This is a genomic window from Hyphomicrobium sp. CS1BSMeth3, from assembly GCF_900117415.1.
Lineage (GTDB): Bacteria > Pseudomonadota > Alphaproteobacteria > Rhizobiales > Hyphomicrobiaceae.
Map to the genome: position 1 here is coordinate 1 of NZ_FPEI01000005.1, position 455,782 is coordinate 455,782.

General features: G+C 62.9%; 403 protein-coding genes, 5 tRNA genes and 7 pseudogenes (1 of these 415 cut by a window edge). 207 read left to right on the forward strand and 208 right to left on the reverse strand.

The annotated features are described in order from the left end of the window. Positions 1-932, reverse strand: a 932-nt coding sequence (locus tag CS1BSM3_RS09235; protein ID WP_244540469.1) for an AIR synthase related protein, incomplete at its 3' end; no start/stop codon positions are given. A gap of 194 nt (positions 933-1,126) precedes the next feature. Here CS1BSM3_RS09235 and CS1BSM3_RS09240 point away from each other — a divergent pair. After that, complete coding sequence (locus CS1BSM3_RS09240) at positions 1,127-2,950, forward strand: nuclease-related domain-containing DEAD/DEAH box helicase (protein ID WP_083528476.1); 1,824 nt, start codon at positions 1,127-1,129, stop codon at positions 2,948-2,950. Between the two features lie 82 nt (positions 2,951-3,032). Here the strand turns inward: CS1BSM3_RS09240 and CS1BSM3_RS09245 are convergent, their stop codons facing one another. Next, a complete protein-coding gene (locus CS1BSM3_RS09245) occupies positions 3,033-3,290 on the reverse strand; it encodes a hypothetical protein (protein WP_072386780.1) in 258 nt (85 codons plus the stop codon). Beyond that, entirely contained in the window at positions 3,275-3,529 is a 255-nt protein-coding gene (locus CS1BSM3_RS09250; protein WP_072386781.1) for a hypothetical protein, read from the reverse strand. The genes CS1BSM3_RS09245 and CS1BSM3_RS09250 overlap by 16 nt, the downstream gene beginning before the upstream one ends. 227 nt (positions 3,530-3,756) lie before the next feature. Between CS1BSM3_RS09250 and CS1BSM3_RS09255 the strand changes: the two genes are divergently transcribed. Further along, positions 3,757-5,994, forward strand: a complete 2,238-nt coding sequence (locus CS1BSM3_RS09255; RefSeq protein ID WP_072386782.1) for a BTAD domain-containing putative transcriptional regulator — start codon at positions 3,757-3,759, stop codon at positions 5,992-5,994. Positions 5,995-6,386: 392 nt separating this feature from the next. Here CS1BSM3_RS09255 and CS1BSM3_RS09260 read toward each other — a convergent pair whose 3' ends face one another. From CS1BSM3_RS09260 to CS1BSM3_RS27915, 4 genes are all read right to left on the reverse strand, one after another. Next, entirely contained in the window at positions 6,387-7,934 is a 1,548-nt protein-coding gene (locus CS1BSM3_RS09260; RefSeq protein ID WP_174263661.1) for a monocarboxylate uptake permease MctP, read from the reverse strand. A gap of 65 nt (positions 7,935-7,999) precedes the next feature. Beyond that, positions 8,000-8,206: a DUF3311 domain-containing protein gene (locus CS1BSM3_RS09265; RefSeq protein WP_072388013.1), complete on the reverse strand. Its 207-nt coding sequence runs from the start codon at positions 8,204-8,206 to the stop codon at positions 8,000-8,002. Positions 8,207-8,404: 198 nt separating this feature from the next. Further along, positions 8,405-9,193 carry a class I SAM-dependent methyltransferase gene (locus CS1BSM3_RS09270; protein ID WP_072386783.1) on the reverse strand — a complete coding sequence of 263 codons (789 nt, stop codon included), beginning with the start codon at positions 9,191-9,193 and terminating at the stop codon, positions 8,405-8,407. Between the two features lie 823 nt (positions 9,194-10,016). Next, on the reverse strand, positions 10,017-10,469 hold the full coding sequence (locus tag CS1BSM3_RS27915) for a hypothetical protein (protein ID WP_143149130.1): 453 nt from the start codon (positions 10,467-10,469) through the stop codon (positions 10,017-10,019). A 42-nt stretch (positions 10,470-10,511) separates the two neighbouring features. On the opposite strand from CS1BSM3_RS27915, the gene CS1BSM3_RS09280 reads away from it, so the two are divergent. The 6 genes from CS1BSM3_RS09280 (at position 10,512) to CS1BSM3_RS09305 (ending at position 15,803) form a co-directional block, all read left to right on the forward strand. Then, positions 10,512-11,246 carry a PRC-barrel domain-containing protein gene (locus tag CS1BSM3_RS09280; protein ID WP_072386785.1) on the forward strand — a complete coding sequence of 245 codons (735 nt, stop codon included), beginning with the start codon at positions 10,512-10,514 and terminating at the stop codon, positions 11,244-11,246. Positions 11,247-11,463: 217 nt separating this feature from the next. Next, the gene (locus CS1BSM3_RS09285; protein ID WP_280174750.1) at positions 11,464-12,546 is read left to right on the forward strand and encodes a ketopantoate reductase family protein; all 1,083 of its coding nucleotides are present in this window, start codon (positions 11,464-11,466) and stop codon (positions 12,544-12,546) included. A gap of 44 nt (positions 12,547-12,590) precedes the next feature. Continuing rightward, positions 12,591-13,466, forward strand: coding sequence for an isocitrate lyase/PEP mutase family protein (locus tag CS1BSM3_RS09290; protein WP_072386787.1), 876 nt, complete (start codon positions 12,591-12,593; stop codon positions 13,464-13,466). Between the two features lie 42 nt (positions 13,467-13,508). Continuing rightward, positions 13,509-14,039, forward strand: a complete 531-nt coding sequence (locus CS1BSM3_RS09295; RefSeq protein ID WP_072386788.1) for a SixA phosphatase family protein — start codon at positions 13,509-13,511, stop codon at positions 14,037-14,039. Positions 14,040-14,188: 149 nt separating this feature from the next. Beyond that, complete coding sequence (locus CS1BSM3_RS09300; protein ID WP_072386789.1) at positions 14,189-15,016, forward strand: glycosyltransferase family 25 protein; 828 nt, start codon at positions 14,189-14,191, stop codon at positions 15,014-15,016. Between the two features lie 97 nt (positions 15,017-15,113). Then, complete coding sequence (locus tag CS1BSM3_RS09305; RefSeq protein WP_210188764.1) at positions 15,114-15,803, forward strand: glycosyltransferase; 690 nt, start codon at positions 15,114-15,116, stop codon at positions 15,801-15,803. Between the two features lie 57 nt (positions 15,804-15,860). On the opposite strand, the gene CS1BSM3_RS09310 is transcribed toward CS1BSM3_RS09305, so the two are convergent. Beyond that, on the reverse strand, positions 15,861-16,823 hold the full coding sequence (locus tag CS1BSM3_RS09310; RefSeq protein WP_072386791.1) for a homocysteine S-methyltransferase family protein: 963 nt from the start codon (positions 16,821-16,823) through the stop codon (positions 15,861-15,863). 231 nt (positions 16,824-17,054) lie between these two features. Here CS1BSM3_RS09310 and CS1BSM3_RS09315 point away from each other — a divergent pair, with 231 nt between their 5' ends. From CS1BSM3_RS09315 to trpD, 3 genes are read left to right on the forward strand one after another with little or no spacing between them, the layout of a single operon-like run. Then, positions 17,055-17,681: a TetR/AcrR family transcriptional regulator gene (locus tag CS1BSM3_RS09315; protein ID WP_072386792.1), complete on the forward strand. Its 627-nt coding sequence runs from the start codon at positions 17,055-17,057 to the stop codon at positions 17,679-17,681. A 52-nt stretch (positions 17,682-17,733) separates the two neighbouring features. Continuing rightward, on the forward strand, positions 17,734-18,348 hold the full coding sequence (locus CS1BSM3_RS09320; protein WP_072386793.1) for an anthranilate synthase component II: 615 nt from the start codon (positions 17,734-17,736) through the stop codon (positions 18,346-18,348). Between the two features lie 40 nt (positions 18,349-18,388). Further along, positions 18,389-19,411, forward strand: coding sequence for an anthranilate phosphoribosyltransferase (trpD, locus tag CS1BSM3_RS09325; RefSeq protein ID WP_072386794.1), 1,023 nt, complete (start codon positions 18,389-18,391; stop codon positions 19,409-19,411). Between the two features lie 5 nt (positions 19,412-19,416). Here trpD and putA read toward each other — a convergent pair whose 3' ends face one another. The 7 genes from putA to ruvB form a co-directional block, all read right to left on the reverse strand. Next, the gene (putA, locus tag CS1BSM3_RS09330; protein ID WP_072386795.1) at positions 19,417-22,623 is read right to left on the reverse strand and encodes a bifunctional proline dehydrogenase/L-glutamate gamma-semialdehyde dehydrogenase PutA; all 3,207 of its coding nucleotides are present in this window, start codon (positions 22,621-22,623) and stop codon (positions 19,417-19,419) included. 251 nt (positions 22,624-22,874) lie between these two features. Further along, positions 22,875-24,038, reverse strand: a complete 1,164-nt coding sequence (gene tolA, locus CS1BSM3_RS09335; protein ID WP_072386796.1) for a cell envelope integrity protein TolA — start codon at positions 24,036-24,038, stop codon at positions 22,875-22,877. Positions 24,039-24,042: 4 nt separating this feature from the next. Beyond that, positions 24,043-24,510, reverse strand: a complete 468-nt coding sequence (gene tolR, locus CS1BSM3_RS09340) for a protein TolR (protein ID WP_072386797.1) — start codon at positions 24,508-24,510, stop codon at positions 24,043-24,045. A gap of 27 nt (positions 24,511-24,537) precedes the next feature. Further along, positions 24,538-25,257 (reverse strand): protein TolQ, encoded by a 720-nt coding sequence (gene tolQ, locus CS1BSM3_RS09345; RefSeq protein ID WP_072386798.1) that lies wholly within the window; start codon positions 25,255-25,257, stop codon positions 24,538-24,540. A gap of 283 nt (positions 25,258-25,540) precedes the next feature. Further along, positions 25,541-26,011, reverse strand: a complete 471-nt coding sequence (locus CS1BSM3_RS09350; protein ID WP_072386799.1) for a YbgC/FadM family acyl-CoA thioesterase — start codon at positions 26,009-26,011, stop codon at positions 25,541-25,543. After that, the gene (locus CS1BSM3_RS09355; protein ID WP_072386800.1) at positions 26,004-26,915 is read right to left on the reverse strand and encodes a metallophosphoesterase; all 912 of its coding nucleotides are present in this window, start codon (positions 26,913-26,915) and stop codon (positions 26,004-26,006) included. The genes CS1BSM3_RS09350 and CS1BSM3_RS09355 overlap by 8 nt, the downstream gene beginning before the upstream one ends. 55 nt (positions 26,916-26,970) lie before the next feature. Continuing rightward, positions 26,971-28,047 (reverse strand): Holliday junction branch migration DNA helicase RuvB, encoded by a 1,077-nt coding sequence (gene ruvB / locus CS1BSM3_RS09360; RefSeq protein WP_072386801.1) that lies wholly within the window; start codon positions 28,045-28,047, stop codon positions 26,971-26,973. Positions 28,048-28,367: 320 nt separating this feature from the next. Between ruvB and plsX the strand changes: the two genes are divergently transcribed. The 6 genes from plsX (at position 28,368) to CS1BSM3_RS09390 (ending at position 33,106) form a co-directional block, all read left to right on the forward strand. Then, the gene (gene plsX / locus CS1BSM3_RS09365) at positions 28,368-29,414 is read left to right on the forward strand and encodes a phosphate acyltransferase PlsX (RefSeq protein WP_072386802.1); all 1,047 of its coding nucleotides are present in this window, start codon (positions 28,368-28,370) and stop codon (positions 29,412-29,414) included. Positions 29,415-29,450: 36 nt separating this feature from the next. Continuing rightward, complete coding sequence (locus CS1BSM3_RS09370; RefSeq protein ID WP_072386803.1) at positions 29,451-30,428, forward strand: beta-ketoacyl-ACP synthase III; 978 nt, start codon at positions 29,451-29,453, stop codon at positions 30,426-30,428. Positions 30,429-30,590: 162 nt separating this feature from the next. Beyond that, positions 30,591-30,908 carry an integration host factor subunit alpha gene (locus tag CS1BSM3_RS09375; protein ID WP_072386804.1) on the forward strand — a complete coding sequence of 106 codons (318 nt, stop codon included), beginning with the start codon at positions 30,591-30,593 and terminating at the stop codon, positions 30,906-30,908. A 79-nt stretch (positions 30,909-30,987) separates the two neighbouring features. Further along, positions 30,988-31,515 (forward strand): MerR family transcriptional regulator, encoded by a 528-nt coding sequence (locus tag CS1BSM3_RS09380; protein WP_072386805.1) that lies wholly within the window; start codon positions 30,988-30,990, stop codon positions 31,513-31,515. 3 nt (positions 31,516-31,518) lie between these two features. Then, positions 31,519-32,265, forward strand: a complete 747-nt coding sequence (locus CS1BSM3_RS09385; RefSeq protein ID WP_072386806.1) for a 4'-phosphopantetheinyl transferase family protein — start codon at positions 31,519-31,521, stop codon at positions 32,263-32,265. A gap of 118 nt (positions 32,266-32,383) precedes the next feature. Continuing rightward, positions 32,384-33,106: a nitroreductase gene (locus tag CS1BSM3_RS09390; RefSeq protein ID WP_072386807.1), complete on the forward strand. Its 723-nt coding sequence runs from the start codon at positions 32,384-32,386 to the stop codon at positions 33,104-33,106. 5 nt (positions 33,107-33,111) lie between these two features. Here CS1BSM3_RS09390 and CS1BSM3_RS09395 read toward each other — a convergent pair whose 3' ends face one another. Together CS1BSM3_RS09395 and CS1BSM3_RS09400 are read right to left on the reverse strand one after the other, a co-directional pair. Further along, positions 33,112-33,414: a DUF6166 domain-containing protein gene (locus CS1BSM3_RS09395; RefSeq protein ID WP_072386808.1), complete on the reverse strand. Its 303-nt coding sequence runs from the start codon at positions 33,412-33,414 to the stop codon at positions 33,112-33,114. Beyond that, positions 33,401-33,937, reverse strand: a complete 537-nt coding sequence (locus CS1BSM3_RS09400; RefSeq protein WP_072386809.1) for a GNAT family N-acetyltransferase — start codon at positions 33,935-33,937, stop codon at positions 33,401-33,403. Before CS1BSM3_RS09400 ends, CS1BSM3_RS09395 begins: the two co-directional genes overlap by 14 nt. Positions 33,938-34,083: 146 nt before the next feature. Here CS1BSM3_RS09400 and CS1BSM3_RS09405 point away from each other — a divergent pair, with 146 nt between their 5' ends. Both CS1BSM3_RS09405 and CS1BSM3_RS09410 read left to right on the forward strand, forming a co-directional pair. After that, positions 34,084-34,863 carry a hypothetical protein gene (locus CS1BSM3_RS09405; RefSeq protein ID WP_072386810.1) on the forward strand — a complete coding sequence of 260 codons (780 nt, stop codon included), beginning with the start codon at positions 34,084-34,086 and terminating at the stop codon, positions 34,861-34,863. Between the two features lie 205 nt (positions 34,864-35,068). Next, on the forward strand, positions 35,069-35,779 hold the full coding sequence (locus CS1BSM3_RS09410) for a LysE family translocator (RefSeq protein WP_244540470.1): 711 nt from the start codon (positions 35,069-35,071) through the stop codon (positions 35,777-35,779). Between the two features lie 3 nt (positions 35,780-35,782). On the opposite strand, the gene CS1BSM3_RS09415 is transcribed toward CS1BSM3_RS09410, so the two are convergent. Beyond that, complete coding sequence (locus tag CS1BSM3_RS09415) at positions 35,783-36,190, reverse strand: TIGR02301 family protein (RefSeq protein ID WP_174263663.1); 408 nt, start codon at positions 36,188-36,190, stop codon at positions 35,783-35,785. Between the two features lie 215 nt (positions 36,191-36,405). Here CS1BSM3_RS09415 and CS1BSM3_RS09420 point away from each other — a divergent pair, with 215 nt between their 5' ends. Then, positions 36,406-37,293: an intradiol ring-cleavage dioxygenase gene (locus tag CS1BSM3_RS09420; RefSeq protein ID WP_072386811.1), complete on the forward strand. Its 888-nt coding sequence runs from the start codon at positions 36,406-36,408 to the stop codon at positions 37,291-37,293. 39 nt (positions 37,294-37,332) lie between these two features. Here the strand turns inward: CS1BSM3_RS09420 and moeB are convergent, their stop codons facing one another. Further along, positions 37,333-38,166, reverse strand: coding sequence for a HesA/MoeB/ThiF family protein (gene moeB / locus CS1BSM3_RS09425; protein WP_072386812.1), 834 nt, complete (start codon positions 38,164-38,166; stop codon positions 37,333-37,335). Positions 38,167-38,286: 120 nt separating this feature from the next. On the opposite strand from moeB, the gene CS1BSM3_RS09430 reads away from it, so the two are divergent. The 6 genes from CS1BSM3_RS09430 to CS1BSM3_RS09455 all read left to right on the forward strand — a co-directional run bounded on the left by CS1BSM3_RS09430 (position 38,287) and on the right by CS1BSM3_RS09455 (position 44,858). Continuing rightward, positions 38,287-39,291 (forward strand): thiamine pyrophosphate-dependent dehydrogenase E1 component subunit alpha, encoded by a 1,005-nt coding sequence (locus CS1BSM3_RS09430; protein WP_210188765.1) that lies wholly within the window; start codon positions 38,287-38,289, stop codon positions 39,289-39,291. Continuing rightward, entirely contained in the window at positions 39,284-40,258 is a 975-nt protein-coding gene (locus CS1BSM3_RS09435; RefSeq protein ID WP_072386813.1) for an alpha-ketoacid dehydrogenase subunit beta, read from the forward strand. Before CS1BSM3_RS09430 ends, CS1BSM3_RS09435 begins: the two co-directional genes overlap by 8 nt. Then, positions 40,255-40,887, forward strand: a complete 633-nt coding sequence (locus tag CS1BSM3_RS09440) for a hypothetical protein (protein WP_072386814.1) — start codon at positions 40,255-40,257, stop codon at positions 40,885-40,887. Before CS1BSM3_RS09435 ends, CS1BSM3_RS09440 begins: the two co-directional genes overlap by 4 nt. Positions 40,888-40,929: 42 nt before the next feature. Then, entirely contained in the window at positions 40,930-41,673 is a 744-nt protein-coding gene (locus CS1BSM3_RS09445) for an SDR family NAD(P)-dependent oxidoreductase (RefSeq protein WP_072386815.1), read from the forward strand. Between the two features lie 304 nt (positions 41,674-41,977). Next, positions 41,978-43,411, forward strand: a complete 1,434-nt coding sequence (gene gltX / locus CS1BSM3_RS09450) for a glutamate--tRNA ligase (RefSeq protein WP_072386816.1) — start codon at positions 41,978-41,980, stop codon at positions 43,409-43,411. A gap of 130 nt (positions 43,412-43,541) precedes the next feature. Further along, positions 43,542-44,858, forward strand: a complete 1,317-nt coding sequence (locus tag CS1BSM3_RS09455) for a citrate synthase (protein WP_072386817.1) — start codon at positions 43,542-43,544, stop codon at positions 44,856-44,858. A gap of 81 nt (positions 44,859-44,939) precedes the next feature. On the opposite strand, the gene lpxB is transcribed toward CS1BSM3_RS09455, so the two are convergent. From lpxB to CS1BSM3_RS09530, 15 genes are all read right to left on the reverse strand, one after another. Beyond that, entirely contained in the window at positions 44,940-46,112 is a 1,173-nt protein-coding gene (lpxB, locus tag CS1BSM3_RS09460) for a lipid-A-disaccharide synthase (RefSeq protein WP_072386818.1), read from the reverse strand. Continuing rightward, on the reverse strand, positions 46,109-47,440 hold the full coding sequence (lpxI, locus tag CS1BSM3_RS09465) for an LpxI family protein (protein ID WP_072386819.1): 1,332 nt from the start codon (positions 47,438-47,440) through the stop codon (positions 46,109-46,111). Before lpxI ends, lpxB begins: the two co-directional genes overlap by 4 nt. 19 nt (positions 47,441-47,459) lie before the next feature. Beyond that, positions 47,460-48,320: an acyl-ACP--UDP-N-acetylglucosamine O-acyltransferase gene (lpxA, locus tag CS1BSM3_RS09470; protein WP_072386820.1), complete on the reverse strand. Its 861-nt coding sequence runs from the start codon at positions 48,318-48,320 to the stop codon at positions 47,460-47,462. After that, on the reverse strand, positions 48,313-48,822 hold the full coding sequence (gene fabZ / locus CS1BSM3_RS09475) for a 3-hydroxyacyl-ACP dehydratase FabZ (RefSeq protein WP_072386821.1): 510 nt from the start codon (positions 48,820-48,822) through the stop codon (positions 48,313-48,315). The genes lpxA and fabZ overlap by 8 nt, the downstream gene beginning before the upstream one ends. A gap of 48 nt (positions 48,823-48,870) precedes the next feature. Continuing rightward, positions 48,871-49,941, reverse strand: a complete 1,071-nt coding sequence (gene lpxD, locus CS1BSM3_RS09480) for a UDP-3-O-(3-hydroxymyristoyl)glucosamine N-acyltransferase (protein ID WP_072386822.1) — start codon at positions 49,939-49,941, stop codon at positions 48,871-48,873. Between the two features lie 137 nt (positions 49,942-50,078). Then, positions 50,079-52,418 (reverse strand): outer membrane protein assembly factor BamA, encoded by a 2,340-nt coding sequence (gene bamA, locus CS1BSM3_RS09485; RefSeq protein ID WP_143149131.1) that lies wholly within the window; start codon positions 52,416-52,418, stop codon positions 50,079-50,081. A 281-nt stretch (positions 52,419-52,699) separates the two neighbouring features. After that, on the reverse strand, positions 52,700-53,830 hold the full coding sequence (gene rseP, locus CS1BSM3_RS09490; RefSeq protein WP_072386823.1) for an RIP metalloprotease RseP: 1,131 nt from the start codon (positions 53,828-53,830) through the stop codon (positions 52,700-52,702). Positions 53,831-53,934: 104 nt separating this feature from the next. Continuing rightward, entirely contained in the window at positions 53,935-55,164 is a 1,230-nt protein-coding gene (dxr, locus tag CS1BSM3_RS09495; RefSeq protein WP_083528477.1) for a 1-deoxy-D-xylulose-5-phosphate reductoisomerase, read from the reverse strand. Positions 55,165-55,169: 5 nt separating this feature from the next. Continuing rightward, complete coding sequence (locus tag CS1BSM3_RS09500) at positions 55,170-56,015, reverse strand: phosphatidate cytidylyltransferase (RefSeq protein ID WP_174263664.1); 846 nt, start codon at positions 56,013-56,015, stop codon at positions 55,170-55,172. A gap of 43 nt (positions 56,016-56,058) precedes the next feature. Further along, positions 56,059-56,820, reverse strand: a complete 762-nt coding sequence (locus tag CS1BSM3_RS09505; RefSeq protein ID WP_072386825.1) for an isoprenyl transferase — start codon at positions 56,818-56,820, stop codon at positions 56,059-56,061. A 204-nt stretch (positions 56,821-57,024) separates the two neighbouring features. Beyond that, positions 57,025-57,588 carry a ribosome recycling factor gene (frr, locus tag CS1BSM3_RS09510; protein WP_072386826.1) on the reverse strand — a complete coding sequence of 188 codons (564 nt, stop codon included), beginning with the start codon at positions 57,586-57,588 and terminating at the stop codon, positions 57,025-57,027. Between the two features lie 170 nt (positions 57,589-57,758). Beyond that, positions 57,759-58,499: a UMP kinase gene (pyrH, locus tag CS1BSM3_RS09515; RefSeq protein ID WP_143149132.1), complete on the reverse strand. Its 741-nt coding sequence runs from the start codon at positions 58,497-58,499 to the stop codon at positions 57,759-57,761. An 80-nt stretch (positions 58,500-58,579) separates the two neighbouring features. Further along, complete coding sequence (locus tag CS1BSM3_RS09520) at positions 58,580-59,236, reverse strand: glutathione S-transferase family protein (RefSeq protein WP_072386827.1); 657 nt, start codon at positions 59,234-59,236, stop codon at positions 58,580-58,582. Positions 59,237-59,330: 94 nt separating this feature from the next. Further along, positions 59,331-62,804 (reverse strand): indolepyruvate ferredoxin oxidoreductase family protein, encoded by a 3,474-nt coding sequence (locus CS1BSM3_RS09525; protein ID WP_072386828.1) that lies wholly within the window; start codon positions 62,802-62,804, stop codon positions 59,331-59,333. Positions 62,805-63,085: 281 nt separating this feature from the next. Beyond that, on the reverse strand, positions 63,086-63,343 hold the full coding sequence (locus CS1BSM3_RS09530) for a hypothetical protein (protein WP_072386829.1): 258 nt from the start codon (positions 63,341-63,343) through the stop codon (positions 63,086-63,088). A gap of 438 nt (positions 63,344-63,781) precedes the next feature. Here CS1BSM3_RS09530 and CS1BSM3_RS28215 point away from each other — a divergent pair, with 438 nt between their 5' ends. Together CS1BSM3_RS28215 and dapD are read left to right on the forward strand one after the other, a co-directional pair. Further along, positions 63,782-63,949, forward strand: a complete 168-nt coding sequence (locus CS1BSM3_RS28215) for a hypothetical protein (protein WP_174263665.1) — start codon at positions 63,782-63,784, stop codon at positions 63,947-63,949. Between the two features lie 112 nt (positions 63,950-64,061). After that, positions 64,062-64,904, forward strand: a complete 843-nt coding sequence (gene dapD, locus CS1BSM3_RS09535) for a 2,3,4,5-tetrahydropyridine-2,6-dicarboxylate N-succinyltransferase (RefSeq protein WP_072386830.1) — start codon at positions 64,062-64,064, stop codon at positions 64,902-64,904. A gap of 85 nt (positions 64,905-64,989) precedes the next feature. Here the strand turns inward: dapD and CS1BSM3_RS09540 are convergent, their stop codons facing one another. After that, on the reverse strand, positions 64,990-65,601 hold the full coding sequence (locus CS1BSM3_RS09540; protein ID WP_072386831.1) for a hypothetical protein: 612 nt from the start codon (positions 65,599-65,601) through the stop codon (positions 64,990-64,992). A gap of 149 nt (positions 65,602-65,750) precedes the next feature. After that, a complete protein-coding gene (locus CS1BSM3_RS09545; RefSeq protein ID WP_072386832.1) occupies positions 65,751-67,004 on the reverse strand; it encodes an RNA methyltransferase in 1,254 nt (417 codons plus the stop codon). Between the two features lie 175 nt (positions 67,005-67,179). Between CS1BSM3_RS09545 and CS1BSM3_RS09550 the strand changes: the two genes are divergently transcribed. Continuing rightward, positions 67,180-67,254: transfer RNA gene (locus CS1BSM3_RS09550), tRNA-Glu, on the forward strand. A gap of 558 nt (positions 67,255-67,812) precedes the next feature. Here CS1BSM3_RS09550 and CS1BSM3_RS28865 read toward each other — a convergent pair. After that, positions 67,813-68,280 (reverse strand): annotated as a pseudogene (locus CS1BSM3_RS28865) (recombinase family protein); the annotation flags it as partial. Here CS1BSM3_RS28865 and CS1BSM3_RS28870 point away from each other — a divergent pair. After that, positions 68,191-68,445 (forward strand): hypothetical protein, encoded by a 255-nt coding sequence (locus CS1BSM3_RS28870; RefSeq protein WP_348532895.1) that lies wholly within the window; start codon positions 68,191-68,193, stop codon positions 68,443-68,445. The pseudogene CS1BSM3_RS28865 and the gene CS1BSM3_RS28870 sit on opposite strands and share 90 nt — an antisense overlap. Here CS1BSM3_RS28870 and CS1BSM3_RS28875 read toward each other — a convergent pair. The 17 genes and pseudogenes from CS1BSM3_RS28875 to CS1BSM3_RS09635 form a co-directional block, all read right to left on the reverse strand. After that, a pseudogene (locus CS1BSM3_RS28875) lies at positions 68,446-68,919 on the reverse strand (recombinase family protein); the annotation flags it as partial. 101 nt (positions 68,920-69,020) lie between these two features. Continuing rightward, positions 69,021-69,251 carry a hypothetical protein gene (locus tag CS1BSM3_RS09560; protein WP_072386833.1) on the reverse strand — a complete coding sequence of 77 codons (231 nt, stop codon included), beginning with the start codon at positions 69,249-69,251 and terminating at the stop codon, positions 69,021-69,023. Next, positions 69,248-70,954, reverse strand: coding sequence for an MFS transporter (locus tag CS1BSM3_RS09565; RefSeq protein WP_143149133.1), 1,707 nt, complete (start codon positions 70,952-70,954; stop codon positions 69,248-69,250). The genes CS1BSM3_RS09560 and CS1BSM3_RS09565 overlap by 4 nt, the downstream gene beginning before the upstream one ends. A 5-nt stretch (positions 70,955-70,959) precedes the next feature. Beyond that, positions 70,960-71,472: an acyl-CoA thioesterase gene (locus CS1BSM3_RS09570; RefSeq protein WP_083528479.1), complete on the reverse strand. Its 513-nt coding sequence runs from the start codon at positions 71,470-71,472 to the stop codon at positions 70,960-70,962. 4 nt (positions 71,473-71,476) lie between these two features. Then, positions 71,477-71,797, reverse strand: a complete 321-nt coding sequence (locus CS1BSM3_RS09575; protein WP_072386835.1) for a DUF736 domain-containing protein — start codon at positions 71,795-71,797, stop codon at positions 71,477-71,479. Positions 71,798-71,815: 18 nt separating this feature from the next. Beyond that, a complete protein-coding gene (locus CS1BSM3_RS09580) occupies positions 71,816-73,102 on the reverse strand; it encodes a TraB/TrbI/VirB10 family type IV secretion system protein (RefSeq protein ID WP_072386836.1) in 1,287 nt (428 codons plus the stop codon). Beyond that, positions 73,099-74,103: a P-type conjugative transfer protein TrbG gene (gene trbG, locus CS1BSM3_RS09585; protein ID WP_072386837.1), complete on the reverse strand. Its 1,005-nt coding sequence runs from the start codon at positions 74,101-74,103 to the stop codon at positions 73,099-73,101. The genes CS1BSM3_RS09580 and trbG overlap by 4 nt, the downstream gene beginning before the upstream one ends. Continuing rightward, the gene (trbF, locus tag CS1BSM3_RS09590) at positions 74,100-74,798 is read right to left on the reverse strand and encodes a conjugal transfer protein TrbF (RefSeq protein ID WP_072386838.1); all 699 of its coding nucleotides are present in this window, start codon (positions 74,796-74,798) and stop codon (positions 74,100-74,102) included. The genes trbG and trbF overlap by 4 nt, the downstream gene beginning before the upstream one ends. Before the next feature lie 15 nt (positions 74,799-74,813). Then, a complete protein-coding gene (gene trbL, locus CS1BSM3_RS09595) occupies positions 74,814-76,103 on the reverse strand; it encodes a P-type conjugative transfer protein TrbL (RefSeq protein WP_072386839.1) in 1,290 nt (429 codons plus the stop codon). A 294-nt stretch (positions 76,104-76,397) separates the two neighbouring features. Next, the gene (gene trbJ, locus CS1BSM3_RS28570) at positions 76,398-77,234 is read right to left on the reverse strand and encodes a P-type conjugative transfer protein TrbJ (protein ID WP_244540512.1); all 837 of its coding nucleotides are present in this window, start codon (positions 77,232-77,234) and stop codon (positions 76,398-76,400) included. A 75-nt stretch (positions 77,235-77,309) separates the two neighbouring features. Continuing rightward, a pseudogene (trbE, locus tag CS1BSM3_RS09605) lies at positions 77,310-79,718 on the reverse strand (conjugal transfer protein TrbE); the annotation flags it as partial. Beyond that, positions 79,712-79,984 (reverse strand): VirB3 family type IV secretion system protein, encoded by a 273-nt coding sequence (locus CS1BSM3_RS09610; protein ID WP_072386840.1) that lies wholly within the window; start codon positions 79,982-79,984, stop codon positions 79,712-79,714. The gene CS1BSM3_RS09610 and the pseudogene trbE, both read right to left, overlap by 7 nt. A 22-nt stretch (positions 79,985-80,006) precedes the next feature. Next, on the reverse strand, positions 80,007-80,330 hold the full coding sequence (locus CS1BSM3_RS09615) for a TrbC/VirB2 family type IV secretion system protein (protein ID WP_072386841.1): 324 nt from the start codon (positions 80,328-80,330) through the stop codon (positions 80,007-80,009). Between the two features lie 161 nt (positions 80,331-80,491). Further along, the gene (gene trbB / locus CS1BSM3_RS09620; protein ID WP_143149134.1) at positions 80,492-81,496 is read right to left on the reverse strand and encodes a P-type conjugative transfer ATPase TrbB; all 1,005 of its coding nucleotides are present in this window, start codon (positions 81,494-81,496) and stop codon (positions 80,492-80,494) included. After that, positions 81,489-82,028 (reverse strand): hypothetical protein, encoded by a 540-nt coding sequence (locus CS1BSM3_RS09625; RefSeq protein ID WP_072386842.1) that lies wholly within the window; start codon positions 82,026-82,028, stop codon positions 81,489-81,491. Before CS1BSM3_RS09625 ends, trbB begins: the two co-directional genes overlap by 8 nt. Beyond that, entirely contained in the window at positions 82,028-84,013 is a 1,986-nt protein-coding gene (gene traG / locus CS1BSM3_RS09630; RefSeq protein ID WP_072386843.1) for an IncP-type conjugal transfer protein TraG, read from the reverse strand. The genes CS1BSM3_RS09625 and traG overlap by 1 nt, the downstream gene beginning before the upstream one ends. Positions 84,014-84,256: 243 nt before the next feature. Beyond that, positions 84,257-85,183 (reverse strand): DUF2493 domain-containing protein, encoded by a 927-nt coding sequence (locus tag CS1BSM3_RS09635; RefSeq protein WP_072386844.1) that lies wholly within the window; start codon positions 85,181-85,183, stop codon positions 84,257-84,259. Positions 85,184-85,408: 225 nt separating this feature from the next. On the opposite strand from CS1BSM3_RS09635, the gene CS1BSM3_RS28220 reads away from it, so the two are divergent. The 4 genes from CS1BSM3_RS28220 (at position 85,409) to CS1BSM3_RS09650 (ending at position 89,245) form a co-directional block, all read left to right on the forward strand. Beyond that, a complete protein-coding gene (locus tag CS1BSM3_RS28220) occupies positions 85,409-85,582 on the forward strand; it encodes a hypothetical protein (RefSeq protein WP_174263666.1) in 174 nt (57 codons plus the stop codon). 255 nt (positions 85,583-85,837) lie between these two features. Then, positions 85,838-86,905: an ABC-three component system protein gene (locus CS1BSM3_RS09640; protein WP_072386845.1), complete on the forward strand. Its 1,068-nt coding sequence runs from the start codon at positions 85,838-85,840 to the stop codon at positions 86,903-86,905. Beyond that, positions 86,898-87,392 carry an ABC-three component system middle component 2 gene (locus CS1BSM3_RS09645; protein ID WP_072386846.1) on the forward strand — a complete coding sequence of 165 codons (495 nt, stop codon included), beginning with the start codon at positions 86,898-86,900 and terminating at the stop codon, positions 87,390-87,392. The genes CS1BSM3_RS09640 and CS1BSM3_RS09645 overlap by 8 nt, the downstream gene beginning before the upstream one ends. 143 nt (positions 87,393-87,535) lie before the next feature. Beyond that, positions 87,536-89,245: a coiled-coil domain-containing protein gene (locus tag CS1BSM3_RS09650; RefSeq protein ID WP_143149135.1), complete on the forward strand. Its 1,710-nt coding sequence runs from the start codon at positions 87,536-87,538 to the stop codon at positions 89,243-89,245. Positions 89,246-89,451: 206 nt separating this feature from the next. On the opposite strand, the gene CS1BSM3_RS09655 is transcribed toward CS1BSM3_RS09650, so the two are convergent. The 6 genes from CS1BSM3_RS09655 to CS1BSM3_RS09680 all read right to left on the reverse strand — a co-directional run bounded on the left by CS1BSM3_RS09655 (position 89,452) and on the right by CS1BSM3_RS09680 (position 98,723). Next, positions 89,452-89,949: a hypothetical protein gene (locus CS1BSM3_RS09655; RefSeq protein WP_072386848.1), complete on the reverse strand. Its 498-nt coding sequence runs from the start codon at positions 89,947-89,949 to the stop codon at positions 89,452-89,454. A gap of 87 nt (positions 89,950-90,036) precedes the next feature. Then, a complete protein-coding gene (locus tag CS1BSM3_RS09660) occupies positions 90,037-91,080 on the reverse strand; it encodes a DUF7146 domain-containing protein (protein ID WP_072386849.1) in 1,044 nt (347 codons plus the stop codon). Continuing rightward, on the reverse strand, positions 91,080-95,405 hold the full coding sequence (locus tag CS1BSM3_RS09665; RefSeq protein WP_072386850.1) for a strawberry notch family protein: 4,326 nt from the start codon (positions 95,403-95,405) through the stop codon (positions 91,080-91,082). The genes CS1BSM3_RS09660 and CS1BSM3_RS09665 overlap by 1 nt, the downstream gene beginning before the upstream one ends. 120 nt (positions 95,406-95,525) lie before the next feature. Next, positions 95,526-96,170: an antitoxin of toxin-antitoxin stability system gene (locus CS1BSM3_RS09670; RefSeq protein WP_072386851.1), complete on the reverse strand. Its 645-nt coding sequence runs from the start codon at positions 96,168-96,170 to the stop codon at positions 95,526-95,528. Beyond that, entirely contained in the window at positions 96,163-96,501 is a 339-nt protein-coding gene (locus CS1BSM3_RS09675; protein WP_072386852.1) for a hypothetical protein, read from the reverse strand. Before CS1BSM3_RS09675 ends, CS1BSM3_RS09670 begins: the two co-directional genes overlap by 8 nt. 104 nt (positions 96,502-96,605) lie before the next feature. Next, the gene (locus CS1BSM3_RS09680) at positions 96,606-98,723 is read right to left on the reverse strand and encodes a ParB/RepB/Spo0J family partition protein (RefSeq protein ID WP_072386853.1); all 2,118 of its coding nucleotides are present in this window, start codon (positions 98,721-98,723) and stop codon (positions 96,606-96,608) included. 565 nt (positions 98,724-99,288) lie between these two features. Between CS1BSM3_RS09680 and CS1BSM3_RS09685 the strand changes: the two genes are divergently transcribed. The 3 genes from CS1BSM3_RS09685 to CS1BSM3_RS09695 are packed head-to-tail and all read left to right on the forward strand — an operon-like array spanning position 99,289 to position 101,703. Further along, the gene (locus tag CS1BSM3_RS09685) at positions 99,289-100,050 is read left to right on the forward strand and encodes a hypothetical protein (RefSeq protein WP_072386854.1); all 762 of its coding nucleotides are present in this window, start codon (positions 99,289-99,291) and stop codon (positions 100,048-100,050) included. Positions 100,051-100,064: 14 nt separating this feature from the next. Then, positions 100,065-101,063 (forward strand): ImmA/IrrE family metallo-endopeptidase, encoded by a 999-nt coding sequence (locus CS1BSM3_RS09690; protein ID WP_072386855.1) that lies wholly within the window; start codon positions 100,065-100,067, stop codon positions 101,061-101,063. Then, complete coding sequence (locus CS1BSM3_RS09695) at positions 101,056-101,703, forward strand: hypothetical protein (RefSeq protein WP_072386856.1); 648 nt, start codon at positions 101,056-101,058, stop codon at positions 101,701-101,703. Before CS1BSM3_RS09690 ends, CS1BSM3_RS09695 begins: the two co-directional genes overlap by 8 nt. Position 101,704: 1 nt before the next feature. Here the strand turns inward: CS1BSM3_RS09695 and CS1BSM3_RS09700 are convergent, their stop codons facing one another. From CS1BSM3_RS09700 to CS1BSM3_RS09715, 4 genes are all read right to left on the reverse strand, one after another. Continuing rightward, the gene (locus tag CS1BSM3_RS09700) at positions 101,705-102,286 is read right to left on the reverse strand and encodes a hypothetical protein (protein ID WP_072386857.1); all 582 of its coding nucleotides are present in this window, start codon (positions 102,284-102,286) and stop codon (positions 101,705-101,707) included. Further along, a complete protein-coding gene (locus tag CS1BSM3_RS09705) occupies positions 102,283-103,113 on the reverse strand; it encodes a bis-aminopropyl spermidine synthase family protein (RefSeq protein ID WP_072386858.1) in 831 nt (276 codons plus the stop codon). The genes CS1BSM3_RS09700 and CS1BSM3_RS09705 overlap by 4 nt, the downstream gene beginning before the upstream one ends. 578 nt (positions 103,114-103,691) lie before the next feature. Next, on the reverse strand, positions 103,692-104,279 hold the full coding sequence (locus CS1BSM3_RS09710) for a mobile mystery protein B (RefSeq protein WP_072386859.1): 588 nt from the start codon (positions 104,277-104,279) through the stop codon (positions 103,692-103,694). Beyond that, entirely contained in the window at positions 104,272-104,730 is a 459-nt protein-coding gene (locus tag CS1BSM3_RS09715; protein WP_072386860.1) for a mobile mystery protein A, read from the reverse strand. Before CS1BSM3_RS09715 ends, CS1BSM3_RS09710 begins: the two co-directional genes overlap by 8 nt. A gap of 213 nt (positions 104,731-104,943) precedes the next feature. Here CS1BSM3_RS09715 and CS1BSM3_RS09720 point away from each other — a divergent pair, with 213 nt between their 5' ends. Then, entirely contained in the window at positions 104,944-108,186 is a 3,243-nt protein-coding gene (locus tag CS1BSM3_RS09720) for an error-prone DNA polymerase (protein WP_072386861.1), read from the forward strand. A 208-nt stretch (positions 108,187-108,394) separates the two neighbouring features. Here the strand turns inward: CS1BSM3_RS09720 and CS1BSM3_RS09725 are convergent, their stop codons facing one another. Genes CS1BSM3_RS09725 through CS1BSM3_RS09735 form a run of 3 tightly spaced genes read right to left on the reverse strand, consistent with a single transcriptional unit; the run spans position 108,395 to position 112,580 of the window. Continuing rightward, the gene (locus CS1BSM3_RS09725; RefSeq protein WP_072386862.1) at positions 108,395-109,288 is read right to left on the reverse strand and encodes a 3'-5' exonuclease; all 894 of its coding nucleotides are present in this window, start codon (positions 109,286-109,288) and stop codon (positions 108,395-108,397) included. Further along, on the reverse strand, positions 109,285-111,306 hold the full coding sequence (locus tag CS1BSM3_RS09730) for an ATP-binding protein (RefSeq protein WP_072386863.1): 2,022 nt from the start codon (positions 111,304-111,306) through the stop codon (positions 109,285-109,287). Before CS1BSM3_RS09730 ends, CS1BSM3_RS09725 begins: the two co-directional genes overlap by 4 nt. Beyond that, positions 111,303-112,580 (reverse strand): SIR2 family protein, encoded by a 1,278-nt coding sequence (locus tag CS1BSM3_RS09735; RefSeq protein ID WP_072386864.1) that lies wholly within the window; start codon positions 112,578-112,580, stop codon positions 111,303-111,305. Before CS1BSM3_RS09735 ends, CS1BSM3_RS09730 begins: the two co-directional genes overlap by 4 nt. Positions 112,581-112,853: 273 nt before the next feature. On the opposite strand from CS1BSM3_RS09735, the gene CS1BSM3_RS09740 reads away from it, so the two are divergent. From CS1BSM3_RS09740 to CS1BSM3_RS27925, 4 genes and pseudogenes are all read left to right on the forward strand, one after another. Beyond that, the gene (locus CS1BSM3_RS09740) at positions 112,854-114,935 is read left to right on the forward strand and encodes an ATP-dependent helicase (protein WP_072386865.1); all 2,082 of its coding nucleotides are present in this window, start codon (positions 112,854-112,856) and stop codon (positions 114,933-114,935) included. Next, entirely contained in the window at positions 114,935-115,420 is a 486-nt protein-coding gene (locus CS1BSM3_RS27920) for a hypothetical protein (protein WP_143149136.1), read from the forward strand. Before CS1BSM3_RS09740 ends, CS1BSM3_RS27920 begins: the two co-directional genes overlap by 1 nt. Positions 115,421-115,576: 156 nt before the next feature. Further along, a pseudogene (locus CS1BSM3_RS09750) lies at positions 115,577-116,058 on the forward strand (SOS response-associated peptidase). A 598-nt stretch (positions 116,059-116,656) separates the two neighbouring features. Further along, positions 116,657-117,961 carry a hypothetical protein gene (locus tag CS1BSM3_RS27925; protein ID WP_143149137.1) on the forward strand — a complete coding sequence of 435 codons (1,305 nt, stop codon included), beginning with the start codon at positions 116,657-116,659 and terminating at the stop codon, positions 117,959-117,961. Between the two features lie 349 nt (positions 117,962-118,310). Here CS1BSM3_RS27925 and CS1BSM3_RS09765 read toward each other — a convergent pair whose 3' ends face one another. From CS1BSM3_RS09765 to CS1BSM3_RS09775, 3 genes are all read right to left on the reverse strand, one after another. Continuing rightward, entirely contained in the window at positions 118,311-120,053 is a 1,743-nt protein-coding gene (locus CS1BSM3_RS09765; protein ID WP_072386869.1) for a DUF3363 domain-containing protein, read from the reverse strand. 495 nt (positions 120,054-120,548) lie between these two features. Further along, a complete protein-coding gene (locus tag CS1BSM3_RS09770; protein ID WP_072386870.1) occupies positions 120,549-120,866 on the reverse strand; it encodes a DUF736 domain-containing protein in 318 nt (105 codons plus the stop codon). Between the two features lie 932 nt (positions 120,867-121,798). After that, positions 121,799-122,053 (reverse strand): helix-turn-helix domain-containing protein, encoded by a 255-nt coding sequence (locus CS1BSM3_RS09775; RefSeq protein ID WP_072386871.1) that lies wholly within the window; start codon positions 122,051-122,053, stop codon positions 121,799-121,801. A gap of 131 nt (positions 122,054-122,184) precedes the next feature. Between CS1BSM3_RS09775 and CS1BSM3_RS09780 the strand changes: the two genes are divergently transcribed. Next, a complete protein-coding gene (locus CS1BSM3_RS09780; RefSeq protein ID WP_072386872.1) occupies positions 122,185-122,595 on the forward strand; it encodes a hypothetical protein in 411 nt (136 codons plus the stop codon). 312 nt (positions 122,596-122,907) lie between these two features. Here the strand turns inward: CS1BSM3_RS09780 and CS1BSM3_RS28575 are convergent, their stop codons facing one another. The 4 genes from CS1BSM3_RS28575 to CS1BSM3_RS09805 form a co-directional block, all read right to left on the reverse strand. Next, positions 122,908-123,282 carry a helix-turn-helix transcriptional regulator gene (locus tag CS1BSM3_RS28575; RefSeq protein ID WP_072386874.1) on the reverse strand — a complete coding sequence of 125 codons (375 nt, stop codon included), beginning with the start codon at positions 123,280-123,282 and terminating at the stop codon, positions 122,908-122,910. Between the two features lie 92 nt (positions 123,283-123,374). Continuing rightward, complete coding sequence (locus CS1BSM3_RS09795; RefSeq protein WP_072386875.1) at positions 123,375-123,974, reverse strand: DUF2285 domain-containing protein; 600 nt, start codon at positions 123,972-123,974, stop codon at positions 123,375-123,377. A gap of 798 nt (positions 123,975-124,772) precedes the next feature. Then, complete coding sequence (locus CS1BSM3_RS09800; RefSeq protein ID WP_072386876.1) at positions 124,773-126,029, reverse strand: SAM-dependent methyltransferase; 1,257 nt, start codon at positions 126,027-126,029, stop codon at positions 124,773-124,775. A 1-nt stretch (position 126,030) separates the two neighbouring features. Further along, the gene (locus CS1BSM3_RS09805) at positions 126,031-127,830 is read right to left on the reverse strand and encodes a DUF3141 domain-containing protein (RefSeq protein ID WP_083528484.1); all 1,800 of its coding nucleotides are present in this window, start codon (positions 127,828-127,830) and stop codon (positions 126,031-126,033) included. 224 nt (positions 127,831-128,054) lie between these two features. Between CS1BSM3_RS09805 and CS1BSM3_RS09810 the strand changes: the two genes are divergently transcribed. From CS1BSM3_RS09810 to CS1BSM3_RS09845, 8 genes are all read left to right on the forward strand, one after another. Then, a complete protein-coding gene (locus CS1BSM3_RS09810; protein ID WP_072386877.1) occupies positions 128,055-128,711 on the forward strand; it encodes an RNA polymerase sigma factor in 657 nt (218 codons plus the stop codon). Between the two features lie 69 nt (positions 128,712-128,780). After that, entirely contained in the window at positions 128,781-129,968 is a 1,188-nt protein-coding gene (locus tag CS1BSM3_RS09815; protein ID WP_072386878.1) for a thiolase family protein, read from the forward strand. Positions 129,969-130,055: 87 nt separating this feature from the next. After that, entirely contained in the window at positions 130,056-131,129 is a 1,074-nt protein-coding gene (locus tag CS1BSM3_RS09820; RefSeq protein WP_072386879.1) for an NAD(P)-dependent alcohol dehydrogenase, read from the forward strand. A 154-nt stretch (positions 131,130-131,283) separates the two neighbouring features. Further along, positions 131,284-132,798 (forward strand): DASS family sodium-coupled anion symporter, encoded by a 1,515-nt coding sequence (locus CS1BSM3_RS09825; protein ID WP_072386880.1) that lies wholly within the window; start codon positions 131,284-131,286, stop codon positions 132,796-132,798. Between the two features lie 24 nt (positions 132,799-132,822). Next, complete coding sequence (locus tag CS1BSM3_RS09830; RefSeq protein ID WP_072386881.1) at positions 132,823-134,628, forward strand: FAD-dependent oxidoreductase; 1,806 nt, start codon at positions 132,823-132,825, stop codon at positions 134,626-134,628. After that, positions 134,621-136,333: a 2-oxoacid:acceptor oxidoreductase subunit alpha gene (locus CS1BSM3_RS09835; RefSeq protein ID WP_072386882.1), complete on the forward strand. Its 1,713-nt coding sequence runs from the start codon at positions 134,621-134,623 to the stop codon at positions 136,331-136,333. The genes CS1BSM3_RS09830 and CS1BSM3_RS09835 overlap by 8 nt, the downstream gene beginning before the upstream one ends. Before the next feature lie 14 nt (positions 136,334-136,347). After that, positions 136,348-137,202: a thiamine pyrophosphate-dependent enzyme gene (locus tag CS1BSM3_RS09840; RefSeq protein ID WP_072386883.1), complete on the forward strand. Its 855-nt coding sequence runs from the start codon at positions 136,348-136,350 to the stop codon at positions 137,200-137,202. 115 nt (positions 137,203-137,317) lie between these two features. Then, positions 137,318-137,659 carry a MerR family DNA-binding protein gene (locus CS1BSM3_RS09845; protein ID WP_083528485.1) on the forward strand — a complete coding sequence of 114 codons (342 nt, stop codon included), beginning with the start codon at positions 137,318-137,320 and terminating at the stop codon, positions 137,657-137,659. Between the two features lie 55 nt (positions 137,660-137,714). Here CS1BSM3_RS09845 and CS1BSM3_RS09850 read toward each other — a convergent pair whose 3' ends face one another. From CS1BSM3_RS09850 to CS1BSM3_RS27930, 9 genes are all read right to left on the reverse strand, one after another. After that, positions 137,715-138,206 carry a DUF411 domain-containing protein gene (locus tag CS1BSM3_RS09850; RefSeq protein ID WP_072386885.1) on the reverse strand — a complete coding sequence of 164 codons (492 nt, stop codon included), beginning with the start codon at positions 138,204-138,206 and terminating at the stop codon, positions 137,715-137,717. A 185-nt stretch (positions 138,207-138,391) separates the two neighbouring features. Continuing rightward, on the reverse strand, positions 138,392-138,982 hold the full coding sequence (locus CS1BSM3_RS09855; protein ID WP_143149138.1) for a hypothetical protein: 591 nt from the start codon (positions 138,980-138,982) through the stop codon (positions 138,392-138,394). Between the two features lie 518 nt (positions 138,983-139,500). Further along, on the reverse strand, positions 139,501-140,985 hold the full coding sequence (locus tag CS1BSM3_RS09865) for a multicopper oxidase family protein (protein WP_072386888.1): 1,485 nt from the start codon (positions 140,983-140,985) through the stop codon (positions 139,501-139,503). Positions 140,986-141,733: 748 nt separating this feature from the next. Further along, positions 141,734-142,024, reverse strand: a complete 291-nt coding sequence (locus tag CS1BSM3_RS09870; RefSeq protein ID WP_072386889.1) for a copper-binding protein — start codon at positions 142,022-142,024, stop codon at positions 141,734-141,736. A gap of 57 nt (positions 142,025-142,081) precedes the next feature. Beyond that, on the reverse strand, positions 142,082-142,603 hold the full coding sequence (locus CS1BSM3_RS09875; RefSeq protein ID WP_174263667.1) for a cupredoxin domain-containing protein: 522 nt from the start codon (positions 142,601-142,603) through the stop codon (positions 142,082-142,084). A gap of 20 nt (positions 142,604-142,623) precedes the next feature. Further along, positions 142,624-144,018 carry a multicopper oxidase family protein gene (locus CS1BSM3_RS09880; RefSeq protein ID WP_072388031.1) on the reverse strand — a complete coding sequence of 465 codons (1,395 nt, stop codon included), beginning with the start codon at positions 144,016-144,018 and terminating at the stop codon, positions 142,624-142,626. A gap of 19 nt (positions 144,019-144,037) precedes the next feature. After that, a complete protein-coding gene (locus CS1BSM3_RS09885; RefSeq protein WP_244540471.1) occupies positions 144,038-145,399 on the reverse strand; it encodes a TolC family protein in 1,362 nt (453 codons plus the stop codon). A 1,095-nt stretch (positions 145,400-146,494) separates the two neighbouring features. Beyond that, complete coding sequence (locus CS1BSM3_RS09890; protein WP_072386891.1) at positions 146,495-147,259, reverse strand: sensor histidine kinase; 765 nt, start codon at positions 147,257-147,259, stop codon at positions 146,495-146,497. A gap of 155 nt (positions 147,260-147,414) precedes the next feature. Further along, a complete protein-coding gene (locus CS1BSM3_RS27930; RefSeq protein WP_143149139.1) occupies positions 147,415-147,696 on the reverse strand; it encodes a hypothetical protein in 282 nt (93 codons plus the stop codon). A 167-nt stretch (positions 147,697-147,863) separates the two neighbouring features. On the opposite strand from CS1BSM3_RS27930, the gene CS1BSM3_RS09900 reads away from it, so the two are divergent. From CS1BSM3_RS09900 to CS1BSM3_RS09915, 4 genes are all read left to right on the forward strand, one after another. Next, entirely contained in the window at positions 147,864-148,259 is a 396-nt protein-coding gene (locus CS1BSM3_RS09900; protein WP_174263668.1) for a FixH family protein, read from the forward strand. Between the two features lie 7 nt (positions 148,260-148,266). Next, complete coding sequence (locus CS1BSM3_RS09905; RefSeq protein WP_083528487.1) at positions 148,267-149,700, forward strand: efflux RND transporter periplasmic adaptor subunit; 1,434 nt, start codon at positions 148,267-148,269, stop codon at positions 149,698-149,700. Further along, positions 149,697-152,858, forward strand: a complete 3,162-nt coding sequence (locus CS1BSM3_RS09910) for an efflux RND transporter permease subunit (protein WP_072386894.1) — start codon at positions 149,697-149,699, stop codon at positions 152,856-152,858. Before CS1BSM3_RS09905 ends, CS1BSM3_RS09910 begins: the two co-directional genes overlap by 4 nt. Positions 152,859-152,950: 92 nt before the next feature. Beyond that, positions 152,951-153,622, forward strand: a complete 672-nt coding sequence (locus CS1BSM3_RS09915; protein ID WP_072386895.1) for a DUF6629 family protein — start codon at positions 152,951-152,953, stop codon at positions 153,620-153,622. 628 nt (positions 153,623-154,250) lie between these two features. Here the strand turns inward: CS1BSM3_RS09915 and CS1BSM3_RS09920 are convergent. After that, positions 154,251-155,165, reverse strand: a complete 915-nt coding sequence (locus CS1BSM3_RS09920) for a Crp/Fnr family transcriptional regulator (protein ID WP_244540472.1) — start codon at positions 155,163-155,165, stop codon at positions 154,251-154,253. Positions 155,166-156,659: 1,494 nt separating this feature from the next. On the opposite strand from CS1BSM3_RS09920, the gene CS1BSM3_RS09925 reads away from it, so the two are divergent. The 5 genes from CS1BSM3_RS09925 to CS1BSM3_RS09945 all read left to right on the forward strand — a co-directional run bounded on the left by CS1BSM3_RS09925 (position 156,660) and on the right by CS1BSM3_RS09945 (position 161,583). Next, positions 156,660-156,905 (forward strand): DUF2933 domain-containing protein, encoded by a 246-nt coding sequence (locus tag CS1BSM3_RS09925; RefSeq protein WP_072386896.1) that lies wholly within the window; start codon positions 156,660-156,662, stop codon positions 156,903-156,905. A 20-nt stretch (positions 156,906-156,925) separates the two neighbouring features. After that, positions 156,926-157,585, forward strand: coding sequence for a methyltransferase family protein (locus CS1BSM3_RS09930; RefSeq protein ID WP_072388039.1), 660 nt, complete (start codon positions 156,926-156,928; stop codon positions 157,583-157,585). Positions 157,586-157,756: 171 nt separating this feature from the next. Then, the gene (gene arcC / locus CS1BSM3_RS09935; protein ID WP_072386897.1) at positions 157,757-158,668 is read left to right on the forward strand and encodes a carbamate kinase; all 912 of its coding nucleotides are present in this window, start codon (positions 157,757-157,759) and stop codon (positions 158,666-158,668) included. A 368-nt stretch (positions 158,669-159,036) separates the two neighbouring features. Continuing rightward, on the forward strand, positions 159,037-160,989 hold the full coding sequence (locus CS1BSM3_RS09940; RefSeq protein WP_244540473.1) for a heavy metal translocating P-type ATPase: 1,953 nt from the start codon (positions 159,037-159,039) through the stop codon (positions 160,987-160,989). A 99-nt stretch (positions 160,990-161,088) separates the two neighbouring features. Next, on the forward strand, positions 161,089-161,583 hold the full coding sequence (locus CS1BSM3_RS09945; protein WP_072386899.1) for an RpiB/LacA/LacB family sugar-phosphate isomerase: 495 nt from the start codon (positions 161,089-161,091) through the stop codon (positions 161,581-161,583). A 129-nt stretch (positions 161,584-161,712) separates the two neighbouring features. On the opposite strand, the gene CS1BSM3_RS09950 is transcribed toward CS1BSM3_RS09945, so the two are convergent. The 4 genes from CS1BSM3_RS09950 to ftsH all read right to left on the reverse strand — a co-directional run bounded on the left by CS1BSM3_RS09950 (position 161,713) and on the right by ftsH (position 168,522). After that, positions 161,713-162,840 carry an ABC transporter permease gene (locus CS1BSM3_RS09950; protein ID WP_072386900.1) on the reverse strand — a complete coding sequence of 376 codons (1,128 nt, stop codon included), beginning with the start codon at positions 162,838-162,840 and terminating at the stop codon, positions 161,713-161,715. Positions 162,841-162,842: 2 nt separating this feature from the next. Then, on the reverse strand, positions 162,843-165,608 hold the full coding sequence (rbbA, locus tag CS1BSM3_RS09955; RefSeq protein WP_072386901.1) for a ribosome-associated ATPase/putative transporter RbbA: 2,766 nt from the start codon (positions 165,606-165,608) through the stop codon (positions 162,843-162,845). Continuing rightward, positions 165,598-166,584 (reverse strand): HlyD family secretion protein, encoded by a 987-nt coding sequence (locus CS1BSM3_RS09960; RefSeq protein WP_072386902.1) that lies wholly within the window; start codon positions 166,582-166,584, stop codon positions 165,598-165,600. Before CS1BSM3_RS09960 ends, rbbA begins: the two co-directional genes overlap by 11 nt. Before the next feature lie 63 nt (positions 166,585-166,647). Further along, on the reverse strand, positions 166,648-168,522 hold the full coding sequence (ftsH, locus tag CS1BSM3_RS09965) for an ATP-dependent zinc metalloprotease FtsH (protein ID WP_072386903.1): 1,875 nt from the start codon (positions 168,520-168,522) through the stop codon (positions 166,648-166,650). Between the two features lie 343 nt (positions 168,523-168,865). On the opposite strand from ftsH, the gene CS1BSM3_RS09970 reads away from it, so the two are divergent. The 5 genes from CS1BSM3_RS09970 (at position 168,866) to CS1BSM3_RS09990 (ending at position 176,572) form a co-directional block, all read left to right on the forward strand. Continuing rightward, positions 168,866-169,897, forward strand: coding sequence for a ribose-phosphate pyrophosphokinase (locus CS1BSM3_RS09970; RefSeq protein ID WP_072386904.1), 1,032 nt, complete (start codon positions 168,866-168,868; stop codon positions 169,895-169,897). Between the two features lie 47 nt (positions 169,898-169,944). Next, entirely contained in the window at positions 169,945-172,314 is a 2,370-nt protein-coding gene (locus CS1BSM3_RS09975) for a phosphoketolase family protein (protein ID WP_072386905.1), read from the forward strand. Positions 172,315-172,322: 8 nt separating this feature from the next. After that, positions 172,323-173,681 carry an MBL fold metallo-hydrolase RNA specificity domain-containing protein gene (locus CS1BSM3_RS09980; protein WP_072386906.1) on the forward strand — a complete coding sequence of 453 codons (1,359 nt, stop codon included), beginning with the start codon at positions 172,323-172,325 and terminating at the stop codon, positions 173,679-173,681. Beyond that, positions 173,678-175,204, forward strand: coding sequence for a thymidine phosphorylase family protein (locus tag CS1BSM3_RS09985; RefSeq protein ID WP_072386907.1), 1,527 nt, complete (start codon positions 173,678-173,680; stop codon positions 175,202-175,204). Before CS1BSM3_RS09980 ends, CS1BSM3_RS09985 begins: the two co-directional genes overlap by 4 nt. Before the next feature lie 87 nt (positions 175,205-175,291). Continuing rightward, on the forward strand, positions 175,292-176,572 hold the full coding sequence (locus CS1BSM3_RS09990; RefSeq protein WP_072386908.1) for an MgtC/SapB family protein: 1,281 nt from the start codon (positions 175,292-175,294) through the stop codon (positions 176,570-176,572). A 31-nt stretch (positions 176,573-176,603) separates the two neighbouring features. On the opposite strand, the gene CS1BSM3_RS28790 is transcribed toward CS1BSM3_RS09990, so the two are convergent. The 3 genes from CS1BSM3_RS28790 to CS1BSM3_RS10000 are packed head-to-tail and all read right to left on the reverse strand — an operon-like array spanning position 176,604 to position 179,711. After that, positions 176,604-176,738: a hypothetical protein gene (locus tag CS1BSM3_RS28790; protein WP_280174735.1), complete on the reverse strand. Its 135-nt coding sequence runs from the start codon at positions 176,736-176,738 to the stop codon at positions 176,604-176,606. Continuing rightward, positions 176,722-177,162, reverse strand: coding sequence for a Cu(I)-responsive transcriptional regulator (cueR, locus tag CS1BSM3_RS09995; RefSeq protein WP_072386909.1), 441 nt, complete (start codon positions 177,160-177,162; stop codon positions 176,722-176,724). Before cueR ends, CS1BSM3_RS28790 begins: the two co-directional genes overlap by 17 nt. After that, positions 177,159-179,711 carry a heavy metal translocating P-type ATPase gene (locus CS1BSM3_RS10000; protein WP_072388041.1) on the reverse strand — a complete coding sequence of 851 codons (2,553 nt, stop codon included), beginning with the start codon at positions 179,709-179,711 and terminating at the stop codon, positions 177,159-177,161. The genes cueR and CS1BSM3_RS10000 overlap by 4 nt, the downstream gene beginning before the upstream one ends. A 166-nt stretch (positions 179,712-179,877) precedes the next feature. Here CS1BSM3_RS10000 and CS1BSM3_RS10005 point away from each other — a divergent pair, with 166 nt between their 5' ends. Next, complete coding sequence (locus CS1BSM3_RS10005) at positions 179,878-180,075, forward strand: heavy-metal-associated domain-containing protein (protein ID WP_072386910.1); 198 nt, start codon at positions 179,878-179,880, stop codon at positions 180,073-180,075. Positions 180,076-180,372: 297 nt separating this feature from the next. Next, positions 180,373-180,801, forward strand: a complete 429-nt coding sequence (locus CS1BSM3_RS10010) for a DUF305 domain-containing protein (protein WP_244540513.1) — start codon at positions 180,373-180,375, stop codon at positions 180,799-180,801. Positions 180,802-181,561: 760 nt separating this feature from the next. On the opposite strand, the gene CS1BSM3_RS10015 is transcribed toward CS1BSM3_RS10010, so the two are convergent. Next, a complete protein-coding gene (locus CS1BSM3_RS10015; RefSeq protein ID WP_072386912.1) occupies positions 181,562-182,617 on the reverse strand; it encodes a DMT family transporter in 1,056 nt (351 codons plus the stop codon). Positions 182,618-182,685: 68 nt separating this feature from the next. On the opposite strand from CS1BSM3_RS10015, the gene CS1BSM3_RS10020 reads away from it, so the two are divergent. The 8 genes from CS1BSM3_RS10020 to CS1BSM3_RS28225 all read left to right on the forward strand — a co-directional run bounded on the left by CS1BSM3_RS10020 (position 182,686) and on the right by CS1BSM3_RS28225 (position 193,083). Continuing rightward, positions 182,686-183,399, forward strand: coding sequence for a HoxN/HupN/NixA family nickel/cobalt transporter (locus CS1BSM3_RS10020; protein ID WP_072386913.1), 714 nt, complete (start codon positions 182,686-182,688; stop codon positions 183,397-183,399). 595 nt (positions 183,400-183,994) lie between these two features. After that, a complete protein-coding gene (locus CS1BSM3_RS10025; RefSeq protein WP_072386914.1) occupies positions 183,995-184,435 on the forward strand; it encodes a tetratricopeptide repeat protein in 441 nt (146 codons plus the stop codon). Positions 184,436-184,538: 103 nt separating this feature from the next. Further along, a complete protein-coding gene (locus CS1BSM3_RS10030) occupies positions 184,539-185,288 on the forward strand; it encodes a class I SAM-dependent methyltransferase (protein WP_072386915.1) in 750 nt (249 codons plus the stop codon). A gap of 546 nt (positions 185,289-185,834) precedes the next feature. Then, positions 185,835-187,307 carry a DUF3375 domain-containing protein gene (locus tag CS1BSM3_RS10035; protein ID WP_072386916.1) on the forward strand — a complete coding sequence of 491 codons (1,473 nt, stop codon included), beginning with the start codon at positions 185,835-185,837 and terminating at the stop codon, positions 187,305-187,307. Further along, positions 187,304-187,918 (forward strand): DUF4194 domain-containing protein, encoded by a 615-nt coding sequence (locus tag CS1BSM3_RS10040; protein ID WP_072386917.1) that lies wholly within the window; start codon positions 187,304-187,306, stop codon positions 187,916-187,918. Before CS1BSM3_RS10035 ends, CS1BSM3_RS10040 begins: the two co-directional genes overlap by 4 nt. 104 nt (positions 187,919-188,022) lie before the next feature. Further along, positions 188,023-191,358 (forward strand): ATP-binding protein, encoded by a 3,336-nt coding sequence (locus CS1BSM3_RS10045; protein WP_210188766.1) that lies wholly within the window; start codon positions 188,023-188,025, stop codon positions 191,356-191,358. A gap of 7 nt (positions 191,359-191,365) precedes the next feature. Continuing rightward, positions 191,366-192,619 carry a Wadjet anti-phage system protein JetD domain-containing protein gene (locus CS1BSM3_RS10050; RefSeq protein WP_072386918.1) on the forward strand — a complete coding sequence of 418 codons (1,254 nt, stop codon included), beginning with the start codon at positions 191,366-191,368 and terminating at the stop codon, positions 192,617-192,619. Between the two features lie 293 nt (positions 192,620-192,912). Next, a complete protein-coding gene (locus tag CS1BSM3_RS28225; RefSeq protein WP_174263669.1) occupies positions 192,913-193,083 on the forward strand; it encodes a hypothetical protein in 171 nt (56 codons plus the stop codon). A 314-nt stretch (positions 193,084-193,397) separates the two neighbouring features. Here the strand turns inward: CS1BSM3_RS28225 and CS1BSM3_RS10055 are convergent, their stop codons facing one another. The 4 genes from CS1BSM3_RS10055 to CS1BSM3_RS10070 all read right to left on the reverse strand — a co-directional run bounded on the left by CS1BSM3_RS10055 (position 193,398) and on the right by CS1BSM3_RS10070 (position 202,780). Next, positions 193,398-196,829 carry a TM0106 family RecB-like putative nuclease gene (locus CS1BSM3_RS10055; RefSeq protein ID WP_072386919.1) on the reverse strand — a complete coding sequence of 1,144 codons (3,432 nt, stop codon included), beginning with the start codon at positions 196,827-196,829 and terminating at the stop codon, positions 193,398-193,400. A gap of 95 nt (positions 196,830-196,924) precedes the next feature. After that, complete coding sequence (locus CS1BSM3_RS10060) at positions 196,925-199,135, reverse strand: DEAD/DEAH box helicase (protein WP_072386920.1); 2,211 nt, start codon at positions 199,133-199,135, stop codon at positions 196,925-196,927. Continuing rightward, the gene (locus CS1BSM3_RS10065; protein ID WP_072386921.1) at positions 199,110-200,396 is read right to left on the reverse strand and encodes an ATP-binding protein; all 1,287 of its coding nucleotides are present in this window, start codon (positions 200,394-200,396) and stop codon (positions 199,110-199,112) included. The genes CS1BSM3_RS10060 and CS1BSM3_RS10065 overlap by 26 nt, the downstream gene beginning before the upstream one ends. Further along, positions 200,393-202,780 carry a tellurite resistance TerB family protein gene (locus tag CS1BSM3_RS10070; protein ID WP_083528489.1) on the reverse strand — a complete coding sequence of 796 codons (2,388 nt, stop codon included), beginning with the start codon at positions 202,778-202,780 and terminating at the stop codon, positions 200,393-200,395. Before CS1BSM3_RS10070 ends, CS1BSM3_RS10065 begins: the two co-directional genes overlap by 4 nt. 500 nt (positions 202,781-203,280) lie before the next feature. Here CS1BSM3_RS10070 and CS1BSM3_RS10075 point away from each other — a divergent pair. Both CS1BSM3_RS10075 and CS1BSM3_RS10080 read left to right on the forward strand, forming a co-directional pair. Beyond that, positions 203,281-203,454: pseudogene (locus CS1BSM3_RS10075) on the forward strand (TrbG/VirB9 family P-type conjugative transfer protein); the annotation flags it as partial. Further along, positions 203,451-204,065 (forward strand): annotated as a pseudogene (locus CS1BSM3_RS10080) (conjugal transfer protein TraI); the annotation flags it as partial. The pseudogenes CS1BSM3_RS10075 and CS1BSM3_RS10080, both read left to right, overlap by 4 nt. Before the next feature lie 55 nt (positions 204,066-204,120). On the opposite strand, the gene CS1BSM3_RS10085 reads toward CS1BSM3_RS10080, so the two are convergent. Next, a complete protein-coding gene (locus CS1BSM3_RS10085) occupies positions 204,121-205,014 on the reverse strand; it encodes a cation efflux transmembrane domain-containing protein (RefSeq protein ID WP_072386923.1) in 894 nt (297 codons plus the stop codon). Positions 205,015-205,125: 111 nt separating this feature from the next. Continuing rightward, positions 205,126-206,499, reverse strand: a complete 1,374-nt coding sequence (locus CS1BSM3_RS10090; RefSeq protein WP_072386924.1) for a CoF synthetase — start codon at positions 206,497-206,499, stop codon at positions 205,126-205,128. A 75-nt stretch (positions 206,500-206,574) separates the two neighbouring features. Here CS1BSM3_RS10090 and CS1BSM3_RS10095 point away from each other — a divergent pair, with 75 nt between their 5' ends. After that, on the forward strand, positions 206,575-206,988 hold the full coding sequence (locus CS1BSM3_RS10095) for a MerR family transcriptional regulator (RefSeq protein ID WP_072386925.1): 414 nt from the start codon (positions 206,575-206,577) through the stop codon (positions 206,986-206,988). On the opposite strand, the gene lspA is transcribed toward CS1BSM3_RS10095, so the two are convergent. From lspA to CS1BSM3_RS10110, 3 genes are all read right to left on the reverse strand, one after another. Continuing rightward, positions 206,942-207,439, reverse strand: coding sequence for a signal peptidase II (gene lspA / locus CS1BSM3_RS10100; protein ID WP_072386926.1), 498 nt, complete (start codon positions 207,437-207,439; stop codon positions 206,942-206,944). The two genes, CS1BSM3_RS10095 and lspA, sit on opposite strands and share 47 nt — an antisense overlap. After that, positions 207,439-208,104: a class I SAM-dependent methyltransferase gene (locus CS1BSM3_RS10105; RefSeq protein WP_072386927.1), complete on the reverse strand. Its 666-nt coding sequence runs from the start codon at positions 208,102-208,104 to the stop codon at positions 207,439-207,441. Before CS1BSM3_RS10105 ends, lspA begins: the two co-directional genes overlap by 1 nt. A gap of 212 nt (positions 208,105-208,316) precedes the next feature. After that, positions 208,317-210,206 (reverse strand): FTR1 family protein, encoded by a 1,890-nt coding sequence (locus CS1BSM3_RS10110; protein WP_072386928.1) that lies wholly within the window; start codon positions 210,204-210,206, stop codon positions 208,317-208,319. A gap of 290 nt (positions 210,207-210,496) precedes the next feature. Here CS1BSM3_RS10110 and CS1BSM3_RS28580 point away from each other — a divergent pair. Continuing rightward, a pseudogene (locus tag CS1BSM3_RS28580) lies at positions 210,497-210,646 on the forward strand (DUF2274 domain-containing protein); the annotation flags it as partial. Between the two features lie 151 nt (positions 210,647-210,797). Here the strand turns inward: CS1BSM3_RS28580 and CS1BSM3_RS10120 are convergent. Next, positions 210,798-211,220 carry a MerR family transcriptional regulator gene (locus CS1BSM3_RS10120; protein WP_072386929.1) on the reverse strand — a complete coding sequence of 141 codons (423 nt, stop codon included), beginning with the start codon at positions 211,218-211,220 and terminating at the stop codon, positions 210,798-210,800. A gap of 83 nt (positions 211,221-211,303) precedes the next feature. Between CS1BSM3_RS10120 and CS1BSM3_RS10125 the strand changes: the two genes are divergently transcribed. From CS1BSM3_RS10125 to merBA, 3 genes are all read left to right on the forward strand, one after another. Continuing rightward, entirely contained in the window at positions 211,304-211,729 is a 426-nt protein-coding gene (locus CS1BSM3_RS10125; protein ID WP_072386930.1) for a mercuric transporter MerT family protein, read from the forward strand. Positions 211,730-211,750: 21 nt separating this feature from the next. Continuing rightward, the gene (locus CS1BSM3_RS10130) at positions 211,751-212,044 is read left to right on the forward strand and encodes a cation transporter (protein ID WP_072386931.1); all 294 of its coding nucleotides are present in this window, start codon (positions 211,751-211,753) and stop codon (positions 212,042-212,044) included. 248 nt (positions 212,045-212,292) lie between these two features. Further along, positions 212,293-214,557 carry a bifunctional organomercurial lyase/mercury(II) reductase MerBA gene (gene merBA / locus CS1BSM3_RS10140; protein ID WP_072386932.1) on the forward strand — a complete coding sequence of 755 codons (2,265 nt, stop codon included), beginning with the start codon at positions 212,293-212,295 and terminating at the stop codon, positions 214,555-214,557. A 445-nt stretch (positions 214,558-215,002) separates the two neighbouring features. On the opposite strand, the gene CS1BSM3_RS10145 is transcribed toward merBA, so the two are convergent. From CS1BSM3_RS10145 to CS1BSM3_RS10190, 10 genes are all read right to left on the reverse strand, one after another. Continuing rightward, positions 215,003-217,468: an arsenate reductase (azurin) large subunit gene (locus CS1BSM3_RS10145; protein ID WP_072386933.1), complete on the reverse strand. Its 2,466-nt coding sequence runs from the start codon at positions 217,466-217,468 to the stop codon at positions 215,003-215,005. Between the two features lie 16 nt (positions 217,469-217,484). Next, positions 217,485-218,009: an arsenate reductase (azurin) small subunit gene (locus CS1BSM3_RS10150; protein ID WP_072388045.1), complete on the reverse strand. Its 525-nt coding sequence runs from the start codon at positions 218,007-218,009 to the stop codon at positions 217,485-217,487. 161 nt (positions 218,010-218,170) lie between these two features. Next, complete coding sequence (locus CS1BSM3_RS10155) at positions 218,171-219,496, reverse strand: sigma-54-dependent transcriptional regulator (RefSeq protein WP_072386934.1); 1,326 nt, start codon at positions 219,494-219,496, stop codon at positions 218,171-218,173. Further along, positions 219,486-220,931 (reverse strand): sensor histidine kinase, encoded by a 1,446-nt coding sequence (locus CS1BSM3_RS10160; protein WP_072386935.1) that lies wholly within the window; start codon positions 220,929-220,931, stop codon positions 219,486-219,488. Before CS1BSM3_RS10160 ends, CS1BSM3_RS10155 begins: the two co-directional genes overlap by 11 nt. Continuing rightward, complete coding sequence (locus tag CS1BSM3_RS10165; protein ID WP_348532901.1) at positions 220,928-221,737, reverse strand: substrate-binding domain-containing protein; 810 nt, start codon at positions 221,735-221,737, stop codon at positions 220,928-220,930. The genes CS1BSM3_RS10160 and CS1BSM3_RS10165 overlap by 4 nt, the downstream gene beginning before the upstream one ends. 181 nt (positions 221,738-221,918) lie before the next feature. Next, positions 221,919-222,665 (reverse strand): sulfite exporter TauE/SafE family protein, encoded by a 747-nt coding sequence (locus CS1BSM3_RS10170; protein ID WP_072386937.1) that lies wholly within the window; start codon positions 222,663-222,665, stop codon positions 221,919-221,921. Positions 222,666-222,739: 74 nt separating this feature from the next. After that, positions 222,740-223,903: an MFS transporter gene (locus tag CS1BSM3_RS10175; protein WP_072388047.1), complete on the reverse strand. Its 1,164-nt coding sequence runs from the start codon at positions 223,901-223,903 to the stop codon at positions 222,740-222,742. Positions 223,904-224,159: 256 nt separating this feature from the next. Further along, complete coding sequence (locus CS1BSM3_RS10180; protein WP_072386938.1) at positions 224,160-224,900, reverse strand: MBL fold metallo-hydrolase; 741 nt, start codon at positions 224,898-224,900, stop codon at positions 224,160-224,162. Between the two features lie 12 nt (positions 224,901-224,912). Beyond that, positions 224,913-226,133, reverse strand: coding sequence for a CaiB/BaiF CoA transferase family protein (locus CS1BSM3_RS10185; protein WP_072388049.1), 1,221 nt, complete (start codon positions 226,131-226,133; stop codon positions 224,913-224,915). Positions 226,134-226,217: 84 nt separating this feature from the next. Then, positions 226,218-227,195: a sugar-binding transcriptional regulator gene (locus CS1BSM3_RS10190; protein WP_072386939.1), complete on the reverse strand. Its 978-nt coding sequence runs from the start codon at positions 227,193-227,195 to the stop codon at positions 226,218-226,220. Between the two features lie 136 nt (positions 227,196-227,331). On the opposite strand from CS1BSM3_RS10190, the gene CS1BSM3_RS10195 reads away from it, so the two are divergent. Genes CS1BSM3_RS10195 through arsJ form a run of 3 tightly spaced genes read left to right on the forward strand, consistent with a single transcriptional unit; the run spans position 227,332 to position 230,471 of the window. Then, positions 227,332-228,177 carry a metalloregulator ArsR/SmtB family transcription factor gene (locus CS1BSM3_RS10195; protein WP_244540474.1) on the forward strand — a complete coding sequence of 282 codons (846 nt, stop codon included), beginning with the start codon at positions 227,332-227,334 and terminating at the stop codon, positions 228,175-228,177. A 10-nt stretch (positions 228,178-228,187) separates the two neighbouring features. Next, on the forward strand, positions 228,188-229,231 hold the full coding sequence (locus tag CS1BSM3_RS10200) for an ArsJ-associated glyceraldehyde-3-phosphate dehydrogenase (protein WP_072386941.1): 1,044 nt from the start codon (positions 228,188-228,190) through the stop codon (positions 229,229-229,231). A 1-nt stretch (position 229,232) separates the two neighbouring features. Then, positions 229,233-230,471, forward strand: a complete 1,239-nt coding sequence (gene arsJ, locus CS1BSM3_RS10205) for an organoarsenical effux MFS transporter ArsJ (protein ID WP_072386942.1) — start codon at positions 229,233-229,235, stop codon at positions 230,469-230,471. Between the two features lie 5 nt (positions 230,472-230,476). Here the strand turns inward: arsJ and arsB are convergent, their stop codons facing one another. After that, entirely contained in the window at positions 230,477-231,538 is a 1,062-nt protein-coding gene (gene arsB, locus CS1BSM3_RS10210) for an ACR3 family arsenite efflux transporter (protein WP_072386943.1), read from the reverse strand. Between the two features lie 103 nt (positions 231,539-231,641). On the opposite strand from arsB, the gene CS1BSM3_RS10215 reads away from it, so the two are divergent. The 6 genes from CS1BSM3_RS10215 (at position 231,642) to CS1BSM3_RS10240 (ending at position 236,646) form a co-directional block, all read left to right on the forward strand. After that, a complete protein-coding gene (locus CS1BSM3_RS10215; RefSeq protein ID WP_072386944.1) occupies positions 231,642-231,959 on the forward strand; it encodes an ArsR/SmtB family transcription factor in 318 nt (105 codons plus the stop codon). Positions 231,960-231,998: 39 nt separating this feature from the next. Beyond that, positions 231,999-233,309: an NAD(P)-binding domain-containing protein gene (locus CS1BSM3_RS10220; protein WP_072386945.1), complete on the forward strand. Its 1,311-nt coding sequence runs from the start codon at positions 231,999-232,001 to the stop codon at positions 233,307-233,309. 179 nt (positions 233,310-233,488) lie between these two features. Then, the gene (locus CS1BSM3_RS10225; protein ID WP_143149141.1) at positions 233,489-233,770 is read left to right on the forward strand and encodes a hypothetical protein; all 282 of its coding nucleotides are present in this window, start codon (positions 233,489-233,491) and stop codon (positions 233,768-233,770) included. 9 nt (positions 233,771-233,779) lie between these two features. Then, entirely contained in the window at positions 233,780-234,013 is a 234-nt protein-coding gene (locus CS1BSM3_RS10230) for a hypothetical protein (protein ID WP_072386947.1), read from the forward strand. Between the two features lie 595 nt (positions 234,014-234,608). Beyond that, positions 234,609-235,631 carry a methyltransferase gene (locus CS1BSM3_RS10235; protein WP_083528492.1) on the forward strand — a complete coding sequence of 341 codons (1,023 nt, stop codon included), beginning with the start codon at positions 234,609-234,611 and terminating at the stop codon, positions 235,629-235,631. A gap of 25 nt (positions 235,632-235,656) precedes the next feature. Continuing rightward, the gene (locus tag CS1BSM3_RS10240) at positions 235,657-236,646 is read left to right on the forward strand and encodes a substrate-binding domain-containing protein (protein ID WP_072386948.1); all 990 of its coding nucleotides are present in this window, start codon (positions 235,657-235,659) and stop codon (positions 236,644-236,646) included. A gap of 4 nt (positions 236,647-236,650) precedes the next feature. Here the strand turns inward: CS1BSM3_RS10240 and CS1BSM3_RS10245 are convergent, their stop codons facing one another. From CS1BSM3_RS10245 to CS1BSM3_RS10255, 3 genes are all read right to left on the reverse strand, one after another. Then, entirely contained in the window at positions 236,651-238,141 is a 1,491-nt protein-coding gene (locus CS1BSM3_RS10245) for a tripartite tricarboxylate transporter permease (RefSeq protein ID WP_072386949.1), read from the reverse strand. Further along, a complete protein-coding gene (locus CS1BSM3_RS10250) occupies positions 238,138-238,659 on the reverse strand; it encodes a tripartite tricarboxylate transporter TctB family protein (RefSeq protein ID WP_072386950.1) in 522 nt (173 codons plus the stop codon). The genes CS1BSM3_RS10245 and CS1BSM3_RS10250 overlap by 4 nt, the downstream gene beginning before the upstream one ends. A gap of 76 nt (positions 238,660-238,735) precedes the next feature. Continuing rightward, complete coding sequence (locus tag CS1BSM3_RS10255; protein ID WP_072386951.1) at positions 238,736-239,728, reverse strand: tripartite tricarboxylate transporter substrate binding protein; 993 nt, start codon at positions 239,726-239,728, stop codon at positions 238,736-238,738. Between the two features lie 204 nt (positions 239,729-239,932). Here CS1BSM3_RS10255 and CS1BSM3_RS10260 point away from each other — a divergent pair, with 204 nt between their 5' ends. Continuing rightward, positions 239,933-240,346 carry a RidA family protein gene (locus tag CS1BSM3_RS10260; protein ID WP_072386952.1) on the forward strand — a complete coding sequence of 138 codons (414 nt, stop codon included), beginning with the start codon at positions 239,933-239,935 and terminating at the stop codon, positions 240,344-240,346. Positions 240,347-240,421: 75 nt separating this feature from the next. On the opposite strand, the gene CS1BSM3_RS10265 is transcribed toward CS1BSM3_RS10260, so the two are convergent. From CS1BSM3_RS10265 to CS1BSM3_RS10290, 6 genes are all read right to left on the reverse strand, one after another. Further along, complete coding sequence (locus CS1BSM3_RS10265; protein WP_072386953.1) at positions 240,422-240,673, reverse strand: hypothetical protein; 252 nt, start codon at positions 240,671-240,673, stop codon at positions 240,422-240,424. Positions 240,674-240,797: 124 nt separating this feature from the next. Further along, positions 240,798-241,865 (reverse strand): branched-chain amino acid ABC transporter permease, encoded by a 1,068-nt coding sequence (locus tag CS1BSM3_RS10270; RefSeq protein ID WP_072386954.1) that lies wholly within the window; start codon positions 241,863-241,865, stop codon positions 240,798-240,800. A 4-nt stretch (positions 241,866-241,869) separates the two neighbouring features. Further along, positions 241,870-242,889: a branched-chain amino acid ABC transporter permease gene (locus tag CS1BSM3_RS10275; RefSeq protein ID WP_072386955.1), complete on the reverse strand. Its 1,020-nt coding sequence runs from the start codon at positions 242,887-242,889 to the stop codon at positions 241,870-241,872. Positions 242,890-242,898: 9 nt separating this feature from the next. After that, complete coding sequence (locus CS1BSM3_RS10280) at positions 242,899-243,624, reverse strand: ABC transporter ATP-binding protein (RefSeq protein WP_072386956.1); 726 nt, start codon at positions 243,622-243,624, stop codon at positions 242,899-242,901. Then, positions 243,621-244,406: an ABC transporter ATP-binding protein gene (locus tag CS1BSM3_RS10285; RefSeq protein WP_072386957.1), complete on the reverse strand. Its 786-nt coding sequence runs from the start codon at positions 244,404-244,406 to the stop codon at positions 243,621-243,623. Before CS1BSM3_RS10285 ends, CS1BSM3_RS10280 begins: the two co-directional genes overlap by 4 nt. A gap of 83 nt (positions 244,407-244,489) precedes the next feature. Continuing rightward, entirely contained in the window at positions 244,490-245,632 is a 1,143-nt protein-coding gene (locus CS1BSM3_RS10290; protein WP_072388053.1) for a substrate-binding domain-containing protein, read from the reverse strand. A 200-nt stretch (positions 245,633-245,832) separates the two neighbouring features. Here CS1BSM3_RS10290 and CS1BSM3_RS10295 point away from each other — a divergent pair, with 200 nt between their 5' ends. Together CS1BSM3_RS10295 and CS1BSM3_RS10300 are read left to right on the forward strand one after the other, a co-directional pair. Continuing rightward, positions 245,833-246,453, forward strand: a complete 621-nt coding sequence (locus tag CS1BSM3_RS10295; RefSeq protein ID WP_072386958.1) for a TetR/AcrR family transcriptional regulator — start codon at positions 245,833-245,835, stop codon at positions 246,451-246,453. A gap of 43 nt (positions 246,454-246,496) precedes the next feature. Next, a complete protein-coding gene (locus CS1BSM3_RS10300) occupies positions 246,497-247,996 on the forward strand; it encodes an acyl-CoA synthetase (RefSeq protein ID WP_072386959.1) in 1,500 nt (499 codons plus the stop codon). 3 nt (positions 247,997-247,999) lie between these two features. On the opposite strand, the gene CS1BSM3_RS10305 is transcribed toward CS1BSM3_RS10300, so the two are convergent. Then, a complete protein-coding gene (locus CS1BSM3_RS10305) occupies positions 248,000-250,357 on the reverse strand; it encodes a penicillin acylase family protein (protein ID WP_210188767.1) in 2,358 nt (785 codons plus the stop codon). A gap of 295 nt (positions 250,358-250,652) precedes the next feature. Here CS1BSM3_RS10305 and CS1BSM3_RS10310 point away from each other — a divergent pair, with 295 nt between their 5' ends. From CS1BSM3_RS10310 to CS1BSM3_RS10330, 5 genes are read left to right on the forward strand one after another with little or no spacing between them, the layout of a single operon-like run. Beyond that, positions 250,653-251,360 carry a CerR family C-terminal domain-containing protein gene (locus CS1BSM3_RS10310; protein WP_072386960.1) on the forward strand — a complete coding sequence of 236 codons (708 nt, stop codon included), beginning with the start codon at positions 250,653-250,655 and terminating at the stop codon, positions 251,358-251,360. Then, a complete protein-coding gene (hlyD, locus tag CS1BSM3_RS10315) occupies positions 251,357-252,373 on the forward strand; it encodes a secretion protein HlyD (RefSeq protein WP_072386961.1) in 1,017 nt (338 codons plus the stop codon). Before CS1BSM3_RS10310 ends, hlyD begins: the two co-directional genes overlap by 4 nt. Beyond that, positions 252,370-254,127, forward strand: a complete 1,758-nt coding sequence (locus tag CS1BSM3_RS10320; RefSeq protein WP_072386962.1) for an ATP-binding cassette domain-containing protein — start codon at positions 252,370-252,372, stop codon at positions 254,125-254,127. Before hlyD ends, CS1BSM3_RS10320 begins: the two co-directional genes overlap by 4 nt. Continuing rightward, positions 254,124-255,278 carry an ABC transporter permease gene (locus CS1BSM3_RS10325; protein WP_072386963.1) on the forward strand — a complete coding sequence of 385 codons (1,155 nt, stop codon included), beginning with the start codon at positions 254,124-254,126 and terminating at the stop codon, positions 255,276-255,278. The genes CS1BSM3_RS10320 and CS1BSM3_RS10325 overlap by 4 nt, the downstream gene beginning before the upstream one ends. 1 nt (position 255,279) lies before the next feature. Continuing rightward, complete coding sequence (locus CS1BSM3_RS10330; protein ID WP_072386964.1) at positions 255,280-256,392, forward strand: ABC transporter permease; 1,113 nt, start codon at positions 255,280-255,282, stop codon at positions 256,390-256,392. A 20-nt stretch (positions 256,393-256,412) separates the two neighbouring features. Here the strand turns inward: CS1BSM3_RS10330 and CS1BSM3_RS10335 are convergent, their stop codons facing one another. After that, positions 256,413-256,712, reverse strand: a complete 300-nt coding sequence (locus CS1BSM3_RS10335; protein WP_072386965.1) for a helix-turn-helix domain-containing protein — start codon at positions 256,710-256,712, stop codon at positions 256,413-256,415. A 77-nt stretch (positions 256,713-256,789) separates the two neighbouring features. Then, positions 256,790-256,954 (reverse strand): hypothetical protein, encoded by a 165-nt coding sequence (locus CS1BSM3_RS28230; RefSeq protein ID WP_174263670.1) that lies wholly within the window; start codon positions 256,952-256,954, stop codon positions 256,790-256,792. Positions 256,955-257,179: 225 nt separating this feature from the next. Here CS1BSM3_RS28230 and CS1BSM3_RS10340 point away from each other — a divergent pair, with 225 nt between their 5' ends. The 3 genes from CS1BSM3_RS10340 to CS1BSM3_RS10350 all read left to right on the forward strand — a co-directional run bounded on the left by CS1BSM3_RS10340 (position 257,180) and on the right by CS1BSM3_RS10350 (position 259,333). Further along, complete coding sequence (locus CS1BSM3_RS10340; protein WP_072386966.1) at positions 257,180-258,112, forward strand: alpha/beta fold hydrolase; 933 nt, start codon at positions 257,180-257,182, stop codon at positions 258,110-258,112. Positions 258,113-258,151: 39 nt separating this feature from the next. Then, positions 258,152-259,063 (forward strand): alpha/beta fold hydrolase, encoded by a 912-nt coding sequence (locus CS1BSM3_RS10345; RefSeq protein WP_083528495.1) that lies wholly within the window; start codon positions 258,152-258,154, stop codon positions 259,061-259,063. A gap of 184 nt (positions 259,064-259,247) precedes the next feature. Beyond that, positions 259,248-259,333: transfer RNA gene (locus CS1BSM3_RS10350), tRNA-Leu, on the forward strand. 69 nt (positions 259,334-259,402) lie between these two features. Here CS1BSM3_RS10350 and CS1BSM3_RS10355 read toward each other — a convergent pair. Continuing rightward, the gene (locus tag CS1BSM3_RS10355) at positions 259,403-259,594 is read right to left on the reverse strand and encodes a hypothetical protein (RefSeq protein WP_072386967.1); all 192 of its coding nucleotides are present in this window, start codon (positions 259,592-259,594) and stop codon (positions 259,403-259,405) included. A gap of 260 nt (positions 259,595-259,854) precedes the next feature. Between CS1BSM3_RS10355 and CS1BSM3_RS10360 the strand changes: the two genes are divergently transcribed. From CS1BSM3_RS10360 to CS1BSM3_RS10375, 4 genes are all read left to right on the forward strand, one after another. Beyond that, positions 259,855-262,101 (forward strand): glycosyltransferase, encoded by a 2,247-nt coding sequence (locus tag CS1BSM3_RS10360; protein ID WP_072386968.1) that lies wholly within the window; start codon positions 259,855-259,857, stop codon positions 262,099-262,101. A gap of 511 nt (positions 262,102-262,612) precedes the next feature. Beyond that, complete coding sequence (locus CS1BSM3_RS10365; protein ID WP_072386969.1) at positions 262,613-263,404, forward strand: maleate cis-trans isomerase family protein; 792 nt, start codon at positions 262,613-262,615, stop codon at positions 263,402-263,404. Positions 263,405-263,655: 251 nt separating this feature from the next. Then, the gene (locus CS1BSM3_RS10370) at positions 263,656-264,606 is read left to right on the forward strand and encodes a TAXI family TRAP transporter solute-binding subunit (RefSeq protein WP_072386970.1); all 951 of its coding nucleotides are present in this window, start codon (positions 263,656-263,658) and stop codon (positions 264,604-264,606) included. A 90-nt stretch (positions 264,607-264,696) separates the two neighbouring features. Further along, positions 264,697-266,841, forward strand: coding sequence for a TRAP transporter permease (locus CS1BSM3_RS10375; protein ID WP_072386971.1), 2,145 nt, complete (start codon positions 264,697-264,699; stop codon positions 266,839-266,841). Between the two features lie 24 nt (positions 266,842-266,865). On the opposite strand, the gene CS1BSM3_RS10380 is transcribed toward CS1BSM3_RS10375, so the two are convergent. Then, positions 266,866-267,480, reverse strand: a complete 615-nt coding sequence (locus CS1BSM3_RS10380; protein WP_072386972.1) for a hypothetical protein — start codon at positions 267,478-267,480, stop codon at positions 266,866-266,868. A 222-nt stretch (positions 267,481-267,702) separates the two neighbouring features. Between CS1BSM3_RS10380 and CS1BSM3_RS10385 the strand changes: the two genes are divergently transcribed. The 5 genes from CS1BSM3_RS10385 (at position 267,703) to CS1BSM3_RS10405 (ending at position 271,205) form a co-directional block, all read left to right on the forward strand. Beyond that, the gene (locus CS1BSM3_RS10385) at positions 267,703-267,966 is read left to right on the forward strand and encodes a DUF4212 domain-containing protein (RefSeq protein ID WP_072386973.1); all 264 of its coding nucleotides are present in this window, start codon (positions 267,703-267,705) and stop codon (positions 267,964-267,966) included. A 10-nt stretch (positions 267,967-267,976) separates the two neighbouring features. Next, positions 267,977-269,962 (forward strand): sodium:solute symporter family protein, encoded by a 1,986-nt coding sequence (locus CS1BSM3_RS10390; protein WP_072386974.1) that lies wholly within the window; start codon positions 267,977-267,979, stop codon positions 269,960-269,962. A 130-nt stretch (positions 269,963-270,092) separates the two neighbouring features. Beyond that, positions 270,093-270,398 (forward strand): YggT family protein, encoded by a 306-nt coding sequence (locus CS1BSM3_RS10395; protein WP_072386975.1) that lies wholly within the window; start codon positions 270,093-270,095, stop codon positions 270,396-270,398. Positions 270,399-270,407: 9 nt separating this feature from the next. Then, positions 270,408-270,734 carry a hypothetical protein gene (locus CS1BSM3_RS10400; RefSeq protein ID WP_072386976.1) on the forward strand — a complete coding sequence of 109 codons (327 nt, stop codon included), beginning with the start codon at positions 270,408-270,410 and terminating at the stop codon, positions 270,732-270,734. Positions 270,735-270,836: 102 nt separating this feature from the next. After that, entirely contained in the window at positions 270,837-271,205 is a 369-nt protein-coding gene (locus CS1BSM3_RS10405) for a hypothetical protein (protein WP_072386977.1), read from the forward strand. A gap of 8 nt (positions 271,206-271,213) precedes the next feature. Here the strand turns inward: CS1BSM3_RS10405 and CS1BSM3_RS10410 are convergent, their stop codons facing one another. The 7 genes from CS1BSM3_RS10410 to CS1BSM3_RS10440 all read right to left on the reverse strand — a co-directional run bounded on the left by CS1BSM3_RS10410 (position 271,214) and on the right by CS1BSM3_RS10440 (position 277,862). Further along, complete coding sequence (locus CS1BSM3_RS10410; protein WP_072386978.1) at positions 271,214-271,588, reverse strand: PilZ domain-containing protein; 375 nt, start codon at positions 271,586-271,588, stop codon at positions 271,214-271,216. Between the two features lie 122 nt (positions 271,589-271,710). Then, positions 271,711-272,166, reverse strand: a complete 456-nt coding sequence (locus tag CS1BSM3_RS10415; RefSeq protein ID WP_244540475.1) for a GDSL-type esterase/lipase family protein — start codon at positions 272,164-272,166, stop codon at positions 271,711-271,713. 137 nt (positions 272,167-272,303) lie between these two features. Then, positions 272,304-272,969, reverse strand: a complete 666-nt coding sequence (locus CS1BSM3_RS10420) for a nicotinate-nucleotide adenylyltransferase (RefSeq protein WP_083528497.1) — start codon at positions 272,967-272,969, stop codon at positions 272,304-272,306. 55 nt (positions 272,970-273,024) lie between these two features. Continuing rightward, positions 273,025-274,059, reverse strand: coding sequence for a DUF4340 domain-containing protein (locus CS1BSM3_RS10425; RefSeq protein WP_072386987.1), 1,035 nt, complete (start codon positions 274,057-274,059; stop codon positions 273,025-273,027). Positions 274,060-274,063: 4 nt separating this feature from the next. After that, the gene (locus tag CS1BSM3_RS10430) at positions 274,064-276,160 is read right to left on the reverse strand and encodes a GldG family protein (RefSeq protein ID WP_083528498.1); all 2,097 of its coding nucleotides are present in this window, start codon (positions 276,158-276,160) and stop codon (positions 274,064-274,066) included. 12 nt (positions 276,161-276,172) lie between these two features. Beyond that, positions 276,173-276,907: an ABC transporter permease subunit gene (locus tag CS1BSM3_RS10435; protein ID WP_072386989.1), complete on the reverse strand. Its 735-nt coding sequence runs from the start codon at positions 276,905-276,907 to the stop codon at positions 276,173-276,175. Further along, positions 276,900-277,862 (reverse strand): ABC transporter ATP-binding protein, encoded by a 963-nt coding sequence (locus CS1BSM3_RS10440; RefSeq protein WP_072386991.1) that lies wholly within the window; start codon positions 277,860-277,862, stop codon positions 276,900-276,902. Before CS1BSM3_RS10440 ends, CS1BSM3_RS10435 begins: the two co-directional genes overlap by 8 nt. Before the next feature lie 642 nt (positions 277,863-278,504). On the opposite strand from CS1BSM3_RS10440, the gene CS1BSM3_RS10445 reads away from it, so the two are divergent. The 8 genes from CS1BSM3_RS10445 to CS1BSM3_RS10480 all read left to right on the forward strand — a co-directional run bounded on the left by CS1BSM3_RS10445 (position 278,505) and on the right by CS1BSM3_RS10480 (position 286,709). Beyond that, positions 278,505-279,053, forward strand: coding sequence for a GcrA family cell cycle regulator (locus CS1BSM3_RS10445; protein WP_072386992.1), 549 nt, complete (start codon positions 278,505-278,507; stop codon positions 279,051-279,053). A 126-nt stretch (positions 279,054-279,179) separates the two neighbouring features. Further along, a complete protein-coding gene (gene glpK, locus CS1BSM3_RS10450) occupies positions 279,180-280,697 on the forward strand; it encodes a glycerol kinase GlpK (protein WP_072386993.1) in 1,518 nt (505 codons plus the stop codon). A gap of 209 nt (positions 280,698-280,906) precedes the next feature. Then, entirely contained in the window at positions 280,907-281,746 is an 840-nt protein-coding gene (locus CS1BSM3_RS10455; protein ID WP_072386994.1) for a TVP38/TMEM64 family protein, read from the forward strand. Beyond that, a complete protein-coding gene (locus CS1BSM3_RS10460; RefSeq protein ID WP_083528499.1) occupies positions 281,721-283,196 on the forward strand; it encodes a dihydrolipoyl dehydrogenase family protein in 1,476 nt (491 codons plus the stop codon). The genes CS1BSM3_RS10455 and CS1BSM3_RS10460 overlap by 26 nt, the downstream gene beginning before the upstream one ends. 229 nt (positions 283,197-283,425) lie before the next feature. Then, a complete protein-coding gene (locus CS1BSM3_RS10465; RefSeq protein WP_348532896.1) occupies positions 283,426-284,943 on the forward strand; it encodes a sensor histidine kinase in 1,518 nt (505 codons plus the stop codon). Between the two features lie 322 nt (positions 284,944-285,265). After that, positions 285,266-285,919, forward strand: a complete 654-nt coding sequence (locus CS1BSM3_RS10470) for a polymer-forming cytoskeletal protein (protein ID WP_072388067.1) — start codon at positions 285,266-285,268, stop codon at positions 285,917-285,919. Between the two features lie 79 nt (positions 285,920-285,998). Next, positions 285,999-286,074, forward strand: a tRNA-Phe gene (locus tag CS1BSM3_RS10475). A 152-nt stretch (positions 286,075-286,226) separates the two neighbouring features. Next, positions 286,227-286,709: a helix-turn-helix transcriptional regulator gene (locus CS1BSM3_RS10480; RefSeq protein WP_072386995.1), complete on the forward strand. Its 483-nt coding sequence runs from the start codon at positions 286,227-286,229 to the stop codon at positions 286,707-286,709. 29 nt (positions 286,710-286,738) lie between these two features. On the opposite strand, the gene CS1BSM3_RS10485 is transcribed toward CS1BSM3_RS10480, so the two are convergent. Then, positions 286,739-287,008, reverse strand: a complete 270-nt coding sequence (locus tag CS1BSM3_RS10485; RefSeq protein WP_072386997.1) for a DUF1488 family protein — start codon at positions 287,006-287,008, stop codon at positions 286,739-286,741. Positions 287,009-287,249: 241 nt separating this feature from the next. Between CS1BSM3_RS10485 and CS1BSM3_RS10490 the strand changes: the two genes are divergently transcribed. The 9 genes from CS1BSM3_RS10490 (at position 287,250) to CS1BSM3_RS10525 (ending at position 297,391) form a co-directional block, all read left to right on the forward strand. Continuing rightward, entirely contained in the window at positions 287,250-287,729 is a 480-nt protein-coding gene (locus CS1BSM3_RS10490) for a hypothetical protein (RefSeq protein ID WP_072386999.1), read from the forward strand. A gap of 514 nt (positions 287,730-288,243) precedes the next feature. Continuing rightward, a complete protein-coding gene (locus CS1BSM3_RS10495; protein WP_210188768.1) occupies positions 288,244-288,468 on the forward strand; it encodes a helix-turn-helix transcriptional regulator in 225 nt (74 codons plus the stop codon). A gap of 103 nt (positions 288,469-288,571) precedes the next feature. Next, positions 288,572-290,359 carry a virulence-associated E family protein gene (locus CS1BSM3_RS10500; RefSeq protein WP_083528501.1) on the forward strand — a complete coding sequence of 596 codons (1,788 nt, stop codon included), beginning with the start codon at positions 288,572-288,574 and terminating at the stop codon, positions 290,357-290,359. A gap of 578 nt (positions 290,360-290,937) precedes the next feature. Beyond that, positions 290,938-294,249 carry a hypothetical protein gene (locus CS1BSM3_RS10505; protein WP_143149142.1) on the forward strand — a complete coding sequence of 1,104 codons (3,312 nt, stop codon included), beginning with the start codon at positions 290,938-290,940 and terminating at the stop codon, positions 294,247-294,249. A gap of 45 nt (positions 294,250-294,294) precedes the next feature. Beyond that, positions 294,295-294,498: a hypothetical protein gene (locus tag CS1BSM3_RS27945; RefSeq protein ID WP_143149143.1), complete on the forward strand. Its 204-nt coding sequence runs from the start codon at positions 294,295-294,297 to the stop codon at positions 294,496-294,498. Continuing rightward, positions 294,485-294,922 (forward strand): hypothetical protein, encoded by a 438-nt coding sequence (locus CS1BSM3_RS10510; RefSeq protein ID WP_143149144.1) that lies wholly within the window; start codon positions 294,485-294,487, stop codon positions 294,920-294,922. Before CS1BSM3_RS27945 ends, CS1BSM3_RS10510 begins: the two co-directional genes overlap by 14 nt. Before the next feature lie 604 nt (positions 294,923-295,526). Further along, positions 295,527-295,688, forward strand: coding sequence for a hypothetical protein (locus CS1BSM3_RS28235; RefSeq protein WP_174263671.1), 162 nt, complete (start codon positions 295,527-295,529; stop codon positions 295,686-295,688). Positions 295,689-295,794: 106 nt separating this feature from the next. Further along, on the forward strand, positions 295,795-297,042 hold the full coding sequence (locus CS1BSM3_RS10520; RefSeq protein ID WP_072387007.1) for a helix-turn-helix domain-containing protein: 1,248 nt from the start codon (positions 295,795-295,797) through the stop codon (positions 297,040-297,042). Between the two features lie 67 nt (positions 297,043-297,109). Further along, positions 297,110-297,391 (forward strand): hypothetical protein, encoded by a 282-nt coding sequence (locus CS1BSM3_RS10525; RefSeq protein WP_072387009.1) that lies wholly within the window; start codon positions 297,110-297,112, stop codon positions 297,389-297,391. 23 nt (positions 297,392-297,414) lie between these two features. Here the strand turns inward: CS1BSM3_RS10525 and CS1BSM3_RS10530 are convergent, their stop codons facing one another. From CS1BSM3_RS10530 to CS1BSM3_RS10540, 3 genes are read right to left on the reverse strand one after another with little or no spacing between them, the layout of a single operon-like run. Continuing rightward, positions 297,415-298,080, reverse strand: coding sequence for a hypothetical protein (locus CS1BSM3_RS10530; protein WP_143149145.1), 666 nt, complete (start codon positions 298,078-298,080; stop codon positions 297,415-297,417). Between the two features lie 7 nt (positions 298,081-298,087). Next, positions 298,088-298,897, reverse strand: coding sequence for a hypothetical protein (locus CS1BSM3_RS10535; RefSeq protein WP_072387013.1), 810 nt, complete (start codon positions 298,895-298,897; stop codon positions 298,088-298,090). Then, on the reverse strand, positions 298,894-299,466 hold the full coding sequence (locus CS1BSM3_RS10540; protein WP_143149146.1) for a hypothetical protein: 573 nt from the start codon (positions 299,464-299,466) through the stop codon (positions 298,894-298,896). The genes CS1BSM3_RS10535 and CS1BSM3_RS10540 overlap by 4 nt, the downstream gene beginning before the upstream one ends. A 128-nt stretch (positions 299,467-299,594) precedes the next feature. On the opposite strand from CS1BSM3_RS10540, the gene CS1BSM3_RS10545 reads away from it, so the two are divergent. Both CS1BSM3_RS10545 and CS1BSM3_RS10550 read left to right on the forward strand, forming a co-directional pair. Beyond that, positions 299,595-299,888: a hypothetical protein gene (locus CS1BSM3_RS10545; protein ID WP_244540476.1), complete on the forward strand. Its 294-nt coding sequence runs from the start codon at positions 299,595-299,597 to the stop codon at positions 299,886-299,888. A gap of 22 nt (positions 299,889-299,910) precedes the next feature. Beyond that, positions 299,911-300,915, forward strand: a complete 1,005-nt coding sequence (locus CS1BSM3_RS10550) for a DUF4062 domain-containing protein (RefSeq protein ID WP_072387017.1) — start codon at positions 299,911-299,913, stop codon at positions 300,913-300,915. Between the two features lie 91 nt (positions 300,916-301,006). On the opposite strand, the gene CS1BSM3_RS10555 is transcribed toward CS1BSM3_RS10550, so the two are convergent. Further along, positions 301,007-301,669 (reverse strand): DUF4339 domain-containing protein, encoded by a 663-nt coding sequence (locus CS1BSM3_RS10555; RefSeq protein ID WP_072387019.1) that lies wholly within the window; start codon positions 301,667-301,669, stop codon positions 301,007-301,009. A gap of 418 nt (positions 301,670-302,087) precedes the next feature. Here CS1BSM3_RS10555 and CS1BSM3_RS10565 point away from each other — a divergent pair, with 418 nt between their 5' ends. Continuing rightward, the gene (locus tag CS1BSM3_RS10565) at positions 302,088-302,864 is read left to right on the forward strand and encodes an eCIS core domain-containing protein (protein ID WP_083528502.1); all 777 of its coding nucleotides are present in this window, start codon (positions 302,088-302,090) and stop codon (positions 302,862-302,864) included. 79 nt (positions 302,865-302,943) lie between these two features. Here the strand turns inward: CS1BSM3_RS10565 and CS1BSM3_RS10570 are convergent, their stop codons facing one another. After that, positions 302,944-304,419 (reverse strand): tyrosine-type recombinase/integrase, encoded by a 1,476-nt coding sequence (locus CS1BSM3_RS10570; RefSeq protein ID WP_072387025.1) that lies wholly within the window; start codon positions 304,417-304,419, stop codon positions 302,944-302,946. 768 nt (positions 304,420-305,187) lie between these two features. Between CS1BSM3_RS10570 and CS1BSM3_RS10575 the strand changes: the two genes are divergently transcribed. The 6 genes from CS1BSM3_RS10575 to CS1BSM3_RS10600 all read left to right on the forward strand — a co-directional run bounded on the left by CS1BSM3_RS10575 (position 305,188) and on the right by CS1BSM3_RS10600 (position 313,517). Beyond that, positions 305,188-306,204 (forward strand): glycosyltransferase family 2 protein, encoded by a 1,017-nt coding sequence (locus tag CS1BSM3_RS10575; RefSeq protein WP_244540515.1) that lies wholly within the window; start codon positions 305,188-305,190, stop codon positions 306,202-306,204. Between the two features lie 34 nt (positions 306,205-306,238). Continuing rightward, positions 306,239-307,177 carry a glycosyltransferase family 2 protein gene (locus CS1BSM3_RS10580; protein ID WP_174263672.1) on the forward strand — a complete coding sequence of 313 codons (939 nt, stop codon included), beginning with the start codon at positions 306,239-306,241 and terminating at the stop codon, positions 307,175-307,177. A 255-nt stretch (positions 307,178-307,432) separates the two neighbouring features. Further along, on the forward strand, positions 307,433-309,076 hold the full coding sequence (locus CS1BSM3_RS10585) for a phosphoethanolamine transferase (protein ID WP_072387031.1): 1,644 nt from the start codon (positions 307,433-307,435) through the stop codon (positions 309,074-309,076). Continuing rightward, entirely contained in the window at positions 309,073-310,053 is a 981-nt protein-coding gene (locus tag CS1BSM3_RS10590; protein ID WP_072387033.1) for a diacylglycerol/lipid kinase family protein, read from the forward strand. The genes CS1BSM3_RS10585 and CS1BSM3_RS10590 overlap by 4 nt, the downstream gene beginning before the upstream one ends. A 191-nt stretch (positions 310,054-310,244) precedes the next feature. After that, positions 310,245-311,966, forward strand: coding sequence for a hypothetical protein (locus CS1BSM3_RS10595; protein ID WP_072387034.1), 1,722 nt, complete (start codon positions 310,245-310,247; stop codon positions 311,964-311,966). A 243-nt stretch (positions 311,967-312,209) separates the two neighbouring features. Continuing rightward, positions 312,210-313,517: a tyrosine-type recombinase/integrase gene (locus tag CS1BSM3_RS10600; RefSeq protein ID WP_072387035.1), complete on the forward strand. Its 1,308-nt coding sequence runs from the start codon at positions 312,210-312,212 to the stop codon at positions 313,515-313,517. Positions 313,518-313,568: 51 nt separating this feature from the next. On the opposite strand, the gene CS1BSM3_RS10605 is transcribed toward CS1BSM3_RS10600, so the two are convergent. The 5 genes from CS1BSM3_RS10605 to CS1BSM3_RS10625 all read right to left on the reverse strand — a co-directional run bounded on the left by CS1BSM3_RS10605 (position 313,569) and on the right by CS1BSM3_RS10625 (position 317,272). Then, positions 313,569-314,045 (reverse strand): hypothetical protein, encoded by a 477-nt coding sequence (locus tag CS1BSM3_RS10605; RefSeq protein ID WP_072387036.1) that lies wholly within the window; start codon positions 314,043-314,045, stop codon positions 313,569-313,571. Between the two features lie 144 nt (positions 314,046-314,189). Then, positions 314,190-314,777 (reverse strand): hypothetical protein, encoded by a 588-nt coding sequence (locus tag CS1BSM3_RS10610; RefSeq protein ID WP_143149147.1) that lies wholly within the window; start codon positions 314,775-314,777, stop codon positions 314,190-314,192. Between the two features lie 242 nt (positions 314,778-315,019). Continuing rightward, positions 315,020-315,406 (reverse strand): hypothetical protein, encoded by a 387-nt coding sequence (locus CS1BSM3_RS10615; RefSeq protein ID WP_072387040.1) that lies wholly within the window; start codon positions 315,404-315,406, stop codon positions 315,020-315,022. Beyond that, entirely contained in the window at positions 315,403-316,101 is a 699-nt protein-coding gene (locus tag CS1BSM3_RS10620; RefSeq protein WP_072387042.1) for a ParA family protein, read from the reverse strand. Before CS1BSM3_RS10620 ends, CS1BSM3_RS10615 begins: the two co-directional genes overlap by 4 nt. Before the next feature lie 949 nt (positions 316,102-317,050). After that, the gene (locus tag CS1BSM3_RS10625) at positions 317,051-317,272 is read right to left on the reverse strand and encodes a hypothetical protein (RefSeq protein WP_143149148.1); all 222 of its coding nucleotides are present in this window, start codon (positions 317,270-317,272) and stop codon (positions 317,051-317,053) included. Between the two features lie 666 nt (positions 317,273-317,938). Here CS1BSM3_RS10625 and CS1BSM3_RS10630 point away from each other — a divergent pair. The 8 genes from CS1BSM3_RS10630 to CS1BSM3_RS10660 all read left to right on the forward strand — a co-directional run bounded on the left by CS1BSM3_RS10630 (position 317,939) and on the right by CS1BSM3_RS10660 (position 326,610). Next, on the forward strand, positions 317,939-318,940 hold the full coding sequence (locus tag CS1BSM3_RS10630; protein ID WP_072387046.1) for a hypothetical protein: 1,002 nt from the start codon (positions 317,939-317,941) through the stop codon (positions 318,938-318,940). Positions 318,941-319,745: 805 nt separating this feature from the next. Beyond that, positions 319,746-320,168 carry a plasmid mobilization relaxosome protein MobC gene (gene mobC / locus CS1BSM3_RS10635; protein ID WP_072387048.1) on the forward strand — a complete coding sequence of 141 codons (423 nt, stop codon included), beginning with the start codon at positions 319,746-319,748 and terminating at the stop codon, positions 320,166-320,168. A 58-nt stretch (positions 320,169-320,226) separates the two neighbouring features. Next, positions 320,227-320,955 carry a relaxase/mobilization nuclease domain-containing protein gene (locus CS1BSM3_RS10640; RefSeq protein ID WP_072387049.1) on the forward strand — a complete coding sequence of 243 codons (729 nt, stop codon included), beginning with the start codon at positions 320,227-320,229 and terminating at the stop codon, positions 320,953-320,955. Further along, on the forward strand, positions 320,903-321,508 hold the full coding sequence (locus CS1BSM3_RS27955) for a hypothetical protein (RefSeq protein WP_143149149.1): 606 nt from the start codon (positions 320,903-320,905) through the stop codon (positions 321,506-321,508). The genes CS1BSM3_RS10640 and CS1BSM3_RS27955 overlap by 53 nt, the downstream gene beginning before the upstream one ends. A gap of 22 nt (positions 321,509-321,530) precedes the next feature. Then, entirely contained in the window at positions 321,531-322,538 is a 1,008-nt protein-coding gene (locus tag CS1BSM3_RS10645; RefSeq protein WP_072387051.1) for a hypothetical protein, read from the forward strand. Between the two features lie 423 nt (positions 322,539-322,961). Further along, positions 322,962-323,771, forward strand: a complete 810-nt coding sequence (locus tag CS1BSM3_RS10650; RefSeq protein WP_072387053.1) for a VWA domain-containing protein — start codon at positions 322,962-322,964, stop codon at positions 323,769-323,771. Next, complete coding sequence (locus CS1BSM3_RS10655) at positions 323,768-324,544, forward strand: protein phosphatase 2C domain-containing protein (RefSeq protein ID WP_072387054.1); 777 nt, start codon at positions 323,768-323,770, stop codon at positions 324,542-324,544. Before CS1BSM3_RS10650 ends, CS1BSM3_RS10655 begins: the two co-directional genes overlap by 4 nt. Continuing rightward, positions 324,541-326,610 (forward strand): type IV secretory system conjugative DNA transfer family protein, encoded by a 2,070-nt coding sequence (locus CS1BSM3_RS10660; protein WP_072387055.1) that lies wholly within the window; start codon positions 324,541-324,543, stop codon positions 326,608-326,610. The genes CS1BSM3_RS10655 and CS1BSM3_RS10660 overlap by 4 nt, the downstream gene beginning before the upstream one ends. A 149-nt stretch (positions 326,611-326,759) precedes the next feature. Here the strand turns inward: CS1BSM3_RS10660 and CS1BSM3_RS10665 are convergent, their stop codons facing one another. After that, positions 326,760-327,191 (reverse strand): hypothetical protein, encoded by a 432-nt coding sequence (locus CS1BSM3_RS10665; protein ID WP_143149150.1) that lies wholly within the window; start codon positions 327,189-327,191, stop codon positions 326,760-326,762. A gap of 251 nt (positions 327,192-327,442) precedes the next feature. Here CS1BSM3_RS10665 and CS1BSM3_RS10670 point away from each other — a divergent pair, with 251 nt between their 5' ends. After that, positions 327,443-327,880, forward strand: a complete 438-nt coding sequence (locus CS1BSM3_RS10670) for a hypothetical protein (RefSeq protein WP_143149151.1) — start codon at positions 327,443-327,445, stop codon at positions 327,878-327,880. A gap of 72 nt (positions 327,881-327,952) precedes the next feature. Then, complete coding sequence (locus CS1BSM3_RS10675; RefSeq protein ID WP_143149152.1) at positions 327,953-328,759, forward strand: hypothetical protein; 807 nt, start codon at positions 327,953-327,955, stop codon at positions 328,757-328,759. A gap of 453 nt (positions 328,760-329,212) precedes the next feature. Here CS1BSM3_RS10675 and CS1BSM3_RS10680 read toward each other — a convergent pair whose 3' ends face one another. Continuing rightward, positions 329,213-331,111 (reverse strand): DUF262 domain-containing protein, encoded by a 1,899-nt coding sequence (locus CS1BSM3_RS10680; RefSeq protein ID WP_072387061.1) that lies wholly within the window; start codon positions 331,109-331,111, stop codon positions 329,213-329,215. A gap of 564 nt (positions 331,112-331,675) precedes the next feature. Between CS1BSM3_RS10680 and CS1BSM3_RS10685 the strand changes: the two genes are divergently transcribed. The 4 genes from CS1BSM3_RS10685 to CS1BSM3_RS10700 all read left to right on the forward strand — a co-directional run bounded on the left by CS1BSM3_RS10685 (position 331,676) and on the right by CS1BSM3_RS10700 (position 334,166). Next, positions 331,676-332,320, forward strand: a complete 645-nt coding sequence (locus CS1BSM3_RS10685) for a hypothetical protein (RefSeq protein ID WP_143149153.1) — start codon at positions 331,676-331,678, stop codon at positions 332,318-332,320. Between the two features lie 191 nt (positions 332,321-332,511). Further along, complete coding sequence (locus CS1BSM3_RS10690; protein ID WP_072387065.1) at positions 332,512-333,096, forward strand: hypothetical protein; 585 nt, start codon at positions 332,512-332,514, stop codon at positions 333,094-333,096. After that, positions 333,096-333,698 carry a hypothetical protein gene (locus CS1BSM3_RS10695; RefSeq protein ID WP_072387067.1) on the forward strand — a complete coding sequence of 201 codons (603 nt, stop codon included), beginning with the start codon at positions 333,096-333,098 and terminating at the stop codon, positions 333,696-333,698. Before CS1BSM3_RS10690 ends, CS1BSM3_RS10695 begins: the two co-directional genes overlap by 1 nt. Before the next feature lie 150 nt (positions 333,699-333,848). Next, entirely contained in the window at positions 333,849-334,166 is a 318-nt protein-coding gene (locus CS1BSM3_RS10700; RefSeq protein WP_072387069.1) for a hypothetical protein, read from the forward strand. A gap of 6 nt (positions 334,167-334,172) precedes the next feature. Here the strand turns inward: CS1BSM3_RS10700 and CS1BSM3_RS10705 are convergent, their stop codons facing one another. Next, the gene (locus tag CS1BSM3_RS10705) at positions 334,173-334,847 is read right to left on the reverse strand and encodes a hypothetical protein (protein ID WP_072387070.1); all 675 of its coding nucleotides are present in this window, start codon (positions 334,845-334,847) and stop codon (positions 334,173-334,175) included. Between the two features lie 96 nt (positions 334,848-334,943). Then, entirely contained in the window at positions 334,944-335,417 is a 474-nt protein-coding gene (locus tag CS1BSM3_RS27960; protein ID WP_072387072.1) for a hypothetical protein, read from the reverse strand. A gap of 345 nt (positions 335,418-335,762) precedes the next feature. Between CS1BSM3_RS27960 and CS1BSM3_RS28240 the strand changes: the two genes are divergently transcribed. After that, positions 335,763-336,113 (forward strand): DUF3085 domain-containing protein, encoded by a 351-nt coding sequence (locus tag CS1BSM3_RS28240; protein WP_072387074.1) that lies wholly within the window; start codon positions 335,763-335,765, stop codon positions 336,111-336,113. 184 nt (positions 336,114-336,297) lie between these two features. Here CS1BSM3_RS28240 and CS1BSM3_RS10720 read toward each other — a convergent pair whose 3' ends face one another. After that, positions 336,298-336,705: an H-NS histone family protein gene (locus CS1BSM3_RS10720; protein ID WP_072387076.1), complete on the reverse strand. Its 408-nt coding sequence runs from the start codon at positions 336,703-336,705 to the stop codon at positions 336,298-336,300. 405 nt (positions 336,706-337,110) lie between these two features. Between CS1BSM3_RS10720 and CS1BSM3_RS10725 the strand changes: the two genes are divergently transcribed. Further along, a complete protein-coding gene (locus CS1BSM3_RS10725; protein ID WP_072387077.1) occupies positions 337,111-337,350 on the forward strand; it encodes a hypothetical protein in 240 nt (79 codons plus the stop codon). On the opposite strand, the gene CS1BSM3_RS10730 is transcribed toward CS1BSM3_RS10725, so the two are convergent. The 3 genes from CS1BSM3_RS10730 to CS1BSM3_RS10740 all read right to left on the reverse strand — a co-directional run bounded on the left by CS1BSM3_RS10730 (position 337,347) and on the right by CS1BSM3_RS10740 (position 338,887). After that, the gene (locus CS1BSM3_RS10730) at positions 337,347-338,006 is read right to left on the reverse strand and encodes an SOS response-associated peptidase (protein WP_072387079.1); all 660 of its coding nucleotides are present in this window, start codon (positions 338,004-338,006) and stop codon (positions 337,347-337,349) included. The genes CS1BSM3_RS10725 and CS1BSM3_RS10730 overlap by 4 nt on opposite strands. A 27-nt stretch (positions 338,007-338,033) precedes the next feature. After that, the gene (locus CS1BSM3_RS10735) at positions 338,034-338,237 is read right to left on the reverse strand and encodes a hypothetical protein (protein WP_072387080.1); all 204 of its coding nucleotides are present in this window, start codon (positions 338,235-338,237) and stop codon (positions 338,034-338,036) included. Between the two features lie 122 nt (positions 338,238-338,359). After that, positions 338,360-338,887, reverse strand: a complete 528-nt coding sequence (locus CS1BSM3_RS10740) for a hypothetical protein (RefSeq protein ID WP_072387082.1) — start codon at positions 338,885-338,887, stop codon at positions 338,360-338,362. Positions 338,888-339,034: 147 nt separating this feature from the next. Between CS1BSM3_RS10740 and CS1BSM3_RS10745 the strand changes: the two genes are divergently transcribed. Beyond that, positions 339,035-339,313: a hypothetical protein gene (locus CS1BSM3_RS10745; RefSeq protein WP_072387083.1), complete on the forward strand. Its 279-nt coding sequence runs from the start codon at positions 339,035-339,037 to the stop codon at positions 339,311-339,313. Further along, complete coding sequence (locus CS1BSM3_RS10750; protein WP_072387085.1) at positions 339,303-339,932, forward strand: Fic/DOC family protein; 630 nt, start codon at positions 339,303-339,305, stop codon at positions 339,930-339,932. The genes CS1BSM3_RS10745 and CS1BSM3_RS10750 overlap by 11 nt, the downstream gene beginning before the upstream one ends. 27 nt (positions 339,933-339,959) lie before the next feature. Here CS1BSM3_RS10750 and CS1BSM3_RS10755 read toward each other — a convergent pair whose 3' ends face one another. Beyond that, complete coding sequence (locus CS1BSM3_RS10755) at positions 339,960-340,547, reverse strand: hypothetical protein (protein ID WP_072387087.1); 588 nt, start codon at positions 340,545-340,547, stop codon at positions 339,960-339,962. A 27-nt stretch (positions 340,548-340,574) separates the two neighbouring features. Beyond that, positions 340,575-340,874, reverse strand: a complete 300-nt coding sequence (locus CS1BSM3_RS10760; RefSeq protein ID WP_083528505.1) for a hypothetical protein — start codon at positions 340,872-340,874, stop codon at positions 340,575-340,577. Positions 340,875-340,966: 92 nt separating this feature from the next. On the opposite strand from CS1BSM3_RS10760, the gene CS1BSM3_RS10765 reads away from it, so the two are divergent. Together CS1BSM3_RS10765 and CS1BSM3_RS10770 are read left to right on the forward strand one after the other, a co-directional pair. Then, positions 340,967-341,227, forward strand: a complete 261-nt coding sequence (locus tag CS1BSM3_RS10765; RefSeq protein WP_083528506.1) for a hypothetical protein — start codon at positions 340,967-340,969, stop codon at positions 341,225-341,227. A 112-nt stretch (positions 341,228-341,339) separates the two neighbouring features. Further along, positions 341,340-342,086, forward strand: a complete 747-nt coding sequence (locus CS1BSM3_RS10770) for a hypothetical protein (protein WP_143149157.1) — start codon at positions 341,340-341,342, stop codon at positions 342,084-342,086. A gap of 319 nt (positions 342,087-342,405) precedes the next feature. Here CS1BSM3_RS10770 and CS1BSM3_RS10775 read toward each other — a convergent pair whose 3' ends face one another. Next, positions 342,406-343,137 (reverse strand): hypothetical protein, encoded by a 732-nt coding sequence (locus tag CS1BSM3_RS10775; protein ID WP_143149158.1) that lies wholly within the window; start codon positions 343,135-343,137, stop codon positions 342,406-342,408. A gap of 71 nt (positions 343,138-343,208) precedes the next feature. Between CS1BSM3_RS10775 and CS1BSM3_RS27965 the strand changes: the two genes are divergently transcribed. Continuing rightward, positions 343,209-343,970, forward strand: coding sequence for a hypothetical protein (locus CS1BSM3_RS27965; RefSeq protein WP_143149159.1), 762 nt, complete (start codon positions 343,209-343,211; stop codon positions 343,968-343,970). Positions 343,971-344,336: 366 nt separating this feature from the next. Here CS1BSM3_RS27965 and CS1BSM3_RS10785 read toward each other — a convergent pair whose 3' ends face one another. Further along, positions 344,337-344,948 (reverse strand): hypothetical protein, encoded by a 612-nt coding sequence (locus CS1BSM3_RS10785; protein ID WP_072387095.1) that lies wholly within the window; start codon positions 344,946-344,948, stop codon positions 344,337-344,339. Between the two features lie 377 nt (positions 344,949-345,325). Between CS1BSM3_RS10785 and CS1BSM3_RS10790 the strand changes: the two genes are divergently transcribed. The 3 genes from CS1BSM3_RS10790 to CS1BSM3_RS10800 all read left to right on the forward strand — a co-directional run bounded on the left by CS1BSM3_RS10790 (position 345,326) and on the right by CS1BSM3_RS10800 (position 348,110). Further along, the gene (locus CS1BSM3_RS10790; protein WP_072387097.1) at positions 345,326-347,083 is read left to right on the forward strand and encodes a ParB/RepB/Spo0J family partition protein; all 1,758 of its coding nucleotides are present in this window, start codon (positions 345,326-345,328) and stop codon (positions 347,081-347,083) included. Between the two features lie 242 nt (positions 347,084-347,325). After that, positions 347,326-347,742, forward strand: coding sequence for a DUF6878 family protein (locus tag CS1BSM3_RS10795; RefSeq protein WP_072387099.1), 417 nt, complete (start codon positions 347,326-347,328; stop codon positions 347,740-347,742). A gap of 2 nt (positions 347,743-347,744) precedes the next feature. After that, the gene (locus CS1BSM3_RS10800) at positions 347,745-348,110 is read left to right on the forward strand and encodes a DUF6915 family protein (RefSeq protein ID WP_072387100.1); all 366 of its coding nucleotides are present in this window, start codon (positions 347,745-347,747) and stop codon (positions 348,108-348,110) included. 380 nt (positions 348,111-348,490) lie between these two features. On the opposite strand, the gene ligD is transcribed toward CS1BSM3_RS10800, so the two are convergent. From ligD to CS1BSM3_RS10815, 3 genes are read right to left on the reverse strand one after another with little or no spacing between them, the layout of a single operon-like run. Further along, on the reverse strand, positions 348,491-349,456 hold the full coding sequence (gene ligD, locus CS1BSM3_RS10805; protein WP_072387102.1) for a non-homologous end-joining DNA ligase: 966 nt from the start codon (positions 349,454-349,456) through the stop codon (positions 348,491-348,493). 28 nt (positions 349,457-349,484) lie between these two features. Then, positions 349,485-350,042 (reverse strand): hypothetical protein, encoded by a 558-nt coding sequence (locus CS1BSM3_RS10810; protein WP_072387104.1) that lies wholly within the window; start codon positions 350,040-350,042, stop codon positions 349,485-349,487. Continuing rightward, positions 350,039-350,614: a ComF family protein gene (locus CS1BSM3_RS10815; RefSeq protein ID WP_072387106.1), complete on the reverse strand. Its 576-nt coding sequence runs from the start codon at positions 350,612-350,614 to the stop codon at positions 350,039-350,041. The genes CS1BSM3_RS10810 and CS1BSM3_RS10815 overlap by 4 nt, the downstream gene beginning before the upstream one ends. 363 nt (positions 350,615-350,977) lie before the next feature. Here CS1BSM3_RS10815 and CS1BSM3_RS10820 point away from each other — a divergent pair, with 363 nt between their 5' ends. Both CS1BSM3_RS10820 and CS1BSM3_RS10825 read left to right on the forward strand, forming a co-directional pair. Then, positions 350,978-351,523 carry a hypothetical protein gene (locus CS1BSM3_RS10820; RefSeq protein ID WP_143149162.1) on the forward strand — a complete coding sequence of 182 codons (546 nt, stop codon included), beginning with the start codon at positions 350,978-350,980 and terminating at the stop codon, positions 351,521-351,523. 87 nt (positions 351,524-351,610) lie between these two features. Next, a complete protein-coding gene (locus tag CS1BSM3_RS10825) occupies positions 351,611-351,829 on the forward strand; it encodes a hypothetical protein (RefSeq protein WP_072387109.1) in 219 nt (72 codons plus the stop codon). A gap of 65 nt (positions 351,830-351,894) precedes the next feature. Here CS1BSM3_RS10825 and CS1BSM3_RS10830 read toward each other — a convergent pair whose 3' ends face one another. Continuing rightward, a complete protein-coding gene (locus CS1BSM3_RS10830) occupies positions 351,895-353,475 on the reverse strand; it encodes a lipase family protein (RefSeq protein WP_072387111.1) in 1,581 nt (526 codons plus the stop codon). Positions 353,476-354,402: 927 nt separating this feature from the next. Between CS1BSM3_RS10830 and CS1BSM3_RS10835 the strand changes: the two genes are divergently transcribed. Continuing rightward, positions 354,403-354,771: a DUF7736 domain-containing protein gene (locus CS1BSM3_RS10835; RefSeq protein WP_072387113.1), complete on the forward strand. Its 369-nt coding sequence runs from the start codon at positions 354,403-354,405 to the stop codon at positions 354,769-354,771. Between the two features lie 66 nt (positions 354,772-354,837). On the opposite strand, the gene CS1BSM3_RS10840 is transcribed toward CS1BSM3_RS10835, so the two are convergent. Both CS1BSM3_RS10840 and CS1BSM3_RS10845 read right to left on the reverse strand, forming a co-directional pair. Then, positions 354,838-355,680, reverse strand: coding sequence for a hypothetical protein (locus CS1BSM3_RS10840; protein WP_143149163.1), 843 nt, complete (start codon positions 355,678-355,680; stop codon positions 354,838-354,840). Positions 355,681-355,817: 137 nt separating this feature from the next. Further along, positions 355,818-365,015 (reverse strand): tail fiber domain-containing protein, encoded by a 9,198-nt coding sequence (locus CS1BSM3_RS10845; protein ID WP_072387119.1) that lies wholly within the window; start codon positions 365,013-365,015, stop codon positions 355,818-355,820. Between the two features lie 730 nt (positions 365,016-365,745). On the opposite strand from CS1BSM3_RS10845, the gene CS1BSM3_RS27970 reads away from it, so the two are divergent. The 11 genes from CS1BSM3_RS27970 to rhuM all read left to right on the forward strand — a co-directional run bounded on the left by CS1BSM3_RS27970 (position 365,746) and on the right by rhuM (position 376,996). Beyond that, positions 365,746-366,291, forward strand: coding sequence for a hypothetical protein (locus CS1BSM3_RS27970; RefSeq protein WP_143149164.1), 546 nt, complete (start codon positions 365,746-365,748; stop codon positions 366,289-366,291). A 420-nt stretch (positions 366,292-366,711) separates the two neighbouring features. Next, positions 366,712-368,022 (forward strand): hypothetical protein, encoded by a 1,311-nt coding sequence (locus CS1BSM3_RS10860; protein WP_072387122.1) that lies wholly within the window; start codon positions 366,712-366,714, stop codon positions 368,020-368,022. A 26-nt stretch (positions 368,023-368,048) separates the two neighbouring features. Next, positions 368,049-369,443 (forward strand): hypothetical protein, encoded by a 1,395-nt coding sequence (locus CS1BSM3_RS10865; protein WP_072387123.1) that lies wholly within the window; start codon positions 368,049-368,051, stop codon positions 369,441-369,443. 222 nt (positions 369,444-369,665) lie between these two features. Continuing rightward, positions 369,666-370,130: a helix-turn-helix transcriptional regulator gene (locus CS1BSM3_RS10870; RefSeq protein ID WP_072387124.1), complete on the forward strand. Its 465-nt coding sequence runs from the start codon at positions 369,666-369,668 to the stop codon at positions 370,128-370,130. A gap of 110 nt (positions 370,131-370,240) precedes the next feature. Then, positions 370,241-370,438: a hypothetical protein gene (locus CS1BSM3_RS10875; RefSeq protein ID WP_072387125.1), complete on the forward strand. Its 198-nt coding sequence runs from the start codon at positions 370,241-370,243 to the stop codon at positions 370,436-370,438. 10 nt (positions 370,439-370,448) lie between these two features. Continuing rightward, the gene (locus CS1BSM3_RS10880) at positions 370,449-370,838 is read left to right on the forward strand and encodes a hypothetical protein (protein ID WP_072387126.1); all 390 of its coding nucleotides are present in this window, start codon (positions 370,449-370,451) and stop codon (positions 370,836-370,838) included. Positions 370,839-370,853: 15 nt separating this feature from the next. Continuing rightward, positions 370,854-371,180, forward strand: coding sequence for a hypothetical protein (locus CS1BSM3_RS10885; RefSeq protein ID WP_072387127.1), 327 nt, complete (start codon positions 370,854-370,856; stop codon positions 371,178-371,180). Positions 371,181-371,355: 175 nt separating this feature from the next. Then, on the forward strand, positions 371,356-373,041 hold the full coding sequence (locus CS1BSM3_RS10890) for an SH3 domain-containing protein (RefSeq protein ID WP_143149165.1): 1,686 nt from the start codon (positions 371,356-371,358) through the stop codon (positions 373,039-373,041). A gap of 65 nt (positions 373,042-373,106) precedes the next feature. Continuing rightward, complete coding sequence (locus CS1BSM3_RS10895) at positions 373,107-375,176, forward strand: hypothetical protein (RefSeq protein WP_072387129.1); 2,070 nt, start codon at positions 373,107-373,109, stop codon at positions 375,174-375,176. A gap of 335 nt (positions 375,177-375,511) precedes the next feature. Continuing rightward, positions 375,512-375,925, forward strand: coding sequence for a hypothetical protein (locus CS1BSM3_RS10900; protein WP_072387130.1), 414 nt, complete (start codon positions 375,512-375,514; stop codon positions 375,923-375,925). A gap of 87 nt (positions 375,926-376,012) precedes the next feature. Next, entirely contained in the window at positions 376,013-376,996 is a 984-nt protein-coding gene (gene rhuM, locus CS1BSM3_RS10905; RefSeq protein WP_072387131.1) for a RhuM family protein, read from the forward strand. A 201-nt stretch (positions 376,997-377,197) separates the two neighbouring features. Here rhuM and CS1BSM3_RS10910 read toward each other — a convergent pair whose 3' ends face one another. Next, a complete protein-coding gene (locus tag CS1BSM3_RS10910) occupies positions 377,198-377,827 on the reverse strand; it encodes a hypothetical protein (protein WP_143149166.1) in 630 nt (209 codons plus the stop codon). On the opposite strand from CS1BSM3_RS10910, the gene CS1BSM3_RS10915 reads away from it, so the two are divergent. Then, complete coding sequence (locus tag CS1BSM3_RS10915) at positions 377,813-379,156, forward strand: hypothetical protein (RefSeq protein ID WP_072387133.1); 1,344 nt, start codon at positions 377,813-377,815, stop codon at positions 379,154-379,156. The genes CS1BSM3_RS10910 and CS1BSM3_RS10915 overlap by 15 nt on opposite strands. 346 nt (positions 379,157-379,502) lie before the next feature. Here the strand turns inward: CS1BSM3_RS10915 and CS1BSM3_RS10920 are convergent, their stop codons facing one another. Then, on the reverse strand, positions 379,503-380,402 hold the full coding sequence (locus CS1BSM3_RS10920; RefSeq protein ID WP_072387134.1) for a Hint domain-containing protein: 900 nt from the start codon (positions 380,400-380,402) through the stop codon (positions 379,503-379,505). 459 nt (positions 380,403-380,861) lie between these two features. Between CS1BSM3_RS10920 and CS1BSM3_RS10925 the strand changes: the two genes are divergently transcribed. From CS1BSM3_RS10925 to CS1BSM3_RS10940, 4 genes are all read left to right on the forward strand, one after another. Next, a complete protein-coding gene (locus CS1BSM3_RS10925) occupies positions 380,862-381,770 on the forward strand; it encodes an ArdC family protein (protein WP_072387135.1) in 909 nt (302 codons plus the stop codon). Between the two features lie 140 nt (positions 381,771-381,910). Further along, positions 381,911-382,129 (forward strand): hypothetical protein, encoded by a 219-nt coding sequence (locus CS1BSM3_RS10930; protein ID WP_072387136.1) that lies wholly within the window; start codon positions 381,911-381,913, stop codon positions 382,127-382,129. Between the two features lie 631 nt (positions 382,130-382,760). After that, positions 382,761-383,126 carry a plasmid mobilization relaxosome protein MobC gene (gene mobC, locus CS1BSM3_RS10935; protein WP_072387137.1) on the forward strand — a complete coding sequence of 122 codons (366 nt, stop codon included), beginning with the start codon at positions 382,761-382,763 and terminating at the stop codon, positions 383,124-383,126. Beyond that, positions 383,116-384,324, forward strand: coding sequence for a relaxase/mobilization nuclease domain-containing protein (locus tag CS1BSM3_RS10940; RefSeq protein WP_072387138.1), 1,209 nt, complete (start codon positions 383,116-383,118; stop codon positions 384,322-384,324). Before mobC (CS1BSM3_RS10935) ends, CS1BSM3_RS10940 begins: the two co-directional genes overlap by 11 nt. Before the next feature lie 262 nt (positions 384,325-384,586). Here CS1BSM3_RS10940 and phnF read toward each other — a convergent pair whose 3' ends face one another. From phnF to CS1BSM3_RS10965, 5 genes are all read right to left on the reverse strand, one after another. Next, the gene (gene phnF, locus CS1BSM3_RS10945; protein ID WP_083528509.1) at positions 384,587-385,360 is read right to left on the reverse strand and encodes a phosphonate metabolism transcriptional regulator PhnF; all 774 of its coding nucleotides are present in this window, start codon (positions 385,358-385,360) and stop codon (positions 384,587-384,589) included. Continuing rightward, the gene (locus CS1BSM3_RS10950) at positions 385,357-387,474 is read right to left on the reverse strand and encodes a TRAP transporter permease (protein ID WP_072387139.1); all 2,118 of its coding nucleotides are present in this window, start codon (positions 387,472-387,474) and stop codon (positions 385,357-385,359) included. Before CS1BSM3_RS10950 ends, phnF begins: the two co-directional genes overlap by 4 nt. 39 nt (positions 387,475-387,513) lie before the next feature. Further along, the gene (locus CS1BSM3_RS10955) at positions 387,514-388,500 is read right to left on the reverse strand and encodes a TAXI family TRAP transporter solute-binding subunit (protein WP_072387140.1); all 987 of its coding nucleotides are present in this window, start codon (positions 388,498-388,500) and stop codon (positions 387,514-387,516) included. 72 nt (positions 388,501-388,572) lie between these two features. Continuing rightward, positions 388,573-389,442: a TauD/TfdA dioxygenase family protein gene (locus CS1BSM3_RS10960; RefSeq protein ID WP_083528510.1), complete on the reverse strand. Its 870-nt coding sequence runs from the start codon at positions 389,440-389,442 to the stop codon at positions 388,573-388,575. 595 nt (positions 389,443-390,037) lie between these two features. Further along, complete coding sequence (locus tag CS1BSM3_RS10965) at positions 390,038-390,529, reverse strand: hypothetical protein (RefSeq protein WP_072387141.1); 492 nt, start codon at positions 390,527-390,529, stop codon at positions 390,038-390,040. Between the two features lie 571 nt (positions 390,530-391,100). On the opposite strand from CS1BSM3_RS10965, the gene CS1BSM3_RS10970 reads away from it, so the two are divergent. The 6 genes from CS1BSM3_RS10970 to CS1BSM3_RS27975 all read left to right on the forward strand — a co-directional run bounded on the left by CS1BSM3_RS10970 (position 391,101) and on the right by CS1BSM3_RS27975 (position 393,144). After that, positions 391,101-391,328, forward strand: coding sequence for a hypothetical protein (locus CS1BSM3_RS10970; protein ID WP_072387142.1), 228 nt, complete (start codon positions 391,101-391,103; stop codon positions 391,326-391,328). Between the two features lie 68 nt (positions 391,329-391,396). Further along, on the forward strand, positions 391,397-391,711 hold the full coding sequence (locus CS1BSM3_RS10975; RefSeq protein ID WP_072387143.1) for a hypothetical protein: 315 nt from the start codon (positions 391,397-391,399) through the stop codon (positions 391,709-391,711). Then, the gene (locus CS1BSM3_RS10980; RefSeq protein WP_072387144.1) at positions 391,708-391,968 is read left to right on the forward strand and encodes a hypothetical protein; all 261 of its coding nucleotides are present in this window, start codon (positions 391,708-391,710) and stop codon (positions 391,966-391,968) included. Before CS1BSM3_RS10975 ends, CS1BSM3_RS10980 begins: the two co-directional genes overlap by 4 nt. Continuing rightward, positions 391,965-392,180, forward strand: a complete 216-nt coding sequence (locus tag CS1BSM3_RS10985) for a hypothetical protein (protein WP_072387145.1) — start codon at positions 391,965-391,967, stop codon at positions 392,178-392,180. Before CS1BSM3_RS10980 ends, CS1BSM3_RS10985 begins: the two co-directional genes overlap by 4 nt. Further along, positions 392,177-392,422, forward strand: coding sequence for a DpnD/PcfM family protein (locus CS1BSM3_RS10990; RefSeq protein WP_072387146.1), 246 nt, complete (start codon positions 392,177-392,179; stop codon positions 392,420-392,422). Before CS1BSM3_RS10985 ends, CS1BSM3_RS10990 begins: the two co-directional genes overlap by 4 nt. An 11-nt stretch (positions 392,423-392,433) precedes the next feature. Next, positions 392,434-393,144, forward strand: a complete 711-nt coding sequence (locus tag CS1BSM3_RS27975; protein ID WP_143149167.1) for a hypothetical protein — start codon at positions 392,434-392,436, stop codon at positions 393,142-393,144. Here the strand turns inward: CS1BSM3_RS27975 and CS1BSM3_RS11000 are convergent. Both CS1BSM3_RS11000 and CS1BSM3_RS11005 read right to left on the reverse strand, forming a co-directional pair. After that, positions 393,124-394,293: a hypothetical protein gene (locus CS1BSM3_RS11000; RefSeq protein WP_072387148.1), complete on the reverse strand. Its 1,170-nt coding sequence runs from the start codon at positions 394,291-394,293 to the stop codon at positions 393,124-393,126. The genes CS1BSM3_RS27975 and CS1BSM3_RS11000 overlap by 21 nt on opposite strands. Continuing rightward, complete coding sequence (locus CS1BSM3_RS11005) at positions 394,256-394,603, reverse strand: hypothetical protein (protein ID WP_143149168.1); 348 nt, start codon at positions 394,601-394,603, stop codon at positions 394,256-394,258. The genes CS1BSM3_RS11000 and CS1BSM3_RS11005 overlap by 38 nt, the downstream gene beginning before the upstream one ends. A 323-nt stretch (positions 394,604-394,926) precedes the next feature. Here CS1BSM3_RS11005 and CS1BSM3_RS28245 point away from each other — a divergent pair, with 323 nt between their 5' ends. Further along, a complete protein-coding gene (locus CS1BSM3_RS28245; protein ID WP_174263673.1) occupies positions 394,927-395,094 on the forward strand; it encodes a hypothetical protein in 168 nt (55 codons plus the stop codon). Between the two features lie 141 nt (positions 395,095-395,235). On the opposite strand, the gene CS1BSM3_RS11010 is transcribed toward CS1BSM3_RS28245, so the two are convergent. Beyond that, a complete protein-coding gene (locus tag CS1BSM3_RS11010; RefSeq protein WP_072387150.1) occupies positions 395,236-395,715 on the reverse strand; it encodes a hypothetical protein in 480 nt (159 codons plus the stop codon). Positions 395,716-395,809: 94 nt separating this feature from the next. Between CS1BSM3_RS11010 and CS1BSM3_RS11015 the strand changes: the two genes are divergently transcribed. Further along, positions 395,810-396,043 (forward strand): helix-turn-helix transcriptional regulator, encoded by a 234-nt coding sequence (locus tag CS1BSM3_RS11015; RefSeq protein ID WP_072387151.1) that lies wholly within the window; start codon positions 395,810-395,812, stop codon positions 396,041-396,043. A 146-nt stretch (positions 396,044-396,189) separates the two neighbouring features. Here the strand turns inward: CS1BSM3_RS11015 and CS1BSM3_RS11020 are convergent. Beyond that, positions 396,190-396,264, reverse strand: a tRNA-Gly gene (locus CS1BSM3_RS11020). 194 nt (positions 396,265-396,458) lie between these two features. Here CS1BSM3_RS11020 and CS1BSM3_RS11025 point away from each other — a divergent pair. Further along, positions 396,459-396,929, forward strand: a complete 471-nt coding sequence (locus CS1BSM3_RS11025) for a hypothetical protein (protein ID WP_072387152.1) — start codon at positions 396,459-396,461, stop codon at positions 396,927-396,929. Between the two features lie 646 nt (positions 396,930-397,575). Further along, complete coding sequence (locus CS1BSM3_RS11030; protein ID WP_072387153.1) at positions 397,576-399,324, forward strand: metallophosphoesterase family protein; 1,749 nt, start codon at positions 397,576-397,578, stop codon at positions 399,322-399,324. A gap of 7 nt (positions 399,325-399,331) precedes the next feature. On the opposite strand, the gene CS1BSM3_RS11035 is transcribed toward CS1BSM3_RS11030, so the two are convergent. The 15 genes from CS1BSM3_RS11035 to CS1BSM3_RS11115 all read right to left on the reverse strand — a co-directional run bounded on the left by CS1BSM3_RS11035 (position 399,332) and on the right by CS1BSM3_RS11115 (position 418,074). Further along, positions 399,332-400,399, reverse strand: a complete 1,068-nt coding sequence (locus CS1BSM3_RS11035) for an AI-2E family transporter (RefSeq protein ID WP_244540478.1) — start codon at positions 400,397-400,399, stop codon at positions 399,332-399,334. 88 nt (positions 400,400-400,487) lie between these two features. After that, a complete protein-coding gene (locus CS1BSM3_RS11040) occupies positions 400,488-401,009 on the reverse strand; it encodes a DUF1269 domain-containing protein (RefSeq protein WP_072387155.1) in 522 nt (173 codons plus the stop codon). A gap of 201 nt (positions 401,010-401,210) precedes the next feature. Beyond that, the gene (locus tag CS1BSM3_RS11045) at positions 401,211-402,839 is read right to left on the reverse strand and encodes a complex I subunit 5 family protein (protein ID WP_072387156.1); all 1,629 of its coding nucleotides are present in this window, start codon (positions 402,837-402,839) and stop codon (positions 401,211-401,213) included. Positions 402,840-402,853: 14 nt separating this feature from the next. Further along, a complete protein-coding gene (locus tag CS1BSM3_RS11050) occupies positions 402,854-404,350 on the reverse strand; it encodes a complex I subunit 5 family protein (protein ID WP_072387157.1) in 1,497 nt (498 codons plus the stop codon). Next, complete coding sequence (locus tag CS1BSM3_RS11055) at positions 404,350-404,691, reverse strand: cation:proton antiporter subunit C (RefSeq protein WP_072387158.1); 342 nt, start codon at positions 404,689-404,691, stop codon at positions 404,350-404,352. Before CS1BSM3_RS11055 ends, CS1BSM3_RS11050 begins: the two co-directional genes overlap by 1 nt. Next, the gene (locus tag CS1BSM3_RS11060) at positions 404,688-405,623 is read right to left on the reverse strand and encodes a hydrogenase subunit MbhD domain-containing protein (RefSeq protein WP_072387159.1); all 936 of its coding nucleotides are present in this window, start codon (positions 405,621-405,623) and stop codon (positions 404,688-404,690) included. Before CS1BSM3_RS11060 ends, CS1BSM3_RS11055 begins: the two co-directional genes overlap by 4 nt. A 20-nt stretch (positions 405,624-405,643) precedes the next feature. Beyond that, positions 405,644-405,919, reverse strand: a complete 276-nt coding sequence (locus tag CS1BSM3_RS11065) for a cation:proton antiporter (RefSeq protein ID WP_072387160.1) — start codon at positions 405,917-405,919, stop codon at positions 405,644-405,646. Beyond that, positions 405,916-406,200, reverse strand: coding sequence for an MrpF/PhaF family protein (locus tag CS1BSM3_RS11070; protein ID WP_072387161.1), 285 nt, complete (start codon positions 406,198-406,200; stop codon positions 405,916-405,918). Before CS1BSM3_RS11070 ends, CS1BSM3_RS11065 begins: the two co-directional genes overlap by 4 nt. A 515-nt stretch (positions 406,201-406,715) precedes the next feature. Next, positions 406,716-409,790, reverse strand: coding sequence for an efflux RND transporter permease subunit (locus tag CS1BSM3_RS11080; protein ID WP_072387162.1), 3,075 nt, complete (start codon positions 409,788-409,790; stop codon positions 406,716-406,718). Next, positions 409,787-410,755: an efflux RND transporter periplasmic adaptor subunit gene (locus CS1BSM3_RS11085; protein ID WP_348532897.1), complete on the reverse strand. Its 969-nt coding sequence runs from the start codon at positions 410,753-410,755 to the stop codon at positions 409,787-409,789. The genes CS1BSM3_RS11080 and CS1BSM3_RS11085 overlap by 4 nt, the downstream gene beginning before the upstream one ends. A gap of 778 nt (positions 410,756-411,533) precedes the next feature. Next, positions 411,534-412,988: a GntP family permease gene (locus CS1BSM3_RS11095; protein WP_072387163.1), complete on the reverse strand. Its 1,455-nt coding sequence runs from the start codon at positions 412,986-412,988 to the stop codon at positions 411,534-411,536. A 3-nt stretch (positions 412,989-412,991) separates the two neighbouring features. Then, positions 412,992-413,993 (reverse strand): patatin-like phospholipase family protein, encoded by a 1,002-nt coding sequence (locus CS1BSM3_RS11100; protein ID WP_072388085.1) that lies wholly within the window; start codon positions 413,991-413,993, stop codon positions 412,992-412,994. A 329-nt stretch (positions 413,994-414,322) separates the two neighbouring features. After that, positions 414,323-414,952: a hypothetical protein gene (locus tag CS1BSM3_RS11105; RefSeq protein WP_072387164.1), complete on the reverse strand. Its 630-nt coding sequence runs from the start codon at positions 414,950-414,952 to the stop codon at positions 414,323-414,325. 277 nt (positions 414,953-415,229) lie between these two features. Beyond that, positions 415,230-417,392 (reverse strand): methylmalonyl-CoA mutase, encoded by a 2,163-nt coding sequence (gene scpA, locus CS1BSM3_RS11110; RefSeq protein ID WP_072387165.1) that lies wholly within the window; start codon positions 417,390-417,392, stop codon positions 415,230-415,232. Between the two features lie 193 nt (positions 417,393-417,585). Next, positions 417,586-418,074, reverse strand: coding sequence for an L-2-amino-thiazoline-4-carboxylic acid hydrolase (locus CS1BSM3_RS11115; RefSeq protein WP_072387166.1), 489 nt, complete (start codon positions 418,072-418,074; stop codon positions 417,586-417,588). A 152-nt stretch (positions 418,075-418,226) separates the two neighbouring features. Here CS1BSM3_RS11115 and CS1BSM3_RS11120 point away from each other — a divergent pair, with 152 nt between their 5' ends. From CS1BSM3_RS11120 to accC, 5 genes are all read left to right on the forward strand, one after another. Further along, positions 418,227-419,522, forward strand: a complete 1,296-nt coding sequence (locus CS1BSM3_RS11120; RefSeq protein WP_083528514.1) for a M48 family metalloprotease — start codon at positions 418,227-418,229, stop codon at positions 419,520-419,522. A gap of 45 nt (positions 419,523-419,567) precedes the next feature. Next, positions 419,568-420,428, forward strand: coding sequence for a DsbA family protein (locus CS1BSM3_RS11125; protein WP_072387168.1), 861 nt, complete (start codon positions 419,568-419,570; stop codon positions 420,426-420,428). 263 nt (positions 420,429-420,691) lie between these two features. Then, complete coding sequence (gene aroQ, locus CS1BSM3_RS11130) at positions 420,692-421,144, forward strand: type II 3-dehydroquinate dehydratase (protein WP_072387169.1); 453 nt, start codon at positions 420,692-420,694, stop codon at positions 421,142-421,144. Positions 421,145-421,179: 35 nt separating this feature from the next. Further along, positions 421,180-421,668: an acetyl-CoA carboxylase biotin carboxyl carrier protein gene (gene accB, locus CS1BSM3_RS11135; protein WP_072387170.1), complete on the forward strand. Its 489-nt coding sequence runs from the start codon at positions 421,180-421,182 to the stop codon at positions 421,666-421,668. Positions 421,669-421,744: 76 nt separating this feature from the next. Then, positions 421,745-423,091, forward strand: coding sequence for an acetyl-CoA carboxylase biotin carboxylase subunit (accC, locus tag CS1BSM3_RS11140; RefSeq protein WP_072387171.1), 1,347 nt, complete (start codon positions 421,745-421,747; stop codon positions 423,089-423,091). Between the two features lie 110 nt (positions 423,092-423,201). On the opposite strand, the gene CS1BSM3_RS11145 is transcribed toward accC, so the two are convergent. The 6 genes from CS1BSM3_RS11145 to CS1BSM3_RS11170 form a co-directional block, all read right to left on the reverse strand. Continuing rightward, the gene (locus CS1BSM3_RS11145) at positions 423,202-424,062 is read right to left on the reverse strand and encodes a Hint domain-containing protein (protein WP_174263674.1); all 861 of its coding nucleotides are present in this window, start codon (positions 424,060-424,062) and stop codon (positions 423,202-423,204) included. A 171-nt stretch (positions 424,063-424,233) separates the two neighbouring features. Continuing rightward, positions 424,234-424,962: a Hint domain-containing protein gene (locus CS1BSM3_RS11150; RefSeq protein ID WP_174263675.1), complete on the reverse strand. Its 729-nt coding sequence runs from the start codon at positions 424,960-424,962 to the stop codon at positions 424,234-424,236. Between the two features lie 313 nt (positions 424,963-425,275). Next, positions 425,276-427,294, reverse strand: a complete 2,019-nt coding sequence (locus CS1BSM3_RS11155; RefSeq protein ID WP_072387172.1) for an acetyl-CoA carboxylase biotin carboxylase subunit — start codon at positions 427,292-427,294, stop codon at positions 425,276-425,278. Between the two features lie 125 nt (positions 427,295-427,419). Further along, the gene (locus tag CS1BSM3_RS11160; protein WP_072387173.1) at positions 427,420-428,187 is read right to left on the reverse strand and encodes a glucose 1-dehydrogenase; all 768 of its coding nucleotides are present in this window, start codon (positions 428,185-428,187) and stop codon (positions 427,420-427,422) included. Between the two features lie 29 nt (positions 428,188-428,216). Continuing rightward, on the reverse strand, positions 428,217-429,434 hold the full coding sequence (gene boxA / locus CS1BSM3_RS11165; protein ID WP_072387174.1) for a benzoyl-CoA 2,3-epoxidase subunit BoxA: 1,218 nt from the start codon (positions 429,432-429,434) through the stop codon (positions 428,217-428,219). Next, positions 429,431-429,754, reverse strand: coding sequence for a cupin domain-containing protein (locus tag CS1BSM3_RS11170; RefSeq protein WP_072387175.1), 324 nt, complete (start codon positions 429,752-429,754; stop codon positions 429,431-429,433). Before CS1BSM3_RS11170 ends, boxA begins: the two co-directional genes overlap by 4 nt. 275 nt (positions 429,755-430,029) lie before the next feature. Here CS1BSM3_RS11170 and CS1BSM3_RS11175 point away from each other — a divergent pair, with 275 nt between their 5' ends. From CS1BSM3_RS11175 to CS1BSM3_RS11190, 4 genes are read left to right on the forward strand one after another with little or no spacing between them, the layout of a single operon-like run. Next, positions 430,030-430,350, forward strand: coding sequence for a hypothetical protein (locus CS1BSM3_RS11175; protein ID WP_072387176.1), 321 nt, complete (start codon positions 430,030-430,032; stop codon positions 430,348-430,350). A gap of 50 nt (positions 430,351-430,400) precedes the next feature. After that, positions 430,401-432,236 carry an OmpA family protein gene (locus tag CS1BSM3_RS11180; protein WP_072387177.1) on the forward strand — a complete coding sequence of 612 codons (1,836 nt, stop codon included), beginning with the start codon at positions 430,401-430,403 and terminating at the stop codon, positions 432,234-432,236. After that, complete coding sequence (locus tag CS1BSM3_RS11185) at positions 432,233-432,745, forward strand: Rab family GTPase (protein WP_072387178.1); 513 nt, start codon at positions 432,233-432,235, stop codon at positions 432,743-432,745. Before CS1BSM3_RS11180 ends, CS1BSM3_RS11185 begins: the two co-directional genes overlap by 4 nt. Beyond that, a complete protein-coding gene (locus CS1BSM3_RS11190; protein WP_072387179.1) occupies positions 432,690-433,886 on the forward strand; it encodes a sensor histidine kinase in 1,197 nt (398 codons plus the stop codon). The genes CS1BSM3_RS11185 and CS1BSM3_RS11190 overlap by 56 nt, the downstream gene beginning before the upstream one ends. Before the next feature lie 10 nt (positions 433,887-433,896). Here the strand turns inward: CS1BSM3_RS11190 and CS1BSM3_RS11195 are convergent, their stop codons facing one another. From CS1BSM3_RS11195 to CS1BSM3_RS11205, 3 genes are all read right to left on the reverse strand, one after another. After that, positions 433,897-434,184: a hypothetical protein gene (locus CS1BSM3_RS11195; RefSeq protein ID WP_072387180.1), complete on the reverse strand. Its 288-nt coding sequence runs from the start codon at positions 434,182-434,184 to the stop codon at positions 433,897-433,899. A gap of 102 nt (positions 434,185-434,286) precedes the next feature. Then, complete coding sequence (locus CS1BSM3_RS11200; RefSeq protein ID WP_072387181.1) at positions 434,287-434,526, reverse strand: hypothetical protein; 240 nt, start codon at positions 434,524-434,526, stop codon at positions 434,287-434,289. A gap of 220 nt (positions 434,527-434,746) precedes the next feature. Then, positions 434,747-435,565, reverse strand: a complete 819-nt coding sequence (locus CS1BSM3_RS11205; RefSeq protein WP_244540479.1) for a sulfite exporter TauE/SafE family protein — start codon at positions 435,563-435,565, stop codon at positions 434,747-434,749. Between the two features lie 309 nt (positions 435,566-435,874). On the opposite strand from CS1BSM3_RS11205, the gene CS1BSM3_RS11210 reads away from it, so the two are divergent. From CS1BSM3_RS11210 to CS1BSM3_RS11220, 3 genes are all read left to right on the forward strand, one after another. After that, positions 435,875-436,468 carry a hypothetical protein gene (locus CS1BSM3_RS11210; protein WP_072387183.1) on the forward strand — a complete coding sequence of 198 codons (594 nt, stop codon included), beginning with the start codon at positions 435,875-435,877 and terminating at the stop codon, positions 436,466-436,468. Positions 436,469-436,571: 103 nt separating this feature from the next. Further along, a tRNA-Arg gene (locus CS1BSM3_RS11215) sits at positions 436,572-436,648 on the forward strand. A gap of 452 nt (positions 436,649-437,100) precedes the next feature. Further along, positions 437,101-438,771, forward strand: coding sequence for an MFS transporter (locus tag CS1BSM3_RS11220; RefSeq protein ID WP_072387184.1), 1,671 nt, complete (start codon positions 437,101-437,103; stop codon positions 438,769-438,771). 121 nt (positions 438,772-438,892) lie between these two features. On the opposite strand, the gene CS1BSM3_RS11225 is transcribed toward CS1BSM3_RS11220, so the two are convergent. The 4 genes from CS1BSM3_RS11225 to CS1BSM3_RS11240 all read right to left on the reverse strand — a co-directional run bounded on the left by CS1BSM3_RS11225 (position 438,893) and on the right by CS1BSM3_RS11240 (position 442,381). Then, positions 438,893-439,168, reverse strand: coding sequence for a hypothetical protein (locus CS1BSM3_RS11225; RefSeq protein ID WP_143149170.1), 276 nt, complete (start codon positions 439,166-439,168; stop codon positions 438,893-438,895). Positions 439,169-439,570: 402 nt separating this feature from the next. Next, the gene (locus CS1BSM3_RS11230) at positions 439,571-440,197 is read right to left on the reverse strand and encodes a response regulator transcription factor (RefSeq protein ID WP_072387186.1); all 627 of its coding nucleotides are present in this window, start codon (positions 440,195-440,197) and stop codon (positions 439,571-439,573) included. Next, entirely contained in the window at positions 440,194-441,804 is a 1,611-nt protein-coding gene (locus tag CS1BSM3_RS11235; protein ID WP_072387187.1) for an ATP-binding protein, read from the reverse strand. Before CS1BSM3_RS11235 ends, CS1BSM3_RS11230 begins: the two co-directional genes overlap by 4 nt. A gap of 310 nt (positions 441,805-442,114) precedes the next feature. Beyond that, complete coding sequence (locus CS1BSM3_RS11240) at positions 442,115-442,381, reverse strand: hypothetical protein (protein ID WP_143149171.1); 267 nt, start codon at positions 442,379-442,381, stop codon at positions 442,115-442,117. Between the two features lie 482 nt (positions 442,382-442,863). Between CS1BSM3_RS11240 and CS1BSM3_RS11245 the strand changes: the two genes are divergently transcribed. Next, a complete protein-coding gene (locus CS1BSM3_RS11245) occupies positions 442,864-444,759 on the forward strand; it encodes an ABC transporter ATP-binding protein/permease (RefSeq protein ID WP_083528517.1) in 1,896 nt (631 codons plus the stop codon). A gap of 37 nt (positions 444,760-444,796) precedes the next feature. Here CS1BSM3_RS11245 and petA read toward each other — a convergent pair whose 3' ends face one another. Together petA and CS1BSM3_RS11255 are read right to left on the reverse strand one after the other, a co-directional pair. Next, positions 444,797-445,354, reverse strand: coding sequence for a ubiquinol-cytochrome c reductase iron-sulfur subunit (gene petA, locus CS1BSM3_RS11250; protein WP_072387189.1), 558 nt, complete (start codon positions 445,352-445,354; stop codon positions 444,797-444,799). 26 nt (positions 445,355-445,380) lie between these two features. After that, on the reverse strand, positions 445,381-445,962 hold the full coding sequence (locus tag CS1BSM3_RS11255; RefSeq protein WP_244540480.1) for a rhomboid family intramembrane serine protease: 582 nt from the start codon (positions 445,960-445,962) through the stop codon (positions 445,381-445,383). A gap of 354 nt (positions 445,963-446,316) precedes the next feature. On the opposite strand from CS1BSM3_RS11255, the gene CS1BSM3_RS11260 reads away from it, so the two are divergent. The 4 genes from CS1BSM3_RS11260 to CS1BSM3_RS11275 all read left to right on the forward strand — a co-directional run bounded on the left by CS1BSM3_RS11260 (position 446,317) and on the right by CS1BSM3_RS11275 (position 450,602). Continuing rightward, entirely contained in the window at positions 446,317-446,694 is a 378-nt protein-coding gene (locus tag CS1BSM3_RS11260; protein WP_143149172.1) for a hypothetical protein, read from the forward strand. Between the two features lie 183 nt (positions 446,695-446,877). Then, positions 446,878-447,555 carry a winged helix-turn-helix domain-containing protein gene (locus CS1BSM3_RS11265; protein ID WP_072387192.1) on the forward strand — a complete coding sequence of 226 codons (678 nt, stop codon included), beginning with the start codon at positions 446,878-446,880 and terminating at the stop codon, positions 447,553-447,555. Next, on the forward strand, positions 447,542-448,900 hold the full coding sequence (locus CS1BSM3_RS11270; RefSeq protein ID WP_072387193.1) for a HAMP domain-containing sensor histidine kinase: 1,359 nt from the start codon (positions 447,542-447,544) through the stop codon (positions 448,898-448,900). The genes CS1BSM3_RS11265 and CS1BSM3_RS11270 overlap by 14 nt, the downstream gene beginning before the upstream one ends. 130 nt (positions 448,901-449,030) lie before the next feature. After that, a complete protein-coding gene (locus CS1BSM3_RS11275; RefSeq protein ID WP_083528518.1) occupies positions 449,031-450,602 on the forward strand; it encodes a Do family serine endopeptidase in 1,572 nt (523 codons plus the stop codon). 117 nt (positions 450,603-450,719) lie between these two features. On the opposite strand, the gene CS1BSM3_RS11280 is transcribed toward CS1BSM3_RS11275, so the two are convergent. From CS1BSM3_RS11280 to CS1BSM3_RS11295, 4 genes are all read right to left on the reverse strand, one after another. Then, positions 450,720-452,054: a tetratricopeptide repeat protein gene (locus tag CS1BSM3_RS11280; RefSeq protein ID WP_143149173.1), complete on the reverse strand. Its 1,335-nt coding sequence runs from the start codon at positions 452,052-452,054 to the stop codon at positions 450,720-450,722. A gap of 82 nt (positions 452,055-452,136) precedes the next feature. Continuing rightward, positions 452,137-452,772 carry a J domain-containing protein gene (locus CS1BSM3_RS11285; RefSeq protein WP_072387195.1) on the reverse strand — a complete coding sequence of 212 codons (636 nt, stop codon included), beginning with the start codon at positions 452,770-452,772 and terminating at the stop codon, positions 452,137-452,139. Between the two features lie 10 nt (positions 452,773-452,782). Beyond that, positions 452,783-455,080, reverse strand: a complete 2,298-nt coding sequence (locus CS1BSM3_RS11290; protein WP_072387196.1) for a GumC family protein — start codon at positions 455,078-455,080, stop codon at positions 452,783-452,785. A gap of 29 nt (positions 455,081-455,109) precedes the next feature. Next, a protein-coding gene (locus CS1BSM3_RS11295; RefSeq protein WP_072387197.1) for a polysaccharide biosynthesis/export family protein crosses the window boundary here: on the reverse strand, positions 455,110-455,782 show its 3' portion. The gene runs 137 nt beyond the window's last position; the window shows 673 of its 810 coding nt (coding positions 138-810); the start codon falls outside the window, past its right edge; the stop codon is at positions 455,110-455,112.

Here is a 455,782-nt window from a genome sequence, read left to right on the forward strand (position 1 = left end):
TCGTAGGCCGTCATGCCAAGCTCGCGCTGCGGCACATGATCGAGATCGAGCTCGATGCCGACGCCGCCCTTGTCCGCCATCTCCGAGGTCGATGACGTGAGCCCCGCCGCGCCCATATCCTGGATGGCGATGATCGCGTCCGACGCCATCAGCTCGAGGCACGCCTCGATCAGCAGCTTCTCGGTGAAGGGATCGCCGACCTGCACGGTCGGGCGCTTTTCCGCGCTCTTGTCGTCGAATTCGGCGGAAGCCATGGTCGCGCCGTGGATACCGTCGCGCCCCGTCTTCGAGCCGACGTAGACGACCGAGAGACCGACGCCCTTCGCGGCCGAATAGAAAATCTTGTCCGAGCGCGCGAGGCCGACGCACATCGCGTTGACGAGGATGTTGCCGTTGTAGCCGGGATCGAAGTTCGTCTCGCCGCCGACCGTCGGCACACCGACGCAGTTGCCGTAGCCGCCGATGCCCGCGACGACGCCCGACACGAGGTGGCGCGTCTTGGGATGCGCCGGATCGCCGAAGCGCAGCGCGTTCAGGTTCGCGATCGGCCGCGCGCCCATGGTGAACACGTCGCGCATGATGCCGCCGACGCCCGTCGCCGCGCCCTGATAGGGCTCGATGAAGCTCGGGTGGTTGTGGCTCTCCATTTTGAACACGGCGCAGTCGCCATCGCCGAGATCGACGACACCGGCGTTCTCGCCCGGCCCCTGGATGACCTTCGGCCCGGAGGTCGGGAGCTGGCGCAGCCAGTAGCGGCTCGATTTGTACGAGCAGTGCTCGGACCACATAACCGAGAAGATGCCGAGCTCGAGAAAGGTCGGCTCGCGGCCGAGAATGCCGAGCAGGCGGTCGTACTCGTCGCCCTTGAAGCCGTGGGAGGCGATCACCTCGGGCGTGATCTTGGGGTAGGACGTGGCGTCGGTGCGGCTCATGGCAGGTCCGGTTTGGGTGGGCCTTTCCGGGCCTTATAGCCGCCCGCGCCGAGGCTGTCTCGCGGGGGATGCGGGGTGTGGCAAGAGGGGTGGGGAGAAGGACTGGGACGGAGTTTCTGGTTTGACCCGATCTTGGCGTCTAAGCTGGTCCCTCTTTTCCACATTGTCCCTAGTAATTGGCACTTCGAAGCACCATGGCAGAAATGATCCCCGAGACGTTGCCAATCTCAAGTACGGCTGGCGAGAAGCGCGTTTTTGCCGCCCTGGAGCGGCTCCCGGAGGATTGCCTCGTCTACTATGAGCCAGTGGTCCGACGGCGCCATCCCGATTTTATCGCGATCCTGCCCGAAGTCGGCGTGCTTGTGATCGAGGTGAAGGACTGGCGGCTAGCTGAGCTGAGCAGCGTCACATCAGACACCCTGACGATGACCCGTGGCGGAAGCACGGCCGTTGTTCCGCATCCGCTTCAGCAGGCGCGCGGTTACATGCACCGCCTGAGGGATGAGTGCCGCAAGCATCCACAGGCGAGTGCGCTGATGCAGAAGGAGGGCCGCTACTCCGGTGGATATGCTTTCCCGTTCTGCCACATCGCCGTGCTGAGCAACATTAACCGCAGCCAGATCGAGCGCGAGGCTCCGGATCTGATGCGTCTGTTCCCACCGGACGTGACGATCACCCGCGACGAACTCGCAGCCTGGGATGTGCTCGAACCTCAAGCCTTGCTGGCGAGACTGAAAGCCTGCTTCAATCCCTGGTGGCCTTTCCCAAAGATGACGCCAGCACAAGTCGATATCTTGCGCAGCGTCATCCACCCCGAAATCGTCATTCGCGCCAACGAGACCGATCTTGTGGTGCTCGACCTGCGCCAGGAGCGCAATGCGCGGGCCATAGGGAATGGCCATCGTATCGTCTATGGGGTGGCCGGATCGGGGAAGACCGTGCTGCTGATTGCGCGGGCGAAGCTACTGGCTGAAGATGCGGGAAAGCGCATCCTGGTCTTGTGCTACAATCGGCTGCTCGCTAAGCATCTGGCATCGTCGCTGTCTGGCCATCGCGGCGTAACTGCCATCACGTTCCATCGCTGGGGAGTTCGCTCCGGCGTCGATTTTCGCAAGAACGAGGATGACGGCGCCTTCGGCATACGCCTGCTTACCCGCTTGCAGAGCAATGAACATCTGCGCGGACAATTCGATGCCGTGATGATCGATGAGGCGCAGGACTGGCCGTGCTCGTGGTTTCAATGCGCCAAGCTCGCTCTAAAGGAGCCTGATACGGGCGATCTGTTGATCGTTGGCGATGGCAGCCAATCACTATATCACAAGCGGAACTTCACCTGGGCGGACGCCGGCATTCACGCCAGAGGCCGTGCGATCAACCGGAGGTTCGATCTCGAGCGCAACTACCGCAACACGGCTGAAATTCTTCGCGCCGCGCGCGCGTTTGCAATGCCACCCGACCAAGAGGCGCAGGGCGTGCTTGCCCTGCCAGTCGAGCCAGAGACGGCCATCCGCTCCGGGTCGGAACCCTGGTTGATCCAGCTCGACGATCCAGCGAGTGAGGTGCACTACGCCGCAGCGCTGATCGAAACTTGGCTGCGTGGCGGGATCGAGATTGGAGGGCGCCGTCAACGCATCCGGCCTAGCGACATCGCAGTTCTCTATCCCAGATGGCGTCATCCTAGCCGGCACCCCGATGCGACCGTGATGACGCTCCGTGACCGTTTGAACGGCTTCACGCGGGCAGTGCTGCTGGCTGGCGAAAACGCCACGGGCACGCTGCACGACCAGGCAGTGAAGATCCTGCCGATGCATAGCGCACGCGGTTTGCAGTTCCGGATCGTGCTGCTGCTGTGGGTCGCCTTGCTACCCTCGCCTTTCAAAAGTGGTGATAGTGACATCGATCGCGGCCTGCTCTATGTCGCGACCACACGGGCGGAGGACATGCTGGTGATCTTGCATTCCGGCAAATCCCGCTATGTCGATGATCTCTATCGCGCCCTGGGAACTGTGCCTCCGTAGCTGATCTCGCCATCGCGATCGTGGGGCGCCCGCAAGCGCCCGCTACACCTGCCGATTGAGCGCCTGCCAGGTGCTCCCGGCTTCAGTCCGCATAGCCTCGATGATGGAGGGCGAGCCAGAGGCGGGCGGTGGCCTCCAGCGGCGTTGCGCCGTCGGCCTCCAGGCAGATGTCATACCACCAGCGCGCATTCCAGGCGTTCGCGCCCTTGCAGCGAAGCAGAAAGCCCCTGGCCGTCCTCGGTATGGCCTGGAGCAGATCGTCGAGAGACGGGCCGCCGCGACGCGTGTCCGGCCAACGCAATCCCGCGTCTCTGAGCGCCATTGTCAGCGACTGGTCCATGGCACCTGCTCAAGGTTCAGCCGCGTTGGCAGCGGCATGGCGAGCAGCCGCCGGACCATGCCCGGCATAACGATCACGAGCAGCGCTGAACGGGCCTGACGGAGCCGTCCGCCGTGGCCGCCGGCCTGCCGCCATCTGTCCGCGATCGCGAACACTAGTGTCACCAGACGCCCGCCGTGATAGCGTTCATGCAAACGATCAGCGTGCCCGTCGATCCGCTCGAAGCGTGGATAGTCCATGCCGATGTCCTCAAGCGGCGGAAGCGGGGCGCTCCTCTTTGATCGGCCGCATGAGGATTGAAGCTGAAGGCCGTCGCACTTGCGTTAGCCGCGCGTCATTCTGACGTGAATAGTGAAGGATGCCGAACCGCGCTGCCTCGTGAGCTCATTGTTCGTCGTTCATTTTATTGCCGATACACGTTCCTGGAATTCCGATGTGAGATAGTGATTGTGACGGGAGGGTCGGAATGCCTCCTCCATTTCAGCTTACTTTATTTGGCCAGGCGCGCCTCGAGGGGCCACAGGGCATCATTGATCTCAACAGCCGCAAGCTGTGCGGCTTGCTCGCCTATCTGGCGTGCAGCGGACCGCGTGGCCATACGCGCGAGCGCCTTATGACCCTCCTGTGGGGGTCGCACGGCGAAGCCCAGGCACGCCAGAACCTCCGCCAGGCCCTGCATCGCCTCAGGTCCTTTCTGGGCAAGTCCGCGATCCTGAGCAACGGTGAGCAGATCTCGCTCGAACCAGCCTCTCTTGCTTGCGACGTCGTCGAGTTCGAGGGGCTTCTCGAAGCCGGCGATCTGGATGCGCGGCGAAGAGCTATTGCCCTCTACAGCGGTCCACTCCTGGCCGACATCGCGATCACCGAGCCCGCTTGGGAAGAGTGGCTGACGACAGAAAGGCAAAGACTGGAGCAGCAGGCTCTCAAGGCAATGATCGATGTTGCCGCTGCGGAGCTCGAAACGCACAACGCCGAGACGGCAATCGAGACCGCTGGAAGAGCTCTCGCGATCAATCCGCTGCGCGAGGATGCGCACCGCTTGGTCCTGCAGGCGCTGGTGGCTGCGGGCCGCAGCGCAGAAGCCCTGTCGCACTATGGTCAGCTCGAACGCACGCTGTGGAGCGAGCTCGGCGTGGCGCCGGATGCAGCGACGTTCGCGCTTGTTGCGGAGCTGCGCGCCGGGAAGCGGCAGGCTCCCACGCTTCAGGCTCCTCCGCAGAACGTTCCAGCTCCAGCGCACGACAGTGGCTCAACGGCGCAGACTGCCGCGGCCGCAATCGACCAGCCCACGCGCACAGACGTGGGAGTGCATTCGCTCGCCGCAGAATTGCCGGCGGTCCGCCTTCAGCGCCGGTCCTTCGCCCGACCGGGCCTCCTCATTGGTGCTTGTATGCTGCTTGCAGCCGCGGGCCTCACGACAGTGAGGCCGTGGTCCAACGAGCTGACGCCGAATTGGGCGCCCGGGCTGACGAGCGGCCCCAATCAGCACAAAGTTCCGATTGCCGTCCTGCCAATTCGCCCGCTCACGCCGGGCATCCCGGCCGCCGCGTCCTATGCCGCGCATATGGAAGAGGAGATAGCGAACTATCTCTCGCAATTCCCCATGCTTCAGGTGCCCTCGCCTCAGATGATGCGGGAGGCTTTGAAGTCGGACAAGCTGCTCTTCGAGGGATCGAAGGCGGGGATCCGCTATGCCATCGGCGGCAGCATCTGGGTTGACCAGGGTAACCTCCGCCTCAGCGTGCATATGGTCGATCTGTCCAGGCAGCTACAGGTCTGGTCGAAACAGTTCGAGCATCCGATTGCCGAATGGCCGGAGCAGCGGGAGTTCGTGCTGCGCAAGATTGCGATTGCCGCCAACTTCGAAACCGTTCGCCGCGAAGGCGCCAGGCCCTACGCCGATGCCGAACATCCAACCGTGCCCGAGCTTCTGGCACGCGGCTGGAGAGGCTTGCTCGCAGCGGCCAACACTCAGGAGTTCGCCGAGGCCGGCACCTATTTCAGCGAGGCATTGAATCGCGATGCCTCGTCGACCAACGCAATGATCGGCCTCGCGGGATACAAGCTCACTGCCACCGCCAACATGCTCGGCGATTGGCAGTCTCAAACGCGCGACGCGGAGGCTCTGCTGCGGAATGCCATGCACGGAGGGGCCGAAAGCTTCACGGTGCACTACTACCTGGGCATTCTGTACAATCTCAGGAACGACCTCCCGACTGCGCTCGAGCACTTCGAGCGTACCGTGGCGCTCAATCCGAGCTTCGGTCCCGGTCACGCGCACAAAGGGCGCGTTCTCATCAAGATGAGCCGATACGCAGAGGCCCTGGAAAGTGTCAGCTACGCGTATCGCCTCACCGATGGAAAGCTGGCCGCCGGCTGGGCTCTCTGGCGGGCGATCGCCCTGCTGGAGCTCGGCCAGGAGCAAAAGGCGGGAGAGGCCTTCCTGTATGCGGTAGAAGCACAGCCGCAGAATCCCTACTTCATCGCAGGCATCGCGGCCTTCCACGCTCTCAACGGTCATTGGGAAGCAGTGCGCCGTCACGTCATCGACTTGCGGGCGCGCATGCCGGGCCGGTCCGACGCGTGGCGCCTGTGGCACCTGAATCCGGGACCGGACAAACTGCCGCTGCCCAACCGGTTCGGCCGCGGCCTGCAGCTCGCGTTTGAAGCCGTGCCGGAGCAGAAAGCCGAAGCCCCGCCTTGAGGCACATGACCGGCCGTCCCCACACTTTGAAACCAACGATCAAGCAGGAAAACCACAACGGCATCAGCACCAACAGCCCGCCAAGGTGTAGGCCATGAAAGCCTGTGGAACAGGAGCTAGGCTTTTTCTTCTGCTGGCCTTCGCGGGCTGGCATGGCCCGGTAGATGCGGCCAGTCCAACAGGCCCTCAAAGCCATCAGCCGAAGGCTGATCGGCCTTCAATCTCGTCATGGTGCCTTGCCAAGTGCGACGAGGAGGAGGTGGCCTGCAAGGCGTTCGAGAACCGCTATCCAAGCTGTTCGCCGAGCGACATCTGCCTCGAGGAAAAACTCCAGTGCGAGACCCAATGCCGCCCCAGGGTGAAGCTGACCGTCAGCGCCTGTCTTTGAGGCTTCACGCGTAGTAATCCGATGGAGCTGTTTCGTCGATCGGCGCGCGGAGCGGAGCCAGAGCATTCAGCACCGGCGTCAGGACGACGGCCACGACCAAGTTGAGGATGACGGTGTAGAGCGCCGCGTAGCCTGGGAAGGTATGCCCGCCGATCATGAGCGGATACGTCGGCGTCAGGTTCACCGCGATCGTCATTGCCGTGCCGGCAACTATTCCCGCAGCCCAGCCGAGAAGCAGCGCCCAGGAATTGAACCAACGCGTATAGGCACCGAGCAGCACGGCGGGCAGCGTCTGAATGATCCAGATGCCGCCGAGGAGCTGGAGCTGGATAGCATATTGCGTGGGCACGAAGAGGATGAAGACGAGGGCGCCGAACTTCACGACCAGTGACGCCCACTTCGCGAGCTGCGCCTCCTGCCTGTCGCTTGGATTGCTGTTGATGAACTCGCGATGGATATTGCGGGTGTAGAGGTTCGCCGCCGCGATCGACATGATGGCCGCCGGCACCAGCGCACCAATGCCGATCGCGGCAAAGGCTATACCGACGAACCAGGACGGAAACGAGTGCAGGAACAGCGCGGGGACCGCGAAGTTGTTGCCGAACTGCTTGAAGCCGTCGGCGTATTCAGGAAGGCTGCCGACGCCCGCGGCAATGGCGAAGAAGCCGAAAAGAGCGAGCAGTCCGAGCATGAAGGAATAGCCCGGCAGCATCGCCGCATTGCGCCGGATGGCACGGCTGCTGCTTGCGCTCAGAATGGCCGTCATCGAGTGGGGATACAGAAAGAGCGCCAGCGCCGAGCCCAAGGCGAGTGTCGCGTAGGCGCTATAGGCGCCGGTCGAACCTGCACCGGGCTCGGCAAGCAGCAGCTTTTGCTCGGGCACGGCTGAGAAGATCTTGGCGAAGCCGCCGAGCTGGATCGGAATGACGATGATGGCAGTGAAGGCCGTCACATAGATCAGAATGTCCTTGACGATCGCAATCGACGCCGGAGCCCTGAGGCCGCTCGAGTACGTGAAAGCGGCCAGCACTACGAACGCGATGACGAGCGGCAGGTCCGCCATCAGGCCTGTGCCTGAAATGCCGAGCGCGCCGACCACGACCTGGATGCCGACGAGTTGCAGGGCGATGTACGGCATAGTCGCGACAAGGCCGGTTATGGTTATTGCGAGCGCGAGCCAGCGATTGCCGAAGCGGCCGCGCACGAAATCGCCCGCGGTGATGTATCCGTGCTTGTGACAGACATTCCAGAGGCGCGGGAAAACCAGGAACAGGATCGGGTAGACGATGATCGTGTAGGGTACGGCGAAAAAGGCGATGGCGCCGGCGCCGAACGCGAGCGCGGGCACGGCGATGAACGTGTAGGCGGTGTAGAGGTCACCGCCGACCAGAAACCACGTGATGATCGTCCCAAATCGTCGTCCGCCGAGACCCCATTCATGCAGTTGGTCGAGATCTCCCGGCCGCCAATTGGCGGCTGCGAACCCGAGCCACGTGATGAAGGCGAACAAAAATACGAAGACGCTCAGCGCGACCCAGTTCACATCCTGCATGGCACTTCACGCTCGCCCGCTTCATCCGATCCACGAAGGCGGGCGCCAGAGAGAGACAGAGAGAGTCAGTCGCTCGTCGCGAAGTAGACGATAGCGGTGAGGATTGCGCCGAGGATCACCCACAGCAGCTGGTACCAGTAGAAGAATGGGAGGCCCATCAGTGAGGGCTCAGCCGAATTGTAGAGCGGTGTCCAGAGGACGGCGACGAACTGGATCACAAAGAGCAAGTACCACCAGCTCCATCCACTCCGCTCTCGCTGCTCATGTTCCATTTGCAGCATCGCTCTCTTGGAGACTCGGGGTAACCAACGCCATCGAACTTCAGTGCAGGGAAATTTAGTCCTCGCCGCACGCGCTGTCACTTAGGACGAGCCGTTTTGCCGCGCCACAGTCTCGCAACGCACACCCGACGTCATCGCACGGCTCGTGAGCTGAATATCACGGTTGCGCAGAATTCGGCGAGCGCCGCATCAGCTCGGCACGCGCCCCTTGATGGCATGAGCACGTGCTTCGTATGTGATACGGCCTTCCGCATCGGCAGGCAGGCCAGCGCGAACCCTATCCTTGAGCGCTTCGACGCGCTCGCCTGGCATCTGAGCGATGGTCGGGCCAAGCGACGGAGCCGTCATTTTGATCGCCCAGAACTCTTCGAAGTCGGCGAAGGTTCGGCGCACGGTAATCTCGCGCGTCTCGACGGACTTGAGTCCGGCACCGGTCCACAAATCCCGCATCGCCTCGATGCGGGAGGCGTCCAAGCGCGGCGGACGCGGCGGCGCGAAACCCATCTCCCTCATCTCGACGAGGATCGGATCGAGCGGGAAACCGCCACCCAGCATATCCCATATGTATGACGCGACCACGCCGCCCGGGCTTGTCACCCGTGCCATTTCCCGGATGGCCGCCGCAGGATCGGGCACGAAGACAAGCACCAATGCCATGACCGCCGCATCGAAGCGATTGTCTGCGAACGGGAGTGCTTGCGCATCTCCCTGCTGGAAGCTTGCCAGACGCAATGCAGGTCGCGTGCGCGCAAACGCGAGCTGCCCTTCTGACGGATCAACTCCTTGAATTTCAGTCGGAGCGCATCGCTCGGCCAATAGCTCGGTGAACGCACCGTTGCCGCAGCCGATATCGATCCATCGCAAACCAGGAGGCGGTGCCAGCCAATCGAGGAAAACCTCGCCGGCCAAGCGGCTCCAAACTCCCATCATCTGCTCATAGGCAGCCCCATCATCAAATCGAATTACCTGCTCGGTCATCGTTGACCTCCAAAGCAACCCCTTAGGCTCGCGGCCTCAAAATACTCCGGCGGCAGAATTTGCAGTAGGGGAAAGCAATACATTCAAGGCGGCGCGCGAGAGCTGATCCACGATTGGCCCATACTGCTGCACCTCGCCGAGCCATGGGCGTGAAGTCGAGCTGCTCGGCATTCTCCGCGCGCGAAAGATCCTATTCCTTTCTCGCTTAAACCCTCGTCCGTCGCTCTTTCGGGATTCTCCCCGAGTGCCCTCCTGGCGGGAAGTGGTCATGTTTTCCGGGCCCGCGCGCCTACAAGCGGCGCAGCCTCGAATACCGAGGCTGGCGCAGGGTGCGGCGCTCACACGCTCATGGCTTGCTGCATCTGAAGCATCGAGCGTCGACCCCGTAGGGGACAAGCACACCCAATGCTGACAGAGAAACGCTGGCCTCGCCGGCGTCCTTGAAATCATCGAGGAGTTCGTCTCAATGCAACACCGTACCGCGATTGCAAAAGCTGCATTCATCCTTGCCGCCTCCGCTTCCCTGTTCACAATGGCGGCTCCCGCATCGGCTCAAGGATTGCGGGACATTCTCGGCGACAGAGCAGAGAGACGAGGCGACTTGCGGGACCTGCTTCAGGACCGCGCATCGGGCCGCGAGGATCTGCGCGATCTTCTGAGAGATCGCGTCCAGTCGCGGAGAGACTTGCGCGACCTGATCCTCGATCGATTGGCGGCACGCGAGGATTTGCGCGATTTGCTGAGAGACCGCATGGACAGGCGCGATGATCTGCGCGACCTCCTCCGCGATCGCGTGGCCGGCCGCGGCGATCTCCGCGATCTGCTACGCGACCGCATGGACAGGCGTGACGATGTGCGCGACCGCCTTGCCGGACGTGGCGACCTCCGCGATCTTCTGCGCGACCGCATGGACAGACGCGATGATCTGCGGGACCTCCTCCGCGACCGATTGGCAACACGCGAGGATCTTCGCGATCTCCTGAGAGATCGCATGGACAGGCGCGGCGACTTGCGAGACCTCATCAGGGATCGCGCGGCGAGCCGCGATGACTTGCTCGACCTTCTGCGCGACCGCGGGCAATCGCGTGGTGATCTCCGCGACCTCCTCATGGACCGCGGATCGAGCCGTGACGACATGCGCGATCGGCGCGGTGATCTGCGCGAGCTCATCCTCGACCGGCTTCAGAACTCCGACGGCGATAGCCCAGTCCTCAGCCGTATCCGCGATCGCCTCGGGGAAAATGACTAGCTCTCCCGCGCGGCCGTCCCGGCGCACGTGAAATTGGTTCCCCCATAGGGTTGGAAACGGAGATATGCGATGAACAAGGCCGTTCTCATTGCGGCGGCGCTTGTGCTCGTCCCACTGACTGTGTCGAGCCAAGAGGCAGCCCCGAAAGATCCTGGAGCTTCCGTCCCCGGTAGAAGTGCCGCCCCGAGCAATCCAGCGGGCGAGCAGTCCCAATCCCCGTTGCGGGACAGCGTGGCTCGGGCGGTCGACACGGTCATGGACGCCTGTGACGACGATATAGCGGAATTTTGCGAAGGCGCGTCCTCAGGACGAGGCCGCCTCGCATTGTGCATGATGGCCAACGAAGACCAGTTGAGCCGAGGATGTCGGTCGGCGCTGATCCGCGTGACGCGCGAGCTCAGGCGCAATGTCGATCGTGTCGCCGAAGGGTGCCTGAACGAGATCAGGACGCTCTGCGGAGACGCGGGCAAGGTCGGCCAATGCCTGCAGCAGAAGAGAGGCGCGCTCTCGAGCTCGTGCCAGACCATTGTCGGGAGCCTGGCCCAAAGGATGCCCCGGTTGATCGCTCTGAGGGGCCTGCCGGTCATCAGCTCCGACAACAAGAATCTTGGACAGGTCGTCGAGGTCAACCGAGACCCTGACGGCAAGATTCAATCCATCCAGGTCGATGTCGGCCGGGCACTGGGGATCGGCACGAAGCTGGTCACCATCACGGCCGACAAGCTGGACAGGGCGCCCGGCCTCAAGATCTTCATGTCGGAGTCGGAGGTGAGGGCCTTGCCGGAAACCAAGGGGCAGCAGTAGCGCTCACCCTGGAGCCGCTCCCCTGGATGTGAGATCTCATGACGCCGCCCATTGGGCGGCGTCATACTCTTTGCCCGAACGAAATCCGAGGGGATCCAAGCCTTGCCCTTACTCCAGCTCGTGTGCGACCTGCCCCATTGAAGCCCCTAAGTCCGGACAGGCTTGACCTCGGGGAACCGGACCACCATCCTGCGGCCAGCAACCCCGCCAAAGAATAATAGAGGCGGCGGGGAGACTGAGGAGCACGGGGATGAAACGCAGAATTGCGATTGTGGGCGCAGGCGCCCTCGGCGGCCATGTGGGTGGCTATCTGGCCAAGGCCGGGCAGGACGTCACGCTTATCGACGCGTGGCCTGAGCACGTCGAGGCCATGCGGCGCGACGGCCTTACGCTCCGCGGCCAGACCGGGCCGGAGAACTTCACGGTGCCCGTCAACGCCATCCACATCACCGATCTGCAGAAGGCCGGCAGCCGCCCGTTCGACATCGCGTTCGTCGCGGTCAAGTCCTACGACACGGTGTGGGCGACACAGATGATTGCCCAATACCTCGCCGCGGACGGCTACGTCGTCTCCCTGCAGAACTCGATCAACGAGGAGCGCATTGCCTCGGTCGTCGGCTGGGGCAAGACCGTCGGCTGCATTGCCTCGGCAATTTCCGTGGAACTTGTTGGTCCCGCCAAGGTCCAGCGCAATGTTGCACTCGGCGGATCGCGTCACACCGTGTTCCGCATCGGCGAGCCGCATGGGCGTGTCACGCCGCGCGCCAAGGAAATCGCGGAGATGGTGAGCGTCGCCGACAGCTCGAAGGCAACCACCAACCTCTGGGGCGAGCGCTGGTCGAAGCTGATCGTGAATGCCATGCGCAATCCGGTGTCGGCCGCCACCGGCCGCGGCGGCAACGGCAATGACCGGGATCCCATGACGCGCTGGCTCGCAATTCGTCTCGCAGCCGAAGCCGTGAAGGTCGGTCTCGCGCACGGCTACGCCCTCGAGTCGGTCTATCATATTCCCCCGGAGAAGCTGCTCGCCGCCGGCGAGGGCGACAAAGCCGCGCGCGAGGAATGCGAGGGCATCCTGCTCGAGCAGGTCAAGCACCGCAATGACGAGCAGCGCCCCTCCATGGGTCAGGACATCATGAAGGGCCGGCGGACGGAGATCGACTTCATCAACGGCCTCGTCGCCGCGAAAGGTGCGGAGCTGAAGATCGCGACGCCGGCCAACAGCGGCATTGTCGAGACGGTCCGGCGCATCGAACGCGGCGAGATCGCGCCGAGTCCCGAAGCCGTCGCCCACATCTGAAACCTGCGCGCTGCGCTCACCATTCTCAGGAGATCACTTTCACCATGCCTTCGCGCTGGACTGAACGCCGCAAGAAATTCCGCAGCTACCTTGCCGGGAACCGCTGCTATCACCCGGGCTCCGTGCACGATCCCATCTCGGCCCGCATTGCCTCGGAGATCGGCTTCGAGATCGGCATGTTCGCCGGCTCGACCGGATCGCTCGGCGTGCTCTCGGCACCGGACCTCATCATTCTCACGCTTACCGAGTTCGCCGATCAGGCCCTGCGCATCAACCGCGCCATGGAGCTGCCGCTGATGGTCGATGCCGATCACGGCTATGGCAATGCGCTCTCGGTCATGCGCACCGTCGAGGAGCTGGAGATTGCCGGCGTCAGCGGCATGTCGATCGAGGACACGGCGCTGCCCCAGCCGTTCGGCACCACGGAGAAGCCGCAGATCCTCAGCATCGAGGAAGGCATCGGCAAGATGAAGGCCGCCCTCGCGGCGCGCCGCGATCCCGATCTCTGCATTGCCGGGCGCACCAGCGCACCGATCATCACCGGCATCGAGGACACGATCAAACGCGCCCAGGCCTACGAGAAAGTCGGCGTCGACGCGATCTTCCTCGTCGGCGTCAAGACGCGGGCAGAGCTCGACGCCATCGCGCCTGCCGTCAAAATCCCGCTCATTCTGGGGACTGCCACCCCCGAGCTCATGGACCGCGAATACCTCGCCGCGCGCGGCGTTCGGATCTGCCTGCAAGGGCATCTTCCCATCCAAGCTGCGATTCAGGCCATTCACGATACTATGAAGGCGCTGCGTGACGGCACGGCCCCGAAGGACGTCAAAGGCCTTGCCTCGGCCGACCTCGTCAAACGCGTGACGCGTGCCGATGATTATGATCGCTGGACGAAGGATTATCTCGCGACGAAGCCGTGACGAGAAGTCCGGTCGCCCGCGAGTGAAAGGAAGTGGACGTCGATGCTGACCCTCACGCTGTTCCGACACGCCAAGTCGAGCTGGGAACTCACCGGCGTCGAGGATAGCGAACGCCCGCTCAACGCGCGGGGGATGGCAGCGGCACCAGTGATGGGCTCTTTCCTCAAGAAGCAAGGCCTCAAGCCCGACCTGGTGCTCTGCTCCACATCCGTTCGCACGCGCCAGACGTTGGAGCTCGCCAGCGGCGACTGGGACCCCGAGCCACGCACGAAGTTCGAGGGCGCGCTCTATCTCGCCGAGCCGTTCAATATGCTGGAGCGGGTGCGCAAGACACCGGGAACGGTCAAGCACCTCATGATCGTCGGCCATAATCCCGGGCTGCAGATTTTTGCCATCGAGCTGATCGGCGAAGGCGACCCCGAGCTGATAACGGCGCTCTCGCAGAAACTGCCGACGGCAGGCGTCGTCGTTCTCACCTTCGAGAGCAAGAGCTGGAAGGACATCGGCCCACGAAAAGGCCGCCTCGTTCACTTTGCGACACCGAAGATGCTCTCGGCCGCCGCGGCTGAGTGAGCGAGCACAAACAAAAATCGACATTTTGAGCAAAAGCATCGGTTTCCCTGCGTCGGTTCAAGATCTTACGAGAACTCGATGCAGGGAACCTCCGAATTGCGCTATCAGCCTGCGGCGTCAGCCGTCTGAACATTGCCGAAGTGCCGTACATGTTGCCCACCTATTTCATCAATCTGGATCGTGACGCCGACCGCCGCGCCGCTATCGAGACGCAGCTCCGTCAAGTCGGCATCGAGGCCACGCGCTATGCCGCGGTAGACGGGACGGCACTGCCGCCTGAGCTCGCGCCATATTTCGCACATGGCGATGGAAGGCCACCTCTCATGAAGGCCGGAGAGATCGGCTGCTACGCCAGCCATCTCGGCGTCTGGCGCGAGATCGTCGCGAGCAACTTCAGCGCGGCGCTCGTGCTCGAGGATGATGCGGTCCTGCCGCAGGATTTGGTTCCCCTCATCGACGACATCCTGGCGCGCGCACCCCATGGATGGGATCTGGTCCTTCTTTGCGGCAGCAAGGACCGGGCAGTAAGGCCGCTGGTGGAATTGGAGGGCGGGCGAAGGCTCGTTCGCTACTCGAGAATCCCGAACACGACCGCCGGCTATCTCATCACCGGCAGCGGGGCCCGGAAGATGCTGAACCCCGCCATTCGCAGGATCTGGCCCGTGGATTGGGATACGCGGATGCCTTGGGTCTTCCAGTTGGATACGTACGGCGTCACCCCGGCACCGATCCACCAGAACACAACGACTTTGAACTCGTCGATCATCAGAGGCAGCGGGCGGTCCCGCCTTCGTGCCGGATTACCGCGACCGACCGCCTACACCTGGACGAGCAATCCCATACGTACGCCAGCTGCGTTTCTGTACAATCTCAGAGTCCTCGGGCCGCTCTGGTGGCTCAGATGCTTCCTCGTCAATTGCGGGATCAAGATCGGCCATCTGCTTCGGCCATTGCGCCGATCGCGGCAGGCCCACTGAAATTTCAGGCCAGGATATGCCCCCAACAGTCAACGCGGTGTGGGTTGGCGACGAATTGGGACCGATAGCCGCTGCTTGCCTTCGATCATTCGTTCGTATGGGGCACAGAACCTGCCTCCATGCCTACGATCGCGTAAAGGACCTTCCTCCCGGCGTCGAGCTCGTCGATGCGGCGAAGATCATCGAAAGGAGCAAAATCGTTCGCCATAAAAGGACTGGCAGCTTCGCCCTGTTCTCCGATCTGTACCGGTATGAGCTGCTGGCGCGAGGCGCAGGGATCTACATCGACTGCGATGTGTACTGTGTGAGGCCCATCAGAAGCAGAGAGTACGTCATGGGCTATGAGCGCGACGGCGCAATGAATGGTGCCGTCTTGGCCATGCCCAGTGATTGCCTCCTCCTCGCGAAGCTCCGTCGCGCCGCGACGGACCCTGGCTTTATCCCTCCATGGCTGAAGCCTGAGAAGAGGATCATTCACAAACTTGGGTATCTTCTCGGCCTGGGTCGCTCGGCGCATTCAATGCCGTGGGGCACGTTCGGCCCGCACGCCCTGACGTACTACGTCAAGAAACTTGGTCTCCAGAACGAGGTATGTCCCCAAGACGTCTTCTATCCGCTCGATCATGGACGCATCTCGCTGCTGTTCGATCCCGAACTGACCATCGAAGATATTTCGACGCATCGAACCGAATGCGTTCATCTCTACAACGAGCTGCTTCGCCGACGCGGCACGGAGAACATCCCGCCTACTTCACCATTGGGCCGGATGCTGCAGGCGTCGGCCTGACGCCAGTGAGGTACGCCGCTGCCGTGCCATCCACGACAACGGCGCATTTGAGCCTCGTCACGCAGCCTTGCTGCCCGTACCGCCGGTGCACGCTGCGCACATGTGCGCCACATGACGATGGTCGGTGCCGCAGCAGCCGCCGATCACACGGATCTGCGGGAAGGCCCGCAGCAGATCACCGTACTGGTCGCCAAGCTCCACCGGATCGCCGGCATCGAGATCGGGCGCGGAATCCAGCTCCGCATGGCAGCGCTTCGAAGCATTGGCGCGGATGCCACGAATACGCTCGATCCATCTTCCGCCGCCCGCAAGCGTCGTCTCGAAGTGCGTCGGGTGCGCGCAGTTGATCATGTAGTACGCGGGGCCCTCGCCTGTCGCCGCATCGACCGTCTCGATGGCTTCGCGCAACGTGGCCCCGCTCGGCAGGCGTCCATCCGTCTCGACCGTGAACGCGATCACTACCGGCATCCTGTGCCGCTGTGCCGCGACCACGATCCCGAGCGCCTCGCTGACGTTGGTCATCGTGAATGCGGAGACCATATCGGCCGCGCTATCAGCAAATAGGGCGACCTGCCCGTCGTGGTATTCGGCCGCGGCCTCGACCGTCATCTCGGTGCCGGCAACGTAGCCATCGCCGCGCGGGCCGATATTGCCGCTGATCACCATCGGCACGTCGCGCATCTCGTGGGCAAAGCGCAGCTCCTCCATCAGCGCGATCCCTGCGCGATTGACGTCGGCAAGCGTCTCGCCCGAGTAGCCGAGCTTCGCACCCCAGTCCGGGTTGGCGCGCCACGTCGGCGCTTCGAGCACGAAGCCGAGCTTCTCCCGACGCGCCGTCTCGATGTACGGCAGGAAGTACTCCGCAAGAACGCTCCGACCAATCTTGCTGCGCAGCAGCTCGCAGGAGGCGAAATGGGGGAGATCGATACCGAGATGGAAAATCAGCGTCGTCTCGAGGCCGCCGTCCGTGAGGAACAGCTTTGAACCGAGCTGCGGCAATGCGTTGCGATATTTGCTCATGGTCATCTCCAACTCTGATTTTTTGGGTTTATCCGGCCGCGCGGAGCGTTCCGATCGCGACCGCCGGATATCTACGGGTCGTCCCCCCGCGCCGCCAGAAAGCGCGTGGTACAGTTGCGCACACATGTGATTTTGGCTTAGAACTCAGCTTGTTATGCGCATTTGAATTGATAAACGGCGGCCGCGGCGGCCGCAGTCCCATGGGTAACTTGACCAAAGGTGCAGTGTGCCATGGCGTCCCCGGCACCCAAGCGCAGAGGTGACGCGCGCGAGCGCATACTGGATGTCGCCGAGGTCTCGGTGCTCGAGAAGGGCTTCGACGCAACCTCAATTGACGAGCTGATCGCCGCGGTTGGCATCACCAAGAGCGGTTTCTTCTATCATTTCCGGGACAAGACCGAGCTCGCCCGCGTGCTTCTCGAGCGCTACATCGAGCGGGAGGGCGCGATGTTCGACGAGTTGTTCGCGCGCGCCGACGAGCTGAACGAAGACCCCCTGCACGGCTTTCTGGTCGGCCTCAAGATGCTGGCCGAGCTGTTTGCCGACCTGCCGAACGGCCATCCCGGCTGCCTGATTGCAGCCTATTGCTACCAGGATCGGCTCTTCGATCAGAAGGTGCGCGACCTCAATGCCGCATCCGTCATTCTCTGGCGCAAGCGGTTCCGCACGCGCCTCGACATGATCGCGGCCCGCTATCCGCCGCGCATCCCTGTTGATCTCGACGACCTCGCCGATATGCTTTCGGCAGTAGCCGATGGTGGCATCATTCTGTCGAAGTCGCTGAAGGATCCCCGCGCGCTCTCGCGCCAGATGCTGCTCTACCGCGAGTTCGTGAAAACGGTCTTCCTGGGGACCTGACGGCAAGAGACCCCGCCTTGACGCCTAAGCGCGTACCGCGTAAGCAAAATCCATGCTCCTGCTCATCGATAACTACGACAGCTTCACGTACAATCTCGTCCACTTCCTGGGCGAGCTTGGCGCTGAGTGCGAAGTCATCCGCAACGACAAGATCACCACGGCCGAGGCCATCAAGATGGCCCCGCAGGCGATCGTGCTCTCCCCCGGCCCCTGCACGCCCAACGAGGCGGGCATCTGCCTCGAGCTGATCGAGAAGGCGGGGCCGAAGATCCCCCTCCTTGGCGTCTGCCTCGGGCATCAGGCCATCGGGCAGGCGTACGGCGGCAAAGTCATCCGGGCGCCGTCGGCGATGCACGGCAAGCTCTCGACCATCGAGACCACGGGCAAGGGTCTTTTCGGCGGAGTGCCGAAGCGCTTCGAGGTCACCCGTTATCATTCGCTGATCATCGAGCGCGCGAGCCTGCCGGCCGATCTCGAGATCACGGCGGAGACGGCGGACGGCATCATCATGGGCGTGCAGCACCGCTCGCATCCCGTGCATGGCGTGCAGTTCCATCCCGAGAGCATCGCCTCCGAGCACGGCCACGAAATCCTCGCCAACTTCCTCCGTTTTGCCGGCCTCACGCCGCGCACGCGCAACACCAAGGCGCCGCGCGTCGCCGCATAAACCTTCTCGTCTCTGCCCGAACTTCCGGAACAACACCGCCATGCCCGCTGCCGAGCTCACGCGCCTCATCCAGAAGGTCTCGACAGGGGCGGTCCTCACGACCGAGGAGATCCGCACCGCGCTCGAGATCATGACGGACGGTCATGCCTCGCCGGCGCAGATGGGTGCGTTTCTGATGGCGCTGCGCGTGCGCGGCGAAACGGTCGACGAGATCACGGGCGCCGCGCAGATGCTGCGGGCCAAGATGAAACGCGTGTCGGCCCCTCCGGGCGCCGTCGACATCGTCGGCACGGGCGGCGACAGCCATGGGACGTTCAACGTTTCGACGGCCTCGTCGATCGTGGCGGCGGGCGCGGGCCTCAAGATTGCCAAGCACGGCAATCGCCGCGTGTCCTCCCTTTCAGGTGCGTCGGACGTTCTGACGGAGCTCGGCGTGAAGGTCGACGCGAGCCCGGAACTGGTGTCGAAGGCCATCGCAGATGCGGGCGTCGGCTTCCTTTGGGCGCCGATGCATCATCCCTCGATGAAGCACTGGGCGCCGATCCGCGCCGAGCTCGGCATCCGCACGATCTTCAATCTGCTCGGACCGATCTCGAATCCGGCCGGCGTCACGCGGCAGGTGCTCGGCGTGTTCTCGCTGGAGTGGGTCGAGCCGATCGCTCATGTGCTGAAGAACCTCGGCGCCGAGCACGTGTGGGTCGTGCATGGCCACGATGGTCTCGACGAGCTGACCACGACCGGCGCGACGACCGTCGCCGAGCTGAAGGACGGCAAGGTCACCGTCTTCGAGGTGACGCCCGCCGATGCCGGCCTGGCGCCTGCGAAGCTCGCCGATCTGAAGGGCGGCGATGCGGCAACGAATGCCGCGGCGATCCGCGAGCTTCTCGCCGGCGTCAAAAGCCCCTTCCGCGATATCGTGCTGCTGAACACGGCAGCGGCACTGATCGTCGGCGGCAAGGCGACGAGCCTGACCGACGGCGTCGCGCTGGCCGTACATTCGATCGAGTCCGGTGCCGCGCGCGCCGCGCTCGACAAGCTCGTCCAGATCACGAACGCCGGCTGAGCGCCTCAGATCTTGTCGAGCCCCAGCAGCTCGATGTTGCCGCCCGTCGCGGTGATATCCGTCGAGCGCACGCGCTCGGTCGCAAAGCGCGCGAGATAGTGCGGCCCGCCAGCCTTCGGCCCTGTGCCTGAGAGCCCTTCGCCGCCGAAGGGCTGCACGCCGACCACGGCGCCGATCTGATTGCGATTGACGTAGAGATTGCCGACGCGCGCGTGCTCGGCGACGTAGTCCGCGACCGCGCTGATGCGGCTGTGCAGGCCGAGCGTGAGGCCGTAGCCCGTCGCATTGATCGACTTGATGACGCGGTCGAGATGGCCGCCCTCGTAGCGGACAACGTGCAGGATCGGGCCGAACACCTCGCGCTCGACGACCTCCATGCGGTCGATGGCGTACGCCGCCGGCGTGACGAACGTACCGGCGCGACAATCCGCCGGGATCGGCGGATCGATCAGCTCGCGCGCGCTGCGCCGCATGGCGAGCTTGTGCGCCTCGAGCATGGTCTGCGCGTCATCGTCGATGACCGGACCGACGTCCGTCGCATAGTCCAGCGGATCGCCGACTTTGAGCTCCGCAATGGCGCCGGTCAGCATCTCCGTGACGTGATCGGCAATCTCCTCCTGCAGGAAGAGTACGCGCGCCGCCGAGCAGCGCTGGCCTGCCGAGTCGAACGCCGAGCGCACGACATCGCGCACGACCTGCTCGGCGAGCGCGCTGCTATCGGCGATCATGGCGTTGATGCCGCCGGTCTCGGCGATGAAGGGCGGAATCGCGCCCCGACGATCGGTAAGCGTCCGCTGGATGGCCCAGGCCGTGTCGTTCGAGCCGGTGAAGGCAATGCCGGCAATGCGCGGATCCTTGGAAAGCGCCGCACCGACCGAGCCATCGCCCGGCAAGAGTTGCAGCACCTCGCCGGGAATGCCGGCCGCGTGCATCAGCTCGACCGCGAGAAAGGCGGTGACGGGCGTCTGCTCGGCGGGCTTCGCGATCACGGCATTGCCGGCGGCCAGCGCGGCCGCCACTTGCCCCGTGAAGATCGCGAGCGGGAAGTTCCACGGCGAAATGCACGCGAACACGCCACGTCCGCAAAGCTCGATGGTATTGCGCTCGCCGGTCGGCCCCGGCAGCACCGTCGGCCCCGCAAACTGGCGCCGCGCTTCGCCCGCGTAATAGCGCAGGAAGTCGACGGCTTCGCGCACCTCGGCGAGCGCGGCGTCGAGCGTCTTGCCGGCTTCGCGCACGACCACACCCATGAGCCGCGCGCGATCGCGCTCCATGAGGTCAGCAGCCTTCTCGAGCAGAGCCGCACGCGCCGGCCCGCCGCGGCGGTCCCAGGCGTGCATGGCCTTGCCCGCGCTCGCGATGGCGCGCTCGACCTGATCAGGCGTCGCTTCGAGCACGGTGCCGATGCGTCGGCGGCGGTCGTGCGGGCAGAGCACGAGCCGCGCGGCATCGCCGCCGCGGATGGCTTTGCCGTCGATGATCGGGCCCGCGGCGAAATCCACGGCGATGGCGGCATCGATGTCGCTGAGCAGAGCCGCCCGCGTTGCCGGCTCCGTGATCGCCACGCCGGCACTGTTGCGCCGTCCCGGTCCGAGGATCGCGGCCGGCAGCGGAATGCGCAGGCTCTGCTCGATCTGGCCCGCCTGCCAGAGCTTCTCCGTCACCTCGACAGGATCGCGCACGATCTCGGCGGCCGGCATGTCGTCATCGGCAAGGCGATTGACGAACGACGTGTTGGCGCCGTTCTCGAGCAGGCGGCGCACGAGATAAGCGAGCAGATCCTCGTGTGCGCCGACGGGCGCATACACGCGGCAACGGCGCCCAAGGCCGGACTTGCTCACGACATCCTCGTAGAGCGCCTCGCCCATGCCGTGCAGGCGCTGCATCTCGAAGGAAAGCGTGCCTCCGGCGACATGCGCTGCCGCGATCGTGTGCGCATTATGCGTCGCGAGCTGCGGATAGAAGGCGCGCGTATCGCCCAGCAGGAAGCGCATGCAGGCAAGGTAGGAGACGTCGGTATGCGTCTTCGCAGTGAAGACCGGATAGCCCGGCAGGCCGCGCTCCTGGGCGAGCTTGATCTCGCTGTCCCAGTAGGCGCCTTTCACGAGGCGCACAGGGATCGTTCGCCGCGTCGTCTCGGCGAGGCGCTTCAGCCAGCGCAACACGGGAACAGCGCGCTTGCCATAGGCCTGCACGGCGATGCCGATGCCCGGCCAGTTCGCAAGCTCCGGCGCGTGCAGCAGACGCTCGAAAATCATGAGCGTCGGATCGAGACGGTCCTGCTCCTCGGCATCGATGGTGATAGCGAGACCACGTGCGCGCGCGAGGCGGGCGAGCTCCAGAAGGTCAGGCAAGAGCTCCGTTTCGAGACGGGCTTCCTTGCCAGGCTCGAAGCGCGGGTGGAGGGCGGAGAGCTTGATCGAGATGCCGGGGCGGCGTGTGAGCGTCTCGATGTTCTCGACGCCCGGCGCGCCAGCCGACTTGCCCACGGCTTCGATCGCAGTCGCATAGCGCGCGTGATAGCGGGCCGCATCTTTCTCCGTGCGCGCGGCCTCGCCGAGCATGTCGTAGGAGATGACATAGCCCTGCTTCTCGTACTCCCAGGCATTCGAGATCGCGCTCTCGATGTTGCGGCCGAGCACGAACTGGTCGCCGAGAATACGCACGGCCTGCCGCATGGCCTGCCGGATGACCGGCTCGCCCGAGCGCGCAACGAGGCGCTTGAGGACCGCGCCAGGACCCGATCCGGCTGAGCGTCCCAGACGCACGATGCGGCCCGTCAGCATGAGGCCGAAGGTCGAGGCATTGACCAGCAGCGATTCCGAATGGCCGAGGTGGCGTTCCCAGTCGCCGCTGCCGACGCGCTCGTCGATCAGCGCATCCGCGGTGTCGGCATCGGGAATGCGCAGCAGGGCCTCGGCGAGGCAGAGCAGCGTGACGCCTTCCTCGGAGGTCAGGCCGTACTCGTGCATGAAGGCATCGAGGCCGCCGTGCTTCGTGCGCCCAACGCGCGCGGCGCCGACGAGGCGCTCGGCGAGTGTCGCAATGCGCTGGCGCTCGTCGGCCGTGTAGACGGCGCGCTCGATGAGGCCGCCGACGAGACGCGCTTCATCGCGCAGATGGAATTCGGAGATCTCGTCGCGCGGCAGAGGCGCAGAGGTCGGTGCGGCGCCGGCCGCCGACCAGGTTTCGCGCGCGCCATTGGCCACCATCGCACTCTCCTCCATGCCTGAAGCCGAGGATGCCCTTCGGCAGGGCGTGACGCGAATCACGTCATCGCCAGCCTGATCTTCAGGTCATTGAGCATAAAGCGTCGAGAGCGGCAAACGCGTCATTCCCCCTCTCCCCATTGTCTTCAATGGGGGGAGGGTCGGGGTGAGGGGCGGCCGCTTGCGCTGACGTCGGCGTCTGCCGCTGCCCCTCACCCTAACCCTCTCCCCGCAAGCGGGGAGAGGGGATGGCCTCAGAACATATCCTTGGGATCGAACGAGAGAATCATGTGCTCCCAGCCGCCCTCGTATTTGTCAGGTGGCAGGGCATAGGGGGCACACGCGATGAGCGCGCGCATGGCGCTGTCGGCGGCATCGCGGAAGAGCGGCGAGTTGTTCGAATTGCGCACTTTCGGCTGATCCGCGAGCGAGCCGTCCGGGCGCAGCCGCACCTCGATCTGGACGACCATCCGCTCGATGCCCTCGAGACCGGCATTGATATTCCAGCAGCGGCTGACCGCCTGTCGCATCAGACCGGCAAGGAAAGCCGCCTCGCTCGCCGATATCTGCGTGTCGCGCCCCTCTGGCGCTCCGCGCACCGGTCCCTTGGCGCGCGTATCCGTGCTCGGATGCGGCGCGGCGGGCGCCGGCGCGCGCGGATCCGGTGATTTATCGAGAAGCGCGGAGAGCCGGTCGGCACTGAACTGCGCCTTGGCCTTCTCCTCGGCGAGCTTCTTCTTGCGCGCTTCTTCCTGCTTGCGCTTGAGGTCGGCTTTCCGCTTCTCCTCAGCCTTGCGCTTGGCTTCGGCTTCAGCCTTGGCTTTGGCCTCCGCCCTGGCCTTCGCCTCTGCTTCTGCCTTGGCTCTAGCCTCTGCTTCTGCGTGCGCCTTGGCCTCGGCTTCAGCCTTGGCCTTCGCATCTGCCTCCGCTTTGGCCTTTGCTTCGGCTTCTGCCTTCGCCTGGGCCTCGCGCTTGGCTTCCTCGGCCTGTTGAAGCGCCAGATCGGCGAGTTTCTGCTCGAGCGCACTGCGATCCGGCACCGGTGCCGGGGGCGTCGGCGCGGGTGGCGGAGGAGGCGGTGCCTCGGCCGCCTTCGGCGGTGGGGGAGGTGGCGGCGGGGTTGGTGCAGGCGGCTCGGCAGCGGGAGGCGGTGGAGGCGGCGGTGCCGACTGAATGCGGGGACGCGGGGCCTCTTTGGGCGTCGGATCGTTCTGCGGGCTGTCCTTGGCCATCGCTTCCTTGAGCGTGGCGGAGCGGCTGCCCTTCGTAATGCGCGTCAATTCGGAGGGCGAGATCATGTCGACCGCGATCGGCTCGATCGTCGGCGTCTTCAGCTCCGGCACCGACTGAATGGACACGACCGTCCAGCCGAGCAGCGTCGCGTGCAGCAGAACCGAGACGAGAAGCCCGAAATACACGGCCTCAGCCTCCGCCCTCCACTTCCGTCACGAGGGAAATCTTTCGAAATCCAGCGTCACGAATGCGGCCCATGACGCGGGCGATGTCGCCATAGCTCACGGCCTTGTCGCCGCGCACGAAGACCGGCTCCTCGAAGCCGCCGCGGTTGCCCGCGATGGCCGTCAAGCGTGCCCCGATCTCGTCGAGCCGCATGGCCGTGCGCTCTTCCTGGCCGAGATAGACCTCGCCGCGGGCGTTCACCGAGACCACGATCGGCTCCTTGTTGGCTTCGAGCTGCTTACCCTTCGCCTGCGGGAGCTCCAGCGGCACGCCGACCGTCAGCAGCGGCGCTGCGACCATGAAGATGATGAGAAGCACGAGCATGACGTCGACGAACGGCGTGACGTTGATCTCGCTCATCGGCGCGTGGCGACGGGCCCGGCTGCGCCGACCAGCTTTGCCTGATCCGCCCGTGTTGAGGCTCGCGCCCATGCTGCTCTCTCCCCGCTCGCGGCCCCCTCAGGTCCGCGTATCGATCTGGCGCGAGACGATCGCCGCGAATTCATCGGCGAAGGCCTCGAAGCGCTGCGCGAGCCGCGCCGAATCGGCCGAGAACTTGTTATAGGCCATGACCGCCGGAATTGCGGCCAAGAGGCCAAGTGCCGTCGCAAACAAGGCTTCGGCAATGCCGGGGGCGACGACGGCGAGGCTCGTGTTCTTGGACGCCGCGATCGCCTGGAAGCTCGACATGATGCCCCAGACCGTGCCGAAGAGGCCGATGAACGGCGCCGTCGAGCCGACCGTCGCGAGGAATAGCAAGCGGCGGTCGAGGCGCTCCATCTCGCGGCTGATGGTGACGTCCATCACCTTCTCGACGCGCAGTTGTATGCCGCCGAGCGCGCGGATGTTGCCTTCGACCGAGCGCTTCCACTCGCGCATGGCAGCAACGAACAGCGCCGCCATGGATTGCGTGCGGTCGCGGGCGAGGTTCGCGTAGAGCTCCTCGAGGCTCTGGCCGGACCAGAAAAGCTGCTCGAAGCGGTCTGCCTCGCGGCGCGCGCGGCGGAAGGCGAAGACCTTCTCGATGATGATCGCCCAGGACCAGACGGAGGCCAGCAGCAGGCCGACCATGACGATCTGAACGACGACATGCGCCTGCAAGAACAGCTCGATGAACGACGTGCCACTGCCGTGTCCAACCGTGACGATCTTGTCCTTGAGGATATCCGTCGGGTTCATACTTTGCTCGCTGGCGCGTGAGGTTCGGATCGAGGCGAGAGCGATCAAACAGCACTAGCCCTCGGGCCCGCAATCCGCGCCTCGATAGCGCACTGCCGACCGGTCGGGCTCATCTGGAATCTACGGACTTGCCTGTCCCCAGCGCCGCTTCTTACGCTCCATTGTGACTAAACTAGGGTCCAAATGCCCGGATTCGGCCACATGTGTCCATGTGCCGCCGGGTCCCATGAACGACAAAGAGACGAGCGAAAATCGCGGGGCTCCGATTGCTCCACAGGTACCCTCAGCGGCCTGTGAGGCCCGCCCGCAGGCGCTGGCTCAGGCGCTGCGGCTTGCCCGATACCGAGACCAGCACCACCAGCACCTCGGCCTCGAAGAGAACCACGCCGTCCCGCAGCACGCGCTGCGCGAGGCTCAACGCCGCACCCTTTACCTCGGCAACGCGCGTCTCGACTTCCAGCACCTCGTCGATCCGCGCCGGCTTCAGGTATTCGAGCCGCATCCGGCGCACGACGAACGCCGATGGCTCGGCGCCGTCTCCGCCTTCGATGAGCGCGCGATGCTCGTTGCCGACGAGGCGCAGATAGTCCGAACGGCCGCGCTCACACCAGCGCAGATAGCTCGCGTGATACACGAGGCCGGAAAAATCCGTGTCCTCGAAGTAGACGCGCACGGGCAGGAGATGATGCCGCGCGCCGTCCGCGTCCGTCACGAGCCGGCCAGCAAGATCAGGCCATGCCTGCCGATCAGGCATCCCGCCCTCCAAGCTCCACGAGCACGATCTCCGGCGGAACACCGAACCGAAGCGGCATCCCGCTGCATCCGAGGCCGCCCGACACGATCAGGTGGCGCCCTTCCTCGACAATGTGACCATAGGCGAAGCGCCGTCCATATCGGGATGGGACGATCGGTGCAAATCCGGCGAGCGCGACCTGCCCGCCGTGCGTGTGCCCCGAGAACGTCACGGCCACGCGCCGCGACACTTTGGGGAAGATATCCGGCTCATGCGCCATGAGCAGCACGGGTGCATTGTCACTGATCTTGGCCATCGTCCCCGGCAGATCATCGACGCCTGTGGCCGCTCGGGCGCGGCTGCGGGCCAGTCGCCTGAAGGCCAGCTGATCACCGAGGCCGGCCAGCCAGAAGGCGCGGCCGCCTTTCGCGAGCCGCTTCGCATCGTTCTCATAGACCGGGATGCCGGCGGCTTCGAGCGCGCGGCGGGCGCGGACCGGCCCATGGCGCCGCCGCACGGCCTCGACGTCATCCCACCAGTCGTGGTTTCCGAGAATGGCGTGCACGCCGAGCGGCGCCCTGAAGCCCGCGAACGCGCGCGCCCATTCCGACGCCGGGATCGTGCGGCGCACGAAGCGGTGGTGAGCCATATAGTCGCCGAGCAGCAAGATCAGGTCGGGCGACAGTGCGTTCGTGTCGGCGACGATCCGCTCGACGCGCTCGAGGTCCATCCACGGCTCGCAGGCGTGGACATCGGCGACGAGCGCGATCCGAAGGTGCAGATCCTGCGGCCACCCGGACAGGCGCGGGCGGTAACGCGTGATGTGATGGGCCCAGGGCTCGACGCCGAGGGCGTAGCCGGTAAAGCCGAAGCTGGTAAGACCCAAACCTGCTGCGGCCTTCAGCAATGCGCGACGCGTGAGCATTCAGCGAGCAATCCCGTGAAAGCAATCAAAGGCCCCGGCAATCCTGCTGCGGGCTTCAGCCCCGGCCCGAAGCCGCGGCATCGTCGTCGTCCTCTGCGGCTTCAAAGAGGCCGGCCTGAGCGGCGGATGCGCGCGCCGGCCCCGTGAGCCCGAGGTGACGGTAGGCGCGTAGCGTGAGAACGCGGCCACGCGGTGTCCGGCCGATGAACCCCTGCTGAAGGAGGAACGGCTCGACCACCTCCTCCAGGGCATCGCGGGCCTCGGAGAGCGCCGCGGCAATGGTCTCGATGCCGACCGGCCCGCCGTCGTAGTTCCTGGCAATACAGTTCAGATAGCGATGATCGAGGGCGTCGAGCCCCTCGTTGTCGACCTCCAGCATGTTGAGTGCGCGGTCGGCGGCAGTGGCATCGATAATGGCGACGCCATCGACGGCCGCGAAGTCCCGCACGCGCCGCAGCAGCCGGCCGGCAATGCGCGGCGTCCCCCGCGAGCGGCGTGCGATCTCGCGCGCCCCATCGGTCGACATGCGCGTGCCGAGCACGCGCGCGCCACGGCTCACAACCTTCTCCAGCTCGTCGATCGTGTAGAAATTGAGCCGGACGGGAATGCCGAAACGGTCGCGCAGGGGGTTGGTCAGCAGGCCCGCGCGCGTCGTGGCGCCGACGAGCGTGAACTTGGCGAGATCGATCTTCACGGACCGCGCCGCCGGCCCCTCGCCGATGATCAGGTCGAGCTGATAGTCCTCCATGGCCGGGTAGAGGATTTCCTCGACGGCCGGACTGAGGCGATGGATCTCGTCGATGAAGAGGACATCCCGCTCCTCGAGGTTAGTGAGCAGGGCTGCAAGGTCCCCTGCCTTGGCGATCACCGGCCCCGATGTCGCACGGAAGCCGACGCCCATCTCCTTGGCCATGATCTGGGCGAGCGTAGTCTTGCCGAGGCCCGGCGGCCCGGCAAACAGCACGTGATCGAGCGCGTCGCCGCGCCCCCTGGCCGCCTGGATGAAGACGCGGAGGTTGCTGCGGGCGGCCTCCTGGCCGACGAACTCGTCGAGGGACTGCGGGCGGATCGATGCCTCGAAGGCATCGGCCTCCCTCTTGACGCTCGAGACCAGCCGGTCGGCGTCGCTCATCGAACCACCCCGTTCGAAGCCTGGGCGCAAGCCACAGCACAAGCCTCTGCACAAGCTTGGGCGCCCGTCGTTTCACATTCGTTCCTCGGGCTCATATCATGATTTGCCGCGCCAACGCGAGCGCCGATAGCCCTGCGCCCCGAGGTTCCTCAACTCCGTCCGCACAATTACTGATGATAATGCCGCGATGGTAAAATCAGTTGTGCGGGCCGGGCAAAGCGCTATGTTCGGGCGGTTTTGACGGCAAGGCGGCCTGGGGGAATTCAGGGACAGTCGCCGCGTAGAAGCTTGGCCGTCCTCCTTGGACAAGTAAGAACCATATGGCAGAGCCTCGCATAATCGCCATCGATGCGATGGGGGGCGACCATGGAGTCCCGGTCGTCGTACCGGGAGCGGCCATGGCCCTCGAATCTCACCCGGCGATCGGCTTCATCCTGTGCGGCAATCGCGATGTGATCGAAGCGGAGCTGAAGGCCTTTCCGCGCCTCGCAGCGGCGTCGCGCATCGTGCATACCGACACAGCCATCTCCATGCAGGACAAGCCGAGCCAGGCCGTGCGCCGCGGCAAGGGCACCAGCATGTGGCACGCCCTCGATCAGGTGAGGGAGGGCGCGGCGCACGCCGCGATCTCCGCCGGCAATACCGGCGCGCTGATGGCCATGTCGAAGCTCGTGCTGAGGCCCATGGCCGACATCGAGCGGCCCGCGATCGCCGCCTTCTGGCCGACGGTGAAGGGCGTCTGCATCGTCCTCGATGTCGGCGCGAATATCGGCGCTTCGGCGCGCCAGCTCGCCGAGTATGCCCTCATGGGCGCGGCCATGGCGCGGGCCTATCTCAAGATCGACCGGCCGAGTGTCGGCTTGCTGAATGTCGGCGTCGAGGAGATCAAGGGCGCGGACGAGGTCAAGCAGGCGCATGCCTGGCTGAAACTCCCCGAGCTGGGCCTCCCGATCAACTACCGGGGCTTCGTAGAGGGCGACCAGATCGGCCAGGGCGACGTGGACGTGGTGGTCGTCGAGGGCTTTGCGGGCAACATCGCGCTCAAGACGGCCGAGGGGACCGCCCGCCAGATCGGGGTCTATCTGCGCGAGGCCATGACCCAGTCGCTGATAACCAAGATCGGCGCATTGCTGGCCAAACCCGGCTTTCGGACACTCAAGCACAAGATGGATCCGCGCCGCGTCAACGGCGGCGTTTTCCTCGGCCTCGACGGCATAGCGGTCAAAAGCCACGGCGGCACGGACGCTTTCGGCTTTGCGAGCGCGATCAATGTCGGCTACGAGATGGCCGCTGGCGACCTCAAGGGGCGGATCGCGTCCGATCTCGGCGCCTTCCACGGCAAGCTTGCGGCGATCCCCGAAAACTGAGGCGGAACAGGAAGAACTCACGCGAGGTAAAGCAAAGTGGCCGTCATCAGATCGGTAATTCGTGGTGTGGGCGCCTATCTTCCCAAGCGCATCATGACCAATGATGACTTCTCGCGCATCGTCGATACGACGGATGCCTGGATCACCGAGCGCACGGGCATCAAGCAGCGCCATATCGCGGCCGAGGACGAGCTGACGTCGGACCTCGGCATCGCCGCTGCCAAGCAGGCCCTCGTGCGCTCCGGCATCGATCCCGGCGACATCGATCTCATCATCTGCGCGACGGCGACGCCCGACCGGACATTTCCGGCAACGGCCGTGCGCATTCAGGCGGGCCTCGGCATCACGAACGGCGCCGCCTTCGACGTGCAGGCCGTGTGCTCGGGCTTCGTCTATGCGATGACGACGGCCGATAACTTCCTAAAAACGGGCCTTTTCAAGCGCGCGATCGTCGTCGGCGCGGAGACTTTCTCGCGCATCCTCGACTGGTCGGACCGTGGCACATGCGTGCTCTTCGGCGACGGCGCCGGTGCCGTGGTGCTCGAGGCTCAGCCGCAAAAAGGCACGCGCGACGACCGTGGCGTCCTCTCTGCGCGCATCCGCTCCGATGGCCGCTACGAGGATCTGCTGTACGTTGACGGTGGCCCGGGCTCGACCAAGACCACCGGCCATCTCCGCATGAACGGCCGCGAGGTCTTCCGCCACGCCATCCAGAAGATCTCGGGCGTGATCGAGGAGACGCTCGTCGAGACCGGCTATGCGGCCGAGGAAATCGACCTCTACGTGCCGCACCAGGCCAACCAGCGCATTCTCGATGGCATTGCCAAGCGGCTCGGCGTCAACCCGAACAAGATCATGAGCACGCTCGCCAAGCACGGGAATACCTCCGCCGCCTCGATCCCGCTGGCACTGAACCAGGCCTTCGAGGAGCATCGCCTGAAGGAGGGCAACCTCGTCCTGATGGAGGCCATGGGGGGCGGATTTACCTGGGGTGCGGTGCTCGCGCGCTGGTGAGTTTCGGCTCAACGGTGCGTGCGCTGTCACACTGAAATTGATCGTTTGTTGCTGCTGAACAATTTTTATTGCGATTTCAGCCGGTTGTTCTTCTCGGGCATTGACCCGAATGTCCGCTGCCGGTAGCTTCTATACAATCAAGCATCGGGGAGGCGTTTACCAATGGGCAGCAAGACATTGACCCGTGCGGATCTGGCGGACGCGTTGGTGCGGAAAGTTGGTCTGCCACGGAACGAGTCCCAGGAGCTCGTCGAGCGCGTGCTCAGCGAAATTTCCGAGACGCTTTCGCAAGGCGAAGGCGTGAAGCTCTCCTCGTTCGGTTCGTTCGGCGTGCGCGCCAAGGCGCAGCGCATGGGCCGCAACCCCAAGACTGGCGAGGAAGTGCCGATCACACCGCGCCGGGTTCTGGTCTTCCGGCCGAGCAATATCATGAAGGAGCGTATCAATACGCGTCTGAACCGGCGCAAGGCGGCGGAATGATCCTATGATGTTTTGATCTAGGAATGGCTCAAGCGCCGTTGGGCGACGGCACGGGGCCATTAAACGGCGGGGCACTAACATGGCTAAATCGGCGGATGCATTCCGCACGATCAGCGAGGTATCCACCGAGCTGGACGTGCCGAAACATGTATTGCGCTTTTGGGAACAGCGCTTCAAGCAGCTCAAGCCGCTGAAGCGGGGTGGCGGGCGGCGGTTCTACCGGCCCGAGGACGTCGAGCTGATCAAGGGCATCAAGTCGCTGCTCAATCGCGATGCGTACACGATCAGAGGCGTCCAGCGCATTCTCAAGGAGCAGGGCGTCGAGATGGTCAAGCGGCTCGCATCGGACGATGCGACGGCGCTGATTGCAGCCGTGCCGCAAGCCGCGGAGGCAGCGGCGATCTCGGCCGCGCCGAACGCGCGCCGCGCCTCGGGGACGCGCAAGGCGCGCGCCGGCAGCGAAGCCGCGGCTCAGGAAGCATCTGTCGGGCGCGATGTCGTCGTGGCTGCGATTTCGGAGCTCAGCGCCTGCCGGGCGCTTCTCGCCGGAGAGACCTTGCGTGCAAAGGCACCGGCTGGAGCCTCTGCCGCCAGCGGCCGTCGCTAGGCCGTGGCCGGGCGCACCCGCGCAGCAGCGCCGCCCGGCGACACCGACGTGTGGGTTGTCGATCTCAGTGCTCTAGGCACGCGCCTTGTCGCGCTCGAGCGCGATCGACATCTGCTCACTGAAGCCGAGATCGCGCGCGCCAGCCGGATCACGGGCGAAGCACATCGCAATGACTGGATTGCCGCTCACGTCGCTCTTCACCTGGTGCTGATGGAGCATCTCGGGCGCCCCGTGCACTTCGGCGGTGCCGGCGCGGGCAAGCCGCGCGTCTCAGGCTGGAATGGCGAGTTCAGCCTCAGCCACAGCGCCGGACTTGCCGTCATCGCTGTCCGCGATCAAGGCCGCGTCGGGATCGATGCCGAGGTGCGCCGCCCGGTGCGCCTCAGTACCGAGCGCCGACACCTGATCGAGATCGCCGGCGTCGCCGCGCACCCTGAGGCGTCGCTGCCGGCCGATGATGCCGAGGTGCGCTTCCTCACCGCCTGGACGCGGCTCGAGGCCATCGGGAAGATGCGCGGCACGGGCATCGGCGCACTACTGGAGACGCTCGGCATCGTCGCTCGGGGCCCCGGCACCGATGCGGTCGCGGAACGAACGCGCCAGCTCGTAACCGACGAAGCGCAACCGATCGGTATTCTCGGCATTGATGTCGGCCGCTTCGATGCCGTCGCCGCTCTCGCGACCTCGCCGCCGGCTGCCACACATGAACTGCACGATCTCGCCACGGAGATTGCCCGCCTTGGCGGTTGATTTGAGTCCCGCCGGTCGCGCATGAGGGGCATCTGTCCGGACATTGTGGCTGGAGCCTGCCCTGCGTGCCTGCTATCTCCTGGATCGAACAGATGTCGAGATCAGGGACGAGAGCAGGATGAACGACGCGAGCCAGGGCACCGGGGAACGAGCCATCACCGTCGAGGAGGCCATCCGCGGCCGCAAGTCGACGCGCGCCTTCCTGAAGACGCCGGTGCCGCGCGAGCTGATCGCGCGCATTCTTACAACTGCGGGACGCGCACCCTCCGGCTCCAATATTCAGCCGTGGAAGGTCTACGTATTCGACGGCAAGGTGCGCGACGAGATCGTCACCGATCTTTGCCAGCGTTACGACACCGTCGGCGAAGGCACGCGCGAATACGAGTACTATCCCACCAAGTGGTACGAGCCTTATCTGGCGCGTCGCCGCACCTGCGGCTGGGGCCTCTACAGCACCATGGGCATCACCCGTGAGGACAAGGCGGGCATGCACGCCCAGCGCCGCCAGAACTACGAGTTCTTCGGCGCGCCCACGGCCTTCATCTTCTCGATCGATCGCCAGCTCGAAAAGGGCTCATGGCTCGACACGGGCATGTTCGTCCAGTCGGTCATGATCGCGGCGCGCCAGTTCGGCCTCGAGACGATCCCGCAAGCCGCACTCGCGAACTTTCACGAGGTACTGCGAGCCCGCCTCAGCGTGCCGGACGATGAGATCATCATCTGCGGCATGGGCATCGGCTATCCCGACACCAGCGCGAAGGTGAACTCATTCACGACCGAACGCGAGCCGCTCGAGAACTTCGTCACCTGGGTCGACGCGTTGAAGCCTGCGAAGGACTGAGCGTCCTACCTCCGCGCCTCGATGCCGTCGATCGCGCGCTGGACCTCGTCGCTGGTCAGCACCCAGTCGTTGTCGAGGTTCGCGATCACCTCGCGCATGAACGGCTCCGAGAGCGCGATGGCGCGCGGACCATCCTGGAGGTGATCGTAAAGGATCGCGAGGGCGAGCTGCTGCGGGCTCTCGCCCTCATAGGTCCACTCGAAGCCCCAGGTCGTGAACTGCTTGATGTCGTAACGCTCGGAGAGCGGCGCCCCGTCGACCTGCACCACCAGTCCGTCGAACCCGCGCACGCCGCTATACGTCTTCATCTTCCTGCTCCCCTTCGAACCCCGCCTCTGCGTGTGATATGTCACAAATAGGGCAGAGCGCAACCTCGAGCCGCGGCAACACCCGCCCCGGGATCGAGCCCGAGGGTGCAACACCCGCCGATCGCGCGCCCATACGGAGGTAGAACGGCACCGCGCCTGGATCGGCATCGATGGTCATGCGGCGGGCGCCGGCATCGCGTGCCGTCGCCACGGCCCAAAGGAAAAGCACACGCCCACAACCGCGCCCAAGCTCGGAGGGCTCGACGAACAGCTTCGCGAGATCGGCATTCGGCCCCTCGACCGCGATCTGGCAAAGCCCGATCGGCCGGCCTTCGCGTTCGGCGACGCGCACTACGGTGCTGCCAAGCTCCTCGCCCGTGAGGGTCAACTCGCGACGGCAGGCTTCCATGAAGGTCGCGTCATATCCCCATACGGCCTTCGAGCGCAGGCAGAGCTCGCTGAGCGCTGCAAGCTCATCGGCACGGGCTTCCCTGAGGCGGATCTCAGCGGGCGGGAGAGACATCACGCGGTGCTCCCCGGATACACGTCGGCAGCGACACGATTTCGCGGTGCTTGTCGCCGTGGCCTGCTCTGCCGTAGCTTCTGCGGGCGCACGGCATTGCGGGGCGCGGCCGGGCGCCACATCATTCCAGGGGAAAGGTCACGGACATGGCCGAAGGACGGGATGTAGGCGGCGACGCCGCCGCCATCAGAGCTGCGAGAATGCACGCCCAGGCCCAGAAGGCCGCGCCGCCACGCGAGGTCCGCCTCGTCGCGCATTCCAACATCCTCTACTGGTGGGTTGTTTGGTTCTACGGCTATGTCTGTGCCTTCGCGACCTACCTCAATAATGTCACGGTCCCCTTCGCCGGCAAGCAGATCAAGTTCTTTCCCGAGGCGTGGCTCGGCATCTCCTACGTCGCCGTCATCCTGTTCGTGATCGTCTTCACGAACGTCAGGGCGCGCGTTCTGCACACCTTCATTATTGCGGCAGTGGTCGCCTTGGCCCTCGTCGGCCTGGAATGGAGATGGGGTCTCGGCTCGGTCTTCAGCTTCGTGCCCGAGATCAGAGTGCACATGAACCTCGCGTTCTACATCATGATGTCGACGGGCCTCCTGCTCATCTGGATCGTCGTCGTATTCGGCATCGACCAGCTCACGTACTGGCGCTTTCACGGCGGCCAGGTCGTCGAGCGCCATCGGCTCGGCAACGCGCCCGGCAACGTCTACGACACGCGCGGGATGCTCATGCGGCGCAACCCCGACGATCTCTTCCGCCACAAGCTCCTCGGCCTCGGCTTCCTGGGCCTCGGCACCGGCGACGTCGTGTTCAAGCCGGCGGCCGCAGGCTCGGAGCCCTTCATCATCGAGAACGTTTGGCGCAGCACCGAGAAGCAGCGGCGCGTCGAGCGTCTGCTCACGCTGTCGGGCGGCTCTGGCGAGGCCTGAGCCTCGCCGCGCTCGCTCATCCGCGCGGCGAGATCGTCAGTACAGGCAGCGTTCCGCCAACAAGTTTGCGGCGGAATTGCCCGCGCCCGTGGACAATGCCGGCAGGCACCACTAAGGAATACCCCCAGCGAACGGCGTGCAGCACAGGGCAGCACGCGAATGGAGATGAGCTCGGCGTGCACAGTCCGCCGCGAGGAGTGACTATTTGCTCGCGCGCCCGTCCACTGGCTGGACGGGCCGCTTGATGGCGTTCCTACCCAATCCGCTGATCATTCCTGCCGGCATCATGATCGGCATTCTGGTGGCCATGCCCGTCGGGCCGGTCAACTTGCTTTGCGTCCAGCGCGCGATCGAGCGCGGCTTCTGGGGAGGCGTCGCGGCGGGCCTCGGCGTCGTCATCGGCGACGGCATCATCGCACTTTTCGCAGCACTTGGCGTCGGTGCTGTGACAGGCGTGATCCGACACTACCGCATGAGCGTGCAGATGATCGGCGGCCTCGCACTCGTGCTGTTCGGCATCCGCCTCTACTTCACGCGGCCGCATCTGATCGGCGAGGATGCGGGCGGAGGCCAACGTCCCTCGCTTGCAGCATTCGCCTGGGACATCCCGCAGACGTTCTTCCTCACCATTACGAATCCCGGCGCCGTGCTCGGCCTCTTTGCGATCTTCGGCGGCGTCAGCTCGTTCGTGGAGGTCGAGAGCTACATCGACGCCTTCACCATGGTGGCAGCCGTCATGGGTGGCAGCGTCATTTGGTGGGTCGTGCTCTCCCATACGATCAGCCGCTTTCGCCATCGCATCGACGTCGACATGCTGCGGCTATTGAACCGTCTGGCCAGCATCATCCTGCTCGGCTTCGGCGGCCTCCTGCTCGGCGAGGTCGTGATGAAGTTCATCGCCGGCAGGGTCGTTTAGGATCTACTGCTGGATTTTTGCGAGCTCGTTCGCGATCTCGGCGCCTTCGGCGAGGAAGCGCGTAACCGCGGTCTGCGCCGATGGCGTGCACGTCTGGTACGTGCGGCTGTAGCTGCGATAGCCGTTGTTGAAGCGGCTCGTGAGCTGAGCCCGGCGCAGCGAGGCATTGCCCTCGCCCTCGATGAGCTCCTGCATGCGATTGCGCCACGTCTGCCCCTCGTTGGCGCCACACAGCTCGCGCAGGTAGTGCACGGCGCCCAGGATCTCGGCGAGGCGCATGAGCTTCTGGTCATAGGGGCGGACGTCACCGCCGGCCCCTTGTGCCGCGAGCGGCGGCGAGCAGAGCGCCACCAGCAGCGCCACCACCGGCGGCAAGACCGCAAGTGTCATGATGGCAGCGCGATGGCGCATGGCGTGTCTCATTCTCCTGGGGCGCCGATCCTGGCCTGCCGGCATCCCGTGACTTTCACCATGGCAATTCTACGGCTCTATGGCGATTCGTGCACCCCAAGGCCGCCGGCAACACCGTCGCACCGGCACACGAGCGATCCGGTCTTTACGAGCCCTGTCCGCGGGCTCATTCTGGGCTCAACAAGGGCGGAACAGCCAGATCAGGAGGATCCCCAATGACCGCCGACGGAACCACGCAATTCGCTTTCGACGAAGCGCGCTCCGCCGATCTTGTGGTAGCCGCAATGACCGGCGCCAAGAACGAGCGCCTGCGCCAGGTTATGGAGAGCGTCATCCGCCACCTTCATGCGGTGGTCAAAGAGGTCGAGCCGACCGAAGAAGAATGGATGACGGCCATCAAGTTCCTCACCGAGACGGGCCACATGTGCACGGAGTGGCGCCAGGAATTCATCCTCTTCTCGGACACGTTCGGCGTCTCCATGCTCGTCGACGCGATCAACAATCGCAAACCTTCAGGCGCCACCGAGACGACCGTGCTCGGGCCGTTTCACGTCGCGTCCTCGCCGCTCAAGAAGATGGGCGACACGATCAATCTCGAGGACAAGGGCGAGCCGCTGATCGTCTCCGGCACCGTCGTCGACGAGAACGGCAAGGCGATCGAGGGCGCCATGCTCGACGTCTGGCAGGCGAACAGTGAGGGCTTCTACGACGTCCAGCAGAAGGACATCCAGCCCGACATGAACCTGCGCGGGCGCTTCGTGACGGGCGCCGACGGCCGCTACTGGTTCCGCTCGTCGAAGCCGCTTTTCTATCCCATCCCGCACGACGGGCCGGTCGGCGCGCTGCTGCGCAATCTCGGCCGTCATCCGTACCGGCCAGCCCACATCCACTTCATTGTCTCCGCGCCGGGCTACCAGCCGATCGTGACGCACCTCTTCGACAAGAACGACCCCTATCTCGCCTCGGATGTCGTGTTCGGCGTGAAGGACAGCCTCGTCTCCGAGATCAACCAGCACGACGATCCGGGAAGGGCCGCAGAGATCGGATTGCAGAACCCCTTCTGGTCGCTGCAGCACGAATTCAAGCTGGTGCGGGAGAAGTGATCGCTCCTCCCCTCTCCCCGCTTGCGGGGAGAGGGGATACTAAGCCGCGCACACCGCGCCATTCCCGGCGCCGGCATGGATCGAGAGATCCTTGATCGTCGCGTGCTTGCCGCTCAGCGCGTTCTCGGGATCCCACGCGACTTTCACCTGCTCGAAGCGGCTGCCGAGCGCGTCGTAGATCATGAGCCGGCCGGCGAGCGTCTCGCCGATGCCGAGAACTTCCTTCAGCGCTTCCGTCGCGAGCAGCGTGCCGACGACGCCCGCCACCGCTCCGAGAATGCCGATCTCGGCGCAGTTGGCGACCGTTCCCGGCGGCGGTGCCTCGGGGAAAATGCAGCGGTACGTCGGCCAGGGCGTGCCGTCGGGCTTCTTCTCGTGCGGCTTGAAGGTCGTGATGTAGCCGTCGAAGGCGCCGAGCGCGCCGAACACGAGCGTCCGCTTCGCGAAGTAGCAGGCATCGGAAACGAGATAGCGCGTCGCGAAGTTATCCGAGCCATCGATGACGAGATCGTACTTGCCGATCAGCTCGAGCGCGTTCTCGGCGGTGATGCGCGTCTCGTGCGTCTCAACGCTCACGTGCGGATTGATGCGCCCGAGCGTTTCCTTCGCACTCTCGACCTTGAGCGCGCCGACACGAGCCGTTTCATGCACGATCTGGCGCTGCAGATTGTCGAGCGAGACCGTGTCGTCATCGATGATGCCGAGCGCACCGACGCCGGCTGCGGCGAGATACATGGAAACAGGTGAGCCGAGGCCGCCCGCGCCGATGATCAGCACGCGCGCCGCCTTGAGCTTCTGCTGGCCTTGCCCGCCGACGTCCCTCAGTACGAGGTGGCGCTTGTAGCGGGCGATCTCCTCGGGTGTCAGGGTCATGGCCCGATATATAGTCGCTGCGGTCCCGCGTGGCCAGCATGGCCCATCAGCTTGCTTTTTGGCGCCCCCTGCCGGATGCTTCTCTCTCAAGGGAAACGCCCGCAAGAATGGAGCCCGAACGTGGCCACAGCAGGAGGGACGCCGGCCGCGGCCGGTGACAATCTCAAGCGCCTCACCGACCTCTACCGCATGATGGTGCGCATCCGCACCTTCGAGGAGACCGCGCTCGAAGCCTACAAGGCCGGCGAGATCCCAGGGCCGTTGCATGTCTCGTTCGGCCAGGAGGCCATCCCGGCGGGCGTCTGCGCGAGCCTGCGCCATGATGATCGCCTGACTTCCAACCACCGCGGGCATGGCCATGCCCTCGCCAAGGGCGCCGATGCGGCCACGATGTACCTCGAGTTGTACGGGCGCGAGGGCGGCTACTGCCGGGGCAAGGGCGGCTCCATGCATATTGCCGATTTCTCTGTCGGAATGCTCGGCGCCAATGGCGTGGTCGGCGGCGGATTGCCTATCGCGGTTGGCGCTGCGCAGGGCCTCAAGCTGCTCAAGTCCGCCGCGATCGCGGTCTGCATGTTCGGCGATGGCGCAACCAATCGCGGGCCATTCCTCGAAGCGCTGAACTGGGCGGCGATCTATACGCTGCCCGTCCTCTTCGTGTGCGAGGACAACGGCGTCGCGGCACATACGGAAACGCGGACCGTGACGGCCGGCGAAGGACCGGCAGCGCGCGCGAATGCGATCGGCGTCCCCGCCGTCACGATCGACGGCAATGATGCGCTCGTCGTCGAGGAGACGGTCGCACGCCTCGTCGCGGACATTCGCGCCGGTCGCGGCCCGCGCATGATGCACGCCAAGACCTACCGCTGGACGGGCCACACCGCGACCGATGCCGCAGCATGGCGCGATCCCAAAGAAGTGGAAGCCGCAAAACAGCGCTGCCCCATTGCGCGCCTGAAGGCCGTGCTCATCGAGCGGGGGCTCGCGCCTTCCGCACTCGACGAGATCAGCGCTGCTGCGCGCACGGAAATGCAGTCAGGGCGCACGGCTGCTCATACCGCGCCGTGGCCGGGTATCCCATCGGCCTTCGAGGATGTGCAGGACGTGGGGGCGGTGCATGGCTGAAGTGACGCTGGTCGAAGCCGGCCGCCTCGCGGTTCTGCAGGAAATGCGCCGCGATCCCACGGTGTGGGTGCTCGGCGAGGATGTCGGGCGCGGCGGCCTCTGGGGCCAGTATCGCGGGCTCATCGACGAGTTCGGCCCGGAGCGCATTGTCTCCACGCCGATCTCGGAGTCGACGATCATGGGCGCCGGCCTCGGTGCCGCGCTCGTCGGCACGCGGCCGATCATCGAGATGCGCATCTTCGATTTCGTGATGTGCGCGATGGACGAGCTGGTGAACCAGATTGCCAAGGTCCGCTACATGTTCGGCGGTCAGGCCAAGCCCGCCGTCGTCGTGCGCACGCCGCACGGCATGTGGCGCAACTCAGCCGCCCAGCACAGCCAGATGCTCGAAGCCTGGTTCGCGCATCTGCCGGGTGTCGTGGTCGTTGCGCCCTCGAATGCCGAGGATGAAGCCGGATTGCTGGTCTCCGCCATTCGCTCCGACGATCCCGTGCTCTTCTTCGATCCGAAGGATCATTGGCTGGTGCCGGGCAAGATCGCCGATGGCGAGATCGCGGCCATTCCCTTCGGCAAGGCACGCCACGCGCGCCAGGGCGACGCGCTGACCATCGTCACGTGGTCCGCGATTGTGCCGAATGTGCTCGCGGCAGCAGATCAGCTCGCCAGCGAGGGCATCAAGGTGGACGTGCTTGACCTGCGCACGATCTGGCCCTGGGATCAGGATGCGGTTGCGGCATCGCTCTCGCGCACGAAGCGGCTGCTCGTCGTGCACGAGGCTGTCGAGGTGGGCGGCTTCGGCGCCGAAGTGATTGCGACGATGATCGATCGGCTCGGACCGTCGGGCCTCAAGGTCGCCAAGCGCCTTGGCGCGCCCCGCATTCCCGTTCCATTCGCCCCGCCGCTCGAGAACGAAGTGCGCATTTCGCCCGCGAGAATCGTCGCTGCAGCCAAGGCCGCCATGGCATGAGCATCTACCAGCATCATGTGCTCGCGATCCCGCCGAAGCAGCACGCGGCCATCGCGGAGGGCATCAAAAGCGCGGGCGCCACGGTCATTGCCGACAAGGGCGGCCGCCTCTTCGGCATCTGGAAGCCACTGCTGGGCTTGAGCCTCAATCATCTCATCGTGCTCACCGAATGGCCCGACGCTGACGCCGCGATCGCCCACGGCGCCGATATTCTCCACGGCATCGAGGGCGCGACCGTCGAGCTCTGCGATCTCTGGCAGCCGACGTTGCGGCCTGCTCCGGGCGCGCGCCTTCCCGAGCTGCCCGGCGGCTACTACTCGCATCGCCACTACGACATTGCGGCCGATACGCTGGAGACGTTCCTCGAGCATTCCGGCGCGGCATGGGGCAGCTTCGAGGGCACGCACGCGTCGCAGGTCATCGGCCTCTGGCGCTCCACGCACGTGCCGGCGCCGGGCATCATCCGGATGCGCCTCATGGCCTGGTATCAGGACATGGCCACCTGGGAACGCTCGCGCTACTGGAAAGGCACATCGGGCGCCGAGACGGCAAACTCACAGCTCGGTGCGCGCTATGCCATGACGCTCGACAGTGCCGTGTCGATCGTCGAGCTGGTCCACCGCGGCTGATCACGTAACGCCACACAACATCGCAACAAGAGGAGCTACCCCATGCCCCGCGCCGCGCGCACTGCGCTCATCACCGGATCGAACAAGAATATCGGCCGCGCCTGCGCACTGGCGCTCGCCAAGGGCGGCTTCAACATCGTCGTCAACGGCGCGCAAGATCGTGCGGCCGCTGAAGCGGTCGCGCGCGAGGTCGAGGCGCTCGGCGTCGAGGCGCTGGTCGCTATGGGCGATGTCGGCAAGCGCGAGGACTGCGCGCGTATGGCCAAGGAGGCGCTCGCGCGCTTCGGCACGGTCGATGCGCTGCTGAACAACGCCGCCATGCGCCCGGACGGCAAATTCCTCGAGATGAGCGAAGCGGATTTCGACCGCGTCGTCGATACGGACTACAAGGCCGCCTATTGGCTCGCCCGCGCGACGCTGCCGGGCATGCTCGAAAAGGGCTGGGGCCGCATCATCAACTTCGCCGGCATGAACGCCATCCACGGCTACAACGGCCGCGCTGCCGTCTCGGTCGCCAAGCACGCGGCCTGGGGCCTCACCAAGGCGCTCGCCAAGGAATTCGGTCCCAAGGGCGTTACCGTGAACATCATCTCGCCCGGGCCGATCATGGGCGAGGCGCAGGACCCGCACATGGCCGCCCACATCAAGCCGATGGTGGCCCGCGTGCCCGTCGGCCGCGTCGGCACGCCGGAGGAGGTCGCAGCCATGGCGGCGCTGCTGGCCTCGGATGCGGGCGCCTTCATCAACGGCCAGCTCTTGCAGGTGAACGGCGGCGCCGAGACCTGAGGGCGCGGGGGTGGGCTACGCGCTTACCCCTCGGCCGAACCTGTGCTAGAGGGGCGCGCAGTGATGCGGTCACACGCCGCGCCAATCGCCTCCCTCATTCCTCCCCCCTTGTGGGGGAGGTTAGGAGGGGGGGATCGCAGAACATCGGCGGTAGGGGTTCCCCCCACCCCTAACCCCTCCCCACGTCGCGCCGGAAGGCGCGCCTCCAGCGCGGGGGGAGGGGGACAAGTTGCGTTCCCTTCCAGCAAACGGCGCACCGATGTGACGCGAATGTCCAACGCTCACTCGTGAGAGCGCACACCCCATGACCACTTCGGACCGCAAGGTCGTCACGCGCTTTGCCCCCTCGCCGACGGGTATGCTGCACATCGGCGGCGCTCGCACGGCCCTGTTCAACTGGCTCTATGCCAAGCATACCGGCGGCACCTTCCTGCTGCGCATCGAGGACACCGACCGCGAGCGCTCCAAGCCCGAGCACGTCGATGCCATCACCAACGGCCTCAAGTGGCTGGAGCTGAACTGGGACGGCGATCCGCTCTTCCAGTTCGCGCGCGTCGAGCGCCACCGCGAGGTCGCGCTCGGCCTGCTCGCCTCGGGCGGCGCCTATAACTGCTACCTGACGGCCGAAGAGCTGACCGCCATGCGCGAGAAGGCCAAGGCCGAAGGGCGGCCGCAGGTCATCGAGAGCCCATGGCGCGACCGCGATCCCAAGGAGGCGCCGGCCGGCGTCAAGCCCTCGGTGCGCTTGAGAACCCGCCGCGATGGCGAGACCGTCGTCGATGACAAGGTGCAGGGCCGCGTCGTGATCCCGAACAAGGATCTCGACGACATGATCATCCTGCGCTCGGACGGCACGCCGACGTACAATTTCGCCGTCGTCGTCGATGATCACGACATGGGCATCACGCACGTCATCCGCGGCGTCGATCACCTCACGAACGCCGCCCGCCAGACGCAGGTCTATGTGGCCCTCGGCTGGGACGTGCCCGAGTTCGCGCACGTGCCGCTGATCCACGGGCCCGATGGTGCCAAGCTTTCGAAGCGCCACGGTGCCGAGGCGACGGATGCCTACCGCGCCATGGGCTACCTGCCCGAGGCCATGCGCAACTACCTCGTGCGCCTCGGCTGGAGCCACGGCGACGACGAGATCATCTCGACCGAGCAGCTCATCGAGTGGTTCGACCTCGACGCGGTCGGCCGCTCCCCGGCCCGCTTCGATTTCGCCAAGCTTGCCGACCTCAACGGCCACTACATCCGCAAGGCCACCGACGACGAGCTGGTCCGCCGCCTCAAGGAGCTGCTGGAGGTCGTCGAGGGTGGGGCCGAGAAGCTCGCCCGGCTCGACCGTGACGGGGGCTGGGACAAGCTCAGGATCGCCCTTCCCGGCCTCAAGGAGCGCGCCAAGACACTCCTCGAGCTCGTCGACGGCGCCGCCTTCCTGTTCGCCGACCGGCCGCTCACGCTCGATGACAAGGCCGCCAAGCTCATGGACGCCGACGCCAAGGCCGTTCTCGGCGCCCTGCTGCCCCGCTTGGAAGCCGCCCCGGAATGGACGGCAGCCACCCTCGAGGCTGAAGTTCGTTCATTTTCCGAGGCTACCGGGACCAAGCTTGGCAAGGTTGCCCAGCCGCTGCGGGCGGCGCTCACTGGACGGAGCATTTCGCCACCGGTTTTCGACGTTATGCACGCCCTGGGCCGGGACGAATCGCTCTCACGTCTGAAGGACTTGGCGGGTTAAGGTGGTCTCATCCTTTTGATGCATCGCACCGTTGCCGCTTCCAGATATATCGTATAGTAGCGGCGTGATATGGTGCATCGCGGTAATGGCGCCGCAATGCAGTGAAGCTGGTCGATCAAAGGGGCATCGCATGAACGCACACGATGGGTCTAAAGCGCCCGATGGCGACCGGACGGCATCGCTACTGATCGCTAATAAGCAGGTCAAAATGCCGGTCCGTTCGGGCTCCATAGGTCCGGACGTGATCGATGTCGGACGCCTCTATCGTGAATCGGGTTGCTTCACCTACGATCCCGGTTTCACCTCGACCGCCAACTGCTCCTCGAAGATCACCTACATCGACGGCGAGGAGGGCATCCTCCTCTATCGCGGATATCCGATCGAGCAGCTCGCCAAGACATCGAACTTCGTCGAGGTCTGCTACCTGCTGCTGCACGGTGAGCTGCCATCCGCCGCCCAGCTCAAGGAATTCGACAACCACATCACGCGCCACACGATGGTGCACGAGCAGATGACCCGCTTCTACACGGGCTTCCGCCGCGATGCGCATCCGATGGCAATAATGTGCGGTGTCGTCGGCGCACTCTCGGCCTTCTATCACGACAGCACGGACATCCACGATCCGCAGCACCGCATCATTGCGAGCCACCGCATGATTGCGAAGATGCCGACGATCGCGGCGATGGCCTACAAGTACTCGATCGGCCAGCCCTTCATCTATCCGCGCAACGATCTCGATTTCGCGGCGAACTTCCTGCAGATGTGCTTCGCCGTTCCGTGCGAGCCCTATCAGGTCGATCCGGTCGTCGCGCGGGCGCTCGACCGCATCATGATCCTGCACGCCGACCACGAGCAGAATGCCTCGACCTCGACGGTGCGCCTCGCGGGCTCCTCGGGTGCCAATCCGTTCGCGTGCATTGCCGCCGGCATCGCCTGTCTCTGGGGCCCCGCGCACGGCGGCGCCAACGAAGCCGCGCTCAAGATGCTCGAGGAGATCGGGCACGTTAAGAACATCCCCGAGTTCATCAAGCGCGTGAAGGACAAGAGCGAGGGCGTGCGCCTGATGGGCTTCGGCCATCGCGTGTACAAGAACTACGACCCGCGCGCGAAGGTCATGCAGGAGACCTGCCACGAAGTGCTCGCCAAGCTCGGCATCCGCGACGATCTTCTCGACGTGGCGATGGAACTCGAGCGCATCGCGCTGCACGATGACTACTTCATCGAGAAGAAGCTCTACCCGAACGTCGACTTCTACTCAGGGATAGTGCTGCGCGCGATCGGCTTCCCGGTCTCGATGTTCACGCCGCTCTTCGCCGTCTCGCGCACGGTCGGCTGGATCGCGCAGTGGAAGGAAATGATCGAGGATCCGGAGCAGAAGATCGGCCGTCCGCGCCAGCTCTATGTCGGCCCGACGCAGCGCGACTACGTATCCGTCGACAAGCGCTGAGGCACATTCGCGATCAGGAATTCAAAAGGCCATCGACCGCAAGGGCGATGGCCTTTTGCTTTGTGATGATGATTTCGGATCTCAGCGCTCGGCGTGCGCGAGCACGCGCATGGCAGCAGCAATGGCCGGCGGCGTTCCCATCGATATGGCTTCCGGCACCCGCGCGAGCGCTTCGAGCTGTCGGGCGCGCTCGGGTGTATCCGTAAGAAGCGCCGCGAGCGCTGGCGCCAGCTCCTCGGGCACACAGGACTCCTGCATGAGCTCGGGGAATGCGCGCTCACCGAGCACGAGGTTGGCAAGCGCGAAGTGCGGCGGCCTCACGAGCCGGCGGAAGAGAAGCGCGAGGCGGTCGACGCGATAGGCGACGATCATCGGACAGCCGGCAAGCGCCAGCTCGAGCGTCACCGTACCCGAGGCCGCCAGCGCGGCGCTTGCAAGCTTGAAAGCGCGGAACTTGTCCGCCTCGTCCTCGATGACATGCGTCGGAAAGGGCCAGTGCTTCACGCGCTCCTCGACGATCTCGCGCACGTTCTCGACCGTCGGCACGATCACATCGAGGCGATGGCCCGTCGCGCGAAGCGCCTCCAGCGTGGCCGTGAACGGCCCCCAGAGTCGCGCGAGCTCGCTGCGGCGGCTTCCCGGCAGCACCAGCAGCAATGGCCGCTCAACCGAGAGGCCGAGGCGTTCCCTGAGCCCTTGCGGGTCGAGCGCGTTGATCCAGTGGCGGCGCTCGATGAGCGGATGGCCGACATACGTGCACGGTGGCCCGCCGAGCCGCGCATGGACATCCGGCTCGAAAGGCAGCAGCGCCAGAACCTCATCGACGTAGGCGCGCATCCGCGCAGCACGCCACGAACGCCACGCCCACACGCTCGGCGAGACGTAGTTGACGATCCGCAGATCGGGACGCGCCCTGCGGATGCGGCGCGCGACGCGGTGCGTGAACTCGGGTGCGTCGATGATCACGACGACGTCGGGCGAAGCCTCGATGGCCGCCTGCGCCGTCTCGCGAATGCGACGGAGAAGGTGCGGCAGATGCTCGATGATGGCCGCCGGGCCGATCACGGCGATGTCGCTCATGGGAAAGAGCGAGTTGAGCCCTGCACCCGTCATGCGCGGCCCGCCGACGCCGCTGAAGGAGATGCCCGGCCGCTGTGCCGTGAGCGCCATCATGAGGCGGGCGCCGAGTGCGTCACCCGAGTGCTCGCCGGCGACGAGGAATATGCGCAGCGGTCGGGCCGGCGGCGCACTCATGCCCTGCCTCCGCCATTCGGTGCGTCAGGCACCATGACGAACAGCCGGTAACGGTCGGCGGCACTCGTCAGAAGCTTGGCCAGTGGAGCCTCGGCATCAGTCTGGTCCGCGATGACGATGCCAGCAAGACCAGCGCGCGCAACCAGCGCAAGAACCGCGTCGATGCTCTCGGTATCGCGACCGACATCCTCGATCCCGGCAACGACGAGGACGCCGATCCGCCGCTTGAAGGCGCGAAGCCCCCAGTGGCTCGTCCGCCGCCCGCTCAGCATCCGTCGGATGCCGAGCGCACCATCCACACCCTGCACGTGCTCGCCGACCACGACCACGGCCCGCCCGGCACCGTGCGCGGCGAGCACGGCGAGGGCGCGGGCACCGATGGCTGCATCCTCGCGCTCGGAGGCGGCGGCACGCACGCGCCCCAACAGCCGGAAGACATCCGGCGGCTTTGACGCCGAGATGGGTGCGGCGCCGCCCGGTTCGGCCTCGGCGTCCATGCCGGCGACGAACAGGCCCAATTCGTCCGCCATGGCGATCATGCGCTCGCGCTCGATCACCAGCGCGCGCCCGGCGGCCACCACGATGCCAGCAAGGCCGCAGGCATGGGCCCGCTCGATCGTACGCGGGCCGATCGCGGGAAGATCGACGCGCATTTCCTGGCCCGGCTTCGGCATCTTGACCAGCACGGCGCCCGAAGTTGGTTGCGGGTCCCCGCAACCAAAATACCGCCCCGCCGCCTGAATCTGCGCGAGCATCTCGTCCGTCCCGCGCACGCCTTCGATGGCGATGATGCGCTCCTCCGTCGCGACCGCGCCCTGCCCGACGTCGAATGCGCCAAGCGATCGGAGCAGCGCGGCAGCACGCGATATGGCGCGCGCGCTCGCCGGGCTTGGCTCGATACGACCGAGCGCCCCTGCCGCGGCGAGGAGATGCGGTGCGACCTGATCGACGCCGACAACCTCGAAGCCTTCTCTCTCGAAGAAGCGCACGACCCGGCGCAATACGCTGTCGTCGCCGCCGCGCGTCAGGCTGAGCGCGGTTCTGATCGCGCGAAAGAAGCCGTGATCAACGCGGACTTTGAGCAGATTGGGCCGGCGCAGCGCACCGGCAATAATGAGCTGACGGCAGCCGGCCTGCCTGAGGCTCGACAGCATCCCGCCGACCTGGCCGATATTGACGACCTTGTGCGAATAGGCAGCGATCTCGGGCTCGGCGAAGCCCTCGATGCCGACGATATGGACCTTGCGGCCCGCGCTCAGCGCGGCTTCCGCGATCTCGGTGGGGAGGCTGCCGGCACACGCCAGGATGCCCAGGGGACCTTGCTCCATGCCGGTCCCTCCGCTCCGCTCACTGCTCGGCGGCGTCACGGGGCGTGCAGAGCGACTTCTTTCGGTCGGCCCGGATATAGGCGACGATCTCCTGTACGATCGGATTGTCCTCGAAGCTGGCCGCCACGTCGTCGACGCGCTCCTTGAGCGTTCCCTCGTCGGCGAACAGGAGCCGATAGGCACGCCTCAGTGCGTGGATCTGCTCGCGCGCGAAACCGCGACGCTGCAGGCCGACGATATTGAGGCCGCTGAGACGCGCCCGGTTGCCGACCGCCATGCCGTAGGGAATGAGATCGTTCTCGAGCCCGGACATGCCGCCGACAAAAGCGTGCGCGCCGACGTGAGTGTACTGGATGACTGCGGCACCACCGCCAAGGATCACGTAATCGTCGACGCGGCAGTGTCCCGCCAGCATGACGTTGTTGGAGAAGATGACGTGACTGCCGACGTGGCTGTCGTGGCCGACGTGCGAATTGGCGAGAAAGGCGCACTTGTTGCCGACGGTCGTCGCCATGCCGCCGCCGCTGGTGCCGGGATTCATCGTCACCCCTTCACGGATCAGGCAGTCGGTGCCGATCGTCAACGTCGAGGGCTCGCCAGCGTACTTGAGATCCTGCGGCTGATGACCGAGCGAGGCGAACGGAAAGACGCGCGTGCGGGCCCCGATGGTGGTGCGCCCTGCCACCACGACGTGGCTCAGCAGCTCGCAATTCTCGCCGAGGCTGACATGGCCGCCGATCGTGCAATGCGGACCGATGCGGACACCTTGCGCGAGCTGAGCCCCCGCCTCGACGACCGTGAACGGTCCGATCTCGACGCCAGGCGCCACGTCGGCTTCGCTGGAGACGATTGCAGTCGGGTGAATTCCCGCTTCAGGCATTCTTCTGAGCCGCGAAGGCGCGCGCTTCGGCCGAGTCTGCGATCATCGCGCTGACTTCCGCCTCCGCCACGACTTGACCATTGACACGCGCCTCGCCGTAGAACCGCCAAACGCGGCCACGGCTGCGGAGCTTGCGGACATGATAGTGGAGTTGATCACCGGGCACCACCGGCCGACGGAACTTGGCCTTGTCGATCCCCATGAAATAGACGACCTGCGGATTGTAGTCCTCGCCGAGGCTCGCGACGCAAAGTGCGCCCGCGGTCTGCGCGAGCCCCTCGATGATCAGCACCCCGGGCATGACGGGGAACTGGGGAAAGTGCCCCTGGAAGAACGGCTCGTTGATCGTGACGTTCTTGATGCCGACGCAGCTATCGTCGCCGTCCATGTCCTGCAGGCGATCGATCAGCAGGAACGGATAGCGGTGCGGCAAAAGCTTCATCACCCGCCCGATATCGGCGGAGCCCAGAACCTTCTTCCCGGTGTCGATCGTCTCTTGCATGGCCACTCACCACGTTCTCAAATTATAGCCTGCGCGGCGCCTTGCTCGTCAGGCATCTTCGCCGCCCTCCGGCGCTGCATCGGCCGCCCGCCCCCTGGCGAGGCGACGCAGCACCACCCGCTCACGCGTCCATTCGCGGATCGGGAGGGCCGGCGTGCCGATCATCCGCGCCCGCGGCGGCACATTCTCCGTGATGTGCGAGGCACCCGCGATCTGCGCGCCTGCACCCACCTTCAGATGGCCGGCGACGCCCGACTGTCCGCCCATGACTACGAAGTCCTCGAGCACGGAGGACCCCGCCAAGCCGGTCTGGGCAACGATCACGCATCGACGTCCGATGACGACGTTGTGCCCGATCTGAACCAGATTATCAATTTTTGTGCCTTCACCGATGACGGTATCCTTAAGAGCGCCGCGGTCGACACAGGAATTGGCCCCGATTTCAACGTCATCCTGGATGATGACGCGGCCGATCTGGGGGACCTTCAGGTGCCCGCCGGCCCCCATGGCAAAGCCGAAGCCGTCCTGGCCGATGCGGACGCCGGCATGAAGGATCACCCGGTCTCCAACGAGGGCATGGGTCAGCGCCACCCCCGGTCCGATGAAGCAATCGCGGCCGACGGTAACCCGATACCCGATCAGAGCCCCAGCAGCCACCGTCGTCCCCGTGCCGATCCAGGCTTCGCGGCCGACCACCGCGCCCGGCTCGATGATGGCGCCGGGCTCGATGCGCGCCGTGGGATGGATCGCCGAGCCGCCCTCCTCGCGGGCATCGCACCCAGCCGTCTTGGGCTTCAGCGAGGTCGGATAGAAGGCCTGCAGAGCGAGCGCGAATCCGCGGTAGGGCGCCGCCATGAGCAGCGCGACAACGCCTGCCGGCAGGCGATCGGCAAAGGCCGGGGCCATGATGCAGGCCGCAGCGCGGGTCGTGGTCAACTGTTCGAGATACTTGCGATTGTCCACGAACGTGAGGTGCGCCGGGCCGGCCTCGCCGAGCGGACGCAGGTCGGAGAGCGCGCAGGCGCCGTCATCGCCGGGGCGAAGCGTCGCGCCGATGCGTTCCGCGAGCTCGGCCGCTGTGAACGGTCCGGCACGCTCGAAAAAACCTGGATGCTCCATCTCCGGGGCACCTTCCGAAGCGGTTGTGACTTGAGGCACCGGCCCGAGAGCCGGAGGATCGCCGGCCCCCATATAGCAAACGCGTGCCGGGAAGGCACGCGTTGCTGTAGGTGCGTTATATGCGCAAGGCGCCTGGATCAGAAGCGGGTGCTGGCACCGAAGCGGAAGAGCTGCTCCTTGTCGTAGCTCTCCTTCATGAGCGCCCAGCCGAAGTCGCCACGGAGCGGACCGAGCGGCGAGTTCCAGATGAGGCCGAAGCCAGCCGACACGCGCAGGCCACCACCGTCCTTGATATTCACGACGCCCTTGCTCGGATCGCCGGGAACCTCAAGCTGACCATTCAGAGCCTTGACGCTGTTCGAGATACCGAAGAGCGAACCGGCGTCCACGAAGGCCGCGCCCGAGATACCAAGTTCATCCGGGACGAACGGGATCGGGAAGCGGACCTCGGCGGTGCCCACATAGTAAGTGTGGCCACCAAGGCTGTCGTCGGTCGTCAGGTCGCGGGCGCCGATACCGAGACGGTTGAAGCCGCGGATCGTCTCACCACCCTTGTAGAACTGATCGAGCAGACGAACCTCTTCGCCACCCCAGCCCATGACGTGACCACCAGCCAGTCGGCCGACGAACGTGATGCGCTCCGTGATCGGGTAGTAGTACCGCGCCTCGCCTTGGAAGCGTGCGTACTGCACGTCGCCGCCGAGACCCGCGAAGTCAACGCCGCCCATCAGATAGTAGCCGGCCGTCGGAGTCTTGGGGTGATTGCGGCGATCATACGTGAATGACGTGCCCACGGCCGACGTCCAGTAGTCGAAGGACGTCTGATCGTTGGCCGCCATACGGATGGCCCGCGACGCGTCTTCGCTGATGTCCGACATCTTGTCGTAGCTCAGCGTGTAGGACGTGTTCACCCAGAGATACTCGCTGAGCGGCGCGCCCAGACGCACGGTGCCACCCGCCCGCGTATGCTCGTAGGGCTGGTAATCGTACTTCTGCACGATGCGATAGAAGAGGTCGAAGCCCGCCGAGAGATTGCGGTCCAAGAACCGCGGCTCGGTGAAGCTCAAATCTATCTGCATACGCTCGAGCGAGCCGCCGAGCTTCAGGCGCAGGAACTGGCCCTTGCCCATGAAATTGCGCTCGGTGAAGCCGATGTCGCCGATGATGCCTTCCTGCGATGAATAGCCTGCACCGAAGGAGATTTCGCCCGTCGGCTGCTCCGTGACGTTCACGTCCAGAACGACGCGGTCCTCGGCAGAGCCCGGCCGCCGCTTGATGTCGACAGCCTTGAAGAGACCCATGTTCTGCAGGCGCTTCTTCGCCGACTCGACGAGAAGCGGATTGTAGGCGTCGCCCTCGGCCAGGCGGAACTCGCGACGGATCACGTAGTCGCGCGTGCGCAGGTTGCCGATGACGTTGATGCGCTCGACGTAAACCCGCGGGCCTTCGTCGATGACGTAGGTGAGCGCGATAACGCGGCCAACGGCGTCGCGATCCGCACGCGGGCGGACCCGGGCAAACGTCGAGCCGCGCTCGGTCAGGACGAGCGTCAATGCCTCGACCGACTTGTCGATCTCGCCAGCATTGAAGAGGCCACCGCGCTTCGTGATGATGTAGCCCGACAGGTCCGACGTATCGACGCCCGGGAGCTTGCTCTCGATGCGGATGTCGCCGAACACGTAGGGCTCGCCCTCTTCGATCACGTACGTGATGAAGAAGCCGGATCCATCGCGATCGAGGTGCACGTCGGCGGCGACGATGCGCACGTCGGCATGACCGTTCTTCAGGTAGTACTGGCGCAGCAGCTCGCGATCGAGGTTGAGGCGGTCAGGATCGTAGAACGCCGTCCCCTTGAGGAAGTCGAACCAGCTCTCCTGGGTCGTCGTGACGATGTCGCGGAGCTGCGTGTCCGAGAACGCGCGGTTGCCGACGAACTGGATGCTCTTGACCTTGGTCGCGCCGCCCTCGTTGATTTCGAAGACGAGGTTCACGCGGCCATGATCGAGCTCGATGATCTTCGGCTCGACGGTCGCGGCGAAGCGACCCTGGCGGCGATAGACGTCGAGGATGCGCTGGACGTCGGCCTGCACCTTGGCACGCGTGAAGACCGAGCGCGGCTTGAGCTGCACCTCGGTTTCGAGCGTCGCCTTCTCGACCTGCCTGTTGCCCTCGAAGGCGATCTGATTGATCACCGGGTTCTCGACGACGGTGACGACAACCGTGCCGCCATTGCGCTCGATGCGCACATCCGAGAACAGCCCGGTCGCAAACAGGGCAGTAATGGATTGGTTGACGCGCCCTTCGTTGTAGGCGTCGCCGACCGAGAACCGCAGATATGATCTGACCGTCTCGGGTTCCACCCGCCGGTTACCGGCGACCTGGATTTCACGCACGCGAAGATCTTGCGCCTGAGCCTCGATGGCAAAGAGCCCGAGCCCCCCCGCACTTGTCATCGCGAGGGGAGCAAGAAGCGCCATTAGCAGCGCTATCGAAGATCCCCCAATCCCCAACTTCCGGAACATCGGCATTCTTAACGTCTGCCTTTTCTTGCCGTTCCCCCATGATCGGCGCAGGCCGGCTTCAGTCCTGCGCCTGTTCGCGTGCGTGGCCTCCTCTCAGGTGTCCACGTCGGCCGGTCCCCACCGGCGCGCTCGGCGCTCCGTGGTTGCATGACCATGAAACGCCGACACTCGACTGAACTTAATTAACGATTCACCCTCGGTCAGGGAAGTGGCAAGAATACAGCACCGCCCCGAATTCACCCCAGGCCGATCCATTTCCGCACGATCGGAAGATCGTTGAACGTCGCGTAAATCATCAGCATAAGCACCAAGCTCAGTCCGATCCTGAATCCGATCTCCTGCGTACGCTCGCTCAGCGGCTTACGGCGAATCGCTTCCATCAGGTAGAACAACAGGTGACCACCGTCCAAAAGCGGGATCGGGAAGAGGTTGAGCAGGCCGATACTGACCGACAGGATGGCAGTCAGATTCAGCAATGGGATGAAACCGTTGCTGGCAACCTGGCCGGAAACTTCGGCGATCCGGATGGGCCCACCGAGCTGATCGGCCGCCTCACGACCGAGGACAACGTCCTTGAGGTAGCCGAGCGTCCTGCTGATGACGAACTGAGTCTCCCGGACACCCAGAACGATCGACTCGAGCACGCCGTGACGCTGGAACTCCATGTCCTGCGCCTGAGTCGTCCGGCGGATCCCGATCACGCCGATCCGAATCTTGTTACCGAAGCGGTCCTCGTGCTCACGCCGATCGGGGGTCGCCGTCAGCGTCAGACGCAGCCCACCGCGCTCGACGTCGAACTTGAGCGCCTGGTCCGCGCTCGTCGAGACGATGCGCTGCATTTCCTGGAAGCTCTGGATGCGGCGCCCGTCGATGGCGACGATGATGTCGCCGGGCTGGAATCCAGCCCGTGCCGCGGGGCCGTCGGCAATGACCTCGTCGATCTTCGCGAGCGTGATCTGCACACCGACGATTGCAAAGATGCCGGCGAAAATCGTTATCGCAAGCAAGAAGTTGGCAATCGGTCCTGCAGCCACGATCGCGGCACGCTGGCCGAGCGATTTGGATTGGAAGGCGCCCTGACGCTCGTCCGCGCTCATGCGCTGGAGGGCGTCACGGGATGGTACGCTGGCCCCATTCTCGTCATCGACGAACTTCACGTAGCCGCCGAGGGGAATCCAGGCGAGGCGCCAGCGGGTTCCATACCGGTCGTTGAAGCCCCAGATCTCGCGACCGAAGCCAATTGAAAACGCCTGCACTTTCACGCCGCACCAACGGGCCACCAGGAAGTGCCCCAGCTCGTGGACGAAAACGACAACCGTCAGAACAAAGAGGAACGGCAGCAGGACGGACAGGAAACTCCAAATCATGTCCAAGGGTGATGCTCCCAATATTCTTTCTGGATCAAGCCCATGCCGGGCTCATAGGGACGGCCGGCAGAGGGTTTCACCGCCTCGGCCGGGTTAACTTTGAGCTAACTATACCGTCGTAGCAAGCCGCGTGCCAGCGCGCGGCCTTCTTCGTCCGCTGCGATGACATCATCAAGGCAGGCGGGCTCACACACCCGCCCCGTCCGCACGCCCTCATCGAGAGCGGCGCCTGCGAGGGCGGCAATGGCCGGGAACGGGATCTGGCGCTCTAGAAATGCGTCGACGGCGACCTCGTTGGCGGCATTGAGGATGGCGCCGGCAGTCCCACCGAGCTCCAGTGTGCGCCGGGCGAGACCGAGGGCCGGAAAGCGCTGCTCATCCGGCGCCTCGAAGGTCAGGGACCCGAGCCTGACGAGGTCGAGCCGGGTCGCGGGCGCCGACATGCGCGCCGGCCACGCGAGGCTCGAGGCGATCGGCGTGCGCATATCGGGCGTACCCATCTGGGCAATCACCGAGCCGTCGGTAAACTCCACGAAGCCATGCACGATCTGTTGCGGATGCACGACGACAGAAAGCTGGTCGACGGCAACCGGGAAGAGGTGAAAGGCCTCGATCAGCTCGAGGCACTTGTTCATGAGCGTCGCCGAGTCGACGGTGATCTTGCGGCCCATCGAGAAGTTCGGGTGGCGCGCCGCCTGCTCGGGCGTGGCGGCAGCCATCTGCTCGGCGTTCCACGTTCGGAACGGCCCTCCCGAGCCCGTCAGGACAATCCGCTCGATAAATCGGGGATCCGTGTCTGCGATGGACTGGTGGACGGCGGAATGCTCCGAATCGACCGGCAGCAGCTCGGCACCGGCCTCCTTGATTGCGGACATGAAAACAGTGCCTGCCGAGACCAGGCATTCCTTGTTGGCAAGCGCCACGCGCCGGGCGGCACGGGCTGCCGCGAAAGTCGGCCTGAGGCCAGCCGCGCCGACGATCGCAGCCATGACGCAATCGACCGGGCGCGACGCTGCCTCGATGAGTGCTGCCGGCCCGGCCGCAACCTCGGTCCCGCTGCCGGCAAGCCGCGCTTTCAGCTCCGCATAGCCGAGCTCGCTTCCGATGACCGCCATTCGCGCGCGGTGCCTCAGCGCGAGCTCCGCAAGAGCCGCCACATTCGTCTGGGCCGTGAGGACGTCGATCTCAAAGGCATCGCCATGGCGGGCGATCAGGTCGAGCGTGCTGGTGCCGACCGACCCGGTCGCGCCGAGAATGCTGATGCGGCGGGGCCGCCCCTCGCGCCCGAACGCCAGGGGTGCCGCTCCCGGGGCAATGACCGATACCTCTTGCATAGCGCTCAATTCAATCCGAGTAGCGCGCGCGCCGGCGCCTGGATATCGACCGCAATGGCGAAGATGGCGGCGGCGATCACGGCTGCCGCGAGACCATCAATGCGGTCCATGAAGCCGCCATGGCCGGGGATCAGTGCGCTTGCGTCCTTCACCCCATACTCGCGTTTCAGCGCGGATTCCAGCAAATCACCCGCCTGCGACACGACGGCAAGCAGCGCCCCCGCAATGATCATGTGCCGGGCGGATAGCTCCGGCCGTGCGAGGGCGAAAACAAGCCCGACCAGACCGCCCGCGACGATGCCGCCCGCGAGACCGCTCCAGGTCTTGTTCGGCGATACGCTCGGCATCAGCCTGTGTCCGCCGATCAGGCGCCCTGCGAAGTAAGCGCCTGTATCCGTGGCCCAAACCGTCAGCAGCAGAAAGAGCACTGCCAGGAAGCCCGCTGCGTCTCCGCGGTTCAGCCAGACCAGAGCGACCGCCGGAAGCCCTGCGTAGAGCGCACCGAGAGCCGCCATATGCCCGCGCTCTCCGAACGCCAGCAGGGCCGAGATGATCGCTGCGACCACCACCGCGATGAAGCCGAGCCCAGCGAGGCCTTTAGCCGCGAGCAGGACACCGGCCGCGACCGCGATGGCCTGGATGATCATGATCGCATCGACGCCCGCCTGGCGAACGATCCGGCCCCACTCCCAAGCGACGACGACGCCGATCGCGCCGACCATGGTCGCGAACGTCAGCCCGCCCACCCACAAGGCCGCAAGCACGACGAAAGCCAACGCCGCCGCAGAGGCAATGCGCTGACCGAGATCCCGCATGGGGGCTGGAGCCCTGGGCGTCCCGCCGTCTGTCACGCCGGCATCCTCTGGGAATCCGGCGGCGTCTTGGTGTTCTCGATCATGAGCCGAGCACCTCCTTCGCCAGCCCCCCGTAGCGCCGGTCACGCGCCTGGAAGATCGAGACGGCCTCGAGGAGCTGCTCACGCCCGAAATCAGGCCACTTCACGTCCATGAACACAAGCTCCGCATAGGCCGCCTGCCAAAGCAGGAAATTCGAGAGTCGCTGCTCGCCGCTCGTGCGGATCAGCAGATCGGGGTCGGGAACGCCGGACGTATGGAGCTCCTGCGCCAGCGTGGTCTCCGTGATCGCCGCGGGATCGATCTCGCCGCAACGGGCGCGCTCTGCAAGGCGCCGTGCAGCAGCCGCGATCTCGGCTCTGGCACCATAGTTGAAGGCGATCACCAGTGTCAGCGCCTGATTATTGCGGGTCAGCGCCTGGGCCTCGTCAATGAGCGACAGTAGCTCAGAATCGACGCGGCCGCGCTCCCCGATCACGCGGATGGCGACGCCCGCCTGATGCAGCTCCTGGAGGTCGCTCCTGATGAAGCGCTTCAGGAGCCCCATCAGGTCATCGATCTCGCTCGCCGGCCGCGCCCAGTTTTCCGACGAGAAGCTGAACAGGGTGAGATAGGGGATCTTCAGCTCGATGGCAGCCCTGACCGTGCGCTTGACGGCCTCGACGCCCATCCGGTGTCCGAGCCTGCGCGGCAGGCCACGCCTATTGGCCCAGCGCCCGTTGCCATCCATGATGATGGCGACGTGACGCGGCAGCGCCGGGCCGCTGCCGACTAGGCCAAGCTGTTGGCTGCGCTGGCTCACTGGCCTTTATTGCGCCCCCATATTGTATTGGTGCCCCGTCGGCGTGACACGCTTGCCGATCGGGTAAAAGCGGTTTGTGCGCGAACCTGTAGTCCGCGGTCAAGGATGTTGATCTCGCGCCTTGGCATGATCATGGCGGCCCCGCGGCCAGGGTCTTGGGAATTCGGTCATAGGGCAGCCGGCTTTTGGCGGCCGCAAGGTCCGTCAAACCTGCTTAATCTCGACTTCCTTAGCCGCCAGCATTTGATCGATGTCCTTGATCAGACGATCGGTCAGCTCCTGTACTTTCGTCGAACTCTTGCGCTGCTCGTCCTCGCTGATCTTGTGATCCTTCTCGAGCTTCTTGAGGACGTCCATGCCGTCACGGCGCACGTTGCGCACGCCGACGCGGGCGTGCTCGGCATACTTGTGGCCGAGCTTCACCAGCTCCTGGCGCCGCTCGGCATTGAGGGCCGGTACGGGGAGGCGGAGGAGCGTGCCGTCGACGATCGGATTGAGGCCGAGGTTCGCCTCGCGGATGGCCTTGTCGACGGCGCCGACCTGGCTCTTGTCCCAGACCTGGACGGAGATCGTGCGCGCATCGGAAACGGATACGGTCGCGACCTGGTTGAGGGGCATCTTCGCGCCGTAGACCGTGACCACCACGGGATCGAGAAGGTTCGCCGAGGCGCGGCCGGTCCGAAGACCGCCGAACTCGCGCTTCAGGCTCTCGATCACGCCGCGCATGCGGCGCTCGAGATCGTTCATATCGAAGCTCGCCGCTGTCATTGTTTCAGCCTCCAAGACTGCTGCGCTGCCCGTACACATGCGGCCGACGGGCTCGGAAACGCGTTAATCGAGCGCCGGCCATGGCGCGGGCCACCGTTGCGTTCGTGCGGGGGACGCAGCGCCTGCTGCCAGTCCAACGCGCCAGCTAATGCCGACGCGACGCCTCCGCCTCACGGCGATGTCGTGACGAGGGTCGAGCGGGCCTCGCCTCTCAACATTTTTAGGAGATTACCGCTTTCCTCGATCGAGAACACAATTACCGGAAGATCGTTGTCGCGGGCAAGGGCAATGGCGGCGCCGTCCATGACCTTGAGATTGCGCGTCAGGACCTCGTCGTAGCTCAGCCGGTCGTAGCGTTTCGCATTCGGATCCTTCTTCGGATCCGCCGAATAGACCCCGTCCACCTGGGTGGCCTTGGCCAGGACCTCGCATTCCGTCTCGATGGCGCGCAGCGCGGCCGTCGTATCGGTCGTGAAGAACGGATTGCCGGTGCCGGCCGCGAAGATCACCACCCGCCCCTCCTGGAGATGATGCAGTGCCTTGCTGCGCACGTAGGATTCGCACACGGTCGGCATCGGGATTGCCGACATCACGCGCGCATCCACCTCAGCCTGCTCGAGCGCATTCTGGAAGGCGAGCGCGTTCATGACCGTCGCCAGCATGCCCATGTAGTCGGCGGCGGCCCGGTCCATGCCTTTCGCCGCACCTGCGAGACCGCGGAAGATGTTGCCCCCGCCGATCACGACAGCGACCTCGACGCCCGTATCAACCGCCTGCTTGATGTCGGCGGCAAGCGCCTGGCAGACGCCGATGTCGATGCCGTAGCCGCCTTTGCCCATGAGGGCCTCGCCGGACAGCTTGAGGAGAATGCGCTTGTAGCGTGGTCCGCTCGTGGTTCCGCTCACCGCCATCCTCCTCTGTCCGCCGACGTCCGGCATCGAATGCCGCTGCCCGGCACGATCGTCAAGCGCCGAGAAGAGCCTGGGCCCGATTACGCCGGCTCGAGCTCGCGCTTGGCCATCATCGCCTTGAAGGCCGGACGTGCCTGCACCTTGGCGAGCCAGGCCTTGACGTTGGGATTGGCCTCGAACAGCTCGGGCGCGGCCATGGCATAGCGCACGCACTCGGCGAGATTGATGTCGGTGACGGTGAAGCGTCCGCCGACGACATATCCGGTCGCCGCCAGCGCCTTGTCGAGCACCGCGAAGGGCGCCTTGAGCGCCTCGACGGCGGCGTCGGCGATCTTGGGGTCACGCTCCGCCACGGGCTTGGCGACGCGGTGATAGAGGACCTGGATGCTCTGAGGCTCGATCTCGGTGAGCGCCCAGGCCGTCCACGTTGTCATCTGGCCGTCCTCGGCCAGGTTGGCCGGCGCGAGGGGCCCGCCGTGCTTCTTGGCGAGGTACAGGTTGATGCCGAGCGATTCGTGCAGGACCAGCCCGCCATCGTCGATGGACGGGATATGGCCGTTCGGGTTGAGCTTGAGAAACTCGGGCGACTTCGTATTGAGCGAGATGCCTGCCGCACCCGGGGTCCCAAGACGATTGGCCTGGATGACCGGCACGAGCTCGTACGGCACGCCAAGCTCGTCGCAGAGCCAGATATTGCGCGTCGCGCGCGAGCGGTAGAGCCCGTAGATCTTGAGCATGGAGGTCCCTCTATGTGGAGAAAGTCTCCATGCTTTTGGCACGCCGCGCGACAATGGTGAAGCGGCCACGCCTGAAATATTGGAATGCCTTTCCCTACTCGGCCGCAACACGCGCCGGCTTGGGGTCGCGCAGCATGGCGAGCAGAGACGCCTCCTTGCGCTTGGCCTTCTCATAGTTGGCGAGCTTGACGTGGCCGAAGCCGCGGATCTCCTCAGGGAGCCGCGCGAGGGCAATGGCGGTCGCGTGCGTCTCCTTGGAGAGGCGCCGCTCGATCTCGCCGAGCACGGCCTCGTAGTCGAGGATCATCTGCCGCTCGAGCTTACGCTCAGCCGTCATGCCGAAGAGATCCCAGCGCGTGCCACGCAGCTTCTTGCCCTTCGCGAGCAGGCGGAAGACCGGCATCATCCATGCGCCGAGGCTGATCTTCCTCGGGTGTCCGGTGACCTTGTCCCGGAAGAACCACGCGAAGGCCGGCGGCGCGAGGTGGAACTCGAGCTTGTGGTTGCCGTCGAAGGCGTCCTTGATCGCCTGCTCGAGCCGGCCGTCGGACTGCAGCCGCCCGACCTCGTACTCGTCCTTGTAGGAGAGCAGCTTGTAGTAGCCCCAGGCCACCGCCTCGGCGAGGGCGGTCGATCCCGGCTGCTTTTCCGCTTCGAGCTTGGCGATCCGATCGACCATGTCGCTGAAGCGCTTCGCGTACGCTGCGTCCTGGTAGTCGGTGAGGTACATGACGCGCGTCGCCGTGATATCGGCGAGCGTCGGCGCCGTCTTGGCCGTCCGCGGCTTCACAATGCGCTCGATGGCCTTCATGTCGTGCGCGGCAAGCCGGCCGAAACGGAAGGCCGAGCGGTTCATCTCGATGGCCGCACCATTGAGCTCGATGGCCTTCTCGATGGCCTCGGCGCTGACCGGCACTTTACCGAGCTGGTAGGCATAGCCGAGCATGAACATGTTGGAGGCAATCGAATCCGCAAAGAGCCTCACCGCCAGCTCGTGCGCATCGAGCTTATGGAGGTCACCCTTGCGAACGCGCTCCTCGATCGCGCGCAGCAGCGCGGCACCGGGGACCTTGAGATCGGGGTTGCGCGTGAAGTCCGCGACCGGCATTTCGTACGTCGAAGCAACGACGGCCGTGTGATCCGGCCGGATGGTCTCGAGCACCTTGTTCGAAGCCGTCACGACCAGATCGCAGCCAATGACGAGGTCGCTCGCTGCCGTGCCGATGCGGATCGCGTGGATGTCATCGGCCGACTTCGCCACGCGGATGTGGCAGGCAACGGCGCCGCCCTTCTGCGCGAGGCCCGTCATGTCGATCGAGCCGAAGCCCTTGCCGTCGAGGTGCGCCGCCTGGCCGAGCACCGCCGAGATCGTAACGACACCCGTGCCGCCAACGCCGGTGACGATGATCGTATAGGGCTTGTCGAGGCCCGGCTGCTTGGGCTCGGGCAGGCTCGCAAGCATGGTCGCGAGGCCACCATCGCCGGCCGCACCCTTGGGCTTCCGCGGCACCGCGCCATGCACGGTCACGAAGCTCGGGCAGAAGCCGTTGATGCAGGAGAAATCCTTGTTGCAGGTCGACTGATCGATGGCACGCTTGGTGCCAAGCTCGGTCTCGTGCGGCACGATCGCGACGCAGTTCGACTTCACGCCGCAATCGCCGCAACCTTCACAGACGGCCGGATTGATGAAGGCCCGCTTGACCGGATCAGGGAACGCGCCGCGCTTACGGCGGCGCCGCTTCTCGGCCGCGCAGGTCTGGTCGTAGATGAGCGCCGTGACGCCCTCGATCTCAGCGAGGTCCTTCTGGACCTTCATGAGATCGCGACGATGGAAAACGGGCGTGCCGGCAGGCAGGAAGCCGGACGGATATTTGTGCGGCTCGTCCGTCACGACAACGAGCTTCTTCACGCCTTCAGCAAGAACCTGCGCCGCGATGCGCCCGACCGTCGTGCCGCTCTCGAGCGATTGGCCGCCGGTCATGGCGACTGCATCGTTGTAGAGGATCTTGTAGGTGATGTTGGTGTTCGTCGCGACGGCCGCGCGGATCGCGAGGCTGCCCGAGTGCATGTACGTGCCGTCGCCGAGGTTCTGGAAGACGTGCTTGCGCTTTGAGAACGGCGCCTCGCCGACCCAGTTCGCGCCCTCCCCGCCCATATGGGTCCAGCCTTCGGTCTTCCGGTCCATCCACTGCGCCATGTAATGGCAGCCGATGCCGGCATAGGCGCGCGAGCCTTCCGGTACGACGGTCGACGAGTTGTGCGGGCAGCCTGGGCAGAAATAGGGAATGCGGGTCGCGGCCTCGGCGCTCAGCGCCTTGTTGCCGCGGATCTTCTTCCCCTCGTCGACGCGCGCGCGAATGCCCTCGTCGCACCGGCCGCCGCGGATCATGCGCTCGCCGAGCGCGAGCGCGATCTCGGTCGGCTCCAGCGCGCCCTTAGCCGGGAAGAGCCACTGCTCGTTCTCGTCCTTCTTGCCGAGCACGCGCGGGCGGTTCGGCAGGTCGTAGAGCTGCTCCTTGACCTGCGTCTCGATCAGCGAGCGCTTCTCCTCGACGACGAGAATGAGGTCGAGGCCTTCGGCGAACTTCTTGACGCCCTCGGCCTCGAGCGGCCAGGGCATACCCACCTTGTAGAGGCGCAGGCCGAGCTGATTGGCCTTGATCTCGTCGATGCCGAGCTCCTCCATGGCCGCGCGGACATCGAGGTAGCTCTTGCCGGTCGTGATGATGCCGATCTTGGGATCGGGGCCGCCGCTGGTGACGATGCGGTCCAGCTTGTTGGCGCGGGCGAAGGCGAGGATCGCGGTGCGCTTGTAGTCGTGGAGGCGGGCTTCCTTGTCGAGCGCCTGATCGCCGACGCGGATATTGAGGCCGCCCGGCGGCATCACGAAGTCGTCGGGGATCTTCACCTGCACGCGATCGAGGCGGCCATCCACGGTCGCGGTCGACTCGATGTTGTCCTTGACGCACTTGATGCCGACCCAGACGCCGGCGAAGCGCGAGAGCGCGATGCCGAGGAGGCCGTAGTCGAGGATCTCCTGCACGCCCGCCGGGTTGAGCACCGGGATCATCGCATCGAGCATCGCGAACTCGGACTGGTGCGCCGAGGTCGAGCTTTCGCAGGTGTGGTCGTCGCCGAGGAGCGCCAGCACGCCGCCGTTCTTGGACGTGCCCGCATGATTGGCATGGCGGAAGACGTCGCCCGTGCGATCGACGCCGGGCCCCTTGCCGTACCAGATGCCGAATACGCCGTCGTACTTGCCGTCGCCGCGCATCTCGGCCTGCTGGGTACCCCAGATGGCGGTCGCGGCAATGTCCTCGTTCAGGCCCGCATTGAAGACCACGTTGTGCTTGGCGAGCAGCTTGCGCGTGCGCAGCATGGCGCCTTCGAGGCCGGCAATGGGCGAGCCGCGGTAGCCGCTCACATAGCCACCCGTGTTGAGCCCCGCCTGCTTGTCGCGGACCTGCTGCATCATGACGAGGCGGACGATTGCCTGCGCGCCCGTCAGAAGCTGATGGGTATCATTCAGATCGAATTTGTCATCGAGCGTGGGGCTGCTCTTGACCATCGGAGATCACCTCTCGGGCAGCGGCCTCGTCCTGCCAGCGCGACGCGGCGCCAGCGGGTGAATTCGTACGCATCGCCCACGAACAGGCGACGCATTGGTCAACAATGCTGACATAGTATCTGGTCTTGATCAAACATCGCAATCCACTGGCGTGCATTCAAGGTCGAACGGCCTGCTGCGGGTGCAATACTGTCGATCGTTTCCCCGTGACGCGGTGCAAAACGAAAAGCCGCCGAGCATCCCGGCGGCCTCTCTCTCGTCATCGCCCAGGAGGGCGCGTGTCATTTCTTCTTGCCGGGGCGTTGCGTCAGTGCCGACGCTGCCGCCGTCTTGGCCTCTTTGCTCGCCTTCGGGTCCTTCAGAACCTTCGCTGCTGCGCTCGCGGCTTTGGCGCTCGTGACTTCGCTGCTCTTGCTCTGAGTCAGCGTCGAGGCTGCCGCTGTCTTGGCGTCCTTGCTCGCTTTGGGATCTTTCAGAACCTTGGCCGCCGCGGCGGCCGCCTTGCTGCTGGTGCTCTCGCCCTTCGCTTTCACTGCCATTTCAGTTCCCTCCAGGGATCAGCAAACGGGACCATTCACGACTCCATCAGTAAACGAATTTGCTGAGTCACGTAATGGCCTACGATCGTTTCCACTATCTGTTTTTTGGGCGCGCGAGGACGCGAGACGGAGGATTGGAAGTGCTCATGCGGATAGCAGCAGCGGGGATCGTACTAAGCACCTTCGTCATCGCGGCGAAGGCCTCCGACGAGCCGAGGTGGTTCGGCAGCAACGATGAGCAGGGCGCCTCCCTCATCTACGGCATTCCCCAGAGCGGCTACGGACCACTGAGCTTCTCGTGTACGCGAAAAAGGCGAGCCCCTCCGCTTCAGCCTCGAGCACGAGCCGGTCAAGGCCAAGACCGGCGTCAGGGTCACGGTCGTACTCGCGGCAAGCGGCATCGAGATCGGCATTCCAACGGTCGGCCAGCGCCTGGAGATGGACGACCTTTTCGTCCTCAATGGCCGGGTCCGTCTCGACGACAAGCTCAAGCGACTGCTGACCACCGGCAAGACCCTGGAAGTGCGGGTCGAGGATGGCGCCGCGGCGTATCCCTTGGCTGGCGCCCCGGAAGCGGCCCGGGCCCTATTCCAGCATTGCGGCTGAGCCTTCGGCCCACGCAGGGTCAGCCCCGGATGCTCGAAGCAATTGACATGCGCGCCAGCACCACGCCAAAAGCGGCCGACCCTATTCAACAGCTTTCCGAGGAGCGCCCACCATGTCGACCGCCGACCTGCAAGCCACGATCGATGCAGCCTGGGAGGCACGCGACGGCGTCAATGCCCAGACCAAGGGGGCCGTGCGCGATGCCGTCGAGACCGCACTCGACATGCTGGACAAGGGCACGGCGCGCACTGCCGAGAAGAAGGGCGAGGACTGGGTCGTCAACCAGTGGCTCAAGAAGGCCGTCCTGCTGTCGTTCCGACTGAACGACATGGGGATGATCTCCGGCGCCCCCGGCGGCGCAAGCTGGTGGGACAAGGTGCCGTCCAAGTTCGCCGGCATGGGCCCAGATGATTTCAAGAAGGCTGCATTCCGGGCCGTGCCTGGTGCCGTCGTGCGCCGCGGCGCCTATGTCGCCCCGAACGTCGTGCTCATGCCGTCGTTCGTCAATCTTGGCGCCTACGTCGGCGAGCGCACCATGGTCGATACCTGGGCCACGGTCGGCTCGTGTGCCCAGATCGGCAAGGACGTCCATCTCTCGGGCGGCGTCGGCATCGGCGGCGTGCTCGAACCGCTCCAGGCGAATCCAGTCATCATCGAGGACAACTGTTTCGTCGGCGCGCGCTCGGAAGTCGTCGAGGGCGTGATCGTCGGCGAGGGCTCGGTGCTCTCGATGGGCGTGTTCATCTCGGCGACGACCAAGATCGTCGACCGCAGCACCGGCCAGATCCATATCGGCAAGGTGCCGCCCTACTCGGTCGTCGTGCCGGGGACGCTGCCGGGCCTACCGCTGCCGAACGGAATGGCGGGCCCGGGCCTCTACTGCGCGGTGATCGTCAAGACCGTGGACGCGCAGACGCGCTCCAAGACGAGCATCAACGATCTGCTGCGGGACTAAGCGTCCAGATGTCGAAGTTCGCCGCACCTCGCTGCCGTGGCGCGCGGTGCGGCGAATTTCTCGATCCTCACATGAGGCTGGGAAACTACTTCTTCTTCGGCGCGGCAGCGGGTGCAGCGGGCGGCGCCTTCTGCCCTGCCGCTGCTTCCTTCGGGGCATCCAGGTCCACATAGGCGATGATCGCCTCGCGGATCTTCGTCCGCTGCTCGTCGGTGCACTTGCCCTCGCCCGGCTTGATGGGCTCGAGGAAGACCTTGAGCTCGCCTTCCTTCTCCTCGACCCTCATCTTGCCCGCGACGGCATGAATGGTCATGCGGTGCAGGGTCGTGATGTACAGGATCTGCTGATCGGTCCACTTCTTCTTGATCAGCTCGCGGCGCATCAGCGTGTCGTAGTTCGCCTGCTGCTCTTCCCACATCTCGCAGATTTGAGCCTGAGCCGAGGTATAGGCGACGCGGATAATCTCGCGCCCGCTCTCCACGGGCACGATGTTTCCGTCCCGTTTCGACTTGTCGACCTCGATGACCTTGCCGTCCGGGGTCGTGAACTTGTGCGGCAGAATCTGCCACGCATACTCCATCAGCGTGTTCACGGACTTGTCGCTGAGCTTCCCCTGCGTCTGGGCTTCGGCGCCCGATGCCAGCCCCGCGAGCGCGACCATGCCGGCAAGCGCACTTTTCAACGTCGTCGAAGCCATTCTCATCACCTCAGCCCCTCGATAGCCGTAGCACGCGCGCGAACGTCCGCTTCGCAGTTGCAGCAGCGCTGCCGATCATCCCGTGCGGCGCAGCCGCCGGGATCCGCCCCCATAGCGAAGCGCATCGCTCGGCTGCAAGTTGGGCAAACTTATGGCGTCTTTCGCGCTCGCCCTTTGCCCTGTGCCAAAGCGGCTACAATGCCTCTCAGCGTGCGCACTTCTTGCTCGGTCGCCTCCATCCGGGCAAGCATGGATCTGATGTTACGCACCATTGTCTGGCGTTTTTCCGGCGGATTAAAAAATCCAAGCCGTTCAAGCTCTCTCTCGAGGTGCTCATAGAGCCCGAGCAGCTCGTCCTTGGTCGCCGGACGCGTCGCCCCGACGTAGAGTCCGGGCGTCAGCGGCGTCTCGTAGTCGGTAACGCGACCAAGGCTCGCACGCTCGTGCTGACGCATCCACTCGTAGCCGATGAGCAGCACCGCCTGCGCCAGATTGAGCGAGGCGAATCGCGCGTTCACGGGAATCATCACAACCGCATCGCAGACCGCCACTTCGTCCGTCTCGAGACCATTGCGCTCGCGACCGAACAGAATGCCGCACCGCTGTCCCTCGGCGATTCGTCGCCGCATCTCGAGCACGAGCTGCTCGGGCGTCAGAACGGGCTTCCTCAGGTCGCGCTGACGCGCGGTCGTGGCCGCCACCCAGTTGAGGTCGCTGATTGCTTCCGAAAGCGTGCCATGCGCCACGCCGTCATCGACGACATAGTTCGCGCCCGAGGCCGCGATCCGCGCCTTCTCGTTCGGCCAGCCATCGCGCGGCGCGATCAGACGCAGCTCGTCGAGACCGGTATTGGCCATCGCGCGCGCCACCATGCCGATGTTGTCGGCAAGCTGGGGTTCCATGAGCAGCACGGCGGGCGCCGCGCCCCCCGCGAAGGCCGATCCTTTGATGTGGGCGCGGCGTATGCCGTGTCTCAGCTTGCGGATGACGCGGCGCGCCCAGAACCAGTAGCTCTCGCCTGCCCAGTTGCGCGCCAGAGCCTCGAGCGACGGCACCTCGGCGATCCCCTCTCCCGGCCCCTCGATCCTCAGCCCGCCATCACCGATAACGATCTCGCGGTGACGCCGCGCCAGGGCATCGAGCGACGAGATGCCGTCCACGTCCGTCCGGCGCTTGCAGCCGGGACAGGTTGCATCGTCCCCCTCACATTTGAGCTCCGCGCAATAGACGAGGACCGGCTCCAGCGTCGTGCGGTCCAGACCCTCGATGGCCAGCGCCGCGAGGCCCTGGTCGATGGTCTGCTCATGGACGGCCGCGACAATTTCGGCAACCGGCCTCCCTGCCGGAGCCAGCACCGGCACGGGCCTTCCGCCGCGCACTTCAATGACAACACCGACAGGCAAAGGGCTTTTTCTCCACTCGATCCGCTGCGGGGCACGGCGCCGGCTGTGCCGCCTCGGCAGCTTTGGGCCGAGCTTATAGCTCCTCGCGGCGGGATCGTCCCGTGCCCGCGCGGGCCAGGCGCCAGAACGGCCTTGATTGCGGGCCGAGGGTCCCCTATACGGTGCGGCGAGCGCTGCCCCGTTCGTCTAGCGGTTAGGACGTCAGCCTCTCACGTTGAAAACAGGGGTTCGATTCCCCTACGGGGCGCCATTTGCGAACAAAACTGCGAACCCCAGGAATGGGACCGCCTTTCGCCAGAACTGCCTGTTTCAGCACGTCTTTTCGGCCGATGATGCGGACAGCGTGATCGTCCACCTCGATCCGGTCGACGAGTGAGCCGAGATAGGCTTTCCGGAAGGGGACCTCGCCGGTGGTCAGGTTCTCCCGCATGGTCGCGCCGAACTGTTCGACGACGATCTGGCTGACCTCGACGGAGGGGCGGGCGCCGACTCTGGCGCGCGCCAAAGCTTCCTGAACGCGGTCTCGATCCAGCTTCAATGCCGTGATGCGGTCCTTGAGGATATCGTCCATTTCGGCGACGCCGTCCTCGATAGCCTGGTAGAGACGGCGCAGCCGCTCGCCGGCCTCATGGGCCTCACGCTCCAGAGCGACGATCCGTGTGTTGACGGCTTTCTCCTTTGTCGCCAGCTCGCTGCCGAGCGAGGCCAGCATGGCCGTGAGGCGGGGCGGATCGAGCAGCCGATCGACCAACTGGTCGACCACGATGGTGTCTAGCTTGTCCATGCGGATCGAGCGCCCCTTGCACACCGACTTGCCGTGCCGGGCGCAGGTCGAGCAGGAGTAATAACGGTACACATTGCCGGTCTTGGACGTGCCGGTGCGTAGGGTCATGGCGCCGTGGCAACTGGCGCAGACTGCAAGACCCGTGAGCAGGACGGGGCCGCTCACCATCCGCGGAGGGGTGACGCGGGGATTGCGTTCCTTGAGGAAGCTCTGAACCTGCTCGAACACCTGCGGCTCGACGATCGCCGGCACCTCGGCAAATACCTGCTCGGCTTCGCTCTTGCGCCGGCCGCTGCGCGCCTCGTGCCGATTGAACCGCATCCGCCCGCTGTAGACGGGGTTGCTTAGGAGGGCATGCACCGGGCCAATCGCCCAGGTGGAGCCGCCTCGCGTGCGATAGCCATGCTCATTGAGCCAGACGACGATGGATTTGACGCCCATCGGGCCGGAATCCTCGTCGCCCACCAAGAAGAGGCGGAAGATCAATCGCACCGTCTCGGCTTCGACGGGATCGATGGCGAGCTTCTTCTTGACCCGGTTTCCGCGCCGTTCGACCTCGACGGCCGTGTAGCCGAATGGCGGACGGTTGCCATTCCAATAGCCCTGGCGCGCGTTCTCCTTCATGGAGCGCAGCACGTGCTTGGCATTTTCCTTTGACTGATACTCGTCAAACAGGGCGATGACCTGCCGCATCATCACCTGAGCTGGGTCGTCACCGAGCTCCTGGGTGATCGAGACCAGCCTGACGCCGTGCTTGGCAAGCTTGCGCACGTAGAACTCGAGCCCGAAGGCGTCGCGGAAGAAGCGCGAGAACGAGTGTACGACAATGACGTCGAAGGCGTTCTCGCCATCGCATGCCCGCTCGACCATGCGCTGGAACTCGGGTCGCTTGTCGTCGGTGGCCGAGGCACCCGGCTCGACGTACTCGGCAACGACGGTCCAACTGCGCGCCTTGCACCACGCCTCGGTCTGGGCTTTCTGATCGGGGATAGAGAGATCGTTCTCGGCTTGCCGGCCAGTCGAGACGCGCAGATAGATGGCGGCGCGCGGCGTCGATGCCAGGGTTGCGGACCAGTCAAATTGACCGGCGCCGAGCCGCCGCACATCGCGCTTTCCTGTAGGATCGAACATGCTTCTTCACTCCCTTGCGCTCGTCGGACCGCGGGAGCGAATGCTAACCGTGAATGCTGGCGGAACAAGGGTGCAATGACACAACCAGTCGGCGGTTGTGGCTAAACATCCTCAGAGCGTTCATCCGGCTTTTTCGGCGAGAATAGCTTGCGCAGCACCGATCCGAGATAGGTTTGGATTGCATCCAGCTCGCCCTGGGTGATCGGGATCTCAGGGCCAAAATCATCGCTGACGACGGGATCATTCGGACCTCGAGGGTCGCTCGTGTCCGCGTCGTTCGACGGTTTGTGACCACCCTCTGGTTCAGCGTCCTCTGGCGTGTCCGGACTCATGGAGGCCCCTGGCGGCTCCAAGAGTGGCGGCTGGACTGTGAATCGATGGGCAGCAGATGAGCGATTAGATTTACTGGCAGGATATGCGCCGCGACCACTGTGCGACTTTCGTAAGATGTGAGCTGTGCGTCCGAGGTCGTTGTTGCGGTCGATGCCGGGAACAGAAGTGTCGATCCGATCGCAGCCATGATCACGACCGACAGCAGTGCCGTCGAACGCCACGCCGATACCTGGCGTTGTGCGACCACTTGTCGGGACCGCCAATCCTGACGTGCCCGAAGATAGGGCACAGCTTCCGCGCACGGTACGCCGAGCGTCGCGGCGAGCGCATGTATCGGATGGGCTGGCAGGTTTTTGGCAAAGACCGCACGCCGCCGCGGTCGCAGGAACCACAGGAACGCGGCGACTTGCAGCGCGAGGCTAGTGCCGAGTGCGATCTGATACGCCATGGGCGGATGGCGGCCGGCTTCGACGGGCCAGAGTTCGACTATAAAGCCGACGGTCACCTGCACTGCGAATGCACTGCCGATGTGCAGAAGGTTGAGCGCGCCGTTGGCACGACCGGATGCCGATTTCGGGAAGAACTCCGTCACGATGGCGTAGCTCAGGACAGTGCCGGCCCCCATGCCAGCGATCGCGACCCACGGAAGCCAGGCCGGAATTGGCCAGCGCAGGATCAGGGCGAGCTGCGCCAGCATGGCGAGGCCGGTCGCAAACCCGAAGGTTGCAGTAAGAGAAACGCCGCGCCGGCGAAGCCGATCGCCGGCAGTCCCGAGAATGAGCGCGGACGCACTCAGCGCGATCGCCATTAGCAGGAGGTGCATGACGACGTCGTGGCGCGGTAACCCTTCGACCTCAGCGAGCCACGGCCCGGCCCACAGGCTCTGTAGTGCCCAGGCCGAGCCAATCGTGGTCGCCGAGAGTGGTGCGATGCGCCAGAACCGAGCATCCCGATAGATCGCTCGGATGCTCATTCCGGAAGAGATCGCTTCACCTCGTCCTCGTGCGGGACGTTCCGGCACGAACCGCAGGATCAGAAGTGCCGCGATTGCGGATAGGATCGCCAGGAGCAGGAACAGGCCGCGCCATCCGATCGACGCGATCAGCATCTCGGCCGGCGCTGTCGCCGTGACGGCGCCGAGCGCGCCCAGCGTAATGAGCCAGCCGTTCGCGAGTGCGATCCGTTCGGCAGGGAACCACAGCACGAGAGCCTTTAGGCCAGCCATGAGTGCGCCGGCGACGCCGAGACCGATCAACGCTCTCCCGACGATCAGTCCGGCAAGGGTGTGCGCATGGGCAAAGACGGCAGCGCCGATTGCCGCGATGGTAAGCAGAACGGCTTGCACGCGGCGCGGTCCGAAGCGATCGAGCCATGCGCCGAGCGGAAGTTGAATGGCGCCGAAGGTCAGGAACAGGGTGGCTGTGAGAACGCCAAGATCGGCGGCGGATAGCCCGAACTCGCTGACGAGCGCGCCGGAGATCAGCGCATTGATGGTGCGAAAGAGATAACCGAGATAGTAGCCGGTCGCGAACGGCAGCAGTACCGTGGCGATGAGATACCACGTGCGCGAGCCATGGTTTGCTTCATCGTCCTGATCCTTTGGCCTGCTCAGGATGCGCGGCAGCTCGTCGTCCGGATCGATGGTGAAGCCATAGGAGACATGGAAATACGGATCGCGGGACAGTCCCATTGCTGTTGTCATGCGGACTACTCCTGTCGCCCTTGCCAGCAGGTTTGCAGGATTCCGTTCTGTGCAGCACGAAAGCTCTCGAGCGCGGAGGTTGTTTCGGGAGGCAGTGGAGTCGCTCGCCGCGTCGCGCGATCCATGAGCGCGACTGTCGATCTGGCGCTGGCGGCGCAGCTCCCGTCGGCAAACAACACCTGCGCCACCGTGAGCGAGGTGCGACCGATATGCTCGCAGCGCGTTCCGATTACGACCGTGCCCGGCCAGTGCATCTCGCCGAGGAAATCGATCTCGAACCGCACGATGACGAACTGGGCGTCGATCGGCAGCGGCACGCGGCGCGGGTCGTGAAGCAGCTCCATGCGCGCGTTCTGGCAGCAGACGGCGAAGACCGCATTGGAGATGTGCCCATTGCAGTCGGTGTCGGCGAAACGGAGCTTCTCCGCCGAGCGGATCGGATAGTCCATGAGGTGCGGCGGATGCCTGACGGGCGCTGACCATGCCATGTCGGTCTTCAGCGGATTGGACGTGCTCATGGCCTCAAGCCCCCTCCGGCTTGTCGCGACGCCAGACCATCCGGACGACGCCGTCGTCCGTCGCTTCCAGAAGGATCGCCCATATGGGTTGCGGCCAGGCGGGATCGTCGATCCGCACGCGAAGGTAGCTCTGCTCGGTGCCCTGCTTGGTTCTGCGCCAGGCGGCGCCGATCTCTGTGGCGCCGAGCGAGACCCGGAAGTCTGGTGCGCTTTCCGTTTCCTTGCGGTCGTTGACGATAAACTTCACGCGCGCGTTGATGCTGAGCGTGCGGATTGTTCCAGTGTAGCCGTCGTTGACGGCTGAGAAGGTTCCGATGACGGCCATGTCTTGTGGTCTCCTTGGTCAGTTGGCGGTGATGGGGGCGGCGCCGCGGTACGGGCGCAGGATGATGTCCTTGTGGACGATGACGCGTAGCGGCCAGCCGGGGCGCACGGTGATGGTCGGCTGGACGTTGAGGTGGCGCTCGATGAGGCGCTGGCCGGCGCGATTGGTCGTTGATTGCGTCGAGAGCTGCAGCGCGCGGATGAGATCGCTGTCGCCAGAACCGCCGAACACGAGTTCGCTGCCGACGCCGAGCACGGTCGCCAGCGCGACGCCCTTCAGCAGTTGCCAGGTATGAAGGTCGACCTGATCGGCGAGGCCGGCATATCCGCCCGTGTCCGTGGCCGGCAGATTGTCGATGACCACGGAGGAGCCGTCAGGCAGGATGATGCGCTGCCAGACGACGAGAGCGCGTTCCTGGCCGAATGCTACGACATTGTCGTATTTGCCTATGAGTCTCGAGCCCTGCGGCAGTAAGAGAAATCGACCTGAGACGGTATCGAAAATGTTCTCCGTCACCTGGGCGATGACGAAGCCCGGCAGATCGGAGTTGAGGCCGGTGACGAGGCTCGCGGCGATGACCGTGCCGGCCATCAACTGATACGGCGAGGCCGGCGTTTGCAGGCCATGCGGATTGTAGATTTCCTTCTCGGGGCCGGACCGGAGGAACGTCAGCTTGCGCAGGCTCTCTGTCGCGTCCGTGCCGGTGGCCTCAAGGCCACCCGCGGCGAGCGCACGGGCCTGGTCCGTCGTTCGCAACGCGGTCAGCGCAGCAGAGTCACCGGCGGTTACCAGTGATCGTGATTGAGAGCTTGGCTCGGTTCGGGCCGCACCGTCTTGCGGCGGTGCCTTCAATTGAAGACGGAAGAAGACCTGGGATTCCCGCGCCTGTCCCGCCATGCGTGCGAGCCGAGCGCGCTCTACCTGTTCCGTCTGGTCGATCGGTTCTCCGCCGACCTCGGTGAGTTGCGGGATTCCCGATGGCGGACGTACCGGCTCGGGCGGGCGCTCCGTGCGCATGCCGTCGTACGTCGCCGGCAACCGGGCGAGGCTTTCGGTGATCGGCTTGTGCTCGACGTTGATGAGCTCGCGCGGCGTGCCGACCTGGAGTTTGGGTGGCTGCAGGGCGACCAGCACCAGAAACGAGACCAACAGCAGAACCGCGGCCGCACCGCCGAACACGACCTTGCGGTTGATGCGCGTGACCGGCTGCGGCCGCGCACGCAATTCCAGCGTTTCCGGCGCGACCTTCTCCGTCTCGGCCTTCTTGGCGGGATCGGGCTTCTTGTCCGGTTCGGTCTCGCTCATGAGCGCGTCTCCCGCCAGACGGCATCCGTGCGGACGATGCGCACGACACGCTGCGGCGCGGTGCCGAGGCGCAACTCCGCGGCGGCAAACAAACGATCGACGATGTAGGTCGTGCCGCGCACGCGATAGTTGACCAGCGCGGACTTGCCGTCCGGGCCGATGACGAACAACGGCGGTGCCTCGCTCTGCGCGAGACCCGAGGGGAACTGGATGTAGACCTTGGCGCCGTCGTCGAAGACCTGGCGCGGCTTCCATGGCGCGTCGCCGTCGATGCGATAGCGGAAGCGCAACTGGTCGATGTCGACGCCGGCATCCGCGATCGAGGCCAGCGAGGCCGCCGCTTCGTCACGCTGCTTGCGCAATGAGATGAGCTCGGCAGCGGGATAGGTCCACGAGACCGACGCCATATAGGTCTTGTCGCTGGAGCGCATCTCAAGGTGGTAGGTGCGGCGATCGGTGGTGATGACGAGGTTCGTCTCCAGGTCGGCGCCGACCGGCTTCACCAGGATGTGGACTTGCGCATCCTTGCCTTCGCCACTCGTCGTGTCGCCGACCACCCATCGCACGGTGTCACCGGCCGAGACGGAGACGAGCTTCTCGCCCGCCTCGAGCGCGACATCCGTCACCTGATTGACGGCAGCATAAAGCTGGTAGAGCGCACCCTTGGTGTAGGGATAGACCTGGATGGCATTGATGTAGCCGTCCTTGACCGGCTCGAAGCGCGCCGCGGCATTAGCGTCCGTAACGCGCTCCGACGGCGGACGCGTGTCCTTCTTCCTGGCCGCCTCTTTCTCTTTGCCGACGGGCTTGAGCTGGCCGGGAAGAGGAAGTGGCGTTGGCACCTCGACATATCGGACGGGCAGCGGCGGGTCGGGCTCGCGTCGTGCGGCCAGGGCCGGGCTGTCGAAGATCGGGATCTCCGGCACCTTGATGCTGGTGGCGCAGGCGCCGAGGCTGCCCGACGTCACCAGAACAAACAACACACTATGCAGCTTGCTCATTTGGATTCTCCGGTGGTGACGTCCTGCGACCAGTTGAAGGCATGCACGTAGATGCCGAGCGGGTTCTTGCGCACGGCGTCGACGGTTCGCGGTGGAGTGATGACGATCGAGAAGAGACCCGTGAGGCGCTTGCTGTCCCTCAGCGCGCCGCCCTCGAAGGTGCGCTCCAGCCAGCGCACCTGGAATGAGGTATCCGAGGCGCGCACGACGCTCGTAACCTCCACGGCAACGGTCTGCCGGCCGACGCGCGTGAACGGATCGTTGTCGCGGGCGTATTCGTTGAGCGTGACCGCAGCTCGGTCTGTGACGAAGTCGTAGGCCTTCAGCCAGTTTTGGCGCACAACGACGGGATCGATCGACAACGCACGCACGTTGTCGACGAAGCGCGATAGATGATAGGCGACCTGCGCGTCGCTCGGTGTGTAGGTCTCTGCAGCCGGGCCGACGGCGCGCGTCCCGCCGCGCGAGTCCACCTCGACGATGTAGGGGACGACCGCGCCGGTTCGCCCGACCCAGAGCAGGACGGCAGCAAGCAGAAGCGACAAGCCGAGGCTGCCGACCGCCACGAGGCGCCAGTTGTGCGCCTGCACGCGCGCACTGCCGATCCGTTCGTCCCAGGCCTGCGCGGCCTTCTGGTACGGCGTCACTGGCTCGGGTGTCTCGCCGTAACGTAAGGTCGATCGCTTGAACGACATGATGTCTCGCTCCCCCTACGACTTGTTCTTGAGATCCGGACCGCCTCCGCTACCGGCGCGGTCGCCATCGCGCAGCGCGTGCGCGGCCATCAATCCGGCTTGGGTCATGCGCTGCCGGCGTGCCATGGTCTGAGCCCATGCCGGCGGTCCGGATGCCGGCGCGCTGCCGCCTGGAAGATCGCCATCGGGGCCTTTGCCGCCGGACTCTCCCGACGGGGTTGCATCGCGGTATCCCTGCGCGGCGCCGTGGCGATAGGCATTGCGCACGGGCGCCGTTGCCGTTGACGCCATGCGCGAGGCCGGCCCGGAGACGGTCGCGCGCGCGACGCCGGCTGCTCCACCAGCTTCATAGGCCGCACCGACACGGCCCGACAGCGACGCGGCCGACTTGATCGCACCACCGGCCGTGCGTCCGGCCATCCGTGCCGCTCCGGCGGTGGCGATGCTGCCTGCAACCGCCGTGCCGCCGAGTGCGGCCGTCGTCGCAATGGCTGCACCGGCTCCGAGCTGCGGTGCGCCGCTGATCAGTCCGGCGGCGAGGGCTGGTACGAAGATGGCGAGGCCGAACACGGCAATGGCGCCGAGAATGCAGGAGGCCGCCTGCGTCAGCGACACCTCGCCGGTCGGTCGCATGACCGTGCCGAAGATCGATGAGCCGATCCCGACCACGATCGCCAGCACCATGAGCTTGATGCCCGACGAGATCACATTGCCGAGCACGCGCTCGGCCAGGAACGCCGTCTGGCCGAACAGGGCGAACGGCACCAGCACGAAGCCGGCCAGCACCGTCAGCTTGAACTCGATGATGGTGATGAAGAGCTGCACCGAGAGTACGAAGAAGGCGAGCAGCACGATCACCCACGCAAGCATCAGCACCGCGATCGTCACGAAGTTGGAGAAGAACGTCGTGATGCCGATCAGCTCGCCGGCTTTCTCCAGCAGCGGCTTCGACGCCGTGAATCCAGTCGACGCCACAAACCCCGGCCGCATCAGATCGGCGGAGGTCAGCGACGTTCCCGTCGCCTTCAGCCCGAGTCCTGCGAACGACTGGAAGATGATGTCGGCGAGGCTCTGGAAGTTCGATAGTAGAAGGGCAAAGAAACCGACGTACAGCACCTTGCGGATGAGCTGCGCGATGACATTGTCCTCGCCCATCAGCGCCCAGAACAATCCGGCCAGCGTGATGTCGATCGCAATCAGAATGCTCGTCAGGAACGCCACGTCACCGGCAAGCAACCCGAAGCCGCTGTCGATGTACCGACTGAACGTGGCCGTGAACTGGTCAATGATCGCGAGGTCTTCCATGCGCTTCTCGAGCTCCGGGCAAGGCTCCGCCGTCAGCGGAAATCGTGTTCGCCGTTACTGGTGGTCAGGGTGGAGTGTCGGGCCGCGACTATTGTCGTCGGAGGCGGCCGCGGTGGCGTCGCTGCGCGAGCGAGCTGCCGCCCGCGCCCGCTTGAGGGACGTGTCCCTCAAACTCCCTCCTTTTTGGAAACTTCAAAAGACGGGTGGTCCGGCGGGTGTCCCGCCGGCTGGGGTGCGGGGCAGGCCCCGCTCGCGAAGCGAATATTCGCGCGAACATAGATGGTCTCTCCGTTCTCATCGACTTGCCGAATATCCAGATCCCGTGCCGACAAAGGATTTGAAGCGCTGACGGGCTTCGTCCTCGGTGGCGAGATCGCGGGCACGGCTGACGGTTTCGGCACGATGTTGCGCGGCGAGCAGACCTTGCAGGGAGAGGGACTGCTTGACGGCGAGGCTGGTGAGCTCGTTGCCGGCCTGGGTGGCTTCGAGCGCACCGACGGCGTTGCGGGATCGCGTCATGGCGTCGCCGAGCAGGCGCGTGTCCGTTTCGATGCCGTCGACGATCTGGCCTTGCAGGAGGGCGGCGCGCTTGAGGCCGGCGTATTCCTCCTCCCATCGTGTCTTGGCATTGCGCACCACGTCGTCGGAGGTGAGCGCGGCCGAGACCTGTGCTGGAAAGAGGCGTTCGTAGGTACTTTGCGTTTCCTGGAGTTTCAGTGCGATGCCCTGGCCGGCGCGGAGTTGGGATTGGATGTCGGTCAGGGTGCGCTGGAGATCAGGAGACAGGGTGCTTCCGAGACGCATGAGATTCTGATCCATCCGCACGATCATCTGCGCCTGGTTCTGCAAGGTACGTACCTGATTGTTGATCTGCTCGAGGGCACGGACGGCAGACAACAAGTTCTCCTGGTAGTTCATGGGATCGAACACGGTGAGCGCGTGCGCACCGGGCGGAACGGCAGTGCTGGTCAGGAGCGCCAGGGCGAGTGCGGTGAGGACGCCACGGGCTGCACGCCGGCGGGCGGCGCGGTTGGGCTTGGCCGTTAAGGGGAAGAGAGCCAGGCGTTGCCGGAGATCGTCGTCGCTTGATACGTCGGAGGGCGGTTGGGGCGGCTGTACCGTTGCCGGCACGTCGGATTGCGGTGGCGGCGCCGTCGCCAGGATGCGTGGCAGCGGTGGTGGTGTGGTCAGCGGGCGTTGTGCGCCGGGGAACGATAGAAGCAGATTGGCTGCCCAATCGAGATCTTTGGCGCGCAGGAAGGCATCGGCAAAGTTCGCGTCCGGCGATTCTGCAATGACGCGATCGATGAGCTTCTGGTCATCGGGCGACGAGGCGGCGGTGAGTGCGAGCGCGACAGGACCGAGGCCAAGCTCGAACAGCCGGTTGCCCTGAGCTGACTGCACATAGTAATCGCGTTTGGGTGTGGCGAGACCGAGGATCTCGATCTGGCGGCCGTTGAGTCCGAAGCGTTCATAGACGGTACGCATTTGCGGCTCAAGCGCGCGGTCGTTGGGCAGGAAGATGCGCGTCGGGCAGCTTTCGATAAGGGCCGGCGCAATGGCCGAGCGCTCGATGTCGGCGAGCGACTGCGTGGCAAACAGCACCGCGACATTCTTCTTGCGCAAAGTTTTCAGCCATTCGCGGATCCGCGCCGCGAACATCGGCTCGTCGAGGAAGGTCCAGGCTTCGTCGAGCACGAGCAAGGTGGGTCTGCCGTCGAAGCGCGCCTCGAGCCGATGGAAGAGATAGGTGAGCACCGGCGGGATGAGTCGCTTGTGCTGCATCAGCGGTTCCATCTCGACATGCAGGACGTCGGTGAGTGCCAGGTTCTCTGTCGCACCGTCGAGGAGACGGCCGTAAGGGCCTTCGAGCGTGTACGGCGCCAGCGCTTGGCTCAAGGCACTCGATTGCACGAGCACGGCGAGGCCGGTCAGCGTGCGCTCGGCTTTGGGTGCGGAGGCGAGGCTCTTCAAGGCCGTCCACAGCGCGTCTTTGATTTCGGGCGTGATCGACACGCCCTCGTTGGTGATGAGGCCGCTCACCCATTCGAGGGCGAACGCGAGTTCGCCGGGCTCGTCGATGCGCGCGAGTGGCTGCAAAGACAGCGTTCCCTCGAGACCCAGCTCGATGCTATCGCCGCCCATGGCGAGCGATGCGGCACGGGCCGATCGGCCACGATCGAAGATCGCCACCTGGGCGCCGATGAAGCGGCGGAACTGAAGAGCCAGAAGCGACAAGAGCACGGATTTGCCGGAGCCGGTCGGGCCGACGACGAAGGCATGGCCGACGTCGCCACTGTGCAGATCGAGCCGGAAGGGCGTGGCGCCACGCGTCTCCGTCATCATCAGCGGCGGCGCGTCGAGATGCCGGTTCCGCTCCGGACCTGCCCATACGGCCGAGACCGGCATCATGTGCGCGAGATTGAGAGTATGGACGATCGGCTGGCGAACATTGGCGTAAGGGTTGCCGGGCAGCGAGCCGAGCCACGCTTCGACGGCATTGAGCGTCTCGCGGATGGTCGTGAAGCCGCGGCCATTGATGATGCGCTCCAACGCCAATACCTTCTCGTCGGCGCGCTTGGGATCGGCATCGCTGACGACGAGCGTCGTCGTCAGATAGCCGAAGGCGACGTCATCGGCACCGAGCTCCTGCAGCGCCTCGTCCGCGTCGGCAGCTTTGTTGTCGGCATCGGAGTCGACCAGGGTCGATTCTCGATTGAACATCACTTCGCGCAGGACGGCGGCGACCGATTTCCTCTTGGCGAACCATTGGCGTCTGAGCTTCGTGAGCTGCCGGTTAGCCTGGATCTTGTCGAGGGCGATCCAGCGTGTCGTCCAGCGGTAGGCAAAACCGAGATCATTGAGCGCGTCGAGCAGGCCCGGTGTTGTTGTATTCGGGAAGCCGGTCACGGTGAGCAGTCGAAGATGCTGGCGACCGAGCTTCGGCTCGACGCCGCCGAGGAAAGGCGTATCGCACAGCATGGCATCGAGGTGCGTCGGGACGGTCGGCACCGCCACCGGATGGCGCTTGTCCGAGATCGTGCCGTGCAGATAGGCGAGCGTCTCGGCATCATCGAGTGCTTCCGCCTCGGGCAGGATCGACGCGAGCAATTCCAGCGCCCGCGTCGTCTCCGTCTCGAACCAGGCAAGCTGGCCCCAGACATCGGCCTCGTCGCTGTAGCCCTCCTGACGCTCGTAGAGCAGCCGCTCGGCGCGGCCCTGGTGCTCGGGCGGCGGCAGATAAAGAAGCGTCAGATAATAGCGGCTCTCATGATGCGCGCCGTCGACCGAGAAGGAGGCGTATCGCTCCTGATCGACAAGCCACGAGGCGGCATCGCCGAAGCGATGTCCCGGATACTGATTGGCCGGCACACGCTCGGCCTCGAAGAACAACGCCCAGCCTTCCCCGAACCGGCGCAGCACGTTGTTGAGTCGTGCCGACACCGCGACGAGCTCGGCATCGGTTGCACTGTCGAGATCAGGACCGCGATAGCGGATTGTGCGCTGGAAGGATCCGTCCTTGTTCAGCACGATGCCGGGGGCGACGAGGCAGGCCCAGGGCAGATAATCGGCAAGTCCAGTGGCGGTCTTCCGGTATTCGGCGAGGTTCAGCACGAGAGCACTCCTTTGTGGCGGGCGTGGCGGGATAGGACAGTGAGAAATTCCGGATCCTTGCGCGTGACCCAGACGGCGAAGGCGTGACCGACGAGCCAGATGATGATCCCGGCGATCCACAGGCGCAGGCCGAGGCCGATGGCGGCAGCGAGCGTGCCGTTGAGAATCGCGAAACTGCGCGGGGCGCCGGCGAGCAGGATCGGTTCCGTCAGGGAGCGATGCAGGGCGATTTCAAAGCCGGGAAGAGAGGTCGGTTGTCCGAGCATGGTGCATGTAGCTCCGTGAATGTCAGTCGATGAGGGCGCCGCCGGCGAACGAGAAGAACGTCAGGAAGAACGACGTGGCGGCGAAGGCAATGGAAAGCCCGAACACGATCTGCAAGAGCCGGCGCAGACCGCCGCCCATGTCGCCGAACGCGAGGCTTAAGCCCGTCACGATGATGATGACGACCGCAATCACCTTGGCGACCGGCCCTTCGATTGACTCGAGAATGCGCGTGAGCGGTGCCTCCCACGGCATGCCGGAGCCGGCGGCCATGGCGGGCGTGCATATCAATGTCGTGATAACGGAGCAGATCAGTCGCTTCGCGAACGGGACCCATGCTGGAAGCATGGCTGCGATATGCCCCCGTACCCGCTTGGGGGACGTGTCCCCCAAACCCCCTCCTGTTTTTGACTCATAGAAAGCGGGTGGTTCGGCGGGTGTCCCGCCGAGCGGGTTGCAGGGCGGCAGCCCTGTTGCGTAGCAATCCTCATATGCAGGCACGCGCATCGTCATGCTCCGGTTGGTCCGACGGGTCGAAGGGTGGGGGTGCCGAGTGGCTTGAGCTGATAGTCGCCGCTGTCATCGAGGCCGGTGAGTTCCATCAGCGCATCGAGACGGCGGTTGCTGCTGCGGCCCGCCAGGAAGGCGATGACGTCGATGGCCTCGAGGATGAGATCACGCGGGACCGTGACGACGGCCTCCTGCACGAGCTGCTCGAGGCGATAGAGGCCGGCTTCGGCGGAGTTGGCATGCACGGTGGTGATGCCGCCGGGGTGTCCGGTGTTCCAGGCTTTGAGCATGTCGAGGGCTTCCGGCCCACGTACCTCGCCGACGATGATTCGGTCAGGGCGCAGGCGCAGTGTCGAGCGAACCAGATCGGCGAGCGAGGCGACGCCGGGCTTGGTGCGGAGCGCCACGCAGTCGGCGGCGGCGCATTTGAGCTCGCGCGTGTCTTCGAGAATGAGAACGCGCTCGTCGCAATCGGCGACCTCGGCGAGCAGTGCGTTGACGAGCGTGGTTTTGCCGGAAGATGTCCCACCGACAACGAGGATGTTGCGGCGCTCGCGGACGGCGATCGCCAAGGCACCTGCCTGCAAGGGAGACATGATGCGGGCCGCCACGTAGTCGGCGAGCCGGTAGACAACGTCGGCCGGCTTGCGGACAGAAAAGCACGGCGCCATGGCGACGGGCGGCATGATGCCTTCGAATCGCTCACCGGTCTCGGGCAGTTCCGCCGAGACGATCGGCGCGCCGGCATGCACTTCGCGGTGCACGTGGGCGGCGACGAGGCGGATGATGCGCTCGACCTCGGCACTGCCGATGCGTTCGCCGCTGTCCTGGCGGCCGACGCTGGCGCGATCGATCCACAACCGTCCGTCTGGGTTGACCATCACCTCGATCACGGTCGGGTCGGTCAAGGCGGCGGCGATTGCCGGACCAAAGGCCGTGCGCAGCATCTGGCGGCGGCGGCCTTGCGCCTCCTGGCTTGCGTGTATCGACAAGAGGTCAGCCATGGTCGGTGTCCTTCTTGGGTTCCTCGGTTCCAGAAGCCACCTCGCGATGCGCACCATTCCCGCTTCCGGCTGCTCGCCCACGCAATGGCGCGTCGTCCGCGGTGGTGGCGAAGAGATCGGGATTGTTGCTGGCGATTGTTTCGAGCACCTCGGAGACGAGGCGATGATCGGTGGCAAGACGGCGGCCGACCTGGGCGACGAACACCTGGAAGCGTTCCCGCCCTAGAAGGCGGGCCGGCTCCTGCTCGCTTTGCGGCAATGGCGGCGTGATCGTCAGGAAGTAACGGACGAATAGCGCCAGGGTCTCGGTGACGATCGCGACATCGCGATTGACGATGCCGACGACCTTGTGCAGCTCGTCAAGGCGCCGGACGAGGACCTCTTCTGCGCCGGGCACCCTCTGCGGCTCGAGGCTCAGCCTCAGTGCTTCTTCCAGCATGGCCGACTTCGAGCCGTGCCGCTGCTGCGCAACAAGATCGAACTTGCTGGCGAGCGGGCGCGAGATGTAGAGCGCGTAGCGTTTCTTGGCCATCAGACCCGCACGCCTCCCGGAAATTGAACGATGGTGTCGTCATCGTCGCCGAGTGACGGGCCAACATCGGTTTGCGGCGCAGCTTTCACCTCGGTGGCGAGATCGGCGAACAAGGGCAGGTCGCTTATCTGAGTGGACTTGGTCTTGGTGCGCGCGATCTGCCGGGTGCGCGGCGGATCTTCCTCGCCCGTCACCATATCCGACCACGGCTTGTCGAGTTTCGGATGCGTGGCCCGCGCTTCACTCGGCCAGTCGCGGGCACGGATTGGGGGCGTGTCCGCATAGCCGCCTGATGCGAGCGTCGGCGGCGGCAGGCGGCGCGCGAGGAAATTGCGGTCGGCATAGTATTGGAGCTTCTGCCCACGGATCGGCGCGACGCCGGATACGAGGACCAGTCCCTCATCCGCGGGCAGTTGCAGGATCTCGCCCGGCGTCAGCAGCGGCCGTGCCGTCTCCTGCTCCGACACGGTGACGTGCGACAGCCAGGCGGCGAGACGCCGGCCGGAGAGGTTCTTCTGTGCGCGCAGCTCCGTCGCGGTGCCAAGCGCATCTGAGAGTCGCCGGGCTGTGCGCTCGTCGTTGGGCGCGAAGGCAACGCGGACGTGGCAGTTGTCGAGAATGGCATGATTGGGACCATACGCCTTGTCGATCTGGTGTAGCGACTGCGCGACGAGGAAGGCGCGCACGCCATAGCCGGCAAGGAAAGCGAGCGAGGACTCGAAGAAATCGAGCCGGCCGAGCGCGGGAAACTCGTCGAGCATCAGAAGGAGACGGCGCTCGTTCGCGGCACCTTCTGGTAGAGCCTCGGTCAGGCGGCGACCGATCTGGTTCAGGATCAGGCGCACAAGCGGCCGCGTGCGGGAGATGTCGGACGGCGGCACGACGAGGTAGAGCGAGACCGGTCGCTCGGCCCGCATGAGATCGGCAATCGACCAGTCAGAGGCGCAAGTCGTCGCGGCGATGATGGGATCGCGGTAGAGCCCGAGCAGGCTCATAGCGGTCGAGACCACGCCGGAGCGCTCGTTGTCGGTCTTATTCATGAGCTCACGGGCGACAGATGCGACGACGGGATGCACGACTGGAGTCGTATCCGTGCCCAGGTGGTTGGTCGTCAGCATGATCGAAAGCGTGCGCCCGATCGAACGCGCGGGATCAGCCAGGAACGTCGCGACGCGGGCGAGCGTCTTCTCTTGCTCGGCGTAGAGAACGTGCAGGATGGTGCCGACCAGCAGCGCGTGCGCGGTCTTTTCCCAGTGGTCGCGTTGCTCGCGCGCACCTTCCGGATCAACGAGGATGTCGGCGATGTTCTGCACATCGCGCACCTCCATCGCTCCCTTGCGCACCTCGAGCAGCGGGTTGAAGCGCGCCGACAAGGGATTGGTCGGATCGAACAGCAGGCAATGAGAGAAGCGCGAGCGCCAGCCGGCAGTGAGCGTCCAGTTCTCGCCCTTGATGTCGTGGATGACGGCGGAGTGGGGCCAGGTCAGAAGTGTCGGCACGACGAGGCCGACGCCTTTGCCGGAGCGTGTCGGCGCCACGGCGATAACGTGCTCGGGGCCGTCGTGGCGCAGGTACTGGCCATCCCAGAGGCCAAGCACGATGCCCTTTTCACTGAGCAGCCCCGCGTTGCGCACATCATTCCCGTCCGCCCAGCGGGCCGAGCCATAGGTTGTTATCGTGTTCTTACGGCTGGCCCGCCGGGCGGCTCCCCCAACAGCGACGGCGCCGCCGGCAATCCCCCCGAGGGCGGCAACGGCACCGGCGCGTGCGAAGACGTCGGGCGCCTGGCTGTCGAAGGCCAGCCACCAGACGAAGAGCTTCCATGGCGCGTAGAGTTTGATACCGAAGAGCTCGCACCATGCTGCGCCGAGCGCCGGCTGAGATCCAAGCATCGCAGCTGCCCACTGCGTGGCAACAACGAGCGATGTCGTGATGAGCGCGGTAGCGATGAGACCTTGAATGATCGCAGAGCGTAGCGAGAGCATGATCGGCGAGCCTTTCGGACGGAATGATCGTCGCAACGAAAGGGTCGCAAGAGAGCGTGCGGTTATTCAATCTACTAAATCGCGCACGATTGTTGGGAAGCATGAAAGGTCATGAAGGTATTGCGGCCGAATGTCGGCACAGCTGCTTGCGCTTTGGTCTCGGCGACGCGCAACAGCGCGCGTCCAGCGGAGCTGGAATTGCTCCGATGACATTCATCGATGATGTCGAGAGTGAAGCGGCGCCTATGCGCCGCCGCGGTCGCGGTAGTCGCACAGCGGAATGCCGCGCACCCTCGCCTTATCGGCGAGGTTGTCCGTCACGCCAGAGCCTGGGAACACGACGACTCCAATCGGCATGGCATCGAGAAGCTGATCATTGCGCTTGAAGGGCGCTGCCTTCGCATGTCTCGTCCAATCGGGCTTGAAGACGATCTGTGTCACCTTGCGACTATCCGCCCAGCAGGCGGCGATCTTTTCGGCGCCGCGCGGCGCACCGCCGTGGAGCAGCACCATGTCCGGGTGCTTGGCGTGGACCTTGTCGAGGACTGCCCAGATGCCATGATGATCGTTGCAATCGACGCCACCGGCGAAGGCTATCCTGGTGCCCTTCGGGAGCAGCATCTCGGCATCGGCACGGCGTCGTGCATTGATGAACTCGCGGCTGTCGATCATCGCGGCGGTCATCGTCGTCCGGTTGACCATCGATCCCGAACGGGGCCGCCATCCCGATCCGGTATGGATGCTGAACAGATCGGCCGCGCCATCGCGCATGAATTCCATGCTGTTGCGACGCTCGATCAGCGTCAGACCTTCGCCGATGAGGCGCTCAAGCTCGATGGACCGGACTTCAGATCCGTCCTGCTCGCGCTGGCTTTTACGCTGCGCGGTCTCGTTCCTGTCCAGCTCCTGCTCAATGCGATCGATCCGTCGGTGGAAGACATTGACGATTGACCACAGCATCGCCACTAGGTCGGGTTCCAGGCGAGTATCCGACAAGGTCGCGACCAATGCATCGAAGACGTCGGCGAGAGCACCCTGGAGTTTCCCCGGCTCGGGCAACGGACGCGGATCGGCCTCATCGTCGAAGGGGCGATGAGCGTAGAGTGCGAGCTCTTCGAGCAGATGGGCCGTCGGTGATGGCGTAGCGTCAGTGGTGTGATCGTAGGTCATGGAACACGTCTCCTCAGCGAGGCCGCGCCCATCGCGGCCTTCCGGCGACGGATCAGCCGGGACCGGTCGGGGCCAGCACCCAAGGGCGAAGCCCGCCGGGCCGCAGCGCAGCGGAGGAGGGCAAGCGCGGCCTCCGGCCGCGCACCGCCCTTGCGGCCCCGGCCGGTTCTGGCCCGATCGCCTCTTAGGAAGGCCGGGTGCGGCCCGTCAGCGTGGAGTCGGTCCGTGCCGCTCGACCACGGACGGCGCAAATCACAACCGGCCGGATGGCTCTGCGAGAAGGAAGCGCTGAACGTCGGTCGGATAGAATTGCGGACCTGCAATTGCGCGCAGCTCATGGAGCCCGAAGATGACGTGATCTTCGTTGACGTCGCCGATGGCCGTAACGGGTCGACATAGACCATCGGCCCAATGTCCGCCAAAGGCGTTAATTTCGTCGCGCCTTCGGACGTCCGTTTCGGGCCCGCCGTGGCTCTACGTCATTGCCGCTGTAAGCGTACCTTCTGTCCGAAAACTGGTAACACGCAGACGTGCGGCAGTTTATGAAGTCGTGCAGGCGCCCAATTCGTAACTCACATGGACCCCGATAAGCGCTGACGAACTTTCGCAGCCTCAGATAGATTGCATTGAAGAGATTCGCCCATTGGGACCGGCATGAATACTCCAATCCCGCCTCTGTCGATTGAGCAGGCTGCCAATGGTCTGCCGGTGCTGCCCATCAAGCGCGTGCGGCTCATGACCGACAAGGAATTCGAAAAGCTCGTTGAAGCATGGGCCGAGAGCTTAAAAGGGCGCTACGTCTCAGTGGCGCATTTCGGAGGTGCCGGCGACAAAGGCGTTGATGTTGCAGGGTTTTGCGATGCCAAAGGCTTCAAGGGCGCCTGGGAAGGCTTCCAGTGTAAGCATCGCGACCACCCGCTCTATCCGACCGACATCTATGCCGATATCGGCAAGCTGATCTGGTTCATCGCAAAAGGCGACTATGTAGCGCCACGCCTCTACGGCATCGTCGGAAGCCAGGATATCGGCACCTCGCTCTCGCAGCTTCTCCATGATCCGGCAGCCCTCAAGCAGCAGATCGAAAAGAACTGGGATTCACATATTGCCAATGAGATCACCGAGACCGGCCGTGTCGAGCTCGCCGGCGGGGTGCGCGCCGTCTTCGAAGGGCTCGACTGGTCCATCTTCAAGCATCAGAAGCTCCAGCATGTTCTCGACGCGCTGAAAGGCACTGCCTTCTACATCGCGACATTCGGCGGTGGTCTGCCACCGCGACCGGACCCATCATCAACTCCCGCCGACGTCCAGCCACATGAAATCGTGTACGTAGAAAAGCTGCGTCAGGCTTACGCTTTACACACGGGCATCCCTATGCCCGACGTTGCCGCCATCGGCATGCACAGGCGCATGGGTAGGCACTTCGAGCGCCAACGCCGCGCGTTCTATTGTGCGGAGGGCCTGAGGGAGTTCTCCAAAGACACCGTTCCGGCGGGCACGTTCGAGGCGCTCCAGGAGGATATCCTCTGCGGCGTTCAGCCTGTCGCTGATGGAGAACATGAGACGGCCTTCATTCGCGTCAATCAGGTGGTGAGCCAGGCCGTGCAGCTGCCGCTGAACTCCAACCCTCTGGCCAGCGTTGCCAGCACGCTCGACCGGCACGGCGTATGCCATCAGCTCTCCAACGACGACAAGCTTCGCTGGGAGCCCGAACCCGATGCTTGAGCGGACGCATCTCTTCAATACCTCCATGGAGGCCGGACTGCGGTCCCTGTGCCTACTCGTGGCCGTATTCCCAAACAGCCTACGCACCGGGCAACTGGTCGCGCTCGATCACATCCTCGTCCACAGCCGCGACTTCGATCCTGAAGCACCTGACAGCCTTCACCCGGCCTCGCCGTACCGACGCGCCGAGCCTATTGTCCGGCGCGCACTGGTAAACCGGGGCGTCGATCTCATGGTCTCGCGGGGACTGATGAACCGATTGCCCGGAAAGGATGGGTTTGCCTACGCAGCATCGGAGGAGGCGTCATCGTTTTTAGCGGCGCTACAATCCTCATACTGGATCGACCTGCTTGACCGTACCCGATGGGCTGCCGGCCGTTTTGGCCAGCTCCCCGAGGAGGATCTCGTCGGTCTGATCCGCACCCGCGTGGATGACTGGGTCGCAGAATTCTCAAATGTCGAGCTGCCCCCTCCGGAGGCTTCGTGAATTTTGGCCGCCTCACAATCCGGCACGTCGCCTGCCTTGGTCCGGGCAAGAAGGATGCTGCCGTCGACTTCGAGGCGGGGGCTAACGCTGTCATCGGGCTGAGCGACACCGGCAAGTCATTCGTATTCGAGCTCATCGACTTCATGCTCGGCGCCGAAGAGCTCAAACGGGAACTGCCAGAGGCCGCCGGCTACGATACCGTAGTCATGGGAGTCGAGACGGCGGATGAAAAGCTGCTCACACTCAGACGATCCATGAGCGGCGGCGACATGCACCTTCTCGACGGCCTCGTCATGTCACGCACCGGGGAGACAGTGGTTGAAACCCTTGTTGCGACGGAGCGAAAGAAAGGTCCACGAACGATCAATCAATTCTACCTCGACATGCTCGGCCTCTCCGGCATGGTCCTGCTGGCCAGGAAAGAGAAGGGGACGACACAGCGGCTGTCGATTCGCACGCTCTCCAAGCTGGCACTCGTCAGTGAAACGCGCATCATCGAGCAGCAGTCGCCAATTCTCTCCGGGCAGTTCACTCTCGCAACGCCGGAAATGAGCCTCTTTAAGCTGCTCGTCTCCGGTGTCGACGACTCTGCACTGATCTCCTATGCGAGCGAGACCAAGACCGTGGAAGAGAAGCAGGATCGCCTCGCTGCCGGGCGCGCGCTTGTGGCCGATCGACTGAAACAGCTTCTGGACGAAGGACACGACGAGAATGCATTAAGATCCGAGCTTGCCGGATTCGAAGACACGCTTGCCAAACTCCGGCGGGGTACCGGCAGTGCCGAACAGGATCTGGTCTCCATCCGCCGGCGCGTTAGGCGTCTCGCCGAAACCCAGGACATCGCCGAGCAGCGCAAAGGGGAGCTGACCGGGCTGCTTTCCCGCTTTTCCCTCCTCGCCGCTCACTATCTCAGCGACATGGAAAGATTGACCGCCATAGCCGAAGCAGCAGAAGCACTCGATTCACTTGCCCCCGGACCGTGCCCGCTCTGCGGCGCAACCGCGGACGCCCAGAACCACGCGAAGGTGTGCGAAGCCGACCTGCCGGCTCTCGCGCTAGCCGCGCGCGCCGAAGCCCATCGTATCAAGCGGCTTCACGATGATCTTTCGGTGACCATAGCGCGCGCCGAATCTGAAACCGTGGAACTCGAGGCGAAGCTTTCTGACATTGCCCGCCAATCACAGGCAGCGCGAACGGCACGATCCGATGCCGAGCAGGATGCCCGCGCTCAGAGGGCCGGGTACACGGAGGTGGTTGAGCAGTCCAATTCAGTGAAGGATCGCTTGCGTGCATTCGACGCCATCCGCGACCTCGAACGCTCGATCGCGACACTGGAGCAGGAGACGGAAGAGACCGCCCCGCAGATGCCTGATGTCGCCGCACCCCGCGCCAATCTTGATGATCTTGCGCAGGAGGTAGGCGCCATTCTCCAGGCCTGGAATGTTCCGGGCACCAAGCGCGTGTTCTTCGACGCGAAGGCCAACGATCTTCAGCTCGATGGCAAATTGCGCGGCTCACAAGGCAAAGGAATGCGCGCGCTGACCCATGCGGCCTTCATCATTGGTCTCATGACCTATTGCCTCAAGAACGGGCGTCCGCATCCGGGCTTTGTGGTCATTGACTCTCCATTGCTGTCATACCGGGGTGATGAAGTTGAGGAAGATCCGACGCAGGACTTGAAGAACACGACCGTAGATGCCGCTTTCTATAGATGGCTGGCAAAGGATCTGACTGAAGGTCAGGTCATCGTCATCGAGAACCGCGATGCCCCGAGTGACGTTTCCGACAAAATCGGTATCCATCAGTTCATGGGTGCGACAGGCACTCGATATGGCTTCTTTCCGAAGAATTGAGCCGAGAGCAGATAAGGCGAAACCGCGCGGGGCCCATGTCAGCGAGCTGATAAATATCGGCTTGATGGGACGTTGCGCCTTCGTGCGCCGCACAACCAGCCGAAGCTTTTTCCGCAGCTTCTGGCCCTTCACGACACGAACCCCTCATCCGCTTTGTGCGCGATTGCACCCATTTCCAGCGGGGGGGAAGGAGGTGGCGGGTGTCGCTATCCCGGCGGATGGCCAGTCGCGACCGGGCATGACGAAGACGCGGGCATTCTCCGAATGATACAACGTGCAAGCGCCCAGCAGAGAACCGTTGGGACCAAGCACGTTGCGATCAGAAGGATTGCCGGCACGTTGTCGGAGGCGGTTTCAGCGCTTGGCGGCGCGATGGAGCTTCCTCCTGCATAAACCAGCCAGAGGCCGACCAAGAAGCCGGTGGCTATCGAGAACAAGAATCCCGGAGTACGATGCAGGGCGGCCGCAGCGCCGAGGATGAAGCCGGCAGCGGCGGCGGGCGCGATGCCCATGAGATAGCTCAGCGGCACGCCGTAGATGAGGCCGAAGAGGGAGAGCCACCACACACTGGCAATATCGCCTGTCTGGCTCACCCCATAGACGCCCATTCCGGCAAAGAACGTCAACGCGCCGACAGGCGGCCCCATGAGCAAGAATACGCCCAAGACCTTGAGTAGGATCGTCAGGCGTTGGCCAAGGGGCATGGGCTGTTTCCTTTGCAGCGATCCCGCACTCTGACCATGGTGTTTGATTGCGCAATCGCGATGAGGCACGTCGAGCGATGTTCCTGTTCAGCGCGGTGCCGCAAGAAGGAAGCGTTCAACATCGTCCGGCGTGACTTGGGGGCGTACGAGCGCGCGCAGATCGTCCAGGCCGAAGGCGACGAGATCCTCGTTGAAATCGCCGAGGCGTGGCGACAGCGGGATCGCTTCGATCCCGGCAGCCGCGGCGCGCGCGGTCAGGGTCGCCATGGCGCCATCGCCGGCAGGATCGATGTCGCGGAGGATGTAGAGCCGGCGCAGCGTGTCCGGAAACAGGATGGCTGCGAGATGCGCGGCCGACAGTGCCGCCATCAGCGACATGCCCGGCAACACCATGCGCAAGGACAGCATGGTCTCGATCCCCTCGCCGGCCGCCATCACCTCACACGAGGGGCCGAACCGCACGGCATGGCCGAGCAGCGAGCCCATCGCCTTGCGCGGCGTCTCGATCGGCGCCTTGCCCATGCCGGAGGGATCGAGCCACGTGCGGTGCGCGCCAGTGATGATACCGCCGAGATCCGTGACACTGGCGATCATCGCGGGCCAGATCTGTGTCGGCCCATCATTCGGGCGATGATAGCAACGCGGATGATAGCGGAGCGCTCCGACGTCATGCAGATCATCGATGCTTCGATGACGCAGGTAGGTTTCCACCAATGTGCCGTGGATCGGTTGCGACGCGGCGACCAGACGCCGGGACGCCTCGGGTGAGCCGGTCGGCGCTGGTGTCGTGTAGCGCTTTTGTTGCGGATCGGGCTCCGGGCGCGGCAGGCTGAGAAAGAGCCGGGCCTCGTCTGCAACATCGCGGAAGTCGACCAGTCCCAAGCTCTCGCGGATCACGTCGAGCAGGTCGCCATGTTCGGCCGTCGCCGAGTCGGTCCACTTACCAGCAGCCCCCTTGCCGCTTTCCGGGCCGAACAGCCGGACATACATGGAGCGTCCTGGCGTATTGCGCACGTCACCGACAATCCAATAGCGGCCGACGCGGCGGCCGTTGGAGAGGTACTTGCGGCACACCGCCTCGGCCTCGCGCGCGAGGCGATGTGCAAGCTCTGACGCATCACGCCGGGCCATCAGGCGGCCTCCCGCTCGCCAATGCGTTCGACAGGATAACGCTCCATCAGCTTTGCGATGATCGAAGGACCGCTGGCGTCGGTCGGGACGAACATCCTGAGCTTCCACGAGATGATCTCATGAAAGAGGCCGTACGCAGACAGACGGTTCCGCATGGTCTCGGAGAAGCCCAGCAATTCGATGCGATGAGCGCCCATGGCGCGAACGCGGCGAAGCTGGAGGCCTTCGGCCAGGTCAAGGACGGTCCTGCCGTCCATCAGGGCGGAGAAGGCTTCTTCGGGTGTCAGCGTGGCGCGATCGGCCGAGAGCGTACTCGAAACCCAGGCCGGCGATACGCGGCGACCGATGACGCGCTCACCGTCATTGGTCTGAAGCCGATAGACCCGCGTCGACTCGCCCGGCAGCCGCTTCCAGATGGGAAGTAGCAGCCCGGCAACGATGTGCAGCGTGCTCTCGGAGAACTCGGGAACCTGTGCGAGTTCCGTGGTCCAGCTTTGCCGGAATGGACTGTGGTCGGCGTCGATCCAATGGCTTTCCACCATGGTGCTGAGGGGGACCGAAACCGTCTCCATCGGCCGGATGAGACGCACGCGGCGTTCCATCTCGCCGTCATCGAGCATGATGCTCGGCGCGGAGACCTGCACCGCTGCGCGGCCCGATCGTTCGTTGACGAGCAGCCTGCCGCCACGGTCGGAGAGATGCGCAAGCGCCTCGTCGAGCGTCACCGGCCGGTTGCGCAGGCGTTGCAGGATCGTCAGGAGCCGCGTCTCGGCGCCGGTGCCGGGATGCACATGGATCGTGCGCCGGTCGGTGATCTCAAAACTCTCCGCCCGCAACGTCTCGAGGCCGACATCATAGGTGCCCGACGCGATGGCGCCCTCGACACGCGCGTTCAACAACTGCTCGAAAGCGGTGAAGAGCACGTCCTGCAGCTCGATCGTCAACGCCAGGAGCCGATTGAGGAACGTGGTGATGGGAGGCAGGCCGTCCTTCATGCCATTGGAATCGGAGAGCGAGAGGCCCGTCGCCTGCTCGAAGGCCTGAAGCGAGCAGCCCTCGACCTTGCCGCGCACGATCAGCGTGTAGAGCTGGCGCAGCGCATCGCGTGCGTACGGGCTCTCGAGATTGTCCTCCGGACGGAACAGCCCCTGGCCGCCCGTCTGACGCTGACCACGGGTGATCGCCCCGAGCGTATCGAGGCGCCGCGCGATGGTGCTGAGAAAGCGCTTTTCTGCCTTCACGTCCGTCGAGATCGGGCGGAACAGGGGAGGCTGCGCCTGGTTGGTCCGGTTCGTGCGGCCCAGGCCCTGAATGGCTGCATCGGCCTTCCAGCCCGGCTCGAGCAGATAGTGAATGCGCAGGCGCTGGTTCTGCGCCGAGAGCTCGGCGTGATAGCTCCGGCCCGTACCCCCCGCGTCACTGAAGACGAGAATGCGCTTCTCGTCATCCATGAACGCGGCTGTCTCGGCGAGATTGGCCGACCCCACGCGGCTTTCGACGACAAGCCGCTGGCCTTTGCGGATGATGCGTCGCGACCGCCCCGTCACCTCCGCCACGATGTCCGTGCCGAAGCGCTGCACGATCTGGTCGAGTGCACCGGGCACCGGCGGCAGGGACGCAAGCCGCTCGATCAATTCGCCGCGGCGGGCAACGGCCTCGCGGCTTTCGACGGGCTGGCCATCCCGGAGCACGGGGCGCGTCGATAGATTGCCCTCGCTATCCGTGTAGGGCTCGTAGAGCTGCACAGGGAAGGAGTGGAGCAGATAATCGAGCACGTACTCCCGCGGTGTGATGTCGACCTGGATGTCGTTCCATTCCTCGGTCGGGATCTCGGCCAGCCGGCGCTCCATCAGGGCCTCGCCGGTCGAGACGATCTGCACGACGGCGGCATGACCCTTTTCGAGATCGCGCTCGATCGATCTGACGAGTGTCGGCGTCTTCATCGACGTCAGAAGATGACCGAAGAAGCGCTGCTTGGCGCTCTCGAACGCCGAACGCGCGGCGGACTTCGCCTGGGCATTGAGCGTGCCCATCTCTCCGGTGATATTCGTTGCCCGCAAAGCCGCGTCGAGGTTGTTGTGGATGATGGCGAACGCTCCGGCATAGGCATCGTAGATGCGCGTCTGCTCGGGCGTAAGCTGGTGCTCGACGAGCTCGTATTCAACGCCGTCGTAGCTGAGCGAGCGCGATGTATAGAGGCCGAGCGCCTTGAGATCGCGTGCGAGCACCTCCATCGCCGCGACGCCGCCGGCCTCGATGGCCTGGACGAACTCGGCCCGATTGGCGAACGGGAAATCCTCCCCACCCCAGAGACCAAGCCGCTGCGCATAGGCGAGATTGTGGACGGTGGTCGCGCCGGTCGCCGAGACATAGACGACGCGGGCATTGGGCAGAGCGTGCTGCAATCTGAGACCGGCGCGTCCTTGCTGCGAGGCCTCCTGCTCGCCGCGGTCGCCCTTAGCCGAAGCGGCATTCTGCATGGCGTGCGATTCATCGAAGATAATGGCGCCATCGAAGTCGGCCCCAAGCCAGTCGACGATCTGGCGGACGCGCGATCGCTTCTCGCCACGATCATCCGTGCGCAGGGTCGCGTAGGTCAGGAACAGAATGCCCTCGTGGAGGCGGATGGCCTTGCCCTGGGGAAAGCGCGATAGCGGCGTAACGAGCAAACGCTCCATGCCAAGTGCGGACCAGTCGCGCTGCGCGTCCTCGAGCAGCTTGTCGGACTTGCTCACCCAGATGGCACGGCGCCGTCCCTGCAGCCAGTTGTCGAGGAGAATGCCGGCGACCTGGCGTCCTTTGCCGGCACCCGTGCCATCGCCGAGCATGAAGCCGCGGCGGAACCGAACGGCATTCGGCGCATCGTCCGCCGCCGCGGCGACAACGTCGAAGGTCTCATCCACGGTCCAGGCACCGGCGAGATGCTCGCTGTGTGCCTCGCCGGCATAGACGACGGTCTCGAGCTGGGCGTCCGAGAGGTGCCCGTCCGCAATCACCTTCGTCGGCAAGCGCGGCCGATAGCTCGCCTTCGGCGGTGCGACCGACGCCATGGCCGCCGACTGGACGAGCTTGGTCGGATGGCGCTGCGCGCCGGGGATCCGGATCGACTGCAGCGCATAGTCTTCATAGATCGCGTCCGAGAGGCGTGCACCCTCGGGCGGTGTCCAATCGACTGTCTCGTAGGCGACCTCGACGCCGCCGAGGGCATGACCGGCAATAGGCGTGGCGCGCGTCGCAACGCGCGTTGTGCCCGTGCGTCGCGCCCGCGAGGCTGTCGCAGACATCGTGCGCGCGGGAACCTGCGCAGCCGAGCATGGAGGCCGCGGTGGGACGTGCGTGCTGATCCAGCCGAGGAGCGTCGCAACGTCGGGGGCCATGCCGGGCGATGTCGGGAATACCGTCGGATCGTCGGCGGGCACCTTGTCGATGACGGTGATGCGCGTCTCGATGTTCGTGCCATGCTTGGTATAGACCGACCCGTCGATGGCGGCGGTGAAGACCACGCGACCACGGGCCTGCAGCCGCTCGAAGGCCTCGCGCCACGCAGGGGCATCAGGCGCAAAGCCGGCGCCGGTAATGGCAACAAGCCGGCCACTATCGCCGAGGCGAGCCAGTGCGGAGGAGAGATGACGGCAGGCGGCATCGGCCACGCGACCGCTGACGTTGGCAAGCGCCGAGAACGGCGGATTCATTAGAACGATCGTCGGCACGATCGCGCGATCGAGATGATCGTCGATCTGCGCCGCGTCGAAGCGCGTGACGGAAACCTCCGGAAAGAGGTGGGTGAGCAGGCCGGCGCGGGTGTCCGCGAGCTCGTTCAAGATGAGCGTGCTGCCGGAGGTCTCGGCCAGGACGGCGAGCAATCCGGTGCCGGCGGACGGCTCGAGCACGCGGTCGCCCGGTACGATTGCAGCTGCGGTGAGCGCGGCAAGGCCGAGCGGCAGCGGCGTCGAGAACTGCTGGAAGGCCTGGGCTTCTTCCGATCGCCGGGTATGGGTGGGAAAGAGATTGGCGATCTTCACCAGCGTCGGCAGTGCGGCGCCGGATGTCCGTGCCTTGCGCAGGACCGCCTTGCCGTACTTGCGCAGGAACATCACGGCCGCGGCTTCGCAGGCGTCGTAGCCCGTCTTCCAGGTCCAGGCGCCCGATGTGTCGGATGCGCCGAAGGTTTGTTCCATGGCCGCACGCAGGATCGCGGCATCGACGCGACGGCCATGTTCGAGATGGACAAGGAGAAGACGGGCTGCCTCGGTGAGACGCGGGGCAGTGTCGTCGTTGGACGGACGTGCGAGCGGCGCGCTCGCGCGGTTGGTATGGGATGTCATGTGGCTGAGCCTGAAGGAGAGCGAAGGACGGGCGAGCCGGCCGGCGCTCTCTCTCAACCGCACCGGCTCAACCCAACCGCAGCCAACCTCTCCCTCGACGCCCGCCCGCGCCGCCCGCCATCAGCCGAACCGATGGCCGTCCTCCGTGAAGGTGTATTCGTTGGCGACGATTGCTTCGTCGACGACGGCGGCGGAGGTCAGACATTCGTATTCACGTTCGAGCTGGTGATAGAGCCAGCAGGCGAGATCGCGCAGCGCCTCGATGACGGCATCTTCGGCGTCGGCGGTCATCTCCTGTGAGACAGGGCTGTCGCGTTCGACCGAGATCGCCATGCTGAGCTCGTGGTGGGCGCGGCCGCGGTGGGTCACGACGGCGTGGAGCTGATAGAAATTCCGGCGCTGAGTCGCCTGGAGCGCATCGGCGATGCGGTGGAGCTTCTCATCATTAGGCGCATGTGCGCGGATCTTGCGTGATGCCGCCTTGGCATGGCTGTAGCGCCCCTCGAAGCAGGCGCCGTCACCCTGATTCCAGAAACCGGAGAACCAGATGCAGGGTTTGCCTCGCGTGCCGCCGCCGTAGAGGCGAACGGCGCGCGTGTCGAGGCGGACGCCGAGGATTTTGCATACGCTCTCGAAGTCCTCATAGACGCACTCGAACCAGTCATGGTCGAAGGCGCCTGCGCGATACCAGGCGCGGGCTTTTTCCTCCGCAGCGTCCGAGAGCTCGTCGAGGTGATAGACGGCGGTCTCGATGATCTCAGGCATCTCGATCACCGCCTCCCAGCACGATGGCGAGCCAGGTGATGGCCGCGCTAGTGGCCAAGGCGAAAAGAGCGTCAAAGCAATCCGCCTTGCGCTGCACGAGTTCGTCAAACTCCGATGGGATCGCCAGCGTCGGCACATCGTAGGGTTCAATGTGCTGCGGCCAGACGCCCGTCACATAGGTATCTCCCGAGCCATCGATGTCCTCCTTCTGCTGGGACCAGTTGTCGTCCGCGATCGCGAGGCGGCAGGCTTCAGCGAGCGTGTCGGCCGCGTAACGGTGGCGGCGATAGACGGGGAGACGGAAGGTTGTTTCGATGATGAAGATCGGCATGGCGAACACTCCAAAGATCGGCGCCCGCCGAGGTCGGCGGGCCGCGAACGCAGGCTGATGGGGATGGGAGCGGAGCGGCGCGATGGCCGCTCCGCTGTGGTGGCTCACTTGGCCGCAAGCACGGTCGATTGGGAGTCGGGCTCGCCCGGATCTTCCGCGTTGAGGAAGGCGGGCAGCGCACCGGCGTCGTCCGTTGCCTCCCCATCACCACCGGCATCGAGATCGAGACCGCGCAGGGGCTCGGGAAGCCAATCGCTATCGGCGAGAAGCCGCTCGGCCTCCTTGGCCATGTCCGGCTTCTTCAGGTGATCAATCAATTGGACCGCCTGCTCGCCCTTGGCCTCGCGCACGGATTCGAGAATGCGCGCCTTGGTGATGCGTCCGAAGTAGTTGGAGACCGTCGGCCGCCAGCCCACTTCGGCCATGTCGAGGCCGAGCGCGTGGGCAAGGCGATCGGCCTCGGCGATGCGCTGCCGGACGCCATGCGGCGAGAGTGCACTGCCGCCATAGCGATCGCCGCGCTCGTAGAGGGCATTGACGCCATAGCTGACGCAATGGGCCAGCAGCGCCATGCGGCTCGCCTCATCGAGAGCGTTGAGCCAGTCCCAGAGCGCGTCGTCATCATCGGGAAGATCGCGCTTCCAGCCCGCATGGCGTTCCTCGACGGCCTTCGCCGAAGGGCTGTCGTTGAGCCCATCGGGCTGCGCGGGGAAGAGGACCTCGCGGACAGATGCGTCGAGGCACGAGATCACGGTGCGATGACGGAATGTGTCGCGCACCAGCTTGTGAAGGAGCACCGTCGTGGCGACATGCGGATTGCCGGCAACGGCATCGCGCAATGCCAGTGTGCGATAGACGGTCAGCTCCGTCATCAGCCGTTCCGGCAGCGGCTTGATGCCATCCTCCTCGTCTTCCTCGTCGGCTTCAGCGGGCTGGCCGCCAAGCGTGATGACCGTGCGCTGGATTGAAGGCGTCGCGGGATCGGCCTCGTCACCACGATGTTCGCGTTCCTCGCCGCTCTCGACCGGCTCCGGCGCCTCGTCCTCCGGTCGGACGAAGCCGCGCTCGACGCGCAACCTACCGTCGGAGCTGACGCTGATGAACGCGCCGGCACGCTTGACCTCGTCCGGATCAAACGTCAGTGGCCGTTCCTCGATCGCCTCGATGGCCTCTTGGATCTCCCCGAGCCGCCGGTCGACCTCGTCCGGCACCTCCTCGGCATCCTGGTACTCGGCTTCGATCTTGGCCTGCTCCGTGTTCAAGGCCTTGAGCGTCTTCTTCTCCTTGGCCGTCATCGCCTTCTCGACACCATCGAGCTCGCGCGAACCGCGCGTGTGGCCGTAGGGGAAATCGCCGGCGACCTCGATCCACTTCCAGCCTTCGGCGGCGATGGTCTCGGCTTCCGTCTTCAGCTTGTCGGCAACCAGGCGGTCGAGAAGCGCCGCGTCCTGCAGCCAGCCGCCATCGTCGGCCTCGAAGAGATCGCGCAGGACGATGCCGCCGGCCGTCTCGTAGGCCTCGAGGCCGACAAAGCGTGCCCGCTTGTCCGAAGCGCGCACGGTCTGCTCGGTAAGCATCCGGCGGATGTGATGGGGCGTGTCGTTGTAGGAGTCGCCGACTGTCGCCCACACCTCCTCCTGGCGCGCATGATCGGTGCTCACGGTGAATGCCATGAGTTGCTCCAATGACATGCCATCGTCGGCATAGACCTCGAGTAGCCGCTCCGACACGGCCGCCAGACGCAGGCGTTGGCGCACGACGTTGACACCGATGAAGAAGGTGGCGGCGATCTCCTCTTCGCCAAGCCCCTTTCCGCGCAGCGTCTGGAAAGCTCGGAACTGATCGAGGGGGTGGAGCGGGGCGCGCTGGACATTTTCGGCGAGCGAGTCCTCCTCCGCCAGAGTCGTGGCGTCGACGTCTCGGATCACGCAGGGAACCGGCGCGGTCTTCGCCATGCGCTTCTGTTTGACGAGAAGCTGCAAGGCGCGATAGCGGCGCCCCCCGGCCGGCACCTCGTACATGCCGGTCTCGTTGCCGTCGTCGTCGAGCTGAGGACGGACGGTCAGCCCCTGGAGCAGCGAGCGTCGCGCGATGTCCTCGGCGAGTTCCTCGATCGAGATGCCCGCTTTCACGCGGCGGACATTCGCTTGGCTCAGAACGAGCTTGTTGAAGGGGATGTCGCGCGATGACGACAGAATGATCTTTGGTTCGGCTTTGGCCACGGCAGTTTCTCCGCGACGGGCCGGCGAGAGACCTTCTCTCATCCCTTCAGCCCGTCACGATAACTGCCGCCTCCCTCTGACTCTCTCCCCGGCAGCCGGCCGCTGGCCGTCCAACGGGCGCGTTGCGGTCGCGGTCTGCCGCGTTGCTCAACGACATGGCTTTTTGCGCATCGTGGCGTCGCGCCATCATGGTCCGCGCCCGGTGACCGTAACCCGACTGGGCCGAGACCCGCCGTGCGGGGCTCGGGCGAGCGGCCGCAGGCCGCGAGGTAGGGCCCGATAGCGGCCGCAGGCCGCGAAGGCGCCCAAACCCTTGTCCGAAATCACAAACCGCTGAAGCCGGGCGGCCGACCGAGAAGCTTTCAGACTCTGATCTTTCGCCGGCAGTCTTCCCACTCGGCATCCCGCTGGCGGCGTTTGCCAAACTTTATAGAGCTGAGTCGCAGAGATTTCGGCTCAGCAGGCCATCTCCTACACGACTAGCGGCTGCCTCGCAGACTCTATCGGGAGCGCCACGAGTCAGGTACGATTCGCCCGAAGGGCGATATTGAAGAAAGGCCGAGCCGTGAGGACGATCAGGCAAAAGAAGATCGAAACGGACGCGGAGCTCTCGCCGGTCGTGTGCTGGACGCGCATGCAGGCGGAGGCGGGTCAGCCGATCGAGGCTATCATCGCCCGCAAGGAATTGGAGCGGAAAGCTGGAGACGGCTTGTTTTGCTGGGGCATTGGCAGCGCACCGCCGCGGAGCCTCGGCGAGGTGTCGCGGGGAGGCAGGGAAGTCGACGTCGTGTTCTCGCTGATGAAGTCGCGGCCGAAGCCGGCAGACGTGACGCCTGCGGGTCTCGTCGTGTGGCGAAGCTACATCGACGCGGAGGGCCGGGAGCGTGACTTGCCCGTGAACAGTCTCATTACGAGCGGTGCGAAGTCCGGCGGTCGGTCGCACTACGCGCTGATGTGCCGTACGGACCAGGCGTTGGCTCTCGATGACCTCGGACCTTTCGATCCTTCGATTTGGCGCAACGTGTCGGAGGCCGGGCGTCCGGTTGGCGCTTCGCAAGTGACGGCCCTGGTGAGGCGCGTGGGGGACACGATTGGCAGCGCCGCCTACCGCGTCAACCTGCGAGCCGTGCTCACGAAAGGCTATTGGGTGAAGCTCGGTAGTCCCTTGCAGATCCCGAAGAGAAAGCAGGGCGAGTTGCTGGAGGCTCTGCAGGACCTTGCTCATATCTCGCCGTCGGACTGGCTGCGGCTGGTGATGGGTCTCAAATGGGAAGGTCGGCGCCGGCGGAAGAGCGGAGAGCAGCAGCTGGCCCTGTTCGCAGCCTGAGGAGGTGAGCGGACGTGGATGTCGACGCGAAGAAGCTGCGGAAGACGCTGCGAGAGTCGGGCCTGAGCAACCGCGTCATCGAAGCGGCTTGGCCGGATTGGTGGAGCGATGGCGCCAACAGCTCGCCGTCGGCGCGGGCCGAGCTTTGCTTCGCGGTGGCAAGAAAACTGGGGCTGTCGCCCAAATCGCTGTTCGATGAACGGGTGGAGTTCGTCTGGCGCGATCATGCGCGCTTCAAGCATGTCACGGCCGAGAGCGAGGCTGAACGTGGCGCGCTCGGCTCGTTCGGCGTATCGATCGGCCGGCAGCTGATCGCGATGACGGGCGCCGGTGTCGCATGGGGAGGGATCACAGCCGGTGAGCTCAGGCGCATGATTCTTGCCCATAACGCCTATGTGGATCTGCAGAGCCTGCTCTCGACCTGCTGGGGGCTAGGCACCCCCGTCATCCATCTGAAGGTGTTCCCGCTGCCTGCCAAGTCGATGCATGCGATGGTGGTCAAGGCGGACGGACGGTATGCCATCCTTCTGGGCAAGGACGGCAATTATCCTGCACCGATCGCCTTCACGCTGGCGCATGAGCTGGGACACATGATCCTGGGCCACCTGGCAGACGGTGGCTCGATCGTTGACCTTGAGGAGCCGGGCAGCACGGGCCCCGATGCCGATCCCGAGGAAAGGGCGGCCGACGAGTTCGCGCTCGAGATCCTGACCGGGACGAAGGAGCCTGTGATCCAGCCCGATACCATTCGCTTCGGAGCAAGGGCGCTGGCGGAGGCGGTCAAGGAAGCGGGACCGAGGGAGCGGATCGAGCCCGGGACCCTGGCAATGTGTTACGCCTATCAGAGCGGCGAATGGGCGAAGGGGATGGCGAGCCTGCGGTCGATCTATACCGAGGCGAAACCGGTCCGTGAGGAAGTGAACCGAATTGCGTCGGGTCAGCTCGACTGGTCGGCGGTCAGCGATGACATGGGCGACTATATCAGGGTCGTGGCGGGGACGGGGGATGCCTGAGGCCGATCTGGTCGACAGCGATGTGGTCTTTAAGCTGAGCTGCTACGACTTGGGGGCGGCCTTCCAGGGGACGTTCGAGGGGCGGGAGAAACCGCGCCGCCTGGGCCTCGCGCAATTCGTGCTGCCGAAGAAGATCCGGAAGTCGTCGCGGGTGCGCGACAAGGACGCCGCGCTGCGCAATCTCGAGGTGCTGCTGGCCTGGGCCGAAGGCGTCGAGCCTACCGATACCGAGCTCGCGCTCGCTGCAGAGATCGAAGATATCGCGCGGACTACGAACCTTGCGTTCGACGGCGGCGAGAGCCAATTGCTGGCCGTGCTGCTCGTTCGAGGACCGGAAAAGCTCTATACGGGCGACAAGAGGGCGATCGTGGCGCTGCGCGCGATCACAGTGGTGCTGGCGCGCGAGGTGGAGGTCGCCGGCCGCGTGGTCTGCTTCGAGCAGGTGCTGATGATGCTGCTTGAGCTGCTGGGCGACAAGGAGCTAGCGGCGCGCGTGTGCCGCGAGGCGGATATCGACAAGACGGCGGCGATCTGCTGCGGGTGCGCGAGCGGGGGCAGCGACAAGGGTAATATGATCGATGGGCTCCAGAGCTACATCGCGCACCTACGGGAGCACAGCGGGACGGGACTGTCCGCCTAGCTCAGCGGTGGTCGCGCAGGAAGACGGCATAGGGATCGGCCAGCTCGGCCACCAGGTCGATCTTGATCAGGTCCTTCTCCGGCTGATTGGTGCGCTCGGGCTCGGGCAGGATTTCGAGGCAGGCCTTGTCGACACGGCCCTGCACGTAGCGGCTGCCGAGGCGGCCGCGCTGATTACCGACGGCGACCCTGGTCTGGTTGAGCGGGAGAAGGTGTTCCTCGCGCCGGAGATCCTTGATCACCAGTGCGAAGCGGGAGCCGCGCACGTTGACCGTCTCGGGTACGGCCAGCCACTCGATGCCATCGGGGGAGTACTCGGTGGCGCGCAGCGGCTCCGCGAAATGGTTCGACTGCATGGCCTGCATGCAGAGGAGGATCGGTTCCTTGCGGGCGGCCATCTCATCGGCAAAGGGTTGCACCATGGTTCGCGGGTGGCAGGTGTTGCCGCCATAGCCCCACATGGCGAAGCCGGTGTCGGTGATCTCCTTGGATTTGCGCGCAATGATGTCTTCAAGAGTTTCCTGTGCGTGGGTACCGACCTTCATGAAGAGGACAGCGGCCCCCGGGCGTACAATCGTGGTCATGTCTTATCCATCAGCTCGAGGTGGTATTCGTCGTCGTGCGCCATCCCGTAGTTGAGGGTCTTGCGTTCGCGGATATAGCGGGCCCGCGGCGCTTTTGATCGGCCGTAGAAATTTGCCAAACGCTGCGGGTCGGTGATGGGATCGCTGGCGATGGCGCGGCCGTTGCCGGGCAGGGCGCTGATCGCGAGATTGCAGGAGCGCAGCTCCGGCGCGTCATCGAGGTGATAGAGATGCAGCCGTGGCGCCATGCGGGATACGTAGAAGCCCCGATCGAGGGCGAACGATTGGGCGCTCGCCAGGACCTGTTTCGGCCAGTCGAGCTCCTCGTCGTCGGCAATGACGACGAGACCGTGACCGTCATAGCCGATTGCTTCCATGCCTCGCTGCGTGAAGACGTTGACGCTCTCGCCGTTGTTGGAGGCACCCCACGGCGGGTTGGTGTAGAAGCAGTCGAACTTCGGCACGGACGGAAAGGCGTCGAGGCAATTGTAGAGGGTCGCGTCCAGATGCTCGAGCCGCTCCTTGTCGGCGAAGCGCTTGACCGCCTGAACGATGCGCTCATCGAAGTCGAAGACGGTGATGCGCGACGGACCGTAGTCGATGATGCCGCGGTTCTGGAGGTAGGCGACACAGATGCTGATGGCGTCGCCGTCACCGATGAAGGCGAGGCGTTTGGCGTCGGCCCAGCTGGCGACGAACTCGCTCTGCATCACCATGTCGCCGGTCTTCATATAGATCTGGTCGAACTCGCGGAGCGGGCGTGGACGATTCTGCACAACGTCCGAGATGGCGTTGATGGCCTGCTTGAGATCGATCGGTTTCGTCATCGGTCACCTGCGGCACGACGCGCCCATACCCGTGTGAATATTGTCTCACCTCGACGGCGAAACGCGCCCACCCACCGCGTTGCGACACAACGCCTGAATTGGGCATCGAACTACGGGCTGCTTGAAGTCTTACACCAGATTCGATCGTGCCGCCGCAGGGGGCAATGTCGTTAAGCCGACGGTGCCCAGATCGCCCAGGTTCGGGTCAAGCAGGTTGCCGACGGCGACTGCCAGCTCCATGTCTCTGGCGGCCACGGCGAGCTATGTCAGACGCGGCTACACGCCAATGTGCACATTTGGAAGAGGTCCCCCGTGTGGGGCGTGTAGAGAAACGTCCCATCGCCGCCCGTCGTGGACCGTGGGCCATCTGCCGAATAAGTTCCAACTAACTAACTAAACAAACAAACTAACAAACCGCCGACCTCTTGGAGAGGCACGGCAGGCTGCCGAATAAGTTGGAACTAATTAAACTAACTAACTAATCCCTGATCTGTTGAAGACACAGGATCTGATGCGCCCGGCGAACGGGTCCGGTCGGTGCCGTATGCGCGTCGTCGAGCCCTGGGACACCAGTAGTCTCAGGACGTCGCAAACGCGATGAGCGCCTCGAAATCGTGATCGTCCGCCCGCTTCAGCGCGGCGATGTAGGCGGCGCGTGCCGCGCCGGTGTCGATGAGTGAGGTCGAGCCCCAAGTGAGCGGTGCGGCCTTCATGCGGTGGACGACGATGTCGGCCATGGCGCGGGTGCAGCGCCCGTTGCCGTTGACGAACGGATGCACGAGTACGAGCCTGTGATGCAGGCGGATCGCCAGCTCGTGTGCGCCGTAGGTCTCATGCTCGGCCCAGTAACGGGCGTCGTCGAGGGCCGCTCGGACCCGTACCGGGACTTCGTGCGGCGGTACGTTGCCGATATTGACCTCATGGGCGCGGTAGGCGCCGGCCCACGTCCACACCGTGCCGAACATGCGCCTGTGCAGCTCGGTGAGATAGCTGTCGGTGAGATGATCCCTGCGCGAGCGCAGCGCCCAGGCGCGGCCCTCCGTAACATTGAGTGCCTCGATCTCGTTGAGCTGCCGGCGATCGACGACCGGCACGCGCAGCGCATGGACTTCCTCGGGCCTGAGCGGCGTCGCGTTGTTCGGCTGCTCGAACAGGTTGTCAGCCATCGCGCCAGAGATCCTTCTCGGTGATGTGACGCGCGATGTACTCGTCGATGCGCTCGGCGTCGATGCCCGTCGCCTGGTCCTCGAGCTGCATGGTACGCTCGACGGCAGCGAGCTCGTGCGCGGCCCGCTCGCGGGCGCGGCGTTGGACCATGGCATCGAGCGGCTCGCGTGGCAGCAGCGCATAGACGAGGTCGCAGCCGAGCGCGTCGGCGGCGTCGCGGAGCTGGCTCAACTTGATGTCGCCGGAGCGTTCCCGCTGTTCGAGCAGGGAGACGCGCTGCTTGTGCAGGCCGAGGCGGCTGGCCAGAGTCTCCTGCGGCATGCCGATGGCCTTGCGGATGGCAGCGATCCAGCCTTGGTGCAGGGACGGCAGTTGGCGGATGGCCGCAGTGGCCGGCAACTGGCGGTCGAGCGCCCGCCGCGCGGCTCTGAGGGTCGGGTTGAGGGACATCTGGTCACCGATTCGATTGACGTAGCCCAGACTTAGGTCAATAGAATAATTGACCATATATGCCTGTAAGTCAACGATATTGATGTCTATATGATGAGTACAGTCAACGACTATGATGTCTGATGCTACCACGTGTTGACAATGTTCCTTATTTGTTCATAGAAAAGTTCCCCTGTGCCGCCCCCGTCGCGGGCTTTCAGGGTGGAAGTTGTCATGTCGCGTCCCGGTTACGCCGAGCTGCAAGTCACGAGCAATTTCAGCTTCTTGCGGGGCGCGTCGCATGCCCAAGAGCTGGTCGCCGTTGCCGCCAGGCTGGGTCACCGGGCCATCGCCGTCACTGACCACAACACCCTGGCTGGCATCGTTCGGGCGCACGTGGCCGCGAAGGCGGTCAAGCTCCAGTTCATCGTCGGCGCACGCATTGACCTGCAGGACGCGCCGAGCCTGCTCATATACCCGACCGACCGGGAGGCCTACGGACGGCTCTCGCGGCTGATCACGATCGGCCGCCGCCGGGCACCAAAGGGCGAATGCCATCTGACGCTCGAGGACGTGTTGGCGCACGCCAGAGGCCAGATCACGATCGCGTTGCCGCCGGAGCGCGGCCTTTATCCGACAGCGGACGGCAGCGACAGCTTCGCGACCTTTCTGTCGAAGCTCGCGGAGACCTTCCCCGGTGCGGCCTATCTCGCCGGCACACATCGTCTCAGCGGAATTGACCGGCATCGGATCGCGCTGCTCGCCGAGCTGGCCGAACGCTGCGGCACGCCGCTCGTCGCCACCAATGACGTGCAGTACCACGATCCAACACGCAAACCGCTTCATGACATCCTGACCTGCATTCGCGAGCACTGCACCATCGACAACGCCGGCCTGCGGCTCGCGCCCAACCCCGAGCAGCATCTGAAGTCACCCGAGCGGATGGCGCTGCTGTTCGAGGGGTTTCCCGATGCGCTGGCCCGCACCGTCGAGATCGCCGAGCGCTGCCGCTTTTCGCTCGACGAGCTGCGCTACGAATATCCGATCGAGCTGACAACCGAGGGCCGCACGCCGCAGCAGGAGCTCGAGCGCCTGACGTGGATCGGCGCCCGCGAGCGCTATCCCGACGGCATCCCCGAGAAGGTGCGCGCCAACCTCGTGCATGAGCTGGCGCTGATTGCCGAGCTCGAGTACGCGCCGTATTTCCTGACGGTGCACGACATCGTCCGCTTCGCACGCAGCAAGGAGATTCTCTGCCAAGGGCGCGGCTCGGCGGCCAACAGCTCGGTGTGCTATTGCCTGGCCATCACCGCCGTCGATCCGGCACAGCACGATCTCTTGTTCGAGCGCTTCATCTCGGCAGCGCGCAACGAGCCGCCGGACATCGACGTCGATTTCGAGCACGAGCGGCGCGAGGAGGTGATCCAGTACATCTATGGCAAGTACACGCGCGAGCGGGCGGGCCTCGCCGCGACCGTCATCCGCTATCGCGCCCGCTCGGCCATCCGCGAGGTCGGCAAGGCCATGGGCCTGTCCGAGGATGTGGTGGGCGGTCTTGCCAAGGGCACCTGGGGCTGGAGCAGCAAGGTCGTCTCCAACAAGCAGGTCGGCGAGATCGGCCTCGATCCGACTGACGGGCGGCTCGCCATGACCCTGGCGCTGGCACAGGAGCTCATCGGCTTCCCGCGGCACCTGTCGCAGCACGTCGGCGGATTCGTCATGACCCGGCGACCGTTGGCGGATCTCGTCCCGATCGAGAATGCGGCCATGGTCGACCGCACGGTCATCGAGTGGGACAAGGACGACTTGCAGGCCGTCGGCCTGATGAAGGTCGATGTGCTGGCACTCGGCATGCTGACGTGCGTTCGCAAGGCCTTCGACCTCATCAAACAGCACTACGGCAAGGACTTCGATCTGGCTTCGGTGCCGCGCGACGATGCGGCCGTCTACGACATGCTGTGCCATGCCGACTCCGTCGGCGTGTTCCAGGTCGAGAGCCGGGCGCAGATGACGATGCTGCCGCGCCTGAAGCCGCGCTGCTTCTACGACCTCGTCATCGAGGTGGCGATCGTCCGGCCCGGCCCGATCCAGGGCGACATGGTCCACCCCTATCTACGCCGACGCAACGGCGAGGAAGCCGTGACCTATGCCTCGCCGGCCCTGAAGGACGTGCTCGGTAAGACGCTCGGCGTACCGCTGTTCCAGGAGCAGGCGATGAAGATCGCCATCGTGGCCGCGGGCTTCTCCGCCGACGAGGCCGACGGCTTGCGCCGTGCCATGGCCACTTTCCGCCATACCGGCACCATCCATACCTTTCGGCAGAAGTTCATCGAGGGCATGGCGCGGAATGGCTACGATCCCGGCTTCGCCGAGCGCTGCTTCAATCAGATCGAAGGGTTCGGCGAGTACGGCTTTCCGGAAAGCCACGCGGCAAGCTTCGCCCAGCTCGCCTACGTCTCGGCGTGGATCAAGAGGCACTATCCGGCGGTGTTCGCCTGCGCGCTGCTCAACTCGCAGCCCATGGGCTTCTACGCGCCGGCGCAGATCGTGCGCGACGCGCGTGATCACACCGTGAAGGTTCTGCCCGTCGACATCAATCACTCCGCGCAGGATTGCACGCTCGAGCCCGCGCCCGAGACACCGGACCGCTTCGCCCTCCGTCTCGGCCTGCGTCAGGTCTCCGGCCTCAATGCCGCCGATGCCGAGAAGCTCGTCGCGGCCCGCGGCAATGGCTATGCCGACATCCCGCAGCTCTGGCGACGTGCCGGCCTGCGCGCGGCTTCGCTCGAGCACCTCGCCAATGCCGATGCGTTCCGCTCGGTGGGTGTTGATCGTCGCGTGGCGCTGTGGGACATCAAGGCGCTGCCGGCGGCGGCGCCGTTGCCGCTGTTCGCCGCCATCGGCGAGGACGAAGTGTTCGACGAGCCCGATGCCAACCTCACGCCCATGTCGCTCGGCGAGCACGTGGTCGAGGACTACCAGAGCCTGCATCTTTCCTTGAAGGCCCACCCCATGGCGCTTCTACGTCACGACATGACCGAGCTGGGCTGCGTGCGCTGCGAGGAGCTTGCCGCACGTCCGAACAACCGTCGTCTGAAGGTGGCGGGCTTGGTGCTGGTGCGGCAGCGACCGGGCACGGCAAGCGGCGTGATCTTCGCGACGCTTGAGGATGAGACCGGCATCGCCAACATCATCGTCTGGCCGAAGGTGTTCGAGAAGTATCGCCGCACGGTGCTGACGGCGAGCCTGCTTGGTGTCGAAGGACCGCTGCAGCGCGAGGGTCTTGTCATCCACGTCATCGCGCAGCGCCTCGTCGATCTCAGCCATCTGCTCGGCACGCTTGGCGACCGCGACACCCTCAATGCCCCATTGGCGCGGGCCGATCACGTCAAGACCAACAGCCACGATCCGCGCGATGCCGGCGGCCGATCACGCGGCAGGCGGGCCGGCGGCTATCGATCGCGGGATTTTCATTGAGGAATGAGGAATGGTGTATCATTTTGCCCACCCTCCGGTATCGCGGAGCTTTCGCCCTCTCGCGAATACACTCAGAACGGCATCCGCAAACGGGGGCGTCCGGGCCTGACCGATTGCAAAAAAGGGCGTCGACCCTCCGGTCTTGGATTTGTTGAGGTCGCCACCAAACGGCGGCTGGTGGAAATTCCGAAATAGATCGATGGAGGCCTCACACCCTATCTGAGTAGCGATCATATGCCGTGATGTTGACGATATTTAGCTCGACTCGACTCTTGTATATTTCGCGCCAAAGGAAATTGATCTCGGCGTCCTTTTCTTCATCGGAAACGTCGACATACCATGCTCTCGGTCGTCCATTCTCTTCGCCGTTCCAGCGGTAGTTTCGAGACTTCAAGATGTCCTTGAACTCAAACGGCGCGTTCGTTGCCCATATACGCCACATGGATCGGCGCGCGTGCACGAGAAGCTGCGCGAGGCCGGTCACGCCCGACTTTGGCAGTATCCGAGAAAGGATCTCGATGGCAGCCAGGCAGTCGTTCGTTGCTCTATGTCGATCATAGAACAATCCGTAGCCGGCCACGAGATAGGCGAGCTTCGTTCCTTCGAAGCCCTCTGCCACCCAATCGATCTCGGACAGCGAACAGGCCCACGGCTTTTTTGCGAAGACCGGCGCCAAGCGCTCTAGAAAACGGCGATCGAACGCCGCGTTGTGGGCGATGATCAGATCGGCCTGCGCTGCAATCGCAGCCACTTCATCTAAGTCGATCGTCTTGCCGGCAACCATTTCGTTCGTGATACCTGTCAGGGTGGCTACGACTTCCGGAATTGGATGCAGCGGCTGCCGCAGACGATCAAACGGCTCCAACACATCGACCACTTCTCCAGCGAGCGTGTAGCGGAAGGGCAGCATGGCCAACTCGATTATCTCGTCCTTCTCCACATTGAGACCAGTGGTCTCGACATCGACGAGGAGGCCGCACCGGCTATCGCGGTTGCTCGTTGCACTTCGCGGCCGCCATGGCTTGAGGCGGCGAAGAATACGATAGTTTCCACTCGCGTCCAGAACGCCTGCAAGTGCCTCGAGGTCTACCGTGTCGGTCATCGTGGTTCGGCGCCTCCGGATCCAGCGTCACCCGCCGCGGCGGCGATCGTGACTTGTGCGGCACGTCCCTGCTCGTGGAACCAGAGATCGAGGATCTTTGCGTCATCGCTCTTTGGCAATGGAACGGCATCGCGAACACGGAAGGTTGTTGGCAGGTTCACTGAGGTTCCAAATACGAGCGCGTGCTGCTTCGGTAGTGACGGCAATCGTTTGAGTACGGCCTCCGAAATAAACGGCGTCATCTGGCGTATTTGGGAGAGGTCGTCCGGGTTCTGAATGCGGTGGATAACAAAATTCGAGCATTGCGAGAGGACAGTCTTGGAGAGTTCGCTTGGTCGCTGGGATGCAACCAGCAGAAACAGCCCATACTTCCGGCCCTCCTTAGCGATGCGCTCATATATCCGGCTGGCATCGATGGCGTAGCGCGACGGACTTTCCGCGATGTACCTGTGTGCTTCCTCCAGAAGCAGATGAACCGGAAACCGATTTCTGGGCTCCGCCTGCCTGAGCAGACGGAACGCCATGCGGGCGAGGACGGAAGCAACCAGCTCGACCACCTCATCCTCGACCGAATTCATGTCGACGATGATGATCTGGTTCTGTTTGACAAGTTGACTGTTGGCCGAAGCAAGTCCGAGAAGTGTCTCGAGGAAGCCAACCAAGGACGGCTCCTGTTCTGCCGGCCGCAACTCGTACCGGAGAAATTGGTATTCCGGCCGTTCCTTGAGTGATTTGAATCGCGTCATCATCTGCGAACAGTAGTCTCGGATCTGCCTGTTCCCGTGAGCCTCTTCGTAGAGGATCGCGAAGTCGAGGCACTCCTCGAGATCGCCGAACGTGAAAGGTGAGCGGTCGTAGGCTGGGAGCTCAACGTCTTCACGCAGTTTGACCCGGACCTCATCCAGGAACTTCTCCAGATTGGTGCTAGGTTGAAAGTTCCCGTATTGGTAGTTGGCGCCGTACTTCTGCAGCAAGCTGGTGCTCAGATCTTTTGTGGGATATTTCTGAAGAAGCGACACTACACGCTGAAATTTCGATACGGGCGAATCCCCATCGGCGCCTCGAAAACACTCGATGATACAGGTCGCGATGAAGTGCTCCCTGATCTCAAGCCCTCTGACCGAGTTTTGGCGGAACAGGCCCGTAAGGCCCAGGGCCGTCCGCAGCACGGGAAGCTGCGTCCGCTCGCTCGCCTGCAAAAGGAGCTCCCACTCTGACTGCTCCAAGAACCAGTGAGGCAGCCGGAATCGTCCTTCATTCGCCGTTCCATCCAAGACTACTCGGGCTACTCCGATGCCCGCATCGTTAGCCAGAGGCGAGAGCGCTTGCGTGTACTCTCCGTTGACGTCGAAGACGACAAACGTGGCGCCACGCGCGTGATGCTCATCCGGCTTCGCGAACAAGGATTGCAGGACCGATGACACGGTGCAGGACTTGCCGCTTCCGGTATTTCCGAGGACAGCAGTATGGCCACCAAAGAAATCATCGATCCGGACCTTGACGTCATATCCCTTGAACACCACGGATTTTCCAATCGTGAGCGCGCGGTAGCGCGTGGCATCGGGCGGCGTCGCAGCCACTTCGCCGACGACTGGAACCCCCTCCACAGGCGCATCCGTCTCGAACACTCGATCGAGCTCCACGTCCAGCGCGTAGAGCGCATCGGCATAGAGCGAAGGAAAGACAGAGACACCAAAGCGGAATTTGGCTAACCGATCCTGCGGCAGCATGCCAACTGGGACCACGTCGAGGTATTTGGCCGAAGATGCCTTGTCCAGGATACCATCGCCCTGGGAAGGCCCTCCGATGTCGCGCTCGCGCAGACCCACGACTTCGACCACCACGTATTCCGATTGCACGGGCACCATTAGGAAAGAGCCGAGCCGGGCCACATAGTGGACATCGTCAAAGCCGACGACTGTGAAGTTGTCCGTCCCTGCGTGCATTTCGACGACAAAGCGATCGGCTGCGACCGAGACAATCTTTCCAATGGCACGCTTCCTGTCGTCTCGGCTCATTCGTCTGCTCCCTTCCTCTTGGGAGACATGGATTCGAGAACCTTTTGCACGGCTTCGTCGATCCGCTCGCTCGGACGTTGCGGCATGAACTCTTCGATGACTGTATCGAAATAGTGCGCTTTGCGACCGTCCTCGGCGCCCTCTCCTCCGATCATCCAGATGCGTGGGTCATTGAGAGAGCGCAGCTTGGCAATTTCCCCTTTCAAGGTCGGATCGACAAATATGACCAACCTGAAGGTCGGTATCGTGAGGGCTTGATAAATGATGTTGTTGATGTGTTCATCTCCAAAGGCGTAGCCGACAGTAAAGAGCACACTCTGCTCGCGCACGATGCGTGATTGAAACTCGCGGAACAGATCGGCATAGGGCGATCCCAGGGCGGAGTTCTGCTTCGCTGGCGTGGGATAGATCATCACCTTGCCCGGGTCTTTCGTGACGGTCGTTTCCCGAATTGGATAGAGGCCGTGATCATCTTCAATCCAACTGATGGATCCATGAAGCTTGCAGAGATACACAAACCCATCCACGGCGGACCATTTGCGGCTTGTTAGATCGAGCTGTTCGGCGAGGGCATACCGAAACGTCGCCGGATTGAATCGGCGCTCGACAACGCCAGAGAAGCCATTCGCGTACGGGAGACCCAGGCGATCCATGGCGGTCTCGTTGAATAAGTCATAGTTGGTGGTGAAGACCCAGGGTCTCGGCAGCGATCGATCGCGGAGTACAAGCTTGCGATAGAATGCCTCATAGAGCCCTATGACCGTGTTATCGCCTTTGGCGAACTGGCCTGACGTACACTTGACCCAGAGGAACGACTGGGCTTTCTTGATTAGCGCGTTGATCGCTTCCAGTTGAGCTGCAGACTCCTTAGCCGAGCTTCGGCCGAGGAAAAAACGAAGGCTGTAGAGGACTTCCATCAACCTCTCGAGATTGCGCGCATAGTCCTCGGCGCCGAAGTCGATGCCGAACTCCTTGGAGAGCAGGTCACGCTCTTTCGCTGTTGGGTATGATGGATCATCGTCTTCACGTTTCTTCGTGAATTCCTTCGCCAAGGGGGCCATGGTCGGGATGCCGACTTCTTGCCCGCCGGAGTAAGATGATGAGCACCCCGCGCCGAGCAGGAAGGCCACATTTCTGGCATTCAGAGATTCTCCGAGAGCTTGCCGGACTCTCTCGGCATCGTCCGGCCATTGACAGTTCCCGTCCTCTTCCTCGTCACCTTTGACAAAACTGAATGTGCGCTTCGCTGCTTGGTCTGCTGCCTCCTCAGGCATGGTTTCCCCCAATCATGTCCCAATACATTTGGTGCCGCCCAAAGTGCGGCAGCGATATCTACGGAGCAAAATGCGGCTCCCACTCTCGGACTGTCGATGCCTTCCAGTGGCGGTCGCCCTTTTCCATTGGGAGCACACCCCTTTCGCAGAGAGCGAGTTGACTGATTCGGTCCGGGCACTGGAGTTGGACCGAACTAGTGTCCACCTGCAATCATTTGGCAGTTGCGAACGAATCATGATCAAGCTGTCATGAAACACTGTGTGCGGATAGGCATGATTGGCACTTCTTACCTCGTAGACCTCAATCCCTCGCAGCGCCGCGCCGTCGGCCATGGTGTTGCGGCGACGGGTGCCAACGTCGCCGGGCCGCTGCTGGTGGTCGCCGGCGCCGGCTCGGGGAAGACCAACACGCTAGCCCACCGTGTTGCGCATCTGCTCCTTCACGGTGCTGATCCGGGCCGCATCCTGCTTCTGACCTTCTCTCGTCGTGCGGCCGCCGAGATGGAGCTGCGGGCCGAGCGCATCGTCGCCGCCACAAGAGGACAAGTCTCCATCCCCGGCCGAAGCCCGATCAGCTGGTCAGGCACATTCCACGCCGTCGGCGCACGGCTCCTACGCTCATACGCCAAGTCGATCGGCCTCGATCCCGGCTTCACCGTGCACGATCGCGAGGACTCTGCAGACCTGATCAATCTGGTCCGTCATGAGCTCGGCCTGTCCGAGAAGGAGAAGCGCTTCCCGCTCAAGGGCACCTGTCTTGGCATCTATTCTCGGGCCGTCAATGCCGCCGAGCCGCTCGAAGCGGTGCTCAGGAAGCAATATCCATGGTGCGCGGAGTGGGAGAACGATCTGCGTGAGCTGTTCGATGCCTATGTCGACGCCAAGCAGAAGCAGCACGTTCTCGACTACGACGACCTCCTGCTCTACTGGGGCGAGCTCATGCAGGTGCCGGAGCTCGCCGGTGAGATTGGCGCACTATTCGATCACGTCCTGGTCGACGAATACCAGGACACCAACGCCCTGCAGGCGTCGATTCTGCGCGGCCTGAAGCCGGACGGCGCCGGCCTGACGGTCGTTGGCGATGATGCGCAGGCGATCTACGGGTTTCGCGCGGCCTCGGTGCGCAACATCCTGGATTTTCCAAACCAGTTCCGGCCGCCGGCGACGATCGTCACCCTGGAACAGAACTATCGCTCGACGGAGCCGATCCTTGCTGCGTCGAATGCCGTCATCGGCCTTGCCCGCGAGCGGTTCACCAAGGATCTGTTCTCGGACCGTACTTCGAGCGAGAAGCCTGCCCTCGTGACCGTCCCGGACGACCTCGGCCAGGTCAACTACATCGTGACGACGATCCTGGAGAACCGGGAAGCAGGCATGCCGCTGAAGCAGCAGGCGGTGCTGTTTCGCACGGCGAGCCACAGCGCCATGCTCGAGATCGAGCTCACGCGACGCAACATCCCCTTCGTCAAGTTCGGTGGACTGAAGTTCATCGAGGCAGCGCACGTGAAGGATCTGCTTGCCGTGCTTCGGTGGGCAGAAAATCCGTCCGATCGCGTGACCGGCTTTCGCGTCATCCAGCTTCTCGAAGGAGTCGGACCGGGCACGGCCGCCAAGGTGCTCGACAGCATGGCCGGTCGATCACCGACCGACGCTCTCGCCCTGTTCCGGCCGCCCGCCAAGGCGATCGATCCGTGGCGCGAGCTCGTCGCGCTCATGCAGGGCCTGATTGACCATGCAGCATCATGGCCGGCTGGCTTCGATCTCGCCCGGCAATGGTATCAGCCGCACCTTGAGCAGAACTATCCGGACGCTGTCGTCCGTGTTGGCGATCTCGATCAGTTGCAACGCATTGCGGCCGGCTATCCGACGCGGGCGCGCTTTCTCACGGATCTTACGCTCGATCCGCCGAGCGCGACGAGCGACGAGTCCGGCGTGCCGTCACGGGACGAGGACTACCTGATCCTCTCCACCATTCACTCAGCCAAGGGGCAGGAGTGGAAGTCGGTGTTCGTGTTGAATGTTGTCGATGGGTGCATCCCATCGGATCTGGGCACCGGCTCGTCGGAGGACATCGAGGAGGAGCGGCGCCTTCTCTATGTCGCCATGACACGAGCCAAAGATCATTTGAGCCTCATCGTCCCGCATCGCTTTTACGCGACGCAGCAGGCGAAGTCCGGCGACAAACATCTCTATGCCATGCGCTCGCGCTTCATTCCCCCATCCATCACGCAGCATTTTGAGCAGCAGACTTGGCCCCGTACCGTCCGCGCCGCGCACACGGGCGTGACATCGAGCGGCGTTACGGTCGACCTCGGTGCGCGCATGCGCGGGCGATGGCGCCAGACGGGATCGTGATGACCAGCGCAGGCAACGGCAGCGAGCTCCACCACCAAGTGCCGGTGCCGCTGTTCAACGGCTCCTGTTCCTCGCTGTCGGCGGCTTTGCGGTTCTCATGTCAACCTGGGAGCTGTGGCGCGGCGTCTGGCCGTTCTCAACATGGCCAGTCCCTGGTTCCTGCTGATCATCGCCGGCGGATGGGCGGTGGGCTTCTTGTTCATTGCCGGCGGCTTGCTCGGCGACGCGGTGGTCTGGCACGTCACGCCGGCGGTATCGAGATCAAGACGCGCAATCCGTTCTGGAGACGCGGCTACCGCTACGCACTTTCGGACATCGCTGGCTTCTCGGTGGAGGAGGTCGACTGGGACAGTGGGGGGCCGACCTGGCGGGTGGTCATGACCAGCCGAGACGGCTACACGCACAAGACCCGCGACTACGACAGTCAGGGTGAGGCTGCTCGCCTGAAAAGCGAGATCGAAGCCGTCCTTCAATCCCATCCCTGACGGCGGTTCTGCTGAACGGCGGAGAGTTCACCCTCCTTACCGGCGGTTCCCCGTGGCGTCTTGCAGCGTGCTCGCCACGGGAATAAATGAGATTTCAGGTGCGGTCGCATCACACAGAAGAGCCCGCTTAGCCAGCTCGGCCTGAACATCGTCGATCTGGTCGAGGAGGAGCTTGACGCACCGCCGCGCTACAACGGTGCGCCGGGGCAGGAGCATTGGGTCATCCGCCATCACCCGGAGACCGGCAAGTGCGTGCTCAGTCGGCTGACGTGGGGGCTCATTCCTCATTGGATCAAGGAAAGCTCACCGAAGCTCAAGCCGTCAACGCGACCGCGGAGCGTGTCGCCAGCGCGCCGATGTTCCGCAGCGCCTACGCCAAGCGCCGCTGTATCGTTCCGATCGACAACTTCTTCGAATGGAAAGCCATCAGGGGGAGCAAGACGAAGCAACCCCATGCCATCGGCCTCAAGACCGACGAGCCGTTTGGCATTGCCAGCATTTGGGAGTCCTGGAAGCATCCCGCTACGGGCATCGTGCACCGCACGTTCTGTGTCATCATCACGACCGCCAACGAGCTCGTGAGCAAAATCCATGACCGAATGCCGGTCATTCTGCCGCCGGAGACTTACGATCGCTGACTCGCGGCAAACGAGCCTGATCCGCGCGATCTCATGGTGCCGTTTTCGTCCGAGCTGATGAAGATCTGGCCCATTTCCACGTGGGTGAACAAACCCGCCAATGACGATCCCAACATTCTAGCCCCAACCGATGACACGCCTAGCCTCATCTAGCGTCGTTCTGCAGCGAGCTTCACGAGCTTGGCGATGGTGCATATGTTGTGTGCCGTCCCATCTTGCGCTGCTGGAGTCTTGAGTTTCGAGCGCCTGAAACCGAACGCGCTATATCCCATAGATTTCGTGGTGCCCGAGCGGTACTTCCGCGTCGGTTGCGCCACGGATGCCGTCGGGCGTGTTCGCGGGCGGTGGCGGTCGTCGGACCGGCCCTTTCTCCTCCGAAGATTGGCGTTGAGAGATTGGTGCCTGTGCGAACTGCGCTCCCCCGTTGCACAAGCAGCCACAGTTTTGATTTGGTTGCGCTGGCAGCGAGCTACCTGTGCATAACGTATGGTCGGGTATCTCAAGGTCAGAAGAATTAATGCATCACTCGTGATCAGGAAGTTTACATGCTTCAGACGCGCACCGTTCCGCTCGATGTTTCAGAACCGATTGAGCCACTATGAGCCTAGGCGATCTGGATGAACTGATTCAAACTTGCCGCGACGAGGAAGCACGCAGCTTCATTTCAGAAGCAGTAGCTTGCTACCGAGCAGGTGCGTTTCGATCATGTATTGTGTCAACATGGATTGCTGTTGTTTATGATCTTCTCGCCAAAATTCGCGAGCTGTCGCTGGGAGGCGACGCGCAAGCACAAGCCATTACGGCAGAGCTCGCCAATCTGCAGCCGCGGATCGAACTGAACGACATGGCCGCGATAAGAAGAATACTCGAAATAGAGCGCGATATCGTTGATACTGCAAATGCAGGCTTTGCCTTCTTCCACGGGCAGCAAATGGTTGACTTGATGCGGCTGCGAGACGACCGAAACAGGTGCGCGCATCCCACTTACCAAGGAACGGACCAACCCTATTCACCAACGGCGGAACTCGCGCGGTCGCATCTCGTACATGCTGTACGACATGTTCTTTCAGTCCCTCCTGTGCAAGGACGCGCAGCCACCGCTCATATTGTTCGTCTTGTCGAATCGAATTTGTTTCCCATCGATCCTGAGCAAGCAAAAGTACAGCTACGCGCTGGTGGGCTAGAGCGCCCAAAGGAAAGTTTGGTCCGGGCGGTCATGGACAACCTCGTATTCGGAATGTTTGAAGGGACACCGCAAATTAAGGCGCGGCCCCAGACTGCTGTCGCCATTCGGGCGGTTCACGAGCTATTCCCAGGCCTAGCAGAGCCACGTCTGCGCAGAGCCTTAAACGTGATTGGACGTAGGTCTCCCGACCCAGAATTGGAAATATACTTTCTTCTACAGACATTCCTCGTCGGAACGTGGAACTCCCTAGAGCAAGATAATCAAAATCGGCTCACTGAGTTCTTGCGGCAAGCGGGGCCGGTTGTGGCCCTTCGCGTTCTTCCGGCTTGCTTGGAGATACCTGCGCTTGCAGTGGAAACGGCGGCGAAGGTCCAGGCATTGGACCATGCTGCACTTGGCGAGCTGCTCAAGTACAGTAAGCACGTCGTGCCTATCGCTCGCGCTGTGGATGTCTACTGTTCTGCGCGAAGCTGGGACCAAGCCAACACGTTCTACCAGCACGTGATTGAACCCATTCTTCATGTGCTCCAGCCAGCCCAGCTTCGACGTATCCTTGTCGCAGCGAGGGACGAGGGCGCTGACCTGCTTGGTGCACACAGTTTCAGCAGTTTTGCACGCTATGTTTATCAAGCTGAAAGGTTGCCGCGTGCAGAAGTAGTTGCAACACTTCGCGGCATCGGAGGCGAACACCTGGCGGCGTGGATAGCGCAAGGTTGACCGGGATCGCATTGCCTGCAGGATTGAAACCGATGGAGATTGCCAAGTTCGAGGCTGCGCAAGGTGCCGGATAACCACGACGGCAGCCTGATGGCACCGGCAAGTTATCTACCGGCGGCGATGCAAAAGCCTTTCCCACCTTTCGATGACTTTTCGCTTGGCTTCCTACGGAGCACAACGAAGAGCGGATTTGTTCGGCAGGCTGTATTGGGTTTGGGGTAAGCACGTCGGTTCTCTGTTTCATGGGATGAAGCAACTTTGTGCGGCGCGCCGCCCGAAGAAGTGCGTTCGGTTGCCAACGCGTCGTGGACTGACATCTCCTTCGTCACCGTCCTTACTAGCAAATGCCCTAGGCCCTCCCTGGCAGGCCCCTTCCACGAGCGTGCGTCCAAGTCATGCGGGTGGGGCCGACGATCCCCACGACGGCTTGGCCGCGGAAGGGCTCGAGCGCCGGCTGCCAAGGTGCCAAAGTGAAGGTGTCCTCGCGGCGGATGACCGCGATCTTGCCGGTCGGTGTCGTGATGGCGTGATCGTAGGTGCCGGTGATCCGGGCGCCGGACTGGGCCGGCACGAAAGCGGCATTGATACGCTTTGAGACATCGGCAGCGAGCTGCTGCGTCTCGGCCTGACGCAGCGCCTTGATCATGTCGGCGCGCGGCACCTGCTTGCCGTCCTGCGATTGCTCGATGAGCTGCCGGCTGACGAGCCAGTCGGTGCGCGCCTTGAGGGCTTTGTCCGCCTCGGCCGTGAATCCCGCCGTCCGGGTCTCGGGCTGCCACCTGGTCACGATCGCCTGGTCCAGCCAGGTCGGTCCCTCGTAGGTTGTCTGCCGTTCGAGGTCGGTCGCCGACAGCAAGTGCAAGCGTGGCACCGATGACGGCTTCTCGTTGAGGCCGCCACCGGCAAGGGCGACGATGTTGCCCCGCGCCGGCACGGCGTCCGCCTTGAGGCGGCCGAGATCGGCGTAGTGGACGCGCCCGTCGACGGCATCGATGATCACCCAGGTGCGATCGGTGATCTCGTCGACCATGCCGACGCCGACGACCTTGCCGACGAGCGGCGCCCTGCGCGGTCCGCGCTCGAACAGCGCCATGGCGGCCGCGCCGCGCTCGATGCCGGCCTCTTTCAAGGTGCGCTGCATCATCTTGAACTTGTCGGCGCGATCGCCGAGCTGGCGAAGCTTGGCTTCCGCGTTGGCATCGAGAGACCACACGCCCGCTTGCCGTTCTGATGCGAGGCCTAACCGCTGCAATGTTCTGAGCCGGCCGATCCGCAACGTCCGCTGCGTCGGATCGTTTTCCTCGGTGGCGGTGATGACGAGGATGTTGTCTTTCGCGCGCGTCATGAGCTGACGGTCGAGACGTGTCAGCCGCTCCTGGCCGACTTCGTCGAAGAGCTTCTGGATGCGCTCGAGCTGTGTCTCGGGACCGAGCTCCAATGTCACCAAGGCTCGGGCACGGGCACGCACGCCATGGCCGATGTAGTCCCGTGCCATGACGAGGTCGCGGCCCTGGTCGTCGCTGCCGCGGATGACGACGTGGGTGTGAGGATGGCCGGTGTTGAAATGATCGACGGCCACCCAGTCGAGCTTGGTATCCAGATCCCGTTCCATCTGCGCGAGGAGATCGCGGATGAACGGCTTTAGGTCCGACAGCCGCGCGCTGTCCTCTGCCGAGACGATGAAGCGGAACTGATGCGGATCGTTCTCCGAGCGCTCAAGGAAGGCGCGGCCATCGACATCATCGTGCTGCGCATCGTACAGCCGCCCCGCCTCTCCCTCGCGGGTGACGCCGTCGCGCTGGATGTATTTGAGGTGCGCGCGCGCCGCGCCGAGATCGCCGGCAGCGATGCGCGTGTAGCGCGCTTTGACGATGACGCGGCGACTGCCTGGGGCGATGAGACCGGCAGCGGCGCGCACACCGGCACCCATCCCCCGTTTCGGCATGTCCGATGTGATGTGGCCGCGCTGCCGCACGGCGCGTGCGCCGGCACGACCGGTCTCCCTGAGCATCCGCGTTTTGGTGCGCAGTTGCGCGTTGCTCGCGGTGTCGCGAATGCGTCCGAGCTTTGGTTTGAAGTCGTCTTGAACCATGGCAATCCCCCAACGGTGCGTTGTGCCGGGGGAGATGTTGCGAGGCCCGATTTCGTCAAGACGGAGTCGTCGGAAGTGCCCGGTCTACAAGGCGTATTTCGTGCGCTGACTCTACGGCCGTGAAACCGGAGTCGCGTGAAGCCCAGTAACGACGGCGCATCCGAACGCTCACGACTCCATCTTTTTATCTAGATGTCCTCCCCAGCCATCTCACACCGCACAAACTCTCCGAAATCACGCCTGCAGAACGCACGCGAGATCACGATCCGCTAGGTCATCGCGGCGAGTCGAGGCCGCACCGGAAAGGGAAAAAGAGCAGCCGCAAATGCAGCGAGCACGACGGCAATGAGGGCGAGAAAGACAGGCTTCAGTCTGTTGCTCGCGCTCATCAGTGGCTGTCGCACATGCGCATGTCCGGGTGGGCGGGTGGGCCTCTTCGCGGAACGCGAAGGAGCCCTCGCGCCGGTGTCGGCGCGAGGGCTTTGAGCCGCAGGCTCAATCCTGCGGGTTCCAGATGAGAGCGAAGACGTTGGGATCGGACCGGCCGGCGGCACGGCCGAGGTTGGCGTAGAGCTTGCCGAGCTCAGGCGCCGAGATCGAGAGCGAGATGTACTCGACGCCGGAGGTCTTACCGATCCGCAGCCAACCGGCGCCGATCTCGGTTCCGTTAGCGAGGACGCGGAAGTCCGGATGGTGCTCGGAGGGCTTGTCAGCGACCGGGACGATGCTGATTTGCGCCCGCCGCGAGAGGGTCCGGAGCTCGCCGTCGTAGCGGCCGTCCTCGCGCTTGGTGACGTATCCGATCGTAGCCATGGTGTCGTTCCTCACGTTGTCCCGGCGGAGACCTATTCCCTGCCGGCGACGTGCAGATCGTGGCAGGCTGGAGCTGGTGGCACCCGACGGAGAGGAGCTCTGCTCCGCGGAGGAGGGCCGGAACGAAGTGGAGGACCCGCGCGGCACGCGCGGGTTGCCGCCGAGGCGACGCCTGCCACATCGTCGCACAAAGCTATGCGGGGATAGGACTCTCCCCGCGGCCAGAGGAGCGGAGGCGTGGCGTCTGGGACGGCACAGGGCAGGACACGAGCGAAGTGGGTGACGGGGCAACGAGCTCCCGCCGGGCCAATCGCGCGGACGCCGGAGGTGACACGCGATCGCCGACGCTCCGGCGCGCAACGAGCGAAGGCGCTGAGACGTCGCCGGCGCGGTGAGGACGGAGCCGCAGGTGCGACGCTCGTCGTGGAGGGCGAGAGCGTGCCACGTCGACCGCGGGAGGATCGTGACGCGAATGCGCCGAGACGCCGTCTTTACGGCGGCTCGGTCGAACGAGCTCGCAGAGCCGTGAGATAGAGCCGTACTGAACGAGATCGTAAGATCGAGAGAAGGGCCGCCCAGACTCACCTGCTGCCGAGGCAACGAGACTTGGGCATGGTTATGCTGCACTACGGTGGTTCGCAGCAGCGTCGACGACGTCGTCTGCCGATGTCCTGAAGCGTGCGCATGGGACTGACTCCAATCGCCGATCACGAACAGCAACCCAAAGCGTCGGATGTTGCAGTCCCACTTCCAGGCGCGCCACAGCGACGGGCATTTATCTTGAGCTAGAGAAGAAATTTAGTGCGAATGCGACACCAATACGACACTACGGGGAAAGATTGGGATATGGTAAAAGATGCACCTAAGCGTTCGGGCGAAAAGCTGTGCGGGTACGCTCGATGGTTTGGATCGAAGAGTGCAAGGATGGCCAGCTAAGAGGCTTCGCCGTCAATGGTCTTGATGAGCTGGCGCATGGCAGCGACAGGCTCGAGACCGAGCGCGCGCACGACATCGACGAACTCGATCGCGCTCAGACGACGCTCCCCTCCTTCGTATTTGGCGACGAAGGATTGGGGCTTATCGAGACGCATAGCGACATCAGCCTGGGTCAGGCCGCGCTGTTCCCGAAGGTCACGCAGCAGCTTGCGGAGCTTGATTTGGCGCGGCGAGCGCAGCGTGTCGCGCATTGCGGGAAGCCGGGATCAACTTTGACGGCTTCACCGCTTAATCCTGTTTCCGGATTATCCCATTCTGGGATATTTTTGTAGTTGGCTGGGTTGGCTGTGCGGAGTAGAGCGCGATGACCGGAGTAGAAGGAATGCCTTTCTTCGAGCGTGACGAAGGCGATATGAACTCCTTGCCGGCGGAATGCTACGTCGCCGGTTTCCGGCTGCCGGGAGATGATGTTCCCGCGGCCAGAATGACGTTGCCGGCCGAACTCGTCGACCGGGCCGTGCTCACGGGGGCACAGCTGTCCGTGTGGCTGACCCCGCGCACCGGCCGGCTGATCCTCGACGGCGAGGGCGTTGACGACGACACGCTGGAAGCCGCGCTTGCTGCTGGTCCCATGCGTGACCAGACACTTCTGAAGTTGATCGACCGATGTCTCGATCCGGATCATCCTTCGATGGAAGATGATCCGGTCGGCGACCTGATATCACTACGGGCGCAGCTCGCCCAGGCGCTAGCCAAAGTCGACGATGCCTTGGCGCGTCTGCAGCGCGGCTAGCGAGTCCATATGGGGATGGCCGTCCCTATGACGTTCCCACGTTCGACCGGCCCGAAATAGCGGCTGTCGAAGCTGCCCGGCACGGTCGAAAGCACGAAAACCTCGGCTGCTGTCAAATGGTGGCATCCGTGCCAACGTGGCAGAAGACGTTGTCGCGTATCCCTCCTGTGGGCCAGTGCGCGTAGCCGGCCGCTGATCCTGATGATCTGGCCATGCCGGCAGACGGTGTTGCCGGAACCGGCGACGACCGGCTTGATCAGCCAACCACTTGCTGGCAAATAGCCGCGCGCGCGCGCTAACAACTTCGTCGCATTAGGCAGCCGGACGACTGCCAGTTGGCCCCTTGCCGCTATCCCGTTTGTCAGCGCGTAGAGGCCAATTGGAATGCTGGAGCTGCCATTCCAAAGCAGGCTGGGTACGTATGCCTTCGGCCATGTCAGCATCAGGAGTCCGAAGACCATTGTCGCCAGTAGAGTCCGGCGGCGTCTTCGCGCTTTTCCTTCGTGCCGCCCGCTGCTCGGACCACCGTAGCAAGTCACCGAGGCGATAGACAACGCGGCCTCCATGATATCGGCACTCAGGTCCGGTCTTCTTTGATCGGTGATTGTCCAGCGTGCCTTTGGCCATGCGCAGAAATCTGGCAGCTTCCTCAACGGTCAGGAATATCTCGTCGGGATTGTCGGACATCGGTTTGCTCCTCAGCTTCTTGGGATTGCAGTGTCCTGCATTTTGATCTGTGTGGGGAGCGACTGTTTCGCTCCCCTTCAAACAGTCGGGAGTCATTTGAGGAACGTTCGCCATCCGCCTGAAATGAACTGCTGGGCGCGTAGCCAGTTGCGACGCATTCGTGCGGGCAGGATTCCGGTCGACCAATCTCTCTCGACGATTTCAATGCCGTGCAGGAAGATTGCAGCGTCGTAGTACCGTCGGCCGGCCGTTCTGAAGTCGTGCACGGCAATGGCGTCGCGCAAATTGACTTTGCGTGTGGTCCAGGCGGCCAGCGAGGCGATTGAGACATCGTTGGACAGAATGCGTTCCAGAACGCAGAGATGGGAGCCTATCAGTCCGATCGTGTCGATGCTGTGCGCCTTGAAGGCCAATCGCACTGGCCCCTTCTCAACGTCAGCACCTTCAATCTCGAGTTGAAGCACGGCGCCATTGCCTCGTAGCAGGAGATGTTGGTGTCCCGCCGGGTCAACGAGAATGTGCTCGAGCGCCGGCAGGGCGGGGACAAATATCCCCCCATCGTCTGCCCGATTTGAGGCTGTGGCGATTGCAGAGAGGACGCCCTGAGTCGCCAGAGGCGAGTAGATCGGATGCGCGTTCTGCGCCGTCAGTGACGGATCAACGAAAGGATCGGAGCGCCCACACTTCAGCATGAGGCGATGCCTCGTGCATCCGTGTGAAAAGCGCTCCGCTCTCCAATCGAGTGGTATCTTGAATGACTTTCAAGTGTGCGCGGGCCTCGTCCTGATAGACAGGGTCGCGGCGAAGGCCTTCCCAGGCCCAATCACGCCGTGTCAGCGTGCGCATATAGTCATAGGCTGCCAGAGTCGGCGGCCAGGGCGGGCCGACGTAATGCCGTACGCGATACATTGGCATTTTCTCCTGTGAGCGCTCTTCGATGATCTAAGAGTGGCTTCCTTTCTTCTCATGTCGTAAGGGCCATCGGCGTCCTCACTTCCAAGCTCGGTTGTCGGCGATCGTCGCACGCACATCTGGAGAGACACACGGAAATAGTGAACGCGACAGCGCCGCCGGCGACATTGGCGGGCGGCGAGGAAATTGGTCTGGCGCGGCGCACGAGCGCAATCGACTATTGATCGAGTACGGCATTGTCTGATGAGCGGATGATATGGGCGCACAGGTCAATGGTAAAGCTAACCGACGAGGTTCCTCCTGCTGGCCGGATGGCATTTCTGGCGGTTGGAATGCGCCATAACCTAGTCGCGTCAAGTGGCGATCGATATCGAGACGCTGGCGTTCGGCGTGGCATTGACTGCAAGCTTTTGCAGGCGGTGTCGCAAGTCCGATCGTCTCCATATCGACCACCAAGCAACATCCAAAGCTATGTACGAGCCAGGTATTGAAGTCACGCAGTTTGCCGCGACCGCCGCCACGTCTGCTTGAGGCGAGAAATACAGACGCCTTGACGGCCGACATGCGGGTGGAAACGCTCACTCGGCAGCAACGTTCGATAGCGCTGTTGGTCCCGAGTCGCACGCTGCGAGGTTTGCTGAACGCATACCGATGTAGTCCCGGGTGAGTGGTACGGCATTCTGGTGCTTGGCCAGTTGGATTTGAAACACCACAAGCCCGCAATGACGAAAGCCCGCCTCACAGGCGGAGAGATAGAACTCCCACAACCGACAAAAGCGCTCATCATAGATTTGCGCCGCATCAGCCCATCGCGCGAGAAAGCGATCCCGCCACGCCCTGAGTGTCTCCGCATAGTGCAGACGCAGAATTTCAATGTCCGTAACGATCAGACCTGAGCGCTCGATAGCCGGGCTCATTTCGGACAGGGCGGGAACGTAACCGCCGGGAAATATATACTTGGCAATCCAAGCATTGCTGCTGCCGGGTCCATCCGAGCGACCGATAGTGTGCAGCAGCATGACACCGTCGTCCGTCAGAAGGTCTCGAGCTCTTTCAAAAAAGCTGTTGTAGTAGGCGGCACCGACGTGCTCGAACATGCCAACGGAAACGATCCGGTCATAGTGTTCGCTCACTGAGCGATAGTCTTGCAGCCGGAATTCCACGCGCGATGCCAGTTGCTCGCTTTGGCTCCGCTGACAGGCGAGTTCTAGCTGCTCTTCCGACAAGGTAATGCCCGTTACGTTGGCACCACACTGCTGGGCGAGATACAGTGCGAGCCCGCCCCAGCCGCTGCCGATATCGAGAACACGGTGGCTCGGTTCGATCAGGAGTTTCGCCGCAATATGCCGTTTCTTGGCAAGCTGTGCTTCTTCGAGGTCTTGACCTGCCCGCTCAAAGTAGGCGCACGAATACTGCCAGTCCGCATCGAGAAACAAGGCATAGAGGCGACTGTCGAGATCGTAGTGGTGCGCGACATTCCGTTTTGCCCTACGCGCATTGTTGCGGCGATATAGGCGGTCCCGAATGCTCCTCAATCTCTCGCGGATCTGTGCCAAGCGAGACGGGAAGGCTGTCCTGATATTGCGTGCGACGAGTTCCAGAAGGTCGTAGATGCTGCCGCTCACCATGACGATCCGGCCATCGGTGTAGAGATCTCCGAGCGCGAGCGTTGGATCGAGTACAAGCTGCCACTCGGCGGCTCGGTCGGTCAACCGCACGGCAACCGCTTGGCCCGTGCCATCGCCTACCGAGAACTTTGCTCCGGAGGATCGTTCCACCTCGAGGCGACCCTGCCGGACAACGCGCGTAAGAAACAACCGGAGAAGAGAGGCCACGTCATTCTCCGAAAATTGTGCGGAACGTCCGTTCTGTCCCCGCGTCTCGAAGCCTGCGAGCCGCCTCCCAGAAACTCGAGACTTGCGCGATGAGCTGACGCTCCAACGCAATCAATGGCACATCCTCTGCGAGGGCATGGCGGTTCTTGGAGACGGTATCAGCCAAAACCGCGAAGACGCCCATCCATGGAAAGAAGCGCTCTGACCACAAATAGCGGCTGGTGCGCATCGGATGCAGCCATTGCATTGACGCGGATAGCCACGGATTGGCCACCGCGCGCACCCAAGGGCTCACGGCGGCTCTATAGAGTTGCTCGTTCGTCTCCGACATAAGTCGGACGCGCTCGAACGCCTTGGTTGGATAAGTGAAGCGCACATCCTCGATTTGACGCGGATCGAAGCGCACCGAGTACTGGTTGCGCTCGCAATTGGGATCGCCCGTCGGATTGTCCACGATCATCTCGTAGAGACCAGGATCGAGCGCTTCGATCGCTTCGAGGTTCTCCAGGATGGCGCGGTGCTCAAACCGTGCAACGCTGGCAGATACGAATATACCAAGGTGCCCGACGTGCGGATTTGTCAGGTAGACGATCCTCTGTCCTGCCTGCTTGAGAGCGTCTGTGGTTTCGTAGACTGCTGGAAGCCATCCCAACGCCTGATGGGGTGGCGTGATGTTGTCACCATAGGACGCGAAGATGATGAGCGGGTTGCGAATGCGCTTCAGATCGGCAACGCAGTGGTCGTCAATCCGAACCTGCCCTTGCTCGAGCTTATTGCCGATGAAGAGATCCTCGACAATGGAGACGATCTCTTCACCACTCAGCCGATAGAAACCGTTCCACCATCTCTCGAACTCGAGAAAACGATCGTGCTCGGTATCAATTTTGGTGAAGAGGTTTGCATATTTGTCCCAGATGGCATTGCCAGGTTTGAGATTTTCAAAGTTCTGCACCAACCAGGCCCCATCGAACCGGTCAAGATTGAGATCCGACAGAAAGTGATTGAGCCACACGCCGCCAACAAAACCGCCCATCAGTCGCAGCGGATTGATGCCGGGCTCGCCCTCCCAGTATGACAAAGGGGAGCCGTTGAGCACCACAGGCCCCATCGGAGTATCGCAGTGGGCCGAGACGAGCGTTGCAGCCCAGCCAGCTTGGCAGTTTCCATACAGGATGGGCTTGGCGCCGTTGTGCCGCGCCGCGACATGGGCGACGAATTGCTCAAGTGCAGCGAGAACATCGCTCAGTGTCTGGTGTGGACATGGTTCGGGAAAGAAAATGACGAAGTAGACGGGATGTCCAACGTGGAGTGCGATGCCAACCTCTGAATCTCGCTTGAAGCCGCCGATGCCAGGGCCGTGGCCGGCGCGCGGATCCAGTACAATAACCGGTGGTTTCTCAGGATCTACGCAATCGTCCCAGCACGCATCGCCAACCTCGGTAATTCTCAGCAGTGCATAGTTTGCGGGCCGTTGAAACTCTCGAGCATCAAGGAGTGTCTCGTATTTGAAATTGAGCAGCGGCGGGAGCCCGGCCTGCTCATGCTCGAGCATGGCGTTAGCGCGCTTGCGCAGGGTGTCGAAGAACAGGATTGACCGCTCCAGAACGTCGCGCTGATAGGCCAGCCCCCCCAATGGTGTGGGCCAGGGGATCGGCCTTTGTTCGGTCTCTGAACTCTTTGGCGGGTTGACACCCTGATTGGTCAATTTGGGCGATGACGGCGCAGATACTGTTTTGGATCTGGCGTCGACTAACGGTTTTGATCGCGCTGCATCCCGTGCGCTCGCTGTCCTCTCTCTCATCCGTGTCTCCTGTCGGCACAAGCGGCTTCGCAGCGGGCTGGCCGCTCGGGTGACAATTGTGACAGCGCCATCCCAGCCAATCAGAGTTTCAGCAGCTGCACGAGCACATTAGGCGGTGCGAGCGAGAGAAAGTTTGATCTGGATTAAAGAAAGCAGAGCGTCGAACGCCCATAGAAGTAAATGATGAAGCCGCCTCGTTTTGCGAGGGGAGAGTTCACGGCACGATGACAAATTCCGGCAAACAGAATCCCGGCCCTGAGCCATCAAAGGACGAATCGAAGACTGACGCTGCGAAGCCCGACGACGCTGCCGTACAGCGTGCGCTGGTCGAGGCCCGCGAGGAGATTCTGGCGTTTCTTCTTCAGCGTCTTCGGAGCCCCGACGAGGCCGAAGAGGTTCTTCAGCGCTTTTGTCTCCGTGCACTCGAGCGTGCGTCTCAGTTGCGGGACGTTCGGACGGTGCGCGGTTGGCTAGGCCGTGTCCTCGCCACCACGCTTGTCGATCACCAGCGCAGCGCCATCCGCAAACGTCGTCGTGAGATCCAGATCGACGATGGGGATCTTGTGAATGTGCCGGCCGATGTCGACCCTGAGCTTGACGCTGCAGTCTGCAATTGTCTCTACCGGTTGCTGCCGACGCTCAAGCCTGAATACGCCGACGTTGTCTGGCGGGCCGACATCCTGGGCGAGCCGCGCGATCGGCTCGCCGCGAGCTTGGGAACTTCGCTCAACAACGTCACGGTCCGCCTTCATCGAGGTCGACAGGCTTTGCGGAAGCGGTTGGAGGAGATGTGCCGTACATGCCCTACCCACGGGTTCCTTGATTGCCGTTGCGAGGATGCAGAACAACTTAACCCGGTGCGCAAAAGGGCCTCAGGTTAGAGACCGTGGCCCGCGATCGAGACATACGCCTTCCCAGCCGACGCCCTGGCCAGGCGATGAGGATCTCCCATGAGCACACCAAACGTAGTCCTGTGCAGCCCTGTCAGAACCGCCATCGGCACATATGGAGGTTCGCTGAAGGACATTCCGACTCCGACCCTCGGTAGCGTTGTCATCAAGGAAACTGTAGCGCGCGCGAAAATTGATGGAAGCGCCATAGACTCGGTTGTCCTCGGGCAGGTCGTTCAGGCCGGCACCAAGATGAATCCAGCTAGGCAGGCGGCGGTAGAAGCCGGCGTCCCAGTGACGGTGCCTGCGCTTACCATCAACCGAGTGTGCGGTTCCGGTGCCCAAGCAATCGCGAGTGCAGCGCAGGAGATACTGTCGGGCCAAGCGGACAGTGTCATCGCCGGCGGCATGGAGAATATGGATCAGTCACCCTATCTGGCGACGAGAGGCCGGTGGGGCTACCGGATGGGTGACGCAGCTCTCTATGACAGTATGCTGCGGGACGGTCTCAACGATGCATTCACCGATCAGCATTCCGGCTGGGTCACTGAGGATCTTGTCAGTAAGTTCCAGATCACGCGGGAAGACCAGGATCGTTGGGCGCAGCGAACGCAGCATCGCTTTGGTGTTGCTCAAACTGCAGGCAGGTTCGATGCAGAGATCGCTCCGATAGAGATCAGTGCGAGAAAAGGTTCCGTAACGTTCAGTCGGGATGAACACAACCGTCCTGACGTTACTCTCGAGAGCCTCTCTGCGCTCAAGCCTGCTTTTCGAAAAGACGGCACGATCACCGCGGGAAACGCTCCCGGGCTCAACAGCGGAGCCTCGGCAATGATCGTTGCCAGCGAGCGCTGGGCTGACAGAAGCGGTGTGCAGCCAGCGGCGCGGCTTGTCTCCATCGGCGTCGGTGCCGTTGAACCCGGATTGTTCGGGCTCGGTCCGATTCCCGCCGTGCGCCAGGCTCTAGCGCGGGCAGGTTGGAAGGTTTCTGATGTCGAACGCGCAGAGATCAATGAGGCATTTGCTGCCATCGCGATCGTTCTCTCTCAGCAGCTTGGCCTGCCGGAGGACATCGTCAACGTCGAAGGCGGTGCGATCGCGCACGGCCATCCGATTGGGGCGACAGGGGCGGTGCTGGCGACCCGTTTGATACATTCGATGCGACGCGACGGGCTTCGCCGAGGGGTGGTGACTCTGTGCATCGGTGGTGGCCAAGGGATCGCCCTTACGATCGAAATTCCTCACTAGTTTCCGGCGCCCTGGCCGTCGGGGCTTCCTCGACGGCTTGTGAGAACCAGCGCCTCGCGGAAGTAGGCCGAACCACAGGAGCTAGGCATGCCAAAAATGAAGGCAGCCATTTTCGTCGAGCCCGGACGTATCGTTCTGGACGAGAAGCCGATCCCAGATCCCGGCCCTCTCGACGCCGTGATACGTATCACGACGACCACGATCTGTGGCACGGACGTTCATATCTTGAAGGGTGAGTATCCGGTAGCGAAGGGCCTGACCATCGGTCATGAGCCCGTCGGCATCATCGAGAAACTGGGCTCGCAGGTACGAGGCTTTGAGGAGGGCCAGCGAGTCATTGCGGGCGCTATCACGCCGTCGGGTACGTCAAATGCCTGCTTGTGCGGCGTCCACTCGCAGGACGGAGCCGAGACAAGACACGGCTGGAAGGCAATGGGGGGCTGGAAGTTCGGCAACACCATCGATGGCGCGCAAGCAGAGTATCTGCTGGTTCCGGACGCGACAGCCAATCTAGCGCCGGTTCCGGACGACCTTTCCGACGAGCAGGTGCTGATGTGCCCGGACATCCTGTCGACGGGGTTCTCGGGCGCAGAACGCGGCAATATCCGCATCGGCGATACCGTAGCCGTCTTCGCGCAAGGGCCGATCGGACTTTGTGCGACGGCAGGCGCGAAGCTCATGGGCGCTACGACAATCATCGCCGTGGAGAGCATACCCGCGCGCATCGATATGGCCCGGCGTATGGGCGCTGATCACGTCGTCGACTTCAAGAAGACGAACGTGGTTTCGGAAGTCATGCGGCTGACGGACGGGCGCGGTGTGGACGTCGCCGTCGAGGCTCTTGGCCGGCAAGAGACATTCGAGTGGGGGCTGCGGGTGTTGCGACCGGGCGGGACCCTCTCCTCTCTCGGTGTTTACTCGGCAGATCTGAGGATCCCACTCGACGCGTTCGCGGCAGGGCTTGGCGACCATACAATCGTCACCACCCTCTGCCCTGGCGGCAAGGAGCGTATGCGCCGCCTGATGCGCGTCGTCGCATCGAACAAAGTCGACACGCGCCCACTCGTCACGCATCGCTTCAAGCTCGAGCACATTGTGGAAGCTTACGACCTCTTTGCGCATCAGCGTGATGGCGTCCTCAAGGTCGCGATCACACCTTGACCACGGCCGTGACTAAGACCGTCGTCGCCGACGAGCGTCACGCGGCACCCTACAACGCATCAGGTCGTAAACGATCGAGCCCATTGATCTCACTCAAGGACCAAGTCTGCGGAACGCTTCAGACTTTGGGCGTCCATGACCGGAGGAGTACCTCATGACCGCTGCACGACAAGTTGAACCGAGCAGCGCCTCGGGGGCCTCATTCAAAGACAATTGGGCCATCAAGTATTGGGGCCTTCTCCTTGGTGTGGCTGCGCTGATTGCAATCATGCTGTTGCCGACGCCGGAGGGACTGCCCGTCGCGGGACACCGCATGCTGGCGATCCTGGCATTTGCCGTCATCGTCTGGATGACCGAGTCTCTCGACTATGCCGTCTCAGCCGTCGTGATCGCCGCCTTGATGGCATTTCTGCTGGGACTGGCACCTGACGTCGCAAACCCCAAGGTCCTGCTTGGCACCAGCCGAGGGCTCGGGATCGCCTTCAGCGGCTTCGCCAATACAGCGCTCGCCCTTGTCGCCGCCGCCCTTTTCCTTGCCGCCGCCATGACCGCTACCGGTCTCGACAAGCGCATTGCCCTGGTCATCCTCTCACGGGTCGGTACGCAGACCCGCCAAGTGGTGCTCGGCGCGATCCTAGTCGGCTTCGTCATGGCATTCCTGGTGCCGTCCACCACCGCGCGCGTCGCCTGCCTTGTCCCGATCATGCTGGGCATCATCGCGGCATTTGGAGTCGACAAGAAAGGCGCCTTCGCCGGGATGCTGATGATTACGACGGTGCAGACCGCGAGCATCTGGAACGTGGGCATCAAGACCGCGGCGGCGCAGAACATGGTGGCAGTCGGCTTCATAGAGCGAACGCTGAATTATACGATCACATGGCTCGAATGGTTCATTGCCGCCGCACCGTTCGCCATTCTCATGACCATCGCCCTCTATTTCGTCATGACCTGGATGATGCCACCGGAGGTCGATGAGGTGCCCGGTGGCCGCGAGTCGATTCGCAGCTCGCTCGCCGATCTCGGTCCGATGAAGACGTCCGAAAAGAAGCTGCTCGCCATATCATTGACCCTTCTGGCGTTCTGGTCGACCGAAGGCGTGCTGCACCGCTTTGATACCTCCACGACGACGATTGCGGCTGTGGCGCTGATGTTCCTCCCCGGCATCGGCATCATGACCTGGAAGGAGGCGCAGCCGAGGATCCCGTGGGGAACGATCGTGCTGTTCGGCATCGGCATCAGTCTCGGGACCGCGCTTCTGCAGACGAAGGCCGCGACGTGGCTGGCGGATATCGCCGTGATCCAATTCGGCCTCGCTAACGCAACCGCGCTTTTCATCCTCGGCGCGATGAGTCTGTTTCTCGTCGTCATTCATCTTGGTTTTGCCAGCGCGACCGCGCTTGCGTCGGCCATGATCCCGATCATCATTGCCGTTCTGCAAGGCGTGGCGACGCCCGGCATCAACATTGTCGGCATGACCATGCTGCTGCAGTTCGTCGTCAGCTTCGGCTTCATCCTGGTGGTGAACGCGCCGCAGAACATGGTCGCGTATGGGACTGAAACCTTCGAGGCGAAGGATTTCGTGCGCACCGGTCTGGTGCTTACGGTCATCGCCTTGGCTCTGGTGATGCTCCTCGGCGCCACCTACTGGCACTGGCTCGGGTATGCGTGAGCACCATTTCGCGAGGAGACTGCGATGAAGCGCACCGATCTCTCCACGCCGGACCACTTTCACAAGGTGGTGGACTGCCAATGGGCCTGCCCCGCGCACACGCCCGTCCCGCAGTACATTCGGCTGATCGCAGAGGGCCGATACGCCGACGCCTACATGGTCAACTGGAGAGCCAACGTCTTTCCAGGCATCCTCGGGCGCACCTGTGATCGGCCCTGCGAGCCGGCGTGCCGCCGGGGGCGCGTCGAGAAGGAGCCGGTGGCGATCTGCCGCCTCAAGCGCGCGGCTGCGGACTACAAGGGCAATATCCGGGCGCTCCTGCCTGAGCCTGCCAGCCGCACGAATGGCAAACGGATAGCACTTGTCGGGGCCGGTCCGGCTTCGCTGACGGTTGCGCGGGACCTCGCCCCGCTCGGCTATCGCTGCGTTATCCTCGATCAGGATCCCAAAGCCGGCGGGATGATGCGCACGCGCATTCCGCGGTTCCGCGTGCCGGAGGGCGTGATCGACGAGGAGACCGGCTATGTCCTCGATCTCGGTGTGGAACTGCGCAGCGGCACGCGGGTGAACAGCCTCAAGGCGCTGCTCGACGAAGGCTGGGACTCAGTTTTCATCGGTGCTGGGGCGCCACGCGGGCTGGATCTCGAGCTTCCCGGACGCGCTGAAGCAAGCGCCCATGTCCATGTCGGCGTGGAATGGCTGGCAAACATCTGGTTCCAGCACATCCGCCAGGTCGGCAAGCGCGTCGTCGTGATTGGCGGCGGGAACACGGCAATGGATTGTGGTCGCTCGGCGCGCCGCCTCGGTGGCGAGCACGTGAGCGTGATCGTGCGCGAAGACGATGAAGACATGACGGCCGCAAGCTGGGAGAAGGAAGCGCTGCTCCGTGAAGGCGTCACCATCTCCAACAATCTGGCGCCTAAAGCTTTCACCCATGAGAACGGGCGCCTGACCGGCGTGCTCTTCGAGCCGGTGAAAGCCATCAACGAGGACGGGCGCTGGATCGTATCGCCGACAGGCGGTCCCACGCAGCACGTCCCTTGCGACGACGTCGTGGTCGCGATCGGCCAGGAGCCGGCGTTCTCTTGGATCGAGCGCGACCTCGGCATCGCGTTCGATGCGCGGGACATGCCCAAGGTCGACCCCAACACCCTCCAGTCGACGCGCCCCGGCGTCTTCTTCGGCGGCGACGCGGCATTTGGGCCGAAGAACATCATCACGGCGGTCGCGCAGGGTCACGAAGCCGCCATTTCCATGGATCACTTCCTGAGCGGCGGGAATATCGAGGAACGACTGGCACCAACCACCACGTTGGTCACCCAGTACGTGCCGACGGTGCTTCGTCCCTTGCCGGAGGTCTCGGTTGATGCACGGCATCCCGTGCCGCTGCGTCCCGAGGCGGCAGCGCTTGCCGACATTCATGCCGAGGTCGAGCTCGGCTTCGATATCGACGAGGCGCTCGCGGAAGCCGGACGCTGTCTCCACTGCGATATCGAGACGGTCTTCATCCCGCCGCTGTGCGTGGAATGCAAGGCCTGCGAGACCATCTGCCCGACGGACTGCATTACTTTCACCAAGGACGGCGAAGAGGCCGAGCTGCGCGGTCGGCTCAAGAGGCCGGCGACAAATCTCGGCCAGGACCTCTACGTCGCGAACGGTCTCGTCAGCGGCCGCATCATGGTGAAGGACGAGGATGTCTGCCTGCACTGCGGCCTGTGTGCCGAGCACTGTCCCACCGGGGCATGGCAGATGCGGGCCTTTGGCCTGCAGATGACACATGCCGGCGAAGCTTATCCGGCAACGACTTCGGGAGGCGCGGCACATGGCTAGATCCTCGCTCTCGGTGGTGTTCTCGGGTAGAGGCGGCGCCGGCGCCATGAGCGCTGGCGAGCTGCTTCTCCGTGCGGCCGCCGACCTCGGCTACTACGGGCTGATGAGCCGGTTGTTCGGAGCGCAGGTGCGCGGCGGCGAAGCGGCGGCGCTGGTGCAGATCTCCACCGAGCCCGTCACCTGCCAGCCCGACCGCTTCGATCTGTTCGTGGCGCTCGACTGGGAGAAGGTGGATCAGTTCGCATCCGAGATTCCTTTGGATGAGAACACGGTCATCATTGCAGATCCGCAGTCCGGACCGACGCCGCAGAGCATCGCCAGATCCAAGGCGAAGACCATTCCTTTCAGCATGAGCAATGCTGATGCCACGCCGCTGGAGCGTGCGCTGCAAAGCAAGTACACGAATGTCTTCGCCGCCGGTGCTGTGGCGGCGCTTACCGGCCTGCCCGCGGACGCGCTGCAATCGGCGCTTTCGGCGGTGCTCGGCGGAAAAAGCGCCACGGTGACGCGTGCGAACGCCGACACACTTGCCGCAGGTATCGCGGCTGCCGACACGCTCGACCTCGACCTGAGGCTAGCTCCACCGCATACAGCGCCGCGCTGGCTGCTGACCGGCAACCAGGCCATCGCCATCGGTGCGTTGCGTGGCGGTGTGCGCTTTGTCGGCTGTTACCCGATCACGCCGGCGACGGACCTCGTCGAATGGCTGTCGCCGGAACTCCAGAATCTCGGTGGTCGGCTGGTGCTCGCGGAGGACGAGCTTGCCTCCATAAATATGGTGCTCGGCGCCTCCTATGGCGGCGCGCCGGCGATGACGGTGACGTCCGGCCCCGGCCTTTCTCTGATGGTCGAGAGCATCGGCCTCGGCATCGCCGCCGAGATCCCAGCGGTCATTGTCAACGTGATGCGCGGTGGCCCGTCGACGGGCATTCCCTCAAAGACCGAGCAGAGCGATATCAACATCGCGATCTATGGCGGCCACGGAGACGCGCCGCGTCTCGTGCTGGCACCGACCTCGGTGCGCGACTGCATGTTCACCGGCGAATGGGCGGTCTATCTGGCCGAGTCATTGCAGACACCCGTCATCGTTCTGTCGGACCAGACGCTCGGACAGGCTTTTACGGTCATCGATCCCAAGCCTGATCGTCCCACGCCGCTAGCGCGACGGACGACGGTGCCGGACGGCCCGTTCAAGCGCTACGCGATCGCATCCGATCCCGTGACGCCGATGCCTCGACCGGGAACGCCGCGCGGCCAGTGGGTGGGAGAGGGTCTCACGCATAACGAGATCGGTATTCCCGTGGGCGGCGCGGCCGCGCACGTTGCACAGCTCGACAAGCGTGCGAGGAAATTTGCGCAGTTCGATCCCGGCCCACTGTGGGGCGACGTGTGGGGCGAAGGTGACACGGTGATCTTGACCTTCGGCTCGGGCATCGGTCCCGCGCAGGAGGCTTCACGCAGGCTCGCCGCGGTCGGACAGCAGGTCCGCATCATCAGCCTGCGCGTGCTTTCGCCGCTGCCCGTCGAGGCGCTTGCGCGTGCTCTTGAAGGCGCCCGCCGGATCGTGGTGATGGAGCAGAATCACGGTGCGCAGCTCTACCGTCACCTCCTCGCGCACAAGGCCATTCCGCCGAGTGCTGAATCGTTCGCCCGGCCCGGTCCACTCCCCTTCCGGCCGGCCGAGATCGTGGCACATCTTGGGTGATGGAGAGTAGAGACATGAGCAACGCAGCCATCATCGACGCCGCAAGTGCAGAAGCGCTCGATCCCTCCGACTTTCACTCGGGTGCAACGCCGATTTGGTGCCCCGGCTGCGGCGACTATGGCGTGCTCTCGGCGCTGGAGCATGCCCTGGCGATCAACGGCCGCCCGCCACACGAAGTCGTCCTTGTCTCGGGGATCGGCTGCTCCTCGCGCCTGCCTGCCTACACGTCCTGCTACGGATTTCATGGCGTGCACGGTCGGGCACTGCCGTTCGCGGCCGGCGTCAAGCTTGCGCGGCCCGATCTCGAGGTCATTGCGGTCGGAGGCGACGGCGACGGCTATTCGATCGGCGGCAATCACTTCATCCATGCCTGCCGACGCAATCTGGACATGCTGTATCTCGTCATGGACAACCGCGTCTACGGCATGACCAAGGGCCAGCCCTCGCCGACGACGGAAGCCGACTGGGACAGCGACATCGCGCCAGGTGGGCTGGGCCTGCGCCCGTTCGACCCACTGGCACTGGCGATCGCGGGCGGCGCCAACTTCGTTGCGCGCGGCTTCTCTGGACGACCGCAAGAGCTGAAGGATCTGATCGTCGAGGGGCTCCGCTGGCCCGGCTTCGCCTTCATCGATGTCCTCAGCCCATGCATGGCCTTCCGATCGGAGGAGTTCGGCTGGAAGGAGAGCGTGCACCCGGTTGCCCGCACGATCGAGGATGATCGCGCCGCGGCGCATGCGGCCGTGCTCGCAGAGGACGGCTACAGTCTCGGTGTGCTCTTCAAGGATCACCGGCCGTCGCTTCCTGCTCGATACGTAGCCCAGTCATCGCTTTCGGAAATCGAGCAGCAGTTCGCAGTGTGCCGATGAACCCGCACTGTGTGGTCGTCGAAGGCAGGGGGAATTCCGCCCCGCCACCGACGCTCGCATATGTCTGCACCTTGCGTAGATCACCTGGAGAGCCAGCAGACTGATCGAAGTGGCGATGCGCCAAGCTTCCGGATATCGCGACTATTCTGACAAAGATGTCCATACGCTGCGCTTCATCCGGAAGGCCTGCGATCTCGGTTTCTGCGTCGAACAGATGAACGTGCTTCTAGCGCTATGGCGCGATCGCCGCAGCAGTGCTGAGGTTAAGGCGATTGCTCTCCAGCACGGCCGCGATCTTCAGGGCAAGGTGCGGATGATCGAAGAGATGATCGCGACCCTCAGCGATCTCGCTCAACATTGTTACGGTGACGACCGGCCGGATTGCCCCATCATCGCCGAGCCGGCAGACGCGTATGCGAAGCCTGCGCCATCCAACGCTCCGGTTCGTCGAGCGTAACTGCCATCGACGCACAAGCGCGCATTAGGCTCGCTTGTGCAACGTCAGACCAGAATCAGATCTTCTGGGATCCGCGGTAGCGTGCGAATACGTGGTGGCTATCGGGTGCGAAGAGAACGACGTCATAGGTCTCAGGTGGTGTTCCAGGCATCTCCATACCGGGCGAGCCGGTCGGCATGCCTGCAACAGCCAAGCCGATCGCTTTCGGACGCTCGATCAGCAACCGCTTGATCGCGTCCGCTGGCACATGCCCTTCGATGACGTATCCGCCGATCTGGGCCGTATGGCAGCTGGCGAGGATCTTTGGCACGCCCAAGCTGGTCTTGAGAGGCGCAAGCTTGGCGGTTCTGACCACCTCGACCGGGAAGCCGGCTGCCTTCACATGGGCGATCCAGACGCCGCAGCAGCCGCAACTGGGGTCGTGAGTCACAACCATTTTTGGCAGGGTCTCTGCCGACTGCGACGGCCACGACAGCGTGATCGCAACGCCTGCTTGTGCCGCGCCAATCATCAACGCGCGACGTGTCGTGAACAGTTTGGTTGTCATCATGACTTTCCTTCAGCGCAGTTCGACGTGATTCCAGCGCCGACTCCTTCGACGAATGGCACATACAAATGCGCCTTGTCGGTCGGGATCCCACGAATGAGGCGATTGGCAGCGCTGGAACAAGGTTGCCGGACAAGTCCAAGACAAGACCCGTCCGGCTTTCTCCCACTCATCGTGTTGCCGTTCTATTCGGTGATCTGCCTCACTAGGCCTGGATAACGGTTGAAGGCCAGCTTCTGAACCAGCGAACCATCGACAGTTACAATCTCTGCCGTGATGCTTCCGTCGGCCGCAGTGGCGATTTCACCGATCTTGAGACGCCGATTGCCATGCTGGGTCAGCCTCTGATCCAGGAATGTGCGAACACGCTCCGGTGTCATCTCTTTCTGGGCGCCGCGCGGCACGCCATAGAGCACGGCTGCTCCATCCGTCATGCCCTGCATGCCCGCGGCTGCCCGATCGCCCATCATCGGGCATGTCATCATGCCGCTCTCCATCGGCATCCCACCTTGCCCCATCATGCCGGGCATCCCGCCCCGGCCCGGCATCATGCGCTGCATCATCTCGGGGGGCATGGTTCCCATCATCCCTGGCATCTTTTCCTTCGCGCCCGCGGGTGGCGCTTTGTCGGATGTCGCCGATTGCGGTGCGGATTGCGCCTCACCAGGATGGTGGGCGTCATGATCTTGAGTAGCGGTCTGAGCAACGGCTGAGATTGCGATCCCGATCGACAATAGTCCCGCGAGCAGGACGACAGGCAATGAACGCGCTTTCATAGTTCTCACTCCTTGGTTGACGTGGAAACATCTCGGTAAGGTGTGGGCATTGCGCACCCTCTGCGAGCAATGAGCCGCTTCGAGGAGAGAAGGACCGGCAGCATTGGATCCGTCACCTGAGTCGGCCGTTGCCGGCTCCCCGTCTTTTCCTCGCTGTTTTGGAGTAGTTTGTTGTTCAAGGTCTCCTCCGTCGAATTGGGCTCTGTCGCCGCTCGGACACCAGAGCCCAGGCGACGATGAGCGGGCAAGCGGCCAGCAGGAGGAAGACGACGGCGCTCCACAGCGTGAGCCCAAAGAGCCAGAGGATGGCTGCTCCGGCGATCAACCCGATGATCGGGCAAAGCCAGAGCAGGCGGCCACCGAGCCAACTCCGATTCTTGTGATCATCCGGAGTGTTTCGGGTGTGAGTATGATCCGTCGACATGATTGCATCCTCTCTCCGAACCGACAGCTCTCCGTCGTAGTGCGGCCGCTAGTGTTGGCCCCCAACTGGTTGCGACGGTCGTCTCCAAATTCGCTCACAGCCGATACTCAACGGTCGTCATCATGCCGGCCGCCATATGATAGAGGTGGTGGCAGTGCAGAGCCCACTTGCCGGGATTGACGGCGTCAAAGGCGACCGTCACGCGGCCTCCTGCCGGCACCAGCACAGTGTCGCGCATGGCGCCGCTCAATCGTTCGCCGTTAACTCCAACGACCTGGAAGTGGTGTCCGTGGAGATGCATCGGATGCGCCATAGAGGTCCGGTCGACGAAGGTCAGCTCAACGCGTTCGCCCTCCCGGACTTCCAGCGGGACGTGCGCCCCGTGCACCGCACCGTTGAGCATCCAGACGTAGCCCGGCGCTTCGGTGATGGTAATCGTGTGCCTGCGATCAGCTCGACGGTCCGGTAACGGGCGCGAAGCCTTGAGGCGTCTTTCGAGCGCAAGACCAACCGGAGCGGCCGGCTCGCCGGCCTCAGGTGAGATCTTGCTGATAGCACCGCCTCTCGTGGCCAGTACGAAGCCCGTGCGTGCACGATCGCCCTCGCGTATAGCGAAGACGGGCCAGGTACCTTCGCCTCGAGGCAGGTCCAGAACAATGTCAAGCCGCTGCGCGATGGCGAACTCGAAGCGGCGGCCGATAAGTGGCTCGATCGGCATGCCGTCGACCGCGACGAGACGACCGTCCAGGCCGGAGAGATCAATCCAGAAGTTAGTCGCCGTTGCGCCGTTGATCATGCGCAGACGTACCCGCCCCTCCCGCTCCACGCGGAAGACTTGCGGGTCGTGCAGTGTCCGATCGTTGGCAAGGAAAGCGTCGTACTCGACATCGCGAAGGTGGGCAGCACTCGCAGCCACGGCGACAGGCCCTTGTCCTATCGTACCATGCCTCATTGCGCCCTGATCCGCAGTGCCGTGCCCCATGCCCCCTTGCCCAACGGAGCCTTGTGGTGTCGCGCCGTGTGCGCCGCCCTGCAGACCGGCAAGAACCTCGGCGGGATCGCGGAAGGTGAAGTCGTGGAACAACACTACGACCTCCTGCATGTCAGCACCGGCCTCAGCTGAATCGCGGATGATTAGAGGCGCCGCCATCAGGCGCTGCTCTTGCAGTCCGTGGTGGGAATGCATCCAGTTCGTGCCAGCCCGCTCGAGCGGGAAGTCGTAGTCGTGGCTGCGCCTCGGCCCGATCGGTGCTTCTGAAAGATCGGGCACGCCGTCCTGCTGCCAGGGCGGTGTCAGACCATGCCAGTGGATGAGCGTCTCTTGGTCGAGCTGGTTTTCCAGCTTCACTCGGAAGCGTTGGCCGGCCTGCGCGAACAGACCGTGGCCGCCGTCCGGCCGCGTCAGTCCGAAGACGGTGGCCGGCCGGCCGTTCACTTCTATGGTTCGTGTGCCGACGCTGATGGTTGTGATTGCTGCTGCTAAGGCCGGTCGGCCCGGAACCAGCAAAGGGGGGACCAGGGCAGCGGTGCCCACAGCAGCGGTGGATGCCAGAAACTGGCGGCGTGACAGATGTCGCATGACTAAAGCTCTCCAAAACGTGACCGGATTTGGACCAGCCCAATGGGCCGGATGGAATCATTTGGTGCGCCGCCCGTAGCGGCGCGTCGGTTCAGACGTTCGGGATGAACTTCGGAGGACGCAACTGAGGCGGAGGTGCACGGCCGAGATGAACAGACTCCGGTCGGATCTTTACAGGGTCTGCGTTCCGCTGCGCCGGGATCGCCGACACCACTACGGGCGCACAAAGTGGACAGCCACTCGTCGCACCGCAGTCCATTGTGCCGCCCGGGTTACTATCGTGCTCCGGACAACACGGCGCGGCGCCGGTGCCATGGTCGGTCAAGGCAAGTTCATGGGAGTTCACAGCGGCATGGGCGACATGACCGTTGCCTGCAACGGACACTAGCCCCGACACCGCAACGACGAGCACGAGTACAAGCCAACGCTGCAGAACGTGCGTCGCTCGCCGTAGCCTATATCTGCAGTGCTGTGCTCCAGCGTTTTGCATGAGCTGCCTTCCTGCCTATGCACTAAACAATATAGGCAAAGGTCGTGCGTCGTGCCATTGACCTCGATCAATCAATGGCGGTAGCGGTGCAATTTGCCATAGGTGGGATCACCATGGTCACCCGTCCGAACGACGCGCTGATTGTGCAGTTGTGCGGCATCGAAGCGCTTCCTGTTGCCGGCGATCAGTGCGTGGCTCGTCGAATGTGGAAAGGCGGGCGCCACGCGCGGTTGCGCACGGCGCCCGTTGGCGGAGAGGTTACTTCTTTTTCTCGATTTTCATGACAGTGAACTGGCCGTTGACTTTGTCGGGTTCGAAACGGACCTTGTCGCCCGGCTTCACCTGCTTGAGCATGGCCGGATCACTTGCCCGGAAGACCATCGTCATGGCGTCCATGTCGAACTTCTTCAGGGGCCCATGCCTGATGGTCATCTTGCCGGCGGCTTCGTCCACCTTGGTGATCTCACCGTCTACCATCTGGGCGACGGCAACGGTTGCTAGGCCCGTGACCCAAACCGCTGCGATAAGCGTGATCATCGACTTACGCATCGTGCTTCTCCTCACTTACTCTTGGTGTTGGCTCTCCGTTAGCCGGCGACGCTCGGCCTATTTGACGACAACAACGCCCTTCATGCCGGCCTCGTAGTGGCCGGGAATGAGGCAGGCGAACTCGAATGAGCCGGCTTTTGTAAAGCGCCAGAGAATATCGCTGGATGCCTTAGGCTCGAGCTTCTTGCCATTCGGCTCGTCGTGCTCCATGTCCGGGTGCTTCTCCATTTCAATCTTGTGCTTTGCATTGTTCTCAATTGAATCGAGCAGGAACTCGTGCGCGAGATATCCAGTGTTCTTGAGCACAAACTTGATCTGCTCTCCCTTGCGCACCTCTATGCTGCCCATACTGTAAGACATCGTGCCGGGGCCCTCTGTCATAGTAATTTCGATCGTCCGGAAAGGTTTCTTCGGATCGCCGGGTTCACCTGCTGCGAACACGTGCTCAGTGTGTGCGAGTGCGCGACTTGGGACGAAGTCGGCGAGGAATGGGCCTGCGATAACAGCGATCGCCGAAAGAGAGATCGCAGCGGCAGACAACCTTACAGACATGCTCTTTTCTCCTTTGCTAAGTGCCATTTGCTCGGTGATTGGTGTGCTCAGTGGTGACCGTGCCCTTTCTTTGCCCCGGGCTTTACAGCCTTGAACTGGGCGTCCCCGGGCTTGGGGCCTGAAGAGGAGCCGGGTGCTCGTGGCGCTTCGGAGCTTCGATTGCCTACGTCCTTCACCTCGTAGGCAACCGTGCCAGGCGGATGTTTGAACCAACCGGGGTCCTTGTAGTCGTTGGTGGCCAAGCCTTCGCGAACCTTCACGACCGAGAACATTCCGCCCATTTCGATCGCGCCGAACTGACCGAACCCGGTCATCATCGGTAATGTGTTGTCGGGCGCCGCCATCTCCATCTCGCCCATCTCCGCCATGCCTTGCGCACCCATCGGCATGTAGCCACCGCCGATGAGACGAGAGATCGTCTGCTTGATGTCACTCTGGTCGACGCCGATGTACGTCTTCACGTCGTGACCCATCGCGTTCATGGTGTGGTGAGATTTGTGGCAATGGATCGCCCAATCGCCTTCGTAGACCGCATCGAACTCGAAGGCGCGCATCTGACCAACGGCAACGTCGATCGAAACCTCAGGCCACCGCGCCTCCGGACGTACCCAACCGCCATCCGTGCACGTCACCTCGAAATCGTAGCCGTGCATGTGGATGGGGTGATTGGTCATCGTGAGGTTGCCGAAGCGGATTCGCACACGATCGTTCTTGGCTACGACGAAATGGTCAATGCCAGGGAATACTCGGCTGTTCCAGCACCACATGTTGAAGTCCAACATCGTGTTGATCTTCGGTACGTAGGTGCCGGGCTCTATGTCGAAGGCGTTCAGAAGAAAGACGAAGTCCCGATCAACGCGGTGCAGCTTCGGGTCTCGTGGATGGACGACGAAGAAGCCCATCATACCCATTGCCATCTGCACCATCTCGTCGCCGTGAGGGTGGTACATGAAGGTCCCGCTCTTCTTGAGCTGGAACTCATAGACGAACGTTTTGCCCGGCTTGATGGGAGGTTGCGTCAAGCCGGTGACGCCATCCATGCCGCACGGGAGAATCTGGCCGTGCCAGTGGATCGTGGTGTGCTCTGGCAGTTTGTTTGTGACGAAGATGCGAACTTTATCGCCTTCGACAGCCTCAATGGTCGGGCCTGGTGATTGGCCGTTATAGCCCCAGAGATGCGCCTTCATGCCGGGGGATATTTCACGGACTACTGGTTCGGCGACGAGATGGAACTCCTTCCAGTCACCGTTCATGCGCCAGGGAAGTGTCCAGCCGTTAAGCGTGACTACAGGCTGATAGTCAGGTCCCGAGGATGGGAACAATGGTGGCTGCATCAGAGGCGACGATTGGATCGGTGCTTCTGGAATGCCGGCCTTAACGGCGGTGGCCCCTATGAGTGCGAGTCCTGAGCTCGCAAGGAACGATCTGCGTGACACAGTCATGTGTTTGCTCCTCTTGAGTTCAATGGCCAGCAGCTTCACCACCACCAGCGGCCGCTGCCCGCGGTGCTGGTGACGCCTCTCCGCCGCCGCGTCCGCCGACGATGGCAGCTTGGAGATCGACGCTTGCGAGCCAAAAGTCGCGGCGCGCCTCGATGGCCTGCACGTTGGCGAGAATGCGGGCCCGGGCATCAGCGAGAAGTTCGAATAGATCGCGGATCATCGCGTTGTAATTCAGCAGTGTCTCGTCAGAGATGATCTGCCGCAACGGAAGAACCTCCCGATCGTAGTGTCGAGCTATGTCGTAGGAGCCACGGTAGTTCTGGTACGCCTCGCGTGCCTCCGAGCGAACGTTCACGGCGTGCTCTACAAGGCGGTTCACGGCGCGCATGTAGGTCTCTTCGGCGAGGCGCACGCGAGATTCGCCGAAGTCGTAGATTGGGATCTGGAAATCGATATCGAAGCCGCGTTTCCTGGTTTTTTCGACCTCAGCGACACCGCCTTCGATCTTCCTTTCCTTCTCATAGGTACTGATGCCGGTGACTTCGAGTGCGTTGATGAACCTGGTCTTGCGCGTGAGACCGAGCTCCTTCGCAAGGATGTCGATTTCCATGCGGGCAATGGCGAGATCGACGCGCCTTGCCACGGCTTCTCTCTCGACCCAGGCCAACGTTTTTGGATTGGCTGGCAGAGAGCCGAGCTTGTCGGGCACGCGCAGCGCCGTAGCCGCACCCCACACGCCGAGCGCCCTAACTAAGCGTTCCCGATTCACTCGCTGCTGCAGGCGTGCGCCAGCGAGCTGGCTCGAGATGTCGGCATAGAACACATGCTCTCGCGCCTGGTTGAGCTTTGACATCGCGCCCGTCTCGCCGAGTCTCTTCGCCAGCTCGGAGACGGTTTTGGCAGAAGTCTGAGCTTCTGCGAGGAACTTCGCTGCATCGTTCGACGCCACAGCCCGGTAGTAGGCGCTGCTCGCTTCGGCGGCAGTGCGCAGCGTGGCCTCCACTGCACGAACCTGGGCTTGCCGGAAGCGCGCTTCGGCGATTTCGCGCCGCCTGGGAAGCGTCAGAAGGCTCAACACATTCTGAATAATTTGGCGTTCGATCTCGAACGCGCCGGTCCACACTAGCCGACCGACTGCAAGTGTAGGAGCCGGCGGGAGGCTGGCCTCGACCATCTGAGCCTCGGAGATACCGAGTTCGTTGTAGGCAGCTTGAAGCCCTTTGTTGTTGAGGAGAGCGATCTGAACGGCGCTTGCCACCGTCAGCCGTTGCTTAGTCAGCTGCGTTACACGCTCTGCTGCCTGCGCCTCCTTGACCGCATCGTCGATCTTGACGACATCCTTGCCGAGTTCCGCGGCTGCGGCAGCTTCGACGATGCCCATCCCTGCGTCGGGAGAAAAACGGGCACACCCGCTATTGAGGAGCGCAGTGGTCAGCAGAGCCAGGGGCGCTAGAGATTTGAGAAACGCTCGATTGGGAAGCGGATACGAGCCTGCCGCCTTTGAACCTGCCTGATGCTTGCGGCGGAGCCATCGGCACACTGATCGGCTGAAGCTAGTGTTTGCCATGTGCTCCCCCCCTTTCCTTGTTCTCCTTGCGATCGAGCGCTTTTTCATCCGGAGCTTGGTCCCGAGCTTCGGGCGGCGTTACCCGTCGATTGACATCACCCCACGGCAATGGCTCGACGGGGCGGTAGCTCTGTGCACCTGACAGCACCGGGCTGTAGCGCGCGGGTGGCGTGGGGGCGTCTGGGTTTGCAGGATCATGGGCTGTTGCGCCGGATATGGAAAACCATCCCAGCAAGAGCCCTGACAGGGTCCTGATAAGCATTTCGAGGCGTGCCTCTCTAGGTTGGCACTCTTACGAGATTGATAGTTGTCCCGTCAGCCGAGCGAGGTGCTTTAGCGTCGCCCCCCTCGAATCGGAGCCCGAAACGAGGACCGGCTTAACGGGGATTGCTTCGCACGCAACCAAGCCGCCGGCGCGCTGCCGGCGCTATACAGCGTTAGGCCCTGGGGGGACGTTCCGGGCCGGACGACCAGCGTCGCGGGTGGCCATACGGCGGCTCAGCCGTTAGCCGACTTCCTGTCACTACAGGACCGCCACATACATCGACTGTTGAAGCCACGCCGGCATGGCACATGATGCCGTCACAACAGCAGTCCGAAGTACTCTTTTCGTCGCGAGATGTGGATGCTCCCAACTTGCTCGCGGCAGAAGTGGATTTTTCCAGTGAATCGAAAGAAGCGTGTTGATCGGGCGCCATGGCGACGTTCTCTAGCGCCAATGTGGCGCCCTTAGCGCCTTCGTCCCCAACAGCTACACCATGCCGGTGTCCTCCATGGGCACTCGCCGAACTTACGCTTACGCTGAAGGCAAGAACTGCCAACAGCAGCGTCGCGAGCAGGACGACCGATTTTGGAAGGCTGCGCAGAACTAGCTCCTCTTTAGAGCGCACAATGATTCCACATAAGCAGTTAGGATTGGTGTGGCTCATCGTCAACCATCGAATTGCCGCGCAAACCAAATTTGATCCCCAGGTGTGCCCAGTGCGTCGCGACCTTTGAGCCGCTCGGGATTTCATCGCGTGTCCTTAGGGATAACGGCAGAACTATTGTGACGGTAAGGCCCCGCTGACCGGCGTTTGATAGCGCGATTTCGCCCCCCATCGCAGTGATGATGCTACGTGCGATGCTCAGGCCCAGCCCGGTACCGTCAACGTGTGCGTGATTTTGGTTAATGCGGCGAAATGGCTTGAACGCCTCTTCCCGCAGGTCCGGCGGTATTCCCGGCCCATCATCTTGGATGGTGATTCGAGCGTCCCTATCGGTGGCGGTGAGCGAGACCCGGGCTCGTAAGCCATACTTCAAAGCATTGTCGACCAGGTTGGCCAGCGCGCGGCGCAACGATGTAGGCTTGGCCAAGATTGTAGTCGCTTTCAGTTCTTCCACAGCAACGTCTTCACCTAGATCGGCATAGTCGTCGCATAAGGTTTGCACCAGAGAAGCAAGGTCAATCTTTTCGGTTGGCTCGGCGGCAAACTCGAGGCGAGCAAACTCCAGTGTGGCGGTGATCATACGCCGCATTTGGTCTAAATCGGCGAGTAGCCGCGAGCGCGTTGCTACCTCTTCGATCTCATGTGCACGGAGATGAAGGCGAGTAATCGGTGTTCCCAGATCGTGAGCTATCGCGGCGGCAAACGCCGTCCGATCGTCGACGAGTCGTTGAATGCGCTCCTGCATCAGATTGAGTGTCCGGGCAGCAGTGCGGACCTCGGACGGTCCCTTATGCAGCAAATGGGCGGCGGCGAATAGAGGCTAGACTTCGCCGGCAGGTCCGAGCTCTTCAAGGTTCGGACCTGCCGGCAAATCGAAGTCTCGGTTGGTCGCCGCAGGTCTCAACCATAGGCTCTGCTTTCCATCTGCGCTCTGTGCACGCGACTTGGTATTGATAGCTGCAGGTGCTGGCAATCTCGTGAAACGACTTTGGTTTGTGTTGCCCAGATGGCGGACATGCCCGATTGCCCGAGCAAGGCGAAGCAGACCACGAAAGACTGCAGCTGTTGCGATACCAAGGCGCCGTGCCAAGGCGATCTTTGCCTGGCCAAATGTTTCAAGCTCAACGGCGAGATCGCCAACAGCGTGGTGTTGATCGACCAGCCGGACGTGGCCTTCTTCAAGGCGCCTCCCGGTAAACCGCCGGACAATTGGTCGGAACCACTGCCACGACCACCTAGCATCTGACTTCTCGAAAGGTCCCAACGAGCCGCGCTTTCGCGGCGCCGTCTGGGACGGATTTATCGTGCGCGAAGCCTCGCGCAGACAATCTCGAGAAGGAAATTCTGCAATGGTTATCCGATCACGCTTTTTGGTGCTGCTCGCCGTCTTGGCTGTCGGCTTGGGCGCGCGCATCGCGTATGCCGCGCCCGCCGACTATGTGTTCGAGCCCGTATCGGCCGACGTCCGCAACGGCAAGGACAGCGAATTCGCGGTGCGGCTTCGTAACAAGGCGACCGGCAAGCCGGTAGAAGGGGCCGTACTGTTTCGCACGCGTCTCGACATGTCGCCGGACAGCATGGGTGAGATGACGGCCAAGCACACGGCTATGCCGTCCGCCGAGCCGGGCATCTACAAATTCAAGGCCGACTTCACAATGGCCGGCGGCTGGGCCTTCAAGCTGATGGCCAAGGTGCCGGGCGAAGCTGAAACCGTGCAAGGCACGGTCGTCTTCAAGACGAAGTAGGCCAGCCATGTTTCGAACCGTGATAGCGGGGATCGCCTTGCTGGCGATCCTTGCAGGCGGCGTCGCCGGCTACCGATTAGGAGCCGGTGCGTGGCCAGCGTTGTCCGCCCGTGAGCCGGTGAAGACGGCGTACGGCACCGATGCAAAGGGCGCGGGGCCTGAAGTCGCGCGCACCGTGCTGTATTGGAAGCACCCCGATGGTAGCGCCGATTTCTCGGCTGAGCCTAAGAAGACGCCGGACGGCCGTGACTTTGTCCCCGTCTACGAGGATCAGGAAGGCGATTTTAAAGAAAGCAAGCCCCGGCCGGCAGCCAAGGACAAAGGCGGCAGCCGCAAGCTCCTCTACTACCGCAACCCGATGGGGCTCGCCGACACCTCGCTGGTGCCGAAGAAGGACTGGATGGGGATGGACTACATTCCCGTCTATGAAGGCGAGGACGACGCCAGCACCGTCACTGTAAGTCTCGACAAGGTGCAGCGGTCCGGCGTGCGCACGGCCCTCGTGGAGCGCCGCAACCTTGTGCAGGCAGTTCGTTCACCCGGTACCGCAAAGCCGGATGAACGCAGCTTGCGCATCGTTTCGCTGCGCGCCGACGGCTTCATCGAGAAGCTCTACGTCAACGAGACAGGCAAGCAGGTCCGGGCAGGAGACAAACTGTTCCGCCTCTACAGCCCGCAAATCGTTAGCGCGCAAATTGATTATCGCACGAGCGCCGGAGCTGATGGGGGATCACGCAATGAGAGCGGAGCTCTTCAGAAGCTCAGGAACCTTGACATACCCGACTCGGTGATCGAGGCCCTGCGCAAAGACCTCAACCCGCAGATGTCGATCGACTGGCCGGCACCGACAGCCGGGGTCGTGATGCAGAAGCGCGTCATCGAAGGTCAGATGGCCAAGGCCGGCGAGGAGCTGTACCGCATCGCCGACCTGACCAACATTTGGGTGATCGCCGACGTTGCGGAGCAGGACCTGGGCCTCGTGCAAATCGGGGCTCTGGCGATGGTCAGCTTCCGTGCGTTTCCCGGCAAGAGTTTCGAAGGACGGGTGACATTCGTGCTTCACGAGCTCGATATGAGCACGCGCACCGCCAAAGTGCGCATCGAAGTGCACAACCCCGATCATCTCATTAAGCATGAAATGTATGCCGACGTTGAAATCGGCGCACGTACCGGTGAAGCCGCGCGGCTGGCGGTGCCCGCCTCAGCGGTGATCGACAGCGGCAACCGGCAGGTGGTGATCGTTGCCAAAGGTGAGGGGCGGTTTCAGCCGCGGCCCGTGAAGCTGGGCATGCGTGCCGACGACCATATCGAAATCCTCGACGGCGTGACGGAAGGTGAGGAGGTCGTCACGGCTGCCAACTTCCTGATCGATGCCGAAAGCAATCTCAAGGCGGCCTTGCAAGCCTTCACCCAGCCCGCGGCAGCGGAGGCCAAGCCATGATTTCCGCCCTGATCCGGTGGTCGAGCCGGAATCTATTTTTGATCCTGATCGGCTCGGTCCTGGCGACTGGCGCAGGCATCTATGCCGTGCGGAACGTGCCGCTCGATGCCTTGCCCGACCTGTCCGACACGCAGGTGATCATCTACACGGAATACTCCGGTCAGGCGCCACAGGTGATCGAGGACCAGGTCACATATCCGCTGTCGACCTCCATGCTCTCGGTGCCTCGCTCGAAGATCGTGCGCGGATTCTCGTTTTTCGGCGTGTCTTTCGTCTATGTCATCTTCGAGGACGGCACTGACATATACTGGGCGCGCACGCGCGTGCTCGAATACCTGTCCGGTGCGGCACGCAACCTGCCGGCGGGTGTAACGCCGACGCTGGGTCCCGATGCGACCGGCGTGGGGTGGGTCTATCAATACGCCGTCATGGCGGCGAACCGCACGCTCGCCGAAACCCGCGCGACGCAGGATTGGCAGCTGCGCTTTGCGCTTGCGAAGGCCGAGGGCGTAGCGGAGGTGGCCAGCGTCGGCGGCTTCGTGCGGCAGTATTCCGTCATCGTCGACCCCCGCAGGCTCAAAGGGTTCGACCTGACATTGTCGAAGCTTCGTGATGCGATCCGCGCTTCCAACATGGACGTCGGCGGGCGGGTCATCGAGCTTGCTGAGACGGAATACATGGTGCGGGGGCGCGGATACCTGCGCGGCGTTCGGGATCTCGAGCAGATCGTTCTCAAGTCGGAAGGCGGCGCACCTGTCCTATTGCGCGACGTGGCCCGTGTGGAGCTGGTACCCGATGAACGGCGGGGCGTGACCGAGCTCAATGGTGAGGGCGAGGTTGCTTCCGGCATTGCGATCCAGCGTTACGGACAGAATGCCTTGTCTGTGATCGAGAACGTCAAGGCGCGCCTTGACGACATCAAGTCGAGCCTGCCTGCCGGCACGGAGATTGTTCCTGTCTATGATCGTTCCGAGCTCATCCACCGCGCCATCGCCACGCTCAAGACCACGCTGATCGAGGAAAGCATCATTGTCGCACTGGTGTGCATGATCTTCCTGCTGCATGCACGCAGCGCTCTTGTCGCGATCATTACCCTGCCGCTCGGCGTGCTCATTGCCTATATCTGCATGTACGCGCTCGGGCTGTCCTCCAACATCATGAGCCTCGGGGGTATCGCGATTGCCATCGGTGCGATGGTCGATGCAGCCATCGTGATGATCGAGAACGCTCACAAGCATCTCGAGCGCGCCCCACCCGACAAACCGCGCAGCGAGGTGCTGATCGAAGCGGCCGGTGAGGTCGGGCCAGCGCTGTTCTTCTCTCTGCTCATCATCACGGTGTCATTCCTGCCGATCTTCACCCTTGAGGCGCAAGAGGGGCGGCTTTTCAAGCCGCTGGCCTTTACCAAGACATTTGCAATGGCCGCGGCTGCCATTCTGTCCATAACACTCGTACCGGCGCTGATGATGCTGTTCGTGCGCGGACGTATCATTCCCGAGCGCCGCAATCCCGTGAACCGGTTCCTGATCTGGATCTATCGGCCGGTCATCAGTCTCGTGCTGAGGGCGAAGATGTTGACCATCGCTATGGCTTTGGCGCTGCTCGCCGTCACGGCCTATCCGGCGACGCGCATCGGCTCCGAGTTCATGCCGAACCTGAATGAAGGCACGCTCCTTTATATGCCGACGACGCTGCCCGGAATCTCGATCACCAAGGCTGCGGAGCTGCTTCAGATCATGAACAGGATCATCAAGAGCTTCCCAGAAGTGAAATCGGTGTTCGGCAAGGTGGGCCGCGCCGGCACGGCGACCGATCCCGCACCGACGGAAATGTTCGAGACAATCATCAACCTGAAGGACCCGAGTGAGTGGCGGGAAGGCATGTCTCTCGAGAAGCTTATCAACGAGATGGATCGCGCTCTGCAGTTCCCGGGCGTGTCGAATGCCTGGACGATGCCGATCAAGGCGCGCATCGACATGCTGGCGACGGGTATCCGCACACCGCTGGGCATCAAGGTCCTGGGGCAGGACCTGAAGGTGATCGAACGGCTTGCGCGTGACATCGAAGGGGCGATCAAGGGCGTGGCCGGCACGGCGAGTGCCTATGCCGAGCGCATCATCGCCGGCTACTACCTGGAGATCGAACCGGACCGGACGCAGTTGGCACGCTACGGATTGATGGTCGGCGACGTGCAGCAGGTGATTGCCACGGCTCTGGGTGCCGAGACTGTGACGACCACGGTCGAGGGCCGCGAACGGTACGGGGTCAGCCTGCGCTATTCGCGCGATGTCAGGTCCGATCCGCAGGCGATCGCTCGCGAGACGCTCGTGCCGCTCGCCAACGGCTCTTCCATCCCGCTGGGCCAAGTCGCCAATGTGCGGATCACGCAGGGGCCGGCCTCGATCCGCACTGAGAACGCGCAACTCGCTGCGTACATTTATATCGACGTGCGTGACCGCGATCTTGGCGGATATGTCAGCGAGGCGCGCAAGGCCGTGGCCGAGAAAGTGACGTTTCCGCCGGGATATCACGCGGTCTGGAGTGGCCAGTACGAATACTACGAGCGCGCCAAGCAGCGCCTCGCCATCGTGGTTCCATTGACGCTCATCATCATTCTTCTGCTTCTCTACCTCAACTTCCGGCGCATTGCCGAAACGCTGATCGTGATGCTGTCGCTCCCCTTTGCTTTGATCGGCGGCCTTTGGATGATGTGGTGGCTCGGCTTCAACATGTCTGTCGCGGTTGCTGTGGGGTTCATCGCCCTTGCAGGCGTCGCAGCGGAAACCGGCGTGATCATGCTGATCTATCTCGACCACGCGCTCAGCGAGCACAGAGTGCGCGCCGAACGAGAAGGTCGTACGTTCTCACATCACGATCTGAACGCGGCGATCATGGAGGGCGCGGTGGAGCGCGTGCGCCCCAAGATGATGACCGTGTGCGCGATCGTTGCTGGTCTGCTCCCAATCCTGTGGAGCACCGGGACGGGCTCGGAAGTGATGCAACGCATCGCGGTGCCGATGATCGGTGGCATGCTGTCGTCGACGGTTCTGACGCTTGTCGTGATTCCTGCCATCTACGCCGTCGTCAAAGGTCATGGTGTGCGTCAGCGGGAGAGAGATTGGCCAATACCGTCGTCGGCAGTGGTGCGCGATGTGTGAGCGTTCGACGATATTGATCTTGCTGCTGTCTGAGTAGCTGGGTATCTCGTTGCACTGACGTTCTCAGGGAGCGCCAAGGATGGAGTGACTCTATGTGCTTTTCCGCTGAGGCGAGTTTCACGGCAGCGGCAGTCCTCGTACCAGCGGGTGTGCTCGGCCTTCGACGAGCCTACCAAACGGACCGGCGCTACTTGGCGTTTGCAGCGCTGCCGGTCTACTTCGGCCTGCAGCAGCTGTTCGAGGGGTTTGTCTGGACGGGCGGTGTGCTTGGCAATGCGGCATCGATCGAAGCGTTTGCCATGGGCTACATGTTCTTTGCTTGGCTGGCGTGGCCGGTATGGGTGCCTTTCTCGGCATACTTCTTGGAGCCGTGCAAGCGGCGGCACGTCTATTTGCTCTTTTCAATTGTCGGCGCAGTCATCGGCGCGATGCAGTTTTTTCCGTACTTCGCACATGAGAACTGGCTGATTGTACGATTCTTGAGACATGCGATCAGCTACGAGGGAACAGTCCTGTTTGATTTCATCATGCGTCGGGAAGCAACTTATGCCCTCTATCTCTTCGTCGTGATTGCACCGCTTGTCTCGTCCTCTAATCCGAGCGCCAGGACCTTTGGATTTCTGATTATTGGTGTTGTCGTCGTCGTGTTCCTGTTTTTTCAGTTCGCATACATCTCCGCTTTCTGTTTCGGCGGTGCGCTCATGTCGGCCTACATACTATACACTGTGTATCGGCCGCCCGCGCTTCTGACCCAGCCCGCCTAGGGGGCGCGTCGCAAGGTTGTCCCGTCACCGCGACTGACATCGACCGCCGCCACAATCCAAGAGAGAATAGCCAACGTGGGGGCTGCCGTAGGAAACGAGGCCGTATCGCCCCGGCTGTCCGAGTTCCGCTCAAGCCAGCGCACAAGCAATCTTTGATTGGAGTTAAAGAAGAAGGGCCAAGCTCGCATAGACTGTTTGTTGGTAGAAGTGGAACGCGGAGCCAAGCATGAAGCACTTAGTAATTAGAGGCATGATCGCCTTGGTCTGTTTGATCGGACCCATTACAGCTCAGGCCAGTGCGAATGATGCGCACCACCCGGAGAAGAAATCGCTGAAGAGCAAGAAGCCCGTCAGTAAAGCGCCCAAACAACAAAAAACGCCGGCCACGAAAAGTGGCAAATCTAACCGAGACAGGCCGGTGCGTTAGCTCAGGTGACGCGATTGGATAAGTAGGCATGTTCTTTCTGCCGTGCTGTCGCACAGCAGCAGAAACCTTGGTTCCTTCTACGGCACCTGCGTGATCTCGATGCGGCACAGGAGGTTCTGCAGCGCTTCTGGCTCTGCGCGCTTGAGTGGGCGTCGCAGCTCGAGGATGTTCGTCTGGCGCGTGGTTCATGAACGGCCAGAGCTAAGTCCACGGGCGTCGCTCTAACCAGCCCAACGCTGTTTCCGGATCCACGCCGGCAACCTCGATCAGTCTATCGGGGTCCAATATTCGCAGGCGACGATAATGGAACTGAACAATCCCCTCCTTGCGCATCGCGCTCAAGACGCGGTTGACGTGAACAAAAGTCAGGCCGGTGGCATCGCCGATCTGTTCCTGCGTCAGTGGCAGCGTCATTTCTTCAATCCGATTGCCTGGCCACTGCGCGCGATAGCGCGTGAACAGCTCTAGGAGCAAATGCGCCACTCGCTCGCGCGCCGAACGCCGCCCGATGCTCGTCAGATGATCGAACGCCAGATTGCAATCGCGGGCCAGTGACTGGACGAGCCGCAAGCAGATCTCCGGTTCGGTGCGCGCATGTGTGGCCAGGACAGACGCCGGGATGACAGAAACCGTAACATCCGTCAGGGCTTGGGCGCCGATGGTGGACGAGCCACGCCTCGACGGCAGGACCCCGAGGATAGCGCCCGGCAGCGCGAATTGGACGATCTGCCGCCGACCATCTTCGAGAAGCGTGTAGACGGCTACCCAGCCGTGGAGCAGGTTGAAAATCGATTTTCCCGTCCAGCCTATGCTGAACAGGTCTCGGCCGGCCTCGATTTCGCGGTCGCCTGAGTGGTAGCGGGCGATCAGCCTATGCTGCTCAGTCGATATAGCCGCGCCTTCCGCCACGCTTGCTGGCGTGGTGTCCTGCGGCTCTTGTCGGCGCCCCCGGCGCCGGCTCACTTCATCGCCTCGTGCCTGGGCTCCGCCGCCCGCGTCAGCCAACAACGATTCACGTAACACCAGTCCAATCCGCTCGCGCTCGACGGTTCCCCAATCGTCGCGGCGGAGCGACCGGGCTGCCTTTTCTGTTAAAGACGCTCGATCCAAGCCCACATTACACCTCCCGGGCGTTCGGCCCGTTCCGGCGGCTGCTTGCGCAGCCAATCAATCCTCTGATGTGAAAGGTGCCCGAGGCCTCTGGGCACTAGCGCGCCATGGCACTCAGTGAGCACAGCCGAGCTCAGTCATCCCCGGATGAAATAGGGGACTACGGAATGCTGGGTGGCCCTTAAAGACCGCAAGGTCGTGGTATTGGGGGGTCTCCGCCCGGCAGGATCAGCGGGGTGAGGTCATCGCGCGAAGGCAGCACCGTTGATGATGCGAGCCGAATGTCGATGACGCCTTGCTGCTGGGGCGGCATCGGCAAATAACAGGAGGCGCACATACTTTTGCAGCAGCGGCCGTGATGGAATGAGCAGTTTCCTCCGTCCAACGGAGAGGTTCGCAGTTCCGCGTGGATTGTGCGATTTTGCGACTTAGCTTGGTGCGCATGATTCGGATGGGCCAGCGCCGGCGCCCCTTGAGCCAGCAAGGAGACCAAGCAGAAGATCAGCAACGCCAGGACCCTGAGCATGCGCTCGCCTTACAGGCCTTCATCGGTTGGTGTCCGCATCCGCACACGCCGAATGATCTATATCCCGCGAAAGGAGCCGACCTTTTGAGCAGATCATACTCCGGTCCAATGCGTATTGACTGAGATCAACCGCGCGAACACCGCTAGCAGCGGCATTCGACCACCTGCTTCCATCCCCAGTGTAGGTTGATGGCTCTTGTCGCCGCTCACTCTATGTTTAATCGAGATTAAAGTGCGGACGGCTGCAGTGTGCTCACTGAATCGTCCCGGACGTGTCCTGCGGATCGGAAATGCCAACGATAGCCCCGACGCCGGCAGATCGTATGCGCTGCGTCGCGCTGCTCGTATCGCGCAGCCGGCAAAAGACTATGCTGAGTCCGTTCTTTGCGAAATGCGACGGCTTGCTCTTGGTCGACCCGGACGTGCCGGCTCGGAATTTTCGTCCGAACCGGGCGCGAACTAACGAGTCCACCTGCGACCTTATCCTCTCAAGTGGCGCCACTAGGCTCGTCTGCGGCTTTATTGCGGGTGCTGTGCGAGAGCGGCTTGTCGCGTCTGGCATCGACGTCCGCGTCGGGTCGTGCGCACGGTCGGTAGCAAGCCTTGTCCGCGAGTTTGATGCCTTGCCATCCGCCTGTGCGCTTCAGGGCAACGACGATCCCCTTCGGCCTGGCGCTTTTCCTCGCAGCGCGAGGCGACCGCGACACGTAGCACCGGACAAAGGCTCCCGGCCGCGACGAACAGACAAGCACTAGCCTGGTCCGGGCCAATTTGTGCTGCGGTTGGCTCCGAGCTGCGCCGACAGCACTTTAACTGAGATTAAAGTCTCCAGCGCTGCTGGCGGATTACGTTCGCACGTGAGCTGAGCGCTCTTTGCCAACCATCTCACAGCGGTGGCCCTTCGAGCTCGCGGAATAGACAATTCGCAATGTCCCTATCAGGGCGACCCAGTCACGAAACCGGACACCGATCACATGAATAACCAGCAACAACGACCGAGCCGCTTTAGCGCCGCGAACATTGCGCTCTACGGCTTCCTGGCGATCGGCGCCTTCTACCTGATCGCGGAACATCGTGCCCATCTTCTGGGCTGGCTACCCTGGATTATCATCCTTGCTTGCCCTCTGCTGCACGTGTTCATGCATGGAGGGCACGGAGGGCGTGGTGGCGATGGAAATTCATCCGCATCACCGCCTGGTCGATCACCGCACCAGCATTGATGGTTCAAGCAGAGCGCCCCATGCAGGACAATATTCCCGCCTACGGTCTTTGGTCTCTCGTTTTTCTGAATTCCATCATCTTCATCTTCTTTGCGTTCAGCTTTTTTAAGCCGACAACGCCTCGGGACTGGCGGTCCTTCGGTGCTTTCAGCGCTTTCATCATCGCGCTCTTCACCGAGATGTACGGCTTTCCCTTGACGATCTACCTGCTCTCCGGCTGGCTGCAGTCGCGCTATCCTGGCGTTGACTGGTTCTCGCATGACGCCGGCCACCTGCTCGAAGAACTGTTCGGTTGGCGCGGCAATCCGCATTTTGGGCCGTTCCACATTCTCAGCTTTGTTTTCATCGGTGGCGGCTTCATCCTGATTTCCGCTGGATGGAAGGCGCTCTATGAGGCCCAGCGGCAGCATAAGCTCGCAATTACGGGTGTCTATGCGCGCGTCCGGCACCCGCAGTATGTCGGTTTTGTCCTCGTCATGTTTGGGTTTCTACTGCAGTGGCCAACCTTGCTAACGCTCGCGATGTTCCCCATCCTGGTCTTCATGTATTGGCGGCTTTCCAAGCATGAGGAACGAGAGGCGCTTGCCGAATTTGGCGATGCCTATGCGCGCTATATGCGAGAAGTGCCAGCGTTCATCCCGCGGCTGTCGGCGCAGCGCACCAAGCCGGCGGGTGATTAAACTTGCCGAAGCCACTTTTCGACTCTCATCGGTCAAGGTCTCGGCGGGCCATCTATTCAGTCATAGAGAGCGGCGGGTCGCGGACGGGGCTCCTGGGAAGGGCCGGATTTTCGGCCCACACAGGAGTTTCTGCCGACCGGCGCTGGCCGCTCCCACGCTCGAGGTCTGATCATGCGTGTCGTTGTTGCGCTTGGCGGTAACGCGCTGCTGAAGCGCGGAGAGCCCATGAGTGCCGACGCCCAGCGCGCCAATGTGCGCAAGGCGGCCGTGGCTCTGGCTGACCTTGCCAAGGGCCATGACATCATCGTGGCCCATGGAAGCGGTCCACAAGTGGGATTGCTCGCCCTCCAGGCCGCGGCGCTCAAGGAGGTCCCGCCTTACCCGCTCGACGTCATCAGCGCCGAGAGCATCGGTATGATCGGCTACATGATCGAGCAGGAATTGGCCAATGTGCTTCCTCCGAGCACACGGCTGGCCACCTTGCTGACCCACATCGAGGTGGATCTCCGCGATCCCGCATTCGGCCGCCCCGAGAAGCCGATCGGTCCGGTTTATCAAGCGCAGGAAGCTGAGAAAGCGCGCACCGCTCATGGCTGGCCTATGGTCGAGGAGGCGTCGGGCCGCTGGCGCCGGGTGGTCTCGTCCCCTTTGCCGAAGCGGATCGTCCAGATCGAAGTGATCCGTATGCTCGTCGCCGCCAAGGTTGTGACCATTTGCGCCGGCGGCGGCGGAATTCCCGTCGTGCGCGACGCGTCTGGCAATCTTCAGGGCGTTGAGGCTGTCATCGACAAGGATCGCGCTGCCGGACTGCTCGCCGCGGACCTGGCCGCCGATGCATTGCTGATGCTAACGGATGTGGATGCCGTCTATCTCGGCTGGGGGACTTCCCAACAACGCCCCATTCGGGTGGCTCACCCTACAGAACTGTCGGCTCATCAATTTCCACCTGGGTCCATGGGGCCAAAGGTGGAGGCGGCATGCCAGTTCGCTGAGACGCCCGGTAGCATAGCGGGCATCGGACGCTTGGAAGACGCACGCGCGATCCTGGAGGGCAACGCCGGGACGGTCGTCAAGTTAGCATAAGCTTCGTTGGTGCCTTTACTCTGCAACCTTGCCCAGGGCTCTGACGAGCGCGCTGAGGCGACGTGTAGCCTGAACTTGATCTGGATTAAAGATCCCAAGGTGCGTCGGGGCGAGGTTCACCACGAGGATGTTGTCGCTTCCCATCTATCATCAGTGCGGCAGAAACCCTGTGGCGCGCCGTGACGAAACTGGCTGGGCCACCTGACGGACGAAAAAGAATGAGCTCACCGCACTCCCATCACGGCCATCATGATCATCACCAGCATGGAGGTCGCGAGTCGCCCCATGACGGCCATCACGGCGCAGCCAAGATCGTAGCGGCGGCCGGGTCCAGCCATTCCGAGCACGCCGGTCACGACCACGGTGCCATGGTCGCTGACTTCCGTCGTCGGTTCTGGGTTACCCTGGTCCTGACGCCTCCGGTACTGTTGCTCTCGCCGATGATCCGGCACTGGCTCGGGCTCACGGAGCTCCTGTCCTTTCCGGGGGACGGCCTGGTCCTCTTCGTGCTCTCAACCGTCGCCTATCTGTACGGCGGATGGCCATTCCTGACAGGCTTCTTCTCCGAGTTGCGCAAGGGGCAGCCCGGCATGATGACCCTGATCGCGCTGGCGATCTCGGCGGCCTACTTCTTCTCTGCGGCGGTCACGTTCGGCTTTCCAGGCGAAGCGTTCTACTGGGAACTGGTCACCCTCATTGCCATTATGCTGCTCGGCCACTGGGTCGAGATGCGCTCGGTGATGGGCGCGTCACGCGCGCTGGAAGAGCTCGTTCGTCTCTTGCCGGACAGCGCGACGCGGATCGACGCCAACGGTACGACACACGAGGTACCGATCTCCGATCTCAAGCCGGGCGACCGCGTCATTGTTCGCCCAGGCGCCAAGGTGCCGGTGGATGGCGAGATCGTCGAGGGGTCGTCAGGCTTCAACGAAGCAATGTTGACGGGCGAGTCACGCCCCGTCACCAAGGCGGTCGGCGCGACAGCTATCGGCGGGGCGATCAACGGCGCCAACGCCGTCACCATCAAAGTAACGGCAACGGGCGATTCGACCTATCTCGCTCAGGTCATCGATCTCGTGAAGAAGGCGCAGGCGACACGCTCGCGCACCCAGGACATTGCCAACAGGGCGGCCGCTTGGCTGACCTACATTGCCCTCGTCGTTGGCTTCGGGACGCTTTTTGTCTGGTGGCTTTGGCTTGGCGCGCCGCTCGAATTCGCGCTTGAGCGCATGGTGACGGTGATGGTGGTGGCCTGCCCGCATGCCCTCGGCCTCGCTGTTCCGCTCGTGGTCGCCGTCAGCACATCGCTCAGCGCCAGCAACGGTCTTCTGATCCGCGACCGCGCCGCTTTCGAGCGTGCGCGGAATCTACAAGCGGTGGTGTTGGACAAGACCGGCACATTGACGGAAGGCCGCTTCGGCGTCAGCGACATCGTCCTGCTCTCAGGCGGCGACCAGAACACAGAACTGAGCTTCGCAGCCGCCGCAGAGAACCAGTCCGAGCACCCGATCGCACACGGGATCGTCGCCGAAGCGAAGCGCCGAAACCTGACCATTCCGAAAGCCAGCGAGGTGAGCAATATCACCGGCGAAGGTATCGTGGCGAAAGTTGACGGACAAGATATTCGCATCGTCAGTCCCGGCCATCTCGCCCGGCAGGGCAAGCCCATCACTCACGAGAAGCTGAAGCAGCTGGAGGGTCAGGGCAAGACGGTGGTGGCGCTTGTGCGCAGCGGCAAACCGCGTGCGCTATTCGCGCTCGCCGACATCGTTCGCCCGGAATCCAAAGATGCGATCGCCGAACTGACGCGGCTCGGCATCAGATCCGTCATGCTGACGGGCGATGCGAAAGGCGTCGCCGAGAGCGTGTCGAAGGAGCTAGGGATCGCAGAATATTTCGCCGAGGTACTTCCCGACCAGAAGTCCGACAAGATCAAAGAGCTTCAGGCCCGTGGCCTTTCGGTGGCGATGGTTGGCGACGGCGTCAACGACGCACCGGCGCTCGTCCAGGCAGATCTGGGCGTCGCCATTGGCGCCGGTACCGATGTGGCTGTTGAGTCGGCTGACGTTGTTCTTGTTAAAAGCGATCCCCGCGACGTCGCCGCGATCCTCGGTCTGTCACGCGCTACCTATCGTAAGATGGTGCAGAACCTCATCTGGGCTACGGCTTATAACACCGTAGCCATCCCGATGGCCGCCGGGATCACCTTCGGCACAGGCTTCATGATGACGCCGGCTGTCGCCGCAGTGTTCATGTCGGCGAGCACGATCATCGTTGCCATCAATGCGCAGTTCCTGCGGTTCTACCGGAGGCACGCCTGATGGCGGCCCGCAGCTTCGTGCTGTCGCGACAGCCGGCCGCGCCGTTGTGAATGATTTGATCCGATCAGCCTTGTCTAGGGCGGGAAGTGAGATTTCGCTATGAAAGTGTATTTCGCCTCCGACCATGCTGGGTTTGAAGCCAAGAACAAGCTTGTCGAATATGTCCGCGATCAACTCAAGTTTGCGGTTGAAGACTGCGGTGCCTTAGCAAACGATCCGCAGGACGACTACCCGGCAATCATTGCCGTTGCGGCAAAAAAACTTTCGGACGACGTTGCGGAAGGAAAGGACAGTCGTGCAATCGTTGCCGGGGCTTCGGGGCAAGGCGAAGCCATCGTAGCGAACAGGTTCAAAGGCGTTCGCTGTGCACTCTACTATGGTGACCCCGGAATCGAGCAAGTGGACGCTTCCGGAAAGCATCTGGATATTCTCATGTCGACGCGCGAGCACAACAATGCGAACGCGCTCTCCCTGGGCCTTCGGTTTCTCACACTCAATCAAGCCAAAGAGGCCGTCACGCGCTGGCTCTCAGCACCGTTTCCAGGAGAGGCGCGCCATGCACGCAGGGTCACTCAGATAGATCAAATTTCGTAGTGATCTTGCTTGGAAGAGAAAACTGGATTTCTCATAAATCTCGTCGAGGGCATCGGTTTGGTCGTAGCTCGGCTGGCTCACTCTCGTCGCGCTTGCTATGGCCAGCCCGCGCTCCAGCGAATGCGATGCTCACGACTGGCGCGCGAGCATCGCCTTGAAGCGATAGAGGGCTACGACAACGAAGGCAGCGCCAAGCCCGACCATGATCAAAAGATCGCGCCAAACGACGTCGATGCCAGCGCCGCGGTAAAGAACTGCTTGCGCGAAGCGCACGAAGTGCGTTGACGGTGAGAGGTCCATAATCGCCTGAAGGGCTCGCGGCATGCTCTCGAACGGCGTGAAGGCGCCGGACAGCAGGAACATCAAAACGAAGACCGGGATCGAGAGTAGCGCAAATTGGGGCATGGAATTCGCGACCGTGGCGAGCAGAATGCCGAGCGACGTGACAGCGAAGAGGTAGATGGCCGTCCCTACGAGAAACAGTTCGATCGAGCCGACAATCCTTGTGCGCAGAACGACTTCAACTACGACATGAAGCGAGAACGCAGCTGCCAGAAGGATGACCAGACCGTTCGCCCAGACCTTTCCCGCGATGATCTCGCTGGCGCTTACCGGCATCACGAGAAGATGCTCGATCGTGCCATGCTCTCTTTCGCGCATCACCGCGGCGCCGACCAGAATGATGGCGAGAATGGTGACATTGTTGATGACGCCCATACTTGACGTAAAGGTGAGCGCTTCGAGATTGGGGTTGAACATGGCTCGGATCACGGTGTTGACCGGAACGAGTGTCTCGGCACGGTCGTGCTTGAGGTAGCTGGCCGTTTCCCGCGCTATGATCTCCTGAATGTAGGCCGTTCCGACGCCCGCCTGGGAGATGGTGGTGGCATCGACATTGACCTGAATGGCCGGGTTGCGACCGCCCAGGAAGTCGGCTTCCAGTCCATGCGGGATGTCGAGAATGAAAATGAAGACGCCCTTGTCCATCAAGCGGTCGAGGCTCGAGCGATCGATTTCGACCGGAGGGCGGAAGTGCGGTGGTCGGAGCGCGTCTTTGATCCGACCCGAGAGGGTCGAGCGGTCGCCGTCGATGACCGCTACCTTGGCATCGTTGACATCCGTGCGCATCGCCGTCGCCTCGGAATAGACCGCAAATGTGAAGACGTAGGCGATCAGCACGACCATCACGACGTCGCGCGAAAGGCTTGCGAACTCCTTAATTCCGAGGCGGAAGGCGTTCTCCATCCAGCGTCGCATCGCTAGGCCTCCTGCTTGCTAATCAACAACCTGGCAAGCAGCAGGAACGCCACCGCGAAACCTGCGAGCACAACGAGTTCCTGGCTGAAGGCTGCGATATCAAGCCCCTTGGCGAAGACGCCGAGGCTTATCGTCTGGAACCAGAGCGCGGGGAACGACAGACCCATGATACGCCCTGGCCCTTCGAGCGACGAAGCTGGAATCAGGAACCCCGAGTAGTGGGCTGCTGTCATCGCTGTCAGGATGGCGGTTCCGAAAATCGCCGCTACCTGTGTCGAGACGAATGCCGATACCAGGAGGCCGAAGGCCGTGGCGGCAAAGATGTAGAGGAGGGCCGCCAAGGAGAGGGCGAGCACCGAGCCTTTCGGCACGACGCCCAGGACACCGCCGGCAAAGGCAAGCAGGCTGAGATAGCTCAGTATCCCAATCGCGACATAGGGGAGCTGCTTGCCGAGCAGGTATTCACCCACAGTCGCTGGCGATGCATAGACATTTGCGATCGAGCCCATTTCCTTCTCCCGGACGACGCCGAGCGCTGTCAGCATGGCCGGAAAGATGATCAGCAGCATCATGAGCGATCCGGGAGTGATCGCGAAGACGCTGCGGAAATCCTGGTTGTAGCGAAACCGGGGCTCGACTCGCAGCGTCTCCGCCCCGAGTCCATTTGCGTTGGGCGAGGCGCGGGCGAGTTCGCCGGCATAAGTTCGAACGCTCCCCAGGATGTAGGCGCGCGCGGTCTCCGCGGGGAAGGTGTTGCCGCCGTCGAGCCAGAATCCGACTTCCGGACGGCGGCCCTGCAACAGATCGCGGCCGAAGCCGGGCGGGATGTCGACGGCAAATTTCAGCTCGCCGGCGCGCAAGCGCCGATCGATCTCGATTTCGTCGTCAAGTCGTGCCTGCTCGACGAAGTACCGGGAGTTCGAGAACTGGTCGAGAAACGCGCGGCTTTCCGGCGATTGGTCGCGGTCGAGCACTGCGTAGCGCAGGCCTTCGATGTCGAAGGAAATGCCATATCCGAAGGCCGCCATGAGCAGGAGCGGGCCGATGAGAGCGAAGGCCAGCCGGATGCGGTCCCGGCTGAGCTCCAGCGCTTCGCGTCGCGCAAACGTCCAGATCCGCCTTACAGAAGCCAGGCGCGATCTATGGGGCGTAGTGGGGCCGTCTTCGAGGGGAGACGACGCAGGCTCGACGAATGCGATCGCGCCATTGACAGCCTGTTCTTCAGATCCTGTTGCGGTCGTGTCCTCCAGATAGGCGATGAAGGCGTCTTCTAGGCTCTCCGCGCCGCGCGCGACCTGAAGCTCGTGCGGCGTACCAACGGCCAGCACCCGACCCGCATGCATGAGAGAGATGCGGTCGCACCGTTCGGCTTCGTTCATGAAGTGCGTTGAGATGAAGATCGTGACACCGTCGCGCCGCGACATCTCCAGCAGAAGGCTCCAGAAGCGATCGCGGGCCGCTGGATCGACGCCGGAGGTCGGTTCGTCCAGGATCAGGACGTCCGGCCGATGCAAACATGCCGCCGCCAGCTGAAGCCGCTGGCGCATGCCCAACGGCAAAGCATCCGGCAGGGTTTCCGCGACGTCAGTAAGTTCGAACCGCGCCAGGGCTTCCTCGACACGTTCGACAAGTTTCTTACCGCTGATGCCACAGAGGCGCCCGTGCAGCTCGAGATTGCCTCGCACGGACAGTTCTTCGTAAAGCGAAAAGGATTGCGACACATAGCCGATCCGCGTCCTGGTCATGATGTCGCGCGCGTTGACTGGCTTTCCAAGGAGCTCGGCGTGTCCTTCCGTCACCGGCAGCAGGCCGGTCAGCATCTTCATCGTGGTCGTCTTGCCGCAACCATTGGAGCCGAGGAAGCCGAAGATCTCGCCCTGTTCGATCCGGAAGCTCACATGGTCGACCGCCGTGAAATCAGCGAAGCGCATGGTTAGCCCTTCGGCAAGGATGGCAGGCGGGCCGCCAACCCACTCGCGACGCGGAACCGACGAAGCCGCGCGCGCCCCGCGCCGCTCCGGGCGCTGCAGTTCGATATAGGCCTGCTCGAGCGTGGTGGATCCGGTACGGGCAAGAAGCTCCGCCCGGCTGCCATCGGCGATGACGGCGCCGTCATCCATCGCCACGATACGACGGAATTCGCCCGCCTCCTCCATGTAAGCTGTTGCCACGATCACTGTCATGGCAGGTCGCTCGCCCTGTAAGCGCGCAATCAGCGTCCAGAACTGGCGGCGCGACAGCGGATCAATCCCCGTCGTCGGCTCATCGAGGATGAGAAGATCGGGATCATGCACGAGCGCGCAGCACAATCCGAGCTTTTGCTTCATCCCGCCGGACAGCTTACCCGCCGGTCGGTCGGCAAAGGGAAAAAGTCCGGTGACCTGCAAGAGCTGATCGATGCGCCGATGTTGGCGTCCCTCAGGCTGATTGTACAGCCGGGCGAAAAAGTCGATGTTCTCGATCACCGAGAGGGTCGGATAGAGATTGCGTCCGAGGCCTTGTGGCATATAGGCAATTCTGGGCGCGGCCTCGCTCCGGTGCGAGGTCGACGCCATGTCGCCACCGAGGACGCTGACCGAGCCACGCTGGATGCGGCGCACACCCGCGATTAGCCCGAGCAGCGTCGACTTGCCGACCCCATCAGGGCCGACGAGAGCAAGTTTGGAGCCAGACGGGATTGAAAGATCGAGACCGCGAAGCGCGATCACCTTTCCGTAGGCATGATGGACACCCGTCAGGCTGACGGCTGCTGCGGGATCAGCGTCCATCGGGGAGCCTCGGCGCAAGCTCGGACGGCCAGCTGGCATCGCCTGCGATCTGGACATAAGCATTGCCGGTCATTCCCGCCTTCACATATCCACGCTCGGATGCGACCAAGGCAGGGTCGATGTGTAGCTTGACGCGATACATTAGCTTCTCGCGCTCGCTCGCCGTCTCGACGAATTTCGGTGTGAACTGTGCGTCGGCGGAAACGAACGACACGGTCGCGGGCAGGACATAGCCTCCCGCGCCGTCGAGCACGAGGCGCGCTTGCGTACCGACTGCGACGCGGCCGGCGGTCGACGTGGGCAGGTAGATCGTCATGTGAGCATCCGAGAGATCGAAGACGGTCAGCACCCGCCCTCCGGCGCCGACAACCTCACCGGCTTGCGCCAAGCGATATTCGACGCGTCCCGACACTGGAGCCTTCAACGTCATATCGGCAATGGCGGCTTCGATTTGGCTAACCTGCGCCTCGGCGACTTGCACCGAGGCTTTGGCGTCCTCAACGGCCGCTTTCGCCGTCCGAAGCGATGCCCTTGAAATGTCACGCTGTGCCGTTCGGCGGTCCTGCTCGGCCTGCGTCGAAGTGTTCGATCGCATAAGATCGACGACGCGCTGAAGCTCGATCTGCGCGAGATTTAGTTCGGCCTCGCGTAGGGCAACACTCGCCTCCGCGCTGGCTACGCTCTGGTGGCTGCGGTGGATGGCGGCTCTTGCGGCCGTTAACTGGGCCTGTATCTCGCTCGTATCGAGGCGGGCGAGAACATCGCCCTTCCTGACGTTGGCCCCCTCATTCACCGCCACTTCAGCTAAGCGGCCGGCGTACTTGCTGGTAATGTCGACGCGCTCGACCTCGATCCTTCCATTCACCCGCGCCAATCCCGCCGGCACGCGATTTTGCGTTCCGAGCCAATACACATAGGCGCCGGCCGCAGCGGTGGCGACCAATACGATGATGACGACAACCGTAGATCTGCGCACCTTACGTCCTCTTGAGCAGCGAGCGCCCGCCGAGCAGGCTGATGTGGCAATTTCCGATCCGCATCACTTGACCAAAGCGAGGCCTGGCTGACGCGGCGCCTCGCGCTCGAGACCAAGGGTCAACTTCGCAAGATCGTCGGGACCAAGCGTTTCTCGGGCAAGAAGCTCTCGCGCGCTCGTGTCGAGCACAGAACGGTTGCGTTCGAGGACAGAGTGGGCTTTTTGGAAGGCGTGCTCGATGAGATCTTTCACCATGTGGTCGATGGCTTTGGCCGTCTCATCGCTATAGGTTCGGGGGCGCCAGACCGGGGTTTGGCCGACCAGGAAGCCGCCTGCCTCCGACTCGTAGGCGACCTGTCCGAGCTCCTTCGACATTCCGAATCGAACGACCATGTTGCGCGCGATGTCTGTCGCCTTGACGAGATCGTCCGCCGCGCCTGTCGAGATCTCGTCGAACACCAAGCTTTCGGCAGCGCGTCCGCCGAGCAGCACCGCCATACGATCCTGTAATTCGGATTGGCTCATGAGGAACCGATCCTCCGTCGGCCGCTGAAGTGTGTACCCAAGCGCAGCGATGCCGCGCGGGATGATCGAGACCTTCTGCACCACGTCGGTCTGCGGCAGCGCCATGGCAACAAGGGCGTGTCCCATCTCGTGATGGGCGACAATTTCGCGCTCGCGAGGGATCAAGATGCGACTCTTCTTTTCGAGTCCGGCAACGATGCGCTCAACAGCCTGTGTGAAATCGTCGAGGGTGGTGGCAGTCGCGTCTCGGCGCGTTGCGACAAGCGCGGCCTCGTTGACGAGATTCGCGAGATCGGCGCCGGTGAAGCCTGGGGTGAGCGCGGCAATTGCCGCGACCTCGAGATCGGGCGCCACACTTATCTTCTTCAGGTGCACATTGAGAATGTCGATCCTGCCCTGACGATCAGGACGGTCGACGAGAACCTGGCGATCGAAGCGTCCGGCACGCAGCAGCGCCGGGTCAAGGATCTCGGGTCGGTTGGTCGCCGCCAGAACGACAATGCCGATGCTCGGATCGAAACCGTCCATCTCGGCGAGCAGCTGATTGAGCGTTTGCTCCTTCTCATCATGCCCGCCCCCGGGCGCATCGATGCCTCGCGCCCGGCCGAGTGCATCCAACTCATCGATGAACACGATGGCGGGTGCTTGCTCGCGTGCCTGTTGGAAAAGGTCGCGCACGCGCGAGGCTCCAACGCCAACAAACATCTCGACGAATTCCGAGCCGGTGATCGAGAAGAACCGAACGCCCGATTCCCCGGCAACGGCGCGCGCGAGAAGCGTCTTGCCCGTTCCGGGCGGTCCGACGAGCAGGAGACCCTTGGGAATGCGGGCGCCAAGCCGGCCATAGGTCGTGGGGTCTTTCAGGAACCCTACGACTTCGGCGAGTTCCTGCTTGGCTTCATCGACGCCCGCGACATCGGCGAATGTAACCTTCACGTCGTTCTCAGCATAGACCTTGGCGCGGCTGCGACCGATGCTCATCAGACCGCCATGCTGCCCGGCCATCATCGGGCGCAGCAGAAACATCCAAATCAGCACGAACATCGCGGCCGGCATCAGCCACGACAGCAGGTTTTCGAAGAGGCCCGGCGCAGGCTGACCGGAGAAGGAAATATTGCGGCGCGTCAAGGCATCGGCGATCTGAGAATCGACGCGAACGGTGGAGAAATGTGCGGGGGCGCCCTTGTCGACCGGCTGTTTGTAGGCTCCGGTGATCTGGGTGGGTCCGACAACCAGGTCGGTGACGCCGTCCTTTTCGACCAGGCTCTGGAATTCGCTATAGGGGATGACCTTCACGTGACTCTGGCCGACCAGCAGATCTCGAATGAGGAGAACGGCGAAGACAACGGCGATGAAGTATAGGATATCGAATTTGAACACCTGTTTGGCGGGAGCCCTGTTTTCATTTTCCATCAGGCGCCTTCCGTACTTTAACTCTCGCCCGTCACGGCCCGATCCGGCGCGTAACCGACCGGCCCTTCTTTGAGCGTTAAGGCCGACATAACTCTCGCCAACGATGGTCCCATTCAAGCCCCGCTCGACGGCGACGATGCGCTTCCGGAACGGCTCAAACTTTAACTCAAATCAAGTTTGCATTCGGAAGCTCCCTTTGCCGCAACACCCAGAACTTGATCTCGATTAAAGAATTGGCGTTCCGTGCGGCCTTATCAGGAACGTCTCTTCCCGTGGCGGACGAAATGACCAAACCGACGATGTGTGCTGCCACCGTCGAGACGAGATCGAGAAAGACAAAGCAATGGCGCGCGTCTCTCCTCCCAACGATCGTCCTAAGCCAATCATTCTGGCGCTGCCGGGGAACGACGCTTTTGCACGAAGTCTTGCAGACGCTGGCGCAGGGGAACTGGGCGTCATCGAAACCCGCTATTTCCCGGACGGCGAAACTTATGTGCGCCTTGCCTCCGATGTGGCTGGCAAGACGGTTCTTCTGATTTCTACGCTTGCTCGCCCTGATGAGGGCTTTCTGCGCCTTGTCTTCGTCGCCGATGCGGCGCGCTCTCTCGGCGCCTCCGAGGTCACGCTGATTGCTCCCTATCTTGCCTATATGCGGCAGGATCGCCGCTTCCAGCCAGGCGAGGCCATCACCTCACGAACCTTCGCACGCCTCGTATCATCGAGTTTCGATCGCCTTGTCACAGTCGATCCGCACTTGCACCGCTATCCGGCGCTGTCTGCGCTATACGACATCCCGGCGCACACGGTGCATGCTGCGCCGCTCCTGGCGAACTGGATCGCCGCGTCGATTGCAAAGCCGCTGGTCATCGGACCCGACGAGGAAAGCGAGCAGTGGGTGTCGGCGATCGCGGCGCGGATCGGCGCGCCGCACGCGGTACTGCGCAAAGTTCGCCATGGCGATCGCGATGTAGACATCGAGCTGCCGGACCTTTCGCAATGGAATGGCCTCCAGCCTGTTCTGGTCGACGATATTGCCTCGTCTGGCAACACGCTCATCGAAGCGGCGCGTAAGCTGCCGTTGCAGGGCTTTTCCCGCCCGGACGTCGCCGTTGTGCATGGCATTTTCGCCGGCGACTCCTTTGAGCGGCTGACGCCTCTCTGCGGCAGGATCGTCTCGACCGATGCCGTCATTCACCCGAGCAACGTGATCGGGCTTGCCCCACTGATCGCCGATGCGATAGCAGCCGCGGACACTTCCGACTTAGAACTGATCCGCCATCGGCGCCCACCCGAACCGCTCGACGATGTCGAGCGCGCCGGTATCGACTCCTTTCCCGCGAGCGATCCACCGCCCTGGACCGGCGGGGTCGCATAGCGCAGCTGATACAAAGAGCTCCACGAATCCAAGATAGGCAGCAGCGCATGGCCGCTACGACGTCTTCAGCCTTCGAACACTGGCGGGCCGGCTACGGGCCGATCAATCATGGCGATGAGACGATCGAGCGTATCCGGGCCTTCGCGCAGTCGGCCAGACTGGATCAGGATGAGCTTTACCGCCGTCTCGCCGCCGCTGACCGGCTGACCTGCGCGGGAATGTGGACGGTCGTTCACATGACCTATGCGAAGCGTGTCGACCTTTCTGGAGCATCGCTGCCTGTCGAAGCCTTTAAGGCTATCCCGGAAGGGCATACCGGCGGATCATTGAACATGGTGCCCGCCTTTGTCGGGTATCTCACTGCCAACGCGATCTCAGCCACAACCCGCGCCTGGTTGATGGGACAAGGCCATTGCGTCGCCGCTATTGAAGCGATCAACGCGCTCACCGGCGATGTCTCCGATGCGCAGAAAGGGCGATACGACCGCAGCGAGAAGGGGCTGTCCCAGCTTGCCGCCGATTTCTACTCCTACGCGATCGGCGCCGACGGCCGGCCGGCGGTCCCGCTCGGCAGCCATGCCGGACCGAATACCGCTGGTGCGATCTCGGAGGGCGGCTATCTCGGCTTTGCCGAAGTTCAATACGTTCATGCGCCGTTGCCGGGGGAGAGCCTGATCGCATTTCTGAGTGATGGGGCGTTTGAGGAACAGCGTGGTTCGGACTGGACGGCGCGCTGGTGGCGGGCAGAAGATAGTGGCCTCGTTGTTCCGATCATGATTCTCAACGGCCGACGCATCGAGGAGCGCGCTCAGATCGCGCAGCAGGGCGGTGCGGACTGGCTGGCCGATCATCTCCGGCTTAACGGCTTTGATCCCTTCATCATCGACGGCCGCGACCCTGCCGCCTTCGTTTGGGCTATCCTGACGGCGGAAGAGCGCCTGGGCCGTTTTGCCGACGATCCAGCCCGCCGCTATCCCGCACCGATGCCCTATGCCATCGCCGAAACCTTAAAAGGCTTCGGCTTCCCTGGCGCGGGCACCAATGCGGCGCACAACCTGCCGCTCATCACTAACCCCTCCCGCGACGAAGCTGCGCGCAATGCGTTCAACGATGCGGCCCGCGCTCTGTTCGTCGCACCGGTCGACATCGAGGCAGCCGTGGCCGCCATCGCCATTCATCAGGAGCAGAATCGGCCGGCGGAAAGCCGACACCCACTCGCTTCGCGCCGTCCGTTGGCACCAAACCTGCCGAAGCCGCAATGGACCGGGATAAACACGCCACCGGATTGTGCCATGCATGCCCTCGACCGTTGGTTCGTGCGCCTTGTCGACGCCAATCCGGCGTTGCGGGTCCGGGTCGGCAATCCGGACGAACTCAGCTCCAACCATATGGGCGCGACCCTCGAGCGGCTATGCCATCGCGTCAACGCGCCGGAGACAGGTGTGGCCGAGGCTCGCGATGGCAGCGTGATAACGGCGCTGAACGAGGAGGCGGTCGCCGCAGCGGCTCTTGCCAACAAGGGCGGGATCAACCTCATCGTCAGTTACGAGGCCTTCGCGATGAAGATGCTCGGCGGCCTGCGTCAGGAGATTGTGTTCGCCCGCCGGCAACGCGAGGATGGAAAGGAGCCGGGCTGGATCTCGGTGCCGCTGGTCGTCACCTCGCACACCTGGGAGAATTCGAAGAACGAGCAGTCGCACCAGGATCCTACTGTCGGCGAGGCGCTCCTGGGCGAGATGTCCGACACGGCGCGCGTCCTGTTTCCGGTCGACGCCAACAGCGCCGTCGCCACAATGGCTTCGGTGTTCGAGGGACGTGGGCAAGTCGCCTGCGTGATCGTCTCGAAGCGCGACATGCCGCATCGCTTCGATGGCGACGCCGCCGTCCGTTTCGTCACCGACGGCGCCGCTCACATAGACGGCCAGGTAGACGACGCGGAGCTGCAGATCGTCGCGATCGGTGCCTATCAACTCGAGGAGGCGCTCAAGGCCGCCCGTCGTCTCAAGAAGCGCGGACGGCACGTGCTGGTGACCGCGCTGACCGAGCCCGGGCGTTTCCGCGTTCCGCGTGACCCGATCGAGGCGCGCTTCGTGGTGGCAGACGACACGCTCGCGGGTCTGTTCCCACCCAATGTTCCGCGCTTGATCGTTTCGCACACGCGTCCTGAGCCGATGCTCGGTCTGCTGCGACGGCTCGACGGCGGGCCGAAGCAAACTGCAGCGCGCGGCTACATCAGCCGGGGCGGGACGCTCGACGTCGCCGGCATGCTGTTCGCCAACCGTTGCTCGTGGGCGCATCTGATTGACGCAGCCGTCCCATTGGCCGGCTGGTCGCGCGAAGATCTGCTCACGGCCGCCGAATGCAATGCCATCGATGGGAAAGGCACTCCCGCCGATCTTTCGACTCCCACGCATTGAAGGACGACATGCTCACACTCACCTCCCTCGGCGGCGCTGGTACCGTCACCGGCTCGAAGCATCTCCTCTCCAACGGGGACAAGCGCATCCTGATCGACTGCGGTTTGTTTCAGGGCCTTAAGAACCTGCGCGAGTTGAACTGGGCGCCATTGCCGATCGCGCCGTCGCGCATCGATGCTGTCATCCTGACGCACGCCCATCTCGACCATTCGGGATATCTTCCAAAGCTCGTGCGTGACGGCTTCCGGGGAAGGATCTACGCGACAGAAGCGACACGCGATGTGGCCGAGCTCATTCTCAAGGACAGCGGGCATCTTCAGGAAAAGGATGCCGAATACGCGAACCGGAAGGGATTTTCGAAGCATAAGCCGGCGCTTGCACTTTACGGCATCCGCGATGCCGAGCGCAGCCTTGAGTTCTTCTCGCCTCTTCCCTTCGACAAGCCGGTTCAGCTGCCGTTCGGCGCGACGCTGACGTTCCGTCATGCCGGTCACATCCTGGGCGCCGCGACTGCCGAGATCGAATGGGGTGGACGCCGCGTCGCTTTCTCGGGCGATCTCGGCCGCTATGACGATCCGGTTCTCCCCGATCCAGCTCCGGTTCCGGAGGCCGACTATGTCGTTATCGAGTCGACCTATGGCAACCGCCTGCACGACCCGGCGGATCCAACCGAAGCGCTTGGCGGCATCATCGAGCGCACGGTCGCGCGCGGGGGGACGGTGGTCATCCCCGCCTTCGCCGTCGGTCGCGCCCAGTCTCTGCTCTACCATCTCTGGAAGCTCAAGACGGCAGGACGGTTGGCTCAGGTGCCAGTCTATCTTGACAGCCCGATGGCGATCGATGCCACCGACCTCTTGCACGCCCACCGCCGCGACCACCGGCTGACACCGGAGCAATGCAAGGAGGTTTGCGCGATCGCGACCTACACCCGCGACGTTGAAGGTTCGAAGACCATTACGGCTAGCGTCTACCCGAAGGTGGTGATCTCGGCGAGCGGCATGGCGACCGGCGGTCGAGTGCTTCATCACCTGAAGACTTTCGCCCCCGATTTGCGCAACACGATCCTGTTCTCCGGGTTTCAGGCGGCAGGCACGCGCGGCCGTGCCATGCTGCAGGGCGCACAAGAGACCAAGATTCATGGTTTTTGGATTCCGGTCCGGGCCGCCGTCGAGGAGCTGTCGATGCTGTCGGCCCATGCTGACGCCAATGAGCTGGTGCGATGGCTATCGGGTTTCCGGCGCCCGCCTTCCCGCGTGTTCATTGTGCACGGCGAGGATGAAGCTTCCGAAGCCTTACGCGTTCGCATTCACCGCGAGCTCGGATGGGACGCGGTGGTTTCGCGTCAAGAACAGGCATTTGAGCTATGACGCAAGACGACCTCACCATCCCGGCCCAGCCGACGCTTCGGGTCCGACGCATTCGGCTGCACACGCAGCATCAGGCGGTGGTCGTGATGCGCACCGACTGCCACGTCTGTCGTTCGGAGGGCCTGTCTGCCCGCTCGCAAGTGCTCGTCTCGAACGGTAGCGTGGACGTTCAGGCCACCTTGTTTCAGGTTGATGGCGATGGGCTGATCGCTATCGACGAGGTCGGCCTCTCCGAGACCGCCTGGCAACGGCTCGGCCTGAGCGACGGCGACGCGATCCGGGTGAGCCATGCCCCCGCAATCGATTCTCTCGCCAGTGTGCGCCAGCGCATCTACGGCAATCGCCTTGACGCTCGGGCCTTTGGCGAAATCCTGCGCGACGTGGTCGCCGGGCGCTATACCGAAGTCCATCTTGCCGCGTTCCTCACCGCGAGTGCCGCGCTGCCCCTTGATGAGAATGAAACCGCCGACCTGACTGGCGCCATGATCGATGTCGGCGAGAGGATGCGGTGGAACGCGCCGACTGTCATCGACAAGCACTGTGTAGGTGGCCTCCCTGGTAACAGGACCACGCCGATCGTCGTCGCGATTGTGGCCGCGAACGGGCTGGTAATGCCCAAGACTTCCTCGCGCGCCATAACCTCGCCGGCCGGCACCGCCGATACCATGGAAACGTTGGCACCAGTCGAGCTGGACACCGCGACTCTGAGGCGTGTCGTAGAGAACGAGGGAGGCTGCATTGCCTGGGGTGGTGCCGTTCATTTGAGTCCCGCTGACGACATCTTCGTGCGGATCGAGCGCGAACTCGATGTCGACACCGAGGGCCAGCTCGTCGCTTCGGTCCTGTCCAAGAAGATCGCGGCGGGGGCGACCCATGTCGTCATCGACATCCCGGTCGGTCCGACGGCCAAGGTGCGCGGCGAGGACGCCGCCAATCGTCTTGCCTCCCGCCTCGCCGCGGTGGCCACGCGCTTCGGCCTCGCGACGACCTGCGTCCAGACCGACGGCGCTCAACCTGTGGGTCGCGGCATCGGACCGGCGTTGGAGGCGTGGGACGTGCTCGCCGTCCTGAAGAACGTGTCGGATGCACCCGACGATTTGCGTCGACGAGCGGCGGCGCTGGCCGGAGCCGCGCTGGAGATCGGTGGCAAGGCCGTGACCGGAGAAGGCGTCAACCTGGCGCTCGAAACGCTTTCGAACGGTCGGGCGTGGTCAAAGTTCGAGGCGATCTGCAAAGCGCAAGGGGGCCTCCGCACGCCGCCCAAGGCCTCATATGTCCATCCTCTGACCGCGGAGCGCGCCGGGCGTATCGTGCATATCAACAACCGCAAGCTCTCCCGGCTCGCCAAGCTTGCCGGAGCTCCGGAAGCAAAGGCGGCAGGCATTCAAATGGCCGTTCGACTTGGCGACGAAATCGATCGCGGCCAGCCGCTACTTCATGTGCACGCCGAGACGACGGGCGAACTCGCCTACGCGCTCGACTATGCTGCCCGGGCCGGGACTATTATCGAGGTCGAGGCTTGACGTCGTTCTGGCCAGGATCGATGCTCCGCGCGCATCCGAAAGATGGATTCCGCGCGCTCATGGCCGGCGGCCATCGGGAGATTGGCGATGGAATCGTTGATCGCCAAACTCGGCCTGGCGCTTGCCATTGGGTTGCTGGTTGGCCTGGAGCGAGGCTGGCGCGAGCGTGACGCACCGGACGGCGCACGGACAGCCGGCATTCGCACTTACGCTATCACGGGACTGCTGGGTGGCCTGTTCGCCGCGCTCGCTCGCAGCCTCGAGGCGCCCTCGCTGCTGATCGCAGGCCTCCTCGCCTTCACTGCGGTGTTCGCCTGGTACAAGAGTCGCGAAGCCATCCACGATGCAGACTTTAGTGTGACTGGCGTCGTCGCCGGGATAGGTGTCTTTGTGCTCGGCGCGCTGGCGGTTGTCGGCGATCAGCGCGCCGCCGCCGCAAGCGGCACGGCGCTCGCGGTCCTTCTCGCCAGCCGCGATCTTCTTCACGGGCTGCTGAGACGTATCTCCTGGTTGGAGCTGCGTGCCTCGCTGGTGCTCGCGGTGATGACGGCGATCGTCCTTCCGCTCCTTCCGTCGCAGGCGATTGATCCCTGGGGCGGCTTCAACCCGCGGCAGGTCTGGATCTTCGCAGTTCTTACCGCCGCGATCTCGTTTCTCGGCTACATCGCCGTACGTGTCCTCGGCACTACGCGTGGCGCCCTGCTCGGCGGATTGGCGGGCGCAGTCGTCTCGTCCACCGCTGTCACCCTTGCGCTGGCGCGCACGGCAGCCGCAGGCGGCAATCCATGGCCCCTTGCAGGAGCCGCTACGCTCGCTGCCGCCGTCTCCGTGCTACGCGTCACCGGCATTGTCGCCATTGTCGCACCCTCGGTTCTGGGAGTCGTGGGCCTTGCCATTCTGTCTGCAGTCGCCGGCTTGGCGGTTTGTGGCGGCCTTTACCTCACGCGCGGTCGCTTGGCTGGCGACGGTGACAGCTCCCTTCGAAATCCTTTTGAGCTCGGGGCGCTGCTGATCTTCGCGATGCTGTTCGCCACAGTCTCGACCATCAGCGCGGCGGCCGCCTCGGGCCAATCGGCAGGGATGGTAGTGACCTCGGCGGTCTCCGGCATCTTCGATATCGACGTTGCGGTTCTGAGCGCCCTGCGGCTTCTCGGATCGTCAGCCGATACGGAGGCGGTGGGCCATGCCGTCTTGATCGCGCTCGCGACTAACGCCGCAGGGCGCCTTGTCGTTGCCGCCGCCACTGGGCCCATCCGCTTTTGGCTTCCGCTCTTGGGGGCCTCCGTCGTAGCGGGCGCTGCCGGATTTGCGGCCTTTTTTGCGCTGCCTCACTTCACTTGGCCAGGAGCGACACTGATCCTCGGCTGATGCTCTAGCGGCACTGAACGCTCCCGCGTGATCACGTCAGGGCGCGGAGGGTCTTCTTGCGCCACATCAGCGCCAGCAGATAGACGGACATAACTGCGCCGTCGGCGTTGTAGACATTGTGCGATCTGACAAAAGCGTTGGTCTGCAGCTCACTGTGGCGCTTCATCGATGGCGCCGCGCGTGCGTCGCGGCTTCGCGACCTCCCCTTGCTCAAGATCCGCGAGTATTGGGCAGTCGGGCCGATGGTCTCCCGAGCAGCTCGAAGCCAGATGCTGCAGCGTCGCCGCCATTCCCTCCATCGCATGGATCCGGCGGCGCAGGTCGGCGATGCGTGCGAGCGCGATTCGCTTTACATCGGCGCTCTGTCGACTGCGGTCTCGCCAGAGCTGCAGCAGCTCCTCGATCTCTACTATCGAGAAGCCGAGATCGCGCGCGCGTCGCACGAAACGAAGCATGTGGACATCATTCGCCGAATAGTCGCGATAGCCCCCCGCCGTCCTGCCCGCCTTGGGGATCAGGCCACTCTGCTCATAGTACCGGATCATCTTGGCGCTCACGCCTGAAGCGCGCGCCGCGTCGCCGATGTTCACGCCGCGCTCCTTTCGAAGCTCACAGATGAGAGTGGCGCTCGTACTGCATCAGCAGTCGCCGACACATGCGCACCAGTAGCGGTCCGTGGCCGAAAGCGCCGGAGTCGCAATGCGTTGCCTAACACAAAGACGCTCGAAAGTGCCATCGCGCCCGCGGCGAGCACCGGCGACAGTAGGATGCCGGCCACCGGATAGAGCACACCGGCCGCGATCGGAATGAGCAGGACATTATAGGCGAACGCCCAGAACAGATTCTGGCGGATATTGTCTATGGTGGCTTTAGATAGCGCGAAGGCGTCCGCGACGCCCTTGATGCTGCCGGACATCAACACCACGTCGGCCGCCTCGATCGCGATATCGGTGCCGGTGCCGACCGCGAGGCCGACATCCGCCTCCGCCAGCGCCGGCGCATCATTGATGCCATCGCCAACGAAGGCCAACCGACCATAGGCTTGCTTGAGGCGACGGACCGCTTCGACCTTGCCTTCCGGCGGCACTTCCGCGACGACCTCGTCGATGCCGAGCTGGCGGGCGATGGCGCCGGCGGTGCGAGCATTGTCGCCGGTGATCATCGCGACCTTCAGCCCGAGACCATGCAAGGCTGCGATCGCATCGGGGCTCGAGGCTTTGATGGGATCGGCAACCGCGATGATCGCGGCCAGTTTGCCACCGATCGCGGCATAGAGCGGTGACTTGCCCTCGTCGGCGAGCCGGCTGGCGGTCGCCGCAAACGATGCGACATCGAGGCCCAGCGATCGCATATAGCGGTCGGCGCCGATCTCGACAGGCGTGCCACCCGCCTCCGCCGAGACGCCAAAGCCGGTGATCGACTCAAACCTGCTGACCTCCGGCAGGCGAAGCTCCTCATTCGTTGCCGCGTCCACGATCGCCCGCGCGATCGGATGCTCGGACTTCGCCTCCACAGCGGCGACGAGCGCCAACGCGTTGCCGCGATCGAATCCCTCGGCGACGTCGAGATCGGTGAGAACGGGGCGGCCCTCCGTCACCGTTCCGGTCTTGTCGATCGCGACTACCCGGGCGTCCTTCAGCAATTGTAACGCTTCGCCCTTACGGAAGAGCACGCCCATCTCGGCGCCGCGGCCGGTGCCGACCATGATCGAGGTCGGTGTGGCGAGCCCCATGGCGCAGGGGCAAGCGATGATGAGCACGGCGACCGCGTTGACGACGGCGAAGTTGAGCGCGGGATCCGGCCCGAAGATGAGCCAGATCGCGAATGTCGCCGCCGCCACGGCCATGACCGCCGGCACGAACCACATCGTCACCCGGTCCACCAAAGCCTGGATGGGCAGCTTCGAGCTTTGCGCCTCTTCGACCATGCGGATGATCTGCGCGAGCACGGTCGCGTTGCCGATGGCGGTCGCCCGAACGCTCAGCGCGCCTTTCTGGTTGACGGTTCCGCCAACGACGGCGCGTCCTGCTTCCTTGGCCACCGGGATCGGTTCGCCGGTGATCATCGATTCATCGATGTAGCTCTCGCCCTGCAGCACTTCGCCGTCGATCGGCACGCGCTCGCCGGGCCGGACTTCGACGACGTCACCCGCCACCACCTCGCCAATGTCGAGGTCGAGAACGCTGTCGCCGCGCCGGACATGCGCGATCCTCGGCTGCAAGCCGACTAGGCGCTTGATTGCCGCGGACGTCCGACCCTTGGCGCGTACCTCAAGAAAGCGACCGAGCAGGATCAAGGTCACGATCACTGCGGCGGCTTCGTAATAGACGTTGACGGTGCCGGGCGGCAGGAGCTGCGGCGCAAAGGTAGCGACGAGCGAATAAAGATAGGCCGCAAGCGTGCCGACGGCGACGAGCGAGCTCATATCGGGGGCCAGGCGCAGCAGCGCCGGCAGGCCCTTCGTGTAGAACCGACGTCCGGGGACGAACAGAACTAGCGTGGTCAGTGCGAATTGGATGTACCAGCTCGCCTGCATGCCGACGGTCCGCATGATCAGATCGTGGATCACCGGAACGAGGTGCGAGCCCATCTCCAGTACGACAATGGGCGCGCTGAGCAGCGCTGCGACGGCGAGATCGCGCTTCAAGCCGGCGGTCTCCGCCTCCTTGTGAGCGGCCGTCGCCGCATCGGGCGCCCCGGCGCTCACCACTCGCGCGTCGTAGCCGGCATTCTCAACGGCCTTGATGAGCAGAGCCGCGTCAATCGATCCCTCGACGGTCGCGCGCTCGGTGGCAAGGTTCACCCGTGCCGCAACGACGCCGGGAGTAGATGCAAGCGCGCGCTCGACCCGCGCAACGCAGGATGCGCAGGTCATGCCTTCGATGGCCAGCTCCGTCCGGGTCGCCGGAACGGTGTAGCCGGCATCCTTGACAGCGGCGACCAAGTCCCCATAGGCGATCGGGCCGAAGCCCGTCACCTCCGCCTGCTCCGTCGCGAGGTTGACGCTGGCGCTTTTGACACCTGGCACCGATTTCAGCGCCTTTTCCACGCGTCCCACGCAGGACGCGCAGTTCATACCTGCGACAGGCAGGATGACCGCGTTTCGGGCGTCGGAGCTGTTTCTGATCGGCGCGTTCATGGCGATGTTCTTTCGCAACTGATGTTCATCTGAAGCGAAAGGTGGGGCTTCCAGCCGTGGGAAGGTCAAGGCCAAAAAAAAAGATCTCACTACCTCTTGACCTTCCCACGCTGGAAACCGCCATCTGGATGGGCATGAGAGACATGAGAGACAAGAGGAGATCCTCATGCAGTTCCACATCAAGAACATGACCTGCGGCGGCTGCGCCCGAAGCGTCACCAAGGCGATCCAGAGCGTGGACGCCCAGGCAAAGGTGACCATCGATACAAAGGCCCGGAAGGTAGACGTGGCCTCTCAGCGCCCGCGCGCCGACTTCGAAGCGGCGTTGCAGCGCGCCGGCTACACTGCGGCGGCCGCTGCCTGAGTTCGCGAATGGCGCAGGCCAAGTGATAGTTGGCCTGCGCCATTCCTCTGTCTGCCATCTATCTGTGGGCGGTAGCTCTGGCTCCGGGAGAGAGAGACTTTCTCGGAACCTGATGATCATCAGCCGGTTCCGCGACGGCGCGAGGCGGCCGCTTGCACGAAACGTTTGTTGCTGCTGCGCGTTTCTTCTCTTGCGCCGGCAGAACCTAGTAGAACTCGACCAAGAGGTAGTGGCTCAATGAAGGAAGCATCTCATAGTCATCAACAACAGAGCCATTCCCGCGGGTACGCATATGCGATGCTCGGCTTGAACATGCTGCTTAGCCTGATGGTCATGTACCTCGTAATGTACACGATGATCGATGACTGGGGCGACTATCGTAATAACCTGAACATGCTCTACATGGCACTCACCATGTGGGCACCGATGGGCATCTTGATGATGGCGACAATGGCCGGAATGTATCGTGATACCCGCACGAATATGGCCCTCTACTTTGTCTTCGCCTTACTCACCCTCGGCTCGCTCTGGGCGACTCGGAGTCAAGCGCTGATCGATGACCGCCAGTTCATCCAATCTATGATACCGCACCATTCGGGTGCGATCTTGATGTGCCGTGAAGCCAAACTTCGGGATCCAGAGTTGGTCAAACTCTGTCAGGAAATCTCGCAGGGGCAGCGGCGTGAGATCGAGCAGATGAACACGATCGCTGCACGCCTCCGCTAGCGAGCGGCCGGTTCTCCGGGTCCGTCAAGATGTTCCTGTCGGTCAGACAGCTACCGTACAAGGTCAGCTCGAATCGTCGCCTGCTCGTGTCGTGCTCAGTGCGGATCTGCATTCCCTGCAGTTAAGAAATTGCCGGCGAGAAACTTTTAACGGGGCGTGACGCTGCTAGGTTCGGTTACATCCGGTTGCCGAGCATTGATCGCCGTGCCGACCGAACCCGGGTACAGAGGTTTGCCCAGGTACAGAGGTTTAACGGCACGTGAGCGATAACTCGCAAGCTAGTGGCCGCGCGTGTGGTGCATGTCGGGCACGTGCGGATGTTTGTGCTTCAACCGCTCATGCCGGTCCCAGTGTGTATGAGGCTCGCCCGGAGCGGCAAGCGGGGCAGAGCGACAGGCCGCGTACCGGCGGAGACACCTCGGCGAGATCGACAGTGCGCGCTTGAACATGATTGTCTCGACCGCAGCAAAGCGTGCGCTCGAGAGGTTGGCGACGCGTTACGCAGTAACGCAACGAGAGATGTTGCAGAGAACAGTCGAGGAGGCGGAGCGGACAGCCACCTGCGATCTCTCAAGTTCCGAGCTGCGCCGTTACTATGGGGCGACACGTTGAGGGCTTGCTGTACTCACTCTCGCGCATCCCCGCTGCCGCGTCACTTAATGGCAGTGGTACCTGGCACGGACCTCAATGTGCGTGTGCGGCCCAAACGAAAATAGCGCTTAGATCGTCGCGGATAATGGCCGACTATCGACACCATCCATCAATGCCCATGAGTATGATGCATGTCGGGAACGTGCGGATGAGTATGGCTCAGCCGCTTGTGCCGGTGGCGGTGTGAGTGCGGCTCGCCCGGCGGATCGTCGACAGAATGCTCGTGCCGATGGTGTTCGTCGTGAACATGCAGGTGCTCGTGCTCCAACGGCTCATGCACGTGCTCATGCTCGTGCATCTCCGTGACATGCAGCCAAACTCCTATGGCCATAAGCGCCCCCGCAGCCGCGAATTGAATCGTCAGCGGCTCACTTAGAACGATGACCGAGACGACTGCGCCGAGAAATGGTGCGGTCGAGAAGTATGCGCCTGTGCGCGCCGTTCCCAGATATCTTAGAGCTCGGACGAACAGCGCCAAGCTGATGCCGTACCCGATGAAGCCGACGATGCCGGCGACGACCGAGGCACTGAGTGTGGGGAGGCTGCTGCCGATCGCCAGTCCGAGTAGCAGGTTGACCGGGCCGGCCACGAGCCCCTTGATTTGGACAATCTGTAGCGGATCGGCGAGCGACACTTTTCGCGTGAGGTTATTGTCGATACCCCACGCCAGACATGCTCCCACGATGAGAAGCGGCCCGAGCAGGCTGGAAGCCGAGGGCCCACCCGACCACGCCAGGACGATGGCTCCGCTGACAAGGAACGCCATGCCAACGGCGATGCGCCGATCGAAGCTCTCGCGAAACACAAACCAAGCCAGCAGCGCCGTCGCAACCCCTTCGAGGGTCAAGAGAAGTGAGGCGGTCGACGCGTCTGTTCGTGAAAGCCCTGCCATCAGGAGCACTGGCCCGGCTACACCGCCAGCTGCGATCGCTCCGGCAAGCCACGGTAAGTCGTGTCTCTGCAATGGCGCTTCCGCAAGACCGGCATTAGGGAACGCATAACGGGTGACGTGCCGCAACAGACCGACGCCGATACCGGCGCCGCAGTAAAGCAACCCGGCGAGAACGGCAGGATCGATCGTTCCGAGAAGCAGCTTCGCAGCAGGTGTCGACACGCCGAAGAGGGCAGCCGAGATCAGAGCAAGGACGACAGCATGATGGTTCATAGGGTAAGGCTAACCACTCTTTGCGGCATCGACCAGCCGCATAGGATGGAGGCAATCGAAACGCACATATGCCGGACTGGCTCATTGTTCTGCTAGCCCAAGCACAGGGCGGTATCATGCGCGGCTTAGCCAACGAAGTGCGTGCAGGCGGCGTTGGCGGCTTGGGCTTAGCATTTGCTCTTGGAGCACTTCACGCGCTCACGCCAGGCCATGGGAAGGCGGCGTTGGTTGCATATTTTCTCGGCCGCGAGGGCAGCCTTGCGACCGGCTTGCGCGTCGCCTTATCGGCTTCCTTGCTCCATGTCGTGTCCGGCTTCCTTGCTTTTCTGGCGCTGACGTTTGTCATCGGGCAGCGCGTGTCGCTGTCGGGACGCAGTTCGCCGTGGTTCACAATCTTCGGCTATGGCCTGATCGTATTTGCTGGGCTGATTATGCTGTGGCAGAGCCTCCGACATAGTCACGAGCATCACCATCACCACACCGGCGCCATCACCCTTGGCATTGGCCTCCTCCCGTGCCCGCTAACCATTTCCGTTCTTGGGTTTGCCTGGATCCAGGGAACTCCGGTGATGGTGGTGCTGGTTCTCATCTCGCTTACGCTTGGTATCGCAACCACAATCGGCCTCGTTGCCGTAACTGCGATCGCATCGAGGCGGTTGGCCGGCGCGGCTGTAGCTAAGCGCGTTCACGGCCTCGAACGGTGGGCGCGCGTGCTTCAGGGGCTTGCCGGAGCGGCCATCGTCTTCATCGGATTTTACACATTGATCAACGCTTTAGCTTGAAATATCAGCAGCATCCCGTCTTGTCTTGGACGCTTTTGGGAGCCCACCCCCTCATCCGCATGATTTGACGATGGCCACGGGCTCTGCCATTTACACGCAGATGGAGGCAAAGAGTTTGCTCGCTGCGCCACGATACAAGGGTTGGCAATTTCTCACCACGCTGCGGCCGGTGATCGCAATCCTTTTGGTCGCGCTCATGGCTGGCAATGCCATCGCAGGCTCATTTTCCGGGATCGTGCATAGCCATGCGGTGGAGGATGGCGGTCTCCACCATCTTCACGACAGCAGCTACCACCATCATGATCACAATGGAGGTGCACGTCCAGCCGCCGATATGAATGGCGACGGTGCGTCAAATGCAGACGCAAGCGGAGATCAGGGCAAACTCCACGAGCATGGACCGATTATTGCGCTCGGACTGACCTCTACCCCTGCGTTTAATGTCCCGGCTTCGCGAGCCACTTGGGCACTGCCAAGTCCGGATTCTCTCGTATTGGATCGACGTTTGGCTTCCGATCGACCTCCCAGAGCGGCGTGAACAGGCGCGTAAGCGCCAATTCACGTTTTTTCCGCCACTCTGAGCAGGTCTACGGCCATGTCTCCTATCGCGAGGCCCGTTCTCGGGCCATCGGAGCGCGCCCTGCGCGCACCTGCCCTGACACTATTGCTAACTCTGACGCCTGCTTCGGCAGCCCTCGCCGGATCGAACCGCGGATCGGTCTGGATTGTAGCAAACGAGCCGTTATGGGCGCTGCTCAACTTCAACGCTGCAATCGCGCTCTCACCGGAACCAAGCTTCTACTTTAACCGTGGGATCGCGCGCGAACGGCTTGGCACCCGCCAGCGCGCCATGGACGACTATACAGAAGCCATTCGCCTAGGGTCGGACTTCGCCTTTGCCTATCACAGCCGCGGCGTCGAGCTCGAGCAGCAGGACAGTCGCGCGGAAGCAACAGCCGACTTTGAGCACGCGCTGAAGACAGATCCGCGCCTGGCGCCATCGCGACAGGCGCTCCAACGCCTTAATCCCCCCTAATCAACACACCCCGGCGACGGCGCGGCACACCCTTCCTCGCGTGCCGACATCCGCCCGCGCTCAGAGCTCACACTTCACAGTACGCGTAGCTGAAAGGCCAACAATGCCAACTCTTCATCCACTCCTGACCAAAGTGTTCCAAGGCCCACTCGATCTCAACGGCCCCGTGCTCGGTCGACTGTTTTATTTATTCGAGTATGCACGATCCTATGTTGAAGAGCGCTGGGAGGCCTTCGATGCCCGCTTCGGCACCGATACGTCGGCGCCGACCTTTGAGCGCAATCAAAAGACTTCGGTACACTTTTACGTCCCGACGACGGCATCCGTGATCTACGAGATTCTCAATTCCCTTGCGCTGCAGCCGGGCAAGTTCACGTTCGTCGACATGGGATCGGGCAAGGGCCGAGCAGTACTGATCGCGTCGGAATTTCCTTTCAAGAAGGTCGTCGGCATCGAGCTTTCAGAGCAGCTCCACCGCACAGCTGAGCAGAATGTTGAGCGCTTCAGACCGGCGTCTCAGAGGTGCACCGCATTCGACCTAAGGTGCATGGATGCACTTGAATATTCGTACGGGGACGAACCACTCGTCCTTTTTCTCTTCGATCCGTTCGGGCGCGAGATCCTGAGGGAAGTTATCGCCAATCTTGAAGCGTCGCTGAGATCGACACCCCGGGAGGCCTTCCTCGTCTACGTGTATCCGCAGTACGAGGACGTATTGAAGAGCTCTCCGCTTCTTCGCAAGATGAAGGTTGGCGGACCAAAGTGGCAGCCGTGGAGCCAGTACGTAGTCTATGTCGCATCTGCAGCTGATCGCACACACGAACTTCGTCGCGAGGAGGAGGCGATTGTGTGACTATGCGGGGAGGTGGGCGTGGTCGGAGTCAACATCGAGATTGCTGCTATGGCGTTCTCTCGGCGCCCACTTCCTGTGTCCGGTTCTAATGGACGCGAGGATTGCGGAGACCAGAGGTTTCCATGGCCCAGCCGGAAAAAGGATAAACCGAACTCACGTTGATCTCGCAAAACACATAGCGTCATCTGCAACGCCTTCGATCGTATCGCTATCGGTGTGGCGCGGCTTACTCAGCGGCAGTCTTCCGGCGTTCTGACCGTCAGCACGTCACCAGACTTCAAGGCCGATCGATGGTGAAGCAGCGCGACAGGGCATTCATCTCTGCGACATCAGCAATTCCTTGTCTCTATAGGCCCGCGACCGGTGTCAATGCCAGGTTGAGGCAGAGCGCCCGGCCCAGCGGGGACGCAGCTGCGCTATTCTCAGGAGTAGCCCTTTCGGTGATGGCTAATCCTCGCGAGCAAGCGTTGTTGCCTGCAATGATTGTTCATCATATGTTCTTGGACGCTCATTCCGTTATCGGCCGCCTATTTGAGAGGCCGCTTCATGGACTTTCTGACGCTTGAGACCCTTCGATCCGGTCATCCCGCTTGGCGGCTGCTCCGTGCGGACCTCGCTCCGCTCGTCGCGAGTTTTCTCCATCGCGTGTTCTTGAAGCCGAATGTCCGGCAAATGCTGGAGTCTGACCTAGTACGTCATCTCGAGGATGATCTTTTTAGACTGCGCCGCGAGCTTGGCGAGGATCGCTTTCCGCGTGACGCACGTGCCTATCTCGATGAGTGGGCTTCCGACAAGCAAGGGTGGTTGCGCAAGCGCTACGTCGCCGGCAGTGACGAAGCGCAATTCGATATCACGCCGGCTGCGGAAGCCGCACTGACGTGGTTGTCAAGCCTAGGCACGCGCACATTCATCAGCACCGAGTCCCGTCTGCGAACCGTTTTTGATCTCTTGCGCGACCTGATCACTGACACCGAGCCGGATCGCGAGGCCCGCACGGCAGGCTTGCGGCGCCGACGAGCAGAGATCGACGCCGAAATCGCTCGTCTGGCGGCCGGCCATGTGCCGGTGCTGGACGATGCGTCCGTTCGCGATCGTTTCCATCTGATCGTCGAGACAGCTCAGAGTCTGCTGTCCGACTTCCGTGCCGTAGAGCACAACTTCCGCACCCTCGATCGAGATGCTCGCATCAAGATCTCGGCCTGGGAGGGAAGCAAGGGCGAGCTTCTCGAGCGCATTCTCGGGGACCGGGACGCCATTGCGGACAGTGATCAGGGGCGCAGCTTCCGGGCATTCTACGATCTGCTGATGTCGACAGACCGGCAGGATGAGCTTACGCAGCTTCTTGAGCGCATGTTGGCGCTCGATCCGGTCAGGGTTTTGAAGCCAGACCGGCGCATCAAGCGGGTGCATTTCGACTGGCTGACAGCGGCGGAAGCCACACAGCGGACAGTTGCCAAGCTCTCCAGTGAGCTGCGCCGCTACCTTGATGACAAGACTTGGCTCGAGAACCGCCGCATCATCCGGCTTTTACGCGATATCGAGGCCCGCGCGGTTGAGATCAGCGATTGCCCTCCAGCCGGAGATTTCATGGAGATCGACGACGTGGCTCCGGAGATTGTATTGCCAATGGACCGGCCTCTGTTTTCGCCGCCGCTCAAGCCGGATCTTGATGACAGTATTCCGGCCGCAGATGCTGACATCTCGGCGGACGCTCTTTTCGATCTGGTCCATGTCGACAAGAGCCGGCTTCAGGCGCAGATCTGGCGCTCGCTGCAGCGGCGTGACCAGGTCTCGCTCTCGGACATAGTTGCCGAGCATCCGCTGGAGCTTGGACTGTCCGAGCTTGTCGCCTACCTGTCGATCGCTTCGGAGGATCCCAACAGCATCATCGACGACCAATCGAAGACCCACATCGACTGGGTCGACGACGAAGGAACGGCGCGGCGCGCGACCATGCCGCGTGTCATATTCGTAAGAGCCGGCGAGGTCAGATCCGACGAGCATGAGGTGCGCGGATGAGCGATAGCGACGCAAAGGGCGCGCGGGATGCGTTGCCGATCGTGCTGATTGCACTGATGAGAGGCGTGGTCGAGCGTGAGGCGTCGCCAGCCGTGTGGCAGGCCCTAATGCAATCCACCTCGAGGATCCGCGACCATGTTGCCGTCATCGGGCTAGAGCTCGTGCTCGATGAGGCCGAGGGCTTTGGGTATCTTCGGCAGCGCCCCGAGGTTGAGGGCGAGGATCCCCTTCCGCGTCTCGTGCCACGCCGGCAGCTCAGCTACTCGGTGAGCCTGCTGCTGGCACTCCTGCGCCGTCGCCTCGCGGAGACGGACGCCAGCAACGGCGACACCCAGCTCGTTCTGACGCGCGATGAGATCCACGATCTCGTTCGCCATTTCTCGCGACAGACGAGCAATGAGGCGAAACAGGCCGACAAGCTCGATCGGGATATCGACAGGATCGTCGAGCTCGGTTTTTTGCGTGCGATCAAACGCGGCGGGGACACGTTCGAGATTCGCCGTGTGCTGGCGGCTTTCGTCAATGCCCAATGGCTGAGCGAGTTTGACCAGAGGCTGGTCGCCTACGCCGCTCACGCCAGATCGAAGCAGGAAATGGCGGAGGACGCATGAACGAGCTGGATGACTTGTTGGCGCCCGAACCGCCGGCCGACATCGGCCCGAGCGGGGAGACGGCACGGCAGCAACAGCCGTTGGCGCATCCGGGAGTGCGTTTGATGTCCATCGAGGTCTTAAATTGGGGCACTTTCCATAAGCACGTATGGCGGCTCGATCTCATGGGCGGCAACGGGCTCCTCACCGGCCAGAATGGCGCCGGCAAATCGACGCTGGTTGATGCGATCACGACGTTGCTCGTACCGGCACACCGGATCAACTACAACAAGGCTGGTCAGGCTGATCGCGACGAGCGTGATCTGCGCTCGTATGTGCTCGGCACATATAAGAGCGAGCGCGCCGTGACTGGCGGCGCCAAGCCGGTCTCATTGCGCACGACCGGCTCGACCTATGCCGTTATTCTCGGGCGGTTTCACAACGCGGGCTTCGATGAGACGACGACCCTTGCCCAAGTGTTCTGGTTCAGGGAGCAGCACGGACAGCCGGCGCGCTTCTATGTGGTCGCAGAGGGTGCGCTTTCGATTCAGGAGCACTTCAGCGGGTTCGGCCGGGATATCGGCGCGCTCAGGAAGCGTTTGCGGAAACAGCCGGGCACCGAAGTCTACGAGAGCTACCCATCCTATGGCGCCGACTTTCGCCGTCGCTTCGGCATTGCTGGAGAGCAGGCGATCGATCTGTTCCTGCAGACCGTCTCGATGAAGACGGTCGGCGACCTTACCGGCTTCGTGCGCAGTCACATGCTGGAGCCGTTTCCGGTCGAAGTCCGCATCAAGGATATGATTCGCCATTTCGATGATTTGACGCGCGCGCACGGCGAGGTCGTGAAGGCGCGTGATCAGATCGAGCAGCTCACGCCCATCGTCGCCGATTGCGATCGGCATGCCGAGATCGCGCAGCACGTTGCACGGATGACCGACGCCCGGCACGCGCTGAAGGCCTATATGGCGGCGGATTTGTGCGCCCTGATCGACGAGCGCGTTGCATCGCTCGATAGTGATCTGGCGCGTCTGGCGCAGCGCATTGCGGGCCTTCGCGTCAAGGAAGGCGAGAACGAGCAGGCGCGGCTAGCATTGGAACGCGACATCAATGCCAATGGTGGGGAACGCCTCGGCCAGATCGAGCTTGAGATCAGGCAGAAGATGGTCACCCGCGATGACCGCAGGCGTCGCGCAAACGCGTACGGTGAGCTTGCTGCAACGTGCGGCATCGTCGTTCCAAAGTCGCCGGAACAGTTCGCCGATAGTCTCGCAGATGCCCGCAGGCAGCTTCTGGCCATACGGGAGGAGGAGAGCGAGCTGCAAAACCGCCGTGTCGAGCAAGGCATGGCACTGAAGAGCGAGCGCGAGCTTCACGACAAGCACATCGCCGAGATCGCTTCACTCAAGCAACGGCGCTCCAATTTGCCGGCGCCGATGATCGCGCTGCGCGAACGGCTGTGCCAGGAGGTCGGCGTCGCGACGGACACCATGCCTTTCGCCGGTGAGCTGATCGAGGTGCGCAAGGAGGCGGCCGACTGGGAGGGTACCGCCGAGCGATTGCTGCACAGCTTCGCCATGACGTTGCTGGTTCCGGAGCGGCTCTACGATACGGTCGCCGCCTGGGTGGACCGCACGCACATCGCCGCGCGGCTCGTATACTTTCGTGTCCTGGAGGATGTGCCGGCTCAACGAGCACGGCGAGATCCCAAGGCACTGTCAGAGAAGCTGCGGCTCAAGGATGATACGCCGCTCTATCTTTGGCTGCAGCGCGAGATCGACCGCCGCTTCAACCACATCTGCTGCAACAGCATCGAGGAGTTTCGCCGGGAGCCGACGGCCGTCACACGCAGTGGGCAAATCAAGACGGGCGGGTACCGGCACGAGAAAGATGATCGTCATCGCATTGATGATCGCACGCGTTATGTCCTCGGATGGTCGAACACGGCGAAAATCGCGGCGCTCGAAGCCAAGGTAAACGTCATGCAATCAGCGATCCAAGCCCTTGCGGACGAGGTCGCGGGCGTGTTGATCAGGATCAGGGCGCTGACGGATCAGAGCGGGCAATTTGAGAAGCTCAGCGCCTACGAGAGCTTCTCCGATATCGACTGGACTTCGGTCGCGCTCGATATCGACGCTCTCGAAGAGGATCGGCGTGCCTTGACCGAAGGATCGGACATTCTTAAGGCGCTCCGTGCCCGCCAGCAGGATGCCGCAGATGAAAGTCGCGATCTCAGATCGAAGCTTGAAACCGCGACGAATGAGGAGGCCAGGCTCTCGGAGCGGCGTGACGAGCTGCAGCGACGGCGCGCCGCGGCCGAGGCAGACATTTCGAATGTGTCCGACGAGCAGCTGGCGCAAGCTCGTCCCACGCTCGATCCGTTGCGCGCCGAGGTCCTTGGCCAGCAGAAGCTCACCATAGAGAACTGCAATAGCCGGGAAAGCGATGTCCGCAAGGCGCTTCAGGACCGCATCGATACGCGGCAGGCGAGCTTACGTGCGCTTGGAGAGCGCCTGGTGCGGACCATGCGCGATTATGGCAATCGGTATCAGGAAGAGACGCGCGACGTCGATGCGTCGGTGGATGCTGCGGACGAATACCGCAGGATGCTGACATCATTGCGTGAGGAAGGCTTGCCTCATTTTGAGGCGCGGTTCAAGGCGCTGCTCAACGAGAATGCGATACGTGAGGTCGCCGGCTTTCAGTCCAAGCTGAGGGAGGAGGAGCGCACAATCCGCGACCGGATCGAGACGATCAACGCCTCGCTGTGCGACATTGACTATCACGACGGCACCTATATCTCCGTCGAGCCGACGTCTACCCTTGATGCGGAGATCCGTGAGTTCCAGCAGGACTTGCGAAAGTGCACGGAGAACACTCTGACGGGCAGTGAGGACAACGCATACGCCGAAGCAAAATTTCTGGAGGTGAAGCGCGTCATTGAGCGGTTCCGCGGGCGTGACACGCTGACGGAGCTCGATCAAAGATGGACCCGGAAGGTCACGGACGTTCGCAACTGGTTTGAGTTTTCGGCATCTGAGCGTTGGCGTAGCGATAACAGTGAGCGGGAGCACTACTCCGACTCAGGCGGCAAGTCAGGCGGCCAGAAGGAGAAGCTTGCCTACACGATCCTGGCGGCGAGCCTTGCCTACCAGTTCGGTCTCGACAAGGGCGCCGAGCGGTCACGCGCGTTCCATTTCGTCATGATCGACGAGGCGTTTGGCCGGGGTTCCGATGAGGCCGCCGAGTTTGGCCTCACTCTGTTTCAGAAGATGGGCTTGCAGCTGCTAATTGCGACGCCTCTACAGAAAATCCATGTCATCGAGCCGCATGTGGCGGCGGTCGGTTTCGTGCACAACGAGGACGGCAAGCACTCGTTACTGCGTAACATGACGATCGAGGAGTATCGCGAGGAGAAGAAGAGCAGGGCTGCGTCTGCCAAACACGCCTCCTCAGCGTGACGGCGCTATGACGACCTGGACCACACCGGCAGATATTCGCGCAGAGGTTGAGCGCTTATGGAGCCGCGGACTACTGTTGGGATGCATCCTGCAGGATCTTGCGGGGCCAAGTGCCGTATTCTCTTCCGCGCCTCCAGACGATGCCTCGATACGTGTTTCACCACCCGTTGTTTTTCCTTACCGGTTGCGACTGCGTGCTCCCCTGGCCAGCGAACTCGGGTCGAGCTTCGAGGCGGTCCGTGACTGGATCAAATCACTCGATGTGGCGTCGAGGACCGCGACTGGATCAGGCTTCGATATCCGGTGGCAGGACATCAACACCCGCGAACTGGGCCGCAATCGATTGCCGTCTCATCTGATCCTGCCGTCGCTCGATGACGCCCTGGCCATCGTCGAACGGCGTGTGGACGTCGACCGCTTTGCGGAGCTCGCAAAAACCACGCTCGCCCGTTTTCCGATGCTTTTTGGGTGGATCGCGCGCAAGCCGCTGACGCTCCTGGCGCACGATGCAGAGTGGGCACGGATCCTCGATGTGGTCGCCTGGTTCGTCGCCCATCCGAGAGCTGGGCTTTACGTACGGCAGATCGATGTCCCCGGCGTTGACACCAAGTTCATCGAGGGACGCAAAGCCCTTCTCGGCGAGCTACTCGATATCGTTCTGCCGAACAATGCCATCGAGCGGTCGGCCACTGGTGCTCATCAGTTCGAGCTGCGCTATGGGCTGGCGGCTAAACCTGCACTCATCCGGTTCCGCCTAATTGATCCCAATTTGGCGATTGCCGGTCTTACGGATGTGTCCGTGCCAGTATCTGAATTCGCGAGCTCAGACATCGCCGTGCGCCGCGTCTTTATCGTCGAGAACGAGGTGACGGCGCTCGCCTTTCCCGAGGTCCCGGAAAGCCTCGTCATCTTCGGCGGAGGCTACGGGGTGGAGCGGCTTGCGGCGGCCCGATGGCTCGGCTCGCGGAGCGTGACCTATTGGGGCGACATCGACACCCACGGCTTTGCCATCCTCGACCGCTTGCGCGCACTCGTTCCGCAGGCCCGATCGCTGCTGATGGATCGAGAGACTTTGTTGGCGTATCGCGCGCTGTGGACGTTCGAGAGTGCGTCGCATCACGCCGACCTACGCCACCTCGATAGCAGCGAGCGTGCCACTTACGACGACATCCGGCTCAATCGCTTCGGGATTGGCGTTCGACTGGAGCAGGAGCGCATTCCATATGGTCGAATCTGCTCTGCCCTCAGCCAGTATCGATAATCCGTGATCGATTGCATTTCTCTAAACGACGCAGGCCATATCGTTACTGCGTAACGAGCCCATCCGACGATGCACAGCTGCTTGATCGGTCCCTGCTATGGAACGTCGGTCGGACCCTTGCTAGCGCACTCGGCCGAGAGTAACTATCGTTACGCAGTAACGTGACGGGTAGATATATGCGTTCGAAGGCGAACAAAGGTAGGCGACGTGCGAGAGCGGCAAGCGGAGCAGAGCGACAGGCCGCGTACCGGCGAAGACACCTCGACGAGATTGACACGCTCGACAGTGCGCGCTTGAACATGATCGTCTCGACCGCGACCAAGCGTGCGCTGGAGCGGTTAGCGTTGCGTTACGCAGTAACGCAACGCGAGATGCTGCAGAGGATCGTCGAGGAGGCGGAGCGGACAGCCACCGGCGATCTCTCGAGTTCCGAACTGCGCCGTTACTATGGGGCGACAGGTTGAGAGCTTGCTGTACTCGCTCTCGCACATTCCCGCTGCTGTATCGCTTAATGGCAGTGGTGCCTGGCACCGACTGCAAAGTGCGTGTGCGGTCCGACCGAAGGTAGGCTTTAGATCGTCGCGGAGACGGCCTGCCATCGAACCCATGCAGAGAACGGGGTCATCGTCGTCCTAGCGGCATCCGGTCATAGAGTTCGAACCATCTTGGGGCTTGAGTCTGACAAGCGACGCTGCGTAGATGCCTCCGCTAGATTTGGCCGCAACGGCTAGATAGCTAAGCTACGCGTTAACAAATATGCACAGCTGCTCATTCCAGCCTACGAACCCCTTGCTGGCAAAGCGCTGAAGCCCTCTGGATCGATAATTTTTGCCATCTCGAGGTACCGGCAGAAGGCATTGGCCAGCTGGATCTGCCGTGGAGTCTTGCATTCCACTTCGAACACCGCTGGTGAGCTCACCAATACCGGGACGCACTTGGCCCGGGACGTCGCGACGTTGAAGCGGTTGAGACTGTACAGGAACTCCATGCCGCGTGGTGCATCCGTATGGCTCGATGTGGCTGTTGAGTAGATTGCGATCGCGGCCTGCTGACCCTGGAACTTGTCGACCGTGCCGACATGAGCGCCGGGCAGCCGCTGTTGGATCTCGAACACCTGCGCATTGTAGGGCGTAATGATGATGATGTCGGCAAGCGTTAGCGGCCGTTCCTTCCCGTCTTTGTCGATCCAGGTCGGTGCATCCGCAAGCACGTGATCGACCAGCAACTTGACGGCGTCGGCCTCTTCAGGCGAGCAATTCTGGTTCCCTGCATGAACAACCGGTAGATAGAAAAGCCCGGTACCGGTGAGCGGTGCGCCGCCTTTGACGCACATCTTCTTGAGCTCCTCGCGCGACCTGAGCTTGCCCTCATAGAATAGCTCGGATGTGAATGCGCAGATGTCCGGGTGCAGCCGCCAGGTCTCTGCCAGGAACAGACCTTTGTCCTCCGGAATGGTCTGCAATCCGCCGAGCAGATGATTGAGCGCCGAGACATCCGTTCCTTCCGGATGGCTGCCCTGCATGGGCTGATCGAGTTGCTGAGGATCGCCGATCAGGACAACAGTCTTCGCGCACGGCGACACTGCTAGCACATTGGCCAGCGACATCTGCGCTGCCTCATCAACGAACAGCACGTCCAGGGTATCGGCGGCATCCGGCCTTGACCAAACCCACGCTGTCGCGCCACCCACCTGCACCGCTCCGCCCAATGCGCCCAGCAAGTTCTCGTTCTTCTTGGGGAAAGAGAGCTTGTGTTGCGGTTCTTCAGACTCGGCTGCCTTGTGCGCACATTGCAGCGCGACCTTGCGCTCGTCTGAGATCTTGATCGTCTCATCGATGAGATTGCGAATGACCTTGTGACTGTTCGCGGTGATGCCAACGGTCTGACCGCGCCGCACACACTCGACAATCATGTTGGCGCCAACATAGGTTTTGCCCGCACCGGGCGGTCCCTGGATCGGCAGAATGCCACCATCGAGATGCGCACATAGCCGCAAGGCCGCATCGAGTGGCGTCTCGCCGTCCATCTTCAATGCTTCCCCGCCGACACGCGGCGCCGCCTTGAGGAGCAGATCGCGGGCCGCTTGGTATGGCCCGCTCCCAGTCAACCCGTGCTGCACGACGTATTCGCCGATGCGCACCAGGGACTCGGCCATCACCTTGGTATCGACCACATCATGGGCATACACGGCACCGGCGTGCGTGGCTGCAGTGTCCTGGCGCTTCTTGATGTCGATAGTGCGGTCTTCGAACGAGATGGCTTCGACAGAGCCGTACTTGTTGCCGCCTGTTTGGTGTAGTGGCTCTCCGCCGCGCAGATCCTTCTCTTGCGCCAAGAAACCGTAACGGTGGATCGGCGCTTTGGCGGTTCCGCCAACAGCGCCGATGAAGGTTAGGCCGGAAAGCCCGGACTTCTCATCGAAGAGATCATCCTGCGAGAGGGATCCGAGCCGGAAGTACTCCCACCACACCGCCTTCTGCTCCCGCCGATGCCAATCGAGAATATGCGCCAGCAGCCATTTGCCGCTCTGCTCTTGGCTCTGCTCGCTGCTATCGGCCGGAATATCGGCTGTGAGCGCGGTTACGAGCTTCTCGACTTTGAGCAGCCAATCAGTGATTTTCTCGTTCGGTGCACCGTCCCCTGGCGCGGGACGAGGAATGTCGGAGCCTGCGGCCAGCTGCTTGGCCCGTAGCTCCTCGAGCCAGTTTCGCAGCGCCAGTGCCGATCGGCAGTCCTCGCCGTTGTAGGCGAGCACGACCGCCTTCGTCTCCTCGGTGATGGCCGGCGCGTCTCCAAGCTCTAGATGCGCTTGCAGTCGTGCGAGCGCAGCGTTCGCATCCGCAAGCGGGGTTTGCCTCTCGAACCCGAAGAAGCATTCTAGCTGCTTGATAGAATAGCTCTCTACGCTCGCCCGCAACGCATGCCGCACGACCTGATAGAGGTCCACGAACAGCCCAGCCCGCAACATGCGGTCGATCTCTTCCTCGCGCGTGGCATAGCGGCCCATGACCCGTTTGAGCGCGCCAGGCTCGTACGGCGCGTAGTGATAGACGTGAAGATGGGGATGACGCTGCCATCGCTTTATCACGAAATCGACGAGGCGCTCGAACGCCTGCTTCTCGTCGGTGCGCGTCAGCGCCCAGTCATGATGGTGAAGAAGCTGACCTCCCTCCACGGTCACGTAGCCGAAAAGGTACTCAAGACCATGCTCGCCGACAAAGGGATCGCCTTCCAGATCAAGAAAGATGTCGCCGGCTGAAGGCTCCGGCAGGCGCGTCAAGCCAAAACGCGGCTCGATAGCCATTAGCTCGAACGCCCTCGTACCGCTCTTGCGCGCCTCCACCTGGATGCGGGCCTGCTCGCGCACGCGTGTATAGGCCTGGGCCGAGCCGCGGTCTGGCTTCCAGGGCCACGGAAGTGGAACTGACGCCAGCTTTTCCGCCGTATCGGTACCACGCGCCTTCAGCTCGTTGATCTGCAGCTTGCTGATGCCGGCCACGAGACAGAGGTGATCGTCATCTCGGCGCCGCTTGTCACACGTCTCCCACCACCGACAGATATCGCAATGTTCCTTTGGATCTGGATAGTTTACGACGGACGACTGCTCCCGCAGGGAGGCCTCGAGCCCTCGCTGCACACGCCGAAAGTAGGCGGCGTAGTCCGTGTAGCGGTAGTGGAACGGCTTGAAGTCGGTCCAGGGAGCGACGACATGCACGTATTCCGGTGTGCTGCCCTGCGCCTGCGTCAGCAGATCAGCATAGACACAGAGCTGCAGGATAGCGCCGGCCTTGGTCTCGCGCGCCAGCTTGGTATCAATCGGCTCATAGGACCAATCGCCAAACCGACTTTGTCCCACGACGCGCCTCAGTATATCGGCGCGGCCGCTCCACTTGCCATTCGCCAGCGCCCCCTGCACGATCACCGACACGCCGTGCTGCATGGCCTCGATAGTCGCCGCGATGGCCTCAGGGCCTACATCGACGCCCTCGATGCGGATCACATCGAGTTCACTCGCCTTCAGGTGCTCGACGTAGTTCTGCTCATGAATTGCACCACGCTCCCACAACACTTCCAGCAGCGGATTCCAGGATTTGGGCTTTGGACGCGCGCCTTCCGCCACGGCCCGATCGAGGTCCGGCAAATGCCGGCAGTTGAGATAGCCGACCAGATCGGTCGCGCTCAGGACGAATCCATCTTCGAAAACCCGCATGGCTGCATCCCTTCGCGAAGGGCCGATTTTTGCGCCTAATCGTTAGTGCAGTTGCTAAACGTGGTTCGTGTAAGCGGGGGACTCGTTGGTTGTTATCAGATAGGTTGCGGAAGCAAATTTTGGGCTTTCAGAATATTCTCGTCGACGCGTGTGCGGGCAAATGCGTCCCGAAGCATCTCATCAGGCAAGTGAGCATCGTACTTCTGGCGCCGAAGTGGTTCGGCGAACGCAGCGATGGCATGGGCGGTAGGCGGATGCTGGAAAATGCTATCTAATGCGCTCTTGAATTTGTCTAGCTCGCAGTACTTGGCATGAAGCCCGATGCTGTAGGCTTCGGTGCGGATGTCCTGCGAGGCCAAAGCCAACCGCAGGGTCTCGGTTGCCTTGGTCCCCCGCCAAACGAAAAGATAAATATCGTCCCCGACATTCAATAGCTGTCGGCTGTGAAGATCAAGCTGGCGATACGCGTCACGCGCTTCCTGTAGCAACGTCTTTCCAACCAGGTCAAGGAACGGGTAGTTCTCGCCGCTTTCATAAACCGCCCGCATCTCATGCACGAGCTTGTCATGCAGTGGTACGCTCTCTTGGGCCGGGAACTGGGGTACTCGCCCGGCCGGCGCCGCCCTGACCATGACCACCTTTGCCCGGTCGTCGATGCTCAAAACTATCCAGCGACGCCCAGCGAACGTGAGGAAATCGCCCTCGCGCAGTGGATTGAATACGGGCACAGTACCAAGCGTCCGCTGGTCGGTGACGATGCGGTACTCGTCGTCAGTCATAAAGACCGCATAGAAATCGAACCTGTTTGCAATCGCCTCTCCGACCTGCCCGAGCATCAGGATCCCATCCGGGGATTGCTCGATGAGTTTTGCCTCGTTCATGGCCCTGAGTAATGCGGCATAGTCGTGATCCGATACCTGCGCGAATGGCCCGGGGCCGCAGATCAGCTCGAACATCTCTCTGGCGCGTGCCCCGCCTCGCTCACAAATATAGGCCAAGGTCTGATGCAACAGCGTTGACAGGTGCAGTCCGTGGCTGCCGCCTGGCTCAACCCACTTCGAGACGAGAAGATTGACTGCCGCGACTGCTTGGACGAGTTCGAGCCGCAGAAGTTCAAATGGATCGTCCTCGGCAGGTCGATCGGGTTCTCGGACGTAGATGCGCAAGACAGACGGTTCACCTTCGCGGCGGCCACTGCGCCCGAGTCGCTGGCGTAGGCCTGCGATCGAAGCCGGAGGTCCAACCTGCGCGACAGAGGCGACGGACCCGATGTCAATACCGAGCTCGAGTGTCGTCGTGGCAACGGCCGTGGTCGGCAGTTCGCCGGACTTGAGACGCTCCTCCAATTCCTCTCTCAAAGTCTTCGAGAGGCTCCCGTGATGAGGGAAGAACTCATTCGGTACGCGCTTGTCTTCGCTAAGGCGACCCAGCGCGTCGGCGACGCTTTCAACGGCTTGCCGCCGCGATGCGAAAATGAGGTTGTTGCGACCGCGTAGCGCTTGATAAACATGCCCAACGATCGCGGTCTGTGCCGGAACTAGCCGTTCTTGCTCGGGCTTTCGGCCCTCCCGCTCCGGATCGGGCTCTCGATAGCCTCTCACCTGGAGGCGGAGCTCGGGCTGTCCGAGCGAGCTTTCGATCAACCGGACGGTCTGTGGCCCATGCGGATTGAGAAAATACTGCGCGAGCGCGAAATCGCCTATCGTCGCTGACAAACCAACCTTCCGGATGCGTCTGCCGGCGGTCGCGTCGAGACGCTTTAGAAGTGACGCGAGGTGAACGCCGCGTTCGCCGGATAGAAATGCGTGCAGTTCGTCGATGACGATGAAGCGAAGATCGTGGACCATGCGTCTCACGTCTGGCCCCCGCCGCACCAACAAGGACTCCAACGATTCCGGCGTGATGAGGACGACGCCTCTGGGCTTTTGCATCGCCTTGGCCTTCGCCGCGGCCGAGGCATCCCCATGCCACTTGATGACGGGAAGCTCCAGGCGCTCGCACAGGTCCTCCAGCCGGCGGAACTGGTCGTTGATGAGAGCCTTGAGAGGACTTACGTAAAGAACGGCAAAACTGTCGATCTTCTCTGAAGCAGTCGTACTCAGTATCGGCAGGAACGCAGCCTCTGTCTTGCCTGCGGCCGTCGTCGCCGCAAGGATCACGTCATCCTCGCTATCCAGGATGCCTCCAATCGCCTTCGCCTGGATGTCGCGGAGCTCGCTCCACCCTTTGTCCCAGATCCAGTGCTGAACCTTTTCGTTGAGACGATCGAAAGGAGATGGCTCAGAGTTTGAAGGTTGTGAGCTCATCGTCTCCGTCTCCCGCTGATTCTGTATCCTTTTCCAGCGAAGTCCTGGCGATAAGGTCGGACCATGCGGTGGATGGGTTTTGCTCCAGAGTCGACAGCATTTGGACGAACGCACGCACCGAATTGCGTGGCGTCTGGAAGTACGCATCTCCTATGTGCTTGTTACAGTGGGCCATGAAGGCTTCAATAGCCTCATCGGGAATGAGGTTCTTCGAGTCGTCGCCGGACGCAAATACACGGCGTACGTTTTCGAGCAGAACATGCAGGTCTTCTGGAGTCAGATTGGCGAGCCGCAGTACAGGGCCGGAAAAGTCGACGCGGCCATCGCCACTGAATGGATTTTCTGCGAGGCGGGATTGCAACGCGGCGTAGCTATAGAGGCCGCGACGCGTGTCCATAAGGAACTCGGGCGTCCCGCCCAGATAGAACCCAAGCCCTTTCACGTCGCCTTGTAGGACGTCATTGAGGATCCGCAAGACTTGTTCGTAATTCTGTTGGCGCGAGACGCTGTGCTGCATTTTGTAGAGGTTGACCATCTCATCGAGAATGACCAGCAGGCCCGCATAGCCGGCAGCCTGGACAAACACAGAGAGCAGCTTCAGGTGATCGTAGACGGTATCGTCATCGACGAAGGTTCTGACGCCCAACGCCCTTTGGGCGTCGGTTTTGGTCGTAAACTCGCCACGCAGCCAGCGTACGGCATCGGACTTGAGCTGATCGTTACCCTCGGCATGGCCTCGGCAGAACGCACTGACCACGGTGACAAAATCGAAACCACCATTGTAGTCTCGAAGTGGCGCCAGACGTTCTTGGATAAACGCATCTGTGGACTTGCTTGCGTGGGCTGCAGCCTGGTTGGCGTCTCCAATCAATCGTTCGACGACACTTTGCAGAGCGCCACCATCCGGCTTGGCTCGCGTCGACATCGTGCGCACGGCTTCCTGGTATAGGTTACGCGCTTGACCACCAGAAGCGTGAAGCCTCCGGTCTGGAGCCAGATCGGCGTGCATGGTCACCAGACGCTTCTCCAAGGCAAGTGATCGAATAAGGTTCAGGTAGAATGTCTTGCCCGCTCCGTAGGGACCGATCACGACACGGAACGCTCCTCCTTTGTCGGCGATGCGGTCGATATCCTGGATGGCCGCCTTGACCTCGCTGACGCGCCCGACCTGGATGTGCTGCAAGCCCACGCGAGGCACGACGCCTGCGCTTAGAGCCTGGATGATGGTGTCGCGGTCACGCGGTCGGATGGGTGCGGTCATGATGGCAATGTCATCTCTTTGAGTTGCTTCAATAAGCGTGGCGGTATCATCATAGGGTTGCCGTCTTCAACGAGCACTTCTTCAAAGTGGCCGAACGACCAGTCGTTGATCGTCTCCAGCGCGCCGTCGGTGAACAACCCGAGCCGTTGGGCTTGGTTCTCAAAATCAATCCTATCGACTTGGCCATCGCGCTCCAGAAAGAGGACGACCAGCTCCTCGTGACCGCGGTCGAGGCCGTGAAACCGGCGTGGTATTTCCGCCTCCACGCTCACAGTTGAGGCGCTTGCGGCCTCAACGTCGTTAGCTGCGTAGATCTCATTCAGGATATCGCGCACCTGGGCCGTCTCGTGACGGGTCCGGCGCAGGCGCTTTTTGTTGACAATCACCTGTTGCGAACCTGGCGAAAGCGATGGCGCGCCAATGGCCGTAGGTCGCTCAGGCGAAGCTGTATTTCGATGTTTTTCATCCGTGGGGATCGGTAGAGAGCGCCCATTGCTGCGCGCCGGCAGCGTCTCGGATACCCCTCTCGGACGCGCGGGTATGATGACGCCCCCGCCATCCGAGTCCGCCGGAGAGACCATTCTCGGTTCGTCGCCAATTTGCTTGTGCAGGTCCTCGTAGAGCCGTTCCGAAGGAATACCGAGAGCACTGTAAAGACGCTCAGCGAACTTGATCTCAGACGCCTCAATGCGTCCATCTGCCGTCAGCGCGCCCACGGCCACTTGGGCAATACGCTCGCGTTCACCCAGCGGTCGGCTCGCCAGCCGATGCCAACCCGATGCCTTGGCGTGTTCCTGTCGGCTCAGGTGGTACACGTACGCAGATAATCGCAATTGCTCTGCTGGTGTCAGGTTGGGCAGCCTCTCGATGTCAGCCAATACGGAGCGCAGCCCTGCCTGCTCGTCGTTCCCGTCAGCGGAGGCTGCGAGTACCGCAACCTCGACGACGACACGAGCCGTTGGAAGCTCAGCGCGTGCTGGATCGATTTTGGCGCCGCCTGGCGCATTGAAGATTGTTACGGCTGCATTCAGGGCGGGCAACTTTCCACCCAAGCGAACGTCCGGCTCCATCCCGACGTCAAGACTTGCCAATGCATCGGAGAGGCGCGCGCCGATAGCTGGCGAAATCCTTTTGTCTGGCTCCGCCGGCAGCGACGTGAGCTTAAGAAGCTCAAATAATGGCACATGCGCGATGTCGTGTACGAGCAGTCGCGCCAGAGACTTCTTGACGTCCTGTAAGCCTGGGTCTGCAGCTAAAGATTGCCGCAGCTCGCTGGGGAGCAGCACGCGTGCGCCAATACTTCCGGCCGCATCGGGGTTGCGGCCGATGTGCCTGCTGTAGGCACCCAATGCGTCACAGCATTCGAGTGCAAGCTCGACGGCAACCTTCATAGGAGCAGTGGTCGACAGTGGATCAAAAAGCCCGCGTGCCCACTCCGACAAATCTTTCGTGAAGGCTCCGCTCGCCGATTGGTACTGGAGGTCAAGGCGACGCGAAGATTGCCTGATGTGAAGTCCCTTGGGGTATTGCTCGGCAAACCTCGCAAGAAATAGAGTCTTGAACTCCTCAAAGCATCGGGTGGCCGGCGTTCTGAGCGATTTTTCAGGATATCTTAGATACCAAGCCAGTAGCCATTGCCCATCCAGCGGGCCTTCGTTGAGCCTCTTTGCCAAGGCCACGCGAAAATCCAAGGCTATGTGCGGGCTGGCTGCACTGTCGAGGATCAGATCCGGCGTCGACATCACTCGCTGTGACATGATCCGAATTGCGGCAAGAAGATTGGCGGCGTAGCCCGAGAAGGAGTAGTTGGCGCCGTAGATCCTGAGAAGTTCCGTCACCTCGGTCTCGATGGCGGGCAGCTCGGCGAGGGCTTTGTCGACGAAAATCCGGTATTCCAGGCCATAGAAGAACAGAAAGACGTGACCAATGCCGAATTTCGGGTCACGTCGACCGGTTGACTGCCACTCCAGCTGAGCGAGGCGAGCTGAGGGACTTATCTCCCCAAAGTGCGGCCAATAAAACATGGTCGCCCCCTCCACATCGGGCCGGGATGCGCTAATAGAACGAGACGGGTCGAGGATGTGGGCGGTGTTTCGACCATCTTGTCGACGGCTGGGCGTACCGACATAGACGAGGCCATTGGGTATTTTGAATCCAAGGACTTCTGCTGGGCGACCTGCGGGTACCCATTCAACGCGCTGAGGCCTAGGGGAGATTTGCGGAGGGCGATTTCGCCTGGATTGAGGCACCAAAGGCTGAGGTGGATTGGCTCGCACGAAAGGCTCAGCGGAGGGTAGTGATCGTGAGCTGAGCGGTTGCTTCCGGCGGCCGAAGAGGCGCCAGATCAGGTAACCGATACCCAGTATGGCAAGCCATCCCTCCATCCAGCCCCCCTGGATTTGGGCTGATTATAAACCAATCCTTCAGCCACGCGGCGAGCGCTACGTGCAGGATCTGTGCATTGGCGGCGCAAATTTCCGTTGCTCGATGGCCGTCCCGACCAGTTTCCAGGAGCCGACGTATGCTTGGCGGCTCGTGGCTTTTCCGATTGAAGGCAGCCGTATGCTGCACAAAAAGCGCACGCCAGGCCTCAGAAACGCTGCCCGCGCCGTTTCGCGACGCACTATGCAAAATCGTGGCCTCGAACTCAAAGCCATCCTTCGAAAGCCGGCGCGCCTAGCCAAGCAAAGCAACCGATCACGCAAGCTACGCACGCGGCTGAATTCGTCCGTGTTGGCGGTCACAAGGGCGGCACCAGCCGTACGGCGTGGGCGGCTATCAGCAGATCACTCCTGCCATATCGTCTGCTCGGCCAATATGCTACCTTGAGGAAAATTTATATTGAAATTTCAATGATATAGGTGTTCTTTCATCCTGTACGGCGCCGCTGTTCGTCGTCGGTCCGGAGGGCAACACTTCCGAACTCGTGAACTACCGCGTCCGCGCCAACTACATGATCGTCGACCGCCTGTTCGCGGCCGCCGAGCTGCGCTTCGGCGCCGGCGACCGCCAGAAGCGCGTCCGCATCGTCCGCACTGATGGGAGGCCCGCGTCGTGAGCGACCCTGAACCCCGGAAAGAAGAAGAGGAGGCGCCGCTAACCGGGTCGACCGGCGACGCGGCCGCCCCGATGCGGCTGCGTGCGGAGGCGCCGCGCGTCACGCGTCTCTCGCGCAAGGTGCTTGCCGGCATCGGCCTTGTGGCGAGCGTCGGCATCGGCGGCGCCCTGATCTATGCGCTCCAAACCCGCGATGGCGGGAGACCCACCGAAGAGCTCTACTCGACCGACAATCGGTCGACCGCCGATGGCCTGGCCGGATTGCCCCGCGATTACAGCGGCGTTCCCCAGCTTGGTCCGCCGCTCCCGGGCGACCTCGGGCGGCCCATCCTGGGCGCTCAAAATCGTGGCCAGCCGTTGCCGAACCAGCCGAATCCCGGCCTAAGCGCAGAGGAGCAGCGTCGCCTGCAGGAGATCGAGACCGCCCGCGTCAGCAGGCTCTTTAGCGGCACCGAGAACCGGCCCACGGCCTCGACAGGCTCCGGCGCCGCGACGATCGCGCCGCCGCCCGCGCCGGACCTCGCTGGCCTCGGCCTCGCGCCGCCACCCGCCACCCCATCGGCCCAGGATCGGCAGCTCGCATTCCTCAATGCGGCGGCCGATCGGCGCACTGACCCGATACAGTCGGCCGCCCGACCCTCTTTGCAGTTTCAGCGCCCAGACGACGTCAAACTTGGCCGGACCGTTGTGTTTGCCGCAGATCCGCGCGGGCATCCTTGATGATCGACCAGGATGACTGCAGGAAGAGACCGGCGATCACGACGGCCACCACGAGGTCGGGCCAGCGCGTGCCTGTCCACGCCACCAGCCCTGCCGCAAAGACGACGGCCGCATTGCCGATCGCGTCGTTGCGCGAAAACAGCCAGACAGCCCGCACGTTGGCGTCCCCCGTGCGGTGCGGGATGAGAACCAGGGCAGCCGCCACGTTCACGACGAGAGCAATTGCGCCGAAAATCCCCATCATCTCTGCTTCGGGCTGGTTCAGCACAAATATCCGGTAGACCGTGCTGGCGAGCACCCCGAAGCCCAGCGCACCAAGAAACATCCCCTGGATGAGGGCCGATCGCGCGCGCCACGCGAGACTCCAGCCAATCGCGAGGAGCCCCATGAATGTGATCGAACCGTCGCCCAGGAAGTCGAGCGCATCAGCCTTGAGGGCTTGCGAGTCTGCGATGAACCCCGCGACAATCTCCACCAGACCATAGCCGACATTCAGCAGCACCACGATCCAAAGCGCGCGCCGATAGGCGGGCGTTATGTGACTGAGGCCCTTCGGAATCTCATCGTCATCGACGCCGGCTGCCGTCGGGTCGCCTTTCTGTTCCAGGCGAGCGAGCTGGTAGCCTAGGCCGGTTACCGCCCGCTCGACCTCCGGCAGTCGCGCAGCGGGATCCTCGACCTGAAGTGTCATGATCTGGGATGCGATCGAGACCCTGACATCTTTGACACCAGGGATTCTTCCCGCAGCACCTTCGATCTTGGCGGCGCAGGAGGCGCAATCCATGCCGGTGACGTAGTAGCGGGCGGTTTCAGGTGCCCCGGCGATGGTCGCGGCAGTCATCTTTCTCTGCTTCCCTTCGTTGACTCTGAGCAGTTCTACATCCTGTAGCCACTACAGAATCAAGTCCCAACAAAGTTGCCCGCATTCGTGTGGCCGCTGGCGAATGACGCCCTACGAGTGGGTCCCGTCCTTGAGCGGAACTACTTGGCGGAACTTGCCGCCTTTGGACTGCTCCGGCGGTTCGGGCGCGCGCTCCAACGACACATGCTCGAGGCCATGTTCGGCGAGCAGACGCTTTATGCCGTCCTGCACAGTCGCCCACACGCGATCCGGATCAGCACCATGGACCTTTAGACGCACGCGCAACTTTTCCGGCGCGGTCTGCACGATCTGAAACATCTGCAGCCCCGGTGTCCGATCGGCCAACGTGGAAAAAGCCAAGGGTGCGACGCTCACCTTGTTGCCGCTCCTGTTATCGAACGTGAGGACCTCGGCGGATCGCCCCTGGACTCGGATCGCCGGCAGCGGGTTGCCGCACCGGCAAGGCTCAGCCTGCTGCAAGACACTGTCGCCCAGGTCGTAGCGTAAGATAGGCTGCACTCGATTGGCGAGATTGCTGATCAGCACCGTGTGGGCCGGTTCACCCGGCGGCACTGGCCGGTGGTCAGCGTCAACCGGCTCGAACACCACCCAGTCGCTGTTGACGTGCAACCATCCGTGCTCACAGCTGTAGCTGAAGAACGGACACTCCGTAGCAGCGTAGCTGTTGCCGACCTTTGCCTTAAATGCCCGGGCGATTCGATCATACTCGCCTTCCGGCAGCCCTTCGGCGGAGAGCGCCAGTAACACCGGACTGATGTGCAGACGGCCGCTTTCCTGTTCGCTCGCGAGAAGCGCGGCCATGCTCGCGTAAGGCGCGAGGAGCACCGGCCGGAACTGGTTGAGTCTGGCCACAAGCTCTGAAACAGGCATGTGCACCGACAGCACCTCGAGCCGCCGTCCGCGGCTCTTCTTCAGGCGTGCCGCAGCAACCGCGGATGCGAAGTGGCCGCCGGTTGCCATGACCATCGCCATGCGCCCGCCGCCGGCCACGATTCGAATGAAATCCCCCGCACCGAGCCAGGCCGTCAGCATGCGAAAGGCCATCGCGCTCGTGACTGTCATGCTCCGGTCATCGAGCACGAAGACGCCGCGCGTTCCCGTCGTGCCCGATGTCGTCAGCAGTGTATATTTGTCGAGGAAGCGCTCGCCGATGAGCTTCGGATCTTCTGCGAACGCTTGCGCCCGTTCCTGGGTTATCTCCCGATCGGCACACCAATCATCGAAGCGAGCCATCAACGCATTCTTGTTGGTAACAGGAAGCTGCTCGGCGCTTTCGACCCGATCTGGCAGATCGCGGTACAGCTCACGGTAGTACGGCGAGCTGGCCCGGGCATGGGCGACCATGTCGGCGAGACGGGTGCGCTGGTGTTGCGCGATTGCGCCCACGCCCTTCCTTCGTGTGCGCCAGGCGTCCCAGATCAGGCTTACGACATGCTCGGTCATAATCGTTCTCGGGTTCACACACCTCCAGCGATTCGGTATACCTACATGCTGTAGCCACTACAGAATCAACCCGCGATGATCACTATCGGAGCCTTGTCCAAACGCACGGGCGTCAATATCGAGACGATCCGCTATTATGAGCGGATCAGGCTGATACCCCCGCCGCCCCGAACTGACAGTGGACGACGCCTCTACGGAGCAGAGGACGTTCGGCGGCTGACGTTCATCCGCCATGCCAGGGACCTCGGATTCGACATCGCGGCCATCAAGACGATGCTCGCTCTGCAGGGGGTGCCCGAGGCGCCCTGCGAGCAGGTGAGCCGGATCGCTACCAATCAGCTCGAAGCCGTGGAGAGCCGGATCCGACGGCTACTCGGGCTTAGGACCGAACTCACCCGGATGATCAAAGAGTGCGACAACGGGAAGGTCGCGACATGCCGAATTATCGAAGTTCTCGCTGACTCTGCCGATCATCCGGACGGCCCATAACATCCGCGAGCACGAGGATCGCGACGCCACAGACGATCGCCGCGTCAGCGAAATTGAAGGCGGGCCAATGGTAGCCGCCCACATGAAAATCCAGGTAGTCGACCACGGCGCCAATCCGAAGTCGGTCAAAGACGTTGCTCAGCGCGCCGCCGAGTATGGCTCCGAGTGCGAGCGCCTGCGGCCGCTTGCGAGTCCGCCATAGCCAAACGCCAAGCAGCAAGGTGATTCCCATCGTGATAGCCGCCAACACCAACGGGCGGCCGGAAAACCAGTCCGCAAACATCCCGAACGACACGCCTTCATTGAAGCCGAGCCGCACAGTGAAAAACGGGGCGATGGGCACGCCAACGCCGGGCGCAAGGCTGCCCAAGGCGACCTGCTTGGTGACCTGGTCCAATCCGAGGGCGAAAGCCGCTGTCGCCAGGCCGATGACTCGAGGAACGTCTCGCATCACGCTGCGCGCACCCCCCGGTAAAGCGAGATTGAGCCGCTCAGCGTTGGAATGACGAGCGTCTCCTCCACGCTGCGGAATCCGGCTGTGTGCATCAGCTCCGGTAGAATCCCATGGGCGTTCGGTTCAGTATTCACGCGACCGTCTAGGTTCTGAATGATTGCTCTGAAGAGAACCCGCATGAGCGGCGTGCGCTGGAGACCATAATCCGCAACGTGCACCTCGCCGCTGGCCCCAAGCGCCGCGTACATCGCAGCGAGCGCTGCCACCTTCTCTTCCATCGGGACTTGGTGAAACACGAGGCTCGATACGACCTTTGTGGGCGGCGGGCTCCCTAGCAACTCAGCCGTTTGCCGCGCGAAGCCAATATGCAGCTCAGCCGCGAGGCCGGCGGCTGCGACTCTTTTCCGGGTACGCGCCAACACTGCGGTGTCGGGATCAATCCCTATCAGCCGAGCTGATGGCGCAGCCTTTCCCAGACGGACGAGAAGCGACCCGGTGCCGCAGCCGACATCGACGATCACGTCACCAGCTCTCGGCCGGACCTGCGCGATGAGCGCGCTCCTCCATCGATGCTCGCGTGTGAGGGCGGCTACTCCGAAGTCGTAGAGGGGGGTGAGCCAGTGATGCCCGGCGGCGGGTGTATAGGTCAGGTCAGACGGCATGATGGTCCTTCGTTGATTCGAGAACCATGCATCCTGTAGCGCCTACAGATTCAAGCTGAATTGTCGCTGAGGTAATGATGCGGGTGCTGCAACTCCGATGACGCTCAGCCTGTGCCCGTGCCACAGACGCTGGCGCCATTTGTCAGCTCGGGTCTCGACAGGACTCACCGTCCCAGCCGGAGTCTCTTCGCAAAACTGCGAAGCGCCACACATCAGGTTGCCCGCACCGCAGGTTTGCGGTTGAGCCAGAAACCCGCAACCAGAATTGCCAGGGCGAGTAGTTGGGCGAGCACTGTCTCGGTTGTAGGGAACAGTCCGAGCATCTGGATGCGCGGTACGCCCGGTAGCGGCACGACTCCCAGGACTCCTGCCTCCTGGAGACCCGCTACGCCCTTTCCCGCGAGGACGACGGCGAGGATCGCGATGAGAATAGCGCTCCACGAAAAGAACTGGGTGATCGGCAAGCGGGTGCTGTAGCGGAGCATGATCCAAGCCAGCACGGCGAGCAGCCCCGCAGCCGCAGCCGCGCCGCCCAGCATCGCCAAGCCGTTTCCCTGGGCCCAGAGCGCGGCATAGAAAAGGATGGTTTCGAAGACTTCCCGATAGACGACGACAAACGCCAGCAGGAACAGGAACCACCCGGAGCGCCTGGACAAAGCGTGCGTCATCTTCTCCTTGATATAGCGCTGCCATGCCTCCGCGTTGCTTTTCCCGTGCATCCAGATCCCGACCGTAAGCAGAATGATCGCAGCGAACAGCGAGCCGAAACCTTCGGTAAGCTCCCGCGAAGCCCCGCTGACACCAATGAAATAAGTGGCGATGAACCAGCTGGCTACGCCAGCGGCAAGCGCCGCCACCCATCCGCCATGAACGAAGCCGAGCACTTCGGTCCGCTCCGTCTTTCGGAGGAAGGCGATCATCGCAACCACGATCAGCAACGCCTCAAGCCCCTCACGCAGCAAGACACCGAACGCGCCAAGGAAGCTTGATGTGCTGCTTGCCTTTTCCGGCGCGAGCGCGGCCTCGGCTTCGCCGAAGAGGCCTGCGAGCTCCTGATTGGCGGCTTCGACTTCAGCGAGCGGGCGCGCCTTGCCAATCGCTGCCCGAAGCGCGCCCATCGCTTGTTCGATCCTCGCCATCAGTCCCTGATCGCGAGCGGCGAGCATCGGCTCCACGGGCTCAAAGCCGTCGAGATAGGCAGACAAGGCGAGGTCGGCGGCGGCCTGCCGATTCCCAGCCGCGTAGGCTTTGAGGCTCGCGTCGAGACGTTCGCGCGTGAGTGCGAGCGAGCCGCTCGCGCGCGCCGTGACCGAGTCTGGATGCCGGCGCAGATAGGCAGTCACGGCGTCAGCCTTGCCGGGACCAATTTCGGCGGCAAGCGACGCAGGCGTCGCGCCGACGAACGCCGCCTGATTGGGATATCTCTGGCGGAGCGACGCATCATCGCGCCACAGCCTTTGACCATGTCCTGTCTCGGAGGTCGGGTAGGCGAAGGTGCCGACGTAGAACGCGAGCGACCAGCGATCTTCGTCGGAAAGTGAATCGAAGCCGGCCATGGCCGTGCCGTCGAGACCTTGGGTGATGACCTGATAGAGGCCGAACACACTGCGCTGATCGGCGCGAACCTTGTCGCTGAATGCGATCGGCGGTGGATCAAGCCCCACCGAACCGGGGCCATGTCCATCGCCCGCTGCGCCGTGACAGGATGCACAATTCTGAGCGTAGAGTGCAGCCCCGCGCGCGAGGTCCGGCGGTGCCGTCGGGGCTAGCGGCACGGGGTAGGCAGCAAGCAGAGCGGACGCGAGCGCTCGTGATTGCGCGGCGACTTCAACTGGGGGTGCCTTGGCTGAGATAGCCGTGCGCAACGCCCTCGTCTGGCGCAACAGGTCGGCCTTGCCACTCCTTTCGGGCAAGGATCCGAGCCTGGTTTCTACCTGGCCCGCGAACTCCACCATCTCCGCATATTCGGCCTCACTGCTAACGCGCCCGCCGGAGACCGCGCCGGCATAATCGACTGTGATATAATCAAGTAGGCGCCACACTGTCTGGACGCCTCCGTCCTGAGCGAGGGCCGGCCCTGAAATTATTTGCGAGAGGAACATCGCCAGGACGGCTATCAAAGCGTACCGACGAACCTTCCTTTCGCTGATTGTAGGGGAGCGGCGAAGACAATTGGACGGGCGCACAGCGAACCTTTAGTTAAGAATCGTTCGCGAGATAGCCCTGTAGTCGCTACAGGATCAAGCGCCAATGCACACGGTCGGTCTATTGGGAGCTTGCAGCGGTCCCGCGCCCCATTGCGAGCGGCGCAATCGGACAGCTACTGCTTGTTGATCGCTCCGCGCATTTGGATCCAATCGTTGAGAAGGTCGCGATAAATCTGGAATTTGGACGCGAAAATGGGCAAGCCCTCGAGCCCGCCAAACTCGTCGCACCGATGATCGCGCGCTTCATGGCGACCGATCGGGGGTTCGCGAAGATGCGCCACACGGGCCGTTCTCGTTCAGAATCGGCGGGTGGCGCTCCTCCAAAAGGCAAATGAAATTCCGCAGCGCCGGATTGTCATTGCCGTCCCGCCAATAGGCGCGATAGCAGATCCGGGTAGAACCGTTGCCATCGTGTGCTTCGCGGTAGACGACGCTGGCGTAGCTGGCCCCTAGCGTAGGCAATTCGCTAACGTGATCCGGACTGGCCTACGCGTGACCGGCGAACAGGGTTTCTATTAGCGGACATTCTGGCAGCGTGCCGTCGGCGCATTGCGCGACCACGTCCTTCAGCACCCGCTCCATCCGTTTGAGATCGGCGATCTTCGCCCGCACGTCATCGAGGTGGGCAGCGGCGACGGCGCGTGCCTCGGCGCAAGGCTGATCGCGTTCGTCGACGAGGCGCAGTAACTCGCGAATCTCATCAAGGGAAAAGCCGAGCTCACGCGCTCGCAGCACGAAGCGAAGGCGACGCTCGTGCGTGGCGTCGTAGCTGCGATAGCCCGTCGACGTGCGCGGCGGCTCGGGCAGAAGGCCGACCTTCTCGTAGTAGCGCACGGTCTCCAGGTTGCTACCGGTCCGCCGGGCGAGTTCAGCCCGCTGCAGGCCCTTCACCACAGCGTGATCGCGCATCGCAAAACCTCTTGACCCTGTAGTAACTACAGACCGCATCCTACGCCGCAATGAGGATTTCGGCAAGGAAGGAGACGTCGGACATGGATGCATCGCAGTCCGGAACGGCAGATACGGCGCCCGCTACGACTGTTCTTGCATCGTCGGAGCGGACGGAGGCTGGACGCCAGCGCCTGGTCGCTGTGGGCGGCATTTTTGGTGCGATAGCCGCCTCGTCCTGCTGCGTCATTCCGCTCGTCCTGTTCAGCCTCGGCATTGGCGGCGCCTGGATCGGCAACCTGACGGCGCTCGCGCCGTACAAGCCGCTATTCGTCGCCGGGACGGCGGGCCTCCTCGGATATGGCTTCTTTCTTGTCTACTGGAAGCCGCAGCGCGTCTGCACCGATGGCGCAGCTTGCGCACGCCCCATCCCCAGCCGGCTCGTCCAGGTCGCGCTCTGGATTGCGACTGTGCTCGTGATAGCCGCCTTTGCCTTCGACTATGTCGCCCCGCTGCTGCTTCGCGCCTGACACCAAGAGGAGACCTGCCTCATGAAGAAGAGCTTGAGCGTCCTTGCCCTGATCGCCTCGATGATGACGGCATCGACCGCCTTGGCCGCCGAACGCACCGTAACGTTTGCTGTCGACAACATGACCTGCGCCTCGTGCCCGTACATCGTGAAGACCTCGATGGCGGCGGTCCCGGGCGTCGCGAACGTGACCGTCTCTTTCAAGGCGAAAACCGCAACCGTGACCTTCGACGACGCAAGGACGAACGCCGACACCATCGCAGCCGCCAGCATGAACGCGGGCTATCCAGCCCACCTGAGGCAGCAAGGCAGCTAATATGAGTGACCGCACTGCAATCCGCGCAGGTATGGCCGGTGCCGCGTCCTCGCCGCGATCTGCTGCACCGCGCCGTTCCTTGCTGTCGGCCTGCCCTTTGCGGGCCTTGGCTCGTCGCTAGCCAGTACGGGCCTGGTAGTGCTTCCGCTGATGATTGCGAGCTTCGGCCTCATCGCTTGGATATTCCATCGTCGCCACGCAAAGGCGGCTCGCTGCGATACTACGATTCACAATGAAGGCGTGAAGCCATGAGCGATTGCTGTGCCTCCTCTTCGTCCCGAAACGAAGCTGTCATCCCTACGCTCCAGACACTGCCGAGCTATCACGTGCGGCCGGGCGTAACTTTCCCGGACTGGTCAGCAGTCACATCGCGCGCAGTGAGGGACGCCCTGCTGGCCATGGTCGGGTCCGGCCATGTGCTCAATCGCTGGAGCGGCTACGATCCCGCTACAGATCTCGCGCGCGTTGCACTGCTTCAGTTCTACGTCGAACACGGGCGGGCCCCGGCCATAGCCGCGCTTGCGAACCGTGCAGGACTCGGTGAGGCGGCCGTTCCGCCGTTGCTCGAAGAACTCCGCCGGCGCGACCTGGTCATTCTCGACGGCGAACGGATCGTCGGCGCCTATCCGTTCACCGACCAGGACAGGGGCCATCAGGTCACGCTGGACGGGCGCTCGCTCAACGCCATGTGCGCCGTCGACGCGCTTGGCATCGGCGCCATGACCGATCGCGACATCTCGATCGCCTCGCGCTGCCGCCATTGCGGCGCGCCGATCCGGATCACCACACGGGATCGAGGGCGGGCGCTGGCCGATGTTGAGCCGCGGACGGCCGTCATGTGGCAAAGCGTTCGCTATGAAGACGCATGCGCCGCGAGCTCGCTGTGCGCGGCGACCGCCTTTTTCTGCTCGGATGACCATCTCTCTGCCTGGCGCCGCGAGCGTTCCGCCGACGAGCCGGGTTTTCGGCTGTCGATCGAGGAGGGGCTGGAGGCCGGTCGCGCTCTGTTCGGGCCGAGCCTCGCCGGGCTCGGTGTGACACCACGACCGTCTGTTGATCCGGAATCGAAGAGCTCGGCAGTCGCGAACCGCTCCTTCCACACAAACGGTCGCAATGGAGGCGCTTACGATCTCGTCGTGATCGGCGCCGGCTCGGCCGGATTCTCGGCCTCGATCACGGCCGCCGATCAGGGCGCGCAGGTGGCGCTCATCGGCAGCGGCACTATCGGCGGCACTTGCGTCAATATCGGCTGCGTGCCGTCAAAGACCCTGATCCGCGCGGCCGAGACACTTCACAACGCTCGCGTGGCGGCACGTTTTGCCGGCATTACTGCTGAAGCCGAACTGACAGACTGGCGGGGAACCGTTCGTCAGAAGGACGCCCTCGTTTCCGAACTGCGCCAGGCCAAGTACGTCAATCTGCTCCCCGCGCACAACGGCATCGCCTATCGCGACGGGCCAGCTCGCCTCCTCGACGGCGGTGTCGAAGTAGACGGCGCGCGTATCGCCGCTGGCAAGATCATCATCGCGACCGGCGCGCGGCCGGCAGTGCCCGCCATTCCTGGCATCGAGACCGTGCCGTATCTCACTAGCACGACGGCGCTCGACCTCGAGGAACTGCCGCGCTCGCTGCTCGTGATCGGCGGCGGCTACATCGGCGCGGAACTCGCCCAGATGTTCGCTCGTGCCGGCGTCAGGGTGACCCTCGTCTGCCGGTCCCGTCTGCTCCCCGAGGCCGAGCCCGAGATCGGCGCGGCGCTCGCGGGATATTTCGGGGACGAAGGCATCACCGTTGTCTCCGGCATCGCTTACCGCGCGATCCGCAAAACCGATGGCGGTGTGTCGCTGACGGTCACGCGCGACGGCCAGGATATTTCGATCGACGCCGATCATGTGCTGATCACCACGGGGCGCACGCCCAACATCGAGGGCCTTGGGCTGGCCGAGCACGGGATCACCGTCTCGGCGAAAGGCGGCATCGTGGTCGACGACCGCATGCGCACGACCAAGGCTGACGTCTATGCCGCCGGCGACGTCACCGGCCGCGACCAGTTCGTCTACATGGCTGCCTATGGCGCCAAGCTCGCCGCGAAGAACGCCCTTAACGGCGACAGCCTGCACTACGACAACCGCGCGATGCCTGCCATTGTGTTCACCGATCCACAGGTGGCGAGCGTCGGGCTCACCGAGGCTGCCGCGCGCACGGCCGGGCATGTGGTTCGCGTTTCGACGATCGGCCTGGACCAGGTGCCGCGAGCGCTTGCCGCTCGCGACACCCGCGGTCTGATCAAGCTCGTGGCGGACGCCGGCAGCGGCCGTCTGCTCGGCGCGCATATCCTCGCGCCGGAAGGCGCCGACAGTATCCAGACCGCGGCGCTTGCAATCCGCCAGGGGCTCACCGTCGATGACCTCGCGGATACCATCTTTCCGTATCTCACGACTGTCGAGGGCCTGAAGCTCGCGGCGCTGTCGTTCGAGAAAGACGTGGCAAAGTTGTCATGTTGCGCCGGATAGTGATCGCAGCTGGGTGTCCGCAGCTTGTTTGCAGCACCTGTCGTAGTGGAATCGCGTGCCGAATCGCATTCGAGGCGGCGTTGGCGTTTTGAGGGATACGCGCTCATAGCGCTCCAGCGGAAACGTAGTTATCAGTTTCATCTACGCTGGGGCGCCACATATTTTCCAGATATTTCAAATATTTATTGGATCTCCACCGTGCGGGATTCGAACCCCGCGGATTTTGCTTTATTTTCAAGACAGATCGACCAGCAGCACTGTCCCATGACAGTAACAGAAGCGCTCGGCGTAGAATTTTCCCTACTTGATCTGGCGACGTCGGTGGCGACCACACGATCAAGAGAGGTGATGCCGATCCCACGCGGAACGCCATCCATGGTGCGCCAATGTGGGAGGGCATGTCGACTGCGCGCTAAGCGCGCGACTGCGCCTCCTAGGCGTGGGGTTACCCCATCTTATATTCCTGCGACTTGAAGCTCAGGTGCTTCACGCTCGCAGGCGCCGACGCGAGCTTGCGGATGTTCGCCCACGTCTGTTTGTAGTTGGGCAGGATCAGCTCGTTGGTGCCCGCGTTGACGACGTTCCCCTGCACGCCAGAGGGGAACGCGAACAACATGAAGGTGTGCCCTTTCTTCGCTGTCGGCGTCGGATAGACCATTGCTTGTGTCGAGCCATCGTCGTTGTAGACCTCGACGAGGTCGCCAGCGGAGACGTTGAGCTCCTTCATGTCGTCGGGATTGATCTCGATGAAGGGATAGGGCCAGCGGTCCATGATGAACTCGTTGTCCTGATCGAGATACGCATTCTGCCACACGTGATTGGTGCGGCCATTGTTGATCAGGTACTTGAATTTCTTCTTCTGCTCCTCCTTGCCGGGCGCCTGTAAGCCGCGCCATTGGGCTTCCATGAAAGTGGCCTTACCGTCCTTGGTGCCGAACTTGCCGTCGGTGTAGAGACGCTTGGTGCCGACGATCTTGCCGTCCTTGAAATCGCTCGCCGGTTCCTGGAAGCCGTTCGTGCCCATAGCGCGGAGGCGCTCGTAGGTGACGAACTGGCCGCCCTTCTCATGCTTGTGGTAGCCGTCCATAAAGGCATCTTCCTCGGTCTTCCAATCGAAGCCCTTGAATTGGTCAGCGTATTTCGCGTCACCCAACTCACGGAGGATGCGTTCCATGTGATTGGCGATCCGCGCCGCGATCAGCGCGTCGGGCATCGACTCGCCCGGCGGATCCATGTAGCGCTCGGTCAAGCGCATGCGGCGCTCGCCGTTCATGGAGGTGAGGTTCATCTCGCCCGACGTCGCCGCCGGCAGCCAGACGTGGCACGCCTCGCCGATCTTGGTCGGCACGATGTCCACGTCCACGGCGAACAAGCCGCCCTTCTTGATGGCATCGACGATGGCCGCCACCAGTGCCGGCCGATCACCTGCCGGCACGGCATTCATGGCGTCTTTCACGATGTCGGTGCGCTTCTTGTAGGCCTGCTTGAACTTGTGAGCATTGAGCGTGGTCTTGTAGTGATCGCAGCCCCAGATGTGGTGGACGCCGCCCTTGCCCTCGATCAGGAGCTGGTCGACGTAGGCGGCCGGCCGGCCCACATGGGCATCCGATGGGCGCGAGTAGCCTTCTTGATGCCCGCCCATGCGCACACAGCCACCACCGGGACGGCCAATGTTGCCCGTGGCGAGCGCGACATTCACGAGCGCAGCGTTGGTGCGGTAATTGTCATTGCCCCAGATGAGGCCCTTCTCGTAGGCGAACATGGCTCGCCGGCGGCGGCCTTCTTTGGGCTCCGCAATCCATGCGGCTGCCTTGGCGATGTCCTCGGCCTTGAGGCCGGTGATCCGCGCGGCGTCAGCAAGAGAAGTCTTGTTGGCGGCAACGGCCTTGTCGAAGTCCTTGGTCGAAGCTGAAATGAACGCCTTGTCCTGCCAGCCTTTCTCAACGATGTGCGTCAGGAGCGCGTTGAACAACACCATGTCGGTGCCGGACTCGATGGCGAGATGCAGGACATTGTCCTTGCCGGCCTCGACCTCGCACGCAGCGACCGTGCTCGTGCGGCGTGGGTCGACGATGATGATCCGCGCCTGGGCGTGCGGCTCGCCCGCGAGCTCCTGCTGCTTCTTCTGCAGGCTGCTTCCGCGCAAATTCGGAATCCAGTGATTGAGGAAGTAGTTGGTCTGCGTTTCGTAGGCATTGGTGCCGACCGCCACGATGGTGTCGCAGAGCTCGGCGTCCTCGTAGCAGTTGTTGAGCTCGCCTACACCCATGTCGCGCGTCGCGTGGACCTCTGAATTGTAGGCAGGGCGATTGTGAATGCGGATGTTCTTGACCTTCATCGCCTCGAAGTAGAGTTTGCCGGTGCCCCAGGTGTTCTCATAGCCGCCTCCGGCGCCGCCGTGATCGAAGGCAGAGACAAACAGGTTGTCTTCGCCGCCCGGCTCCTTGAGCATGGCAACGGTCACGCGGGCAACGAGATCCAGCGCATCGTCCCACGAGGTCGGCTGCATCTGCCCGTAGCGAAACACCATCGGATGAGTGAGCCGCTGCTGCTGGGTCGCCCGCGCTTTGGAATAGCTCATTTCGGCCATGCGCGCGCCACGGATGGACCCGAGTCCTGAGTTCACCTCGCAGCCCTTGTCCGGCTTGATGACGATGTGCACATCGCGGCCGTCTTGCTGTACGATGTTGTACATCGAGGGCGCGTACCAGGCGTCAGTGTCGCCGCCCTGCTGCTTGGAGAGGTCGGTCTTGAAGATGTTCTGGCTCGGGTCGGTACCGCCCTGCTTGTTCACTGGCCACGTGTAGGCATGGTAGCCGCAGCCGACGATGCAGAAATGGCAAGTGACATTCTGCTTCTTGGCATCGGACGGGATGATGGGCAGCCGATCGATCTGACGCTTGAAAGCCATGGTTTCTCCTCCCCTCTCAGAGCACGTTCGACAGGCGGCCGTAGATCAGCTCGTCTACGCCCTCGGCGAAGATGTCGCCGTTGCTCGCGACCCGTAGTGTGAATTGCGGCAGATTCTGCGTGGCCTGCCCCATGACCTGGAGGCCGCTCTTCTCGCAGTCGAAGACGGAATAGTGACCGGGGCAGGTGAGCGTTTTGTCCGCCGCCACATAGCTCAGCGGGTATCCCTTGTGCGGGCAGAGCGTCGAGAACGCGACGATATCACCAGCGGGTCCGACGCCTCCTGGCACTCGTGTGCCGAGCTTGATCAGAACGCCGGGAGAATTTCTATCGGGATAGGAAATGTCGAGCGGTTCGTTCGATTTGAGCTGAGAGAGATTGGCGAGACGGTTGGATGGGTACTCCACACGCGCGGGCGCCGGTTTGGCCTGCGCTTCGTTTGTTGGCAGGACCGTCGAAGCTGCCACACCGACTGTCGCCATTGCGCCGCCGCGCAGAAACTGCCGTCGACCTGCGTCGACGAGCTTGTCACACCCCTTCATGCTTTCCTCCTCGGCTTGCTGCGGTCTGTGCCGCAGATCGCGCATCGCAACGCGCGTGCCAGGAGGAGGGAGGTGCTAAGTCTTTGGAAGCGCTGAGGTAGGACACAGAGGGACGTTCGGGAAGCCGAACATCGGGCGAGTGGTGTCCGATAGAGCGAACATCAAGTGTCGGTGCCGCCGAGGCCGAGCCGCTTCATCTTTTCCCACAACGTCGTGCGTGAAATGCCGAGTGCCTTCGCCGCGGGGAGGATGGCGCCTCCGGTCATCGCGAGGGCGCGCTGGATATGGCGCCGCTCGGCATCGTCCCGCGCGTGCTCAAGCGGTGCAATGGGCTGATGGCTCTCGGTTGCCCTGATGCCGCGCTCGGGAAACAAATCACTCGGCATGATCCAGCGGCTGGCCGCCAGGGCTACAGCACGCTCAACTCGATTTCTGAGCTCGCGCACATTGCCCGGCCAGTCATGTTGGCGAGCAGCCTCATAGGCCAGCGCCGAGACTCCTACGACGTCGCTCTCAATCGTCTGCGAGAACTCTGCAAAGAACCGATCGATCAACCACTCGACATCATCGCGTCGGTTGCGTAGCGGCGGGATCTCGCGGGAGAGGACGTTGATCCGATAAAAGAGGTCATCGCGGAAGCCACCGGCAGCGACCCTCTCTTCAAGATTGGCATTAGTCGCACAGATGAGACGCGCCTCGAAAGGCACCGGACGCTCCCCTCCGAGACGGTGGAAGGTGCGGCTCTCGATGACGCGCAGGAGCTTGGCTTGCAGCTTTGGCGCAAGTTCGCCGATTTCGTCGAGAAAGAGCACGCCGCGGCCTGCCCGCTCGGCATAGCCGAGATGCCGGGCGTGGGCACCGGTGAAGGCGCCTTTCTCATGGCCGAACAGCTCGCTTTCTATGAGGTCGGCAGGAATAGCGGCGCAATTGACCGCCATGAACGGCCCCTTGGACTCAGGCCTTTGTGCGTGCAGATAGCGCGCGCACACTTCTTTGCCGACGCCTGTCTCACCGGTCAGCAGGAGATTGGAGCCGACGCGCGCCACGCGCTGCAGGAATTGCTCGAACTCACGCATGGCCGACGACACACCGAGGACCGGATCCGCCGGCGTTTCCTGACGTCCCACCACTTGCTCCAGCCGCGCCAGAAACTCGCTCATGACAAAAGGCTTTGTCAGATAGTCGTGCGCGCCTTCTCGCATGAGCTCGACGGCCTGATCTATGTCGCCGTACCCGGTGATGAACAGGAACGGCGGCGCGCTGCTTCCCCGCGCCAGCTCGCGGAAGATCTCCGCGCCTGAACGATCCGGAAGTCGGATATCGCAGATTACTGCATCAAGACCGGTCGCAGGTATGCTGCTCAAGGCCTCGCCGCCGCTCGCCCACCAGTGCACCTTGGCGCCTTCGAGAGTTAGGCTGCGTGCGAGGGATTCGCCCATGATCGGATCGTCTTCGATCAGGCCCAGTGTCCGATGTTCAAGCGACATGAGCGAGCTCCATCCCTCGCCGGCACGGCAGCGTGACCGTTACGATCGTTCCGCCATCAGGCCCATAGCCGATCGCTATGCTGCCGCCGAGCTCGCGCACCAAGCGATTGGTCATCCAAAGGCCAAGACCCGTACCCTGGCTGATAGGGGCCGGTCTATCGGCCTCACCAGCCAATAGCGCAGCCACATTTGCAGGCATTCCAGAGCCCCGATCCTCGACCCGAAGCACGAGGGATTCGGAATTTTGTGTGACAGAGACATCCACATCGCTCCCTCGCGGAGCGGCCTGGCAAGCGTTGAGTGTGAGGTTGAGGAGCACTTGCCGCACCGATGTGGCTGGGACGCCAATGGTATCGGTCAGCTCGTTTCGCCACTGCAGGAGCACACCCAGCCGGCGCGCCTCCGGCGCGACAAGACGTTTGAGATCGTCGATATCCCGACGATTGAGATTTCGCTGATCACCCTCGGCTTTGTAATTGACGAGTGCCGCGCGAACGACGTCCCTGATCCCATTGAGACCCCGCTCGACGAGATCGAGAGATACATTGCGTGTGTTCCGATCCCCGCCGTGGCGCTTGAGTGTATCGATCGCATTGAACAAGCCGCCGAGGGGATTGTTGATCTCATGAGCCATTCCTGATGCCAGGCGACCAAGGCTGGCCAATCGCTCCTCTTCGGCAAGGCGGGCGCTTAAAGCCTCGCGGTCGGCAACAGCCGAGACAAGTCGATTGTAGGCAGCGAACGCTCTTTGGTGGTCGCGGGGCATCCGAGCGACGGTCTCGTCGGGTATGGAGGTGACTTCGCCCGTATGGCTGCGCTCGAGATGGGCGGCAAGAATTGAAACCGGCCGCATCATCCGACCGACAACAAGCCATGCGGCGCCGGCCAGCGCCAGCGTCAGCAGAGCGTTCGTCAGCAGGAGCGTCCAGAGCACGCTGCGCCGCTCGGCGAGGAGAGGTGCGATGTCGAGCGCCGCGTAGATGCTGCCAATGCGAAGGTTCTCGTAGCGTACCTCGCGGCGGAGATAAGCCCGACCCTCGTCCTCAGCGATGGCGATCCGCCCGCTCTCGCGGAGCGGTGCGACATAGCGGGCTGGCACGCGTACGTGCGAAGGGATCTCGAGCGGATGCGACGACGCGATCACAAAATCGTCGGACCCGGCGACAATGGTTTCCGTCGGCCTGATCTCACCGGATTTTTCCCGCGAGCGGTCGATTACGTCGAAAGCCTGCCAGACGTCCTCGCGGATGATCGAGTCGACGAGCGCCAGAACGAGGCCATCTACGTACGCATCCGCGAGAGCCTGGACGTGGCGCTCTTGGGTATCGGCGAGCCGAGAGAGCACGCGTTCGGATGCGAACGCCGATACGGTGACCATGAAGAGCGTGACGATCAATGACACGCGCGCCGTAAGAGGCAAGCGATGCCACGTCATGGAGCAACTCCTCGCACCAGCTGCATCTTGTTCGCGATGCCATCGAAGAGCTCTGGCCGCTCATCTCGGAAACCGTCGAGACGCAGCATGGCGAGCACAGCCCGCCCCCTCGGGTCGCGGGGCATGTTGATGAGGGCCTGGCGCAACCGGACGATTGCCGGTGACTGCGCATCTGCAGCGGGGCAGGCGATCGGCGGAAAGGCAAGCAGCTCCGACTTCCGAACGATGCGAGTGTCCGCACACAAGGCAGGTTCCGCTTCGCGGAGAACGTCATAGACATAGCCGTCTACGCTACCGCCTGCGGCGAGGCCGGTCGCGACGGCGCGCACGACATTGCGATGGCCGTAGGTATAGAAGAAGTGGCGAAAGAAGCGCGCTGGCGATTGGCCCATCTCGGCCAGGGCCGCGCAGGTGACGAGATAGCCCGAGTTGCTGTCCGGATCGGAGAAGGCGTGAACGGTACCCGCAAGGTCCGACAGGCTCTCCGCCTTCTGACTGGCGCGGGCGACCAGGTAGGACTGGTAGAGCGGCTGTCCGCGCCAAACCGGAACAGCAACGAGGGCAAGTTCCTCGCGGTACGCGACGAAGGGATAACCGCAGATCCAAGCGGCATCGACCTGCCGAGTGACGAGCAGCGCGGTGATCTCCTGGTAGGTGCGGCGGCTGACAAGATGTACTGGTCGCCCCATCGCGTGAGCGAGGTAGGCCTTCAACTCCTCGAGCATCACGAGGTCGGAGGTTAGGAGCACGGGGGTGAGCGCAAATCGGAGAGGCGCATCCGCAGATTGTGCGCGAGTGCGGAGCACGCCGAACGATGCGGCGAGGCTTCCCGCAGCGCCCAGCAATCGGCGGCGACTGATGACCTTTCGCAACGCCAAAGCTCTCCTCCCAAATGCGATTGCCGAAGGATGGTACCGCTTGATTATGGTTTGAATGCTACGTCTCGAACAAACGCGGAGCCATCGTCCGCAGAGGCCTCCTGTCTACCTACGTCAGGATGAGTTTGAGCCCCGAGCCCAGCAGCACGCAAGCCAGAACATAACGCATCGCGCGCTCCGGCAGGTAGCGGGCGCCGACCGACGCGCCGATCACGCCGCCGATGCCCACGGCGACCAGCCAGAATGGCAGGGCGCTTGGGAGTTGCCCGAGCGTCGCGTAAGCGCCGGCGAGAGCTGCAGTGGAATTCAGAAGATTATAGGCGGCCGTAACCGCCGCTGTCCGGCGGACATCGACCCAGTTCATAGCCAGGATAGCAGGCGCCAGGAAAATGCCGCCGCCCGTTCCTGTCGTCCCTGAGACAAAGCCGATGGCCGCGCCAGTCGCCAACGACGGAAGAAACGGCGGCTTCTCTGGAGGCCGAGCCTGGTTTCCTTCGGCACGGGAGGCTGACCGCAAGATCTGTGCGCCGGCAATGAGCAGGATGGCACCGACCACGGGGTAGTAGACCGAGGCCTGGAGATTGATCGATCCGCCGATCAGCGAGAACGGAAAGCCGAGCACGGCGAAGGGATAGAACGTGCGCCACGAAAGCATGCCCGCGCGCCAGAATTGGATCGTGCCGATGGCGGCGACCAGAATATTGAGTGCAAGTGCCGTTGGTTTCATGACGCTCGGTTGGAGCCCCGCAAGCCCCATGACCGCCAGATAGCCCGTGGCGCCGGCCTGTCCGACGGCAGCATAAGCCGTTGCCACGAGGAGCAGGATGGCGGCCAATGTGAGGGATTCTGTCGTCATGACATGCGCCAACTACGAGGGCGATTCATTGAGATGCGTTGGCCGCAACCCTTGTGGCACAGGTCTATCACTCCTCAGATCGCCTCCCGTGCCGGCAACCGCAACGACAGCAAGGCGACGAATCCGCAAAGCGAGAGCACGACGGAGACCGTCAATACGCCGGCACCATAGCGATCTATTAGTACGCCGAACAGAAGCGGCGCAATCGCCTGGGCCATCCGCGCCGGCGCGCCGAGCAGACCCAATCTATAGCCGTAGTTGTCAGGCCCGAATATCGCGAGTGGAACAGTCCCGCGGGCGATGGTCATGATGCCGGAACCGGCGCCGTGAAAGGCGGCGAAGACGCCGGCAGCGCCACCGGCACCGAACAGGGCAAGCAGAGCGACTCCGATTGGATGCGCGATCATTGAGAGACGGGCTGACACGATCGGGTGCTGGTTGCGCAGGATGCTAGCCTCGGCGATGCGCGCCGCGACTTGTGCTGGACCGATCAGCGCACCGGTCGCCACGGCTTGCACAGTAGTGGCACCCGCCGCCTCGAGGAGGCGTGGCAAGTGAGCCGCCATAGCCGCGACCACCATCCAGCCGACCGCAAAGGCGAATGCCAGGAGGACCATGTTGCGGTCGAAGGGGATGTGAGTGACCTGCGCAGTCTCAGTGCGCGTCGCGACGGTATCAAGCGGCTTCGGCAACAGGAATAGATTGAGCGGCAATGCGATCAGGACGTGTGCTGCGGCCCAGGCGATGCAGGTCCAGCGCCAGCCAAATTCGGCGACGCCTAGCGCTGTTAGCGGCCAGCCGATTGTGCTCGCAAACCCCGCCAGCAGCGAAATGCCGGTGATGGCCGAGCGGGCTTCCATGCCGTAGATGCGCCCAAGCATCGCGAATGCAGCATCGTAGAGGCCGAGGCCCATGCCGATGCCGAGAAGCAACCAAGCGAGCCACAGCACCGCAGGCATATGCGCGAGCGCGAGCGTGACTAGGCCAGCCGCGATGACGACGTTCGAGAGGGCAAGAACCTCCCGCCCCCCATACGCATCTATGGTGCGGCCGACGCGAGGTCCGATGAGCGCTGAGATCAGCAGCGACGCCGAGAATGCTGCGAAGAACCATATGCTGGAGATGCCGAGGTCACGCGATATTGGATCTGCCAGTATTGCTGGCAAATAGTAGCTCGATCCCCACGCCAGTGTTTGGGTGGATCCCAGGATCAGAATAACCGACAACCGAGAGCGCATCGGACCACTTGTCATTCGCAGAGACAATTGCCGGGACTATGCCCAGAATCGCCTGAAAACCTCATCCGCAACTAGTCGCCGCTGCTCGGGCGTCTGATGCGCACATCGGCATCGACGATGCCATAGACGGAATCGCCAGATCAGGCACCTGAAGTGACGAAGCATCCAATCTCGAAATATGCGTGAGGCCGCCATCGCCGCCCACTCTTCCGTGAGGCGCGCCCTTGTCAGGGCTGTTGGAGGAACGCACGTCCGGTCAGATCTCAATCACCATGCCGTCGTCCGCACACCGCTCCGGCACGCGATGCCGGTTCGCGAGCATCTCGGGCCCGAGATGCGTGAGAACAAGCTGCTTCGCCTTCAGCTCGTGGCGCCGATCACGAATGGTCGGATAATTTAGGTGAAAGCGAATCGGCTTCTCATAGAAGTAGCACTCGCAAATCATCAGGTCGGCGCCATCTGCGAGTTTCGGCGTGTCGTCGGTCCAATCGCCGTCGCCCGTGTAGGAGATGATTTTGCCGCCGCAATCGATGCGCAAGCCTGTCGGGTTCGTCTCTTTGGTGTGGTCCGCTGGATAGGGCGTAACGAATAAGCCGCACACCTGATGCGTCTTGTACGTTTCCATCTCGATATAGGTCAGCGGAAATTTCGGCTTCATCACATGCATACCCGGCATGAGGGCGTCCCGTGTCTCGGCCAACCGTGCCTCGGTGTCGCGTGGGCCGGCAATGGTGAGCGGCTTCTCGCGCCGCGCACCGAGCATCGAGTCGGCAAGCAATTGGGGAATGCCGGCACTGTGGTCGGCGTGGATATGGGTGAGCAAGATGAGATCGATGCTGGTGTGGCGAATGCCGAGCTTGTTGAGAGCGATGAGGCTCGAAGCACCGAAGTCGATCGCAAACCTGAGGCCGGGGATGTCGACAAGAATGCAGGTCTGAAACCGCCCGCCAGAACCGAATGCGTCGCCTGATCCTACAAATGTGACCGTCGCTTTCACTACATCTCTCCGTCAGATTATTCCGCTGGCCCTCAAGGCCTCGATCTTTGAATTTGGCAGCTCGAGAACCTCTCGCAGAACATCCTCTGTATGCTCGCCGAGGGTTGGGGGTGCGCGGCGATATTCGACGGGTGTTTCTGACATCTTGAGCGGGCAACCGATGAGATCGACGGTGCCGCTGCCGCTGAGCCCGTGCGGCATTGAGATTTTCATGCCGCGTGCGAGTACCTGCGGATCGGCGAAGACCTCGGCCACGTTATTGACCGGTGAGCATGGCACGTTGGCCCGCTCAAGCACTTCCATCCAGTACGCGGTGGTGTTCGTGCGCAAGAATTCGGTCACGAGCTCGACAAGCTTGTCGCGGTTGCGCACGCGATCGGAGTTAGTGGCGAAGCGTGCATCCGAGCTAAGCTCCGGCCGCCCGGCGGCGTCACAGAGACGTTTGAATTGGCCATCGTTGTTGGCGGCGACGATGGCCCATCCGTCCTTGGTCTCGAAGACTTGGTAGGGGACCGTATTGGGGTGGGCCGTGCCGAGGCGCTGCGGGATTCCGCCGCCGGTCAAATAGTTCAGACCCTGATTATAGAGCCAACCTACCTGCACATCGAGCAGGCCGAGATCGATATGTTGACCGATACCGGTTGCGTCACGATGGCGAAGCGCTGAGAGGATGCCGATGGCGGCATAGAGGCCGGTCATCACATCGTTGACGGCGATTGGGACTTTGACCGGCGGCCTATCTGGCTCTCCGGTCATACTGATCAGACCGCCGATGCCTTGCGCCACCATGTCGTAACCTGGTCGCGCCGCATAAGGTCCTGTTTGCCCATAACCGGTGATTGAGCAGTAGACGAGACGAGGCTGCTCTCGGTGCAAGTCTTCATATCCGAGGCCGAGCTTTTGCAAACCGCCGAGCTTGAAGTTTTCGATCAGCACATCGCAGCGTTGGACAAGCTGCTTGATGGTGGCGGCGCCTTCAGGTTTGGAGAAGTCGACGGCGATCGAGCGCTTATTGCGATTGCAGCAGAGGTAGTAGCCGCTTTCGGTCGTGTCGCGGCCGTCGCCATCCTTGACGTACGGAGGGCCCCACGTGCGCGTCTCGTCGCCGACGCCCGGTCTCTCAACTTTGATGATTTCAGCGCCGAGATCTCCGAGCAGTTGCGTGCAGGAAGGTCCTGCAAGAACCCGGCTGAGATCGAGTACTCGAATTCCAGCCAACGATCCGCCTGACATGATCGTCACCTCTTATGAGTGTTTTCTCCCTTATACATTTGTATATTTGATTAGTCTAATGTCAACGACCGATCGACTACACAACTATGACGCAAGAAGGCCCCCCGCGGCCTGCTCGTCCGTGATCAGGGTATGTGCGAGCTGAGCGGAGAGGGCCGCGCGGATGATCGGGACCTTGAAGAACCCGCCGGCGCAGAGCACGAGGTGGGGGATTTTTCGGATGGTGCCAAGCGGAACTGCCACCGTGCGACGGTTGAGTTCGTGGTCAATCACGCGACCATCGGCATCCACGTATTGATCACAAACACCTCCGACGGCACCGGCAGCGATGAGAGACTTGAGCATCTCTCGCGTGATGGCGCCGTGCTTGATAATCCAAGTCTTGGGAGTGAGATCGATCGTAGTTAGGAGCGCGATGTCGGCACTGGCAGCTTTCTCGACGACGGTTCGAATAGCGGAACTGCGCATGAGGGCTTTCTTTGTAGCCTCGTCATCCGCGTACATGGGCGCCGTCATGTAGTAACATTGAGCGTCAAGAATCTTGGCAAACGAAGCCGCGTTGTCATACGGATTGATGACGGCACTGCGGGGAAGGCCGCCGGATAAGGAAACTACGCTTATTCCGCTATTTCTGCGCGGTGCGAGAGATTGGGCCGCAGCAAACACGGTGCCGCCCCAGCCCAGGGCAAGGATCTCATCCTGTCGGAGAATTTTGGAGATGTACTCGCCGGCAGCGATGCCGACGATATGCCTGACATTGTCCTCGTCGGCAGGAGAGGGAACCACGACGACGTCCCTCAGGCTGAACTTATCTCGTAGTCGTTCTTCGAGCTCCGCGCACGGGGCGGCGGGCGAGTCGATCGATATCCGCACAATCCCTTGGCGTCGGGCATCATTGATGACTTTATTGATCGTTGCTCGACTAAGACCGACACGTTCGGCGACCTGCTGTTGAGTTTGTCCGTCGTGAAAGTGATACCAACAGATCCGCGCGACCAGTTCCGGCCGCAGGGAAGGAGCGCTTGTCTCGGATCTCTCGCGGTCGTCGGCGTGGCGTGACACTCAGTTCCTCCATGGGCAGCGGCATCGAGATCGGCACGAGGTAACCGGCTCGATTGCGGGCTGTGTACCTGTTGACCTACGGCTCGGCATCCGTCATAAAGTTGTCAATCAATTCTACTATTCAATAATCATGGAAATGAAGGATATCGCCGCTGGCTTCTCCGCGCTCGCACAGGAGACGCGACTGCATCTCATGCGTGTTCTGGCTTCCCGCGGCGCATCGGGAATGCCTGCCGGCGAGCTGGCGGCCGAGCTCGGCGTATCGCCATCGTCGCTCTCCTATCACCTCGCAGCACTTGAGCAGGCGCGGCTCGTCCAATCCACACGCCAGGGCCGGTACATCATCTACGCGGTTCGGTTCGCGGGGCTGCGCGCCCTCTTCAATTTCCTGACAGAGACGTGCTGCGACGGACGACCAGAGCTCTGTGGAGATCTTGCACGGCTAATTCCGGAAGATGCTGATGAGGTGAGCGTTATGACAGCTGCGTTCAATGTCCTGTTCATCTGCACGCGAAACTCGGCTCGCTCGATCATGGCAGAAGCCATTCTCGAGAAGATTGGCCGGGGGAAATTCAATGCCTATTCGGCGGGATCGATGCCCGCGGATGCGCCGATGCCCGAGGTGCTCGAGCGCCTCAAAGTGATGGGCCACGATACTTCGGATCTCCGCTCCAAGTCATGGAACGAATTCACTGGCCCCGACTCTCCGCGCATGGATTTCGTGTTGACGCTGTGCGACCCGCAAGATGGCGAGGTGTGCCCTGACCTTGGTTCGCGGCCGATCACCGCGGTGTGGCCGTTCCCCGATCCGGCGCGGTTTCGCGGTTCGGAGGTGGAGCGAACGACGCTCTTGAACGAACTGTACGGGATGATCCGGCGACGCCTCGAGGGCTTCACTAATTTGCCTTTTGAGACGCTCGATCGCATGGCGCTGAAGGCGCGTCTCGATGAACTCGGTAAGCCCACTACGTATGCCCGTTAAGGAGAATATCATGCGAGTTGGCATCAATGGTATGGGCCGTATGGGACGCCTCGCTTTGCGCGCCGCCATGGGCGGACTTCCCCGGCCCAAGCACGATCCCCGCGCCGGCAACCGGCTCGAGATCGCCCACATCAACGAGATCAAAGGCGGCGCCGCGGCGAGCGCGCATCTCCTAGAATTCGACAGCCTCCACGGCCGATGGAACGAGACCATCGGAAGTGACGGCGAGAGCGCTATCAGCGTCGCCGGTCGGCGCATAGGTTTCACGGCTGCTGCCGCTCCCGGTGAGGTGCCTTGGGGTGATCTTGGCTGCGAGATCGTGCTGGAATGCACGGGGAAGTTCCTCAAGCCCGAGCAGCTCCAGGCCTACTTCGATCGCGGCGTGAAGCGTGTCATCGTCGCGGCGCCGGTGAAGGATGAGCGCGCCCTCAACGTCGTCGTCGGGGTCAATGACAGCCTATACGATCCCGAGCGACATCGCCTTCTCACGGCCGCATCGTGCACGACCAACTGCCTGGCGCCGGTCGTCAAGGTGGTGCAAGAGGCGATCGGCATCCGCCATGGCCAGATCACGACGATCCACGCACCGACCAACACCAACGTCGTCGTCGATGCGCCACACAAGGATCTGCGGCGCGCCCGCTCGGCCATGCTTTCGCTGCAGCCGACGACGACCGGCAGCGCCACCGCGATCGCGCTGATCTATCCGGAGCTGAAGGGCAAACTCAACGGGCACGCCGTGCGCGCGCCCATCCTCAATGCAAGCCTGACGGATTGCGTCTTCGAGCTCAAGCGGACGACCACCGAGGCTGAGGTGAACGAGCTCTTTCGGGCGGCGGCGCGCGGTCCACTTGCCGGCATTCTCGGGTACGAGACGCGGCCACTGGTCTCCGCGGACTACGCCAATGATACGCGCAGCTCGATCGTCGACGCCCCAAGCACCATGGTGACGGATGGTACGCTGCTCAAGGTCTACAGCTGGTACGACAACGAGGTTGGCTATGTGTGCCGTATGGTCGATCTCGCCAACATCGTGATTGCGGCGGGAGACTGAGATGACAGAGGCCGTCCGCAACTATCTCATCGTCACGGCATCCTATTGGGGCTTTACACTTGTTGATGGCGCCCTGCGGATGCTGGTGTTGCTGCATTTCTTCCAGCTCGGCTATTCGCCCTTCACGCTGGCGTTCCTGTTCCTGCTTTATGAGTTCGCTGGCATCGTCGCCAACCTCGCCGGCGGCTGGCTCGCCACACGCTTTGGCATTCCGCGCATGTTGGCAGTAGGTCAGGCGCTGCAGATCGGCGGCCTGCTCATGCTCTCCGCGCTCGATCCTAGCTGGACAGCCGCGGTGTCGGTCGCCTGGGTCGTCGCGGCACAGGGCATCGCCGGCCTCGCCAAAGACTTCACGAAGACCGCTTCGAAGTCGGCGATCAAGGCGACGTCCGCTGAGGGCTCGGGCCAACTCTTCAAATGGGTGGCCTGGTTCACCGGCTCCAAGAACGCCATGAAGGGCATCGGCTTCTTCGCGGGAGGTTTGTTGCTTCAGGCCGCGGGCTTCAAAGTTGCGTTGTGGCTGATGGCGGGTCTTCTGGCGGTGATCTTCATCGCGGGCCTCGCACTTCTGCCGCGCCAGCTTGGCAAGGCAAAATCATCGAAGTCCATGCGTGAGCTCTTCGCGAAGTCACGCGGCATCAACCTTCTGGCCGCTGCGCGCGTATTTCTGTTCGGTGCTCGCGATGTGTGGTTCGTCGTCGGTTTGCCGGTGTTTCTCTATGCGAACGGCTGGCGCTTCATCGAGGTCGGCGGATTTCTTGCCGCATGGACGATCTGCTACGGCGGCGTGCAAGCGTTCGCACCGTCTCTCGTGACACGCAGTGCCGATGGCCTCAGTCGTGAAGTTCCCGCGGCGCGCCTCTGGTCTGCGCTCCTGGTCGCCGTGCCGCTAGCGCTGGCGCTGCTCCTCCAGCTCGAAACCCTTTGGCGGCCCGACCTCATCGTTGCCGCCGGTCTTGCTCTCTTTGGCTTGCCCTTCGCGGTCAACTCGTCGCTGCACTCCTATCTGATCCTCGCCTACGCGGGATCGGAGAAAGCAGCCGAGGACGTCGGCTTCTACTATGCCGCCAATGCCATGGGACGGCTCTTCGGCATCATGCTTTCGGGAGCGCTCTATCAGGTCGGCGGCATGACTGCCTGCTTGATCGGATCGGCAGTCATGCTCGCACTGTGTTGGTTGATCACGCTCCTACTGCCGACGCGAAACGACGCGCCGCTAGGCGCTGGCCAGCACGCATAGTCGCGCTAGGAGCGGAGCTCAGGTGCTGCATTGCGCCGGACGGCTGCGCCGGCTTCGTACCAGCCCTTGGACGCGTTTGCGATCCTGACGACGCTCAGCATTACCGGCACCTCGATCAGGACGCCGACAACCGTGGCCAGCGCGGCGCCGGAGTTCAAGCCGAACAATCCGATGGCAGCTGCCACCGCCAGCTCGAAGAAATTGCTGGCACCGATCAGCGCAGAGGGCGCCGCGACGCAATGGGCTTCGCCGCTCCAGCGATTGAGAAGATAGGCGAGTCCAGCATTGAAGTAGACCTGGATCAGGATCGGCACAGCCAAGAGGGCTATGACCAGCGGCTGCGCCAGGATCTGCGGCCCCTGAAACGCGAACAGCAAGACCAATGTTGCCAGGAGGGCGAGCAGGGACAACGGCTGCACAGTAGCGAGAAGCCTTTGCAGGCCCGCATCACCGCTGCCCGCCAACACAGCTCGTCTTATGACCTGCGCCAGGATCACCGGAACGACGATGTAGAGCACGACCGACAGCAACAGCGTCTGCCACGGCACTACGATGGCGGAGAGGCCCAACAGCAACGCTACAATGGGTGCAAACGCAAAGATCATGATGACGTCGTTGAGCGCGACCTGGCTGAGCGTGAAGTGCGGCTCGCCGTCGGAGAGGTTGCTCCACACGAACACCATGGCCGTGCAGGGTGCCGCGGCAAGCAGGATCAGACCCGCGATGTAGCTCGTGACCTGATCGGCGGGCAGGAGCGGCCGGAACAGCCAACCAATGAAGATCCAGCCGAGCAGGGCCATGGAGAACGGCTTCACCGCCCAGTTGATGAAGAGCGTCACGCCGATTCCGCGCCAATGCTCGGTGACCTTATTGAGAGCACCGAAGTCGATTTTCACAAGCATCGGGATGATCATCAGCCAGATCAGAACGGCTACAGGCAGGTTGACGCTCGCTACTTCCGCCGAGGCGATGCCCTGAAAGACGCCCGGCGCCAGCCAGCCGAGCGCGATGCCCGCGACAATGCACAAGGTCACCCAAAGGGTGAGATAGCGTTCGAAAGTGGACATTGCCCCCATCCAAATGTTTCGGCGCCGACGAACTGCTTGACGCCTGCTGTCTATTTCTATTATTCTAGAAATAACAGCCTTTGACGTCAACGATGGATTTGCGATGAAGATCGACGACGCAGCTGCCCGCCTTGAAGCCCTCGGCAATCCAACACGCCTCAAGATCTATCGAGCCTTGGTGCGCGCGGGCGACAATGGGCTGAGCGTTGGCAGATTGCAGGCGCGTCTTGATGTCGCCGCCTCGACTCTGTCGCACCATCTCAAATCCTTGATGATCGTCGGTCTTGTAACTCAGGAGCGTCAAGCGACCACGCTCATCTGTCGCGCCAACTACGATGTGATGAACGGCCTCGTCGCATTTCTCGTCGACGAGTGCTGCATCGAAACGACCTGCGCGTCGTCAGCGAAGGCGGCGGGTTAGGGAGCACGCTTCGACTATTCAACTAGGAGGAAAAGCGCCATGAGCAAGAAGCTGGCGATTGTCGGGGCGGGACCTGTAGGCTTGGCGGCTGCCGCGCACGCCCTGGAGCGCGGCCTCGATCCGATCGTGCTGGAGGCTGGCAGCGAAGCTGGCCACGCAATCCGGCAGTGGCCTCATGTGCGCATGTTCTCGCCATGGGAGTACAACATCGACAAAGCGGCCGAGCGCCTGCTGACTCCGACCGGCTGGAACGCACCCGATCCGACGGCCTACCCGACCGGTGGCGATCTCTTGGCTCACTACGTCACGCCCCTAGCCACGCGCACGGCACTCAAGGATCGCATTAAGACGTTCTCCCGTGTCACCGCGATCAGCCGCAAAGGATTCGACAAAGTGAAGTCGAGGGGCCGTGAGGCAGCGCTCTTCGAGATTCGATACAAGAATGGCAAAGGGCCGGAACTGCTTACCGCCGATGCCATCATCGATGCCTCGGGCACTTGGTTCTCCCCCAATCCTGCGGGCAGCAACGGCCTGCCTGCCGTCGGCGAGGCTGCCGCCGCGAAACGGATCGCCTATGCCATGCCCGATGTGCTCGGAGTCGAGCGCGCCCGCTATGCCGGCAAGACCGTCGCCGTTCTCGGTGCCGGACATTCGGCCATTGGCACGCTCATCGACCTTGTGCGACTGAAAGACGACGCGCCGGAGACCACGGTCATCTGGTTGCTGCGCGGCGACAGCCCGCAGAAGGCATTCGGTGGCGGTGCCAGCGACAAGCTGTCGGCACGCGGAGAACTGGGCGCGGCCTTTGCGCGTCTCGTTGTCGAAGGACGGCTGAAGGTCGAGACATCCTTCGACGTAACCCACGTCACGGAGCGGGATGGGCGGTTGCGTATCGGAGCCGGATCTGCCTGCTGTGGCCGCCACGTCATCGTCGACGAGCTGATCGTCGCGACGGGTTTCCGGCCGGACCTCGGCTTCCTCTCCGAGCTGCGTCTGTCGCTCGATCCCGCACTCGATTGCCCGACGGCGCTGGCGCCGCTGATTGACCCGAACGAGCACAGCTGCGGCACCGTGCGTCCGCACGGCGCCCGGGAGCTCGCGCATCCCGAGCGCGGCTTCTACATCGCCGGCATGAAATCCTATGGCCGCGCGCCGACATTCCTCATGCTCACTGGCTATGAGCAAGTGCGTTCGATCGTGGCCGACATCGCCGGCGACAAGGAAGCCGCGGCGCGCGTCGATCTGGTACTGCCCGAGACAGGCGTGTGCTCGCGCGCGCCCGCTGCGGATGCCTGCTGCGGTAGTCCCGCCGTCAAGCCTTCTTTGGGGCCCGTGGCCTGCTGTGGATGATGCGCCTATCAGGCGATGGCCGGTGATTTCAGCTATTGGAACCAGCGAGACGCTGGCCTGACGCGCGTTCTGGAGACGAGTTTCTTGAGCCGCTATCATCCTGTGTCTCAGCGCGTCTCTCGACATTGACGCATTCGATCCGTGCAGGGGCTTTGCTCTTGGGCGGCGCCTGGCTGGCCATGCCATTCACGTTGCTGCATGGCCGGCAATGGGGCGTGGCTTTCCTCGCCTACGTGGCAGCAAGCAACGGCAACAAGGAAGCCGTGCTTTCACCGGCCGTCGCCGTCACGCTCGGCTTGATCGGGACGTTCGCAAGCCTGCTTGGCAATGAAGCCGCAATCCGAATGGGCCGACGGCGCCTCGCACACACCGCCATATTCGCGTCCGTCATTCTCGGAGGCACGATCGGCTTTCTCGGTACCGCCTCCTACCCGGTTGCCGTCGGGCTCATGCTCATCTAAGGGCTGGTCATGTGGCTCGATTCCTCATCATTGACGGCGGGCGCGGCCGGCACCGCCGAGCCGTCCCGTCGCGGTGCGACGCTCGCAGTGCACTCGACGCTCAGCTACGCGGGCGGCTTCGTCGGTCCACTCATGATGGGCTGGACGCTCGATCTCAGTGGCGGCATGTCGACTGTGGGCTGGGGCCTATCGTTTTCGGCGATCTCCGCGCTGATGCTCCTCGCCTTGATCGCGTTCTGGTGAATCAGGCCGCGAGAGCTTTTGGGGGGACAAGGGCGCGCTTAGATTTAGCGGAGCGGCCGGTCCGCCATTGCCTTCCGCCTTGGACACATGATTGAGATTGGATCGGGCGGAAAGATGCTAACTGCAATCGATGCCTGCTGTGTCGCGGCAACGAATGCGCACAAGCGGCCAATTCTGAGCTGCTCGCGTATAAGCCGGGGAAATTATAGTTCCACTTCAATTACATAGGTGTTCGCAGTTTCATCCTGTACGGCGCGCCACGCCGCAATATTTCCGCGATATTCTACGATGTTGTACGCCCCTGTCAGGCAGGCTTGGGGGCTCAATTCGCATCCGCATCAATCGCGGTTACTGCTCTTTTGTGGCCGCAGCAGATGTAGCCCGAACTCCTGAGCAATGGCGGTTGTGGCCCCGACGTCAGGGCGGCCGGGGCGTTTGGACAATGAGGATCGAAGCCCCGATGTGCGGAGGGAACCCTTCCCTTGGTCTTGAGCGCAGAGCCATCCGGCGCCGAACCAGCCGCGCGACGCTCGGAGCTTGAGGACTTCGAGTATAGTTTGGGACTTGCTGGATACCTCGTTGGGAGGACTGCTCGGTGCAAACCAAGGCAACGACGAGCGAACCTGCCTCGCAGATGTTATCGCTGCTCAACGCATGTTTGACGACGCAAGCGCTTCACGTGGCTGCAAGGCTCGGCATTGCCGACGAGCTGAAAGCTGGCCCGCGCGGGATCGCTGAGCTATCGGCGGCGCTCGACGCTCAACCAGATGCGCTCGATCGGCTCATGCGCATGCTGGCGGGCATCGGTGTGTTCAGCGCGGGAGAAGGCGGGACGTACCAGCTCACGCCGCTCGGCGAAACGCTGCAAACCGATGGACCCAAGTCAGTTCGGGATTGGGCGCTCTACATTGGCGCCGCCGCGCCGTGGTCCGCATGGGGTCATCTCTATGAGTCCGTCAAAACGGGCACGCCGGGCTTCGTCCTGGCTCATGGCATGCCGACATACGACTTTCTCGAGGCGCATCCCGAGCTCGCGGCATCGTTCAACCGTTGGATGAGCAAACAATCGGACCAGCAGAACGCCGCGATCGTGGATGCTTACGACTTCTCCAAGTTCCAAGTCGTTGCCGATATCGGCGGTGGCCAGGGCTCGACTCTGGCGGCCGTCCTCGCGCGTTATCCTTCGCTGCGAGGCATCCTTTTCGACAAGCCTTCCGTCGTGGCGGGATCGGCGCCTCTGGACGCGAGCGGAGTGCGCGTCCGCTGTGATGTCGTCGGCGGGGACATGCTGGAGGCGGTGCCTGGAGATGCTGATCTCTACATCATCAAGCGCGTCCTGATGATTTGCAGCGATGCCGAGGCAGCCCGAGTTCTGAGAAACTGCGCGGCTCACATGCGATCAGGCCGCAAAGTGCTAGTCGTCGAGATGGTCATGCCGCCGGTGGGCGAGCCTGGCCCAGCGACAACGTTCGACATCCTCATGTTGCTCGCCAACAAGGGCGGGCGCATTCGGACGGAAGCCGAATTTCGCGCGCTATTCGCGGAGGCCGGGCTGAAGCTCGACCGCGTGATCCCCACTCGATCGCCGAACGTACTTCTCGAGGGAACGCCTGCTTGATGTTTTCCTGCAAGGAGCCGGCAGCATGAGCCGCCCGCTCAGCATCGCCGTCGCTCCGTACGACCGCACGCTTCCACTCATGGCCGGGCTCGTCCCGATCGCCGGCGTGGCGCCGGCCTACGTGACGGCGCCGCTCGAGGAGATCTTCGCGCGCGCCTTCGACGAGCAGGCCTTCGACGTCACGGAGCTCTCCTTCAGCAACTACCTCTACCTGACGGCGACCACCGGCTGCCCTTATGTCGGCCTGCCGGTGTTCCCCTCGCGCGCCTTCAGGCATTCGGCCGTCTATATCCGCACGGATCGCGGCATCCGAGGGCCCCGCGATCTCGCAGGCCGCCTCGTCGGCGTGCGCGAATTCTCGATGACGGCGGCCCTGGTCGCGCGCGGCGTGCTCGAGGACGATTTCGGCCTGCGGGCTGCCGAAGTGCGCTGGCGCTATGGGCCGGCGGACAGCGAGGACTCCCAGCCCATCATTCGCGTGCGCCCGCGCGGAGTCGAGCTCGAGCCCCTGACCGGCGCGGACAATCTTTCCGATGCGCTGTCCGAGGGCGCGCTGGATGCCCTGATCGCCTACAAGCCGCCTAAGGCCTTCCTGAAGGGCGCTCCCAACATCCGGCGCCTGTTCGTCGACTATCCCGCCATCGAGGCCGACTACGCGCGCCGCACCGGCATTTTCCCGATCATGCATCTGATCGGTGTGCACCGAGAAATTGCGGAGCGCGAACCGGACCTCTGCCGTCACATCTGCGATGCCTTCGATGCGGCGCGCCGCTATGCCATGGCGCGCACGCAAGAGACACAGGCGCCGTTCACGAGCCTGCCCTGGGCACCGGCGGAGATGGCGCGCGTCAGTGGCATTCTCGGCGGTGACTTCTGGCGCTACGGCGTACAAGCAAACCGCGCGGCCATCGAAGCGCTCTGCCGCTACTCCTTCGAGCAGGGCATTGCTCCGCGAAAGCTCACGCCCGAGGAGCTGTTCGTCCCCGGCGCGCTCGATTGGGAAAGCACGGCCTGAGCCTCTAGGCCGCCTGTGCACGCACGCGCTTCAAGCCCCATGCCGCAACCGGCCAGAGCAGTGCCGCGATCGTCATCGCAGCGAGTACAGCCGCGACCGGGCGATTGAAGAAGGGAATGATGCTGCCATCGGACTTCATGATCGACGTCACCAGATTCTGCTCGACCATGGTGCCCATGATGATACCGAGAACCATCGCCGCGACGGGATAGCCATTGCGCTCCATGACGTAGCCGATGACGCCGAACGCGGCGACGGTCAGCACTGCAAAGAGATTGTTGCCGGTGGCAAAGGCGCCGACGGCGCAGAGCAACACGATGACCGGCATGACGGATGCGCGGGGCGCCCTCAGCACGTGGCTCGACGCGCGTATCATCGCAATGCCGAGCGGGATCATGAGGATGTTGGCGAGAATGAAGATGATGTACAGCGCGTACATGCTCGACGCTTGCTCGGTGAACAGCGTCGGGCCCGGATTGAGGCCCTTCATGTAGAGTACGCCGATCGCGATCGCGGTAATCGTATCGCCTGGAATGCCGAACAGAAGCGCCGGCACCCAACCTGCGGCCAAAGCCGAGTTGTTGCCTGATCCGGACTCGATCAAACCCTCCGGATGTCCCGTCCCGAACTTTTGCGGTTCCTTGGAGAACCTCTTCGATACCGAGTATGCGACCCAGGCAGCGATGTCGGCGCCCGCACCGGGCAGGACGCCGATCAGAACGCCTATGATGTTTCCTCGGAACTGTTGCTTTGGATACTGCTTGGTCAGCGCCCATTGTCCGGCGAGAATGCTGCCGAGCCGCCGCCGCTCGGGTTTGGGCGGCTCCGCTGTCAGCATCGCGCGCATGACCTCGGAAACCGCGAACACGCCGACGAGCGCCGGGATCACCTCGATGCCGCCGAGCAGATTGGTATTGCCGAATGTAAAGCGCGGCGTGCCGGCAGGGTTCTCGATTCCGATGCACGATACGAGCAGGCCAAGCAACATGCTCGCGATGGCCTTCACCGGCGACGAGCGGGAGACCAGCGTCGCGCACATCAGCCCCAGAAACGCCAGCCAGAAGTATTCGAATGTCGAGAAGCGAAGCGCCATGCTTGCGAGCGGAGGTGCCAACGCCATCAGTGCGAGCGTGCCGAAGATCCCGCCGAGGGCGCTGAACCAGAGGCCGATGCCGAGCGCCAACTCCGGCCGCCCCTTGCGGGTCATGGCATAAGCTTCATCCGTGTAGGCAGCCGACGCCGGCGTTCCCGGAATGCGCAGCAGGGCTCCCGGGATGTCGCCGGAGAAAATCGCCATGGCGGACGACGAGATGATCGCACCGATTGCTGCGATGGGCGGCAAATAGAACGTAATCGGCACGAGCAGTGCCGTCGCCATCGTCGCCGTAAGACCCGGCACAGCCCCGACAATCAGGCCGTAGATCGACGCGAACAGGATGGCGAGCAGGACGTCCGACTGAAAAACCAGTCCAAAACCTTGTGCGATCTCGCTCATGGCAGGCCGATCCATGGCAGCGGGAGCAGGCCCGAGGGCAACGGCACACGCAAGAGCTGGAGAAAGAGCAGGTTGATGACGAGGGGCGCGACGATGGCCACCGGAATTGCGAGGCGCCAGCGCGCGCCGAGCGCCAGCGATGTGACGAGGACGATGGCGGCAGCCGTCGGCAGAAAGCCTAGCCAATCGACGACGTAGACATAGAAGATCAGCAGCACCGGAGGCAGGAGAACCCACAACTCGCGCCATCGGCTCGGCGATGGTTCGGCGGCGTCAGGTGCATCCTCCGTCTGACCAGTAGCCTCTGTCAGCTCGGCTTCCGCCTCATTTTCGTAGCGGCGGCCGACACCCGCAGCAATCAAGCCACCGCAGATAGCGAGGCTGATACCGACAATCATCGGAAAGACTTCGGGGCCGATCTGCTGGCCGGGTACGGGCGGCAGTCGCGAGCCGCCATAGGCTGCAACGCCGCCCAGGGCGACCAGGAACAGCCCTGTCACGCGATCAGAAAGCTGCATCAGGGATATTGTCTCGAAAAGCGCTTGGATCGAGAGGAGGCGGCCCGCGCACTGCCACGCGGGCCGGTCCGAAGGGTCAGCCTTTCGCGAGGCCTGCAGCTTTCATCGCGACGCCCATGGCCTTGTTGCCCTCGTCCATGAACTTCGCAAAGCCGGTCGCATCGGCCCAGCGAATGCCGAAGCCGCGGTTGTTCATGAACTCGTGGTACTCCTTCGACTCGTTGACCTTCTTGAGGGCAGCGGTCAGCGTGTTGGCGATGGCCGGCGGAAGGCCCTTCGGCGCCGTGAAGCCGCGCCATGCACCGGTCGTGTAGTCGATGCCCATGGCCTCCTTGAGCGTCGGCACATCCTTGAAGGCGGGATTGCGCTCGGCGGCCATGACCGCGAGGCTGCGCGCCTTGCCGGCTTCGATGATCGCGCGCGCTTCAGGTACCGAGCATGTGACGAGGTCGAGACCACCGGCCGCAAGATCCTGCATGGCTGGCGCAGCGCCATTGAGCGGCACCCACCTCACATGATCCGGCTTCAATCCCATGGCGGTCAGCCAGCCGACCAGAGCCAAGTGCCAGATGCCGCCCTGGCCGGTGCCCGAAGCTTTGAGCGAGCCGTGGGGGGCCTTCTTGATGGCGTCGGCGAGCTCCTTGACGGTCTTGTAGGGGCTCGCGGCATTGACCTGGATGCCCGGGGGATCCTCGTTCATGAGAGCGAGCGGCGTGTAGCTGTCCGGCTTCAGCTCGGTCAGGCCCTGCCAATGCATCATGGAAATTTCGACAGTCACAATGCCGAGCGTGTAGCCATCCGGCGGCGCGGCCGCGATCGCGGCGTGGCCGACGACGCCCGAGCCGCCCGTGCGATTGACGACATTCACCGGCTGCTTGAGCTCTCGCTCCATAACCGAAGCGACGATGCGTGCCGTGGCGTCGGTGCCGCCGCCGGCTCCCCATGGGCAGATGATCGTGATCGGACGCGTCGGGTAGGCCTGGGCAGATGCGGAACCGGCGCCGACGGCGGCAGCAGCCGCCAGTGCGCCGCCGCCGACGAGAATCTCGCGGCGCGTACGTGATGCCATCTTCGTTTCCTCCATTAGGTTTTGATTATTGCCGCGAGGATAGCGAAAGCCTGATTGGGGCGCTAGCGGCCGTTTGTTGTGCGGCGGCGGTCAATCTCACGTTGGAAAATTTCAGGTCCGTGGTCGCCCAGACAGCCGAGCGTCCAGGCTCCTGCCTGCTCGTGGTATTCGTTCCTCTTTGAGAACAACGGGAGGATCGCCGGCATGAGCCATCAGCGCTTTCGAAAGTACAACACCAAGGACATCTATCCTGGCCAGTCGCTGGACAACGACCTGGCGATGGCGGTGCGCGTGGGCAATCGCATCTGGCTACGTGGCCAGACGGGCCTCGATCTCGAGGGCAACTTCGTCGGCGTCGGCGATGCCGCGGCGCAGGCTGAGAACGCCATGCGCTGCGTGAAGATCCTGCTCGAGGAAGCGGGCTCGGCGCTCGATCACATCGTGAAAACGACAGTCTACCTGACGGATCGCGCGCATCGCGAGCCCGTCTATCAGGTCGTCGGGCGCTGGCTCAAAGGCGTGTATCCCTGCCAGACGGGATTGATCGTGGCGGGGCTCGCGAAGCCCGAGATGCTGATGGAGATCGATGTCGAAGCCGTCATTCCGACAGATGGCTGAGACGGAAGCACGGCGCGGGATCAAAACATGAGTGGCCGACCCGATCGGTCGGCCACTCACGCTTAACAGGCGGTGTTACTTCTTGCCCACGGCGTCGGAGACGCACTTCTTCGCGAAGCTCGTCTTGGCGGCGCCGGCAAGCTTCTTGTCGGCAGCGGCCCTGTCACAGCTCGCCGACGCATCCTTCTCGCACTTGGTCATGAACGACTTCTGCGCCGCACCGGCCAGCTTCTTGGCATCGGCCTGGGCCTGGCACGATCCCGGACCCTGCGCATGGGCGACAGAGGCACTGGCAACGAGAGCAAGAGCAACGACAAGGGTCCTCATGGGACACTCCCTAGAGCTGTTGAGGCGCGCATTCATGGCGAGTCGCGATGAATGCCGCATGAATCCCGCAACGCACATGTGAGGCTGCGGTTCACACGAATAAAATTAAACGAAATTCAGAAAATTATCGACCCCGCTCCATCTCCCTGAGCTTGCCGACGATTCCGCTCGGGAAGAAGTACACGCTGAGGATGAACAGGACGCCGAGCCACAGCAGCCAGCGGTCTGGGTGCAGCAAGTGCGGGACGAGCGGCAGCGCGGAGGTCGCCTCGCTCGCAACCGCCATCAGTTTCTGCAGATAGTTCTGCGCGAGGATGAAAAGCGTCGCCCCGATCACGGCACCGTAGAGCGTGCCCATGCCGCCGATCACGACCATGAGCAGGATGTCGAGCATGATCGCGAACGAAAGCGTGGTGTCAGGCCCGGTGTAGCGCACCCAGATGGCGCTCATCGCGCCCGCGAGCACCGCCATGCCCGCCGCGAGGCAGTTCGCGACCGTGCGGTAGTACACGACATTGTAGCCGAGTGCCTCGGCACGAAAGTCATTCTCGCGGATGGCCTGGAGCACGCGGCCGAACGGCGAGTTCACGATCCTGAGCGCTGCGAGCAGCAGCAGCAGCGCCGAGAAGAACACGAGGTAGTAGCTGAGAATGCGCCCGTCGATACGCAGGCCGAGAGCCGGCAGATCGAACAGCACCGTGCCGGGACGCAGCAGTTGCGGGACGCGGAACGAGCGCCCGTCCTCGCCACCGGTGTACTCCGAAAGCTGGCTCGCCAGAATCGCGAAGGCAGAGGCGACCGCGAGCGTAATCATCGCATAGAAGATCGCGCGCACGCGTAGCGACAGCAGCCCGATCACGAAGGCGAGCACGGCGCCGACGACGAGCGCGATCGCGAGCCCGAGCCCTGCCGATGTCCAGGTCGGCCCCCAACCGTAGAGTGCCAAGCCCACACCGTAACCACCAATGCCGAAGAACATGGTGTGCGCGAAGGAGACGATGCCCGTATAGCCGAGCAGCAGATCGTAGCTCGCGACGAGGACGATGAAGATGCAGATCTTGGCGGCCGTATTGATCGGCTGCGAACCGCTGAAGAGGAAGGGCGCAAAGGCGAGCACGAGAAAAATCGCGAGCAGCAGGAGGCTCAGAATGCGGCTCCGCGGCATATCGCCCGAAAGTGCGGACTGGATCATCGCGCTACCGCCTCGCCACCGGATAGAGACCCTGTGGCCGCCACATGAGGATCGCGACCATGAGCAGGATGTTCGACGCAACCGCGATCTTCGGCGCGAGAAAGCCGGTGTAGTTGGCCATGAGCGCCACAAGGATCGCACCGAGGAAGCAGCCGCCGACCGAGCCGAGCCCGCCGATGATGATCACAATGAAGACGAGCACCATGACATCGCCGCCGATCGCGGCGGTGAGCGTCTCGCGATAGAGCGCCCACATCGTCCCGCCGAGCCCCGCGAGTGCCGATCCCGCGATGAACACGCCGACGAAGAGCTGACGTATGCGGTAGCCGAGCGCTTCGACCATCTCGCGGTTCTCGACGCCGGCGCGGATGAGCAGCCCGACCTTCGTGCGGTTCAGCACGAGTTGCATGACGATGAAAACCGTGAGGCCCACGGCGACGGCGAGAAGCCGGAATTTCTCGAGGGCGAAATCGCCGATCGTGATCGCGCCACGGAGCCCACCCGGCAGCGGCATGGGCTTCTGGTCCCCGCCCCAGACCACATGAATGAGCTGCTCGGCCACGATCAGGCCGCCCATGGTAATGAGGATCTGCTTCAAGTGCTGGCCATAGACGGGCCGCACGATCACGCGCTCGAAGGCCCAGCCGAGCACGCCGGTGCCGATCATGGCGGCAATGACCGCCAGCAGCAGCGCTGCGAGGTTGAGCGAGAGCGCATCCGACTGCACCCAGCCGCTGAGCGGGGCGAGCACGGTCATGGCCATGTAGGCGCCGATCGCGATGAACGCACCATGGCCGAAGTTGAGCACATCCATGAGACCGAAGATCAGCGTGAGTCCGCTCGCGATGACGAAGATCATCATGCCCATGGCGAGCGCCGCGACGGTGAGCGTCACCCACGTCGTCGGGCTGCCGATCAGCGGCAACGCCGCAAGCGCGAGCACCGGCGCGATGAGCACCGGCAGCAGATCGCGCGGCGTCTTCGGCAGGTCATCTGTGGCGGGGCGCAGTGTCGTCGTCGCCATGTGCTGTTCCTACTGATGCGCCGCGAGCGAGAGCCCGAGCAGGCGCGTCTGCAGTGCACTGTCGGCCGCCAGTGCCTGCATGGTGCCGCGATGGACAATGCGGCCATCGTCCATGATGGCGACGCTGTCACCCAGACTCGCGGCAAAGCGGAAATTCTGCTCGACGAGGAGGATGGTCGTCTCGGCGCGCTTCAGCTCCTTGAAGGCCGTGATCATGCCTTCGATGATGGCCGGCGCGATGCCCTTGGTCGGCTCATCGATAAGGATGAGCGACTTCGGCTCGACGATCGCGCGCGCAATCGAGAGCATCTGCTTTTGGCCGCCGCTCAGCAGTCCCGCCGGAAGCTGCCAGAAGCGCTTGAGTGCCGGGAACAGCCCGAAAATCCAGTCGAGGCGCGCGGTATCAGGTGGACCGAGGCGCGCGGCGAGCCGCATGTTCTCGGCGACGGTGAGATCCGCGAACACGCCCATGCTCTCGGGCACATAGCCAATGCCGAGGCGCGCGATGTCCGGCGTTGCGCGGCCGCCAATGGACTGCCCATCGAAGGTGATCGTGCCTTTGCTCGGCGGCCAGAGGCCCATGATCGTTCTGAGCGTCGTCGTCTTGCCCGCGCCATTGCGGCCGAGCAGGACGGTCAGCTCGCCGCGCGGCACGACGAGGTCCACACCCTGCAGGATGTGATACTGGCCAATGTGCGTGTGCACGCCGTCGAGGCTGAGGAGCGCGTCGCTCATGACACGGCCTCCCCCTTACTGTCCGCCTCGGGCATGGAGCCGAGATAGGCCTCCTGCACGATCGGCGAGGCGATGACCGTCTCGGGATCGCCATCGGCGACGAGCTGGCCGTTGTGGAGCACGACAATACGATCCGCGAGCGAGCGCACCACATCCATCTTGTGCTCGACGAGCAGGATGGTCTTGTCGCCGGCCGCTTTCAGCCGCTTGACGAGATCGAGCACGACCGGCACCTCGTCGACGGACATGCCTGCCGTCGGCTCGTCGAACATGTAGACATGCGGCTCCAGCGCCATCATGAGCGCCACCTCGAGCTTGCGCTTATCACCGTGCGGCAGCGCGGCAGCGGCGAGATTGCGCTTGTCCTGCAGGTTCACTTCCTCGAGAAAGTGCTCGGCGCGGTTGATCCACTCGGCGTGGCGATCCCAGCGGCTCCAGAGGCTCGCGGCGGCCCGCGCTTTGGCCTGCACGGCGAGCCGGACGTTCTCGGCGACCGTCAGGTTCGGGAAGAGATTGGTGATCTGGAAAGCGCGCCCGATACCTCGCTTCGCGCGCTCGGCAGTGCTCAGGCGCGTGACGTCCTCGCCATCCAGATGGACGCTGCCCGAGGTCGCAGGGAGCTGCCCGGACATGAGATTGAAGTACGTCGTCTTGCCCGCGCCATTGGGCCCGACGATCGCGGTCAGGCTGCCGGCATGAAAGGCGCAGCTCACATCATCGACAGCCGCGTGGCCGCCGAAGCGGATGGTCAGGCCCTTGGTTTGGAGAACGGGACTGGACATGAGGCGCGGCCCTGCGGCGTCGATATAAGCCAAATCCGGCGGGCGCGGCGCGCGCGACCGCCGGATTTTTGGATAGCCGCGCCTTACTTCGGCACCGTGACCGGCAGCGGCATCTTGCTCGCCGGGATCGTCGCGACCAGATCGAGGACGTCGTTGTCCTTGGCGTCTTTCTTGATGCGGAAGTGATACATGTCCTGCATGGCCTGATGGTCCTCCTTGCGGAAGGTCATCGTGCCCTTGGGCGTCTCGAAGCTCAGGCCTTCCATGGCGGCGATCAGCTTCTCGGTGTCGGTCGAACCCGCCTTGGTGAGGCCGGCGACGACGGCAGCCGCAGCAGAGAAACCACCCGCGACGAAGAAGTCCGGCGGCGCGCCGTGGCGCTTCGTGTACTCGGCCTTGAGCCAGTCATTGAGCGGGTTCTTCGGGAAGTCGTAGTAGTAATAGATGCCGCCCTCGGTGCCGGCGAACTGCTTCCAGGCATTCATGACGGGCAGGATGTTGCCGCCTGGCGCGAGCGCGATGTTGAAGCGCTCGGGCTTCATGTCGGCGAACTTCGCGAGCGGATGCGGACCGGCCCAGATGAAGCCGATAATGCGCTTGCCCGGCTGATCCTTCAGCGCATTGAAGAGGCGCTCGGCAAATGGCGCGAAGTCGGCCGTATTGCCGGCCGCATATTCCTCCGCAACGATCTTGGCACGCGGACGGAGAGACGTGAGCGCTTCCTTGTAGGCCTTCACCCCATCGCGGCCGAAAGCCGTGTCGAGGCCCAGCATGCCGATCGCGACATCCTCGTTCTCGGGGACGGTCGCGGCGTTCGCGAGCGCATCCTGATAGGACGAGCGGCCGGTGCGGAAGATGTAGCGGTTCCACTTGGCGCCGGTGATCGAGTCGGCCACCGCCGGCTCGACGATCAGCACCTTCTTGTGCTCCTCGGCGACGGGCAGCATGGCCAGCGCGACCGGCGATCCTGTCGTGCCGACGGCGATATCGACCTTGTCGTCGCCGTAGCATTCCTCGAGCAGGGTCTTGCCGCGATCGGGCTTGAGCTGGTCGTCCTTGACGATGACCTGCAGCTTGTCGGCACCAACCTGCATGGTGCCTTTCGTGAGGTACTCGAGGCCCATCATGAAACCGGCCTCGGTCTGCTTGGCATAGGCCTCGAGCGGGCCCGTCTTGCCGGCAATGAGGCAGATCTTGATGTCCTTGGCGCTTGCCGCCGGCGCCATCAGCACGAGCGCCGGAACTGCGAGAAGGGCCGCCAAACTGCTCCCCGTCCGCCACGACTTATGGGTCGTTCTCAGCATGAACTCCTCCCTTGCATGACCTGAATATGACACTTGAGTCAGGTTTCATGTTAGGCTAGCTATCCGTGGGTAAATCGTCAAGCTGCGTTGCGACGCTCAAAGGGTCTTTCGCAGGACCGTTCATGTCACAATCAGATCCATCGCCGGCACTCCCCGCGCCCAAGACCAAGCGCGGCCAGCGCACGCGCGAGCGCATTCTGGATGCCGCCGAAAAGGAGATCGGCGGACGCGGCTTCGCCGAAGCTTCGATCAGCACGATCACGGCGGAGGCCAAGGTCGCGCAGGGCACGTTCTACGTCTATTTCCGCACGAAAGAGGACGTGATGCGCGAGCTGGTCCTGCGCATGGGTCGGCGGCTGCGGCGCCATCTCACGCTCTCGATCGTCGATGCGCCTGACCGGCTCGAAGCCGAGCGTCGGGGCTTGCGCGCCTTTCTCGAGTTCGTGCGCGCCAATCCGAACCTCTATCGCGTCGTTGCGGAAGCGCAGTTCGTCGATCCCGAGGTGTACCGACGCTATTACGAGGACTTCGCGAAGAGCTACAGCACGGCGCTGCGGACCGGCGTACGGCGCGGCGAGATCTCCAAGGGCGATGCGGAGGTTCGAGCCTGGGCGCTCATGGGCCTCAGCGACATGATCGGAATGCGCTATGCGCTCTGGGACGGCAAGATTAAGCTCGATCAGGTGTCGGACGCCGCGTTCGAGTTCATCGCCAAAGGCCTCGAACCGCGCCGGCGGGGGTGACACGCGCGCCGCGTGACGGCACCGTGCGGTCTTGGAGGCATTCATGCGCACCATTCCCGACTTCGCACGCCAACGCGCGCTGCTGACGCCGGGTGCGATTGCCTTCCGGGATGTCGCGGGCGATCGAACGTGGACTTTCGCGGAGATCGATGATCTCGCCGAGCGTCTCGCTGCTCTGCTCGAAGCGCGCGGATGCAAAGAAGGCGAGCGCGTTGCCGTCCTCTGTCACAACACGCCATTCTTCTTCGCGCTGCTTTTTGCCTGCGCGAAAGCGGCGCTCATTCTCGTGCCGCTCAACTGGCGCCAGACGGCGAGCGAGCTCGGCCCGATCTTGGCGGATAGCGGCGCGCGACTTCTCCTGCACGATGAGGCGACGTCGCCGCTCGCCGACATCATCGCGCGCGAAGGCAACGTCGAACGCCTGACCTTCGATGACTGCGAGAAACTTGCCGAGCGTACCACCACGCGCCAGGATCGCGAGACCACTTGGCCGACGGACCGTGTCTGGTATCTGCTCTACACATCCGGCACCACCGGCAAGCCCAAGGCCGTGATCCAGACGCCCGGCATGGCGCTCGCGAACGCCATCAACGTGCAGCAGGCGACGGGCCTCGGCCCCGAGGACGGCACGGTGAATTTCCTGCCGCTCTTCCACACGGCCGGCATCAATCTGCACGCGCTCCCCATGCTCATCGCGGGCGGCACGAGCCACGTGCTCCAGAAATTCGATGTCGATCCACTGCTCGCTCTCATCGAGGCAGGATCGGTGACGATCTTCTTCGGCGTCCCAGCCATCTATCAGGCGATCAGCCTTCACCCGCGTTTTCCGCGCATGGACTTCAGCCGGGTCCGCCATTGGGGATGCGGCGGCGCACCGCTGCCCGAAAATCTCATTCATGCCTTTCTCGCCAAGGGCGCGCTCGTGTGCAACGGCATGGGCATGACGGAGACGGGACCGACAGTCTTCCTCATGGATCCGGCGCACGCAAAGGAAAAGATCGGCTCTGTCGGCAAGCCGCAGATCATGACCGAGGTGCGGCTCGTCGATGCTTCAGGCGCCGTGGTGGCCGATGACGCGTCGGGCGAGATCCAGTTCCGCGGGCCGAACATCACCCCCGGCTACTTCAACAACCGCCAAGCGACTGCGGCAGCGTTCGATGGCGATTGGCTCAAGTCCGGCGATGTCGGGCGGCGCGACGCGGACGGCTACTACACTATCGTCGATCGCATCAAGGACATGTACATATCGGGCGGCGAGAACGTCTATCCGGCCGAGGTCGAGGCCGTCCTGCACGCGCATCCCGCCATCCTCGAAGCCGCCGTCATCGGCGTTGCCGACACCAAATGGGGCGAGGTCGGCCACGCCTACATCCTTATTCGCCCCGATCAAACGATCGATCAGGCCGAGGTGCGCGCATGGTCGCGCGCGCGGCTCGCAGCGTACAAAGTCCCGCAGCACATCACATTCGTCGGTGAGTTCCCGCGCACAGCCGCCGGCAAAATCCAGAAGCACATGCTGCGGCGCGCGACATCACGGGACTAGGCGCTATGTCCGCGGCGTCAGGCGCAGCACATGCTGAGGCGGCCCGGGCAGGAAGGGCGTCGGCGCGCCCTGCACCCATGCCTCATGTCCCGCGCGCCAGAAGGGCGACAGCGGATGGCCGCTCTGGCCTGCAGGCATCTCGATGATGCCCTCTGCCTCATGCCCCGGCGCGACGGCCATGCGCTGCGAGGCGCCGAAAGCGGGCCGCTGCACGCGCGGCATGTCGTCATCACCAGGGAGCGCCACATCGGGCATGCAGAGGTAGCGCTTCGCCACATCAGGCAAGGCGCGCGCGAGCGGATGACAGATCGACGAAGCGCGATTGACGTCGCCCCACGTGTGGAAGGTACCGTCTTTCCTCAAGTTCGCCGGATCGCGCGCGACATCACGGGCGGCAGCGGCGAGGAGCTCATCCCACGATCCATGACCTGCGCTCAGCAGGTGTGCGGGCTTGATGGTGACGAGCGGCCAGAGCCAGCCTTCAGTCTGGCCGAGCCGAAGCTCGCCGGCACCGTTGGCAACGGCCTGAGGGAATGCGCCGAGCAACATCGCAGTCGCGCGCCGCTCGACGGCTTCGCGATAACGCCGCGTCAGGAGATAGCTGACCGAGTCCGCAGATGCGCGCCCATCCCACTTCTGAGAGGCCACCTCGAGACGCGCGAGCAGCGGATCGCTGCCCGCACCCGCGAGCACCACGCGCAGGAGCTTCCACCAGCGCTCGAGGTAGATTGCGCGATCGTCGAGCTCGATGCCGAGGATGTCGCGCTCGGTGAAGCGCTCCCGTGCCATGAGGCCGTCGCGGATCTGGCGGGCGCGGGCGCTGTTGTCCCGGCCGATATAGCCGACGCGCGCGTTCTCGGCTCCACTGATCACGCGGTTGTTTGCTGTCCAGAGCCGTCCTGTTGCGGGGTCACGCACTTCGGGCGCGGTGGAGGTCGAGATCGACCACGGAGGGCATGCGCCCGCTGGAACGACGACGCGCTCGATGCCCGTGCGATTGCATGGCGCCTGCCAGTTCGGCAATGCGCCGAGGATGCGCCAGCCGATGCGGCCCGAGCTGTCTGCCACGACAAGGTTCTGCACAGGCGTGCCCGCACGGTCGGCAATGGCAAATGCATCGTCGAGGTTGCGCGCGTGCACGAACTCGGCGAGACCGCTGCTGACCGCACCTGAAACATGCGCAACCCAGCGCAGGGCAAGCAGGCTTCCGTCCGGCTCCCGCCGGAGGATGGGGCCCCACTCGGTCTCGCGAACGACGAGCTGCTCCGGCGCCGCGCCCGCAACCTCGATGATCTCGCGGTGCTCGGTAATGCCGCACTGAGCCGGCGTCCCCGTGCACGGCGGCATCTGCGCCCACTGCGAGATGTCGTTGTAGGCGTTGGTCAGCGCCCAGGCGACGTGGCCCGTGCTCCCTGCGATTACGCCGGGGATGCCTGGAACCGTAAATCCAGACACGTCGACGCGCCCGCCGGGCGCCAGCGGATCGGGGTAGATCAGTCGCGCGCGGAACCATATGCCCGGCGCGCGAAGTGCCAGATGCATGTCGCCGCCGACGATGGCGCGACCATCCTTCGTCAAGGCTCCCGCGACGGCGAGATTGTTGCTGCCGGGCGCACTTTCACTGCCGGGGACTGCGCCGGACCTCGGCTCGACCGGCAGGCGGCGCAAATCTATGACGTCTGGCCCGGGCAGCGAGGCATCGCCGAGACTTTCGCCGACGATCGGGGCATCCCAAGACGTGCCGCCATGATTGAGCATCGCGAAGAGGGGCGCCGGCAATGACCGGCTCAGGCGCCAGAGCGCCAGCCGCGCGAACGAATGATAGCCCTGCAGGTCGAAATAAAGGGCGTTGCCGGTGAGCACCGTATCCTCGGCCGTCCAGGCTGCTGGCCGCTGGCGCAAGAGGACATAGGGCCATGGCCTGACCGACAGCGCCGCAAGGCCAGCATTCGCGCCCGCCGAATACGCGTCCAGCAACGGCCGCCAACTGCCGAGCACCTTGGGGTCGAGAATGTGCTCCGCAACGCGGGCGCGTAAGCGATGCACGCGGCGCTCGCGGTCCATCGGCACCGTCGCGGGCCCGAGCAGTGCCGACAACTCCCCGGCAGCACTGCGCCGGGCGAGATCCATCTCGAAGAAACGCTCCTGGGCATGGACGAAGCCGAGCGCGCGCACCGCGTCGGCCTCGCTTCCGGCCTCGATGGTGACGACGCCGAGCGCGTCGCGCGAGATCGTCACCGGGCTCGAGAGCCCGGGGAGGGCCACCTCGCCCTCGAGCCGGGCAAGGCTGCCGCGGAGGCCCTGCCAAGCTGCCAGAGCGCCGATCAGCGCGAGGACCACCACGCCGAGCAGCGCGCGCAAGCTCCACCTGCGCCATGGCCTCGTGCGCGGGGGCCGAGCAGACGCCTGATGGTCCGAAATAGGATTAGTCGCTTTGTCGGGTTGCATGTGGGCCTGGCAGAGGGAGCCGCGTCGCCTCGCATGATGTGCGCTCGATTGAGCCGGATGTCACGGGGGCTGGCGTCGACCAGTGCCCCACCCGGGCATCGAGCTTTCCTTAGCCCAAGCCAAACCCGACTTTTTTGACATCGCGCTCACGCACATGTGAAGAATTCAATCAATTGAATTATTCAATCGAATGAACCATACTGGGTATATGAAACAGCCGAAGAAGACCACACCCGACGCCGCTGAAGCCGCGGGTGACCGCGGTGACGTGACACGGCAAAAGCTGCTGAACGCGGCCATCGACGTATTCGGCCACTACGGCTTCGACGGCACGACCACACGCGCGCTCGCCTCGGCTGCCGGCGTCAACTTGCAAGCCATCCCGTATTACTTCGGCGGCAAGGAGGGCCTCTATCTCGCCGCAGCGGACCATCTCGCGACGATGATCTCGAGCCACGTGAGCGGGCGCCGCCAGCAGGTCCAGGCCCGGCTCGCGGAGATCCAGAGCGAGGGCCGCGCCGTCACGCGCGACGAGGCGCGGGAACTTTTGACCAGTCTGCTGCACACGCTCGCCGAGGTGATGGTGAGCGAGAAGTCGCGTGCCTGGGCTCGCTTCCTTATCCGCGAGCAGATGGAGCCGACCGAGGCCTTCGCGCGTGTCTACGAGAGCGTCATGCGACCGATGATCGAGGCCATACGCCGGCTCGTCGGCATTCTTCTCGATGATGAGCCGACCTCGGAGCACGTACGGCTCAGGGCGATTTCGCTCATCGGCAGCGTGATGGTCTTCCGGGTCGCCAATGCGGCCGCGCTGCGCCAGCTCGAGTGGTCCGAGATCGGCCCGCGCGAGTTCAATGCCATTTGCGCACTCATTACCGAGATCGTGCACGCGCTCGATCGTAGAGGCCAAAAATGAAGCACAAGGCCCTCCCCCTGATTGCTCTCGCGCTCGCAGCAGGCGCCGCTGCCTTTTGGTGGACCGATCCGCTGGGCTGGCGCAGCGGCGATGGCGGGACGCAACTCACGCTCTACGGCAATGTCGACATCCGGCAGGTGCAGCTCGGCTTCCGCGTGAGTGGTCGCCTGATCGAGGCTCTCGTCGACGAAGGAGACAAGGTCAAGGCCGGACAAAAACTCGCGAGCCTCGATACTCAGCCCTATCAGGACCAGATCGCCATCGCCCAGGCGCAGGTTGCCTCCGCGCGCGCCACCCTCGACAAGCTCGTGACCGGGCCGCGCCAGGCGGAGATCGACCAGGCGCGCGCCAACCACGCCGAGCGCGTTGCCGACCAGCAGAATGCCGAGCTCGCATTCGAGCGCACTGCACGCCTGAGACCCGGCGGCGCGGTGTCGGAAGCGGCACTCGATCAGGCCAAGGCAGCGCGCGACATGGCCGTGGCGCGGACGCAATCGGCCCAGGAGGCGCTGCGCCTGCTCGAGGAGGGCACGCGGCCCGAGGATATTGCGGCGGCACGTGCAAATCTCCAGGCGAGTGAATCCAGTCTCGCATCCGCCCAGACCTCCTTGAAGGATGCAACGCTTGTCGCGCCTGCAGATGGTGTGATCCTCTCGCGCGTCCGCGAGCCCGGCGCGATCGTTTCTCCGAGCGACATCGTCTACGTGCTCTCGCTGGCGAATCCGGTCTGGGTCCGCGCCTACATCGCCGAACCCAATCTCGGTCGCATTCATACCGGCATGAGGGTGCAGGTCTTCACCGACAGCGCGCCCGACAAGCCTTACAACGGCACCATCGGCTTCATCTCCCCCGTCGCGGAGTTCACGCCGAAGTCCGTCGAGACGCCCGAGCTGCGCACGGACCTCGTGTATCGCCTGCGCATCGTGATCGATCAGGGGAGCAACGGCCTGCGCCAGGGCATGCCAGTCACCGTGCGGATCCCCCTCGGCAAGGACGACGCAGGTGGATCATGACGAGCGCGGCGACAAGCACCGAGCCGAGACCGGACGTCATCCAGCTCGATGGCGTGACCAAGAAATTCGGAAGCGCACCGCCAGCCCTTGATGGTGTCACGGCTTCCATTCGCGGCGGCGAGATCACGGGGCTCGTGGGACCGGACGGCGCGGGCAAGACCACGCTCATCCGCCTGATGACCGGCCTCATGCTGCCCGATGCGGGGACCATCGATGTGCTCGGCCATGACACGCGCACGGATGCGGCGCGCATCCAGGCCGAGATCGGCTACATGCCGCAGCGCTTTGGCCTCTACGAGGATCTTTCCGTCCAGGAAAACCTCGATCTCTACGCCGATCTGCGCGGGCTCGAGAAAGCCGATCGCCCCGCTGTCTTCGACGAGCTGCTGACCTTCACGGATCTCAAGCGCTTCACGGCGCGGCTTGCCGGCAAGCTTTCCGGCGGCATGAAACAGAAGCTGGGCCTTGCCTGCGCGCTGCTCAAGAAGCCGCGCCTGTTGCTGCTCGACGAGCCGGGCGTCGGCGTGGATCCGATCTCGCGCCGCGATCTCTGGAAGATGGTCGAGGCGCTGATGGCCGAAGGCATCGGCGTACTCTGGGCAACGGCTTATCTCGACGAGGCCGAGGCCTGCGATCGCGTGCTGCTGCTTAATCAAGGCAAGCTCCTGTATGCCGGGCTTCCTTCCGGTCTCACCGAGCGCGTTGCCGGGCGCGTGTTCAAGCTCACGGGCATTGCCGGTCGCCGCCGCACCCTCCTTGCACACACGCTGGATGAGAAAGGCGTCGTCGATGGTGTGATCCAGGGCGAAGCCATCCGGCTTGTCCTGAAAGAAGGGAGCGATCCAGCCGCACTTCTCCCGGGAGATGCCGGTGCTGACGCCCGCGTCGTGCCGACGGCGCCGCGTTTCGAGGATGCCTTTGTCGACATGCTCGGCGGCGGCCCCGGTGGCCGCTCGAAGCTTGCCGAGACGACGCAGGCGCGCCCGGCCGGCGACGGGCGCCCGGTCATCGAGGCGCGCGGCCTGACGAAGACATTCGGCGATTTCACGGCTGCCGCCGACATCACCTTCGACGTGCCACGCGGCGAGATCTTCGGCCTCCTCGGGCCGAACGGCGCCGGCAAATCCACGACCTTCAAAATGCTCTGCGGCCTCCTGAAGCCTACGCTCGGCGAGGGGCGCGTCGCCGGCTTCGACTTGAGGCGCGACGGGGCGGAGGCCCGCAATCGCCTCGGCTACATGGCGCAGAAGTTCTCGCTCTATGGAGACCTGAGCGTCACGCAGAACCTCGCGTTCTTTGCCGGCGCCTACGGCCTCGCCGGTGCGCGCAAGCGCGAGCGCATTGCCCTCATGACCGAGATTTTCGACCTCGGCCCGCACGCGAGCCTCAATTCCAAGGATCTGCCCCTTGGCCTCAAGCAGCGCCTTGCACTTGCTTGTGCCGTGATGCACGAGCCCGAGGCTCTGTTTCTCGATGAGCCGACCTCCGGCGTCGATCCGATCACGCGGCGCGAGTTCTGGGCCCACATCAATGGCCTCGTCGAAAAGGGCGTAACCGTTCTCGTCACGACGCATTTCATGGAGGAAGCCGAATACTGCGACCGCATCTCGCTCATCGATCGCGGCCGCTCGATCGCACTCGGACCGCCCGACGCGCTCAAGGCGCGCGTCGCCACGCCCGAGAACCCCGATCCGACCATGGAGGATGCCTTCGTCGCGCTCGTGCAGAGCTCCAACGAGAGGGCTGCAGCATGACGGCTTCCGCGTCGAGTACCGCAACTGAAAGCCGTCGCGCATCGGCCCGGCGGCTCGTGGCGCTCATACGCAAGGAGAGCCTCCAGATCATACGCGATCCGAGCAGCATCCTGATCGCCTTCGTACTGCCGGCCGTGCTGCTCTTCCTGTTCGGCTATGGCGTTTCGCTCGACACAGTGCGGACGCGCGTCGGCCTCGTCATCGAGACGCAGACGCCTCTGACGCAGGATCTCGCCGCCAGCTTCCAGGCCTCGCGCTACTTCGATGTAGCCATCGCCCGCGATCGCCGCGCTTTCGAGGAGGATCTCGTTCTCGGCCGTGTCCGCGGCATCATCATCGTCCCCGCGACTTTCACGACCGATTTCGCCGGTCAAAAGAACCCGACCATACAAGTGATCGTCGACGGATCGGATACGAACACGGCGAACTTCGTGCAGAACTACGCCCAGGCCACTGTCGCGAACTGGGCGGCTATGCGAAGCGCCGAGACCGCGGCGCGACCGCCACCGATCAATGCCGAATACCGCTTCTGGTTCAATCCGGAGCTGAAGAGCCGCAACTTCCTCGTGCCTGGCTCCGTCGCGATCGTGATGACGCTCGTCGGCACGCTGCTCACGTCGCTCGTCGTCGCGCGCGAGTGGGAGCGCGGCACCATGGAAGCCATCATGGCGACGCCGGTATCCGCCGCCGAGCTGCTCGCCGGCAAGATCGTGCCCTACTTCCTGCTCGGCCTGACATCGATGACGCTGTGCGTGATCATTGCGATCCTGCTGTTCGGCGTCCCGTTCCGCGGCTCACTGCTCGCGCTCTATGCGCTGAGCGCAGCCTTCCTCGTGCCCGCACTCGGCCAAGGGATGCTCATCTCGGCGGCGACCAAGAACCAGTTCCTGGCTTCGCAGGTGGCGCTGATGTCGGGTTTCCTGCCGGCCTTTCTGCTCTCAGGCTTCCTGTTCGAGATCAGCTCCATGCCGACCGTGATCCAGTGGATCACCTTGGCCGTCCCGGCGCGCTACCTCATCCAGAGCCTCCAGACGGTGTTCCTCGCCGGCGACATCTGGCCGATGTTCCTGAGAGACATCGCGATCATGCTCCTCATCGGCGCGATCTTTTTCCTGCTCGCGGCGCGGAGCACCAGGAAGAGGATCGCGTGACATGTGGTGGACCCGCCTCAAAGCGCTGATCATCAAGGAGCTCCTGGCCGTCTTGCGAGATCCGAAGGGCCGCATGGTGCTCATCGGTCCGCCGATCCTCCAGCTCCTGGTGTTCTCCTATGCAGCAACCCTCGAGGTCCGCAATGTCGACGTGATGGTGCTGAACCGTGACGCGGGCCGCTGGGGCTACGAGCTGATCCAGCGGATCGGCGGCGCGCCCACCTTCCGCAAGATCGAGTACACGCAATCGGTGGAGGCCTTGCACGACGCCATCAACCGTCAGCGCGTCATCGCTGCGCTTCACATCGGGCCCACTTTCTCGCGCGACATCGAGGCGGGACAGCCGGCGAACGTGCAGATCATCCTCGACGGCCGCCGCTCGAATGCGTCGCAGATCGTCGGCGGCTATCTCACCCAGATCATCGCGAGCCTGGCAGCCGAGACCCCCGCTGGTCGCCAGGCCGCTCCTGCTGGCGTCAGCGTGGTGGCGCGGAACTGGTTCAACCCGAACCTCATCTATCAGTGGTTCATGGTGCCCAATCTCGTCGCCAGCATCGCGCTGCTGATCGGGCTGGTCGTGACGGCACTTTCGGTCGCCCGCGAGCGCGAGCTCGGCACGTTCGACCAGCTCATGGTGTCACCGCTCCGCACGCACGAGATCCTCATCGGCAAGCTCACGGCGCCCATGCTGATCGGGCTCTTTCACATCACGATCTACATTCTGGCGGCGGTGTTCTTCTTCAAAGTACCGCTGCGCGGCTCGCTCGTTCTGCTCTACGGCAGCGCGATCTTCTACCTCGCGTCCGTGGTCGGCCTCGGCCTCTTCATCTCATCGCTTTCGAAGACCCAGCAGCAGGCCATTCTCGGCGCCTTCCTGTTCGTGGTGCCGGCGACCCTGCTCTCCGGCTTCGCGACGCCCATCGAGAACATGCCCGACTGGCTTCAGCCCGTGACGCTCATAAATCCGCTGCGGTATTTTCTGGTCATCGTGAAGGGCGTCTTCCTCAAGGACATCCCCTTGAGCGAAGTTGCGCGCAACACTCTGCCGCTGGCGCTCATCGCCCTCGTCACGCTGAGCGCGGCCGCGTGGCTCTTCCGCCGACGGCTCGAATAGGCGCGATGGCCGCCGCGAGATCAGACGTCGTCCTCGCCCGCCTGACCGCCCTCGCCCTCCCACCGGTTGAGAGCGCGGACCTCGCGCCGGTTGAACTTGAGCCGCACGCCGACGCCACCGCCATTCTCGGGAATGAACACGGCGCCGCCCTGCTCGAGCGAGGCCTGGAGCTTGGCCATGACGTCGGCGGATGGAATCTCGCGGCCCGTCTCGAAATCGGCGAGCGTCTCGATACTGACGCCGCTCTCTTCGGCCGCCTCCTCACGCGACCATTGGATCAGCGCTCGGGCAGCACGGCACTGCGGGCCTGTAATCGGCATGGCTCAGCTCTCCGCGTCTCGGAAATATTCGGCCGAGCATAACCCGAAGCGCCATAGGGCGCGATTCACGAGGGCGCTCATTCCGGAAACGGGAATACGAACAAATAGAGCGCCGTGAGCACGACTACTGCGAGCGCACACGAAATCAGCAGAACGCGCAGGTTCATTCTGCGCCGGTCACCCTGGCGGGCTTCTACAGTCGTCTTGGTTTCATGTTCTTCCAAGGTTTCTGGATTTGCCATGATGGCCTCCTGACTTTAGGGACCAACGCCGGCGCCCCCGGCAGGTTCCGGCATGGTTGCAGAAGGCAATCGGCAGGCCACTCATGCGGGCAGGGAGGTTGACGGAGGCGGCCGTTCGCTCGATGTTGCACCTGCGAACATCAACCCTCCGCTCGGCCTGCGCCCCGCCTCACCTGGCAGTGCGAAGCGAGCTCGACGAAGCCCCATTGAGAGACAGCGGGACCCATGGACAGCACGCAGTACACTGCCTTGCAGGGCCCTGGACCGACGTCGCGCGTGTTCTTCTCGCAACGCCTGCGGCTTCACTACGTCGATTGGGGCAACAGCTCCGCGCCGCCGCTCATCCTGCTGCACGGCGGACGCGATCATTGCCGCAACTGGGACTGGGTGGCGGAGCGGCTGCGTCAGCGCTGGCACGTCATCGCGCCGGACCTGCGCGGACATGGCGACAGCGAGTGGTCGCGCACCGGCACCTACAGCATGATCGGCTACATCTACGATCTTGCCCAGCTCATTCACCAGCTCAAGCTCGCGCCGGTGACGATCGTCGCGCATTCACTCGGCGGCAACATCGCGATCCGTTACTCCGGCATTCATCCCGAGAACGTCGCCCGCCTTGTCGCCATCGAGGGCCTCGGGCCTTCGCCGAAGAAACACGCCGAGCGCTACGGCAAGCCGATCGAGGAGCGCATGGCCACCTGGATCGAGGACCAGCGCAAGCTCGCCGGCCGTCTCCCGCGCCGCTATCCGACCATCGAGGACGCTTACGCGCGTATGCACGAGGAGAACAAGCACCTCTCGCCCGAGCAGGCGCGCCACTTGACCGTGCACGGCGTCAATCAGAATGAGGACGGCACGTATAGCTGGAAGTTCGACAACTACGTGCGCTCCTGGCCGCCCGATGACCTCGATATGGCCGATCTCGAGCGGCTCTGGTCGCGCATCACCTGCCCGACCATGCTCGTGTACGGCAAGGAGAGCTGGGCTTCCGACCCGCGTGAGGATGGCCGCATTCAGCACTTCAAGAACGCGACCGTCGCCCGCTTCGAACGCGCCGGGCACTGGGTGCACCACGACCGGCTCAATGATTTCATGGCTCTTGTCGAGCCGTTCATCGCGGGCAAACCCACACCGCAAAGCATCGCGGGCGTGGCCTGAGCACGCTGCACGAACCAACCAAGCGTCTACCGGAGACCCATGAGCACGACCGAAGCCGCCAGCGAGCGCACCTCTTCCCTCGACGATCCGATTGCGCCGCTCGCGCGCAGCGGCATGTCACCCGCCGAAATCGTCGCTGCTGTCGCCGCGGATGCCGAGATTGCGACCACACCCTGCGGCGATGGACGCCTCGTCTGGCGCCGCTGGGGCCGCGGTCGCCCGCTCGTGCTCGCACACGGCGGCTCGGGCTCGTGGACGCACTGGATCAAGCAGATCCCCGTTCTCAAGCAGCACTACGAGGTCTGGGCCATCGACCTACCCGGCCTCGGCGACAGCGCGATGCCGGCGCACCCGCACACCCCGGAAAGCAGCGGCGAAGCCGTGGCCGCGGGGCTCAAATCGCTCATTCCGCGCGAGCGCCGTGCGCACGTCGTCGCCTTCTCGTTCGGCGCGCATGTCTCGACGCACGCCATGGTCCGCCTCGGCGACTGGGTCTCGGACTTCACGATCACGGGCTGCGCCGCGCTCGGCTTCAAGCAGGGGCCCGGCATCGAGTTCCCGAAGGAGCGGAGCGGCATGAGCGAGGAGGAGCGCATGGGCGTTCACCGCGGCCTCCTCGAGATCCTCATGTTCAAGGAGAACGACCGCATCGACCCGCTCGCGATCTACCTGCAGTCGGAGAACATCCGCCGCGCCCGTTTCCGCTCGCGGCCCTTCGCCCGCACGGACGAGATCCGCGTGAAACTGCCCGAGGTCGTGGTGCCTGTTCGCGCGATCTGGGGCGCCGAGGACCAGACGGCGTGGCCGTCCGTCGAGGCGCGCTATGATGCCCTGCGCGACGGCCATCCCGAGCTCGTCACGCGCACCGTGCCCGATGCCGGACACTGGGTCATGTACGAGCAGCCGGCGGCCTATACGGCGGCGCTGCTGGAGGTTTTGGCCCTCGAGTGAGGGCCTGATCAGCGCCGTCTCGGGTCGCAGTGTTCGGAGGCCGTGCGGGCCACTCAATATTCGACGCCCGAACGCCCCCGGGACTTGCAAAGGGCGGGGCGGTCTGATACCCACCTGCGGCGAACGAGGAGGGGGTGGCCGCCGCGCGAAAGCCGGGCCGGCTGATTTCGTCCTTGGTTCCCATGCGGTCGTGGCGGAATTGGTAGACGCACTACCTTGAGGTGGTAGCGCTCACAAGGCGTGGAGGTTCGAGTCCTCTCGACCGCACCATATTGAAATCACTCAGCCTTTGAGAATTATATTGGGCGGCGCCGGATTGCGGCTGCCGCCCTTCTTAGGTCACGCACGTGACTTGAGCCCATTCATGTAGGCGCCGAGCCTCCGAAACGGCGGTTTGGCCGCGACGACATCGCGGAGCGCCGGCCTGAAACCTGGCGTGCGCCCGCTCCTCGTCCCGCCGTCCGTCGTGCCTCGGGGTGTCCGCTGCGCCTCGCGCAGGCCGATCTCCAGCCAGCCTGGGCACGTGCTCATGCAAACGCAGCACACCCACGAAAAAACCTGTTCGATCTCCGCCCCCCGGGGCCGAGACGATGTTGACAGAGCTTGCTGCCTCAAAAAGGGTACGGATCGAACATCGCAACCTTAGATTGCGATGCAGAGGCCGAGATCGGGCGGGACGGCCGTTGGGCCTGATCGTTCGACGAGTGAGTGGGGGTGTTATGCAGCATAGGGTTTTGGAGAGCACGAATTCATTCGCTCGCACGGAAATCCGCGAGCCAGTTGCTCCGCGATTGACGACAATCGTTCCGATTGGAACATCCGATTTCTCTTTCTACCGCCCTCGCCTCGAAGTCCGCAGCAAATGCGATCTCGGGGGAATTGAAACGATACTGGTGGACGACTGCTCGCCGCCTTCGGTCGCGGAGGAGATCAAGGCATTCTGTGCGGACAAAGGATTTCGCTACCTATCGACCGGCAGCAAAGAGTCCAATTTCTCGCTGTCCCGCGCCCGAAATGCCGGCATCTTCGCGGCGACGAGCGATTGGCTGTTCTTCGAGGATGCTGACGTTGTGTATCCAGCCTCGACATTGCAGCGGTTGACACAAGAGATTGAGCTACTCGCCGACACGCCTTTCAACTTCGTGTCCATGCCGACGATATATCTTGCCGAGGGGCCCTCAGAGAGCATCCTTGCCGCCGGCTTTCTATCGGAGCGCAAAGCCGCGAGCCTCGTATCGAAAATGCTCGTCGAATCGCCATTGGTCGATCCTAAGGGAAGCCATATCGAGCACTTTGTTCCCGCATCAGCGCTGATCCTCGTTCGCAAAAAGACGGCAATCGACGTCGGAGCGTACGACGAGGCATTCGGTAGTTGGGGCGGAGAGGACAGAGATTTCATTTACAGGCTTCTTCACGCCAATCCCCTGCTGGATCGACCGCCGTCGTTCTATGCGACCATCAACACCAACATGAATAAGATCAATGAGTACAAAGGGTGGCGCTCACTCTTTCGCATTCATGGCGACTACCTGGCGGCCAAAGGGCTCTATGCGTTTCACCTTCATCACCCCCCGCAGCAATGGAAGAGTCTCGCAAGCACCAAGACCAACTTTGATCTGGCTGCCCAGAAAGCAGCCGATATCGCAAAATCGAACCTCGCCATTCCCTACACAAATCCAGACGCTCCTCCGGATATTATCCTGGGCCTGAACCCCCATACTGCGAACCCTCAGGTCTATTCAGCGCTCAAGAACCCGTGCGTTGTGCCGGAGAACGGCTCCGTTCCGCCGGCTGAATTCGCGCGCTCGCTCATCGAGAGATCCCCTGCGCGCGTCATTTTCTGGAATCCCTACGGAACGGAGTGGCGGCTTGCCGTCTACCGCGAGTTGGAGCGCCAGGGCGTGAAGACGATCGTCTGCGAGCGCGGCGCGCTGCCTCAGACACTCTATTTCGACGAGACGCTATCCATCACCAGCCCCAGCTACGACGAATCCAAATGGGACAGACCCAACACGGATGAGGAAGAGGAAGCGGTCGCCGCATACATCGATGAGTTGCGCTTCGGCGATGCGGCGCTCGAAAGGCAAAGCGATAGAATTGGCGCTTCCTTGCTCCGTAACTCACTTGGCATCCAACCCACGATCAAGGTGCTGTTCGCGCCCCTTCAGCTCGAAACCGATACAGTAACGGTGCACTTCTCCAAACCGGGACACTCGTATCAGGATTTCGTCCGAAATCTGCGTCAGCTATCTCTTCGCCTTCCGACAGGCTGGGTTCTCGCCTACAAAAATCATCCGCTCAGTTTGACAAAAGCAGAAATGCCGAGCGCCATCTGCCTCGACAAATACCATATAAATGATGCGCTGGAAGCGTGCGATGCCGTAGCCGTGTTCAACTCAGGGACCGGGCTTCTCTCCATGGCGTTCGAGAAACCGACATATTATTTCGGCCAGACCTTCTACGGCATTGATAATGTCAACGAGCCATTTATCTCACTACCTCAGATGCGGCAGTCCCTCAAAGATCTTCCGATTGTCGATAATACAAAAGTCCGTCGCTTCTACCGCTACCTCACGAAGGAATTCTATTGCTTCGCCGATTGGAAGGTAGAAAGGAAACAGGCACAGAACGGAAAAGCGCTCGTCGCAAAGGTCAATTATCTTTATTATCACAATATCCGCATCCCCGGCCGCCCGCCGATCAGCTTTCCGCCGCCCACGCGATTGTCTCGGGATTCCATTCTTATGGACCGGTACAGGGCCGCGCCATCAACAACTTCTCCTGCGGGCGCCGTAGTTCCCGTGCCCGCACCTCCCAAAAAGAAAGCGAACGTAAGCCCGAATGCCAGCGCACTAAATTGGGGCCGGTTTCGAAAATCAATTCACGGCGCGGCAATCCTCGCACTCAGCAGCTCTCTCAACGAACGCGACCGCCAGCGGCTCGCGGCCGATCCCGTCGACTTCTTCAAAAAGGCCAAGTGGGGGCCCAATCGCCTATTTGGCCGCCTTCTGCTCGACCGATCGCAGAGGCCATACTAGGGCCCGCACACGCGGTAGTTCCATTGAGGGCCAACTACTCTGCGGCCCTCACATAGGGTTTCGCGCGCCGCACAGGGGCAATGGGCCTGAGACTTTCGCCAGCGGACGAATGTTACTTCTGCGGGGATCGAACCGCGGGAGCGAGCGCATGCGAAGCAGTGTCTTGATTGGCTTGGCGATCACGTGCATGGCCGACGCCGCGCAGGCCGCCTCATCAGCAGACCGATCCGGCACCCGCCATCGCATCTACTGCAACAATGGTGGGTGCTACGACATGCGCATGTCTCGCTACGTCGACAAGTCGGATGTGTTCAGGTCATCGTTTGCGCCCGAATTCTCTTACGCCATCAGCATCCGCCCGATGTCGACCTCTCACCCATCAAGCCGACGGCCTCAGCGCGGGCATCGACACCGCTAGAGATCCGCAGCCGATCCGAAGTCGCGCGGTCGAGCCGGATCAATGCTATGGGAGTCCCCGAGATCGTCGATCACGCCACAGCGGAGTGCCGGCTTGCGCGCGCAGAAAGACAATTGGGGTTCTGAAGCCCGCATCGGCATGTTCATCGTCGGCAACGAGGCGGTGCCGGAAGCTGAGTGGTGGGCCATGCTTCCACCGAACGTTTCGGTTCACGCCGCCCGCGTGACGGCACGTGCGCCATGGGCGCGCTGGCGCGAAGACGGGACGAGCGTCGATCTCGAAATCGACGTGGCCCGAGGGTGCCAGCAATTCGGCGCCATGCGCCTTTCCGCCGTCACGATCGGCCACACGTCCAGCAGCATCGTCGGCGGAAAGGGCTGGGACGAAGCCGCGGTCGTCGCCCTCTCCGATGCCCTCGGCTCGGGGCCGGTCGTCACGACCAACGGTCTCGATAGCCTCGCGGCATTGCGCGCGTCCGGCGTGCGACGGCCGTTCCTCGTTCTGCCACCCTGGTTCGGCGATGAGACAGTCAGCGCGGGCGTCCGCTACTACACCGATCACGGTTTCGAGCCGGCGGCGCACCTGCGCTATGATCCAGGCCCCAGGTGGCGCCACCTCCCGCCCGGCGAGCTCTATCCGCGCGGCATGGGCTTCGAGCAGGAGATCGAGCCGCTCTACGCACAGATCAAAGCCGGCTGTCCCGACGGCGCGGACGGCGTCCTGATCGCCGGAACTGGTTTTCGGTGCGTGGCCATCCTCGAAGCCCTCGAGCAGAATCTCCAGCGCCCGGTGCTTTCGGCCAACCAGGCGAGCCTCTGGCACTGCCTCAAACTCGCCGGCGTGCGCACGAAGATCTCGGGATACGGAAATCTCTTCGCGCTGTGAGCACCATCTGCGCCGCGCGCCCCATGTGGATCGCAGAGCACGCCGCCTGAGCCGCGACGATGCGGTGCTCAAGCTGCGTTGCATGTACGGGTGGCCCGCATTTGCGTTGTTGCAACGAGCGGGGTTGCCTCAGTAAAACTCAATAGGCAGAGAATAGTACTATGGTCGTCTACCTGGCCGCCCCGCTGGCAGGCTCGGTGGGCGGCTGGCTGCTGATTTCTCAGAAGACTCAACCCTTTGGGAGGAAGAATATGCGTATTACTCACGTGGCCGCGGCCGCGATCTTCTGCGCGCTCGGCTTCGGTGGGGCGGCCAATGCCGCCGAGGTCCGCCTGATGACGGGCCCGCAGGCCGGTTTCTGGGTGCCGCTCGGCGGCCAGCTCAAGGATGCCTGGGAGAAGGCGGTCCCGGACCTCAAGATCCAGTCCCTGCCGGGCGCCGGCATCGCCAACATCCGCGCCATTCAGGAAGGCAAGGCCGAAATCGGGTTCGGCAACACGATCACGACGGCCGATGCCGTCGCCGGCACCGGCGAAGCTCCGCTCGACAAGAAGCACGACAAGATCTGCAACGTCGCGACGCTCTATCCGCAGTACTTCCAGATGGTCGCGAACGCCGATGCGGGCGTGAACACGCTGAAGGAGGTCAAGGGCAAGGGCTTCGCCACGCAGGTGAAGGGCAACACCGGCGAGCTGATCGCGCGCCATGTGCTCCGCGTCACGGGCTACACCTACAACGACGTCAAGGCGAGCTTCACCAACAGCTACACCGACAGCGTCGAGCAGATGAAAGACAACCGTATGCACGTGTTCGCGCTCGGCACCGGCATTCCGGCGAGCTCGATCATGGACCTCGCCTCGGCACGCGATATCAAGCTGATCGACATGGCCGAGATCTACGAGCCCATGCGGAAGATCAACCCTGCCTACAAGCTCGTCACCATCCCCAAGGGCACCTATCCGAAGCAGGATAAGGACGTGCAGGTGATCGGCTACTACACCCACGTGGTCGCTGCCTGCTCGCTGCCTGAGGACACCGTCTACAAGATGACGGCCGCGGTGCTCGGCGCGAAGGACGCGATGTCGACGATCTATAAGGAAATCACCAAGCTGACGCCCGAGATCATGGCGCAGGACATCGGCGTGAAGTTCCACCCCGGTGCCGCCAAGTGGTACAAAGAAAAGGGCATTGCAGTTAAGTAAGCTCACGCAAGGTGAGTTCTCCGGGGCGGCCGCAAGCCGCCCCGGTTGCGTAAATGCACACAAAGAAGACCCTCGGGCGGGAAACACCAAATGACCTCGAGCACGGCCGCGCGCAACTTGCCGCGCCAGCTGGCGGCAGCCGTCGCCCTCGCGATGGCGCTCTACCATATCTACGTCATCATCCCGCCCATGGACTTCATCTCACCCTCGCTGCGTGAGGTGTTCCGCGGGCCGCCGACGGACTACATCTTCCGGGCCATTCACCTTCTCTTCGCGCTCGTCCTGACGTTCATGTACTACCGGCTGCGCTCGCCGACCGACGACGAGCTGTCGATGCTGCTGCCGGAGCAGCGGGCCGAGCTCGAGCGGAAGGCGCAATCGCCCTCGCTGATGGATTACCTGCTGATCGCGGCCAGCATCGCCGCCGTCGGCTACATCTTCGTCTATTACGACTACATCATCGACCGCATCATCTACGTCGATGACATGACCTGGACGGATATCGTCCTCAGCGTCACGCTCATCGTGCTCGTACTCGAGGCCACCCGACGCGTGATCGGCCCGGCGCTGCCGCTGACCTGCTTGGCCTTCGGCATCTACGCCTACTTCTTCACGCGCATCGAACCCATCCGCTTCATCGATCAGCTCTACCTCTCGACCGAAGGTATTTTCGGACAGCCGCTCGCGGTGTCCGCCTCCTACGTCATGATCTTCGTGCTGTTCGGCGCCTTCATGGAAAGAACCGGCACCGGCCAGCTCTTCATGGACTTCGCCATGGGCATCACGGGCCACACGGCCGGCGGCCCTGGCAAAGTTTCGGTGGTCTCGTCCTCGCTCTTCGGGACGATTTCGGGGTCCGCCGTCGCAAACGTGATGGTCGATGGCCCTATTGCCATTCCGCTCATGAAGCGCACCGGGTTCAGGGCGCACTTCGCGGCAGCCGTCGAAGCCGTGGCCTCGACAGGCGGACAGATCATGCCGCCGATCATGGGTGCAGCGGCGTTCGTGATGGCCGAGTTCCAGGGCGTGAGCTACCTGCAGGTCGTGGTCTGGGCGGCGATCCCCGCAATCCTCTACTATGTGTCGTGCTTTGCAGCCGTCCACTTCGAGGCAAAGCGGCAGGGCCTTCTCGGGGTGCCGCGCTCACAGCTTCCTGTGATGCGCGAAGTTCTCGTGTGCCGCGGTCATCTCTTCATTCCCGTCTGCTCGATCCTGTTCGTCATGTACTCGGGCTACAGCGCGCCGCTGGCGGCATTGAGCGGAACATTGCTCTGCTTCCCCGTTGCGTGGTTCGGCCCCGTCGTGCTGCTCGTGCTGCCGGCACTCATGGTTATCTCCTATCTCGTGCCGAGCGTGCCGACGATCATTCCCGAGGTGTTCGGGTTGAACGCTCTGGTCGAAGCGGCCGTGCTCACCGGCATCATCCTGCTCTGGATGCGGGCCGTGCGCAGCAAGATCATTCTGCTGCCGATCGAGCTGCGGCCGATCATCGACGCCTTGATCGACGGTGCCCGAAATACACTGCCCGTAGCGCTCGCCTGCGCGGCAGCCGGCATCATCATCGGCATTGTGATCCTGACCGGCCTCGGCATCACCTTCACGCAGTGGGTGGTCGGGATCTCGCAGAACATCCTGATCCTGGCCCTGCTCCTGACGGCGATGGCCGGCATCGTCCTCGGCATGGGCATGCCGACGACACCCGCCTACATCATCATGGTGGCCCTCATGGTGCCCGCCCTGGTGAAGCTCGGCGTCGTCACGCCGGCGGCACATATGTTCGCCTTCTACTTCGCCATCCTCTCGGCCATCACGCCGCCGGTGGCGCTCGCCGTCTTTGCCGCCTCGGGCCTCGCCAAGTCCAATCTCTGGTCGACCGGATGGGCCGCGGTGAAGATCGGCGCGGCGGGTTTCATCGTGCCCTTCATGTTCGTCTATGAGCCTGCGCTCCTGATGATCGGCGACTGGCCGTGGATCATTTGGCGATTGATCGTGTCATGCGTCGGCATCGCGCTCCTCGCTGGCGGGCTCCACGGCTACTTCCTGAGATGGATGCCGAACTGGCAGCGCGCCGTCGCCATCATCGCGGCCTTCTCGCTCGTGGTTCCGCACATGATCGCCGACATCGTCGGTATCGGCTTGGCGGCGGGGCTCATCGCGCTCCAATACTACACCCAGCCGGAAGCGAAGCCGGCTTCAGTGGGCGCGGCCGCTGCGGACTCATCGCGAGAGAGCTAGGTCTGAGCAACAAGGCCGGCAGGCTCAGTCCTGCCGGTCGAACTCCGCCGCAATCGCCGGCGCATCGAGCCGTTTCGTCAGCTCGTCGTGCACGTTGCACAGCGTCACCTTGAGGTAGCTCTTCAAGGTGGGGAAGTCCTGTCCGCGCAGGCTCTTGTGAATGGGCATCAGCGCGAAGTACGCCTCGGCGAACGGTTCAGGGATATCCATGGCGCGCTTTGGTGGATGGAGGCCGATGCGGTCGAGACTCTCGGTCAACGACGCGCGCAGCTCGCGCCAAGTCGGCTCATCGAGCGCCGCCGGAACGTCCCAGCGGTCGAAAACCGAGAGCGTGAGGTCCGATACTCCCCTGACCACCGCCTGTCGCTCGAGGTTCGTCGTCTCCTGCAGCACGACGGTCGCGACCTCACCGACCATGGCGAGCCCGATCGGATAAGCGCGCCAACGTGCAACCTCGACGGCGCGTTGGAAGCCTTCCTCACCGAAGAGCACCTTGGAGTAATGACCTGCGCGGGCGCGGGCATACTCGTAGATGCCCTTCTGCGCGACGAACGCAGCATTTGCGTCGATGAACTCGGCGAGCTCGTCCCGCTTTCGTATCGGCGACGGACGCCGGAAGAGCTTCGTCAGGATGTTCATCCGGTTGCCGACCTGCTCATTCCACAGCCCTAGGACGAAAGTATAATAAAAGCGCCCGAGCAGCCGATGTTAGCCTTTGCACACCGATCACTCAATGGTGATTGCCGATTCGGCGCGAAGACCGAACGGAGAGACCGGTACGGGGAGGTGCCGCCATGGGCAACCGACGATTCCTCCTCACGCAGTCCTGCACGTGATCACGCTCAGGAGGAAACTCACTCCATGCAGAGCTCCAACGACGAAGCCCACTGGTCGCGAACCAGGAGCCTGATGTTCACGCATCTGGGGATCTGGTTTTTCTTTGGTTACATCATCCACATGTTCGTCAAACCCCTGAACAGCATCATCATACCTGTTCTGGGTTTCCCGCTCGGCTTCTACATGGCCGCGCAAGGTTCGCTGATCGCTTTCGTGGTCATGCTTTTCATCTTTGCCCGCCAGCAAGACCGCATCGACCGCGAACACGGCGTCGCGGAAGACGACTGAGGGGGCGCATATGGCAACACAATCAGAAGCTAATGCCGCGTTCTATAAGAACCTCGGCCGCATGTATGGTGCCTATACCGGCACCTTCCTCGGTTTCGTCGTCCTGCTAGCTATTCTCGAGCAGGTCGGCGTACCCAACAAGATCCTCGGCTACCTGTTCGTCTTCTTCACGCTCGCCGTGTACGCCCTCATCGGCGTCATGACGCGCACGGCGCAGGTTTCCGAATACTATGTTGCAGGCCGCCGCGTCCCGGCGCTCTACAACGGCATGGCGACAGGCGCCGACTGGATGTCGGCGGCTTCATTCGTCGGCATGGCGGGCACGCTCTTCCTGCTCGGCTATGACGGCCTGGCCTGGGTGCTCGGCTGGACAGGCGGATACGTGCTCGTGTCGATCCTTGTCGGCCCGTACCTGCGCAAGTTTGGCGCCTATACGGTGCCCGACTTCATGGCCTTCCGGTTCGGCGGCAATTTCACCCGCTTCCTGGCCGTGATCGTGCTGGTCTGCTGCTCCTTCACATACGTGACGGCGCAGGTGTTCGGCACAGGTATCATCGCCTCGCGCTTCCTCGGCATGGACTTCACCGTCGCGGTCTACGTGGGCCTCGCAGGTATCCTGCTGTGCTCGATGATGGGTGGTATGCGCGCGGTGACCTGGACGCAGATCGCTCAGTACATCGTGCTGATCGTCGCGTACCTGACACCGATCATCATCCTGTCCACGCAGAAGTATGGACTGCCGCTACCGCAGTTCACGTACGGGCAGGCGATTGCCGACATTACCGCGCGTGAGCAGGAGATGCTGCGGACGGGGCTCGCGACAGCGGCCGGCTTGAAGCCTCACATCGAGCCGTTCATCAACTACTCGCCGCTGAACTACTTCGGCATCATCTTCTGCATGATGTGCGGCACGGCTTCGCTTCCCCACATCCTCATGCGCTACTTCACGACGCCGAGCGTCCGTGAGGCGCGCCAGTCGGTGGCGTGGTCGCTGTTCTTCATCTTCCTTCTCTACTTCTCCGCGCCGGCCTACGCGGCGTTCTCGAAGCTCGAGGTGTACACGAACATCATCGGCCGCGACGTGACCGCGCTTCGGCCATGGCTGTTCACCTGGGGTGAGCTCGGCCTCATCCAGATCTGCGGCAAGAACGCCGTCAATCTCGATGCCGCCATCGCCGCCTGTAAGGCCATTGCCGGCCATCCGGGCGTCGTCCGCTTGCAGGACTTCGTGATCAACACGGACGTGATCGTGCTCTCCACGCCGGAGATCGCGGGCCTTCCCTATGTGATCTCGGGCCTCGTCGCTGCCGGCGGTCTCGCGGCCGCGCTCTCGACCGCTGACGGGCTCCTGCTCGCCATCGCGAACGCGCTTTCACACGACATCTACTACAAGATGCTGGATCCCAATGCGCCGACGTTCCGGCGTCTGCTCGTCGCCCGCATCTTGCTGCTGGTTGTCGCTGTGGCAGCGGCATACACCGCGTCGCATCGACCTGCGGATATTCTGGCCATGGTCGGCTGGGCGTTCTCGCTCGCCATGGCCGGAAACTTCCCAGCATTGGTGCTGGGTATTTGGTGGAAGCGCGCGACGACGTTGGGCGCGATATGCGGCATCATCGCCGGCTTCGGGCTCTGCGTCTTCTATCTGGTGGTGACCCGATACTTCCCCGGACATGGCGTCACGTACTTCGGCATGACGTCGCTGCTCAATCCGGTGACGGGCGCCCCCATTGTCGATGTCGCCAAGGCCATGGCTGCGCCCAATGCCTTCGACACCTGGGTCGCACTCACGGGGCCGAATGCCCATCCGCTGGCCAACCGTGTCGGGTGGTTCAACCTCAACAACATCAACTGCGGCCTGCTCGGGATGCCACTCGGCTTCCTGGTCATCTACGTCGTCAGCCTCGTCACACCTGCCCCCTCGAAAGAGATGCAGGCGTACATCGACGAGATCCGCAAGCCGCGCGGCGACACGATCCTTCAGGAAAAGTCCTGATCCTGGATCGACACTACAAAGGAGCGGGGCCCACTCGGGCCCCGCTTTCTTTGTCTCTGTGGCCGACAGGCCTTGTCGAGGCGTTCCGTGGCCGCCAATATGTGGCCGCAACGAGCGAGGGCACACGGACGTGAGCGGCGGGTCGCTTTATTCCTACTGGTACTTTCACCTGCCGAACTTCGTTCTGGCGGCTCTCATGTACACGCTGCTCGGCCGCGTGCTGTTGGGCCTGATCGTACAGCCCGACTCGAGCAACTACATCTGGCGCTTCTTCTGCAGGATCACCGATCCGGTCGTCGCCGCCGTTGGGGCCGTGACGCCGAAAGACGCAGCCCCCGTCGTCGTATGGCTCTTCGGTGTCGTGTGGCTGTTCTGGCTGCGCGTGCTGCTGCTGCACGCGTTCCTCTATTTCGGCGCTCTTCCGCGCGTGACCTGAGGAGCCAGCATGGACCGCCAATACTACTACATCGCCATCGCGTTCTTCGGCATGATCAACGGCCTCTTCAATCAGGTCGCGCTGTTGTTCGCCGTCCTCCACATGCAGATCCTTGCGCCGGCGCTCCTTTTCGGCAGCACGGGCCTCACGCTGATGTTCTCGTCGTTGATGGTCTCGACCGCCACCATCATCCTCGGCGGCATCCCTGCGGCGATCTACGAGCGCATCACCGGCACGGGAGAAGAATCGAGCGAGGTCTCGCTCTGGATCTGGCTCGCCGGCACCGCGCTTCTGACACTGCCCGCGGTCGGCAACTTCTTCGCGATCGGCCTTTAGGCTTCGCTGAAACGCGACACACACACTTGTGACGCGAGGGCAACTTGTAGATCCTGCGCGGCGACGGTAGCATTGCTGCAGTGCACAACCAGGACCGTTGCCATGGACGAAATGCGCCACATTGCCTTCGAGACGGTAATGCGCGCCTGTGGCTTCGGCTCTCTCGCCATCTTCTGCATCATGATCGGGCTCTCATTCGAGCCGCGCCTTTCCTTCCAGGCGGGCGGCTCGCTCACGCTGATCATGGTCGGCGTTCTCGCCTACAAGGCGCGCGAAGCGCCGACGAAGCCCTATCGGCGCACCGAGATGTGGCTCTATCTGCCGGAGGAACTGCGGCCGCCCGCGCGCTCGGCGCAGCAGACGGTGTCCGTGATCATGCGCGAGACTTACCTGACATTCGCGTATTGGAGCGCGATGATCGCCCTCGTCATGTGGTCGGTCGCGCTGATTTTTTCGTTCCTTGGCCTTTAGGCGCGCACTTACTGACGTTGGGCGCGCACGCTCGCGTAGAACCATTCCGGTCCACGCTGCTCGAGCCAGATCACGTCCTCGATCAACGGGAGCGCCTGCTCGAACGCAATCCCGAGCGCATCGCGATCGGCCCACACGACACTTCCCATGATGTTGCGGCCATCAACGAGCCGGAGTGTCACTTCATCACCTTCGAAAGGGACGAGACCATCGGCGAGCCGCACCTGCGCGCCCGACGTCGAGACATCCATGAGGCTGCCGGAAAGAGCGCCCCACTGCGTCGCGAGCGCGACGCGCTCGGCGTGATCGTGGCGGACGGCGGCGCGCCGATCGGCCGGCTGGCCAGTCGGACCACACTGATGATCTGTACCATTCTGGAACATGTCGTTACCGGGCTTTCACTTCCATTAAGAATGCGTGAATGCCCGGACACCTATGCACAAAGCCTGCCAATCCGCGCTGACGCCCGACGTCAGCGGTCACTTCGGCGCTTCTTGCGCCTGCCTCAGCGGCAAGCCCCGGCAGCCTTGACCTGAGGCGCCAGATGCGCGGCAAAAAGGGCGTGCCCGCCCGCGCCAAAATGCTGCCCGTCCGGCAAGCGATGCCCACCGGCGATCCTGCCGAGATTGTCGAGCATGACGACTTTGATGCCGCGCGCGCTGGCACGCCGCCGGATCTCGGCGATGTTCGCCGCCCGCTCATTGCCACGCCCGGAACGCTGATCGTTGCCGCCGGGCTGCAGGATGAGCACGCGTGTGTCTTTGCCGAGCACTCCATTCATCCGCGTCAGCATCTGTCCCGTAGTGTTGCCGGCGACGCCCGCATTGAGAACGCGGACGCGGCATCCCTGAGACTGCAGCAGCCGCTCCAGTTGCGCCGGAAATGCCTGGCCGGGATTCACGCCATCAGGCGTGCTTCCGCGGCCGCGACCAATGGTGTTGCTGGCGCCGAGGGCGACCACCTCAGCCGCCTGAGCGGCCGATCCCGCGCCAATGCAAAGCAACAAAGCTAGAAGGCCCACCCGTCCCATATATCCCTCCCATGAACCGACGCCCCCCGGCGTCTGCCAGGGATCTTAGCATTCTCGCCAAGGTCTGTTCAGCCCGTGGCCGGCGAGGCGCTCCTGGCACGAATGGCCGTCGAGGAAAGATCAGAGAGGGGTGCGGTCAGGAAAACCCAGGCCGGTGGGCGCAGGAGGGGGAGCACGGCCGCCTCATATTCCGGGATGCGCTGCGCCGCAAAGCTCTGCGCAGCGATCGACGACAGGGCTTTCATCCGCCAGCCCGGTCGATCCACGACCGCAATCGGCATCAGCGTCATGATCTCGCGCCACTGCCGCCAGCGATGGAACTCGGCGAGGCAGTCGGCCCCCATGAGCCACACAAAGCGCGCGCGCGGCCGCCGCTGGCGCAGAAATGTGAGCGTCGAGATCGTATAGGGCGAGCTGAGATCGCGCTCGAAGCCCGTGACCGTGATGGCGCGCGATCCGACCAGCCTGCGGGCCGCTGCGATACGCGCGTCGAGCGGCGCAGGCGCGCCCTCGGCCTTGAGGGGATTGCCGGGCGTTACGAGCCACCACACGCGCGCGAGACCGAGGCGCCTGATCGCCGTCTCGCTGATCTCGACGTGCGCAGCATGCGCCGGGTTGAACGAGCCACCGAGCAGGCCGATAGCCGCGTCGCCCGTGTCGGGAGGGAGAGATGCCGCGAGCGAACCGAAGCCGGCGCCGGGCAGAAGTCGGCGGGACGCGGCTGCGGCGCTCATATGGTGTGCGCCGCGACGCTTCCGCCGCGGCTCCCTGGGCTACGTGTGCGCCGTCTCAGGTCGTCTCGAAGATGTCGGCGGCGCGCTTGCCGATCTGATCGGCCTTCCACTTCGGAATCTTGAACTCCCAGCCGGCAGCCTTGGCATTGATCTCGTCGGCAGCCTTCTTCGCCTCGCCTTCGCCGGCCGCCGACAGTGACAACCATGCCTCGTCGGGCTTGCCGTCGCGACGCAGGCGCAAGGTGATCGTCAAGCCATCGCTGCTCTCGGCCGTGATCACGCTCACGGCTTCGCCGACGGGCGTTGAATCGAGCTTGCGCATGTCCTCGAGCTCGACCGATCCGAGGCTCAGCGCGATGTGCTCGATGCCCGCGCTCTCCTTGACCTTCAGTCCTTCAGGCACCGACTTGAGGACGAACTTGCCACCCTTTCCGGCCTCGCCCTCACGCTCGACAATGATCGGCGCCTCGCCCTGATGGGCGACGGTCACGCGCTTGAGCTTCTCCGTATCCGTCTTGAAGAAGACGGGATCGACCCAATCCTTGACGTCGAGCGTCACGTTCGGCTCGCCGCTCGCGAGCCACGTCTGTGTCTCATTCGGTCGGCGCACATAGATGCCCTGGCGGCCCGTGCCGAAGGCATTGGGGCGGCGTTTGCCGACGACGATCTCGCCCATCGGCTTCCCGCTCGCATCGAGCAGGCGCACGAGGCCGGACTTGGCGTCCGCAGCGGCGGGATCCTCGAGATCGAGCAGCGGCCAGCGATCCTTGGCCGCCGTCTTGGGCTCGGCAAGCTCGGCGTTCGTGAGCTGCACCAGGAGGGCGCGGACCTTGTCGGCCTGCACCGGGTAACCGTTGCGCTCCTTGATGGTCCAATGCTCGCCATTGCGGACGAACGTCAGTGTCCGCCCGCGCTTGGAAATCTCGACGCTGCCGAGCGCATTCGCCTGGCGGCGCAATTCCGGCATCACGGGACGGCCCTCGACCAGACCCAATGAGCGCTGCGTCGTCGAGGCGTGGACGATGGCGGCGAGGACGAGCGCGACGAACGTCGTCGCACCGAGGATCACGAATTGCTGGGGCTTGATCATGGTCTCAAGCTCTCCTCTCGCTGCCGGGCGCCTGACGGCGGCGGCGCGATAGTCCGACCGCGATGCCACCGAGGCCGATGAGCAGCGGCACAGCGGCGATGTTGAAGAACTTGAGCCAGCCGTCGAGGCGGTCGATGTCGCGCCGGAGATCGGCCTGCACGCCGCGCAACTCGCGACGGACGTCGATCATCTCCTTGCGGAAGCCATCGATGGTCTGGCGATCCTTGTCCGAGAGCAGGATCTGGCCGCCCTCGCCGCTCCGCGTCTCCATCTGCTGGAGCTTGCCCTGCAGCTCCTTGAGCTTGGCGTTGAGCGCCTGCTCTTTTTCGCGGTAGCGCCGCTCGGCATCGCGACGGATGTTGGCGACGCGCTCGAAGGGACGATCGTTCACGCCACGACTGCGCAGCATCGCGAGGGCCTCGCCACCCGAGAGATTTTCCAGCGCATTGATGACGAAGGCGGCATTGTGCGCCTGCGGCATCGCAAGGCGCTGGCCGAGCAGCTCCTGGATGCTCACCCAGAACTGATCGGCGAGAAGATCGCTGTCGGCAATGAGAATGACGTTGACCGGTCCGCTCGCGAAATGCGGCACGACGGGCTCGCCCTTGGGTGCCTCGGCGGCCTTGGCGCCCGCGGCGGGCGTATCCTTTGCGGCCGTACCCTCCGGTTTGTCACCGGGCTTCTCGTCAGGCTTTGCCGTTTCCGTCTTGGGACGCCCATCGGGGTAGGCGGTCTTGCCCTGGCCCGTGATGCGCGCGGCGAGCGTCAGAGGCTTGCCGCCGCTCTTGAACTCACGCGCCAGCGCCAACGGGTCCGGCATCACGCGCAGGCTCATGGCCGGCATCTCGCCCGCTGCCGGCGTCGTCTGGATGATCGGCTGCACGTTGGTGGTCGCACCATCAACCTTCGTGAAGAAGCCCACGGAGGCAAGGTTCATGCGCTCGATGCCCGCCGCCAGCGGATCAGCTTGATTGATATGCTGTGCGTCGACCTGCAGCCACGCCAGATAGTCCGTGACGACCGGCCGGCCCCCAGGACCGCCGCCGAACTGCACGCGCCGGGCCATCGTGGGATCGCCAGCGAGCTTCTCCGTATCGATGGAGACGCCCCAGGCCTTGATGAGGTCGAGGATATCGCCCGCCGGCGGCATCGCAGGCATCGGCATGCCCATCTGTGCCGTCGGCGGCGTCGATTCCGAGACCGGATCGATGAACGCAAGAACACGCCCGCCACGCAGCACATACTGATCGATGGCGTAGACGGCTTCCTTGGTGAGGTTCGTCGGCTGGGCGAGCATCAGCACGTCGATGTCGCCCGGGATCTCGGTGATTGTCTGCTCGAGCGGGCGGACCTCGAAGAACTCGCGGATCTGCTCCATGACCGTCCACGGCGGCGACGGCTGGCGCATGGGCTGCATGGGATTCATCGGACCGCCGTCGAGCGGGATGCTCGCCATGAGGCCGATGACCCGCTTCTTGGGATTGGCGAGACCGTAGATCAGCTTGGTCAGATCGTACTCGAGGAAGCGCTCGCGATCGGGCGCAAAGAACTCGATGGCCGCGTCGTTGTCGGTCGTGTTCGAGGCGACGAGCCCGAAATAGCCCGTGTCGCCCTCCTGATTGAGGCGGATGCCGCGCAGCCCGGCGGAGACGGCACGATCCTCGGCGTCGGAGAACGCCTCGGGCTCGAGCACGGTGAGCTGTATCTTGCCGCCCGAAAGATCGCGGTACTGCTCGAGCAGCGCCTTCACACGCTCGAAGTACTTGCCGAAGAGCGGCGCCACCTCGCCGAGCTTGCGCGTGTAGTAGAGACGGACGCTCACCGGCTCGTCGATGCGCTCGAGCACGCGCTTGGTGCCGTCAGAGATCGTATAGAGGCGCTCTGCCGTGAGGTCGGCTTTGGCGTTCTTCGCAATGGCGCTGAAGATCAGGTTCGCCGAGAGGAGGAGGAGCGCGGCGAGCGCCAGCGCACCCCACGCGAGCGTCCTGCGCTCGAGACGGGCCACCCAGCGCACGACCTCGCCGGGCGCGAGCAGGAGCTGGCCTGAGATTTTCTGGAAGGCTGCCTCGAAGGCCGAGGGCTTGGGGGACTGAATGGCCATGGACGCTCTCCCTCAGGCGGCCTTGCGCTGTTCGACGATGATGGCGTTCGCGAACAGGAAGAAGACGATGATGGAGAAATAGAAGAACAGGCTCGGCAGTGTGATGACGCCGCGGCTGATCAGCTCGAAGTGATTGAGGAAGCTCATCGACGCAATGGCATCCACGATGAATGAGGGCGCCCAGCTCCTGAAGAAGCCCAGCACCAGCTCGAGGCCGCTCATCACCATCAGGAAGCAGATCGTCGCCGCCACGATGAAGGCGATCACCTGGTTCTTCGTCAGCGCCGACACGCACGAGCCGATCGCGAGGAAGGCGCCCGCCATCAGGAAACTGCCGATGTAGCTCGCCAGGATCACGCCGTTGTCGGGATTGCCGAGGACGTTGACCGTGATCCACATGGGAAAGGTCAGCACCAGCGCAATGCCGATGAAGATCCAGGCCGCGAGGAACTTGCCGACGATCGCCTCGCCCGTCGAGATCGGCAGCGTCATCAGAAGCTCGATGGTTCCTGCCTTGCGCTCCTCGGCCCAAAGCCGCATGGCGATGGCCGGCACGAGCAGCAGGTAAAGCCAGGGGTGGTAGGAGAAGAAGGGTTGCAGATCGGCCTGACCACGCTCGAAGAAGTTGCCGATGAAGAAGGCGAAGGCGCCGGTCAGCGCGACGAAGATGACGACGAAGACGTAGGCGAGTGGCGTGCCGAAGTAGGCGCCGAGCTCGCGCTTGGTGATGATCCAGACATTACGCATGACGCGAGCCCTCGCTGCTCGTCGTGATCTCCCGGAAGACATCGTCGAGCTTGCCGCGCTCGACGAGCAGCTCCTCGACGACGATCGACTGGTCGCGGAGCAGCGCACCGACATCGGCGGCAATGCTCGCACCGGGCTTCGGCAGCGCCCTGAGGCGGATATGTCCGTTGATCGCCTCCGCGCGCTCGACCGAGGCCACACCGGCAAGCACGGCAAGTGCGGCAGCCAGCCGCTCGGCCTCGGCCGCCGCCACACGCACCGCGACGGCATTATGATAGTGCATCCGCCGCTGCAGATCCTCTGCGGTGCCGTCAGCGACAATGCGGCCGTGATCGATCACCACGGCGCGCGTGCAGACGGCCTCAACCTCTTCGAGAATGTGCGTCGAGACGATGATGGCCTTGTCCTTGGCCATCTCAGTGATCAGGCCGCGCACATGGTGCTTCTGATTGGGATCGAGACCGTCGGTCGGCTCGTCCATGATCAGGACGGGCGGATCGTGGAGAATGGCCTGGGCAATGCCGACGCGGCGCTTGTAGCCTTTCGATAGGGTCTCGATGCGCTGCGTTGCGACGCTTTCTAGTCCCGTGCGCGCGAGCGCGGCATCGACATGCGCGAACTTGCTCGCGCCATCGAACCCGCGAATCTCGGCGATGAAGTTCAGGAACGAGCGGGGCGTCATGTCCCCGTAGGCCGGCGCACCTTCCGGCAGATAACCGAGCTTAACCTTGGCTTCCTTGGGGCGGTCGGCGACGCTGATCCCGCAGATCCGCGCCCGGCCCGTATCCGGCTCCAGAAAGCCGGTGAGCATCTTCATCGTGGTCGACTTGCCGGCACCGTTGGGCCCGAGGAAACCCAGCACCTCGCCTTTCTCGACCTTGAGCGAAATGTCCTCGACAGCCAGGATCGGGCCAAATGACTTCCTGAGACGGTCCGCCTCGACGAGTACTGCCATTCAACTCCCTCCTCGTCGCCGCAATTCTGGAGCAGCGCGCACTCGCGACCGAGTGTGCGTGAGGCCCCGCGGCGGTCTCATTGGTTAGCTGCGGAGTTAGGCGCTCTTTTTGGCACTGTCAAGGATCGACTGCCAGACGTTCAATCTCACGCCTGCGTGTGCCAGCATCATGATGCAACCCTGACCGGTTGTAAGGACGACACGAAGCCGCGCACGGTAAACACTAGAGTTTTCCGCGCACATACAGAGAACGTGATTCGATTTGTGGCGGGCATGTCACGCACTGTTGTCAATAGCCATCGTGCCGTCCCGGCACGCTTGAGAGCCTCGCCATAGCTGTTGTACTTTGGGTCTCGATCGGCACGAGATGTTGGGCAGGAATGCCGTCAACCAATGTGCTGGACGGGGCGCCCTCGTATCGCAGCGCCCGTCGAGTAGCGTGGATGCCTGAGTAACTCCCGAGTCCGGGAAGGCATCGCCGTATAGCGTTTCCCTAGTTCCCGAGTTCGTAACCGCCCTGGCTTTTCCGTGGCGCCGTACGCGTTTGCGTCCGTCTGCCGCCCGGTGCCTGCCAGGGCCGATGTGGCATCGCGTGCCTGCACGACGGCACCTTGCTGCGATTCTGCGCAGGAGAAAAGAAGTATGGTCTGGAACGATGAGAGGGTCGAGCAGCTCAAGAAGCTCTGGGCTGACGGATTGAGCGCCAGCCAGATCGCCGCCCAGCTCGGCGAGGTGACCCGAAACGCGGTGATCGGAAAAGTGCACCGTCTCGGACTTGCCACCCGCGCCTCGAGCAACCGCACCAACAGCAGCCGCCTGCGCATGCGCCAGGCGCAACCGCGCCGCACCGTTCAGCGCCAGCGTGTCGCCAATGTCGGCAACACCGCTTTCCGCCAGATGCTGGAGGCCGATCTCTCGCCGAGCCCGATGTCCATCATCGAGGAGATCGAGATCCCCGTCGGCGAGCGCAAGACGCTTCAGCAGCTCACCGAGGGCATGTGCCGCTGGCCGATCGGCGACCCCCAGCAGGCCGACTTCCATTTCTGCGGCCGCAACAAGGTGACGGGCCTCCCCTATTGCGAGGCGCACGCCCGCCGCGCCTACCAGCCACCGCAGCCGCGCCGCCGCGATCGCGAGGTCAGCATTCCGACGCTGCCTGCCCTCTCGACCAAGGAGCCGGCCGGCACCTGACGCCGCCCGCCAGGGAGAGACTTGCGGAATGAAAACCGCAGCCGCACTGTGCCGGCTGCGGTTTTTCTTTTGCGGTTCGGATTTCAGGATCCGCGACCGCGGTGATCAATGGGGAGCTGATCATCCATGCCCGAGACAATCCTCGCTCTGGACCAAGGCACGACCTCCAGCCGCGCTTTGCTCTTCAACAGCGAGCTCAAAGTCATTGGCCTCGGCCAGGAGGAGCTGCCGCAGCACTATCCGGCCTCGGGATGGGTCGAGCATGACGCCGAGGACATCTGGCGCGGCACCATCGAGACCGCACGTACGGCCTTGAAGAAGGCCGATGTTGCGGCAGCGCGCGTCGCCGCCATCGGCATAACGAACCAGCGCGAGACGACCGTCGTCTGGGATTGGCGCACGGGAAAGCCCATCCACAAGGCCATCGTCTGGCAGGATCGGCGCACCGCCGATGTATGCGAGCGCATCAAGGGCGACGGCGTCGAAAGCCTGGTGAGCGAGCGCACGGGCCTCGTGCTCGATCCGTACTTCTCCGCGACCAAGATCGCGTGGCTGCTCGATCATGTGGAAGGCGCGCGTGCCGCCGCTGAGGCCGGTCACCTGCTCGCAGGCACGGTCGACAGCTTCCTCATCTGGCGATTGACGGGCGGCAAGGCCCATCTCACCGACGCGACCAACGCTTCGCGCACCTCCCTCTTCGATATCCGCAAGAACACGTGGGACGACGATCTCTGCCGCATTTTCCGCGTGCCGCGTGCGCTGCTGCCCGAGGTGCGCGACTGCGCCGCCGACTTCGGTGCGACGGACCCAGCGCTGCTCGGCGCGGCAATCCCGATCCGCGGCGTTGCCGGCGACCAGCAGTCGGCGCTCATCGGCCAGGGCTGTTTCACGCCCGGCATGATGAAGTCCACCTACGGCACCGGCTGTTTCGCCGTGCTCAATACCGGCAGCGAGCTGGTGCGCTCGAAGAACCGGCTGCTCTCGACAATCGGCTTTCGCCTCGATGGCGAGACCGCCTACGCACTCGAAGGCTCGATCTTCGTCGCGGGTGCGGCCGTGCAGTGGCTGCGCGATGGTCTCAAGGTGCTCAAATCCGCTGCTGAGACGGGGCCCATGGCGGCCGCGGCTGATGCCGAGCAGAACGTGTACATGGTGCCGGGCTTCGTCGGCCTCGGCGCACCGCACTGGGAGCCGCGCGCACGCGGTGCCCTGTTCGGACTGACGCGCGCCACCGGCCCCGCCGAGCTCGCGCGCGCCGCGCTCGAGTCCGTCTGCTACCAGACCTGCGACCTGCTCAACGCCATGCGCGGCGACTGGCCGGCTTGTGCCAATGTGGTGCTGCGCGTGGATGGTGGCATGGTCGCCAGCGACTGGACCATGCAATTCCTCGCCGATGTGCTCGCAGCCCGCGTCGATCGGCCAACTATGCTCGAAACGACCGCCCTTGGCGCGGCGTGGCTCGCCGGACACAAGGCCGGCGTACTTCCCGATCGCGAAGGTTTCCAGAAATCCTGGCAGCTCGATCGCAGCTTCCTGCCGGCCATGGCGCCTGATGAACGCGCGCGACGCTATGCTGGCTGGCGCAGCGCCGTTGCGGCAACGCTGGCGCACGCAGCCGCCGAAACGGGCCGTCAATCTCCTTAGCTGTGTGTTCACGAGGGGTGACGCACGTTCACTTGTGCTTGAGTAGCGCTGTCAATCCACGGTTTCCGCCGTATCTTCACGCATAATGCTTGGCGCACGCCGCGCCCGTATCGGCGTTCCAGAGCTTTGGATGAGTAGCAGTTCGCGCTTCGGCAGCCGGCGCAAGGGGTGCAAGAAGAGGTCTGCCGCCGCACAGCGGAGCGATCGGAATGTCAGGCCCGTCCCGAATAGAAAGCAATCCGAAGGGATCGGTCTGCCGTGCTGCAGGAAGCCGCGGCCGACGTCGCCATTGGCTTGTCCTCGCGGTGCTGATCGCCGTCCCGTGCGCAATGTTCGCAATGGGCGGGCATGAGTTTCTGACTCTCAAGACCATCGGCCTCAACTACGAGGCCCTGCGCGCCTTCATCTCGGAAAACATCTCCACCGCACTCGCTCTCTACATGGCGGTCTACATATCGGTCGTTGCGTTCTCGCTGCCCTGCGCAACCGTGCTGACGCTGGCTGGCGGCCTGCTCTTCGGCTGGAAGATCGCAACACCCGTCACCTTGGTTGCAGCGACAGCCGGCGCCACGATCATTTTCCTGGTCGCGCGATCGTCCCTCGGCACGGTGATGGCCTCGCGCGTCGGGCCATGGCTCGAGCGACTGCGCGGCGGCTTCGCCGAAAATGCCCTGAGCTATCTTCTGTTCCTGCGGCTCATGCCGGCCTTCCCCTTTGTCGTCGTCAATTTGGCAGCAGCCGTGCTCGGCGTGCCATTGCGGACCTATGTGCTCGGGACGTTTGTCGGTATCATCCCAGCCACCACCGCGTTCACAGTTGCCGGGGCGGGGCTCGGCAGCGTGATCAAGGCGCAGAACCGCAGCTATCACGCGTGCCTCGCCACCCAGCCGGTCAACCCGGACGTGGCGTGCCCGTACAGGATCGACACCAGTGCCCTTGTCACCAAGGAGCTGATCCTGGCGCTCGCGCTGCTCGGCATCGTCGCGCTGATCCCGGTGGCACTGAAGAAGTGGAGGGCGCGGGATGCAGAGGTCAAAGGCGGAATCTGAGGAAGCCGGGCGCGCGCTCGGCCACGGCGGCACCATCAACGCGGACATCTGCATCATTGGCGCGGGCTCGGGCGGACTTTCCGTCGCAGCATCGACCGTGCTGCTCGGGATGAAGGTCGTTCTCATCGAGAAGCATCTCATGGGCGGCGACTGCCTCAATACGGGCTGCGTTCCCTCCAAGGCACTGATCGCCGCGGCGCGGCGCGCCCACGATATGCGCACGGCCGGACAGTTCGGCATCACCGCCGTCGAACCGCAGGTCGATGCGACGGCGGTCAACGATCACATCAAGTCCGTCATCGCAGGGATCGCGCGCAACGACTCCGTCGAGCGCTTCACCGGCATGGGCGTCGAGGTCATCCATGCTGCAGCCCGCTTCCGCGACAAGAGCACCGTCGAAGCCGGAGACACCCTGGTCAAGGCCTTCCGCTTCGTCATCGCCACCGGCTCGTCGCCGGACGTGCCGGCCATCCCGGGACTGGACAAGGTCCCCTACCTTACGAACGAGAGCATATTCGATCTTCGCCAGCCGGTCGGCCATCTTGTCGTCATCGGCGGAGGATCGGTCGGCATGGAGCTGGCGCAGGCCTACCTGCGGTTCGGCGCCCAGGTCACGGTGCTCGAAAGCCTGAAAGCCCTCGGCCGCGACGACCCCGAGCTTTCCGATGTCGTGCTCAAACACGTGCGCGCGGAAGGCCTCGTGGTTCGCGAGGGCGTGCGGGTCGAGCGCGTCTCCGGCTGGCCCGGTGCTGTGCAAGTGATGATCACGACACCCGAAGGCGTCGTCGAAACGGTCGAAGGGACGCACCTCCTTATTGCCGCAGGGCGCAGGCCCAATGTGCAGGATCTCAACCTGGAAGCGGCGGGCATCAAGTACGACAAGCGCGGCATCATGGTCAGCAGCGGCCTTGTGACATCCAACCGCAGGGTCTTCGCCATCGGCGATGTCATCGGCGGCCAGCAGTTCACCCATGTGGCCAATTACCACGCCGGCATCGTCTTCCGCCGAGCGCTGTTCCGCCTGCCGGCCAAAGTCCGCAACGAACTGATCCCCTGGGTGACGTTCACCGATCCCGAGCTGGCTCAGGTGGGCCTTACCGAGGACCAGGCCCGCCAGAAACACGGGACAATCCAGGTCTTCCGCTGGCCTTACCACGAGAATGACCGTGCCCAGGCCGAGCGGGCGACGGAGGGCTTCGTGAAGGTCGTAACCGACCGCAAGGGGGCCATTCTCGGTGCCGGCATCGTCGGCCGGGAGGCCGGCGAGCTGATCCAAATCTGGTCGCTGGCCATCTCCCAGGGGCTGAAAATCACCGCCATGACCGAGTGGATCGCCCCCTATCCCACCCTTGGCGAGATCAGCAAGCGGGCGGCTATGGGCACCTATGCTCTAACTGCCGGAAAGCCCCTCGTGCGGAAGATGGTTGGGCTCTTGCGCAAGCTCGGCTAGAATGTCCTGGGATTTCCTGCCTGTGGAGGAGGGAATTCGGTCCGGGAGACCACTGCGGGGCGGCTTCGCAGGCTAGCATGCTGCACGGGCTTGCAGCGCAGAACGGCTCCCGAAGAGCTCGCCGGGACGGCACCGGCTTGAACCAAAGACCAGCACGCGCGAACGCGCCTGGGTGTCGAGCGCACGTCGGCGTGTGCTTTGCAAAACGGTCCAAGAAGGGACGCGAGGTTTGGACCAGAAGGTCGAGCATCCCGTGGACGTGGACATCGCGGTCCCGAGCCGGAGCCGTGCCGCAGCCGCGCGCGTCAAGTCTCGCCTTCAGAAACTCGGCCTTCCGGGCAAGCTGCTCATCCTCACCATTCTCTTCGTGATGCTGGCCGAAATCCTGATCTTCGTGCCCTCGGTCGCGAACTATCGCGTCAACTGGCTGACCGACCGCCTCCGCTCCGCGCAGCTCGCGTCGCTTGCTGCCGAGGCCTCTCCCCAAGGCGCCGTGCCTCAGGCCCTGCGTGACGAGCTGCTTCGCACCGCCCAGGTGCGCGCCGTGGCGCTCAAGCGCAATGACCAGCGCCAGCTCATTCTCGCCTCCGACCCGATGCCGGCGATCGATGCGACGTACGACCTGTCGCCACAGGGACCGGACGGCATGATCTCGAGCTTCAGCCGGCGGGCGAGCCAGGTATGGGATGCCGTCGCGGTCCTGTTCTCCAACGGCGACCGCACGCTGCGCGTCATCGGCCTCCCGCACGAAGGCGCGGGCGTGCTGATCGAGGTCGTGCTGCCCGAGGCCCCGCTCAGGGCGGCCATGCTCAAGTTCGGCCTCAACATCCTCGTTCTGTCGATCATCATCTCGGTTATCACCGCGGCGCTCGTTTATTACGCACTCACCATGCTGCTCGTCCGCCCGATGCTGCGCCTCGCTTCCAACATGCAGCACTTCACGGAGCGCCCGGAGGATGCGAGCCGGATCATCTCCCCTTCCGAGCGCAAAGACGAGATCGGCACTGCCGAGCGCGAGCTCGCCCACATGCAGTCCGAGTTGCATCATCTGCTCAATCAGAGGAGCCGCCTCGCGGCGCTTGGCCTCGCCGTGAGCAAGATCAATCACGATCTGCGCAACCTGCTCGCCAATACGCAGCTTCTCTCCGACCGCCTGATGTCGAGCCCCGATCCGACCGTGCAGAGCTTTGCGCCGAAGCTCATTGCCTCCCTCGACCGCGCCATTGCCTTCTGCAACGACACGCTGCGCTTCGGTCGCGCCCAGGAGCCGGCACCGCGCCGCGAGCTCATTCCCTTGCGCTCGCTGGCCGAGGAGGTCGGCGATGGGCTCGGCTTGTCGCCGTCGACACGGGTCATGCTCGCTGTTGCGGTCGATGAGGCCGTCATCGTGGATGCGGACCGGGACCAGCTCTATCGCGTGCTGTCCAACCTCGTGCGCAACTCGCTGCAGGCCATCGAGGCGCACCGCGGGGACGGTCCGGGCACGATCACCATTGCTGCGTGGCGCACGCCCCGCGCGACGCATATCCGGCTGAGCGACACCGGGCCGGGCGTGCCGGAGCGGGCGCGTGTCCACCTCTTCCAGGCCTTCCAGGGATCGGCACGCAAGGGTGGCACCGGTCTTGGCCTCACCATCGCGCGCGAGCTCGTGGTCGCGCATGGTGGCGAGCTCCGCCTCGTCGACAACACGGCCGGGCGCGGCGCCGTCTTCGAGATCGAGCTCCCCGACCGCGGCAAGCCCGCCTGAGCCAGCGGCCCTGCGCGAGACGCGCCCTGGTGTCCCGCTTCCGCGGGTTCGCCCCATATCGCTGCTGGCGTCCTGAACGAACTTCGGCGTCAAAGGGACACTGGAATCATAGCCTTGCTCGTGTGGTGCAGATCGAGAAGTTCGCTCCGTAGCGCGCCGCGGGATGCAGAGAATTTCTCGATCGTCACACTAGCCCCGCCGCGGCAACCATATTCAGAACGTATGCCTCGCTTCCGCCACCCGCTCCCACTAGCATCACCCTGATTGCGGACGAGCGGCGCGGCGCCCCGTCCGCGGGCGGGGGATGACATGGGAGAAGCTTGTGGCCGACAAACGCCGCGACGCCCTCATTCAGGGCGATACCATTATCAAGGGCACGATTCTCAACGCCGGCGCGATCGACGTTTATGGCTACGTCGAGGGCAACATCGCGGCGCAGAACTTGCGCGTCCATGAAGGGGGCCGGATCGCCGGGAAGCTCAAGGCCGACACGGCGGAGGTCCGCGGCACGCTGCAGGGCGAGGCCATCGTCAAGCGGCTGATCAAGATCACCAGCACGGGCGTCGTCGAAGGCGACATCCGCTACGGCAGCATCTCGCTCGAAGCCGGTGGAGACCTCTCGGCCGAGCTGCGCAACATTCCGCCCGAGATCGCGGGCGATCTCGAGCTGGTGGTTTCGCGCGGCCAGTCCGTCGTCGTAACGGTGATGGACCTCATGGCGATCGACCCGGACCATGGCGCCGATGCCCTCACCTTTACCGTGACGAGCCCGACAGGCGGCTGGGTCGCCATGTCCGACGCGCCGCGCGAAGCCGTGACGTCCTTCAAGCAGACTGACATCGAAGCCGGGCGCGTCCTGTTCGTGCACGATGGCTCGGCCGGCAATCGGGCGAGCTTCGACGTGGTGGTCGTGGACGGCGCCGGAGCTGCGTCCGGGGCTGCTCAGACGGTCAAGGTGGCGGTTCTGGCGAAGTAGTGCTTGGGTGCTGGACAGCGTCCCGCTCAGCACCTATAAGGTCGCGGCTTGCGTGGGGCTTCGAGAGCTGCCGCGTTACGCCCAGGTAGCTCAGTTGGTAGAGCATGCGACTGAAAATCGCAGTGTCGGTGGTTCGATTCCGCCCCTGGGCACCATTGAAAATCCACAACAATTCGGACTGAGCGGTGACGGCGGAAAACGCCTTATGGGATATCCATGGGTTATCGCCGACGCAAAGCCCCCTCTTGCTGCGACTCTTAGTGATCCCCACCTGATTAGGTAATACGATCACTGAGGGGATTCATACATGTCTGCGGATACTGACGGCGGCTCGCTGGCCGCTACGATTGCACGCGCGCGCGTCAAAGCTGACCAGATGGCAGCCGAATATGCCGACCATATGAGTCAGCCGGACTTCAGCATGTTGAGCCCGCGAGAGCTGATCAGCATGGCGGAGGGCAGCCGCCGGCTGACATCTGCTGAAGTCGCAGCTTTGGACGAGGCGTGGTTCCGCATGTTCGGCGAGCGCATCACCGAGGACAGCAACGCTCGCCGCACCGAAGAGCCACCCAAGCCGGCCTTGCCGCCTCCAAACTTCATGTTGTCGCCGAAGCTGGCAGCGGAAGTGATGGGCGTTTCGCTGTCCTACCTCAAGCGTGCCGAGAAGAGCGGCAAGTTGCCGAAGCGCGTACGGCTCGGCGGACGCCGCGTGGCGTACTTCTCGAAAGACATCGCGGAATGGCAAGAGCGCATTGCCGAGACGGCTAGAGGGTCGCGTCGGCCTCACTAGAGCCCGTCTGAGCCGAAGGGCCCGGCAGCCTAACGAGCCAAATCGGCCGACTTGACGGTGACGGGAGCTTCGCCGCGTTCGTACTTCCTCGAGGCGATGCTCTCGATCTCACTCCGATAGTCGTGGAAGCGCGCCGTGAGGTTGCGCTGGTCCTTGCCGTCCTCTCCCGAACGGTCGCGCAAGGCTTCCTTGCTGACGAAAATGGAGATCGAGGTGTCACCGTCGACCATTCGGAACCGCAGCCCGTCCGCATGAAAGTCAGGGACGACAGGAGAGGTCGGGTCGCGCGTCAAAGGCATGGCAGCGTGCTCCAACGTTAGTGTGCGTGTCGGCTAGTGTGCGGTGATTGGGCCAATAAGTAAGATCTTGACCTTGGCCCAATCAGCGACCGGCCGAGAGATCTGCTCATGGCGAGCTGGCCGACGGGCCCGTCGGGGGACAGCGTGCATAACGTGACCATGGATGCTTGCGGGCGTCGCCGCGCCGCGCCAGTGATGGCTGCATTCATCCATCGGGTCATTTCAGAGGCGTCGTGCGGCCATGAAGAATTACATCCGCGAACACCGCGCGCTCCTGCTTTGCTCGGCGGCCATACTGGCCTTCTGCGCGCTGCTGGTCGGCAGCATGCTTCTTGTCTACCCCGTCGGCGAGCAGCCGCCGGACGCAATCAAAGGCGCGGCCATCGGCGCCGTCATTCTCTCCACTCTCACAGTGTTTGCGAACATCTTTGCGTTTATCGCCTGGATGTTGGGTCGAATGCAGCTTGGCTTTCAGCGGCTCGGCCTTGTCATCTTGCCCGCCGCAGCAGTCGTGCTGCTCTTCAATAGCTTCATTCGAGTGGAGGGCGAATTCGGCGACTACAGCTGGTATTGGAGAAGTGACACCAACGCGGTAGATCAGCTGCTGGAGGGCCTTTTCTGGACGCTCACGTACTCGGCAGTCGTTGCACTGTCGTACGTCGCGCTTGTCGGGCTGACGGCCTGGATAGCAGAAGGCTTTAGGCAGTCGGATCGCGGCTAGCGCCTCGAGCGTAGTGGCGCCGGGCCCATCGGGTAACAGACGGCCTGCGCACATTGGGTCCCATATTCGCGCCTGAACGCGGACCCTACCCCGTACCTCCCCCAAAGAAGTCGCTTCAAAGATATGAGGGAATGCGGAGTGAACCGGCTCGCTATTCCCAGATCCATCCTTGCATATGCACCAGCAATTTTCCCCCGCCTCGCTCTCAAAATTTTTTCCCGGCTTGTCGTGGGTAATTACCTTGGAAGTCCCGACAGACAGGAGAATGTCTATTCAAATCAAAAGCTGCGCGCTTCATGAAATACGGTGTGCGCTATCGTTATAATTCCTTGACTTTTCTATTGATTTTTCTGACGCGACCGCTTATATTGATTTGTATATGGGAGAGGCTTTGCCATTGGGCATATCGGCCGGCTCCGACACAAACCAGCAAACCAGGCACAGAGATATAGCGACGAACGGCGTTTCTGCCGAGCGGACGCCTTTTGTGCGTTTCATCCACGGAGATTGAGAAATGACGTTTTCCACCGAAGACCGCATCGGCCTTGCTAACCGGATGATCGGCGCCAAAGCCGTATGCGACATGACCAGCCTTAGCCGTTTCGCAGTCTATCAGCTTGCGAAGGCCGGCAATTTTCCCAACCCCTACCAGATGGGCCCCAAGCGCATCGCTTGGCGTGAGGCCGAGGTTCTGAAATGGCTCGAAAGCCGCCCTCCGGTCACTTGGGCCGCAGCCTAACCTCCTGGAATAAAAAACCCCGCCACTCTGGAAAGCGGCGGGCTTAGTCTTTTGTCTGCCGGCTCGAGCAGCATCTCGAGATAATCGGCAAAAGGAAACTCAGATGCTTAAAGATTTAGAGCAGGATACTCCAGAAGTCAATGAGGAAATTGAGAATAGAGAAAATAATTCCGGGGCCGGGGATAATGGCCCGTCGGATTATGGATACCCGCCCAAACTGAAATACTCGATGGGCCCGACGGGTAACCCCAACGAGCCGACGGACATTCGCGCGGTCCTTAACACCATCAGCAGCGAGAGCCGATTTAGCCGCCAAGCGGTTGCCAATCATCTTCAACGGTACTTCGGACCGGATCACGATGAGGCCGGTCAGTCGATCTTCCTCGGATGGGCAGTCGATCAATTGCCCGTCGGGGCCGACGAGCTGGCTCCCGAAGAGCTGACGGCTCTCTGGCGGGAAGAGCGCGCGAGCAATCCCCAGGCCGTGCTCACTCTTCCGAAGCTGGTTGAGACTCTGCATCAGACCGCACGGAACACCGCGACGGATGCAGTCGCTTGGCCGGACACAATGGCGCCGACCTCAAACGCGCCCCGTCCCAAATCACAGAAGAACATCGCTTGGCTACTGCGGACCATCGGCGCGACCGTCTGGCGGAACGAGTTCTCCGGCCGCAACCATATCGAAGGGTTTGAAAGCTTCGACGAGCTGGATGACGACGCGATCAGCGCGCTGTGGCTTCGCGGCGACCGCATGGGCCTCCAGCCGAGTATCGAGTACTTCAGCAGCGTCGTCCGCGAGATCGCCCGACAGAACGCCCGCAACCCGGTCAAAGAGTTCTTCCACTCTGTTGAATGGGATAAGACGCCACGCCTTGATACATGGCTGATCGACTATGCCGGCGCCGAGGATACTGAGCTGAACCGCGAGTTCGGCAAACTTTGGCTGATTGCCGCCGTTCGCCGCGTACGCAAGCCCGGCACGAAGTTCGATCAGATCCTTATTCTTGAAGGCGAGCAGGGCGCCGGCAAGTCGTCGCTGGCGCGCATTCTCGCAAACGCTGTTGGGCCAGGTCTTTTTGAAGACGGCTTGCAGCTAGGCGCCGAGACCAGGAACGTCATCGAGGCGACGCGCAGTAAGCTCATTGTCGAGATCTCGGAACTTCGTGGCAATAACCGTGACGTCGAAGCCGTCAAGGCGATGCTGTCGCGCATCGAGGACTCTGCCCGGCTAGCGTATGGGCGCGAGACTTCACACGTGCCGCGCCAGTTTGTGATGATCGGCACGACGAATAGTTCTGAGTACCTAGTGGACCCGACGGGCAATAGACGTTTCTGGCCCGTCAAAGTCGGCCGCATCAATCTCGAGACGCTTGCCGAGGACGCTCCGCAGCTATGGGTGGAAGCAGCCCTTCGCGAAGCCAAAGGCGCCGAAATCCAATTGCCGGAAAAGCTCTGGTCGGACGCAGCGAGCGAGCAGAGCGAACGCGTGATGGGCGATCCAATCTGTGAGGCGATTGCCGCCGAGCTTGGCGACGATGGCGGCGAGATCACCATGGACGCGCTCTTCACGATGATTGGGCTCGGCAGGGACAAAATCGACCGTCGGAACCGGGCCGCTCAGACGTCGATCGGCCGAGCCATGGCACAGATCCCCGGCTGGCAAAGGCAGCGGCGGACGATCGCAGGCCAACGCGTCTACTTCTATGAGAAGCGCGTCGGTGAGGGCAGCGAATACGTCTGGTCCGTCGGGCCCGGCGGGGACATCCGGAAGGACCGGTACGTAGGGTCGGGCCCGGAAAAGGTCGTCCAGTTCACGTCCGGCAAACGGCGGACGGCTGACACCGCTGCCCTACCTGCCCTACCTCCTGCCCTACCTACCGAACCGAGGTAGGGCAGAAGAAAATGGTGCACTTTCCGTGGCTTACTACCTACTGCCCTACTTACCCTACCTAATAAGGGGTAAAAGGTATGGAAGGGTACACGGTAGGTGAGCGGCCACCGGCAGCCGGGCCACCCGCCCCAAACCCCCTATGTGGGCAAACAGGTAGGGCAGGTGGGGCAGGTAGGGTAATCCATTGATTTAATTATTAAATTCCCTGCCCCACTTCTCCGACGGAGGTCGGGTTGAGTAGGGCAATTGCCCGCCCAAGTAGGGCCGGCCAATAGATTGGACAAGCTTTCATGACTGAAACTGCGATTGCCCCGTCGGGCAATTCACCCACGGAAATGACTCTCTCTACGAGAGAGTCGTCAAACACCCCTCAAACCACGCCCTCAAATACCCCGACGGGCCCGAGCCCCGGTAGGCCGTCAGGGAAGGCCGTACAGACTCGGCAGCCGTCGTCGAGTCCTCCCACCCCAGCCGACCGTGATTTGCCCGCCAGCGGACTCCCAGCTGCACGGGAAGAGGCCATTGGATGGGGGGAGTTCGGTGACTTGCCCGTCGGGCCCGTCGGCGATGATTACGCCATGCTGGTGGACGGTACCCCGGCACCCTCGCCCCAGGCCGGTCCGGCCGCCGAGCCCTCCCTCATGGGGGCAGCCTTCCGGCAGTACAATCTGGTGGCGTCGGCCGCCTCATCCGAGATCCTTCGGGAACGGCTGTTCCCCTCCGACCCGACCCCCATCACGACCGACGAGCTTCTAGACGAGCTTGACCGGAACCAGCTGTGGGGGCTGGAGGACCACTTTTTAGAGGTGCGGACCCGAGGGCAGTTCACCGCCATCAAAAGCCAGCTCGAGCGCGAGCAGGCAGACCGTGAAGTGCTGCGGGATGCTTCGTTGTTTGCGGCCATCCCAGCCGGACTCGCTGCCGGCATCCTGGACGCGCCGACGCTCCTGCTCGCCGCCCTCCCGGGCGGCCAGCTGCCCCTTCTTGGTCGGCTCGGAACCGGCATCGCTGCGACGGGCGTCAAGTACGGCACAGCGGCTGGCACGATTGCGGCCGGTACCGAGGCGGGCCTGCACGCCACGCAGAAGCTGCGGACCCTAGACGAAAGCCTCGCAACCGTCGGCGGTGCTGTCGTGCTCGGCGGCGTTCTGGGCAGCGGCGCGAAGTTCGTGACCAGCGGCGAGGCCGCACGCGTCGGCGCTCGCGCAAAGGCAGCTCTGACGGATTGGCTCACCGGCCCGAACTACAGCGAACGCTTGGTCACGGATGCGCGCACGGCTCACGACGCCATCAATGACGTGATCGCGCAGCGCATCGCCGCCGGCCGGAAGCCCACGAAGAAGATGGAAGCCGAGCAGAATAAAACATTCGACGCGCTCACGGCGGCCGAAGAGCGCCTACAGCTCTATCAGGACAACGCACGATCAACGGCCGGCCCGCTCGAATGGGCTCGCACGATCGGTCCGCGCTTCGTCGGCCAGTTTTCAGCTCGCTATCTCGATCCTATCGACTTCGTCTTCAAGCGCAGCAACAGCGCCGTGGCGCGAGAGGCCGTCCAACAGATCATTGAGATTCCCGTACTCCTGAACAAGAACCTGAAGGGCCAAGCCACGCCGATCGCGGCGACCACCGAGATTGATCCGTTTATCGGAGCTTGGGCGACCTTCCGAGACAAGATGCTGGGCGGCTCACTCAAAGAGGAAGTGAAACGGAAGGCCGGCTTCGGTGACAGCTTCTATGCGCAGGCTCGACAGGCTGGCTTCAACGGCTCAGCAAAGGAGTTCGACGCGGCTGTGGATACGGCAGTGCGTAACGGCTACGTCGATCCGAAGGGTAACGCGGGCGTCACCAAGGCGGCGCAATCGGTCAAAGAGCTGCTGATTGACCCCATCGTGCGCGAGGCTAAAGCTGCGGGCATCGACGTGCCGGCCACACCGATGGGCGCTCACGGCTACGCCCCCCGCAAGTACATTGTCCACAAAGTCAGCGGCGCGGACGGGCAAGGCACAGAATTCAAGTCGATCGTGCAGCAGCATCGCTTTGATCAGCTGTTGGCCGAAGCCCGCGCCAATCTGCTAGCCGGACAGACGCTCACACCGCAACAGATTTCGGGACTGCGGCGCAGTGCCAAATCATTCGCCCGAGAGTCTTTCAAGACCATCACTCGCGGGAAGATCGACGAAGAAGGCGCTTTCTCCAGCGGCTTCCTCGCTGGCGGATCGCCCTTCGCCGAGCGCGTCATCCCCGTCCCGGACATTGTGCTTGCCCAGCATGGTTTCATTGAGCAGAGCATCACGAGCCTAATGGACATCTTCTTGAGACAAGCCGTGCCGACGATACAGATGGCCAAACGCTTCAAGACGGCCGCCGGCAAACCTGACCCGTCGCTTGAGGCGAGCGTCATTCCAAAACTCAAAGCCGAGTATGAGCAGCTAGCCGGCGTCGCCAAGAATGCCGCCGAGCGCGAAGCGATCAACGCAGAAGGCGAACGCGTCGTCTCGATGGTGCGCAACCTGCGAGATGCGGTCATGCACACGGACCGCTTCAACCCGCGCACGCGCTGGCACGACACGCTGAATAACTCAATCAATGTAGTGAAGACCTACCAAGTGATGCGGCTGATGGGGAACATTGGTCTATCTTCGCTGCCGGACTTGGCCAACATCATCATCCGCAACGGTCCGGGACGCTTTGCTCAGAACGTCGGGCAGAGCTTCCTAAAGGTGGCGAAGCTGGACGGGCTCAACGGCACCGAAGTTGCGAACGAGGCAAAGCGCCTAGGCGCGGCCGTCGAGTGGGCGACGAACGCCAGCATGGCCGCGAACGCGGACCTCATGTCACCGCTGCAAGGCGCCGCAACGCCGGTCACTCGCTTCGTATCCAAGGCTGCCCGCGTCTACTCAATCTCCAACTTCGCCGTCACCTGGAATGACACCATGCGCAGGGTCGCGTATCGGTCCATGCTCGACCGCATCCTGGAGGCCTCAGAGAAAGGATGGGGCAACATCGCCAAGAGCGAACAGACGTTTATGGCTCACCTCGGCCTAGACCAGCCCGCAATCAATCGCATCGGCGCGGCGTGGCGTTCCCAGAGCGAGCCCCTAACAGATGGTTTCCTGCGATGGGCGACCATCAGCGATTGGGGCGACACGGAAGCCGCTCGCCTCATGGCCGGCGCGCTCAACAAAGATGTTGCGAGCACGATCATCCGACCGAGAACGGGCGACAAGGCTCTCGGTTTCTCAAATCCGCTCGCGTCGCTGGTCTTTCAGTTCCAATCGTTCCTGATGAGCCATGCGCTGCGCACTCTCACGCTGTCGGAACAGCGCTTGCTCGCGAACGGACCGTTCAGCGCCGACGCTTTGCGGATCTACACGGGCGTGGGCTCGGCCGTCGCACTCGGATGGTTCGCCGAATACCTCTATGCCCTTGCTCGCGACGCGCACGCTCCGGAAGAGCAGCGCAAGCACGTGCAGAAACTCATAGAGAACCCGGGGCAGCATCTCGCACGCGGCATCGATCGCTCGGCCGTGCTCGGCCTCTTCGGCCAAGGCAACAACATATGGGAGCGTCTGGGCGGCGTAGGCACGACACGCACGCTACAAGCCGCCTTTGAGGACGAATCTCGCCAGATCGAAGCGCGCGGGCGCTGGCTTGATCGTGACCCTCTGCAAACATTGATGGGCCCGACGCTCAGCCAGGCCTCGGACCTGATCAAATTCGGGGTCAGTGTCTCCAAGCACACGGCGGATGATCGAGACTTCACCAAGAAGGACGCTCGCACACTTCGCGAAACTTCACCGTTCCAAAACCACATCCTGTTTCGCGGTATTTTCGACGAAGCCCAACAGCGAATTGGAGAGGACATTCTCGGCATAGCTTACGACTAACACAAACATTTAGCACCTAAGACCATTCCCAAGGAAATCAGATCAATGAACACCAAGCCTAAAGGGCTGGAGCCTTCTAACAAACTATCCAACGCCACAGCCCTGGAGCGGGTAACGAGCGAGCATTCTCCCAAAGAGCACGCCACGCCGCCTACTCGGAAACCGCGATCAAAATCCTATTGGCCGTTCAAGTCGGCCGCTGATGCCGAGGAATTCTTCGCGAAAGGCAAGAAGCGTGGCAGAGATTAAGCGTAAGAGACGACGGCGCAAGCCGCGCCAGAAGGGAAGGCCTAGTAAGTATCGCCCAGAGTTCGTGGAAGCCGCGCTTGAGCTTGGCCGGAGAGGCTTTGCGATAACAGAGGCCGCCGAACACTTCGGCGTCGCTCCTAGCACCCTCTCCCTTTGGGCTGGCCGGCATCCTGAGTTCAAACAAGCCATTAAGCGCATCCGGGAGAACTCAAGGTTCTGGGCTCGGTGGCGATCGGAGTGGAAGGTTGCGCAGCTGGCCGAGAAGGAAGAGAACCATCTCATCGAGGCGCTTTACAGGGTCCGCATGCAGAGAATGGTCCAGGCCGGGACCATTGAAGACTTGCGGAAAGAATACGGTGTCGAGAAAATAGAAGTTATCCCAAAGGCGACCCGAGTTAGAATAACGACATTCGCCACGGAATAACGTGCGGAGCGTCAATTCAACGTCCGAAACGTTGCTTTATTGGGGTGTGTATACGGGCCCTCGCTAAAATGCATGCGCGCGGCGATTTCTCTTGTAAATGCATGCCGATCTAAATATTCTCTCGTTAATTTCTCGGAAACCAAATCGCGTGCAAGTGATTCGCTGGTGCTAGCGTTTCTCACCGGGAAGGAATTTTCAGATGGCTAAGATTAAATCGCCTCGCAAAACTGCCCGACGGACTCAACAGACGACGGCCAAGAGACCCAAAAAGGCCAAACAGTCGGCAGCCAGCAGTGCCCTAACGAAGACCGCCAAGCCGGACGCCCCAAAGATCGACGCTTCGAAATATGAGCACGAGCGCAAGGCCAGCGGGCTCGGGCTATTCCTTGCTGACGAGGCAGGGAATGGCCACTTTAGGTACATCGAACTCGCCTCTGCGTATGAGCGCTTGGCGCAAGATCAGGCCGGGGGCTGCCTACGCCTCATCAAGGCATGGCCGATCTCCATCGCGGAGTCCGACATCGTGCACGAAGCGCTACGGCCGTTTTGGGTTGGACTTGGCAGTCATTTGCGAGAGGGCCCAACGCTCGCCATGGAGCGGCAGTTGCCGAAGTTCTTGGAGCGCCATTGGAAGCGGCGGCTGGCCGAAGATGCCAAGAAGGCCAAAGAAGAGGCGCGCTACGTCGCCAGCAGAGTGAAGGCCCACAACGCCTTCATGGCCAATCTCGCGAAGCACACGAAGGCGCTCACCGCCCTCGCACGCTAACAGACCGCAACCCTACCACACGCTGTCCCACAAAAGAGCGAACCCCGAACGACGGCTGCAACCGTGGTCCGGGGCTCTTGAACCATCCTGTCTGGAGGACGATCCCATGTGCTCGCTTACCACGGCGCTGACGCACTTTCTAGTGTGTGCTGGCGCTACATTGCTCGTTACAGCCTCGGCGCTGCTCGGCGCCTTCTATGGTTACGTCGTCGGCTCACACACTCACCAACTCATCGGCCTCATCTTCGCCACAGCCGCATTGGGCGGGGAGATCCTGAAACCGTATGCCGTCTCCGCCGCACTCGATGCATTCGGCAGATGGCAGCTCTTGCGAGGCGCCGCGTGCGCGCTGCTCGCAGTTGTCGCGATTGTCTACTCTGTCACTTCAGAGCTTGGACTAGCCGCAGCATCGCGCGGCGATCAGACGGCCGCACGGCAGTCGACGCTAGACGCTGCCAAGTCCACCCAATCTCAGAGGGAACGCGCACAAGCCGAGCTAGCTACGCTGCTGCCGGCACGTGATGGCCTAGAAAGCCAGATCAAAGCGCTGAAGGCCACTCCAGGCGCCAACGGCTGCGAGAAAATCGATGGGCCCATATCGAGAGACACGTGCAGGGCCGTTGCGGATCTTGAGATTGAAGCGGCCAGAGCGAAGCGGCGTGCAGAGCTGGAGGCCGCCCTTCGATCGGCACCGGCTGCGGCTGATGCTCAGCCGGCCGTCAAGGACGCGGACCCGCTAGCTGCTGCGCTCGCTGCGTATCTGGGCGCCCTGGGATGGGCTGTCGGCCCCGACGGGCTCAGCCCCTGGCTGCTGCTGATCCCCGTGCTGTTCCTCGAGCTTGGCAGCGCGTTGGGCGTCGTGGTTGTCCGGTCGATGGACGCCGGAGTGTCCGGAAATAGGCCGGCCGGCGCGTCCGGTCCGTTGTCTGTCGAGCCCGTCGGGCCCGATGTCCGGCCCGAACAGACGGCGGACGCCAGAAACCCGCTAAATCCGGGCATTTCTGACACCCAACAGACAGCGAAACCGGACACCGAAGTCGCACCAACAGTCGCTGCAAAGAGGACAGCTACTGCAGGCAAAAAGCGGACACCGGCCAACGGCAAATCCCGGACGCCTCCGAAGGGCCCGACCGGACCGAAGGGCGGACACCGACGCAAGCGCCCTGCCAGCAACGTCGTCGACCTCTTGCAGCGCAATGGCGGCCGGATCTCCAGCAGCCAGCGCGGCATTGCCAAGCGTCTCGGCGTCTCAAAGAGCCGCGCCAATGAAGTGCTGCACGATCTGAGCAGCCGGGGCGTCGTCAACCTGAGCACCGGCAGACGTGGCACGGTTGTCAGCTTGGCGGTCGCTTAGGCGGTTTCGTTATTGACCCCTTCGGGCGCCTCTGACGGGGCGCCCATTTCATTAGAGGATCATTGTAATGTCAGTCTTTGACAACGCGGGCTTTGTGCTCGCCCACCATACGCTACTTCGCAAGCTGCTCGTGCTGATGCGCGACAGGAACATGATCACGGAGCGCAACGGGATCGATCTGTTCGAGGACGCGCTCTTGGAGCTTGAGACCAAGCAGGGGACCGACGAGCACGCTGAGCCGGACGTGTACGAGAACGGCCGCATGGTCCTAGAAGTGCTGCGGTATGAGCTTGCGGCGTACGAGACCCTGCGGAAGCGGAAGAGGCGCGGAGCGCCTAGACGGCGATGAAGATCGCCGTGGCCGTCGAAACTCTAGCTTCTCACCCACCCTTTGCAGTCCATTTCCACTACAGCGCTCCTGGCCCTGAATACGGTTCTACCGTCTCGCCGAAACAAGTGTCCGTCTCCCAGACTCCGCAGATACCTCACGTCTTCCTTATCGCCAGCTGCATTCACGATGACACACTGACGGCCGCCAAATCTCGCGTACTCTACACCAACAGCGAAATTCAGCAGTCCGAAGGCAGCGACCGGCATCGCCAGCTCAACCCAGCCGATCCTCTTCTCCCATATCCAGCTTCGCGCAGTCTCTGAAAGAAAGTAGTAAAACGCGAAGACAAATGGCAGGACGATGAATGGCTCAGGCGAGCGCACTTTCACAGAGATGCCCACGAACAGCAGAACAATGAGCGCACCCCCAAAATATTTGATGAGTTCTGATTTCTGTGCCCTGGTCCCCCGATGGAGGTACAGCAAAGAGACAACTATCGCGCTAATGGTCAGCAGGATCGTGCCCTCAATGCTGACGTAGAATATCCAATCGGCAACGCCCGCCATCGAAAGGAAGTCCACACCTACAATCGCAAAATACCCGAGTTGGAAGGTACTTCCGGCGTACACAAGCGTCATTGTAGCCAATGCAGGAAGCGACGCGCTCTCCAGCCATTCCCTCAACGTGATCGGATTGCCGACAACCATTCGCTACCTAGTCCGCCCAAACAAGCTTAAGAGTTGGGTCGCCGTCAGGCTGAAGCTCTACCCAACTTAGAACCGCTTCTAACTTTTCGAAACTCTGGCGCACCTGCCAGAACTCGACTCTGTTGGCGAATGGCGCGCTCGTGTTTCTATCGGCCGCATCCACAATTTGGCGAAGTGTGGAAAGTGCCACTCGCCCATAGGCCAGCGTTCGATCTCTATGGCCGACCAACCTTGCGACTGAGCGATGCTCCAGCAGGTAGCGGAGTTGCGTCTCTAGCACCGAAAAGAACGCATCCGCGTGCATGCTAGATTGCCAGCTTGGGGTTCTGAGTAAGTGATGCTTGAGCCCGAATACATTGATGCAGGTTCTTTCACTGGTTTCGCGGCATATCGCCTCAAATGCGCTTACAGCGGCCCATCCCTCTTCTTCCGATCCCTTTCTTCTTTGCTCATCTAGAGCCTGTGTCGCGACAAGCACTGAAGCGGTACTCTGCTCTACCAGCTTACCGGTCTCTCTCGCTTGGTCGCGAAGTGCCTCTCTGCTCAGTTCGAGTTCGCGTCGCTGGAGCGCCAGTTCTTCCTTTTGCAGGAACACGGCAACGACAAGCCAAAGGAACGCAAGCGGCGCAGCAGCGCCAGCTGCGAAGTCGCCGAGTTCGTTGGGGTTGAGACTCCAAATTGACGTTGGTGCGAGCCTCCATGTGTAAAAAGTTACGCACGCAATCCAGATCACCGTGAGCACATAGCCAAGTCGTAGCGCGGTCGGAAGTGCGTCGCTCTTGGGGAGCTTTGCCGGATCGGCGGTACTCAATGTCATTTGCTGATCACCGGTATTGGCCCGACGATCTTCTTTGTTCCTCGCGCTAGAATTGCTTGAACGGCTTGGTGTTCGCGCTTTGGGATGCTGTAAGCAGATCGCAAGTCCTCCGCGAGCTTAAGAGCCTTCAGCCCCAACTTCGCATACTGGCTTGCCCTCTCTTCAAAAAATTCGTCGTGGTCCGGCGGGGTCGAGACTTCAAATTGCACTTCCCGAATTTCGTGCCGAGCCGCTTCAATGTCGTCGACGAAGCTTAGGGATCGATACATCAGTTCCGGCGTGAAGCTACGCCACTCGACGTCGGCCGGAGGCTTATAATCTGGGGAAGCAGCCGCGCCTTCTCGCTCACCGTGTTCCCCAAAGATGCCGTCATCTTGAACCACTGAACAGCACTCATTGACGAACCGGTCCAGGATGCAGACTAAGCGAATGGCCAAGTATCTCCCATCGCGCTCCCACTCGGACTTGCGACCACGGACTTCCCGCCACATGGTCAGAGCCTGAGTGGCGACAGCTACGAGCAAAGCACTTGCGCCGCCCGCGAGAAATGTCCAAACGTCGGCGGTCATCTTCGACTCCGTCGCGCTAGTTTTGTTTGTGCGATTCGTCGACTTGTACATTACTCGTGTGCAGTGGCGGCATCAATGTTCTTTATATGTTCTTGACTCCCTGTGCGCTTGCGCTAGTTTCCCGCACCATGTCTAGACGCAAGGGCGAGCTGAGCAAGGGCATGATCGATAGCGGCTGGCCGCATCAGGTGGCCGTGCATGAAAGCGTCATTCGCGGACGCAACTACGTGACGGTGCACTACTGGATTGATGCCGAGGGGCTGTCGCTCTGTCCGCGCGGTCACGTCTTCGGCCGAGACGACTCATACTACAACGTGTTCTGCTTCGCTGAGCGCGAGCACGCGGAGCGCTTCCATCGCAAGTTCGGAGGCGAATGGATTGATCCAAAGACGCGGCCAACGTGGCTAGCGAAGAAGCGATGATTGCGTGCCTTGGGGGGGCGGGATGGAAAGGCGCTACCAGATCTTCGTCAGCTCCACCTTTGCGGATCTTTTGGACGAGCGCAGGGCCGTGTCGCAGGCCTTGCTCAATCTAAATCACTTTCCCGCGGGCATGGCGCTGTTCCCTGCTTCCAACGAAGACCAATGGACGCTCATTCGCGGCGTCATCGACGATAGCGACTACTACGTTCTCGTAATCGGCGGCCGCTATGGCAGCACGACGGAAGAGGGGTTGAGCTACACTGAGAAAGAATTCGACTACGCTGTCTCATCAGGCAAGCCCGTATTGGCCTTCCTTCACGAGAACCCTGACAAGATAGAGTCAGGGAAGACTGACCAGAGTGATGCCGCTCGACGCAAACTCGCCGAATTTCGCAAGAAGGCTGAGACGGGCCGCCACGTTAAATATTGGAGCACGGCAGATAACCTTGAGACGAGAGTACTCCAGGCCGTGTCTGCCGAGACCAAACGCAATCCCCAAGAGGGATGGGTGAGGGCGAGCCTGTCCGGCGATCCCATGCGATTGAACGAGCTAAATTTGCAAATCGAAGAGCTTAAAAAGGCTCTTTCGGCGGCCCGCTATGCGCCTCCCCCGGGCACCGAGCAATATGCGCAAGGTGCAGACGAATTCTTGGTCTCGTACAAGCAGAGAGAGTACTTTGCGGCCGATTGGGAGATTGATGAGGTCCCGTTGAAATGGGACCAAATATTCTATGAGATAGGCCCGATGATGCTGAGGGAAGCTGCGGAAGAAGACCTTAGCAAGCGTCTGGCCTCGGAAATTTGCCACTACGGGGATGAGGTAGAAAGTACACCAGACCCCGAGGATGTGGAGATTGCAGTTGAGTCCTTTGAAACGATTATCATCCAGCTCAACGCACTGGGACTGATCCGCAAGAGCGAAATCAAGCATGTGCCGAGCGACAGGAAAACTTACTGGCAGCTCACGCCGTTCGGGGAGAATTATCTGATGCGGCTGAGGGCGAAGAAAAAAGGCGAGACGATCTGAAGATGAGCGGAAAGTTCCTACAGCTCGCATCATGGCAGCACGAGCACGCGTTCTTGCAGACGCTGACTAACAGCCCGGAGATGAGCCGGCGCTAGGAGGCAATCGCATTGAGCGCCATGACTACGCTTGCCGCAATCTTCAGTCCGCCTAAGACGCACATGATGCGAGCGAGCACGGACCAGAAGCGCCGCCAGTCGCCATTCGTCGAATGAATGTGATTGCCGGCAGAGCGCCAGATGCCGACAAGCTGCCAGACGCCCACTGCGGTTAAGAGCGCCAAGCTGCTGAGCACAATCGTAAGCACCTGATCGCGTGAGAACGGCTGATTTTCCAGCCATACGAACATGGCGTTGAATGGCGCTCCATAGGCGATGCTGAGCAGCACACCTACAAGCCAATACGCCTTCCACAACGGCAGATCGCCTTGCCAATGGCGCACCGGCCAGCTGTCGGCGGTTTCAACGTGGCGGACGCCGATATGCTGGAACCCTTCTTCGCTGGCTGGGCGCGCGACAGACGGAACCGCGTCGCGGGCTTGGGACGCTGTCGGCGTCGGTTGCGGCCTTGGTGGAAGCGGAGGCGGTGCGGGCCATAGTTCCGCGATCGATGAGGCCGGCTCCCAGCCTGACATGCTCGCAGTCCACACAAGATGCTCGCGCCTCAGCTGGCCCCGACGGGCCATTCGCTCGAGATCGCTAAGCGTGACGGGCCCGACGGCATCGCCGTCCGTCGCGTAGTACCAATCGCCATTCATAGCACTGGCCTAACGCATGATGAAAACCGGAAGGCCAACACGGCCAGTGTCGATTTGGATTGGCGTGCTGATGTCCACGGAGCCTTTGATGTGGCAGGGGTCGTGGCGGAAGCTACCGCATCCGCTACCTAGCGCTACGGCCGCCGTCGGAGCGTACGCCCCACGGAAGGCAATGACACAGAGCGCGACCGCAATCACGGTCAGCACAGACTTGGTGTAGAGGTCAACTTGCATGGTGCCCCCGAGCGAATGAAATAATGGATCAATCGAAGGCAGCAGGTTGTGCTGTCTGGTGTCGGCCCGTCAAGCCCGTCGGGCTCAGCTTGTTCGCGTGGTGCTCTCGTGCTAGCGTTTCTACATTATTGTGCTGTCGATAGTGTACGTGCCTTTCTTGAGTGTATTGCTATGGAGACTTGTGATGCGAGTTTATTTGGCCGCGCTTATTGGCGTAATCGCGACTTCCACATTTAACGTCGAACCGGTAGCAGCCTGGGATCCGATCGGCGATCTAAGAGACCCGAGGCGGATAGTCAGAAATGCCGGCCGCGAGATCGGCAATGCCGGTCGTGAGATCGATCGGATGCGGATTGAGGCTCAAGCGAATGCAGGGTCGCCAGCATTTGAAGCTTGGCTGAATCGATCTCGTGCTGATGCCTCGCGCGGCTCAATGCCGATCCCGCCACATATTCGTCAGCAGCTCGCGGGATTCTACAGCGACGCGATCTTGAACAGAGCGCGATTTAAGATCGGCGATCCCGGCGTTTTCAACTTGGCCAATTTATCGATCAGGTACGGCAGCGCCGCAGCCGTGACGCTAATCGACGTCATAGTCTTCAAGAACCACAACGACGCTTACTATAATCCGACTCTTTGGGCCCATGAGCTTAAGCACGTTGAGCAATTTGCGAATTGGGGCACGCGCGATTTCACGATCCGGTATTTGCGAAGCTGGAACTCGGTCGAGAACGAAGCATACGACGCTCAGAACAGATTTGCTGCCCGCGCTCAACAGCAGCCGGCCCCATGGCCTCCAGCTCCGCAGCACCAAACGACGGCGTTCCCCTCATTTCCGCAAGGTTCAGCGGCTTCCTGCACCACACCCTTTGGGTACTGCCTGATGGGGGTTGGCGTGCCTATTGGCGCTCAGTGCTACTGCCCCAGCCCGAGAGGACCAATCTGGGGTTTCGCAAGATAAGATAGCGCTTTTGCTGAGCAGCAGCTCGGCGTGTTCCGGCTGCTGCTCTCCCAACTACCCGTTAGGGCTTATCAGTCCGCTAAGCCCGCCTCGCCATCGGGATCACGTTGTCGGCCGGCTTCACGGGCTCCGGCTGAACCTGCCCCGTAACGCTCCACACATGATCTGCCCAAGCCGCCAACGCATCCCGGACCTGACTTTCCATACGTGCCGACTGCGAGTAATGCCGCTCCGTCACCGACGGGTCTAAGTGATTGAGCACTAGGTCGCGGACCTCGCGCGACACGCCTTGGTCCTTCAGCCAATTGCTGATCGCGCGTCGGAAGTCGTGCAAGCTAACGTCGGACACGTCTACGCCTTCTACCTTGATCGATGAGCGCAGCTCAATGAGTGCGCGCGTGACGCTTTCTCCGTTGATGTGAAACGTGCGCGGCGTCTTTCCTTTGCGCTGGCGCTTGGCGTCTGCCGGAAAGATCCAGTCACCGGCTGCCGACGGCGCGTCGTGATAGCCCTTTGCCGCATCCAGGGCGGCGCGCTCTTTCCTGATCGCGATTGCCTGTCGGAAGAGAGCTACCGCCTGCCAACTGAGCGGCAGCCGCTGCTCGCGGCCATTCTTCGTGCGGCCCTGAATGACCTTGCCGCGCTTGTTCACGTCGCCGCTGATCACCCACACGGGATTGTCCGTATCAAGCCCCTGAAGCTCGGACAGTCGGGCGCCAGCGACTTCCGTTCGGCGCTGCCCTGTGACGATTGCCAGCTGAAGGATGAGGCCGACCGATTGTGTGGCCTTGTGATGCTTGCCAACTTTGTACGGCTCTCCGTCCTTGCGCAGCCTTTGAGGACCGAGGCCTCTGCCGGGCTCGCTGATGCGCTTGTCGGCAGCGTTCCACAGAGCCGCCATCTCGGCGTCTGTTGGCGTCCGCGCGCGGGGAATGTTCGAAGCGCGCCGGCCGATGCCTTTCGCAGGATTGGACTTCGCAAGCCGCTGGCGCATCGCCCAGCGATAGACGCCACCAATGGCGGCCTTGGTCCTGTCGGCCTGGACACGCGCCCCTTTAGCCTCGATGGCCTTGCAGATTTCCACGACGTGATCCGTCGTGACGTCGGAGGCCGGCAGCTTTCCGATCTTGGGGAAGGCGTCGCGCTCGAGGGAGTACCGGTAACCGATCTTAGTTGTATCGGCTAAGTCGGGATGCTCTGCGAGGCACTTCTCGGCGAGCGCCTTGAACGTGATCTCTTCGGCCTTGGCGGCCTTCTCCGCGACGGGGTCCGCGCCCTGATCAATCGCGGCGATGTGCTCCAACGCCAGCGAACGGGCCTTGGTCAGTGGGAAATGATCGGGCTCGTAGTCGCCCAGGCGCAGCTTCCGCCGGTCCTTGTGTCTGTTGACATAGAAGACGTAAAAGGTCGCCGAGCCCGTCGGGCGCGTGACCATGACCAAACGTTGGACGCCCTCAAAGCGCCATTCCTGCTGAGTTTTCCCGACTGCGCCCTTGATGATCCGCTTAACAGCTAGATCGTTGAACGGCGCGACGTTCGCGGCCTTGCGCCCCATGTCAGCCCCCAAGAGATCAATGACTTACGTGGACAAATCCATGGGATATTTATGGGTTATTCGGTCGATCCTTTCAAGCCCGAACGAGGGACACGGATCAAATAAATACTCGGGTTGATTCTGCAATCAATCCTTTTGAATCATATCGCTACGTCGGCTCGCTAGTACATTGCATGATAGCTGGAACGCGTCGTTCGGACCCGAAATGATCACACCTTAAGACTGAAAATCGCAGTGTCGGTGGTTCGATTCCGCCCCTGGGCACCATCGACTATTGATTTTCTAAGATAATCGCGGATTATCTGACGGCTATTCAGCCAGCTTTGGCTCAGTCAACCTTATCAAGAGCGCGCATCACCATCGAGGAGGCGTCGAGATCCTCGATATGGGGGCGTGCGAGGCCCCTTTGGGAATAGCCGTCGCCGCTTGCAGCGATCGCCATGCTTTATGGCAGGACGCACTCTGCCCTCGATGAGGTTTCCACGCAACAGAGGTGCATGAACCTCTTAGCTCCGCTCAACCTTGGGCAGAGCATTCTTGAGCGATTTCAATCACCGCACCACCTGAGCTCGAGGCGTTTGGAGAAACGCCAAATGTCAAGTGGACAATGCTGTGGATAGTGGCATCCGACATGGTTACGCTCCGTGCACGGGCGCCTAAGATCACTGGGCTGTTTTTTTATGATCCAATGTTTCTGAACCTCATTCTTTTCAAGCTTCACTCCAGCGCGATGTGTTCTTATGGCTCAACGATGCAAACTGAATGGCTATGGCACGAAGCAGCAATATATTGACGGATTTGGACGTCGTTCATAAGCGTGTGGCTGATGTTGCCACGCCGACGATAAGCATTGTGCTCCCGACGTATAATAGGGGGCCAGTCATTCGGCAGACGCTCGAGAGCGTGCTCGCCCTCGACGAAGAAGTCTTTGAGCTCATCGTCATCGACGATGGTTCGACAGATCAGACGAGCGCCGTGTTGGAGAGCATTCGCGACCCACGCCTTTTCGTGGTGCGCCTTCCCGAGAACTCGGGCGCGAATGTCGCCCGAAACATAGGCATCTCGCAGGCGCGCGCGCCATACGTTGCGTTCCTCGATTCCGATGACATCTATCTGCCCGGTCGGCTTCGAGAGCCGCTCGCCATCCTGCGAAAGCACCCAAGCGTCGGGATCGTCCTGTCGGCCTTCACGACGGAGAAAAGGACAAAGCAGACCCACTTCCGCATGCCTCGCCGTCTTTACGAGGGGGCAGAGCTTGCACGCCTGGCGGCACGATACGTGCTCGAACCAACGACCTCGGGTCTCACCTTTCGGAAGGAAGCACTCACCCAGGTAGGCGGATTTGATCCCGCCCTCAGGTGGATGGAGGACCGCGATCTCGTCATGCGCGTCGCGCGGCATTCCAAGGGAGCGACAATAGCCACCCCGCTGTGGCACAAGCGCTGGCAGGCGGACGGCATTTCCTCCGACCGCACCACGTACTTCCCGGCCTTGCTGACTTTCATTGCCCGACATCCGATTTACGGGAGCGAGGAATTGCGCTTCCGCGACTATCTGATTGCACGTCACATGGTTGCACTTGCGAAAGCGATGAACTTTCGCCAGATACAGCTCGACTATGATCTGGCCCTACGGGAACTCACGCCACCGCCGCCGCCGCTGTCCCGCCTTATCCCAAAGTATTTGAGCGGCCGCCGAGAGCGTTTTCGGCTCCGGCGACGTTTGCTTTCCGGCAAGGCCCACAGTGATTTCGGTGTAGCGGAATCTGCTCCCATCTGCCGATAGGGGCTCGCAGATCACGCTACCGACGGGAGTGAGCGTGAAAGTCGTCATTGCCCTCTGCACGCGGGAGCGGCCGCTCCTGTTGCAGCGCTGCTTGGCCTCTCTGCAGGCCCTCGAGCTTCCTGAGAACGTTCAGGTCGCAGCAGTGGTCGTGGAGAACAATGGGACGCCATCCTGTCAGGACCTCGTCGACGGAATTGCGCGGCGCGCGCCGCCAGCTTGGCAGATCGTGTACGTCCACGAGCCGCGGCTCGGCATTCCGATTGCGCGCAACCGCTCGGTCGACGCCGCCCTCGAGCTTGAGCCCGACTGGATCGCCTTCCTCGACGACGATGAAGAGGCCGCGCCCAATTGGCTCGTCGCTATGCTCGACAACAGCAGACGCCATGGCGCAGACGTGCTCCAGGGGCCGGTCGACTATCGATACGGTCCCGAGCTTCCTGATTGGGCCCCGAGGTCAACGATCAAGAAGCGAGCATCCGGGACGCGATTGGAGACGGCTTTCACGAACAACGTGATGATGAAAGCGGCCATCGCGCGAAGTGGCTTGCGCTTCGATGAAGGCATGCGGTTCTCGGGCGGGGAAGATTCCGATTTCTTCTACCGCGTGGCGGAAGCCGGCTGGATCCTGTGCTGGGCGAGCGAGGCGGTCGTGAGCGAGGTCGTTCTGGCCAATCGCCAGACTGTGGGCTGGCAGCTTGCACGCGCGCTGCGCGTCGCAGCCAACGCGACGGAGAGCCATATCAACCGTAAGGGCCGGTGGTCGGCATTGTTTGTCCACGGCTCGAAGGGCGTGCGGCGGATTGTGCGCGGCGCGGCCACTGGCCTGTTTGGTCTGATGCTGCTTCCCTTCTCGCGGCGGCTCGGGAAGCAGACGGGCTTCGCAGGGCTCCGCAATATCTGGTCGGGAGCCGGCGGGATCATTGCCTTTTTCGGCGTCGTGCCCCAGCCGTACACCCGGATCGATGGGGAATGATGCATCGGCGCGACAAGCACTTTGCTGCGCCGCAGCGGCTTGTTTTGGAGTGTCTGCGGCTGAAGGCCGCATAGTGACCCGTGCACCCGCATCGAGCATTTCTCTTGCCATTTTCTCCACCTAGAGGCTCATGCAGCTTCTCTCCATTCAGTGTTATCGTCCACGCCAAGTGAATCGCTGCGTCGGCTGCCTGCCCACATCACCGGCGCCCCAGAGTGACGAGCGAAACGCGTTACCTCAACACGCGGTGTCCCCATGGCCCGTCGCATCACGATCACGCCCGGTCAGCTTTGTCTGCTGGTCTCCTTGTACATCGTCGCCGGACTCAATACCGCGTTCTGGGGACGCCTTCTCGGCGTGGTTCAGCCTGTCGGCGTGACAGACTGGGTTTTCGTTGCGGCCTCTGCGACGATCCTGATCGCCGCGCTCAATGCGGTGCTTACGGCCGCTGCGCTGCCCTACATGCTGAAACCCGTTGCGGCCGTTCTCGTCCTTCTCTCGGCGTCCGCCGCCTACTTCATCCAGGAGTTCGGGACGGCGATCGACGCCAACATGGTGCGCAACGTTCTGGAAACGAATGCACAAGAGTCGGGAGAGTTTCTCACCGCACAACTTTTCGGCTTCATCCTGCTGATGGGCATCATTCCGGTCGCCCTCATCTCGATCGTCCCCATACGATGGCCGACGCTTCCGCAGACCGTGCTGTCCAACACCGGCCGCGGCCTCATGTCGTGCGGCGTGGCGGCGGCGCTGATTTTTGGCTTCTACGCGAACCTCGCGAGCACGATTCGCGAGAACCGCGCTCTTCTGCTGACGCTCGTGCCGTCGAATGTCTTCGCCGCTCTTGGAAAGTACCACTCGAGCAAGGGGGCAAAGGCCTCAGGCAAGTTCAACACCTTCGGTGAGGACGCCCACCGTGAAGAGACGGTGCAGGGGGCAACGCGCCCGCTCGTCACTGTCCTCGTCGTCGGCGAAACGGCACGCTCGGCCAATTTCTCGCTCAACGGCTATGCTCGCGAGACCAATCCGCGCCTGGCACGGATCGACGGCCTGATGAGCCTCAAGCACGCCTCGTCCTGCGGCACTGATACTGCCCAATCGGTCCCATGCATGTTCTCCGGCATCGGCGAAGCGGCGTTCACCGTGGCCAAGGCAGCGGGCCAGGAGAACCTTTTGCACATACTGAAACGCGCCGGGCTCGATGTTCTCTGGCGCGACAATCAATCCGGCTGCAAGGGCGTCTGCAACGGCATGACCACGGAGACGCTCTCCCAAAAGGGCGAAGCCTTCTACGCAGACGTGACAAGCCACGACGAGGTACTGCTGGATGGACTGGAGGAGCGCCTTGTTGCCATGGAACGCGGCGGCATCATCGTCCTCCACATGATCGGCAGTCACGGGCCGGCCTACTTCAAGCGCGTGCCGGCGGCCTTCGCCCGCTTCAAACCGACGTGCGATACGAGCCAGCTCAGCAAGTGCACAACCGATCAGATCGTCAACAGTTACGACAACACGATCCTCTACACGGATCATGTGCTCGCCGAGCTCATTCGAATCCTTGGAGCCGTCGAGATGAAGGGTTTCGACACGGCCATGATCTACGTTTCGGATCACGGCGAATCCCTGGGTGAGAAGGGCCTCTATCTTCATGGTATGCCGCGTGCCCTGGCGCCGAAGGAGCAGACCCACATCCCCATGATCATGTGGGCATCGCATTCCGCGCAGGGCCGTCTCGGCATGGACATGGAATGTCTGCAGGAGGCTGTTGCGACGAAGCGCGCGAGCCACGATAACCTGTTTCACACCGTCCTCGGCATGTTCGCTGTCCGTACGCGATTGTACGATCCGAGCCTCGATGTCCTGCATCACTGCCGAAACGGTCGCGCGAACCGCACATGACCGCAATGCACGATGACGTCGATCAAGCCGGCGACGGCAATCCGGCAAAAAGCCGGAGCACGGCGACGGGGCCTGCAGAGCCCACGCGCCAACGGCGCCGCTTCCTGATCATCCACAATCCCGTCGCCGGGCGAAACCGTATCAATCTCGCGCGCGAGGTGGTCCGACGTCTCGAGCAGGCAGGTGCTGTCGCGGACCTGCACTGCCTCGGCAACGGCGCAAGCGACGACAGCTTCCTCTCGCAGATCAGCGCTTATGATGCCCTCGTCGCTTCTGGAGGCGACGGTACTGCGCGCAGCATGGTGTCGCTGCTGCAAGGGACCGACATTCCATTCGGGCTCATTCCGGCTGGCACGGGCAATGTTCTAGCCGAAGAGCTTCAATTGCCCCGGGATGCTGCAGGGCTCGCGCACATGCTCCTGCATGGTCCCGTAGTCGGCATCTCGACGGGAGCCGTCAATGGTGCGCCGCTGCTCCTGATGCTCGGCGCCGGCTTCGATGGCCAGGTGGTCGCGCGGCTGCCGATCGGACTTAAGCGGCGGATCGGCAAGCCGGCGTTCGGCTGGCCGATCATGACCGCGCTTGCGCAAGAGCCGCACTTATTTTCGGTGACGATCGACGGGAAGGTGCGCGAGGCCTCGTGGCTCATCGTCGCGAACGCAGCCCGCTACGGCGGACACTTTCTGCTCTCCGAACGAACGAACGCGCTGACGCCCGGTTTCAACGTCGTGATCTCCCGCGCGAGAAGCCGCAGTCAGCGCCTCGTGGAGCTCCTCCATCTGGTCGCGGGCAAGCTGGAGAAGGCCAAAAGCATCGAGATGCTGCCGGCGCGCGAGATCGAGATACTCAATGCGGAAGGGCTCCCCGTTCAGATCGATGGCGAGACGATTGCCTCGCCGTCGTACAGGATCGTTGCTGACGTTTCCCGGACGCCGGTGATCGTGCCGGCGCGGACACATCCGACCCAAGCCGACTAGCCGGGATTCGAGCTGGCAGGCCTCAGCCGTGCTTCGGTACGTCCGTACGCGCCCACTGGGGAGACCGCCGCGCGCGCTCGCCCAGAAACTGATGCGGCCGCGCAATTTTCACGATCCTTGCGATCGCGCACACCAAATGAAAGGCGTATGATTGCGCGCCGGTTCTAAGCCCTTTCCGAAAGGGTCGAGACATGAAGCGTCCGCTGAGGTGGCAGAGCAGGACAGCCAGGGCCGTCGTCTACGGGATACTCCCCTGCCTCCTGGGCCTTGGTGCTGCGCAGTATCTCCGCTGGACCGGCAGCGTCTGGCTTGCCATCGCGGGTAACTTCTGGCCGATCATCCTGACGACGGCATCGCTTGCCATCCTGATCAGGCTCATATTCTCGCCGTTCGACGACCGAACAATCGCCACGTCCGCGTGGCTGACGCTTTTTGTCACGTGGTTCTATGTTCCGATGTGGGCGACGGCCATTCAGGTGCCGTACGCCACAGCTCTCATCGACGGAGATGGGCATGTCCGTCTTGCCAGCGAGGCGGCGCGGCAACCGGGCTATGACGTCTGGCTGCTGACCAACAACCCCCGCATCAGGATCGTGCACAATGCGTCCGGCACGGTCCTCACGAACTCCCTCAATCTCGACTACAAGTACGCCGAGCCTTACATCGCCACTCGTCGCCATCAGGAGGACCTTTTCGATCCGATCTCGAACGCGGCCGCCGCCATACTGCAGGAGGAGGCCAGGAAGCCGCGCGCATCTCGCATCGCGCTGATCGATGATCCGGATGTCCGCAAGGGCGTGCTTGAAAAGATCTGCCGGGTCGCCGTCGGAGAGCAGGGGGCGTGCCCCATCAAGATGAGCCTGATAGCTCAGAACGACGCGACGGCGCTCGGTGCGACCTGGAGCAAGTTCTACACCGAGAAGGAGGCCATACAGGAAAGGCACGTGCCCACCCTGATGCGGCTGCTGACGCAATCCGAATCTCCTCTGCTCGAGCGGGACCAGGTCTTTGCGACGCTCCTGGAGGGCGCCGTCTCGATCTCGCAGATCTCGCAAGTCGCGCAGAGGCCTTACTGGCTGAGCGACGATCAGCTTGCCGAACTGATCGCACGCATCACGGCCGCGCCCGACAGCGGCAACGAAGCTGCTGCCGTCGTTTCCAAGGTCGTTCGCTTGAAGTCGGAGCAGCGCCGCGTGCTACGCGCCAAGGCAATCGACGAGGCAAGCATCGCAACGCTGCTCGAGCACGCCGTGGCGCTGCGCATCTCCGATGCCGAGCTCGTTCAGCTCGCCCCGCGCATGCGCGCAGCCTTTTCGACCAACCCCGGGAATGCGGTGCGCACACTGGAGCTTTTCGGCGAGCGCCTTCCGCCCGATACCCAGAACGACGCCGTCGGCGCGATTGTGAAGGCGAAGGCACAGTATGCCCTTATGGCCCTCGCCCACTTGAATTTCTCGACGGAGCTGCGCGACGAGCTCATGAGGAAGGTGCTCACCGACGCCGACTACGGCGATTTTGCGCAGGCAAAACTATCCAAGGAGAAGCTGCAGGGCATGTTCACGCCGGCGGAAATGCGCGGGCTCATCGAGATGGCGGTGAAGCGGAGCGAGACCTCCGAGAGCTGGATGACCTTCGCACTCGGCTCGCTGGCGGTCAGCGAGATGACGCCTGCCGAGCGACGCTCGCTTCTCACTGGACTGCTGTTCAAGAGCCCCAGAGCAGCCCTCGAATTCGTCAGCGAGAACCGGCGCTATCTCGAACCGAGGGAAGTCAACGAGGTGACGCGCGACTACACGCAGACGATCGCTGCGGACCTGTGCCTGCACCTGTCACATCGCAATGCCAACCGCCGGATAGAATATTTCAGTGAGGAGCAATTGCAGATCTTTCGCGATTGCGCGCAGGCCAAGTAGCCGCCGCGGCAGCTTGCAGCCCCACCCATTTCCAGATTTCGATGGAGCGGGCGATCGGGATCGAACCGACGACATTCAGCTTGGGAATTTGAGTTTCTATCTACCATGCCCTTCCATGCAATACCTAACCGCTTGATTTCCCTGACTCTGCCTACGTAGTCGTTCGACAAAAAACCGCCCACTTCTAAGTAAAATGTTACCTGGGTGTTACCTAGAAATTGATCTCCCAGGACCTTTCCAATCATGACTAAAGAGCGCAAGCGCATAACCAATACCGTTGTCGATGGCCTCACCGCCGGCTCCCAAGTCTTCGATCCCTTCCTCAAGGGCTTCGGCGTCCGCAAGCAATCCAAATCGGCAACGCCAACCTACTTCGTGCTCACCCGCATTGCCGGACGCCTGCGGCGCATGACCATCGGCAAGCATGGCAGCCCCTGGACGCCCAGCACGGCCCGCGAGCGGGCCAACCATCTCCTGCAAAGCGTACAGACCGGCAACAACCCCATCCTCGAGCGCGAGGCCGCCCGGGCGAAGCTGATGACCTTCCAGGAACTGTCGGTGCAGTTCCTCGAAATCCACGGCCCCACCCTCAAATCCCGCACCTTGGAGACCTACACCGACTGCATCGAGTTGCGTCTACGCCCTGCCTTCGCGAAGAAGGCCATCAACGAAATTACCTCGCAGGACGTGGCCAAGGCTCATGTCTCGTGGCGCGAGCACAAAACTGCCGCCAACAATGCCCTGACCTGCCTCTCTTCCATCTTCGGCTGGGCCGAGCAGCAGAAGCTCCTCCCCAAGCACTCCAATCCCTGCCCGGACATCAAGCGGTACAAGTCCAACAAAAAAGAGCGCTATCTCACCCGCGAAGAACTCAAGCGCCTGGGCGACATTCTCGACGCTTGGGAAGCCAACGGCAAAATCAACACATACGCCGCCTTCGCCATTCGCCTCCTCATCGTGACCGGCGCACGCCTGAATGAGATTCTCACCCTTCAATGGGACAACGTCTTCTGGGAGCACAGGGTGCTTCAGCTTCCCGACAGCAAAACCGGCTTCAAATACATCTTCCTCAACGACTACGCCCTCGCCATCCTCAAGCACGTTCCCCGCCTTGAGAAGAACCCCTACGTCATTCCCGGCAAGAAGAAGGGCCAACACTTCGTCGGACTGACCAAGATCTGGTTCGGGCTACGCACCGCCGCGGCCCTGGAAAACGTGCGCATTCATGACCTAAGGCACTCGTTTGCATCGTTCGCCATCACCCTCGCCGGATCAAACATCCCCGTGCTCGGCCGCGCCCTCGGCCACTCCAACGCGGAAACCACAGCGCGCTATGCCCACATCGCCAAAGATCCGGCCGCCGCCATGGTCGATGCCACCGGCACACACATCGCCCGCATATGGAGCGGCCGTTTCGGCCTTCCGATTGCCCGCTCAGCCCCAATTGTCCGCTATTCCATTGCGGTCCGCTTTGCCCGCGCGCGTGCAAAGAATCAGCGGAAGCTGCTGCCTGCCCCAACACGTGAGTCCCTGGACATCACGCCTCTCTAAGGCCTGAAACAACGCGGCCGCGCGGACACTTCATCCGCGCGGCCATTTTCTTTAGCGCCCGCCAAACCTGAAGCTGCGCACCAGAGACGCAAGAGCGAACACGAACATCATCAGAAGCAGCAGCGCCGTCTGCAAGCCGCCAACGCCCTGCCGGGCTTTGTTCTCAAGATCCCGCCAGAGATTTCGCCACCACTTTTCGACGACCTTCCCTGGCCACGCCGCAGCCTTGTCAACGGCCTCGCGCTTCTTTGCGTGAAGATCATCCACGCGGTTTACGACCTTCGCAACGTCGCTCTTGTTATTCAGCCGAACGGAAACCCTCGACCCATAAACCAGGTCAGACACTTTCCTCGGGAACGGGCTCACCTTCACTTCCAGCTTGCCCAATCGGACTTTGGCCGCCTTGAATTTGAGGCCACCCGCCATCGCCGGCTCAACGAACACCGGCGCAAACACAGCTCCGAACACGACTAGTTTAATGACAATCGACTTGAAGAAACGCCTCGAAACATCCTTCATGAAGGACATGTGGGCCTAGGGACCTTCGCCCCGCCTCCCTGCAACGCCGCCAGCTGCGGCCAGCGCCGCATGAGATGGGCATCAAATTGGGCGAATCCAAGTCACGCACCCGATACCTCCCCTAACCTGCTGAGCACACCAAGTTTTTCCCCTTTAGCCGCCGGCTTCCCTAATGCTGCCCGTTTCCCGCGCCCTCAGCCGGTACTCGAACTTCAGGAGCGCATCCCGGAAATCATCGCAGGCCAAACATTCGCTCTCCAGCACCTCAGTCGCCGGCACGCGTCGAGCCAGAGCAACAAGCTCCCCCAATCGGGGCAGATCTTCCATCTCCAGCAAATCCTCGGCCGCCGCCACCAACGCCGCCAAAGCGCCGAGACCTGCAAAGGGCCCTCGCACGAAACGCTCCAGACGCCCGTCCCGCTGGGCCAAAGCGGCATGGCTTACGGCAACTTCCAACATCGCCCCGGCGAGGACGCGCCTCCCACCAACTCCCTCTTCCTGCCAGGCCGCCGTCCCCTCCTCGAATGCATCGGCCATCTTCTCGAGCGTGAGGCGGCACACGCTGTCCTTCGCATCCACCGGCACCGACTTCCCACCACGCCAGGACACCCGTTCCAGGACCAACAGCCGCGTATCGACACGCAGAAGCTGCTCGCGCAGCACCTCCTTGCGCGAAAAATCGCGGCACACCTGCATCTGACCCAGGATACCCGTCACCACGTGTTGGAGATTTTGCGCCATGCGCGGGAAGTCACCAGCATTACCCCAGTCCAACCCGGTGGTTGCATAACGCTCCGGTGCCGCTCGCAATAGCGACCGCCCCTTCAAACCCCTCATCAACATAACTTTCCTAATTCACCGCCGTATAACCTCAATACCCTTTTTCCGGCAAGACCACCCGGCCCACCCACAAAACCCTGTCACTCCCCTGCGACTGCCATATATACGCATGTCTGGACCTCTGGACATACGGCAATAGGCCCTCACCCCCGCACCTCGCGCCGCCCGTCCGGGAACAAGTCCACCTCATCAATCTCGAACTTGCTGTCCTTCAGCCCCTTCAGAACCAGATAACGCACCGTGCAGCGCTCCTTGCCCACCTTCGCCCGCAGCAGATCAACCACATACTCCGGCACCACCACCGTCAACTTGCGCGGCGCCCGTGACAACCCGTGCACACCCTCCGCCGGCGCAACCGCATCCGTCGATTCCACCGCCTTCACTGCCCCTGATGGTGCGGCAGCAGCAGCCATCTCCTCCGGCGGCGCCACAATGCTCGGCACCTTCCGTTTCACCGCAAACGCATCCACCACCCGGTCCGCCTGATCGAAGTCGATCTGTTCCAGCACCGGAGCCTTGCCTTTGCTCATGCCGCCACCTTCACGTCCTCAAATCCAATGTCCCTCAAGATCCAATCCGTCATCGCATCCAGCTGCTCCATCGCCTTGCGCACCGGCTCCCGCCGCGCGTCGGCATAGTGCGGCGGCTGCCCCGAAAGGAACACCTCGGCAAACGGAGCCCGGTGCTGCAGCGCCACCCCAATCCCCTGCACGCCGGAGCGCTTCACATCCTCCAACACCGAGCGCTGATAGGTCGGCCAAAGCGACGACACCTCATTCAGCAACAGACGATGGCGAATGCTCTTGCCCATCATGACCGACAGCTGCCCGAGCTCCCGGCTGAGCTTCACGGCCTCGATCACGTCCGGCGCCGACAACTTCGCCGGCGTGATGGTGACATCCGCCACAGTCGCCGCCTGGATCATCGTCTTCTGAAACACTCCCGCCACGTCCACGAGGATGAACCCCTGACGCGTGGCGCAATGGTGCTTGAGGCGCTCCATGAACTCCCCTTCCCCAAGCCCCTCGACCGTCATGATCTCCGACACCGCCGGGAACGAGCGCGCCCAGCGCTCCAGCGTCCGGTTCTGGTCCAGATCCATGACCAGCACGCTATAGCCACGCGCCGCCAGCGCTCCGCCCAGGCAGGCACACATCGTGGATTTGCCCACCCCGCCCTTGGGCGAGGCAAATGCGATGATCACTGGTCGGGATTGCTGCGTCATGCCCCGAGAGTTGCTCAGACGCTCAGCGCCATCAAGTCAAACGCCATATATATGGGCATCTGGTTATACGGGGGTGTGGACTTCCAGCACTACAGACATACGCATCTCCGTATATTCATAACACCATATCTCCATACATACGTACCTACGTATATTCTACCATCTCAATCACTTAGCCCCACACTGCCGCATATCCATAAATACAGACTTCTGTATCTCCGAATGTCTGGACCTCCATAACCCCGAATATCCGTAACTCCATACCTCCAAACCTATGGAGGTATGGACATACACGCCTCCGTAACTGCGGACTTACGGACTTGCAGACATCCATAGGCCCGGAGCTCCGTACATACAGACCAACGCCGCGCGGCACCCCCAACTCTCCAACCATTCACCCCGGGACATCGCGAATCCCATAACCTCTGCCAAATCGGACAATAACCCTTGCCGCGACTAGACCCCATCCGCCGCCAGGGCAACATCCCGCCGCCAATGCGCTTCCCTCCGGCCCCTGACATCTTCTAACACTCTGATACGCCAACACCCGGCTCGGAATTGCCGCCACACTTTCCCGCTTCCTGACACAGTCACGGCAGGGGAGGGGGCTTCCCCATGTCCACTCTCCCTCTCTTGGCCCATCAAACGTCCTGTACTCCCTCGGCATTGCCCGGAACTGCCGCCACACTTTCAGGCTATCGTGCTTCCGCGCCCTCATTCGCCCGCCACCACACCGGCATCTGACCAACTGCCTGTTTCATTTCATCTCCTGCCGGAGCAGCCGCCACAAAATGACTTCCGCTCCCGATCTGCCCACGCATCCTCCCGCTGCCCCATCGCACGGGACTGAAACGCCTGCATCGCCACCTGCCGTCCAACCGCTTGAACTCTCGCCATTTGAGCGGGAACTGACGCCACAATTCATCTCACCGGTCAGGGTCGCGGACGGCTAACCTGAGCGGAAACCTCCATCATCCCTTTGAATTGCCTCATCGCCGAACGGAACCGCCGCCACACTTTTCATATCGCACCGCGCCGCGGCCTCGACGACGTACACCGTATCCGGCCCCATAGTATGTATCTGGAATCCTTGGCCTCCGATGGGAACCGCCGTCACAAAAACAACCGGCCGCTCGGCAATCTCATTCTCCACAATCAACATCATGGCCAACGGCCATTCAAAACCTCTTTCAAAACCCACCCACGACGACGGATACCCGGGCGCAGGGGAGGGGGTTATCCACCCAATCCACACGCACCCCTGACCCTTTCAAGCCAAACCACCGCTTGAAGCTTCCCAGCCGATGCTATCCACCCCGACATCCCCAGACTTATCCCCAAGCCTTGCTCATGCCGTTGGTCTTTCTTCTTCTTTAATCAGTCTCTAAATAATCTCTCCAGTCTTTAAGGCCTGCTAAGTCTCGCAACCGCGCGGATTATTTCGACACCTTGTGACGGCGTTTCCCGCTTCTGTGACCGCGCCTCCCGTTTATGTGGCGGCGTTTCCGGAAAGTGTGACCGCGCTTCCCGTTTCTGCGACCGCCCCTCCCGAAATTGTGACCTCGCTTCCCAAACGGGCCGACTTACCCACAGACCTGGTTGGAGAACTCCGCTTCCCCACTGCGCACGCTCAAACCCATTAAACCTCAGGTCGGACAGTATGCAATCGTATCCCCCGATCCTGCAAAATGTGACGACTGCTCCAGCTTTTGTCGCGTCTGCTCCGGTTTGCCAACACCAATCCCAAAACCGCAATGCCACAGATGGTTGCCTAAATCTGTGGCGACTGTTCCGAAAAATGTTGCGGCGGTTCCCGTCCAACCGTTCAATACCCCCAATGAGCCGCACCACACCGCCCACTGAATTGAGCGACGCCGAAATCTCCCGGCTCAAACGCATCGGCCAGCGGCGCGGGCGCCGCAACCCCGCCAAAGTTCCCGCCCGCCTCGCGCGCACCAGTGCCTTCGCCCCAAAGCGCCGCGGCCTCATCACCGATACCAACTATGACCGGCTCTACGTGGTGCCCGGCCACTCGATCGTGCGCGTCGCCGGCCGCGAGCTCGGCAGCCAGCACCGCGACGCCCTGTATGCCGTCTTTCGTCTCGAGCATGAGACCGTGGTCTTGCCCGACCCAAACTCGGCCGTCCACCGCTCCCGCTACCTCCGCGTCACCACCACCTGGCGCGAACTCCTCACCTCCATGGGCCTCACGCCCCACGTCAACAACGTGACCGCCCTCCACTACACCTTCGAGGACATCAAGAAGGTCGTGGTGACGGTGTATGAAGGCGACCACATGAAGCTGCTGGAGCAGCACAAGCAGGGCAAACTGCCCCGCTCACCCGGCCGCATGGGCAACATGCTCCACGACGTGGAATGGGAGGGCCTCCAGCTCGACAGCCGCGTCGTCCTGCACTACGGCGAATGGAGTGCCAACATGGTCTTCTCGGCGAAACTGGTGAGCCTCAACGCCGACGTCCACTTCGCCCTCGCCTCGGACTACGCCAAGTCCTACTGGCCCTACATCGACAGCATGCGCAATCACACCTGGGTGGATGAGGAACGCCTCGCGCAGCTCGCCGGACGCGACCTCTGGGGCCCCCACGAAAGCGCGTCCACCCGCCGCGACTTCCGGAGCAAGTCACGCAAGGCCTTCGACGACATGGTCCGCGCCGGCGGGCTCAAGTCCTGGCGCGTGGAGGTGAGGGGGGTCGGCCGCCACAAGAGCCACCGCTACCATTACGAGCACGCCCTCAACAGCCAGATGGCACTGCCGCTGCAGCCGCCACCTGATGACGCGGCTTCTCATCCCGCATCGCGCCGTGCCAACGCCGCCTGACCGCGCCAACCGCGACCAAAGTACGCCGCGCGTCCAAAATCGCCACCTACTGCCCCGCATCCCAGCCTCAATGCTCCACGCATTTCCAATCACTTAAACGCAATACATCGCTCTCCAAGAACTCCGCTCCGCCCAAAAACCCACTCAATCCCGTACTTCATTCCGCCTCACTGCGCCTCGCCCTCGACCGATGATGCCACCCCAAGAGCCCATTGCACGCGCACACACGAGGCCAGCACGCCCTCCGAAAATCGCTGCGGTCGGTTTCCCGCACCCAACCTCGATCAAATCCAAAAAAGCGGCCACGGGCAGGGGTTTGGCACACCGCCTTGACCCCATGGCGCCATATCAGCCCGGCACCTTGATGCACAACGGCATGGTGGCCTGTCGCCAGGACAGCTTGGCAATCGGATCTCAGACGGCGCCCATCACTCCGACGGCCGATGCTCCGGCCTTCCCGCCAATCGCGATCCCGCCCGTCGCCGCGAGACCAATTGAGTGCCCATCAGGCGCTTCAAAGCGCCCGGACGAACGTCCCCGGCAGCGCACCCCCGCTCGTCAACCACCACCGACTCATGAAATATCTTCAGCGCCAAGGACCGGGCGGAAAACGAACCAAAAACCGCCCTGACAGCCCTTCGAACGCGCCGCCTAATCTGCACGGCTGCGGTTATTATGCCTTGCGCGGCGACGTGAGAGCAAGCAATGCTTTTGGGTGCAAGTTTGCACCTCAAAAGCGTGGCCATTCGCCTGCGGCTCAAGGCCATGCTTGCCCTCTCAAACGCCGAGGGAGGCTGGATAGCCGATGCCACGGAAACCTGCTCGCAAAGCCCATCCGCGCAACCGCCGCGTCTATGTTTATCTAACCGCTGACGAACGTCTGCAGCTTGCCGAGCGTGCCAGGGCGGAAAACACCACCCTGACTAACTTCCTCCGCAGCCGCTTTACCGCCAGCCAAAGCCCCCATCCGCAACCGACGCCACGACGCCGCCTCGCCACCCACGCCCGCGAGCAACTGGCCGTCTCAATCAACAACCTCGCCGTGGAAGCCAGCCGCATCGGCAACAACCTCAATCAGCTCACCCGCCAGGCCAACAGCGGCATGGTTCCGCTCGGCAAGCGGGAGCTCCAGCAGATCCTTGCCCAACTGACCGACATCCAATTGCGCGCCACTGCCTATCTCGACGCGGCCCTCTCGCAATCGCCGGGCGAGATCCAGGACACATGAAATTTGATCCATCCCGCCTCTCACCCATATCCAGCACCACCTCACCGCCACACAAAACATGATCGCCAAGAAGGTTGCCCAGGGCAGGGGGTTTCGCGGCGCGCTCAACTACCTTTTGCGCGGCAGCAAGGACGCCACCAAAGGCGAGGCCCACCGCGTCGCGTGGATGGCCCTGCGCAATCTCGCCGACCCCAATCCCGAGCACGCGCCCCGACTCATGCAATGGACGGCACAGAAAAGCGCGCGCGTGCAAACGCCGCTCATGCACCTGATCATCAGCTGGAGCCGCGACGAAAACCCAACCATTCCCGCCATCGAGACGCTCGCCGACGCCCACCTCGCCGACATCGGCCTCGACCGCCATCAGGCCATCCTGGTCGTCCACGAGGACAAGGAACACCGCCACCTGCACATGCTGATCAACCGCGTGCACCCGCACACCGGCAAGGCCTGGAGCACCTCCAAGGACTACGCGCGCATTGAAAAGAGCATCGGACGCCTGGCCAAAAGCCACGGCTTCACCTTCGTCCCCGGCCGCCACAATACAGCCGAGGCCCGTCTCCGCATGCCCCGACGCGCCAAGGCCACCGAATACCGCATGCAAGCGCGCACCGGCCGCCGTCCGCGCGCACGCTTCTCCGACCATCACATCAGCACGATTGCCGCCAACGTCGGCCCCTTGTTCGCAGCCGCGCGACTGGAAGTCCCTGCAGGACTCCCTGAAAGCCTGCGAGTTGTCACTCGAAGGGAAGGGGAGGGGGCTGGTTCTCACCAACGGCACGCATGAACTCAAGCTCTCGGATCTCGGCCGCACGATTCGGCTGCCCGACCTCGAAAAACGATTCGGCGAAGCCTGGAAGATTTACGCAGCACGAGGCCGCAAAACAACGAAATCAGCCGGAAAATCGCCAAGAATACCATCGGCGAATCAAGCTCAGCGACCCCAAGAAGCGCCGCGGAACGAACCAAAAACCCAGGCAAATGCTCAAAAATCCGGGGTTCTCGCACCCCTCATCCGCGAGGTTGAACACATATTCACCTCAACCCTCGGTATTGCCCCAATCCCGCCCGAGGAAATCCAAAAGCTGCTTCTAACTTATATCGAACGCGAGCCTAATGCCGACCGGGGGTCAGCCAAGCTCGCGGCCAAAGAATTACTCAAGACCTTTTTCGACCGGGGGACTATTTCTCATGACCAATACATTCACGCCGTAGCCGCGCTCGAGCGCCAACCCACCCAACCCACCGCGACGAAAGACCGCCCGGCAAAACCCTTTGCCGACTACTGGCAGTCGCCGCCGACGGACAAACCACCACGCTCGAGAGGACGGGGCCGCTGATAAAGCGTCTCCGGCAGCGGAGATGCACGCCCACGCCTGCTACTTCAACGAAGCTGACAGCGGCCGCCCGCGATGGATGCCCATCCACATCGGCGATCCCATCACCAAGCGAACCGGCTTCGCCACCGTCCACGAGGTGACCACGCGCACCAATCGCGGGCCGATGGTCGCCAAGATGTTCAACCCGCAGGCCCTGAAGAGCCTGCGCAATCCCGCCAATTTCGACCAGGTGAAGCGCCTCGTCCTGCTGGTCTCCCAGCGCGACAGCCTGCGCGTACACCCCCAGCACCCGCTCGACTTCGTAACCTGGCCGCGCCGCCTGATCACGTCCGATCCTGACATCATCAAGGGCGGGCACTTCGACATAACCGCGCTGCAAGCCAAAATCCTCGGCTTCACCATGGAGCGCCTGACTGACACCCGGCCGCTGCGCGACTTCCTTACGACCAGCTCCAAACGCACACCGCGCGACCATCAAACCAATATCCACATTGCCTGCCATCTGGCTCACCAGATCGCGCGCCTGCACGAACACCCCTATCGGTTCGTGTTCGGTGATCTCTCACCGAATAACGTCCACATTTCGACGGACATGCGCCGCGTCCACTTCATCGACGCCGACAGCTATCAGCTGACCTATGCCCTCAACCACGGCGACCAGCTCTTCCGCGTGCTCGGCTTCACGCCGAACTACGTCTCTCCCGACGAATTCAGCAACCCCGTCGCCACCGCCCAGCACGACGATTTCGTTCTCGCCATCCTGCTGCTTCAGCTGCTGATGGCGCAACGCGACATCCCCGTCCATCCCTTCGATACCCAGGGCGAGATCAACCACAACCGGGCCATCAAGGCCCGCGACTTCCTGTTCGATCGCCAATTGCCACACAAGGACAAGCGGCTCGATTTCGCCCTCTGGAACGAAATGCACACCGACCTGCGTGCCGCGTTCCGCAAATCCTTCACCAGCAATACGCCCACCACCGCACGCCAATGGACACAGCTCCTCTCCTGCCATTGGAGGTCTCTTTAGCGACCATGCCCAACCAATCAGCGTCTTTCCGCCCCCAACCGCACCACATGCCGTCGTACCGGCAGCGCCAGCGCCTCCTGTCAACGCCGGACCCCATCCACCACAAAACGCCCAACGCCGGCGACGCCGCCCCGCGCCACGCCGTCAGCTCGCGGCCGCCTTCGTCGCCACGAGCATCCTGATTGCTGGCGCACCCCTTCAACCAATTTCGCTCAAAGAACCTCCGCGCAAAAGCCAGGAGCCGCCGCCCGCACCAACGCCTCTCATCCTCGCATCCGCCACGCCGATCCTGAGCCCCATCCCCGACATTCCCCTGCCACAGCGAAATCCACGGAGAACCGCCAAGTCAAAACCACCACCACTGCCCCTACGAAAACCCTTTGTTCTGAAACCTGTCCCCATACTCGAAAGGAAATCACCGACATGAACGCCGATGATATCGTTGCCAGCCTCCTCAACCAGAACGCGGCCATTCCCGCGAACCAGCTCCACGTAAAGCGCCACCCCCTCGTGCTCCTGGTCGACGTCTCTTGGAGCATGAGCCAAGGCTCGCCCCCCGACATCGAGGTGGTGAACACCACGCTGCCCGGCATCCTTCAGCAGATTGCCGACAGCAGCCCGACCGCGCCGTTCGCCGACCGCGGCATCGACGTGTCGCTCATCACCTACGACACGACCCCGACACTGGTCATGGACTGGACCCAGCGCGAACAGCTGGTCCCCACCCACACCTCGTTCCACGCCGGCACCTCGACCGCTACCGCCGCCGCCTTCAAGTTCGCCCTCGGCGTCATCCATCAGCGCCTGCAGGTGTACAAAAAGAACGGCGTGAGCTGGGGAATGCCCAACATCATCCACTTCTCCGATGGCGGCATCAATGACACCAGGCCCGGCGAGCCGCTGTGGAACAACCTCAGTGCCCGCCTGCGCGGCCTCACCGCCAGCGATGCCCACACACCCAATGCCGGCATCCTGCACATGGTCACGCCCAATGGCCGGGCCAACAATGAAACCAAGACGCTCGAAGCCCTCACCGGGCCCGAGACAGTGATCGACATCGGCAAGGGCGCCCAAGCCATCGCCGAAGCCATCATCCTGCTGTCCGAAGCGCTCGACCAGGCCACCGACCCGTTCGCGCCCTCGACCATGCAGGAAGCGGCAGAGGGCCACATCGCTGCGGCCAAGCCTCAGAACATCCACCAGCGCCACGACGAAGAAACTTATCCGGCATGACCATGCAGCCGCTCCACACCTGCGCCAGCTATGCCCACCATGGCTGGCGCATTCTCGCCTCCGCCCTCACGGGCCAAAAGCACGAAAACAACGGGCAATCTTGTCAGGATGCCTTCATCGTCGGCGGCAACGGCAAAGCCTTCTGGCTCGCCGTCGCCGACGGCATGAGCAAATCCAGCCACGGCGGGGAGGGGGCCGCCGTGGCCGTCGCCGCCCTCGATCAGCACATGCGCGAAGCCACCACCCACGACCTGCCGCGCCTCAACAGCGCGTACCTCGCCGCCCACACCGCCATCACCAGCGCCGCAGCACGACGTGGCATCGACCCAACAGGCTTCGCCACCACCCTGGTCGCGGCCATCGTCAACGAAGACCAGATCCACTGCGCCAGCATCGGCGACAGCAACATCACCGCCATCTCCTACAGCGGCGACAAGATCTTCGGCCTGTGCTCTCCGCGCCTCGCGCTGCCAAAACCCGACCCCGTGACCCGAATCCCCAAACGCCGCACCTACGGCATCAACAGCCCAACCTGGCGCAAGAGCACCACCTTCCGCTCCGTGCCCATGGAAACCCTCGCCGGGTTCATCCTCCACACCGACGGCGCCAATTCCGTCACCGAGCCCGACACCAAGCTCTATGCCCCAACCCTCCACCAGATTGGCGCCAAGAACGACCTGCGCGCCGTTGCCGGCTACTTCTCAATCTACTCCGCCAACATCCGAGACGATGACGACGCCACCATCGTCGCCGCCCTGAGGCCACCCTCATGACCATCTCGCCCATCTTCGACCTCGGAAACTACACCACCGCGACGCTGGTCCCGGCCGTCGAAGCCCTCGCCGCCGACAAATCGGCCGCTCTGTGCATTCCGGTGGCGCCACTGCTCGCCACGCTCTCCGACAATTACTTCGAGGCTTGCCTGCTCCAGAATGACGAGCGCATCGTCAATCCTCAAAAGGCCATGCTTGAGGGTGTCCAGGCCGCCGGGGCCTACCTCGCAGGCGGTGCCGGTCTCGCCCTCGCGGGCGCCGTCGCCAAAAACCTCTTCTCCCGCGCTCAATCCTCCCGTCGCCGCTCGCAGCTGACCACCCTCATGCGCAGCGCCATCACCACCCGCGCCATCGCAAGCCTCGACGAACCTTCCTGCGCCATTCTCATCGGCCACGCCAGACTCGCCGCCCAGCACGCCATCACTCCCGAGGAATGGCACACGTTTCTCGCCAACCTCGCCTTCCACAACGCCTCGCCGACCTCCACCGTCATCACCCTTGCCGCGGAGCACCAAACCCATCCTCTCGCAACCCAGGTCCAGCGCTTCCTCTCAAGCAACCTCACCCTTGCGCTCCCGCCCTACAACCGCATCCTCGCCGACGGCGCTGCCCGCATGATGAAAGCACCCGACGTCCGCCCGCTGCTCGAACGCGGCTCCCGCTGGCTCGCCGCCGATGACCTGGCCGCCAGCCCCACCTTCAAGGCCGAGGCCTCCAAACGCTCACTGATTCTCGGCACCATCGGCCCAGCCAAGGCGCCCGTCTATTTCGACGGCACGCAAAGCCTGATCACCATCGGCCGCCCGGGCAAGGGCAAGAGCCAGGCTCACATCGTGACCAACCTGCTCAACTACGCCGGCAGCGCCTTCGTCCTCGATCCCTCGGGCGAGCTCTGGCAGATGACCGCAGGATACCGCCAAAAGCACTTCGGCCCCGTCTACCGCTTCTCGCCCACCGATCCGCAGGGACGAACCCACCGCTTCAATCCCTTCGACTTCATCGCCCGCACGCCCAACCAGGCCGCCGACGATTGCACCGTGCTCAGCCATCAATTGATTGCCGAGAACCCCAACAGCCACGACAAGTTCTGGGACAGCGCCGCCCGCGACATCATCTGGGCCTTTGCCCTCGCCATTGCACTCCGCGGCACGCCGGGGAAACGCACCATAACGGCCTTGAACCAGCTCATCGGCCTGCCATTTCCCGCTGACGACCCGCGCAAGCAAGCTTTCCTCGCCACCGCCTCCGGCCACTTCCTCCTGCTGCTCGACGCCATCGCGCAAAACCACAACATCCCCGAGGTGGCCTCTGTCGCCACGCGCATCCGCACCGGCATGCAAGCCGAAGGCAAAATGCTCGACAGCGTGTTCGCCAACGCGCGCAACGCGCTCTCGCTCTTCGGCCGCTCCGAGGTGCTCCGCAATGCCACCGCGCACAGCGATTGGACACCCGCGCAACTTCGGCAGCGCCCTGGGAGCACCGTCTACCTCTGCATCCGCGAAGACGAGCTGACCGCCCTTGCTCCCCTTGTGCGCCTGATCTTTCAAACGCACATAAAAGTCCTGTCCCGCCTGAAACCCTCAGCCGGGGAACCGCCCATCACCTTCTTCATGGATGAAATGCCCCGTCTCGGGCATTTCGACGCGATGCTGAACATGCAGGACACCGGCCGCAAACACGGCCTGCGCCTGTGGATGCTGGCGCAGAACGTCGGCCAGATCATCGACGCCTACGGCAAGCAACGCGGCGAAGGGCTCATTGAAACCTGCCACGTGCGCATGTTCATGGCCCCCGACCAGGCCGCCTACGACCTCGTAAAACCTACCCTCGGCGAAACCCGCGACATCATCACCGGCGAAACCCGTCCGCTGGTCTCGCTCAATGACCTCGCCGGCCGCAGGTACGCCGACCAGACCCTCACCATCACCGATGGCGAGCATCCCGCCATGCTCGATAAAATCCTGGGCGACAAGGTCTACAGCAATCGCTTCATGCCGCCGCCAAGCGTCCCCATGGCTTCAAAACCCACCGCCCAGCCCAAGCCGACACCTGGCGCCACCACCTGACCAACCCACCGACGAGAACCCGTGCCCCCAACGCCGGCCCAGAAACACCGCAACACACGCGCCTCGACAAGGTCCCGGCCGGGCCTACGGTCGACGACCGCGCCAACTCAATTGAGCCAACAGGTCGGAACCGCTTTCATCGGCGCGGTCTACCGCTCCACCCCGCCATCCTCGGGCTTGCTCAGAGCCGTGCAGGCCACGCCGGCATTGCTCGCGTCTATTTCCGCCCGGAAGTAGCGCACCTTCACATCAGCAACGTGCGCCGGGTCCACCTCGCCCAAGGGCGTGGGCGGCAGGCCGCGCATCTGCTCGGCAAGTTCTTTCTGCACCGCCGTCAGCCTCTCTGCCTCGGCACAGGCCACGGCCCTATCGGCATATCCTGCCGTCGTGCCCGCTTGCTGAGTTGGCAGCGACCCATCGGTTGAGCCGCGCATGGCCTCGGCCATGTCTTGCGCAAAGTAGCCTGCCACGAAACCTGTTCCCAGCCCCATGCCCAGCTTCATGCGATGGCGCCCAACAAAAGCCAGTCCATCCATCAATGCAGTCGTGAAGCGGGTTTTGATCTTCTCATAAGGCGTCATCAGGGGGGCCTCGCTTTGCGCGTTGATTGTCCCCATCCTATGAGAGCCCGCACAACATCTACTGACCTTCCACCTGACAGCGGCACCCATCGGCCGAAGCCATATATGCAGGGTATCCCCGTCCCCAAGCCGCCATTCCAAAAGCCGCTCGTTTCGCGCCCTGCAGATCACGGCCAAACCCCCGTGGCCCCCAGCATCAACTCGAGACGATCATCCAAAATCGCGCCCCACGTATGGGTCGGCACGCGCCAATGACCAGCCAACCCGACGCAATCCACGCCTTGTCATTCAAACAAGGCGATCCCCTCATCGCCTCCTTGACATACTCGGCAGCGCGACCCACCATTTCGCCAATGGCCACCCTCCACCCCGTCATCCACGACAACACCAATGATCCCGAGCTGATCAGTCTTTCCTTGGTTATTGTCATAGACCACGCGGATATCGCGGACGACCTCGAAGCCTACCGCGAAGAAACCGACCTGCACGCCATATCCTACCTGCGACGAGAAGCGCGCGACTTTCGCGCTGCCGCAGAAGACTATCTCCATGCCATCGCTCAATTCGAAAAGAACAGGAAACTCACCACTCTCGATGCTGCGCACCTGACCACCCTTCGCAAACTCACCAAAGAGATCATCGAGGCAGCCAACGAGATCCTCACCACCAGGCGCCCCCAGCCACACTAAACCCTTATTCCACACACTCGCTTGCCTTCCATCGGCATCGGCGCATAATCGACCTCAATGAAGAAGGCGAACATGAGCCGCATCCGCGCGCGAAATGAAAAGGGCAGGGGAGGGGGCCCCGCAACCCCGCAATCCCTGCCTGATCGCGTTGATATCCCCGGCATCGGCTACCTTGCCCAGTTGGAGCACCGGGGTAACTACTGGGTTCACGACACCAACGGCAAAGCCCATTTTCCCATCGTTGGTCCTCTTTGCGGCTGGCGCGCCGTCATGAATCTGCGCGAGAAGCTCTCTAAGACCACACCAACCGCAACTTCCAACTCTCGCCTCACGGCCAAGCGGCCTATCGAGCCTTTCCCGACACGCCTTGGGCCTTCCTTCTACCCTGCCGAAGCAACCGAACCCGTCCTCTTCGATGCCATCACCAAGGCCGCCAGCACGGTCAAACGCGACCATGGCGGCAATATCGCCCTAACAGCATCCCCTTCATCCGAATTCATTTCACGCATCGGCCGGCACCTCTGTTACTCGCTTCGTATCGTCGCCCCCGGCACAGAGCACCAGAACCAACGCCTGGCTCGCGCCATCATCGGACCGCTCAGCCCAACACCTCGAACCGCCGTCGCCATCCACGAGAAAGCCAGAGCGATCTTGAGCGCAACGCCCTCTCGCGCACTCCTCATCGTCGGTGCCGACAACCTGTTCCTGGATCTCAAGGGGCGCAAACTGCTGCAGGCCCAAAACGAACTCAAATACTTTGCCAACCAATCCGACCGCCCCTTCATTCTCCTGGGCGGTCCCATCATGTGGCGCGCCATCTTCGACAACGCTCAGCTCAAGTGGCGCTTCACACTCCCGCTCGCCACGCAAGTCTCCTGATCAGCGAAGCCTCCAAACGGCTACATCCCAAGCAACGTGCCGGACTTACCGGCGCGCTGAATGCACTATCCGCTTGACGGGCGCGAGATGGCTTGGTGGCATAATTAAAGGCCAAAAGGGACAGAATTAAAGGGAGCCGGCTCTGAGCGCGGTGGTTTTGGGGGGTATTTAACATAATCAGGATTATAAGAAACGGAAGACCCACCCTCCGGCGGGTGGCCACATCTCCAATGTCACCAAAATTAGATATGGTGATAAAACCATACTAATGCAATCCCCATACCTTGTCTAATACTCTTTGACGAAACGGCAGTGTTCTAATTTGCCGGTAGCGTGCCCAGCTCTGTGCCAGACCACTGCGCCGAAATCGGGGAGCTCCAGGACCTCCTCACGCTTCTCGGACATCCTTCTTCTCCCCATCATCGTTGCGCCAGATGGCCCGCCCGCGAGCCATCACGCCGCGGCCATGGTCCGTTCGGCTTCCGCGGTTTCCGCGTCCATCTCGTCATCGGCGTCCAGCGTCTCGCCCCTGTGCGCCGCCTTGCCGGTTGCCGCTTCAATCAGCTTCAATAGCCGCGCTTGCCGATCTTTCATGAATTTCTCGAACTCGTCGGCGCGCAGCAGCGCGGGATCAATCAGGTGGGATGATACATAGCCGTCCAGGTTTTCCGGAAGGATCTCCGGAGTTTCGTCGTCCCCGTTCTCGAGCTTTCCAAGATAAGCCGAAGGCGCCCTGCCGCCGATAATCCTGTTGGTGCGGAACGCCAACGGCGTCTTGTTAATGATGGAATCATAGACGGCAGGCTCGATCTTGCGTGCCTCGCACCAGGCTTTTGGAAAGATGTGGTGGATATCCACGTTCTCGCAGAAGAACATGGCGTGCCCAAACTGCTGGCCTGATCGGAAGTCCTGCGCGCCCTCCTTCATGAGCAGCGCATTCACGCCCTTGTACGCCGCTGATAGGCGCATCCGCATGGTTTTGAGCCGCTCGGCACGGAAGGTCGCCTCTTCAATCGTAGACGGCAACGGCCCGCCCTTGAGCCATGTGGGCACCTCCATAAAGTCCCGCGCAATCCGGGTTTCCGCGGCCGAGCCGTAAAGCTCCCCGAAAACCCCGTTCCAGTACCAGCGCACCAGCTTGGCACGGTTGGCCTCATGCTCCCAGGCATTGCCCATATCGGCCAGGATAGCCGCCAGGGGCACGATCTGCGTCTGATAAGGCAGGTCAAATACCCGATAGATGTGCAGCAGATGCAGGAACTTCGCGGCCCGCTTGAAGCCCTCTTCCACCTGGTCCTGGTACTTCTTGTAAGCCTCCAGCGGTAGGTTCAGCAGCGCGTTGCGGTTGCCCGAAACGGCCGGGAGATCTTTGCCCTGCTTGCCGGCTGCTTCCGCCGCGCGCCGTCGCTCCCGCGTATAAAACAGCGAGACCGCATGCAGGAAATCGGTGTTTGACACCTCTGCAATGATGCCCTTTGCAGCATCCGCCAGCCTGAGGTGCTCCGCGAAACGATGCTCGCGCCCGAGTTCCCCTTCCTTGCCGTACCAATCGCGCCGAAGTTCGTAACCGTCCGCCGCGTACATCGCCGTCACCAGCTCGAACGCGTCCAGGGGCTTGCCGCCGGTGTTCACCTTTTCAAACACCACGCAGACGGCCTCTTTTGATGTTTCCGCATCCAGCGCAATCACCGGAACATCGTAGCCTTTGAAGTTCTCCAGAACCGTCTTCTTGAAAGTGCGAAACAGCTTCCGGGTTTCCTCATTTTGGTCCCCCTTCCAATAGCTGTCGAACCCGTCCTGCCAATCATCCCAATCGAACACCTCCGAAACCGGGAACATCAACGTCTTGTACTCCTGCTCCCGCGTGGTCACGTCCAGCTCCACGCTCCGGCCGAATTGCGGAACCACCTTCTTGTCCTCCGGCACCGATACGATGGCATCGTCGCGGTTCACCGCCTCATCCAGCGCCTTCTCGATGTCAATGTAAAACCACCGCTTCACCTTCTTCTTCTTGGGCGTGATGGTCTCGACCACCTTTCCCCTCAGCGAGACCTGATAGAGCGAGGTCATGCGCTGCTGCCCGTCGAGCAGGAGTGACTGCGGCTTCGTGTTCCGCGCATCGGCGGGTGCCCCCTCCACCGGCCGCGGCTTGAACTCCACGCCACCCGTCTGCAGCGTCATGAGCGCGCCAATCGGGAACGACCGCGAAACAGACGCAATCAGGCTCTTAATGCGATCCTCGTCCCACACCCAGCTCCGTTGGAAATCCGGGAGCTGCATGGTGCCCTTGTGGCATTGCTGCAGCAGCTCTCGCAGTCCGTACGGATTGGTTTTGAACGTTGCCCCCGCCATCGTGCTTCCCCCCAATGTCCACTTTCCGTCTGTCCGCAAGCACTGATCAACAAGCAGCCCCAGCGCGAGGCCCTATCATGGGTTCGCCAATACGCCGCAGCAATCCCCCCGCCAGGCGTCTGCCCACAGCTTGTGCACCTTTATCGGAAGAAAACGCTTTCCCAATATCCTTTGTACAACAGCGTATTGATTGCGATCTGTGAACTCATTGTACGAACTATGTCGGCGGCTCTAGATGCCGCTCCAATCGCACAGCTCGGGCTTGGTGCGACCGCTCTCTTACCGACCGCGAATGGCCATACATAGCCGATGCCCATCTCAAGCTCTATTCCCGAAAGCCGATCACCGCCGAACAATCCCATACGCCGGCTCCATGGTAGCGCCAGATATCCTGAAATCCGAGAACGAGAGACATCAAAAGGGCCGGCCGAGAAAAGGACATCGCCAGACGGGCGCTCGAACCGACCCTAAAACCATATGTCAGCGCCCCCCAGCCGACCTGACACCCGCGATTGCACACAGGTGCCCAAACCCCGCGCACCCTGTATTGCCAGCGTATTCAACATGGGCCAGCCTTCCTCCGCCAAGGAAAGCAAAACCATGACCACCCAACCAATGGACCAAACCACCCAGCAACAGCGCGGCAACTTCATCGCCGGCCTCAACCGCAGCAAACCCCTCGGCTCCAAGCGCCCCGACTTCTCCGGCCGTCTCTCCGCACCGGGTGCCGGCGAGCAGCACGCCTTCGCGCTGTGGGCCAACAAGGACAAGAACGGCAATACCTACTTCTCCGGCCGCATTGACCGCATGCCCATCACCGACGACGTCAACGCCCAGATCGAGGCCCTCACCAAACCCGTTGTCGATTATGATCCCACCGACCTCATGCAGGGCTCCGCCAACCTCACGCTCAAACCCTATGAGGTCGTGCTCTTCAAGAACGGCTTCAAGGACACCGAAAACCCCATGCGCCCGGACTATTGGGGCCGCGTCAACATGGGCAACAACACCCCGCCCATCGCCATCTCCGTATGGCTGCGCCAGGACCGCTACAAAAACCCCCTCCTGACCGGCGCAACCACCTTCCCGCAGCCGGGCAAGGATATTGCCACCGAGGCCGGCATGGCCGAAACGGGCTCCGAAATCCCCTTCGACCTTCCCGAAGGCCAGGAAACCACCCGCCGCAAATCGTCGCGCAGCGGCCGCTAAAACCCCTGACTGACCCAAGAAAAGCCCCCCCCCCGAAGGGGGCTTTTCCACATTAACCTATTGCCCCGACAAATTCTCTTGAGCGCCGTAATTGAGCCACGGCGAATCAGCACTTTTGACGAACGGAGCACAATTCTTCCGCTCCGCCCTCTCCTTATTACTTCAACCCAAACCATACTCGAGGCCACTCCATGACCACCGATACTGTGTCTGAGCCCATCCCCGCCGCCAAAGCCAAAACCTCTGACAAAGGCCGCCTCATCGCCTTCAAGAACCACAAGGCCGCCAGCGACAACAAGCGCCCGGCCTTCGAAGGCGAGCTCTCCCTCACCGCCGGCGGCGACAACCGCAAGCTGGCGCTGTGGGCCAAGTCCGGCAAGGACGGCGCCGTCGTCCTCACCGGCACCCTCGGCGCCAATGCCCGCGACCAGATCAATGCCATGGCGCAGCCCGCCGCGGCCGCGAACGTCGCCGACACCACGCCGGACATGCTCGAGCTCGCGCAGAGCGAAGGCCGCAGCCTCAAACTGCAGCCGAACGGCATCATCCTGTTCGCCAACAAGGTCAAAGCGGCCGCAGTCGCCAACAAGCTCAAGGACGCCGCCAGCAAGCCGGACTACTGGGGCTATGCCACCGACGAGCAGGCCAAGACCCCCTACAAGGTCGCCGCCTGGGCCAAGCTCGACAAGAACGGCAATCCCTATCTCGCCGGCACCATCGACACCACGCCCGAGCCGGACAAGACCAAAACCAAGAGCAAGTCACGGGGCCGGTGATGGACCGCGTGCAACGCCACTACGCCCACACGGCCTTGCGGGGGACCGATCCCCTGCAAGGCCTCCCCCTCGACGTCCGGCGCGCCATCCTCACCATGCCGCCGACCATCCGCGAACGCCTCCGCCTCGCACCCTGGCGCACGGCCGAAACCCGCCGCCAAGCCCTCGGCGACATCATTGCCGAGCGCCGCCTTGCCTACGACCTCGCCCGCGATACCCTCCCGACGCCTGAACCCGCCATGCCCGCGCCCGAGCAACTCTCACCCTACTACCAGCACCGCATGGCCATGGCCCACCTCGGCCACCAACGCGCCAGCGACGACCACGATTATCTCGATGGCGTCCGCAGCGCCGAATACCGCCAGCAGCTCGCGGCCATCCCCTATGCCAAGGACAAGGACACCCACGCCGCGCTGCTGAAAATCCAGATCGAGCGGGCGCGCCTCGACCTCGCCGAGCTCGAGCTCCACGCCGCCGCCATCGCCAAGCAGAACGAGCCACCCGCCAAAACACCGAAGACTGCCGCGCGCAAACCCATGGCCAACATCTGGGCCGAGCCGCCGGCACCCGCCAAAGCCAGATCGAGGGGAAGGGATATCTAATAACCGACCCCACCGCACGGCAGCGGCGCCCTAGGCTCCGCCACCTGCCTGCGGCCTCACCCCTGCCGAGCCTAGCCCGCCTGCAGGGCCACCAGCCGCCTCATGAGCCCGGTGGCCCTGCCGACCTCCATTCGAGCACGCGAGGCCCCCATGGGCCCACTCCCGCAAGTCCTGATCAATGGCCGCGCCTTCTTCATCGACGAGCGCCTGCGCGAAATCCGTGCGGTCAAAAACCCTCACGAAGTCTACCTGCTCAAGCAGGACATCATCCCACCCGCCAAAGCTCCCGCCTTCCGCCTTCCCGACAACGACCAGGTGCAAGGAAGCAAGCTCGCCGCCCACATCCGTGGCCTGCTCTCCGCGCAGCCCGAGAAGGCTGACGCGCCCCCCAAAGCCGCCTTCAAAAACATCTGGCAAACGCCGCCGGACACCAAACCGACGCCCAAGACGCGCTCGCGGGGGAAATAGCGCACCTCAATGCTCGTACATGGCCAGGGCCCGCTCTGCGAGGCGCCCAATGGCCTTCTCGTTCCGCCGCAACAGGGCCAGCTTCTCCCGCACATTCGCCGACCGCTTCATGCCCTTCGGCCGCAGACGCCGCTCGGCACCCGACAGCTCGGCAATGATCGCTGCCTGCCCCGCATAGGATGCCCTCACATCCTCGAACTCCGCGCGCGTGTGCACAAACGGAATCCCATCCGCCACCACCTCGCGCAGGAACTCCATCATCGCCCGATCCCCCGCCAGCTCCTGATCCAGAAGCCCCAGTAGAACGCCATATCCCTCACCATCGAAATCCGCAAAAACCTCGAGGCCATCTCCCTCCCGCACGCCGCGCTCGCACGCCTCGAGCACCCGCCGCACTGCCACCTTCAGCTCATCCACGCTCCCCTTGAGCGCCAGCGCCTGCTCCCGCGAAAGATCACTCCCGGCGAGCCATTGCTCTGCCTGCCACCCGAAACCTTCCGCGCTCCGCGCCACCGCACGATAATCCCAGCCCATGCGCCGCGCCGTGAGCCGCCACATGCGGCCCTCGCGGATGGTCAGCGCCGCCAGATCATCCACTGCCCGCGCCAGCACCCGCTCCACGCCCTCGCGCACCATCCCGTAAAGCTGGCTCGCCCTGAGCGCGGGAAACTCCAAATCCATGGCCAAAGCCTCTCACGGCCCCAACCAGGCGTCCACGCGGACACAAAAAAAGGGTGCCGCGAAACGTGGCACCCTCAAAACACACCAGCCCGCCACTCAGCGCCCGCGCCCCCGATCGCGGCTCCCAGGACGCTCCTCCGGCGGCACATCCCACACACCGGGAAACTTTCCCTTCCCTGTCGCCGCTTCATCCTGCGCCTCGTCGCTTGCCTTCTCTTCTGCGAGGGCCGCCACCTTTGCATCGACCTCAAGCGGCGCGCCCCTCTGCGCATCGTCCGCAACCTTCCCTGCCCGCCCTTGAGCGAGCCCCAGCTGCTCGCGCACGCCGTCGGCATAAGACACAAGATCATCGCGCATGGTGACAACACCGCGCGGCAAGGCCTCCAGCTCCGGCAGCACCTTGGGCAACTGGCGATGCAAACGCTCGCGTGCCTCCGCCCGGTCATAGGGCAAGTACGTGAGCCCGCGCATGCGCGCAAAGTCCGTCATTGCCAGCTCCACCTCACGCGAGGTGTCGCGCTCCCGCGCCTCCTCGGCCGCCAGAGCCTTCAGCTTGCCAAGATCCCACATCGCCAAATTCTCCCCTCGACCGCCGCAGCAACCGCCACGTCCACGAACCAAGCCCAAACGACCGCGCCAGACAAGACCCGAGTGGAGGGCAAGGGCCAGATAGGCGGGGGCAAGCGCAGTTGGCGATCAGAGGTAGGGCGGGCCGCGCCCGCCGATGTCAGCCCTTCATCGTCCAGGCCCCACGCCGCCTTTGAAGCGCGAAGCCTGCCGGGTCCAAGCGGGCCTGCAAGGGCCGCGCAGCGCGCGCCTCACGGTTGCAGCCCATTGACACACCCGCTGCAGGCCCCGGCGACGGTCTCGCGCTACGGCGCCGCATGGTGCGGCCCGACCAACGAAAGACCCATCATGCCGACACTCTCCTTCCCCCGCGCCTCCATCGCCAGACTGGCCAAGCTCGCCGCGCAGCTCAACGCCCAACACCTCGCCCTCGTCGGCGACGACGGCATCTACTTCATGCTGCCCGAGCAGCCGGCCCCCTATACCATCGTGCACGCGCGCGAATGCAATCCGGCGGACTGCTTTGACTGGTACGACATCAAGCGCGAAACCTTCGGCGGCGACGACGGTGTCGAGCACATCCCACTCGCCGAAATCAACAACTGGCTCAACCAGACGCCCAAGCGCGTCCCTCTGGAAATGGAGCTCACACCCCAAACCTACCACCTGCTCAATTGCGACACGACGGACCCCACTTGAGCTCCACCCATGAAAGCACCATCAGTCTCGACAAAGCTCTCTCCACGGGGTTCTTTCACCATCGTCACTTTATCCCCGATCAAACCCTCTCCCCCTTCATCGAAGAAACCTTCGCCCCTTCTGCATCCCCGGCTTTCCTGCAAACCGAAACCTCCAATGAAAAAGGGCCCCGCAGGGCCCTGTCTCACTTCTTGATCAGCAGGCTATCCAATTTCCCGCCGCCCTTGAGGTATTCCGTCACCCAGGTCGGATGCACGCCCCGGCCGGCCCAGGTCTTGGTCTTGTCCTTGGGATGACGATACTTCGGCGGAATCTTCCGCCCCGCGAGCACGCTGGCCTTCGCCGCCACCGCCTTCTTCGTCCCTTTTTGCGGCGCAGGCTTGCTCACCACCGACTTTGGCGCAGCCCCCCTCACAACACCCTGTCCCTTCAAGGCCGCCAGCTCCGCCTCCAGAGCCTTGATCTTCCCGGCCTTGCCGCGCTCGAAAATACCCGCAAGCTCCTCCAGCACCTTCTCCTGTGCCTCGTAGCTCTGCGCCCCGAACCATTTCACCAAACCGGCACGCTGCGTCACCGTCGTCGCCTTACCCATTGCCCTGATCCTTGTCATTCCCAGCCAAGCTGCATGTCGCCGGCCGGCTTCTCGGCGGGCCTAAACCCGTCCTATATCGCATAAGCTCAGTTCTTTCCGATGCTTCGCTTGAGCCTTCGTTAATACCGCCGGCTTGAACACCAAAGTAGCGGCAATGCCGCACTGGCACGCGCTCACCACCCGCGCTCAAACCCTCACCAAAGCAACACCCCCGTGGGGCGGAACTGTTCGCCGGGCCCCTGCGGATGGCCCCCTCTGGGGGCGGAGCCAAGGCCATCCGGCGACGGCCCGGCTCCGAAGCAACACCACCGCCCAGGCACACCGGCTGTCCACAACAGGGGGGATTGAAAAACCTCCGCTCGAGCCCATAACCCCACTGATACTGCCGAAAAGGGAATTATACCAATGACCAAACCCAACCACCTCGATGCCAGCTCAACGGACGACATCCGCCAATTCCTGCCCGGAGTGGCCCTGGAAATTGCCGCCCTCGCCGAAACGCGCTGCCCGCATGACCGCAAACGCGCGCTCAAGGCCATCCGCCATCTCGAAAGCCTCGTCGCCGCCCTCAAGAGCAACGTGGAATCCTTCCGTACGAGCGACCAGGGGCCCGCCCTCGTGGTCGACAACGATCCCGAACGCTAGGCCGCCTCGAGATCCTGCTTCTCGTAGCCCGTCTGCACCAGGTGCAGCCGCTCGGCCGGATAGGTGCGCAAGAGCTTCCGCGCCGCCGCCGGAGGCCCATCCATCCACGCCAGCCAATCGGCCTCATTGTCGAGGATGACCGGCATCCGCTCGTGGTTCACCCGTTCGACCACGCTGTTCGGCAGCGTCGTGAAGAACGAATACACATCCATCTCCACCACTGGGCCATCCTTCTTGACGGGGCCGCGCCACGACCGCCAGATGCCCGCAAAGGCGAACGGTGCCCGTGGCTCGTCGCGCTTCAAGGCAAACCAATTCCAGCTCGCCGGCGAGACTTTACCGTCCGGCTCACAGAAGCTGGTCGCCGGCACCAGGCAACGCCGCTGCTCGAAACTCTCGCGCCAGAAACGGCTGTCGATGTTGTCATCGCGCACGTTGGTGACACGCCGCGCCGCCTTGCCCTGCTGGGGAAGAACAAAGCCCCAATTGAGCTCCAGGAGCTCCCACGCGCCATCCGCAGCCTTGCGCACCACCGGCGCATTCTTGCCGGGAAAGATCGCATTCCTCGGCTCGAACACCGCGGCGCGGTTCGGCGAGACCTTGAACAGATCCCGCACGGCCGCCACCGCGCGGGTTTCGCTGTAGAGATTGCACATCCGGGAAACCTCGTGCTGTCCCGCCAGCTAAGCCTGGCTGCGCCGCCGCTTCTTCGTCGGCCGTTCCTTGAGCTCGAGGCCGCATAATCCGACAGCCGCCGCCAGCAGCTCGAGGGTGCGCCGAAGCTCCAGATCGTTGAGCGTCTTGAGCGCTGCCGGCGTCGCCTTCGCGGAAACGCGCAAGAGCTCCTCGCCAATCCTGCGGTCATCGTACCACTGATCAGACTTCATGCAGACCACGCTCCAAACGAGAAAGCATCAGCACAACATGCTCCCGCGCGCGATGGTGTGTCACCAGCTATTGTCGCCTTTCGCGGCCGTGGCCCCTATGCCCCTACGGGCCGATTGGTACCTCAACGCCCCTTATCGCTGGATGATGGCCAGGCATAGCCCGCCGGCGTTTCCTGCGGCTCCGGCAAGGGCTCCGCCGCCTTGTCCTCGGCAGGATCATCCAGAAAAGCCCGCGATGCCGCAACGCGCCCGCAGCACTCATCGTGGCGAAGGCGTGCACTGTCGATGAACGTGAAGCGCCGATCGCCGAGGCGAACATAAATGCTCACCAGAGTGCCCAAAACCGGCTCGCAAACCTTGAAACTCTCCCGGCTGCCATCATTGCGCCAGCCGAGCGGCGGCAGCACGCTCAGCGCATAATCCCAAGCCTCCTCGTTGATCTCCACCGGCTCGGTCTTGGCGGCGGCCTCCATGCGCTGCCAGGCATCGTCCCAAGCAAGCACGACCAGATCAGGGCCGTAATCGCGCGTAAGCGATTGCAGGCGGTCCGCCACGGCGTCGGCATCGCCCTTGCAGACATCGATCACCCGCTTGGTGCGCGTGCAGAAAATGGTCGGGGTCATGTCCTCGGAGCTCATGAGCGGAATCATGGGGCCGCCTCATGCTCACGCGCAATCCTCGAGGCGCCATCGCTGCCCATGCCATGGGCACTTCCCGCGCCATGGCCGTTACAGGCGCCTGCAAGGATTTTAGCCGGCGGCGCACCTATGCTAGAATGCCGCCAAGGAGGCACACGCATGCAGGATGCCCTCATAACCCTGGACGAGCTGCTCGCGCCCTACGAAGCGCGGCCGGTAACGCTGCCCCGCGAGGAAATCGAGGAACGCCGTCGCGGCGCAGCACTCGGCAAGGAGCTCAACCGCCTGCAAGGCGCGACGCACAATGCCGTGGCCGAACGCCTGATGGCGCTCTACACCCTCGGCCAAGTCTCCCACGCCGAGTTCGTCGCCCTCACCGGCGAGATCGGCCGCCGAAGCCTCTTCACCACCAAGAACGCCGCCATGGATGCCCGCTGATCCCTATCTCATTCCCGGGACCACCATCCTTGCCAACAAACTCGGCATCCGCGACGCCGAGCAGCTCCGCGAGGCGGAATTCGCGCTAACCCGCGCCAACGCCTTGTCCGCCATGCAATACGCCGACCGCCAGCGCGTCATCGGCGAACGCACGTGGCGGGGCATTCATCGGCGCCTGTTCGGTGATGTCTATGCCTGGGCCGGTCGCTACCGCACGACCGAATTGCGCAAGGGCCAGGACGCATTTGCGCCCCGCCGCGCCATCGCGGGCTATGCCGACGCCAGCATCCTTCCCATGTTCCGCGCCGCGGCCGCCACCACCGAAAATGACCGGACACGCTTCATCTCGGCTTTGGCGCGATGCTGGGCCGAGCTGAACTATCTTCATCCCTTCCGCGAAGGAAATGGCAGGGCAACGCACATTCTCGTCAATGCCCTTGCCCACCGCCATGGCGTCGACATCCATTGGCCGTCCATTCCCCGTGACGAGGAGATCGCCGCGGCGAAGGCTGGAAACAGGCAGGACTATGCCGGATACGCCCACCTGCTCGACCTCGCCCTGCGCCCGTGGGATCGCGCGTCGCGGCCAGAAGACTTCTGGCCACCGCGCGACCGCTGAAAGCCAAACGGATCAAAGCGCCCGACTTCAATGCAGCCGCAAGTCAGCGTCCGCCTCAGCACCATCGACCGGCGTCAACGCAAACAGATCCAGCGGCGGCTCGGTGCGGCCATGGCGCGGCTCACCCGGCAGACGCAGGCGCGCCTCGCCGATGCCAAGCATGTACTCCCTGACAGCCAGCGCCCGGTGATAATACTCCCGCACCGTGCCCACTGTCGGGTCGCCATCCTCCAGGCGCAGGATATTGAGCATGTGGACCTCGAGCTCTTCAGCCAGAAAATCCGGCTCGCGCACCATGCCATCCAGGATCGCGTAGAAACGGGCGCGGGTTGCGTCCAACTCGATGTCGTACCACGGCTCGGTGCGTAGCCAGACATTGAAGGCGTCGTACATCCAGCCCTCGGGCCCGCGCATGCGCGGCTCCATCTGCGGCGGCATGGCCAGCACCTTATCGAAGCCCGCCCGTTCCAGCAGCACCAGGGCCTCGTTGTCCTCCTCGCTCTCCTTCATGCCCTCCGGCGCATACCAGCGCCGGTAGTTGCCGCCGCCCGGCCGCTGCTCGAACACATAGCCGCGCGCCTTGAGATGCTCCACCGCCTCTTCAATCGAATTCATGTCCTTACTCCGCACAAAAGAGGAAACCTACCGTGCCGCGCGCCGAGGGGTTTTGGCCGGCCAGCGCGGCCGCGTCTTGGGGTCGATCGGCTCCGCACCGAAACGCGCGATGAAACGCTGCGCGTGCTCGGCCTCGGCAAAGCAGAAGACGTCCATGTAGCCATCCGCCGGCCGCACGAAAGTCAGCCCGCGCGGCGCCAGTGACAGCCCGGCGCAGAACGCGTGGATGTCGTTGAACTCCGCCGACACCCGCGTGTTGGGCAGCGCCGCCTGGTGCGGCCAGCCCCGGTCGATGCCACCCGTCGTCAGCTCACCCTTACGCCGCATCCATCCGCTCCGACCAACCCTGCGGCCTTGACAGCCGCCATTGTTCGCATTTTGTTCCCAGTCAGCGCACGAGTCAAGCAGGAGCGCCGGCCATGGCCAGCACACTTGGAGAAGCCCATGATCTCGGATGGAAAATTCGCGCCCGCTGCGCCTATGGGCACGGCGAGGGCATGAAGCGCATCCGCCCGTGCACCTACCAGGCCTACCTCGACCTCCCAACCCTGCTCTGGACACGTGGGCGGGAGTTCCCCTTGGGCCTCTTGAATGACAGGCTGAAATGCCCTTCCTGCGGCTCCCGGACGGTCGCCGTCTTCTTCATTCCACCCGCCAACAGCAGCCAGCGGAGGGCCTGAGCACCGGACGCGCCCGGTCAAGCCGGGCTAGCCCGATCGCGATCCAAACCGCACAAAACCGAGCCCAATCCGGCCCTGTCAGGAAACCTTTGGGACGGCTCCATAATTGAATATGAAAACCTCACACACCGCCCTGATGGCCCTTGCCGCACTGCTTCCCTTCCAGGCCAGTGCCCTCGAACGCACCGCCACCATCGGCAGCGAGAAGGCCGACACCATCGGCCTCGAGATGGCCATGGACGCCAAGATCGCCGCTCTCACCGCGGCCCTCAACAGCGTCTTCCACTGCGCCAACAAGGACAAGGTCTTCACCTCCAATGCCAACAAGGCCGGCCGCGATGCCGAGGGCTGCGTCACCCCGCCCGGCGGCACGCCGACGGAAGACTTGGTCGTGAAGATGGAAACCGTGACCGAGAGCGTTCCCGACATCGTCATCAACCGCGACACCGACTATTACAACGCCAATGGGCAAGGCCTCAGCCAAGGCAGCAAGGGCTACAGCGGCACGGCCCACAAAACCCTGCCCCTCTCCCGCTTCATCGACGACGGCGCCAATGCCATGGTCATCAGCCTGGCGCGGACATCCTTCGTCGCCTGCGATGGCGCGCTCACCCCTCATATTGTCGTCGACAACATCGCCCAGGCCAAATCGGGCGTGTACGATTGCCACTACGACAGCAGCCCGAACCGGTTCCAAAAGATAACCTGGTCGTACAGGCCTGCCACCAAAGACATCCTGTTCGCGATCGAAGTCTACCAGATCAAGGATTTCGTCTACTTCTACGCGCAGCACCGGCTGAGCAACATCCGGGTTTCCTATCAAGCCCTGCGCGTGAAGCCGAAGTCCAAGTCTCAATAGATCCGGATTCCGCCCGCCAACAGCAGCCAGCGGAGGGCCTCATCCTTCCTGCTGCGAAAGCCGCCGGAAGCGGCCAAAACCCCTGTTACGGCATTTTAATGCCTCGTGTATTAGAGGCCTCAGCATAATAAACTTGTCAAAACCACCCTCTTAAGTCCGCTTTTGCCACAACGAATGCTCCCTTAACCAAGCGCGGATTGGCAGCCGGATGAAGTACAAGCTTGCGTAGCGCCATCAACCCGTGCTTCCTTTCTTCCTCAGCCGCTCGATGACAGCGCAAACGCTTTGGAAGAAGGCAGCGAAACTAACCATCGACGCCTTATCTGGCAGCTGGCTGCTGCGTGCGCCAACCTGCCACCTGCAAATCCTCAGCAATTTGCCGCATATCTTCCGGAATTAAACGCAAACACCACTCCCCACTCAGGAACAGAGACGCTGGGAAAATAAAAGCCAGCTCCAAAGTCTGTTCTATTTCATCGGCCAACACCTCGACTGCCGCCTCGCCGATATCGCATCGAGAGCGACATTTCCCCGACCGCCCCGCATGAAATAAAAACGTTGCAGTTTCGCACGCCTGCTGAGGCGTCAAACAAAAGAAGACATAGTGGTGGTTCCCTCCGCCCACTCCATCCTCCCTCGAAGAGGCCATGGTTATCTCTATGCGCTCAGGGTCCACGCCTGTGGATCTTGCCGTGATTGCCAACCGCTGCACGCCTTGATCATATTCAAACTCGATCGAATCCCTATCCTCTCGCACGCTACGTAGAACACGATCACCGCTTCCTACCTCGCAAACCGCCGCATCGACCGACCGGCCTTCCGATACACGCAACTCGTCGCCGAACGCCGCTTCCTGCGTAAAGTCGGTGAAGACCCGAATGCCGTTGGCAACCAGCACCAGGATCTGATCTCCCGTGATTACCTCCGAAGCACCCCAGAAACGCGGCACGGATGAAACATTGTCCCAAACCACATTGAACTGGTCATCGGGTCCAGTGGAGACCAATATCAGTTCAGGGCACGTTGCCATCGGATGCGCGCCAGTTCTCATTGCCGATCCAATTTGGCCTGGTTGCGCGCCATTGACTCGCACGTTCCGTACGATCCATATGACCGTCACTCATGACACGCTATTCGATTCGCTCGCAGGCTGACATGCCGCATCTTATAATGCTTGAAGAACTTATTGGCGAAGCACCACACAGCATTGATTTCTATTGGGATTTTCTTTGGAAATTGGGCTATTGGCCCTACCGATATGATCGAAAGCACCCCGTCTCCCTCGGAGATGTTGCTGTTTGGGGTGGCGCGGCATCCGCTCTGCGCTTGGCGGGCCCTTTCCGAGTGCCGCATCGGGACCTCATCCGTTGCGCCATTCCGACAGTCGGTCGCGCTGTTACCAAGTCCAGATTTGCTGAGCAATATACGCAGAGCCTATCAGCAATGGAGCAAAGCCTTATCAACTCGGCTCCTTATATTCACTCTAAGATAGACTGGGAGGCATGGCGATCCGTTGGCGGTGTTGAGCTTTATATCTCTTCCGCCATGCAGCAGCTTGTCTCGGGAATGTTACGCGCAGAAAAGTACGATGTCTCCGTTCTTGGAATCATCCTTTACCGTGCGCTTAAATCGTCCGCCTCCGCCGTGGCGTACGCTCATAACGATACCGACGAGAATGCTGAAAAATTGCGCCTCACCGAGTATGAGAAACAGCGGGCTGATCTATTAACTCGGTTCCCAGCCGCTCACAAATGGTCGGACGGAGATGCATCTGAAGCTCGCCCCAGGTCGCACGAAATTCGCTTCAGGCGACTAAGCTCGCCGCTCTTCCCTGATGCCGACACCATTCTCTACACACCTGTTGCTTGGTCAGGCGATGATTGAGGGTGCTTTGCACCTTACTTCACCTACCGCTGAAGTTTAAGCTGATCAGCTGATGGCGCTGCAATGCTCTCAGTGGCTAGAAGGTCTTTGCCCCCCGACAATCCGAGATGGTCAAAGCATCCGGTGCGATAGTCTTCGGGCTTAAGCACTCTAATGACAGGTCCCTCGGGAACTTTTGGGCCTGCCAATGGGGAGGAATCCGGCGCAACGCATGTGAGACAAAGGGCTAAAAGGTAGCTGGGTTCCATAGGGCCGCTTCCTGAGCGCGTTTATGCCAAAATGGTGCGCAGATATTGCTTAACCGCAGGTTAAGCTCTCGGGTTGCGAACGGGATGACCGAAGGATGGAAGAGGCAGTCGCGGTGGTTCACATGGGTTTTGCAAGGTTATCGCGGACCTGAGTGCACATTTCACTTGCGAGCTGCGGAGTGGAATATTTTCCTGCAATAGCGCTACGCATCTTCTTCGCGTGAGCACCAAGCGCGGGCATGCTCTCGCTTTTGACGCCCATCGCGAACAGATAGTTTCCCCATTTCATTTCGTCGACCTGCGCATTGCAAAACAGAAGCTTGGCAAGCATCTCGCCGAAGTAATCTATTTTCTCTGACTGCCTTCGGTCATCAGAGCCGACCGAGTTGGGGACACCTCTGCGCATGACCTTGAGCAGGAACGGGTGTCTTGTAATCTTGCCACAGAAATCCTGGTGCTTCTGCAGCGTGTCGAAGTGTGACCTGTACTTGCCGTAGTGTTTGATACGTTCGGCTTCAACATGGGCTTTATCTGTGGGCGTAATGCCAATGGCCCTGGCAAATGCGCTCATCTCGTATTGGTCAACTGAATTGGTAAGATTGCAAAATGCCACCACTGCTAGCATATCGCCAAGAAACTGTGGTGCAGCCAAGCCTTTCGGCATCTGGAGTTGCTGGGCCGACACGGGATTGCTGAGGAGAATGAGCAAAGCGGCCAACGTATATCGCAACTAAGATCCTCCGCTGCAGGTCGTGCATGGGCAGTGCAGACGAGTGAGTGAAGAAGCAGTAGATACTGATTCGCTTTGGATGGCTCCCTGTCAGAACCTTCGGGGCAGATTGTGCTGACTGAATATTTGAGGGTTTTCAGCGCATCGTATCCCAGACATTGGACGGCGCCTCTTCCCGATATCGCAAGCTCAGGAGCGCGGCTTTGCCCAACTTCGGGATAAGGTGAAAGCACGCCAGCCGCATCGTCAGCAGGCAAGATCCTTCCGCCTCCCGCGCGTTACCCCGAGGCCTGAATGCTGCTTCTTTCCACGGCAGCATCGTATGCAAGCTGTCGGCACTTGGGCATAGTCGCACCACCCAAGAGAAAGCGAGGCCGATGAATGTCCCGACGAAACCCAAAATCAAATACATTCCCCTGAACAAACTTGTGCTCTCGGAGCAAAACGTCCGCCGCACGCTCACCAACGCCGGCATTGCCGAGCTCGCCGCGAACATCGCCGCCCAAGGCCTGCACCAGAACCTCAACGTCATCCTGCGCGACGACGGCACCGCGGAAGTGACCGCCGGCGGACGCCGCCTGCGCGCCCTCAAGCTCCTCGCCGACGACGGCACCATCCCCGCCGACTGGCCCGTTCCCTGCCTCCCTCTTGCGGCCCGCGAAGACGCGCGCGAGGTCAGTCTCGCCGAAAACACCATGCGTGCGCCCATGCACCCCGATGATGAATTCGAGGCCTTCAACAACCTCGTCACATCCGGCGTGCCCATCGAGGACGTCGCCGCCCGCTATGGCGTCACTCCGGCCGTCGTCAAGCAGCGCATGAAGCTCGCCGCCGTCTCGCCCAAGCTCCGCAAACTCTTTCGCGAAGGCAAGATGACCCTGCAGCAAGTCATGGCCTTCACCCTCACGGACGACGTTAAGAAGCAGGAGAAGGCCTGGCGCGGCCTCGATCAATGGGAACGCGAGGACGCCGACAACATCAAGGCCGTCCTCACCGAGAACAGCATTCCGGGACACCACAAGCTTGCTCGCTTCGTCGGCCTCAAGGCCTACGAGAAGGCCGGCGGCACCATTACCCGCGACCTCTTCGACGATGACAACGCCGTCCACTTCGACAACCCCGAGCTCCTCCAGCAACTGGCCGAGCAGAAACTCGAGGCCGAAGCCGCCAAGCTGCAGAAAGAAGGCTGGGCCTGGACAAAGGCCACCATCGATCCGCAATACGCCACGCCCTACGGCCACCTCACCCCCATCAACGAGCCCGACCCGGAAGACCCCGAGTACGAGGCGGCCGAGCAGCGCATGGAGGAAGAGGGCCCGCAGTACAGCGCCGAGCAAATGGAAACGGCTGGCACCACCCTCAGCATCACCCACGACGGCAGGCTCTCAATTACGCGCGGCCTCGTCATGCCCAAGAGCAAAGCGGACGCAGCGCCCGGCAAGGAAAACGAAATCGCACAGCCGCCAAAGCCCGAATATTCGAACCGCCTCATGGACGAGCTGGCGCACCAGCACACCAACGCGCTGCGTCACGCCCTCGCCCAGGACCCGAACATCGCCCTCGTTACTCTTACCCACGCCCTCACCAGCCAGGTGCTCTACGACGGACGCGCAACCTCGGCCCTCAACATCCGCGCCATCAGCTTCAACACCACCCGGCCGGAATTCGTGCCCAACCCCGAGGAATGTCCCGCCATTGCCGCGCTCGACGCCGCGCGCGCCGCCTGGATGAAGAAGCTCCCCAAGGATGAGGGCAAACTCTTTGCCTGGCTCATGAAGCAGGAACCCGCCACCATCACCGAATTGCTCACGTTCAGCACGGCCCTCACCCTGCAAGCGACCATTCCCCCGAATACCGCCGAGCACGACCGCCGCCCGGTCGCCCAGCAAGTCGCCAAGAGCCTCACATCCGGCTTCGACATGGCCGCGCATTGGGAAGCCACGGCCGAAGGCTTCCTCGGCCGCCTCTCCAAAGCCCAACTCGCCAAGGCCCTCGAAGAAACCAAGCAGGCACCACTCGCCGAACGCATCCTCAAGATGAAACGGGAGGACGCCATCCGCGAAACCGCCCGCGCCCTCAAAGGAAAAGGATGGCTGCCGACACCGCTCAAGCCATCCAGCACGCGCCATCGATGAAGCGGGCCGCACCCGAACCGCGCATACAGCGCCGCACACACGCGTTGCGCACGCCGCCTGTCACGCCACCAGCCCGCCCACAAGCACCTTGGGCAAAGCCTGCCTGACGCTGTCCCCGGCGCAAGGGCCGACGCCAGGAAACCTGTCCTCGCCTGCGGTAAAACCCTTGCCCCCGCGCCACGCGCCCGGCCGCGCCTATTGCCAAGGCCGCATGGGGCGGCCGCAAGCAAAGGACAGCCGACATGACAACCTACGACTATGAACTCACGCGCCGCCGCACCGTCATCGCGCGCATCAAACCCATCCTCCTCGCGGAGCTCCAAGCTAATGGCATAGCAACCGTCTGCATCACTTATGACGGTGAGGGCGACGAAGGCCAGATTTCCGGAACGCTCTGCTTCGACCCCACCAACGCACGTATAGCCACCTTCCCGGCCGGCGTGCCCAACGAGGCCCTCGCCGCCGAATATCCCGACGCCAGCAACCTGCCCGATGTTCTGGAAAGCTTCGCCTGGGACGTGATCGCCAGCCAACATGACGGCTTCGAAATCAACGACGGCGGCTATGGTGACGTCACCATCGACGTCGCCAAGGGCACGATCACGCTGGAGCACAACGAACGCTATATCGACATCCACACGGAAATGACTGAGATCTAGCCATGGCCCATGCATTCCATCACGCCATCTCGAGCGCCAGAAAGCATGGCGGCAACCCCTCGGAGTACTACGCCATCCATGCCTGGTTCGATGCCTCAAAGGCCATCATCGCCGACTACAGGCACAGAGCATTGCGCCACCATGCGGAAGGCATCGCCATGGCAGACGTCATCTTCGGTCCCACGCTCACGCTCTCCACCGGCAAGGTCATTCCCACTCGCTGGATTGGCGAGCAACACGTCCGCGAGGACCTCGGACGCATCCCCTCATTCGCTGATTGGGTTCGCGCCATTCGCCCGGAGCCTTGGATGGGCCGCGCCACCCGCCTCTCCCTCGAGCCGGCTCCGACGCCCCAGGCATCGCCATGATCCGCAAAACCATAACCGGCGCAGGATGGGGATTCTGCCAATCAACATAAGCGCCGGTTACCTGCTTATGCGCAGCCCCAAAAGAGCCGCTGACATAGAGTGTACAACGAGTTCATACATCGCAATCAAAACGCTGTTGTATAATGGCTAAACATGCCGCACACGAACCTTTGAACTATTGCCACCGCGCCAAACCGAGCGGAAGAACGCTCCTCCCTCCACCAAAAATCGCCGCGAAAGCGCTGCCATGGGGCCCAAGGGCGGCGCGGGCCGCCCGCTGGCGCGCCCGGAGGGAATAGGCGGCCCGCGACGCCCTGGCTCCGAAAATCGCAGCAAAGCCCCGTACACGGCCATGAAACCCCTCGGCCGCGAAAACCCATCTATACCGCCTTGCTCCGCCGCCATACGGCGTGACGAACCAATCCCGCCGCCGTCAATCCGCGATACTCCACGTCCACACTCACCGCCGGCCGCACCCAAAGCCCTCTCGGCCGGCGCCCCGCAAAAACCGTGACAGGCTCCGCCACCAGCAGGGCATCAAGCCGCGCACGCAAGGCCGCGCTCTGCCGCATCGACCAACCCGTTCCCACCTTGCCGACAAAACGCCACGCCCGGCCCTCCCGCCGCGCCAGATACAAGGCCGCAACCAGCCCCTTGCCGTCCGGCACGAAACCCACCACCACCAGGCTCTCGCGCATCACACATTTGATCTTGCACCAGGCCTCGCCACGGCCTGACCTGTACGGCGCGTCTCGACGCTTCGACACCACGCCCTCGAGGCCCATTGCACAGGCGGCCTCGAACATGCGGGGGCCTTCTCCCACCATGTGATCACAGTACACAATTGGCGGCCCCACACCCTCGAGCAACGCCGCCAGCACCTGCTTCCGCGCCAGCAGCCCGGCACCCCGCAAGTCGAAGCCATCGAGGAACAACAGATCAAAAACGTAGTAGAGCAACCGCTCCGAGCGCCGTCCCGCGCGCAAGGATGCCTGCAAGGCCGCAAAGTCGCTGATACCCTGCGCATCGGCGACTACCACCTCGCCATCGACAATCAAGTGATTGGCTGGCAAGCGGGCAAGTGCCTCCGCCACTGCCGCCATGCGTTCCGCCCAATCGAGTCCGCTCCGCGTCAACAGCGCCGGCCGTCCCTCGACCAGATGGCCCTGCACGCGATAGCCATCAAGCTTGATTTCATGCAGCCAGTCCGCCGCGGCCGGAACCGCGCCCTTCAACGTTGCCAACTGCGGCTTGATAAATCCGGGAAACGAGGCTGACCGCGCACCCGGCAGCATCCGTGCCGTGAAACGCGCCGGCGAGCGATGCGTCGAGCTCCGCCTGGCCATTGCTCAGCTCTTAGCGCACCACCGCGACTCACAGCTCCATGGTGCGTTGCCGGGGTGCTGCCGGCCGCAGCCAATCGGGCAAATGAATCTTGCGCCGGATCTCTTTCAGCACATCACCGCCACGGCCGCGCAGGAAGTCGCTCAGTTCATTTTCGCTCTTGAGGACGTAGAACGTCCCATCCGGTACCGAAAAGACCACCAGGTTCTTGTGTGCTTCGACCAGCCACACCATGTTCTGCACCGAACCCGCACTCTTGCCATCCCAGACCACGAAACCAATATCCGTGGCGCCCGCCATCTCCTTATCCTTCGCGGCATAGAAATCGCGGCCGCTCTGCGCCTCAGACGTCGGCACCATCCGCGTCGCCCAGGGCCCGAGATTGTTGCGCGGTTTCGCGCCCACGTGAAAGACAATGACCTTGACATACCCACGCTTGGCCAGGTGCGCCTGCATGGCCTTGTCGGCGCCGTTGGCATCACCAACAACAATATCCAGGCCACTCTCGACCATGTTGTCCAGCCGTGCCCACACCGCCTCATCGAGACGGCTGACACTGCGGGAGCCGGACAGGAATACCGTGGTCATCGCGTGCTTCTCGTCTTGGTCATCGCCAGAACGCACACTTCGCTCGCCTTGCCCTGATTGTAAAGCAGGCTCGTTGCCACCTGCAACGTCGCTCCCGATCGATAGAGATCATCCAGCAGAAGAACCTTCTTGCCCGCAAAGACGTTCCCGCTTGTGTCGAGCTCCAGTGCCTCCTCCAGCAGCTCGAAGCGTGCCACGGGATCAGAGACCTCCTTCAGTTCCTTGCTGCCCCTGTTGGTGAGCCTGCCCGAAGCCACGGCAACGCCACGGCGCTTGCCCAAGGCTTCGGCGATTAGCAGCACCGGCTTGATTGCCCGCCGCTTCGTTTGCGGAATAGGAACCAGGAAATCGAATTTCTCGATATTCCGGAAGCTATCCAGCAGCTTCACGATCTTCCGCACCGCGGATTCCTTGCCGCCATACTTCAACTGATAAACCAGCTCGCCCATTTCTGTGCGCGTGGTCTCAAAACGATTCCGGCCGGCACCATCCACTCCCACCAATGCGCTCGAAACCGTATGCTCGTCAAAAGCCCAGCCTTTCTTCCAATTGCCCTTCAACAAAATAGCCATACCAATACCCTTCCCTCTCCTTGAGACAGGCATTCTAACACGATGCCCTCCCCGTTAGGCATATCTGTCGCGGCCCGGTGATGGAAAATATAACACTAGAATAGCTACATAGCGTCACTTGTGTTTATTCATTCAACGAATCTTGGCCGACCCAGGTCATCGGCTCGACATCAGTGGTGCTTGCGAAAGCCAGAAGCAGGTAGGGCGTAGGTATACAAAATAAGGGTTCGCACGACGCGAATTCAGTTGGTTAGGTGCGATGTGTATGAATTTGTCTCGAACCCCTGCCACCTCCCCCATACCCCGTGTCAGTAATCCTTATCCCCTCCGCCATAAGCGAATATCCAATAGGAGGACGGAACCGTGAGCAACGTATGCACTACCCATTCCCGCACTCTCGCCACCATGGCTGTCGGCTTCATGCTTATGACCGGCTTTCCTGCGATGGCCCTCGAAGTCTCCGCTGGAAGCAGCTCCGTCGCCGCCAATGCCGCTTTTGATATGAAGCTTGATAGCGCCAACACTCTGCTCAAAACGGCGATTGAAGACGTCAAGGCTCAGGCCAACCGCCTCGAGCAGTGCAACCAGGCCGGCAGGTTCTACAGACCTGGCACATCCGGCGCCGACGCAAATGGCTGCGTTCCTCCCACGGCTGGCACCATGCGCCTCGCCCTGGCTTCTCACCATTCGACCTACAGCTCGGCCGGGAGCGGAGGCCAAACCACCTACACCGCATGGGTCACCGCGAACCTTTGCGTGCTCGCAACCGTGTCCCCCGGCACGACCGAAGACAACCACAGCCACGGCTGCTGGATAGAGGTGAGCGGAAACAACTACCGGACCGCGTCGCGATCCCACAAGGGCAACACCCAGTGCGACATGCTTTGCTACAACCTCGTGCCGAATTGATTTTCAGCTACCCCGACAATCACGAATCCCGGTACCACGGGGCGACGACACTTCCCGCCCGCAATTAGACAACGGGAACGGACTTCCATGAAAGCCAAAGGCCTGCCCATCGAGGGCTACCCTCATTTCACGCTGGCCGGCCAGGAAGACGAGCTTATCTTTGCACGCACCCTGGCGAACCTGCGCGCTGCCGGTTTCGAGGTTCATGCCGACCGACTTGTGCCGCCGGCCGGAACCGATAGCCCGCGCCTCATCGCGGCGATCAGCTCCGCCTTTCAACAGGCCAAGATGGGACGCAGAGCTTAGCCCCCAGCCATCGCGGCAGTCCGCTCCGCCTCGAGCAGGCCAAGACAAACCGCGGCACCGCGCCGTCATCCCTTCCCGGCGATCCATCGCGCAATGCGGTCGATACATTCATCATCCGTATAGTACGCAGCGTGCACGAGTGACAGGTCGTTGGAGACGGTCTTGAGCAACGCCTCCACGTCGGATGCCGTCACAACCAGCTTCGAGAACGTTTCCGAAAGCGTGCCGAAATGCTCCCCCATCCAGGCATTGCGCCGCGCCAGCGCGCGAGCTTCCGCCGCCACGGAAATGTTCTCGTAGCGCGAGAAGGCATCGGGGAAACAACCTGGCACCTTGTCGACGGCGGGGAGCTTATGCCGATATCCTTCCAAGCCGCAGGCCGCTTCCTGCATGACGGACCAAACTCTCTCACGCACGAAATAGGTGACTGCGGCTGATGGCAAAGCGGCGATACTTGCAGCAAATCCACGCATCCATCGGAGCGGTATGCCCATATCGTTGAGTATACGCCTTCCCAGTGCGACGTAGTCGCCCATCACGCCAACGATCATGAACAAAACCATGCCAAACACGATCTGGCCAATCAGGCGCGCTGCGGACACAACGTCGACGTCGGGATTGCTCGATGCAACAGCAAGAAGGCCAAGGAGGATCAGCGTCAACGACGGCGGAAAAAGCCAGTAAATAAGAACCCGGCCCTTCTCCCGGAAACTCAAATCACGGAGGCAGTTGAAGCCGGCGATCCTGTCGATATCCCGGTGCCTTGCAAGCACCCGCCGTCGCGTGAGGGACAGAAACCGCAGCAATCCCATCCGCGGAGAGAATGGATTTGCCGACGTGCGGACATGGTGCAAGACCTGCCAGGCTTCATCGAACGGGCTATTGAGAGCCAGCAGCCGCGTCGGCTGCGCCAATTGCCGTTCCCAAAACCCGTTCCATCCCAATATGCGTCCTCGGCGGCGCCGATAGGCGAGCACAGGAGCTATCAATAGGGGAGCGAAGACAACCGCAAGTATCAAGTAAAAAACGTATCTCCCGCTGAGCTTTCCGAACGGCGTTTCAACGCCGGGATCCTCGGCAGGCCAGTTCCACAAGACCTCGGCTATAATCACGCCGAGCCCTAACATCATCAACACGATCAGTCCCCAACTGCACCAACCGGCAATGGAAAGAGTGCGTTTTCGCCGCTCCTCCCTGCCCCGCACATCTGTGACCGTGTCGAGGAATGGCGTGCCAAGCGTGACCAACTGCCCTTGCCACTCCTGCGCAAGCGTGCGCCATGCGGGGAACACAGCCTCAGTCAGCACGTTGCCGCCATGGCTGTGTGCAACGATGTGACACTTCCAATTCTCTGCCTGCAGGGCCTTGATGGTCTCGGCCAGCGAGGAAGCGCCGTGCGTCCGATCGATCCAGCTGTTGGTCCCCGCCCAAGCAAATGTACTGCCGCCGTCCTCATGCGCCCAGCACCGCGCTTGCGATCCATGGCGCTCTAGGGCAGCATCAAGCTTTGCCGCGAAGCTAAGCTCACTGTCCGCTCCATCGTGCAGCTGGTGCCATTGCCGCGTGCTCTCCATAGGCGCGGCCCACGTCCCGTGCACCAGTATGATCGTCTCTTTGACCTCGTCTTCCTGTCCGCGCTCACTCATCGCCCCCCTCCGGCAATCTGGTCGGCCCGCAGCAATCGCGCGTTAAAACAACAGTTTTTCTACAACCCAATGACGCATAAGGGAAACTAGGAAGAGACTCCCTCATCGCGCGCGATTTGCCGGACCAGCCTGCGGCACAGGCGCGCTGAAAAGCCCTTCGGAGAGGCGGCAGAGATGGTCGGCCCGCAGTAATTGCGCGTTAAAACAACAGATTTTCTACAAGCCAATGTCGCATAAAGGAAATTAGGAAGATGCTCCCTCAATTATGGATGAAATGACACGCTCAAGGCCTCCTTGAACATGGGGGAAATATGGCGTATATGCGGATGGCGTTCTCGTCGAAAGGATCACGCACAGATGCAGCCACCCGCTTCCTCGGGTGGTTTTTTGTGCTTATTGTCAGGGTCAAATTAGAACAGCACCTGATGCTGGTGACATTACTGTCCCACATCTCCCCGCTTGGAACCAAGCATCCCATCTTCAATGGCGCCTACCTGTGGGATAAGGCTTGGAAGAAGGTCTTGGGATCAGCCGGGAATCTCTTCACCGCTACTTGCGCCGTTATCTTACGTCGCCGCGCTCGGACCATCATATCTCGGCGGAGCCTAATTGTATGCGGATTGAAGGCTCCGGAGACGATATTTCAATACGCTAACCCCGATGTGTATGACTTTTACAGCTATCTTTGCCGCCCCCTACATAACCGAGCACGTCAACAGGTTCGGGGACTACGAGTTCAATATGGATTTGGACACCATGATACCGACTGAATTTTCTCAATAATAACACTTCAAATCAATTGGATGGGTCGAGATGACTGACCAAAATTAACGAATCTTGGCCGGGGTTCGTATTCGCGCCACCCTTGGGGGCACGCCGGTAAAGCTGTAGAATGCCGCCGAGTGCGGGCATCACACGAGGATCGCGATGGTGAAGGCCAAAGAATTCTCGACGCCGGTGGTGGTCTCCCTTTCCTCGGGCGTTCTGCTTTGTGAGTTCACCGACATGCACAAGGCAGCCGAGTGGGTGACGGGCCAGTCTTTACACGTCCACCATTTCACCCTGGATGCCGTGTGGGATGCCTTGAGGATGGCAGTCTTGGCCCAGCACCCCGACGTCCCAACTGACATCGAAATCGTCAACGAAGGCAACGTGCAGGAGCAAATTGCTTCTTTAATCGCGACGCACGGGCCAACATTGGAGCTCGCCAAGGGCTCTGGACCGATAGCATTGAATCCGGAGGTGGGCATCCCTCAGCACCTCAAGGGCCGAACGATCCCCATAGGAGGCCAATAAGGGCTTGGAACTATCCTCCTTCGGCAGCCTGCGAAACCGCCTACGCCGGAGCGTCTTTGGCGGCCGCTACGGATCGACGAAGCAAACAAGACCAGCATTACCGTTGCAGCTCGAGTAATTGCTGTTCCAGCGGGACGTGCCTGTTCCGGTAGAGCCGACACGGCCATTGCCACCGGTGCTGGCCCAGCCCGAGCACACATCAACGGAATGCGAGGTCGTCGCCCATGCCGTGCTCGTCCCCGCGTTGCGCCCCGTCCAGTACATCCATTGATAGCCCTCGGTGCGGTTCTCCATGTCGAACTTCGTCGCCACGCTCCAATCGCTATTATCGCCTGGCCCGACGCCGCTGCCGTCGGTCGTGAAGCTATCGCCGCCCACGCTGGCGGTCCCGCCTACGGTCGCAAGCGCAAAGCGGTACGAGGTGCTCGGCTGGCCGTTCTCGCAGGTCGAGCCGTCGCAAAGGAACGCCCGCACCTTCGATGAACTGAGCATCCCCCGCATGTAAGCATTGGCCTTGCCCTTCCAGTTCCTACTCGCAAGCTCGCTCAGACAGATGTTCTTGGCGCCATTGCGGCCGCCGAAATTCCCCTTTGTGATCGACGGCACCAGCACGAAATACCCGCCCGTCCAAGACGCATCAGGAGGGTTTGGCGACGTGAACCCCAAGCCGAGCGTGCGCCATCCATACGGGGTGCATACGTGGATATAGGCATCGCCGAAAATCATGCGGCCGTGGTCGCTCTCTGCCGCGCAGGCTTCCGTTCCCCTAAACCGGTTTACGGCAGCCACGTCGCCGCCGAGCGCCTGCCAGGTATTGCTGTCATCGCAATACCTGAACTTATGCGTGGAGCTATCGTACTTGAGCGACCCCTCGGGTGCCGCCGGAGAGGCGCAGGCCGCATATGCCATCGCGCCGGGAAGTGCCACGAACCCCGCAAACAAAACGCACCACAACCGCAAGGCTCGCACTTTCTTATTTTCGGAAGTCTATCCCACGAGGCTCCTTGCTGCACGGGCAATGCTCAATCAATGGGCCACGCCGTTTCTCATCGCCTATTGGCGGCCTCGAGCACGCGCATCCGCGTCTCGAAGTTGTCATTCGCCGCTTCCAGCTTCATCCGCGCCGCGCGTTCCATTGCAAGCTCGCCCCGCAGCTTGTCGTTCTCGGCCTTGAGCTCCTGCATCCCCTTCACCATCGGCGCGATGAGGCCGACGTAGTTGAGGCTCTTGGTCGCCGAAGTATCGTCCGCTGTCAGCACCAGGTCGGGGAACAGCTTCTCGACATCCTGCGCAATGAAACCGAGCTCCAGTTGGGCCGGGTTGTTCTTCTTCCGGAAAGTCACTGGCTCCAGCGCGCGCAGCCGCTCCAGCGACGATGCCAGCGGTTTGATGTCGATCTTGTAGCGTCGGTCGGAAAGATCCACCAACGGCCCCGAGTACGCGATCGAGCCGGACACCTGGAAATTATACGAGGGGTTGGCGATGCCGACACTCACCCGGCCGTTGGCGCCCGCCCAGAGCGCGGGGTTCGCGCCCATCCCCGTGCTGGAGACGATCATGCTGCCGGACACCTGCAGGTTGGCCCAGTTCGCAGGCCCGCCGCCCGTCCACGTGTTCACGCCAACCTTGTCCTGCGACATATTCAGCGGCATGTACCAACTGTGGTAGAAGAGAATCCCGTTGCCGCCGTTCGCGAAGGCCGTCCATCCGCCGCTGGTGTCGATGGTCATTCCTGTCGTCGAAAGTCCATCCCGCCCGTACACCCTGCTGCCGCTGATGACGCCGGTGGTTGAAACTCCGACGGCCACCAAGCCCCGTGTCGGGTCGAACCATGCGGTGTTGGTGTTGTTCTGCGTGACGCTGATGTAGCCGGTGCTCGAGATCGCCACCACCCGCGTCCGGTTGGAGGTACCCGATACGATGCTATCTGTGGCACCACCGCCTCCGCCCCCGCCGAGTGCCGTCCAGCTTGTGCCGTTGCAATACTCCAGGCTGCCACTGTTGTAGCGGATGGCGCCCGGGATGCCACTGCCGCAGACCAAGCTGCTGGTACCCACCTGAATGGCCCCGGAGGCTGATACCGTTCCAACCACATGAAGGGTTGCCGACGGGAAGTTCGTCAGAATACCGACACCGCCAGGCTTGAACGACGTCACATGTTGGCCGCCAACGTTGAACCGATACCCGTTCCCAGACTCAAAACACCACCCTTGAGCAAACCCCAGATCCCCACACTCCGCCGCAACATAGGTTCCATCGTCGATGCTAACCCTCCGATTACTAATCGCTCCATAAACGCCATTGCCGACACCAATGTAGTCACCACTGCCCACAAGGATATTGCCATTCACCTGCAAGGCCTCCCATGGCGCTGCAGTGCCGATACCCACGCGATTGGTGAAATATCCGTTGGTGCCGCTGATGGTACCGGTGGTGGATACTCCGATGGCCGACAGCCCGCGCGCAGGATCGAACCACGCAGTGTTCGTGTTGTTCTGCGTGACGCTGATGTATCCGGTGCTGGAAATCGCCACGACACGCGTGCGGTTCGAGGTGCCGGAGACGATGCTGTCAGTGGCACCACCGCCTCCGCCCTCACCGAGCGCGATCCAGCTTGCCCCGTTGCAATACTCCAGGCTGCCGCTGTTGTAGCGGATGGCGCCAGGAATGCCGCTGCCGCAGGCCAAGCTGCTGGTGCCCACTTGGATGGCGCCGGAGGCCGAGATGGTGCCCGCGACGTCGAGTTTTGCCAGCGGGTTGGTGGTGGAGATGCCGACCTTGTCGATCGAGGCATGAATCAATTGCTGACGAGCCTGATTGTAGAACCGGAAATTGTTCGCCGTCAGGCTGATGTCGTTTGCGACGCCGCCCATACCGAGGTTGATGCTGTAGGCGCCGCCCACATTGATATGACCACCGCTATCATTGTGGATGTCGACATCGGCTCCTCCTGCCAGAAGATGCGTATTGCCGAGGATGACTCCGAAGCCCTTACTGCCATTGTACATCGTGCCATACCCGACGCCTTCGGATATGGCGTTCCCCGATGCATCCTTCATCCGCAAGGCATATCCGCTTGCGGACGAGCGCCGCACGTACAGCCCGGAGCTCAACGCGGCATCCTGATAGGCCTCGATAGAGCCGGTCAGCGTCATTCCGATGTTATTGGAGTTGAGCCCGCTGCTGTTGGTCAGCGTAAGCATCGGCGCGCCGGCGCTGTTCTCGACCAGCATGACCAGCGCCCCTTCCTGCCAAGTTGGGGCCGCCGTCTGCACTACAAAGGTGGTGCTAGGCGTGCTGGTGCCAATACCGACGCGGCCATTGGAACCGATAGTCACTCGCTCGGTGCCCGCCGTGGTGAAAGTGATGCTGGTGTTCTGGCCTGCAATTACGCTGGTGGTGCCGGAGGTGATGCGGTCTCCGCTGCCACCGCCACCCGATATCCCTGTCAACCGGCTGCCATCGCCTTCAAAGTAGGTCGCGGTGACGATATGGGCCACGCGCAGGTTGGTGGCCGAGACGGTGCCGTCCACCTCCAGTTCCGTCTGCGGGTTCGGCGTCTTGATGCCGATGCGGGCGTGCTGGGCCACGCCGGTATAGGTTCCCGACACATTCCGGCCGTAGATCGCGTTGCCGATGGTGAGCTGCCCGCTTGACGTACCCGAAGGCAACTGAACCCGCGAGCCGATGGCGATATTGTTGTTCCCCGTCGTTACATTGGAACCGGCCTCAAAACCAAGCAGCACGTTATCGTCACCGCCGGTGATGGAGGATCCCGCCTCATGCCCCGCAAAAAGATTCCGTTCGGCATCGGTCATCGTGAACGTGCCGATGTTGTTGCCGATTATCACGCTATGGGTGGGGGAATTGCGCCCACTCTGGTTGCCGATGATGATCGCGTGAGCGCCCCCATTACTGGAACCGGCATTGTACCCTATGAGAATCGCATCAGAAGCGCGGTTGTTTACCCCCGCATTGTAACCGATGGCCAAAAGGTTATTCTGCGTATTGGTCTGGCCGGCGCCATGGCCAATCAGCGTACTGAACCCACCCGTGTTGTTCTTTCCCGCATCTGCCCCGAAGAACACGCTGTTGCCGCCCGTATTGTACTGTGCCGCATTGTTTCCTACGGCCAAGGCCTGAATACCGGAGTTGCTGCCCAAGGCATTGTTTCCAAGCCCGACACTGTTCCAACCGCCGTTAAACCGACCAGCTCCGTCCCCAACCATCACAACTTCATTTGGGCTATTGCTTCCACCCGCATTCTGACCGATCAGAACCCCTGTTGAGCCCGAATTCAGCACGCCCGCCCCGACGCCAATGATCACCATCTGGCCGCCCGTGCTATACCGCCCCGCCTCATACCCCAAATACGTGCTGTAATGGCCATTCGCGTTCTCCCCGGCCCGGGCGCCAACCGCTGTATTGACCACGCCCCGCATATTACGTCCCGCCAGATACCCCACTGCGGTCAGATCATTGTCGGTGACATTCTGGGCCGCCTGATACCCAACGGCTGTCACGTTGGTGATCGTCACGTTCGTCGTCGCGGCCTGCTGGCCGATGGCCACCACACCAGAATTGGTCACGATGTCGAGATACCCGCGCATCACCATGTTGCCGGTGGGCCTGATGTAAGCCACGGCGGTGTTGGAGACGATGCGGTCGGAGGTGCCGCCACCGCCGCCGGGGAGGTTGGTGAGGCGGCTGCCGTCACCCTCGAAGTAAGTGGCGGTGACAATGCCGTTCGCCTTCACGCCGCCGATGAAGGTGAGCGAGCCACCCGACGTGAGCGTGCCGCTGATCGCGTTGCCGATGTTGAGGAAGTTGTTGGTTCCCGCCGCCGGCGTGCGCGCCTGGTAGCCAATCAAGATATTGTCGTCGCCGCTGGTGACGTTGTCGCCGCTTTGGGTGCCGAGGAAGGTGTTGCGCTCGGCATCGGTGATATTCCGGCCGCTCTCATAGCCGAAGAACACGCTGTTGTGTGGAGACGCGCTCGCTCCAGCCGCCGACCAGTTTCCGACCGCGGTAACGCGGTGACCGGTATTCGCGTGGCCCGCCACCGATCCCAACAAGACGGCATCATCGCCCGTATTACCCTGACCAGCCGAATCTCCGAATATCGTTGCGGCATGGCCGGTATTCTCCTCCCCCGCCACGTTACCGACTATGGTCACAAAATCCGCGGTATTCCCGTGGCCTGCGTACCCACCTACCGCCGTCACACCCGTCCCCACGTTGTTGGCAGCGGCCTGCGCCCCTACCGCGACATTCCAATCCCCCGCATTGTCCCGCGCGGCATTGGTCCCCAAAGCAACCACGACGTACCCCGTGTTGTTCCGGGCCGCCTCCTCGCCAACAGCCACCACATAGTCTTCGGCATTCGCCTCGCCCGCGAAACGACCAACTGCAGTGACGATCTCGCCCGTATTGTTGGCCGCAGCCCTCTCACCCACGGCAACCACATCGGTGCCTGTGACGATATCCAACCGCCCGCGCATGAACACCGTACCCGTGGGGCTGATGTAGGCCACTGCCGTGCCGGAGGTGATGCGGTCGGTATTTCCGCCTCCGGTGCCCGTGCTGCTCACCACCCATGACGATCCATTGTAGGAAAGGATGCTGCCCGTCGTGGCGCCTGCGACGCTGACATCGGTCAGGTCAGCGAGGGCCGTGGCTGCGCCTCCGCCCTCATCACCAACAATCAACGCTTCGATGAACGCATGGGAGTCGTTCAGATCGGTGCCGGCCGTCGGAGAGCTGATGCGCAGCTCCACTTCAATCGTCGAGGCGGGGGTGACATAGGCGAAGGCCCATTCGCTGTCCGACCAACCACCCGACGAGTGGGATGTCTGAATGGAGCCATAAGCCCCGACAAAGGCGCTGGCCGTCACATTATACCATTGGTAGTTCGTGCCACCTGCCGGGGAGCTGCTGTGCAGGCGCGTCTTCCCCATAAGCCGGTAGGTCCGCCCGCCGACGAGCGTAAAGCGCCCGGTACCGGTGTTGAGCGAAATGGATGACCCTCTCGAATCGCCGACGTTGCTGAAGGCTATCGGCGTTCCCGTCACAACATCGGTTTGTCCGGCACCGGCCGCACGCATCAGCTCAATGCTGTTCACGCCGAGCGTCGTCCAGGCGCCACCATTGCAGAACTGAATGCTGCTGGAGCTGTACCGCACTGTTCCCGCAATATCACTGCTGCAGGCCAGCACTGCTGTCGCGCTGGAAAGCTGCACGTACGTTGACGATATCAGGGTGCTGCTGACACGCTCGGCATTCAGGCGCGGCAGGTAGCTCATGGCATTGGCGAGATAGCCCCACGTCGTTCCGGCGGTGGAAAGGCTGACCACGCTGGTGTTGCTGTTGGCAATGACCGCCAGCGTGCCGGAGGTTATGCGGTCCCCTGCGCCGCCGCCGAGCGCCCCCCAACTGCTGCCGTTACAAAGCTCGAGGCTGCCGCTGTTGTAACGGATGGCACCGGGGATGCCGCTACTGCACCCGAGGCTGCTACTGCCGACCTGAATCGCGTCGGAGGCGGAAATCGTCCCGGCTACGTCCAATTTCGCCAGCGCGTTCGTCTTTGAAATCGCGACATTGCCGTTGGGCATCAAACGCAGGCGCTCAATCGGCGCGGAGTTCGAACTGGTGTAGAATATGATGCCGTTCGCGAGGCTGGCATTGACGCGCGGGGCCAAGTGAAGCTGACCATCAGCATCCACAATAATCTGAGCGCCCGCATTCGGCATGATATGGTTGCTGTAGGAGTGGCTGTAGCCGACACGCATCCGATACCCGCCAAAATCACCGCTCGTGAACGCCAGCGTGCTCGACAGCGTGTTGTGGCCGGAGTTGATTTCGACCTCATCGTCCGGATCCCAAGTCGTGTTCGAGATCGCGCCGATCTGAAGTTTGCCGCTTGCGCCGAGCGCCATCCTTGTCAGGCCGCCCATCGTGAACGAAATCGCCCCGTTCTGGTTCACGACGACGTTGCTGGTACCGGAGACGATGCGGTCGCCAAGAGCGCCATCGCCGGAAGTGCTGCTCACCACCCACGACGAACCGTTATAAGCAAGGATGCTGCCGGTGCTCGCGCCGGCCACGCTGACGTCGGTGAGGTCGGCCAATGAGCTTGCTCCGCCTCCTCCGTCCGATGCGCCCGTCATCATCACATCAATGGAAGCATTGGCCGTCGACAGATCGGCCCCCGTCGTCGCCCATGTGATGCGAAGCTCAACAACCGTGTCTGCCGCCGGGGTAATGTATCCGACGGCCATTTCTAAGTCCGACGCGTTATCTGCAAGGTTCCCTGATTGGACAGCCATACTCAATCCAAATCCGCTGCTCGCTGTCACATTGTACCATTGCGCACTCACAGCTGACGAAGGCGAGCCCGTTGCAAGACGGAAGTTCCCCATTAGGCGATAGGTATGCCCCGCAAGCAGAGTGAAGCGGCCATTTCCCGTATTGAGACTGACCAACGACGTGTTGCCCCAACTCGAACCGAAAAGCACCGCGGACCCGGCCGTGATATCGTTCTGTGCTGACGACCTGTTGGCCTGCAGGTATTCACCGGCCCCACCCAAACCCTTCCACGCGCTGTTGTGGCAAAACTGGATGCTGCCGCTGACATAGCGAAGCGTCCCCGCCCTCTCTCCCGTGCACGCCAGCACCTGCGTCGCGCTGGAAAGCTGCACGTATGTTGACGACACCAAGGTGCTGCTAACTCGATCCGCATTGATGCGGGGCAAATAGCTCATCGCACTGCCGAGATAACCCCACACGGTTCCTGCCGTGGAAAGGCTCACCACGCTTGTCTGGCTATTGGCAATAACAGCAAGCGAGCCGCTTACTATTCGGTCGCCACCGCCAATTCCCGTAAGCCTGCTGCCGTCGCCCTCGAAGTAAGTGGCGGTTACGATGCCATTGGCCTTGATGCCGCCGATGAAGCTGAGATTGCCAGCAGCGGTCGCCGTGCCGCTGATGGCATTGCCGATGTTGAGGAAGGTGTTGGTGTCGGGCTGCGGCGTACGCGCCTGGTAGCCGATGAGGATGTTGTCGTCGCCGCTGGTGACGTTGTCGCCGCTTTGCGTGCCGAGGAACGTGTTGCGCTCGGCGTCCGCTACCGTCTTGCCGCTCTCAAACCCAACAAACACGCTGTTGTGGGGAGACGCGCTCGCTCCGGCCGCCGACCATGTTCCGACCGCGGTAACGCGGTGGCCGGTGTTGGCGTAGCCCGCCACCGAGCCCAGCAAGACGGCATCATCCCCCGTATTACTCTGGCCGGCCGCATCGCCGAGCATCGTTGCGCCATGACCTCTATTGTCCCAACCCGCCGTGTTACCGACCGCAGTTACGTAATTCGCGGTGTTCCCGTAGCCTGCCCACGGGCCGATCGCCGTAAGCCCATATGGGCCGCTGTTGTAGTATCCGGCGTCAGATCCTATGGCCGTCACAAACGAACCCGTGTTGCTCGCCGCCGCATTCGCGCCGATGGCCAGCACGTTGTCGCCCGTATTGTCCCAACCGGTCCAATCGCCGATCGCCACGACATTAAGGCCGCTGTTGTTGCGCGCCGCATTTGCACCAATTCCGACAACAAAACTGTTCGTGTTGTTCGCGGCCGCGTTCGGCCCGATGGCCACGACACTTGTCCCCGTCACAATTTCCAGCCGTCCGTGCATGAACACCGTGCCCGTAGGGCTGATGTAGGCCACGGCACTGCCGGAGACGATCCGATCCGAGACGCCGGCGCCGGTGGTGCTCGACGAGAGCCCTGCCCAAGCAACGCCATCGCAGTACTGGATGCTGCCGTTGTCGTAGCGGATGGCGCCGGGGATGCCTGCGCTGCAGTCGAGGCTGCTTGTGCCGACTTGGATGGCATTGGAGGCCGAGATAGTGCCGTCCACGTCCAGCTTGGCCAGCGGCACGGTCTTGGAAATCCCGACATTGCCGGAACTCGGGATGGTGATGCGCTGACTCAATGTCGCTTGCGCCCCCGCAGCCCCTGTATCCGGCGTGGTCTTCACATAGAAGATTCCCGCGTTGGGGTTGAACTCCAGTTGGGCACTATACTTCGCGCCCCCGCGATAACCTGCGAACACGTTCTGCGTCCCATCCCAATACGCGTTGAAATAGTGGGCAAGGCTGCCTCCGAGATGCAAGTGCTGCCCATTGCCAATCGAGAGCACCTCACGGGGTGTGGTCGTACTGATGCCCACATATCCGGCAAAGTATCCGCTTGTGCCCGAGATGGGGCCGGTGGCGGAGACGCCCAGCGTCACCAAGCCGCGCGCAGGGTCGAACCAGCCGGTGTCGGTACTATTCTGCGTGATGCTGATAAAGCCGGTGTTGGAGACGGCGACGATACGGGTGTGATCGCCCGTGCCCGAGACGATGCGGTCTGTAGCGCCCCCACCTGTGGTGTTCGATGAAAGCCCCGTCCAGGCCGCCCCATTGCAATACTCGATGCTGCCCGTATCGTAACGGATAGCACCCAATATGCCGCTGCCGCAGGCCAGGCTGCTTGTGCCGACCTGGATGGCATCCGTAGCCGATATCGTTCCGGAGACATGCAGCCGCGCCGTGGGCGACATCATCCCGATGCCAACATATCCAACGCCGCTGTAGTTCCTCAACACTAGGGGTGGCGATGCGTTGTCGAAGAACGAGAACAGCACCGCGTTGGCGGTCGTCGTTCCCTGCCTGAACCGGATGACATTGCTCACGCCGTCGAACGATGAGTCGGCCTGCATATGGAGGCTCCGGATTCCCGCTCCGGCGGGATAAAACGAAGCACTCCCATACACGGCGATCCCACCATTGGTCACATTCATCCGCTCGATACTGTTGGTGGTCAGGCTGATCGAGTTGTTCTGGTACGTGATTACGCTGGTGGTGCCCGACACGATACGATCTGGAATCCCACCCAAGCCCGTCAGCAGCGACCCATCGCCCACGAATTGCGTTGCGTAGACGGTGTTGGACACCATCACCGTGCCCGAGGTGTGGATGCTGCCCGCCGAAACGTAGCTTGAGGTTTGCAGCGCGCCCGCGTTGATGAGGCCGCCGGTGGTGATGTACGTGGTGTCGTTATCGCAGATGATGTCCCGGCCATCCGTGTAGCAGATGGCGCGGTTCGCGAGCTTCGGAGTCGTCGGATTGGTCATGCTGACCGTGGCGAAATTCGCCCAATCGGCAGCCGATGCCCCAATAGGCAGCAACGCCGCGACGGCGAACGTCATCAACACAGCCACAAGCGCGCACGCACGAATCTTCACATCGCGGAGTGTGCCCGCTGCTGCGGTATACGTCAGCACGCCTGACTAAATTGCCGTCACCCCTGTGGCGCAAACTGCCATGCGGCGCCCACTAGAAATCTATACACGCTAAAACCCCATACCCCGCATCGACCGCAACTCAGCAAGCAGCCGCGACACCGACCGCTGGCGCCATAGCTGCCCCGTAAACGTGCGCAAGCCTTGCCGGTTCAGCATCGCCGCCAACTCGGCTTGCGACACATCCCCTCGCTCCAAGTACCCGATCACCACCCCCTGCACGCCCCACAGCCAATCACTCCGCAACGCCTTTACAACGTCACAGCTACGGATCTTCGGACGCCCCAGCAGCCCCCTCGCTCGCCGCAATACAACATACAGCTGCTGCGTCGAAAACCGACGCCGCCCATGACGCCTATGCACGCCCCGCCGATTGAGCGCCACGGCCTGATCTGCAAGCCGCACAATTCCCGTTTCCCTCAACACCTCCACGCGCTCCGCAATTTCCAAAGCAAACGCATCCGCACGCGCGACATTGTGCGCACCCTTTGGCGATATACCCGTGCGCGCTCTCCCAGTGTCCATGCTCCACCATACCCAGACCCCGCGCCTACGCCCATGTCGCTGCTCAAATCGTACGCACGTAAAACACAATTGGCACCGCTTCCCGTATTCTTGCGCCAGCAAGAAAGCTTATGTGCTGGCGCATCGATGGCCCCTGCTCACGGACAACCAAAACCCCGAAAGCCCCGAGGCCCTTCTCGCGTACCATCTCCACCGCCTGCACATCACAGACCGCACCATCGCTCACGAGAATCGAATACCCAGGTCGCTCTTCCGCGACATTCGACATGCCAAACTCCAGCTTTCATCAACCGATATCGCCAAGCTCGCCAAGATCCTCCACATCGATATGCTTGAACTGACGCGCCCGCTCACAGCTGACGAGCTCGAGCGCTGGCACTTCTACCGCCAATCTGCCCGCCACCCTCGGGAGGTGTGGCGGAACGCCCATAAAGCCTGGAAGCAAGCCGGCCTCACCACGCAGCAAGCCGCTAAAATCATGGCCGTGCCCACGCACACACCAAGAAACGCACTCAATGATCGACGCAAACCAGAAGCCATGACCTTCGCAGCCGCATTGCGACTAACGACGGCATTAAACCTCAGCAGCGGCCCGCAAACCCTACTCCCTCAAAACACACCCAAGCCAAAAGGCCCACACTTGCCAAGCTCAAGATAACCACTGCAGCGGCGTGTATGGGGATGCGCCGCAAAGTTCCGGCGGAACCATTGACCTGCCCGAATTATCCGTCATTCCATCGCGCGTGCTGTGGCGGCGCCTGGGGGTACGCGCCGCTCGGAAAGGCAGAGGTGCGGGCCAGCATCAGTATCGCTGACCCGCTTGCGCAACACTCATAACCGGGAGGGGCCTGCCGAACGCCCGGTTCGTCGCAGGGACGCCTGCGGCCAGCACGCGAAACGCATATTGCGCGTTCCGCTCGACCACTTCGCTGCAAAGAGCGGCCATGGCGCCTCCCCCAACGCCAACCGCCTCGTGCCGCGTACAGCGGGGCACGCATTACGCGTGCCCCGCCCAATTCAAACCGCAATGACTACGGGCCAAACCGCAATGCATGACAGCATACGTATCGACCCAAACATGATGCTCCGCGCCATCGGCAATGTTCTCGAAGGCCGCAACGCCGAGGGCACCGCCACCATCAACACCCGCGTGCCGTACCCACGCGCCCAAGCGCGCAGCAAAGTCCGCGCCGCCTTCATCCTGACCGAATTGGTATCCCGCCTCGAGGCCACTTACCAACCACACCACCTCACCTGGCTCACGGTGAAGTTCCTCGCTCACCTCGCCAAGTCATACACGCACAGCCTCGCACTCCGGGCCGAGTATCCAACCAAATGCATCGCCGAGGCGTTGCAGGCACGCCCCGAGCTCATCGGCTCCCGCATCGGCTTCGCGACTCTACTCGATCGCCACTACGCCAACCGCCCCACTGCCCTCACCGAGGCCGCCAAGCGCCCGCTCTCGCCTCGCCGCGTTCTCTGGCGCGACGCCGCCTTTAGCCTCACGGAGATGACCCACCCGCGCCACCTGCGCGAGGATGGCTTTGCCCTGCACCATTGCACGGGCGCACACATGAACCCGGAAATCCTCGCCAAGCTTGAACGAGCCCCCACCCCGCGCGAAGCCCCCTTCGCCCTCGATTACTGGCAAGGCATTCAGAGCGGCCGCGTCCGCATGCTCACGCTCATGGAGAACAACCACCCGCGCGTCACCATCCAGTACATCTGCGCTTCCCACAACATCAATCAAGCCCAGGCCCTTGAACCCCTCACTCAAGACAGCCGACTGCTCGCCCCGCTGTGCCGCGCCCTCGCTCACTTCCGCGCCGCCGACCGCCTGATCAACATCAGCGCGCTGCCGCCTGCGCGCAATCCGCGCGCCTGCCTCACCATCGACGGCACCTATGAAAACCCAACGCCGACCAATCTCCACCGCATTCTCGCCGGGCACATCGATGTTCCTCCCGACATCAGCTGGCCTGAGCTCCAGTTCCTCTGCCGCATTCCTCACGTCACGCTCAACCTCACGCGCGCTCCCAGCCAGCACATCAACCGCATCACCGAGGTTGCTGGACACATTGCCATGCGCAACCACACCGCCCGCCTCGTGCGTCTGCGCCATGTCACCGGGCATCTCCGATGCAGCAAGGCGAGAACCATCTCCACGCCCAACCTCATCACCATTGGCGGCAGCAACTACTGCGACAGCGCCCTGACCGTGCTCCAGCCGCGCCTCGCCACCATCGGCGCCAGCAACTACTGCGACAGCGTCCAACTCATCCACCAGCCCGCACTCACAAGCGTCGGCAAGACCAATATCGTCGCCAGCGGCGCGCAACCTCTGCACCCGAAATCCGCGCGGCCACAGTCGAGCCTGCAGCCGGCATAGAACGCCTACAGCGACGGAACCACGCCATGGCCGCGCCGACCACGCAGAAAGCCTACAAAGCCATCCGCAATGTCCTTGCCGGCCTCGACGCCGAGGGCGCCGCGCCGATCACCGCCAAAATCCCATTCTCGAGACACATCGACCGCAGGGTCATCGCGGCGCAGATCCTTGCGCGCCTGATCGCGCAGCTCGGCCACGTCTACCGCCAGCACCACCTGACCTGGCTCACCGTCAAGCTCCTCGCGCACCTCTGCAAACATCACACCGAGGAACCCTTGCGCGCCAATGACCTTCCAACCGCCCCCATTGCCGAAGCACTCATTGCCAAGCCTTCACTCATCGGAGGCCGTGCCGGATTCGACCATATTCTGCGCCACTTCACGGCGACGCGCCCCAATATCCTCACCGAGCGCGCGAAAGCGCCAGTCACCCCCCGCCGCGTCATCTGGCGCGACCCGCCTTACACCCTCACCGAGGTCACACATCCGCGCCACCTGCGCGAGGATGGCTTCGCCCTCAGGCACTGCACCGCCAATGTCTACGACCTGGCCCTTCTCGGCGCCGTCGATCGCGTGCGGCCCGCGACGACCAGCGAATCCCTGTTCGCCCTCGGCTACTGGCGCGCCATCGAGAACGGCCACCTGCGCATTCTCACGCTCATGGAGAACGATCAGCCGCGCGTGACCATCCAGTACAGCTGCGGCTCCTGGAACATCACCAACATCCAGGCTCTTGAACCGATCTCAGGCCGCAGCCGGCTCCTGCCACCGCTCTGCCGCGCCCTCCACGCCTTCCGAGGTACCACACGCGTCGTCGACATCTTCGACCTGCCGCTTCCCAATGACGGCATGAGCATTCTCACCACCGAGGGCACTTACCTCCCAGCCACCCAGGACAACTTCGCCCAAGCCCTCGTTGCCCACATCGTTCCCGACAAGCACACCCCGCTCTCCACCCTCGAATGGCTCACCCAGCAGCCCAAGGCCGCGCTCATCCTCTCCTACCTCCCGCAGAAACTGCTCAATTGCATTACCGACGTGCGCGGCACCCTCGCCTTGCACCTGTCCACTATCCGACTTCCCAAACTCCGCAGTATCGGCGGCCACTTCAATGCCGGCCGTGCCAGCGCCGTCGACCTGCCGCGCCTCGAAACCATCGGCGCCTCCAACCTCTGCCGCCACGCCACCACCATCAATCAACCACGCCTCACCACCATTGCCGGCAACAACATCTGCTCGTCTGCACAATTCATCGACCAGACGCGCCTTACCAGCATCGGCGGCGTGAACGCCTTTCTCGACACAGCCACCGTCAGCCAGCCCGCACTCCGCCACGTCGGCCGGCACACCGATGACCCACACGTCACGGGCCGCCACGTCGTGATCCGCCCCACGCAGCACCTTCACTCCATTGCCACGTGAGACCTCTCATGCTTCATCCACAGATCCCTCGGCCCGCGCGGCCGTACCCCCGCCTTTCGCGCCATAAACCCCGGTTTTCGCGCCAAGCATCTTCCCAACGCGCTCCCCCCCGTTAACACTCTCCAGGACCAATAACTTCGGGGGGCATCAGCTCGCATCCATTTCCTCACGCGCGCCCACGCGCGCGAACGGCTCCCTATTGCCATGCACCGAACACTCCAGATGCCTGCCGACGCGCCCAGAAAAAAAGCCACCCGCAAACTGGCCGACAATCCCTTTTTTGCGGGCGTGCAGGCCACCATTGCCGAATGGATTGAAAACGAATGGACGCGCCGGGAAGCCCTCCTAACCCTCGCCCAGCACGGCCGCTGGACCGAGGAGAAAATCGCCACCGAACTCGCCAACGTAACCCTCACACCCGAGCATCTCGCCTCCGCCATCGACAATATCAGCCTCAGCAAACTGCGGCGCGAGCTGCACAAGATTGGCGCTCCAAGCCCCGGTCAGCTCATCCGCGAGGCCCGCCTCGCCTATGCCAAACGCCTGCTGATCGAAACGCGCCTCATGATCCGCGAGGTTCGCGAGCGCGCCGGGTACGAGGACGAAGACCACTTCGTCGGAACTTTCATGAAGGACGTCGGCATGACCCCCACCGAATTCCGCCGACGCTCCACCAACGCAACCTAAGGCTACGGTATATGGCCGCGCGCCCTCATTTTTAAGACGCGTATCCAAGCAAATCCGGACGCGCGCATTTCGCACGACACCACAACACCTATCCCATTGGAGAGACTCACATGGCTGGCATCGGCAAAATCATCTCGGGCACCTTCGTCTTCATCGCCGCCCTCGCCCTCAGCTTCACCATCATCGGCATCATCTTCGCGCTGCCCATGTTCACCGCCGCCTTCGGGCTGTGGGGCGCAGGCTTAGCCCAACTTGGCTTCAAAACGGCAAAGACCATCTCCGCCGCCACCAAGCGTCCGCAGCAGTAGGAGCACCGTCGTGATTAATCGGTGCTCTTCCGCACTCGCCATCATGTTCCCCGTGACCGCACTCGTCACTGCGGCGCCGGTCAACGCACTCAATGACCCGCTTCGCACAATCCAAAACGACGCCTTCATCAAGGCGTGCGCGAAAAGCCCGCTCATTCACCCCCGCGACTGCGCATGTGCCGAGAAACTCCTCGCCGAACGCTTCACACCGGCGCGCATCACGCTCGCGACCAGCGTCCTCAAAGCCTTGACCGCCGAGCAATCCACACCACCAGCAGCCGATGCAAAGCCTTTCTGCCTGCTCATTCTCGAGCAGGAAGGCGCCAACACGATTCCCTACTTCACGGCCCTCATAAACACCCTCAAGGACGCGCGAACTGCCTGCCAACCAAGCCCATAACCTCGGATAATCACCATGGCCAGACGCTTCGGCACCATGCTCGCCGCCCTCGGTTTCGTCCTCGCCCTTGCTGTCGCCGGACTCTGGTTCGCGAACCAACCTCCGGCGCCCAACCTCAACATCGCCCCCGGTGACTGGCTCGGACACGCCGTCGCTCAGGGCCGCGCCAAGCAGCGCGATACCTATGCCCAATGCCTCTATTCGCAAACCTACGGCGCCCCGATGGCGCCCAGGGAGCTGTGCCCCGCAGCCGGCAACCTCTACCTCATCACGGCAGGAGGCATCGCCGTGCTGATCCTCGGCCTTCTCATCTCGGCCGCGGCGCGACCGCAAACACCTTAGCGCCCCCGCTGCAATTCAACGCATCTCCGAGGTGCCCATGCTTTTCCGCTTCATACTCGCCACCACATTGTTCCTCATCGCCACTGAGGCCCGCGCCCAGCTCTCGCAAGTCGAATTCCAATACGTGCAAGCCATCCGCCAGAACGACATCGGCAAAGCGCGAACCTTGCGCCAGATGGCCAACATCGATCCACAGCGCATCGCGGGACAACCTCTCATTGCCTTCGTCCCCGAGTTCCCCGGCAGCTTTCTTCTGCTCAAACCCGCCGCCTACGACTATGTCGTCAATGAACTGAAACAAGACCTCAACACCCCGCTGCCGCGCTACTACCGCACCATCTTCGCCTCTTTCTGCCTCACCCTCAGCGACTACGACGACCTGCGCGCCGGCAAGCTCGAGGAGTTCTGGCAGCAGAGCATCCAGCGCATCAACACCGCCCTCGATCGCGGGGCCCGCAGCACACCACTGCCCAACATTCCTCCGCACTCGGAACCGGCACAGCCCCTTCCCATGTGCATGAAAGCCTATCTCGCCCTGCGCCACATCCCCGCGCGCGCCGAGGCCATGCTCGCCCTCATCCAGCGCCTCATCAAAGGCGGCGCCAATCCCAATGCCGCAGCCTTCGGCGTGCCACTCCTCGCCCGCGCCGTCGAGAGCATGGACGCCCCCTTGCTCAATGAGCTCGTCGCCGGCGGCGCAAACATCAATGCAACATATCCAGCACAGCCCGAGGGCGTTTGCAGCTTGCCCGCGCGCGTGACCAACAGCGTGCTCGCCTACATGCCCGACCCCGAGGACCGTGCGATCGAACCGGCGCGGCAGTTTCTCATCGCCTACATGAAACACGGCGGCAAGCTCACAGCCCCGCGCCACAGCAGCCGCTTCTCGGCCCACGAATGCATCACCACCGCCAAGACCCTCAAACAGCGGGCTCTCGACAGGGGCCAGGTCGCCTACGCCCAGATGGTCGATGCCCTCGAAGAAACGCAAGCCAACATCCCACCGCCCAAGGTCGCTGCCATTGCAAAAGCAAAACCCGCACCTTCCGCCACATCCCCCCTCCGGCTGACGGGCTCACTCAATCCCCGCCAATCTCCAAGCACCACCGCGCCCCTTGCTCGCAAGCTCAACCCCGGCGACACCCTCTCGCTCGAAGGCGCGCCCCGCGACGGCTGGTCCGCAGCCAGGCTCGCCGATGGCACCACCGTGTGGGTCAACCTCGCCGCCTTGGCAAAGAACGCCGCAGCGGACACCGCGACGGCCGCACCATCAGGCCCACCGCCGTCCCCGCAGGACACCGAAACCGCCCACCTCCAGGCCATCGCCATCGTCCTCCAGGGCGCCGCCGACATCGAGCCCCATACCACCAACACCATCGTCCGCAACAGCTTCGGCACGCCCGCCTGGGAATACCGCCAGACAACCACCATCATGACCGAGACGCCGTGCAGCTTCCGCGTCGTCACCGAGCGGGCCAAGCGTGACTTCGATGCGCAAAAGGGCACCTGGGGGCCATGGCACTCGGGCTCGCCATTCAACAAATCACCGACGTCCCGCTACGAGCAGCGCGTCGATTTCGGCAAAGCGACGGCCATCAAGATCGAACGCATGGAAGATCCCGAAGAAGGGCTCATGCGCTCCTTCGTAAACCGCCCCGGCAATCATCATCCACCGATGCTGACCCGTATCTCCTTCAAAGGCGTCGGTGCCGTCTGCCCTCTAGGCAAACGCAACGACGGCTCGGACATGGTCTGCAGCCCCAACGAAGACAGCGGCGCCTACCGCGACACCCGTGAGCCCGCCGCCATGGCGCAGCGTGCCAAGCAAGCCTTCGCTACCATCAAGCGCCGGTGCCCCTAGGTCCTTCCAGCTCCCACCCCCATCGCCCTCAACCGACCACTCACGTCAAACAGGCCGAGGCACGAATGTTCTCCTTCTCGCGCGCGTTGCTCATTGCGTTCTGGACCTCGATGGCGCTCTCCGCTTGCGATGATCCAGAGCGCGCAGCCAACCAGAAATACGTCACGGCCGCGGAACGCATTGCAGCGGCGCAAAACAGCGCCGACGCGCTCGAGCGCCGCAAACTCTTGACCGACGCCGAGGCGCTTGTTGCCGTCATCCTGAAGGACTACGGCGGCACGGCCGCCGCCGTCCGCATCTCTGCGAACGAAAAGATTGGCACTCTGACCCGGCAGGAGCTCGCCAACGCCTTGCGTGACGCATCAGGCCAGCCCGAGAATTGCATCACCGAACCGACCTACGCTTGCCTAAAGGCAGCTCTCGATCGTTACGTTGCCCAGGCACCGACAGCCCTCGACAAGCTTCCCGATCCTCAAGCCGAGGCCCTCCGCGCTACGTCCGAACAACATGCGCTGATGGCGGTCGGAACACTAAGGGCCCTCGGCGAACCTGTTGCCGACCAGCTCCAGAAGACCAAAGGCCCGAAAGCCGCGGAATACTATCTCGCGGCATCATCCGAAGTCGGCATGGACCGGGATTGCGAACTCGCCCTTGCCCTCTATCGTGTCCACGGCATTGAACGCGCCAAGACATTCCTCCGCACGTTCTCATCGCCGCAGATGTGCTCGCCCGACGGCCTTGGCACAACAGCGCGCTGGCGGCTTGATATCGACGACACGGAAGCCCTTGTCGATATACTCAAGGTTCACACCCCCGCTCCTGCCCCCGATCAGCTCACCTCGATGCTTTCGGCGCTTCTGGGAATCGACTGCGCCCATGCACAAGCGCACGTCACCAAGATCCTTCCGTGGTGGCCACGGGATCGCTTGGCTCAACTCCTCAATGCTCGGAGTTCCTGCGAGATGTCGAGTGGCCTCGTCACCAAAATTTACGACATGTCGACTTCACAAAAAGACAAAGAAGCCATTGCCTCCTGGATTGCCACCTTCAGCAACGCGCCCCCCATCCAGCGCTACGGGTTCATGCTCAAATCACCCCAGCACAATCGTTGGGATCTCAACTATGAATGGTTGCGCAGGGCTTTTGCGAACAATGACGCGGCCCTCCTGACGGCCGTTGCAACCCACATGCGCCGCCTCCCTCCGCACACCTACAACCCCGAATACGGCGCCCTCGCCCAACTCCAACTCCACCTGGCCAACGCAATCATCGATGGAGCCATGGCCACCCGCTTTCCGCAACTCGTGAGCCAATTTCTAGCAGCCCAACCCTCTATCACTCCCCGGCATATTCTCAGCTACTGCGCTGAACTCCTGAATATCGCCCAAAGCAAGCCTGAACTTCCCACAGACGCCCTCAACGATACATGCATAGCGACCGTCGCCGCCAAAATCACGAGAAAGGACTTCACCGACGCGGCTTACTCCAGCGAGGTGGTACGCTTGCTCGTTGCCGTATCGCAAAACCGAGGCGCCCCTTCCTTCAAGGCCACCCTCCAAAAGATGCCCGATCCGCTCCTCGCCTATGCACTCGAGAACAGCAGCGCGCTCTATCCTGACATGAACGCCGCGCTCCCCGCATCGACCATGCGCCGCGTTCTTTCCTTGATCGTAAGCCGGGAGCAATTCCGCATCCGCACCTACCAGCTTCTTCCCTCGATCAAGGCCGGCACCAACGAATGGCGCGAGGAGGTGGGCAGAGACGAAAATGTCCGCGAATACGTCATCGGAAGATTGCTCAATCCCAATCCAGGCGAGGACGGATCCTGGAGAAACGCCGCACTGGAAGAGATGAAACGCGCCTATCCTCTCATGGTCTATGACATGACGACGGGACAATCGTCGATCAGGCTCACTCCCGAGGAACGACTACGCGACCTCAGGGCCGTGATGCAGAAGCACAACCTACCGCGGCTGCACGAACATGAAAGCGGCACGCTTCTCGAGATCGCCAAGAACACAATCAGAAGCAGGAACCCTGCCGCCCTGCTTAAACTATACGCCGAGCCCGCACTCACCAGCGAGGACCGCATCTGGCTGCTCGGCGAGGCCACCATCCTCATGTCGGCCAAATAGACGCTCCCATCCAGCAGCCGGAGCACCACCGATACGTCTCATATTCGCGGAATGGCGTTGTCGACCGACTGCCCAAGTAGGAGGCTCACCATGCACCAGCAGCAACGCCGAGCCATTTACATGCCTGCGTCTTCGGCAAACGACAATCGCTCCCACCTCCTTCTCTTGTCCATGATAGCCAAACACACAAAATGCACGGCCACCGCTACCGCCAACTAATTATGTCCTTCGCAACACACCCCCGTGCCATCGAACGCGCCACCTGTATGCGCCATGCCCACACTTTGTGCACACGGCATTGCGCCGTCCCCCCACCTGCCCCGTAACATCTCCGCATGATCATCACGCATGCCGTCGATCCCCACGGCAATTCCCGCATCTATCTCGGCGGCAAGGCCAGCATCGAGTGCTGGATCGAACCCAGCCAAGAAGACGCGTCGTGGACATTCCACATGCAGGAAGGCTTGAGCGGCACCCACCTCGACCATCATCAGAAGCACCAATGGGCCATCCACATCCTGAAAGCCCTCGCCGATGAAATCGGCGTCGCGCCCTCCGACCTCAAAGGCGTGCCGTACCACGCCATCATGAACCACCACACACCAGATCCGTTCGACGGCCGCCGCGCGCCCGCGCCGCGCAAGCAGTCCTACGACACGGCTTACGTCGCCACGCCGCCCCACCGGCCACCTCCACGCAAGGATCAACCCAAGAGCCCGCACGCCATTCTTCGCAGCCGTGCCCGCTGACGAGTTCAATCCACCTGTATGATTTGCGTGCTGCAATCGTAGGCAGTTGGCTTGCCATGCGCGGGCACGCCCCGCATCCTCCAAGGAATGCCCTCTCGCACCGCTCCCGGAACCAATGTCGCCGTCTTCACGGTGGACGGAACGTTCTCGCTGGATGTGCGGGTCGAAGCTGACACCCTCTGGCTAACCCAGCATCAAATCGCAGCGTTGTTTGCTACCAGCGCCCCGAACATCACCATGCACCTCCGCAACGTATTTCGAGAAAGGGAGGTCTCCCCCAAACGAACCACTAAGGAATTCTTAGTGGTTCGAACTGAAGGCAGGCGCCAAGTCCAACGCACCATTCCTCACTATAACCTCGACGCCATTCTCTCCGTCGGTTACCGGATCAACTCTAAACGCGGCACGCAGTTTCGTATCTGGGCAAGCGGCGTCCTCCGCGACCATTTGCTGAAGGGTTACAGTCTCGACGCGCAGCGCCTCGAAGCACGCGGCACCGCCGAACTCCGCGCCACCATCGATTTGCTCGCCACGACCTTGTCCCAAGAAGGCCTTATCGAAGGCGAAGGCCAAGCCATCCTGGACGTCATCCAGCACTATGCCCGAAGCTGGAGTCTCCTCCTCGCTTACGACGAAGATGCGCTACGTGCCCCCACGCCCTCCTCCCGGCGTCCACTCCCCCTGTCGCCGACCGCGGCGCGCAGGGCCATTTCCACTCTCAAGCGCGACCTCTTGGACAAGGGCGATGCCACTGACCTTTTCGGATTGGAACGCGGCCCTCAACTCGATGCCATCATCGAAGGCCTCGCCCAAACATTCGATGGCCAAGCCCTCTACCCATCGGCCGAGATCCGCGCCGCGCACCTGCTGTACTTCGTCATCAAAGACCACCCTTTTGCCGACGGCAACAAGCGCATCGGCAGCTTTCTCTTCGTCAGCTACCTGGCGCGCCATGGACTGCACGGCCGCATAACTGACACTGCCCTTGTCGCCCTTGCGCTGCTCACAGCGCAAAGCGCTCCCAAACAGAAAGACCTCATCATCCGGCTGATCATGAACCTCATCAGCTAGCCAAACCCACCCGCTCCACGAACGCCCTCACCGACCAACTCCGCGCGGCGCCATGATCATGGCGGCGCCCCGTGTCCTCCCACGCTCACCCGGCACACCTCCTCGCGGCTTCGGCCGACCGGCGCAACGAGACGCCTAGCCCGAAGCAGGGATGGCCGGCCCGCCCCCGTCATCAATAATGACCAAGAGCGGCAAAGCGCCCTAAACCCCTTCCGCCGACGCTAAAATAACCCCGCCCCCTTGCAATAAACCCACACCGCCCCATACCCTCGGCAACGAGGAAAGCATGGAGACCTGCCTGGATATACCCGCCCCATCCGCGACATCGCCCAGGAGGCCGTCGAAAGCATACTTTCCGGCAAGACCACCACCGGCGCCGACTTTGCCCTCAAAATCCCCTTCACCGCCGACCGCCTGACGCGCTCCATCGCCGCCCAACTGCTCACCGTCGTCATTCAATCGGGCAGCCTCGACCTCGATGACGCGCAGCTCACCGCCCTCACCGCCAAGCTGCTGAGCCACCTCTCGCGCACCGGCGCCCAAACGCCCGAAGCCATCGCCGAATTCCCCGCCTACATCCTCGCCGATGCGCTCCGCGAGCGCCCCGACCTCATCACCACGCGGACCAACATCGCCGCCATCCTGCGCACGCACGAGCAAGCCAGCCAGCAGGCCGCCGCGCGCTTCCGCCGCGCGCTCCTCGCCAATGCGCCACCGCGCACCATCCTCTGGCAAGACGGCCCCTGGCGCCTGGAAGAAGCCACCGACCCGCGCCACCTCCAGCTCGACAGCGCCGCCCTCGGCCACTGCGTCGGTGTGCTCCGGGATCATGAGGCCCTAGAGGCCCTCGGCATCGCCGAAAAGCACCCTGATGCCCGATATGCACTCGTCTACTGGCAGAAGATCCACCGCGGCGAGAGCCGCATCCTCACGCTCACCGAGAACGGCAAACCCGCCCTCACCATCGAATACCTCACCACCACCCGCGCCATTGCCCAGATCGAAGGCGCCAGTCCAACCCTCGACGTCAATGCCGTCTGCTTCCCCCCTCTCTGCCGCGCCCTCGGTGCGCTACGCGACACACTCGAGTTCACCACCATCAAGCCCCTGCCCCAACTGCGCGCCGGCCACGTCCTCACAACCTCCGGCACCATTGTCCCCGCCACCCTCGACAGCATCCAACACGCCCTCGCCGGCACCATCCTCATGCCAACCAGCAGCTCGGCCGCCGACATCGTCCGCGCCGCCGATACCCCGCACATCATCGCCGACTTCGGCTACGTCCCCGCCGACATGCTTCAGCACATTCCAACCTATCCCCGCGCCGAGCTGCACCTCCACGCCCGTGAAACCCTCTCCCTCCCTCAGCTCAAAGGCGGCACGCTGCGTGTGCTCGCCCAATACCTCCACCTTCCCAACTTCGAACACGGCCGCATCGCCGCCCTCTACACACCCAGCGTCCATCTGCCGAAGTTCCACACTGGCATCCTCGAGGCCAACAATCTCCTCGACCTCGACCTCCCCGCCTTCCGCCGCGGCGACCTCTCTCTCCACGCCGTCGAGTATCTCAGCGCCCCGCTCATCGAACATGCCAACGTCACGGCCTACAGCGCCAAGGAGATCAACTTGCCCCGCCTTCAGGACGGGCATGTGCGCGTTCGCTCGGCCAAAAGCGTCCACCTGCCTCAACACCGCCACGGCACTGTCGAAGCCGACGTCGCCACCACCCTCTCCCTCCCCCTGCACGAAACCGGCAACGTCACCGCCCTCCTCGCATCCGACGTCCACCTGCCCCGTCACCGCGAAGGCGACCTCCTGCTCTCCTCCGTGCACAACATCGATCTCCCCGCCTTCACCACCGGCGAGCTCGTCGCGAACAACCTCCTGCAGCTCGACCTCCCGCAGCACCGCACCGGCGCCATCCACGCCCTTCATGCCACCTCCCTCACCGCCCCCCTCCACGAACGCGGGCGCATCAGCGCCCGTAGCGCCGAAAACCTCCACCTGCCAAGCCACCTCGAAGGCACCATCGCGGCAAGCGCGAGAGCCACCATCCACGCCCCCCGATACATCCCCACGGCCAGCGAACAACGCCTCATGAACGGCGAGCCACCGCTCACGCCGTTCCCCCCATGGGACCACCACGCGCCCGAGCGCTGACCGCCGAGACCGCAAGCCAGTCAGGCCGCCAAAACAAAACCACCCGCTAACGCGGGTGGCTCGAGCCCTATGAAGACGAGCATGGCCTCTGCAATCGAATATCCTGAATTTGAGCGTGCAACTCACTCTTGCGGGCAGTCCACGCCAAACCCGCGCGCCCGCGCAGCCAAACCTCCAGACCCGGCCGAAAACCCCTTCCCGCTCTAACCCCGCCCTCACCGTCAAACCCATCGCCCGGCCCGGCTCGAAAGGGCGGCCGGCCGCGCGACCAGAACCGCAACCCCCACAAAAAAGGGCGCCGCCGCAGCGACGCCCCTCACACACATCCTGTCAGCAGATCACAACCTTACGCGGGCACCAGGCCCATCACCGGCCCAACCGCACGCGCAAGCCGCGCTTCTGCCTCATCCCGCACCCTGTCACGCACATCGCGAACGTCCCGCACCACCGCCAGCGCGCTCCGCAAACGCGAGCGCAAGGCCGCGCGCCCACCGTTGAAAGCCATCACGCGCGCGCACGCCACCATCTCGCCGGGACGCAGCCCCCTGTAGTACGCCACCAGCTCCGCACCATTGTCGAAGCCCGCCGCACTCCTAGCCACGTCACTTACCTGAAGGCTCTCACAACCCAGACCCTCGGCAAGCACCACGTCATGCGACGCCAGACCCACGTGGAAGTAGCGCAAACGCTCACCCGCCACGTCCGCCCAGGCAATGCTCACCCCGTTGATCAGATCTTCCGCCGGAACCAAAACCCCGCCGAGAAACAACAAGTGAGCTCCGGTCACGAACAGGTCGCGCGCCGGCAACCCGGCGCCTAGCGCTCCCCGCCGCACCCGCACCGGAAGGCCAGCCAAAGGCCACCGCCCCGACGTGTCGCGTTCAACACTGAACCAACCCACGAAACCCGCCTGCCGCCGCGCACCCGACGCCGTCAGCACCATATCTCCCGGCCGCAGGCCCTCGACCGGCACCTCCCCGCCCGGCACCGCCAATCGCGTTCCCTCGAGGAAGCACTGGCCACCCCCTGACCCCATGGGCGGCGGCACATACCCGCCCGGCGGAATCGGCATCGGCGGCGGCACGTAGTCGCTCGGCGGCGGCGGCATAGGCGGTGGCACCTGCGCCAACGCCCGCGAGGTCACGCCACCTGCACTCGTGGCCAACACCCCCAACGCCGCCACCATGCTCCGCCGCGACAAAGCAATACCCGGCGCCCCATCTTTGCGATCTGAAGTCACTGTCATTTTCGCAGTCTCTCCTTGGCAATAAATCCGTTCACTGAAACGACAACTGAACAGATCCAAGAAAACACTGTTCGCAGGCGCCTGCCATGCCGGGCACACCCGTTTTCCAGCCCAATCCCCGGCCCAGACGCGCCATCCTCGCTCAATTATCCGCCAACCTCCCTTCCGCCGGCGTCCTGTCCCCAACCGTGGCGCTCGTCCTCACCCCGCTCCGCTCGACCACAGCCGTGTGGCAATCCCCGCCCGTGCTGGCCGACATCGCACGCAATCGCGACACCCACCTCCCATCGCCCCCGGCCGACCGGCGCAACAAGACGCCTAGCCCGGAGCGGGTATCCCGCAAGGGCAAGCCTCGCGCCTAAGGGCGCGCCCACGAGGGTGCGGGCCCCTCCCCGCCCACGGGCTCTCACGGCGTCAGCGCCGGTCATCACGGCCGCCGCCGAAACCGAGGAGGTTCCCGTGTCGAAAGTTTCCGCGTTCGATGTCCACCAGGCCGTCACCGACCACATCATTGCCGCCATCGAGGCGGGCGTCGGCGGTGACGTGCGCATGCCGTGGCACCGCCCAGGCATGTTCTCCATGCTCCCCCGCAATGCTGAGGGCACGCACTACCAAGGCATCAACATCCTGCTGTTGCTTGCCCAAGCGCAAATGCGCGGCTTCTCCAATTTGACCTTCGCCACCTACAAAGCCTGGAAAGAAGCCGGCGCCCAAGTCCGCAAGGGCGAAAAGGCCAATCTGATCGTCTTCTACAAGCAATACTCGGTCGATCCCGACCCGGAGAATACCGATGACGACGGTAGCCGCAAGGTCGCCCGCGCCTACTCCGTCTTCAACGTCGCCCAGGTCGACGGCTACGAGCTTCCGGCCATCCCCGAGCGTCCGCCCATCCAGAAGCACGCCGAAGCCGAGGCGTTCTTCCGCCATCTCGGTATCGCGCTCGTCACCGGCGGCGAGAATGCATTCTATCGCCCGTCCGATGACAGCATCACGATGCCCGATGAGCGCTACTTCGATGCCTCCACCGAGGAACAGCGCACGCTCGATTGGCTGAGCGTCATCTTTCACGAGGCAGGTCATGCGACTGGAGCCAAGCACCGCCTCAACCGCGACCTCGGCAAGCGCTTCGGTTCCCCCGAGTATGCCGGCGAGGAGCTCGTGGCCGAGCTGATCTCGGCCTACACCATGGCCTATCTCGGCCTCTCGGCGCAGCCGCGCGACGACCACGCCCGGTACATCGCAAATTGGCTGAAGGCGCTCAAGGACGATAAGCGCGCCATCTTCACGGCCGCAGCGCGGGCGCAGGAAGCCCTCGCCTGGATGATTGCCCGCCAGCCCGGCGCATCCGCCGCCACCGATGCCGCGTAGCGGCATCATCGCCGCTGCCTCCAGGCAGCGGCTCTCTCACGCTTTCGGCAAACATCCGATCATCGGACAAAGAACGCGAAAACTTGCCATCCCCTGCAACATCCCCATACCTTCCCAACGCCAACGATTGAAATCACCTCTTGAAAACCATCATCATCACCGCCGAAGCCCTCGCCGCCATCAAGCAGTTTGGTCCCCGCATCACCATCGACAATACCGAACGCCTCGCCGATGGCACCCACCGCGTCCCCGTTGACAACGACGTCTTTCATGCCCTCCACGCCGCAAAACATCCTTTGGAATCCTTGAGCGACGTGCTGATCCGCAAGATTGCGCGCCTTACAAACCAGCTCAACTGACGAAGATATCGCCAGCCGTCCGGCCTGGCTCGAGGGCCGGCCCGCCGGCCGGCACGTCCCGCAATGGGCCAATGCGCGCCTCAATGCGCAAAAAAGCGCCCCTGCCGTTTCCAGCGCAGTGGGACGCCTTCGAATCCCATGAGGGCCGCGTATCCAACGGCTTTCCTCACGTCTACGGTCATCGCCCTTCGGCTGTCCCGTACTTAACATCCTCCCCCAACACCCGGTCCGCGCCAATACTCATCGCGCACCGAACACAACATGCCTCCACCCCCTATGGCACTGCGAGCACATCTCCGAATAACCCCATAACGCTGAGCAACGCCCCTTCTTGTATACATTCTACGCCCTCACGTCTTCCGTACTTCGGGGGTCCGGGGGCAGAGCCCCCGGTGGCACCCATCTCACTTTTGATACTCCACTTTCCACATGTGAGATTCCTGCAATGGAATTGATGAACCCCTGTGCATGCGCCTTGTATGCATTGAGATGCGATGTGAAGCTGAAAGGAACGGGGCGAGGTATGCGTTTCTGGACAAAATGCCAAAAACGCCCTCGCCGCGCGGTGTGACCGCGCGGACACCGCCTGCGGCGGCCCCTGCCCCGTTCCTTTCAGCAACAAGGAGGCCTCATGCCCACACGCGGTTACCGAAAAGGGGTATCAAAACCCAAGCTCACAAAACCCCGTCAGATCTACACGCGCGTGACCGAAGACGACCACATCGCTCTCGCCAACGAGGCGGCCAGCCGCAGCATCACCGCCTCCGACCTCACCCGCGCTATTCTCACAGCTCACATCCATGCGCAGAGGGTTAGCCTCCCGCACTTCCGACCAAACCCGCAACTGATGGCCGCCCTCTCCCGGATCGGCAACAACCTCAACCAGATTGCCCGCCAGGCCAACACGGAGATGGTTCCTGTCGCGGCCGCAACAATCAACCGCGCGCTTGCCGAAGTGCTCGAAGCCATGGACCGCGTAGCACCAAGTGCTCGCTAGCATTGCGCCAGCCACCAACGACTTTCACGCGCTCGCGCGCTATCTCGTGCATGGCAAGCCCGGCACCACGCCGCATCCCGAACGCGTTGCCTGGATACTCCCGCACAACATTCCCACCGACGATCCCGAACGCGCCGCGCGCATCATGCAGGCCACGGCCGGCCTCTCGGCGCGCACGCGCAAGGCCGCCTATCATCTGATGATCGCTTGGCATGAAAAGGAGCGGCCAACGCCGGAGCAGATGCAGGACATTGCCTTCAAGACCCTTGCGATGGCTGGCCTCGGCGAACACCAGGCGCTCATCATGGGCCACGACGACCGGCCGCATCGCCACCTGCATATGCTGATCAACAGGGTGCATCCCGAAACCGGCAAGGCCTGGCACCAGGCCCACGACTACGCCCGCTTCGACGCCATCATGCGCGAGCTCTCGGAGACCCACGGCTTCCTCTATGCACCGGCCCACGCCTACAATCCCGAGCAGACCAAGCACCGACGCAAGAAACCCAACAGCCGCGCCACCTACGCGGCCAAGCGCGGCGCCCCCACCAACCGCCCTCAGTGGAGCCGTGACGAAGCCGAAGTCTACGGCGCCCGCGTTTCAGACGGCATTGATGCAGGTTCCTCCTGGGAGGATTTGGAGGATCTGTTCGCCCGCGATGGCTACGCCCTCGAGCCCAAGGCATCGGGATGGATTGTCGGCAATGCCAATGGCTACACCAAGCTGTCCGCCCTGCGGCTCCAGCGTTCGGCAAAATCCATGTCGCGCTTCCCGGCCGCCGCAATTGCCAGCCTATTCAAGCCGACACCGGAACGCCGTCACATCCCGCTCGTCGATGCCGTCGACATCGCCAAGGGCCTTGCCGCCTGGGGCCTCATCAGCAAGGACGACGTCCGCACCGCCATCTCGGAAACCATCGAGGGCCGGCAGGAGCGCCGTAGGCTCAAAGAATCTGCTGCCATGCTCGATAAGCTCATCAAGACCCATCTGCTGGCTAGCACATCCATGACCGCACCACGCCCAAGCCCCTCTCCGGATCCAGCAAACAAGCGCCCTGCCGCCACCCGCCGCCAACGGCACCCTTCTCGCGCAACACACCGCCTGCGCATTGCCCTGTCGCCGCCGCCTGATTTCACACCATTTTCCGCAACTTCGAGCACCAGCTACCGCTTAAAATCGCACAAGATTGACCGCTAAACCCCTGCAATAGCCTCACGTCCAATTTCAGCTTAGGGCCAGAAGAAGACCAATGCATCGATCCGGACGGTGCACCGTATAAAGGTGTGTTTCCCAGCAAGCGATCATCGGCTCGCCAAAACTGGCAATACAACTAGCAGCAACGACCAAGTCCGGTCTAAGACGCGGTCCGTCGATCGTTTATTGCCGTCACTTTGCCAGAAAAGACTTGGCTACAACAGCAAAGGAGGCTTGCTCATAGAATAGATATTCGAGAGCCAGATTATTCCTGACCCTTATAGCCTTCTCCGTCTCCGCCGAAGCTCAGCTGCACGCGAAGACAAGGCATGCGGGCGACCGTGTAGAGAAACACCTTTCCGTCCCGCGTGGCATTGCGCCCACGTATCTCGAAGATTGGAGAGGTCGAGGCAATTTTCAGGTTGGCCCTTTCTAACTCGGTCGGCAGCCTGCCGCTTACGAGGGTCTCGATGCGTATGTAGTCCTCAATGCCGAAGGTCTTGAGTGCACTAGTCAATGAGCGGAGTTCCGCGAAGCGGAGATCTATTCCGTCAAAACGACCTGCTTGCAGATAGTGAGTGGCGAAGGACATAGGCTGATTGGCTGCATAGCGCAGGAGATCCAAGCGGATCACCTCGGCGCCGGCGCCGGCGTCCAGCGCCAAGGCATTAGCCACATCTTCGGGCACGGCTACCGTTGTGCAAGCGAGCAGATCGCCTCTGCTGCTCAACCCATGGCGCATCAGGTTCTCGGTAAAACGAGTACGCACTCCGATGTGGTAGTCAATGACTTCTCGATTGATGTAGGTGCCGCTGCCATGCCGGACACGCAAAAGGCCCTCGCCTTCCAAGGCACGGATTGCCTTTCTGACGGTGTGCCGATGGACACTGAACAACTCGGCAAGGTCATTCTCGCCGGGCAACTGCTCGTGTTCGGCGAAACGGCCCGAAAGAATCTCTCCACGCAGCTCTAACGTCAGCCGAGACCAGATCGCACGATTACCCGTGGGCGAGCTTCCATCCACACAACTCTTCGTCATGAAGCCTGCCAGTGTTCCGGCTTGCCGCCTGCCCTCAAGCCGTTCTCAATCAAGACGGCCAACCCAAGCAATATTCCCGCGCCATACCATAGCGGATCGGTCGCGACCAGCAGGATGGCCGCCGCCGTGAGTACTAGGCGTCGCAATAAGCCGACGGCTGCGCGGAAGTACCCGACCATGGCGACGCCACAATAAATCATCGCTATCAACACTCTGATCGTTGCGAGGGCCGTGTCTGCCCAAGTGCCTTGGACCAACAGAAGTTCAGGTGAATAAACGGCCACGAAGGGTACGAGCAGCCCTGATAGCGCCAGCATCGTGCCGATCACCGCAATCCGCAGCGAGGAAGCGCCGGGCCCCGCGAACGGGAGCGCCGCGATCGCAGCGAGCGCTACGGGCGGCGTAAGCTGCGCCAGAACGGAGAAGTAGAACACGAACATATGCGCGACCAGCGGACTGACGCCCAATTGTACAAGCGGGGGCGTCACGACCACAGCACAGATGACATAGCTCGGCACGGTCGGCAGGCCCAGGCCGAGCAGGAGGCAGATAAGCATTGCCATAGTCAGACTGAGCCAAAGATGGCCAGCGCCGAGTGTCACCAGACCCGATGCGACCTCCAGCATCACACCGCTTAGCCCGAAGATGCCGTCGAACACGCCAACAATTACGCAGGTTATGCCCACGGCCACGGCATTGATCGTGCCGTGATACGTGCTCTCGAAACAGCGCCGCAACGTCTGACGCCCGCCAGCAAAGCTCGCGCAGACTACGGCAAGCACGGCAACCAGTAGCGTCAGAATCTGCGGATCGGCGATGACAACCATGCACGCGGTGGCGACGCCGAAACTTGCGATATGCACGATCCATCGGGTCCTCGGCGGGCACAACTCGGCCAGCGGCACCGTCAGTATCAATGTGATCGTGAAACACAGTGCCACAATCGCCGAGTAGAGCGGCGTATAGCCGAAGAAGAGAAGCGCCATGATCACGACCAGAGGCAGAAGCAGATGCAGACGACCTCGGATTGATGCTTCGGACGCCCCCATGGCAACGCCGGTCATGACCGAAAGATTGAGGCGCCGCGCCTCCAGATAAGAGACCCAAGCAATACCGACGAAATACAAGATTGCCGGAATTGCCGCCGCCAAAGCGATCGTCACATAGGGAATGCCGAGCATCTCGGCCATGACGAAAGCGCCGGCTCCCATGATCGGCGGCATGATTTGGCCGCCCATACTGGACGAGACCTCGACCCCAGCCGCAAATTCCGGCTTGTAGCCGTAACGCCGCATCAAAGGAATCGTCACCTGCCCAGAAGTGACGACATTGGCGATACCTGAGCCACTGACAGTCCCCATCATTGCCGAAGACAGAATGCAGGCCTGCGCCGGCCCCGAACGCCAGCCGCCGACGAATCGAATGGCAATGTCGTTAAACAACGTAAGGATACCTGATTGCTGCAGGTAGGAGGCGAACAGTACAAACAGGAAGATGTAGGTGGCTGATACGGCCGTCGCAGTGCTGAACATGCCCTCGGTCCCGATCACCAATTGCTCAATGATTTGATCGAACCCATAACCCCGGTGCACCAAGGGCCCAGGCAGATAGTGTCCGAAAAGACCCCATAGCAGGATCGTTCCCGCCATGAGCGGCAGCGCATATCCGGTCGCGCGACGTGTCGCCTCGAATACGAGAACGACGAAGACGCTGCCCACCGCCAAATCAGCGGTGGTGGGAAAGCCCGGTCGATAGGCGAACTGCGCGCTCTCCGTCCAGAAATAGGCGCCGCAAACAGCCGACAGAGCAATCAATAACCAGTCGTACCAAGCGGCGTGGCCAAGCCGCGGCCTCATGTCGGAAGTGAAAATCAGAAAGCACAGCATGACCAGAAATGCGGCATGCACGCTACGCAGAGTTATTGCAGGAAGCGGGTTGACCAGCGCGGTCCACATCTGGAAGGCCGCGAAGATCATCGCCACCATGATGATGGCCCAGCGGGTCACGCCGAGTCCGATGTCGGCTGCACCTTCGAGCTTCATCTCAAGTGCATCCGCTGCCGAGAGTGTATTCACTGTGGCATCCGGCGCGAGATTGGAGCTGGCGTGTGTCATTGGGCCATCATCCTATTCGTTGCAGAGAGCGGGCGGCGATCAGCCCGCCGTCACGCCATGCGCAGCAAAAAACGTCTTCGCACCATCGTGGAGAGGGATCGGCATCCCTTGAACGGCGCGCTCCAATGAGAACTCGCGAAGCGCGGCGTGACCGCTACGGAACTTTTGGAGATCGGCGAAGATCGCCTCAAGGTAGCTGCGTACTTTCTCCGCTGGATGACTCTCGCTGCAGAAGAGCTGGGTCCATACCACCACGCCGGGGGCTGGTAGGCCCTGCACCTGATAGGTGCCGCTTGGGATCTCGGTTGCGACATAAGCCGAGTCGCCGATCTTCTTGACAAGCTCCGCAGGGATCGGCACGGCGACCATGTCGACTCCCGTTTGCAGTTCCTGCACCATCGGCGCGCCTAGCCCCGTTGACAGGAAGAAGCCATCGATGCGTCGGTTGCGAACCGCGTCACCCGCGTCGCCGGCGCCAAGGAAATCCACGCGCTTCAGATCCTCGAAGGACATGCCCGACGCAGCAAGAATGGCGCGAGCGTTTGTCTCGCTGCCGCCGCCGGGCGCGCCGACGTTCATGATGCGGCCGCGGAGATCCTCGATGCTCTTGATGCCTGAGTCGGCTCGAACCATCAGGTGCACGTGGCTGGGAAAGATCGAAGCGATGCCGCGCAGCCCTTGCATCGGCTTTGGAAATCGCTTCGGATCCGCCCCTCGCATGGCAGTCGATAGTACGTCAGCCAGCGCGATACCGAGCTCCGCCTTCCCGCCCATAACGAGAGTGACATTCAAGTTCGACCCGCCAGTTTGCTGGACTTGGACACGAGTATCGGGCAGTGCGGTGCTGATCGCATTGGCGACAGCAACACTGATTGGATAAAAGGAACCGCCCGTCGGGCCGCCAACAATCGTGACAAAATCTGCGGCTTGCGCGGGGAGCGTGGGGGCGAGCACGCCCGCAGCCACGGCCGCGGCTGAGGTGGACAGGAAGCTTCGGCGACTAAGAGGGATGTCTCGAGCGCTCATAATTGTTTCTCTGTTTGCTATTGTGGGAAGGTTAGGTCGCAGACTTGCGATCCGATTGCACACGGGCCGGCATCAGGCGGCGATGGGCACGCTACCGTTTGTCGTGATCCGATACATGCGCCTGACTTGATGCGCCGGCAGCTGATCCGTCGTCGCCGAATGGATGGTCGAGCGGTTGTCCCAGATCACAAGATCGCGTGGCCGCCATTTGTGGCGGTAGGTGAAGTGAGCCTGCGTCATGTGGTCAAACAGGCTTGAGAGCAGCACGTCGCTTTCAGCCTCGTCCATATCGACGATGCCTTTGACTCCTGACAGGTCGCCAGGGGCGATGAAGAGCGCCAAGGCTCCGGTTTCGGGATGGCGGATGACGAGCGGGTGGATGACCTCGGGGGTCGCCGCTTGCTCGGCTTCACTCAGGAAATTCCAGCGTGCACTGGGGCGCGAGCGATCCTTCATGAAACGGTATTCATGGCGAACGCGCAGGCCAGTGATCTTGTGCTTGGCGGCTTCGGACAGCGCCTCGTAAGCTGCGACCGTATCGGCAAACAGTGTGTCTCCCCCCTGATCGGGCACGACGACCGCCATCAGGAGCGTCGCACGGGATGGCACGCGCTTATAGGAATAGTCCGAGTGCCAGCCGACGCCGAAGGTTTTCATCTCCGGCTTGCGGCCGGTTTCATCTTGATTGGAGAGAATGGTGATCTTCGGCTGCTCAGGATGACGAACCGCCACGACATGGTGCGGGTCGCATGATCCGAATGTCTCGGAAAATTTGACGAACTGCTCGGGCGAGAGCGCTGCATCCCGAAGCACAACCGTCTTGTTCTCCAGATAATGCCGGTGGAGAGCTGCCATGACTTTGGCGTCACTCAATAGCTCCGGAGTAAAGCCCGTGATTTCTGCCACGAAGGAAGGGCCTAGCTGCTGCACGTTGAATGTCATAATTCGAGCCTCGCATTCGGTCGGTCAACTTGTACGTATGTCTTTAGCGAGGCTCGATGACGCTCGTGCGTCGAATGCATTTCGTTTGTGTGATGGCCTGAACGCCCTGCCGTGCGGCATCAGGCTCCGACATCCTGATCTCAGCGATGCTTCGCTTCGGCCCCACAGAGCTTCGGGGCAAAGTCGCTTATTCTGGCGTGCTGCCCGCCCATTTTCGATCAGGGCGCGTAGGTCTTGAAGTTTCGGAGTCTCACCACTGACGCGCGGGGTACGGACACGTCTTGCTGCTCCGACAATTTCCGCAGTAGCCTTTTGCTATCCGATCATCCGCAGTGCCCCAATTTGCCGAATAGTCCATTGTCCCCGGCAATGCCTGCTGCTCGCAGAGCGAGGGGATGCCGGGGCTGCGACAGCGAACGTCCGCTGGCAGGGGCTAAGCAAAAGATGAACCTATTCGGCCTTGTTGATCGTGATCAGCAAGGAGACGAAAGGACCTTTCTCTGCGCTGCGTCCCGGTGGCGTGGCCGGCGCGCTGCAGCTGCTCAGGACAGCTACGGGTCAAAAGCAGCTATTGATCCCAGCATACGGAACTAACCTAAAGTGAGCGCCCCCTCTGACGACGCCGCCATTCCAGCGCGTCCTTCTCCACGTCTTTGCGAAGCTTCTCTCGGTCAATCACCACCACGCGCTTCTCGGCATGATTGGCCTTGAGCTCCTTCACTGCCTCGTCGACAAACTTGCGGTGGATCACACCGAACACGGCGCTATCCGGTTTGTAGTACGCGCGTGGCTGCATCTCCTTCAGCGGCCATGCCGCCCGATTGCCTTCCCGCGTAACTATGAACGACGGCTTGTGCGTTTCCAGACCAAGACGCAACAGCTCCTGGCGCGCAATCTCCACACCCATGTTGTCGTACTGCAGCGTATGTGTAATCGGCAGTAGCAGCGCCCGCCGCGCCTTCCCCTCACCCCTCAGCCCAACGATAACGGCGGGTCGGAACTTCCCCGCATCATCATGTCCGTCGTCGCGGTCCTGCGCCCACAGGTACGCGTACCACACGACCAGCCCCACCTCCGGCTTGATCATCACCCGCCTTCTCCGCCACTGGCCGGCTCACTCCGTAGTCACCCACGTCCCATCCGCGACCCAATGCCCAGGCACGCAACTCCGCCCGTGTCGCTTCATCGTGAAAATACCCCAGGTTCTCCTCCTGCAGCACATCGCCCGGGACGCAATGGCTCAATTCCTCCGCCAGCTCCTCGGTCGTGAGCACCGCATCCCAGTCATCCCGCGTCTTCGCCTCAGCCATGCTCAAGGCTAACGTCATACGACCAGGCCCGGCAACCCAGCTGCACCAAATTGCACCACCCAAGCCTTCTTACCTTTGACCGCCGCCATTAAAGCCACGCGGTACGCACTTCCCACTTTCTGCAATCCGACAGCTCTCACTTTCTCCGTCAGTGCTTCCCCTGCACAGCGCAACCGTTGGCACCGTGACAGCCCCAGCCCACGCCGCCCAGGGCCGGCTGCAAGGGGCCCCTTCCCTTTCGCCGCCGCTTCGCGGTTTGCAGCCCGGCATCGTGCCCGTGTGCCTGTCCCCAAAGGGTGCAACGGAGCTGCACAGGGTAGCTCCGACCATCAGCGAAAGATCAAAGCCATGTCGAACCAACCGAAAACCAACCGCAAGCCGACCCACGATGTCTTCCACGTCCGCGAAGGCAAACCCGGCTCCAAGGGCTTCTGGACCCGCATCGGCGCCGCCTGGATGCACGACGACCAGGGCGGACTGAACCTCCAGCTCGAGATGATGCCGATCGGCAAGGACGCCGGCCGCCTCGTCATCCGGGTGAAGAAACCCGACGAGCAAACCAACGCCGGGAACTAACCAACCACCACGCGGGAGCGCGAGCCCACCTCGCTCTCCCGCAACCCTCATCAACGAAAGCAACAACAATGCCCATCACCACCTGCAACACCTGCGGCGGCGACTACCGCTGGGATTGGGAGGAAGCCTTCGACAAGTTTGGCTTCGGCGACGGCGACGGCCAGATCGAAACCGACCGCGTCATCGATGTCCTGACTGAAGCTGGCTACCAAGTCGAATTTGGCGAGACCGGCCTGCACAATACCTTCATCGACAAAATCGCCGATGCCAACGGTGTCACGCTCTACGAAGCTGACCGGGAATTCAGCCGCGACGTGCTCCCCGCCGAAATCCTCAAACTGCTCGACGAGAAACTGCCCGCCAATGGGAGGCTCGACAAATGAGCGACAACCTCACACGCGCCGGATGGGCCGCGCAATGCCTCAGCCTCTTTGCCAGCATGACCGGCACCGACACCGACGAGGAATCCATAGGCGACCTGATTGCCAACCTCGGTCACTACGCACGGCAAGAAGACCTCGACTTCCCGAGCCTTCTTCGCACCGGCATTGGCCACTGGCACCTCGAGCAGATTGACGAGGAAAGCTTCGACCTGATGCCGACCGTCACTATCACCATCAACGGAGACCTCCTGCAATGAGCAACCAGGACACCTACGCCGTGATCATTGAAGCCACCAACCGCTACGAAATCCGACTGCCGGCCAATGACGATGTCTCCGCACTCGACCACGCCCTGCGCCGAGCCCGCTGCTTTCGCCTCACCACCAAAGCGGGCTTTTCCCTCATCGACCACGCAATCAAGCCCGTGAATGTACGCCTACTATCCGACAATGAAAGCAGCCCATCATGAGCCAACTCAAATCCTACACCGTCACTTTCCTCGACACTCTGCGCATCGAGGTGGAAGTCGAAGCCGAAAATCCCAATCACGCGCACTCGCTCGCCCTAGACCACTGGTCTGTCAGCCTGTGGGCCAAAGCCGACCCCGCGTTGAAGGACACCCCTTGCACCATCGCTGAAAGCACCCAGAAAGCCTTGCTCGAGGTTGAAGAGAATGAGTCTCCGCAAACTAGTGAAAGCCAAAGCCAATGATGCCCCGCCTCTTGCACCCACGTAGCCTGATAAAACCCGCCAACCAGCCTATCCGCCTGCTGCGACCGAACGACATTCCCTCGACTGGGCAATCCAAGGCGACCAACCACGCCTTCGCCTTTGGCCCGCGCATCTCCCCCTCGCGCGCCGCCTGGGAATTCTACCCAACGCCACCTGAGGCCACGCGCGCTCTCCTCGGAGCCGAGCCCTTCTCCGGCAAGACCTGGGAACCGGCCTGCGGACAAGGACATATTGCGAACGTGCTTCTCGAGCACGGCCACCAGGTCATCGCCACCGACCTCGCCCCCTGCTGGGGCTACGGCGAAACCGGCCGCGACTTCCTTGCCGAAAGCCACGCCCTCGCCCCCGACATCATCACCAACCCGCCCTACGGCCGCGGCCTCGGCGACAAATTCTGCAAGCACGCCATCGAGCTCACCCGCAAATTGCGCGGCAAGGTCGCCATGCTGCTCCCCATCAACAGCCTCTGCCACCCCATCCGGCATCCCTTCTTCGAGACGCACCCGCCAAGCGTCATCTACGCCCTCGACGAATGCCACTGCTGGCCCTACGGCGATGCCGCTCAAGCAACGCAAAGCCTCAAGCAGCAACGCTACTGCTGGATTGTCTGGGATCACACCTACCAGGGCGAAACCCGCCTGCGCTGGCTCACCACAGCGCACTACCGCAATGCTGAAAACTCAAGCCTCAGGGTCGCCTGAATCGATGGCGGCCACATTCTTCCGCAACCCCACGCCGTGGAACACGAGGTTGCTGCCCGCTTTCCCGAAATCTATCGCCTCATGCAATGGGTCAATTGCAACAATGGCCACACACAGCTGCTCCTGGACCCATGCCGCGCCCATGGGCTCATATCCCTTCTCCCGACACCATTCGACATAATCGTCGAAGGCTTCGTGCATGGCCGTCTGTTCGATTTTCGGCACCGGCACCCACCGCTCCGCCATGTACGCCTTGACCCTGTCGCCAAACGGCCTGTCCACCGGCACCTCCACATCATCCCGCCGCGCTACGCGCCGCACCTCGCCCTGCTCCACGACGCCCGGCCGCAACAACAATGTCGACAAATACAAACCCACCCCACTGCCCACTTCAACCACCAACGCAAACAGCAGCCCCAGCGCCAGCCGCACCGCGCCAACTTCCGGCGCGTCCTGCACCACAGTCCACAAGCGCCTCAAAACAGCCACCTGCGGATCGACGCCTTCCTTCACCGCCTTCTGTCCGCTACGCAGCAGCTCCACACTTCGCCGCGAGTTCGCCAATTCGCCATCCAGGCGCACCGCCTCGCGGCTGCGCGCCATTTCCACGCCCAGCCGCGCATATTCCTCGCAATGCTCCCGCGAAAGATATCCCGCCTTGGTGCATCCCTCCGACGCCTGCCCCACCGTCGTTCCCCGACCGACCGGGCGCGCAAGGACGGCTCGCCTGGCTTCCTCAAGCTCCTCAAGCGAACGCACGGCTCCATGATCTTCACGCGCGCGCTCGGCCCGCGCTAAAGCCCGCAATGCATCGCGGTAGGTCCCGGCCGCCGCATCCAGCCGCTCGCCCCGCACCACACGGTGCCCTTCCGCAAATCCTAACGAAGCAACCAGGCTCGCCACCGTCGCCAGCGCAAAGACGCCCCAGGCGACGCTCCCACCAATGCGATGGCGCGCCGCCCATGCCGATAAGGCAACGAATGGCATCAACGCCTTGAGCCCATCCATGCTCACCAGCGCAACACCATAAATCCAGGTATCAATTTCGTTATCGGCGAGGCTCTGACCGAACCTGAAATTCAGAAAAGCTGAAACCCCAATCAAACCGAGGCTACACAGCACCCCCATCGCCGCGACCGCGCGCGCCACCAGCCTGCCTCCGCCGCACCAATCTCAATAGGACATCCCATTCCTCGGCACTCACCGCGCCCTTCAAAGCCGCCACCTTTGCTTTCACCGCCCTCCGCAATGCGGCTTCGCAGAAGCTGTTCTTGCTCTGCCCGCCGACCGTCGCAATAATATCCAACCCTTCCGCCACCTCATCGGTCACCCGCAACGTCACCCGTACGCGCCCGATGCCTGATGCCTCCGCGACCACCACCTCCGCAGGAGCATCGGTCACGACTTCCTTCGCCTTGCTGAACAACCGCCGCAAGGCATCCTCATCGTCATCCGCCACTATCGCCACCTCCCGGCATCATGACGCCATGGCACTACCTTAACAGCCTCCCTCATCACCCCCGCAAGAGAACCGCGACGAACCCACAGCCGTTACACCGGCTCATCCCGCTCTCCCGCATGTTTCAGCGAACCCCTGGTGCGCCCGAACCATTGGCACCGTGGCACCCGTTTCACCCGCTGCCCAGGGCCGGCTGCAGCCGGGGCCCCTCCCCCAACTTCGCCGCCTTACGGTTTCAGCCCGGCACCGTGCGCAATCGTGAGCCCCACGGTCGCCAACGGCGCTGCACAGGGCAGCCCGCTCAACAAACAAGGAAAACCGAAATGATAACCTCCGTCACCGACCGCGCCTTCCTCCGCGACCAGTTCGAACTCGAGTTTCAAGGCCTGACCGGCACCGCCCTCGACCACGCTATCGATGCCTGGTACGCCAGCGACCACTACGCCGACAATCCCGCCTACAGTTGGAACGACGAGGAGGTCATCCAATGACCGCCTTAACCCATCCTCTCTCACCCCTGCTCAAACGCATTCGCCTCCAAGCAGTAAGCCTCAAGGTGCGGACCATCCTCTCCGCATAGCAAAGGGGCCGCCCCGTGGGCGGCCCCTTTTGCCTTCAATCTCATCAAGCCCCTAACGGCTCCGTCCGCGCTCGCGCGACCGGGCCCTACCATCATCCGGCGCCACCAAATCGGGAGGAATGGGATGCCGCTCCCCATTGTCCAGGTAGCGCATCTCGCCCTTCTCCTGATCCAACTCGAACATGCGCCCCAGGTGGCACATCGTCCGCGTGACAACAGGCAGCCCGCCATGCACCAGCTTGTCGAACTTCGCCGCCAGCAAATCGCACTCCCGCGACAGCTCTTGTGCCTGCTCAAGCAACGGCCGCAATCCCGACGGCGCCGCTTTCAAATCGAAATGACCTGGCTTCGCCTCGACATCCGCCAAGGTCTTTTCGACACCGAACTCCTCGGCATAACTGAGAAGGTGGTCCGCGATCTCATGCGGCCCGCTTGCTTGCGGCAACAAGGCGTTCAAGCGCTCGCGTACACGCACATAGCTCGCGCGAGCTGCGTCCAACTTCCGGCCGACCGATAAGGCATCTTCTGCCATCGCCCTTCCCTCGCAAACGAATCCACTGCTACCCTAGCCGCGCCATTTCGGATTCGCCAAGGCCCCTACCGCTTTCGGACCTGCTCAATCCCTCATGACAGAAGCGCCTAGGCCTCTCCCAGTTTCGAACCTGCTCACCACGCCGGAAGCAGCCGAGTACCTGCGCGTCTCCGACCGAACCCTCGAAGCCAAGCGCGTGGACGGCACTGGCCCCCGCTACTTCAAGGTCGGCCCCGGCAAAGCCTCCAAGGTCGTCTACCGCATTGCCGACCTTGAGGAGTGGCTCCAGAAGCAGCAGTACGGCTCCACCGCCGAATACAAGCGATAAGGCCGACGCGCCTCACTTCCTTCCACAAAACCGGCTCGCGCTCCATGTGCACTTGCACCGGAAACAATCACCTGCCTGCGGTGTTACCTGGGTGTTACCTGAACCGTCCGTCAAGTTCCCTTGGTGCTCGTAAGTCTTTGATTTCATGGAGCGGGCGATCGGGATCGAACCGACGACATTCAGCTTGGGAAGCTGACGTTCTACCACTGAACTACGCCCGCAGCGCCGCCGACACTAGTCAAAACCCGGGGCGCAATCAAGAACCCGCTCAGATCCCCGACGGCCATCCACTCCGAGGCCTTCGAGCGCCTCTTCCGCGGCTCGGCCAGCTGCGGGGGAGCCGGCCGGCCTTCACCAACGGTAAATGGATTTGCGCTAGCTTCTTTTCGCTATTTGCGTCCTTCGGAGCGTCCCCATGTCCTGGCGTGTTTCGTTGCAGGTGCTGATCCGCCTCGGTCTCGTGTTGTCTGTCGCTCTTTCCGCCGTGACGTTCGGCGCGGACGATGCGGAGGCGCGGCGCGGCAAGGTGCGCACTGTGAAGGAGCGCTCCACGAACCACGACGATGCGAGCTCCCGCCGCAAATCCGACGACAATCACGGCGCGCAGAGCTCCGACGGCTCGGGTGGCACGTATGTGCCACGCGTGCGCAGCCGCGAGGCCGCGCATGGGAGTGCCGAGACGGCGACGGACTCCAGTGGCCTGCCGACGCCGCGGCGTCTGCCGCGCCCGCACGCCCAATCCGCCCGGCCATTCCAGGATATCGAAGTACCGGGCTGCCCCGAGGGCATGATCTGCACGGTCTGCCTCGCCGGATGCCACCAGGATGATATTGGCGCGATCGTCGACGCTCAGCCCAAGATGCCGCGACCCGAGCCACTGCGCTGAGACGATCGGGCGAGACAGTCGGCCAATTTTCCTGGAGCCGGCATCACTTGCCCGGGAAGGCACGGCAGCCGTCACCGCTTCCGCTTACCGCCCGCACCGTAATATCGCGCACCCCAAATAGGGGGTTCCACTGATGGACGCGCAACCTCAGTCAGCGACCATGGCACCGCATCGTGCAAGTCTCGGCTTCCCGTGCGCACGCGCGGCAGGTGAGAAGCGTCGAACCGACATTGTCGTTTCCATGCATTGGAGATGAACGTTATGCAGGTGAACAGAGATCGCAGCGACCACCATGGCCACGAACGACTCTGGAGAACAAGCATCCATCAGCTCGCAGCCCCCACCTTCAATCAGCGCCCGACACCTCAAATAGCCAAAGTGATCGGCCCAGTCGCACGCCCACGCCACCTGAGCGACGCGATCCTGAAGTGTCTGCACCGCGACGATCCCATGCGTCACAAGTATCTTCGCAGACGCTGGCAGGCGTCCTGACATCGCCCCAAGGCTCGCGGTTGCTCAAGTCATGGTGTCCGAAAATGTCACGCCATCCGCCATAGCCGGAGCCGAGGGAGCGCCGGTTGCTGCCTCGCAACCCTCCGCAGAAGACTGCGCAGACTCTCGGCCGGTTACACCATCTGGATCATCTGTGGCACCACTCATCGATCCGCGACTTGGCGACGTCGAGGATGATGTCTCCAGCACGAAGCGGCGCTCGCTCTTTGCAATAGCGGGCAGCCTGCTGGCAGAGATCAGCCTGCCGAAGCTCGTTCTGGCGTGGCTGCTTCTCATCGTGGTTCCGGCGATCCTGCTCGGTCTTGCGCCACTGATCATCTCGGGCTGGCTGGCGGCTGTCTCCAGAAAGATTTCGGCGCCGCTGTATGAGGCGTGGCCTCTTCTCGTGCTCATTGTCGTGCTCGCTGCCGGATACCTGATCGGGCGACCTCTGTACCGGCTCGCCGAGAGTGGGTTCTGGTCGCTCAACTCGATTGCCGTGCAGCCGGGATATGCCCTGTGCCGCGAAAGCCTTCGCCATCTCGTCGAGCGCACCATGCGCCGGCGAAGCGATGCATCGAAGCGCGCACAACTGCGCGCTGCGACCGCTGCGGGTGCCGGAGCGATCCTGTGCATACTTGCGCTGATCGTCGTTGTGCTCGTCTGGCCGGCCACGCGCTGGTACGGCACGGCCGCAGATCTGATGTCGCCGCAGCGGCTGATCGTTCCGGCGCTTGCAAATGCCATCGTGATCGTGAGCGCCTATCTGGCTACGGCTTCGCTCGTGTGGGGCCTCGCCGACGCGACCATGGCTCAGCCGCGCGATCTTCCGCAGTTCGACGCCGCGCCCGCCGATGGCAGAACGTGGCGCATTGCCCATCTCTCGGATCTGCATGTCGTCGGGGAGAGATTTGGCTTCCGCATTGAGAGCGGGCGCTCGGGCTCGCGTGGCAATGGAAGACTCGAGCGCGTACTGGCGCGCCTTGATGAGCTTCATGCCGACGAGCCGATCGATCTCGTGCTCATGACCGGCGACATAACCGATGCTGGCCGCTCGACAGAATGGGCCGAGTTCATGTCGGCCCTCGCAAAACATCCGAAGCTTGCCGCGCGGACCCTGATCCTACCCGGCAATCACGATGTGAACGTCGTCGACCGGGCGAACCCGGCGCGGCTCGATCTGCCGACGAGTCCCGGTGGCCGCTTGCGCCAGATGCGTGCGCTCTCGGCCATGGCCGCCGTGCAGGGCGATCTCGTGCGGATTATCGACACGGACACGCGCCGTGTCGGCCCCACACTTTCGGAGGCGCTCACCCCGAACCGCTCCCGCATAGAGACCTTCGCTGATAGGGGATCGGTTCGCCTGTCGATCGGTCTCGCCGCACTCTGGGACGATATCTTTCCTATGGTGATCCCGCCGGAGAGCGAGGACGGCCTTGGCATCCTTCTGATCAACTCGACTGCCGAGACGCACTTCTCCTTCACCAATGCACTGGGTCTCGTATCGAGCACGCAGGCGCGCCGCATCATGGCGGTGCTCGAACAGTATCCCGGAGCACATTGGATCCTGGCGCTGCATCACCATCTCGTCGAGTACCCGAAGTTGGCCACCGCACTCTCCGAACGCATTGGGACCGCCTTGATCAACGGTAGCTGGTTCGTCCGCCAATTGGCGCCGATGGGCTCCAGGATCGTATTCATGCACGGCCATCGACACATCGACTGGATTGGCGCGTGCGGCAGCGCGAGAATCGTCTCGGCGCCCTCTCCGGTCATGGAAGCGACCAACGCCGAAACAACATGCTTCTATATCCATCGCCTGGCCACAGACCGGGATCGCGGCCTCTGCCTGCTGGAGCCGGAGCGCGTCGAGATCCCCGGCGAGATCGAGCCGCCGGCATAACCGTCGCTCAAACGGATTTGCCCACCGTCGGCGTGTCTTTCGGCGCCCCGAGCAGATCGGCGATCCAGCGGCTGGATGGATGCTGTGCGCAGAAGGTCAAGATCGCGATCGTGATCGGCACGCCGATGAAAGCGCCAAACAGGCCCCACAGAAAAGTCCATAGGAAAACGGAGAAGAGCACAATGAACGGGGAAATCGCGAGCGCACTGCCGGAGACATGCGGCTCTATGTAGCTGCCAATGACGAACTGCGCGACATTGAGACAGACAAACACGACGAGGGCTTCCTGCCACGACCCGAACTGTGCCAACGCGAACAGGGTCGGGAAGACAGTGGCGATGAAAGGACCGATGAAGGGGATGTAGTTGAGCGCAAAGGCGATGACGCCCCATTCCACGGCAAGCGGCAGGCCCCAGAACGAAGCAATAGCCCAGACGAGTACGCCGGTCGCGACGCTCATCGCTGTCCGTATCATCACATAGCGCCGGAGTTTCTCGGCCGTTGCTGAAGCGCCATCGATCATGACGCGCCCCGCATTCGCGTTTGCCATCGCGCGCAATTTGCGCTCCGTGCCATCGATCTCCAAAAGCCCGAGGATCACGTACACCATGACGACCAGCCAGAAGCTGATCGTCGTGTTCAGCCGCCCCGTGATCTCCTGCGCGGCCCGCATGAGCCAGCGCATATTGAAGTGCTCCGCCCAGATGCCAGCTACGGCAATGCCGCGCTCCTCCAGCCAGGCCACCAACTGTGTGTAGAGGAACTGAAAGCGCTCCCCGTCCATCGCGAGCCATCTCGCGATCCGGCCGAAGCCCCAGGCAATGAGAGACCCAAACACCACGAATACAACGGCAATCATTGCGATCACGATGCCCAAGGCAAGAAGCTTCGGCACGCGCAATTGGAGCCAGCTCTGCACTGGCCAGACAATCGCAATGATGAAGAGAGCGCAAACAACCGGCGCAATAACCGAGCTGGCAAGATAGACCGCCGTGAGCACCGCGATCGTCGCAACCGTAGCCACGGCCACGAACAGCGATCGATCCGCCCCCGAACGGCCGGCTGCAGTCGTCAAGGGAGCAGCTTCGCGATCAGGCATGATGCGCTACTTGACCATTCCTCGATATCGTAGCGCATCTACTTACACGCTCGAGCCGTGAGGCTCAAGCCGCCGCCGGCTTATGCTCAAGTGCTGCGCGGAGCTGCTCTTCCTGCTTGTTGGAGAGCGATGTCTTCAGGACCCGCGGATTGTACTGCTGGATCTCGGGGAGGACCTTGTCCGGCGTCGACTTCCTGATCAGCACGAAGAGGGCGGACGAGCCATTGGGAATGTGCTTGCCGATATCCTTGATGAAATCGTCGTTGATGCCGTAGTCCGCCAACGAACCGGACAGTGCACCGAACCCGGCGCCGGCAAGACCGCCAACCGCCATACCGGCAAGGGGATTGAGCACCAGCAAGCCAGCGAGCGCACCGATCAGCATACCGGTGCTGGCCCCGCTCGCCGCTCCGAGCGAAACAAGATGAACCGCCTGCTTGACCTGGACCGCGCCGGTGCTGTCGCGCACGACGACACAGGCATCCTCCAGGTCGATGAGATTTTCCTTCTTTAGGCTGCGAAGCTTCGTCAACACCTCATCGGCTGTTCCGGTGCCATCGAATCCGAGGACTACGAGATCAGACATGCTTCCTCCTCTCCCCTCGGAGCCGCGTGAGCATCAAGGGCTTGAAGCGCCGACACCTCCCGCAGGACATGTCCGGCAGTTGCACTGAGAATACCGCGAGGACTATGGCAATCGCGCGCGGAGGCGAGCCATACGGGAAAACCACCAAAGGCAGGGAGAGAATACCGAAGCACAATGACGGTCGGCGTTGGGGCAACAGCACTACGCGGGCATCGCGAGGGCCAAGGCCGTCAGCACGACAAGTAGTGCAACGCACATGCTGGCAATCGGCCACTGACGCAACACACCATCGGCCCGCTCGAATGCCGCACCGAGCCGGCTGACCGTGGGAGCGCAACGCTCGGCGATGAAAAGCACGTCGCCTTCGGGAATTCGAGGCAGTCGCGTGCGCCACCGCCAGAGCAGAGCGGCCAGGAGCCCGCCTATCAGGATCGGCCAGGCGGCACCCCAAAGCTCCTGCAGCGTGAACGCATCGGCCCGCGAGGCACCATCGAGTGTCGGAAACAGAAACCATGGCAATGCAAGCGCGGCAAATACCATCATGAGCCAAGCGACGACAGCAGCCGCACTTGGCCGATCTGCCGGGGCTTCGGCAATGCCGGCGCGAAAAAGATACAGAAAGTGGAGCATCAGGAGCGCGCTGCCGATTGCCGAGATCTGCGCGAGCACACTCGCGACGCCATCGCCCAGCGGATCCTTGATCGCCATTTTGGCGAGCTGCCCTCCTGTGAAAGGGAGGCCCGCGAGAGCAAGCGCTAGCACGACAGTGGGGACGAGTACGAGCAGCGCGCTGCCTCGGCGCGCGGCCGCTGCGCCAAGCGCGAGAAACAGGCCGCCCTTCGCCAGCATATGATGCACAGCATAGAACGCGACGGGCAGCAGCGCGGCTCTGCTGCCGGAGCCAAGCCCCATTCCGAGCACTGCCGCAAGCAAGCCCATCTGACTGACGCTCGAATAGGCGAGCACGGCCTTGGGATTTGTCTGAGCGAGGCCGATGGCGACGCCATAGAAGGCCGAGACAAAGCCGAGGACCATCAATACCTCGCTCCAACCCGCCAGCGACACGTCAAACGGAAGGAACCGGATCAGGCCGATCACGCCCGCCTTTACGGCTGCGCCGCTCAGCACGGCAGCAGCGGGAATTGGCGCGGCCGAGTACGTCAAAGGCATCCACACATGCAGAGGAACGAGACCGATCTTCAATCCGAAGCCGAGAACGATCAGCAGCATCGTGATGTCGCGCCACGGTGACGACCGAAGGGCGGCGACGGCGTCGCTGATGAGGAGGCTATTGCCTGGCGTCGCTGCGGCCAGCAATACGAAAGCCATGAGCAGGAAGGCTTCGCCGAGGAGAGCAAGCGCCACGTAAATGGTGCTCGCCCGGCGAGTCGCGGCAGTTTCATCGTAAGCGACCAGCCCATATGCCGCGAGGCTCACGAGGGTATAGAAGAAGTAGAAGCCGATCATGTCCGCGGCGATGAATACGCCGAGGCTTCCGCTGAGAGTGGTCAGCCACCAGATGGCGAAGCGGACGGCGCGCGCGGCATCTTGCAGCATCTGCCGCGCGTAAATGCCTCCGGCAATCCACAGTAACGACGCCGCTCCGAGCAGCATCGCCCCGGGTTTGTCCAGACTGAGCGTGATCCCGAGAAGGCTGCGAGGCAGGACAACAATCGTGCCGTCTGGAACCACTAACGCGGCGAGGAGTGCAGGAAGCGGCGCGAACGGTAACAGGTCCGACAACCGCTCGCGTGTTCGTTGCCCGAGGGCGGCCACCAGCATGAAGAGCGGTACGATGAAGGAAGAGGCGAGCACTGTGCCGGCGGTCATCGCTGTTTGCCTCTTCAGCGCCCGATAAAAAGAAAATCGGAAGATTGCAGCGGCCATATCCCCAGAAGAACCGCACATATGGCCAAGGAGAGTGCGGCGCACTCGCGCCACCTCGACACAGGCGCTTGCAGCGCCGGCACCTCAGTCGGACTGGCGAGCAATCTTCCGAGAACCATGAAGATGTAACCGCCGGCCAATAGTCCACCGAGCACGATCACGACCGCCCACCACCATTGCCCCTCCATGACCGTCGCCAGAAGCAGCAGCCATTTCGCGGAGAAGCCGCCGCTTGGCGGCACGCCGACGAGCGACAGCCCCGAGAGGGCGAAGGCCAGCATGGTTATGGGAAGCTTGCGGCCAATTCCGCCGAGCTCCGCGATGCGATCATGCCCGAGCGCCTCGGCAATCAGCCCTGCAGCCATGAACATCGCGGCCTTGGCAAAGGCATGTGAGAACAACTGAAGCCAGCTCGCCGTCCAGGCAATACCGCTCCATGCCACGCCGGTCGCGAGACCCGCTGCCAGCGGAAACACGAAGAACAGGTAGCCGATCTGCGCAATCGTCGAGTACGCAATCAGGAGCTTGAGCCGCTGCTGACGCAGCGCGAGCACGCTGCCGAGAAGGATCGCAGCGGCACCGAGGGCCCCAAGGAGCTGCGCGGCCCGAAAGCTCAACAAATCGGGCATCGCGTCGAACCAAATGCGAATGATGACGAAGAACGAACCCTTGACGACAAGCGCCGAGAGCATCGCGCTGCCGGGAGCCGGCGCGCCGGCGTGCGCTGGCGGCAACCACAAATGCAGCGGAACGAGCGCGGTCTTTGCCAGCAGCCCAATAGTCATCAGCGATGCGGCAATCAGTGTCGCGGGCTCGGCGTGACCCCTCTCGGAGAGTAAGCGAATGTCGAGCGTACCGTAGGCGCCATAGATCATCGCCGCGCCCAGCAGATAGAGAACGGAGCCGATCAGTGCGAACAGCATGTAGCGGAGCGCGGCTTCGACGGTTTCCTTTTTCCCCTTCAGGCAGACGAGCGGCACGGCGGCAAACGTCAGAAGCTCCAGCGCGACATAGAGATTGAAGAGGTCGGATCCGAGGACGAGCGCATTCAGCGCACTCCAGATTGCGAAGAGCAGCACCCAGAAGACGACCGGCGCACGCTCCTCCGGCCCGCCTGGCGGTTGACTGAACTCACCGTGCGCGAAGACGCCGGTGACGCAGATAACAATGGCTGTTGCCATCATCATGGCGACGGATATTCCATCGGCGCGCAGTGCGATCCCCAGTGGCGGCGCCCAATTCCCGACGACGTAGATCTGTGATTGCCCTGCTTGCGTGACCGCGATCAGAGTTGCGCCCGCGATCACGAGACCTACGGGCAGCACGATCCATGCGAGGCGCTCGATCTGGCGACCGCTCACGACGAACGACAGCAGAATGCCGATGACCGGCCACATGACCGCGAGCACGAGCAGGTATCCGCTTGATGTCGTCGCGACCGACGCCGTCGACATCAGGAATGCCCTCCCTCCGCACCCGCCTTCGGGTCAGCCTCCGAAGTCGGCGCGGCCTCGTCCGTCAGCGCGAACAGCCGCAGCACCAGGGCCACTGCCAGTGCCGTCGCGGAGAAGGCAACGACGATACCGGTGATGACCAGCGCCTGGGGAACAGGGTCCGCGCCGAGGCCGGCCGCCGCGCCTCTCCGCGCGACGACGCCGAAAAAGAGGAAGACGCCGCTCCCGAGAAGATTGAAGGCGAGGATCCTGCGTAGCGGGTGTGGACTGACGATGAGACCGAATAGCCCGAGACCGACAATAGCCGCACTGCAGAACCCGAATAGCGTCGCGCTGTTCATGGCTGAAGCGTCCGCTCGGGTGGCCCTGCTGCGAGCAGGGCAAGCGTGACGCCGATGGAAAGCGCAAGCGCAATCTCGATGAGCACGATCAGCGCTTTGGCATAGTCGACCGGATAGGCCAGAAAGCCGGCCGCGATCACGAAGCCCAGGAAGCCGACAGCCAGAAAGAGCGCCGGCCCTGCGACAAGCAACCACCGCACTTTGGTGCTACTGATCGGCGGCGCGCGCGCGACACCTGCCATCATGACGAGCAACCACATGACGGCCAGCACAGTGCCGCCTTGGAATGCGCCGCCCGGATGCGATGCGCCTGTCCAGGTCATGTAGGCGGCAAATACGATTCCGATCGGTGGCAGCACTTGCGCGAAGAAGACCAGAATATCATTCGGCGGCACGTAGGCGCCTAGCGCCGGTGCGCCACCCCACGCGCGATCCGATCCCAGCGACCACACACCGAGAAGCGCGAGCAGCAGGACCACCTTCTCAAGGAGCGTATCGAGCGCCCGATAGGCGAAGAGAACGCCCGCCACCGGATTTTCGAGCCCGGTATCGGCCAAGTTGGCAACAGCAAGCGGTGCGAGCGTCGGCGCGACATCGGCCGGCAGAAGGACGACGCCTGCAAGGCCCGCCGATATCAAGGCGCACAATGATCCGGCGGCAACGCACACCGGAAATGATGGCCGCGCTCCCGCGCCTTCCGTTTGACGCAGGCGCGCGGCCGCACTCAGAAGCAGCATTCCTGTGATACCGCTGCCGATGGCGGCCTCCGTCAGCGCGACATCGACTGCCGATAGCCTGACCCAGGCAATGGACATCAGAAGCCCATAGACGACGAAGATGATGACAGCGACGAGGGTGTCGCGTGCCATGATCATCCACGCGCCGATAGCAATGAGCAGGCTGACAATGCCGATGTCGAATACGAGAGCCATGCTGTGCGCGCGCTCCCCTTCTATCGGACCGCCCGCGCGATGAGCTGCGTGACGATCGCTCCCGAGAGCAGGGTCAGCAGCCACACACTCACGAGCTTCAACGCGCCGAGCAATCCGCCCGTATATGGCAGCAATCCGAGCACCACGAGACCGAGCCCGACATTGTCCGCCTTGGTGAGCGCGTGGAGGCGTGTCGGAACATCGGGAAAGCGGACGAGGCCGACTGTGCCGGCAATGAAGAACACGACTCCGGCCGAGACCGCGAGGATGGTGAATGCATGAAGAAGGCCGCTCATTTGTCGGCGCCCTCCGTAGCTTTGCTTCCAGTGCCGCGCATACCTCCAACGAACGCAACGGAGGCGAAGGCCGCGAGAAGCGCGAGCATCAAGGCGACATCGCCGGTGGGCGCCGTCTCTGTTGCCACAGCGACGAGGAGCAGCACGGCAATGCCCCCCGTTCCGACGAGCTGCGCCGCCATCATGCAGTCGGCGGCTTGCCGGCTGTAGAGGATGCGGACAAGCCCTATGGCGATGGACGCCAGCACCAGGACGGCTGATACGAGCAGAAAGCTAGACATTGTCGTGCTCCATTCCGAGTGCTGCAAGAAGGCGAGCCTCCTCCTGAGACAACTGCCGAGCGACAGGCTGCCCAACATCAAGGCAGTGGATCGCGGCAGTGCCGTCATCGTTGAAACCGGACGGAAGCAGGCCCGGCTGCAAGCTTGCCATCGTAAGGAACGCGCTCCTCATCGCTCCCGGTGGTGATACCGGCCGGTAGCTCACGAAGCCTGTCCGCAATCGCGATCGAGGATCGAGCGCGCGCCACGCAGCATCGCATCCAGCAACGACGGACTGGACCACGAAGCGCAGCAGCAGCTCCGCAAGAAGGAGAGGACGCAGTCTCATCCGCCCCGGCGGGAGAAGCTTCAGACTTGCCCAGGTTGCAGCGGCCGCCGCCAGAACCCCTGCAGGAAGATCGGCAGCCGAGAAAGCGGAGAGGATCAGCCAGAATACGAGCAAACCTGCGCCTCGCATGAACGCCGCGGAGGTCATTGGGGAATGATCACCAGCAGCGCTGCGCATGAGCTCCCCCCTATGGGACATAGGTCGGCTCGAGGGCAGGCTTCGAGGAAGCCGCCTCCCTCCAGCCGAACCAGGTTGCATAGAGTGTCGGCAGAAAGATCAGCGTGAGAACCGTCGCAACGAGCAGCCCGCCCATGATCGAGAGCGCCATCGGCCCCCAGAACACGGTCGGCGCAATCGGGATCATGCCAAGCACGGTGGATACTGCCGTCAGCATGATGGGGCGGAAGCGCGCGCTGCTCGCGTCGATCGTCGCCCGATGAATGTCTTTCCCCTGCGATCTCTCCGCTTCGATCTGCCCGATAAGAATGACCGCATTCTTGGTGATCATCCCGATCAGCGCGAGGATCCCGAGAATGGCGACAAAGCCGAGAGGCTGGCGGAACAAGAGCAAGGCAGCCACGACGCCGATGAGGCCAAGCGGCGCCACGCTCAGCACGATAAGCAGGCGCTGGAAGCTTCTGAGCTGCAACATCAGCACGGTGAACATGATGAGAAGCATGGCCGGCACGATCGCGGTGACCGAGGCCTGGGATTTCTGGCTCTCCTCCACGGTTCCGCCGGTCGCGATGGTGTAGGGCCGCGGCAGCTCCTTGGCCAAGGCCTGGACGCCGGGCGCCAGTGCCGTGACGACCGTCTCCGGCAATACCCCGCGAGAGACATCGGCCTGCACTGTCAGCGTCGGCACGCGATTGCGCCGCCAGACGAGAGGATAGTCCTGCATGTACTCGAACGTTGCGAACTGGCTGAGAGGAACCGTGCGGCCGCTCGGCAGCGGCACCTGCAGCGTGCGCAGGGTGTCGAGCGATACGCGCTGCTCATCGGTCGCGCGTGCGACGACATCCACGAGGTAGATATCGTCACGCACCTGGGTGATGGACGTTCCCGATATGACGGTGTTGAGGACTACCGCGAGACTTTGCGAGCTCAAACCGAGCAGGCGCGCCTCGTCCTGATCGATGTGGATGCCGATCTGCCTTTCGGGCTCGATCCAGTCGAAGTTGACGTGGGCGGCCTGCGGATTTCGCGCGATGACTTCCGCCAGCTTGAGGGCGTACTCGCGCACCTGCGCGAGATCAGGACCGCTCACGCGATACTGTACGGGCCAGCCGACGGGCGGCCCGAGCTCCAGTGGATAGACGCGGCTTATCGCGTTGGGGAAGTCATTAGCCAGAACGCTCTCGAGCTTGGCTCTAAGCCTTTCCCTTGCCGCAACGTCCTTCGCCACGATCACGGACTGCGCGAAGAAATCATTCGGCAATTGCACGTTGAGCGGAAGATAGAAGCGAATGGCCCCCCGGCCGACATAGGTGCTCCAGCGCGCGACGTCGGGATCGCCCTGGAGCATGGCATCAAAGCGCCGAGCCAGGTTCTCGCTCGCAAAGATCGAGGAATTCTGAGGAAGGCCGAGATCGACTATCAGCTCAGGGCGATCCGAGGAAGGAAAGAACTGCCGCGGCACCAGAGGCAGAGCGAGAAACGACAACACGAACAGGCCGAGCGTCAGCGGGATGGTCACCCATTTGCGGCGTATGGCGAGATCGAGGAACCCCTGGTATCGCTGCAGGATCTTGCTGGGCTCGGCCGATTGTGCCGCTTCCGGCGACTTGAGCAGGGCCACGCCCAGGAGGGGCGCAAAGAGCACGGCGACGAACCACGATACGATCAGCGCGATGCCGACGACCGCGAAGAGCGAGAACGTGTATTCGCCGGCAGAGCTTGCCGCAAAGCCGACCGGCACGAAGCCCGCGATCGTGACCAGCGTGCCGGCCAGCATCGCGAACGCATATGTGCGGAATGCAAAGGCTCCGGCCTGAACCTTGTCGTCGCCGGCGGCGAGCCGGGTGAGCATCGCATCGGTCGTCGTCATCGCGTCGTCGACGAGCAGTGCAAGCGCAATGATCAACGCGCCGAGCGATATGCGCTGCATGTCAATCCCGGACATCTGCATGACCGAGAAGACGATGGCAAGCGTCAGCGGTATGGCAAGCGCGATGACCAACCCCGGACGCACGCCGAGACTAATGAAGCTCACCGCCAGGATGATCGCGATCGCCTGCCACAGCGAGGCCATGAATTCGGCGATAGCGCTCGTTACGGTGACGGCCTGATCGGCGACGCGTATGGGCGTAATGCCGATCGGAAGGCCTGCCGTGATCTCGTCGATGGATCTTTGAATATTCCTGCCCAGGGCGAGAACGTCGCCGCCGTCGCGCATGGCAACGGCCAGGCCGATGGCCGGCTTGCCATCGACGCGAAACAGCGGCTGCGGCGGATCGGAAAATCCGCGGCTGATCTGCGCAATGTCGCTGAGGCGGATCATGCGCCCGCCGGCTGCGAAGTTGATGCTCGCGACATCCTGCTCGGATCTGAACGCGCCAGAAACGCGGAGCGCCAGAGTTTCGTGGCCTGTCTGGATCGTGCCGGCTGGCAGGACGACGTTCTGGGCCTGCAGCGCCGCGATCAGCGCCGAGCGGTCTATACCGAGCCCTGCAAGCTCCTTGATGGAGAACTCGACGAAAATCTTCTCGTCCTGCGCGCCGAGGATCTCGATCTTGGAGACGTCCGGCACGCCGAGCAGCTTCGATCGGATATCCTCTACGTAGTCGCGCAGCTCGCGATGCGTGAAGCCGTCAGCCGTGAAGCCATAGATGATGCCGAATGTGTCGCCGAAGTCGTCATTGAAGCCTGGCCCGACGATACCTGCCGGGAGCGTGTGCCGGATATCACCGATGCTTTTGCGCACGTGATACCAGATATCCGGCACCTCTTTAGCCGTCGTGCTTCCGAGAAGATTGACGAAGATCGTCGCCCTGCCTGCGGTCGTGAAGCTTCGGAGGAAGTCGAGCTTGGGCGTTTCCTGCAGCTTGCGCTCGAGGCGCTCGGTGACCTGCTTCAGCGTGTCGTCGACGCTCGCGCCAGGCCAGGCGGCCTGCACGACCATCGTCTTGATGATGAACGTCGGATCCTCACTGCGCCCGAGCCGGAAGTATGAGGCGACGTCGGCCAGGACCATCACGATCATGAAATAGACGATGACCGAGCGGTTCCTGAGTGCCCATGCGGAGAGATTGAATTCGCTCATTGAGCCGATCCGAGCAGTCGCACTGTCTGGCCCGGATGCAAGGCCTGCACGCCCGCAGTGACGATGATGTCACCGACATTGAGGCCGCCGGATACGGCTATGACGGCTTGATCGAACCTCTGCACCTCTACATTCCGTATCGATACCTCGTAGCTCTTCGGATCAACGATCCACACGGCCGGCTGGCGGTTGAACTCGGTCAAGGCTGTCGCTGGGATCTCGAATGAGGCAAGCGCTTCCTGCTCGATGCGCCCGTTGACGGTCGCGCCGAGCCGCATAGCCGCCGGGGGGCTCGTCAAACCGACCTTGACCTCGAAGGTCCGCGTAACCGGATCGGCCTGGGGCGCAAGCTCGCGAATGCGTCCGCGCGCCACGACGGATGGATCGTCTGCGAGACTAACTATGACTTCCGGATTCCTCGGCGCCGAGCGGATCAGTTGAGCCGGTGCATCGAACACGGCATCGCGGCCGTCCTTGCGAGCCAGCTTGGCGATCATCTGGCCGGTTTGAGCAACTTCGCCCGCGTTCGGGCCGACGGCGGTCACGACTCCTGGGGCATCTGCCTTGAGCTCGGTGAAGCTGACTTGATCCTGTGCCAGCCTCAATTGCGCTTCGGCAGCGTCGACGCGCGACAGCGTAGTCTGCAGCGCCTGTGCTGCGTCATCGTGGAGGGCACGTGTGGTCCAACCCTGCTTGAGAAGGGTGTCCTGGCGCTCGAAGTGATTGCGTGCCTGCGTGAGCTGTCCACGCGCGGCCTCGAGGTTCGCTTGGGCAGCCCGCAATGAGTTCAGCTCATTCTGTGGCTCGAGGCGCGCGAGCAACTGTCCGGCTTTGACGCTATCTCCGACATTGACGTTTCGTTCGAGGACGCGCCCCGAGATGCGGAATGCCAGCGAAACCTCGTCGTCAGCCTCGATGCGGCCCGTGAGCGTAACCGGCGTGATGGCGACACGCTTCTCGGCCACCACGGTTCTCACAGGTCTTGGCTGCGATTGAGCTGTCTCGGTATCCGATCGGCATCCTGCAAGAACCGCAGGCAGGGCAAGCAGCACGGCCGTCTGGAGCCAACGTCGCCCTGATGCTGGAGAGGCGGATGTCGATCGGATCAAGCTCCGCTCCATTGGGCAACGGGCTCCACTCTTGCGGAAGAATGGCGGGATAGATCGAGGTTTTGCTTCAGCTCTGACGACACATCGAGCTTGCGGTGGCGCGCGGAATTTGCCTATCGGGTCAAACCCTGAACACAGTGCAGGCACACTGAACAGCGGACCGATCTACTGCTCGGTCGAGCGGCCATCAGCGTCGAACGACATGAGGCCCCTTCCCCACGGCTCATCGGTGATGCGTGTGTTCTAGCCGGGCTTTTTCACCGCCAGCGCCAGCCGCATACACGACGCCCTCGATGCCACCAGCAAACCCATCTGCGCCGTCTGCGCCGCCGTGGTCCAACAACGACGACCTGAGCCTTGTCGATGATCGCGTCGGACTCTTGAAGAGGATCCAGACGAGGCATCAGCGGCGCGGCGTGCGCCTCCTCAACAAGAATGGTCGGAAGCGTGATGGACGCGGCTGCTGCGCCCAAGCTCAGCGCCAGCATCTGGCGGCGATCAATGCGTGTCACTTGGCCGTCTCCCCGAGGTGGAAGTCATCCCTCCCCAGGGACCGAGCTTAGATAGACGGCATGAGTGGCGTACATCCGGGGAAACCCGCGAAGTGTAGAGACAGTCCCCGTTCCGCGTTTTGTCAGAAACTTCCTAAAATTGAGCCGAGCAGAATCACGGCGACGAGCGCGATGAGCGCGCTCACGATCGCCGCCATGACAATGTCGAGATAGCCTTGCTTGTGCGTCACGCCGCACACCGACAGCAAGGTCACGACGGCGCCATTGTGCGGCAAGCTGTCGAGCGTACCCGCGCCGATCACGGCGACGCGGTGCATCAACTCCGGGCTCATGCCGATCTCAGCGGCGAGCTTCATGTAGCTCGGTCCGAGCGCATCGAGGGCGATGGTGAGACCGCCCGAAGCGGAGCCGGTCAGCGCGGCAAGAATGTTCGTCGCCACGGCGAGCGACACGAGCGGTCCGCCTTCGATCGCGAGCACCCAGTCGCGCACAACGGCGAACGCTGGCAGCGATGCAACGATAGCGCCGAAACCAACCAAGCTCGCGACGGAGACGATAGGCAGCACGGAAGCATTGGCGCCCGCCGTCATGGTGGCGCGCAACTCCGGCACACTGCGGAAATTGATCGCGATCACGACGACGATGGCGGCCAGCAGCGCGACGATCACCGACCACACGCCGCCCACGGCGGAGAGGCTCGTCGAGCCCCACTGCGGCTCGGCGAGGAAGGCCAGGTCCATGCGCGGCAGGACGACGAACGACATCACGAGATTGGTCAGGATCACCACGACAATGGGCAAAGCCGCGAGCACGATCGATGGCCCGCTCGGCGCTTCGGCACTGCGGTGGATCTCGGCTGGATCGAACTCGCGCGCGGTCGAGGCGCGCTCGCGGACAAGCGGATCGTCGGCCGCTTGCTCGGCGCTGTCCCCATCATCCGAGCCAAAGCCTTCGCCCACGAGGCGCGCCTTCGTTTCCGCACGCTTCAGCCACCACATGCCGAAGCCGAGCATGATCGCCGAGGCGATGATCCCGAGGCCGGGCGCCGCAAACGGCGTGGTCCCGAAGAACGGCATGGGAATGGCATTCTGGATTGCCGGCGTTCCGGGCATGGCCGACATCGTGAACGTCGAGGTGCCGAGCGCAATCGCAGCAGGCATCAGGCGGCGCGGCACACTCGCCTGGCGGAACAACGCCATGCCCATGGGCGCGAGCACGAAGAAGGCAACGAACAGGCTGACGCCGCCATAGGTGACGATCGCTCCCGAGAGCACCACCGCGAGGATGGCCCGCTGTGGCCCGAGCTTGCGCGTCATGTAGTTCGCGATGGACGTGACCGAGCCCGAATCCTCCATGAGCTTGCCGAACAGTGCGCCGAGCAGGAACAGCGGAAAGAACTGCGCGACGAACTCCGCCGCATTGCTCATGAAAATCTGCGTCCAGCTCGCGAGCAGCGGCTGGCCGGCGAAGGCGGCAGCGATGAGGCCGGCGAGCGGCGCCAGGATGAGGATGCTCGAGCCGCGATAGGCGAAGTAGATGAGCCCGGCAAGACCGACGAGAATGCCAATGAGCCCCATCCGTCACATCATCTCCGCAAGCAACTGATCGATATCGAGGGTGGAGCGCTTGCCGAGATCATCGCCGTGCGTGATCAGGAACTCCTCCGCCGACTTGCGACCCTCCTCTCGCAACATGCTCAGGAATTCCCATTCCGCGTTCAGCTTCGAGGAATAGCCGAGCGTGTTCATGATGGGGTTGCGCACGATATGGACGCGCATTCTCGCCCACTCGGCACCTTCATCGTTGCCGGGGATCGTGTTCTTGCGCAGCAGCGCCATCATCTTCAGTTCTTTGATCAGCACCGCGTTGAACGACACCTCGTTCAGGCGGTTGAGAATCTCGGCAGCCGATTTCGGTGTTCCGGGTCTCTCGACGGGATTGATGGGAACGAGAATGGTGTCGTCCGAGACGAGCTCGCGAACCAGCGGCGCCAGAGTCGGATTGCCCGAATAACCGCCGTCCCAATAGCTCTCGCCGTCGATCTCGATGGCCTGGAACAGCGTCGGCAGGCAGGCCGAGGCCATCAGCACCTCCGGCGTGATCTCCGCGTTCCGAAATATGCGCGGGCGGCCGGTGCGGACATTGGTGGCGGTGATGAAAACCTTGATGGGAGAGTTTCGAAGCCGCTCGAAATTGATCTCCTTCGCCAGTATGGGCGCCAGTGCGTTGCTGCCGGCCGGATTGAGCTGATACGGCGAGAACAGCCGCGACATGAGATCCATGGCGACGAACATCGGCGAATAGTCGAGCGACCAGCGGCCGAACATCCGATCGAGCGGCGTGCGCTGAAAGGGGCTGAAGCGGGCAGCTTCCGACACGTGCTGCCAGTAGGTGTCGAGCGCCCTGCGCGCACCTTGGGCGCCGCCTTCGGCCCACCCGTCTGCCATTACGGCCGCGTTCATGGCCCCAGCGGAGGTGCCCGACACGCCTTCGACTTCGAGCCATGGCTCCTCGAGCAGCCGATCGAGCACGCCCCAGGTGAAAGCACCGTGAGAGCCGCCTCCCTGAAGGGCAAAGTCCACGACGACCTTCGCCCGGCGCGGCGCCGCGCGCTTCGCGAGATCGGAGTCGGCAGGTAGGTCTTGGGAGATATTCAAGTGGGACCTCGCATCGCGCCGGAAGGGGGCAGTTGCTGTCCGTTCGTGACTTTACGGCGGTCTGCTGGGAACGTTCGCTGGAACATACGCGCTAGTGTCCCGGTTCCGAAGTTCGCCATACCTCGATGCTGGCGCCCCGAGCGAACTTCGGCATCATAAGGGACACTAAAATCATTAATTTTCTCGTGTGATTCGGATCGAGAAATTCGCTCGATACCGTGCCGCGAGATGTGGCGAATTTCTCGATCATCACACTAATGATTTCGCAGGTCGACGTGCTTGCCGGATGGATTACTGAAGGGGTCCGCAGGTTTGGGCTGTTCGGGGACCCACGTCGAAATGTTGCTGAGCTGCCAGCGCAGGCCGAAAACGCCGAGAATGACGGTGAGCAACGCTGGCAGGAAGCTTCCGATGGAATCTGCCGGCGTCGGGAGAAGGAGCTGCACGCCAGTGATGATCAGGGCAGCGCCGCCGAACGAAGATGCCGCGACGATGAAGAGGTCGAAATACTTGAGCGCGACAGTGGCGCCAAGAACCCCGCCGATGGCGGCAAGAGCGATGCCGGCGAAACCGGTCATCACGCGCTCGAGGCCGAGAAGAGACAAGATCGCCAGCACGATCACAACGCCGCCCGTGAAACCGACGAGCACGCGCCGATAGTGCTCGAGATAGTAGGCAACACCGGCGGCCAGAACCGCAAGCGCGATGCCGAGCGTGATCGCGACCACGCCGATCTCACCCATCAACCAGCGGCCGAGCAGAATTCCGAGCTCGAAGCCGAAGAGGCCATAGAAGAGCGGCAGCCACGCGTAGAACATGAGGAGACCAAATCCCATGATCCCGAGGCCGCACAAAATGAGCAGGATCGCTAATGTGATCGTCATTTCTCGTCCCCACGCGCGCCAAGCCCGCCGCGTGGCGGCCGGGCTGTCAAACGGTTTGCCGAGCGAGAATACTGAACACTGCGCGTACGCTCCTATCCGGGACATCCCCCAATCCGTCAGGGAGCACCCCTACGAAGCGGGCGTCGGGCGCCGAGGCGGCGGCATGTATGACCGGATCCCGTAATCCGGCGCGCGGGGAGGCAGCCGCGCCAACCATCGCTTGCGCGCAGGATGCCCAGGAGACAACCTCGGGAGATCTGGCAGTTAGGAGAGCTGCCTACTCCGCCGCGACCTTCGGGCCATAGCCCAGCGCCACATTGAGCTTCACGAGCAGGTCGGCGGCTGCCTCAGCGATGTTCGTGCCGGGGCCGAACACGGCCTTCGCACCCGCCTCGAACAGGGCCGGGTAGTCGGCCGGCGGGATCACGCCGCCGACGACGATCATGATGTCGCCGCGCCCTTCGGCTTCGAGCGCAGCCCTGAGCTCCGGCACCAGTGTCAGGTGCCCGGCTGCGAGCGACGACACGCCGACGATGTGCACATCGTTCTCGACAGCCTGGCGCGCGACCTCTTCCGGCGTCGAGAAGAGCGGCCCGATGTCGACATCGAAACCCAGATCCGCGAATGCCGTCGCAATCACCTTCTGGCCGCGGTCGTGGCCATCCTGACCGATCTTGGCGATCAGGATGCGCGGGCGGCGCCCGTCATTGCGCTCGAAGTTCTCGACGAGCCCCTGCACCTTGCCGAGAGCACTGGTCATCGCACCCGCCTCCGATCGATAGACGCCCGATACAGCGCGAATCTCGGCGCGATGGCGGCCGAAGACCACTTCCAGCGCATCGGAAATCTCGCCGACCGTCGCTTTCGCACGCGCGGCCTTGACCGCGAGATCGAGCAGGTTGGCGCCGCCCTTAGCGCCCTCGGTCAGCGCGTTGAGGGCCGCTGAAACTTCCGCCGGATCGCGCTCACGCTTGAGACGCGCCAGCTTCGCGAGCTGCTGCTCGCGCACCTTCGCATTGTCGACCTTGAGGATCTCGATCTCGGCCTCGTTGGCGACGCGATACTTGTTCACGCCGACGATCGTCTGCCGGCCCGAGTCGATGCGCGCCTGCGTGCGCGCGGCAGCTTCCTCGATGCGCATCTTCGGGATGCCAGCGGCGATCGCCTTGGCCATGCCACCGAGCCGCTCGACTTCCTCGATATGCTGCCACGCCTTCTCGGCAAGCTCGTACGTCAGCCGCTCGACGTAGTAGCTGCCGCCCCAAAGGTCGGCCGTGCGGGTCGTGCCGCTCTCCTGCTGGAGAACGAGCTGCGTGTTGCGGGCAATGCGCGCCGAGAAGTCGGTCGGCAGGGCAATGGCTTCGTCCAAAGCGTTCGTGTGCAGGGACTGCGTGTGGCCCTGCGTTGCCGCCATGGCCTCGATGCAGGTGCGCGTGACGTTGTTGAACACGTCCTGCGCCGTCAGGCTCCAGCCCGAGGTCTGGCTGTGCGTCCTGAGCGAAAGCGAGCGTTCGTCCTTCGGCGCGAACTCGGACTTGATGAGGCGCGCCCAGAGGAGGCGCGCGGCGCGCATCTTGGCGATCTCCATGAAGAAGTTCATGCCGATCGCCCAGAAGAACGAAAGCCGTGGCGCGAACTTGTCGATGCCGAGCCCGCCGGCGACGCCCGCCCGCGCATACTCGATGCCGTCAGCGAGCGTGTAGGCGAGCTCTAGGTCCGCCGTCGCACCGGCCTCCTGCATGTGGTAGCCGGAGATCGAGATCGAGTTGAACTTCGGCATGTTCGCGCTCGTATAGGCGAAGATGTCCGAGATGATCCGCATCGAAGGCGCAGGCGGATAGATGTACGTGTTGCGGACCATGAACTCCTTGAGAATGTCGTTCTGGATGGTCCCGGAGAGCTTGGCGAGCGGCACGCCCTGCTCCTCGCCCGCGACAATGAAGAGCGCGAGCACCGGCAGCACGGCGCCGTTCATGGTCATCGACACTGACATCTGCGAGAGGTCGATGCCGTCGAAGAGCGTGCGCATGTCGAAGATCGAGTCGATCGCCACGCCGGCCATGCCGACGTCGCCCTTCACGCGCGGGTGGTCGCTGTCATAGCCGCGGTGCGTCGCGAGATCGAAGGCGACCGAGAGCCCCTTCTGGCCGGCCGCGATATTGCGGCGGTAGAAGGCATTGCTCTCCTCGGCGGTCGAGAACCCCGCGTACTGGCGGATGGTCCACGGCTGCGTGACGTACATGGTCGGGTACGGCCCGCGCAGGAAGGGCGCGATGCCGGGGAGCGTATCGACGAAATCGAGGCCGGCAATGTCGGCACCCGTGTAGACCGATTTCAGCGCGATGCCCTCGGGCGTCTCGAAGCGCGCGGGGGGGACGGTAGCCGCCGCCGCAGACGACGCGGTGAGATTGACGGTCGTGAAATCGGGTATCCTGCTCATGCCTCGGCCCTGGTGATAGATCGCTGGTCAGCACCGCCGAGCATCTTGGTTAAGCTCAGCGTCCTTACTTTCGGGCGTGCGCCGCAGCGAACCGATCGAAATCACCTGTAAAATCGCGCCAATGGGGGGCGGGGTCAACCCCGGCTCGCGCTGGCGGACCTGCAGGAAATGGCGATCCGAAGCGGGGCCCGCCTCAACCGCCCTCGCCCTCCACCCAGCGGTAGCGGAAATCACAGTGGCTGGCCCCCTGCATGATGGTCTGGGTCCGCTCCATCTTAAGGCGCGGGTCGTAGCCCTCGCAGAATGTGCCGTCGCGCTGGCAGGAGAGCAGGTGGCCGATCTCGCCGAGGCCCATCTCGCGATACATCTCCGCATAGCGGCAGCGCGTGACGTTGAAATCGAACTGCGCGTCGCTCTCGAGGAGGGTCTCGGTCCTCAGCGCGTCGCCCATACGCCACTGCGACTGGCGCTCGATGAACGTGCGCATGGAGGTCTGGCCGCCGGGCTCCGATGCGGCGAGCTGACGGGCCTGCTCGATGGAGGAACGGCGCACCGCATCGCCAATCGCGCGGCTCGCGACCTCCGTGCCGTGACTCTCCTTCAACGTTTCATAGACATGCTTGAGGATCGTCGCCTCGATCCGTCGGCGCTCGATCATGGGGAGGGTGTCGGCGGCTGTCATACGGCACTCCCGATGGTTCGCTATGCACGCATCCTAGTTGATCCTCGTCGATCAGCCAGCCCGCATCGCGCTGCGCGTTGACCCTGATCGGGCAGCTCATTAACGTTGCGCGCAGCATAATGGAGCCACATACGCGAGCCAAAGATCCGGCCATGCAGAATCACCCGAAATTCCGGGCCTGGCGGACCAGAGTGGCGGCTGCGGCATTGATGCTGACAGTCGCGCTCGGCGCGCTCGCACGCCCGGCCGAAGCGCAAGGTTTGAGCTTCATCCGCGATACGGAGATCGAGGATCTCCTGAGCGACTACGCCCAACCGATCTTCCGCGCAGCGGGTCTCGGGACGGGCCGCATCGCCATGCGGATCATCCGGCATGAGGCCTTCAACGCATTCGTGCTCGACGGCCGCAATGTCTTTATCCACACGGGCGCTCTTCAGGTGTCGGAGACACCCAATCAGGTCATTGGCGTGATCGCCCACGAGGCCGGCCACATCGCCAATGCGCACCTCTCCGATCTGCGCTCGAAGATCGCCGCCGATCCGACGCGTGGCTTTCTGTCGCAGTTCCTCTTCGTCGGCGTGATGCTCAGCCAGATCCGGGGCAATGAGCTCGTCGCGGACCAGGCTGGCCTGCGTTACCTCAACGCGACGAAACAGTCCGGCCGCGGCATGATCGAGACCTTCGAGCGCTTTGCGCAGGAGGAATCCTTCTCGCTCCAACGCACGCCGCAGAGCCTTTTCGCGCGCACGCATCCGTTCGCCGCCGACCGCGTCACGCAGCTCCGCAGCCGCGCCCAGGCGAGCCCCTTCTGGGACACGCGCGACCCGCCGGCGCTCCAGCTCCGCCACGACATGATGCGCGCGAAGATCTCGGGCTACCTCGACCGCCCGCAAATCGTCTTCAACCGATATCCCCAGTCGGACCAGTCGCTTCCGGCACGCTACGGACGGGCCATCGGCACGTTCTTCGGGAGCGGCGTCGAGCGCGCCATTCCGCTGGTCGACGCGCTCATCAAGGACCAGCCCAACAACCCGTACTTCCACGAGCTCAAGGCGGATTTCCTCATGCGCTCGGGCCGCGCGCGCGAGGCCGTGCCGCTGCTGAGGCGCAGCGCCCAGCTTGCCGGTGCCAATGCACCCTTGATTACCGTGCGGCTCGCTCAAGCCATGGTCACGGCGGAGGACCCCAATCTCGACGAGACCATCAATCTGGCCCGGAAGTCCTTGATCCAGGACCCGAATCCTCAGGCCTACCGCATTCTGGCGAACGCCTACTACAAGCAGAACAAGCTGCCCGAGGCCGACCTCGCGACTGCCGAGGCCCTGTTCCTCGAAGGCGACCTCAAACAAGCCCAGATTTTTGCCAAACGTGCGCAGCCTCGTCTCAAGAACGGCTCGCCGAACTGGATCCGGGCTGGCGATATCGTGAACTTCAAAATTTCCGGTTGAGGGTATAACCCTGCCGATCTGAACCCCCAAGGAGGGCGCTCCCCTATGACGACCACACCTCGCGGCGGGCGCCGCCTGGCCGGCCTCGCCGCACTGGCCCTGGCCGCAGCACTGCTCCTGCCCATCGCCGCACCTTCGGCCGAACAGGCCGACCGCTCGGCGCCGATCCGCCTCGCCCAGGCCACCACGCCAGAGACGGCCGCGAAGGCCCCCGATGTCTTCTCGCCCGAGCAGAAGAAGGCGATCGAGGCCATCATCAAGGACTACCTGATCGCCAACCCCGAAGTGTTCCTCGAGGTGCAAAGCGCGCTCGAGACCCGCATGGAGGAGATCCAGGCGAAGCGGCTGCAGGCCGCGATCTCATCGCAGGCCGAGGAGATCTACCGCAGCCCGGGCGCGCCGATCGCCGGCAACCCGACGGGCGACGTCACCGTGGTCGAGTTCTTCGACTACAACTGCGGCTACTGCAAACGCGCCTTCGGCGACATCGCCAAGCTCGTCGAGAAGGACAGCAAGGTGAAGCTCGTCCTCAAGGAGCTGCCGATCCTCTCCAAGGGCTCCGAGGAGGCGGCACGCGTCGCCCTCGCCGCAAAGGCACAGGGCAAGTACTGGGAAGTCCACCGCGCACTCATCACATTGCGCGGTCAGGCCAACGAGGCGACCTCGCTCGCAGCCGCAGAGAAAGCCGGCGTCGACATGGCGAAGCTCAAGGCCGACATGAAGAGCGAGGCCGTGACGCAGGAAATCGCCCGGGTGCGTGAGCTCGCGCAGTCCATGGGCATCCAGGGTACGCCGCACTTCCTCGTCGCCGACCGCGCCATTGCCGGCGCTCCCCAGAACCTCCTCGAGCTGATGTCGCAGCACATTGCCGAAGTCCGCAAGGATGGCGGCTGCAAGGTCTGCTAAGGGCGTTCTGAATAAAGCAAATCAGGCATTTGGGCCCGCCCATGCACCATGCATGGGCGGGCCTTGACTTGCATAGGCCAACTTGGGCCTTCACCTGCGGAACTTCCGTGCCGCGGAAAGGCCCATAACCTGCTCTATCGCAGCGCCAAAGAAGCTGATAGACGAACTTGGATCAAGTGCAGGTGCAGCATGCCGACAGGCGCCATGGCCCCAAGCCTTGGCGGCAGAATGGTGGTGGTCGGATCAGGGGTCGAGGCGAAGCAATGGCGAAGCCGGTCTATGTGCTGAACGGGCCCAACCTCAACATGCTTGGGCTGCGTGAGCCGCACATTTACGGCTCGGAGACATTGGACGACGTGCGCCGGATGGTCGAGGACCATGCCAAGAGCCTCGGTCTCAGCGTAAGTTTTCGCCAGTCGAACAGCGAGGGCGAGCTCGTTACCTGGATCCAGGAGGCGCGCACGGAGGCGAGCGGCATCATCCTCAATGCGGGCGCCTACACTCACACCTCGGTTGCCATTCTCGATGCGTTGACCGCCGCCGAGGTGCCCGTGGTCGAAGTTCATCTTTCGAACATCTTCCGCCGCGAGCCTTTCCGACATCACTCGTATGTCTCGCCGGCTGCATTCGGCGTGCTTTGCGGCTTCGGCCCCAAAGGCTACCTTCTCGCGCTCGACGGACTGCACGCGCGCCTTGGCGCCGCTGCAAAAAGCTGAGCGGCCCCTCTGAACCCCATCTGCGGACCCACAGCATGGCCAAGGAAAACAAGGACCGCGATGCCCTCGATAAGGGCCTGATCCGCGATCTCGCGCAGCTCCTGAACGAGACTGGTCTCACGGAGATCGAGATCGAGAAGGAAGACCTTAAGGTGCGTGTCGCGCGCCACGCAGCGGCGCCCGCGGCCTATGCGGTCGGCGTACCGGCGCCACCTGCCGCTTCGGCGGGTCCGGCCTCGGCGCCAGGGGCGCCCGCGCCTGCAGCATCCGGTCCCGATCCGGCGAGCCATCCGGGTTGCGTCAAGTCGCCGATGGTCGGCACGGCCTACCGCGCCCCCGAGCCCGGCGCCGCAGCGTTCATCGATATCGGCACGCGCGTCACCCAGGGGCAGACGCTGCTGATTATCGAGGCGATGAAGACGATGAACCACATCCCGGCGCCGCGCTCGGGCGTGGTCAAGGAGATCCTGATCGAGAACGGCCAGCCCGTCGAATTCGGCGAGCCTCTGGTGATCATCGAGTAGCAGGGGATCCAGTAGCTGGGTCGGGCGCCGTCCGCTCCAGGGGCGCATCTGGGGCGAGGCGCGACGAGGACAAGGCATGTTCGACAAGGTTCTGATCGCCAATCGCGGCGAGATCGCGCTCCGGATCCAGCGCGCCTGCAAAGAGCTCGGCATCGCGACCGTGGCCGTGCATTCGACGGCCGATGCGGACGCCATGCATGTGCGCCTCGCCGACGAGAGCGTGTGCATCGGCCCGCCGCCGGCTTCGGAAAGCTACCTCAACATTCCGCGGCTGCTCGCCGCCTGCGAGATCACCGGCGCCGACGCCATCCATCCGGGATATGGCTTCCTGTCGGAGAACGCGCGCTTCGCCGAGATCCTCGAGGAGCACGACATCACCTTCATCGGCCCGACCTCCGAGCACATCCGGATCATGGGCGACAAGATCGAGGCCAAGGAGACCGCGAAGCGGCTCGGCATCCCCGTCGTGCCCGGCTCCGATGGCGGCGTGCCCAACGAGGTCGAGGCGCAGCGCATTGCGAAGTCCATGGGATTTCCAGTGCTGATCAAGGCCGCGGCCGGCGGCGGCGGGCGCGGCATGAAGGTTGCGCGCTCGGAAGAAGATCTCGAGATGGCCTTCAGGACCGCCCGCGCGGAAGCCAAGGCGGCCTTTGGCGACGACAGCGTCTATATCGAGAAGTACCTGACGCATCCGCGGCACATCGAGATCCAGGTCTTCGGCGACGGCAAGGGCAACGCCATCCACCTCGGCGAGCGCGACTGCTCGCTCCAGCGCCGCCACCAGAAGATCCTCGAGGAGGCGCCTTCGCCCGCGCTCAACGCCGAGCAGAGGAAGAAGATCGGCACGACCGTCGCCAACGCGATGAAGAAGCTCAAGTACCGCGGCGCGGGCACGGTCGAGTTCCTCTACGAGGACGGCGAGTTCTACTTCATCGAGATGAACACGCGCCTGCAGGTCGAGCATCCCGTGACCGAGATGATCACCGGCCTCGATCTCGTGCTCGAGCAGATCCGCATTGCCTCGGGTGGCTCGCTTTCGGTGACGCAGGAGGAAGTGAATTTCTCCGGCCACGCCATCGAGTGCCGGATCAATGCCGAGAACCCGAAGAACTTCCGCCCCTCGCCGGGCAAGATCACCTACTGGCATCCGCCGGGCGGCCTCGGCGTGCGTGTCGACTCAGGCGTGTATCAGGGCTATCGCATCCCGCCCAACTACGACAGCCTGATCGGCAAGCTGATCGTGCACGGCAAGAACCGCAACGAGTGCCTCATGCGGCTGAGGCGCTGCCTCTCGGAGTTCGTGATCGACGGCATCGAGACGACGATCCCGCTCTTCACCGAGCTCTGCCGCCATCCCGACATCGCCAACGGGCTCTATGACATCCACTGGCTCGAGCGGTACCTGAGCCAGAGCGAAGGCTGATCAGACCGCATTGCGCTTCGCTATCCCGCACGGCGCATGATGCGGGATCGGCCCACAAAAACAAATGCGCCGGCACAAGGCCGGCGCATGAATTCGTGCGGTCGTGAGCGTCAGGCTGCTTTTGAAAGCAGCGCCCGCGCTTCGACATTGTCGCGCACGACATCCAGCGGTCGACGGAAATCGATCACCGGAGCCAATGCACTCCTCAAGCACGACTTCAGTTCGCCGCGGCCACCGTTGAACGATGCGATCGGCGCGTAAGGCGCCATATCCACCGACGCAAGGTGACCGTAAAGGGCCTCATACTCGGCGCGATTGTCGAATGCCGGGATCTGCCCCGCCACGATCTGCAGGCTCTCGCAGGGCGCACCCTCAGCGAGAACGACTTCGTGGCTTCCCAATTCGACGTGGAAGTACTCGATCGCGTCGACGTCCGGCGTCACGGCAGAAATGGTTCCGCCATTGATCAGGTCCGAAGCCGGGATGAGGACCCCATTGAGATAGAGAAGATGCGCCCGCGTGACGTAGAGATCGCGGTGAGGCGTATTGGGGCCAAGCGCACCCTTGGAGATGCGGACCGGCAGTACGTCCTCATGCCACCCCTCGGCACGGGCCAACGCGCGCTTTCCGATCCAACGGATCGCCCGCATCTCGCCATCAGTCGTGGTGACGAAATCACCGATCTTGAGATCCTCGATGGCGATCTCGCCATCGGGCGTCAGCAGCCGCGTGCCGCGAAGGAAGCACTGGCATTTCGGCGGCGTATTGTTGGACGGGCCACATCCCGGGATGCCGGTCTGACCGTTGCCGTTGCCGTTGCCGTTTCCTTTGCCCTTCCCCTGAGCAAGCGCTCTGGTCGCGGTCGCGGGCCCCAATGCGGCGAGAAGCGCGCCTGCAGCCACTAAGCTGCGACGACTAAGCTGCGGATTGGGGCGATGGGTGGAAGTCTCTAGGGAATTCAATTTGGTCACTATCCCCTCCAAATAAAGCTACTACGCGTACGGAAAAGATATTGCTTAATGGAACATTACCGCGGATTCGGCAATCCAATATCATGTATCATCAACCGCATTCCGCGTTCGGTGTTGCCGGCGTGTTACGTAAACGCCGAACGCGCGACCGGCCCCGCCGCGAGCCGCGCCTCACGCCGCCTTTGAAAGCAGCGCCCGCGCCTCGATATTGTCGCGGACGACATCCAGAGGTCGACGGATGTCGACCACCGGGGCGAGCGCGCTTCTGAGCCTCGACTTCAGCTCGCCGCGACCGCCGTTATAGGCTGCGATCGGCGCATAGGGCCGGGCGTCAAGCGGAGGCAGATGTCCGCAGAACGCTTCATATTCTGCGTGATTGTCGAATGCCTTGAGGCTCGTGGGGGTCGCCAGCAAACTCTCGCAGGGCGCACCATCGGCAATGACAACGTCGTGGCTTCCGAGCTCGATGTGGAAGTACTGAAGCGTCTCCACGTCCGGTAAAACGACGGCAATGGTCGCGCCGTTGATCAAGTCCGCGACCGGAACGAGGACGCCGTTGAGGTACAGCATGTGCGCGCGAGAGACGTAGAGATCGCGCTGCGGCACGCCTCGACCGAGCGCATCCTTAGAGATGCGGACCGGCAGAACATCCCGGTCCCACCCTTCTGCGCGCGAGATCTCAATGCGACCGATCCACCGGACCGCACGCGTCTCGCCGCCGTGCGTGGTCACGACGTCGCCGATCTTCAGAGCCTCGATCGCGAGTTCGCCGTCGGGCGTGAGCAGGCGCGTGCCGCGAAGGAAGCAAAGGGCGCATTTGGTCTGGCAGTTCTCACCGCCAGTCCAATTGAATTTCGGTGCCTTCGAGCTTGAAAATGCAAGCGCTTTGCTGGCGGCCACAGGGCCCACCGCTGCAAGAACACCAGCCGCCGCCACCAAGCTGCGCCTGGTCAGGCGCGCATCTGGCCGCGTGGAATGACGCGGAATCGACTCCGACATACGCAATACCCCGCAGCACGCTTATACACACCTGCGTTCATGCTCTTTGTCGCAGCAACCGAAGGTCCTCGACAAGGCGCGTGCGGGGGCGCCGGCCCACTTAGGAGCGCGGCGTTGCAAATTCGGCACAAGGCGTGGAAGGCGAATTTCCTCGCGCGTGGGCTTCGTGCTGCGCCCAAGCTGGAGGATTGGGTTCAACTAAAGTCGTCGCGCGTCAGGCAAATTCCAGAATGACGGCGTCGACGGCGAGGCTGTCGCCAGCCTTGGCGTTGATCTTTTTGACGGTCCCGTCCCGCTCGGCGCGGAGGACGTTCTCCATCTTCATGGCCTCGACGACGGCGAGGGCGTCACCGGCCTTCACTTCCTGGCCGGCCTGCACGTGTATTGCCTTCACGAGCCCCGGCATCGGGCAAAGCAGCAGCTTCGAAGTATCGGCCGCAACCTTCTCCGGCATCAGGGACACGAGCGTGGCTTCGGCTTCCGTATAGACGCGGATGTCGGCTGCAGCCCCGCGGTAGGAGAGGTGCACGCCATTGAGCACCGGCCTCACCTGAACGGAGACCTCCTCGCCACCGACCGTTCCAGTCCAGACCGGCTGTCCCGGCCACCAAGTCGAGACCACCTCGATCGGCGTCCCAATCGCGCCATCACCGTTGACCTTCGCGACCTTGATCGGCCCGTCGCCACCGCCCGTCACCTCGAGGTGGACGTCGCGCGCACCAATGCGCACGACGCGCCGCTTGGCGAATGAAAAGGGCTGCCCGTCCATCTGCTGGGTGATGTGGCGTCGCCGCGTGTTGTTGAGATGGTCGATGGATGCGGCAACGGATGCCAGGATGCCGAGCCCGTAGCCGTCGGCGGCAGGCGGCGCGAAGCCGTTCGGATATTCCTCGGCGATGAAGCCCGTCGAGAGGCGGCCCTCCCGCCAGCGCTCGTGCTGCATGAGCGCGGTGAGGAAAGGAATATTGTGCTGGATGCCGTCGATATAGAAGGCATCGAGCGCCTGCGCCTGCAGATCGATGGCGCCAATGCGCGTCGGCGCGTGCGTGACGAGCTTGGCGATCATCGGATCGTAGAACATCGAGATCTCGCCGCCTTCGGCAACGCCCGTGTCATTGCGGATCGTACCGCCATGCACCACGCCTTCGGCGGGCGGCACGTAGCGCGTGAGACGGCCGATGGATGGCAGGAAATTGCGGAAGGGATCCTCGGCATAAATGCGGCTCTCGACCGCCCAGCCTTCGAGCTTCACGTCCTTCTGCTTGAGCGCGAGCTTCTCGCCGGCCGCGACGCGGATCATCTGCTCGACGAGGTCGATGCCGGTCACCATCTCGGTCACCGGATGCTCGACCTGCAGGCGCGTGTTCATCTCGAGGAAGAAGAACGAGCGGTCCTGTCCGGCGACGAACTCGACGGTGCCAGCGCTATCGTAACCGACAGCCTTGGCGAGGGCGACGGCCTGCTCGCCCATGAGCTTGCGCGTCTTCTCGTCGAGGAGCGGCGAGGGCGCCTCCTCGATGACTTTCTGATTGCGGCGCTGGATCGAGCACTCGCGCTCGCCGAGGTAGATCACGTTGCCGTGCTTGTCGCCCAGCACCTGGATCTCGATGTGGCGCGGGTTCTCGATGAACTTCTCGATGAACACGCGGTCGTCGCCGAAAGAGGACTTCGCCTCCGAGCGGGCAAGCGCGAACCCTTCCTCACATTCCTTGCGGCTGTAGGCGATGCGCATGCCTTTGCCGCCGCCGCCGGCCGAGGCCTTGATCATGACCGGATAGCCGATCTGCTCGGCGATCTTCACGGCCTCCGCTGGGCTGCCGATCTCGCCGAGGTGGCCGGGGACGGTCGAGACCTTGGCGGCCGCCGCTGCTTTCTTCGACTCGATCTTGTCGCCCATGGCCGCGATGGCCCTGGGGTTCGGCCCGATGAAGACGATGCCCTCCTTGGCGAGCGCGACCGGGAAGGCCTCGCGCTCGGAGAGGAAGCCATAGCCCGGGTGCACGGCCTCGGCGCCGGTCGCCTTGCAGGCTTCGACGATCTTGTCGATCAGCAGATAGGACTGCGCGGCCTGCGGTGGGCCGATGTGCACGGCCTCGTCGGCCATCTCCACATGCATGGCCTGGGCGTCGGCGTCCGAATAGACGGCGACGGTCTTGATCCCCATCCGCCGGGCGGTCTTGATGACACGGCAGGCGATCTCGCCGCGGTTGGCGATCAGGATCTTCTTGAACATTTGCTGGCAGTTCCGGGTGCTGGTCGGTCGGCAGAAGGTTCTTCTAGACCGGGGGCGGCGGCGCGTAAACGTGTTCCGTGCACCACTGGTGCCCGGCTTGTATCCACCGACGCGGGGCCTGCCCGCTATCCGTGCATCGTAAGGCCGCCGGAGACGCTGATCACCTGGCCGGTGATGTAGGCGGCCTCGTCGCTCGCGAGGAAGGCCACCATACCCGCAATGTCCTCGGGCTGGCCAAGCCGGCCGAGCGGGATGGCCCGTTTGAGCCCCTCACTCACCTTGGCGCCTTGGTCGCCGGCTCCCGTCAGCGCTTGGAGCAGGGGGGTCTCGGTCGGCCCGGGACAGACCACATTCAGGGTCACGCCGGATCGGGCCATCTCGCGGGCCATGGTCTTGGTGAAGGCAATAATGCCGCCCTTGGCGCTCGAATAAACCGCCTCCATGGACGAGCCGACACGCCCCGCATCCGAGGCGATGTTCACCACGCGGCCCGAGCGGCGCGCCTGCATGCCCTTGAGCACGGCATGATGGAGGTTGATCGGCCCTTCGAGGTTGATCGCGATGATCTTGCGCCAGAGGTCCGGCTCGGTCGTGAGGAAGTAGGCGAACTTGTCCCACCCGGCATTGTTCACGAGCACGTCCGTCGGACCGATGTCCTTCTCGAAGGCCTCGACCGCGCGTGCGACTGCGGCGTGGTCCGTGATGTCGACCTCGTAGGCCTTGGCCGTCGCGCCCTCACCCGCCAACGCCTCGACCGTGCGCTCCGCAGCGCCCTTATCGAGATCGAACACGCCGACACGCGCGCCGGCCTCGCCGAGCCGCTTGCAGATGGCGCTGCCGATGCCGCCGCCACCACCCGTGACGATCGCCGCCTTCCCCTCGAGCCCTCTCATGGATGCTTCCTCGCTGCGTGCTTTTGTTTTCAATACGTCTCGACGTGATAGCGGCCCTCGCCGCGCATGGCGGGCTTCAGGCTCGCCCAATCGAGCCCGTGCGCCGAGGCGATCTCGGCCAAGGCTTCGTCGACGCCGGCCTCCATGCCCTTCAACCCGCATATGAAAATGTGCGTCGAGGGTGCGCCGATCAGCGGGCCGAGCGCGCCGGCTTCCGCGCGCATGCGATCCTGCACATATTCCTTCGGCGCTCCCTTCACACGCGAGAACACGAGATGCTTGGCGAGAACCTCGTCACGCACCTTCTGCAGCGGCCCGAAGTAGGGGAGTTCGCCCGGCGTGCGGGCGCCGAAGAACAGGATCGCGCGGCCGGGCGCACCTTCCATGGCGCGGCGGCGGCGCTCGGTGAAGGCGCGGAACGGCGCCGAGCCCGTGCCCGTGCAGATCATGAGCAGATTGGCATTGGCATCGTTCGGCATGAGGAAAGTCGCGCCGAATGGGCCTGTAACGAACACCTTCTCGCCGACCTTACGATTGCAGAGCCATTCGGAAACGAGCCCGCCGGCCACGCGCTTCACCGTCAGCGACACATTATTGGCATTGCGCTTCTCACCGTCGCGCGCCGAGGCAACCGAGTAGAGGCGGATCGGCAGCTCCTTGCCGTCCGCATTCGTGACAGGCGGCACGATGCCGATCGACTGGCCTTCGAGCACCGGAAACTGCGTCTCGCCGAATGAGAGCACGATATGGCGCACGTCGCTTTCGGTATCGGGATCGGTGATGCGGAAATTGCCCTGGATGGTGGCGATCGCGGGTTTCGCGCGCGTGAAGAGGTTGATTGCGGGTTTCGATGCACTCGCCGGCGGCACGGCCTTGCCGCCGGCGCCCCCGTGCGCCGCTTCGATCAGCGCCGCGATCTCAGCCTCGCTGGCGTCAGCGAGCGAAGCTGCAAGCGCCACATCGCCGAGATCTTCCTGTGAGGGCAGCTCCGTCCATTCCATCTGCTCGCCGAGCGAGTAGGCCGTCTCGGCGCGCACAATCCGCCAGTTGTCGATCGAGCCCGTGGGGCACGGCGAGATGCAATCCATGCAGTAGTTGCACTTCTCGGGATCGACGACGTAGTTGGCGTCGTTGTGCGTCACGGCCCCGACCGGACACGTCGCCTCGCACGTGTTGCAGCGGATACAGATCTCGGGATCGATCACATGCTGCTTCTTGAGGCCATCGGGAAGCGCGGTCGCGGTCATGTCTTCTGCGGTCCGTAGAACAGAACCCAGGTTGCAAAGTCGCCGCTGAACTCGACGAAGCGGTGCTCCTCGCCGGCAGCCGCAAAGAGCTTGTCCCCGGGACCGAAGCGAACCCGCTCACCGCCGCGGATGTATGTGCCGCTGCCCGAGATCACGAAATAGAACTCGTCGCGGTCATGAGGCGTCTGCGTGTCCTCGCCCTTCGGCGCATAATGGCGGATCTCGATCCCGTCGCCCTCGAACCAGCGGCTCGAGAGGCGCCCGCCGATGAGGGGCGCGGCGGCGGCTTCGGAGGGGGTGATCCGGGTCGGGGTCGCCATGTCAAAGCTCCTCGGCGTGGCGCGGAATCAAATCATAGAACGGTTAAAGGCGCAAAGTCGCGAAGCCGGCCCAGGCGAGCAGAGGGGCGGATCCCGGTCCGGGCCTGGACCTGCGATGCTCCGGTACCGCCCAATTGAACGCGGGACAGCCAAATAAGCGTCAAGACGCTGGAAAAAGGCGTTTTCCTTTGGCTATGATGGGGGTTCACAGATGGCGTGCCGGCCCTTTCCGTGCACGTTCCAGTCGAGTTCGCAGTCGATTTGTACGAGTACGAATGGCCATGACGATGAACGGGACCTCGCTGGGCGAGCTGCGGAACGGCGCCGCACCGACTGAGGGCACGCACGACAAGCTCGAGCAGATCCGGGACCTGCTCTACGGTGAATTCAAGCGCGATCACGATGCGCGGCTGAAAGCCATCGAAGCACGCCTCAAGGATCTCGAAGGCGACCTCCATCGCAAGCTCGACGTGATCCAGGCCCGTGTCGAGGCTCTGGCCTCCGAGGGCGCGGCCGAGCGGCGCTCCTCCTTCGACGAGCTCTCCCGCAGCATCTTCGAGCTCGGCGACCGCATCCGCCGCATCTCCCATGACTGACGCCGCAGGCACTCCCCTGCATTGCAACGCCTAGGATACGGCAGCCCGCCATGTCGCAGGACGGCGTCATCCGGCTCAAAGAGCTGCTCTTCGACAAGGAGAGCCGCGAGCTCAATGCGCTAACGCGGCGCCTCGAGGAGGTCGCCGAACGCGCCGGCACGGACGCACGGTTCCGCCAGAGCGTCGCGGCGACCCTCGAAGGGGCGTTGCGCGACGCGGAGACGGCCAATCATCGCCAGGTATCCGACGCGCTCGCTCCCCTCGTCGTACGCACGGTGCGCACCGAGATCGAGACCAACAGCGAGACCCTACCCGCGAAGCTTTATCCGCATATCGGCGTCATGGTGCGCGACTATGTGCGCAGCGCCATCCGCGATCTCATGGAGGACATCAACCGGCGGCTCGAGGACGGCCTGACCAAGAACCGCCTCTCGCTGCGTCTCAGGAGCTGGACGACCGGCCGTCCGATGGCGGAACTCGCGCTGGCCGACAGCGGCCGTTTCGAGGTCGAGGAGCTTCACCTCATCCAGCGCGGCTCCGGTGAGCTGCTGGCGCATTGGAGCCGATCAGCGCCGGAGAGCGCTGCGAACGGCCCTCCTGACGGGCGCGGGGCCCTGTTCAGCGGCATGCTCACGGCCATGACCGCTTTCATCGAGGAAGTCTACGAGGCCGACAAGGCAGGGCTGCGCACGATCGATTTCGGCGGCCACACGATCTACCTGCGCGGCTCACCGCATCATCTGCTCGCTGCAAGGTGCCGCGGCGAAGCCGGCGCCGGGGTGCAGACCCTCCTCGACGAGGAGTTCCTTCACACGCTCGAAAAGCGTGGCGTGACACTGGACCTCGCCGATCTCGCCGCGCGCCTCGAGGCGGGCATCGCGACACGGCAGGAGAGCCTGAGAAAAGCCCAGCGCCGCTCAGGCCTGCGTCCGCTCCGTGCCCTCCTCTGGCTGATTGGACTCGCGCTCGCGGCGTACTTTGCCTGGCAGGCTTACATTTCACACCAAACGAACAGCCTCCAGGCTGCTGTCGACGCGGTCATTGCCGATACGCCGGCCCTGAAAGGCTATCCCACGCGAGCGCACGTCGCACGCGGCGGCGCGCGCATCGACGTCAGCGGACTTGCACCCTCCGGCGACATCCGCACACAAATTCTCGGCAAACTCCGCGACGTCGCTCCGGCCGCGACGATCAGCGAGACGATCGGCATCGTCCCCGGCGCCGAGAGCGCCGGTCTCGCCGACGAAGCCGCACGCACGCGCGAGCGGCTTTCGGCCCTCGAAACTCGCCTCGAGACAATAGCCGCAACGCTTGGAGACATGACCAAGTCGATCGACGGCATGAGCGCCTCGGTCGGCAGCATGGCAAGATCGGCAACGGTCGCCTCCGAGCTTCAGGACCTCCGCAAGGAGATAGCGGGGCTGACCACCTCGCTCGGCAGCATGGCGAAGTCGGCGGCCGTCGCCACCGAGCTCCAGTCTCTGCGCAAGGAGATCGCGGCGCTCGCGCCCAAGCCCGATCCTCAGGCAGACCTCGAACGCTGGATGCAGAGGCACGCCATCTTCTTCGCCGACGGAACCGCCTACCAGGCTCAGGGCGACGTCGATGCCGCGCTCGATTCCCTTGCCGGGCTCATGCGCCGCACGGATACGGCCATCCGCATTGTCGGCTATACCGACGAGCGCGGCACGGCCGAGCGCAACCTGCCGCTCGCGCTCGCGCGCGCCGACCGCGTCGCCGCCGATCTCGCGCGCCGCGGCGTGGATGCCGCCCGCATCAAGACCGTCGGCCGGACATCCGCGCTCGACATCAGCCAGCGCAGCGGGTCCTCGAGCCCCAACCGGCGCGTCGTCTTCGAGCCCGCCTTCGTGGGCGAGGGACAATGATTTCCCGCAAGCTCATGCTGCTTGGCGAGATCGGCGTCGGGAAGACCTCGCTCATCCGCCGCCTCGTGCAGGGACGCTTCGAGACGGAGTACAAATCGACGTTCGGCGTCGAGCTCTATCGCGTGCCGATCACGCGCGCGGGTCCGAACGGAGATCAGGCCATCGAGCTGATCGTCTGGGATACCGACGGCAACTTCGGCCAGAGGATCTTCCGCCACGTCTATATCAAGGGGGCTTCGGCGGCGCTCATCATCGGCGATCTCAAGCGGCGCGCGACACTCGAAAGCATGGTCGCGCTCGCCGAGAGCTTCCAGGATGCGCTGCCCGGCCGCCACTTCTCTTTCATTGCCAACAAGGTCGATCTCCTCTCTGAAGGAGAAGGCGCCGAGCTGCCAGCCAAGCTTCGCGAGGCGCGCCAGCCGGTCCTGCTCACTTCCGCAAAGACGGGTGCCAATGTCGAGGACACCTTCATCCAGGCCGCCAGCTCCATCCTCCGCCGCGAAAGCTGATCAGCTGGACGACGAGCACGCGCACCTCATCGCGGCCGGCAACTTCATTGCCGCACGCCGCTCCTTCGGCATGGTCTGGACCGATCGAGACCTCGTCGTCTGCCGCTGCTTTGGCCCGCTCGTTGATTTCGTCGCCGTCGGCCGTCCGCTCGCGGAAAGCGTCATCGCCCTCATAGGCTTTGAGCCTGAAATTGCGGCGCTGCGCGCTGGAGATGGTGGGCCGCTCACGATTCCGAATGTCATTCTGGACGGGCACGCCGAGCCTTCGCTTCGGCTGAGCCTCGACATCTACTGGGTCGATAACGCGCAGCGCCATCTCATGCTCGTGCGCAGCGTCCGGGATGTTTCCGCGCTCGAGTCCGAGCTTCGCACGCAGATGCGTTTGCGCGTCATAGCGGAGGCCGAGCTCGTCGAGAAGAGCGAGGCCATCCAGCGCGCGAATCAGGAGCTGGCGCTGATCAACCGCGATCTCGAGGAGTTCGCGTACGTCATCTCCCATGATCTGAAGGCGCCCTTGCGCGCGCTGCGCTACGACGCCGACGATGCGGATCGCGCTCTGGCCGCCGGCGACGTCACCACCGTGGGCACCAAGCTAGTTGCCATGCGCGGCTATCAGGCACGCATGCGTACGATGCTCGACGGCCTCTTCGAGTACGCGCGGGCCGGGCGCAAGATAGATACTCTCGAAGAAATCGATACACGGACGCTCGTCGAGAGCCTCGCCCAAGGTTTCGCAGCAACCACGAGCCTCAGCATCGAGGTCGAGGGGTGCTGGCCGCGCATGACGACACTCGGTCCACCGCTCGAGCTCGTGCTGCGCAACCTCATCGATAATGCGATCAAGCATCATGATCTGCCGCGCGGGCGCATCCTGATCTCGGCCCGAGATGCTGGAGATGATCTTGAGATCACCGTGGCCGACGATGGCCCCGGCATCCCGGACGATCACCACACCGCGGTTTTCCTGCCCTTCCGCACGGTCAACGACGCGCGCAACGCCGAGGACAGCTCCGGCATGGGCCTCGCCCTCGTGCGACGCACGCTCGACCGGATCGGCGGCAGCATCTGGCTCCGCTCCGATGCACCGCATCGGCGCGGCACGACATTTCACGTCCGTTGGCCCAGGACGATCAGCGTCTGAAAGCGATGCTTCAGCTCGCTTTCATGAGCTTGGGGCCCTGGGCGCCCTCACGCTTTTCGCGCTCGCGCGGAAGCGGTGGCGGCGCCGCGCCCCGCAACTCGCCTGATTTTGCCGATGCGACGCGCTTGCCGTTCACCGCCAGCAGGCATTCGGCATAGAGATCGAGAAGATAGGTACGGAACTCGTCGCTCGATGGTGCCGGCCGGCGCGGATCATCGAGCAGGATGTCGCGCATGAGATCGTAGGCGACCGCCGCCGGGCACGTGCGGTCGGCGGTCAGGCTCATGTCGTGGGTCATGAAAGCGATGTCCTTCTACGTCGGCTGTGCGCCGCATCCACTGCCCCTGCACGCGGCTGACGCTTTACTCACTCGTTTCCGATCGGGGCCCGATCAGGGAGGTCAGCTCGCGGTCTTGCCGCGCGGCTTCATTCCCGGCCGCTGCGAGTTCCGCTTGAAGCTCAACGTCAGACTGCCGTCTGTCAGCTCCGAGCACTCGACGCGGGCAACGAACGGGTCGGAGGCCTCGATCTTGGCCGCCTCGGCGCACGCCGCTCCCGTCTCGAAGGCCTTGAGGTGCACGCTCTGCTCGCCGTTCGGCATGGCCAGCAACGTGATCATCACAATGATGTTTGGGTCCATGGTCCACCTGCGCACGGTTGGCGTTCGGAGCGGCAAGCCGCTCCCCTGGACGCAGAACGCAATGGTAATCCCCGCTTCCCACCTCGCCGGACGAATGCGCACACCCTCCGTCGCCCGGCTGTAGCTGCCGGCGAATCGATGCAGCAGCCATCGTCAGTAGGCGTAGAAAAAATGGCAAGAATTCGAACGCCTTAAGTTCGAAACGTTCATTTCCCCGGTGCTACACGCCGGCAAGCACGCTGATGAGGAAGCGCGTGCCCATGGTCGCGAGCAGGAGACCGAACCCGATCTCGAGCTTGCGCCTGGAAATGCCGTGCGCAAAGCGCACGCCCCAGGGCGCGGCCATGACGCTCGTCGGTATCAACGCCGCCGCGCCGATGAGGCTGACATAACCGAGCGTGAACGGCAGCGGCACAGGCTCACCCCAGCCCGCCCAGACGAAGCCGATGGCGCCTGGGGCGGCGATCAACAGCCCGATGCCGGCAGCAGTCCCGACCGCGGTGTGGATCGAGCGGCCATAGAGCGTCAGCAGCATGGTGATCGAGGCACCGCCGCCGATGCTCAGAAGCGTGGAGAGAATGCCCGTGACGAGGCCCCACAGCTCGATGACCGGCCTCGGCGGCAGCACTTCGCCGAGACGCCAGGAATCGCGTCCGAACCAAAGCTTCGCTGCCATGCTGAATGAGAAGGCGATCCACACCCATTTGAGCGCCGTGCCCGAGGCGATGCTCGCGATCGCCGCACCAAGTACCACGCCGACGACAATGCCGGGCGCGAGGCGCCACCAGGCCTCCATGTCGACGCTGCCCCGCGCGCGATGAGCAAGGAACGATCGGATCGTCGTCGGGATCATCACGGCGAGTGATGTGCCGAGCGCCAGATGCATGCGCACAGCCGGATCGACGCCGAGAAATCCGAACACTTCATAAAGCACCGGCGCCGCAATACCCCCGCCGCCAATGCCGAAGAGCCCGGCGAGGAAACCCATGGCGACGCCCGCCGCGGCCAGCGCAGCCGCGATGGCCAAGAGATCCAGCACCGAAATTTCCATTGCGCCCCGGCCCCTTGTCGGCCGCGCCTCGATCTGGCTGGCCTGCACCAAGCGATGCCGGGCACCGCCCGAGGTGTCAACGATGAGCCCGGCTCATGCGGGCTCGTGCAGGGCGGTCATGCATAGTCGGCACCTTTGGATAAACTGCTTTCGCCGCGCGTGCGCCGCGGAAGTGCCCCAGATTGGCCCGGCTTCTAATCAACTTTTAACTCCCTCGGCTGCTAATGGACGGGTGCGAGCACGTATACGTCCGAACCGCCCCTCCGGCTCGGGCAAAAGGCCCAAAAAGGACTTCACATGCAGATCAAGGTGCCCCCTGGAAACAACGGCGACCTCCAGGAAACGCGAGAGCATCGCCTGATGGCTTTTGCAGCCGCCAGCATCGAAAAGCTCCCCGGCACTAACGATGACACCCCCGGGACGATCCTCGCCGTTGCCCGCTCGGCTGAAAGCCCGGTGGCCAAAGCGCTGGTCGCGCTCCGTCCCGTGCTCGCCGCCAACAAGGTGAAAGTGCGCCTCGTGTTCTCGAACGACGATGCGACGCTCGATCCGTTTTTCGCCGGCATCGCGGACGATGCGGCAGCGCCTCTTGCGGAAGTGCGCATCTTGCGCGATCCGCGCCTGCGCGATGCGCATGAGCAGCTCATCGTCGGTCACATGTCCGTCTGGTTCGGCGACAGCCTGCGCCGCGACATCCATCGCCGCGATCTCTTCGAGCAATTCCACGCCGATGCTCCCGAGGCCGCACGCTCGGCAGCGCACGGCTTCGAGCGTCTGTGGGCCCGGACCGAGCCGTGCCTTGCACTTCCTGCGCTCGCCGCGGACAGCCTGACGGCCATGCCTCCCCGCAAGCCCGGCAATGCCGGCCCGACGGGCACCGTGCTCTGCTGAAACCCCAGCTCCGGCCTGCCCGGAGCTGAAATTTCGTTGCCCCGTCGTCCGCTGACGGCGGAATTGCCCTGGCCCCGCCGATGCTGTATCAGAGGCGGTCTCAGCACCCGTAGCTCAGCTGGATAGAGTGTCGCCCTCCGAAGGCGAAGGTCGTAGGTTCGAATCCTACCGGGTGCGCCATTTCACTGTCGAGGCTTCAAACCGGATGGTCGCTGGTGATCACGCCAGCGAACGCGCAGCCGGTCTGCGCAGCTTGCGCCAACTCCATTTATTCACGATCCAAAGCGAAGTAATCCCCACCGCCGAAGTCGCCCGCATCATGCCTCGATCGCTGAGAGGCATGAGGACTGATGTGACGTGCTGTCATTCCTGAGCCGCTACGCAACGCTCGCGCTGATGACCTAAATCAATCTCACGCACCGCCTCGCGGGAAGCAAAACTCGAGCCCGTGACGACCACCGAGTTGTTGGCTGAAATTCAGCAGCCGCGATGTCTCGCCATAGAAGCCGTTAGATGACTTTGGTCTGATAGACCATCGTCCGAGCGCGAAGTGCGCCGACGTATGTCACCCTTGATCATTGCGCTGCGAGGCGCATGGCGCCTCGCAAAGCGGGTCTTTGGGAGGACACACCATGGCGACAACCATGAGCCACAGAGGCATGGGCGTGACGCAAGAGGAGCGGCGCGTCATTCTCGCTTCCTCAATCGGTACGGTCTTCGAGTGGTACGACTTCTATCTCTACGCAACACTCGCACCATTCTTCGCCGCGCTCTTCTTTCCTCCGGGCAACGAGACGGCAGCCCTGCTGTCCGCCTTCGCTACGTATGCCGCGGGCTTTCTCGTGCGTCCGTTCGGCGCGATCATCTTCGGTCGCGTCGGAGACATCGTTGGACGGAAGTACACCTTTCTCGTGACGATCCTCGTCATGGGCATTTCAACGTTCGCGGTCGGGCTCCTGCCGACGTTCGGCACGCATACGCTTCCGATCATCGGTGAGGTCGCAGGCATCGGCTGGACGGCGCCCGTCCTGCTGGTGATCCTGCGGCTCCTGCAGGGTCTTGCACTCGGCGGCGAGTATGGCGGCGCAGCCACGTATGTTGCCGAGCATGCACGACAGGGGCAGCGTGGGTTCGCCACGAGCTGGATCCAGACCACGGCGACGCTCGGCTTCTTCTTGGCGCTGTTCGTTATCGGCGGGTGCCGCTTCTTCCTGTTCGACGCGGCGGCTTTCGCGGCATGGGGATGGCGCATTCCATTCCTGGTGTCGCTCTTCCTGCTCGTCTACTCGGTCTACATTCGGCTGAAGCTGAACGAGTCACCGATCTTCGCGAAGATGAAGGAAGAAGGCAAAGGCTCGAGCCGGCCGCTCACCGACTCCTTCTTCACCTATCCCAACAACAAGTACGTGCTGCTGGCTCTGCTCGGCGCCACTGCCGGCCAAGGCGTCGTCTGGTACACAGGTCAGTTCTATGCCCTGTTCTTCCTCACGATCACGCTGAAGGTCGAGCTCGTGACCGCCTACATCATGATCGGTCTGGCGCTGCTCATCGGCACGCCATTCTTCATCTTCTTTGGATGGCTCAGTGATCGCATCGGCCGCCTCAAGATCATCCTTGCGGGCTGCCTCATCGCGGCGGTCACCTACATTCCGCTGTTCCAGGCGCTGTCGAATGCCGTGAACCCCGACCTCGTCGCCTTCCAGCAAGCGAACAAGGTCACGCTCACGACCGATACGAGGGAGTGCAACTTCCACATCTTCGTCGGTCCGTGGTCGAGGTTCACGGACTGCGACCGGGCGAAGGACTTCCTGACCAAGGCCGGTCTCTCGTTCGAGACGGTGCATCGTGATGGCGCCAAGAACGAACTGCAGCTCGGGCCGACGAAGCTCTCAGGCTTCGACGCGAAGACATGGACCGCCGCGCTCGCGGAGCTGAAGTTCCCGACCAAGGCCGATCCGGCGAAGATCAATTGGCTCGCCGCGATGGTGATCCTGTTCCTCTTCCTGATCTACGTGACGATGGTCTATGGCCCCATCGCCGCGTTCCTCGTCGAGCTGTTCCCGACCAAGATCCGCTATACGTCGATGTCGCTGCCTTATCACATCGGCAATGGCTGGTTCGGCGGAATGCTGCCGCTGCTGGCCACTGCCGTCGTGGCCTGGACGGGCAACATCTATGCGGGCCTCTACTATCCGATCGGCGTCGCACTGATGACGGTCATTGTCGGCTTCCTGTTCCTCAGGGACACGAAGGACGTCGATCTGGCCCGGGGCTCGGGCGTGCAGGAGCAGGCCGCTGCCTGATTGGAGCCGACGAATTCTTTGACAGCAAAGCGAGGGGCAGCAAGTCGCTGCCCCTCGACATTTTAGACTTCAAGTGCGGTGCAAGTGATGATCTGCTCGGCTCGCGCGAACGAAAACGCCGTCAGAGACCGCGCGAAAGAAGTGCCGAGGGGCGCGCGATAGGTTCGCGGCGGACCTTCTCAGGTGTCGGCTCCGCATTCTCGAGACGCGCATACGGGCAAAGGGCGCGCATCTCCGAAAACAAACCAGCCCCAACGCCGCGCCGTGCGCGCAATTCCCCGTCGTTCATGTGCCGGAGCTCGCCAAGCGTCCTGATCGCCTCGCGCCCGCTGCTCAATGCCAGAATGCGCATAGCCCAGCCATGGGTCTCGGAACCGGCAAGGATCAATACGTCCAAGGGGGTCTCGTCGCTCAGTCGAGCAATGTTCGGCCGCTTTCCGTATTGCGCTTGGAGTTCAGCCCGTCGCGCGTCGACCGTGCTGGTCGCGGCAACGATCTGGGCCACCCGGCCGTTGGTGACGTGATGTCGAGCTGCAATATCCGATCGGCTCACACCCTGCTTGTGGAGCTCCAGAATTCTGCTGTTTCGCCTGCGCTTGGCTCGCACTGGTTTTGCCTTCGACCGCCCACGGCCAATTGCGAATACGTATATTCACGTATCTAATACGTATATTTACGTATGGGCGAGATAGCAAGACGTGGCCTTTGGCGGCCAGGGCGGCGGGGAGGGCACGAGCAGGGGGCGGTCACCGGCGGCCGGGACACAGCCAGGGTGGGGGGTGAGGGAGAGCGGTGGCGCTCAGCGAGTTCCCTTGGCGCTCTCTCCGATCAGGAGAACGAGCCGGACCAGATCGGCGACACTTGCCGCGCCGGTCTTGTGCATGACCGCTGCCCGATGGACCTCCACCGTTCGCGGACTGATGCCGAGCTCCGAGGCCATCTCCCGGCTGGTGAGCCCTCGGGCGGCAAGATGCAGCACTTCCTGCTCGCGCGGCGAGAGCGTGTCCAGCCGGCTCCGCATATCCATGAACTCCTGCCGCTCGGCCTCGAATTGCTGAGTTTGAGCGACAGCCGCCTTGATGCTCGCGATCAGGCGCCGTTCGGAAACAGGTTTCTCGATGAAGTCGAAGGCTCCGGCTTTGATGGCCGACACGGCCGCGTCGATCGTGGCGAAACCCGTGATGAGAATGAGCGGCTCAGTCCACTTGGACTTGTTCAACAAAGTCTGCAACTCGAGCCCGGACAATCGCGGCATGCGTACATCCGACACGATGCAGTCCGCCGCCCCGTCGCGCTCTCGCACACGCAGGAAATCCTCGGCGTGACGATGCACGCGCGTGATGAACTTCTTTGCCCCGAGATACACGCTGAGAGCGTCGAGGACCCCCGCGTCATCATCGATGATATCAACAAGCACTTTCTTCATGGCGCTGGCAGGCTGCGATTGCGGATCGTGAAGTGAACTTCAGCTCCTTGGCCTCCATTTGCAAGCCAGATCTGGCCGCCATGCGCCTCGACAATGGAGCGGCAGAGATTGAGGCCTATGCCGAGGCCACCGCGCTTTGTCGTGTGAAACGGCGCAAATGGATTGTCGATCTGCTCGGCATCGAAGCCCGGTCCGGTATCGCCGACGACGATCTCCAAGTCGCCGTCCGGAGAACGGCGTACCCCCACGGTGATCATCCCCGAGCTGTGTCCGGCATCCTCTATGGACTCATAGGCATTGCGGAGCAGATTGATGAGCACCTGCTCGACCTGAAGCACGTCCACGGTGACGGTTGGAAGATCTCCTTCCACCTGGCTCACGATCGATACGCCCGCGCGCTGCAGCTCTGGCTTGACGACCTCGAGTGCGGCATTGAGCAGCTCGCTCACCTCGGCTTCGATCCGCTCGGTGCGGCCGGTCTGAATGAGGTCGCGCAAACGGCGGACCACGGCTGCTGCACGCTGCACTTGGGCGTTCGCCTTTTCTGCGCTTTCCCGGGCATCCTTCATGGAGAAGTCCCGCTCGCCGAGCTCCTCCGCCAGCAGTCGTGTGTAGGTCGCCGCAGCCGAGAGTGGCTGATTGATCTCATGAGCGACCGCGGCCGACAGCTCATTGACGCTGCCGAGGCGTGTAAGCCGGGCATGAGCCTCCTGTTGCAGGCGAAGGCGATACTCCGCCTGCTCACGCTCCATCACGACGCCGCCAGCAGCAAGACCGGTCAGCGTGAGAACAAGCATCATCTCCTGATAGGTGGTCGTGTCGACGCTGCCCGGAAGCAGGAACTCGATCACGAACATGAGCGCGAGCTGAGTGACGACGAGCCCCGTGCAAGCGCCCGGCAGTCCCGACCGAAGAGCAATCCAGATGATAGGTAAAAACAGAAGATAGAAACGATAGAGCTGCGGCGTCGCCGGCCCATAAAAGACGGCCCAGAGAGACGCGCACATGGCAGAAAACTGAGCCAGCGTCTCCCATGTGGTCTTGAGATATCTGCCCGCAGCCGAGAGCAGGACGAATGGCGTCACAACGGCGATGCCAATCAGCTCGCCAATCCAGAGACGGAGCGCTGCCACAAAGAAATCCGCCCACCCCATGAGATTGGCTGAGGCAAGAATGCCTGCATACAGGCAAGCCACGATGACCGTGCTGACCGCGGCCACGAGCAAGAGCAGCCAGATATCGTAGAGGCGCGGCAACCGAGCCTGAAAGCCATACTTGCTGCTCGAAAGTATGAGCGTGGCAGCCGAATACCCCGCGCCGACGACCAGCCAGAGCAGAAGCCCAACAGGCAACGGTGCGGGCAAATGCCGGACCACCAGATCTGCCAGAAAGGGCGCAACGAACAGAAGCGGAATGTAGCGGCGGCCGAACAGCAGGATCAGCGCAAAGCTCAAACCGGTCTGAGGATTCCAGGGCGTAATGCCGAACGGATCGAAGGGCTGTACATAGCTCGCCCAATCGAAGGCGACATAGGCCGCCAAGTAGGCAATGCCGATCAACCAGGCCGGCCCGCTGCGAACCCAAGCACTGAGCTCACTTCCCGACATTGGCAATTGGAAGAATGGCCGCCGAGAAGCTTCGCTCTCGGTGCACGGCGATGCTCCATGTCCGCTGATTTCGGGCGGCACCAGACGATCCTGGTATTGCGCGTGGCTACTCTCAGTTCGCAGTCATCTCATCTATAGAACGCGGGCTCCTTTGCGCAAGAAGCTCTTACCCGTCGGAACGTTCAGCGATCGGCGGGCGTATCGTGGTTACTCAGGCGGACCGCTGAAGCAGGTAGGGAAACCTTGATAACTGCGCTCTCCGCTCCTTGTGCAGAAGCGGAGGCGTGCCCCTTCAACGATCGGCGCCCCGCTAGGTGCGGTGCCCCTCATCGATCCTGGCCACCCATCTCTCGAACGAGAGCTTCAGAGCATCGACATCCCGCCCTATCTCGCTCGTCGAGCGCCCGCCGGATTTGGCTTTATTGAGAAGTTCGAGGTGCTGCAGCTTCCAGTCGGCCGCAGCCTTGCGCGCGGGCCCGTGCAGCGCGCTCTGCTTGTTGAACTCCTCGATCTGCGCGTCAATTTCCGTTCCAAGCTCTTCGAGCCGTTCCTTCAGGCTGTTCATCGATGCGTCCATCGTGCGGACCTCCATGGCTCATGTGCAAAGACTGTGTTGTCGGGCCTGAGCCGACGGTCCGGCAACGAGAAGAGCTTTGCTGTCGGCGCATCGCCTGCACCCACCGGGCTTGCCGGCAGCCAGCGTCTTGTCGCTCAATCCAGCCTCCCCGAGAGGCTTCTAAGTCCCGGGTCCAGCGCCCAAAATTTCACACGCGTTGGGCTGTGCCCGATAGACGTGGGGTTCACCTCCGCGAATTCAAGAACTCGTCCTCGGAACGGAAAGCGGCCGCCGGAAAACATTACCGATTTGTGATCTGGCGGCGAACTTCACGCCACCTTTGCCGCGGCAAGGTGAGAGCGAGCCGCGCCTGAGGCCGAGCCTCGGTCCTTCGAAAGAGAAGGCTCGTCGCGCGCATCGCGCCGCTCGATGAAGCACCGCACATGCGACGCGGCCTCGAGCTTTCCGCGCGGTGAGCACCGTGATGATGAACGGGCCATACGATGACCTCGCATGAGAGCGCGCCACGTCGCCTTGATGCACTCGGAAGCAACCGAGCATCGGATCCTTGTCCGACGCCGAAGGTCTCCATCCGCGCTTCGCTGCGCGATGCCTGGAAGCTCGCCATCCCCTACTTCGTAACGCGCGACGCGAGCGGCCTGCGGATCGGCCGTCTCGATCTCTCCCGGGTTCAAGAGAGGTGGATCGCGGGCGCCCTCCTGGGGCTGGTTCTTGCACTCAATGTTGCGCAAGTCGGCGTCAGCGTGCTCGTCAATCAGTGGAACGGCCGGTTCTTCAATGCATTGCAGGTAAAGAGCTTGCCGGCCTTCACGACCGAGCTCGGAATTTTCAGCATCCTTGCCACGATCTTCGTCATCCTCGCAGCTTACGAGCTCTACATAACCCAGCTCCTGGTTCTGCGCTGGCGAACATGGATGACGAACCGGCTTCTCGAGCGCTGGACGAACGGTCCCATCCACTATCGATTGCGACTGCGCGGCGACGAGGCCGACAACCCTGATCAGCGTATCGCCGAGGACGTGCAGCAGTTTGCTTCAGGTACGCTGGCGATCGGCGTGCAGCTCTTCTCGTCGGCGCTTTCGCTGGTCGCCTTCGCAGGAGTGCTCTGGGGTCTCTCGGCGGGATTTCCGCTGCGCATCTTCAATTTTGAGCTCTCGAGCATACCCGGATATCTGGTCTGGCTCGCGCTTGCGTACGCGATTGCCGGCACGGCGCTGGCGCACTGGATTGGCCGACCGCTCGCCACGCTCGACGCGGTGAGACAGCGCCGCGAGGCCGATTTCCGCTTCGGGCTGGTGCGCCTGCGCGAAAATGCCGAGCCGGTCGCGATGCTCGGAGGAGAAACCGTAGAGCGCAATGAGCTGCGATCCCGCTACTCGCTCGTCTACGAGAACACGATGGCCCTTCTGAAGCGGCGCAAGATGCTGACCTGGTTCACCGCCGGGTATCAGCAGTTCTCCGTGGTCGCGCCCTTCCTGCTGCTGTCGCCGGCATACTTCGCGGGAAATCTCGGCCTTGGCGTACTCACGCAAACCTCGGGAGCGCTCGGAAGCGTCCAGGACAATCTCTCGATCTTCGTGGGCCTCTATACGACGATCGCCGACTACAGCGCCGTCGTCAGCCGACTTGCTGGTTTCGATCGCTCGCTGGCTCTCGTGGCCAAGGCCTCTGACACGGGTGTGACGAGGCGCGCGACCATGAAGAGCGGGATCCGCATCACGGACCTCGTCGTGAACCAGGTGTGTGGCAAGCCGCTGCTGAGCGTACCCTCGCTCGAAGCTCGCCCCGGAGACCATCTTCTGCTGACTGGGCCATCCGGCATCGGCAAGACAACCCTTCTCCGGGCGCTTGCCGGATCCTGGCCGCACGCGAGCGGCACTTTCGAGATGGCTCCGGGTTGTCGCATCATGCTGATGCCGCAGCAGCCCTACATTCCCTGGGGCACGCTCAATGCAGCTTTGGCCTATCCGCGCTCAGCGCCGATCTGCCCCGAGGCAACGAAGCGCTATCTGCAAAGCGCCGGGCTCGGCCATCTGATCGAGCGCCTCCACGAGATCGCTCCCTGGCACCGCATCCTCTCGATCGGCGAGGCGCAGCGGCTATCGCTGGTGCGCGCCATGCTTGCCTCACCTGATGTGCTTTTCCTGGATGAGGCCACCTCCGCGGTCGATGAGAGCACCGAGCAGCAGCTATATGCGTTGCTTTCAAGCGCGCTGCCCGCGGCCATTGTCGTCTCGGTTGGCCATCGCGCGAATTTGCAGGGCTTGCATGACAGATACTTCGCTGTCGCAAGAGACGCTGCAGGTACCCCCGAACTTCAAGAGCGGCAGTGTGAAACCAGCAGGTCCCTGGCGCGCATCTCGACGATGCCAAGTTGATGCCCATTCACCGCCCGAGCTGATCGGGCTTGGGTTCTCATCCAATGAGAACGCGCGTGTCGGTCTGGAACTTGTAGGGCGGGACCTCGAGATTGCGCGGCGCTGGACCGCGCCGGATGCGGCCCGAGATATCGTATTGCGAGCCGTGGCAGGAGCAGAACCAGCCGCCGTAGTCGCCGCGGGCTCCGGTCGGTGACTGTCCCTGAGGAATGCAGCCGAGGTGGGTGCAAATGCCGATGATGATCAGCCACGCCGGCCGCTCGACGCGAGACTGGTCGGTGGCGGGATCAGGCAGCGACGCGTTGTTGTCTTTTTCGGCGGTCTCGATCTGCTCGGGTGTGCGGTGGACGACGAACACCGGTTTGCCGCGCCAGATCACCGTGATGCGCTGCCCCAGTGCGATGGGGGCGAGGTCGACCTCGGTTGTCGAAAGGGCGACCGTATCGGCCGCAGGGTTCATGCTGTCGAGGAGCGGCCACATGGCGGCGGCTCCGCCTATGGCAGCGAACACACTGGCGGAGACAATGAGGAAATCGCGGCGCGTGGTCCCCTCAGCAGTGTCGGACGAGAGAATTGCAGAGCTTTCGGGCGTCATGGGTGGGCCTCTCTACAATGCCGATCTCAACGAAAGCGCAGTCGCCCTCTCCGCCACCACTGAATAACGAGGAAGCCGCCGAGCATGCCGCCAAGGTGCGCAAAATGCGCGACCCCGGACTGTGTTCCGGTGACGCCCAGAAACAGCTCGAGACCGCCATAGAGCACCGCGAACATGGGCGCCGGCATCGGGATCGGCGGAAACAGCGGCATGATGATCCGATTGGGAAAGTACATTGCGAACGCGAGGAGCAGCCCGAAGACTCCGCCGGAAGCGCCGATGGTTGGGTAGATGCTCCCCGTCCAGGTCGTCAGTCCGAGCTGAACGAGGCCGGCGCTGAGAACGCAGAACGCATAGTAGAACGCGAAGCGCCGACCTCCCCAAACACGCTCGAGGTCCGCGCCGAACATGTAGACGCCAAACATATTGAAGAGGATGTGGGTCACGCTGGCATGAAGAAAGCCATAGGTGAGTAGCTGCCACGGCTCGAACATCGATCCGAGCGGCCAGAGCGCGAAAGTCGCCCAGGGAAAGCCGAGCGCCGCCGACTGCATCAGAAAAATGCCGACGTTCACGAAGATCAGCGCCTGGGTGACTGGAGGTAGCACGGCCAACGCTCCCGAAGCTCGATACAGTGACGATATAGTGCCGGTCACCGGCGTATTCGAGTGTCGGAGAGTGTTCTTGGCTGCCTTGGTCGGCAATTGCCGGACCTATACCGTTTCGTAATCCGGCGATCCGAGCCTCACCAGAGCGCTAACCATGTCTGCGCGGGCGCGCCTCCCGAGCACGCCTCGCGCGGCCATGCGCCGATCCGCACATTACTAATTGGTATAGATTTGGACGAGTGCTGGTAACGCCCGTGGCGGCACAGTCGTTCGCGTGATGAGCCGCGCCGAGACCGAGGCGCGCGATCGGCGAAGGGCCCCGATATGCGAGGCAGAAAGATCATACTCGGCATCATGCTCGCGACGATGGTCCTCAGCAGCGCGGCCGCCGTGATTTTTCAGCGGCAACCCAATGTCGACAACCAGCAAGTCCTCCAGTCCCGCCTTGCCGAGCTGAAGGCCCGGCTCAACAGCGCTATCAAGGCCGCCGAGCTTGGCGCCGGCGGAAAGGCCATCAGCGTTCGGCTCGACGAAAGCAGCTCGAAACCACGCTGGGTGATCGTCGTCGACGCCGCGGGCAAGAAGCGCGATGTTGTCGTCGATGAAACCGGATCGATCATCAGCACGACAGACCACGTAGAGCTTCCCACAACCCGCCCAGCCGATACTGAGGGAAGCACCGCAGTCCCCGCTCCAGGCCCACCGGATACGGGCGCGGCCGAACACAAGTAGCAGCCAAGCCCATCTCGCGCCTCCGTATCGCCTCTCCCGGAATTTCGTACAGCCGCGGGCTCGAGCCCCATCGAGAAGCAAAACAGCCGGCATTATGATGTTGAACTTGCCTCGAGCCGAGATGATGATTGATGGCACGTTTGCATTCGATCGGCGCAGATGCGGCGAGAGGAGCAACCTGCCATGAAGATCCTCGTCATCGAGGACGACCGCGAGACCGGCGAGTTCATCAAGAACGGCCTCGAAGAGGCCGGTCATGTCGTGGATCTCGCCGCGACCGGGCGCGATGGACTTTTCCTGGCTGCCGGCGAGCCGTTCGACATCATCATTGCCGATCGGCGATTGCCGGGCATCGACGGGCTCAGCATCGTCAAGACCATCCGGGCCAGCGGCATCAAGACGCCCGTACTGTTTCTCACCACGATGTCCGGCGTCGGCGACAGGGTAGAGGGGCTCGAGGCGGGCGCCGATGACTATCTCGTCAAGCCGTTCGCCTTCGCAGAATTGACTGCGCGCGTGAATGCCCTGAGCCGGCGTCCTCCGATGGCCGCTGTCGAGACGGTGCTGCACGTTGGCGACCTCGAGATGGATCTCATTTCGCGCAAGGTCCAGCGGGGAGGTCGGGAGATCGAGCTTCAACCACGCGAATTCCGCCTTCTCGAGTTCCTTATGCGTCACGCGGGCAAGATCGTGACGCGAACCATGCTGCTCGAGGGGGTCTGGGATTTCCATTTCGATCCGAAAACCAACATCGTCGAGACCCATATCAGCCGGCTGCGGTCGAAGATCGACAAAGAGTTCGATGTCGAGCTGATCGAGACGGTGCGCGGCGCGGGATATCGGCTCCGTGCGGCTCATTGAACTCGCGCGCGGCGTCGGCGCCCGGGTCGCCGCCCTGTCGGCGCTCCTGGTCATCGCGTCGATGGTGCTTCTCGGAGGGCTTGTCTACGCGTGGATCGACGATGCGCTGATCTCACGCGTACGGCGCAGCATCGAAGAGGAGATGGCGACGCTTCTGGTTCTCCCAGCGGCGGGGCAGCCGAATTGGCTGATATCGGAGATCGGCCGGCGGACGGAGCAGGGTCTCATACGGCGATATGCCTACCGCGTTGTCACCAGTGGCGGAATGCACATCGCCGGCGACACGTGGCTGAACGCGGCGGAGCCGGGATGGTCCGAGCAGGAACTGCCGGCCCCCGCCGGGGCGAACATAGGCGCGGGTCGGCTGCTGGTCCTGACGATCGCGGTCGACAGAAACCTGCTTCTCTCTGTTGGGCAGGACGTTCGCTGGATTGCCGATGTCGAAAAGGAGCTGCTCGAGCTTCTCCTGTGGTCGCTGCTCGGTGGCATGGGCCTGGCGACGCTCACGGCGCTGGTCGCCCAGCGCATTGTCGCGCAGCGCCTGGCGGTGGTGTCCAAGTCGGCGCACGCGATCATGGACGGCAATCTGAAGAACCGGATTCCCCTGACGGGTGCGAACGACGATTTCGATCGGCTGTCGCAAACGCTGAACGACATGCTCGATCGCATTCAAGGCTTGATGGACAACCTCGAACAGGTAACGGACGACATTGCCCATGATCTCAGAACGCCGCTCGGTCGCTTGCGTCAGGGTCTCGAGCGTGCGCGCGCCGAGGCCAGAACGCCGCAGGCCTACGGCGAGGCCATAGATCGCGCCATCACCGAGGCGGATGGCCTTCTGGCCACGTTCACGGCCTTGCTGCGCATCGCGCAGATCGAGGCAGGTGCGCGTCATTCGGCGTTCCGATCGACAGATCTCTCGGAGGTGATGAGGTCCGTTGCGGAAGCCTACGAGCCGAGTGCCGAGGAACGCTCTCAGCGCATCGCCCTCGACATCGAGCCCGGCGTAGAAATCCCGGGCGATCGCGATCTCCTCACCCAGGCGTTCGCTAATCTTATCGAGAATGCCTTGCTTCACACGCCGGCCGGCACGCAGATCACGCTCACGCTGGCGCGCGATGCTGCGGGCGTCGTTGCCGCCGTGTCAGACAACGGGCCGGGTGTCGCGGACGACGAGCGAGAGAGGATCTTTCGTCGCTTCTACAGGCTCGAAGCCAGCAGAACGACGCCGGGTACCGGGCTTGGCCTCAGTCTGGTGGCTGCGGTCGCGCGACTGCACGGCGCAACGATCGAGGCCAGTGACGCACGTCCAGGATTGCGGATCAGCCTGACTTTCCCCGCCTAGCCTCAGCAGAAAGGAGGCAGCGGGCACATTGGCAATTTTCAACCTTCACGTAAGGACGAGGCAATGGCCGAACGGTCATCCTCCGGCTGACAAGCCTGCAAAGCGGCTTGAGATGCCACGGAGATGAAACATGACCGACGATACCAATGCAGCGCCGCCTCCGGATGCCCAATCCCATAGCGGAAATTCTATATCGAGCTCGCCTCTGACGCGGCGGCGCGCCCGCCTTTTTGGATCTGCAAGTGCGGTAGCGCTCGTTGCTGCCGGCATTGCCGGAGGCACGCTGCTTCTTGCGCGTGATCCTGCTCTCGCAGCTCCGCCTCCGGTGACCGGCGCCGCCCAGAGCGGCCAGATGAACATTGCCGACCTCGTCGAGAAGGTGAAGCCGGCCGTCGTCGCCGTGAAGGTCAACATCCAGACCGCAGCCGATACCAGCGATGAGATGCCGTTCGCAATGCCGGATGTCCCGAAGGGAAGCCCGCTGGAGAGATTTTTCAAGCAGTTCGGTGATCAGTTCGGACGACAGATGCCTCCCGGCTTCAATCAGCGGCAGCCCACGCAGGCGCAAGGCTCCGGCTTCTTCATCAGCCCGGACGGCTACATCGTGACCAACAATCACGTCGTCGATCACGCATCCAACGTGCAGGTCACGCTCGACGATGGGCGTACGCTCGATGCGAAAGTCATCGGCACGGATACGAAGACCGATCTCGCGCTCATCAAGGTCGACGATAAGGGCACATATCCCTACGTGAATCTGGCGCACACGGCGCCGCGCGTTGGCGAAACAGTGGTCGCCATCGGCAATCCGTTCGGCCTCGGCGGCACCGTGACGTCGGGCATCATCTCCGCGCGCGGCCGCGATATCGGCGCCGGCCCGTACGACGACTTCCTGCAAGTCGATGCCGCGGTCAACCGCGGGAACTCCGGCGGACCGACCTTCAACCTGCAGGGTGAGGTCGTCGGCGTGAACACGGCCATCTACTCCCCGTCGGGCGGCAGCGTCGGCATCGGCTTTGCCATTCCATCCGAGACGGTGCAGAGCGTTGTCGCTCAGTTGAAGGAGCACGGCAGCGTTGAGCGCGGCTATCTTGGCGTGAGCACGCAGTCCGTCACGAGAGACATCGCCGACAGCATCAATCTCAAGCAGGCCAAGGGCGCCCTGATCGACAATGCCGAGCCCGGCACGCCGGCAGCCAAAGCAGGATTGAAGTCCGGTGACGTCATCACGGCGGTCAACGGTGCGGCAATCAGCGACGCCCGCGATCTCGCCCGCAAGATTGGCGGCCTGAAGCCCGGCTCGAAGGTCAGCATCAGCTATATGCGCGCTGGCAAAGAGCAATCTGCGGATCTCGAGCTCGGCGCAATACCTTCGCAAAAAGCGGCGGCAGCCGGCCAGGCAGAAGCCGGCAAGCAAGCGCTCGCGGGCCTCGGATTGCGGCTCGCTCCCGCTACGGCCGTCAAGGGTGCGGGCGATGAAGGCGTGGCCGTCGTCGACATCGATCCGAACGGCACCGCTGCACGCAAGGGAATGCGCGATGGCGACGTCATACTCGAGGTTGGCGGCAAGCCCGTCGCCACGCCCACCGACGTGAGGAGCAGCATCGACGCGGCCAAGTCAGAAGGCCGGACCGCTGTGCTGATGAAAGTAAAATCGGCGGATGGCACGCGGTTCGTCGCCGTGCCAGTGCCGAAGGCGTAGCAAAGTGGAATCGAGACGCCGGCGATGCCAGGAGACCTCTCTCCTCTTGGCACTCGGCATCTCGATCATAGCGGCAGGCTGGAGTCCGCGCTCTCCGGTCTGCCGTTGCATTGTCCCTCAGTCCAAGCGGCGCACGGATATCTCGTCGAACGAGATGGTTCCCGATACGAGCTGCTCGGAAGGTGTGCGCGCATCGAGGACAAGGCGGATCTCCTGAGCCGCACATCCCGTTTCCGGGACAACGACATCGAACGAGAAAGCCGTCCAGGCCCGTGTGCGCCCGCCGATCAATGCGCTCTCTCCGATATCCGATGCCTGATCCCCGACACAGCGGACGCGCCATCGCATGCCTCTTGAGGCCTGCATCTCGCCCATGGTGAGACCTTCGACCCGATAGCGCCCGGGCTGCAGACGCATGAGCTGCCTCAAGTAGTCGAGATCCGCGCGCCCCTGTCCGAAGCGGATGACAAGAGCGCGCTCGGCCGGCCGATCAGCCCGGCGTTCGATCGCCGCCGTCCCCCATCCTTCGCGGGCAGGACTCCAGTCGAAAGGCAGGCCCGTCGGTCGGCTCTCGAAGCTGCCATTGAAGAGCGGGCCAACGGACGCGAGCTGCTCAGGCGGGAGGAAGCGCAGCCACGTGGAGTAGGCAAGATCGTAGAACTTCCGCTCGATCAGGAAATTCAGATACCAGCGAAGCTCGCGCGCTGTCGGGGGATGCGATGTCGACTTGAGTGCGAGGAAAAGTTCCAATGGCACGCGCGCATCGGTGACGGCATCCGGCAGTCTCGGAATGAACTCGCGGCGCCACTCCGGCGCCGCAGCAACAGCTTTCACGACCGCTGGCGCGGCCTCGGGTTTCTGAAGCAGCTTGGCAAGCAGCGGCGTGAGAGGTGTTACGGCCTCCCAGTAGTAGCGCATCATGGTATCGACGTGCCGCACAGCAAGCGACCAGTCCTGATGCTTCAGGGCATCGTCGATCAGCCAGCCCAGCACTGCCGGATTCCGCAGAGAACGGTGCGCGCTTGCCTCGAAGAGCGTCTTCGCCTCCTCATCCTTGCCGGCCTGGCGCGCGACATCACCGAGCATGGCAAGTGCGCGTGCATTTTCCGGCTCCTGGGCGAGAATTGCCCGAGCCTGGCGGCCAAGATCGTCCTCGTGCTGGCGACCGGATGGGGCCTGCGCATCCGACGCTGGTGAGACCTTTTGCCGGCGCGCCTGATCCATTGTGCGATCGATCTGCGCCAGCAGGGCGGATGGATCGTCGGCTCGGATGGCCAGCGCCCGACGCGGGTCGATCTCGACCAGAGCGGCGACGAGGCTATGCGTTACGATCGCCCAGAGCAGGCCGGCAGCCAGGACGACGAACACCAGCAAACGAAGCGCTCGCATCCCACGACGCCGTGATGGCGCGATCTCGGCGCTGCTTTCCTGCACGTCTCCGGTTTCAGCCATGGTATCCGTGCAGCGCTAGTGTGATGAACGAGAAACTCGCTCGGGACAGGATTGACGCATCGCGCACTCCGGCATCCAGACCTTAGTGACGACGCTGCCCGAGCAATCGCGCGAGAATGCGCCACCAACGGCCGCGCCGCCTGGCGGAGCTCCTGCCGCTCCACGTGTCGGCCGGCCGTCTGCCAAGGGGCCGCGGCGCACCGCTCGGCACATGACCTTTCCGCTTGTCACCCGCCCGGCTCGATCCCCCGGCTGGCGCACGGTGCGCGGACTTGCTGGCCGCAGCGGTCTTGAGCGCCCTGTCGTACGCGAGACGACGTTCCGCAGTCTTGATGTTGTTCCAGGCTTCTGTGACGCGACCTACGTAGATCGTGCGGGCGCTGTTGGACTCGAGATCGGGGTGGAGCCATCGCAGCAGCAAGGCCATGTTGCGCCGGAGCTGCTCGAAGGACGCATCCGAGCTGGCCCCCAGCGCCCGATAGCAGTCGGCATCGGGATGCAGCAGGATCTGCTCGATGTAGAAGCTCGCGGCCTCGCCCACCGTGTGCTCCGAAAGCCCCGTCACGCGAGCCGCATCCGCGCGCGCGTGTCTTTCATCGGCGACGATGTCGAGCAGCGCATCCACGTCCCGGGGCAAGGGCGCATCTCTGAGCGCGCGCGCGCGCGAGGGTAGCTGCAGAAGACCAACCGCAAGCTCGAGCGCCGTTTCCTCACGCATCACACTGCTATCAAGACTGCGTCAGACGGGCCTGCTCCCGCCCCTGCTCGCCATCCTTCGGACCGCCATAGACATATGGATCGACACCGTAGCCGTAACCGTAGGCATACCCATATCCATAGCCCGCGTTGCGCGCATCGAAGCGCGTGAGTGCGGTGCCAATCACCGGGCCGCGCGCAAACCGCAAGCGCTTGAGCGCGCCGCGGACCTGGCCCGAGCGCGCTTTGCCGGAGCTGACAACGAGAAGCGTCGTGGCGGCGGCGTTGGACAGCAGCGGCGCATCGGCAAGTCCCATGATCGGCGGGCTATCCAGCACGATCAGATCGAAGGTTTCCATGCCGACCGACAGCAACGACAGCAGCCGCGGCCCCGCAAGGAGATCGGCCGCGTTGGTCGGAAGCGGTCCTGACGACATGAAGGTCAGGTTTGGAATGTCCGTGCCCTGGAACGCCTCCGGGGGTGACAGCTCGCCCGACAGGTAGCTGCTGAGCCCCACGGTGTGTTCGAGGCCGAGCTTGTGGTGCATCGAGGGGTTGCGTAGGTCGGCGTCGACGAGGAGGACTCTCAGTCCCATGTTCGCGAAGTGGCGCGCGACCGCCAGCGACGTGACCGATTTGCCTTCTCCGGGCATGGCGCTCGTCACCAGAAGGGACTTCGGCAATCCCTGCTCCGTTGCGAACTGAAGCGCCGTGCAGAGCGATCTGTAGGCTTCGGCAAGACCTGAGCGCGGATCGATGAGAGCTCGTTCGGCTTCGCCCGGCTCTCCGACGTCAGGAATGACACCGAGCGTCGGCAAAGCCGTCACGCGCTCGAGCTCTTCCGGCAGACGCACGGCATCATCGAGGCGCTCGAGGAGATAGGCGGCACCACATCCACCGCCCAGCCCGATCACGAGGGCCATCAGAAGCGCTCGCACGAGGTTCGGTGCGTACGGAGCCCCCGGTGCTTCCGCCCGGTCGACGATGAAGATGTTGTTGGCGCCGATCCCGCCCGCGACATCCACCTCCTTGTGGCGTTGCAGCAGCCCTTCGTAGAGCGTCCTGAGGGTCGCGGCCTCCCGGCGCAGGTTGTCGTACTGGATGCCGCGCCGCTGCAGATCCAGCGTCTCGACGCGCAGCGTCTCGATGCGGGCGCGCATCTCGTCTTCCTGCCGGCGCGCCTGCTCGAAGGCCGCCTTGTGCGAATCCTTGATGGCCTTCACCTCGGCCGCGATCTGCCGGTCGATCTCCTTCATCCGGTTGCTGATCTGCACCATGGCCGGATATCCCGGCTTGAACGTCTGGAGCTTCTCCTTGTACTCACCGTCGAGAACATTGCGCGCGGATCTCAGCCCTTGGACAACGGGGTTGAGAAGGAACTGCGGCAGATTGATCTCGTCGATCTTCTCGACCTGGCGCCAGAGCTGCTCGGTCTTGATCCGCTCCGCAATCAATCCGCCAAGTGCGGCATTGGCAGCCGAAAGATTGGCTTCGGCAATCGAAGACTTCTCGCTCGTGACGACGAACTCTTCCTTCTCGGCGAAGGCGACGACCGCCTTCTCCGCTTCCTCGTGGCGCACCTTCAGTTGGACGAGCTGATCCTCGAGAAAGGCCTTGGCATACACGTTGGCCTGCAAGCGCCTGTCGAGATTGGATGCAATGAAAGCATCGGCATAGGCATTGGCGACGCGGGCCGCGCGGGCGGGCGATGGATCCGAGTAAGAGATGTCGACGAGGCGGGAGCCAGGAAGGGGCCGGACCGACTGATTGGACGCAACGATCCCAGCCGCCGCCTCTTCGAGAGCCGCCTTGCTGGGCGTGACTTCCTCCTGCGCGGCCGCCCCACCGAGGAACGAGCGGGCAGCCTCCAGGATCGAAAATTCCCGGGGCTTGAAGAAATCCGGGTCATCGGCAAGTCCGGCCAGCTTCGAAACGCGCTGCGCGATGGCATTGCTGCGCAAGAGCTCGATCTGAGTCCGCAGGAATGCGTCGCCTGTTTCCGGCTGCTCGACCTGTCCGCGCTCGACGATCTTGAGGCTTTGCGGCTCGACCTGAACGCGAACGGCGGCGCTGTAGAGCGGCGTGATCATCAGGGTGCGCAGGCCGCCGATCGCGACCGCCACAAACGCAATGGTCAGGATGAGCCACTTGCGCTTGAGGGCGATGCGGAGGGACTCGAGCAGCAGGCGCCGGAACTCGTCATCGCGCGGCTCGTCATCGTGCGGGGGACCGCCATAATAGCCGCGCGCCAAGGTCGCGTCGCTTTGCGCAACGAGCCGGCCGCCATTGCCTTCAGGGACTCCGGGCGCCACCGCTCGGCCGTGCGACATCTAACACACCTGGCACTAACTTCGCACTTCTACAACAAGGTCGCGAACATGCCGACCATCGGCAAGGCCTTCATGATGTCATTATAAAGCTTCTTCGCCGCGGACGTGCCGACGATCACGACGTCGCCCTGCATGACGGGAGGATCGGGCGCCCGGCCGGCTTTGATCTCGTCCACGTCGAAGCGCGCGGCTTCGCGCGCGCCCGTCGCGGTGCGGAAGACCATCACCTCGCTGCCATCGGCCACTTCCTTCAGGCCGCCCGACGTGGCGATGAGCTGCACCAACGACATCTTGCCTCGGTAGGGGTACACACCGGGCGAATTCACCGCGCCTTCCACCGTCACGCGCTGGCTGTTGTATTCGCGCACGAAAACGGTCACTTGCGGATTCTGGAGGTATCGGACCCCATACCTCTTCTTCAAATCCTGCTCGAGCTCGCGCGCCGTCACGCCGCCTGCACGCACATCGCCGACCAGCGGCAGGTTGATCGTTCCGCTCTCGGCAACCTGCACGCTCTTGGTGAGATCAGGAGCTTGATAGACAGATACTTCGAGGACATCCTGCGGGCCGATGCGGTAGCCGTCACCACCGGCCGCAGTGCCCTTGACCTCGAGCTCCCGCACTTCCCGCAGCAGCTTCGCCGACTTCCTCTGCTCCGCGCCGCTCGGCGCGCTCTGCGGAGGTGGTGCACCCAGGCTTGCC

What these genes read in the sequence shown, in the direction of transcription:
- CS1BSM3_RS09420 (WP_072386811.1), top strand. Translation starts at nt 36,406, where the DNA reads ATGACCGCCGACGGAACCACGCAATTCGCTTTCGACGAAGCGCGCTCC.
- rbbA (WP_072386901.1), bottom strand. Translation starts at nt 165,608, where the DNA reads ATGGACGCTGATCCCGCAGCAGCCGTCAGCCTGACGGGTGTCCATCAT.
- CS1BSM3_RS10680 (WP_072387061.1), bottom strand. Translation starts at nt 331,111, where the DNA reads ATGGCGGGGGCAACGTTCAAAACCAATCCGTACGGACTGCGAGAGCTG.
- CS1BSM3_RS10985 (WP_072387145.1), top strand. Translation starts at nt 391,965, where the DNA reads ATGAGCAACCAGGACACCTACGCCGTGATCATTGAAGCCACCAACCGC.
- CS1BSM3_RS10775 (WP_143149158.1), bottom strand. Translation starts at nt 343,137, where the DNA reads ATGAGAACTGGCGCGCATCCGATGGCAACGTGCCCTGAACTGATATTG.
- CS1BSM3_RS10505 (WP_143149142.1), top strand. Translation starts at nt 290,938, where the DNA reads ATGCTGGTGGACGGTACCCCGGCACCCTCGCCCCAGGCCGGTCCGGCC.
- CS1BSM3_RS10655 (WP_072387054.1), top strand. Translation starts at nt 323,768, where the DNA reads ATGACCATGCAGCCGCTCCACACCTGCGCCAGCTATGCCCACCATGGC.
- CS1BSM3_RS09740 (WP_072386865.1), top strand. Translation starts at nt 112,854, where the DNA reads ATGATTGGCACTTCTTACCTCGTAGACCTCAATCCCTCGCAGCGCCGC.
- CS1BSM3_RS10650 (WP_072387053.1), top strand. Translation starts at nt 322,962, where the DNA reads ATGAACGCCGATGATATCGTTGCCAGCCTCCTCAACCAGAACGCGGCC.
- CS1BSM3_RS10885 (WP_072387127.1), top strand. Translation starts at nt 370,854, where the DNA reads ATGGCCAGACGCTTCGGCACCATGCTCGCCGCCCTCGGTTTCGTCCTC.
- CS1BSM3_RS10875 (WP_072387125.1), top strand. Translation starts at nt 370,241, where the DNA reads ATGGCTGGCATCGGCAAAATCATCTCGGGCACCTTCGTCTTCATCGCC.
- CS1BSM3_RS09560 (WP_072386833.1), bottom strand. Translation starts at nt 69,251, where the DNA reads ATGAGTCCGGACACGCCAGAGGACGCTGAACCAGAGGGTGGTCACAAA.
- CS1BSM3_RS09660 (WP_072386849.1), bottom strand. Translation starts at nt 91,080, where the DNA reads ATGGCCCGGCGTGATGCGTCAGAGCTTGCACATCGCCTCGCGCGCGAG.
- CS1BSM3_RS09525 (WP_072386828.1), bottom strand. Translation starts at nt 62,804, where the DNA reads ATGGTCAAGAGCAGCCCCACGCTCGATGACAAATTCGATCTGAATGAT.
- CS1BSM3_RS11060 (WP_072387159.1), bottom strand. Translation starts at nt 405,623, where the DNA reads ATGGCTCTCGTATTCGACATCGGCATTGTCAGCCTGCTCATTGCTATC.
- CS1BSM3_RS10675 (WP_143149152.1), top strand. Translation starts at nt 327,953, where the DNA reads ATGAGCCGCATCCGCGCGCGAAATGAAAAGGGCAGGGGAGGGGGCCCC.
- CS1BSM3_RS09670 (WP_072386851.1), bottom strand. Translation starts at nt 96,170, where the DNA reads ATGCCTGAGATCATCGAGACCGCCGTCTATCACCTCGACGAGCTCTCG.
- CS1BSM3_RS11025 (WP_072387152.1), top strand. Translation starts at nt 396,459, where the DNA reads ATGTCCTGGCGTGTTTCGTTGCAGGTGCTGATCCGCCTCGGTCTCGTG.
- CS1BSM3_RS09645 (WP_072386846.1), top strand. Translation starts at nt 86,898, where the DNA reads ATGCTTGAGCGGACGCATCTCTTCAATACCTCCATGGAGGCCGGACTG.
- CS1BSM3_RS10300 (WP_072386959.1), top strand. Translation starts at nt 246,497, where the DNA reads ATGCGCACCATTCCCGACTTCGCACGCCAACGCGCGCTGCTGACGCCG.
- boxA (WP_072387174.1), bottom strand. Translation starts at nt 429,434, where the DNA reads ATGACCGCGACCGCGCTTCCCGATGGCCTCAAGAAGCAGCATGTGATC.
- CS1BSM3_RS09720 (WP_072386861.1), top strand. Translation starts at nt 104,944, where the DNA reads ATGTCGCGTCCCGGTTACGCCGAGCTGCAAGTCACGAGCAATTTCAGC.
- ruvB (WP_072386801.1), bottom strand. Translation starts at nt 28,047, where the DNA reads ATGAGCGACGCCGACCGGCTGGTCTCGAGCGTCAAGAGGGAGGCCGAT.
- CS1BSM3_RS10220 (WP_072386945.1), top strand. Translation starts at nt 231,999, where the DNA reads ATGAGCAAGAAGCTGGCGATTGTCGGGGCGGGACCTGTAGGCTTGGCG.
- CS1BSM3_RS28230 (WP_174263670.1), bottom strand. Translation starts at nt 256,954, where the DNA reads ATGGCAAATCCAGAAACCTTGGAAGAACATGAAACCAAGACGACTGTA.
- CS1BSM3_RS10370 (WP_072386970.1), top strand. Translation starts at nt 263,656, where the DNA reads ATGCGTATTACTCACGTGGCCGCGGCCGCGATCTTCTGCGCGCTCGGC.
- CS1BSM3_RS09295 (WP_072386788.1), top strand. Translation starts at nt 13,509, where the DNA reads ATGCTGACCCTCACGCTGTTCCGACACGCCAAGTCGAGCTGGGAACTC.
- CS1BSM3_RS09640 (WP_072386845.1), top strand. Translation starts at nt 85,838, where the DNA reads ATGAATACTCCAATCCCGCCTCTGTCGATTGAGCAGGCTGCCAATGGT.
- CS1BSM3_RS10595 (WP_072387034.1), top strand. Translation starts at nt 310,245, where the DNA reads ATGAAGCGTCCGCTGAGGTGGCAGAGCAGGACAGCCAGGGCCGTCGTC.
- lpxI (WP_072386819.1), bottom strand. Translation starts at nt 47,440, where the DNA reads ATGGAGCAAGGTCCCCTGGGCATCCTGGCGTGTGCCGGCAGCCTCCCC.
- lspA (WP_072386926.1), bottom strand. Translation starts at nt 207,439, where the DNA reads ATGCGAGACGTTCCTCGAGTCATCGGCCTGGCGACAGCGGCTTTCGCC.
- CS1BSM3_RS10800 (WP_072387100.1), top strand. Translation starts at nt 347,745, where the DNA reads ATGGCCCATGCATTCCATCACGCCATCTCGAGCGCCAGAAAGCATGGC.
- CS1BSM3_RS10920 (WP_072387134.1), bottom strand. Translation starts at nt 380,402, where the DNA reads ATGACAGTGACTTCAGATCGCAAAGATGGGGCGCCGGGTATTGCTTTG.
- traG (WP_072386843.1), bottom strand. Translation starts at nt 84,013, where the DNA reads ATGCTCTCGCTACGCTCTGCGATCATTCAAGGTCTCATCGCTACCGCG.
- CS1BSM3_RS10660 (WP_072387055.1), top strand. Translation starts at nt 324,541, where the DNA reads ATGACCATCTCGCCCATCTTCGACCTCGGAAACTACACCACCGCGACG.
- trbL (WP_072386839.1), bottom strand. Translation starts at nt 76,103, where the DNA reads ATGGAAGACCTCGCGATCATTGACCAGTTCACGGCCACGTTCAGTCGG.
- CS1BSM3_RS10540 (WP_143149146.1), bottom strand. Translation starts at nt 299,466, where the DNA reads ATGACCGCCGACGTTTGGACATTTCTCGCGGGCGGCGCAAGTGCTTTG.
- CS1BSM3_RS10860 (WP_072387122.1), top strand. Translation starts at nt 366,712, where the DNA reads ATGATGCTCCGCGCCATCGGCAATGTTCTCGAAGGCCGCAACGCCGAG.
- CS1BSM3_RS09830 (WP_072386881.1), top strand. Translation starts at nt 132,823, where the DNA reads ATGAAGCGCACCGATCTCTCCACGCCGGACCACTTTCACAAGGTGGTG.
- accB (WP_072387170.1), top strand. Translation starts at nt 421,180, where the DNA reads ATGGCCAAGGAAAACAAGGACCGCGATGCCCTCGATAAGGGCCTGATC.
- CS1BSM3_RS09255 (WP_072386782.1), top strand. Translation starts at nt 3,757, where the DNA reads ATGCCTCCTCCATTTCAGCTTACTTTATTTGGCCAGGCGCGCCTCGAG.
- CS1BSM3_RS09445 (WP_072386815.1), top strand. Translation starts at nt 40,930, where the DNA reads ATGCCCCGCGCCGCGCGCACTGCGCTCATCACCGGATCGAACAAGAAT.
- CS1BSM3_RS10130 (WP_072386931.1), top strand. Translation starts at nt 211,751, where the DNA reads ATGAAGAAGAGCTTGAGCGTCCTTGCCCTGATCGCCTCGATGATGACG.
- CS1BSM3_RS09580 (WP_072386836.1), bottom strand. Translation starts at nt 73,102, where the DNA reads ATGAGCGAGACCGAACCGGACAAGAAGCCCGATCCCGCCAAGAAGGCC.
- CS1BSM3_RS10640 (WP_072387049.1), top strand. Translation starts at nt 320,227, where the DNA reads ATGATCGCCAAGAAGGTTGCCCAGGGCAGGGGGTTTCGCGGCGCGCTC.
- CS1BSM3_RS11015 (WP_072387151.1), top strand. Translation starts at nt 395,810, where the DNA reads ATGACAGAAGCGCCTAGGCCTCTCCCAGTTTCGAACCTGCTCACCACG.
- CS1BSM3_RS09540 (WP_072386831.1), bottom strand. Translation starts at nt 65,601, where the DNA reads ATGGCTTCGACGACGTTGAAAAGTGCGCTTGCCGGCATGGTCGCGCTC.
- CS1BSM3_RS10685 (WP_143149153.1), top strand. Translation starts at nt 331,676, where the DNA reads ATGGGCCAGCCTTCCTCCGCCAAGGAAAGCAAAACCATGACCACCCAA.
- CS1BSM3_RS09635 (WP_072386844.1), bottom strand. Translation starts at nt 85,183, where the DNA reads ATGACCTACGATCACACCACTGACGCTACGCCATCACCGACGGCCCAT.
- CS1BSM3_RS09565 (WP_143149133.1), bottom strand. Translation starts at nt 70,954, where the DNA reads ATGACAACAGCAATGGGACTGTCCCGCGATCCGTATTTCCATGTCTCC.
- CS1BSM3_RS09455 (WP_072386817.1), top strand. Translation starts at nt 43,542, where the DNA reads ATGAACGCACACGATGGGTCTAAAGCGCCCGATGGCGACCGGACGGCA.
- CS1BSM3_RS09355 (WP_072386800.1), bottom strand. Translation starts at nt 26,915, where the DNA reads ATGCTCACGCGTCGCGCATTGCTGAAGGCCGCAGCAGGTTTGGGTCTT.
- merBA (WP_072386932.1), top strand. Translation starts at nt 212,293, where the DNA reads ATGAGCGATTGCTGTGCCTCCTCTTCGTCCCGAAACGAAGCTGTCATC.
- putA (WP_072386795.1), bottom strand. Translation starts at nt 22,623, where the DNA reads ATGGTGGCCAATGGCGCGCGCGAAACCTGGTCGGCGGCCGGCGCCGCA.
- CS1BSM3_RS10105 (WP_072386927.1), bottom strand. Translation starts at nt 208,104, where the DNA reads ATGCCGTCTGACCTGACCTATACACCCGCCGCCGGGCATCACTGGCTC.
- CS1BSM3_RS10840 (WP_143149163.1), bottom strand. Translation starts at nt 355,680, where the DNA reads ATGGCATATGCGGCCTGCGCCTCTCCGGCGGCACCCGAGGGGTCGCTC.
- CS1BSM3_RS27945 (WP_143149143.1), top strand. Translation starts at nt 294,295, where the DNA reads ATGAACACCAAGCCTAAAGGGCTGGAGCCTTCTAACAAACTATCCAAC.
- scpA (WP_072387165.1), bottom strand. Translation starts at nt 417,392, where the DNA reads ATGAGCAGGATACCCGATTTCACGACCGTCAATCTCACCGCGTCGTCT.
- glpK (WP_072386993.1), top strand. Translation starts at nt 279,180, where the DNA reads ATGCCCGAGACAATCCTCGCTCTGGACCAAGGCACGACCTCCAGCCGC.
- CS1BSM3_RS10340 (WP_072386966.1), top strand. Translation starts at nt 257,180, where the DNA reads ATGGACAGCACGCAGTACACTGCCTTGCAGGGCCCTGGACCGACGTCG.
- fabZ (WP_072386821.1), bottom strand. Translation starts at nt 48,822, where the DNA reads ATGCAAGAGACGATCGACACCGGGAAGAAGGTTCTGGGCTCCGCCGAT.
- tolQ (WP_072386798.1), bottom strand. Translation starts at nt 25,257, where the DNA reads ATGAACCCGACGGATATCCTCAAGGACAAGATCGTCACGGTTGGACAC.
- CS1BSM3_RS09735 (WP_072386864.1), bottom strand. Translation starts at nt 112,580, where the DNA reads ATGCCTGAGGAGGCAGCAGACCAAGCAGCGAAGCGCACATTCAGTTTT.
- CS1BSM3_RS10085 (WP_072386923.1), bottom strand. Translation starts at nt 205,014, where the DNA reads ATGACTGCCGCGACCATCGCCGGGGCACCTGAAACCGCCCGCTACTAC.
- CS1BSM3_RS09970 (WP_072386904.1), top strand. Translation starts at nt 168,866, where the DNA reads ATGGCGCGCGTCTCTCCTCCCAACGATCGTCCTAAGCCAATCATTCTG.
- CS1BSM3_RS09650 (WP_143149135.1), top strand. Translation starts at nt 87,536, where the DNA reads ATGCTCGGCGCCGAAGAGCTCAAACGGGAACTGCCAGAGGCCGCCGGC.
- CS1BSM3_RS10255 (WP_072386951.1), bottom strand. Translation starts at nt 239,728, where the DNA reads ATGGCATCACGTACGCGCCGCGAGATTCTCGTCGGCGGCGGCGCACTG.
- moeB (WP_072386812.1), bottom strand. Translation starts at nt 38,166, where the DNA reads ATGACCCTGACACCCGAGGAGATCGCCCGCTACAAGCGCCACCTCGTA.
- CS1BSM3_RS09675 (WP_072386852.1), bottom strand. Translation starts at nt 96,501, where the DNA reads ATGCCGATCTTCATCATCGAAACAACCTTCCGTCTCCCCGTCTATCGC.
- tolR (WP_072386797.1), bottom strand. Translation starts at nt 24,510, where the DNA reads ATGGGCGCGAGCCTCAACACGGGCGGATCAGGCAAAGCTGGTCGGCGC.
- CS1BSM3_RS10390 (WP_072386974.1), top strand. Translation starts at nt 267,977, where the DNA reads ATGGCAACACAATCAGAAGCTAATGCCGCGTTCTATAAGAACCTCGGC.
- CS1BSM3_RS11275 (WP_083528518.1), top strand. Translation starts at nt 449,031, where the DNA reads ATGACCGACGATACCAATGCAGCGCCGCCTCCGGATGCCCAATCCCAT.
- CS1BSM3_RS09855 (WP_143149138.1), bottom strand. Translation starts at nt 138,982, where the DNA reads ATGAAAGCGCGTTCATTGCCTGTCGTCCTGCTCGCGGGACTATTGTCG.
- CS1BSM3_RS10260 (WP_072386952.1), top strand. Translation starts at nt 239,933, where the DNA reads ATGAGCCATCAGCGCTTTCGAAAGTACAACACCAAGGACATCTATCCT.
- mobC (WP_072387048.1), top strand. Translation starts at nt 319,746, where the DNA reads ATGCCACGGAAACCTGCTCGCAAAGCCCATCCGCGCAACCGCCGCGTC.
- CS1BSM3_RS11170 (WP_072387175.1), bottom strand. Translation starts at nt 429,754, where the DNA reads ATGGCGACCCCGACCCGGATCACCCCCTCCGAAGCCGCCGCCGCGCCC.
- CS1BSM3_RS10950 (WP_072387139.1), bottom strand. Translation starts at nt 387,474, where the DNA reads ATGACACACGCCAGCTCCAATCTCGCGCCGGATGCCACAGTGAATACA.
- dxr (WP_083528477.1), bottom strand. Translation starts at nt 55,164, where the DNA reads ATGCAAGAGGTATCGGTCATTGCCCCGGGAGCGGCACCCCTGGCGTTC.
- CS1BSM3_RS10250 (WP_072386950.1), bottom strand. Translation starts at nt 238,659, where the DNA reads ATGCAGCTTTCTGATCGCGTGACAGGGCTGTTCCTGGTCGCCCTGGGC.
- CS1BSM3_RS10545 (WP_244540476.1), top strand. Translation starts at nt 299,595, where the DNA reads ATGTCTAGACGCAAGGGCGAGCTGAGCAAGGGCATGATCGATAGCGGC.
- CS1BSM3_RS10120 (WP_072386929.1), bottom strand. Translation starts at nt 211,220, where the DNA reads ATGCGCGATCACGCTGTGGTGAAGGGCCTGCAGCGGGCTGAACTCGCC.
- CS1BSM3_RS10335 (WP_072386965.1), bottom strand. Translation starts at nt 256,712, where the DNA reads ATGCCGATTACAGGCCCGCAGTGCCGTGCTGCCCGAGCGCTGATCCAA.
- CS1BSM3_RS10525 (WP_072387009.1), top strand. Translation starts at nt 297,110, where the DNA reads ATGTCAGTCTTTGACAACGCGGGCTTTGTGCTCGCCCACCATACGCTA.
- CS1BSM3_RS10895 (WP_072387129.1), top strand. Translation starts at nt 373,107, where the DNA reads ATGTTCTCCTTCTCGCGCGCGTTGCTCATTGCGTTCTGGACCTCGATG.
- lpxA (WP_072386820.1), bottom strand. Translation starts at nt 48,320, where the DNA reads ATGCCTGAAGCGGGAATTCACCCGACTGCAATCGTCTCCAGCGAAGCC.
- CS1BSM3_RS09240 (WP_083528476.1), top strand. Translation starts at nt 1,127, where the DNA reads ATGGCAGAAATGATCCCCGAGACGTTGCCAATCTCAAGTACGGCTGGC.
- CS1BSM3_RS09990 (WP_072386908.1), top strand. Translation starts at nt 175,292, where the DNA reads ATGGAATCGTTGATCGCCAAACTCGGCCTGGCGCTTGCCATTGGGTTG.
- CS1BSM3_RS10955 (WP_072387140.1), bottom strand. Translation starts at nt 388,500, where the DNA reads ATGAGCGCTCGAGACATCCCTCTTAGTCGCCGAAGCTTCCTGTCCACC.
- CS1BSM3_RS11070 (WP_072387161.1), bottom strand. Translation starts at nt 406,200, where the DNA reads ATGTCTAGCTTTCTGCTCGTATCAGCCGTCCTGGTGCTGGCGTCCATC.
- CS1BSM3_RS10145 (WP_072386933.1), bottom strand. Translation starts at nt 217,468, where the DNA reads ATGGCTTTCAAGCGTCAGATCGATCGGCTGCCCATCATCCCGTCCGAT.
- CS1BSM3_RS10980 (WP_072387144.1), top strand. Translation starts at nt 391,708, where the DNA reads ATGAGCGACAACCTCACACGCGCCGGATGGGCCGCGCAATGCCTCAGC.
- CS1BSM3_RS09975 (WP_072386905.1), top strand. Translation starts at nt 169,945, where the DNA reads ATGGCCGCTACGACGTCTTCAGCCTTCGAACACTGGCGGGCCGGCTAC.
- CS1BSM3_RS27920 (WP_143149136.1), top strand. Translation starts at nt 114,935, where the DNA reads ATGACCAGCGCAGGCAACGGCAGCGAGCTCCACCACCAAGTGCCGGTG.
- CS1BSM3_RS10065 (WP_072386921.1), bottom strand. Translation starts at nt 200,396, where the DNA reads ATGACCGCACCCATCCGACCGCGTGACCGCGACACCATCATCCAGGCT.
- CS1BSM3_RS09795 (WP_072386875.1), bottom strand. Translation starts at nt 123,974, where the DNA reads ATGCTGAAGTGTGGGCGCTCCGATCCTTTCGTTGATCCGTCACTGACG.
- CS1BSM3_RS10910 (WP_143149166.1), bottom strand. Translation starts at nt 377,827, where the DNA reads ATGATCCCGGAGCACACCGACGCAGTGGCCGAGGGCGGCGCTGTCGAG.
- CS1BSM3_RS10485 (WP_072386997.1), bottom strand. Translation starts at nt 287,008, where the DNA reads ATGCCTTTGACGCGCGACCCGACCTCTCCTGTCGTCCCTGACTTTCAT.
- CS1BSM3_RS10990 (WP_072387146.1), top strand. Translation starts at nt 392,177, where the DNA reads ATGAGCCAACTCAAATCCTACACCGTCACTTTCCTCGACACTCTGCGC.
- CS1BSM3_RS11230 (WP_072387186.1), bottom strand. Translation starts at nt 440,197, where the DNA reads ATGAAGAAAGTGCTTGTTGATATCATCGATGATGACGCGGGGGTCCTC.
- CS1BSM3_RS09850 (WP_072386885.1), bottom strand. Translation starts at nt 138,206, where the DNA reads ATGACAACCAAACTGTTCACGACACGTCGCGCGTTGATGATTGGCGCG.
- CS1BSM3_RS09300 (WP_072386789.1), top strand. Translation starts at nt 14,189, where the DNA reads ATGTTGCCCACCTATTTCATCAATCTGGATCGTGACGCCGACCGCCGC.
- bamA (WP_143149131.1), bottom strand. Translation starts at nt 52,418, where the DNA reads ATGGCGCTTCTTGCTCCCCTCGCGATGACAAGTGCGGGGGGGCTCGGG.
- CS1BSM3_RS10760 (WP_083528505.1), bottom strand. Translation starts at nt 340,874, where the DNA reads ATGCGGCGTAAGGGTGAGCTGACGACGGGTGGCATCGACCGGGGCTGG.
- CS1BSM3_RS09810 (WP_072386877.1), top strand. Translation starts at nt 128,055, where the DNA reads ATGACAAATTCCGGCAAACAGAATCCCGGCCCTGAGCCATCAAAGGAC.
- CS1BSM3_RS28575 (WP_072386874.1), bottom strand. Translation starts at nt 123,282, where the DNA reads ATGTCCGACAATCCCGACGAGATATTCCTGACCGTTGAGGAAGCTGCC.
- accC (WP_072387171.1), top strand. Translation starts at nt 421,745, where the DNA reads ATGTTCGACAAGGTTCTGATCGCCAATCGCGGCGAGATCGCGCTCCGG.
- CS1BSM3_RS10270 (WP_072386954.1), bottom strand. Translation starts at nt 241,865, where the DNA reads ATGATCCAGTCCGCACTTTCGGGCGATATGCCGCGGAGCCGCATTCTG.
- CS1BSM3_RS10700 (WP_072387069.1), top strand. Translation starts at nt 333,849, where the DNA reads ATGGGCCCACTCCCGCAAGTCCTGATCAATGGCCGCGCCTTCTTCATC.
- CS1BSM3_RS09815 (WP_072386878.1), top strand. Translation starts at nt 128,781, where the DNA reads ATGAGCACACCAAACGTAGTCCTGTGCAGCCCTGTCAGAACCGCCATC.
- CS1BSM3_RS10050 (WP_072386918.1), top strand. Translation starts at nt 191,366, where the DNA reads ATGACGACCTGGACCACACCGGCAGATATTCGCGCAGAGGTTGAGCGC.
- CS1BSM3_RS10355 (WP_072386967.1), bottom strand. Translation starts at nt 259,594, where the DNA reads ATGAGCACGTGCCCAGGCTGGCTGGAGATCGGCCTGCGCGAGGCGCAG.
- CS1BSM3_RS09290 (WP_072386787.1), top strand. Translation starts at nt 12,591, where the DNA reads ATGCCTTCGCGCTGGACTGAACGCCGCAAGAAATTCCGCAGCTACCTT.
- CS1BSM3_RS10330 (WP_072386964.1), top strand. Translation starts at nt 255,280, where the DNA reads ATGTGGTGGACCCGCCTCAAAGCGCTGATCATCAAGGAGCTCCTGGCC.
- CS1BSM3_RS10695 (WP_072387067.1), top strand. Translation starts at nt 333,096, where the DNA reads ATGGACCGCGTGCAACGCCACTACGCCCACACGGCCTTGCGGGGGACC.
- CS1BSM3_RS09380 (WP_072386805.1), top strand. Translation starts at nt 30,988, where the DNA reads ATGGCTAAATCGGCGGATGCATTCCGCACGATCAGCGAGGTATCCACC.
- CS1BSM3_RS10010 (WP_244540513.1), top strand. Translation starts at nt 180,373, where the DNA reads ATGCTCGGCTTGAACATGCTGCTTAGCCTGATGGTCATGTACCTCGTA.
- CS1BSM3_RS10055 (WP_072386919.1), bottom strand. Translation starts at nt 196,829, where the DNA reads ATGCGGGTTTTCGAAGATGGATTCGTCCTGAGCGCGACCGATCTGGTC.
- trbB (WP_143149134.1), bottom strand. Translation starts at nt 81,496, where the DNA reads ATGGCTGACCTCTTGTCGATACACGCAAGCCAGGAGGCGCAAGGCCGC.
- CS1BSM3_RS09400 (WP_072386809.1), bottom strand. Translation starts at nt 33,937, where the DNA reads ATGTCTCTCCCGCCCGCTGAGATCCGCCTCAGGGAAGCCCGTGCCGAT.
- CS1BSM3_RS09715 (WP_072386860.1), bottom strand. Translation starts at nt 104,730, where the DNA reads ATGTCCCTCAACCCGACCCTCAGAGCCGCGCGGCGGGCGCTCGACCGC.
- CS1BSM3_RS10290 (WP_072388053.1), bottom strand. Translation starts at nt 245,632, where the DNA reads ATGGCGCCGGCGGCAAGCGCCAAGGACATCAAGATCTGCCTCATTGCC.
- CS1BSM3_RS27925 (WP_143149137.1), top strand. Translation starts at nt 116,657, where the DNA reads ATGAGCCTAGGCGATCTGGATGAACTGATTCAAACTTGCCGCGACGAG.
- CS1BSM3_RS09930 (WP_072388039.1), top strand. Translation starts at nt 156,926, where the DNA reads ATGCAGGACAATATTCCCGCCTACGGTCTTTGGTCTCTCGTTTTTCTG.
- CS1BSM3_RS10845 (WP_072387119.1), bottom strand. Translation starts at nt 365,015, where the DNA reads ATGACGTTCGCCGTCGCGGCGTTGCTGCCTATTGGGGCATCGGCTGCC.
- CS1BSM3_RS11080 (WP_072387162.1), bottom strand. Translation starts at nt 409,790, where the DNA reads ATGAGCGAATTCAATCTCTCCGCATGGGCACTCAGGAACCGCTCGGTC.
- CS1BSM3_RS09770 (WP_072386870.1), bottom strand. Translation starts at nt 120,866, where the DNA reads ATGGCTACGATCGGATACGTCACCAAGCGCGAGGACGGCCGCTACGAC.
- CS1BSM3_RS10030 (WP_072386915.1), top strand. Translation starts at nt 184,539, where the DNA reads ATGCCAACTCTTCATCCACTCCTGACCAAAGTGTTCCAAGGCCCACTC.
- plsX (WP_072386802.1), top strand. Translation starts at nt 28,368, where the DNA reads ATGGCAGAGCCTCGCATAATCGCCATCGATGCGATGGGGGGCGACCAT.
- CS1BSM3_RS11240 (WP_143149171.1), bottom strand. Translation starts at nt 442,381, where the DNA reads ATGGACGCATCGATGAACAGCCTGAAGGAACGGCTCGAAGAGCTTGGA.
- CS1BSM3_RS10725 (WP_072387077.1), top strand. Translation starts at nt 337,111, where the DNA reads ATGACCAAACCCAACCACCTCGATGCCAGCTCAACGGACGACATCCGC.
- trpD (WP_072386794.1), top strand. Translation starts at nt 18,389, where the DNA reads ATGCCCGCTGCCGAGCTCACGCGCCTCATCCAGAAGGTCTCGACAGGG.
- CS1BSM3_RS10325 (WP_072386963.1), top strand. Translation starts at nt 254,124, where the DNA reads ATGACGGCTTCCGCGTCGAGTACCGCAACTGAAAGCCGTCGCGCATCG.
- CS1BSM3_RS09375 (WP_072386804.1), top strand. Translation starts at nt 30,591, where the DNA reads ATGGGCAGCAAGACATTGACCCGTGCGGATCTGGCGGACGCGTTGGTG.
- CS1BSM3_RS09845 (WP_083528485.1), top strand. Translation starts at nt 137,318, where the DNA reads ATGCGCCAAGCTTCCGGATATCGCGACTATTCTGACAAAGATGTCCAT.
- CS1BSM3_RS10490 (WP_072386999.1), top strand. Translation starts at nt 287,250, where the DNA reads ATGAAGAATTACATCCGCGAACACCGCGCGCTCCTGCTTTGCTCGGCG.
- CS1BSM3_RS11010 (WP_072387150.1), bottom strand. Translation starts at nt 395,715, where the DNA reads ATGGCAGAAGATGCCTTATCGGTCGGCCGGAAGTTGGACGCAGCTCGC.
- CS1BSM3_RS10810 (WP_072387104.1), bottom strand. Translation starts at nt 350,042, where the DNA reads ATGACCACGGTATTCCTGTCCGGCTCCCGCAGTGTCAGCCGTCTCGAT.
- aroQ (WP_072387169.1), top strand. Translation starts at nt 420,692, where the DNA reads ATGGCGAAGCCGGTCTATGTGCTGAACGGGCCCAACCTCAACATGCTT.
- CS1BSM3_RS10060 (WP_072386920.1), bottom strand. Translation starts at nt 199,135, where the DNA reads ATGAGCTCACAACCTTCAAACTCTGAGCCATCTCCTTTCGATCGTCTC.
- CS1BSM3_RS10420 (WP_083528497.1), bottom strand. Translation starts at nt 272,969, where the DNA reads ATGAGCGCCGCAGCCGCGTCCCGCCGACTTCTGCCCGGCGCCGGCTTC.
- CS1BSM3_RS10155 (WP_072386934.1), bottom strand. Translation starts at nt 219,496, where the DNA reads ATGTCGCTTGAACATCGGACACTGGGCCTGATCGAAGACGATCCGATC.
- CS1BSM3_RS10045 (WP_210188766.1), top strand. Translation starts at nt 188,023, where the DNA reads ATGTCCATCGAGGTCTTAAATTGGGGCACTTTCCATAAGCACGTATGG.
- rhuM (WP_072387131.1), top strand. Translation starts at nt 376,013, where the DNA reads ATGCCCTCTCGCACCGCTCCCGGAACCAATGTCGCCGTCTTCACGGTG.
- CS1BSM3_RS09945 (WP_072386899.1), top strand. Translation starts at nt 161,089, where the DNA reads ATGAAAGTGTATTTCGCCTCCGACCATGCTGGGTTTGAAGCCAAGAAC.
- CS1BSM3_RS10830 (WP_072387111.1), bottom strand. Translation starts at nt 353,475, where the DNA reads ATGAGTGAGCGCGGACAGGAAGACGAGGTCAAAGAGACGATCATACTG.
- CS1BSM3_RS09695 (WP_072386856.1), top strand. Translation starts at nt 101,056, where the DNA reads ATGCCTGAGGCCGATCTGGTCGACAGCGATGTGGTCTTTAAGCTGAGC.
- CS1BSM3_RS10670 (WP_143149151.1), top strand. Translation starts at nt 327,443, where the DNA reads ATGACCAGCCAACCCGACGCAATCCACGCCTTGTCATTCAAACAAGGC.
- CS1BSM3_RS09825 (WP_072386880.1), top strand. Translation starts at nt 131,284, where the DNA reads ATGACCGCTGCACGACAAGTTGAACCGAGCAGCGCCTCGGGGGCCTCA.
- CS1BSM3_RS09265 (WP_072388013.1), bottom strand. Translation starts at nt 8,206, where the DNA reads ATGGAACATGAGCAGCGAGAGCGGAGTGGATGGAGCTGGTGGTACTTG.
- CS1BSM3_RS10310 (WP_072386960.1), top strand. Translation starts at nt 250,653, where the DNA reads ATGAAACAGCCGAAGAAGACCACACCCGACGCCGCTGAAGCCGCGGGT.
- CS1BSM3_RS10745 (WP_072387083.1), top strand. Translation starts at nt 339,035, where the DNA reads ATGCAGGATGCCCTCATAACCCTGGACGAGCTGCTCGCGCCCTACGAA.
- CS1BSM3_RS10605 (WP_072387036.1), bottom strand. Translation starts at nt 314,045, where the DNA reads ATGTCCTTCATGAAGGATGTTTCGAGGCGTTTCTTCAAGTCGATTGTC.
- CS1BSM3_RS10645 (WP_072387051.1), top strand. Translation starts at nt 321,531, where the DNA reads ATGCACGCCCACGCCTGCTACTTCAACGAAGCTGACAGCGGCCGCCCG.
- CS1BSM3_RS09900 (WP_174263668.1), top strand. Translation starts at nt 147,864, where the DNA reads ATGGTTATCCGATCACGCTTTTTGGTGCTGCTCGCCGTCTTGGCTGTC.
- CS1BSM3_RS10445 (WP_072386992.1), top strand. Translation starts at nt 278,505, where the DNA reads ATGGTCTGGAACGATGAGAGGGTCGAGCAGCTCAAGAAGCTCTGGGCT.
- arsJ (WP_072386942.1), top strand. Translation starts at nt 229,233, where the DNA reads ATGACAGAGGCCGTCCGCAACTATCTCATCGTCACGGCATCCTATTGG.
- lpxB (WP_072386818.1), bottom strand. Translation starts at nt 46,112, where the DNA reads ATGAGTGCGCCGCCGGCCCGACCGCTGCGCATATTCCTCGTCGCCGGC.
- CS1BSM3_RS09310 (WP_072386791.1), bottom strand. Translation starts at nt 16,823, where the DNA reads ATGAGCAAATATCGCAACGCATTGCCGCAGCTCGGTTCAAAGCTGTTC.
- CS1BSM3_RS10150 (WP_072388045.1), bottom strand. Translation starts at nt 218,009, where the DNA reads ATGAAGGGGTGTGACAAGCTCGTCGACGCAGGTCGACGGCAGTTTCTG.
- CS1BSM3_RS10385 (WP_072386973.1), top strand. Translation starts at nt 267,703, where the DNA reads ATGCAGAGCTCCAACGACGAAGCCCACTGGTCGCGAACCAGGAGCCTG.
- CS1BSM3_RS10500 (WP_083528501.1), top strand. Translation starts at nt 288,572, where the DNA reads ATGCTTAAAGATTTAGAGCAGGATACTCCAGAAGTCAATGAGGAAATT.
- CS1BSM3_RS11260 (WP_143149172.1), top strand. Translation starts at nt 446,317, where the DNA reads ATGCTCGCGACGATGGTCCTCAGCAGCGCGGCCGCCGTGATTTTTCAG.
- CS1BSM3_RS10195 (WP_244540474.1), top strand. Translation starts at nt 227,332, where the DNA reads ATGAAGGATATCGCCGCTGGCTTCTCCGCGCTCGCACAGGAGACGCGA.
- petA (WP_072387189.1), bottom strand. Translation starts at nt 445,354, where the DNA reads ATGACGCCCGAAAGCTCTGCAATTCTCTCGTCCGACACTGCTGAGGGG.
- CS1BSM3_RS09570 (WP_083528479.1), bottom strand. Translation starts at nt 71,472, where the DNA reads ATGAGCACGTCCAATCCGCTGAAGACCGACATGGCATGGTCAGCGCCC.
- CS1BSM3_RS10825 (WP_072387109.1), top strand. Translation starts at nt 351,611, where the DNA reads ATGAAAGCCAAAGGCCTGCCCATCGAGGGCTACCCTCATTTCACGCTG.
- CS1BSM3_RS10285 (WP_072386957.1), bottom strand. Translation starts at nt 244,406, where the DNA reads ATGTCCAGTCCCGTTCTCCAAACCAAGGGCCTGACCATCCGCTTCGGC.
- CS1BSM3_RS10890 (WP_143149165.1), top strand. Translation starts at nt 371,356, where the DNA reads ATGGCCAACATCGATCCACAGCGCATCGCGGGACAACCTCTCATTGCC.
- CS1BSM3_RS10240 (WP_072386948.1), top strand. Translation starts at nt 235,657, where the DNA reads ATGAGCCGCCCGCTCAGCATCGCCGTCGCTCCGTACGACCGCACGCTT.
- CS1BSM3_RS10575 (WP_244540515.1), top strand. Translation starts at nt 305,188, where the DNA reads ATGGCACGAAGCAGCAATATATTGACGGATTTGGACGTCGTTCATAAG.
- CS1BSM3_RS11235 (WP_072387187.1), bottom strand. Translation starts at nt 441,804, where the DNA reads ATGTCGGGAAGTGAGCTCAGTGCTTGGGTTCGCAGCGGGCCGGCCTGG.
- CS1BSM3_RS10790 (WP_072387097.1), top strand. Translation starts at nt 345,326, where the DNA reads ATGAATGTCCCGACGAAACCCAAAATCAAATACATTCCCCTGAACAAA.
- arsB (WP_072386943.1), bottom strand. Translation starts at nt 231,538, where the DNA reads ATGTCCACTTTCGAACGCTATCTCACCCTTTGGGTGACCTTGTGCATT.
- CS1BSM3_RS10865 (WP_072387123.1), top strand. Translation starts at nt 368,049, where the DNA reads ATGGCCGCGCCGACCACGCAGAAAGCCTACAAAGCCATCCGCAATGTC.
- CS1BSM3_RS10460 (WP_083528499.1), top strand. Translation starts at nt 281,721, where the DNA reads ATGCAGAGGTCAAAGGCGGAATCTGAGGAAGCCGGGCGCGCGCTCGGC.
- CS1BSM3_RS09780 (WP_072386872.1), top strand. Translation starts at nt 122,185, where the DNA reads ATGCCTTTCTTCGAGCGTGACGAAGGCGATATGAACTCCTTGCCGGCG.
- CS1BSM3_RS10160 (WP_072386935.1), bottom strand. Translation starts at nt 220,931, where the DNA reads ATGACGTGGCATCGCTTGCCTCTTACGGCGCGCGTGTCATTGATCGTC.
- CS1BSM3_RS11160 (WP_072387173.1), bottom strand. Translation starts at nt 428,187, where the DNA reads ATGAGAGGGCTCGAGGGGAAGGCGGCGATCGTCACGGGTGGTGGCGGC.
- ftsH (WP_072386903.1), bottom strand. Translation starts at nt 168,522, where the DNA reads ATGGAAAATGAAAACAGGGCTCCCGCCAAACAGGTGTTCAAATTCGAT.
- CS1BSM3_RS27960 (WP_072387072.1), bottom strand. Translation starts at nt 335,417, where the DNA reads ATGTGGGATCTTGGCAAGCTGAAGGCTCTGGCGGCCGAGGAGGCGCGG.
- CS1BSM3_RS09950 (WP_072386900.1), bottom strand. Translation starts at nt 162,840, where the DNA reads ATGCGACGCTGGATGGAGAACGCCTTCCGCCTCGGAATTAAGGAGTTC.
- CS1BSM3_RS10280 (WP_072386956.1), bottom strand. Translation starts at nt 243,624, where the DNA reads ATGAGCGACGCGCTCCTCAGCCTCGACGGCGTGCACACGCACATTGGC.
- CS1BSM3_RS09835 (WP_072386882.1), top strand. Translation starts at nt 134,621, where the DNA reads ATGGCTAGATCCTCGCTCTCGGTGGTGTTCTCGGGTAGAGGCGGCGCC.
- CS1BSM3_RS10200 (WP_072386941.1), top strand. Translation starts at nt 228,188, where the DNA reads ATGCGAGTTGGCATCAATGGTATGGGCCGTATGGGACGCCTCGCTTTG.
- CS1BSM3_RS10550 (WP_072387017.1), top strand. Translation starts at nt 299,911, where the DNA reads ATGGAAAGGCGCTACCAGATCTTCGTCAGCTCCACCTTTGCGGATCTT.
- CS1BSM3_RS09775 (WP_072386871.1), bottom strand. Translation starts at nt 122,053, where the DNA reads ATGCGCGACACGCTGCGCTCGCCGCGCCAAATCAAGCTCCGCAAGCTG.
- CS1BSM3_RS10440 (WP_072386991.1), bottom strand. Translation starts at nt 277,862, where the DNA reads ATGGCAGTACTCGTCGAGGCGGACCGTCTCAGGAAGTCATTTGGCCCG.
- CS1BSM3_RS10705 (WP_072387070.1), bottom strand. Translation starts at nt 334,847, where the DNA reads ATGGATTTGGAGTTTCCCGCGCTCAGGGCGAGCCAGCTTTACGGGATG.
- CS1BSM3_RS09615 (WP_072386841.1), bottom strand. Translation starts at nt 80,330, where the DNA reads ATGCTTCCAGCATGGGTCCCGTTCGCGAAGCGACTGATCTGCTCCGTT.
- CS1BSM3_RS11190 (WP_072387179.1), top strand. Translation starts at nt 432,690, where the DNA reads ATGTCGAGGACACCTTCATCCAGGCCGCCAGCTCCATCCTCCGCCGCG.
- CS1BSM3_RS10570 (WP_072387025.1), bottom strand. Translation starts at nt 304,419, where the DNA reads ATGGGGCGCAAGGCCGCGAACGTCGCGCCGTTCAACGATCTAGCTGTT.
- CS1BSM3_RS09725 (WP_072386862.1), bottom strand. Translation starts at nt 109,288, where the DNA reads ATGACCGACACGGTAGACCTCGAGGCACTTGCAGGCGTTCTGGACGCG.
- CS1BSM3_RS10230 (WP_072386947.1), top strand. Translation starts at nt 233,780, where the DNA reads ATGTGGCTCGATTCCTCATCATTGACGGCGGGCGCGGCCGGCACCGCC.
- mobC (WP_072387137.1), top strand. Translation starts at nt 382,761, where the DNA reads ATGCCCACACGCGGTTACCGAAAAGGGGTATCAAAACCCAAGCTCACA.
- CS1BSM3_RS10815 (WP_072387106.1), bottom strand. Translation starts at nt 350,614, where the DNA reads ATGGCTATTTTGTTGAAGGGCAATTGGAAGAAAGGCTGGGCTTTTGAC.
- CS1BSM3_RS10770 (WP_143149157.1), top strand. Translation starts at nt 341,340, where the DNA reads ATGAAAACCTCACACACCGCCCTGATGGCCCTTGCCGCACTGCTTCCC.
- lpxD (WP_072386822.1), bottom strand. Translation starts at nt 49,941, where the DNA reads ATGGAGCATCCAGGTTTTTTCGAGCGTGCCGGACCGTTCACAGCGGCC.
- CS1BSM3_RS10690 (WP_072387065.1), top strand. Translation starts at nt 332,512, where the DNA reads ATGACCACCGATACTGTGTCTGAGCCCATCCCCGCCGCCAAAGCCAAA.
- CS1BSM3_RS10345 (WP_083528495.1), top strand. Translation starts at nt 258,152, where the DNA reads ATGAGCACGACCGAAGCCGCCAGCGAGCGCACCTCTTCCCTCGACGAT.
- CS1BSM3_RS09880 (WP_072388031.1), bottom strand. Translation starts at nt 144,018, where the DNA reads ATGACTGTGTCACGCAGATCGTTCCTTGCGAGCTCAGGACTCGCACTC.
- arcC (WP_072386897.1), top strand. Translation starts at nt 157,757, where the DNA reads ATGCGTGTCGTTGTTGCGCTTGGCGGTAACGCGCTGCTGAAGCGCGGA.
- CS1BSM3_RS09520 (WP_072386827.1), bottom strand. Translation starts at nt 59,236, where the DNA reads ATGCTCAAGATCTACGGGCTCTACCGCTCGCGCGCGACGCGCAATATC.
- CS1BSM3_RS11180 (WP_072387177.1), top strand. Translation starts at nt 430,401, where the DNA reads ATGTCGCAGGACGGCGTCATCCGGCTCAAAGAGCTGCTCTTCGACAAG.
- trbF (WP_072386838.1), bottom strand. Translation starts at nt 74,798, where the DNA reads ATGTCGTTCAAGCGATCGACCTTACGTTACGGCGAGACACCCGAGCCA.
- CS1BSM3_RS09315 (WP_072386792.1), top strand. Translation starts at nt 17,055, where the DNA reads ATGGCGTCCCCGGCACCCAAGCGCAGAGGTGACGCGCGCGAGCGCATA.
- CS1BSM3_RS11245 (WP_083528517.1), top strand. Translation starts at nt 442,864, where the DNA reads ATGACCTCGCATGAGAGCGCGCCACGTCGCCTTGATGCACTCGGAAGC.
- CS1BSM3_RS09245 (WP_072386780.1), bottom strand. Translation starts at nt 3,290, where the DNA reads ATGGACCAGTCGCTGACAATGGCGCTCAGAGACGCGGGATTGCGTTGG.
- frr (WP_072386826.1), bottom strand. Translation starts at nt 57,588, where the DNA reads ATGACAGCGGCGAGCTTCGATATGAACGATCTCGAGCGCCGCATGCGC.
- CS1BSM3_RS10975 (WP_072387143.1), top strand. Translation starts at nt 391,397, where the DNA reads ATGCCCATCACCACCTGCAACACCTGCGGCGGCGACTACCGCTGGGAT.
- CS1BSM3_RS09625 (WP_072386842.1), bottom strand. Translation starts at nt 82,028, where the DNA reads ATGGCCAAGAAACGCTACGCGCTCTACATCTCGCGCCCGCTCGCCAGC.
- CS1BSM3_RS09610 (WP_072386840.1), bottom strand. Translation starts at nt 79,984, where the DNA reads ATGCTCGGACAACCGACCTCTCTTCCCGGCTTTGAAATCGCCCTGCAT.
- CS1BSM3_RS11200 (WP_072387181.1), bottom strand. Translation starts at nt 434,526, where the DNA reads ATGGACCCAAACATCATTGTGATGATCACGTTGCTGGCCATGCCGAAC.
- CS1BSM3_RS09700 (WP_072386857.1), bottom strand. Translation starts at nt 102,286, where the DNA reads ATGACCACGATTGTACGCCCGGGGGCCGCTGTCCTCTTCATGAAGGTC.
- CS1BSM3_RS10495 (WP_210188768.1), top strand. Translation starts at nt 288,244, where the DNA reads ATGACGTTTTCCACCGAAGACCGCATCGGCCTTGCTAACCGGATGATC.
- CS1BSM3_RS11265 (WP_072387192.1), top strand. Translation starts at nt 446,878, where the DNA reads ATGAAGATCCTCGTCATCGAGGACGACCGCGAGACCGGCGAGTTCATC.
- CS1BSM3_RS09270 (WP_072386783.1), bottom strand. Translation starts at nt 9,193, where the DNA reads ATGACCGAGCAGGTAATTCGATTTGATGATGGGGCTGCCTATGAGCAG.
- CS1BSM3_RS10600 (WP_072387035.1), top strand. Translation starts at nt 312,210, where the DNA reads ATGACTAAAGAGCGCAAGCGCATAACCAATACCGTTGTCGATGGCCTC.
- CS1BSM3_RS09575 (WP_072386835.1), bottom strand. Translation starts at nt 71,797, where the DNA reads ATGGCCGTCATCGGAACCTTCTCAGCCGTCAACGACGGCTACACTGGA.
- CS1BSM3_RS10565 (WP_083528502.1), top strand. Translation starts at nt 302,088, where the DNA reads ATGCGAGTTTATTTGGCCGCGCTTATTGGCGTAATCGCGACTTCCACA.
- CS1BSM3_RS09730 (WP_072386863.1), bottom strand. Translation starts at nt 111,306, where the DNA reads ATGAGCCGAGACGACAGGAAGCGTGCCATTGGAAAGATTGTCTCGGTC.
- CS1BSM3_RS11210 (WP_072387183.1), top strand. Translation starts at nt 435,875, where the DNA reads ATGCAGATCAAGGTGCCCCCTGGAAACAACGGCGACCTCCAGGAAACG.
- CS1BSM3_RS11220 (WP_072387184.1), top strand. Translation starts at nt 437,101, where the DNA reads ATGGCGACAACCATGAGCCACAGAGGCATGGGCGTGACGCAAGAGGAG.
- CS1BSM3_RS10615 (WP_072387040.1), bottom strand. Translation starts at nt 315,406, where the DNA reads ATGAGCAAAGGCAAGGCTCCGGTGCTGGAACAGATCGACTTCGATCAG.
- CS1BSM3_RS09885 (WP_244540471.1), bottom strand. Translation starts at nt 145,399, where the DNA reads ATGGGCATCGTCGAAGCTGCCGCAGCCGCGGAACTCGGCAAGGATGTC.
- CS1BSM3_RS10750 (WP_072387085.1), top strand. Translation starts at nt 339,303, where the DNA reads ATGCCCGCTGATCCCTATCTCATTCCCGGGACCACCATCCTTGCCAAC.
- CS1BSM3_RS09405 (WP_072386810.1), top strand. Translation starts at nt 34,084, where the DNA reads ATGGCCGAAGGACGGGATGTAGGCGGCGACGCCGCCGCCATCAGAGCT.
- CS1BSM3_RS10735 (WP_072387080.1), bottom strand. Translation starts at nt 338,237, where the DNA reads ATGAAGTCTGATCAGTGGTACGATGACCGCAGGATTGGCGAGGAGCTC.
- CS1BSM3_RS10295 (WP_072386958.1), top strand. Translation starts at nt 245,833, where the DNA reads ATGTCACAATCAGATCCATCGCCGGCACTCCCCGCGCCCAAGACCAAG.
- ligD (WP_072387102.1), bottom strand. Translation starts at nt 349,456, where the DNA reads ATGGCCAGGCGGAGCTCGACGCATCGCTCGCCGGCGCGTTTCACGGCA.
- CS1BSM3_RS10225 (WP_143149141.1), top strand. Translation starts at nt 233,489, where the DNA reads ATGCCATTCACGTTGCTGCATGGCCGGCAATGGGGCGTGGCTTTCCTC.
- CS1BSM3_RS11065 (WP_072387160.1), bottom strand. Translation starts at nt 405,919, where the DNA reads ATGAGCGGCCTTCTTCATGCATTCACCATCCTCGCGGTCTCGGCCGGA.
- CS1BSM3_RS09250 (WP_072386781.1), bottom strand. Translation starts at nt 3,529, where the DNA reads ATGGACTATCCACGCTTCGAGCGGATCGACGGGCACGCTGATCGTTTG.
- CS1BSM3_RS09710 (WP_072386859.1), bottom strand. Translation starts at nt 104,279, where the DNA reads ATGGCTGACAACCTGTTCGAGCAGCCGAACAACGCGACGCCGCTCAGG.
- CS1BSM3_RS10425 (WP_072386987.1), bottom strand. Translation starts at nt 274,059, where the DNA reads ATGATCAAGCCCCAGCAATTCGTGATCCTCGGTGCGACGACGTTCGTC.
- CS1BSM3_RS10870 (WP_072387124.1), top strand. Translation starts at nt 369,666, where the DNA reads ATGCCTGCCGACGCGCCCAGAAAAAAAGCCACCCGCAAACTGGCCGAC.
- CS1BSM3_RS09870 (WP_072386889.1), bottom strand. Translation starts at nt 142,024, where the DNA reads ATGCGTAAGTCGATGATCACGCTTATCGCAGCGGTTTGGGTCACGGGC.
- CS1BSM3_RS10175 (WP_072388047.1), bottom strand. Translation starts at nt 223,903, where the DNA reads ATGCGCTCTCGGTTGTCGGTTATTCTGATCCTGGGATCCACCCAAACA.
- CS1BSM3_RS28245 (WP_174263673.1), top strand. Translation starts at nt 394,927, where the DNA reads ATGATAACCTCCGTCACCGACCGCGCCTTCCTCCGCGACCAGTTCGAA.
- CS1BSM3_RS10170 (WP_072386937.1), bottom strand. Translation starts at nt 222,665, where the DNA reads ATGACGACAGAATCCCTCACATTGGCCGCCATCCTGCTCCTCGTGGCA.
- CS1BSM3_RS10965 (WP_072387141.1), bottom strand. Translation starts at nt 390,529, where the DNA reads ATGATCAAGCCGGAGGTGGGGCTGGTCGTGTGGTACGCGTACCTGTGG.
- CS1BSM3_RS11105 (WP_072387164.1), bottom strand. Translation starts at nt 414,952, where the DNA reads ATGACGATCACATTAGCGATCCTGCTCATTTTGTGCGGCCTCGGGATC.
- CS1BSM3_RS10835 (WP_072387113.1), top strand. Translation starts at nt 354,403, where the DNA reads ATGGTGAAGGCCAAAGAATTCTCGACGCCGGTGGTGGTCTCCCTTTCC.
- CS1BSM3_RS10730 (WP_072387079.1), bottom strand. Translation starts at nt 338,006, where the DNA reads ATGTGCAATCTCTACAGCGAAACCCGCGCGGTGGCGGCCGTGCGGGAT.
- CS1BSM3_RS10020 (WP_072386913.1), top strand. Translation starts at nt 182,686, where the DNA reads ATGCCGGACTGGCTCATTGTTCTGCTAGCCCAAGCACAGGGCGGTATC.
- CS1BSM3_RS10520 (WP_072387007.1), top strand. Translation starts at nt 295,795, where the DNA reads ATGTGCTCGCTTACCACGGCGCTGACGCACTTTCTAGTGTGTGCTGGC.
- CS1BSM3_RS10125 (WP_072386930.1), top strand. Translation starts at nt 211,304, where the DNA reads ATGGATGCATCGCAGTCCGGAACGGCAGATACGGCGCCCGCTACGACT.
- CS1BSM3_RS11185 (WP_072387178.1), top strand. Translation starts at nt 432,233, where the DNA reads ATGATTTCCCGCAAGCTCATGCTGCTTGGCGAGATCGGCGTCGGGAAG.
- CS1BSM3_RS09665 (WP_072386850.1), bottom strand. Translation starts at nt 95,405, where the DNA reads ATGACATCCCATACCAACCGCGCGAGCGCGCCGCTCGCACGTCCGTCC.
- gltX (WP_072386816.1), top strand. Translation starts at nt 41,978, where the DNA reads ATGACCACTTCGGACCGCAAGGTCGTCACGCGCTTTGCCCCCTCGCCG.
- CS1BSM3_RS10320 (WP_072386962.1), top strand. Translation starts at nt 252,370, where the DNA reads ATGACGAGCGCGGCGACAAGCACCGAGCCGAGACCGGACGTCATCCAG.
- pyrH (WP_143149132.1), bottom strand. Translation starts at nt 58,499, where the DNA reads ATGGCGGTGAGCGGAACCACGAGCGGACCACGCTACAAGCGCATTCTC.
- CS1BSM3_RS09910 (WP_072386894.1), top strand. Translation starts at nt 149,697, where the DNA reads ATGATTTCCGCCCTGATCCGGTGGTCGAGCCGGAATCTATTTTTGATC.
- CS1BSM3_RS10275 (WP_072386955.1), bottom strand. Translation starts at nt 242,889, where the DNA reads ATGGCGACGACGACACTGCGCCCCGCCACAGATGACCTGCCGAAGACG.
- CS1BSM3_RS11195 (WP_072387180.1), bottom strand. Translation starts at nt 434,184, where the DNA reads ATGACCCACGACATGAGCCTGACCGCCGACCGCACGTGCCCGGCGGCG.
- CS1BSM3_RS09350 (WP_072386799.1), bottom strand. Translation starts at nt 26,011, where the DNA reads ATGCCTGATCGGCAGGCATGGCCTGATCTTGCTGGCCGGCTCGTGACG.
- CS1BSM3_RS10610 (WP_143149147.1), bottom strand. Translation starts at nt 314,777, where the DNA reads ATGGCGCAAAATCTCCAACACGTGGTGACGGGTATCCTGGGTCAGATG.
- CS1BSM3_RS09765 (WP_072386869.1), bottom strand. Translation starts at nt 120,053, where the DNA reads ATGGTTCAAGACGACTTCAAACCAAAGCTCGGACGCATTCGCGACACC.
- CS1BSM3_RS28870 (WP_348532895.1), top strand. Translation starts at nt 68,191, where the DNA reads ATGCTCATTGAGCCAGACGACGATGGATTTGACGCCCATCGGGCCGGA.
- CS1BSM3_RS10620 (WP_072387042.1), bottom strand. Translation starts at nt 316,101, where the DNA reads ATGACGCAGCAATCCCGACCAGTGATCATCGCATTTGCCTCGCCCAAG.
- CS1BSM3_RS09985 (WP_072386907.1), top strand. Translation starts at nt 173,678, where the DNA reads ATGACGCAAGACGACCTCACCATCCCGGCCCAGCCGACGCTTCGGGTC.
- CS1BSM3_RS09705 (WP_072386858.1), bottom strand. Translation starts at nt 103,113, where the DNA reads ATGACGAAACCGATCGATCTCAAGCAGGCCATCAACGCCATCTCGGAC.
- CS1BSM3_RS28790 (WP_280174735.1), bottom strand. Translation starts at nt 176,738, where the DNA reads ATGAAGCGCCACAGTGAGCTGCAGACCAACGCTTTTGTCAGATCGCAC.
- CS1BSM3_RS10015 (WP_072386912.1), bottom strand. Translation starts at nt 182,617, where the DNA reads ATGAACCATCATGCTGTCGTCCTTGCTCTGATCTCGGCTGCCCTCTTC.
- CS1BSM3_RS10005 (WP_072386910.1), top strand. Translation starts at nt 179,878, where the DNA reads ATGCAGTTCCACATCAAGAACATGACCTGCGGCGGCTGCGCCCGAAGC.
- CS1BSM3_RS28240 (WP_072387074.1), top strand. Translation starts at nt 335,763, where the DNA reads ATGCCGACACTCTCCTTCCCCCGCGCCTCCATCGCCAGACTGGCCAAG.
- CS1BSM3_RS11050 (WP_072387157.1), bottom strand. Translation starts at nt 404,350, where the DNA reads ATGTCGACGGCGTCGGTCGCGACGACATCAAGCGGATACCTGCTCGTG.
- CS1BSM3_RS10435 (WP_072386989.1), bottom strand. Translation starts at nt 276,907, where the DNA reads ATGCGTAATGTCTGGATCATCACCAAGCGCGAGCTCGGCGCCTACTTC.
- CS1BSM3_RS09875 (WP_174263667.1), bottom strand. Translation starts at nt 142,603, where the DNA reads ATGGCACTTAGCAAAGGAGAAAAGAGCATGTCTGTAAGGTTGTCTGCC.
- CS1BSM3_RS11120 (WP_083528514.1), top strand. Translation starts at nt 418,227, where the DNA reads ATGCAGAATCACCCGAAATTCCGGGCCTGGCGGACCAGAGTGGCGGCT.
- CS1BSM3_RS10095 (WP_072386925.1), top strand. Translation starts at nt 206,575, where the DNA reads ATGATCACTATCGGAGCCTTGTCCAAACGCACGGGCGTCAATATCGAG.
- CS1BSM3_RS10665 (WP_143149150.1), bottom strand. Translation starts at nt 327,191, where the DNA reads ATGACGCCTTATGAGAAGATCAAAACCCGCTTCACGACTGCATTGATG.
- CS1BSM3_RS10480 (WP_072386995.1), top strand. Translation starts at nt 286,227, where the DNA reads ATGTCTGCGGATACTGACGGCGGCTCGCTGGCCGCTACGATTGCACGC.
- CS1BSM3_RS09940 (WP_244540473.1), top strand. Translation starts at nt 159,037, where the DNA reads ATGGTCGCTGACTTCCGTCGTCGGTTCTGGGTTACCCTGGTCCTGACG.
- CS1BSM3_RS10265 (WP_072386953.1), bottom strand. Translation starts at nt 240,673, where the DNA reads ATGAGGACCCTTGTCGTTGCTCTTGCTCTCGTTGCCAGTGCCTCTGTC.
- CS1BSM3_RS10215 (WP_072386944.1), top strand. Translation starts at nt 231,642, where the DNA reads ATGAAGATCGACGACGCAGCTGCCCGCCTTGAAGCCCTCGGCAATCCA.
- CS1BSM3_RS09260 (WP_174263661.1), bottom strand. Translation starts at nt 7,934, where the DNA reads ATGCAGGATGTGAACTGGGTCGCGCTGAGCGTCTTCGTATTTTTGTTC.
- CS1BSM3_RS11115 (WP_072387166.1), bottom strand. Translation starts at nt 418,074, where the DNA reads ATGACAGCCGCCGACACCCTCCCCATGATCGAGCGCCGACGGATCGAG.
- CS1BSM3_RS09435 (WP_072386813.1), top strand. Translation starts at nt 39,284, where the DNA reads ATGGCTGAAGTGACGCTGGTCGAAGCCGGCCGCCTCGCGGTTCTGCAG.
- CS1BSM3_RS10000 (WP_072388041.1), bottom strand. Translation starts at nt 179,711, where the DNA reads ATGAACGCGCCGATCAGAAACAGCTCCGACGCCCGAAACGCGGTCATC.
- CS1BSM3_RS10090 (WP_072386924.1), bottom strand. Translation starts at nt 206,499, where the DNA reads ATGACCGAGCATGTCGTAAGCCTGATCTGGGACGCCTGGCGCACACGA.
- CS1BSM3_RS10070 (WP_083528489.1), bottom strand. Translation starts at nt 202,780, where the DNA reads ATGGAGGGATGGCTTGCCATACTGGGTATCGGTTACCTGATCTGGCGC.
- CS1BSM3_RS09415 (WP_174263663.1), bottom strand. Translation starts at nt 36,190, where the DNA reads ATGCGCCATCGCGCTGCCATCATGACACTTGCGGTCTTGCCGCCGGTG.
- CS1BSM3_RS27965 (WP_143149159.1), top strand. Translation starts at nt 343,209, where the DNA reads ATGACACGCTATTCGATTCGCTCGCAGGCTGACATGCCGCATCTTATA.
- CS1BSM3_RS10455 (WP_072386994.1), top strand. Translation starts at nt 280,907, where the DNA reads ATGTCAGGCCCGTCCCGAATAGAAAGCAATCCGAAGGGATCGGTCTGC.
- trbG (WP_072386837.1), bottom strand. Translation starts at nt 74,103, where the DNA reads ATGAGCAAGCTGCATAGTGTGTTGTTTGTTCTGGTGACGTCGGGCAGC.
- CS1BSM3_RS09655 (WP_072386848.1), bottom strand. Translation starts at nt 89,949, where the DNA reads ATGCCCCTTGGCCAACGCCTGACGATCCTACTCAAGGTCTTGGGCGTA.
- CS1BSM3_RS09865 (WP_072386888.1), bottom strand. Translation starts at nt 140,985, where the DNA reads ATGCGACATCTGTCACGCCGCCAGTTTCTGGCATCCACCGCTGCTGTG.
- CS1BSM3_RS10585 (WP_072387031.1), top strand. Translation starts at nt 307,433, where the DNA reads ATGGCCCGTCGCATCACGATCACGCCCGGTCAGCTTTGTCTGCTGGTC.
- CS1BSM3_RS10530 (WP_143149145.1), bottom strand. Translation starts at nt 298,080, where the DNA reads ATGGTTGTCGGCAATCCGATCACGTTGAGGGAATGGCTGGAGAGCGCG.
- CS1BSM3_RS10035 (WP_072386916.1), top strand. Translation starts at nt 185,835, where the DNA reads ATGGACTTTCTGACGCTTGAGACCCTTCGATCCGGTCATCCCGCTTGG.
- CS1BSM3_RS09820 (WP_072386879.1), top strand. Translation starts at nt 130,056, where the DNA reads ATGCCAAAAATGAAGGCAGCCATTTTCGTCGAGCCCGGACGTATCGTT.
- CS1BSM3_RS11280 (WP_143149173.1), bottom strand. Translation starts at nt 452,054, where the DNA reads ATGGCTGAAACCGGAGACGTGCAGGAAAGCAGCGCCGAGATCGCGCCA.
- CS1BSM3_RS11095 (WP_072387163.1), bottom strand. Translation starts at nt 412,988, where the DNA reads ATGGGGCTCATTGGCATTCTCGTCGGTCTTGCCGGGCTCATCTACTTC.
- CS1BSM3_RS11040 (WP_072387155.1), bottom strand. Translation starts at nt 401,009, where the DNA reads ATGTCTGATCTCGTAGTCCTCGGATTCGATGGCACCGGAACAGCCGAT.
- CS1BSM3_RS09890 (WP_072386891.1), bottom strand. Translation starts at nt 147,259, where the DNA reads ATGCAGGAGCGCATTCAACGACTCGTCGACGATCGGACGGCGTTTGCC.
- CS1BSM3_RS11055 (WP_072387158.1), bottom strand. Translation starts at nt 404,691, where the DNA reads ATGAACAGCGCGACGCTATTCGGGTTCTGCAGTGCGGCTATTGTCGGT.
- CS1BSM3_RS09440 (WP_072386814.1), top strand. Translation starts at nt 40,255, where the DNA reads ATGAGCATCTACCAGCATCATGTGCTCGCGATCCCGCCGAAGCAGCAC.
- CS1BSM3_RS11125 (WP_072387168.1), top strand. Translation starts at nt 419,568, where the DNA reads ATGACGACCACACCTCGCGGCGGGCGCCGCCTGGCCGGCCTCGCCGCA.
- CS1BSM3_RS10400 (WP_072386976.1), top strand. Translation starts at nt 270,408, where the DNA reads ATGGACCGCCAATACTACTACATCGCCATCGCGTTCTTCGGCATGATC.
- CS1BSM3_RS10970 (WP_072387142.1), top strand. Translation starts at nt 391,101, where the DNA reads ATGTCGAACCAACCGAAAACCAACCGCAAGCCGACCCACGATGTCTTC.
- CS1BSM3_RS10555 (WP_072387019.1), bottom strand. Translation starts at nt 301,669, where the DNA reads ATGAATGGCGATTGGTACTACGCGACGGACGGCGATGCCGTCGGGCCC.
- CS1BSM3_RS10720 (WP_072387076.1), bottom strand. Translation starts at nt 336,705, where the DNA reads ATGGGTAAGGCGACGACGGTGACGCAGCGTGCCGGTTTGGTGAAATGG.
- CS1BSM3_RS10960 (WP_083528510.1), bottom strand. Translation starts at nt 389,442, where the DNA reads ATGACATTCAACGTGCAGCAGCTAGGCCCTTCCTTCGTGGCAGAAATC.
- CS1BSM3_RS10380 (WP_072386972.1), bottom strand. Translation starts at nt 267,480, where the DNA reads ATGAACATCCTGACGAAGCTCTTCCGGCGTCCGTCGCCGATACGAAAG.
- CS1BSM3_RS09925 (WP_072386896.1), top strand. Translation starts at nt 156,660, where the DNA reads ATGAATAACCAGCAACAACGACCGAGCCGCTTTAGCGCCGCGAACATT.
- CS1BSM3_RS09320 (WP_072386793.1), top strand. Translation starts at nt 17,734, where the DNA reads ATGCTCCTGCTCATCGATAACTACGACAGCTTCACGTACAATCTCGTC.
- CS1BSM3_RS11290 (WP_072387196.1), bottom strand. Translation starts at nt 455,080, where the DNA reads ATGTCGCACGGCCGAGCGGTGGCGCCCGGAGTCCCTGAAGGCAATGGC.
- CS1BSM3_RS10245 (WP_072386949.1), bottom strand. Translation starts at nt 238,141, where the DNA reads ATGAGCGAGATCGCACAAGGTTTTGGACTGGTTTTTCAGTCGGACGTC.
- CS1BSM3_RS09305 (WP_210188764.1), top strand. Translation starts at nt 15,114, where the DNA reads ATGGGGCACAGAACCTGCCTCCATGCCTACGATCGCGTAAAGGACCTT.
- CS1BSM3_RS09840 (WP_072386883.1), top strand. Translation starts at nt 136,348, where the DNA reads ATGAGCAACGCAGCCATCATCGACGCCGCAAGTGCAGAAGCGCTCGAT.
- CS1BSM3_RS09390 (WP_072386807.1), top strand. Translation starts at nt 32,384, where the DNA reads ATGAACGACGCGAGCCAGGGCACCGGGGAACGAGCCATCACCGTCGAG.
- CS1BSM3_RS10900 (WP_072387130.1), top strand. Translation starts at nt 375,512, where the DNA reads ATGATCATCACGCATGCCGTCGATCCCCACGGCAATTCCCGCATCTAT.
- phnF (WP_083528509.1), bottom strand. Translation starts at nt 385,360, where the DNA reads ATGACGAAGAGTTGTGTGGATGGAAGCTCGCCCACGGGTAATCGTGCG.
- CS1BSM3_RS10755 (WP_072387087.1), bottom strand. Translation starts at nt 340,547, where the DNA reads ATGAATTCGATTGAAGAGGCGGTGGAGCATCTCAAGGCGCGCGGCTAT.
- CS1BSM3_RS10025 (WP_072386914.1), top strand. Translation starts at nt 183,995, where the DNA reads ATGTCTCCTATCGCGAGGCCCGTTCTCGGGCCATCGGAGCGCGCCCTG.
- CS1BSM3_RS09915 (WP_072386895.1), top strand. Translation starts at nt 152,951, where the DNA reads ATGTGCTTTTCCGCTGAGGCGAGTTTCACGGCAGCGGCAGTCCTCGTA.
- CS1BSM3_RS09280 (WP_072386785.1), top strand. Translation starts at nt 10,512, where the DNA reads ATGAACAAGGCCGTTCTCATTGCGGCGGCGCTTGTGCTCGTCCCACTG.
- CS1BSM3_RS09395 (WP_072386808.1), bottom strand. Translation starts at nt 33,414, where the DNA reads ATGAAGACGTATAGCGGCGTGCGCGGGTTCGACGGACTGGTGGTGCAG.
- CS1BSM3_RS09980 (WP_072386906.1), top strand. Translation starts at nt 172,323, where the DNA reads ATGCTCACACTCACCTCCCTCGGCGGCGCTGGTACCGTCACCGGCTCG.
- CS1BSM3_RS10765 (WP_083528506.1), top strand. Translation starts at nt 340,967, where the DNA reads ATGGCCAGCACACTTGGAGAAGCCCATGATCTCGGATGGAAAATTCGC.
- rseP (WP_072386823.1), bottom strand. Translation starts at nt 53,830, where the DNA reads ATGATTTGGAGTTTCCTGTCCGTCCTGCTGCCGTTCCTCTTTGTTCTG.
- CS1BSM3_RS10430 (WP_083528498.1), bottom strand. Translation starts at nt 276,160, where the DNA reads ATGGCCATTCAGTCCCCCAAGCCCTCGGCCTTCGAGGCAGCCTTCCAG.
- CS1BSM3_RS09530 (WP_072386829.1), bottom strand. Translation starts at nt 63,343, where the DNA reads ATGGCAGTGAAAGCGAAGGGCGAGAGCACCAGCAGCAAGGCGGCCGCC.
- CS1BSM3_RS28215 (WP_174263665.1), top strand. Translation starts at nt 63,782, where the DNA reads ATGGACGACCTTTTCGTCCTCAATGGCCGGGTCCGTCTCGACGACAAG.
- CS1BSM3_RS11045 (WP_072387156.1), bottom strand. Translation starts at nt 402,839, where the DNA reads ATGACCGCCGGCACAGTGCTCGCCTCTTCCTTCATCGTACCGCTCTTC.
- CS1BSM3_RS10630 (WP_072387046.1), top strand. Translation starts at nt 317,939, where the DNA reads ATGAGCCGCACCACACCGCCCACTGAATTGAGCGACGCCGAAATCTCC.
- CS1BSM3_RS09905 (WP_083528487.1), top strand. Translation starts at nt 148,267, where the DNA reads ATGTTTCGAACCGTGATAGCGGGGATCGCCTTGCTGGCGATCCTTGCA.
- CS1BSM3_RS10405 (WP_072386977.1), top strand. Translation starts at nt 270,837, where the DNA reads ATGGACGAAATGCGCCACATTGCCTTCGAGACGGTAATGCGCGCCTGT.
- CS1BSM3_RS09805 (WP_083528484.1), bottom strand. Translation starts at nt 127,830, where the DNA reads ATGAGAGAGAGGACAGCGAGCGCACGGGATGCAGCGCGATCAAAACCG.
- CS1BSM3_RS10535 (WP_072387013.1), bottom strand. Translation starts at nt 298,897, where the DNA reads ATGACATTGAGTACCGCCGATCCGGCAAAGCTCCCCAAGAGCGACGCA.
- dapD (WP_072386830.1), top strand. Translation starts at nt 64,062, where the DNA reads ATGTCGACCGCCGACCTGCAAGCCACGATCGATGCAGCCTGGGAGGCA.
- CS1BSM3_RS10590 (WP_072387033.1), top strand. Translation starts at nt 309,073, where the DNA reads ATGACCGCAATGCACGATGACGTCGATCAAGCCGGCGACGGCAATCCG.
- CS1BSM3_RS11175 (WP_072387176.1), top strand. Translation starts at nt 430,030, where the DNA reads ATGGCCATGACGATGAACGGGACCTCGCTGGGCGAGCTGCGGAACGGC.
- CS1BSM3_RS10185 (WP_072388049.1), bottom strand. Translation starts at nt 226,133, where the DNA reads ATGTCAGGCGGATCGTTGGCTGGAATTCGAGTACTCGATCTCAGCCGG.
- CS1BSM3_RS10740 (WP_072387082.1), bottom strand. Translation starts at nt 338,887, where the DNA reads ATGATTCCGCTCATGAGCTCCGAGGACATGACCCCGACCATTTTCTGC.
- CS1BSM3_RS10410 (WP_072386978.1), bottom strand. Translation starts at nt 271,588, where the DNA reads ATGTTCCAGAATGGTACAGATCATCAGTGTGGTCCGACTGGCCAGCCG.
- CS1BSM3_RS10040 (WP_072386917.1), top strand. Translation starts at nt 187,304, where the DNA reads ATGAGCGATAGCGACGCAAAGGGCGCGCGGGATGCGTTGCCGATCGTG.
- CS1BSM3_RS10375 (WP_072386971.1), top strand. Translation starts at nt 264,697, where the DNA reads ATGACCTCGAGCACGGCCGCGCGCAACTTGCCGCGCCAGCTGGCGGCA.
- hlyD (WP_072386961.1), top strand. Translation starts at nt 251,357, where the DNA reads ATGAAGCACAAGGCCCTCCCCCTGATTGCTCTCGCGCTCGCAGCAGGC.
- CS1BSM3_RS11285 (WP_072387195.1), bottom strand. Translation starts at nt 452,772, where the DNA reads ATGCGTGAGGAAACGGCGCTCGAGCTTGCGGTTGGTCTTCTGCAGCTA.
- CS1BSM3_RS10795 (WP_072387099.1), top strand. Translation starts at nt 347,326, where the DNA reads ATGACAACCTACGACTATGAACTCACGCGCCGCCGCACCGTCATCGCG.
- CS1BSM3_RS11155 (WP_072387172.1), bottom strand. Translation starts at nt 427,294, where the DNA reads ATGTTCAAGAAGATCCTGATCGCCAACCGCGGCGAGATCGCCTGCCGT.
- CS1BSM3_RS10110 (WP_072386928.1), bottom strand. Translation starts at nt 210,206, where the DNA reads ATGTTCCTCTCGCAAATAATTTCAGGGCCGGCCCTCGCTCAGGACGGA.